Annotated in this window: 429 protein-coding genes and 8 tRNA genes (2 of these 437 running past the window's edge); 233 read left to right on the forward strand and 204 right to left on the reverse strand. The window is 71.9% G+C overall.

Features of this window, described 5'->3' with window-relative positions; all coding sequences use genetic code 11:
• From ACFVHK_RS01355 to ACFVHK_RS01400, 10 genes are all read left to right on the forward strand, one after another.
• Positions 1-333, forward strand: the 3' end of a protein-coding gene (locus tag ACFVHK_RS01355; RefSeq protein ID WP_376927245.1) for a sirohydrochlorin chelatase. 417 nt of this gene lie to the left of the window's left edge; only the last 333 of its 750 coding nucleotides appear in the window; its start codon lies beyond the left edge, outside the window; its stop codon occupies positions 331-333.
• A gap of 160 nt (positions 334-493) precedes the next feature.
• Entirely contained in the window at positions 494-2257 is a 1764-nt protein-coding gene (locus tag ACFVHK_RS01360) for a nitrite/sulfite reductase (protein ID WP_376927647.1), read from the forward strand.
• Positions 2254-3009 carry a phosphoadenylyl-sulfate reductase gene (locus ACFVHK_RS01365; protein ID WP_376927246.1) on the forward strand — a complete coding sequence of 252 codons (756 nt, stop codon included), beginning with the start codon at positions 2254-2256 and terminating at the stop codon, positions 3007-3009. Before ACFVHK_RS01360 ends, ACFVHK_RS01365 begins: the two co-directional genes overlap by 4 nt.
• Entirely contained in the window at positions 3006-3950 is a 945-nt protein-coding gene (gene cysD / locus ACFVHK_RS01370) for a sulfate adenylyltransferase subunit CysD (protein WP_376927247.1), read from the forward strand. The genes ACFVHK_RS01365 and cysD overlap by 4 nt, the downstream gene beginning before the upstream one ends.
• Positions 3950-5317: a sulfate adenylyltransferase subunit 1 gene (locus ACFVHK_RS01375; protein ID WP_376927248.1), complete on the forward strand. Its 1368-nt coding sequence runs from the start codon at positions 3950-3952 to the stop codon at positions 5315-5317. Before cysD ends, ACFVHK_RS01375 begins: the two co-directional genes overlap by 1 nt.
• The gene (locus ACFVHK_RS01380; RefSeq protein ID WP_376927249.1) at positions 5314-6426 is read left to right on the forward strand and encodes an ABC transporter substrate-binding protein; all 1113 of its coding nucleotides are present in this window, start codon (positions 5314-5316) and stop codon (positions 6424-6426) included. The genes ACFVHK_RS01375 and ACFVHK_RS01380 overlap by 4 nt, the downstream gene beginning before the upstream one ends.
• Entirely contained in the window at positions 6423-7172 is a 750-nt protein-coding gene (locus tag ACFVHK_RS01385) for an ABC transporter ATP-binding protein (RefSeq protein WP_376927250.1), read from the forward strand. The genes ACFVHK_RS01380 and ACFVHK_RS01385 overlap by 4 nt, the downstream gene beginning before the upstream one ends.
• Positions 7162-8145 (forward strand): ABC transporter permease, encoded by a 984-nt coding sequence (locus ACFVHK_RS01390; protein ID WP_376927251.1) that lies wholly within the window; start codon positions 7162-7164, stop codon positions 8143-8145. Before ACFVHK_RS01385 ends, ACFVHK_RS01390 begins: the two co-directional genes overlap by 11 nt.
• Entirely contained in the window at positions 8142-8981 is an 840-nt protein-coding gene (gene cobA, locus ACFVHK_RS01395) for a uroporphyrinogen-III C-methyltransferase (RefSeq protein ID WP_376927252.1), read from the forward strand. The genes ACFVHK_RS01390 and cobA overlap by 4 nt, the downstream gene beginning before the upstream one ends.
• Before the next feature lie 62 nt (positions 8982-9043).
• Positions 9044-10468, forward strand: a complete 1425-nt coding sequence (locus ACFVHK_RS01400; RefSeq protein WP_376927253.1) for an FAD-dependent oxidoreductase — start codon at positions 9044-9046, stop codon at positions 10466-10468.
• A 70-nt stretch (positions 10469-10538) separates the two neighbouring features.
• Here the strand turns inward: ACFVHK_RS01400 and ACFVHK_RS01405 are convergent, their stop codons facing one another.
• Positions 10539-11210, reverse strand: a complete 672-nt coding sequence (locus tag ACFVHK_RS01405) for a TetR/AcrR family transcriptional regulator (RefSeq protein ID WP_376927254.1) — start codon at positions 11208-11210, stop codon at positions 10539-10541.
• Positions 11211-11282: 72 nt separating this feature from the next.
• Here ACFVHK_RS01405 and ACFVHK_RS01410 point away from each other — a divergent pair, with 72 nt between their 5' ends.
• A complete protein-coding gene (locus ACFVHK_RS01410) occupies positions 11283-12215 on the forward strand; it encodes an alpha/beta fold hydrolase (protein ID WP_376927255.1) in 933 nt (310 codons plus the stop codon).
• A gap of 29 nt (positions 12216-12244) precedes the next feature.
• Here ACFVHK_RS01410 and ACFVHK_RS01415 read toward each other — a convergent pair whose 3' ends face one another.
• The 3 genes from ACFVHK_RS01415 to ACFVHK_RS01425 are packed head-to-tail and all read right to left on the reverse strand — an operon-like array spanning position 12245 to position 15071.
• Positions 12245-13120 carry a glycosyltransferase gene (locus ACFVHK_RS01415; protein ID WP_376927256.1) on the reverse strand — a complete coding sequence of 292 codons (876 nt, stop codon included), beginning with the start codon at positions 13118-13120 and terminating at the stop codon, positions 12245-12247.
• A gap of 56 nt (positions 13121-13176) precedes the next feature.
• Entirely contained in the window at positions 13177-14346 is a 1170-nt protein-coding gene (locus ACFVHK_RS01420; RefSeq protein WP_376927257.1) for a glycosyltransferase family 4 protein, read from the reverse strand.
• Positions 14343-15071: an arsenate reductase/protein-tyrosine-phosphatase family protein gene (locus ACFVHK_RS01425; protein ID WP_376927258.1), complete on the reverse strand. Its 729-nt coding sequence runs from the start codon at positions 15069-15071 to the stop codon at positions 14343-14345. The genes ACFVHK_RS01420 and ACFVHK_RS01425 overlap by 4 nt, the downstream gene beginning before the upstream one ends.
• An 81-nt stretch (positions 15072-15152) precedes the next feature.
• Here ACFVHK_RS01425 and ACFVHK_RS01430 point away from each other — a divergent pair, with 81 nt between their 5' ends.
• On the forward strand, positions 15153-18311 hold the full coding sequence (locus ACFVHK_RS01430) for a glycosyltransferase (protein ID WP_376927259.1): 3159 nt from the start codon (positions 15153-15155) through the stop codon (positions 18309-18311).
• A gap of 12 nt (positions 18312-18323) precedes the next feature.
• On the opposite strand, the gene ACFVHK_RS01435 is transcribed toward ACFVHK_RS01430, so the two are convergent.
• On the reverse strand, positions 18324-19403 hold the full coding sequence (locus ACFVHK_RS01435; RefSeq protein ID WP_376927260.1) for a glycosyltransferase family 4 protein: 1080 nt from the start codon (positions 19401-19403) through the stop codon (positions 18324-18326).
• Between the two features lie 118 nt (positions 19404-19521).
• Here ACFVHK_RS01435 and ACFVHK_RS01440 point away from each other — a divergent pair, with 118 nt between their 5' ends.
• On the forward strand, positions 19522-20739 hold the full coding sequence (locus ACFVHK_RS01440) for a glycosyltransferase family 4 protein (RefSeq protein ID WP_376927261.1): 1218 nt from the start codon (positions 19522-19524) through the stop codon (positions 20737-20739).
• Positions 20736-21773 (forward strand): glycosyltransferase, encoded by a 1038-nt coding sequence (locus tag ACFVHK_RS01445; RefSeq protein WP_376927262.1) that lies wholly within the window; start codon positions 20736-20738, stop codon positions 21771-21773. Before ACFVHK_RS01440 ends, ACFVHK_RS01445 begins: the two co-directional genes overlap by 4 nt.
• Positions 21774-21810: 37 nt before the next feature.
• On the opposite strand, the gene ACFVHK_RS01450 is transcribed toward ACFVHK_RS01445, so the two are convergent.
• On the reverse strand, positions 21811-22950 hold the full coding sequence (locus tag ACFVHK_RS01450) for a glycosyltransferase family 4 protein (RefSeq protein ID WP_376927263.1): 1140 nt from the start codon (positions 22948-22950) through the stop codon (positions 21811-21813).
• A gap of 87 nt (positions 22951-23037) precedes the next feature.
• Between ACFVHK_RS01450 and ACFVHK_RS01455 the strand changes: the two genes are divergently transcribed.
• Positions 23038-24159: a glycosyltransferase gene (locus ACFVHK_RS01455; RefSeq protein WP_376927264.1), complete on the forward strand. Its 1122-nt coding sequence runs from the start codon at positions 23038-23040 to the stop codon at positions 24157-24159.
• A gap of 27 nt (positions 24160-24186) precedes the next feature.
• Here the strand turns inward: ACFVHK_RS01455 and ACFVHK_RS01460 are convergent, their stop codons facing one another.
• Positions 24187-25290, reverse strand: a complete 1104-nt coding sequence (locus tag ACFVHK_RS01460) for a polysaccharide pyruvyl transferase family protein (RefSeq protein ID WP_376927265.1) — start codon at positions 25288-25290, stop codon at positions 24187-24189.
• A gap of 182 nt (positions 25291-25472) precedes the next feature.
• Between ACFVHK_RS01460 and ACFVHK_RS01465 the strand changes: the two genes are divergently transcribed.
• Positions 25473-26642, forward strand: coding sequence for a glycosyltransferase family 4 protein (locus tag ACFVHK_RS01465; protein ID WP_376927266.1), 1170 nt, complete (start codon positions 25473-25475; stop codon positions 26640-26642).
• Positions 26643-26645: 3 nt separating this feature from the next.
• Positions 26646-27794, forward strand: a complete 1149-nt coding sequence (locus tag ACFVHK_RS01470) for a glycosyltransferase family 4 protein (RefSeq protein WP_376927267.1) — start codon at positions 26646-26648, stop codon at positions 27792-27794.
• 13 nt (positions 27795-27807) lie between these two features.
• Here the strand turns inward: ACFVHK_RS01470 and ACFVHK_RS01475 are convergent, their stop codons facing one another.
• Complete coding sequence (locus ACFVHK_RS01475) at positions 27808-28767, reverse strand: glycosyltransferase family 2 protein (RefSeq protein WP_376927268.1); 960 nt, start codon at positions 28765-28767, stop codon at positions 27808-27810.
• Positions 28768-28906: 139 nt separating this feature from the next.
• Here ACFVHK_RS01475 and ACFVHK_RS01480 point away from each other — a divergent pair, with 139 nt between their 5' ends.
• Entirely contained in the window at positions 28907-29857 is a 951-nt protein-coding gene (locus ACFVHK_RS01480; protein ID WP_376927269.1) for a hypothetical protein, read from the forward strand.
• A gap of 42 nt (positions 29858-29899) precedes the next feature.
• Here ACFVHK_RS01480 and ACFVHK_RS01485 read toward each other — a convergent pair whose 3' ends face one another.
• Positions 29900-30559 carry a hypothetical protein gene (locus ACFVHK_RS01485; protein WP_376927270.1) on the reverse strand — a complete coding sequence of 220 codons (660 nt, stop codon included), beginning with the start codon at positions 30557-30559 and terminating at the stop codon, positions 29900-29902.
• Between the two features lie 349 nt (positions 30560-30908).
• Between ACFVHK_RS01485 and ACFVHK_RS01490 the strand changes: the two genes are divergently transcribed.
• On the forward strand, positions 30909-32069 hold the full coding sequence (locus tag ACFVHK_RS01490; RefSeq protein ID WP_376927271.1) for a glycosyltransferase family 4 protein: 1161 nt from the start codon (positions 30909-30911) through the stop codon (positions 32067-32069).
• A 16-nt stretch (positions 32070-32085) separates the two neighbouring features.
• Here ACFVHK_RS01490 and ACFVHK_RS01495 read toward each other — a convergent pair whose 3' ends face one another.
• Positions 32086-33897 carry an ABC transporter ATP-binding protein gene (locus tag ACFVHK_RS01495; protein WP_376927272.1) on the reverse strand — a complete coding sequence of 604 codons (1812 nt, stop codon included), beginning with the start codon at positions 33895-33897 and terminating at the stop codon, positions 32086-32088.
• Between the two features lie 82 nt (positions 33898-33979).
• On the opposite strand from ACFVHK_RS01495, the gene ACFVHK_RS01500 reads away from it, so the two are divergent.
• From ACFVHK_RS01500 to ACFVHK_RS01525, 6 genes are all read left to right on the forward strand, one after another.
• On the forward strand, positions 33980-35005 hold the full coding sequence (locus tag ACFVHK_RS01500; RefSeq protein WP_376927273.1) for a MauE/DoxX family redox-associated membrane protein: 1026 nt from the start codon (positions 33980-33982) through the stop codon (positions 35003-35005).
• Positions 35005-35268 carry a PqqD family peptide modification chaperone gene (locus ACFVHK_RS01505; RefSeq protein ID WP_376927274.1) on the forward strand — a complete coding sequence of 88 codons (264 nt, stop codon included), beginning with the start codon at positions 35005-35007 and terminating at the stop codon, positions 35266-35268. Before ACFVHK_RS01500 ends, ACFVHK_RS01505 begins: the two co-directional genes overlap by 1 nt.
• 5 nt (positions 35269-35273) lie before the next feature.
• Positions 35274-36671 (forward strand): O-antigen ligase family protein, encoded by a 1398-nt coding sequence (locus ACFVHK_RS01510; protein WP_376927275.1) that lies wholly within the window; start codon positions 35274-35276, stop codon positions 36669-36671.
• Positions 36672-36688: 17 nt separating this feature from the next.
• Entirely contained in the window at positions 36689-38104 is a 1416-nt protein-coding gene (locus tag ACFVHK_RS01515) for a polysaccharide biosynthesis tyrosine autokinase (protein ID WP_376927276.1), read from the forward strand.
• 41 nt (positions 38105-38145) lie between these two features.
• Complete coding sequence (locus tag ACFVHK_RS01520) at positions 38146-39003, forward strand: hypothetical protein (RefSeq protein WP_376927277.1); 858 nt, start codon at positions 38146-38148, stop codon at positions 39001-39003.
• A 116-nt stretch (positions 39004-39119) separates the two neighbouring features.
• Complete coding sequence (locus ACFVHK_RS01525; RefSeq protein ID WP_376927278.1) at positions 39120-39602, forward strand: hypothetical protein; 483 nt, start codon at positions 39120-39122, stop codon at positions 39600-39602.
• A 126-nt stretch (positions 39603-39728) separates the two neighbouring features.
• On the opposite strand, the gene ACFVHK_RS01530 is transcribed toward ACFVHK_RS01525, so the two are convergent.
• The 4 genes from ACFVHK_RS01530 to dcd form a co-directional block, all read right to left on the reverse strand.
• Entirely contained in the window at positions 39729-40775 is a 1047-nt protein-coding gene (locus tag ACFVHK_RS01530) for a hypothetical protein (protein ID WP_376927279.1), read from the reverse strand.
• Positions 40776-40995: 220 nt separating this feature from the next.
• Positions 40996-41703 carry a signal peptidase I gene (lepB, locus tag ACFVHK_RS01535; protein ID WP_376927280.1) on the reverse strand — a complete coding sequence of 236 codons (708 nt, stop codon included), beginning with the start codon at positions 41701-41703 and terminating at the stop codon, positions 40996-40998.
• A 48-nt stretch (positions 41704-41751) separates the two neighbouring features.
• Positions 41752-42819: a glycosyltransferase gene (locus ACFVHK_RS01540; protein ID WP_376927281.1), complete on the reverse strand. Its 1068-nt coding sequence runs from the start codon at positions 42817-42819 to the stop codon at positions 41752-41754.
• 7 nt (positions 42820-42826) lie between these two features.
• Positions 42827-43432 carry a dCTP deaminase gene (gene dcd / locus ACFVHK_RS01545; RefSeq protein WP_376927282.1) on the reverse strand — a complete coding sequence of 202 codons (606 nt, stop codon included), beginning with the start codon at positions 43430-43432 and terminating at the stop codon, positions 42827-42829.
• A 70-nt stretch (positions 43433-43502) separates the two neighbouring features.
• Here dcd and ACFVHK_RS01550 point away from each other — a divergent pair.
• Positions 43503-43573 (forward strand) — tRNA-Gly (locus ACFVHK_RS01550).
• A 612-nt stretch (positions 43574-44185) separates the two neighbouring features.
• Here the strand turns inward: ACFVHK_RS01550 and ACFVHK_RS01555 are convergent.
• On the reverse strand, positions 44186-44461 hold the full coding sequence (locus ACFVHK_RS01555) for a hypothetical protein (RefSeq protein WP_376927283.1): 276 nt from the start codon (positions 44459-44461) through the stop codon (positions 44186-44188).
• Between the two features lie 358 nt (positions 44462-44819).
• On the opposite strand from ACFVHK_RS01555, the gene ACFVHK_RS01560 reads away from it, so the two are divergent.
• Both ACFVHK_RS01560 and ACFVHK_RS01565 read left to right on the forward strand, forming a co-directional pair.
• Positions 44820-46823, forward strand: a complete 2004-nt coding sequence (locus ACFVHK_RS01560; RefSeq protein ID WP_376927284.1) for a hypothetical protein — start codon at positions 44820-44822, stop codon at positions 46821-46823.
• A gap of 265 nt (positions 46824-47088) precedes the next feature.
• A tRNA-Gly gene (locus ACFVHK_RS01565) sits at positions 47089-47160 on the forward strand.
• A 177-nt stretch (positions 47161-47337) separates the two neighbouring features.
• Here the strand turns inward: ACFVHK_RS01565 and ACFVHK_RS01570 are convergent.
• From ACFVHK_RS01570 to ACFVHK_RS01580, 3 genes are read right to left on the reverse strand one after another with little or no spacing between them, the layout of a single operon-like run.
• Positions 47338-47727, reverse strand: coding sequence for a DUF805 domain-containing protein (locus ACFVHK_RS01570; protein WP_376927285.1), 390 nt, complete (start codon positions 47725-47727; stop codon positions 47338-47340).
• 43 nt (positions 47728-47770) lie between these two features.
• On the reverse strand, positions 47771-48043 hold the full coding sequence (locus ACFVHK_RS01575) for a hypothetical protein (protein ID WP_376927286.1): 273 nt from the start codon (positions 48041-48043) through the stop codon (positions 47771-47773).
• A gap of 52 nt (positions 48044-48095) precedes the next feature.
• A complete protein-coding gene (locus ACFVHK_RS01580; protein WP_376927287.1) occupies positions 48096-49010 on the reverse strand; it encodes an NAD(P)/FAD-dependent oxidoreductase in 915 nt (304 codons plus the stop codon).
• Positions 49011-49087: 77 nt separating this feature from the next.
• Between ACFVHK_RS01580 and ACFVHK_RS01585 the strand changes: the two genes are divergently transcribed.
• The 6 genes from ACFVHK_RS01585 (at position 49088) to ACFVHK_RS01610 (ending at position 53656) form a co-directional block, all read left to right on the forward strand.
• The gene (locus ACFVHK_RS01585; protein WP_376927288.1) at positions 49088-49690 is read left to right on the forward strand and encodes a helix-turn-helix domain-containing protein; all 603 of its coding nucleotides are present in this window, start codon (positions 49088-49090) and stop codon (positions 49688-49690) included.
• 128 nt (positions 49691-49818) lie between these two features.
• Positions 49819-50262 (forward strand): SRPBCC family protein, encoded by a 444-nt coding sequence (locus ACFVHK_RS01590; RefSeq protein ID WP_376927289.1) that lies wholly within the window; start codon positions 49819-49821, stop codon positions 50260-50262.
• Positions 50259-50816 carry a TetR/AcrR family transcriptional regulator gene (locus ACFVHK_RS01595; protein WP_376927290.1) on the forward strand — a complete coding sequence of 186 codons (558 nt, stop codon included), beginning with the start codon at positions 50259-50261 and terminating at the stop codon, positions 50814-50816. The genes ACFVHK_RS01590 and ACFVHK_RS01595 overlap by 4 nt, the downstream gene beginning before the upstream one ends.
• A 246-nt stretch (positions 50817-51062) precedes the next feature.
• Entirely contained in the window at positions 51063-52079 is a 1017-nt protein-coding gene (locus ACFVHK_RS01600) for a TerC/Alx family metal homeostasis membrane protein (protein ID WP_376927291.1), read from the forward strand.
• 206 nt (positions 52080-52285) lie between these two features.
• Positions 52286-52888, forward strand: a complete 603-nt coding sequence (locus ACFVHK_RS01605) for a hypothetical protein (protein ID WP_376927292.1) — start codon at positions 52286-52288, stop codon at positions 52886-52888.
• Between the two features lie 72 nt (positions 52889-52960).
• On the forward strand, positions 52961-53656 hold the full coding sequence (locus ACFVHK_RS01610; RefSeq protein WP_129232903.1) for an ion transporter: 696 nt from the start codon (positions 52961-52963) through the stop codon (positions 53654-53656).
• Between the two features lie 219 nt (positions 53657-53875).
• On the opposite strand, the gene ACFVHK_RS01615 is transcribed toward ACFVHK_RS01610, so the two are convergent.
• The 11 genes from ACFVHK_RS01615 to ACFVHK_RS01665 all read right to left on the reverse strand — a co-directional run bounded on the left by ACFVHK_RS01615 (position 53876) and on the right by ACFVHK_RS01665 (position 63552).
• A complete protein-coding gene (locus ACFVHK_RS01615; protein WP_376927293.1) occupies positions 53876-55204 on the reverse strand; it encodes a cation:proton antiporter in 1329 nt (442 codons plus the stop codon).
• Between the two features lie 301 nt (positions 55205-55505).
• A complete protein-coding gene (locus ACFVHK_RS01620) occupies positions 55506-55766 on the reverse strand; it encodes a hypothetical protein (RefSeq protein WP_376927294.1) in 261 nt (86 codons plus the stop codon).
• Positions 55767-55948: 182 nt separating this feature from the next.
• A complete protein-coding gene (locus tag ACFVHK_RS01625) occupies positions 55949-56110 on the reverse strand; it encodes a hypothetical protein (protein ID WP_376927295.1) in 162 nt (53 codons plus the stop codon).
• 80 nt (positions 56111-56190) lie between these two features.
• Positions 56191-56316, reverse strand: coding sequence for a hypothetical protein (locus ACFVHK_RS01630; protein ID WP_277985233.1), 126 nt, complete (start codon positions 56314-56316; stop codon positions 56191-56193).
• A 56-nt stretch (positions 56317-56372) separates the two neighbouring features.
• Positions 56373-58043, reverse strand: coding sequence for an FAD-dependent oxidoreductase (locus tag ACFVHK_RS01635; RefSeq protein WP_376927296.1), 1671 nt, complete (start codon positions 58041-58043; stop codon positions 56373-56375).
• A 145-nt stretch (positions 58044-58188) separates the two neighbouring features.
• Positions 58189-58962: a hypothetical protein gene (locus ACFVHK_RS01640; protein WP_376927297.1), complete on the reverse strand. Its 774-nt coding sequence runs from the start codon at positions 58960-58962 to the stop codon at positions 58189-58191.
• Between the two features lies 1 nt (position 58963).
• Complete coding sequence (locus ACFVHK_RS01645) at positions 58964-59611, reverse strand: RNA polymerase sigma factor (protein WP_376927298.1); 648 nt, start codon at positions 59609-59611, stop codon at positions 58964-58966.
• Between the two features lie 55 nt (positions 59612-59666).
• Positions 59667-61091, reverse strand: a complete 1425-nt coding sequence (locus tag ACFVHK_RS01650) for an ABC1 kinase family protein (RefSeq protein WP_376927299.1) — start codon at positions 61089-61091, stop codon at positions 59667-59669.
• 251 nt (positions 61092-61342) lie between these two features.
• Positions 61343-61726, reverse strand: coding sequence for an SHOCT domain-containing protein (locus ACFVHK_RS01655; protein WP_376927300.1), 384 nt, complete (start codon positions 61724-61726; stop codon positions 61343-61345).
• Between the two features lie 120 nt (positions 61727-61846).
• Positions 61847-63370: a multicopper oxidase family protein gene (locus tag ACFVHK_RS01660; RefSeq protein WP_376927301.1), complete on the reverse strand. Its 1524-nt coding sequence runs from the start codon at positions 63368-63370 to the stop codon at positions 61847-61849.
• Positions 63367-63552: a hypothetical protein gene (locus ACFVHK_RS01665; RefSeq protein ID WP_129234349.1), complete on the reverse strand. Its 186-nt coding sequence runs from the start codon at positions 63550-63552 to the stop codon at positions 63367-63369. The genes ACFVHK_RS01660 and ACFVHK_RS01665 overlap by 4 nt, the downstream gene beginning before the upstream one ends.
• Before the next feature lie 160 nt (positions 63553-63712).
• Between ACFVHK_RS01665 and ACFVHK_RS01670 the strand changes: the two genes are divergently transcribed.
• A complete protein-coding gene (locus tag ACFVHK_RS01670; protein WP_376927302.1) occupies positions 63713-64495 on the forward strand; it encodes an SDR family oxidoreductase in 783 nt (260 codons plus the stop codon).
• Between the two features lie 3 nt (positions 64496-64498).
• Here ACFVHK_RS01670 and ACFVHK_RS01675 read toward each other — a convergent pair whose 3' ends face one another.
• The 9 genes from ACFVHK_RS01675 to ACFVHK_RS01715 all read right to left on the reverse strand — a co-directional run bounded on the left by ACFVHK_RS01675 (position 64499) and on the right by ACFVHK_RS01715 (position 75326).
• Positions 64499-66316 carry a SulP family inorganic anion transporter gene (locus ACFVHK_RS01675; protein WP_376927303.1) on the reverse strand — a complete coding sequence of 606 codons (1818 nt, stop codon included), beginning with the start codon at positions 66314-66316 and terminating at the stop codon, positions 64499-64501.
• Between the two features lie 41 nt (positions 66317-66357).
• On the reverse strand, positions 66358-67125 hold the full coding sequence (locus ACFVHK_RS01680; RefSeq protein ID WP_376927304.1) for a phosphatase PAP2 family protein: 768 nt from the start codon (positions 67123-67125) through the stop codon (positions 66358-66360).
• Positions 67112-67978 (reverse strand): phosphatase PAP2 family protein, encoded by an 867-nt coding sequence (locus ACFVHK_RS01685; protein ID WP_376927305.1) that lies wholly within the window; start codon positions 67976-67978, stop codon positions 67112-67114. Before ACFVHK_RS01685 ends, ACFVHK_RS01680 begins: the two co-directional genes overlap by 14 nt.
• A gap of 91 nt (positions 67979-68069) precedes the next feature.
• Positions 68070-68237 (reverse strand): methionine/alanine import family NSS transporter small subunit, encoded by a 168-nt coding sequence (locus ACFVHK_RS01690; RefSeq protein ID WP_155053021.1) that lies wholly within the window; start codon positions 68235-68237, stop codon positions 68070-68072.
• Positions 68234-69835, reverse strand: coding sequence for a sodium-dependent transporter (locus ACFVHK_RS01695; RefSeq protein ID WP_376927306.1), 1602 nt, complete (start codon positions 69833-69835; stop codon positions 68234-68236). Before ACFVHK_RS01695 ends, ACFVHK_RS01690 begins: the two co-directional genes overlap by 4 nt.
• Positions 69836-69963: 128 nt before the next feature.
• Positions 69964-71451 (reverse strand): DUF2252 domain-containing protein, encoded by a 1488-nt coding sequence (locus tag ACFVHK_RS01700; protein WP_376927307.1) that lies wholly within the window; start codon positions 71449-71451, stop codon positions 69964-69966.
• Entirely contained in the window at positions 71448-73184 is a 1737-nt protein-coding gene (locus ACFVHK_RS01705) for an MFS transporter (protein WP_376927308.1), read from the reverse strand. The genes ACFVHK_RS01700 and ACFVHK_RS01705 overlap by 4 nt, the downstream gene beginning before the upstream one ends.
• Positions 73159-73998 (reverse strand): class II glutamine amidotransferase, encoded by an 840-nt coding sequence (locus ACFVHK_RS01710; protein ID WP_376927309.1) that lies wholly within the window; start codon positions 73996-73998, stop codon positions 73159-73161. The genes ACFVHK_RS01705 and ACFVHK_RS01710 overlap by 26 nt, the downstream gene beginning before the upstream one ends.
• An 83-nt stretch (positions 73999-74081) precedes the next feature.
• On the reverse strand, positions 74082-75326 hold the full coding sequence (locus ACFVHK_RS01715; RefSeq protein WP_376927310.1) for a serine hydrolase domain-containing protein: 1245 nt from the start codon (positions 75324-75326) through the stop codon (positions 74082-74084).
• 250 nt (positions 75327-75576) lie between these two features.
• Here ACFVHK_RS01715 and ACFVHK_RS01720 point away from each other — a divergent pair, with 250 nt between their 5' ends.
• Positions 75577-75984 (forward strand): DUF4383 domain-containing protein, encoded by a 408-nt coding sequence (locus ACFVHK_RS01720; RefSeq protein ID WP_376927311.1) that lies wholly within the window; start codon positions 75577-75579, stop codon positions 75982-75984.
• Positions 75985-75994: 10 nt separating this feature from the next.
• Positions 75995-76570, forward strand: a complete 576-nt coding sequence (locus ACFVHK_RS01725; protein WP_376927312.1) for a hypothetical protein — start codon at positions 75995-75997, stop codon at positions 76568-76570.
• An 85-nt stretch (positions 76571-76655) separates the two neighbouring features.
• On the opposite strand, the gene ACFVHK_RS01730 is transcribed toward ACFVHK_RS01725, so the two are convergent.
• Positions 76656-76991 carry a DMT family transporter gene (locus ACFVHK_RS01730; RefSeq protein ID WP_129233732.1) on the reverse strand — a complete coding sequence of 112 codons (336 nt, stop codon included), beginning with the start codon at positions 76989-76991 and terminating at the stop codon, positions 76656-76658.
• Positions 76992-77034: 43 nt separating this feature from the next.
• On the reverse strand, positions 77035-78351 hold the full coding sequence (locus ACFVHK_RS01735; RefSeq protein WP_376927313.1) for an ATP-dependent DNA helicase: 1317 nt from the start codon (positions 78349-78351) through the stop codon (positions 77035-77037).
• Positions 78352-78553: 202 nt separating this feature from the next.
• Between ACFVHK_RS01735 and ACFVHK_RS01740 the strand changes: the two genes are divergently transcribed.
• Complete coding sequence (locus tag ACFVHK_RS01740; protein ID WP_376927314.1) at positions 78554-79603, forward strand: hypothetical protein; 1050 nt, start codon at positions 78554-78556, stop codon at positions 79601-79603.
• 5 nt (positions 79604-79608) lie between these two features.
• Here the strand turns inward: ACFVHK_RS01740 and ACFVHK_RS01745 are convergent, their stop codons facing one another.
• The 10 genes from ACFVHK_RS01745 to ACFVHK_RS01790 all read right to left on the reverse strand — a co-directional run bounded on the left by ACFVHK_RS01745 (position 79609) and on the right by ACFVHK_RS01790 (position 88914).
• Positions 79609-81552, reverse strand: coding sequence for a cytochrome c oxidase assembly protein (locus ACFVHK_RS01745; protein ID WP_376927648.1), 1944 nt, complete (start codon positions 81550-81552; stop codon positions 79609-79611).
• Positions 81553-81762: 210 nt separating this feature from the next.
• On the reverse strand, positions 81763-82050 hold the full coding sequence (locus tag ACFVHK_RS01750) for an HU family DNA-binding protein (protein ID WP_129233735.1): 288 nt from the start codon (positions 82048-82050) through the stop codon (positions 81763-81765).
• A gap of 272 nt (positions 82051-82322) precedes the next feature.
• A complete protein-coding gene (rpsN, locus tag ACFVHK_RS01755; protein ID WP_129233736.1) occupies positions 82323-82628 on the reverse strand; it encodes a 30S ribosomal protein S14 in 306 nt (101 codons plus the stop codon).
• 3 nt (positions 82629-82631) lie between these two features.
• A complete protein-coding gene (rpmG, locus tag ACFVHK_RS01760) occupies positions 82632-82799 on the reverse strand; it encodes a 50S ribosomal protein L33 (protein WP_022892462.1) in 168 nt (55 codons plus the stop codon).
• Entirely contained in the window at positions 82799-83035 is a 237-nt protein-coding gene (gene rpmB, locus ACFVHK_RS01765) for a 50S ribosomal protein L28 (RefSeq protein ID WP_056727420.1), read from the reverse strand. The genes rpmG and rpmB overlap by 1 nt, the downstream gene beginning before the upstream one ends.
• Positions 83036-83245: 210 nt before the next feature.
• Positions 83246-83920, reverse strand: a complete 675-nt coding sequence (locus ACFVHK_RS01770; RefSeq protein ID WP_376927315.1) for a hypothetical protein — start codon at positions 83918-83920, stop codon at positions 83246-83248.
• A gap of 12 nt (positions 83921-83932) precedes the next feature.
• The gene (locus ACFVHK_RS01775) at positions 83933-85300 is read right to left on the reverse strand and encodes a glutamate decarboxylase (RefSeq protein ID WP_376927316.1); all 1368 of its coding nucleotides are present in this window, start codon (positions 85298-85300) and stop codon (positions 83933-83935) included.
• Between the two features lie 170 nt (positions 85301-85470).
• Positions 85471-86364, reverse strand: a complete 894-nt coding sequence (locus ACFVHK_RS01780; RefSeq protein ID WP_376927317.1) for a glycine betaine ABC transporter substrate-binding protein — start codon at positions 86362-86364, stop codon at positions 85471-85473.
• A 154-nt stretch (positions 86365-86518) separates the two neighbouring features.
• A complete protein-coding gene (locus ACFVHK_RS01785) occupies positions 86519-87448 on the reverse strand; it encodes an ABC transporter permease (RefSeq protein ID WP_376927318.1) in 930 nt (309 codons plus the stop codon).
• Positions 87445-88914 carry a quaternary amine ABC transporter ATP-binding protein gene (locus ACFVHK_RS01790; protein WP_376927319.1) on the reverse strand — a complete coding sequence of 490 codons (1470 nt, stop codon included), beginning with the start codon at positions 88912-88914 and terminating at the stop codon, positions 87445-87447. The genes ACFVHK_RS01785 and ACFVHK_RS01790 overlap by 4 nt, the downstream gene beginning before the upstream one ends.
• Positions 88915-89407: 493 nt before the next feature.
• Here ACFVHK_RS01790 and ACFVHK_RS01795 point away from each other — a divergent pair, with 493 nt between their 5' ends.
• On the forward strand, positions 89408-90013 hold the full coding sequence (locus ACFVHK_RS01795; RefSeq protein ID WP_376927320.1) for a DUF2202 domain-containing protein: 606 nt from the start codon (positions 89408-89410) through the stop codon (positions 90011-90013).
• 24 nt (positions 90014-90037) lie between these two features.
• Here the strand turns inward: ACFVHK_RS01795 and ACFVHK_RS01800 are convergent, their stop codons facing one another.
• From ACFVHK_RS01800 to ACFVHK_RS01820, 5 genes are read right to left on the reverse strand one after another with little or no spacing between them, the layout of a single operon-like run.
• A complete protein-coding gene (locus ACFVHK_RS01800; protein WP_129234584.1) occupies positions 90038-90442 on the reverse strand; it encodes a Fur family transcriptional regulator in 405 nt (134 codons plus the stop codon).
• Positions 90439-91281: a metal ABC transporter permease gene (locus ACFVHK_RS01805; RefSeq protein ID WP_376927321.1), complete on the reverse strand. Its 843-nt coding sequence runs from the start codon at positions 91279-91281 to the stop codon at positions 90439-90441. Before ACFVHK_RS01805 ends, ACFVHK_RS01800 begins: the two co-directional genes overlap by 4 nt.
• Positions 91281-92189 (reverse strand): metal ABC transporter permease, encoded by a 909-nt coding sequence (locus ACFVHK_RS01810; RefSeq protein WP_376927322.1) that lies wholly within the window; start codon positions 92187-92189, stop codon positions 91281-91283. The genes ACFVHK_RS01805 and ACFVHK_RS01810 overlap by 1 nt, the downstream gene beginning before the upstream one ends.
• A gap of 37 nt (positions 92190-92226) precedes the next feature.
• Positions 92227-92994 (reverse strand): metal ABC transporter ATP-binding protein, encoded by a 768-nt coding sequence (locus tag ACFVHK_RS01815; RefSeq protein WP_376927323.1) that lies wholly within the window; start codon positions 92992-92994, stop codon positions 92227-92229.
• A gap of 4 nt (positions 92995-92998) precedes the next feature.
• The gene (locus tag ACFVHK_RS01820; RefSeq protein WP_376927324.1) at positions 92999-94024 is read right to left on the reverse strand and encodes a metal ABC transporter substrate-binding protein; all 1026 of its coding nucleotides are present in this window, start codon (positions 94022-94024) and stop codon (positions 92999-93001) included.
• A 123-nt stretch (positions 94025-94147) separates the two neighbouring features.
• Here ACFVHK_RS01820 and ACFVHK_RS01825 point away from each other — a divergent pair, with 123 nt between their 5' ends.
• Complete coding sequence (locus ACFVHK_RS01825) at positions 94148-94645, forward strand: GNAT family N-acetyltransferase (RefSeq protein ID WP_376927325.1); 498 nt, start codon at positions 94148-94150, stop codon at positions 94643-94645.
• Between the two features lie 37 nt (positions 94646-94682).
• Here ACFVHK_RS01825 and ACFVHK_RS01830 read toward each other — a convergent pair whose 3' ends face one another.
• The 4 genes from ACFVHK_RS01830 to ACFVHK_RS01845 form a co-directional block, all read right to left on the reverse strand.
• A complete protein-coding gene (locus ACFVHK_RS01830) occupies positions 94683-96101 on the reverse strand; it encodes a dihydrolipoamide acetyltransferase family protein (protein WP_376927326.1) in 1419 nt (472 codons plus the stop codon).
• Positions 96102-96148: 47 nt separating this feature from the next.
• Positions 96149-97108, reverse strand: a complete 960-nt coding sequence (locus tag ACFVHK_RS01835; RefSeq protein WP_376927649.1) for an alpha-ketoacid dehydrogenase subunit beta — start codon at positions 97106-97108, stop codon at positions 96149-96151.
• 65 nt (positions 97109-97173) lie between these two features.
• Complete coding sequence (locus tag ACFVHK_RS01840) at positions 97174-98307, reverse strand: thiamine pyrophosphate-dependent dehydrogenase E1 component subunit alpha (RefSeq protein ID WP_376927327.1); 1134 nt, start codon at positions 98305-98307, stop codon at positions 97174-97176.
• Between the two features lie 43 nt (positions 98308-98350).
• The gene (locus ACFVHK_RS01845; protein ID WP_376927328.1) at positions 98351-99433 is read right to left on the reverse strand and encodes a histidinol-phosphate transaminase; all 1083 of its coding nucleotides are present in this window, start codon (positions 99431-99433) and stop codon (positions 98351-98353) included.
• A gap of 52 nt (positions 99434-99485) precedes the next feature.
• Here ACFVHK_RS01845 and ACFVHK_RS01850 point away from each other — a divergent pair, with 52 nt between their 5' ends.
• Entirely contained in the window at positions 99486-99866 is a 381-nt protein-coding gene (locus ACFVHK_RS01850) for a phage holin family protein (protein WP_129234940.1), read from the forward strand.
• A gap of 51 nt (positions 99867-99917) precedes the next feature.
• Here the strand turns inward: ACFVHK_RS01850 and ACFVHK_RS01855 are convergent, their stop codons facing one another.
• The 3 genes from ACFVHK_RS01855 to ACFVHK_RS01865 all read right to left on the reverse strand — a co-directional run bounded on the left by ACFVHK_RS01855 (position 99918) and on the right by ACFVHK_RS01865 (position 102728).
• Positions 99918-101390 (reverse strand): hypothetical protein, encoded by a 1473-nt coding sequence (locus ACFVHK_RS01855; RefSeq protein WP_376927329.1) that lies wholly within the window; start codon positions 101388-101390, stop codon positions 99918-99920.
• Positions 101387-101725 carry a hypothetical protein gene (locus ACFVHK_RS01860; RefSeq protein ID WP_376927330.1) on the reverse strand — a complete coding sequence of 113 codons (339 nt, stop codon included), beginning with the start codon at positions 101723-101725 and terminating at the stop codon, positions 101387-101389. Before ACFVHK_RS01860 ends, ACFVHK_RS01855 begins: the two co-directional genes overlap by 4 nt.
• Positions 101726-101834: 109 nt before the next feature.
• The gene (locus ACFVHK_RS01865) at positions 101835-102728 is read right to left on the reverse strand and encodes an aminoglycoside phosphotransferase family protein (protein WP_376927331.1); all 894 of its coding nucleotides are present in this window, start codon (positions 102726-102728) and stop codon (positions 101835-101837) included.
• Positions 102729-102841: 113 nt separating this feature from the next.
• On the opposite strand from ACFVHK_RS01865, the gene ACFVHK_RS01870 reads away from it, so the two are divergent.
• Entirely contained in the window at positions 102842-103369 is a 528-nt protein-coding gene (locus tag ACFVHK_RS01870; protein WP_376927332.1) for a low molecular weight protein-tyrosine-phosphatase, read from the forward strand.
• Positions 103366-104751 carry an adenylosuccinate lyase gene (purB, locus tag ACFVHK_RS01875; RefSeq protein ID WP_376927333.1) on the forward strand — a complete coding sequence of 462 codons (1386 nt, stop codon included), beginning with the start codon at positions 103366-103368 and terminating at the stop codon, positions 104749-104751. Before ACFVHK_RS01870 ends, purB begins: the two co-directional genes overlap by 4 nt.
• 124 nt (positions 104752-104875) lie before the next feature.
• Here purB and ACFVHK_RS01880 read toward each other — a convergent pair whose 3' ends face one another.
• The 5 genes from ACFVHK_RS01880 to ACFVHK_RS01900 all read right to left on the reverse strand — a co-directional run bounded on the left by ACFVHK_RS01880 (position 104876) and on the right by ACFVHK_RS01900 (position 110341).
• A complete protein-coding gene (locus ACFVHK_RS01880) occupies positions 104876-105160 on the reverse strand; it encodes a hypothetical protein (RefSeq protein ID WP_376927334.1) in 285 nt (94 codons plus the stop codon).
• On the reverse strand, positions 105157-105762 hold the full coding sequence (locus tag ACFVHK_RS01885; protein WP_376927335.1) for a DUF308 domain-containing protein: 606 nt from the start codon (positions 105760-105762) through the stop codon (positions 105157-105159). The genes ACFVHK_RS01880 and ACFVHK_RS01885 overlap by 4 nt, the downstream gene beginning before the upstream one ends.
• A 147-nt stretch (positions 105763-105909) precedes the next feature.
• Positions 105910-107322: a Re/Si-specific NAD(P)(+) transhydrogenase subunit beta gene (gene pntB / locus ACFVHK_RS01890; protein WP_376927336.1), complete on the reverse strand. Its 1413-nt coding sequence runs from the start codon at positions 107320-107322 to the stop codon at positions 105910-105912.
• Positions 107323-107361: 39 nt separating this feature from the next.
• Positions 107362-108921: a Re/Si-specific NAD(P)(+) transhydrogenase subunit alpha gene (locus ACFVHK_RS01895; protein ID WP_376927337.1), complete on the reverse strand. Its 1560-nt coding sequence runs from the start codon at positions 108919-108921 to the stop codon at positions 107362-107364.
• A gap of 223 nt (positions 108922-109144) precedes the next feature.
• On the reverse strand, positions 109145-110341 hold the full coding sequence (locus tag ACFVHK_RS01900; protein ID WP_376927338.1) for an adenylate/guanylate cyclase domain-containing protein: 1197 nt from the start codon (positions 110339-110341) through the stop codon (positions 109145-109147).
• 117 nt (positions 110342-110458) lie between these two features.
• On the opposite strand from ACFVHK_RS01900, the gene ACFVHK_RS01905 reads away from it, so the two are divergent.
• Entirely contained in the window at positions 110459-111175 is a 717-nt protein-coding gene (locus ACFVHK_RS01905) for an IclR family transcriptional regulator (RefSeq protein WP_376927339.1), read from the forward strand.
• A 48-nt stretch (positions 111176-111223) separates the two neighbouring features.
• On the opposite strand, the gene ACFVHK_RS01910 is transcribed toward ACFVHK_RS01905, so the two are convergent.
• Positions 111224-113182, reverse strand: coding sequence for an FAD-dependent monooxygenase (locus ACFVHK_RS01910; RefSeq protein ID WP_376927340.1), 1959 nt, complete (start codon positions 113180-113182; stop codon positions 111224-111226).
• Between the two features lie 165 nt (positions 113183-113347).
• On the opposite strand from ACFVHK_RS01910, the gene ACFVHK_RS01915 reads away from it, so the two are divergent.
• The 3 genes from ACFVHK_RS01915 (at position 113348) to ACFVHK_RS01925 (ending at position 116504) form a co-directional block, all read left to right on the forward strand.
• A complete protein-coding gene (locus ACFVHK_RS01915; RefSeq protein WP_376927341.1) occupies positions 113348-114694 on the forward strand; it encodes an aspartate aminotransferase family protein in 1347 nt (448 codons plus the stop codon).
• Positions 114695-114713: 19 nt separating this feature from the next.
• Positions 114714-116030 carry an FAD-dependent oxidoreductase gene (locus ACFVHK_RS01920; protein WP_376927342.1) on the forward strand — a complete coding sequence of 439 codons (1317 nt, stop codon included), beginning with the start codon at positions 114714-114716 and terminating at the stop codon, positions 116028-116030.
• 102 nt (positions 116031-116132) lie between these two features.
• Positions 116133-116504, forward strand: coding sequence for a hypothetical protein (locus ACFVHK_RS01925; RefSeq protein ID WP_376927343.1), 372 nt, complete (start codon positions 116133-116135; stop codon positions 116502-116504).
• Between the two features lie 169 nt (positions 116505-116673).
• On the opposite strand, the gene dnaB is transcribed toward ACFVHK_RS01925, so the two are convergent.
• From dnaB to ACFVHK_RS01955, 6 genes are all read right to left on the reverse strand, one after another.
• Positions 116674-118047, reverse strand: a complete 1374-nt coding sequence (gene dnaB, locus ACFVHK_RS01930; protein WP_129234314.1) for a replicative DNA helicase — start codon at positions 118045-118047, stop codon at positions 116674-116676.
• Positions 118048-118536: 489 nt separating this feature from the next.
• Complete coding sequence (rplI, locus tag ACFVHK_RS01935; protein WP_129234313.1) at positions 118537-118989, reverse strand: 50S ribosomal protein L9; 453 nt, start codon at positions 118987-118989, stop codon at positions 118537-118539.
• An 11-nt stretch (positions 118990-119000) separates the two neighbouring features.
• Positions 119001-119261 carry a 30S ribosomal protein S18 gene (rpsR, locus tag ACFVHK_RS01940; RefSeq protein WP_067947514.1) on the reverse strand — a complete coding sequence of 87 codons (261 nt, stop codon included), beginning with the start codon at positions 119259-119261 and terminating at the stop codon, positions 119001-119003.
• A 73-nt stretch (positions 119262-119334) separates the two neighbouring features.
• Positions 119335-119862 carry a single-stranded DNA-binding protein gene (locus ACFVHK_RS01945; RefSeq protein ID WP_376927344.1) on the reverse strand — a complete coding sequence of 176 codons (528 nt, stop codon included), beginning with the start codon at positions 119860-119862 and terminating at the stop codon, positions 119335-119337.
• 5 nt (positions 119863-119867) lie between these two features.
• Positions 119868-120251 (reverse strand): 30S ribosomal protein S6, encoded by a 384-nt coding sequence (gene rpsF / locus ACFVHK_RS01950; RefSeq protein WP_129234311.1) that lies wholly within the window; start codon positions 120249-120251, stop codon positions 119868-119870.
• 156 nt (positions 120252-120407) lie between these two features.
• Positions 120408-121841 carry a CCA tRNA nucleotidyltransferase gene (locus tag ACFVHK_RS01955; protein ID WP_376927345.1) on the reverse strand — a complete coding sequence of 478 codons (1434 nt, stop codon included), beginning with the start codon at positions 121839-121841 and terminating at the stop codon, positions 120408-120410.
• A gap of 104 nt (positions 121842-121945) precedes the next feature.
• On the opposite strand from ACFVHK_RS01955, the gene ACFVHK_RS01960 reads away from it, so the two are divergent.
• The 6 genes from ACFVHK_RS01960 (at position 121946) to ACFVHK_RS01985 (ending at position 129766) form a co-directional block, all read left to right on the forward strand.
• On the forward strand, positions 121946-124105 hold the full coding sequence (locus ACFVHK_RS01960) for a DUF6049 family protein (protein WP_376927346.1): 2160 nt from the start codon (positions 121946-121948) through the stop codon (positions 124103-124105).
• Positions 124098-125720, forward strand: coding sequence for a murein biosynthesis integral membrane protein MurJ (murJ, locus tag ACFVHK_RS01965; RefSeq protein WP_376927347.1), 1623 nt, complete (start codon positions 124098-124100; stop codon positions 125718-125720). The genes ACFVHK_RS01960 and murJ overlap by 8 nt, the downstream gene beginning before the upstream one ends.
• A gap of 173 nt (positions 125721-125893) precedes the next feature.
• Positions 125894-126904 (forward strand): thioredoxin-disulfide reductase, encoded by a 1011-nt coding sequence (gene trxB / locus ACFVHK_RS01970; RefSeq protein WP_376927348.1) that lies wholly within the window; start codon positions 125894-125896, stop codon positions 126902-126904.
• Between the two features lie 82 nt (positions 126905-126986).
• Positions 126987-127310, forward strand: coding sequence for a thioredoxin (trxA, locus tag ACFVHK_RS01975; protein WP_129233079.1), 324 nt, complete (start codon positions 126987-126989; stop codon positions 127308-127310).
• A gap of 157 nt (positions 127311-127467) precedes the next feature.
• On the forward strand, positions 127468-128790 hold the full coding sequence (locus ACFVHK_RS01980; RefSeq protein ID WP_449224244.1) for an aminotransferase-like domain-containing protein: 1323 nt from the start codon (positions 127468-127470) through the stop codon (positions 128788-128790).
• A 16-nt stretch (positions 128791-128806) separates the two neighbouring features.
• Positions 128807-129766: a D-alanine--D-alanine ligase family protein gene (locus ACFVHK_RS01985; protein ID WP_376927350.1), complete on the forward strand. Its 960-nt coding sequence runs from the start codon at positions 128807-128809 to the stop codon at positions 129764-129766.
• A 17-nt stretch (positions 129767-129783) separates the two neighbouring features.
• On the opposite strand, the gene ACFVHK_RS01990 is transcribed toward ACFVHK_RS01985, so the two are convergent.
• The 9 genes from ACFVHK_RS01990 to rpmH form a co-directional block, all read right to left on the reverse strand.
• Positions 129784-130761: a ParB/RepB/Spo0J family partition protein gene (locus ACFVHK_RS01990; RefSeq protein ID WP_376927351.1), complete on the reverse strand. Its 978-nt coding sequence runs from the start codon at positions 130759-130761 to the stop codon at positions 129784-129786.
• A complete protein-coding gene (locus tag ACFVHK_RS01995) occupies positions 130761-131702 on the reverse strand; it encodes a ParA family protein (protein WP_376927650.1) in 942 nt (313 codons plus the stop codon). Before ACFVHK_RS01995 ends, ACFVHK_RS01990 begins: the two co-directional genes overlap by 1 nt.
• 2353 nt (positions 131703-134055) lie before the next feature.
• Positions 134056-135117 (reverse strand): S66 family peptidase, encoded by a 1062-nt coding sequence (locus ACFVHK_RS02000; protein WP_376927352.1) that lies wholly within the window; start codon positions 135115-135117, stop codon positions 134056-134058.
• Positions 135118-135313: 196 nt separating this feature from the next.
• Entirely contained in the window at positions 135314-135970 is a 657-nt protein-coding gene (rsmG, locus tag ACFVHK_RS02005) for a 16S rRNA (guanine(527)-N(7))-methyltransferase RsmG (protein WP_376927353.1), read from the reverse strand.
• 26 nt (positions 135971-135996) lie between these two features.
• The gene (locus tag ACFVHK_RS02010; RefSeq protein WP_376927651.1) at positions 135997-136494 is read right to left on the reverse strand and encodes a Jag family protein; all 498 of its coding nucleotides are present in this window, start codon (positions 136492-136494) and stop codon (positions 135997-135999) included.
• A gap of 5 nt (positions 136495-136499) precedes the next feature.
• The gene (yidC, locus tag ACFVHK_RS02015; protein ID WP_376927354.1) at positions 136500-137477 is read right to left on the reverse strand and encodes a membrane protein insertase YidC; all 978 of its coding nucleotides are present in this window, start codon (positions 137475-137477) and stop codon (positions 136500-136502) included.
• 9 nt (positions 137478-137486) lie between these two features.
• Complete coding sequence (yidD, locus tag ACFVHK_RS02020; RefSeq protein WP_376927355.1) at positions 137487-137978, reverse strand: membrane protein insertion efficiency factor YidD; 492 nt, start codon at positions 137976-137978, stop codon at positions 137487-137489.
• Position 137979: 1 nt separating this feature from the next.
• Positions 137980-138366, reverse strand: a complete 387-nt coding sequence (gene rnpA / locus ACFVHK_RS02025) for a ribonuclease P protein component (protein ID WP_376927356.1) — start codon at positions 138364-138366, stop codon at positions 137980-137982.
• An 8-nt stretch (positions 138367-138374) separates the two neighbouring features.
• A complete protein-coding gene (rpmH, locus tag ACFVHK_RS02030) occupies positions 138375-138512 on the reverse strand; it encodes a 50S ribosomal protein L34 (RefSeq protein ID WP_129233069.1) in 138 nt (45 codons plus the stop codon).
• Positions 138513-138999: 487 nt separating this feature from the next.
• Between rpmH and dnaA the strand changes: the two genes are divergently transcribed.
• From dnaA to ACFVHK_RS02085, 11 genes are all read left to right on the forward strand, one after another.
• The gene (gene dnaA / locus ACFVHK_RS02035; protein WP_376927652.1) at positions 139000-140412 is read left to right on the forward strand and encodes a chromosomal replication initiator protein DnaA; all 1413 of its coding nucleotides are present in this window, start codon (positions 139000-139002) and stop codon (positions 140410-140412) included.
• Between the two features lie 448 nt (positions 140413-140860).
• A complete protein-coding gene (gene dnaN / locus ACFVHK_RS02040; protein WP_376927653.1) occupies positions 140861-142012 on the forward strand; it encodes a DNA polymerase III subunit beta in 1152 nt (383 codons plus the stop codon).
• Positions 142013-142081: 69 nt separating this feature from the next.
• Positions 142082-143323, forward strand: a complete 1242-nt coding sequence (gene recF, locus ACFVHK_RS02045; protein WP_376927357.1) for a DNA replication/repair protein RecF — start codon at positions 142082-142084, stop codon at positions 143321-143323.
• Complete coding sequence (locus tag ACFVHK_RS02050; protein ID WP_242492141.1) at positions 143316-143795, forward strand: DUF721 domain-containing protein; 480 nt, start codon at positions 143316-143318, stop codon at positions 143793-143795. The genes recF and ACFVHK_RS02050 overlap by 8 nt, the downstream gene beginning before the upstream one ends.
• A gap of 123 nt (positions 143796-143918) precedes the next feature.
• Complete coding sequence (gyrB, locus tag ACFVHK_RS02055; protein WP_376927358.1) at positions 143919-145913, forward strand: DNA topoisomerase (ATP-hydrolyzing) subunit B; 1995 nt, start codon at positions 143919-143921, stop codon at positions 145911-145913.
• An 82-nt stretch (positions 145914-145995) separates the two neighbouring features.
• A complete protein-coding gene (gene gyrA, locus ACFVHK_RS02060) occupies positions 145996-148509 on the forward strand; it encodes a DNA gyrase subunit A (RefSeq protein WP_376927654.1) in 2514 nt (837 codons plus the stop codon).
• Positions 148510-148514: 5 nt separating this feature from the next.
• Complete coding sequence (locus ACFVHK_RS02065; protein WP_129233062.1) at positions 148515-148919, forward strand: DUF3566 domain-containing protein; 405 nt, start codon at positions 148515-148517, stop codon at positions 148917-148919.
• 65 nt (positions 148920-148984) lie between these two features.
• Positions 148985-149058: transfer RNA gene (locus tag ACFVHK_RS02070), tRNA-Ile, on the forward strand.
• 41 nt (positions 149059-149099) lie between these two features.
• A tRNA-Ala gene (locus ACFVHK_RS02075) sits at positions 149100-149172 on the forward strand.
• A gap of 50 nt (positions 149173-149222) precedes the next feature.
• Complete coding sequence (locus tag ACFVHK_RS02080) at positions 149223-150014, forward strand: SAM-dependent methyltransferase (protein ID WP_376927359.1); 792 nt, start codon at positions 149223-149225, stop codon at positions 150012-150014.
• 12 nt (positions 150015-150026) lie between these two features.
• Positions 150027-150470 carry an NUDIX hydrolase gene (locus tag ACFVHK_RS02085; protein ID WP_129234286.1) on the forward strand — a complete coding sequence of 148 codons (444 nt, stop codon included), beginning with the start codon at positions 150027-150029 and terminating at the stop codon, positions 150468-150470.
• An 88-nt stretch (positions 150471-150558) separates the two neighbouring features.
• Here ACFVHK_RS02085 and ACFVHK_RS02090 read toward each other — a convergent pair whose 3' ends face one another.
• On the reverse strand, positions 150559-150813 hold the full coding sequence (locus ACFVHK_RS02090) for a hypothetical protein (protein WP_376927360.1): 255 nt from the start codon (positions 150811-150813) through the stop codon (positions 150559-150561).
• A gap of 528 nt (positions 150814-151341) precedes the next feature.
• The gene (locus ACFVHK_RS02095) at positions 151342-151878 is read right to left on the reverse strand and encodes a hypothetical protein (RefSeq protein WP_376927361.1); all 537 of its coding nucleotides are present in this window, start codon (positions 151876-151878) and stop codon (positions 151342-151344) included.
• Between the two features lie 119 nt (positions 151879-151997).
• Here ACFVHK_RS02095 and ACFVHK_RS02100 point away from each other — a divergent pair, with 119 nt between their 5' ends.
• Positions 151998-152537 (forward strand): peptidylprolyl isomerase, encoded by a 540-nt coding sequence (locus tag ACFVHK_RS02100; RefSeq protein WP_129234283.1) that lies wholly within the window; start codon positions 151998-152000, stop codon positions 152535-152537.
• An 11-nt stretch (positions 152538-152548) separates the two neighbouring features.
• Positions 152549-153406 carry a rhomboid family intramembrane serine protease gene (locus ACFVHK_RS02105; RefSeq protein ID WP_376927362.1) on the forward strand — a complete coding sequence of 286 codons (858 nt, stop codon included), beginning with the start codon at positions 152549-152551 and terminating at the stop codon, positions 153404-153406.
• A 263-nt stretch (positions 153407-153669) separates the two neighbouring features.
• On the opposite strand, the gene ACFVHK_RS02110 is transcribed toward ACFVHK_RS02105, so the two are convergent.
• Complete coding sequence (locus ACFVHK_RS02110; protein ID WP_129234281.1) at positions 153670-153909, reverse strand: cell division protein CrgA; 240 nt, start codon at positions 153907-153909, stop codon at positions 153670-153672.
• Positions 153910-153980: 71 nt separating this feature from the next.
• Between ACFVHK_RS02110 and ACFVHK_RS02115 the strand changes: the two genes are divergently transcribed.
• From ACFVHK_RS02115 to ACFVHK_RS02125, 3 genes are read left to right on the forward strand one after another with little or no spacing between them, the layout of a single operon-like run.
• Positions 153981-154784, forward strand: coding sequence for a class E sortase (locus tag ACFVHK_RS02115; protein WP_376927363.1), 804 nt, complete (start codon positions 153981-153983; stop codon positions 154782-154784).
• Complete coding sequence (locus ACFVHK_RS02120; RefSeq protein ID WP_165307460.1) at positions 154781-154945, forward strand: hypothetical protein; 165 nt, start codon at positions 154781-154783, stop codon at positions 154943-154945. The genes ACFVHK_RS02115 and ACFVHK_RS02120 overlap by 4 nt, the downstream gene beginning before the upstream one ends.
• Positions 154942-155580, forward strand: coding sequence for an anthranilate synthase component II (locus tag ACFVHK_RS02125; RefSeq protein WP_376927364.1), 639 nt, complete (start codon positions 154942-154944; stop codon positions 155578-155580). Before ACFVHK_RS02120 ends, ACFVHK_RS02125 begins: the two co-directional genes overlap by 4 nt.
• A gap of 4 nt (positions 155581-155584) precedes the next feature.
• On the opposite strand, the gene pknB is transcribed toward ACFVHK_RS02125, so the two are convergent.
• The 9 genes from pknB to ACFVHK_RS02170 form a co-directional block, all read right to left on the reverse strand.
• On the reverse strand, positions 155585-157261 hold the full coding sequence (pknB, locus tag ACFVHK_RS02130; protein WP_449224246.1) for a Stk1 family PASTA domain-containing Ser/Thr kinase: 1677 nt from the start codon (positions 157259-157261) through the stop codon (positions 155585-155587).
• A 54-nt stretch (positions 157262-157315) separates the two neighbouring features.
• Entirely contained in the window at positions 157316-158998 is a 1683-nt protein-coding gene (locus ACFVHK_RS02135) for a serine/threonine-protein kinase (protein ID WP_376927366.1), read from the reverse strand.
• Positions 158995-160449, reverse strand: coding sequence for a peptidoglycan D,D-transpeptidase FtsI family protein (locus ACFVHK_RS02140; protein WP_376927367.1), 1455 nt, complete (start codon positions 160447-160449; stop codon positions 158995-158997). The genes ACFVHK_RS02135 and ACFVHK_RS02140 overlap by 4 nt, the downstream gene beginning before the upstream one ends.
• Complete coding sequence (locus tag ACFVHK_RS02145) at positions 160446-161777, reverse strand: FtsW/RodA/SpoVE family cell cycle protein (RefSeq protein WP_376927655.1); 1332 nt, start codon at positions 161775-161777, stop codon at positions 160446-160448. The genes ACFVHK_RS02140 and ACFVHK_RS02145 overlap by 4 nt, the downstream gene beginning before the upstream one ends.
• 61 nt (positions 161778-161838) lie before the next feature.
• A complete protein-coding gene (locus tag ACFVHK_RS02150) occupies positions 161839-163071 on the reverse strand; it encodes a PP2C family protein-serine/threonine phosphatase (RefSeq protein WP_376927368.1) in 1233 nt (410 codons plus the stop codon).
• A gap of 3 nt (positions 163072-163074) precedes the next feature.
• Entirely contained in the window at positions 163075-163608 is a 534-nt protein-coding gene (locus ACFVHK_RS02155; protein WP_376927369.1) for an FHA domain-containing protein FhaB/FipA, read from the reverse strand.
• Complete coding sequence (locus tag ACFVHK_RS02160) at positions 163605-164351, reverse strand: FhaA domain-containing protein (protein WP_376927370.1); 747 nt, start codon at positions 164349-164351, stop codon at positions 163605-163607. The genes ACFVHK_RS02155 and ACFVHK_RS02160 overlap by 4 nt, the downstream gene beginning before the upstream one ends.
• Before the next feature lie 99 nt (positions 164352-164450).
• On the reverse strand, positions 164451-166973 hold the full coding sequence (locus ACFVHK_RS02165) for a glycoside hydrolase family 65 protein (protein ID WP_376927371.1): 2523 nt from the start codon (positions 166971-166973) through the stop codon (positions 164451-164453).
• Complete coding sequence (locus ACFVHK_RS02170) at positions 166970-167770, reverse strand: HAD family hydrolase (RefSeq protein ID WP_376927656.1); 801 nt, start codon at positions 167768-167770, stop codon at positions 166970-166972. Before ACFVHK_RS02170 ends, ACFVHK_RS02165 begins: the two co-directional genes overlap by 4 nt.
• 293 nt (positions 167771-168063) lie before the next feature.
• On the opposite strand from ACFVHK_RS02170, the gene ACFVHK_RS02175 reads away from it, so the two are divergent.
• Positions 168064-168150 (forward strand) — tRNA-Leu (locus ACFVHK_RS02175).
• 90 nt (positions 168151-168240) lie between these two features.
• Here the strand turns inward: ACFVHK_RS02175 and ACFVHK_RS02180 are convergent.
• Complete coding sequence (locus tag ACFVHK_RS02180) at positions 168241-168780, reverse strand: YaeQ family protein (RefSeq protein ID WP_376927372.1); 540 nt, start codon at positions 168778-168780, stop codon at positions 168241-168243.
• A gap of 60 nt (positions 168781-168840) precedes the next feature.
• Between ACFVHK_RS02180 and ACFVHK_RS02185 the strand changes: the two genes are divergently transcribed.
• From ACFVHK_RS02185 to ACFVHK_RS02230, 10 genes are all read left to right on the forward strand, one after another.
• On the forward strand, positions 168841-169512 hold the full coding sequence (locus ACFVHK_RS02185; RefSeq protein ID WP_376927373.1) for a phosphatase PAP2 family protein: 672 nt from the start codon (positions 168841-168843) through the stop codon (positions 169510-169512).
• Positions 169513-169577: 65 nt separating this feature from the next.
• Positions 169578-171449 carry a substrate-binding and vWA domain-containing protein gene (locus ACFVHK_RS02190; RefSeq protein WP_376927374.1) on the forward strand — a complete coding sequence of 624 codons (1872 nt, stop codon included), beginning with the start codon at positions 169578-169580 and terminating at the stop codon, positions 171447-171449.
• A gap of 9 nt (positions 171450-171458) precedes the next feature.
• A complete protein-coding gene (locus ACFVHK_RS02195; protein ID WP_376927375.1) occupies positions 171459-172514 on the forward strand; it encodes a hypothetical protein in 1056 nt (351 codons plus the stop codon).
• A gap of 85 nt (positions 172515-172599) precedes the next feature.
• Positions 172600-172675: transfer RNA gene (locus ACFVHK_RS02200), tRNA-Gly, on the forward strand.
• 118 nt (positions 172676-172793) lie between these two features.
• The gene (locus ACFVHK_RS02205) at positions 172794-173414 is read left to right on the forward strand and encodes a hypothetical protein (protein ID WP_376927376.1); all 621 of its coding nucleotides are present in this window, start codon (positions 172794-172796) and stop codon (positions 173412-173414) included.
• Between the two features lie 75 nt (positions 173415-173489).
• Complete coding sequence (locus ACFVHK_RS02210; RefSeq protein ID WP_376927377.1) at positions 173490-174017, forward strand: hypothetical protein; 528 nt, start codon at positions 173490-173492, stop codon at positions 174015-174017.
• Positions 174018-174103: 86 nt separating this feature from the next.
• The gene (locus ACFVHK_RS02215) at positions 174104-174703 is read left to right on the forward strand and encodes a DUF305 domain-containing protein (RefSeq protein WP_376927378.1); all 600 of its coding nucleotides are present in this window, start codon (positions 174104-174106) and stop codon (positions 174701-174703) included.
• Positions 174700-175638, forward strand: a complete 939-nt coding sequence (locus ACFVHK_RS02220) for a F510_1955 family glycosylhydrolase (protein WP_376927379.1) — start codon at positions 174700-174702, stop codon at positions 175636-175638. Before ACFVHK_RS02215 ends, ACFVHK_RS02220 begins: the two co-directional genes overlap by 4 nt.
• Before the next feature lie 107 nt (positions 175639-175745).
• Positions 175746-176069 (forward strand): SHOCT domain-containing protein, encoded by a 324-nt coding sequence (locus ACFVHK_RS02225; RefSeq protein ID WP_376927380.1) that lies wholly within the window; start codon positions 175746-175748, stop codon positions 176067-176069.
• Between the two features lie 75 nt (positions 176070-176144).
• Complete coding sequence (locus ACFVHK_RS02230; protein WP_376927381.1) at positions 176145-176801, forward strand: DnaJ family domain-containing protein; 657 nt, start codon at positions 176145-176147, stop codon at positions 176799-176801.
• 42 nt (positions 176802-176843) lie between these two features.
• Here the strand turns inward: ACFVHK_RS02230 and ACFVHK_RS02235 are convergent, their stop codons facing one another.
• Together ACFVHK_RS02235 and ACFVHK_RS02240 are read right to left on the reverse strand one after the other, a co-directional pair.
• Complete coding sequence (locus ACFVHK_RS02235) at positions 176844-177233, reverse strand: DUF2255 family protein (RefSeq protein ID WP_376927382.1); 390 nt, start codon at positions 177231-177233, stop codon at positions 176844-176846.
• Between the two features lie 37 nt (positions 177234-177270).
• Positions 177271-177993, reverse strand: a complete 723-nt coding sequence (locus tag ACFVHK_RS02240) for an SOS response-associated peptidase (RefSeq protein ID WP_376927383.1) — start codon at positions 177991-177993, stop codon at positions 177271-177273.
• A 246-nt stretch (positions 177994-178239) separates the two neighbouring features.
• On the opposite strand from ACFVHK_RS02240, the gene ACFVHK_RS02245 reads away from it, so the two are divergent.
• Positions 178240-180012 carry an LVIVD repeat-containing protein gene (locus tag ACFVHK_RS02245; RefSeq protein ID WP_376927384.1) on the forward strand — a complete coding sequence of 591 codons (1773 nt, stop codon included), beginning with the start codon at positions 178240-178242 and terminating at the stop codon, positions 180010-180012.
• Positions 180013-180137: 125 nt separating this feature from the next.
• Here the strand turns inward: ACFVHK_RS02245 and ACFVHK_RS02250 are convergent, their stop codons facing one another.
• The gene (locus ACFVHK_RS02250) at positions 180138-180791 is read right to left on the reverse strand and encodes a DUF305 domain-containing protein (RefSeq protein WP_376927385.1); all 654 of its coding nucleotides are present in this window, start codon (positions 180789-180791) and stop codon (positions 180138-180140) included.
• A 158-nt stretch (positions 180792-180949) separates the two neighbouring features.
• On the opposite strand from ACFVHK_RS02250, the gene ACFVHK_RS02255 reads away from it, so the two are divergent.
• The 5 genes from ACFVHK_RS02255 (at position 180950) to ACFVHK_RS02275 (ending at position 187187) form a co-directional block, all read left to right on the forward strand.
• Positions 180950-182134: a low temperature requirement protein A gene (locus ACFVHK_RS02255; protein WP_376927386.1), complete on the forward strand. Its 1185-nt coding sequence runs from the start codon at positions 180950-180952 to the stop codon at positions 182132-182134.
• 136 nt (positions 182135-182270) lie between these two features.
• Positions 182271-183551, forward strand: a complete 1281-nt coding sequence (locus ACFVHK_RS02260; protein ID WP_376927387.1) for an ABC transporter substrate-binding protein — start codon at positions 182271-182273, stop codon at positions 183549-183551.
• A complete protein-coding gene (locus ACFVHK_RS02265; RefSeq protein WP_376927388.1) occupies positions 183548-184582 on the forward strand; it encodes a carbohydrate ABC transporter permease in 1035 nt (344 codons plus the stop codon). The genes ACFVHK_RS02260 and ACFVHK_RS02265 overlap by 4 nt, the downstream gene beginning before the upstream one ends.
• Entirely contained in the window at positions 184579-185490 is a 912-nt protein-coding gene (locus ACFVHK_RS02270; protein WP_376927389.1) for a carbohydrate ABC transporter permease, read from the forward strand. The genes ACFVHK_RS02265 and ACFVHK_RS02270 overlap by 4 nt, the downstream gene beginning before the upstream one ends.
• Positions 185487-187187 carry an amylo-alpha-1,6-glucosidase gene (locus ACFVHK_RS02275; protein WP_376927390.1) on the forward strand — a complete coding sequence of 567 codons (1701 nt, stop codon included), beginning with the start codon at positions 185487-185489 and terminating at the stop codon, positions 187185-187187. The genes ACFVHK_RS02270 and ACFVHK_RS02275 overlap by 4 nt, the downstream gene beginning before the upstream one ends.
• Positions 187188-187229: 42 nt before the next feature.
• Here the strand turns inward: ACFVHK_RS02275 and ACFVHK_RS02280 are convergent, their stop codons facing one another.
• Entirely contained in the window at positions 187230-187886 is a 657-nt protein-coding gene (locus ACFVHK_RS02280; RefSeq protein ID WP_376927391.1) for a GntR family transcriptional regulator, read from the reverse strand.
• A gap of 131 nt (positions 187887-188017) precedes the next feature.
• On the opposite strand from ACFVHK_RS02280, the gene ACFVHK_RS02285 reads away from it, so the two are divergent.
• Genes ACFVHK_RS02285 through ACFVHK_RS02305 form a run of 5 tightly spaced genes read left to right on the forward strand, consistent with a single transcriptional unit; the run spans position 188018 to position 194982 of the window.
• Complete coding sequence (locus tag ACFVHK_RS02285) at positions 188018-190087, forward strand: beta-galactosidase (protein ID WP_376927392.1); 2070 nt, start codon at positions 188018-188020, stop codon at positions 190085-190087.
• A 10-nt stretch (positions 190088-190097) separates the two neighbouring features.
• A complete protein-coding gene (gcvPA, locus tag ACFVHK_RS02290) occupies positions 190098-191525 on the forward strand; it encodes an aminomethyl-transferring glycine dehydrogenase subunit GcvPA (RefSeq protein ID WP_376927393.1) in 1428 nt (475 codons plus the stop codon).
• Complete coding sequence (gene gcvPB / locus ACFVHK_RS02295) at positions 191522-193096, forward strand: aminomethyl-transferring glycine dehydrogenase subunit GcvPB (protein WP_376927394.1); 1575 nt, start codon at positions 191522-191524, stop codon at positions 193094-193096. Before gcvPA ends, gcvPB begins: the two co-directional genes overlap by 4 nt.
• A 1-nt stretch (position 193097) precedes the next feature.
• Complete coding sequence (locus ACFVHK_RS02300) at positions 193098-194234, forward strand: ATP-NAD kinase family protein (protein WP_376927395.1); 1137 nt, start codon at positions 193098-193100, stop codon at positions 194232-194234.
• Positions 194224-194982, forward strand: coding sequence for an SDR family NAD(P)-dependent oxidoreductase (locus ACFVHK_RS02305; RefSeq protein ID WP_129234389.1), 759 nt, complete (start codon positions 194224-194226; stop codon positions 194980-194982). Before ACFVHK_RS02300 ends, ACFVHK_RS02305 begins: the two co-directional genes overlap by 11 nt.
• Positions 194983-195009: 27 nt before the next feature.
• Here the strand turns inward: ACFVHK_RS02305 and ACFVHK_RS02310 are convergent, their stop codons facing one another.
• The 3 genes from ACFVHK_RS02310 to ACFVHK_RS02320 form a co-directional block, all read right to left on the reverse strand.
• The gene (locus tag ACFVHK_RS02310) at positions 195010-195180 is read right to left on the reverse strand and encodes a hypothetical protein (RefSeq protein ID WP_376927396.1); all 171 of its coding nucleotides are present in this window, start codon (positions 195178-195180) and stop codon (positions 195010-195012) included.
• A gap of 104 nt (positions 195181-195284) precedes the next feature.
• Entirely contained in the window at positions 195285-196295 is a 1011-nt protein-coding gene (locus tag ACFVHK_RS02315) for an NAD-dependent epimerase/dehydratase family protein (protein ID WP_376927397.1), read from the reverse strand.
• A gap of 38 nt (positions 196296-196333) precedes the next feature.
• Positions 196334-197428 carry an SDR family NAD(P)-dependent oxidoreductase gene (locus ACFVHK_RS02320; RefSeq protein WP_376927398.1) on the reverse strand — a complete coding sequence of 365 codons (1095 nt, stop codon included), beginning with the start codon at positions 197426-197428 and terminating at the stop codon, positions 196334-196336.
• Positions 197429-197505: 77 nt separating this feature from the next.
• Here ACFVHK_RS02320 and ACFVHK_RS02325 point away from each other — a divergent pair, with 77 nt between their 5' ends.
• A complete protein-coding gene (locus ACFVHK_RS02325; protein WP_129234386.1) occupies positions 197506-198093 on the forward strand; it encodes a TetR/AcrR family transcriptional regulator in 588 nt (195 codons plus the stop codon).
• On the opposite strand, the gene ligD is transcribed toward ACFVHK_RS02325, so the two are convergent.
• The 5 genes from ligD to ACFVHK_RS02350 all read right to left on the reverse strand — a co-directional run bounded on the left by ligD (position 198090) and on the right by ACFVHK_RS02350 (position 203327).
• Positions 198090-199361 carry a non-homologous end-joining DNA ligase gene (gene ligD, locus ACFVHK_RS02330; RefSeq protein ID WP_376927399.1) on the reverse strand — a complete coding sequence of 424 codons (1272 nt, stop codon included), beginning with the start codon at positions 199359-199361 and terminating at the stop codon, positions 198090-198092. The genes ACFVHK_RS02325 and ligD overlap by 4 nt on opposite strands.
• A gap of 9 nt (positions 199362-199370) precedes the next feature.
• Positions 199371-200387, reverse strand: coding sequence for a hypothetical protein (locus ACFVHK_RS02335; RefSeq protein ID WP_376927400.1), 1017 nt, complete (start codon positions 200385-200387; stop codon positions 199371-199373).
• Positions 200388-200473: 86 nt separating this feature from the next.
• A complete protein-coding gene (locus ACFVHK_RS02340) occupies positions 200474-200989 on the reverse strand; it encodes a hypothetical protein (RefSeq protein ID WP_376927401.1) in 516 nt (171 codons plus the stop codon).
• Between the two features lie 60 nt (positions 200990-201049).
• Positions 201050-202216 (reverse strand): trans-sulfuration enzyme family protein, encoded by a 1167-nt coding sequence (locus ACFVHK_RS02345; protein WP_376927402.1) that lies wholly within the window; start codon positions 202214-202216, stop codon positions 201050-201052.
• Positions 202217-202325: 109 nt separating this feature from the next.
• A complete protein-coding gene (locus tag ACFVHK_RS02350) occupies positions 202326-203327 on the reverse strand; it encodes a DUF389 domain-containing protein (RefSeq protein ID WP_376927403.1) in 1002 nt (333 codons plus the stop codon).
• 96 nt (positions 203328-203423) lie between these two features.
• Between ACFVHK_RS02350 and ACFVHK_RS02355 the strand changes: the two genes are divergently transcribed.
• The 4 genes from ACFVHK_RS02355 to ACFVHK_RS02370 all read left to right on the forward strand — a co-directional run bounded on the left by ACFVHK_RS02355 (position 203424) and on the right by ACFVHK_RS02370 (position 207224).
• Positions 203424-204341 carry a DNA-3-methyladenine glycosylase family protein gene (locus tag ACFVHK_RS02355; protein WP_376927404.1) on the forward strand — a complete coding sequence of 306 codons (918 nt, stop codon included), beginning with the start codon at positions 203424-203426 and terminating at the stop codon, positions 204339-204341.
• 133 nt (positions 204342-204474) lie between these two features.
• Positions 204475-205311: a universal stress protein gene (locus ACFVHK_RS02360; protein ID WP_376927405.1), complete on the forward strand. Its 837-nt coding sequence runs from the start codon at positions 204475-204477 to the stop codon at positions 205309-205311.
• 3 nt (positions 205312-205314) lie between these two features.
• Positions 205315-206739, forward strand: coding sequence for an MBL fold metallo-hydrolase RNA specificity domain-containing protein (locus tag ACFVHK_RS02365; RefSeq protein WP_376927406.1), 1425 nt, complete (start codon positions 205315-205317; stop codon positions 206737-206739).
• Between the two features lie 59 nt (positions 206740-206798).
• Positions 206799-207224, forward strand: a complete 426-nt coding sequence (locus ACFVHK_RS02370; RefSeq protein ID WP_129234823.1) for a pyridoxamine 5'-phosphate oxidase family protein — start codon at positions 206799-206801, stop codon at positions 207222-207224.
• A gap of 32 nt (positions 207225-207256) precedes the next feature.
• On the opposite strand, the gene ACFVHK_RS02375 is transcribed toward ACFVHK_RS02370, so the two are convergent.
• The 3 genes from ACFVHK_RS02375 to ACFVHK_RS02385 form a co-directional block, all read right to left on the reverse strand.
• Positions 207257-208129 carry a carbohydrate kinase family protein gene (locus ACFVHK_RS02375; RefSeq protein WP_376927407.1) on the reverse strand — a complete coding sequence of 291 codons (873 nt, stop codon included), beginning with the start codon at positions 208127-208129 and terminating at the stop codon, positions 207257-207259.
• Positions 208130-208219: 90 nt separating this feature from the next.
• Entirely contained in the window at positions 208220-209461 is a 1242-nt protein-coding gene (locus ACFVHK_RS02380) for a hypothetical protein (RefSeq protein WP_376927408.1), read from the reverse strand.
• A complete protein-coding gene (locus ACFVHK_RS02385) occupies positions 209454-211451 on the reverse strand; it encodes a hypothetical protein (RefSeq protein WP_376927409.1) in 1998 nt (665 codons plus the stop codon). Before ACFVHK_RS02385 ends, ACFVHK_RS02380 begins: the two co-directional genes overlap by 8 nt.
• Before the next feature lie 184 nt (positions 211452-211635).
• On the opposite strand from ACFVHK_RS02385, the gene ACFVHK_RS02390 reads away from it, so the two are divergent.
• Positions 211636-214155: an HAD-IC family P-type ATPase gene (locus ACFVHK_RS02390; protein ID WP_376927410.1), complete on the forward strand. Its 2520-nt coding sequence runs from the start codon at positions 211636-211638 to the stop codon at positions 214153-214155.
• On the opposite strand, the gene ACFVHK_RS02395 is transcribed toward ACFVHK_RS02390, so the two are convergent.
• On the reverse strand, positions 214076-214513 hold the full coding sequence (locus ACFVHK_RS02395) for a hypothetical protein (protein WP_376927411.1): 438 nt from the start codon (positions 214511-214513) through the stop codon (positions 214076-214078). The genes ACFVHK_RS02390 and ACFVHK_RS02395 overlap by 80 nt on opposite strands.
• 83 nt (positions 214514-214596) lie before the next feature.
• On the opposite strand from ACFVHK_RS02395, the gene ACFVHK_RS02400 reads away from it, so the two are divergent.
• Positions 214597-215583: an acetylxylan esterase gene (locus ACFVHK_RS02400; protein ID WP_376927412.1), complete on the forward strand. Its 987-nt coding sequence runs from the start codon at positions 214597-214599 to the stop codon at positions 215581-215583.
• A 15-nt stretch (positions 215584-215598) separates the two neighbouring features.
• Here ACFVHK_RS02400 and ACFVHK_RS02405 read toward each other — a convergent pair whose 3' ends face one another.
• Positions 215599-215817 (reverse strand): hypothetical protein, encoded by a 219-nt coding sequence (locus ACFVHK_RS02405; protein WP_129234820.1) that lies wholly within the window; start codon positions 215815-215817, stop codon positions 215599-215601.
• Positions 215818-215896: 79 nt separating this feature from the next.
• Positions 215897-217480 carry a molybdopterin-dependent oxidoreductase gene (locus ACFVHK_RS02410; protein ID WP_376927413.1) on the reverse strand — a complete coding sequence of 528 codons (1584 nt, stop codon included), beginning with the start codon at positions 217478-217480 and terminating at the stop codon, positions 215897-215899.
• 148 nt (positions 217481-217628) lie between these two features.
• Between ACFVHK_RS02410 and ACFVHK_RS02415 the strand changes: the two genes are divergently transcribed.
• On the forward strand, positions 217629-218483 hold the full coding sequence (locus tag ACFVHK_RS02415; protein WP_376927414.1) for a DNA/RNA non-specific endonuclease: 855 nt from the start codon (positions 217629-217631) through the stop codon (positions 218481-218483).
• On the opposite strand, the gene ACFVHK_RS02420 is transcribed toward ACFVHK_RS02415, so the two are convergent.
• Positions 218446-219021: an RBBP9/YdeN family alpha/beta hydrolase gene (locus tag ACFVHK_RS02420; RefSeq protein ID WP_376927415.1), complete on the reverse strand. Its 576-nt coding sequence runs from the start codon at positions 219019-219021 to the stop codon at positions 218446-218448. The two genes, ACFVHK_RS02415 and ACFVHK_RS02420, sit on opposite strands and share 38 nt — an antisense overlap.
• A gap of 75 nt (positions 219022-219096) precedes the next feature.
• Between ACFVHK_RS02420 and ACFVHK_RS02425 the strand changes: the two genes are divergently transcribed.
• A complete protein-coding gene (locus ACFVHK_RS02425) occupies positions 219097-220641 on the forward strand; it encodes an FAD-dependent monooxygenase (RefSeq protein WP_376927416.1) in 1545 nt (514 codons plus the stop codon).
• 38 nt (positions 220642-220679) lie between these two features.
• On the opposite strand, the gene ACFVHK_RS02430 is transcribed toward ACFVHK_RS02425, so the two are convergent.
• Positions 220680-221027: a hypothetical protein gene (locus ACFVHK_RS02430; RefSeq protein WP_376927417.1), complete on the reverse strand. Its 348-nt coding sequence runs from the start codon at positions 221025-221027 to the stop codon at positions 220680-220682.
• An 87-nt stretch (positions 221028-221114) separates the two neighbouring features.
• On the opposite strand from ACFVHK_RS02430, the gene ACFVHK_RS02435 reads away from it, so the two are divergent.
• The 4 genes from ACFVHK_RS02435 to ACFVHK_RS02450 all read left to right on the forward strand — a co-directional run bounded on the left by ACFVHK_RS02435 (position 221115) and on the right by ACFVHK_RS02450 (position 224250).
• Positions 221115-222083, forward strand: coding sequence for an EamA family transporter (locus tag ACFVHK_RS02435; protein WP_376927418.1), 969 nt, complete (start codon positions 221115-221117; stop codon positions 222081-222083).
• 58 nt (positions 222084-222141) lie between these two features.
• Entirely contained in the window at positions 222142-223110 is a 969-nt protein-coding gene (locus ACFVHK_RS02440; RefSeq protein ID WP_376927419.1) for an NAD(P)-dependent oxidoreductase, read from the forward strand.
• Positions 223111-223195: 85 nt separating this feature from the next.
• A complete protein-coding gene (locus ACFVHK_RS02445; protein WP_376927420.1) occupies positions 223196-223843 on the forward strand; it encodes a hypothetical protein in 648 nt (215 codons plus the stop codon).
• Between the two features lie 53 nt (positions 223844-223896).
• Positions 223897-224250, forward strand: coding sequence for a DUF2834 domain-containing protein (locus tag ACFVHK_RS02450; protein ID WP_376927421.1), 354 nt, complete (start codon positions 223897-223899; stop codon positions 224248-224250).
• Positions 224251-224366: 116 nt separating this feature from the next.
• On the opposite strand, the gene ACFVHK_RS02455 is transcribed toward ACFVHK_RS02450, so the two are convergent.
• Positions 224367-224939: a TetR/AcrR family transcriptional regulator gene (locus tag ACFVHK_RS02455; RefSeq protein ID WP_376927422.1), complete on the reverse strand. Its 573-nt coding sequence runs from the start codon at positions 224937-224939 to the stop codon at positions 224367-224369.
• 149 nt (positions 224940-225088) lie between these two features.
• Here ACFVHK_RS02455 and ACFVHK_RS02460 point away from each other — a divergent pair, with 149 nt between their 5' ends.
• Both ACFVHK_RS02460 and ACFVHK_RS02465 read left to right on the forward strand, forming a co-directional pair.
• Positions 225089-225898 carry an oxidoreductase gene (locus ACFVHK_RS02460; protein WP_207207069.1) on the forward strand — a complete coding sequence of 270 codons (810 nt, stop codon included), beginning with the start codon at positions 225089-225091 and terminating at the stop codon, positions 225896-225898.
• 26 nt (positions 225899-225924) lie between these two features.
• On the forward strand, positions 225925-226551 hold the full coding sequence (locus tag ACFVHK_RS02465) for a DUF1349 domain-containing protein (RefSeq protein ID WP_376927423.1): 627 nt from the start codon (positions 225925-225927) through the stop codon (positions 226549-226551).
• 21 nt (positions 226552-226572) lie between these two features.
• On the opposite strand, the gene ACFVHK_RS02470 is transcribed toward ACFVHK_RS02465, so the two are convergent.
• From ACFVHK_RS02470 to pdxR, 3 genes are read right to left on the reverse strand one after another with little or no spacing between them, the layout of a single operon-like run.
• Positions 226573-227889, reverse strand: coding sequence for an FAD-binding oxidoreductase (locus ACFVHK_RS02470; protein WP_376927424.1), 1317 nt, complete (start codon positions 227887-227889; stop codon positions 226573-226575).
• 54 nt (positions 227890-227943) lie between these two features.
• Complete coding sequence (locus ACFVHK_RS02475) at positions 227944-230082, reverse strand: S9 family peptidase (RefSeq protein WP_376927425.1); 2139 nt, start codon at positions 230080-230082, stop codon at positions 227944-227946.
• 10 nt (positions 230083-230092) lie between these two features.
• Positions 230093-231550 (reverse strand): MocR-like pyridoxine biosynthesis transcription factor PdxR, encoded by a 1458-nt coding sequence (pdxR, locus tag ACFVHK_RS02480; RefSeq protein ID WP_376927426.1) that lies wholly within the window; start codon positions 231548-231550, stop codon positions 230093-230095.
• Positions 231551-231627: 77 nt separating this feature from the next.
• Here pdxR and ACFVHK_RS02485 point away from each other — a divergent pair, with 77 nt between their 5' ends.
• The 5 genes from ACFVHK_RS02485 (at position 231628) to ACFVHK_RS02505 (ending at position 237353) form a co-directional block, all read left to right on the forward strand.
• Positions 231628-232347: a pyridoxamine 5'-phosphate oxidase family protein gene (locus ACFVHK_RS02485; RefSeq protein ID WP_376927427.1), complete on the forward strand. Its 720-nt coding sequence runs from the start codon at positions 231628-231630 to the stop codon at positions 232345-232347.
• A 414-nt stretch (positions 232348-232761) separates the two neighbouring features.
• Positions 232762-232947 carry a hypothetical protein gene (locus tag ACFVHK_RS02490; protein ID WP_376927428.1) on the forward strand — a complete coding sequence of 62 codons (186 nt, stop codon included), beginning with the start codon at positions 232762-232764 and terminating at the stop codon, positions 232945-232947.
• Positions 232948-233072: 125 nt separating this feature from the next.
• Positions 233073-236036, forward strand: coding sequence for a helix-turn-helix transcriptional regulator (locus ACFVHK_RS02495; protein ID WP_376927429.1), 2964 nt, complete (start codon positions 233073-233075; stop codon positions 236034-236036).
• 94 nt (positions 236037-236130) lie between these two features.
• A complete protein-coding gene (locus ACFVHK_RS02500; RefSeq protein ID WP_376927430.1) occupies positions 236131-236670 on the forward strand; it encodes a glutathione peroxidase in 540 nt (179 codons plus the stop codon).
• Between the two features lie 11 nt (positions 236671-236681).
• On the forward strand, positions 236682-237353 hold the full coding sequence (locus tag ACFVHK_RS02505; protein ID WP_376927431.1) for a DUF2461 domain-containing protein: 672 nt from the start codon (positions 236682-236684) through the stop codon (positions 237351-237353).
• A gap of 42 nt (positions 237354-237395) precedes the next feature.
• Here ACFVHK_RS02505 and ACFVHK_RS02510 read toward each other — a convergent pair whose 3' ends face one another.
• Positions 237396-238931, reverse strand: coding sequence for a leucyl aminopeptidase (locus tag ACFVHK_RS02510; RefSeq protein WP_376927432.1), 1536 nt, complete (start codon positions 238929-238931; stop codon positions 237396-237398).
• A gap of 151 nt (positions 238932-239082) precedes the next feature.
• Between ACFVHK_RS02510 and ACFVHK_RS02515 the strand changes: the two genes are divergently transcribed.
• Complete coding sequence (locus ACFVHK_RS02515) at positions 239083-239610, forward strand: DedA family protein (RefSeq protein WP_376927433.1); 528 nt, start codon at positions 239083-239085, stop codon at positions 239608-239610.
• 28 nt (positions 239611-239638) lie between these two features.
• On the opposite strand, the gene ACFVHK_RS02520 is transcribed toward ACFVHK_RS02515, so the two are convergent.
• The 3 genes from ACFVHK_RS02520 to ACFVHK_RS02530 form a co-directional block, all read right to left on the reverse strand.
• A complete protein-coding gene (locus ACFVHK_RS02520; protein WP_376927434.1) occupies positions 239639-240013 on the reverse strand; it encodes a hypothetical protein in 375 nt (124 codons plus the stop codon).
• Positions 240014-240242: 229 nt separating this feature from the next.
• Positions 240243-241982 carry a hypothetical protein gene (locus ACFVHK_RS02525; protein WP_376927435.1) on the reverse strand — a complete coding sequence of 580 codons (1740 nt, stop codon included), beginning with the start codon at positions 241980-241982 and terminating at the stop codon, positions 240243-240245.
• 232 nt (positions 241983-242214) lie between these two features.
• The gene (locus tag ACFVHK_RS02530; protein WP_376927436.1) at positions 242215-243138 is read right to left on the reverse strand and encodes a carbohydrate kinase family protein; all 924 of its coding nucleotides are present in this window, start codon (positions 243136-243138) and stop codon (positions 242215-242217) included.
• Positions 243139-243279: 141 nt separating this feature from the next.
• Between ACFVHK_RS02530 and ACFVHK_RS02535 the strand changes: the two genes are divergently transcribed.
• Positions 243280-243957 (forward strand): TetR/AcrR family transcriptional regulator, encoded by a 678-nt coding sequence (locus ACFVHK_RS02535; RefSeq protein ID WP_376927437.1) that lies wholly within the window; start codon positions 243280-243282, stop codon positions 243955-243957.
• Between the two features lie 79 nt (positions 243958-244036).
• On the opposite strand, the gene ACFVHK_RS02540 is transcribed toward ACFVHK_RS02535, so the two are convergent.
• From ACFVHK_RS02540 to nucS, 3 genes are all read right to left on the reverse strand, one after another.
• On the reverse strand, positions 244037-246808 hold the full coding sequence (locus tag ACFVHK_RS02540) for an immune inhibitor A domain-containing protein (protein WP_376927438.1): 2772 nt from the start codon (positions 246806-246808) through the stop codon (positions 244037-244039).
• A 353-nt stretch (positions 246809-247161) separates the two neighbouring features.
• A complete protein-coding gene (locus ACFVHK_RS02545) occupies positions 247162-247848 on the reverse strand; it encodes an HAD hydrolase-like protein (protein ID WP_376927439.1) in 687 nt (228 codons plus the stop codon).
• Positions 247849-247961: 113 nt separating this feature from the next.
• Positions 247962-248657, reverse strand: a complete 696-nt coding sequence (gene nucS, locus ACFVHK_RS02550; RefSeq protein ID WP_376927440.1) for an endonuclease NucS — start codon at positions 248655-248657, stop codon at positions 247962-247964.
• Between the two features lie 66 nt (positions 248658-248723).
• On the opposite strand from nucS, the gene ACFVHK_RS02555 reads away from it, so the two are divergent.
• The gene (locus ACFVHK_RS02555) at positions 248724-249290 is read left to right on the forward strand and encodes a dihydrofolate reductase family protein (RefSeq protein ID WP_129234183.1); all 567 of its coding nucleotides are present in this window, start codon (positions 248724-248726) and stop codon (positions 249288-249290) included.
• 9 nt (positions 249291-249299) lie between these two features.
• On the opposite strand, the gene ACFVHK_RS02560 is transcribed toward ACFVHK_RS02555, so the two are convergent.
• The gene (locus ACFVHK_RS02560; RefSeq protein WP_376927441.1) at positions 249300-250577 is read right to left on the reverse strand and encodes an MFS transporter; all 1278 of its coding nucleotides are present in this window, start codon (positions 250575-250577) and stop codon (positions 249300-249302) included.
• 275 nt (positions 250578-250852) lie between these two features.
• Here ACFVHK_RS02560 and tdh point away from each other — a divergent pair, with 275 nt between their 5' ends.
• The 4 genes from tdh to ACFVHK_RS02580 all read left to right on the forward strand — a co-directional run bounded on the left by tdh (position 250853) and on the right by ACFVHK_RS02580 (position 254875).
• Positions 250853-251896 carry an L-threonine 3-dehydrogenase gene (tdh, locus tag ACFVHK_RS02565; RefSeq protein WP_376927442.1) on the forward strand — a complete coding sequence of 348 codons (1044 nt, stop codon included), beginning with the start codon at positions 250853-250855 and terminating at the stop codon, positions 251894-251896.
• A gap of 2 nt (positions 251897-251898) precedes the next feature.
• Positions 251899-253092, forward strand: coding sequence for a glycine C-acetyltransferase (locus ACFVHK_RS02570; RefSeq protein ID WP_376927443.1), 1194 nt, complete (start codon positions 251899-251901; stop codon positions 253090-253092).
• Between the two features lie 216 nt (positions 253093-253308).
• Positions 253309-253743, forward strand: a complete 435-nt coding sequence (locus tag ACFVHK_RS02575; RefSeq protein ID WP_376927444.1) for an SRPBCC domain-containing protein — start codon at positions 253309-253311, stop codon at positions 253741-253743.
• Between the two features lie 55 nt (positions 253744-253798).
• Positions 253799-254875 carry a LacI family DNA-binding transcriptional regulator gene (locus ACFVHK_RS02580; RefSeq protein ID WP_376927445.1) on the forward strand — a complete coding sequence of 359 codons (1077 nt, stop codon included), beginning with the start codon at positions 253799-253801 and terminating at the stop codon, positions 254873-254875.
• 147 nt (positions 254876-255022) lie between these two features.
• Here the strand turns inward: ACFVHK_RS02580 and ACFVHK_RS02585 are convergent, their stop codons facing one another.
• The 3 genes from ACFVHK_RS02585 to ACFVHK_RS02595 form a co-directional block, all read right to left on the reverse strand.
• Complete coding sequence (locus ACFVHK_RS02585; protein ID WP_376927446.1) at positions 255023-255784, reverse strand: head GIN domain-containing protein; 762 nt, start codon at positions 255782-255784, stop codon at positions 255023-255025.
• A gap of 81 nt (positions 255785-255865) precedes the next feature.
• A complete protein-coding gene (locus ACFVHK_RS02590; protein ID WP_376927447.1) occupies positions 255866-257224 on the reverse strand; it encodes an MATE family efflux transporter in 1359 nt (452 codons plus the stop codon).
• Positions 257224-257595: a YccF domain-containing protein gene (locus ACFVHK_RS02595; protein ID WP_129233653.1), complete on the reverse strand. Its 372-nt coding sequence runs from the start codon at positions 257593-257595 to the stop codon at positions 257224-257226. Before ACFVHK_RS02595 ends, ACFVHK_RS02590 begins: the two co-directional genes overlap by 1 nt.
• Before the next feature lie 99 nt (positions 257596-257694).
• Between ACFVHK_RS02595 and ACFVHK_RS02600 the strand changes: the two genes are divergently transcribed.
• From ACFVHK_RS02600 to ACFVHK_RS02620, 5 genes are all read left to right on the forward strand, one after another.
• Complete coding sequence (locus ACFVHK_RS02600; protein WP_376927448.1) at positions 257695-259071, forward strand: TrkH family potassium uptake protein; 1377 nt, start codon at positions 257695-257697, stop codon at positions 259069-259071.
• On the forward strand, positions 259064-259768 hold the full coding sequence (locus ACFVHK_RS02605) for a potassium channel family protein (protein ID WP_207207009.1): 705 nt from the start codon (positions 259064-259066) through the stop codon (positions 259766-259768). The genes ACFVHK_RS02600 and ACFVHK_RS02605 overlap by 8 nt, the downstream gene beginning before the upstream one ends.
• Positions 259769-259832: 64 nt before the next feature.
• Positions 259833-261839 carry a M13 family metallopeptidase gene (locus ACFVHK_RS02610; RefSeq protein WP_376927449.1) on the forward strand — a complete coding sequence of 669 codons (2007 nt, stop codon included), beginning with the start codon at positions 259833-259835 and terminating at the stop codon, positions 261837-261839.
• Positions 261840-261933: 94 nt separating this feature from the next.
• Entirely contained in the window at positions 261934-262842 is a 909-nt protein-coding gene (locus ACFVHK_RS02615) for a serine hydrolase (RefSeq protein WP_129233647.1), read from the forward strand.
• A 171-nt stretch (positions 262843-263013) separates the two neighbouring features.
• On the forward strand, positions 263014-264408 hold the full coding sequence (locus ACFVHK_RS02620; protein ID WP_376927450.1) for a pyridoxal phosphate-dependent decarboxylase family protein: 1395 nt from the start codon (positions 263014-263016) through the stop codon (positions 264406-264408).
• A 48-nt stretch (positions 264409-264456) separates the two neighbouring features.
• Here ACFVHK_RS02620 and ACFVHK_RS02625 read toward each other — a convergent pair whose 3' ends face one another.
• From ACFVHK_RS02625 to ACFVHK_RS02640, 4 genes are all read right to left on the reverse strand, one after another.
• Positions 264457-265092, reverse strand: a complete 636-nt coding sequence (locus tag ACFVHK_RS02625; RefSeq protein WP_376927451.1) for a TetR/AcrR family transcriptional regulator — start codon at positions 265090-265092, stop codon at positions 264457-264459.
• 18 nt (positions 265093-265110) lie between these two features.
• Positions 265111-266412, reverse strand: a complete 1302-nt coding sequence (locus ACFVHK_RS02630) for an ABC transporter permease (RefSeq protein WP_376927452.1) — start codon at positions 266410-266412, stop codon at positions 265111-265113.
• On the reverse strand, positions 266409-267119 hold the full coding sequence (locus tag ACFVHK_RS02635; protein WP_129233651.1) for an ABC transporter ATP-binding protein: 711 nt from the start codon (positions 267117-267119) through the stop codon (positions 266409-266411). Before ACFVHK_RS02635 ends, ACFVHK_RS02630 begins: the two co-directional genes overlap by 4 nt.
• A 140-nt stretch (positions 267120-267259) precedes the next feature.
• Positions 267260-268576 (reverse strand): cyanophycinase, encoded by a 1317-nt coding sequence (locus ACFVHK_RS02640; protein WP_376927453.1) that lies wholly within the window; start codon positions 268574-268576, stop codon positions 267260-267262.
• 226 nt (positions 268577-268802) lie between these two features.
• Here ACFVHK_RS02640 and ACFVHK_RS02645 point away from each other — a divergent pair, with 226 nt between their 5' ends.
• From ACFVHK_RS02645 to ACFVHK_RS02670, 6 genes are all read left to right on the forward strand, one after another.
• The gene (locus tag ACFVHK_RS02645; RefSeq protein ID WP_376927454.1) at positions 268803-269768 is read left to right on the forward strand and encodes an ABC transporter substrate-binding protein; all 966 of its coding nucleotides are present in this window, start codon (positions 268803-268805) and stop codon (positions 269766-269768) included.
• 38 nt (positions 269769-269806) lie between these two features.
• A complete protein-coding gene (locus ACFVHK_RS02650) occupies positions 269807-270799 on the forward strand; it encodes an amino acid ABC transporter permease (protein WP_129235337.1) in 993 nt (330 codons plus the stop codon).
• Positions 270796-271602, forward strand: coding sequence for an amino acid ABC transporter ATP-binding protein (locus ACFVHK_RS02655; protein WP_129235338.1), 807 nt, complete (start codon positions 270796-270798; stop codon positions 271600-271602). Before ACFVHK_RS02650 ends, ACFVHK_RS02655 begins: the two co-directional genes overlap by 4 nt.
• Positions 271602-272831, forward strand: coding sequence for a M20 family metallopeptidase (locus ACFVHK_RS02660; RefSeq protein WP_376927455.1), 1230 nt, complete (start codon positions 271602-271604; stop codon positions 272829-272831). The genes ACFVHK_RS02655 and ACFVHK_RS02660 overlap by 1 nt, the downstream gene beginning before the upstream one ends.
• A 20-nt stretch (positions 272832-272851) precedes the next feature.
• Positions 272852-273721: a MurR/RpiR family transcriptional regulator gene (locus tag ACFVHK_RS02665; protein WP_376927456.1), complete on the forward strand. Its 870-nt coding sequence runs from the start codon at positions 272852-272854 to the stop codon at positions 273719-273721.
• A gap of 129 nt (positions 273722-273850) precedes the next feature.
• Entirely contained in the window at positions 273851-275953 is a 2103-nt protein-coding gene (locus tag ACFVHK_RS02670) for a multicopper oxidase family protein (RefSeq protein ID WP_376927457.1), read from the forward strand.
• Here the strand turns inward: ACFVHK_RS02670 and ACFVHK_RS02675 are convergent.
• From ACFVHK_RS02675 to ACFVHK_RS02685, 3 genes are read right to left on the reverse strand one after another with little or no spacing between them, the layout of a single operon-like run.
• Positions 275941-277455, reverse strand: a complete 1515-nt coding sequence (locus ACFVHK_RS02675) for an alpha/beta fold hydrolase (protein ID WP_376927458.1) — start codon at positions 277453-277455, stop codon at positions 275941-275943. The two genes, ACFVHK_RS02670 and ACFVHK_RS02675, sit on opposite strands and share 13 nt — an antisense overlap.
• A 57-nt stretch (positions 277456-277512) precedes the next feature.
• Positions 277513-277917 carry an NUDIX domain-containing protein gene (locus tag ACFVHK_RS02680; protein ID WP_376927459.1) on the reverse strand — a complete coding sequence of 135 codons (405 nt, stop codon included), beginning with the start codon at positions 277915-277917 and terminating at the stop codon, positions 277513-277515.
• A gap of 21 nt (positions 277918-277938) precedes the next feature.
• Entirely contained in the window at positions 277939-278715 is a 777-nt protein-coding gene (locus ACFVHK_RS02685) for a polysaccharide deacetylase family protein (protein ID WP_376927460.1), read from the reverse strand.
• 195 nt (positions 278716-278910) lie between these two features.
• On the opposite strand from ACFVHK_RS02685, the gene ACFVHK_RS02690 reads away from it, so the two are divergent.
• The 6 genes from ACFVHK_RS02690 (at position 278911) to ACFVHK_RS02715 (ending at position 284690) form a co-directional block, all read left to right on the forward strand.
• Complete coding sequence (locus ACFVHK_RS02690; protein ID WP_376927461.1) at positions 278911-280296, forward strand: glycine--tRNA ligase; 1386 nt, start codon at positions 278911-278913, stop codon at positions 280294-280296.
• A 116-nt stretch (positions 280297-280412) separates the two neighbouring features.
• Complete coding sequence (locus ACFVHK_RS02695) at positions 280413-280946, forward strand: thioredoxin (RefSeq protein WP_376927462.1); 534 nt, start codon at positions 280413-280415, stop codon at positions 280944-280946.
• A 16-nt stretch (positions 280947-280962) separates the two neighbouring features.
• On the forward strand, positions 280963-281700 hold the full coding sequence (locus ACFVHK_RS02700; protein WP_376927463.1) for a cytochrome c biogenesis CcdA family protein: 738 nt from the start codon (positions 280963-280965) through the stop codon (positions 281698-281700).
• A complete protein-coding gene (locus ACFVHK_RS02705) occupies positions 281693-282451 on the forward strand; it encodes a response regulator (protein WP_376927464.1) in 759 nt (252 codons plus the stop codon). The genes ACFVHK_RS02700 and ACFVHK_RS02705 overlap by 8 nt, the downstream gene beginning before the upstream one ends.
• On the forward strand, positions 282448-283584 hold the full coding sequence (locus ACFVHK_RS02710; protein WP_376927465.1) for a sensor histidine kinase: 1137 nt from the start codon (positions 282448-282450) through the stop codon (positions 283582-283584). Before ACFVHK_RS02705 ends, ACFVHK_RS02710 begins: the two co-directional genes overlap by 4 nt.
• A gap of 83 nt (positions 283585-283667) precedes the next feature.
• Complete coding sequence (locus ACFVHK_RS02715; RefSeq protein WP_376927466.1) at positions 283668-284690, forward strand: PT domain-containing protein; 1023 nt, start codon at positions 283668-283670, stop codon at positions 284688-284690.
• On the opposite strand, the gene ACFVHK_RS02720 is transcribed toward ACFVHK_RS02715, so the two are convergent.
• The 3 genes from ACFVHK_RS02720 to ACFVHK_RS02730 all read right to left on the reverse strand — a co-directional run bounded on the left by ACFVHK_RS02720 (position 284687) and on the right by ACFVHK_RS02730 (position 287822).
• Positions 284687-285346 (reverse strand): GNAT family N-acetyltransferase, encoded by a 660-nt coding sequence (locus ACFVHK_RS02720; RefSeq protein WP_376927467.1) that lies wholly within the window; start codon positions 285344-285346, stop codon positions 284687-284689. The genes ACFVHK_RS02715 and ACFVHK_RS02720 overlap by 4 nt on opposite strands.
• 300 nt (positions 285347-285646) lie before the next feature.
• Positions 285647-287059: a glutamyl-tRNA reductase gene (locus ACFVHK_RS02725; RefSeq protein WP_376927468.1), complete on the reverse strand. Its 1413-nt coding sequence runs from the start codon at positions 287057-287059 to the stop codon at positions 285647-285649.
• A gap of 55 nt (positions 287060-287114) precedes the next feature.
• Positions 287115-287822 (reverse strand): hypothetical protein, encoded by a 708-nt coding sequence (locus ACFVHK_RS02730; protein ID WP_376927469.1) that lies wholly within the window; start codon positions 287820-287822, stop codon positions 287115-287117.
• Positions 287823-288031: 209 nt separating this feature from the next.
• On the opposite strand from ACFVHK_RS02730, the gene hemE reads away from it, so the two are divergent.
• From hemE to ACFVHK_RS02805, 15 genes are all read left to right on the forward strand, one after another.
• Positions 288032-289192 carry a uroporphyrinogen decarboxylase gene (gene hemE / locus ACFVHK_RS02735; RefSeq protein ID WP_376927470.1) on the forward strand — a complete coding sequence of 387 codons (1161 nt, stop codon included), beginning with the start codon at positions 288032-288034 and terminating at the stop codon, positions 289190-289192.
• Positions 289189-290739 carry a protoporphyrinogen oxidase gene (gene hemG, locus ACFVHK_RS02740; RefSeq protein WP_376927471.1) on the forward strand — a complete coding sequence of 517 codons (1551 nt, stop codon included), beginning with the start codon at positions 289189-289191 and terminating at the stop codon, positions 290737-290739. The genes hemE and hemG overlap by 4 nt, the downstream gene beginning before the upstream one ends.
• Positions 290740-290852: 113 nt before the next feature.
• On the forward strand, positions 290853-291323 hold the full coding sequence (locus tag ACFVHK_RS02745) for a YtxH domain-containing protein (protein ID WP_376927472.1): 471 nt from the start codon (positions 290853-290855) through the stop codon (positions 291321-291323).
• A 23-nt stretch (positions 291324-291346) separates the two neighbouring features.
• Complete coding sequence (locus tag ACFVHK_RS02750; protein WP_376927473.1) at positions 291347-291751, forward strand: phage holin family protein; 405 nt, start codon at positions 291347-291349, stop codon at positions 291749-291751.
• Positions 291738-292031, forward strand: coding sequence for a DUF3618 domain-containing protein (locus tag ACFVHK_RS02755; RefSeq protein ID WP_129234619.1), 294 nt, complete (start codon positions 291738-291740; stop codon positions 292029-292031). Before ACFVHK_RS02750 ends, ACFVHK_RS02755 begins: the two co-directional genes overlap by 14 nt.
• Positions 292012-292698, forward strand: coding sequence for a GntR family transcriptional regulator (locus tag ACFVHK_RS02760; protein ID WP_376927474.1), 687 nt, complete (start codon positions 292012-292014; stop codon positions 292696-292698). Before ACFVHK_RS02755 ends, ACFVHK_RS02760 begins: the two co-directional genes overlap by 20 nt.
• 25 nt (positions 292699-292723) lie before the next feature.
• Positions 292724-293833, forward strand: coding sequence for a class I SAM-dependent methyltransferase (locus ACFVHK_RS02765; protein ID WP_376927475.1), 1110 nt, complete (start codon positions 292724-292726; stop codon positions 293831-293833).
• A 57-nt stretch (positions 293834-293890) separates the two neighbouring features.
• On the forward strand, positions 293891-294400 hold the full coding sequence (locus ACFVHK_RS02770) for an OsmC family protein (RefSeq protein ID WP_376927476.1): 510 nt from the start codon (positions 293891-293893) through the stop codon (positions 294398-294400).
• Positions 294401-294455: 55 nt separating this feature from the next.
• Entirely contained in the window at positions 294456-295190 is a 735-nt protein-coding gene (gene hemQ, locus ACFVHK_RS02775) for a hydrogen peroxide-dependent heme synthase (protein WP_376927477.1), read from the forward strand.
• On the forward strand, positions 295190-296476 hold the full coding sequence (locus ACFVHK_RS02780) for a ferrochelatase (RefSeq protein WP_376927478.1): 1287 nt from the start codon (positions 295190-295192) through the stop codon (positions 296474-296476). The genes hemQ and ACFVHK_RS02780 overlap by 1 nt, the downstream gene beginning before the upstream one ends.
• Positions 296473-297444: a hydroxymethylbilane synthase gene (hemC, locus tag ACFVHK_RS02785; RefSeq protein WP_376927479.1), complete on the forward strand. Its 972-nt coding sequence runs from the start codon at positions 296473-296475 to the stop codon at positions 297442-297444. Before ACFVHK_RS02780 ends, hemC begins: the two co-directional genes overlap by 4 nt.
• 14 nt (positions 297445-297458) lie before the next feature.
• Positions 297459-298256 carry a uroporphyrinogen-III synthase gene (locus tag ACFVHK_RS02790; RefSeq protein WP_129234596.1) on the forward strand — a complete coding sequence of 266 codons (798 nt, stop codon included), beginning with the start codon at positions 297459-297461 and terminating at the stop codon, positions 298254-298256.
• A 94-nt stretch (positions 298257-298350) separates the two neighbouring features.
• Positions 298351-299346: a porphobilinogen synthase gene (gene hemB / locus ACFVHK_RS02795; protein ID WP_376927480.1), complete on the forward strand. Its 996-nt coding sequence runs from the start codon at positions 298351-298353 to the stop codon at positions 299344-299346.
• Entirely contained in the window at positions 299343-300692 is a 1350-nt protein-coding gene (gene hemL / locus ACFVHK_RS02800) for a glutamate-1-semialdehyde 2,1-aminomutase (protein ID WP_376927481.1), read from the forward strand. The genes hemB and hemL overlap by 4 nt, the downstream gene beginning before the upstream one ends.
• 97 nt (positions 300693-300789) lie before the next feature.
• Positions 300790-301218: a hypothetical protein gene (locus tag ACFVHK_RS02805; protein WP_376927482.1), complete on the forward strand. Its 429-nt coding sequence runs from the start codon at positions 300790-300792 to the stop codon at positions 301216-301218.
• 25 nt (positions 301219-301243) lie between these two features.
• Here ACFVHK_RS02805 and ACFVHK_RS02810 read toward each other — a convergent pair whose 3' ends face one another.
• Genes ACFVHK_RS02810 through ACFVHK_RS02830 form a run of 5 tightly spaced genes read right to left on the reverse strand, consistent with a single transcriptional unit; the run spans position 301244 to position 305511 of the window.
• Positions 301244-301633, reverse strand: coding sequence for a DUF1304 domain-containing protein (locus ACFVHK_RS02810; RefSeq protein WP_376927483.1), 390 nt, complete (start codon positions 301631-301633; stop codon positions 301244-301246).
• Positions 301634-301661: 28 nt separating this feature from the next.
• Entirely contained in the window at positions 301662-302492 is an 831-nt protein-coding gene (locus ACFVHK_RS02815) for an ABC transporter permease (protein ID WP_376927484.1), read from the reverse strand.
• The gene (locus ACFVHK_RS02820; protein ID WP_376927485.1) at positions 302492-303394 is read right to left on the reverse strand and encodes an ATP-binding cassette domain-containing protein; all 903 of its coding nucleotides are present in this window, start codon (positions 303392-303394) and stop codon (positions 302492-302494) included. Before ACFVHK_RS02820 ends, ACFVHK_RS02815 begins: the two co-directional genes overlap by 1 nt.
• A 42-nt stretch (positions 303395-303436) precedes the next feature.
• The gene (locus ACFVHK_RS02825) at positions 303437-304210 is read right to left on the reverse strand and encodes an isocitrate lyase/PEP mutase family protein (protein ID WP_376927486.1); all 774 of its coding nucleotides are present in this window, start codon (positions 304208-304210) and stop codon (positions 303437-303439) included.
• A 56-nt stretch (positions 304211-304266) separates the two neighbouring features.
• Entirely contained in the window at positions 304267-305511 is a 1245-nt protein-coding gene (locus tag ACFVHK_RS02830; RefSeq protein ID WP_376927487.1) for a cysteine desulfurase-like protein, read from the reverse strand.
• 100 nt (positions 305512-305611) lie between these two features.
• On the opposite strand from ACFVHK_RS02830, the gene ACFVHK_RS02835 reads away from it, so the two are divergent.
• Positions 305612-306697 (forward strand): serine hydrolase domain-containing protein, encoded by a 1086-nt coding sequence (locus tag ACFVHK_RS02835; RefSeq protein ID WP_376927488.1) that lies wholly within the window; start codon positions 305612-305614, stop codon positions 306695-306697.
• A 51-nt stretch (positions 306698-306748) separates the two neighbouring features.
• On the opposite strand, the gene ACFVHK_RS02840 is transcribed toward ACFVHK_RS02835, so the two are convergent.
• Complete coding sequence (locus tag ACFVHK_RS02840; protein ID WP_376927489.1) at positions 306749-307744, reverse strand: SIS domain-containing protein; 996 nt, start codon at positions 307742-307744, stop codon at positions 306749-306751.
• Positions 307708-308886 (reverse strand): hypothetical protein, encoded by a 1179-nt coding sequence (locus ACFVHK_RS02845; protein ID WP_376927490.1) that lies wholly within the window; start codon positions 308884-308886, stop codon positions 307708-307710. Before ACFVHK_RS02845 ends, ACFVHK_RS02840 begins: the two co-directional genes overlap by 37 nt.
• Before the next feature lie 120 nt (positions 308887-309006).
• On the opposite strand from ACFVHK_RS02845, the gene ACFVHK_RS02850 reads away from it, so the two are divergent.
• The 4 genes from ACFVHK_RS02850 to ACFVHK_RS02865 are packed head-to-tail and all read left to right on the forward strand — an operon-like array spanning position 309007 to position 313061.
• Positions 309007-310110: a polyamine ABC transporter substrate-binding protein gene (locus ACFVHK_RS02850; RefSeq protein WP_376927491.1), complete on the forward strand. Its 1104-nt coding sequence runs from the start codon at positions 309007-309009 to the stop codon at positions 310108-310110.
• Positions 310111-310121: 11 nt separating this feature from the next.
• On the forward strand, positions 310122-311024 hold the full coding sequence (locus ACFVHK_RS02855) for an ABC transporter permease (RefSeq protein ID WP_207207079.1): 903 nt from the start codon (positions 310122-310124) through the stop codon (positions 311022-311024).
• A complete protein-coding gene (locus ACFVHK_RS02860; protein ID WP_376927492.1) occupies positions 311017-311880 on the forward strand; it encodes an ABC transporter permease in 864 nt (287 codons plus the stop codon). The genes ACFVHK_RS02855 and ACFVHK_RS02860 overlap by 8 nt, the downstream gene beginning before the upstream one ends.
• Entirely contained in the window at positions 311877-313061 is a 1185-nt protein-coding gene (locus tag ACFVHK_RS02865; protein WP_376927493.1) for an ABC transporter ATP-binding protein, read from the forward strand. Before ACFVHK_RS02860 ends, ACFVHK_RS02865 begins: the two co-directional genes overlap by 4 nt.
• Here ACFVHK_RS02865 and ACFVHK_RS02870 read toward each other — a convergent pair.
• Positions 313043-313651: a TetR/AcrR family transcriptional regulator gene (locus ACFVHK_RS02870; protein ID WP_129234635.1), complete on the reverse strand. Its 609-nt coding sequence runs from the start codon at positions 313649-313651 to the stop codon at positions 313043-313045. The genes ACFVHK_RS02865 and ACFVHK_RS02870 overlap by 19 nt on opposite strands.
• Before the next feature lie 133 nt (positions 313652-313784).
• Between ACFVHK_RS02870 and ACFVHK_RS02875 the strand changes: the two genes are divergently transcribed.
• The 5 genes from ACFVHK_RS02875 to ACFVHK_RS02895 all read left to right on the forward strand — a co-directional run bounded on the left by ACFVHK_RS02875 (position 313785) and on the right by ACFVHK_RS02895 (position 320752).
• Positions 313785-315131, forward strand: a complete 1347-nt coding sequence (locus tag ACFVHK_RS02875) for a glycosyltransferase (protein ID WP_376927494.1) — start codon at positions 313785-313787, stop codon at positions 315129-315131.
• Positions 315128-316540, forward strand: a complete 1413-nt coding sequence (locus tag ACFVHK_RS02880; protein ID WP_376927495.1) for an NAD(P)/FAD-dependent oxidoreductase — start codon at positions 315128-315130, stop codon at positions 316538-316540. Before ACFVHK_RS02875 ends, ACFVHK_RS02880 begins: the two co-directional genes overlap by 4 nt.
• A 9-nt stretch (positions 316541-316549) precedes the next feature.
• Entirely contained in the window at positions 316550-318007 is a 1458-nt protein-coding gene (locus tag ACFVHK_RS02885) for an aminobutyraldehyde dehydrogenase (RefSeq protein WP_376927496.1), read from the forward strand.
• Positions 318008-318240: 233 nt separating this feature from the next.
• The gene (locus tag ACFVHK_RS02890) at positions 318241-319626 is read left to right on the forward strand and encodes an LssY C-terminal domain-containing protein (protein WP_449224247.1); all 1386 of its coding nucleotides are present in this window, start codon (positions 318241-318243) and stop codon (positions 319624-319626) included.
• Positions 319627-319657: 31 nt separating this feature from the next.
• On the forward strand, positions 319658-320752 hold the full coding sequence (locus ACFVHK_RS02895) for a serine hydrolase domain-containing protein (protein ID WP_376927498.1): 1095 nt from the start codon (positions 319658-319660) through the stop codon (positions 320750-320752).
• 34 nt (positions 320753-320786) lie between these two features.
• On the opposite strand, the gene trhO is transcribed toward ACFVHK_RS02895, so the two are convergent.
• Positions 320787-321686 (reverse strand): oxygen-dependent tRNA uridine(34) hydroxylase TrhO, encoded by a 900-nt coding sequence (trhO, locus tag ACFVHK_RS02900; protein ID WP_376927499.1) that lies wholly within the window; start codon positions 321684-321686, stop codon positions 320787-320789.
• A 134-nt stretch (positions 321687-321820) separates the two neighbouring features.
• Between trhO and ACFVHK_RS02905 the strand changes: the two genes are divergently transcribed.
• Complete coding sequence (locus ACFVHK_RS02905; RefSeq protein WP_376927500.1) at positions 321821-322357, forward strand: YbhB/YbcL family Raf kinase inhibitor-like protein; 537 nt, start codon at positions 321821-321823, stop codon at positions 322355-322357.
• 23 nt (positions 322358-322380) lie between these two features.
• On the opposite strand, the gene ACFVHK_RS02910 is transcribed toward ACFVHK_RS02905, so the two are convergent.
• Genes ACFVHK_RS02910 through ACFVHK_RS02920 form a run of 3 tightly spaced genes read right to left on the reverse strand, consistent with a single transcriptional unit; the run spans position 322381 to position 323698 of the window.
• Positions 322381-322602 (reverse strand): PLD nuclease N-terminal domain-containing protein, encoded by a 222-nt coding sequence (locus tag ACFVHK_RS02910; protein ID WP_376927501.1) that lies wholly within the window; start codon positions 322600-322602, stop codon positions 322381-322383.
• Positions 322603-322646: 44 nt separating this feature from the next.
• Positions 322647-323285, reverse strand: coding sequence for a LysE family translocator (locus ACFVHK_RS02915; RefSeq protein ID WP_376927502.1), 639 nt, complete (start codon positions 323283-323285; stop codon positions 322647-322649).
• A gap of 29 nt (positions 323286-323314) precedes the next feature.
• A complete protein-coding gene (locus tag ACFVHK_RS02920; RefSeq protein ID WP_129235297.1) occupies positions 323315-323698 on the reverse strand; it encodes a VOC family protein in 384 nt (127 codons plus the stop codon).
• 56 nt (positions 323699-323754) lie between these two features.
• Between ACFVHK_RS02920 and ACFVHK_RS02925 the strand changes: the two genes are divergently transcribed.
• The 4 genes from ACFVHK_RS02925 to ACFVHK_RS02940 all read left to right on the forward strand — a co-directional run bounded on the left by ACFVHK_RS02925 (position 323755) and on the right by ACFVHK_RS02940 (position 326208).
• Positions 323755-324909, forward strand: coding sequence for an enoyl-CoA hydratase/isomerase family protein (locus ACFVHK_RS02925; protein ID WP_376927503.1), 1155 nt, complete (start codon positions 323755-323757; stop codon positions 324907-324909).
• Positions 324910-324952: 43 nt separating this feature from the next.
• Positions 324953-325357: an ArsR/SmtB family transcription factor gene (locus ACFVHK_RS02930; RefSeq protein WP_376927504.1), complete on the forward strand. Its 405-nt coding sequence runs from the start codon at positions 324953-324955 to the stop codon at positions 325355-325357.
• The gene (locus ACFVHK_RS02935) at positions 325350-325787 is read left to right on the forward strand and encodes an SRPBCC family protein (protein ID WP_376927505.1); all 438 of its coding nucleotides are present in this window, start codon (positions 325350-325352) and stop codon (positions 325785-325787) included. The genes ACFVHK_RS02930 and ACFVHK_RS02935 overlap by 8 nt, the downstream gene beginning before the upstream one ends.
• 82 nt (positions 325788-325869) lie before the next feature.
• On the forward strand, positions 325870-326208 hold the full coding sequence (locus ACFVHK_RS02940; RefSeq protein ID WP_376927506.1) for a hypothetical protein: 339 nt from the start codon (positions 325870-325872) through the stop codon (positions 326206-326208).
• A 20-nt stretch (positions 326209-326228) separates the two neighbouring features.
• Here the strand turns inward: ACFVHK_RS02940 and sufU are convergent, their stop codons facing one another.
• On the reverse strand, positions 326229-326669 hold the full coding sequence (sufU, locus tag ACFVHK_RS02945) for a Fe-S cluster assembly sulfur transfer protein SufU (protein WP_376927507.1): 441 nt from the start codon (positions 326667-326669) through the stop codon (positions 326229-326231).
• On the reverse strand, positions 326669-327982 hold the full coding sequence (locus ACFVHK_RS02950) for an aminotransferase class V-fold PLP-dependent enzyme (protein WP_376927508.1): 1314 nt from the start codon (positions 327980-327982) through the stop codon (positions 326669-326671). The genes sufU and ACFVHK_RS02950 overlap by 1 nt, the downstream gene beginning before the upstream one ends.
• Positions 327983-328065: 83 nt before the next feature.
• Between ACFVHK_RS02950 and ACFVHK_RS02955 the strand changes: the two genes are divergently transcribed.
• A complete protein-coding gene (locus ACFVHK_RS02955; RefSeq protein ID WP_376927509.1) occupies positions 328066-329604 on the forward strand; it encodes an MmgE/PrpD family protein in 1539 nt (512 codons plus the stop codon).
• An 88-nt stretch (positions 329605-329692) separates the two neighbouring features.
• On the opposite strand, the gene ACFVHK_RS02960 is transcribed toward ACFVHK_RS02955, so the two are convergent.
• Complete coding sequence (locus ACFVHK_RS02960) at positions 329693-330604, reverse strand: hypothetical protein (protein ID WP_376927510.1); 912 nt, start codon at positions 330602-330604, stop codon at positions 329693-329695.
• A 245-nt stretch (positions 330605-330849) separates the two neighbouring features.
• Between ACFVHK_RS02960 and ACFVHK_RS02965 the strand changes: the two genes are divergently transcribed.
• Both ACFVHK_RS02965 and ACFVHK_RS02970 read left to right on the forward strand, forming a co-directional pair.
• Entirely contained in the window at positions 330850-332019 is a 1170-nt protein-coding gene (locus ACFVHK_RS02965; protein WP_376927511.1) for a bifunctional 2-methylcitrate synthase/citrate synthase, read from the forward strand.
• 111 nt (positions 332020-332130) lie between these two features.
• Positions 332131-332697, forward strand: coding sequence for an acyl-CoA thioesterase (locus ACFVHK_RS02970; protein WP_376927512.1), 567 nt, complete (start codon positions 332131-332133; stop codon positions 332695-332697).
• 4 nt (positions 332698-332701) lie between these two features.
• On the opposite strand, the gene ACFVHK_RS02975 is transcribed toward ACFVHK_RS02970, so the two are convergent.
• Positions 332702-333817: an AI-2E family transporter gene (locus ACFVHK_RS02975; RefSeq protein ID WP_376927513.1), complete on the reverse strand. Its 1116-nt coding sequence runs from the start codon at positions 333815-333817 to the stop codon at positions 332702-332704.
• A gap of 71 nt (positions 333818-333888) precedes the next feature.
• Positions 333889-334419, reverse strand: a complete 531-nt coding sequence (locus ACFVHK_RS02980; RefSeq protein WP_376927514.1) for an SRPBCC domain-containing protein — start codon at positions 334417-334419, stop codon at positions 333889-333891.
• A 70-nt stretch (positions 334420-334489) separates the two neighbouring features.
• On the opposite strand from ACFVHK_RS02980, the gene ACFVHK_RS02985 reads away from it, so the two are divergent.
• A complete protein-coding gene (locus ACFVHK_RS02985) occupies positions 334490-334861 on the forward strand; it encodes a hypothetical protein (protein ID WP_129236001.1) in 372 nt (123 codons plus the stop codon).
• Here ACFVHK_RS02985 and ACFVHK_RS02990 read toward each other — a convergent pair whose 3' ends face one another.
• Positions 334862-336616 (reverse strand): phytoene desaturase family protein, encoded by a 1755-nt coding sequence (locus tag ACFVHK_RS02990; RefSeq protein ID WP_376927515.1) that lies wholly within the window; start codon positions 336614-336616, stop codon positions 334862-334864.
• A gap of 119 nt (positions 336617-336735) precedes the next feature.
• Here ACFVHK_RS02990 and ACFVHK_RS02995 point away from each other — a divergent pair, with 119 nt between their 5' ends.
• Positions 336736-337737: a helix-turn-helix transcriptional regulator gene (locus tag ACFVHK_RS02995; protein ID WP_376927516.1), complete on the forward strand. Its 1002-nt coding sequence runs from the start codon at positions 336736-336738 to the stop codon at positions 337735-337737.
• Positions 337738-337801: 64 nt separating this feature from the next.
• On the opposite strand, the gene ACFVHK_RS03000 is transcribed toward ACFVHK_RS02995, so the two are convergent.
• Together ACFVHK_RS03000 and ACFVHK_RS03005 are read right to left on the reverse strand one after the other, a co-directional pair.
• Positions 337802-338194: an META domain-containing protein gene (locus tag ACFVHK_RS03000; protein WP_376927517.1), complete on the reverse strand. Its 393-nt coding sequence runs from the start codon at positions 338192-338194 to the stop codon at positions 337802-337804.
• Between the two features lie 93 nt (positions 338195-338287).
• Positions 338288-339280: a LysR family transcriptional regulator gene (locus ACFVHK_RS03005; RefSeq protein ID WP_376927518.1), complete on the reverse strand. Its 993-nt coding sequence runs from the start codon at positions 339278-339280 to the stop codon at positions 338288-338290.
• Between the two features lie 200 nt (positions 339281-339480).
• On the opposite strand from ACFVHK_RS03005, the gene ACFVHK_RS03010 reads away from it, so the two are divergent.
• The 4 genes from ACFVHK_RS03010 (at position 339481) to ACFVHK_RS03025 (ending at position 347095) form a co-directional block, all read left to right on the forward strand.
• Entirely contained in the window at positions 339481-343107 is a 3627-nt protein-coding gene (locus ACFVHK_RS03010; RefSeq protein WP_376927519.1) for a bifunctional proline dehydrogenase/L-glutamate gamma-semialdehyde dehydrogenase, read from the forward strand.
• Between the two features lie 226 nt (positions 343108-343333).
• A complete protein-coding gene (locus ACFVHK_RS03015; protein ID WP_376927520.1) occupies positions 343334-344794 on the forward strand; it encodes a basic amino acid/polyamine antiporter in 1461 nt (486 codons plus the stop codon).
• A gap of 35 nt (positions 344795-344829) precedes the next feature.
• On the forward strand, positions 344830-346068 hold the full coding sequence (locus ACFVHK_RS03020; RefSeq protein ID WP_376927521.1) for an arginine deiminase: 1239 nt from the start codon (positions 344830-344832) through the stop codon (positions 346066-346068).
• A gap of 82 nt (positions 346069-346150) precedes the next feature.
• Positions 346151-347095, forward strand: a complete 945-nt coding sequence (locus ACFVHK_RS03025; RefSeq protein WP_376927522.1) for a 1-phosphofructokinase family hexose kinase — start codon at positions 346151-346153, stop codon at positions 347093-347095.
• Between the two features lie 137 nt (positions 347096-347232).
• Here the strand turns inward: ACFVHK_RS03025 and ACFVHK_RS03030 are convergent, their stop codons facing one another.
• On the reverse strand, positions 347233-347715 hold the full coding sequence (locus ACFVHK_RS03030) for an ATP-dependent zinc protease family protein (protein WP_207207189.1): 483 nt from the start codon (positions 347713-347715) through the stop codon (positions 347233-347235).
• 26 nt (positions 347716-347741) lie between these two features.
• Here ACFVHK_RS03030 and rimK point away from each other — a divergent pair, with 26 nt between their 5' ends.
• Positions 347742-348950 (forward strand): 30S ribosomal protein S6--L-glutamate ligase, encoded by a 1209-nt coding sequence (gene rimK, locus ACFVHK_RS03035; protein ID WP_376927523.1) that lies wholly within the window; start codon positions 347742-347744, stop codon positions 348948-348950.
• A 93-nt stretch (positions 348951-349043) separates the two neighbouring features.
• Here rimK and ACFVHK_RS03040 read toward each other — a convergent pair whose 3' ends face one another.
• Both ACFVHK_RS03040 and ACFVHK_RS03045 read right to left on the reverse strand, forming a co-directional pair.
• Positions 349044-349406: a GntR family transcriptional regulator gene (locus ACFVHK_RS03040; protein ID WP_376927524.1), complete on the reverse strand. Its 363-nt coding sequence runs from the start codon at positions 349404-349406 to the stop codon at positions 349044-349046.
• A gap of 25 nt (positions 349407-349431) precedes the next feature.
• Positions 349432-349869 (reverse strand): Lrp/AsnC family transcriptional regulator, encoded by a 438-nt coding sequence (locus ACFVHK_RS03045; RefSeq protein ID WP_129235538.1) that lies wholly within the window; start codon positions 349867-349869, stop codon positions 349432-349434.
• A 167-nt stretch (positions 349870-350036) separates the two neighbouring features.
• Between ACFVHK_RS03045 and ACFVHK_RS03050 the strand changes: the two genes are divergently transcribed.
• The 3 genes from ACFVHK_RS03050 (at position 350037) to ACFVHK_RS03060 (ending at position 352855) form a co-directional block, all read left to right on the forward strand.
• Positions 350037-350864 (forward strand): LLM class F420-dependent oxidoreductase, encoded by an 828-nt coding sequence (locus ACFVHK_RS03050; RefSeq protein ID WP_376927525.1) that lies wholly within the window; start codon positions 350037-350039, stop codon positions 350862-350864.
• A 594-nt stretch (positions 350865-351458) separates the two neighbouring features.
• Positions 351459-352316, forward strand: a complete 858-nt coding sequence (gene ddaH / locus ACFVHK_RS03055) for a dimethylargininase (RefSeq protein WP_376927526.1) — start codon at positions 351459-351461, stop codon at positions 352314-352316.
• Between the two features lie 56 nt (positions 352317-352372).
• Positions 352373-352855: a Rho termination factor N-terminal domain-containing protein gene (locus ACFVHK_RS03060; protein WP_376927527.1), complete on the forward strand. Its 483-nt coding sequence runs from the start codon at positions 352373-352375 to the stop codon at positions 352853-352855.
• A 52-nt stretch (positions 352856-352907) separates the two neighbouring features.
• On the opposite strand, the gene ACFVHK_RS03065 is transcribed toward ACFVHK_RS03060, so the two are convergent.
• Positions 352908-353738, reverse strand: a complete 831-nt coding sequence (locus tag ACFVHK_RS03065; RefSeq protein ID WP_376927528.1) for an alpha/beta fold hydrolase — start codon at positions 353736-353738, stop codon at positions 352908-352910.
• A gap of 127 nt (positions 353739-353865) precedes the next feature.
• On the opposite strand from ACFVHK_RS03065, the gene ACFVHK_RS03070 reads away from it, so the two are divergent.
• Both ACFVHK_RS03070 and ACFVHK_RS03075 read left to right on the forward strand, forming a co-directional pair.
• The gene (locus ACFVHK_RS03070; RefSeq protein ID WP_449224245.1) at positions 353866-355410 is read left to right on the forward strand and encodes a peptide MFS transporter; all 1545 of its coding nucleotides are present in this window, start codon (positions 353866-353868) and stop codon (positions 355408-355410) included.
• A gap of 42 nt (positions 355411-355452) precedes the next feature.
• Positions 355453-356265, forward strand: coding sequence for a polyprenol monophosphomannose synthase (locus ACFVHK_RS03075; RefSeq protein ID WP_376927529.1), 813 nt, complete (start codon positions 355453-355455; stop codon positions 356263-356265).
• On the opposite strand, the gene ACFVHK_RS03080 is transcribed toward ACFVHK_RS03075, so the two are convergent.
• Positions 356217-357470: an ROK family protein gene (locus ACFVHK_RS03080; RefSeq protein ID WP_376927530.1), complete on the reverse strand. Its 1254-nt coding sequence runs from the start codon at positions 357468-357470 to the stop codon at positions 356217-356219. The two genes, ACFVHK_RS03075 and ACFVHK_RS03080, sit on opposite strands and share 49 nt — an antisense overlap.
• 241 nt (positions 357471-357711) lie before the next feature.
• On the opposite strand from ACFVHK_RS03080, the gene ACFVHK_RS03085 reads away from it, so the two are divergent.
• From ACFVHK_RS03085 to ACFVHK_RS03110, 6 genes are all read left to right on the forward strand, one after another.
• Positions 357712-357939: an RNA-binding S4 domain-containing protein gene (locus ACFVHK_RS03085; protein ID WP_376927531.1), complete on the forward strand. Its 228-nt coding sequence runs from the start codon at positions 357712-357714 to the stop codon at positions 357937-357939.
• Positions 357940-358057: 118 nt separating this feature from the next.
• A complete protein-coding gene (locus ACFVHK_RS03090; protein ID WP_376927532.1) occupies positions 358058-358453 on the forward strand; it encodes a nuclear transport factor 2 family protein in 396 nt (131 codons plus the stop codon).
• Between the two features lie 110 nt (positions 358454-358563).
• Complete coding sequence (locus tag ACFVHK_RS03095; RefSeq protein ID WP_376927533.1) at positions 358564-359286, forward strand: AraC family transcriptional regulator; 723 nt, start codon at positions 358564-358566, stop codon at positions 359284-359286.
• Between the two features lie 52 nt (positions 359287-359338).
• Entirely contained in the window at positions 359339-360157 is an 819-nt protein-coding gene (locus ACFVHK_RS03100; protein ID WP_376927534.1) for an alpha/beta fold hydrolase, read from the forward strand.
• Position 360158: 1 nt separating this feature from the next.
• Positions 360159-360722: a dihydrofolate reductase family protein gene (locus tag ACFVHK_RS03105; protein WP_376927535.1), complete on the forward strand. Its 564-nt coding sequence runs from the start codon at positions 360159-360161 to the stop codon at positions 360720-360722.
• Between the two features lie 11 nt (positions 360723-360733).
• Positions 360734-361057, forward strand: coding sequence for a cupin domain-containing protein (locus tag ACFVHK_RS03110; protein WP_376927536.1), 324 nt, complete (start codon positions 360734-360736; stop codon positions 361055-361057).
• Positions 361058-361152: 95 nt separating this feature from the next.
• Here ACFVHK_RS03110 and ACFVHK_RS03115 read toward each other — a convergent pair whose 3' ends face one another.
• Together ACFVHK_RS03115 and ACFVHK_RS03120 are read right to left on the reverse strand one after the other, a co-directional pair.
• Entirely contained in the window at positions 361153-361644 is a 492-nt protein-coding gene (locus ACFVHK_RS03115; protein ID WP_376927537.1) for a DUF6326 family protein, read from the reverse strand.
• Positions 361645-361739: 95 nt separating this feature from the next.
• Positions 361740-362780 (reverse strand): NAD(P)-dependent alcohol dehydrogenase, encoded by a 1041-nt coding sequence (locus ACFVHK_RS03120; RefSeq protein ID WP_376927538.1) that lies wholly within the window; start codon positions 362778-362780, stop codon positions 361740-361742.
• A gap of 117 nt (positions 362781-362897) precedes the next feature.
• Here ACFVHK_RS03120 and ACFVHK_RS03125 point away from each other — a divergent pair, with 117 nt between their 5' ends.
• Together ACFVHK_RS03125 and ACFVHK_RS03130 are read left to right on the forward strand one after the other, a co-directional pair.
• Positions 362898-363572 carry a TetR/AcrR family transcriptional regulator gene (locus tag ACFVHK_RS03125; RefSeq protein ID WP_376927539.1) on the forward strand — a complete coding sequence of 225 codons (675 nt, stop codon included), beginning with the start codon at positions 362898-362900 and terminating at the stop codon, positions 363570-363572.
• Positions 363573-363671: 99 nt separating this feature from the next.
• A complete protein-coding gene (locus tag ACFVHK_RS03130) occupies positions 363672-363941 on the forward strand; it encodes a hypothetical protein (RefSeq protein WP_129234886.1) in 270 nt (89 codons plus the stop codon).
• 63 nt (positions 363942-364004) lie between these two features.
• Here the strand turns inward: ACFVHK_RS03130 and ACFVHK_RS03135 are convergent, their stop codons facing one another.
• Both ACFVHK_RS03135 and ACFVHK_RS03140 read right to left on the reverse strand, forming a co-directional pair.
• On the reverse strand, positions 364005-365561 hold the full coding sequence (locus ACFVHK_RS03135; RefSeq protein ID WP_376927540.1) for a carboxylesterase/lipase family protein: 1557 nt from the start codon (positions 365559-365561) through the stop codon (positions 364005-364007).
• A gap of 14 nt (positions 365562-365575) precedes the next feature.
• Positions 365576-366175: a TetR/AcrR family transcriptional regulator gene (locus ACFVHK_RS03140; RefSeq protein WP_376927541.1), complete on the reverse strand. Its 600-nt coding sequence runs from the start codon at positions 366173-366175 to the stop codon at positions 365576-365578.
• Positions 366176-366299: 124 nt separating this feature from the next.
• Between ACFVHK_RS03140 and ACFVHK_RS03145 the strand changes: the two genes are divergently transcribed.
• The 6 genes from ACFVHK_RS03145 to ACFVHK_RS03170 all read left to right on the forward strand — a co-directional run bounded on the left by ACFVHK_RS03145 (position 366300) and on the right by ACFVHK_RS03170 (position 370860).
• Positions 366300-366776 carry a hypothetical protein gene (locus ACFVHK_RS03145; protein WP_376927542.1) on the forward strand — a complete coding sequence of 159 codons (477 nt, stop codon included), beginning with the start codon at positions 366300-366302 and terminating at the stop codon, positions 366774-366776.
• Between the two features lie 95 nt (positions 366777-366871).
• Positions 366872-367663, forward strand: coding sequence for an MTAP family purine nucleoside phosphorylase (locus tag ACFVHK_RS03150; RefSeq protein ID WP_376927543.1), 792 nt, complete (start codon positions 366872-366874; stop codon positions 367661-367663).
• Positions 367660-368709 (forward strand): NAD-dependent epimerase/dehydratase family protein, encoded by a 1050-nt coding sequence (locus ACFVHK_RS03155; RefSeq protein ID WP_376927544.1) that lies wholly within the window; start codon positions 367660-367662, stop codon positions 368707-368709. Before ACFVHK_RS03150 ends, ACFVHK_RS03155 begins: the two co-directional genes overlap by 4 nt.
• The gene (locus tag ACFVHK_RS03160; RefSeq protein WP_376927545.1) at positions 368706-369386 is read left to right on the forward strand and encodes a glycosyltransferase family 2 protein; all 681 of its coding nucleotides are present in this window, start codon (positions 368706-368708) and stop codon (positions 369384-369386) included. The genes ACFVHK_RS03155 and ACFVHK_RS03160 overlap by 4 nt, the downstream gene beginning before the upstream one ends.
• Positions 369383-370018 (forward strand): TIGR04282 family arsenosugar biosynthesis glycosyltransferase, encoded by a 636-nt coding sequence (locus tag ACFVHK_RS03165; protein ID WP_376927546.1) that lies wholly within the window; start codon positions 369383-369385, stop codon positions 370016-370018. Before ACFVHK_RS03160 ends, ACFVHK_RS03165 begins: the two co-directional genes overlap by 4 nt.
• On the forward strand, positions 370015-370860 hold the full coding sequence (locus ACFVHK_RS03170) for a class I SAM-dependent methyltransferase (protein ID WP_376927547.1): 846 nt from the start codon (positions 370015-370017) through the stop codon (positions 370858-370860). Before ACFVHK_RS03165 ends, ACFVHK_RS03170 begins: the two co-directional genes overlap by 4 nt.
• On the opposite strand, the gene ACFVHK_RS03175 is transcribed toward ACFVHK_RS03170, so the two are convergent.
• Both ACFVHK_RS03175 and ACFVHK_RS03180 read right to left on the reverse strand, forming a co-directional pair.
• On the reverse strand, positions 370746-371189 hold the full coding sequence (locus tag ACFVHK_RS03175) for a hypothetical protein (RefSeq protein ID WP_129235794.1): 444 nt from the start codon (positions 371187-371189) through the stop codon (positions 370746-370748). The two genes, ACFVHK_RS03170 and ACFVHK_RS03175, sit on opposite strands and share 115 nt — an antisense overlap.
• Entirely contained in the window at positions 371186-372376 is a 1191-nt protein-coding gene (locus ACFVHK_RS03180; protein WP_376927548.1) for a molybdopterin-dependent oxidoreductase, read from the reverse strand. Before ACFVHK_RS03180 ends, ACFVHK_RS03175 begins: the two co-directional genes overlap by 4 nt.
• A gap of 151 nt (positions 372377-372527) precedes the next feature.
• Here ACFVHK_RS03180 and ACFVHK_RS03185 point away from each other — a divergent pair, with 151 nt between their 5' ends.
• Positions 372528-373946, forward strand: coding sequence for a hypothetical protein (locus ACFVHK_RS03185; RefSeq protein WP_376927549.1), 1419 nt, complete (start codon positions 372528-372530; stop codon positions 373944-373946).
• Positions 373947-373964: 18 nt separating this feature from the next.
• Here the strand turns inward: ACFVHK_RS03185 and ACFVHK_RS03190 are convergent, their stop codons facing one another.
• From ACFVHK_RS03190 to ACFVHK_RS03205, 4 genes are all read right to left on the reverse strand, one after another.
• Positions 373965-374750, reverse strand: a complete 786-nt coding sequence (locus ACFVHK_RS03190; RefSeq protein ID WP_129235906.1) for an SDR family NAD(P)-dependent oxidoreductase — start codon at positions 374748-374750, stop codon at positions 373965-373967.
• A 75-nt stretch (positions 374751-374825) separates the two neighbouring features.
• Positions 374826-375860, reverse strand: a complete 1035-nt coding sequence (locus ACFVHK_RS03195) for a lactonase family protein (protein ID WP_376927550.1) — start codon at positions 375858-375860, stop codon at positions 374826-374828.
• A gap of 3 nt (positions 375861-375863) precedes the next feature.
• Entirely contained in the window at positions 375864-377150 is a 1287-nt protein-coding gene (locus ACFVHK_RS03200) for an alpha-hydroxy acid oxidase (protein WP_376927551.1), read from the reverse strand.
• A 15-nt stretch (positions 377151-377165) separates the two neighbouring features.
• Positions 377166-377897 (reverse strand): FadR/GntR family transcriptional regulator, encoded by a 732-nt coding sequence (locus tag ACFVHK_RS03205; protein WP_376927552.1) that lies wholly within the window; start codon positions 377895-377897, stop codon positions 377166-377168.
• Between the two features lie 140 nt (positions 377898-378037).
• Between ACFVHK_RS03205 and ACFVHK_RS03210 the strand changes: the two genes are divergently transcribed.
• Positions 378038-378514: a DUF1707 SHOCT-like domain-containing protein gene (locus tag ACFVHK_RS03210; protein WP_376927553.1), complete on the forward strand. Its 477-nt coding sequence runs from the start codon at positions 378038-378040 to the stop codon at positions 378512-378514.
• A 50-nt stretch (positions 378515-378564) separates the two neighbouring features.
• Here the strand turns inward: ACFVHK_RS03210 and ACFVHK_RS03215 are convergent, their stop codons facing one another.
• From ACFVHK_RS03215 to ACFVHK_RS03225, 3 genes are all read right to left on the reverse strand, one after another.
• The gene (locus ACFVHK_RS03215; RefSeq protein WP_376927554.1) at positions 378565-379656 is read right to left on the reverse strand and encodes an NYN domain-containing protein; all 1092 of its coding nucleotides are present in this window, start codon (positions 379654-379656) and stop codon (positions 378565-378567) included.
• Between the two features lie 76 nt (positions 379657-379732).
• Positions 379733-380704, reverse strand: coding sequence for a serine hydrolase domain-containing protein (locus ACFVHK_RS03220; protein ID WP_376927555.1), 972 nt, complete (start codon positions 380702-380704; stop codon positions 379733-379735).
• 29 nt (positions 380705-380733) lie between these two features.
• A complete protein-coding gene (locus ACFVHK_RS03225; RefSeq protein ID WP_376927556.1) occupies positions 380734-381687 on the reverse strand; it encodes a 2-hydroxyacid dehydrogenase in 954 nt (317 codons plus the stop codon).
• Positions 381688-381788: 101 nt separating this feature from the next.
• Between ACFVHK_RS03225 and ACFVHK_RS03230 the strand changes: the two genes are divergently transcribed.
• The gene (locus ACFVHK_RS03230; RefSeq protein ID WP_376927557.1) at positions 381789-382364 is read left to right on the forward strand and encodes a hypothetical protein; all 576 of its coding nucleotides are present in this window, start codon (positions 381789-381791) and stop codon (positions 382362-382364) included.
• 60 nt (positions 382365-382424) lie between these two features.
• Here ACFVHK_RS03230 and ACFVHK_RS03235 read toward each other — a convergent pair whose 3' ends face one another.
• A complete protein-coding gene (locus tag ACFVHK_RS03235; protein ID WP_376927658.1) occupies positions 382425-383897 on the reverse strand; it encodes an MFS transporter in 1473 nt (490 codons plus the stop codon).
• 5 nt (positions 383898-383902) lie between these two features.
• Positions 383903-384370 carry a MarR family winged helix-turn-helix transcriptional regulator gene (locus ACFVHK_RS03240; protein WP_376927558.1) on the reverse strand — a complete coding sequence of 156 codons (468 nt, stop codon included), beginning with the start codon at positions 384368-384370 and terminating at the stop codon, positions 383903-383905.
• 102 nt (positions 384371-384472) lie between these two features.
• Between ACFVHK_RS03240 and ACFVHK_RS03245 the strand changes: the two genes are divergently transcribed.
• From ACFVHK_RS03245 to ACFVHK_RS03260, 4 genes are read left to right on the forward strand one after another with little or no spacing between them, the layout of a single operon-like run.
• Positions 384473-386197, forward strand: a complete 1725-nt coding sequence (locus tag ACFVHK_RS03245) for a circularly permuted type 2 ATP-grasp protein (RefSeq protein ID WP_376927559.1) — start codon at positions 384473-384475, stop codon at positions 386195-386197.
• Positions 386191-387120, forward strand: coding sequence for an alpha-E domain-containing protein (locus tag ACFVHK_RS03250; protein ID WP_129233549.1), 930 nt, complete (start codon positions 386191-386193; stop codon positions 387118-387120). Before ACFVHK_RS03245 ends, ACFVHK_RS03250 begins: the two co-directional genes overlap by 7 nt.
• Positions 387117-387962 carry a transglutaminase family protein gene (locus tag ACFVHK_RS03255; protein ID WP_376927560.1) on the forward strand — a complete coding sequence of 282 codons (846 nt, stop codon included), beginning with the start codon at positions 387117-387119 and terminating at the stop codon, positions 387960-387962. Before ACFVHK_RS03250 ends, ACFVHK_RS03255 begins: the two co-directional genes overlap by 4 nt.
• A gap of 40 nt (positions 387963-388002) precedes the next feature.
• Entirely contained in the window at positions 388003-388851 is an 849-nt protein-coding gene (locus tag ACFVHK_RS03260) for an alpha/beta fold hydrolase (RefSeq protein ID WP_376927561.1), read from the forward strand.
• Positions 388852-388902: 51 nt separating this feature from the next.
• Here the strand turns inward: ACFVHK_RS03260 and ACFVHK_RS03265 are convergent, their stop codons facing one another.
• Positions 388903-389565: a histidine phosphatase family protein gene (locus ACFVHK_RS03265; RefSeq protein ID WP_376927562.1), complete on the reverse strand. Its 663-nt coding sequence runs from the start codon at positions 389563-389565 to the stop codon at positions 388903-388905.
• 187 nt (positions 389566-389752) lie between these two features.
• On the opposite strand from ACFVHK_RS03265, the gene ACFVHK_RS03270 reads away from it, so the two are divergent.
• From ACFVHK_RS03270 to ACFVHK_RS03280, 3 genes are all read left to right on the forward strand, one after another.
• Entirely contained in the window at positions 389753-390988 is a 1236-nt protein-coding gene (locus ACFVHK_RS03270; protein ID WP_376927563.1) for a glycoside hydrolase family 6 protein, read from the forward strand.
• Positions 390989-391084: 96 nt separating this feature from the next.
• Complete coding sequence (locus ACFVHK_RS03275; RefSeq protein WP_376927564.1) at positions 391085-392134, forward strand: lipoate--protein ligase family protein; 1050 nt, start codon at positions 391085-391087, stop codon at positions 392132-392134.
• 82 nt (positions 392135-392216) lie between these two features.
• Positions 392217-392537: a hypothetical protein gene (locus ACFVHK_RS03280; protein ID WP_376927565.1), complete on the forward strand. Its 321-nt coding sequence runs from the start codon at positions 392217-392219 to the stop codon at positions 392535-392537.
• A gap of 56 nt (positions 392538-392593) precedes the next feature.
• Here ACFVHK_RS03280 and ACFVHK_RS03285 read toward each other — a convergent pair whose 3' ends face one another.
• Together ACFVHK_RS03285 and ACFVHK_RS03290 are read right to left on the reverse strand one after the other, a co-directional pair.
• A complete protein-coding gene (locus tag ACFVHK_RS03285) occupies positions 392594-393097 on the reverse strand; it encodes a flavodoxin family protein (protein ID WP_376927566.1) in 504 nt (167 codons plus the stop codon).
• Between the two features lie 119 nt (positions 393098-393216).
• A complete protein-coding gene (locus tag ACFVHK_RS03290; RefSeq protein ID WP_129233541.1) occupies positions 393217-393837 on the reverse strand; it encodes a TetR/AcrR family transcriptional regulator in 621 nt (206 codons plus the stop codon).
• Positions 393838-393960: 123 nt separating this feature from the next.
• On the opposite strand from ACFVHK_RS03290, the gene ACFVHK_RS03295 reads away from it, so the two are divergent.
• The 3 genes from ACFVHK_RS03295 to ACFVHK_RS03305 are packed head-to-tail and all read left to right on the forward strand — an operon-like array spanning position 393961 to position 398077.
• On the forward strand, positions 393961-395409 hold the full coding sequence (locus ACFVHK_RS03295) for an APC family permease (RefSeq protein ID WP_376927567.1): 1449 nt from the start codon (positions 393961-393963) through the stop codon (positions 395407-395409).
• A complete protein-coding gene (locus ACFVHK_RS03300) occupies positions 395391-397130 on the forward strand; it encodes an amidohydrolase (protein WP_376927568.1) in 1740 nt (579 codons plus the stop codon). Before ACFVHK_RS03295 ends, ACFVHK_RS03300 begins: the two co-directional genes overlap by 19 nt.
• A 35-nt stretch (positions 397131-397165) precedes the next feature.
• Complete coding sequence (locus ACFVHK_RS03305) at positions 397166-398077, forward strand: DNA-methyltransferase (protein ID WP_376927569.1); 912 nt, start codon at positions 397166-397168, stop codon at positions 398075-398077.
• Between the two features lie 13 nt (positions 398078-398090).
• On the opposite strand, the gene ACFVHK_RS03310 is transcribed toward ACFVHK_RS03305, so the two are convergent.
• The 5 genes from ACFVHK_RS03310 to ACFVHK_RS03330 all read right to left on the reverse strand — a co-directional run bounded on the left by ACFVHK_RS03310 (position 398091) and on the right by ACFVHK_RS03330 (position 403949).
• The gene (locus ACFVHK_RS03310) at positions 398091-399116 is read right to left on the reverse strand and encodes a LacI family DNA-binding transcriptional regulator (RefSeq protein ID WP_376927570.1); all 1026 of its coding nucleotides are present in this window, start codon (positions 399114-399116) and stop codon (positions 398091-398093) included.
• 62 nt (positions 399117-399178) lie between these two features.
• Positions 399179-400660, reverse strand: coding sequence for a GH1 family beta-glucosidase (locus tag ACFVHK_RS03315; protein ID WP_376927571.1), 1482 nt, complete (start codon positions 400658-400660; stop codon positions 399179-399181).
• Positions 400657-401574 carry a carbohydrate ABC transporter permease gene (locus tag ACFVHK_RS03320; RefSeq protein WP_376927572.1) on the reverse strand — a complete coding sequence of 306 codons (918 nt, stop codon included), beginning with the start codon at positions 401572-401574 and terminating at the stop codon, positions 400657-400659. Before ACFVHK_RS03320 ends, ACFVHK_RS03315 begins: the two co-directional genes overlap by 4 nt.
• Positions 401571-402602, reverse strand: a complete 1032-nt coding sequence (locus ACFVHK_RS03325; protein ID WP_376927573.1) for a carbohydrate ABC transporter permease — start codon at positions 402600-402602, stop codon at positions 401571-401573. The genes ACFVHK_RS03320 and ACFVHK_RS03325 overlap by 4 nt, the downstream gene beginning before the upstream one ends.
• 81 nt (positions 402603-402683) lie before the next feature.
• A complete protein-coding gene (locus ACFVHK_RS03330; RefSeq protein ID WP_376927659.1) occupies positions 402684-403949 on the reverse strand; it encodes an ABC transporter substrate-binding protein in 1266 nt (421 codons plus the stop codon).
• 310 nt (positions 403950-404259) lie between these two features.
• Between ACFVHK_RS03330 and ACFVHK_RS03335 the strand changes: the two genes are divergently transcribed.
• From ACFVHK_RS03335 to ACFVHK_RS03350, 4 genes are all read left to right on the forward strand, one after another.
• On the forward strand, positions 404260-404952 hold the full coding sequence (locus ACFVHK_RS03335; RefSeq protein ID WP_376927574.1) for an amidase domain-containing protein: 693 nt from the start codon (positions 404260-404262) through the stop codon (positions 404950-404952).
• Positions 404949-405752 carry a M15 family metallopeptidase gene (locus ACFVHK_RS03340; RefSeq protein WP_376927575.1) on the forward strand — a complete coding sequence of 268 codons (804 nt, stop codon included), beginning with the start codon at positions 404949-404951 and terminating at the stop codon, positions 405750-405752. Before ACFVHK_RS03335 ends, ACFVHK_RS03340 begins: the two co-directional genes overlap by 4 nt.
• A complete protein-coding gene (locus tag ACFVHK_RS03345) occupies positions 405745-407082 on the forward strand; it encodes an MFS transporter (RefSeq protein WP_376927576.1) in 1338 nt (445 codons plus the stop codon). Before ACFVHK_RS03340 ends, ACFVHK_RS03345 begins: the two co-directional genes overlap by 8 nt.
• A gap of 129 nt (positions 407083-407211) precedes the next feature.
• Complete coding sequence (locus ACFVHK_RS03350; RefSeq protein WP_376927577.1) at positions 407212-408807, forward strand: amidase domain-containing protein; 1596 nt, start codon at positions 407212-407214, stop codon at positions 408805-408807.
• A gap of 30 nt (positions 408808-408837) precedes the next feature.
• On the opposite strand, the gene ACFVHK_RS03355 is transcribed toward ACFVHK_RS03350, so the two are convergent.
• The gene (locus ACFVHK_RS03355) at positions 408838-410037 is read right to left on the reverse strand and encodes a polysaccharide pyruvyl transferase family protein (RefSeq protein ID WP_376927578.1); all 1200 of its coding nucleotides are present in this window, start codon (positions 410035-410037) and stop codon (positions 408838-408840) included.
• 131 nt (positions 410038-410168) lie between these two features.
• Here ACFVHK_RS03355 and ACFVHK_RS03360 point away from each other — a divergent pair, with 131 nt between their 5' ends.
• On the forward strand, positions 410169-412325 hold the full coding sequence (locus tag ACFVHK_RS03360) for a glycosyltransferase (protein WP_376927579.1): 2157 nt from the start codon (positions 410169-410171) through the stop codon (positions 412323-412325).
• The gene (locus ACFVHK_RS03365; protein WP_376927580.1) at positions 412322-413617 is read left to right on the forward strand and encodes a nucleotide disphospho-sugar-binding domain-containing protein; all 1296 of its coding nucleotides are present in this window, start codon (positions 412322-412324) and stop codon (positions 413615-413617) included. Before ACFVHK_RS03360 ends, ACFVHK_RS03365 begins: the two co-directional genes overlap by 4 nt.
• Here ACFVHK_RS03365 and ACFVHK_RS03370 read toward each other — a convergent pair.
• The 3 genes from ACFVHK_RS03370 to ACFVHK_RS03380 form a co-directional block, all read right to left on the reverse strand.
• Positions 413566-414276: a hypothetical protein gene (locus ACFVHK_RS03370; RefSeq protein WP_376927581.1), complete on the reverse strand. Its 711-nt coding sequence runs from the start codon at positions 414274-414276 to the stop codon at positions 413566-413568. The genes ACFVHK_RS03365 and ACFVHK_RS03370 overlap by 52 nt on opposite strands.
• Before the next feature lie 82 nt (positions 414277-414358).
• Positions 414359-415990 (reverse strand): phosphoglucomutase (alpha-D-glucose-1,6-bisphosphate-dependent), encoded by a 1632-nt coding sequence (pgm, locus tag ACFVHK_RS03375; protein ID WP_376927582.1) that lies wholly within the window; start codon positions 415988-415990, stop codon positions 414359-414361.
• 58 nt (positions 415991-416048) lie between these two features.
• On the reverse strand, positions 416049-417335 hold the full coding sequence (locus ACFVHK_RS03380) for a DUF445 domain-containing protein (protein WP_376927583.1): 1287 nt from the start codon (positions 417333-417335) through the stop codon (positions 416049-416051).
• Positions 417336-417420: 85 nt separating this feature from the next.
• On the opposite strand from ACFVHK_RS03380, the gene pheA reads away from it, so the two are divergent.
• From pheA to ACFVHK_RS03395, 3 genes are read left to right on the forward strand one after another with little or no spacing between them, the layout of a single operon-like run.
• Positions 417421-418380: a prephenate dehydratase gene (gene pheA / locus ACFVHK_RS03385; protein ID WP_129235892.1), complete on the forward strand. Its 960-nt coding sequence runs from the start codon at positions 417421-417423 to the stop codon at positions 418378-418380.
• A 5-nt stretch (positions 418381-418385) separates the two neighbouring features.
• Positions 418386-419048 (forward strand): hypothetical protein, encoded by a 663-nt coding sequence (locus ACFVHK_RS03390; protein WP_376927584.1) that lies wholly within the window; start codon positions 418386-418388, stop codon positions 419046-419048.
• Complete coding sequence (locus tag ACFVHK_RS03395) at positions 419045-419341, forward strand: hypothetical protein (RefSeq protein WP_376927585.1); 297 nt, start codon at positions 419045-419047, stop codon at positions 419339-419341. Before ACFVHK_RS03390 ends, ACFVHK_RS03395 begins: the two co-directional genes overlap by 4 nt.
• Positions 419342-419345: 4 nt before the next feature.
• Here the strand turns inward: ACFVHK_RS03395 and ACFVHK_RS03400 are convergent, their stop codons facing one another.
• Positions 419346-420593, reverse strand: coding sequence for a diacylglycerol/lipid kinase family protein (locus ACFVHK_RS03400; RefSeq protein ID WP_376927586.1), 1248 nt, complete (start codon positions 420591-420593; stop codon positions 419346-419348).
• 93 nt (positions 420594-420686) lie between these two features.
• Between ACFVHK_RS03400 and serS the strand changes: the two genes are divergently transcribed.
• The 7 genes from serS (at position 420687) to ACFVHK_RS03435 (ending at position 427211) form a co-directional block, all read left to right on the forward strand.
• Positions 420687-421955, forward strand: coding sequence for a serine--tRNA ligase (gene serS, locus ACFVHK_RS03405; RefSeq protein ID WP_376927587.1), 1269 nt, complete (start codon positions 420687-420689; stop codon positions 421953-421955).
• Entirely contained in the window at positions 421952-422764 is an 813-nt protein-coding gene (locus tag ACFVHK_RS03410) for an HAD family hydrolase (protein ID WP_376927588.1), read from the forward strand. The genes serS and ACFVHK_RS03410 overlap by 4 nt, the downstream gene beginning before the upstream one ends.
• A 125-nt stretch (positions 422765-422889) precedes the next feature.
• On the forward strand, positions 422890-424272 hold the full coding sequence (locus ACFVHK_RS03415) for an LCP family protein (RefSeq protein ID WP_376927589.1): 1383 nt from the start codon (positions 422890-422892) through the stop codon (positions 424270-424272).
• 141 nt (positions 424273-424413) lie between these two features.
• Positions 424414-424498 (forward strand) — tRNA-Ser (locus ACFVHK_RS03420).
• A 45-nt stretch (positions 424499-424543) separates the two neighbouring features.
• A complete protein-coding gene (locus tag ACFVHK_RS03425) occupies positions 424544-425845 on the forward strand; it encodes an LCP family protein (protein ID WP_376927590.1) in 1302 nt (433 codons plus the stop codon).
• A gap of 102 nt (positions 425846-425947) precedes the next feature.
• Positions 425948-426036, forward strand: a tRNA-Ser gene (locus ACFVHK_RS03430).
• Between the two features lie 440 nt (positions 426037-426476).
• On the forward strand, positions 426477-427211 hold the full coding sequence (locus ACFVHK_RS03435; protein ID WP_376927660.1) for a PfkB family carbohydrate kinase: 735 nt from the start codon (positions 426477-426479) through the stop codon (positions 427209-427211).
• Positions 427212-427813: 602 nt separating this feature from the next.
• Here the strand turns inward: ACFVHK_RS03435 and ACFVHK_RS03440 are convergent.
• The 6 genes from ACFVHK_RS03440 to ACFVHK_RS03465 all read right to left on the reverse strand — a co-directional run bounded on the left by ACFVHK_RS03440 (position 427814) and on the right by ACFVHK_RS03465 (position 433290).
• Positions 427814-428506, reverse strand: a complete 693-nt coding sequence (locus ACFVHK_RS03440; RefSeq protein WP_376927591.1) for an N-acetylmannosamine-6-phosphate 2-epimerase — start codon at positions 428504-428506, stop codon at positions 427814-427816.
• Positions 428503-429411, reverse strand: coding sequence for an N-acetylglucosamine kinase (locus tag ACFVHK_RS03445; protein WP_376927592.1), 909 nt, complete (start codon positions 429409-429411; stop codon positions 428503-428505). The genes ACFVHK_RS03440 and ACFVHK_RS03445 overlap by 4 nt, the downstream gene beginning before the upstream one ends.
• Positions 429408-430169 (reverse strand): glucosamine-6-phosphate deaminase, encoded by a 762-nt coding sequence (locus ACFVHK_RS03450; protein ID WP_376927593.1) that lies wholly within the window; start codon positions 430167-430169, stop codon positions 429408-429410. Before ACFVHK_RS03450 ends, ACFVHK_RS03445 begins: the two co-directional genes overlap by 4 nt.
• A gap of 108 nt (positions 430170-430277) precedes the next feature.
• Positions 430278-431078 (reverse strand): carbohydrate ABC transporter permease, encoded by an 801-nt coding sequence (locus tag ACFVHK_RS03455; RefSeq protein WP_376927594.1) that lies wholly within the window; start codon positions 431076-431078, stop codon positions 430278-430280.
• Between the two features lie 47 nt (positions 431079-431125).
• Complete coding sequence (locus tag ACFVHK_RS03460; protein ID WP_376927595.1) at positions 431126-432070, reverse strand: carbohydrate ABC transporter permease; 945 nt, start codon at positions 432068-432070, stop codon at positions 431126-431128.
• On the reverse strand, positions 432067-433290 hold the full coding sequence (locus ACFVHK_RS03465) for an extracellular solute-binding protein (RefSeq protein ID WP_376927661.1): 1224 nt from the start codon (positions 433288-433290) through the stop codon (positions 432067-432069). Before ACFVHK_RS03465 ends, ACFVHK_RS03460 begins: the two co-directional genes overlap by 4 nt.
• Before the next feature lie 344 nt (positions 433291-433634).
• On the opposite strand from ACFVHK_RS03465, the gene ACFVHK_RS03470 reads away from it, so the two are divergent.
• Positions 433635-434369 carry a GntR family transcriptional regulator gene (locus ACFVHK_RS03470; protein ID WP_376927596.1) on the forward strand — a complete coding sequence of 245 codons (735 nt, stop codon included), beginning with the start codon at positions 433635-433637 and terminating at the stop codon, positions 434367-434369.
• Between the two features lie 430 nt (positions 434370-434799).
• Here the strand turns inward: ACFVHK_RS03470 and ACFVHK_RS03475 are convergent, their stop codons facing one another.
• The gene (locus ACFVHK_RS03475) at positions 434800-434991 is read right to left on the reverse strand and encodes a hypothetical protein (RefSeq protein ID WP_376927597.1); all 192 of its coding nucleotides are present in this window, start codon (positions 434989-434991) and stop codon (positions 434800-434802) included.
• Between the two features lie 505 nt (positions 434992-435496).
• Between ACFVHK_RS03475 and acs the strand changes: the two genes are divergently transcribed.
• The 6 genes from acs (at position 435497) to ACFVHK_RS03505 (ending at position 445319) form a co-directional block, all read left to right on the forward strand.
• Positions 435497-437548 (forward strand): acetate--CoA ligase, encoded by a 2052-nt coding sequence (gene acs, locus ACFVHK_RS03480; RefSeq protein WP_376927598.1) that lies wholly within the window; start codon positions 435497-435499, stop codon positions 437546-437548.
• Between the two features lie 107 nt (positions 437549-437655).
• Complete coding sequence (locus ACFVHK_RS03485) at positions 437656-438111, forward strand: hypothetical protein (RefSeq protein WP_376927599.1); 456 nt, start codon at positions 437656-437658, stop codon at positions 438109-438111.
• Between the two features lie 190 nt (positions 438112-438301).
• A complete protein-coding gene (gene glgX / locus ACFVHK_RS03490) occupies positions 438302-440509 on the forward strand; it encodes a glycogen debranching protein GlgX (protein WP_129232908.1) in 2208 nt (735 codons plus the stop codon).
• A complete protein-coding gene (treY, locus tag ACFVHK_RS03495; protein ID WP_376927600.1) occupies positions 440506-443016 on the forward strand; it encodes a malto-oligosyltrehalose synthase in 2511 nt (836 codons plus the stop codon). Before glgX ends, treY begins: the two co-directional genes overlap by 4 nt.
• Entirely contained in the window at positions 443013-444779 is a 1767-nt protein-coding gene (gene treZ, locus ACFVHK_RS03500) for a malto-oligosyltrehalose trehalohydrolase (protein WP_376927601.1), read from the forward strand. Before treY ends, treZ begins: the two co-directional genes overlap by 4 nt.
• Before the next feature lie 9 nt (positions 444780-444788).
• Positions 444789-445319 carry a ClbS/DfsB family four-helix bundle protein gene (locus ACFVHK_RS03505; protein ID WP_376927602.1) on the forward strand — a complete coding sequence of 177 codons (531 nt, stop codon included), beginning with the start codon at positions 444789-444791 and terminating at the stop codon, positions 445317-445319.
• Between the two features lie 26 nt (positions 445320-445345).
• Here ACFVHK_RS03505 and ACFVHK_RS03510 read toward each other — a convergent pair whose 3' ends face one another.
• Positions 445346-446086 (reverse strand): DUF4386 domain-containing protein, encoded by a 741-nt coding sequence (locus ACFVHK_RS03510; RefSeq protein WP_376927603.1) that lies wholly within the window; start codon positions 446084-446086, stop codon positions 445346-445348.
• A gap of 91 nt (positions 446087-446177) precedes the next feature.
• Between ACFVHK_RS03510 and ACFVHK_RS03515 the strand changes: the two genes are divergently transcribed.
• Positions 446178-446822 (forward strand): TetR/AcrR family transcriptional regulator C-terminal domain-containing protein, encoded by a 645-nt coding sequence (locus ACFVHK_RS03515; RefSeq protein ID WP_376927604.1) that lies wholly within the window; start codon positions 446178-446180, stop codon positions 446820-446822.
• A 49-nt stretch (positions 446823-446871) separates the two neighbouring features.
• On the opposite strand, the gene ku is transcribed toward ACFVHK_RS03515, so the two are convergent.
• Positions 446872-447807: a non-homologous end joining protein Ku gene (gene ku, locus ACFVHK_RS03520; protein ID WP_376927605.1), complete on the reverse strand. Its 936-nt coding sequence runs from the start codon at positions 447805-447807 to the stop codon at positions 446872-446874.
• Positions 447808-447875: 68 nt separating this feature from the next.
• Here ku and ACFVHK_RS03525 point away from each other — a divergent pair, with 68 nt between their 5' ends.
• Both ACFVHK_RS03525 and ACFVHK_RS03530 read left to right on the forward strand, forming a co-directional pair.
• Positions 447876-450347, forward strand: a complete 2472-nt coding sequence (locus ACFVHK_RS03525; RefSeq protein WP_376927606.1) for an ATP-dependent DNA ligase — start codon at positions 447876-447878, stop codon at positions 450345-450347.
• Positions 450348-450401: 54 nt separating this feature from the next.
• Positions 450402-450743 (forward strand): DUF7882 family protein, encoded by a 342-nt coding sequence (locus tag ACFVHK_RS03530; protein ID WP_376927607.1) that lies wholly within the window; start codon positions 450402-450404, stop codon positions 450741-450743.
• Between the two features lie 25 nt (positions 450744-450768).
• Here the strand turns inward: ACFVHK_RS03530 and ACFVHK_RS03535 are convergent, their stop codons facing one another.
• Positions 450769-451745, reverse strand: partial view of a fatty acid desaturase family protein gene (locus ACFVHK_RS03535; RefSeq protein WP_129234103.1) — the 3' portion only. Its footprint extends 175 nt past the window's final position; only the last 977 of its 1152 coding nucleotides appear in the window; its start codon lies beyond the right edge, outside the window — the gene reads right to left on this strand; it ends in the stop codon at positions 450769-450771.

Genomic DNA, 451745 nt, shown 5'->3' on the forward strand with positions numbered 1-451745 from the left:
GGATCGAGCGACGCGCGCGCCGTCGAGGCCTGCGCGCGCGTGCGCGACGCGCTGGCCGGGGCATCCGTCGCCGACGTCTCGATCGGGTTCCTCTCGGCCGCAGAACCGCGGCTGCCCGACGCGATCACCGCAGCCCGGGCCGCGCGCGGGACCGGTTCGCGGGTCGCCGCCGCCAGCTACCTGCTCGCGCCCGGGTACTTCCAGGACCTCGCGGCGAGCGCCGTGCCCGACGTGCTCGCCGAGCCGCTGCTGCGTCCGGACGACGCGCCGCCCGAGCTCGTTGACGTCGTGCTCGACCGCTTCGCGGCATCCGTCGCGGCCCTCGCCGGCTGACCCGCGGGCTCGCCCGCCGCACGTCATATTTCGCCGTGCGACGCCTCGTGACACGGGGTGACCGTGCGTGACGGAGCCGGGTTCCGGCATCCGCCCGACCCCCGTACCTTCGTCGACACGTGCCCCGAACGGGGTGCGGACGAGGAGGGGAACCGTGACGATCGAGACGACGGATGCCGCGACGCGCGCACCGCGCGCCGAGCGTGCCGAGCGCCCCGCGAGCGCCGACCGCCCGGCGCGCGGCGTCCGCCCGCCGCGCCCGTCGACCCGCCCGAACGGGCAGTGGAAGGTCGACGGGACGGCGCCGCTCAACGCCAACGAGGAGTGGAAGCAGGAGGACGGCGGCCTCGCGGTGCGCGAGCGCATCGAGCGGATCTACGCCGACGGCGGCTTCGCCTCGATCGACCCGACCGACCTCCACGGCCGGTTCCGGTGGTGGGGCCTGTACACGCAGCGCAAGCCCGGCATCGACGGCGGCCGCACCGCCACGCTCGAACCGCACGAGCTCGAGGACGAGTACTTCATGCTCCGCGTCCGCATCGACGGCGGGCAGCTGACCACCGAGCAGCTCCGGGTCATCGGCGGCATCTCGACCGAGTTCGGTCGCGACACCGCCGACCTCACCGACCGGCAGAACATCCAGCTCCACTGGATCCGCGTCGAGGACGTGCCCGAGATCTGGCGCCGCCTCGAGGCGGTCGGCCTCGGCACGACCGAGGCGTGCGGCGACGTGCCGCGCGTCGTCCTCGGCTCGCCCGTCGCCGGCATCGCCGCCGACGAGCTCATCGACCCGACCCCGCAGATCGACGAGATCACGAGCCGGTTCATCGGCGACGAGTCGCTCGCGAACCTGCCGCGCAAGTTCAAGTCGGCGATCACCGGCCACCCGAGCCAGGACGTCGTGCACGAGATCAACGACGTCGCGTTCGTCGCGGTCGAGCACCCCGAGCTCGGCGTCGGGTACGACCTCTGGGTCGGCGGCGGGCTGTCGACGGCGCCTCGGCTCGCGGAGCGGCTCGGCGTGTTCGTGGCGCCCGACCGAGTGGCCGAGGCCTGGCACGGCGTCGCGCAGATCTTCCGCGACTACGGCTACCGCCGGCTGCGCAACAAGGCGCGCCTGAAGTTCCTGCTCGCCGACTGGGGCGTCGAGCGGTTCCGCGAGGTGCTCGAGTCCGAGTACCTCGGGCACCCGCTGCCCGACGGTCCGGCGGCGCCGACCCCGCTGACCACCGGCGACCACGTCGGCGTGCACCGCCAGAAGGACGGCCGGTTCTACATCGGCGCGACGCCCATCGTCGGGCGCGTCTCCGGCCCGACGCTCACCGCGCTGGCCGACCTCGTCGAGTCGCACGGGTCGACGAGGCTGCGCACCACGCCGCACCAGAAGGTCGTCATCCTCGACATCCCCGAGGAGCGCGTCGAATCGCTCGTCTCGGGCCTCGACGAGCTCGGCCTGCAGGCTCGGCCGAGCCTCATCCGCCGCGGCACCATCGCGTGCACCGGCATCGAGTTCTGCAAGCTCGCGATCGTCGAGACCAAGGCGTTCGCCACGGCCGCCGTGCTCGAGCTCGAGGAGCGCCTCGACGCGTTCGACCTGCCGCACCCCATCAGCCTGCACGTCAACGGATGCCCCAACTCGTGCGCTCGCATCCAGACCGCCGACATCGGGCTCAAGGGCCAGCTCGTCACGATCGACGGCGAGCAGGTGCCCGGGTACCAGGTGCACCTCGGCGGCGGACTCGCCTCGCAGGACCGCGACGAGGCGGGCCTCGGCCGCACCGTGCGCGGCCTGAAGGTCACGGCCGACGGCATCGCCGACTACGTCGCCCGCGTGGTCACCCGCTTCCTCGACGAGCGCGACACGGACGCCGACGAGACCTTCGCGCAGTGGGCGCACCGCGCCGACGAGGAGGCGCTGCGATGAGCGCGCGGAACCTCGGGCTCGAGCCCGCCCCGAGCACGGGTCGCCGTCCGGCCGACGAGCTGCACGCGCTCGCCGCCGCCGGCAACGCCCAGCTCGGCAGCCTGACCGACCACGAGGCATCCGCCGCCGAGGTCGTCGCCTGGGTCGCCGCGAACTTCGAGACGGATGCCGCGGCGGTCGCCTGCTCGATGGCCGACGCCGCACTGCCGCACCTGGTGGCGCAGCAGCTGCCGGGCGTCGACGTCCTGTTCCTCGACACCGGCTACCACTTCGCCGAGACGCGCGTCACCCGTGACGAGGTCGCCCGGCAGATCGACGTGCGCGTGGTCGACGTGCTGCCCGAGCAGACCGTCGCCGAGCAGGACGCGGAGTTCGGCGCGGAGCTGTTCGCGCGCGACCCCGCCCTGTGCTGCGCGCGCCGCAAGGTCGAGCCGCTGCAGCGCGCGCTCGGCGGCTACGAGGTCTGGTTCACGGGCGTGCGCCGCGACGAGGCGCCGACGCGAACCCGCACGCCGCTCGTGACGTACGACGAACGGAATGGCCTCGTGAAGGTCAATCCCGTCGCGGCATGGAGCTTCGACGACCTCCTCGACTACGCGGGCGAGCACCGGGTGCCCGTGAACCTCCTCATGTCGCACGGCTACCCCTCCATCGGCTGCGAGCCGTGCACGAAGCCCGTCGCCGCGGGCGAGGACCCGAGGTCCGGCCGCTGGGCCGGCCTCGCCAAGACGGAATGCGGGTTGCACCTGTGAGCGAGAACCTGACCACGACGGATGCCGCGGCATCCGCCGCACGCACCTCGTCCCTCGACGCGCTCGACGCGCTGGAGGCCGAGGCCATCCACGTGATCCGCGAGGTCGTCGCCGAGTTCGAGCGGCCCGTGCTGCTGTTCTCCGGGGGCAAGGACTCCGTCGTGGTGCTCCACCTGGCGACCAAGGCGTTCTGGCCCGCGAAGGTGCCGTTCCCCGTGCTGCACGTCGACACCGGCCACAACTTCCCCGAGGTGCTGCGGTTCCGCGACGAGACGGTCGCGCGCCTCGGCATCCGCCTCGAGGTCGCGTCGGTGCAGGACTACCTCGACGACGGCCGCCTGCAGGAGCGCGCCGACGGCACGCGCAATCCCCTGCAGACCCAGCCGCTGCTCGACGCCATCGCCGCCGGACGGCACGACGCGGTGTTCGGCGGCGCGCGACGCGATGAGGACAAGGCCCGCGCCAAGGAGCGCATCATCTCGCTGCGGGACGAGTTCGGGCAGTGGGACCCGCGCAACCAGCGGCCCGAGCTCTGGACGCTCTACAACGGCCGGCACACGGTCGGGCAGCACGTGCGCGCGTTCCCGATCTCGAACTGGACCGAGCTCGACGTGTGGCGCTACATCGAGCGCGAGGGCATCGCCCTCCCGCCGCTCTACTTCGCCCACGAGCGCGACGTCTATGCGCGCGACGGCATGTGGCTCGCGGTGAGCGACGTCTCCGCTCCCCGCGCGGGCGAAACGGTCGAGCGGCGCACCGTCCGCTACCGCACCGTGGGCGACCTGAGCTGCACGGGCGCGGTCGTCTCGGACGCCGCGACGGTGTCGGACATCGTGCGCGAGGTCGCGGCATCCACGCTCACCGAGCGCGGCGCGACCCGCGCCGACGACCGCCTCTCCGAGGCGGCCATGGAGGACCGGAAGAAGGACGGGTACTTCTGATGAGCACGACGACGCCCACGACGACCGGCACCGCGACGACCGGCGGCGCGGCCGCTCCGGCGACCGGGTCGCTGTTCCGGTTCGCGACCGCCGGGTCGGTCGACGACGGCAAGTCGACGCTCGTCGGTCGCCTGCTGCACGACTCGAAGGCGATCCTCGCCGACCAGCTCGAGTCGGTCACGCGCACGTCCGCCGAGCGGGGCTTCGGCGGCGAGCCGGGTGCGATCGACTTCGCGCTCCTCACCGACGGCCTGCGCGCCGAGCGCGAGCAGGGCATCACGATCGACGTCGCCTACCGCTACTTCACGACCGGCCGCCGGTCGTTCATCCTGGCCGACTGCCCCGGCCACGTGCAGTACACCCGCAACATGGTCACCGGCTCCGCCACCGCCGACGCCGTCGTCGTCCTCGTCGACGTGCGCAACGGCGTGCTCGAGCAGACCCGCCGCCACCTCGCGGTCGTGCAGCTGCTCCGCGTGCCGCACGTCGTCGTCGCCGTCAACAAGATCGACCTGGTCGGCTACGACCAGGCCGCGTTCGATTCGGTCGCCGCCGACGTCGCCGACCTCGCGCGCGACCTCGGCCTGTCCGATGCGCACGTCATCCCGGTGTCGGCCCTCGCGGGCGACAACGTCGTCGAGCGGTCGGCGAACACGCCCTGGTACGACGGGCCGAGCCTGCTCGAACTGCTCGAGGAGCTCTCGACGATCGACGAGCTCGAGACCGACCTCGAGGCGCTCCGCCTGCCCGTCCAGCTCGTGATCCGTCCGCAGGGCGGCCTCTCGCCCGAGCTGACGGATGCCGCGGCCGACGCGTTCCGCGACCACCGCGCGTTCGCCGGGCGCATCGAATCGGGCACGGTGCGGGTCGGCGACCCGGTCGAGGTGTTCCCCGCCGGCGTGCGCACGACCGTCACGGGCATCCGCCGCGGGTCCGAGGCGCTCGCCGAGGCATCCGCCCCGCTCTCGGTCGCGCTCGAGCTCGCCGACCCGGTCGACGCCGCACGCGGCGCGGTCATCGCCGCCGCCGGGTCGCTGCCCGCGCCGCGGCGCGAGCTCGACGCCGACGTGTTCCAGCTCGACGGCCGGCCGCTCACGACCGGTGCGCGGGTCCTCGTGAAGCACGGCACCACGACCGTGCAGGCGATCGTCGCCGACATCCGCGGCCGCCTCGACCTCGACACGCTCGAGACGACGCCCGCCGCGTCGCTCGCGACCAACGACATCGGACTCGTCCGGCTGAAGCTCGCCACCGACCTCGCGGCCCTGCCGTACGCCGCGCACCGCCGCGCGGGCGCGTTCCTCGTCATCCACCCGCAGGACGGCGCGACGCTCGCCGCCGGCATCGTCGTGGAGTCGACGGCGTGACCCGCCGCGGGCTCGGTGCACAGCTCGGCGAACTCGTCGCCGGCGTCGCGGTCGCCGCGGCGATCGTCATCGTGCCCGTGGTGGTCGGCTCCGTCGGACGGGCCGCCGCAGAGGGGCCCGGCGCGACCGGGGCGACGGATGCCGCGACCCTCCGGCTCGGCTACTTCGCGAACGTCACGCACCTGCCCGCCCTGGTCGGCCTCGAGGCCGGCCTCATCGCCGAGGAGCTGGGCGAGGTCTCGACCGAACTCGCGCCGCAGGCGTTCGCCGCCGGACCGGCCGCCGTCGAGGCGCTGAGCGCCGGGGCGATCGACGCCGCGTACCTCGGACCGAGCCCGGCGATCAACAGCTTCGTGCAGTCGGGCGGCGCCTCGCTCCGGATCGTCGCGGGCGCGGTCGGCGGCGGTGCCGCGCTCGTCGTGCGCGACGGGATCGACGGCGCCGACGACCTGCGCGGCGCGACCCTCGCCACGCCGCAGCTCGGCAACACGCAGGACGTCGCCCTGCGCACCTGGCTCGCCGACCACGGCCTCGAGACCTCGCCGACGGGTGCGGGCGACGTCGACATCGTGCCGACCGACAACGCGCGCACGCTGCAGCTCTTCGCCGCCGGCGCCCTCGACGGCGCGTGGCTGCCCGAGCCGTGGGCGTCGCGGCTCGTCCTCGAGGCGGGCGCGAGCGTGCTCGTCGACGAGGCCGAGCTCTGGCCGGACGGCGAGTACCCGACGACGCTGCTCGTCGTGCGCACCGAGTACCTCGAGGACCACCCCGACGCGGTCGCCGCGTTGGTGGCCGGCCACGCGGCATCCGTCGACTGGATCGGAACGCACCCCGACGAGGTGCCCGAGCTCGTGAACGCGCGCCTTCGCGCCGACGCGGGCGCGCCGCTGCCCGACGCCGTGCTCGACCGCGCGCTCGCGCACGTCGACCCGACCGTCGACCCGTTCGCCGCGACGCTGCCGGTCCTCCAGCGACGGGCCGTCGCGGCGGGGACGGCGAACGGCGGCGAGCTCGCGGGGATCCTCGACCTCGGCCCGCTCGACGCCCTGCGCGCCGCGGCCGGGCACGACCCGATCGCGGGCGCGGGGCTCGAAGGCGGGTCGCGATGAGCGCGGCGCCGGCCATCCGCCTGACCGGCGTCGGCAAGCGGTACGCCGCCGACGGCCCCGTGGTGCTCGACGGCATCGACCTCGCGGTCGCGCCCGGCGAGTTCGCGTGCCTCCTCGGTGCGTCCGGATGCGGCAAGTCGACGCTCCTCGGACTGATCGCCGGGCTCGAGCGGCCGAGCACCGGCACGATCGAGGTCGACGGCCGCGCCGCGGTGATGTTCCAGGAGGCGTCGCTGCTGCCGTGGCTGAGCGCCCGCCGCAACGTCGAGCTCGCGCTGCGCTTCGGCGACGCCGGCCTCCCGCGCGCCGCGCGCCGCGCCCGAGCGCTCGAGCTGCTCGACCTCGTGCACCTCGCGGACGCCGCGGAGAAGCGGCCGCACGAGCTCTCGGGCGGCATGCGGCAGCGGGTCGCGCTCGCGCGCGCGCTCGCGCAGGACCGCTCGGTGCTGCTGATGGACGAGCCGTTCGCCGCGCTCGACGCGATCACGCGCGACCTGCTGCACGAGGAGCTCGAGCGCGTCTGGCGCGAGACCGGCCGCACGATCGTCTTCGTCACGCACAACGTGCGCGAGGCCGCGCGGCTCGGGCAGCGGGTGCTGCTCATGTCGAGCCGTCCGGGCCGGATCGTGAACGAGTGGCGCATCGCCGACGACGGTCCCCGCCGCATCGAGTCGCCCACCGTGTCCGAGCTCTCGGTCGAGATCACCGAGCACCTGCGAAGGGAGATCCGTCGCAATGCCGCATGACCTGCTGCCTTCCGCCACCGCCGCCACCGCCCCGGACCGCGAGTTGCCACTTGCGCCGGGAACCAGCCGCGCGAACCCGCCACATGTGGCAACCCGATCGCGTTCGGGCGGCGATGACGACCTGCGCACGCTCGAGGCCGGGCTCGACCGACTCCAGACGAGCGCCGAACGGCGCACGCCGTGGTGGCGTCGCGCGATCGACGGCGTGCTGCCGCCCGTGCTGCTCCTCGTCGTGCTCGTCGCCGCGTGGCAGGCCTACACGGTCATCGCGCAGCCCCGGCCCGACCTCGCGCCCGGACCGCTCGACGTCGCCGCAGCGCTCGGCCAGGCGTGGGAGGACGGCCGCCTGCAGCTCGCCGTGACGACGAGCCTCGAGCGCGGCGTCCTCGGCTTCCTCATCGCGGTCGCCGTCGGCACGCCGCTCGGGCTGCTGCTCGCCGAGTGGGCGCCGCTCCGCCGTGCCCTCGGCCCGCTGATCTCGGGCCTGCAGGTGCTGCCGTCGGTGGCCTGGGTGCCCGCCGCGATCCTCTGGTTCGGGCTGTCGGACGCCACGGTGTACTTCGTCGTGCTGATGGGCGCGATCCCGTCGATCGTGAACGGGCTCGTCGCCGGCGTCGCCCAGGTTCCGCCGCAGCTCCGGCGGGTCGGAACGGTGCTCGGCGCGTCGCGGCTCGAGCTCGCGGCATCCGTCGTGCTGCCGGCCGCCCTGCCCGGCTACCTCGCCGGACTCAAGCAGGGCTGGGCGTTCTCGTGGCGCTCGCTCATGGCCGCCGAGATCATCGCGTTCGGCGGGTCGATCGGCTTCGGCGTCGGCTCGCTGCTCCAGCAGGGCCGCGACCTCGCCGACCTGGCGAGCGTGCTCGGCACCATCCTCGTGATCCTCGCCATCGGCGTCGTGATCGAGCTGCTCGTCTTCGCCCCGGTCGAGCGCGGGATGCTGCGCCGCCGCGGACTCACGGGAGGAACCCCATGACCGAGAACACGTTCGAGAACCCCCCGACGGATGCCGCGGGGCGCGACGCCCACGCGGGCGGCGCCGACCGCGGCCACGTCGCGCTCGTCGGCGCGGGTCCCGGCGACCCCGGGCTCATCACCCTGCGCGGCCTCCGCGCCCTCGAGGCGGCCGACGTGATCGTCGCCGACCGCCTCGGCGCGCGCGCCGTGCTCGACGGGCTCGCCGCCGAGGGCGTCCAGCTCTCGGCCGAGGTCGTCGACGTCGGCAAGCTGCCGGGCCACCACGCGGTGCCGCAGGACGCGATCAACGAGCTGCTCGTCACGCTCGCGCAGGGCGGCAGGCGGGTCGTCCGCCTCAAGGGCGGCGACCCGTACGTGTTCGGCCGCGGGGGCGAGGAGCTCGCGTACTGCCGCGAGCGCGGCGTCGACGTCGAGGTCGTGCCGGGCATCACGAGCGCCGTCTCGGTGCCCGCGATCGCCGGCATCCCCCTCACCCACCGCGGGCTCGCGACGACGTTCACGGTCGTCACGGGCCACGACCAGATCCGCGCGCTGGGTGGCGGACGCGACCACACGGTCGTGCTGCTCATGGGCGTCGGAACGCTCGCGAACTCCGCGATCACGCTCGCCCGCGGCGAGCGCGGGGGCGAGTGCCCCGTCGCGATCGTGGAGGATGGGTACGGCCCTCGCCAACGAGTGACGATCGGCACGCTCGACACGATCGCCCACCAGGCGGCGGTGCGGGGCGTGCGGTCGCCCGCGGTCGTGGTGGTCGGCGACGTCGTGCGGCTCAGCCCGTACGCGCCCGCCGAGCTCGCGGCATCCGCCCTCACGGCGCCGCCGGCCATCGACTGACCCGCCGTCCACCCCGTCCCGTCCAGACCTACCCCTGCACTCCTCCGAAAGGCCATGCCCCCATGACCCTCTCCCTCCGTGTCGCGATCGTCGGCGCCGGCCCCGCCGGCATCTACGCGGGCAACATCCTCCGCCGCCAGGTCGACGAGGCCGGCGGCGAGGTCGCGATCGACCTGTTCGAGTCGCTGCCCGCGCCGTACGGCCTGATCCGCTACGGCGTCGCGCCCGACCACCCGCGCATCAAGGGCATCGTGAACTCGCTGCACGAGATGCTCGACGAGGGCACGATCCGCCTCATCGGCAACGTCGAGGTGGGCCGCGACGTCACGGTCGACGAGCTGCGCAAGCGCTACGACGCCGTGATCTTCGCGACGGGCGCCCTGAAGGACGCTCCGCTCGAGATCCCCGGCATCGACCTGCCCGGCTCGTACGGCGCGGCCGACCTCGTGGCCTGGTACGACGGGCACCCCGACGTGCCGCGCGACTGGCCGCTCGAGGCCGAGTCGATCGCGGTGATCGGCAACGGCAACGTGGCGCTCGACGTGGCGCGGGTGCTCGCGAAGCACCCGGCCGACCTGCTCTCGACCGACATCCCGGCGAACGTGCACGCGGGGCTGCTGGCCTCGCCCGTGACCGACGTGCACGTGTTCGGCCGACGCGGGCCGTCGCAGGTGAAGTTCACGCCGATCGAGCTGCGCGAGCTCGGCGAGGTGCCCGACGTCGACATCGTCGTGTACGACGACGACTTCGCGCGGGCCGAGGGCGACGAGCACGCCGCGCACCTGCTCGCGACGAACAACCAGGTCAAGGTGATGACGCGCACACTGAACGGATGGCGCACGCCCTCCGACTGGGAGCCGACCGCGTCGCGCCGCCTGCACCTGCACTTCTTCCACTCGCCCGTCGAGGTGCTCGGCGCCGACGCCGTCGAGGGCGTGCGCTTCGAGCGCACCCGTCCGGTCGGCGACGGCTCGGTCGTCGGCACGGGCGAGTTCGTCGACGTGCCCGTGCAGGCCGTGTACCGGGCGGTCGGCTACGCGAGCTCGCCGATCGCGGGCGTGCCGTTCGACGAGTCGGCGCGCGTGATCCCCAACGACGGCGGGCGGGTGACGGATGCCTCCGGCGCCCCCGTCGCCGGCGTCTACGCCACCGGCTGGATCAAGCGCGGCCCCGTCGGGCTCATCGGGCACACCAAGGGCGACGCCCTCGAGACGATCACGAACCTGGTGGCCGACGCGCACGCAGGCGTGCTCGCCGCGCCCGGGGCCGCACCGACGGTCGATGCGGCCGAGGGCGACGAGGTGCTCGAATTGCTCGAGGCGCGCGGCATCCGCTTCACTACCTGGGCCGGATGGCTCGCGCTCGACGCGCACGAGCGCTCGCTCGGCGAGGCGTTCGAGGGTCCGGTCGCGCGCGAGCGCGTGAAGGTCGTGCCGCGCGACGAGCAGGTCGACCTCTCGCGCGACGGCGCGCTCGTCGCCGGCTGACGCCGGCCCTCTCGTCGCGAGGGTCGTCGCGGGTGCCGGTCCTCCGGACCCGCGGCGACCGCGCGGAGCGTCAGTCGTCGGAGACGGCGGCGAACACGTCGATCGCGGCGGGATCGGCGCCGGCGGCGCGCAGGCGTGCGGCGATGCCGCGCCGGGCGCGCGCGTACGAGGCGTTCGTGCCGTGCATGACCGAGTCGCGGTTGGCGAGGTCGAGCAGGGCGGTGAACTCGAAGGCGAGCTGCTCGGGGTCGTCGAGGGCGAGGAGTTCGCCGCCGTCGCGGGCGTAGCCGAGCGAGACCGAGAGGTACCCGTTCCACTCGAGGAGCGAGCGATCGATCGCGTCGTGCACGTCGCCCGGCTTGGCGTCGAAGTCGGCCGCCGCCTCGGCGAAGAAGCATCCGCCCGGGAACACGCGGTCGCGCGAGTACGTGATCCACCCGTCGAGGAGGGCGATGACGCGACCGAGCCCGCGCGGCAGCTCGCGGGCGGGCGTGATGACCGACTCGACGAACCGCTGCCGGGCGGCCTCGACGGTCGCGAGCTGCAGCCGTTCCTTGCTGCCGAACAGCGTGGCGACGCCGCTCTTGCTGACGGATGCCGCGTCGGCGATGCGGCCGATCGAGAGCTGGTCGAGGCCCTCGACCGACGCGAGGTCGACGGCGGCGGCGAGCACCTGTCGTCGCGACGCGTCGCCCCTGACGCGCCGGCCGTCCATGACTCCGCTGGAGGTTTCTGCGCTCACCCTCTCGATTTTACGCACGAACGTTCGTATACTCAACACACGACCGTTCGTATTCATTGATCGGAGAGCCCCGTGTCCACCATCGCCGAGACCGCGACCGCCGCCGCACTCCTCAGCCGCGTCGCCGCCATCCGCGCGGCCGAACTCATCTCCCCCGAGGCGTCCGCCGCGGCCGCCCTGCCGCTCTTCATGCGCGTCGGCGGGCGCCTGCCCGTCCGCCCATCCGACCGCGCGGTGCACGCCGCCGCGACGCGCTCCACCATCCGCGTGCGCGGGCGCGACCTCGCGACCTACGAATGGGGCACCGGGCCCGACACGATCCTGCTGGTCCACGGATGGCGCGGCCGCGCGTCGCAGTTCGCGCCCATCGTGCGGGAGCTGCGCGCCGAGGGCTTCCGCCTGCTCGCGTTCGAGGCGCCCGCCAACGGCGAGTCTCCGGGTCGGCGGACCGACATCCGCGACTGGCTCGCCGCGATCCACGCCCTGCAGGCCCGCGAGGGCCGCTTCCACACGATCATCGGGCACTCGTTCGGCGCCATGGCGGCCCGAGCGGCGATCGGCGACGGCGTCTCCGCGGGCGGCGTCGTGGCGATCGCCGGACCCTCGCGGGCGCGCTTCCTCGTCGACGCGTTCGCCGGGCGGATCGGCGCACGCCCCGCCACGGCGGACGCGCTCGCCGCGCGCTTCGCGCGCCGCATCCTGCCCGACCTCGCCGACCCGTGGCCCCGGTTCGACGGCGCCGCGAACCCGCTGCCCGAGCGGATGCCGCTGCTCGTCGTGCACGACCGCGGCGACCGCGAGGTCCCCGCGAGCGAGGGCACCCGGCTGCACGACGCGCACGGCGACCGCTCGCGCCTCGTGCTCACGGACGGCGCGGGCCACAACCGCGTGCTCGGCGCGGATGCGACGCTCGATGCGGTCACCGCGTTCGTGACGGGCGGACTCGCCGGACTCGACGGGCTCGCGCGGGACGTCCCCAGCAGGGCCGTCCCGAGCACGACCTGAGCGTCGCCGCGCCGACCCGCCCGGTCAAGTCACGGCTCGAACACGCGGAACCGGATCGAGCCGGCGATCCTCCCCGCGCGCCGCGCCGCTCGACCGACCCAGTCGCGTCTTCCGTCGACCGACCAGATCGAGAACGGAGCCATCGCGACCAGGCCGAGCACGCGGACGATCGCGCCGGCGGAGGACGAGCGCGGGATGCCGTGCTCGCGGAAGAGCACGTAGAGCTGGACCGAGCCGATGCCCCACCGGTACTGCTGACGCCAGAGTTCGCGGAGCGATGTCCGCATCAGATAGCTGACGTGCGCCCCGTCGACGCGGACGAGCGGGTGACCGCGCAGTTGCACGTCCCAGCAGAACGCCGTGTCCATGCTCGCAAGCATCGACTCGCGGAACCCGCCGACCTCGTCGAACACCTTCGCGCTGACGCCGAGGTTGTTGGTGGCGGCCGCGTCGAGGAAGCCCTTCGACGGCAGGATCGCCGACCACCGGGTCGTCCGTCCCATCCCCGCCCGCGGATCGGACGCGGACTCGTGTGACGCGGTGGACACTCCGGCGATGAACGAGTGCTCCGCGGCCGCGGCCGCCATGGCCGCGAGCCAACCCGGCTCGGCGACGTCGTCGGCATCCAGGAACAGCAGGTAGTCGCCCGACGCGTTCTCGGCCGCGACGTTCCGGGCATGGCTTCCGCCGCGAACCGACGAGGCGTCGACCACGCGCAGTTCGGGGAGCCGGTCCCGCCATGCCTCGGCCCGGGCGACGGTGTCGTCGCGAGAGCCGTTGTCGGCGACGATCACCTCCCATCGGCCCTGCCACTGCTGTCCCGCCAGGGCCTCGAGCTGGGTGCCGATGGTCGTCGCCGCGTTCCGTGCGGGGATGATCACGGAGAGGTAGGGCGACTCGGGCACTCGCTCATCGTAGGCAACGGCGTCGGCGTCGCTCTAGAGGCATCCGCCGGAATGTTCTACCTACCGACCGCCGCGAGCACCCGCAGGTACACCTCGAGATGGGCCCGCGCCACCGCGAGGTCGTCGAGCAGACCAGGCGTCGAGGCGGCCGCACCTGAGAGTCGGGCACGCAACGCGGGGTCCTCGTCGAGCCGCGTGAACGCGGCGGCGAGCGCGTCGACATCGCGTGGTGGCACGAGCAGCCCGTTCTCGAGGTCGGCGACCCACTCGGTCGGGCCGCCCTCACCGGCTGCGACCACCACACGCCCGGCGGCGAGGTATTGCAGCACGTTCTGGCCGAGCGGTTCGGGCCGCGTCGAGTACTGCACGGCGACGTCCCAGGTATCGAGCAGTCGCGCCACGTCGTCCACGTGTCCGAGGACGTCGACCTGCGCGCCGACGTCGAGCTCATCGGCCCGACGGCGCAGCTCCTCGAGGTACCCCTCATGTCCGAACGGGGCGCCGCCGGCGAATTGCAGGCGGATGTCGCGGCCCGCGAACGCGCGGGCGAACGCTTCCAGGAGTTCGCCCTGGCCCTTCCACGGATCGATGCGGGCGAGCATGCCGACGGTGCGCAGCGGCGCGTCGGCGCTGACGCGCAGCGCGGCGCCGACCGTGAGCCCAGATGCGCTGGGCACGACCTCGGCGACGGCGTCGGACCGCAGGAACGGCCGGGCTGAGGCGAGCGTCGCGCGCGAGTTCGCGATGACGCCGTCGGCGCGCGGCAGGACAACTCGGGTCATGAGGGCATGCCCGGCGCCACCGAGTGCGTCGGGCTCGACGAGGTCGCGCAGATGGACGACGAACGGCGCGCGGGAGAACCGCGCGGCGAGCGCGCCGTATGCCGCAGCGCGCGCGGTGTTGGCGTCGACGAGATCGGCGGAGCGGAACGCCGCAGACCCGCGGACGGCGATCGCCTGCACCGCGAGCCGCGCCCCGAACCCGACCGCGGCGAGCGGTCCGCCGGAGCTCGCACCGGCGGGCTGCGGGATGCCGACGGCCCGCCGTGGCACGCGCGGCGGCATCGCGTCCCACACGTTCGGGCCGGAGCCGAGCGGGGGCGTCTGCAGCACGGCCGTCCAGTCGGGCCGGGCCTCGAGCATCCGGATGAGCGCGAGTTCGGCACCGCCCGATGCGCCGGTGTGGTCGAGGTGGAGCACGCGAACCCGCCCCTTCGGCTCGCTCACGTGTCGCGCCTGCCGAACCAGCGGCGCCGGCGATCGCTCGACGCCGCCCGGAAGGCCGAGCCACCGGGTGCCTCGCTGCGCTCGAGGGCCTCGAACGGGAAGGCCTCCGGGTCGGCGATCGTCTCGAGCACCGCGTCGACCTCGGCCTTCGGCATCCCGAACAGCGAGGCGGCGATGGCCGTCAGCGGCGGGACCTCCTCACGGGCCATGTCGCGGTACGCCTCATCGTCGCGCCCCTGCGGGTCGGTGATGTCGCCGTCGTCGGCCGCACCGAGTTCGCGGCGTCGGCTGAAGGCGGCGATCCTGGCGCGGAGTTCGTCGATGGATGTCGGCGCCCGTGACGGCCCGAATCGTGCGGCGATCCCTCCCGCCTCGCGGATCGTGAATGTCGACCGCAGCCTGGACGGCACGATGGCGAGGACGCCGTCGCGGTGGGCGACATCCGCCACGAGGACCAGGTCGGCGCGCCGGAGCGCGCGCTCGTCGATCTGAGCCGCGCGATGCGACTGGCCGTCGGCACCGAGGCGCTCGGCGATCTCCCGCGTGCGGCTGCGCATGGGCCGGCCCGCGGGCGCCGCGAGGCCGGCGCTCGTGACGACGACGTGGGCCGCGACCTCCGGCGACAGGTACCAATCGGCCCAGGTGCGGAGCAGAGCGGCCGCGAGCGCGGAGCGGTTGATGTTGCCGGTGCAGACCACGAGCACGCGGAATTCCTCGGAATCCATGCGCGATCACCCCCGGCTCGCCACGACCGGGGAGCGGGGCCCCGGATAAGGTTTCTGCAGAGGATTCTAGAGGGGGGTGCGGTGCGCGTACTCAGGGTCTCGCACAGCGCCGTCGTCGACGAGTGGCGCGGTCGCGAGCGCGCGCTCGCCGCGCTCGGAGTCGACGTCGAGCTGTGCAGCGCTCGAAAGTGGCACGCCGGAGGCTCTCCGGTCGCGCTGCAGCCACGACCCGACGAGCACGTGCGCGGCGTGCGCACGTTCGGGGGGCACCCGGCGCTCTTCGTCTACGACCCGCTGCCGCTGTGGCGGGCACTCGGCGGCGAGTTCGACGTCATCGACGTCCACGAGGAGCCGTTCGCGCTCGCGACCGCCGAGATCCTCCTCCTGCGAGCGCTGCGCAGGCGCGCGCGGCGCACGCCGGTGGTGCTCTACACCGCGCAGAACCTGCGCAAGCGCTACCCGATCCCGTTCCGCTGGCTCGAGCGTCGGGCGCTGCGCACCGCATCCGGCATCTCGGCGTGCAACGCCGAGGCGGCGCGCATCGCGGAGGGCAAGGGCTTCGTCGGCCGTGCGCGGGTCATCCCGCTGGGCGTCGACCTCGAGCGGTTCAGGGCGGCGGATGCTCCGGGGCCGGCGGATCCGCCGACGCACGCGCCCCTCGACCCGGCCGCGCCGATCACCGTGGGCTTCATCGGCCGACTCGTGCCCGAGAAGGGCCTGCTCGTGCTGCTCGATGCGCTCGCGCGCGAACCGCGCCTTCGCCTGCGCGTCGTCGGGACCGGCCCGCTGGCGCCCGAGCTGCTCGCGCGCGCGGCATCCGTCGGCGTCGGAGACCGCGTCGAGCTCGTCGGCGCCGCGGACCCGGCGGACATCCCCGAGGTGCTTCGGTCCTTCGACGTGCTCGCGGTTCCGTCACTGCCGACGCCGTCGTGGACCGAGCAGTTCGGGCGCGTGGCCATCGAGGCGATGGCCTGCGGCGTTCCGGTCGTGTCGAGCGATGCCGGCGCCCTGCCCGACGTGGTCGGCGGCGCGGGCCTCGTCGTCCCCGCGGGCGACGCGGACGCACTCGCCGAGGCGCTCGTCGCAGCGTCCGGTCCCGGCGCCGCCGCGCTGCGGGACGCAGGCTTCGCACGTGCGGAGGACTGCAGCTGGGGGGCGGTCGGGCGCGACTACCTCGACCTGTACCGTTCGATCGTGCACGAGGCATCCGTCGCCCCCGAGCCGACGCCCGCGCTCGAGATCATCGTCGTCGCCTACGGCGCCCCCGAGCTGCTGCGTCGAGCGCTCGAGCCGGTCGCGGGCCTCCCGGTCACGGTCGTCGACAATTCCTCTCTGCCGGCGATCCGTGAGCTGTGCGATGAGCTCGGCGTGCGCTACCTCGATCCCGGCCGCAACGGCGGCTTCGCGGCCGGCGTCAACCACGGTCTGGCGAACCGGATCGCGCCCGGCGCCGACGTGCTGCTGCTGAACCCCGACGCCGAGATCTCGCCCGACGACGTCGAGCTGCTGCACCGCGAGCTGCGCGCGCGCCCCGATCTCGCGAGCGTCGGCCCCGCCCAGGTCGACGAGCAGGGACACGAGGCGCGCGTCGAGTGGTGGCTGCCGTCGCCGACGGGGACCTGGCTCGAGGCCGTCGGGCTCGCGCGGCTCCGCCGCGACCCGTCGTACGTGATCGGCTCCGTCATGCTGCTGCGGGCGGAGGCGCTCGACCAGGTCGGATGGTTCGACGCGCGCTACTTCCTCTACGCCGAGGAGGCCGACTGGGCCTACCGCGCGCACCGGCTCGGCTGGCGGCACGCGGTCGTGCCCGAGGCCCGCGCGGTGCACGTCGGCGCCGGGACGGGCGGCGATCCGCGGCGGCGCGAAGCGCACTTCCACGCGTCGCAGGAGCGCTTCCTCCGCAAGCACTTCGGCACGGTCGGCTGGCAGTGGGCGCGCGTCGGGCAGTGGCTCGGCGCGACCGCGCGCTCGGTCGTCCTCCCCGGTGAACGCGGCCGCGCCGCGCGGCGGCGGGCGGCGATCTACCGGCTCGGGCCGACGCGCGTGGAAGCGCGGTTCCGGCGAGCGGAGGCCCCGGACAGCGAGCGCGACGCCACCGTGCGGAGGATCGCGCTCGTCACGTCGTCGTACGCCCCGCATTTCGGCGGCGTCGAGGAGCACGTCCGCCAGGTCGCGCACGAACTCTCGCAGCGGGCCGACACCGTGGTCGAGGTGTGGTCGGTCGACCGGGGCGAGCATCTCGGGACTCGCGACGTCGACGGCATCGTGGTGCGATACCTGCCGACGCCGTTGCCTGCCCGCAACCTCCGCTCGCTGCTGTCCCTGGTCCGCACCGTACCCTCGGCCTGGCTCGCATGGTCGCGGGCCCGGCGGTCGTTCCGGCCCGAGCTGCTCCACGTCCACTGCTTCGGACCGAACGGCGTCTACGCACTCGTGCTCGGCCGACTCTGGCGACTGCCGATCGCCGTGACCTCGCACGGCGAGACCTCGGCCGACGATCGGGGCGCGTTCGCGCGGTCCGCGCTGCTTCGGCGTGCGCTTCGCGCCGCGATCGCACGCGCGCGATTCGTCACCGCACCGTCGGAGTGGGTGCTCGACGAACTGCGCACGTCGTACGGCCTGGTCGGTGGCAGCGTGGTGCCGAACGGAGTCGCGACGACCGTCGGACTCCCCGACCCAGCGCACCGGCTCAGTGCCCTGGACGACCCTCGGGCGTACTTCGCCGCGGTCGGCCGCCTCGGCCCCCTGAAGGGCTTCGACCTGCTGCTCGACGCCTTCGCCGATGCCGGGCTGCCAGACGACACACGACTGCTCATCGGCGGCGACGGACCCGAGCGCGGCACGATCGAGCGACGGATCACCGACCTCGGCCTCGGAGGTCGGGCCGAACTCCTCGGCCGCCTCGACCCCGCACAGGTCGCCGACGTGATGCAGCGATCGATCGCGGTCGCGGTTCCCAGTCGACTCGAGCCGTTCGGCATCGTCGCCCTCGAAGCCTGGCGCGCCCGCGCCGCCCTCATCATGACCAACCGAGGGGGAGGGCCGGAGTTCGTGCACGACGGGGTCGACGGGCTCCTCGTCGACCCCCTCGATCGCGACGCACTCGCGGACGCCTTGCGCCGGATCCACGACGATGCCGAACTCCGAACGCGGCTCGCGCGCACGGGTCATGCCCGAGTGCCCGAGTTCAGTTGGCCAGGCGTCGCGGCGGCGTATCGCGCGCGCTACGAGCTCGCGTGACCTCGACGCCGATCAGGCGAGCGAGCGCCAGACGTCCGCATGCCCGCGCGCTGAAGCGTCCCACGTGAACCCGGCGGCCCGGGATCGCCCGGCGGCCACGAGCGCGGCGATCGCCGGGTCGTCGCGGGTGACCGCGAGGAGCCCGTCGGCGACACCCGGCCCGGTGGGGTCGACGAGCACGGCGGCGTCGCCGGCGACCTCGGGGAGGCTGCTCGTGCGGGCGGCGACGACCGGCACGTTGGCGGCCATGGCCTCGAGCACCGGCAGCCCGAACCCCTCGTAGAGCGAGGGGACGACGACGGCCGCCGCCCCGGCGACGAGCCCCGGGACGAGACCGTCGGCGACGCGGCCCAGCAGCCGAGTCCCGGGCATGCCCTCGAAGAGCGCGGTGCGCGCCGGGTGGGCGGGCCCACTCAGCACGAGCGTGAGGTCCGGGCGTTCCCGATGCACTCGCGGCCACGCCTCGGCGAGCGCCGAGAGGTTCTTCCGGTTCGATGCGCCGCCGGCGTGCAGCACGTAGCGCTCGGGCAGTCGCAGTTCGGCTCGCTGCGCCTCGCTCAGGGGCGCAGCATCGAAGAAGGCGTCGTCGATGCCGTTGTGCACGACGTACGGGTCGCGGATGCCGAGGAACTCGATCGCCTCGTTGGCGCTGAACTCCGACACGCAGATCACGGCGTGCGCTCGTCGTGCCTCCTCGGCCGCTGCTGCGACCGGCGGCGACTCGTCGGGGAACTTCCACGCGACGACGTCGTGCAGGGTGATGACATCGCCGTCCGGCGCCGGGGGCAACTCGAGGTTCATCCGGTGCGTGAGGGTATCGCCGGAGTAGAGGAGGCGGCCCAGCTGCCGCCGGATCCCCGGCGAGGCCTTCGTGACCGGGCCGAACGGAAGGCGGCGGTTGCCCGGGAGGGAGGAGCTCATCGAGCGGAAGACCGCCCTGCGGACCGCCCAGCCGTCGCCGAGCGCACCCGCAGCGCGCTCGGCGATGCGCTCCTGGTAGACCGACGCGCCCATCGGCGCCTCGGTCGCGACGGTCGCGATGGTGAGCAACGCCGGAGCACGGCGGGAGCGGTCACCAGCGCTGTTCTGCACGACAACCGAGCATACGGGCTGCACTCCGCGCACCGGGCCCGCGGGGCCGGTGGGGATAAGGTTGCTGCTGAGTTCCGGCGAGGCGAGGCGCCGTGCGATCGTGAACGCAGGGAGTGACGTGGCTGCAGCATCCGAGGCGTCGAACGCCTCCGAGTTGCCCAGAACCCTGCCCGCCGACGCGATCCGGGCCGACGCCACCGCGACGACGCCACTCCACATCGTGCAGATCGCACCGGCCATCACCCGCGGGAGCGGCGTCGAGGGAGTGGCGTTCAACCTCGAACGCGAGTTCCGAGCCAGGGGCGCGACCGTCGAGCGCTTCACCGCCGCGACGGCGGGTCGGGCCCCTCGCGACAGCCGGAGGTCGACGATCGGGACGCACCTCGACCGAGCCCGGAACGTGATCTGGTTCAGCACGGTGGGCACCGCCAGGGCGAAGCGCTTCCTCGCCGAGCGACCGGACGCGGTCAGCATCTGCCACAACGACGTGCTCGCGGGCGACGTCTATGTGAACCACGGCCTGCTCCAGGTCGCGATGCGGGCACGGGGGAACTACTTCTGGCGGATGGTGCGCAATCCCGTGCACCTGTTCACCGCGGCGCGAGACCGCCTGCGGTACCGCGGGGGCGCCCACCGCGCCGTGGTCGCCCTCACCGAGCACGAGGCGGAGCTGCTCGTGTCGACCTACGGCCGTGTGCGTCCACCCATCCGGGTGATCCCGAACGGGGTCGACACCGAGATGTTCAGGCCTGCCACCTCAGAGGAGCGCTCCGCCGCGCGCGCCGAAATCGGCCTGCCCGATCACCTCATGCTCGCCGTGTTCGTCGGCCACGAGTTCGAGCGGAAGGGCCTGCCGCTCGTCATAGCGGCGCTCGTCCGGGCCCCCGGGGTCGGCCTCATCGTGGTCGGCGGCACGACCGCGATGATCCGACAGGCGGAAGAGGTCGCCCGCCGTCACGGGGTGATCGAACGGATCGCCTTCGTCGGGCGCCGATCCGACGTCGTGCCCTGCTATCACGCCGCGGACGTGTTCGTCCTGCCCAGCCACTACGAGTCGAGCGGGCTCGTCTTCCTCGAGGCGCTCGCCTGCGGGCTCCCCGTCGTCGCGACCCGGGTCGGGTTCGCGCCTGAACTCGTCGTCGACGGCGAGAACGGGCACCTCGTCGAGCTCGACCCCGCGCAGATCGGCGCACGCCTGCACGACCTCTCGCAGCGCGACCTCACCGGGTGGCACGAGCGATCCCGTCGCACGGCCGAGGACCACGGCTGGCCGGCGATCGCCGACCGGTACCTCGACCTGCTCTCGGACCTTCGCGGGCAGCGGCGGACCCGGTGAGCGCGTCGTTGCGCATCCTGCACGCGATCCGGTCCGACGGATTCTCCGGGGTCGAGCGGTTCGTCCTCCGCCTCGCAGGCCAGCAGCGCGCCGACGGGCACGACGTCGCGGTGATCGGCGGCGCCGTCGAGCCGATGCGCGAGGCCCTCGACCCGATCGGCGTTCCCCACACCGCCGCGACCGGCACCCAGGATGTGGCGCGTGCGGTCCGTCGACTCGCGTCGAGATCCGATGTCGTCAACACGCACATGACCGCCGCTGAGCTCGGCGTGGCGGCCGGCCTCGCCGGTCGTGCGCGACGCCCGGCGGTGGTCGCCACCCGCCACTTCGCCAAGCCGCACGGACGTGTCGGTCCGGTGCCCGTGAGCCTGCTGGTCCGGCCGTTCGTCGACGCGCAGATCTCGATCAGCCGCGCGGTCGCCGCGGCGATCGACGGCGAGAGCACGGTGGTGCACTCCGGCGTGGAGACGCGCCCGATCCGCGACGGCTCGCTTCGAACGCGCACCGTGCTCATGGCCCAGCGATTGCAGCCGGAGAAGCACGGGCACATCGGCATCCGCGCCTTCGCCGCCGCCGGACTCGCAGACGACGGATGGCGCCTGGAGATCGCCGGGCAGGGCCCCGAACAGGCCGCCCTCGAGGGATCGGCTCGCGATCTCGGCATCGAGCACGCCGTGCGATTCCTCGGCTACCGCGCCGACCTGCCCGACGTCATGGATCGCGCCGGGCTGCTCATCGCACCGTGCCCGATCGAGGGACTCGGCCTGACGGTGATCGAGGCGATGGCGGGTGGGCTCCCGGTCGTCGCGGCGGGCGCCGCCGGCCACCTCGACGTCTTCGAGGGGCTCGAGGAGCGCTGCCTCTTCACTGCCGACGACGCCGACGACGCCGGTCGGCTGCTCCGGCACCTCGCCGACGATGCGGAAGCCCGGTCGATCCTCGGCGCCGACGCGCACGCGGTGCAGCAGCGCCGCTTCTCGTTGGTCGCCCAGGCGGCCGGTACGGAACGGGTGTACCGGAGCGTGCTGCGCTGAGCCCGGGGCAGCTCGCGCGCTCCGGGGCGAACGTGCCTCAACGACCGCGTTCGGCGGCGACCTGCCCGGCCAGTTCGAGGTAGCGGCGGGCGACATCGGCCCACGTCCATCCGGCGACGCTCGCGCGCGCCCGCTCGCGCCACGCGGCGAGGTCTGCCGCCGCGAGCTGCTCCAACCGGCCGGCGATCTCGGCGGCGTCGTGCCCGACGAGGAATCCGTTCTCGCCGTCGCGGACGAGTTCGGCGGCCACGCCCACCGGGGTGGCCACGACGGGCAGCCCGCACGCGAGCGCCTCGAGGAAGACGAGCCCGCTCGACTCGTAGTGGCTCGGCAGCACGAACATGTCGGCCGCGGCGAGGAACGACCGCACCTCGCCGCGCTGGCCCACGAAGAGGACGCGATCGGCGACGCCGAGTCGCTCGGCGTCGGCCTTCGCACGTTCGAGCAGGCGCGCGTTCCCGCCGACGACCATCAGCAGCACGGTCGGTGCCGACGCCATCGCCTCGAGCACGATCGGCAGGCCCTTGCGATCGAACTCGTGGCCGACGAAGACGGCGACCCGGTCGTCGTCATCGAGCTGGAACCGCTCGCGCGCCTCGCGACGCTCGAGATCGGTGGGCGGCCGGAACCGCTCGAGGTCGACGCCGTTGGGGATCACGGTGATCGGAGGCCGCACCCGGCCGTAGGTCCGCTTCAGCACGTCGATCTCGGCGTCGCTCAGCACGACGATCCGGCGATGGATGCCGGAGCGATAGCGGATCACGTCGCGCACGTGAGTGAAGATGTGCGTCGGATCGCGCAGGAATCGCAGTGTCGAGTTGCCGCGAGCGCGCATCGCGGCGAGCAGCACACCGTGGTTGACGTAGACATCGCCCGCCATCGCGTTGTTGTGGCAGATCGAGACCGCGTCCGGCCGCTCGGCGAGGAACGCCTTCGCCCGCCGTGTGCCGACGAGGCTGAACCAGATCATGCGCTGCGCCTGGGCGATGCGAGCAGTGCGCCATCCTCGCACCCGCACCTCGCGCAGCCCGTGCGCCGCCGACGCCAGAGTGAAGTTCTCGACCTCCGCCCCGAGCGCTCGCAGCTCGCGATCGAGGTTCCAGGCGACGCCGGCGACCCCGCTCCCCGAGCCGATGAACGGCACGATCTGCACGATGCGCATCGGTCCTCCCGGCACCACGATATCGTCGCCCCGACCGCTCGAGTTCGCCGCGGCGGGCGTCGGCTACCCTGAATCGTCACCCCTCCCCGCGGACGGAGCCGCATGCCCGATCTCATCGTCGTCTCGCTCGAGGGCTGGGATCAGGTCTGGCGGCGCAACCAGCACCTCGTCGCCGGCCTGCTCGAACGCGACCCGGCGCTGCGCGTCCTGTTCGTCGAACCGCCCGCAGACCCCACGCACGACCTCCGGTCGAAGCGACGCCCGCGCGTCGGAGCCGGACTGGGCGAGATCGACGGCGTCGCACCGGGCCGCCTGCACCGACTGCAGCTGACGAAGCGGATGCCCCGCCGCCTCGACCCCCGCGCCGACGACCGTCTCGCCCACGGCATCACGCGCGCGGCCGAACGACTCGGCATGCGGCATCCGCTGCTCTGGATCAACGACCCCGGGATGGCGGTCCTCGCCGAGCGAACCGGATGGCCCACGCTCTACGACGTCACGGACGACTGGCTCGCCGCCGACCGCCCTGCCGCCGAGCTGGAGCGGCTCGCCGCCTGCGAGGCGACGCTCATGCGGCTCGCGCGCGAGGTCGTCGTGTGCTCGCCCGAGCTGGTGCGGCGCAAGTCGGCGGTTCGCGAGGTGACCCTCATCCCCAACGCGGTCGATGCCGCCGCCTACCGCCGGCCGATGCCGAGGCCGGGCGACCTGCCGGACGGCCCCGTCGCCCTCTACCTCGGCACGCTGCACCGCGATCGGCTCGACGTCGCGCTCTGCGCGGCGACCGCGCGCGCCATCGGACCGGATGCCTCGCTCGTGCTCGTCGGCCCGAACGCGCTGACCACGACCGAGCGGGAGCTCCTGCGCGCAGCCGGCGTCGTGCTGCTCGGACCACGTCCGCGCGACCAGGTCGTCGGCTACCTGCAGCACGCCGACGTGCTCGTGGTGCCGCACGTCGTGACGACCTTCACCGACAGCCTCGACCCGATCAAGCTCTACGAGTACCAGGCCGTCGGTCGACCTGTCGTCTCGACGCCCGTCGCCGGCTTCCGTGACGTGGACGATCCGCGCATCACGATCGCAAGTGAGGAGCACTTCGCGGATGCAGTGTCGGCGTCGTTGCCTGCTCGTTGGCGGTTCCCCGACGGCATCGAGGGGCCCGTGGCCGACTGGAGCGAGCGAGCGGAGGCGATGGGGCGAGTGATGGGTCGGATTCGCGCGGCCTGACGGTGCGTCGGGCCGGATCGCAGACGCTCACCGCGGCGACTCGTTCAGCGCGCTGCTCAGGAATCCCCTCGATTCGCCGCGTGCGCGTTCGACGGACGCCTCGGCCGGGGCCCAGTCGAAATCGACCTCGAACCGAATCCCGCCAGATCGATCAGCGCTCGACGGAACGCCGTACAGGCCCAGCAGGGACTGCACGCGATCGTCGGTGGGATGTCGGCGGCGCGCCAGCAATGGCCTGCGGTACCTCATCGCGAAGACGGCCGCGTGGAATGAGTCGGTCACGACGACCTCTGCGTGAGCGATCGCCGCGACGAACCCACGCGGGTCCAGCCGTGCCGACGCGGCCACGGAAAGATCGTTCAGGTCGATGAGCGGTACGTCGACGCGTAGCGACGACAACCACTCCTGCCCGTGAGGCCGCGCGAGGAGGAATTGGACGCCGTACGGCTGGGACGGGACCTCTGCGTCCATGATCAACGCGTCCCATACGCTTCGATCGACCAGGACGGTGGGGTCGACGACGACCGGCACGGTCCGACCGGTGAGCTCCTCGACGAGCTCGGACCCGCGCGGCTCGCGCACCGAGACGTGCGGGATCGCGGCGATCCGTTCGGCGTAGCGGGAACGGAGGTATCGAGGGATGGTCGGAGTCCCGAAGCTCGCCGCGTAGGCGATGCGCTTGTCCGGCGCCGCGAACGTGAGGAAGTCGAATCCGCCCGCGCGACGATACGCGGGATTCCAGATCTGGTCGGATCCTGCGACGACCTTGTCGTAGCGATCCGCCCAACCGTCCGGTGCCGAGTGATCGAATGCCTCGACCGAACGCGCCGTCGAGGAACGGGCGAACTCCGCGATCGCATCTCGCCGCACACCGGCGAACGGAGGGCCGACCTCGGCCTCGGGGATCAGTCGCCGCCGGACTCGCTGGACGAGACTTGGCGGATCGGAGACCAAATCGTGCACGAGCCGAGGAATCAGCGTCGATCGGGGCCACGGCCCCGCCCTGTTCCTGATCGTCTCCGGCTGCCAGCCGAGATCGCGCAGCGCGAACTGCAAGGCGTAATTCTGGAGCCGGTTGCCGAAGTTCCCATCGTCGTCGATCGTGGCGATCCCGACCGTGCGCCCGTTCATCGCCCGATCAACTCCCCCACGCAGCGCCGGCTCGAATCCTCCATGGGTGAACACCGTAGTCGTTCGAGTCGCCTGGGCGGCTTGCCGGTGTCGACGGAGCAACGTCGTCCGCGGACGGTTCGAGGGCTGCACTACTGTAGGCGTCGGTGCCGGAGTAGTGACGCATAGGGAGCGACGACCATATGGCGGGCAAGCCGACGATCGTGTTCGTCAACAACAGTCGCGAGACGTTCACGCCCGTCGTGAGCGGCGCCATCGCGACCTGCGTGCTCAATGTGGGTCGCGTGGCGCTCGCGCAGGGCTACGACTGCCCGGTGATCACGCGGAAGGCCATCGGCGTCGACGAGTACGAGTGGCCCGAGCTGCGATTCGTGCGTGGCATCAAGTGGCCGTCGCCCCTGCCGGCCAAGCTGCTTCGGATCCGCCGTCGGCTGACCGGGTGGCGGGCACCGGACCAGTGGGTCTACGCACGCGACGTCCTGGCCGAGCTCAAGCGGCTCCGCCCGCAGGTCGCGATCGTGAACAACGACCCGGAGGTCGCGGTCTTCCTCAGCCGCCGGCTCCCCTCGGTGCAGGTCGTGCACTGGTTCCACAACCTGGAAATGTCGAGCGATCGGTTCCGTCGCAATTACGCACGCGACCGCCGTCTCCGCTCGGTCGCGGTCAGCGCGTATGTCGCACGCGCGATCGAGCAGGTCTACAAGCTGCGTCCGTTCACCGTGTCGACGGTGCTCAACGGCGTCGACACCGAGCAGTTCGGGATCGAGCGGACCTCACCGCTCCCGACGGTCGGCTTCGTCGGGCGGCTCTCGGTCGAGAAGGCGCCTGACGTTCTGGCGGATGCCTGCGTGCGCGTCGCCGAACGCGGCACTCGGTTTCGACTGCAGATCGTCGGCGACACGAACTTCGGGTTCTCGGCGGGCAATCCGTATTACGACCGCCTGAATGCACGCATCGCCGACCTCGAGCGGGAGGGCATCGAGGTCGTGCGTACCGGCCACCTGGACCGCGGCCAGATCGCGGGCGCACTTGCCGCGAGCGACATCCACGTCACCCCATCTCGCTGGGACGAGCCCTGCGCGCTGACGATCCTCGAGGGCCTCGCCAGCGGCCAGGCCGTGGTCGGCAGCGCCACAGGCGGCACGCCCGAACTGATCTCGGACGCCGGACTCCTCTTCCCCCGCGATGACGCGGGAGCGCTCGCCGACGTCCTCGACGGACTCATCCGCGACCCGGAGGCGAGGGCATCGTGGGGGGCGCGCGCACGCCGACGCGCGGAATCGCTCACATGGGCCAAGACGTGGGGCGGACTCGCGTCCGCCGCGGGGATCCGCGACGCTGAGGCGGTCTGAGCCGTGCACCTCGCATTCGTCCTTCCCCTCGGCGAGTACTACAGCGCTCAATGGGCCGGTGCCATCGCGACCATCACGCGGCACCTCGCGGCTGATCTCGAGCGATCGGGGCATTCGGTCACGATCATCGCGCCCGACGACGGGAACGAGGTCTTCCCCGAGGGCCACGTCGTCCGTCTTCGGCACGGCTCGGCGCACCCGATGCCGACGCTCCTGCGCAAGGCGAACACCGCCCACGCCCGCCTGAAGGGGTGGACGTGGCACGACTACGGCCCGTACCTGCGCGGCGTGATGCGCGCGCTCCGTGCCGTCCCGGACCCCATCGACGCCATCGTGGTGGCGAACGATCCGGGCACCGCCGACCGATTGGCCGAGGCGGATCTGTCTCGGCGCACCGTGCTCTGGCTGCACAACAGGCTCGAGGGCGCCGAGACCCGCCCCTTCGCGTCGCTCTCGGATCGCGTCGCGGTCGTCGCCGTGAGCCAGGCCGTCGTCGACTGGACCAGGGAACGGTACCTTCCGTCCACGCCGATCACCGTGATCCACAGCGGCGTCGACCACGAACGGTTCCACCCGCGGCCCGACTACCTCGAGGTCCGCGATCCGGTGCGCGTGATCACCCACGGACGCATCGATCCCAACAAGGGCCACGAGGTCGCCGCCGCAGCCGTGGCACGACTGCGCCAGGCGGGCCTCCCGGTCGAGATCACCCTCATCGGCGCGGTGCGGACGTTCGGGTACAGCGCCGAGGATGCTCGCGCGTACGCCGACAGCGTGCGCGACGCGATGGAGGCCGCCGACGGGAGCATGCTCGGCTGGATGCCCCACGAGGAGCTCGCCGAGCAGATCCGGCAGCACGACGTGGCCTGCGTGCTGTCGCGTGTCGACGAGCCGTTCCCGCTCACCAGCCTCGAGGCCATGGCGTCCGGCTGTGCGATCATCGCCGCGCGAAAGGGCGGCATTCCAGAGGGGGTCGGCGATGCCGGGGCGCTGGTCGACGCCGATGCCCCCGATCAGGTCGCCGCCGTGCTCGAGGGCTGGGTGCGCGATCGCGGTCTCCTCACGTCGATGAAGCGCGCCGCCGCGGAGCGAGCGGGCGAGTTCACCTGGTCGGCGACCTCCTCGGCGCTGCTGCGGATCCTCGACGAGTAGGCGAAGGTCGCGCTCAGGCGGGAGCGCCGCCGAGGACGCGCCGCAGCTCGTCGCCCTTCCGGTCCGTGCGCCGCGGCGGCGTGGGCCGCCACCGTGCGTCCTTCAGCATCGCGCCGGCGCCCCACGCGACCCCGACGATCGTCACTGCGAGGCGCATCGCTCGCGCGCGCAGTCCGCTCGCGGTGCCGACGTTCCGGAACTGGGCCCCGACCCAGTTCCACAGCGTGCGCGAGCCGATGCCTGCGTCGCGGGCCAGCAGGACCATGTGGTTGCGTCGGCCGTACAGCTTGTAGCGCGTGTCGAACCGGGCGCCCCGCACGTGCGGGGCCGGCCGATGGTCGACGACCGCCGCGGGCGCGAACACGGAACGGGCCCCGAGTGCCCGCACCCTGAGGAAGATGTCGGTGTCCTCGCGAAGCGCGGTGCCGGGGTAGTCGTCGCGGAACCCGCCGAGCTCGGCGAGGACCGACCGGCGGAACGACATGTTCGCACCGATGCCGTGGTCGACGTCGACGAGCTCGGAACCCTCCGCCGCGAATCCGTCGGTGAGCGTGCCGTCGGGCAGGAGGCGACCGATCTCACGGTCGTACCGTTCCTCTCCGGGCAGTCCGTTGCAGGTGCGTCCGGCGACCGCCGCGACTCCATCGACCGCGAAGGCCGCCTCGAGGGCGGACTGCCATCCCGGTCGCACGACGACGTCGTCGTCGAGGAAGGCGACGAGCTCCCCGCGGACGTGGCGAAGCGCCTCGTTGCGCGATCGGGTCATCCATCCGGCCAGCTCGGGGGCGTGCACGTACGTCGCCGAGGGCATGACCGCGCGCGCCGCTCGCGAGTGGTCCTCGCTCGAGGCATCCACGACCACGACCTCGGCGCCCGCGTCCAACTCCTCTGCCAGCGCTGCCAGGCATCGCTCGAGGAACGCCTCCCGCTCATAGGTGACGACGCACACGCTGAGCCGAAGTGCCTCGTCCATGCTGCCCAGCTCCGCCCGCCCGGAATGCTTCGGCTCCGGTTGCCTGCGCGATCGCCCACGCGCCCGTCGATCCTATGCTGGCGGGGTGGACTCAGGTGGAACTCCGCCCGCGGCGGGCCGGCGACCTCGGGTGTGCTACGTGATCCTCAGCCACAGGGACTGGCCCCAGGTCAGTCGGCTGGCGCGGGCGATCCTCGCATCGAGCCCGAACGCGAGGGTCCATATCGCGCACGACGCCCGACGCGAGGTGTTCCCGAGTCACGACCCCGACGAGCGCATCGAGATCGTCGAGCACGGGCACTCGGCGGATTGGGGCTCATGGGAGCTGGTCGAGGCCATGCTCGGCGCCTTGGCCGCGGCTCGCGAGCGGACCGATCCGGACCTCGTCTGCCTCATCTCGGGTCAGGACTACCCGGTCCGCCCGCTCGAGGGATGGGAGGACGAGGCGATGGCCGCCGACAGCTGGATCGGTGCGGCCGAGCCGCTCCGGTACACGCCGCGGTGGGGCCGCCGACGCGGAACCGGTTCCGACACGCTCACCCGCTACGACTACCGGTGGTTCCGCACTCCCGCGGCCGCGATCGGCTTCCGTCCCGCCGGGCGGCTCGGTGAGTTCCTGCGGCGCGTGCGCGACGCCGTGGCGCTCCGAACGGAACCACTGCTCAGTGTCCGCACCGTCACGCGTGGGCGAGGCGTCCACTGGGGCCTGCGCCGCGTCCCCTCGCCCTTCAGCCCGCAGCGGCCTTGCTGGTACGGCAGCCAGTGGCTCGCGCTGCGGAGGCCGGAACTGGATCGACTGCTGGATACGGACCTCGCGCCCGGATCGCGGCTGCGGCGCCTGTATCGACGAACGATCATCCCGGACGAATCCGCCTTCGTCACCCCGCTCGCGTGGCGGAGCCCACCTGCCCCGCTCCCACCGGTCACCCACACGATCTGGGACATCGCGCGCGACGAGCCGACGACCTGGACCATGGACGACCTCGAGACCGTGGTCGCGTCGGGGGCGCCGTTCTGCCGGAAGGTGGACCCGGTCGCGAGCGCTCCGCTGCTCGACGCCCTGGATCGCGCGACCGCTCCGAGCGGATGATGTGCGTCCGTCGATCGCCGGATCGCACCGAACCGCATTCGACTAGCGGTAGGCGGCACCCTCGTCCCACCCGACCGACCCGTCGAGAATGACCCGATCGCCGTACTTCAGGCACAGCGGGTGCAGCACGTCGGCGAGCAGGCCCGTCCACGTGATCGGATACGCGGGGTCCTGGCCCCAGATCCCCCCCTCGGACTCTGCGAGGGCGGGTGCGAAGTAGTCGAGTCGTCGGTCGACCTCGCGGAGCCATTCCGCAGTGAGCGGGGAATGGGACTTCGCGATGAGCGTGCTCTCGGACGCGATGCGCCGGTAGTACCTCCTGAGGTGCGTGCCGAGACGTTCGGGCGCCTGGCCCGCCCAGGCCGGATCTGCCAGCGGTGGCCCGAGCAACCATGCGTCCGAGTCCCTCAAGCGGTCCATCGGGCCGCGCCATGGCCCGATCAGCTGCTTGAGATCGGAATACCCGCCGCCGTGGTGGTGGAGGAAGTACGCGCGCAGGTAGTCCGACCGGTGGACGAGCGAGAGGTCGTCGTACGCTGCCGGCAGCGGATGCGACGGCACCAGGAAGTCCGGCAGGCGCTCCGGGGTGATCAGCTCCACCGGCGTGCCCGGATTGATCCTCCGCATCTGCGCCAGGCATTCTGCGCGATTCGGCGTCAGCGGGTTGGTGCCCGTCCAGAAGCACCAGATGACCTCGGGCACTTCGGAGGGCGGATCATCCGGCTCAGGTGGCCGTCTCTCCAGGAAGGTGTGGGGATAGCGCCCGTACCAGAATTCCGACGGGGACACCGTGCTCGTGAGGTCCGCCCAGGTGCGATGCGCCCAGAGCGTCACCGGATTGCGACTCTGGAGCTTGTTCCAGCGGCGTTGGACCGCCTTGATCGAATCGCCTACCCGCACGGGGAGAGCCTACCGAGGCCGACGGTCGCACCATCCACCACGACGGTTCACCGCACGAGCGTCGTCGACAGCCTGCTCCGGCGCCGGCACGGCGACCATAGACTGTCCGCATGAAGGGTGGCAGTGCGTCGCTGGTGCGCGTCGTCACGGCATGACCCGAGTCATCCACACGATCACGCCGTGGGATCATTTCTCCCCGCGCACCGGGTCCGCGATCCCGACCGTGGTCGACGGACTCGCACGGGCCGCGCTGGCGTGCGGCGACGATCGACATGCCGTCGTCGTCGAGCGCTCGACGTTCCAGCCCCGATACGACAGCGCTGACGCCATCGAGTACTCCGGCCGGCACGTCTCGGCCCGCGCGCGTCAGTACCTCGATCCGGCGCTCGGTCGACTCGCGCTGCCTCGGATCGGGGCGGCGGCGTACTTCCGCCCGCTCATCGCCGCGCTCCGCTCGGAGCCGCCTTCGATCGTGCTCGCACACAATGCGCCGCAGGCGGCCTGGCTGCTGCGCGACACCGACCACCGGGTCGTGCTCTACGCGCACAACGAGTTGTTGCGCACGTACACCCGTCGCGAGGCAGCCAGGGCCCTTGCCCCGGCCCACGCGATCGTGTGCGTCAGCGGAGACCTCGCGCGCCGCACCCGGGAGCTGGTCGGGCGAGCGAACGAAGGCAAGGTGCACGTCGTCGGGAACGCCGTCGACACGACCGGGTTCGCCCCCGGCGCGGGGCGATCGGAAGATGGCCCGATGCGGGTGATGTTCGTCGGCCGCGTCGTGCCGGCGAAGGGCGTCGACACGCTGCTGCGGGCGGTGGCGGGGTTCGAGCGGTCCGAGCTCGAGGTCGTCGTCGTGGGCAGCGCCGGATTCGACCCGAGTGCCCCGCTCACCGAGTACGAGACCGAACTTCGCGCACTCGCGGCGACGTCGGGTCCCCGCGTGGACTTCCGGCCGTTCGTCGACCGGACGGGGCTGCCCGGGCTGCTCCGCACCGCCGACGTGCTCTGCGTGCCGTCGCGGTGGGCCGAACCGAGCGGACTGACCGTGGGCGAGGGCCTCGCGACCGGCCTTCCCGTCGTCGCGAGCCGTGTCGGCGGGATTCCCGAGGCCATCGGCCCTGCCGGGCTGCTCGTCGCACCGGACGATCCGGTCGAGCTCGAGGCCGCACTTCGACGCCTGCTCGACGACCCCGGGCTGCGTCGTCGGATCGGCCGTGCCGGTCGCGACTGGGCGACGTCGCATGACTGGGCGTGGGCCTGGCGGCACCTGCGCGACGTCCTCGACGCCGTGTCGCCCGGACGCGACGGCTGACTGACCCCGAGGCGAATCAGTCGAGTCGACCGAGTTCGACCAGACGGGCGAACTCGGCATTCGCGGCGCGGACCTGATCGAACGCCCCCTGCGCCTCGATGCGCCCGTCCTTGAGGAACACCAGGGTTTCGGCGTGGCGCACCGTCGACAACCGGTGCGCCACGATCAGGATCGTCATCGTGCCGCTCAGCTTCGCGAGCGTCTCGGAGATCTGGTGCTCGGTCGCGTTGTCGAGTGCGGAGGTCGCCTCATCGAGCACGAGCACGGTCGGTCGGCGATAGAGCGCGCGGGCGATACCCAGGCGCTGACGCTGACCGCCCGAGAGACGAACCCCGCGCTCGCCGACCACCGTGTGCACGCCATCGGGCATGGCCGCGACGATGTCCTCGAGTTGCGCCATCGCGAGTGCCTCGCCCACGCGTTCGAGGTCGATTCGATCGGGTTCGACCTCGAATGACACGTTCGCCGCAATCGAGTCGTTGAACAGGAAGACGTCCTGCGGCACGACGCCCAACCCGGCGTACCACGCGGCGAGGTCGTCGGCGATGGGCCGGCCGCCGCACTCGATCGACCCGTGCGTCGGCTGCAGCAGCCCGAGCACCAGGTCGATGAGCGTGCTCTTCCCAGCCCCGCTCGATCCCACGAACGCGATCGTGGTGTTCTGCGGAATCCGGAGGGACAGGCCGTCGAGCACGGGTGCGTCCGCATCGGGATAGCGGAACTGGACGTCCTCGAGGTTGAGGTCGCCGCTGTAGCGGACCCCATCGCGCGGTCGTTCGTCGTGCTCGCCGCCTCGCCGCACCTCGTCGGCGGACGCGAGGAAGATGCGCAGCCCCGCCTGCCCCGTCCGCAGCGTGGCGATGTTCGACGACACGCGCGTGAGGGTGGGGAGCGCGCGGAGCGCCGCCGCAGCGAACACACCGAGGACCACGAGCGCCTCCGCCGGCGTTCCGACGCTGAACAGATAGGCGGAGATGCCGGCGATCGCGACCACGAACCCGATCTCGAGCGTGTATCGCGGGATATCGCCGATGAGCCCCATGTCGCGACCGACACGCGCTCCGCGCAACCTCGCCCTCCGGTAGCCGGCGACGAAGTCCTCTCCGCGCGAGCTGAGGCGAGCCTCTCGGAAGCCGTCGAGGCTCGGCAGCAGGTACTGCCATGCTTCGAGGCTCAATTCGGCCGATTCCTCGCCGAGGCGGGTCTGCGTGCGACGCAGGAGGCGCTGCAGGCCGACGACGAAGATCCCGAACACGGCCACGGTGACGATGGTCACGACGGGATCGGTGATCGCCAGGACGACGGTGATCGCGATCAGCACGGCCAGGTCGGTGCAGATGCTGACGACCGCGAGCAGGACTGAAGTGGCCTGGGTGACGGCGTCGCTCACGCTCCGGTAGATCTCGCGCAGTCGGCGCGCGCGATGCGCCGCGTACGGGGCGAGCACGTAGCCCCGGAGGAGGGCGGAGGCGGCGTCGGCCGAGACGCGCGTCGTGCGACCCAGCAACCACCAGCGGAAGATGAGCGATGCGACGCTCTTCACCACGAAGAGCACCGCGACCGTGGCGGCGACGATGGGGATGAGCACGGTCGGTTCGCTCGTGCCGAAGATGTCTGAGATCACCGCGAGCACGCCGGACTCCGTGTCGGCCCCGCCGATCAGCTGCGTGAGCGGCACCATCGCGGCGACGCCGAGCGTGTCGAGTGCGGCGAGCACGAGCGAGGCCATGACGGTCGACGCGACCCACGCGGCGGGGCGCGCACCCGCGTATTCGAGCAGTCGCCGCAACTGGGAGAAGAGCCCTTCACCCCGTGCCCGTGTTCCCATCGTTCCCTCGTCGCTGCGGCCGAGCCCCGTTCGGACCCGCGAAAGACTGAGTGTATACGCGACGCGTCGGTAGGATCATCCCGTGCCGACCGCTCTCATCGCCGCCCCCGCGCTCATCCTCGCCGCAGTCATGATCGCCAGCGCCGTCGGAAAGCTCCGTCGACCCGACGACCTCGCCGGGTGGGCCGCGCTGGGCGTCCCGGCCGTGTTCCGTCGCGAGTGGCTGCTGCGGCTGCACCCGTGGGGCGAACTCCTCCTCGGTCTCGCGCTTGCGCTGCTCGGCGGACTGCTCGGCGTGCTCGCCGCGCTCGCCAGCGCCGTGCTGATGGCCGCGTACACCTGGCTGATCGGCCGCGCCCTGGCGAACGCTCGCGAGGGCGATGAGGCCACCTGCGCGTGCTTCGGCGAATCCGCCCCCGTCACCCGCGTGACGCTGCTTCGCAACGCCTGGCTCCTGTTCCTCAGCGTCGTCGCGGCGTCGACGATCTGGGCGGCGCCCCTCGTCGGCGGTGCGCTCCTCGCCCTCGGCCCCGAGTGGAGCTGGCTGGTGGCACTCGCGGCTGCCGCATTCACGACGGCGCTGATCGTGTGGCGCGAGCCGGGGCCCCAGGACGTCGCCGCGATTCCGGCGCCGAGCGCAGCTCCGGAATCGGCCGACGGCGAACTCGACTACGTGCGCACGAGGACGCCGGCCATCCCGGTGGTCCTCGGTGACGGCACGCCGGCGAACCTGCGGAAGCTCTCGCGTACGCGACCGATCCTGCTCCTCGCGCTCTCCGAGACGTGCGCGCCGTGCCTGGCGGTGGTCGAGCGCGTGCCTGAATTCCGTGCGCTCCTGCCAGAACTCGATGTTCGCCTGCTGCTGGCGCCGGGGCCCGAGGAGAGCAAGCTCACCGAGGTCACGCACCCGCAGTCGCTGCACGACTGGGACAGCAACGTGCGCGCGTCGATCGCGGATTGGGGCACGCCGGCGGCCGTGCTGCTGGGCGTCGACGGGCTGCTCGCGGGCGGTCCCGCGCAGGGTGAAGCCGCCGTCGTGTCCTTCGTCGGCGACATCTACGAAAGCCTGCACGGGGAGCGTCCGCCCGGCGAGGCAGCTTCCGGCTGATGCGGTACGTGCTCGCGGCGGACGTCGGCCTTGAGGCAACGGGAGATGCGATCTACCTCGCACCGTTGCCCGAGGGGCCGATCCTCGTCTTGGAGGGGGTCGCCGCGCTGATCTTCACCGAGGCGACGCAGGGCGACCGCGAGCACCTCGTCGACCGGGTCGTCGACCGGGTTGCCGGCCCCGCCGAGGAGATCGCCTCCCATGTCGGCGCGTTCCTCGACGACCTCGTCGCCCGTGGCCTGCTGGTCGAGGAGGCGACGTGATGCCCGTGAGCGACTCGCGAGCGCCGTGGCGCGACCGCATCGCCGACTGGTGGGCGGGGGTCTGGCGCTGGTCGCTCCTCGCCATCGGCACGGTGGTCGCCACCTACGTCCTCCTCGATCGCGCCGGCGACGGTGCACTCGTGACGGGCATCGCGATCGCGGCCCTCATCGTCGGCGTCGTCGTCACCATGTCGAAGCCGCTCGCGATCGCGCTCATGGCGATGCCCGCGCTCTTGGTCGCCCAGCGGGCCGGCTTCGGCGGCGCCGACGTGTCCGCCTCTGACGTCGCGCTCGCCGCCGCGTTCGGGACCGCCGTCCTCCTGGGCCATCGGCCGTACAGTCGCGAGCTCCGGGCGATGCTCTGGTTCAACCTCGGGTACCAGTTCGCGACCCTCTTCACCGTCATCGTCAACCCGTTCGTGCAGAACACCGTCGAGTGGTTCCACGCCTGGCTGCTCATCTCGGGCGCGCTCGTGGTCGGCTGGGCGCTCGGGCGCGCCGGCTACGCGAAATGGGCGTTCACAGCGATGATCGCCGCCGGGTGCGTGCTCGCCGCGGGCACGGTCGTCTCGGGAGTAATCCAGTACGCGGGCGGCAATTTCGGCCCGGTCTATCCCAGCTTCCCGTGGCCGATGCACAAGAACTTCGTCGGCACTGCCCTCGCATTCGTCGCGTTGATCGCGTACGTGCACCCACCTTGGGCCGGTCTGTCCACGCGGTGGACCCGCCCGGCACTCTGGCTTCTGCTCATCGCGATCGCGATGAGCCAGTCGCGGCAGGCGTGGATCGGGCTCGTCGTCGCGGCCATCGTGATCGTGGTCCGCCGCGGTGGTCGATCGCGGCTGCTGCTGGCACTCGCGGTGCCGGCGATCTGGCTCACGGTGTCGATGGTCCTCGAGCAGATCGAATCGCAGAATCAGCACAATTCGACGTTCCAGCGACTCGAGTGGTTCCGCGAGGTCTACGCGTACTGGAAGCACGCCCCGATCTTCGGACACGGGCTGCGTTTCTGGTACGTCGACCCGACGCTGCCGTACCAACCTCCGCAGGCCGAGCTCGAGGTGGTCGCCTCCGCCGGCCTCGTCGGGCTGGCGGCGTTCGCCACGATGTGGGTCGGATTCATCGTCGTGCTGTGGCGAGTGGACAAGACCTACGGCACGCTCGCGCTCGCGGCGGTGCTGAGCCGGATCGTCCAGGCTCAGTTCGACCTCTTCTGGTCCGGCGTCCAGACCTCGGTGCCGTTCGTCATCGCCGGCATCTGCCTCGGGGCGATGGCCCTCCAACGCTCGGCGGATGCCTCCGGCGCCGATGTCGCCGGACTGGCTCCGCCGATCGACCCACGGGGCCGGTCGTTCCCACTGCCATACGATAGAGCCGTCGGCCGCCCGGCCGACGGACGCTGACACCCCGAGGGGGCGGCATGGAGCTGCGCGACTACCTTCGCGGATTGCGACGCCATTGGCTGGCCATCGCCCTGATGACCCTGCTCGGCGTCGGAACCGCGTACGGCTGGTCGCTTCTGCAGACCCCGGTCTACGAGGCGACCGCGAGCGGCGTCGTGCAGGCGAAGACAGAGTACGAGAACGGTCAGCTCCTGAACGATGACAGCTCCGCCCGGCTGAAGGTGCCGACCCTTCTCGACATGGCCGGGTGGAAGGAGGTCGCGGAGCGTGTGATCGACGACGTGGGACTCACCGAGAGCCCCGAATCGGTCGCCACGAGGATCACGGTCGAGAACCCGCAGAGCACCTCGATCATCCGATTCACCGCGCGAGCGAACACGCCGCAGGAGGCGGCAGCCCTCGCTCAAGCGTGGATCGACGCGCTCGCCACGACCGTGGCGATTGTGGACGGTGAGGACTCTCCGACCGAGATCAGCATCTACTCGGCAGCCGCCGCCACGGTTCCGACCACGCCGGTGTTCCCGGACACTCGCACGGCCCTGATCGTCGGCGGCGTTCTCGGCCTCGGTGCCGGTATCGCGTTCGCGCTGATCCGCACCGCGTCCGACCGCCGCGTCAGGGCGACCGACGACGTCGAGGCGAAGCTGCACGTCCCGGTGATGGGCGTGATTCCCTCGTCGAACGCCCTCACCGGCACCAGCAAGCTCATGACCGAGACGACCGGAGAGCGCACGTTCCCGGTCGCCGAGGCGCTGCGTTCACTCCGCACCAACCTCCGCTTCATGGATGTCGACAACCCCCCGCGCAAGATCGTCGTCTCGAGTCCGTTGCCGGGTGACGGCAAGTCGACCATCGCCTGCAACCTCGCACTGACGCTGGCTCGGAGCGGCGAGCCTGTGGTGCTCGTCGACGGCGATCTGCGCCGCCCGACGGTGGCGGCGAACCTCGAACTGCCGGGGGGAGCCGGTCTGAGCGATGTGCTGACCGGTCGGGCCGCCGTCGCCGACGTGCTCCAGCGCACGCCGCACGATGCGCACCTGCTCGTCCTCGCAGCCGGGACCATCCCCCCGAACCCGAGCGAGGTCCTCGGGTCCGCTCGGATGCGGCAGCTTCTCGACGACCTGGCGAAGCACGCCACCGTCATCATCGATGCACCTCCGCTGCTGGCCGTGACCGACGGTGCCGTGCTCACGCAACAGGCCGACGGCGCGCTGCTCGTCGTGGGCGTCGGGAAGACCAACTACGACTTCGTCGAGAAGGCCCTCGACGCCGTGCGCAAGGCCAATGGGCGAGCACTCGGGCTCGTGCTCAACAAGGTGCCGAAGAAGGGCGGCGATGCCTCGCCGTACGCCTCGGCCGCCTACGTGCAGGAGTATGCGGAGGGTAGCCGCCGCAAGCGTTCGTCCACCCATGTGGCAGCCGAGTCGGCCTGAGGGATGTCGGCGTCCGACACCGCGGCCGTGAGGATATCGTCGTGAGCGCCGACCTCGATGCCGCCTCCAGGGCGGTGCCCCACCTCGCTCGCATCCACCTCGGCAGGGCCGCGGTCCAGACGCTCGCCGATCAGGTCGGCGTCAGGCTGATCCATATCAAGGGCGACACCGTCGACCGCTCGATCCGGCCGAACTCGCCACCCGGCACGGACGTCGACGTCATGGTGCACCCGGATCAGGTCTCCGTGCTCGACAGGGCGCTCCGCGCCCACGACTGGCGCATCTACAGCACGTTCGTCGGCGGCTCGCCGTTCGGCCATGCCCAGACCTACGTGCACGACACGTGGGGGTACCTCGACGTTCACCGCTCCTTTCCAGGCATCGGGCTCGACGCCGCGCGTGCGTTCGACCACCTCTGGTTCTCCCGCGGTGCGGTCGACGTCGCCCGCATTCGCTGCCCGGTTCCGGATGTGTCCGCCCAAGCCGTGATCTCCATCCTCAACGCCGCACGGTCGCGCCGTCCATCCGGGCTCGAGCGTGCGTGGCCCGACCTCGAGCTGGAGCGGCGGAAGGCGATCGAGGAGGAGGTCGATGCGCTCGGCGCACGCCTCGCCTTCGATGCCGCCTTCGGTCGGCTCGACGTGCACCGAGGGGCGCCCGAGTACCGGCTCTGGAAGGCCGTCACTGAAGGGGGCAGCCGCCTCGACGAATGGTGGGGACGAATCCTGGCGGAGCCGAAGCTCAGCGCTCGCGTGACCATCGCCCTGCGCGCCCCGCTCGTCAACCGGGCCCACCTCGAGCACCACCTCGGCCGGCCGCCGACCAGTCGCGACGTTCTCTACGAGTTCCTCAATCGTCCGATTCGAGGCGTCCGAGAACTCCTTCAGCGACGATCCTGACCCCCGTACGTGGGGGCTTGCACGAGTGTTGCGCATTACTCAGCATGCGATAGCATTCACGAGCGTTACCCATATCACACGATCCTCACAGCACACTCGTCGAAGGACCAGAGGCCATGACCGAGACCAAGAATTCTGAATTGCCCGGCGTCAGCCGCCGGACCGTCACGAAGGCGATGGCTTGGGCAGTTCCCGCTGTCGCCGTCGCCGTCAACGCACCCACCGCCGCCGCGAGCTGTATCCCGAACGTCATCATCGGCGAGGATGCATGCAAGTGCCCCGGACAGTCGACCGGAGACGCGTGGGGCTACTACCTCACGTTCACGACGGACGGCACGATCTGTCCTGACACGACGTCCGAGGTCTGCGTCACGAACGTCGAGAAGGCGAACGGTTCGGAGTTCATCCCGGGCCCGGGCGTGAGCTTCCCGATCTGCTTCACCGCGGGAACCGAGACGTCGCAGTACCTGTTCAACAGCACCAACAGCGGTAACTTCCTCAAGATCACCTACACCGTGGACGGCGTCGGCCCGATGGTCGACGACAAGATCCCCACCAGCGACATCGCTGACTGCACGGACGGCCGCTGCGCCGCCTGAGCATTCGCGAAGCCACGGAAGACGCTCGGCCGGATGCTCCGGCCGAGCGTTTTCCGTGGCCATCGACCTGCGGGCCGCTTCGTCTGACTCGTCGGACGACAATGCGTCACGGGCAGCGCCCGCGATTCAGATCGTCCGTGCTCGACTCGACCGGTCCCCACGAACGACCAGACCGACAGTGACGAGCTCATCGATCACCGCGGCGACCAGATCCGAGGCATCGCCTTCGGGCGGGCGACCGAAGTCCGCGATCGTCTGCCCCACGAGCTGATCGAATGTCAGGCCTCTGCTGATGCCCAGCCAGATCGAGGGGCCGATCCCCGCGAGCACGCGAAGCACCCCGTCGCTCATGACCGCGACGGATCCGTCGGCAGCGATCGCATCGGACACCGGCCCCCACCGGAACTCCGTCGTTCCGATCCTGGCCTTCGCCTCGACCGGCGCAAGCGGGGTCCACGAATCCACGGCACTCGGCGATGCGCTGAGCAGCTCCGGGACCATGGGAACGACCGACGACGCCTCGCCGTAGGTCACTCGCCAGACACCGCCGACGGCGTCGCCCAGTGCTGCAAGGCGCTGCAATGGAGCTTCGAGGTCGGTGACGTAGCTCAACTGCGGAACAAGTTCGGCGATCGCATCGATCACTGGAACACGCGTCAGCACGGGCTCGGAGACATCGGGCTGACGATCGAGCAGGACGAGCGCTGAGAGCCGCAATGGAGCGGCGGGCAGGTCCATCAGCCCGGCGCGTCGCGGCGCGACCTGCTCCTTGGGACCATCCGAGCGCACCTTCGAAAGCGGCTTGCGGTAGGCGTGCACGGTGAGCTCGCGGTCGACCGCGACCGTCTCGTCGGAGACGTAGCCGAAATGCGCTCCGAGGGCGGCGCTCAGCGTGGTCTTCCCACGCCCGGACGGACCGACGAAGGCGACCACCCGTCCGTCCTCGGCCGCAACCCCCGCGGCATGCATCATGACGAGTTCGCCGCGCTGGTGTCCGAGCGCCGCAAGCGTCACGCGGACCGAGAGCCGCTCGAGCATCGATTCGACGGGATCCCCCGAAACGACCTCGACGAACGCATCGACCGCATCAGCGGTCATCGTCGCGTCCGCCCACGCATCCACGACGCGCCTTCGCGTCTCATGCGGGACGTCGGCCGCGAAGCTGATGCGCACCGTCGCGCCGATCGCCGTGACGTCCAGGTGATCGGCGGCGGCAGCACCTTCCGCGTTCATCGGACCATCCCGCGGAGATCCATGGATTCATCCTCTCGCGCAATGGCGCCCGTTGCGGCGCGATCCGATGTGCGACGACGCGTCCAAGCTACTACAGGCCCCGTCGACGGGCGCGACCGGCGAGTTCCGGTGGCGCACACCATGTCCGGCTGCCCCGACCTCAGCCGAGCGCTCTCCATCGTGGGATCGGCCAGAGGACGGTGACCACTTCGCCGACGATCCCGTCACGTAACGCCCATCGCCAGCATTCGTCGCTCGCTCCGGTCGAGCGACAGGAGTAGGCGGAGTCTCGCGAGCCCGAGCGATTGTCGCCGAGCACGAGATAGGCGTCGTCGGGCACCGTGACCTCGTCGAAGCAGCGTGACGAGCGCGGTGTCGTCGTGCAGTCCAACGTTCCCTCCTCGAATGCGAAGTCATTGGAGACGTAGGGCTCCTCTATGGACCGGCCGTCGACGAGCACTTCGCCACTCGCGTCGCAGCACGCGACCACCTGACCGGGTGAGCCGATCACCCGCTTCACGAGCGTGCGCGGCCCCGACGGTCCGAAGCCCGTGACCTCGCCGACCCAGCGCAATGCAGTTCGGACGGGATCGACCGCTGCCGAGGCGGGAACGTCCCACCCATCGCCCGCGTCGAACACGACGATGTCGCCGGTGACCGGCTCGGAGCCCAGGTAGGCGAGCCGGTTGACGAGTATCCGGTCGCCCGGCTCGAGCGTCTCCAGCATCGAGCCCGACGGCACCACGTACGGTTTCGCGAGGAACGTCAGGATCAGACCGACGACGAGGAATGCGAGCGCCAGCTGGCCCCAGAAGCTCCCGAGAACCCGGCGCCAGCGAGGTCGGGGCGCGGCGGGTTCGGTCGTCATGCCGCTACAGTACCCATTCCACAGGTCCTGACCATCGGCGCGCGTCGTTCACACGCTTCTCATGACGCGGTCGATCACCCGCTCGATGCGGGCGACGTGCGCGTCCCGGCGGAACGTCCGTCCCCAGTCGCGTACGGCCACCGGATCGGCGCCGCGCGCGACCCCGATCGCCTCAGCGAGGTCGGAGACGGTGGCGGATGCCGCATGCGCGCCGCTCACGCCGGGCTTCACCGTCTCGAGATACCCACCCGCCGCGATCGTCGCGGCCGGGGTTCCCTCGAGCGCCGCCTCGAGCACCGTGAGGCCGAAGTCCTCGCGGCCCGCTCCGATCACCACGGCGGCGTGCCGGTAGACCCAGCAGAGCTCGGCGTCGCTCACCCGGCCCAGCCCGTGCACGCCCGCGTCGGGATCGTCGAGCGTCTCGGAGCCGCTTCCGACGACGGCGATCGGCAGCCCCGCCTCTCGGGCGGCGTCGACGGCGAGGCGCACGTTCTTGTAACCGCGGTCGCGCGCGACGACCACGGCGAAGTCGTCGGGCAGCGCGCGCCGCGGGGGCGCGGCATCCGTCGCCACCGGCTCGACCGGGGGATGCACGACGGTCGAGTCCAGTCCGTACGCCAGCCGGATGCGCTCGCGGGTCACCTCGGAGTTCGCGATGATCGCAGTCGCCCGCGCCATCGCCTCGGCGTCGCCGCGACGGAGGATCGGCGTGCTGACGGCCAGCCCCGCACGGCGCACGGCGCTGAGCCGCAGCCGATAGTCGTCGGCGGCGTACAGCCACCGCGCCGGACTGTGCACGTAGACGACGTACGGCATCTCATAGCGGAATCGATGCGCCCACCCGCTCGACGACGCGAGGGCGACGTCTCCGCCGAAGACCGTCGTTCGAGCCGCGATCGCCGGCAGCGCCGGGAGCATCCGTTCGACCTGACCCGACATCGCCGACGGGATGCTCGCCCGCACGTCGAGGTCGCGGAACGGCTCGAACGTCGTCTCTGGACGGTATGCGAGGGTGAAGACCCGTGATGCCCCGAACCCCGCCGCCCATTCGGCGACGACGCGCTCGGCGCCGCCCACCTGCACGAGGTAGTCGTGGGCGAGGACGAGGTCGGTCACAGCCGGCTCACGCCCCGGTGGAGCCGGCGTCGGTCACTCCGACATCCGCCCGGCTGAAGTTCTGGAACGAGCGGGATGCGGTCGGCCCGCGCTGCCCCTGGTAACGCGACGAGTACTCGGCCGAACCGTACGGTCGCTCGCTCGGCGAGGAGAGCCGGAAGAAGCAGAGCTGGCCGATCTTCATGCCGGGCCAGAGCTTGATCGGGAGGGTGGCGACGTTGCTGAGCTCGAGGGTCACATGACCGGTGAAGCCCGGGTCGATGAAGCCGGCCGTCGAATGAGTCAGGAGGCCGAGGCGGCCGAGCGAGCTCTTGCCCTCGAGGCGCGCCGCGACATCGTCGGGGAGCGTGACCGCCTCGAACGTGGACGCGAGCACGAACTCGCCCGGATGCAGCACGAACGCCTCGTCGGGGCGCACGTCGATGAGGTGCGTGAGCTCGGGCTGATCCTCGGCCGGATCGATGAACGGGTACTTGTGGTTGTCGAACAGCCGGAAGTACCGGTCGAGGCGCACGTCGATCGACGACGGCTGGATCATGGCGGGGTCGTACGGGTCGAGCCGGATGCGCTCGCGGTCGAGCTCGGCCCTGATGTCGCGATCCGAGAGAAGCACGAGGTCAGCCTACCGAGGGGGCGCCTGCGCCTTGCTACGATGGTGTCCGCGGCGTCGACGGATGCCGCATGCCGATGTAGTTCAATGGTAGAACTTCTGCTTCCCAAGCAGACAGCGCGGGTTCGATTCCCGTCATCGGCTCTTCGACAATTCCCTGATCAGAGGCACTTTCCATGCTCCGGCAGTGGGCGCGCGATCCGACAGATCGCGCGGAAACAGTCCACGCGAATACACCTCGATGGGTTTACTCCGGCTGATCAGGGATTTCGACTCCAACGGAGCCGGGACTCTCGATTGCTACATCGCTCTCGTAGTCACTTAATAGTCACAAATTCCCGCGGACAGTGGCCTCGGCGGCAACCTCCCGAACTCGACACCGCTCGCTCGCGCGTCGTCGGCGCGCGCAAGTCTGACCCCGCGCGGGGCTACCGAACCTCGGGCTCTGGGCAGTCGGCCGACTGAGGAGATGACAGCAGCGTCGTCGTCGGTCTGCGCCGGCGGAAGGATGAGCCCTCAGCGGCATACTCAGGTGCGGAATTCGTGTCGGAGCGGCTCTAGCCTGCCTGGTGCGTCGGTGGCCGGCATCCATTCGCAGCACATGCTGTACCGGGTCCTGCGTCGCAGCCCAAACCGTGTCGAGATCCGCCCTGATAGTCGTCTCGACGTAGATGCTGCGGGGAACACGCATCGACACCAAACGAACAGAGCACTTCGGGTCTCTTAGCCCGCTTCGGCGGTTCCTCAAACGATCGGTTACTCGGCCACGCGACGGCGACGGCCGAGGGCGAAACCACCGACGGCAGCGAGTCCGATGAGGCCCACAATCGCCAGGACCCCGCCGGCAATGGCTGCCTGCGTCAGGACTGTGAACCCGCCGGGGACGAACACCGCATCGGAGAGCAGCTGGTAGGCGAACCATCCGAAGGACGCTGATGCCTGAGGCGCAAGGAGGATCACCAGCGCACCGGTGGCTACGAGGACGCTCGAAAGGATAAGCGCGACGAGTAGGGACGCCGGCATTCGCTGCATGGCGTCACACTACTGAGCATTGCCGCCTGCAGGCTCGCAGTGATGGATCCCCAACCGGGCACTGCGCGAGAGCGGCGGGTCGCGTACGCGCGTGGATTCGTGCGTTTGTGGTTCGCTCGCGCACCTCGCGAGGATCGCAGCGTCGCGCCGCGGCGGGGTTGGCTCTTCGGGAGGTGAGGTCGCTGAGGCACGCAGGCGTCCTCTTGTGCGCGTGAAAAGGCGGGACTAGCGTCGGCAGCATCTGGGGAGGTCGTGGCCTCGCGGCGCTGCGCTGGCGCGGAACAGTGACACCGCCAAGGACAAGTACGTCCCACCCGCCAGCGAGCGGCGCTGACGGATCGTCGGGAAGGTGAGGCAGATGAAACTCCCGTCTGTTCGTGGCGCGGCGCAGGTCGCTATCGGCATGCTCGCGATTGTCGCCGTCGGTGTGGGCACCAGCGTGGACTCGGCGCCCGCGATCGCCAAGACGGCACCGCCGCCTCCCACGCTGAGTGATCCCCCGACCTCCGCCGTCACCGACCTGCTCAGCTCCATCGTCAAGGGTGCCGGTGGCCAGGTCGGCAGCACGCTCGCGGGCTGGGTGCTGCCCAGCGCGGGCTCGGCGAACCAGGACGCCGCGGTGCTGGACCAGATCAGCACCGAGCTCGACGCGATCGAGCAGACTCTCACCGATATCGAGTCGGAGATCGCCGCGCTCACCAACGCGGTCGACAAGCTCGACTGCGATACCTGGATCCAGAGCGCCGAGCCGATGGTCGACGCCATCAGCAACCTCTGGGACCCCAACGCCGCGTCCTCGGGACCTCTCGGCGGGTCGGTGCCCCAGCAGTCCTATCAGGGCATCGTCGCCGAGGCGCAGAACAACACGGTCACCGTCGCCGACATGCAGGTCTGGGCCGACCAGGTCTTGAACAACAACAACGAGGGTATCGGTGGCAAGAGTGTCCAGGACTACCTCGAGGACCTCGCTACCACCCTCATCGCACCGGCCGCCAACACCGGACTCCTGCAGAGCTGCCTGTCGCAGCCCGCGAACCTGCCGACCAACTACGCGGGACAGACGGACGACGTCTACTACAACACGGTCATCGCGCCGCTGATCGGCTACTACGAGACCATCCAGGTCGAGGGCGTCACCATGGTGGTCGAGGCGATGAACTTCGAGGCCTGGCAGGCAGCCAAGTCGCCGACGTCGACGGTCGAGACCATCACGAACCTGCCCGAGACGATCTGCGGGTCCTCCGCTACCGGCGGCGTGCTGTCCTGGTGCGAGAACGCCGATTGGGCGGTCCTCGGCGAGGACGGACAGTCCGGGGTACGCGGTCGGATCGCAGATCAGCTCACGTTCGGCGGCGCGCCGTACACCACAGATCCGACCGTGAACTCCCAGCCCGTCCACCTCTACGTCGGATCCACCACCCTGTGGGCGTCCGACCCGAGCGTCTTCAACTCGATCAACAGCGACTCGAGCTGCCCGGGACTGAACTCGAACGCCCCGTGCGGGATCCTTGCCGGGACCTACAGCGACACCGCGATCGGCGGCTCCTACGGCGGCTACGGCACAAGCTACGGCGGGACGTGGGGAGCCGCCCCGATGGGGCAGATCCAGGACATCTACAACACCGGCCCGAGTTGGGGCACGTACACGAACGGTGCCGACTATCTGATGAGCGCGCGCGGGTTCTCCGGCATCCCGGTGAACACGATCTTCGTGACCAACTATGCCTTCACCATCCAGCCGTTCAGCAATGTGCACCTGACAACGCAGGTGTATGCCTTCATGGACACGGGCTTCAGCCCCGGGGTCTTCTACCCGATCTACGACCCGCAGACGGCTGGCGACTACTTCAACTCCTTCGCGGGCCTGCAGGTGCCCGCCGGGTCCAACGACTCCTGCACGAACACCGTTCCCAACCCGGCTCTCCCGCCGGCCAGCGCGAACGACGGCTTCTACGAGGGCACGTCGACGTGGTGCGGCATCGACACCACCGGCGACTGGACCAGTGGCCCACCCGGATGGACCACCACCGCCGCCAAGTCGCACCCCCAATTCCGCCTGCCCGTCTTGGACGTGACGGCGCTGCAATGCGCCGACGAGCTCAATTCGACCAATCTGTTCGGTGCGTACACCATGTGCGGCGACAACTTCTACGCCTGGCTCGATGCGCTGGTTCCGCCCGCCGAACCGCGTCAGGCCGCCAACCTGAACAACGGGGTGGCCCATGGGAAGAGTGGCGTCATGGGCGGCCAGAAAAAGGATCGCACCATCTACGTCGGCGACCTCACGCTCCCCAACGGCTCCGACAGCCCCAGCTCGCCACTGAAGAAGATGCAGGACAAGACCCACCCGTCCGGGAAGTAGCGGAAGACACAGGACTCGATGAGGGACACATCGTCATCGAACTGCGCTGAGCAGCCTCGATCGCCAACCGTGCGGCGAACGGTGGAAGGACGACAGCGTGCCGTGCGGGGGCGTTGCGATCCCCCGAGTCGCAGCAGCGCGCCCCGCTGCGAGGTGAGGTCCGGATCGGCGGCTAGTCACTCGGCCCCACGACGGCGGCGTCCGGCACACGTGCCCATCGTCGAGCACTCGTCGCGGGGATCGACTCCGATCCGGCAATCGCGGCGCGGAGTGAATCACTACTGGATGACTTCTGCTTCCCAAGCAGACAGCGCGGGTTCGATTCCCGTCATCCGCTCTTCGTGAATTTTGCCTGATCAAAAGAGATTTCTGGCAAAATGCCGACGTCATCGATCGGTGCGGTCTTGCCGCGTCACGGTGCGCCGACGGTTGAGGATTCGACGTGTTCTCGTGAGCGCACGCCGCACGCCCCTCGGGTCATGGGCCTCGAGCAGAGCCGTGGTCATCTCTGCACTCATCGGAGCACCGCTGGAGGAGTGACGGGCACCGGGGCGGTGGCGCGAACAGCCGACGGCTGAGCGCAGAGCACAGCGATCACGATCGCGCCGCAGACGGGAAGGAAGGCCCAGAAGATGTGGCCCCAGCTCGAGCCCACGTCGCGGAGACGACGGACGGTGACGGCGAGCGTGGGCAGGAGCACAGCGAGCTGCCAGACGGGGGTGAGTGTCGGCGCGCTCCACGCCGTTCCCTCTGTGGAAGCGAAGGTCGGAACGGGCAGGGCGGCCAGGGCGGTGGCGACGAGCGCGGTGAAGAGGATCCACCACCAGAACTCGGAGCGACTTGCGGTGCCGGAGAAGTCAGCGTAGCGGCGGAACCCGCTACGGATCGACTGCGCGAGGCTCATGGGATTTGCCTTTCGGACGTGAGGATGATGTTGAGCGGGAGGTTCAGAGGCCGCGCCGTGCGGCGATCCGCGCGATGATCACGCGTCGTGCACGGTGGAGCCACGGCATGATGCCGTAGATCACGATCGGCACCGCGACGGTGGCGAGGATCAGGGTGCGGGCGACGCTCGGCATGCCGTCGAGCACAGGTCCGAGGAGCAGGTTCAGTGCAGTGAGGGTCGGGAAGACGGCGACCCAGATCATGAGCGCCAGCTGGTGCGTGCTCGGCGGCGGCAGCTGGGGGGCGATCGTTGCGGCGGATTCGGTTGCGGACATGGTGGTTCTCCTTGGTCGTTCGGTGCTGCAGACGGGACGGGACGGCGTGAGGTCAGCCGTCGGAGCGGGCTGAGAGGGCGTGTTCGACGTCGTCCTCGACGAGTTCGGCGTTGATGGCGATCGCCGCGGCGGAGCCTTGACCTGCGGCCGTGATCACCTGCGCCCGGGGGTCGACGGCATTGCCGGCAACGCGTACGCCGGGCACCGAGGTGCGGCCGAGGGCGTCGTGTTCGACCCACCCGTTCCCGTCGATCCGGCAGCCGAGCCGGAAGAGCAGATCGCTGTTCGGCACGAATCGAGGTCGCACGAATACGGCGGCTCGGGTGACGATGGTGCCATCGGCGAGCTCGATGCCGCGCACGCGATCGTCGCGAACGACGATGCGAGTGACGACGCCCTCGACGAGACGGATGCCGCGGGCGGCGAGGAGTGCCCGATGAGCCTCGCTCGGGGCATCGGTGTGCGAGAAGAGCGTGACGTCATCCGACCATTGCCTGATCAGCAGTGCATGCTGGACGGCTTCGGCGTTCCCGCCGAGCACGCCGAGGGGCTCGCCGCGGACTTCGTGACCGTGGCAGTACGGGCAGTGGAGCACGTCGCGTCCCCACCGCTCGTGGATCCCGGGGATGTCGGGCACGTCGTCGGTGAGTCCGGTCGCGACCAGGAGCTTCCGCGCTCCGAGTTCCCGGCCGCCGGCGAGGTGCACGCGGAATCCCGGCGCGGCGTTCGTCGCCGTGTCGTCGATCAGCACGCCCCCGTACTGCTCGACCTCGCCGCGGCCCGCGGCGATCAGTTCACGCGGGGCCATTCCGTCGCGCGAGAGGAAGCCGTGCATGGCCGTCGCCGGCGCGTTGCGGGGTGCGCCCGCGTCGACCAATGCGACGGTTCTCTGGGCGCGGAGGAGGACGACCGCGGCGGTCAGGCCCGCGGCGCCGCCGCCGATGATCACGACATCGAACTCGTTCATGGTCCAACCATGAGGTTGAGGCTCCCGTACAGCAATGTTCGTTGCTGAAACTGGGATCGATGCAGTGAGATGAGGGCATGGATGACACGACGCTCATCGACGCGGCCCTCGACGCAGTCGGTCCGAGACTCAAGCGCCTGCGCTCCAAGCTCGGCGTCACGCTCAGCGAGCTGTCGGAAAGGACCGGCATCTCGAAGAGCACGCTGTCTCGTCTCGAGACCGGCCAGCGCAAACCGAGCCTGGAACTGCTGCTCCCACTCGCCCAGGCGTATCGCGTCCCACTGGACGAACTGGTCGGCGCCCCGGACGTCGCCGACCCACGCGTGCGACTGAAGCCCCGGCGTGTGCACGGTCGCACGGTCATCCCCCTGACCCCGAATCCCGGCGGCGTGCAGGCATGGAAGATCCTGATCCCCGCGAGCCAGAACCAGCCCGACCTGAAGAGCCATGAGGGGTACGAGTGGATCTACGTCCTCTCCGGGAAGATGCGACTCATCCTCGGCGCGCACGACCTGGTGATGGCCGCGGGCGAAGTGGCCGAGTTCGATACTCGGCTGCCGCATTGGTTCGGCAGCGCAGACGGCGAGCCGGCCGAAGTGCTCAGCCTCTTCGGACGGCAGGGCGAGCGCGTGCACGTCCGCGCCAAGTCCGCAACCCGCCGCACTGCCGACAGCACCTGAATCGGGCCGAGGCTCCAATCGGCGGCCGCGGGCCGCCACCGGAGTGCGGGAATGCGCCACCGGCTATCAGCGTTAGCCTCAATTGGCTAACACTGATAGCCTCGACGCCAACGGCAGGAGACCGCGCCATGAGCACCACCATCACGACCACGATCGACATCGCCGCCGACCCGGACACCGTCTGGACCGTCCTCACCGACTTCGCGTCCTACTCGGAGTGGAACCCGTTCATGAGCCGCGTCGAGGGCACTCCCGAGGTCGGCAGCACGCTCGTCGTCCGACTCACGCCCGCGGGCGGCCGCGGCATGACGTTCAAGCCGACCGTCCTCACGGCCACCCCGGGGCGCGAGTTGCGCTGGCTCGGCAAGCTCGGCTTCGGCGGCCTGTTCGACGGAGAGCACTTCTTCGTCTTGGAGCGCGGTGCCGATGGCGGCACGCGGATGACGCACGGCGAGAAGTTCAGCGGCATCCTCGTCAGCCTGATGGGCGGTGCTACGAAGGACGCCGACGATGGCTTCGACGCGTTCAATCGCGCCCTCAAGCACCGGGCGGAGAAGGTGGTCGCGAGATGACCTCGCCGAGCGAGGCGACTGAGACGGGGCTGCCCAGGGCGGGGGGTTCCGCGCGCAAGGCCCAGCTGGTCGCCGCTGCACGGCACCTCCTCGAGACGGAGGGGGTCGAGGCGGTCACGATCCGACGGCTCGCAGCCGCCCTCGGGATGCGTGGCCCGTCCCTCTACAAGCATGTCCCCGACAAGGCGGCCATCGAGGCCGCGGTGGCCATCGACGGGCTGACCGAGCTGGCCGAGGCGGTCCGAGGCGTTCCCGCGACCTTCACCGACGTTTCCCGCGCCTACCGGGGGTGGGCCTTGGCGCACCCCCACCTGTACCGCCTCCTGAACACGCACCCCGTGGACCGCAGCCGCGTCCCGCCGGAACTGGAGGACCGCGCCGCCGAGCCGCTCATCCTCGCCACCGGTGGCGATCTCGACCTCGCCCGCGCCGCGTGGGCGACGGTCAACGGACTGGTCGACCTCGAACTGGCCCGTCGCTTCCCGCCGGGCACCGACATCGACGCGGTGTACTCGGCCGCTGCACGCGCCTTCGACACGGCTCGGGCCGACTGACCCCGAGACCACGGCAACCCGAAGCCCGACGACCTCCACCTGCCCGCGTCGAGATCCGCGAACGCGAATCCATCCAGGGAGGCAACACTCAGCGATGATCCTCTAGACTCCGAAGTCCAAGGGGAGTACTCCGGCACGGTCGCTCGTCATTACGGATGCACGTCGCATCCCGGGCCATCGGTTCCCGATCAGGGGATGGAGAAGACCTTGGCGTCGATTCCGTTCACGCCAGGTTTGGAGCTTCCCTTGAACGTCACCCCTCTCGTCTGGGTCATCACGATCGCGGTCACGGTCGCGTTCTTCATCTACGAGTTCTTCGCCCATGTGCGCAAGCCGCACGAGCCGACGATCGGGGAGTCGGCTCGATGGTCGGCGTTCTACATCGGTCTCGCGCTCCTGTTCGGCGTCGGCATCGGCGTCGTCTCCGGCTGGACGTACGGGGGTGAGTACTTCGCGGGATACCTGACCGAGAAGGCGCTGTCGATCGACAACCTGTTCGTCTTCCTCATCGTGATGACGAGCTTCGCCGTGCCGAAGTCCTACCAGCAGAAGGTGCTGATGATCGGCATCGTCATCGCACTGATCCTGCGCGGCGTCTTCATCACCGTCGGCGCCGCACTGATCGAGAACTTCACGTCCGTCTTCTACCTGTTCGGTGCGCTGCTGCTGCTGCTCGCCTACCAGCAGGCGTTCGCGCACGGCGGTGCGGACCCCGCCGACGGCAGGTTCATGCGCTTCGTCCGCCGTCATCTCCGGGTGACGAACGAGTACCACGGGGACCGGCTCACGGTGTCGAAGGACGGCCGGCGATGGGCGACGCCCATGTTGCTGACCATCATCGCCATCGGCTTCGTCGACCTGATCTTCGCCGTCGACTCGATCCCGGCGATCTACGGGCTGACCGAGGAGGCCTACATCGTCTTCACCGCCAACGTGTTCGCCCTGATGGGGCTGCGGCAGCTCTTCTTCCTCATCGGCGGCCTGCTCGAGCGACTGGTCTACCTCGCGCAGGGACTGGCGGTCATCCTGGCCTTCATCGGCGTGAAGCTGCTCATCCACGCCCTGCACAAGAACGAGCTTCCCTTCGTCAACGGCGGCGAGCCGGTCACCGTGATCCCCGAGATCCCGATCTGGCTGTCGCTGCTGTTCATCGCGGCGACGATCGCGGTGGCGACCGTCGCCAGCCTCGTCAAGACCCGCGGTGACCGCCGCGCCCCGACGACCGATCGGCAGTCGACGGATGTCAGCGGCGGACGCCGGTGACATCCGTGTGCGCGTCGCCTCCCGAGCGGAGCTCGCGGACCTCATCCACGCGTCCGAGGTTCCACTCGCCCCTTGATTCGCCGTCGCGACAGGCGCACAGTGGAGGCAGGGAGGGAGGTCCCATGCGAGGCGCAGAATTCCATCCGGACGTCGTGCCGATCCTCTCACCGGGACGGCATCGCTCACCGCGACGAGGCGCGTGCTTCATGGAGTTCGCGTCGTTCCTCGCGGGTGAACCCTGGAGCGATCGCCCCGCGTGCACGCACGGCACCCTGTCGCACCTCGCCCGATTGGTCAACGATCGGACGAGTGACGCGGGCCGCGCACGTCTCACCGCGCTCATCCCGTCGGTCGTCGGCCTGACGAGCGACGATCCGATCCTCGACGTGCTCCTCGCCGTGCGGGCGGCGCACGCGGCGCTTCCGGTCGCCGCCGAGGAACGCCAGCGGTCGCAGGCGGTGGGTCTCCGCTCGGCGATGGTCGCGCTCGCCGGCCGCGACGACGACGTCTCCGCGGCGGCGCGCGAACTCGCCGAGTCGGCACTGCGGTCCGCCCCGGCAGCCGACACCTGGGCGGTCCGGTTCATCGACGAGGTCGGTCGGGGCCGCCCGCGCACGTCGGTGAAGCAGTGCCGCCACGTCATCACCGGGGCGGTCGACGGGATCGCGACGGCCGCGGTCGGAGATCGCGACGATCGGCTCGTCGCGCTGCTCGCCGCGGCGGTGTCGGACACCGAACGGTTCGTCGGCAGGTCGGCCGAACCGACGGACGGCGTCCGCGAGCGGTCCGCAGCGCCCATCGCGACGTAGTCGCCCCCGCAGCCTCGCCGCCCTCCCTCGTGGCTCCCGTTCCGCACGGTACGTCCGTGCCATGATCCACGCATGGCGAAGCCGCGGAGCGAGCTGAAGAGCACCGGGTATGAGATCTTCGTCGGTGCGCTGTCGGTCCTCTCGATCGTCAACCTCGTCCTCATGTACGCGCTCGTCGACGACGCGGCGCTCGACACCGTGCTCGCCGTCATGAACGCGGTCTTCAGTGCCGTGTTCCTCGTCGACTTCGCCTATCGGCTGGCGACCGCCCCGCAGCGCGGGGCGTACTTCTTCCGCCATTTCGGATGGGCGGACCTCCTGGCGAGCCTGCCGTTCGCGCAGTTGAAGGTCCTGCGCCTGTTCCGGATCATCCGAGTCATCCGCCTGTTCCGGGAACTCGGAGCGCGCACGATCTGGCGGACCCTCGTGCGGGACCGCGCCGGGAGCGCCCTCTACGCGCTCCTGCTGATGGGCGTGCTGGTGCTGCAGTTCGGGAGCCTGACGATGCTCTACCTGGAGCAGGACGCGCCCGGCGCCAACATCACCACGGCGTCGGACGCGCTCTGGTACACGGTCGTCACGATCTCGACCGTCGGCTACGGCGACGAGTACCCGGTCACGAATGCGGGCCGGTTCGCGGGCGCGCTCATGATCGTCGTCGGCGTCGGCATCTTCGGCACGTTCACCGGCTACCTCGCGAACCTGTTCCTCGCGCCGCGGAGGGCCGAGCGCGACGGAGCCGGCGCGGAGGAGCCGCCGGCGGCCTGAGTGCATCACCGCTGCATCGCGGTGGGGCACGGCCACCGATCGGCGGACCCGCGCCCCCGGACGGAGAGCCGGGAGCGCGTCCTCGAGTCCCCCCGGACTCTCGACACCCCCGACCCACCGGAGAATGGCGGCGGCGGATCCGTCCCCAGACCGTCCGCCTCGCCGCTTCGAGTCTGATCGACACGTCGCAGGACGACGAATCCTCGGCCGAGGCTTGACTCAGGGCGCAGAAGGTGGCAGCGCCCCGTCCCCATCCCCGTTCTCGGCCGCGCCGTTCAGGCCCGGGAACTGCCGGCGATGCCGCGGCAGCCTCGTCGGAACGGACTCGCCGGGGGTCGAGCCCGTCGCGGTGTGCGCGTCGTACCAGCGGTGGTAGACCTCGACGAGCGGCGCCGAGGTGAGGCCGTGCAGCGTGATGCTGAATGCGACCGTGACGACGACGGTGGTCAGCACGGTCTCGCCCTCCGGCACGCCGCTCTCGGCCGCGAGCAGGGCGAACACCAGCGAGGCGAGGCCGCGCGGTCCGAACCATCCGATGAACGCCACCGTCGGGCGCCTCGCGCCGCTGCCCGCGAGGGCGATCGCGACGGGGAGCATCCGCACGACGGTGAGGCTGAGCACCGCGTAGACGAAGACCTGCCAGGTGACGTACGGCAGGGCGAGCGTGAGCGCGAGCGCCCCGAACGCGATCCAGGTCACGGCCGCGAGCAGGTCGCCCGCGGCCTCCGAGAGCACGGTCACCTTCGATCGGCTGGGCCCCGCGAGCCGGCCGAAGGCGATGCCGCCGACGAACGCCGCGATGAATCCGCTGCCGCCGAGGTCCTGGGCGATCGCGTAGGCGAGCAGTGCGACGGCGAGCGGCAGGATCTGCCGCCACTCGCGTGCGATCCAGCCGCGGCGGTCGGCCGCCCGGAAGAGCAGGCCCCCGGGAATCGCGGCGACCAGGCCGGCCGTCAGCCCCCAGCCGATCTGCGCGGCCATGCTGCCGGCCACCATGCCCGTGACCCCGGCCTCGTACTCGGCGTTCGCGATCGACAGGGCCACGAGGAAGAGCGGCACGGCGAGGCCGTCGTTGAGCCCGCTCTCCACGTCGAGCGCCTGCCGCACGCGTGACGGGACCCGGCTGTCGGCGACGACCTTCTGGCCGAGCGCCGCGTCGGTCGGCGCGAGCATGATCGCGAGGAGGAATGCGGACGCCAGCGCCATGCCCGGGAACACCAGCGCCGCGATCCCGGTGCCGGCGAGGATGGTGAGCGGCAGGCCGATCAAGAGCAGGCGGGTCGGCCACCCGAGCTGGTTGCGCAGCACGCGGAGGTCGATGCGCGTCGCGTCGCTGAACAGGAGGAGCACGAGGGCGATCTCGGCGATGCGCTCGGCGACCACCGTCTCGAGCGAGACGTCGAGGATGCCCGGCGCGATCGCGCTCACCCCGAAGCCGACGGCCATGAGGAAGAGCGCCGGGGTGATGCCACGGCGGTCCAGCGGGCGCGACAGGGCGCTCCAGACGATGATGATCGCCATCACCACCGTGACCGTCACCGCCAGCATGCCGACCCCGTCCCCGATCGTCCACGCGGCCGCCCGAGGCGGCCCACCGCCATCGTACGGATGCCGCGGACGCGCCGACCAGCCGTCGCGCCCGATCGTCACCCGTTCACGTGCCACCCCATGGGGGGCTTCCTGCGCGGGTTCTCCGCTGACTACCGTTGGGGCACTTCGCGGCGCACCCCTCCGAGGCGCCGCGGGTCATCGGACGCGGGCGGGGTTCGGCCGGGGAGGTCGGGTCCCGCCCTGCACGTGCGGACGGGAGCCGCCCGCGCGCGCGCGGCGGCACGTCCGGGGCGGCGAGTCAGGATGCCGCGAGCTCGCGCAGCGCCTCGACGCCGCCCGACCGATAGCTCTCCCAGTCGCGGTCGCCGCCGCCCGGGAGCGGGCGGGTGGCCCACCGGTCGGCGAGCGACGCGGCCAGCGCGACGATCGTCTCGCCCGCGGCATCCGTCGGGCAGGACCTGAGCAGCTCGCCGAGTGCGGCCGTGCGTCCCTCGTGGAACTTCCCGGCGGGGTGCGAACGTCCGTCCTTGGCGAGGGCGCAGGACGTGTCATCCCCCATCGCGGCGGCCCATGCCTCGGCGGCGCGGGCACGCAGCTCACGGACGTCCTCGCGGACGAGGACGGGCCGAACGGGAGGAAGTTCCCGCGCGGGGGCGGCGTGTCGGGGGGTGACACGCCGGCCCGCGGTCGGGAACTCCTCCCGTTCGGCCCGTGGCATCGGCTCGGCCTCGCGGGCTCGGCTCAGCGGCCGAAGAGCTTCGCGAAGAAGCCGGTCGACGGCTCGTCCTCGTGGCCCGCGCAGCGCTGGTTGCGCGGCACGCCGCGCAGGACCTGGTCGACGTGCTGGCCGCAGCCGGCCCAGGTGGTCTTGCCGCACTTGCGGCACGTGACGGCTCGGCACATGGTGGTTCTCCTCGGAAGGTGGGGACCCGGTCGCGATCGGCGACCGGGTCGGGGTCGGGTGGTGGGGCGGATGCCTCGGCTCAGCGGTCGGCGTGGTCGCCGTCGCACCAGCGGTCGGCCGGGACGTAGTCCTTCACCGAGTCGATGTGCTGGCCGCAGCCCGACCAGGTGGTCTTGCCGCAGGAACAGGTGACGGGGCTGCACATGGTGGTTCTCCTCCAGGTTGGGATGTGCGTGGGGTGGTCCGGGTGGACGGGATGGCTCAGGCGGCGATCGCGGTCTCGCGGGCCTCGGCGTGGGAGCGGGCGGACTCGCCGGCCTGCCACGTGAGGTAGCCGCCGTCGAGGTTCACGGCCTCGCGGCCGAGCTGGGCGAGCAGGCGCACCGCGGTGTGGCCGCGCTGGCCGACCTTGCAGTGCACGACGAGGCGCCCGGCGGGCAGCTCGTCGATCCGCGCGCGGATCTCGTCGAGCGGGATGTTGATCGAGCCCGGGATGGCCCCGGCCGCGACCTCTCCCGGCGTGCGGACGTCGACGAGCACGTCGCCCGCCTCCATCGCGGCGTCGAGCTCGTGCCACTGGATCGACGGGGTGAGCCCCTCGACGGCGTTGAGCGCGACGTAGCCGAGCATGTTCACGGGGTCCTTGGCCGACGAGAACTGCGGCGCGTACGCCAACTCGAGGTCGGCGAGGTCGGAGGCGGTGAGGCCGCCGGCCATCGCGGTCGCGATGACGTCGATGCGCTTGTCGACCCCGTCGCCGCCGATGCCCTGCGCGCCGAGGATCTCGTCGGTCTCGGCGTCGACGACCAGCTTCAGCGCCATCTGCTCGGCGCCCGGGTAGTAGCCGGTGTGCGAGGCGGGGTGGGTGTGGACGACGCGGATCTCGCGCCCGACGCGGCGCAGCAGCTTCTCGGGCCAGCCGGTCGTCGCGATCGTGAGGCCCATGAGCCCGACCACCGCGGTGCCGAGCGCATCGCGCACCCGCACGTCGCGGCCCGCGATCGCATCGGCGGCGAGCCGACCGTGGCGGTTCGCCAGGCCCGCGAGGGCGACGAGCCGGTGCTCGCCGCTGATCGCGTCGACCTTCTCGACGGCGTCGCCGATCGCCCAGATGTGCGGGTCGCTCGTGCGCAGGTCGTCGCCGACCCGGATGCCGCCGCGCTCGCCGATCTCGAGGCCCGCCGCGGCGGCGAGCCTCGTGTCGGGGCGCACGCCGATCGAGCCGAGCACGAACTCGGCCGGCACGGTCGTGCCGTCGCTGAGCAGTGCGGTCGAGGCGTGGAGCTCGGTCACCTGGGTGCCGAGGCGCACGTCGACGCCGGCGTCGCGGAGGCGGTCGGCGACGGGCGCGGCCATCTCGGGGTCGAGCGGCGGGAGCACCTGGTCGCCCAGCTCCACGAGCGTGACGTCGAGGCCGCGGTGCACGAGGTTCTCGACCATCTCGAGGCCGATGAAGCCGGCGCCGATGACGAGCGCGGTACGCGGGGCGACCTCGAGCTCGGCCATGGCGCGGTCGACGTCGTCGATGTCGCGGAGGGTGAGCATGCGGTCGCCGCCCGGCATGGGCGGGCGCACCGGGGTCGCGCCGGGCGAGAGCACGAGGGCGTCGTACGCCTCCGTGGTCTCCTCGCCCGTGACGAGGTCGCGCACGAGCACGGTCTTCGCGTCGCGGTCGATGGCGACGGCCTCGGTGCGCACGCGCACGTCGAGGCCGAACCGGCTGCCGAGCGAGGCGGGGGTCTGCAGGAGGAGGCTGGAGCGCTCCTCGATGACGCCGCCGAGGTAGTACGGCAGGCCGCAGTTGGCGAACGAGACGTGGCCGCCGCGCTCGAGCACGATGATGTCGGCGTGCTCGTCGAGCCGACGGAGGCGGGTGGCTGCGGACATGCCGCCCGCGACGCCGCCGATGATGAGGTACCGCTTCGAGGTCATGGCATGAGCGTAACAATACCCCGGGGGTATTGTCAAAATACCCTTCAGGTATCGCTCAGGCAGGGCGACGGATGCCCCGCCGGGACGTCGACGGGCCCCCGCCGAGGTCGGCGAGGGCCCGTCGTGAACCGGTCGGACGGATCCGTCAGTCTCCGGCGTCGCCGGGCGCGGGGCGGTCGTCGGCCTGCGATCCCGCGTCATCCGCCCGGGAACCCGCGTCATCCGCCTGCGAGCCGGCGTCGTCGGCAGCGTCGCCCGCACCCTCGGGCACGGCACCACCGGACGCCTCCTCGCCGGTGCCGATCCCGGAGCCCGCGTTCTCCTCCGCGGTCTGGAGGCCGGACTCGGCGTTCTCGTCGGCGTGCTCCACCGCGGTCTCGAGGCCCGACCCGGCCTGCTCCTCGGCGTGCTCGAGCCCGGTGCCGTCGGCGCCCTCGTCCTCGGCGTCCGTCGCACCCTCGACGGGGCCCGGGCTCACCGCACGATCGACGCCGTGCTCCGTGCCGGCCATCCCGTCGAACACGACCTGCGCGGGCTCGGGCAGCATGCCCGCAGCACCGGCCGCACCGGCACCCGTCGCGGCGACGGCCACCGCGGCGACCGCGCCCATCGAGATCCTCGCCGCGAGCCCAAGGCCCGCGAACCACTCCACCACCACTCGTCTCCTCGCCGACGGCGTGCGCGCAGGGGCTGGCGCCGTCACGTCCGGGTCTGCATCGGGGACGAACTCGACCTCGGGCCGACGGCCGAGGTCGAGTCGGGGGGCCACCGCGGCGCTCGGCCGCGGCGACCCCCCGGATGACGATGCCCGGAACCCGGCGATCGCATCGGCGAGGGGGGAGAGCTCGTCACGCCCGCGGGGGGAACGGCCGTGCAGCAGCGCCTCTGCGTCGTCGTCGGTGATCCGGTGCCTCGTCATCTCACTCCCTGCCATCGCCGAACGCTCGCGCAGGGGTACGGCCGGTCGCGATCTTCCTCCGCAGCGACTCGAGGGCGCGCCGCTGCAGCGCCTTCACGGCCCCCGGACGCTTGCCGAGCACGACCGCGACCTGGTCGACGGTGAGGTCGCCCAGGATCCGGAGCACCATCACGTCGCGCTGATCCGGCACGAGCGAGTCGATGAGCTCGCGGGCGGACCGGTCGCCCAACCGGCCGAGGGCCTCGTCCTCGGCGCTCGGGGCACGCCGCGCGTCCAACCCCTGCTGCCATTCCTCGTGCTCTCCGCGACGCCCGCGACGGCGCAGCTCGTCGGTGAGCCGGCGGTAGGCGATCGTGAAGACGAACGCGCGGAAGTCGGCCTCGTCGCCCCGGAACGCGCCCAATCGGTCGAACACCGCCAGGAACACCTCGCTCGTCAGGTCGTCGGGCTCGCGCGAGCCCCGGGACCTGACGAACGCGGCGACCGCCGGCGCGTACTCGTTCCAGAGCTCGGAGTTCGCCCAACGGGCGCCCGCCTGCGCGGCGACGAGGACGGCGTGGAACGGCTCCGCACCGATCGTCGCCCGGGCGCGCGGGACACGCTCGGCTCGCATCGGGGGGTGCGCGAGTGCGCCGTCGGGGTCGGCCACCCGCCGAGTGTAGGACACCCGGAGCGGGGGACGACAGTCCCCGTTTCCACCGCCCTCAGCGCCGGCGCCGCGACCCCGTCCGGCGCATCGTCAACGCTAGGTAGCCGCCGAGCGACCCGATCACGCCGAGCCCCGTCCCCAACATCACGCCCTCCCACGAACGCCACCTCCGCTCGCTCGCGACGAGGCTGCCGACGCCGGTGATGAACGCGGCGCTGATCATCCCGGCGACGAGGCGGTTGCCGACGCGCTCGGCCCGGCCCACCAGCGGCTCGAGCTCGGCGGCCCGCAGGTGGACCTGGATCCCGCCCTCGTCGGCGTGCTCGAGGAGTCGGCGCAGGGCCCCCGGCATGTCGAGTGCGAGTTCGCCGAGGTCGGCGGTCGCCCGCGCGATGCGCTTCGCGAGCACGGTGGCGCTCAGCCGTTCGCGTGCCAGTCGCTGCGCGTACGGACGCAGCGTGTCGCCGAGCCGGAACTCCGGATCGAGCCGGAGTGCGAGGCCCTCGATGACGAGGAGCGCCTTGAACAGCAGCGCCATCTCCCGCGGCAGCCGCAGTCGATGCCGGCGCAGGATGCCGAACAGCTCGGCGATCATGCGGGCGAACGGGGTCTCGCGGAGCGAGTCGAGCCGGTACCGCGAGAGGAAGTCGGCGAGGTCGTCCTGCAGCAGTTCGCGATCCGCGCCGGCGGAGGTCGGCGACAGGTCGATGAGCGCCGAGGCGAGCCGGCCGGGGTCGCCGCGCACCAGCGCCACGAAGAGCGCGCCCAACTGGTCGCGCAGCGACTCGTCGATCTCGCCGACCATGCCGAAGTCGATGAGCGCGATCGTGCCGTCGGGCTGGACGAACAGGTTCCCGGGGTGCGGGTCGGCGTGGAAGAAGCGGTCCTCGAACGTCATCTTGAGGACGATCTCCGCGCCGCGACGGGCCACCCGCTTGCGGTCGACGCCCGCCGCGTCGAGCGCGGCCGCATCCCCGACGTTGAGTCCCGTCATGCGCTCGAGGGTCAGGACCCGCGAGGTCGTGTAGTCCCAGAAGACGCGCGGGATCGCGACATCCGTCTCGAATTCGAAGTCCTCGGCGAAGCGCTCGGCGTTCCGCCCCTCCTGCAGGTAGTCGAGTTCGGCCAGCAGGGTCTGCGCGAACTCCTCCGCGAGCCCGCGCGCATCATGGTCGCGCGCGAGGCTCCACGTCCGGCTCGCCCGGTCGGCGAGGTTGCGCATGATCTCGAGGTCCTGCTGCACCTGCGCGACGGCGCCGGGGCGGCGGACCTTCACCACGACCTCCGTGCCGTCGTCGAGCACCGCCGCGTGCGCCTGCCCGATCGAGGCGGATGCCAGCGGCTGGTCCTCGAACGCCGCGAACATCTCGTCGGCGTCCGCACCGAGCTCGCTCCGGATCACGGCCCGCACCTGCTCGACCGGCACCGGCGGAGCGGCGTCCTGCAGCTTCGCGAGCTCGTCGGCGTAGGCGGGCGGCACGAGGTCGGAGCGCGTCGAGAGCAGCTGCCCGAACTTGATGAACGTCGGTCCGAGTTCCTCGAGGGCGAGCCTCAGGTGCTCCGGCGGCCCGACGATGCCGTCGGGGGCGGCGGCGTCCGGAGCCGCGCGCCGGAAGGGAGTGCGGCGACCCGCGCCGACCAGCCCGGCGAGGAAGCCGAAGCTGTGCCGGCGCAGGACCGTCGCGATCTCGCGGTACCGCGCACGGTGCCGCGCGTCGATCGACCCGCTGCTCAGAACTTCGACCCCAGCGCCTTCGCCTTGATCGCCTCGAACTCGCCGTCGCTGATGACGCCCTGGTCGCGAAGCGCCTGCGCCTTCGCGATCTCCTCGGACGGGCTCGCGAAGGAGATCTGGCGGTACTCCTCGGCCGTGTGCGTCTCGTACTCGACCTGCTTCCGCGCCGAGCGCTCGGCCATGCCGCGGCCGCGCGTGATCAGGTACACGAGGCCGGTGAGCCACGGCAGGAACACGAGGAAGACGATCCAGACCGCCTTCAGCCACCCGTTCAGCGACTGGTCGCGGAAGATGTCGATCACGATGTAGATCAGCACCATCAGGTACGCGACGTACGCGAAGATCCAGAAGAAGAACGAGAACCACTGCCACAGATCCACGGGGCGTTCCTTTCGACGGCTGCGCTGACGAGTGACACGGTACTCGCGCGCCGCCCGGACCGGCGGCCATTGGTCCCGGTCCTGCGTGTCGCACCCGCGGCCCCCCGCGGCGGGCCGGGCTCAGTCGACGCGGATGGTGCCCATCATGCCGAGGTCCTCGTGATCGAGGATGTGGCAGTGGTACACCGTGCGACCCGTGATGCCCTCGAAGGCGATGCGCACGACGATGCGGCCGCCTGCGGGCACCGGCACGACGTCGCGCCGGTCCACCCCGGTCACCGGCGCCCCGTCGACCTCGACCAGCTGCATGGGCCAGACGTGCAGGTGGAACGGATGGTCCATGGTGCTGGTGTTCTCGATGGTCCACTCCTCGATCGCCCCGGCCGGCGGTTCGAGGTCCGTCCGCCCCTCCGCGAACGTCCGACCGTCGATCGTGAACCCCATGCCCTGGCCCATGCCGCCGCCCATCCCGCCCATCGCGAGCGTGAGGGTCCGGCGTCCGGTCACCTCCTCGTCGCGGAGGTCCCGAGGGGCGGCGGATGCCGCCGGCAGGGGTGCGACGGATGCCGCGGCATCCCCCTGCACGACGAACCGCGCCAGGTCGGCGCCGGTCGTCGCGCTCCGCGGCGCGCCCATCGCGCCCATGCTCCCGCGGTCGAACGGCAGGGTCTGCAGCACGGCCTCGCCCGCCGCCGCATCGACGAGGACGTCGGCGCGGTTGCCGGGGAGCAGGACGATCTCGTCGACGTCGCGCGGCTCGGGGAAGCGGCCCGCGTCGATGCCGAGCAGCCGCATCCGCTGCCCGTCGAGGCGCAGGCGCAGGTACCGCGACGTGCAGGCGTTCACGATCCGCCACCGTTCCCGCTCCCCCGCTGCCGCGGCCATCGTCGGGAGGAGCAGGCCGTTCACGAGCACGAGGTCGCCCTCGCGGCCCAGCATCCGCTCGAATCTCGTCGCGGTGGTGACGTCGCCGTTCGCGTCGAACGAGATGTCGGCGATCACGAGCACCCGCTCGCGGTCGACCGCGGGCGGATCCGGTTCCTCGACGATGATCGCGCCGTACAGGCCGCCGAACAGCTGTTCGGCGGTCGTGCCGTGGTGGTGCGGGTGGTACCAGAAGACCCCGGGCGGATGGTCCTCCCCGAGCTCGTACGCGTAGTCGAAGGTCCCGCCGGCCGGGATCATCACGAAGACGTTGTCCGAGTTCCCCTCGGGCGAGACCTCGAGGCCGTGGGTGTGCAGGTTGGTCGTCGCGCCGAGCCCGTTCCGGAACCGCAGGGAGATCCGGTCGCCGGCTCGGACCCGCAGCGTGGGTCCGGGCATGCCGCCCTCGTACCCGAGGACGCGCACCCGGCGCCCGTCGATCGTCGCGGTCGTCACCGCGGCGGCGAGCTCGAGGTCGAGTCGCCCGCGGGCGCTCGAGCGCACCTCGGGCTCGCGGAACGTCTCCCCCGCGGAGCCGTCGGCCGGGGGGCCGGACGCGTCCGTTCCGTCGGTCCCGTCGGGTGCGACCGGGTCGGGCCCGGTCACCTGGGATGCGGTCCACCACGCGAGGCCGCTCGCCCCGACCGCGATGGCGCCGACGGCCGCGGCGCCGATCGCCAGCACGCTGCGTCGGCTGGGTCCGGGGGTGGGCTCGTTCACTCGCCGAGGGCCGAGAACAGCTCGTAGACCATGAAGGCCGGCCAGAAGAGGCCCTGGAAGATCGCCCAGACGTACTCCCAGAACGCGTCAGCCTGCTGCCAGAAGTACACCCACGCCCCGAAGATCCCGAGACCGTAGATCGCGCCGCCACCGGCGAGACCCGCGTTCGACCCGTTGCTCATCCCGCACCTCCCGCTTCCGAGGCTAGGCGGCGACCCCGCCGTCCCACGGGCCGAACGACCCGCGCGGACCGACGGCCGTCGGGAAGGCTCGAAGCGGGACCCGATCCCGGACCCGCGCGCCGGATGACGGCGCGCCATCCGCAACGAAGCTGGAGCAGCCATGCCACGCACGTACGTCGTCACCGGATCCGCGAGCGGCATCGGTCGCGCGACCGCCGACCTCCTGGCCGAACGCGGTCACCGCGTCATCGGGGTCGACCTGCGCGACGCCGACGTGAACGTCGACCTGACGACCGAGCAGGGCCGGGCCGACCTCGTCTCGGGCGTCGCCGACGCCTCCGACGGGAGCATCGACGCGATCATCGCCAACGCCGGACTGGCCACCCCGATCGCGAAGGCCGCCGCGGTCAACTACTTCGGCACCCTCGCGACGCTCGAGCGGCTTCGTCCCCTGCTCGCCGGGTCGGACGCGCCCCGCGCGGTCGCGACCGCCTCGATGGCCTCCCTGTTCCCGCCGGACGACGCGCTGCTCGACGCGTTCCTGGCGGGCGACGAGCCGACTGCGCTCGCGCGCGCCGCGGAGCTCGAGGCGGGCACGCCCGAGGAGGCGAACCTGATCTACGGCACGAGCAAGCGCGCACTCGCACGGTGGATCCGGCGCAACGCGGCCGGACCGGACTGGGCGGGTGCCGGCATCCCGCTCAACGCGATCGCGCCGGGCGTCGTCGTCACGCCCATGACCGAGGCCTACACGAACACGGAGGAGGCGCGGGCGGCGATCCTCGAGATGGTGCCCATGCCGCTGAACGGCATCTTCCAGCCGCGCGACGTGGCGTACCTGCTCGCGTGGCTCACCGGCGAGGAGAACGCGCACCTGTGCGGCCAGGTCGTCTTCATCGACGGCGGGTCCGACGCGGTGATCCGCGGCGACTCGACCTGGTGAGCGTCAGCGGTCGGGCCGCTGCGCACCGTCGGGACGCTCCGGCCCGTCGGGACGCTCCGGCCCGTCGGGATGCTCGGGCCCGTTCCCGTCCCATTTCGTGCCCTCGAGGTCGCCGCGCAGCGTGCCGGTGACCTCGTCGACCGCGGCACCGACCGTCGGCGCGAACCGGTCCGGCGTGAAGCGGTCGGCGAGCCCGTACCGCCGCAGCACGTCGACGACCGGGTCCTTCATCTCCGCGATGACGAGGTGGATGCCACGGCTCGCGAGCCAGTCGTCGAGTTCGACGAACTCGTCGACAGCGGTCGTGTCGATGTCGGTGATGGGCTCCGCCGCGAGGATCACGGTGCGGATCTCCGGGCCGGCCGCCACGACGCGCGAGCGCACGAAGTCGTCGAAGAGGCCGCCGTTGGCGAAGAACAGCGGTGCGTCGAACCGCACGATCACGACCCCCGGGATCCGCTCGCCCTCGGGATTGCGGGACAGGTCGTGGTAACCGCGGAGTCCGGTGACCCTGCCGAGCTCGGCCCGGTACGGTCGCCAGGAGTGGTACACGAACGCCAGCAGCGACAGCCCGATCGTCACGGCGATGCCCTCGATGACGCCGAAGACGAAGACCCCGACGAACGCGGCCGCCGAGAGCGCGGCATCCACCCGGTCCATGCCGACGAGCCGGACGAACCCGCGCACGTCGATGAGCCGCGCCGCCGCCGTGACGACGACCGCCGCGAGCGTCGCCGACGGCAGGAACTCGGTCACGCCCGGCGCGAGCACGATGAACAGGACGAGGAGCACCGCGCCGACGACGCCCGTGAGCTGCGACTTCGACCCCGCCTGCTCGGCGACCGGCGTCCGCGACGACGACGCGGAGATCGGGAAGCCGCCGAACAGCCCCGAGGCCACGTTGGCCGAGCCGATCGCCGCCATCTCGGCGCTCCCGTTCACCGTCTCGCCGCGACGCGCGGCGAGCGAGCGGGAGAACACCGCCGTGTCGGTGAAGGCGACGAGGGCGATGCCCGCGGCGGGGAGCGCGAGGCCCGCGACATCCGCCCATTCGAGCCCGCCGAGCGCAGGCGCGGGCAGGCCGGCGGGCAGCGCACCCACCACGGGCAGCCGCTCGTCGAGACCGAGGATCCAGGTGAGGAGGGTCGCCGCGACGACGGCGACGAGCACGCCCGGCACTGGCGATCGGAGCAGCGTCAGGCCGACGATCACCACGAGCGAGCCGAGCCCGAACGCCACCGCGATCGGATCCGCCTCGCCGCCGACGAGGGCCGACCAGATCGCGACGACCTCGGCGACGGGCGATTCCCCGTCGACCGAGAAGCCGAGCAGCGGCGGGACCTGCGAGATGAGCACGAGCAGGGCGATCGCGTTCAGGTACCCGACGCGGATGGGCTTGGAGAGCAGGTCGGTCACGAAGCCGAGGCGCAGCACCCCGCCGAGGAGGAGGATCGCGCCGACCATGATCGCGAGCAACCCGGCGAGCGCGACCGCCCGCTCGTCGTCGCCGACCGCGAGCGGCAGGATGGCCGCGGCGATGATCGGGGCGAGCGCCGAGTCCGGCCCGAGGACGAGGATGCGGCTCGGCCCGAAGAGGGCGTAGGCGAGCAGCGGCACGATCGTCGCGTAGAGGCCCGTCTCGGGCGGCAGGCCGGCGACGCGCGCATACCCCATGCCGGCGGGGATGAGGAGCGCGGTAACGACGATCCCCGCGCGCAGGTCGGGAACGAGCCAGTCGCGGCGGTAGTTGCGCGCGACCTCGACGCCGGGCGGCACCCACCGCGGCATCCGTCGCCGCCCCCGGTCGTCGTTCGCTCCCATTCGGCCCCCGTTCCGATCCTCGCGGATGACGCGGCCCCGCGTCAGGACTTCGCCGCGGTTCCGGCCGGCTTCCAGAGCGGTCTATGCGGCATCCGGTTCTCGCGGTACAGGCGGTAGGCGAAGGGCGCCCACACGATGAGCGCAGCGCCGACCCCGACGAGCGCACCGCCGATCGTGTCGCTCAACCAGTGCGCGCCGAGGTACATGCGGCTCAGCATCATGAGCACGGTCCAGGCGATGCCCGCGACCCACACCCACGTGCGCATGAAGATCAGGCCGAGGGCGGTCGCGATGAGCGCCGCGGCCGAGCTGTGCCCCGATGGGAAGGAGCCGAAGTCGGGGTGGACGAGGATGTCCTCGGGTCGGACCCGGCCGACCAGCACCTTCACCAGGCGCGTCACGCCGGCGCTCGCGAGCGCGGCGACGCCGAAGTAGAGCGCCGCCCACGGCCGACGCCAGACGAGCAGGCCGGCCACGATGAGGATCGGGAAGACGACGTTCGAGAGCACGCCGCCGCCGAGCAGGTCGAGGACGAGGGCTCCGGAGGTGACGGCCGGCGTGCGGGCCGCGGAGAGCGAGGTCATCAGGTCGACCTCGAAGCCGAAGGGCCGGCGCTCGGAGTAGACGATCACCGTGCCGACGAGGGCGACGGCGACCAGGGCGATGATCCCCGCCGCCAGCCACGGGCGGCGGCTGACGCGGAGCGGCGCCGGAGCATGGGCGCGATGGCCCGCGTGCGGAGTCCCCTGCTCGGTCGCGCCCGCGGTCGACGCATCGGGGCCCGAGCCGGCGCCGTCAGCGCCGCTCATCGCGCCCCCACGCCTCCGGGCGCCGGTCCGACTCGGCGATCTGCTCGGCCGTGCCCACGCGGACGGTGCGCCAGGTGTCGACGCCGATCACGAGGCCGAGGACCACGAGCGAGAGGAAGATCGAACCGAGCGCGTCGGTCGCCCAGTGGTACCCGAGGTAGATGCGGCACGCCGCCGTGAGGAGCACCACGGCCGCGGCCGCGACGAACGCCAGGGTCGTGACGACGGGCCGACGGTGCCGCGAGAACACGAGGTACGTGCCGATGAAGAGGAAGTCGGCGACGCCCATGACGTGCCCGGAGGGGAACGAGGAGGTGGGGTCGTAGCCGAAGAGCATCTCGTCGGCCGGCGGCCGATCGCGTGCGATGAGCGGTGCGAGCAGCTGCACGACGATGACGCCCAGGATCATCCCGCCCGCGAGGAGCAGCGGCCGCCACGCGTGCTTCGCGAACACGCCCCACGCCACCGTCGTCACGAGGATGATGATGGGCATCGCGATGGGGCCGAACGCGACGGCGAGCACGATCATGAACGTCGTCAGCCATGCGGCGCGTCCCGAGTCGAACCACGCCTCGATCGGCGCGTCGATGTAGGAGAGGTCGTCGGATTCGAGGATCGAGTCGAGCACCACGAAGAAGCCCACGAGCCCCGCGGCGACGAGCGCGGCGGCCACGATGTAGAGGTTGCGGCGGGCCCTGGCCGACAGGTACCGCTCCTCGACGATGAAGCGTTCGTGGAACCGTCGCCACCGGCCGCGATCGTCGCCCCGCGATCTGTCGTCCTTCGGCTCGGCGCTCGTCGACACGCCCTCCTGCGCGTCGCCGCCCTGCCTCCCCGGCCCGGCTTCGGTCACGGCGCATCTCCTCTCGCCCTCCGCACCGGCGGAGGTTCCCACAGTATGCCGTGAGCCGCCGCGACGGCTCAGGGGGTTGCGCCCCCGCCGACTACGTGTCCCGCTCGACCGGCCCGATGTCCTCGCGGTGGTCGTCCTCCCCGCCCGGCGGGAAGTCGTGCCGGTCGGGCTTCCGGCTCAGCGCCAGCACGCTCACCGTGAATCCTCCCCACACGAGCACGATCGCGAGGACGAGGAAGAAGATCGCGGTCCCGGTCATGAGCGGCCCCCCTCCTTCGGCGCGGTCGCATCAGCCTGCAGCATCCGGTCGGGCAACGGGGGCCACGGCCGGAACGCGTCCGGGCTGCGCCGCCACCGGATCCCGGTCAGCACGAGGGCCGCCACGACGAAGAACGCGACCGTGCCCCAGCCCATGACGGCGAGGTACCAGTCCGGGTACCCGGCGTAGCCCTCCACGATGAGCGAGGCGATGCGCTGGATCAGCATGTAGCCGAGGATGATCGGGGCGAGGACGCCCGCCAGCACGGTCCACACCCCGCCGACCCGGAAGGTCGAGACCGCGTTCAGGTGGTAGCGGAGCTCGGGTCCCTTGCGGAGCACCCAGAACGCGAAGATCCCGGCGAGCACCGCCGACAGGACGATGCCGATGTTGTTCGCCCAGTTGTCGACCGTGTCGAGCGCGATGAGTCCCGTCGTCGTCGAGAAGAGCAGCACCGAGAGGACCATCGACACGATGCCCACGCGCGTGGCCGCCTGGCGGGGGGTGAGTCCGAACTTCTCCTGGAACCCCGCCGACACGACCTGCAGCACGGACAGCAGCGACGTGAACCCGGCCATCGCGAGGGAGCCGAAGAAGAGGACGCCGAAGATCGGGCCGCCCGGCATCTGCGAGACGATCGCGGGGAAGGTGATGAACGAGAGCCCGACGCCCGTGAGGCCCTCGAGTTCGGCGATGTCGACGCCCTGCTCGAACGCGAAGAACCCGAGCGTCGCGAACACCCCGATGCCGGCGAGGATCTCGAACGACGAGTTCGCGAACGCGACCACGAGGCCGGGGGTCGTCAGGTTCGAGCGGCGCCGACGGTACGACGCGTAGGTGATCATGATGCCGAACGCGATCGACAGCGAGAAGAAGATCTGGCTGTAGGCGGCGATCCAGACGTTGGGGTCGGCCAGCGCCGAGAAGTCTGGCGTGAACAGGGCGTTGAGCCCGTCGCCGGCGCCGTCGAGGAACAGCGACCGGACCACGAGCGCGGCGAAGGCCACGACGAGCAGCGGCAGGAAGATCACGTTGATGCGCTGCACGCCGCGCGCGACGCCGAAGGCCAGGACCACGATCGCGGCGACCCAGATGATCACGAGCGGGATGAGCACCGCGGGCACGAAGGTGAACGAGAAGCCCGGGTCGCCCACCTGCAGGTAGTCGCCCACCAGGAACCCGGCCGTGTCGTCGCCCCAGCGCAGGTCGAACGAGAACACGAAGTAGCTCGCCGCCCAGGCGATGACGACCGTGTAGTACAGCGCGATCACGAAGCAGATCATCACCTGGAACCAGCCGAGGCTCTCGAGCCACTTCAGGCGCCCGCCGCCGAGCCGGCGGAACGCCGTCGGCGCCGCGCCGCGGAAGCGGTGCCCGAGCGCGTAGTCGAGGAACAGGATCGGGATGCCCGCGGTCACGAGCGCCACGAGGTAGGGGATCAGGAACGCACCGCCGCCGTTCTCGTACGCCACCCCCGGGAACCGCCAGATGTTGCCGAGTCCGACCGCCGACCCGATCGCCGAGAGGATGAAGCCGACCTGGCCCGTCCACATCTCGCGTGGCTGTGCCACTCCGTGCTCGCCTGCGGTTGCCGACATTCGCGCCTCCCCTGGCCGTCGCCGCTGGCCGCCGCATCCTCGCGCGCGGCCGAACCCTTGCACGCTACCAAGGCGGGGCCGGATGCCGCAGCACCGCGTCGCCCGAGTTCACCCCGCGTCGGCGGAGCTCACTCCGCGTCGGCGGCCGCCAACCGGCCGGACGCGACGGCGCGCGCGAACGCCTCGTAGTCCCGCTCGTTCTGGTCGGCGTAGTCGGCGGCGAACGCCGCGATCGCGACGTCGAAGCGGTCGGACCCGCCGAGGTAGGCGGCGATCGCGACGCGGTCGCCCGCACGGGCGTGGGCCCGGGCGAGCGTCGCGCCGCACAGCTGGGCGTACAGGAGGCCCGCCTTCGGCGTCATGAGCTCGACGTCCGCGGCGCCCTTGCCGTCGGCGAGCTGGCGCAGGTAGAAGTCCCGTCGGACCCCGTCGATGCCCGTGACGCGCTGCCACCCCAGGAAGAGGTCGCTCGCCGCCTGCATCATGCGCTGGCCGCGCACGACGCGCTCGCCGTGATTCTCGTACGGGCTCTGCGGCAGGAAGCGCTCGAGCACCGACGGCTGCGCCTCCTTCGCCTGCAGCATGAGCGGGTCGCGATCGTCCCGACCGCGCATCAGGATGACCCACGCCCGCGTGCCGACGCTGCCGACGCCGACGACCTTGCGTGCCATGTGGACGTAGTCGAACTCGGCGATGGGATGACGCTCGAGCGGCAGCGTCGTCCGGTAGTCCTGCAACGCGCTCCGCATGATGCGCTCCTCGTCGGCGCGCGTCATGTCGTCGGCGACCAGCTCCTCGATCGGCACGATGAGCGGCGGATCGGCGGCGATGCGCATCACGCCGCCCTCGCTCCGGACGAGCTTGCTGAAGGCGCGGACGCTGTCTCGTCGACGCGCCTTGGCGAGCGTCGCCTCGCTCCGCGCCAGCTGCTTCCGGCCGATCCGGCTCGCCGCCTGCTCCCGCTCGAACCACTCGCGCAGCGCTGCGGCGTCGAGGTGGTCGTACCACGCGTCCATCACGCGTGCCTCGGACGCCCGCCGCATCTGCTCGCGGTACGCCGCCACGCAGGTCAGGACGATCTGCCGCCGGTCGCGGTCGTCGAAGCCGCGGTAGCGTGCCGCGATCTCGAAGCTCGCCGCGAGGCGCTTGACGTCCCATTCCCACGGGCCGGGCAGCGTCTCGTCGAAGTCGTTCACGTCGAACACCTGGTCGCGCTCGGGCGACGAGAACAACCCGAAGTTCGACAGGTGGGCGTCGCCGCAGATCTGGGCGACGATCCCCGAGACCGGGGTGCTCGCGAGGTCGGACGCCATGATCAGCGCCGCACCGCGGTAGAAGGTGAACGGCGACACGAGCATCCGCGCGTAGCGGATCGGCACGAGCTCGGGGACGCGCGTCGTCGCCTGTTCCTCGAGCAGCGACACCGGGTCGGGCCGGTCCGCGGGCGGCGACCAGCCCGCGTGCGAACCGCGAGGAGCGCTGGAGCGCGCCGCGCGTCCCGCCGCGGCCCGTCCCGCGAAGTCGTGTCGCGGCGCGGGATCGGGGATGCCGGCCGATTCGGGCCGGGCCGCGGCCTCGGGTCCGGTGCGGCGTCGGTCGAATGCGGGTCCGGTCATGGTCGTTCCTCGATCTCCTCGGGCACCTTCGCGTTCCGCCCCCCGCGCGACGGCGGGGCGCGCCCCTCGACCTCGTCGGGGACGCCGCGAGAGAGCAGCAGGGCCAGCAGCGCGATGGCGATGAGCCCGACGAACGCGACCCGCAGCGCCTGCAACTGGGCGTCGCCGTACACGCGCGTCAGCTCGGCGGCGTCGTCGTCGGACAGGCCGGCATCGGTGCCGATCTCGGCGACGGTCGACGCCGGCACGAGCTCGACGCCGTCGTCCGTTGCCTCGGCGACGGCGGAGCGCACGTCGTCGGGCAGGTCGCTCGAGGCGACCCCGCCCGCGAACGAGGTCGCGAGCGCGCCGATCAGCATCGAGCCGATGAGCGCGGTGCCGAGCGACGAGCCCAGGTTCTGGAACACGCCCTGCATGCCGCCGACCTCGCTCGACTTCTCCGGACCGACGCTCGACATGTTGACGTTGCCGAGCTGGGAAGCGAGGAGGCCGAGCGCGGCACCGGCGATGAACATCCCGACGCTGAACGCCACCTGCCTGAGCTCCTGGTCGACCGACGCCAGCAGCAGCACTGCGGCCGCCGCGAGCACGACCTGCCCGACGACGACGATGCGCCGGGGCGACCAGCGGGTGGACAGGCGCGTGCCCGCGAAGGAGAACAGGATGAGCGAGATCGACAGCGGGAAGATGCGGAGACCGGTCTGCAGTGCGTCGAGCCCGAGCGTCATCTGCAGGTAGACGGGGACCATGAAGAACAGGCCGGCGGTCACGGCGTACTGCGCGCCGAGCGACGACAGGCCGCTCCGCAGTCGGGCGATGCGCAGCAGCGAGACGTCGAGGAAGGGTTCGCGGCCCGCGTCGATGAGCCGCCGCTGGCGCAGCGCGAACCAGGCGAGCAGCCCGACGCCCGCGATGATCAGCCAGGCCGTGAGCGAGACGCCGAGCGGCGCGATCGCGACGCCGCCGATCTCCGGCGACTGCAGCGGGATGATCCAGCCCCAGGTCTTGCTCTGGAGCATCCCGAGCACCACCGCGATGAGCCCAGCGGACGAGAGCAGCACGCTGAGCACGTCGATGCGGAGGCGGACCGGCTCGTGCCGGTCGGCGATGCGCCGAGCGAACAGCACCACGACCGCCATGACGACGACCTCGCCGATGAAGACGTACCGCCACGAGGCGTAGGTCGTCAGGAATCCGCCGATGAGCGGTCCGGCGGCGACGGCTGCGCCGGACGCGGCGCCGATCATCGCGTACGCCGTCACCCGCCGCCGTCCCTCGTAGTTGTCCGCGATGAGCGCCGCGATCGCCGGGATGACGAGCACCGCGCCGACGCCCTCGACGACCGACCACCCGGCGAAGAGGACGGCGATGTTCGGGCTCAGCGCCGTCGTGAGCGATCCGACCGCGTAGATGATCGCGCCGATCACGAAGGCGCGCAGCCGCCCCCACACGTCGCCGAGCTTCGCGCCGACGAGCATGAGCGCGGCCATCGTGAGCGTGTAGAACGTGATCGCGGCCTGCATCGCGGAGACGGTCGTGTCGAGGTCCTCGACGACCTGCGAGATCGACACGTTCATGACCGTGCTGTCGAGGACCATCACGAACTGCGCGGCGGAGAGCGCCGCGACGACCACCCACGAGGTCGGGGCCGGTGCGCCCTCGGGCGGCTCGCCGGCCGAAGACGCAGTCGGAGCCGGGGCCGGGGGCTCAGGCTGCGCTTCGGAAGGGCTCATGGTGGTATCCCTCTCGGTCGAGGATGGCGATCGTGGACTCCGGCACCTCGGTGAAGAGACCCGGCAGGTCGTTGAGCGGCTCGGACACGACGAGGTGTGCGTGCTCGCCGAACTCGCTGAGCCGCTCGGCGTCCGGGTACATCCGGCGGATGGTCGGGATGTCGGCCGAGTGGAAGAGGGTGCGCGACCGGCCCTGCGTGGAGTAGCGCAGCGCCCAGATCGTCGCGCCGTCCGCGACCGCGACGGTGCCCTGCATCGGGAACATGACCCCGTGGTCGCGGCCGACGCGTTCGACCAGGTCGACGGTGGCGCGCAGTGCCGAGACGGGGTCGTCGGCGAGCCCGTTCGTGATCGCCAGGTGGAACAGCACCTCCGAGTCGGTGGTCCCCATCAGGTTCGGGTACAGGGAGGGGTCGACGGCGAAGGTGAGGTCCCGCTTGACCTTGGCGAACTCGGCGAGGAAGCCGTTGTGCATGAACAGCCAGTTCTCCCATCGGAACGGATGGCAGTTCGTGCGTTGGATCGGCGGTCCGGCGGCCGCGCGCACGTGGCTGAAGAACAAGGGGCTCTCGACCGCCCGCGCCAGCTCGCGCACGTTGTCGTCGTTCCACGCGGGCTCGGTGCTGTGGAACACCGCCGGGATGCTCCCCGCGACGGCGCCGGCCGGATACCACCCGATCCCGAAGCCGTCGCCGTTCACCGTCTCCGCGCCGAGCGGGGAGTCGAGCGACTGCGCGACGAGCGAGTGCGTGGCATCGAGCAGGACGGCCGAGGTCCTGAGCGGCTCACCCGAGTACGCCAGCCATCGGCACATGCGAACGCCTCCCCCCTGCCGGAGCCCGCTCCCCGTCTGCGCCATTCTGGACCCGCGCGTGTTCCGCCGGCGGGTCCAAGGTCTCATTCCTCGGCGTCGGCCGGGAGGGGGCAGGGCGCGGCATCCGTCATGCGCTGGGTCGCCTGCTCGAGCGACCACGGGAGCTCGACGAGCGGCCGGTCGCGACCCTCGGCGGGCGCCGCCTTGGAGGCGATCGAAGCGAGCGCGAACGCCGCCTCGCGCACGAGCGTCTCGCCGCCGGTGGAGTTGTTGAGCGCGAGCACGACCGTGAGCCCGGTCTCGGGATCCGTGAACATCGCGGAGAGCGCCCCGGTGGACTCGCCGGCGACCCCGCGCAGCGGCCCGAACTGCTGGGCGCCGATCCCCTGGGCCTGCCAGCCGGGCGCGTCCCCGCCGAGCGGCGTCAGCGTCCAGACGTCGCGTGCGGTCGCCTCCTGGAACAGCGCGCCGGTCGCGAAGGATTCGCTGATGGCCTTCGCGTCGGTGAGCGTCGTGCGCGCGCCGGAGGCGGTGCCGCCGATCGAGCTGGAGCGTTCCGAGACGTCGACGATCGCGTCGCACGCCGGCTTGCCGTCGGAGTACGTCGCGGCGTAGCCGCCGAGGGCGTCGGCGTAGGACGTGTCGGCGGCGGCGGGGAGGCCGGTCTCCTCGAGCTCCAGCGGGTCGAGCACGTACTGCTCCGCGAGATCCGACCAGGAGCGTCCGGTGCGGTCCTCGAGCGCCGCGGTGAGGAGCAGGATGCCGGTGCGCGACTCGACCCAGGTCGCCCCCGGGTCGCCCTTCCGACCGGCCGCGAGGCCGCTCGCGAGGAGTTCGTTGGCGGGCCAGATCCGCGTCGGGTTCTTGACGAAGTGCGCGCGGAGCGGCCCGTAGTAGTCGGCGATCCCCGAGCGATTGCGGCAGAGCTGCTCCAGGGTGATGCCCTCGAGGCCGGGGATGCCGTTCACCATGTCGGACACCTGGTCGTCGAGCGCGACGATGCCGGCGTCCACCAGCCGCAGCATGACCGCGCAGGTCAGCTGGCCGGTCCCATCGGCGAGTTGGAACCTCGTCGCGGTCGTGACCCGCTCGGCGCCGTCGGAGAGGTCCACCGTGCCCGTCCCGACCGTCCAGCTGCCCGCCCAGGGAGCCCAGACCCCGGCGACCGCGCCGCTCGAGCCGCTCAACCGGACGGCCTCGGCGAGGGTCGCGTCGAGCTGCTCGACGACGTCGGCCGCGAAGTCGCCCTCGACCTGCTCGAAGCCCGCGGTCGGGCTCTCGGGCGAGGTGCATGCGGCGAGCGCCGCGACCACGACGGCAGACGCCATCGACGCTGCGACCAGTCGACGCATCCGCCCTGTCCGTGCAGCCACCGTGCCCCCCGCCGTGTGTCCGCTGCGATTGTAACCCGACCGGCGGGTCCCGCCTCACAGCGCTCCGCCCGACCCCGCGGGTCGCTGGCGGGCTCCCGTCGAGCGTGTCCCCCGACCGGAGGACACACGATCCAATCCGGACCCCGCGGCACGTCGAATCCCTCCCAGCACGGCACCGGCCGCGCGACGACAAGGAGGCATCGCCATGAAGAACTCACCCAACCGCATCGCCGCGACCGTGTTCGGCGCGGTCTACGTCCTCGTCGGCCTGCTCGGCTTCGCCGTGACGGGCGGCGTGGACTTCATCGCCACCGAGGGCGGGCTGCTCCTCGGCGTGTTCGCCGTGAACCCGCTCCACAACATCGCCCACCTCGCGATCGGCGCCGCGCTCCTCATCGCGGGCCTGTCGAACGTCGCCGCGGCGAAGACCGTCAACACGATCGTCGGCGCGGCCTACCTGCTGCTCGGCGTGGTCGGCTTCTTCATCGCCGGCACTCCGGCCAACATCCTCGCGCTCAACACGCCCGACCACTTCCTGCACCTGGCCAGCGCGATCGTGCTGCTCGGCGTGGGACTCGGCGCGGAGCGCACCGTACGCGTGGCGACGGCCTAGGGAGCCGGCCATGCACGCACCGGCGACGATGACCCGGACCTGGCCGATGCTCGCCGGGATCGGCGGCGGCCTCGTCCTCACGGCACTCGCCGCCGGTGCCGGGGGTGCACCGCAGGCCGCCCTGGCCGGGCTCGGCGTCGCCGCGCTCGGCTGGGGCGTCCTGTCCCTCCGCGCGAGCCGCCCCCTCGCCCCGCGCGCCGTGCTCGCGACGTCGGTCGCGTCGTTCCTCGCGGGCGGTGCCGCCGTCGCATCCGGTGCGCTGGCGGATGTCCCGGGCCTCCCGCTCGCGGCGGCGGGGGTCTTCCTCGCCGTCGTGGCGCTGTCGGTCGCCCGCGCCGCACGAGGCGGGCGTGCCGATCGCCGGGAGCCGGAGGCATCCGCCGCGCGCACCACGCCCGCGGCGCGGGCCGCGACCGGGTCGGAGTCCCTCCGCTCGCTCGCGGGCCTCGCGATCGGGGCCGTGCTGGTCTCGGCGCTCGCGACCCCGGCCCTCGCCGCCACCGAGGCCGGCCGGTCCGCCGTGCCGCACGGGGAGCACGGCACGCGCACCGGCGAGGCGCCCTCCGATCGGGCGCACCACCACTGACCTCCCTGACCGCGGCCGGGGGCGCGTGGCGATGACGCCCCCGGCCGCACCTTCGTGCCGACGGCGCCCGCACCGGCGCGACGGATCAGCCGTGCGCGGCGGACTCCGCGGCGAACAGGTTGAGCACGAGCACGCCGGCCACGATGAGGCCGATCCCGACGAGCTTCGGCACCGAGATCGACTCGCCGAGGAACAGCACGCCGATCGCCACGATCGCGGCGGTGCCGACGCCCGACCAGATCGCGTAGACGATGCCGATCTCGAGCTCGCGGACCGTGAGGGCGAGCATCCAGAACGAGAAGCCGTACCCCGCGAGCACGATGACGGTCCACCACAGCCGGGTGAAGCCCGCAGTGAATCCGATCAGGCTCGTCGCGGCGACCTCGGCTGCGATCGCCAGTGCGAGGAACACCCATGCCATGAGGGCGAGTCTCCCAGATCGCCGGGCTCGGTCGGGACGCCGCTCAGGCGGACGGCTCCTCCGCCGCCCCGACATCGCGGGTCGCACCCGACATGAACCGCTCGACGTCGCGGTCGACGATGATGTCGCGCGGGACGAGCGGCCGGGCGAGGTAGAGTCCGTCCAGGCTCGTCAGCCGCGAGAGGGCCACGTAGGTCTGGCCCGGGCTGAAGACGCGCGAGCCGAGGTCGACGATCGCAGCGTCGTAGCTCGCGCCCTGCGATTTGTGGATGGTGACCGCCCACGCCAGGCGGAGCGGGAACTGCGTGAACTCGGCCACGATCTCGCGCTCGAGCTTCTTGGCGACCGGGTCCCACGTGTACCGGTACTTCTCCCACGTGGCCGGCTCCACCTCGTGCTTCTCGCCGTCGATGTCGACGCGCACCTCGCGCTCGAGCGACGTGACCGTGCCGATCGTGCCGTTCACCCAGCGCGGGGCCTCGCCCCACCCGGCGGTGTCGTTGCGCAGGAACATGACCTGCGCGCCGACCTTGAGCTCCAGCCGTTCGTCGGCGGGGTACCCGCGGCCCCCGAACTCGCCGTTCACCTCGGCCTCGTTCGCGATCGAGTGCCCGGGGAGGCGGTGGAGCGCCGCCCGGTTGATCCGGTTCACGGTCTCGTTGGTCGTGGCGAGCGTGATCGCGCCCTGTTCGGGCAGCGGCCGGCGAGCGCCCGTGTCGTTCAGGACCTCGGCGATCTCTGCCGTGACCATCCCGTGCCGGACGGCGTTGAGCATGTGCTTGAAGGCGTCGTCGTGCTGCCGGTGGATCTCGCCGAGCTCGTAGATCCGCAGGTCGGCCTCCTGCCAGACCTTCGCGTCGAAGAACCACATCGAGCGATACGTGTCGGCGAAGTACCGGCGCTCGTCGCCCGAGCCCGGCACCGGCGCGAGCTGGTACGGGTCGCCGAACAGCACGACCTGCACGCCGCCGAACGGCTCGTGCGGGCGTTGGCGCGCCTGGCGCAGCGAGCGGTCCATCGCATCCATGAGGTCGGCGTTGACCATCGAGACCTCGTCGATCACGAGCGTGTCCATGGCGTTCAGGATCTTGCGGACCGCGTCGTTCTGGTCGATGTCGTGGTCGGCGACCACGCCGATCGGCAGGCGGAACAGCGAGTGGATGGTCTGGCCGCCGACGTTGAGGGCCGCGACGCCCGTGGGCGCGCAGATCACGATCTGCTTCGAGGTGTTCCAGTTCAGGTGATTCAGCAGCGTGGACTTGCCCGTGCCCGCGCGGCCGGTGACGAACACGTGCTCGCGCGTGTGCTCGATCGCCCGGAACACCGCCTGCTGCTCGGCGGTGAGGGTCACGTGCTGCAACGGTCGGCCTTCGGTCTCGCTGGGTTCGGCGGGGTCTGATGCGCCGCCGCGCGCTCCCGTTCGTGGGGCGGATGCCGCGGGCGGGCGTCTTCACTGTAGACCGCGATCGCCGCGCCGCGGCCCGGGCCGGGGCATCCGTCGACCCGTCACGCGACGTTGTGGAGAGACCGGTCCGTGACGCGGCCCTGTCTAGACTTGCCGGGTGGGGAGCTCGGGCCGACGTGAGGGACGCCTGTCGCCGGTCGCGATCGTCGGGTGGACAGGCCTCGCCGTCATGCTCGTCGCCGGGTTCCTCGCCGCCCTCGGCGGGCTGAACCAGAGCCTCTACGGCGCTCCCGCCTTCGTCGAGCGCTACCTCGACGCCATCGCGAGCGACGACATCGTGAGCGCCGCGGCGACGCCGGGCGTCCGGCTCGACGAGGGCGACCTGGCCGGCGCGGGGCTCCCCGCCGACGTCTCGACCGCGATGCTGCGCTCGAACGTCGTCGACTCCGGCCCGGAGGACGTACGCGTCGTCTCCGACGAGGCGCATGACGACGGGCGGCACACGGTGACCGTGAGCTATCGGCTCGACACGGCGATCGTGCAGACCGCGTTCGTCGTGAGCCCGATCGAGCCGCTCTACGGCGTGCTGCACCGATGGGAGTTCGCGACGAGCCCGCTCGCCGTGATCGAGGTCACGGCCGCCCAGAGTCCGCTGTTCACGGTCGGGTCCCTGACGCTCGACGCACGGGCCGCGAAGACCGGCGACGACCTGTCCGCGTTCAGGCAGACCACGCAGTACCTCGCGATCGCTCCCGCCGTGTACGAGTTCGGCTACCAGTCGACCCTCCTCGAGGCGGCCCCGGTCCAGGTCGTCGCCGAGCCGGGGGCGAGGGCCGCCGTCACGGTCGACTCCCTCCCCACGGAGGCGTTCGTGGAACGCGTCCAGGTGAAGGTCGACGAGTACCTCGTCGACCAGTGCGCGAGCCAGCCGGTGCTGCAGCCGGCCGGCTGCCCGTTCGGCGTCGTGATCGACGACCGCGTCGTGAACGATCCCGTGTGGAGCATCGTGGAGTCCCCGGTGGTCACCCTCGTCCCGAGCGAGATGAGGTTCGAGATGCCGCCGACCGCGGGGCTCGCGCACATCTCGGTCGACGTGCAGTCGCTCTTCGACGGCACGTTCTCGACGCTCGAACAGGACGAGTCGTTCACGCTCGCGCTCGAGGCGACCGTGCGGCCCGACGGATCGATCTCGATCCAGCTGCGCTGACGCGCTCAGCGCACCCCGTCGCGCTCGGCGAGCGCCGAGAGCCGAGAGTTGTACTCCTCGAGCTCGGCATCGCCCGTGCGGTCGGCGTGCCGGTCGCGACGCCTGGACTCCTTCGCGTCGTCGCGCGACCACTGCACCGCCACGGTGATCGCGAGCGCAACCGTGGGGATCTCGCCGATCGACCAGGCGATGCCGCCGCCCAGCTGCTGGTCGGCGAGCGCGTCGGTGCCCCACCCCATGGCGCCGTACCAGTCGGCGAGCAGCAGCCCGGTGCCCATCATGATCGCGAGGCCGAAGAACGCGTGGAACGCCATCGTGCCGAGCAGCAGGAGCAACCGGAACGCGTACGGCAGCCGGTACGGCACCGGATCGATGCCGATGAGCGACTGGACGAAGAGGTACCCGGTGATGAGGAAGTGGGTGATCATCCACTCGTGCCCGATGTGGTCCTCCATCGACCACCGGAACAGCGGCGAGTAGTAGAACACCCAGAGCGAGCCCGCGAACAGCACCGCAGCGACGATCGGGTTCGCGATGATCGACGCGAACCTGGAGTGCACGGCGAGCAGGATCCACTCGCGCCCACCCCGGCTGCCGTCCTTCCGGGGTCGGATGGCGCGGGCCGCGAGCGTGACCGGCGCGCCGGGGACGAGCAGCACCGGCACCGCCATGGTCAGCATCATGTGCCCGAGCATGTGCGCGGAGAAGAGGTACTGCTCGTACGCGGCGACGCCGCCGCTCGTGACCCACGCGAGGAGCAGCAGGCCCGCGATCCAGAGCACGGTGCGGTAGATCGGCCAGCGGTCGCCGCGACGGCGGAGCCGGAGCACGCCCGCGACGTAGAAGAAGATGCCGAAGCCGCACGCGATGAGCCAGAGGAGGTCGGGGCTCCACTCGGTGAAGTAGCGCATGGCATCGGGGGCGGGAGGCAGGGGCTCGCCCGTGAGGATCTCGGCGGGCGTCCGCGCGAGTCCGCCCGAGACGTCCTCGTCGATCGGCGTGGCCGTCCGCGCGAGGGCCGCGGCCACGCCCGAGGCGATGCCCATGAAGGCCAGCTCGATGACGACGAGCAGCCAGAACGTCCGGTTCGCCGACCCGCCGGGTGCACCGCGGTCGCTCCGCGCCGCGTCCGCCCGGAGCATCCGGTCGATCATGACGCGCCGCTGCGCGGCGCCGAACAGGCCGAGCGCCACGAGCGCCGCCACCTTCGCGACCACCAGTACGCCGTACTGCGTGGCGAGCTGGTCCCAGGTGCCGATCCGGAGGGCGGCGCTCGCGTAGCCGGAGATCGCGACGACGATGAACGCGATGAGCGCGACCGTCGAGTAGCGCGTGAGCACGACCCCGAGGCGGTCGCCGTCGAGCGCGGGCTTCAGCAGCACGATCGTGAGGAGGCCGCCGAGCCAGGCCGCCGCGAAGACAAGGTGCAGCCCGAGCGCCGTGACCGCGTCGTCGTGCCCGGATGCGCCGGCCGCGTGGCCCTGCTGCGCCATCGGCACGAGCGCGACGACCGCGAGCACGGCGACGAACACGAGGGCGGTGTGGTTCCGCACGGCGAAGCAGAGCACGGTGACCGCGGCCGCGATGAGGGTCGTCGCGAGCCACGCCTGCCCGAGTTCGATCGACGTCACGAACTGGCCGAGCTGCTGGCCGAAGCGGTCCCCCAGCGAGAACTCGGCGCCCGTGACGAGCATGAAGGTCAGCACGCCGGTCGCGGCGCTCGCGACGGTGAGCACGGCGGCGGATGCCGCGGCCACGTCGAGCGCGAGGTCGAACTCGCGTCGCTTCGGGCTCAACGCCCAGACGGCGAGCACCAGTGCGCCGATCATCCCCGCGGCGCCGAGGTTCACGACGAGCTTCGCGACGGGGACGCCCCACCGTGCGATCGGGCCCGGGTCCTGGATCGGGTACGGCTCCGCGCCGCCGCCGTACGCGAGTGCGGCGGTCATCGCGGCGAGCGCGACGGCGACGAGTGCGGCTGGGCCCAGCACGCGGGCGGAACGGATCACCGTACGAGCCTAGGCGAGCCGGCTGGGAGCGATCGCCCGGCGGTCCCCGCGTGCGCCGCCGTCATCCGCCCCCTGGCACGACGAAGGGGCGCCCGGCAGTGCCGGGCGCCCCTTCGGGAGTCGCGGAATGCGTCTGCGGACGCGCGCGGGTTACTTCGCGGCGGCCTTGAGCTTGGAGCCTGCGGTCACCTTGACCGAGTTGCCGGCGGCGATCTGGATGGTCTCACCGGTCTGCGGGTTGCGGCCCGTGCGGGCGGCGCGGTGGGTGCGCTCGACGGCGAGCCAGCCCGGGATGGACACCTTGGTGCCCGAGCCGACCGACTCGGCGAGGGTGTCGAAGAAGCCGTTGAGCACGGCGTCGACGGCCGTCTGGCTCTGGCCCGTCGACGCGGCGATCTTGGCAACGAGCTCCGACTTGTTGAGCGACTTGTCAGCCATTGAATGTCCTCCTCGGACCTTCGCTGTTTATACAGCTGTCGTGTGGAAACACGGAGAACGGATCGCATCGATCGCCCCCGTAGCCGTTCAGGCCGCCTCGAATGTAGCAGAGTCCCGCGGAAACACGCGGATTTCCGGCCCGTTCGGGCAGGTTCGCGGGGGGCTTGACGGATGCCGCGGCATCCGTCGGACGCCCGCACCGGAGCACTGCGCGGGAACGACGAGAGGGGCGCCCCGGAAACCGGGACGCCCCTCTCGGGAAGCGGGTGGAGTTACCAGCTCGACTTCGTGATGCCGGGCAGCTCGCCGCGGTGCGCCATGTCACGGAAGCGGACGCGCGAGACGCCGAACTTCGTGAGCACGCCACGGGGGCGGCCGTCGATGGCGTCACGCGAGCGCACGCGCACGGGCGAGGCGTTGCGGGGCAGCTTCTGCAGGCCGACACGGGCGGCCTCGCGGGCCTCGTCGGTCGCGTTCGCGTCGACGAGCGTCTTCTTCAGCTCGGCGCGCTTCGCGGCGTAGCGGTCGACGACCACCTTGCGCTGCTCGTTGCGCGCGATCTTGCTCTTCTTCGCCATGTCTTAGCGCTCCTCTCGGAAGTCGACGTGCTTGCGCACCACGGGGTCGTACTTCTTGAGCACGAGACGGTCGGGGTTGTTGCGGCGGTTCTTGCGGGTCACGTAGGTGTACCCGGTGCCTGCCGTCGAACGGAGCTTGATGATGGGGCGGATGTCCTGTGCCTTCGCCATCAGAGCTTCACCCCCCGAGCCTGGATGTCCTTGATGACGGCCTCGATGCCGCGAGCGTCGATCACCTTGATGCCCTTGGCGGACACGTTCAGGGTGACGTTACGACGAAGCGAGGGCACGTAGTAGGTCTTCTTCTGCACGTTCGGGTCGAAGCGGCGCTTCGTCCGGCGGTGCGAGTGCGAGATGTTGTGTCCGAAGCCGGGAACGGCTCCGGTCACCTGGCACACTGCTGCCATTGGTCTTTCCTCCAATACCGAGGGGCCGGACGGCCCCTCCCAAGGTCTCTTGTCTGCTGACGAGCCCGCGTCGGAACCCGCGATTTCTCGCGTGTCACGGCAGGGGATCGTCGCGGTCTGGGCAGTGGAAGTACCCAGCCAAAGGTTCAGCTTACCAGATGGCCCGATGGGGGGCCGAATCACGCCCGTCGCGCCGGCCGAGGCCTCCCCTCAGGCCGCGACCGGACCGGGCGCGGCGGCGGGCTCGTCGGCGCCGATCGTCCGGCGCGACAGCAGCGCCGCGATGAGGAAGCACACGGCTCCGAGGAAGGTGCCGAGGTTCGCCCAGAGCAGGTTGTAGAAGGTCCCGGTGTCGGGCAGGACGTAGGCGCCGATCGCCGAGAAGCCGAAGAAGACCGAGCCGAACATGTTCAGCCAGGTGGCACGCCAGGTGCGGGCCTGGGTGTCCCAGAGCTGTCCGCGGTCCTTGGTCGCCACGAGCGCGAGCGCGCTCGACAGGAGGAAGGCGATCGACCCCCAGGCATCCGGTCGCCAGCCGACGCCGAGCCGGGTCGGGTCGGCGATCGCCGCCAGGAGGGCGCCGAAGGTGCTCACGTTGAAGAACAGCGTGCCGACGAACTGGATGGCCGACGCCCACCAGTCGGCGGCATCCGCCCGACCGGTGCCCTTCCGCGGCAGGTGCCGTCCGCTGAGGCTCAGCTGGATGAACGCGGCGAGGGTGAACAGGATGGACCCTCCGAAGAAGGTCCACCCGACCACGACCGGTCCCGCCCATTCGGCGTAGAACGGGACCGCGCCGACCAGGAAGCAGAGCGAGCCGGCGGCGAACCCCCACGCCTCGCGGCGCAGGCGCTGCCGCCGGCCTCCACCCGTCTCCGGTGCCACGGCGGCTCCCGCTCAGTGGTGGAATGCCTGGACGATGCCCTCGTGCGGCATCGGCGCGTCGAGGCCGTCGAGGAACTCCGTCTCCTCGCGGATGTCGCGCAACAGGTCCTCGGCGAGGTCATGGCTGAGGCCGTTGCGGCAGACGATGCGCATGACGGTCTGGTCGGACTGGTCGCCCGAGAGCGGGTACGCCGGAACGAGCCATCCCTTGATGCGAAGCCGCTCGGACAGGTGGTAGAGCGTCCACTTGTCGGTGTGGCCGGGCGTCTGCCGCCATGCGAAGACCGGGATGTCGGTGCCGTCGGTCAGCAGTTCGTACGCATCGAGCTTGCCGATCTCGCCCGAGAGGAACACGGCGACGTCCTGCGACGCCTGCTGGATCGCGGTGTACCCGAGCCGGCCGAGCCGCAGGAACCGGTAGTACTGCAGCAGCACCTGCGCGCCGGGCCGGGAGAAGTTGATCGCGAACGTCGGCATCGACCCGCCGAGGTAGCTCACCCGGAACACGAGGTCCTCGGGGAGCGCCGCGGTGTTCCGCCACACCACCCAGCCGACGCCCGGGTAGACGAGGCCGTACTTGTGGCCGGAGGTGTTGATCGACTGCACCCGCTCGACCCGGAAGTCCCATTCGAGGTCGGGCTGCAGGAACGGCGCGATCATGGCGCCGGACGCGCCGTCGACGTGGATCGGGACGTCGAGGCCGGTCGCCGCCTGGATCTCGTCGAGCTTCGCGGCGACCTTCGTCACGGGCTCGTACGAGCCCGTGTACGTGACGCCCATGATCACGACGACGCCGATCGTGTTCTCGTCGACCACGTCCTCGAGCCCGGTGCCGTCCATCAGGGGGTGCTCGTCGCTCGTGTCGATGAAGCGCATCTCGATGTCGAAGAAGTTGCAGAACTTCTCCCAGCACACCTGCACCGCGCTCGACATGATGAGGTTCGGCGTCTCGGTCGACTTCCCCGCCGCCCGGCGGGCGTGCTGCCAGCGGCGCTTCAGCGCGAGCCCGCCCAGCATGCACGCCTCCGACGAGCCGATGGTCGACGTGCCGATCGCGTCGTCGGGGTCGGGCGCATTCCACAGGTCGGCGAGGATCCGCCAGCAGTACTCCTCGATCGCCGCCGTGGCCGGGTACTCGTCCTTGTCGATCATGTTCTTGTCGAAGGCGTCGTGGTACAGCCGATCGCCGTGCTCGTCCATCCACGTCGTCACGAACGTCGCGAGGTTCAGGCGCGCGTTGCCGTCGAGCATCGACTCGTCGTGGATGATGCGGTACGCGGTCTCCGGCAGCATCGGCAGCTCCGGGATCCGCGTGTGCCGCGCGGTCGTCGCCTCCCCCGCCCGCGTGAACGTCGGCTCGAGCTCGTCGTCGTGGCGCATGGTTCCCCCTCCATCGCGTCGGCCGTCGATGGCCGCACCGATGCGGACCATAGTCCCCGCCGATCGGCGCCTCAAGGGCCGAAAGCACGACGAAGCGGATGCCGCGGGCACGACGTGCGCCCGCGGCATCCGCTTCTCGGCTCATCGCGCCGTCACGGCGCGGCCCGACCTCAGGAGGTCAGGGAGTCGACGTACTCCTGGTTGTCGGCGATCCACTGCTCCACGATGGGGCCGTAGTCGTCGGCGTCGTTCTCGTTGAACATGGCGTTCTCGAGGGAGTACAGCAGTTCGCTGTCCATCCGGAAGTCCTTCAGCCAGCCCGCGAGGGTCGGGTGGGTCTCCTCGAGGCTCGAGCTGCCGAACGAGTGGATGCCCTCGGCGTCGCCGAGCGTGCCCTCGGGGTCCTCGAGGTCCTTGAGCGCGAACGCGTCGTAGGCCCAGTGCGGGCGCCAGAGCGTGACGGCGATGTTCTCGCCCGCGTCGGTCGCCGCGGTGAGCTCGGCGAGCATGGCCGGGGTCGACGAGGTGAGGTAGTCCATGCCGTCGAGGCCGTAGGTCGGGATGACGCTGTCGGTCGTGACCCGGTTCAGGCCCGAACCCGGCTCGATGCCGACGAGGCGGTCGTCGAACGCGTCCGCGTTCGCGGCGAGGTCGGCGAGCGAGTCGACGGGGGCGTCCTCGTTCACGGCGATCGTGAGCTTGGCGTCCTCGTTCCAGGCGCCGAGGTCGACGATGTCGTCGCCGTACTGGTCGACGTAGTCGGCGTGCGTGATGGGCAGCCAGGTGTCGAGCGTGACGTCGTAGTCGCCGTCGCTCAGGCCCTGGAAGACCGGGGCGGCGTCGGCGTACTCGAGCTCGACGTCGTAGCCCTGCTCCTCGAGCACGGCCTTCCAGAGCTCGCTCGCTGCGATGCCCTCGTCCCAGCCGTTGAACACGGCGATGGTGAGGTCCTGGCGGTCGCCGTTGTCGAGGGTCTCGGCCTCGGCGCCCGAGGCGCAGCCGGAGAGGGCGAGCGCCGTGGCGCCGCCGAGGGCGAGGGTGGAGATCAGGTGACGCTTGGTCATGTGCAGGGTGTTCCTTTCCTCCCGTGTGCTGTGGCACGGGTGTCGGGGCTCCGCGCGCGGGTCCGCGCGGGGTTCCGGGAGCGGCGGATGCCGCGTCCCGGGCATGCCGGGGAGGCCCGCCGCTGGGGCGACGGGACGGTACCGGATGGTCTGGTTACGTGGTGGGCGCGAGCTCGGGCTCGCGCTCGGACGACGCGGACGGCTCGTCGGTGCGGCGTGCGGATGCGCCATCCGCTCGCCTCGTGCGCCGCGGACGTCGATCGCCCGAGCCGAACGCGCCCGTGATGCGGTCGAGCACGATCGCGAGGATCACGACCGAGAGCCCGGCTTCGAAGCCGAGGCCCACGTCGATGCGCGTGAGCGACTGCACGACGTCGCCGCCGAGGCCGCCGGCGCCGACCATGCCGGCGATGACGACCATCGAGAGCGAGAGCATGATGACCTGGTTGACGCCCGCCATGATCGACGGCATCGCGAGCGGCAGCTGGACCTGGCGGAGGATGCGCCACGGCGACGAGCCGAACGCGTGCCCCGCCTCGACGACCTCGCGGTCCACGCCGCGGATGCCGAGCTCGGTGAGCCGCACTCCCGGGGCCATCGCGAACACGATCGTCGCGACGATGCCCGGCACGACGCCGACCCGGAACAGGATCAGCGCGGGGATCAGGTACACGAACGCGGGCATCGTCTGCATGAAGTCGAGGATCGGGCGGATGACGCGGCTGGCCACGTCGTTCCGCGCGGCCAGGATCCCGAGCGGGATCGCGACGACCACCGCGATCGTGCTCGACACGAGCACGAGGGCGAGGGTGTCCATCGCGTTCTCCCACTGGTCGACGCCGACGATCACGAGGAGGCCGACCACGGTGCCCGCCGCGAGCTTCCAGCCCTTGGCGAACCAGGCCAGCGCCGCGATCACGAGGATCACGGCCCAGAACGGCGGCGTCGACAGGACGAGGTCGACGAGGTCGTAGAACCCCGCGAAGATCGCGCGGATCACGTCGAACAGGCCGTCGAGCACCTCGGTGAGCACGTCGATGGCGCCCTCGGCGAGCTCGCCGAGGGGGAGTCGGAACTCGTTCATGCGCGGCTCCCTTCGATCGGGGCGGCGGCACCCGTCGTTAGCGCCTCCTCGAGGCCCGGCGCGGGATCGGCCTCGGCCTCCTCCGTCGAGCGCAGCGTCTCGGTGATCACGTCGACGGGCACCGTGGCGGGCGACGTGATCGCGGGGAGCTCGCCGGTGTTCGCCGGGACGTTGCCGAGCGCGGCGAGGAGGGTGACCCGCGGAACGGCGCCGAGCAGGCGGTGCCGGTCGTCGACGACCGCGAGCGGCAGCTCGTGCTCGACCGCGCTGCCGAGCATCTCCGAGAGGGGGATGTCGGCGGCGACGGTTGCGATGTCGTCGCGGATGGCCGCGTCGAGCGTACGCTCGCCGCGCTGCACGAGGCGCAGCACCTCGCGATCGTGCGCGACGCCGAGGAGGCGCCGGCCGGGGGCCACGACGAACACGGTCGAGGTCTGCAGGTCGCGCATCGTCCGGAGCGCCGCACGCGGGCCGGCGGACGAGGACACGATCGCGCGGGGCGCCTCCATGACGTTGCCCGCCGTGAGGACGCGCGCCCGGTCGACGTCCTGCACGAACTGCGCGACGTAGTCGTCGGCCGGGTCGGTGAGGATCTCCTCAGCCGTGCCGAGCTGGACGATTCGACCGTCGCGCATGACGGCGATCCGGTCGCCGAGGAACATCGCCTCGTTCAGGTCGTGCGTGATGAAGACGATGGTCTTGCCGAGCTCCTGCTGCAGCTCGACGAGCTGCTCCTGCATCTCGCGGCGGATGAGCGGGTCGAGCGCCGAGAACGCCTCGTCCATGAGCAGGATGTCGGTGTCCGCGGCGAGCGCGCGGGCGAGCCCCACGCGCTGCTGCATGCCGCCCGAGAGCTCGGACGGCATCTTCTCGCCCCATCCGGCGAGGCCGACGCGGTCGAGGACCCGCGAGGCGCGCTCGCGACGCTCGTCGGCGCCCACGCCCTGGACCTCGAGGCCGTAGGCGGCGTTGTCGAGCACCGTGCGGTGCGGCAGCAGGGCGAAGTGCTGGAAGACCATCGAGACGTGGTCGCGGCGGATGGCGCGCAGGCGCTTGGGTGAGACGCCGGTGATCCGCTCCCCCATGACCTCGACCGATCCGGCGGTCGGCTCGAGCAGGCCGTTGAGCATGCGGATGAGCGTGGACTTGCCGGACCCGGAGAGGCCCATGACGACGAAGATCTCGCCGCGGCGGACGTCGAACTCGGCGTCGACGACGGCCGCGGTTCCGAGGTGGGCGATGTCGTCCCGGCTCGCGCCGTCGGCGAGGCGCTGGAGCGCTTCGCCGGGCTTGCGGCCGAAGAACCGGGTGAGTCCGCGGACCTCGAGGGCGGGTGGCGCGTGGCGGGCCGCGGCGGCGGCTGCGACGGCGTCGGGGGTGGGGTCGGGGTCGGGGTTCGTGCCGGGCGGCGCGGCGACATCCGGGGTCGCGACGCCGTCCGCGTGGGGGACGGATGATTCGAGCATGTGTGCAGGCGCTCCGAAGCGCGCTCGTCGCGCCGGCCATGGTGCGCTGCGGCCGGCGGGCAGGAGCGTGCTCAGGGTCACGGCCGGGTTCCGCGCGATCCGGGAGACGGGCTCGAGCCGCGGTGATGCTGTGCACCGGGCGAGCACCGAGTCCAGCGCGCCCGGCCATAGGAGCCGGACACCACGCAGGGAACCGTACGACCCCGGTGGGCACTCGGAGGAATGCCTGGCGACCGGGGGCGCGGACTGGGTGTGTGGTCCACGTGGACCGTCGTCAACCGTAGCCACGTTCTCGGCCGGTTCCCAAATCGTCCCGGGCGATTCGGTGCTGACCTGCGGTTTCCCACTGTGCGGGTGCCGACGGCCACGCGACGACGCGACGGGACCTCCGTCCCTCGCAATACCCTAGGGGTATTGGTAGCGTCGAACTGCGGCCGGATCCCCGGACCGCGAAGCCACGACCGCTTCGTCCCGTCCCCGAAAGGCGCACGCCATGCCCACCCGCAGGAGCACCCTCGTCAGCACCGTCGCCGCGATCGCCCTGGCGGGCTCGGTCGTGTCGCTCACGGCCTGCACGCCATCGCCGACGGACGCCGTCTCGGAGTCGACGGCCGAGATATCGGCCGAACCGACGACCCCGGCCACCGAGGCATCCGTCGACCCCGCTCCGGAGGACGCCGACGACACCGCAGCCGCGCTCCGCTACCTGATCGAGGAGGAGAAGCTGGCGCACGACGTCTACCTGGTGCTCGGCGACCTCTGGGACGCCCGGGTCTTCGCCAACATCACCGCGAGCGAGACGACGCACCAGGAACTCGTCGCGCCGCTGCTCTCGGCGCGCGGCATCGAGGACCCCCGCGCCGACGAGGTGGGCGTGTTCGCGGATCCCGACCTGCAGGCGCTCTACGACGAGCTCGTCGAGCGCGGGTCGACCAGCCTCGACGAGGCGATCCAGGTCGGCATCGCGATCGAGGAGAAGGACCTCGCCGACCTCGGGGCGGCGATCGCCGCCGAGGACGAGTCCGCCGTGATCAGCGTGCTCGAGCGGCTCTTCGCCGGCTCCGAGAACCACCTCGCGTCGTTCGAGCGCCTCGCCTGACGGCGCGGCCGGTGCGGGGCGGGCTCAGGCGCGAGCGCCCTCCACGGACTGCCGCGAGCACTCCGCGCACAGCCCGAAGACGTCGACGACGTGCGCCGGCGCCGTGAAGCCCTGCTCCGCCGCGACGCGCTGCGCCCACGTCTCGACCTCGTCGGCCGCGATCTCGACGGTCAGCCCGCAGTTCCGGCAGATGAGGTGGTGGTGATGGCCGGTGCTGCACGCGCGGTAGATCGCCTCGCCCTCGGGAGACTGCAGGCAGTCGGCGTCGCCGCTCGCCGCGAGGTCGCCGAGCGCCCGGTACACGGTCGCGAGCCCGATGGGCGACCCGCTCGCGTGCAGCGCCGAGTGGAGCGCCTGCGCGCTGATGAAGCCCTCGGTGCCGTCGAGCGCATCGCGCACCGCCTCGCGCTGCCAGGTGTTCCGTTTCATGCGATCCGTGCGTCCTCCGCGGTCTCCACCGGTATCGGAGCCCGCCTCGAGGGTAGCCGCCGCAGCTGTGAGCCGCCGAGCGCGACGAGGAAGAACGCGGTCGCCGCGAGCGCGATCGCCGGCCCCGCGGCCACCGCCAGCGCACGCGAGGCCAGCACCCCGATCACGCCGGACGCGGCCCCGATCACGGGCGCCGCGAACAGCACCCCTCGATAGGTCGACACGACGGCGCGCGCGGCGGCCGCGGGGGCGGCGATGAGCGCGATCGCGAGGATCGCGCCGACGGCCGGCAGCGAGCTGACGACGGATGCCGCGGTGAGCCCGAGCACGAGGAGCTCGACCGGCCACTCCCGGAACCCGGCGGCCCTGAAGCCGCCCGGATCGAACGTCGAGAAGGCGATCCGCGGACCGAACGCCGCCACCAGCGCGATCGCTCCGACGAGCACCACCGCCGCGAGCGCGATGTCGGCATCGCCGACCGTCAGGATCGACCCGACGAGGAGCGACTCGGGGCGGACCGGGATCCCCGGGATGAGGGCCTGGAGCAGCGCACCCGCGGCGAACCCGCCGGTGAGGACGATGCCCGCGGCGACCTGCGCCCCCTGGTGGCGGACTCGCGCGATCGCGACCACGACCGCCACGATCACGACGGATGCCACGGCCGCACCGAACGGGACGCTGAGTCCGAGCGCCGCCGCGGCCACGGCACCCGGGTAGGTGGCGTGCGTGAGCGCCTGTGCGAAGAACGTGCGACGGCGGAGCACCACGAGCGCGCCGACGAAGCCGGCGCCGGCGCCGATGACGACGGCCGCGAGGAGCGCGCGCTCGAAGTAGCCCATCACCGCTCCCCCGCCGTTCGGGCGCCGGCGCGCGCCGGGACGGGCGCCGGTGCCGAGCGGGTCGTCCGGTCGCGGACGACCCGGTACGCCAGCATCAGCGCGTACACCACGACGAAGACCGCGACGACCGTGCTTCCGGCCGGGAGGTCGATGCCGGCGCCGACCGACGCGCCGAATCCGACGGCGAGCCCGAGCCAGGCGCTGACGGCGCCGACCGCCGCCGCGATCGGGAAGAGCCGCCACAGGTGCACGGTCGCGAGTCGGGCGGATGCCCCGGGGACGATGAGCAGCGCCAGCACGAGGAGGGTCCCCACCGTGCTGGCTCCGGCGACCACCACGAGCGCGATCGACGCGTTCAGGACGAGGTCGAGGGCGAGTCCGCGATCCCCTGCTGCGCGACTGCCGTGCGGATCGAACGCACGGAAGACCTGCTGCTTCAGCGTCGCCCCGACGGCGACGGCCGCGACGAGCGACACGACGACGAGCGGCACGACATCCTCGGGCGCGATCGTGAGCACGCGGCCGAACAGGAGCGCCTCGAGCTCCCCCGCGTAGTCCTCGCTCCGCGAGACCACGATCACGCCGACGCTGAACGTGGCCGTGAGCACGACGGCCACCGCGGCGTCGGACGTCACCCCCGCCCGGAGGAAGAGGGTGAGCAGGACCGCGCCGATGAGCGCTGCGATGGCCGCGCCCGGCACGAGTCCCGCCGTGCCGCCGACCGCGAGTCCGATCGCGAGCCCCGGGAAGACCGCATGGGTGAGCCCGTCGCTGATGAACTCGAGGCCGCGCAGGTTGACGAGCACGCCGACGATCCCGGCGACGATCGAGAGCACGAGCAGCACGAGCAGTGCGCGGCCCATGAACGGCAGCGCGAATGCGCCGAAGAGCGCGTCGCCCAGGCTCATCGCGAACCACTCCCCCGGTCGCATGCCCGAACCGGCATCAATGCCCCTCGTGCCCCGGGACGACCACCGTGTGCTCGTCGATCTCGACGCCGACGCCCTCGAAGCACTCCTGCACGTTCTCGAGCGTCAGCACGTCGTCGACGGGGCCGCAGCCCACCTGGCCGCCGTTGACCAGGAGCACCGTGTCGCACACCTGGCGCGCGAGTTCGAGGTCGTGGGTCGAGACGATGATCGCGACCCCGCGGCGCTTCAGGGTGCGAACGGTCTCGATGAGCGCGTCGCGGTTCGCCTGGTCGAGCCCGTTGAACGGCTCGTCCAGGAGGAGGAGCACGGGCTCGGAGGCGAGCGCGCGCGCCAGCATCCCCCGCTGGCGCTGACCGCCCGAGAGCTCCCCGAACCGCCGGCGGGCGCGGTCCGCGAGACCCACCGTCTCGAGCGCGCCGCGCACGACCTCCCGATCGCGGCGTCCGGGCCAGCGCAGCAGGCCGAGCCGCCGGTAGCGTCCCTGCATCACGACCTGTTCGAGGTTGATCGGGAAGTCGGGGTCGAGGTCCGATGACTGCGGCAGGAAGCCGATCATGCCGTCTGAAGCATGTTCGGAACCGCCGACCCGCATGCTGCCCTCGACGAGCGGCACGAGGCCGAGGATGCCCCGGAGGAGCGTCGACTTGCCCGCGCCGTTCGGCCCGATGACCGCGACGGCCTCGCCGGGCGCGACCGACAGTCGCAAGCCGGCGATGCCGGCCCCTCCGGGATGCCGGAACGCGGCGTCCCGGAGGACCAGGATGGGTCCGGAGTCGCTCATGCGGTCATCCTCCCAGCACGGAGGGCGACGGGGAAGGCGTGACGCCCCACGACTCGAGGATCAGGCGCGCGTTGTGCAACTGGCTGCCGAGGTACGTCTCGCCTTCGGTGCCCGGCTGGCCGAGCGAGTCGCCGTAGAGCGCGTCCTCGCCGGAGTAGACCGCGACCCCCGCCTCGTCGGCGATGGTCTCGGCCGCCTTCGGCGAGATGGACGCCTCGGAGAAGACCGCCTGCACGCCGGTCGCCACGATGCGTTCGACCAGCTCGTCGATCTCTGCCGCGCTCGGCTCGGCGTTGTCGTCGAAGCTCGGGATCACGCTGCCGACGAAGGTGATGTCGTAGGCGTGGAGGAAGTAGGTGAACGCGTCGTGGTTCGTCACGAGGAGTCGCTCCTCGACGGGCACGGTCGCGACGTTCTCGTCAATCCACGCGTCGAGGGCGTCGAGTCGGGCCGTGTACTCGTCCGCGTTCGCGGCGACCGCGTCGGCGTCGATGCCGGGGACGTCGGCCAGCCCCTCGGCGATGTTCGCCACCATCCGCTCGGCGAGCACGGGATCGGTCCACACGTGCGGGTTCCCGTCGGCGTGGTCGTCGGCATGGTCGTCGCCGTCGCCGTCCGCCTCGGCGTCGTGATCGTGGTCGTGGTCGTCCTCCGTGGCCTCGAGCTCGATGCCGGTGCTGGCATCGATGAGGACGCCGTCGAACCCGGACGCGTCGACCGCGTCGTCGATCCACGACTCGAGCCCGGCGCCGTTCACGACGAGCGCGTCGGCCTCTCCCAGCGCGAGCAGCTGCGCGGCGGACGGGTCGAACGAGTGCGCGCTCTGGCCGGGCTGGAGGAGGCCCGTCACCTCGGCGGACTCCCCCGCGACCTCGCGGGCGAAGTCCGCGACCTGCGTGGTCGTCGCGACCACCTGCACGCCGTCCGACTCCGAGCCGCCGGGTGTCGCGCATCCCGCGAGCAGCGTGACGGATGCCGCCCCGAGGGCGAGGGCGGACCAGTGGGTGCGACGAATGGAAGCGCTGGACATGCCACGAGGGTACGCGTTATTGATAATGATTGTCAAAACCATCTGTCGGGCATCCGGTCGTTCGCGTGACGTTCTGTGCACGGGGGCTGTCGCTCGTCGGTCGTCCATGCGAGAGTGTCAGCCGTGGAAACCGCCACGAGTCCCATCACCCTGCACCCGTTCACCCCCTCCGACGCCGAACGCCTGCTCGACGGCCATGTCGACCCGGTCGACGGCTGGGAGGGCGGCTACTCGTTCACCGACGAACCCGAGCTCCTCGCCGACTACCTTCGCGCAGCGCGGCGCGACGGCGACCCGGCGCCCTACGGCCCCTACCTCGTCCGACGCCTCGGCGCCGACGGAGAGGCCGGCGCCGCCGTCGGCGGCGTCAACCTCTTCGGGCCTCCCGACGACCGCGGCGCGGTCGAGTTCGCGTTCGGACTCGTGCCCGCCGCCCGAGGCGCCGGATTGTCCCAGCACGTGGTCGACGCCGCGCTCGACGTGCTCCGCGAGGCGGGCGCGCTCATCGCCCGCGCCGAATGCGAGATCGCGAACCTCCCAGCGCGTCGCGTCCTCGAGCAGGCCGGCCTGGGCGAGGTCGGCCGATCCGACGGCATGGTCGCCTTCGAGATCCGGCTCTGAGTCGAGCCTGCGAGGCGTCCGGCGTTCGGCGCGCCCGCTACTCGAGCAGGAGCGCCGGCTCCTCGATGATCGACGCCACGTCCGCGAGGAAGCGGCTGGCGACGTCGCCGTCGACGACCCGGTGATCGAACGACCCGCCGATCGTCGTCACGAACCGCGGCCGGACCTCGCCGTCGACCACCCACGGCTTCTGCCGGATGGTGCCCAGTGCGACGATCGCCACCTCGCCGGTGTTGAGGATCGGCGTGCCGGTGTCCATGCCGAAGACGCCGATGTTCGTGATCGTGATCGTGCCGCCCTGCATCTCGGCGGGCTGCGTCTTCCCCTCCCGCGCGGTCAGCGTGAGCTGCTCGAGCGCGGTGGCGAGCTCGACCATCGTCATGGCCTGCGCCTCCTTGACGTTCGGGACGATCAGCCCGCGAGGGGTCGCCGCCGCGACGCCGAGGTTCACGTAGTGCTTCACGATGATCTCGTCGTCGGTCCACTGCGCGTTCACGGTCGGGTTCCGGCGTGCAGCCCAGATCATCGCCTTCGCCATGATGAGCAGCGGCGACACCCTGACCCCCGCGAAGTCGGGGGAGGCCTTCAGCCGCTTGACGTACTCCATGGTGCGCGTCGCATCGACGTCGACGAAGACGGACACATGCGGCGCGGAGTATGCACTCTGCACCATCGTCTGCGCGATCGCCTTGCGCACGCCCTTGACGGGGATGCGGGTCTCGCGGTCGGCCGGCAGCTCGGGCGTCTGGATGTTGCGGAAGACGCTGGCCTGACTGGCCTCGCGGATGACGTCGTCACGGGTGATGTCGCCGATCGGACCGGTCGGCGCGACGCGCGACAGGTCGACGCCGAGGTCCTTCGCGAGCTTCCGGATCGGGGGCTTGGCGATCACCGGAACGCCGTCATCGTGGCGTTCAGCGGCTCGGATCGGCTCTGCCGGCGCGGATGCGGGCGCCGCGGGACGCGGTGCCGGCGCAGTCGCGGGGACCGCGGGCGGCGCCGGCGGGGGAGCGAGGTGCTCGTGCGCACCGCCCGGCGCGGGATGCCGGCGGCGACGGCTCTGGCCCGGCCCGCTGCTGCCGTGGCCCACGAGCACGGCACCGACGTCGTCGCTCGGCGCCGAGTTCGAGGCCGTCGGCGCGGGTGCCGCGGGAGCCGCGACGGGCGCTTCCGCCGGTGCGGGCGCGCCGTCGGGCGTCGACATGCCGTCGGCGGCATCCGTCTGGATCACCAGGATCGGCGTCCCGACGTCGACCGTTCGTCCCTCCTCGACGAGCAGCTCCGTCACGGTGCCCTCGAATGCGCTCGGAAGCTCGACGAGCGACTTCGCCGTCTCGATCTCGACGAAGACCTGGTCGAGCGAGATGCGCTCGCCGGGCGCGACGCGCCACTGCACGATCTCGGCCTCGGTCAGGCCTTCGCCCACGTCGGGAAGCGGGAATCGGATCTCGCTCATCGTGCTCCTCAGGTTCGAAGGTGCGGGGTCGGCGTGCGACCCCCGGGTCAGTAGGACAGCGACCGGTCGACGGCCTCGAGCACCCGGTCGGCGCTCGGCAGGTACTCGGTCTCGAGTGCGGCCGGCGGGAACGGGGTGTCGAAGCTCGAGACCCTCAGCACCGGCGCCTCGAGCGAGTAGAACGCCCGCTCGGCGACCGTCGCGGCGATCTCGGACCCGACGCTCACGAAGCCGTACGCCTCCTGCGCGACGACGAGACGTCCGGTGCGCTGCACCGAGTCGACGATCGGGCCGAAGTCGATGGGGGAGAGGGAGCGCAGGTCCACGACCTCGAGGCTCCGGCCCTCCTCGGCGGCGATGTCCGCCGCCTGAAGCAGCGTCGCGATCATCGCGCCGTGACCGACCACGGTGACGTCATCACCGCGACGGACGACCCGGCTCGCGTGCAACGGCAGCCCGGCGTGGTCGTGGTCGACGGGCCCCTTGGGCCAGTAACGGCTCTTGGGCTCGAAGAAGAGCACGGGGTCGTTCGAGGCGATCGCCTCCTGGATCATCCAGTACGCGTCGTGCGGCGACGACGGACTCACCACGCGAAGACCCGGTGTGTGCGCGAAGTACGCCTCCGGGCTCTCCTGGTGGTGCTCGATGGAGCCGATGTGGCCGCCGTAGGGCACGCGGATGACCACCGGCATCGGCATTCCGCCGTCGTGGCGGAGGTTCATGCGCGCCAGCTGGGTGGTGATCTGGTCGAACGCGGGGAAGATGAACCCGTCGAACTGGATCTCGAGCACCGGACGGTAGCCGCGCATCGCCATGCCGATCGCGGTGCCCACGATGCCCGACTCGGCGAGCGGGCTGTCGAGCACCCGGCGTTCGCCGAACTCGGCCACGAGGCCCTCGGTCACGCGGAACACGCCGCCGAGCGGCCCGATGTCCTCACCCATGAGCAGGACCTTCGGGTCGTTGCGCATCGCCTCACGGAGCCCGGCGTTGATGGCCTTCGCCATCGACAGCGTGTGCACGCCACGGAGTTCGGGCGCCGCGGCCGACGCGTCGGCGATGGTCTCGACCGTCATGCCTGGTCTCCTTCGAACGAGTTCTCGTACTCCTCGAGCCACGCGGCCTGCGCCTCGACCAGCGGGTGGGACTCGACGTACACGTGGGCGAAGATGTCGCTGCGCGGGGGAGCGGTGACGTCGAGCGCGCGCGTCCTGACGCCGGCCGCGACGTCCGCGGCCTCCTCGTCGACGCGGTCGAAGTACTCGGCCGATGCTCCGCGGCCCTCGAGCCACGTGCGGAAGCGCACGATCGGATCGCGTGCGGTCCAGTACGCGACCTCGTCGTCCGTCCGGTACTTGGTGGGATCGTCGGCGGTGGTGTGCGCGCCCATGCGATAGGTCACCGCCTCGATGAACGACGGTCCCTCGCCGGCGCGGGCCTCCTCGAGCGCCCGCCGGGTCACGGCGTAGCTCGCGAGCACGTCGTTGCCGTCGACCCGGATGCCCGGCATGCCGAAGCCGCCGCCGCGCAGCGACAGCGGGCTGCGCGACTGACGCGAGACCGGGACCGAGATCGCCCACTGGTTGTTCTGCACGAAGAACACCTGGGGGGTGTTGTAGCTCGAGGCGAACACGAGCGCCTCGTTCGCGTCGCCCTGCGACGTCGAGCCGTCGCCGTAGTAGACGAGCACCGCGGCATCCGCCTCGGGGTCGCCGGTCGCGGTCGCGCCGTCGAACTGCATTCCCATCGCGTAGCCGGTCGCGTGCAGCGTCTGCGAAGCCAGCACGAGCGTGTAGAGGTGGAAGTTGCCGTTCTCCTCGGGCGTCCAGCCGCCCAGGGTGGCGCCGCGGAAGAGCTTCAGGATGGCGACCGGGTCGAGACCGCGGATCATGCCGACGATGTGCTCGCGGTAGGACGGGAAGATGTGGTCCTGCGGGCGCGCGGCGCGCGCGGAGCCGACCTGGGCGGCCTCCTGGCCGTGGCTCGGGACCCAGAGCGCGAGCTGGCCCTGGCGCTGGAGGTTCGCGCCGGTGACGTCGACCCGTCGCGAGATCACCATGTCGCGGTAGAACTGCTCGAGCGCGGCATCGGGCAGCGCCTCGACCAGCGGCAGGTACTCCTCCGCCTCGGGCGTCGGACGAAGGTCGCCCTCGGGCGTCAGGAGCTGGACCGTCGGAGCGGTGAAGTCGCGTGAGGGGGCTGCCACCGTTCCACGGTACCCGCTCGATGTGGGGCCCTTCTTGTGGAGGTCAGACAAGCTCCCCGAGAAGCCTTAGGAGTACGTCCACAGACTCGTGCTCGCCGACCGACACCCGGATGCCATCGCCGGGGAACGCTCGCGCGACGATGCCGCCGTCGAAGAGCGCCTCGGCGACCTCCATCGTGCGATCACCGGTCGGCAGCCACACGAAGTTGCCCTGCGCCACCGGGATGTCCCATCCCTGCTCGATGAGCGCGTCGCGCACGGCTTCGCGGCGCTCGGCGAGCGTGTCGACGCGACGGAGGAGCTCCTCCTCGTTGGCCGGCTCGAGCGCAGCGAGCGCACCCGCGGTGGCGACGGCGGTCACGCCGAGGGGGATCGCCGTCGCACGTGCGGCGTCGAGGATCGGGACCGGGCCGATGGCGTAGCCGACGCGCACGCCGGCGAGGCCGTACGCCTTCGAGAAGGTCCGGAGCACGACGAGGTTCGGGTACCGGCCGATGAGCGCACTGCCGTCGACGGATGCCGGGTCGCGCACGAACTCCGCGTACGCCTCGTCGAGCAGCACGAGCCGGTCCGCCGGCACCCGCGCCATGAACCGCTCGAACTCGTCGGCGGTGACGGGGACACCGGTCGGGTTGTTGGGGGAGCACACGATCACGACGCGCGTGCGGTCGGTCACCGCAGCCGCCATCGCGTCCAGGTCGTGGCCGTGGTCGGGCCGGTTCGGGACCTGCACGCTTGTCGCGCCGGCGACCGTGACGAGCCCGGGGTACGCCTCGAACGAGCGCCACGAGTAGACGACCTCGTCACCCGGGCCGGCTGCGGCGAGCACGAACTGCGCGATCAGCGACACCGATCCGGCGCCGATGATCACCTCGTCGACGCTCACGCCGAACCGTTCGGCCAGCCGTTCGCGGAGCAGGAGCGCGGTGGCGTCCGGATACCGGTGGACCTCCGAGGCGGCGGTGGAGATGGCCGCCTCGACGGCCGGGACGGGCGGCCAGGGGTTCTCGTTGCTCGACAGCTTGAAGCCGTCCGCCGGGGCCGGCCGGCCCTGACGATACGGCGGAAGCGCGGCGATCTCCGGGCGCAGGCGCACCTGCGGGGGCGTGGGCTCCGATGCGGTCACGGCATCCACCGTACCCCTTCGCTCGAGGGCCACCCGCTGCCATAGTTGGGGGATGCGCTTCCTCCTGAAGGTCATCGTCGTCGCATTCGCACTCTGGCTCACGACCCTCATCGTCTCCGGCGTGAGCGTCGTGCCCTACGAGGACTCGGAATTCGCGACCGTGCTCACGTACCTGCTCATCGCCGCGATCTTCGGCATCGTCAACGCGACGATCGGCACGTTCGTGCGCATCGTCGGGTTCCCGCTCTACGTGCTGACGCTCGGGCTCATCTCGTTCATCGTCAACGGGCTGCTGCTGCTGCTCGTCGACTGGATCAGCAGCCTGATGGGCTTCGGACTCGTGGTCGACGGATTCTGGTGGGGCGTGCTCGGTGCGCTGGTGCTCGGCCTCATCAGCTGGCTGATCGGACTGATCGTCCGGCCGACCGACTGAGTTCGCCGGCCGGGCTCGCCCGCCGGCCGGGCGGCCCCCTCCCTGCTCCGGTCACTCCGGCACCCGCTCGCTCCGCCAGTACGAGACGGCGGCGGGGGCGGTCCCCTCGGTGAAGTCCGACAGCAGGTCGCGGAACTCCGCGAGCTTCGGGTCGTCGTCGCGATCGATCAGGCGGGCCGTCTCGCGGTACCGCACCATCGCGTGCGCGGGCACCGCATCGCCCGGCGCGGCGACGAGCGCGCCGAGGCTTCGCCCCACTTCGATGCGACCGCCGGCCGCGACGCCCGATCCCGCCGTGGCCGGCACGAGGTCCTCGCGGTGCGTCACCGACAGCAGTGGCGTGTCACCGGTCGCCACCTGGGCGACGGGTCCGCCGAAGCTGACCGCGGCCACGACCCCGAGGTCGGGATCGGCGGCCGCGTTCGCCGCGACCATGCCGCCGGCCGAGTGGCCGACCACGATCACGGGGTCGCCGGCCCTCACCCCGGCCTCGGCCATCGCTGAACGGAGCGTACGCTCGGACGCCGCCGCTTCCGACGGCAGGCCGATGAGGTCGTGCACGACGGATGCCCCGGCGATCGCGTGCAGGTTCGCGGTCATGTCGTACGGCTCCGTGGCGGGCGTCATCGCGAAGTCGGCGGTGCCCGCCGAGTACACGATCCACCGCGCTCCGCCGGCGGAGTCGTAGCGCTCGATCCGGACCTGCGGCCCGCCAGCGGCGGAGGGCGGGATCCGATCGGCGAGGTCGGCGATGCCGCGCACCGGAGCGGGCACTCCGCTCGCGTCGGTCCGTGGTCCGCGCACGGACCGCGGCTCGGTGACGGCCGTCTCCCGGAGGCTGCGCGACCCCGCCATGAGGCCCACGACCCCCGCCGCGGCCAGGACGATTCCTGCGTTCTCAGGCGCGTCGAAGCCGGAACCTGCGGCGAACAGCCCCTGCGCGCGGAAGAATCCGGCCAGGAATTCGTCGGCCTGATCGGCGGCGGAGCGGACGAGTTCGACGAACGCCGGGTCGGAGAGGATCGGCAGGCCGTGTTCCGCGAGGACGGCGTGGACGGCCTCGTCGTAGCGGTCCGGATCCGAGATGTGGGCGAGGATGCTGCCCACGGCGACCGGACCCAGCGCGATCGCGGCGGCGGAGGCTGCGGGGAGCACCATGCCCGACGCGGCGACGCCGAGCAGCCCGGCGGCGACCCGGCGTCCGGCCTCGGCGAGGCCCGCGACCAGGCCCTCCGCCATCACGTACCGCGTCGCGCTCAGCCCCAGCGACGCCGAGAGCACGGATGCGGCCCGGCCCGCCGATCCGAAACCTGCCTGGGCGGTGTCGAGGTCGATCGCCGCGCCCCGGGCGCGATCGGCCGGGTCGGACGTCGCCACCGTCTCCGCCTCCACGCGGAGGGCTGCGGCACGGGCGGCCCACCCGTCAACCAGGTGCGCCACCGCCGACAGGCGCACGGCCTCGGCGATGAGCGACTCCGTCTCGACGGAGTGCGGGCCGCCGCTGCGGACGTCGAGTCCGCTCACCACTCGCCGCCCGCGCCGGACACCGGACGATCCGGTGTCACGATCGAGCGGGCTGCGGCGCACGCCTCCCGTGCACGCTCGCGCTCGACCGCGAGCCGATCCTCGGCATCGAGCAGCGAACGTTCGGCACCGGCGAGCGCGAAGCGGAGTTCACGAGCACGATCCGCGTAGAGCTCTGCCGCGTCGTCGTGCCATCCCTCGAGACGTTCGAGCACGAGTCCCGGCCGGACCTGCTCGACCTCGACGCGAAGTCGTCTCAGGGCCCAGAGCGCCTGATCGATCGCCCCGAGTCGGAGTTCGGCTGCGGCGGGGGAGGCGGACGTGGACGGGATCACCCCGCGATCCTCGCCCTCGGCCCGGGCCGGCATGTGCGCGAACCCCGATCGCATGCGCCGCTCGACCGGAGTCGGGCTGGGGAGGACGGCACGCCCGCGCCGGAGTGCGTCAGTCGAGGCGCACCTGCTCCAACGCGACCGACGCGACCGCTCCGAACGGTCCCGACGGCCCGGTGCGGTCCACGACCGCGGATGCGATCACGAGCGCCCATCCGCGTGCGCGGTCCCAAGTCGCCTCGTCGACCCCGCGGCGCTCCTCGAGCTCGGTCCGGAAGCGCCGCCGAGCGCTCGGACCGAAGGTCAGCCACGCCGTCGCCAGGTCGGTCGCCGGGTCGCCGGCCGTGACGTCGCCGAAGTCGACCACGGCCACGAGCGCGCCGGAGGGCGCGAGCAGGAGGTTGTGCGGGTGCAGGTCGCCGTGCAACCACACGGCCGGACCCGCCCACGCGGATGCCGCGAGCGCGCGCTCCCACACGGACACCAGTCCCGCGGCATCCGGGATCCGCCCGCTCGCCAGTCGTGCCCGGACGTCGTCGTCCCGGTGCGCGAGCGGGACGCCGCGCCAGGCGTTGCGCGGCGCGTCCGCCGGCGCCGGGGTCGCGCCGAGCTCGGCGACGAAGGAGGCGAGAGCGTTCACGGCGACGCCGCGCGTGGCCAGGTCGAACGCGAGCCCGCTCGCCCCGCTGAACCACGGCACGATGCTCCAGGGCGCGTCGTACCCGAGCTCGGGCGCCGGCCGTCCGTTCCGCACCGGCGAGGGCACGGCGACCGGCAGGCGCGCGGCGAGCTCGGGGAGCCAGCGCTGCTCGTGCGCCATGAGGTCGACCGCCTCGCGCCGCCGAGGCATCCGGGTCGCGAGGTCGTCTCCGAGCCGGAACATCGCGTTGTCCCAGCCGTTCGCGACGAACCGCACCTCGCCGTCGAGGTCGGGGTGCTGGGCCCGGACCAGCCGCGCGGCGAGCGCCTCGTCGACGTGGAGGTCGGGCGGCGGGGCATCCGTCACGGCCGTCTCCCTTCGCGCACGGTCACCGCGGGGGTCCGGTGCGGCACCGGTGCGATACCCGCACCCGATCCCGCTCTGTTCCACGCCCCGGATTCGGTCCAGAATAGGGTTCCATGACGCCTGCGGACCCCGCCGGGGAATCCGCGCAGCGCTTCCGAGTCTCGTTCGTGTGCACCGGCAACATCTGCCGGTCCCCGATGGCAGAGGTGGTGCTGCGCGCCCTCGCCGAACGTGCGGGGATCGCCGACCGCCTGGAGATCGTGTCCGCGGCGACGGGCGACTGGCACGTGGGGGAGCAGGCCGACCATCGCACGCTCGAGGCGCTCGAGCGTGCGGGGTACGACGGCAGCCGCCACCGCGCGCGCCAGTTCGACCCCGACGACTTCCCGATGCTCGACCTCGTGGTCGCCTTCGACCGCGGGCAGTCGCGCGTGCTGCGCAACTGGGCGCGCACGCCGGTCGACGCGCACAAGGTGCGCCTCCTGCTCGAGTTCGACCCGGAACTGACCCCGCTGCAGGACGTCCCCGACCCGTACTACAGCGACGATGCGACCTTCGACCGGGTTCTTGGGATGATAGAGCGGTCGACTCAGGCGCTCTTCCGGCAACTCGCGCCGGCTCTCAGACAAGGAAACCGATGACTTCGCTGCCTCCCCAGCCGCTCAGCCCGCTCGACGGGCGCTACCGCGCCGCCGTCGGCGAACTCGGCGAGCACCTGTCCGAGGCCGGCCTCAACCGGGCGCGCGTGCACGTCGAGGTCGAGTGGCTCATCGCGCAGACCGATCGCGGCTTCTTCGGCACGAGCCCCCTGGCGGATGACGCGAAGCAGGCGCTGCGCGCGGTCGTCACCGACTTCGGCCAGGCCGACATCGACGAGCTCGCCCGATTCGAGGCGACCACGCGCCACGACGTGAAGGCCGTCGAGTACTTCGTCCGCGGCAAGCTCGACGAGCTCGGGCTCTCGAACCTCGCCGAGCTGACGCACTTCGCGTGCACCAGCGAGGACATCAACAACCTCTCCTATGCGCTGACCGTGCGCGACGCCGTCGCACAGGTGTGGCTGCCGAAGTACCGGGCCGTCATCGCCAAGCTGATCGGTCTCGCCGAGGAGCACCGCGACGCCGCGATGCTCTCGCGCACGCACGGTCAGCCCGCGACCCCGACGACCATGGGCAAGGAGCTCGCGGTCGTCGCCTACCGCCTCGATCGCATCCTCCGCCAGGTCGAGGCGACCGAGTACCTCGGCAAGTTCTCCGGCGCGACCGGCACCTTCTCGGCGCACGTCGTCGCGGCGCCCGGCGTCGACTGGCCCACGGTCTCGCGCGAGTTCGTCGAGTCGCTCGGGCTCACCTGGAACCCGCTCACCACGCAGATCGAGTCGCACGACTGGCAGGCGGAGCTGTACGCCCGCATCTCGCACGCCAACCGAGTGCTGCACAACCTCGCGACCGACATCTGGACCTACATCTCGCTCGGCTACTTCCGCCAGATCCCGGCCGCCGGCGCGACGGGCTCGTCGACCATGCCGCACAAGGTCAACCCGATCCGCTTCGAGAACGCCGAGGCGAACCTCGAGCTCTCGAGCGCGATCCTCGACTCGCTCGCCGCGACGCTGGTCACGAGCCGCCTGCAGCGCGACCTCACCGACTCGAGCTCGCAGCGCAACATCGGCGTCGGCGTCGGCCACTCGGTGCTCGCGCTCGACAACATCCTCCGCGGGCTCGGCGAGATCGACCTCGACCGCGCCCTCCTGCTGGCGGACCTCGACGGCAATTGGGAGGTGCTCGGCGAGGCGATCCAGACCGTGATCCGCGCCGAGGTGGCCGCGGGCCGCTCGTCGATCGCCGACCCGTACGCGCTGCTCAAGGAGCTCACGCGCGGCAAGCGCGTCGGTGCGACGGAGCTCGCCGAGTTCGTCGGCGGCCTCGACGTCTCGGCCGACGCCAAGCAGCGGCTGCTCGCACTGACGCCCGCCACGTACACGGGCATCGCCGACGAGCTGGTCGACCGCCTGCGCGGGTAGCGCGCTCGCGTTCACGGACGATGTCCGGGGTGGAGCGCCGCGTGCTCCCGCGCTCCACCCCGGGAATCGCACTCGAATGGGTGCGGCGCGATGCCCTCGGGCGGGTGGCGCTCGGGCAGGCGGCTCAGTGCGGCGAGTCGCCGCCCTGCCGCCGCTCGGGGTCGCCGCCCGCGCCGTCGCCGTGCTCGCTCGAATTGGGCTTGACCGCCATGGAGAGCAGCGCGAGCACCATCAGCACGATGATGAAGACGCCGCCGAGCGTGATGAGCGTGAGCGTCCAGTCGCGCGTGCCGAACAGCACGATGAAGGCGGTGAAGACGGCGGCGATCGCGGCGCCGCCGACGTACTCGACGGGACGCAGCACGTCTCGCCGGCTCGGACGGTGGCCGCCGTCGGGGGAGTTGGTCACGATCGCTCCGATCCGGATGCCGCGTCGCCGGAGCCGCTCGGCTCGGTCGCGGCCCACTTCAACGACAACCCGCCGATCACGAGCAGCACGCCGGCCACGACGAGGTAGGCGCCGAAGAGGCCCACCGCGGTGACGGGATCGAGCGGGAGGAGGACGAATGCGAGGGCCAGCGCGGCGGTGAGCCCGCCGACGGCCAGCCAGTCGCGCGCCGCGGCGACGCGGCCGCGCGCACGGATCCCGGCGAAGAGCTCGAGGATGCCGGTGACGGCGGCCCAGACCGCCACCGTGAAGGTGAACGTGGCGACACCGGCAGAGGGGGTTCCGGCGAGCCAGAGGGCGACGAGGCCCGCAGCTGCCGTGATCACGCCGTTCGCCACGAAGGTGAGGCGAGCCGTGCGGTCGGCCACGAGCCGACCGGAGAGCGCGCCCACCACGACGCCCGCGACGATCGCCCACCAGCCGAAGACCGTGAGGCCGAGTGCGGCGGAGTGGTCCTGCGAGAACGTGATGACCACCGACGGGAGGATGGCGAGCGCCCCGCGGGTCACCGGGAGCAGCCAGGCGCCTGCGCGCTCGGGCGCGGCATCGCGGGCATCGGCCACGGCGACCTCTTTCGACTGGGGAACCGTTCAATCCTACGCGGGACGTCGCCCGGAGGATGCTGGGCGCCGAGCGCACGGCGACGGATGCCGCGACGCTGGCCGCGGCATCCGTCACCCCCTCAGCCGGTCACCGACCGGCCGTCTGCGTCAGAGCGACTTCAGGATGTCCTCGACGCGCTCCTTCGCGTCGCCGAACAGCATCTGCGCGTTGTCGCGGAAGAACAGCGGGTTCTGCACCCCGGCGTAGCCGGTCGACATCGAGCGCTTGAACACGATGACGTTGTCGGCCTCCCAGACCCGCAGCACCGGCATGCCCGCGATGGGGCTGCCCGGATCCTCGGCCGCGGCGGGGTTCACCGTGTCGTTCGCGCCGATGACGAGCACGACCGAGGTCGCCGCCAGGTCGTCGTTGATCTCGTCCATCTCCTCGACGATGTCGTACGGCACCTTCGCCTCGGCGAGCAGCACGTTCATGTGCCCGGGCAGGCGGCCGGCGACGGGGTGGATGCCGAAGCGCACGTCGATGCCGCGCTCGCGCAGTTTCGCCGTCAGCTCTGCAACCGGGTACTGGGCCTGCGCGACCGCCATGCCGTAGCCCGGCGTGATGATCACGCTGCTCGCGCCCTTCAGCATCTCCGCGGCGTCCACCGCCTGGATCTCGCTGTACTCCCCGAGGTCGCTGTCGGCCCTGGCGGGCGCCTCGATGCCGAAGCCACCCGCGATCACGGAGATGAACGAGCGGTTCATCGCCTTGCACATGATGTACGAGAGGTAGGCACCCGACGAGCCCACGAGCGCGCCGGTCACGATCAGGAGGTCGTTGTTCAGGAGGAAGCCGGCCGCGGCCGCCGCCCAGCCGGAGTAGCTGTTGAGCATCGAGATCACGACGGGCATGTCGCCGCCGCCGATCGAGGCGACGAGGTGCCAGCCGAGTGCGAACGCGAGCGCCGTCACGAGGACCAGCAGCCAGAGCTGCGAGTCCATGACGTACCAGACGGTCAGGCCCACGAACACGACCAGCGCGCCGAGGTTGAGCACGTTCTTCCCGGGCAGCACGAGCGGCGCCGACTTCATGCGCGCCGAGAGCTTCAGGAACGCGACGATCGAGCCCGTGAAGGTCACCCCGCCGATGAAGATCCCGATGAAGACCTCGGCGTGGTGGATGTCGGCGAGCGAGCCGTCGAGCGCCGGCGGGTCGAGGTGACCGTTCCATCCGACGATCACGGCCGCCAGGCCGACGAAGCTGTGCAGCAGCGCGATCAGCTCGGGCATGCCCGTCATCTCGACGATGCGCGCGCGCCACAGGCCGATCGACCCGCCGATGAGCACGGTGACGACGAGCAGGCCGAGGCCGAGCAGGGTGCCGGGCTGGTCCCACGCGCCCTGGAACGTCACCCAGATCGTGGCGACGAGCGCGATGGTCATGCCGGCGATGCCGTAGCCGACACCGGCTCGTGCGGTCTCGTGGCGACTCAGCCCGGCGAGGCTGAGGATGAAGAGCAGGGCCGCGACGATGTACGCGGCTCCGGCGATCGATTCGGGGGTCAGGGACTCAGGCAACAGGGGGCTCCTCGATGACGTCTTCGGTCGGTCCGCGGCTCAGCTGCTCGCCCGGTCGCCCTTGGCGAACATGGAGAGCATTCGCCGAGTCACCGCGAACCCGCCGAAGACGTTGATGCTGGCGATCAGGATGGCGATCGACGCGAGGACCTGCACCGCGAGGACCTCGCTGGTGACCTGCACGATGGCGCCGACGATGATGATGCCCGAGATCGCGTTGGTCACGCTCATGAGCGGCGTGTGCAGCGCGTGGGCGACCTTGCTGATCACGTAGAAGCCCGCCACCACCGCGAGCACGAACACCGTGATGTGCTGTGGGAGCGGCTGGGGGGCGAGGGCGTTGAGCAGGAACAGCCCCGCGATCCCGACCCCGATGAGCGCGGCGCGCCCGGCTGGGGAGAGCTGCCGCTTCGGCTTCGGGCGGTCGACGGATGCCGCGGCATCCGTCTTCGCCGCGGTCGCGGCGGGCGCCGCCGAGACCTGCACGGGCGGCGGCGGCCACGTCGTCTCGCCGTCCCGGACGACCGTGACCGACCGCTGCACGACGTCGTCGAAGTCGACCACGAGCTCGCCGTCCTTGCCCGGCGTGAGGAGCTTGACGAGGTTCACGAGGTTCGTGGCGTAGAGCTGCGACGCCTGGGTGGGCAGGCGCGAGGCGAGGTCGGTGTAGCCGAGGATGACGACCCCGTTCGGCGTGACGACCCGCTCGCCCGCGACCGAGCCCTCGACGTTGCCGCCCATGCCCGCCGCCATGTCGACGATGACGCTGCCGGGCTTCATGCTCGCGACATCCGCCGCGGTGATCAGGCGCGGCGCGGGACGACCCGGGATGAGGGCCGTCGTGATCACGATGTCCACGTCGCGCGCCTGCTCCGAGTAGATCTCGGCCGCGCGCCGGTCGTACGCCTCGCTCGTCGCCTTCGCGTACCCGTCGGTGGACTGCTCGACCTCGACCTCGACCTTCAGGTACTCGCCGCCGATCGATTTGACCTGGTCGGCGACCTCGGGCCGCGGGTCGGTCGCGCGCACGATCGCACCGAGGCTGGACGCGGCCCCGATCGCCGCGAGGCCGGCGACGCCCGCACCGGCGACGAGCACCTTCGCGGGCGGCACCTTGCCCGCCGCCGTCACCTGCCCGGTGAAGAAGCGGCCGAACTCGTGCGCGGCCTCGACGACCGCGCGGTAGCCGGCGATGTTCGCCATCGAGCTCAGCACGTCCATGGACTGCGCGCGCGAGATGCGCGGCACCGCGTCGAGCGCGAGTGCCGTGACGCCGCGCGCGGCGAGCGCCTCGACGAGGTCGGGTCGCAGCGCGGGGCTGAGCAGGCCGATGAGCGTGGTGCCGGGGGAGAGCGCCGCGATCTCGTCCGGGGCGGGCGGGTTGACCTTGAGCACGATCTCGCTCGCGAACGCGGCCTCGCGCGTGACGAGTCCGGCGCCCGCAGCGACGTACGCGTCGTCCGGGAACGACGACGCCTCGCCCGCTCCCGCCTCGACGACGACCTCGTAGCCGAGCCCGATCAACTGCTTCACGGTCGCCGGCGTGGCGGCGACCCGGGTCTCCGAGCCCTGCTCGGTGACGACGCCGATGCGCGTCATGCGTACTCCCTCTCATCGCCCGACCACGGGTCGGTGCGATGCGGCACCTCGTGGACGGGTCCGTGCGAGCACGTCGTCCGGTGGGGGCCGGAGCGGCGACGGTGCTGCACGCGATCACTTTAGGTGCCCGGATGGCGCCGACTCCATGTTTCGTGCTCCTCGACGCGGAAAGACCCCGCATTCTTTCGCGAATCGGAAAGAGCCGGTGCGGGGTCGGCCGCCCTCAGGCGAACTCGGCGCGGAAGAGGTGCATCGCGCCCGGCACGCCCTTGAGCTCCGCTGGTCCGACGTCGCGGTAGCTGATGCCCTCCTCGTCGCCGGCGTCGGCGACCGCCTGGGTGACGAGGACCTCGCCCGGTCGCGCGTAGTCGGCGATGCGCGATGCGAGGTTCACCGTCTGACCGAAGTAGTCGCCCTGCTGGTAGAGCACCGGGCCGGTGTGGAGGCCGACGTGGGCCGGCGGCAACCCGGCCGTCGTCAGCTCGTCCACCATCTCGAGCCCCGCCCGCACCGCGGGCCCGGGTTCGCGGAAGTGGAACATGACGCCGTCGCCCAGCCACTTGATGGGCTTGCCGCCGTGCCGCACCGAGCCGCGCTGCACGAGGCGCGCGAGCGTCGCGGCCAGGTCGGCGGCGGCCTCGTCGCCGCGCTCCTGGGTGAGTCGCGTGTACCCGGTGATGTCGAAGAAGCAGATCGCCGGCGGCCGTTCGAGGTGGCTGTGGATGCCGGCCCTCGCCATCAGCACCTCGAAGCCCTCGATGATGTTCGACGTCCACGCCCGCGCCTGCTGCGCGTGGTAGAGGCCGAGCATCGCCCGTTCCGCGAGCGGGGTGCTCCGATCTGCGAACTCGGGGTTGCCGATCTCGTCCGCCGATCTGCCCGCCGCCATGGCCGGCTCGACGACCTCGGCGTTCCACCACGCCGCTTCGGCCTCCGCCATCCGTCGGGTGCTCTCGCCTTGGACGCGGAGCAGTCGCTCGATGGATGCCGGCCGGAACCCCTCGGCGATCTGCAGTTCGAGGAAGGGCACCACGGCCATCTCGTCCTCGCGCATGAGGTCGTCGGGTGAGGGCAACGGCGAGCCGATCGCCTCACGGATCGTCGTGAGGAGGTCGATCGGCACCCCGGTGCGCTCGCTGACCTGCTGGAACGTCTCGCCGGTGAGCGGAGCGAATCGCTCGTACGCCTCCGCGTCGAAGAACCCGAGCGAGAGGGCGCCGTGCTCGAGCGCAGTGGCGAGTCGCTCCAGCGGAATGGCGACCTCCTCGAGCGACCGTGCCATCAGGATCCGTCGCACATCGCCCGCCGAGAAGCGATCCTGCCCCGTGGGTGCGATGATGCCGAGGCTCACCAAGCGCTCGACGTACGTGACGTCGACGCCGGCGCGGCCGGCCGCCTCCTCGCGTGAGAACCCGCTCACGCCGGTCAGCCTACTCGCGTGATGCCACCGGCCGTTCGGATTCCGCGCAACGCGTTCTACTATCGACCGAGTGCCCGCGTTCTTCCGGCTCGGGCGGCGACGTGACGGAGGATCGACGTGGACGCAGGCAAGCCGACCGCGCCGGCCGGATCGCAGACGCTGAGCCGGGGCATCCGCGTGCTCGAGGTGCTCGCCGACGCCGACCGCAACCTGACGATCGACGAGGTCGCCGCCGCCCTGCGCGTGCACCGTTCGGTCGCGTACCGGCTCGTGCGCACCCTCGAGGAGCACACGCTCGTCACGCGCGACGCAGCCGGCCGGCTCGCGCTCGGCACCGGGCTCGCCGCCCTCGCCGCCGGCGTCGCTCGCGACCTGCAGCAGGTCGCACTGCCCGAGCTCACCGAGGTCGCGAACGAGCTCGGCATGACCTGCCTCATCGCGGTGCTCGCCGACAACGAGGAGGCCGTCACGCTGCTCAGCGCAGCCCCGCGGCACACCATGACGGTCGTCTCGTACCGTCCGGGCCACCGGCATCCGATCACCCGCGGCGGTCCCGGCAAGGCGATCCTGCTCGCCATGCCCGAGAGCGCCTGGCCGGTCGACGTGCCCGACGCCCTGCGCGCCGAGATCGCCGAGAGCCGCGCCCGCGGCTACGCGCTGAGCCACGACGAGGTCGTGCCCTCGCTCCGGTCGGTCGCCGTGCCGCTCACCCTGCCGGGCCAGCCGCCCGCGGCCATCGCGGTCATCCACGTGTCGATGCCGCGGCCGGAGGGCGAGATCGCCGAACGGCTCGCCGCCGCGGCGCGCGCGGTGTCCCGCAGCTACGGGGCCTGAGCGCGCCGCGCGCGGTGACGGGTCGATCGATCGAAGCTCGGCACCCGCTCAGCGGCTGACGAGGTCGCCCTCGACGGCCGGGTCGGCCGAGGCATCCGTCACCGCCCGCTGCGGCAGCAGGTGCTGCGCGAAGAACGCCGCGAGGTCGTCGGTCGCCGTGAGCGGCAGGACGTTCGCCACGTACTGGTCGGGCCGCACCACGACGACGGCACCGTCGCGTGAGATGCCCCGCTCGTCGAAGATGTCGGTGGGGCACCACGTGCTCGGCCCGGCCGCGAACACCTTCTCCCAGTCCATGAGGGCGAACGGCCCGGTCCTCGGCCGGAACACCTCCGGCGCGGCCATGATGTCGACGCCCTCGTGCGGCTGCTGGTAGATCACCTTGACGTCGAACACGGCGTCGACGTCGAGCCCGTCCGGCGTGTACCGCGCCAGCGGGGCGTCGGGCGACGCCATCCATTCCGCCCAGTCCGCGAGGGCGGATGCCTCGCCGGCAGCGGGCGCGTCGGCGAACGCGTAGATCCGCCATCGTCCGTCGGCCCTCGCGTGGTGGCCCAGGTGCACGACGTTCCCGTCGCACACGAGCGACACCGGCGACGACTTGAAGCGCATGCCGATCGGGAACCCGGTGGCGAGCGCCTGGTGCGCCGCGTCGCCGGTGATCATCGACGGGCCGTAGTGCGTCATGAACCCCGACGGGAACTCGGCGGTGCCGAGGTAGTGCTTGGCCAGTTCCTGCGGGTCCGAGATCTCCTCCGGCTTGCGCGCCATGAGCGAGGACCATTCGCGGTCGAAGTCGATCAGCTGCTGCGCGACCGGCTGCCGTTCCGCCGAGTAGGTCGCGAGCAGGTCGGCGGGGGCCCGGCCGGTGACGACCGAGCCGAGCTTCCACCCGAGGTTGAACCCGTCCTGCATCGAGACGTTCATGCCCTGGCCGGCCTTCGCGCTGTGCGTGTGGCACGCGTCACCGGTGAGGAACACCCGCGGAGCGGCATCCTCCCCCTCTTCGCGATCGTCGAAGTGGTCGGTGACCCGATGACCGACCTCGTAGACGCTGAACCAGGCGACGTTGCGCACGTCGAGCGTGTACGGGTTCAGGATGTCGTTGGCCTTGGCGATGATCGTCTCGATCGGCGTCCGGCGCACCTCGTGGCTGTCGTCGGCCACCTCGCCGAGGTCGATGTACATGCGGGAGAGGTACCCGCCCTCGCGGGGGATGTGCAGGATGTTGCCCGCAACGGAGTTGATCGCGCACTTCGTGCGCCAGTCGGGGAAGTCGGTGTTCACGACCACGTCCATGACGCCCCACGCATGCGCCGAGCTGCCCCCGACGTGCTTGCGGCCGATCGCCTGGCGGACTCCGCTGCGGGCGCCGTCGCAGCCCACGACGTACTTGGCGCGCACCGTGCGCTCCTCGCCGGCGCGCTCGCCGGCGGTGTAGCGCACGCGGACTTCGACGGGGTGGTCGCCCGCGGATTCGGAGCCGTCTTCGTGCACGGTGAGTCCGGTGAACTCGACGCCGTAGTCGGGCACGATGCGGCCCGGCCCGTTGGCGGCGGCTTCGGCGAAGTAGTCGAGCACGCGCGCCTGGTTGACGATGAGGTGCGGGAACTCGCTGATCTTGTATCCGTAGTCCTCGGTGCGGGAGGTCCGGATGATGGTGTTCGGGTCTGCCGGGTCGGGACCCCAGAAGTTCATGTAGCCGATGTTGTAGGCCTCGGCGATGATGCGCTCGGCGAACCCGAACGCCTGGAACGTCTCGACGCTGCGCGGCTGGATGCCGTCGGCCTGGCCGAGCACGAGTCGCCCGTCACGGCGTTCGATGACGCGGGTGACGACATCGGGGTACTGCGAGAGCTGCGCGCCGAGCAGCATCCCGGCCGGGCCCGAGCCGACGACGAGCACATCGACCTCGTCGGGCAGTTCCCCGGGGCGGTCGATGCCGACGCCGGCGGCGGGCTTCACCCGGGGATCGCCGGACACGTATCCGTGGTGGTGGAACTGCACGTGTGCTCCTCACGTCGTCGTGATGTGATGTCGTTGCGTTCGATAATAGAATGTGTCTTTCGATTATCGCGCGTGGATATGGTAGGCCGCGATCCGCCCCGACACAAGCGGGCCTGTTCGCCGCGGGCTCTGGATGCTCCGGGGCCCGTGCGTTAGCGTCGCGTCATGTCGCTCGCCGAATCCTCCCGCCACCGCTCCGGCGCCGGCGATGACGCGTTCTGGTCCGACGTGGACCGTCACCTCATCCGCTACGGCGGCCGGTTCACGCCCGAGGTCATCGTGCGCGCCGAGGGCAGCTGGATCGAGACCGAAGGCGGGCGGCGCCTGCTCGACTTCACGTCGGGGCAGATGAGCTCGATCCTCGGCCACGCGCACCCCGAGATCGTGGCGACGGTCAGCCGGCAGGTGGCGACGCTCGACCACCTGTTCAGCGGCATGCTCTCCCGCCCGGTCGTCGACCTCGCCCGCCGCCTCGCCGACTCCCTGCCCGACCCGCTCGAGAAGGTGCTGCTCCTCACCACTGGCGCCGAGTCGAACGAGGCGGCGATCCGGATGGCGAAGCTCGTCACCGGGCGGCACGAGATCGTCTCGTTCGCCGGATCATGGCACGGCATGACGGCGGCAGCCGCCGGTGCCACCTACAGCTCGGGCCGCAAGGGCTACGGCCCGACGGCGCCGGGCAACTTCGCCATCCCCACCCCCAACGCCTACCGGCCCGACTTCACGACGCCCGACGGCGCGTTCGACTGGCGGAAGCAGCTCGACCACGCCTTCGCGCTCGTCGACGCCCAGTCGGTCGGCAGCCTCGCGGCGTGCATCGTCGAGCCGATACTGAGCTCGGGCGGCATCATCGAGCCGCCCCTCGGCTACCTCGCCGCACTGCAGGCGAAGTGCCGGGAACGGGGGATGCTGCTGATCCTCGACGAGGCGCAGACCGGGATGTGCCGGACGGGCACGTGGTACGCGTTCGAGCGCGACGGCGTCGTGCCCGACATCCTCACGCTGTCGAAGACGCTCGGCGCCGGGCTGCCGCTGGCGGCCGTCGTCACGAGTGCCGAGATCGAGGCCGAGGCCGCCGATCGCGGGTTCCTCTTCTTCACGACGCACGTGTCGGATCCGCTCGTCGCGGCCGTCGGCAACACGGTGCTCGACGTGCTCGAGCGCGATCGGATGGACGAGCGGGCCGCCACGCTCGGCGACCGGCTCCGGGCCGGGCTCCTCGACCTGCAGGCCCGGCACGAGGTCGTCGGCGACGTCCGCGGCCGCGGGCTGCTGCAGGGTGTCGAGCTCGTCCTCGACCGCGAGACGAAGGAGGGGTCGGACGAGCTCGGTGCGGGGGTCACCCGGCGGTGCCTCGAGCTCGGCCTGCACATGAACGTGGTCCAGCTGCGCGGCATGGGCGGGACGTTCCGCATCGCACCGCCGCTCACCTCGAGCGAGGCGGAGATCGACCTCGGCGTCGAGATCCTCGACCGCGCGATCGACGAGGTCTCGCAGGAGCTGCTCGGCTGAGCGGGCGGCGGACGGGCTGGTGGACGTGAGCGGGTCGGACGAGACCGACGTCGTGGTCGTCGGCGCCGGCCTCGCGGGGCTCCGCTGCGCGGCCCGCGTCGCCGCATCCGGCCTCGGCGTCACCGTGCTCGAGGCGGCCGACGAGGTCGGCGGCCGCCAGCGCACCGACGAGGTCGACGGCTTCCGCCTCGACCGCGGCTTCCAGGTGCTGAACCCGGCCTACCCGGCGGTGCGTCGCTGGGTCGACGTCGACGCCCTCGACCTGCGGAGGTTCCCGGTCGGCGTCGCGGTTCGCAGGTCGACGGGGGCGGATGTCGCGGTGCTCGCGCACCCGCTGCGGCATCCGGGCTCACTGGCGGCCACGCTGCGCAGTGGGCTGCTGGCGCCCCGCGACCTCGCCGCCGTCGTGCGGTGGCTCGCCCCGGTGATCGTGCGGCCGCGCTCGGTGATCGCCGGACCCGACCGGCCCCTCGCCGAGGCCTGGGACCGTCTCGGCCTGCGCGGCCCGCTCCGCACCGAGGTCCTCGAACCGTTCCTCGCCGGCGTCCTCGCCGACGACCGCGGCGACACCTCCGACGCGTTCGTGCGCCTGCTCATGCGCATGTTCGCACTCGGCGGGCCCGGACTGCCCGCCGCCGGTATCGGCGCGCTGCCCGCGCAGCTCGCGGCGGCGGCGCGCGTCGCCGGAGCGGACGTGCGCACGGGGGCCGCCGTCGAGCGGATCGGACCGCGCCGGCCGGCGGGCCGGGTGCACCTCGACCTCGCCGACGGCTCGAGCGTCGCGGCATCCGCCGTCGTCGTCGCCGTCGGCCCGGAGGCCGTCGCGAGCCTCGTCGACGTGCCGGCTCCGCAGACGCGCGGGCTGCAGACCCGGTGGTTCGCGGCCACCGAGCCGCCCACGGCGTCCGCCATGCTCGCCGTCGACGGGCGCCGAGCCGGCCCGATCGTGAACGCGGTCGTGCTCTCGCACACCGTCCCCGCCTCGGCGCCGAGCGGGATGCACCTCGTCGCGGCGACGAACCTGCTCCCGCGGGCCGCACGCACCGACCCCGCTGCGGCCCCCACGGAGGCGGACGTGCGCCGCCACCTCGGCGAGATCTGGGCGACGGATGCCTCCGGCTGGAGCCTGCTCCGACGCGACGACCTCCACGACGCGCTCCCCGCGCAGCTCCCACCCCTCCGCACGCGGCACCCCGCACGGCTGGGCGACGGGCTCTACGTCGCCGGCGACCACCGCGACACCGCGTCGATCCAGGGCGCGCTCGTCTCCGGCGATCGCGTCGGTCGGGCCGTGGTCCGCGACCTGCTCGGCCCGACCGGCGACGCCGGGCCGTGACGGGCGATCAGCCCGAGATCCTCATCACCGGCCGCGCCGTCGATCGACGCTTCATCGTCCGCATCTGGCCGCGTCGTCGGAAGGCGCGTACGGTCGGATCCCATGGGGAAGCTCATCGAGAACCTGGCGGAATCGGTCCCCTCGTGGGGCGCACGCATGGCGTACGGCGAGAAGGCCACAGTCGACGGGCAGGAGGCGGTGCCGGTCGCGTTCGTCGTCTTCGGCTTCGGCGCGGGCGAGGGCTCCGGCGACATGCCGGAGGGCGGCAGGGCCGTGGCCGGGCACGGCGAGGGCAGCGGCGGCGGGGGCGGCGGGTTCTCCGTGCCGATCGGCGCGTACATCAACGGCCCCGACGGCCTGCGCTTCCGGCCGAACACGATCGCCCTCGCGGTGGCCGCGGTGCCGCTGGTCTCGGCGATCGGCGGGGCACTGGCCTTGATCGTCGGCGCCGCCAGGTTCCGCGGCGTCCACTGACGCCGGTCGTCGTCCGTTTCGGCGGGTGAGCAGTGCTCTGCACCCGCGGATGCCGACGACGACGCCGGAGCCGCTCGAACGGCGGGCCGGTGGCCGAGGCGCTCGACGAGTGGTGGCAGCGAGCGCGCGGCCCGTCGGGGACGGGCCGCGCGCAGTGGGGGCAGCTCGGCTACACCTGCACCATGTCGGCGAACCGCGAGAAGTGGCCGTGGAAGGCCACGGTCACGGTGCGGGTCGGTCCGTTGCGGTGCTTGGCGACGATGAGGTCGGCTTCGCCCGCGCGCGGGCTGTCGCGCTCGTACGCCGACTCGCGGTGCAGCAGGATCACCATGTCGGCGTCCTGCTCGATCGAACCCGATTCGCGGAGGTCGGAGAGCGCCGGCATCTTGTCGGCGCGCTGCTCGGGACCGCGGTTCAGCTGCGACAGCGCGAGCACGGGCACCTGGAGCTCCTTGGCCAGCAGCTTCAGCGCACGCGAGAACTCCGAGACCTCCTGTTGCCGGCTCTCGACGCGCTTGCCGCTCGTCATGAGCTGCAGGTAGTCGATGACGACCATCTTGAGGCCCACGCGCTGCTTGAGGCGGCGGCACTTGGCCCGGATCTCGACGAGCGTCATGTTGGGGGAGTCGTCGATGTAGAGCGGTGCGTCGTTGATGCGGCCGCGGGTCGAGGCGATGGTGGTCCAGTCGCGCGAGTCGACGGTGCCCTTGCGCATGTTCTGCAGGGGCACGGATGCCTCGGCCGAGAGCAGTCGCATCGCGATCTCGCTGCGCCCCATCTCGAGCGAGAAGAAGATCGTCGGCAGGTCGTGCGTGATCGCCGCCGACCGGGCGAAGTCGAGCGCGAGCGTCGACTTTCCCATCGCCGGACGCGCGGCGACGATGATCATCTGCCCGGGGTGGAAGCCGTTGGTGAGGTCGTCGAGGTCGGCGAAGCCGGTCGGCACGCCGGTCATCTTGCCGTCGGTGTGCTTCGCCGCCTCGATCTCGTCGATCGCGGTGCCGATCGCGTCGGTCAGCGGGACGTAGTCCTCGCTCTCGACCGAGCCCGTGACCGAGTAGATCTCGGCCTGGGCGTTGTTGACGAGTTCGACGACCTCGCCCTCGCCCGCGTAGCCCATCTGCACGATGCGCGTGCCGGCCTCGACGAGGCGGCGCAGGAGCGCCCGCTCGGCGACGATCGAGGCGTAGTACCCGGCGTTCGCCGCCGTCGGCACGAGGCTCGTGAGCGTGTGCAGGTACTCGACGCCGCCCGCCCGCTGCAGCTCGCCGTTCTTGGTGAGCTCATCGGTGACGGCGATGACGTCGGTGGGCTCGCCGTGGGAGTACAGCGCGAGGATGGCGTTGAAGACCACCTCGTGCTTGGGCACGTAGAAGTCGATTCCGCGGAGCGTCTCGATGACGTCGGCGACCGCGTCCTTCGAGAGCATCATGCCGCCGAGCGCGCTCTGCTCGGCGAGGAGATCGTGCGGCGGGGTCCGCTCGCCGCGACGGGACTCGGCCTCGTCGACCGGCTCGGCGATCCCCAGATGCGCGATCGACAATTCCTACCTCCGCTCGCCCGCCGGGCATGATCCATCGCCCCGCGACCAGTCTCGCCGGACCCCCCGACACCTCGTCGAACGGCTCTGGCGGGGCCCGTTCACGGCGTCATTCCGAAGGAGACTGACTCACCATAAGGAAGGGGTTCCCGCAGCACAAGCCGCCCTGTGGATAACTCTGTGGAGGACGTGGGCGAAACGCCGTGGAACATGTGCACAGTCCCTGTGGAGAACTGTGGAAATCTTGTGAATGACATGGCGTGAATTCGTGCTTGACCTGCGGTTTCTCGAATCCACACCTGTGGGGGGAAAATTCTTCCGTTTTCCCTCCGCCGCTTCCGCCCTCCTGTGTACAAACCTGAGGACAGCACCCCGAAATGCGGACTTGCGGCGGCCGGACCGACGGGTGTAGGGCGACCCCGAACGGCACGCAGAACGACGACGCGGCGGGGGCCTCAGCCCACCGCCGCGTCGTACGTGCGTCGGAAGCGACTACTTCGCCGCGACCACCTGGAGGGTGACCGTCGCGGTGACCTCGTCGCGCAGCTTGACGGTGACCTCGTGGTCGCCGACCGACTTCACCGGAGCGGTGAACTCCACCTTGCGCTTGTCGATCTCGCCGAGGCCGGCGTCGGCGACGGCCGACGCGACATCCGCGGGCTTGACCGAGCCGAACAGGCGGCCGCCGAGGCCGGCCTTGACGGCAAGCCTGACCTTCGCCGACTCGAGCTTGGCCTTGAGGGCCTGTGCGTCCTCGAGGGAGTGCAGCTCGCGCGCGGCACGCGCGGCCTTGATCTGGTCGACCTGCTTCTGGCCGCCACGGGTCCACGGGGTCGCGAAGCCCTGGGGGACGAGGTAGTTGCGGGCGTACCCGTTCTTGACCTCGACCACGTCGCCGGCCTCGCCGAGACCGGAGACCTCATGCGTGAGGATGATCTTTGCCATTTCCGTGCTCCTTAGCGGCCGGAGCCCGAGTAGGGCAGGAGCGCCATCTCGCGCGCGTTCTTCACTGCGCGGGCGATGAGGCGCTGCTCCTGCACGGAGACACCGGTGATGCGACGGGCGCGGATCTTGCCGCGCTCCGAGATGAACTTCCGAAGGGTCGCGACATCCTTGTAGTCGATGACGCCGACCTTGACGGACTTCGCGGGGGCGGCGTTCTTCGCGCCCTTGCCGCCGCGAGGCTTGCGGCGGTCGCCGCTGCTCTTTCCAGCCATGGTTCTTTCCTAATCGTGTGTGAGTTTCGGGTGCGAGCGGATGCCACGTGGCATCCGTCGCCGGCCTGGCGGCCTAGAAGGGCGTCTCGTCGCCGTAGTTGGTGCCCGGGGTGTTCCAGACGTCGCCGCCGCCCGAGGACTGGGCGGGCGCGCTCGGCGCCCACGCGTCGTCGGAGGACTGCTGGGCGCCCCCGAAGGAGCCGCCTCCTCCGCCGCCGCCGCCGACGCCGCGGTTGGACTGGGCGCGCGTCACGGACGCGGTGGCGTAGCGCAGGCTCGGGCCGATCTCGTCGACCTCGAGCTCGATGCTGGTGCGCTTCTCGCCCTCCTTCGTCTCGTAGGAGCGCTGCTTGAGACGTCCGGAAGCGATGACCCGGGTTCCCTTGGTGAGCGATCCGGCGACGTGCTCGGCGAATTCACGCCAGCAGCTCGCACGCAGGAAGAGGGCCTCGCCGTCCTTCCACTCGTTCGCCTGACGGTCGAACGTGCGGGGCGTCGACGCGATCGTGAAGTTCGCGACAGCCAGTCCGCTCTGCGTGTAGCGCAGCTCGGGGTCGGCGGTGAGGTTGCCCACCACGGTGATGACGGTCTCGCCGGCCATGGGGACTAGGCGTCCTTCTTGGCGGTGGCCTTCGCGGCGGCGGCGGCCTTCTTCGCGGCCTTCGCCTCCTCGGCCTTCTTCACGGCGGCGACCTGGGCGATCGCCTCCTCGGCGCGGAGCACCTTCGTGCGCATGACGGCCTCGCTGAGGTTCAGCTGGCGGTCGAGCTCGTTGGTGGTCGCGGACTCGGCGGTGAAGTCGACGACGGCGTAGATGCCCTCGGACTTCTTGTCGATCTCGTACGCCAGGCGACGCTTGCCCCAGATGTCGACGTTGTCGACGGTGCCGCCATCGTTGCGGATGACGTTGAGGAACTTGTCGAGGCTCGGAGCAACGGTGCGCTCGTCGATCGACGGATCGAGGATGACCATCAGCTCATACTGGTGCATGACAGACCCACCTCCTTCGGACTCAGCGGTCACAGACGTTCTGTGACAGGAGGGTGTTCATGCGTCGAACTGCGGAGGCCCGGATTCGGGCACGCAGACAACCTGTCAAGTGTAACGGATGCCTCGGCACCGCGCACATCGGCGGCGGGAGGTGGCTCAGGCGTCGCCGCGGGCGGCCCACCAGGCGAGCAGGCGCTCGCGCGCGGCATCCGGCCCGATCGGGCCCTCGTCGAGACGCACCTCGAGCAGGTGCCGGTACGCCTCGCCGACCACCGGACCCGGGCGGACGCCGAGGATCTCCATGATCTGCTGCCCGTCGAGCTCGGGGCGCACGGCCGCGAGCTCCTCCTCCTCGGCGAGCCGGGCGATGCGCTCCTCGAGGTCGTCGTACGCGAACCCGAGGCGATCGGCCTTGCGGCGGTTGCGGGTCGTGACATCCGCCCGCGTCAGGATGTGGAGCCGCTCGAGCTGGTCGCCCGCGTCGCGCACGTACCGGCGCACCGCCGAGTCGGACCACGCGCCATCCGTGTACCCGAAGAACCGCAGGTGCAGCTCGATGAGCCGCGACACCGCCTTGATGGTGTCGTTGTCGAACCGCAGCGCACGCAGGCGCTTCTTCGCGAGCTTCGCGCCCACCATGTCGTGGTGGTGGAACGACACGGCACCGCCCGGCTCGAGCCTCCGCGTCGCGGGCTTGCCGATGTCGTGCAGCAGCGCCGCGAGGCGAACCACGAGGTCGGGGGAGGCCAGCACCCCGCGCGAGACCTCGTAGTCGACGGCCTGGTCGAGCACGGTCAGGCTGTGCTCGTAGACGTCCTTGTGGTGGTGGTGCTCGTCGATCTCGAGCCGCAGTGCCGGGACCTCGGGGAGCACGCGCGCCGCGATCCCGCTGTCGACGAGCAGGCGGATGCCGCGGCTCGCGGCGCCCGTGCACAGGAGCTTCGACAGCTCGTCCCGCACCCGCTCGGCGGAGATCCGGTCGATCTCGGGCGCGAGCGCGGCCATCGCGGCGAGGGTGTCCGGTTCGACCTCGAAGCCCAGCTGGGCCGCGAAGCGCGCGGCCCGCATCATCCGCAGGGGGTCGTCGCCGAACGAGACCTCGGGCGCTGCGGGCGTCCGCAGCACCCGGGCGACGAGGTCCTCGACTCCGCCCGACGGGTCGACGAGGGTGCGCTGGGGCAGGCGCAGTGCGAGCGCGTTGACCGTGAAGTCGCGCCGCACGAGGTCGTCCTCGAGCGAGGTGCCGAACACGACCTCGGGCTTGCGGGAGGTGCCGTCGTAGGCGTCGGCGCGGTAGGTCGTGATCTCGACCGTGTGGCCGTGGACGATCGCGCCGATGGTGCCGAACGCGCGCCCGATGTCCCAGTGCGCCTCGGCGACGGGCTTCACCACGGCGAGGATCTCGTCGGGCGTGGCATCCGTCGTGAAGTCGAGGTCGTTCGTCGCTCGACCGAGGAACGCGTCGCGTACCGGGCCGCCGACCAGGGCCAGCTCGAATCCGGCCGCCCGGAAGGCGTCGGCCAGCGTGGCGACCGTCGGCGAGGCCGCCAGACCCGCGAGCCGGTCGAGGGCCTCCGCGACACTCTGCATTGCTCCATGTTAGGCAGGGTGCCCGCGGTGCGCCGCGTCCGGCGGCCGCGGCAGCCCGGCGACGCCCCACGACCTCCCGGGTCCGTCACCGTAGAATCGCCTCCATGCCGGCCGAGTCGACCCCTCCGCGACGCCTGCGCCGACTCCTCGCCCTCCTCTCCGCCGGGGCCGCCGCCGTGGCCCTCGGCCTCGCCGGCGCCGTCGCGCCGATCGACGGCCCGACCGGTCCGTCGGCCGCCCTCGCGGCCGAGCCCGTCGGCGGAGTCCTCGTGAGCGTCGCCCCGGCCGGCGGCACCTCGGTGGCCGGCGGTGCGCCGATCGACGTGGTCGTCGAGATCGTGAACGGCGGAGACAGCGCCCTCGCCGCCGGGACGCTCTCGATCGGCGTCGCCGCATCGGGCATCGACGACACCGCCGACCTCGACGCGTGGACCGCCGACGTCGGTCTGCCGGCGTCCGCCCGGACCGTCTCCGAGCGCACCACCGACGCCCTCCCCGTGGGCGCGGTCACGACGCTGCGGTTCACGGTCCCCGCCGGAGCCACCGCCGCCGGCGACCCGGCGATCGGGCTCGCCGCGTCGCTCGAGTCGGGCGGCACGGATGTCGCGGCCGGCACCACGGCCGTCGCGAACACGCTCGTGGCCGACGACGATCGCCCCGGGCTCGCGCTCGTCTCCCCGCTCACGGTGCCGGCGAACGAGGGCGGCATCCTCCCCGCCGATCGGCTGGCGTCGTGGACGGGCCCGACCGGGCTGCTCACCCGCCAGCTCGAGGCCGTGTCGGGGGCCGGGGTCGCGGTGGGCATCGACCCGCGCATCCCCCTGTCGATCCGCGCGCTCGGATCCTCCGCCCCGGAGTCGGCCGTGGCCTGGCTCGAGGCACTCGCGGAGATGCCGAACGAGGTCTTCCCCCTCGCATACGCCGACGCCGACCTCGCCGCGCAGTCGCAGGCCGGGCTCGACGCACCGCTCGAACCGATCGGCTTCGCCGACAGCGTCGACCCCGCCGACTTCGCCGAACCGCAGGGCCCCGCCGGTGCGACGACGGCGCCCGGCGAGGCGCCCACCGATGCGGAGCTGCTCGACTGGGACTTCACCCGGACCGACCTCGCCTGGCCGGCCGACGACACCGTGGCAGCCGGCGACCTCGACCGCTTCGCGGCCGGCGGACTGACGACCGCGATCCTGGCCCCCGGGAACGTCGAGCCGACGGGCGGGGCGGCGAACGCAGCCGCGACCATCGACGGTCGCGGGGCGGTCGTCGCCGACAGGCGGCTGCAGGAGCCGCTCCGGGTCGCCGCGGCCGCCCAGACCGACGCGGAGTGGCGCAGCGCCGCGTCTCGCCTGATCGCCGAACTGGCGCTCGGACGCGACGACGCTTCGACGACCCTCGTCGCCACGTTCGACCGGTCGGCCGGGGCCGACGCGGACCGCGTCGGCGAGACGATCGCCGTGCTGGATGCGTCCAGCTGGTCGCGCCCGGCGACGCTCGCCGAGGCGGTCGGTGCACCGCCGGTCCCGCGCACGCTCGTCTCGCTGCCTGAGGAGGCCCAGCGACTCGGGAACGTCGATCGCATGCTCGGCGCCGAGCTCGCGGTCGAGGAGTTCTCGGACGTGCTCGACGATCCGACGCTGCTCACCGCACCGACGCGACGCGACCTCCTCGCGCTCCTGGCCGTGGAATGGCTCGATGCTCCCACCGAGTGGACCGAGGCCGTCGGCCGATGGCTGATCGACCAGCGCGCGATCACGGACTCGGTCTCCGCCGTTCCCACGAGCAGCGTGCTCGTCGTCGCCAGCGAGACCGGCATCCCGATCACGGTCGAGAACGACCTCCCGTATCCGGTGAACGTCGTCGTCACGGTCGACCCGTCCAACGGCCGGCTGCTCGTCGAGGACACCGTCGAGGCGACCGTCGAGGGCGAGAGTCGTCGCACGGTCCAGGTCCCCGTCGCGGCCGGAGTCGGCAGCGGCGAGGTCACCCTCGAGGTCTCGCTCGCGTCACCCGGCGGCACGCCGCTCGGCTCGATCGTCCGGATCCCGGCGAACGTCCACGCCGACTGGGAGGGCGTCGGTGCGACCGTGCTCGCGGTCCTCGCGGTGGTCGTCTTCGGTGCCGGCATCCTGCGCACGATCCTGCGTCGCCGACGCGAGCGCGCCGCGACGGCGGGAGCTCAGTCCGGGCCCGAGTCCCAGCCTGAGGCCGAACCCGCGCCCGAGCACGAGCCGGAACCCGCCCGACCGGAGGACCCCACGCATGGCTGACGACCGCATCGCCCGGGCGAGCCTGTTCCTCGCGTCGGGCACGATCGTCTCGCGGTTGCTCGGGTTCCTGAAGGCGATCGTCCTCGCCGCGACCATCGGCGTCGTCGGCTCGGCGAGCGCCGACGCGTTCGCCGTCGCGAACGGCCTGCCCAACACGGTCTACGTGATCGTCGCGGGCGGCGTGCTCTCCGCCGTCCTCGTGCCGCAGATCGTCCGCGCGGCCGCCCACGCCGACGGCGGCAGCGCCTACATCAACAAGCTCGTCACGCTTGCGCTCGTCGTGATCGGCGCGGCGACCGTGGTCGCGACGGCGCTCGCGCCGGTGCTGGCCTGGCTCTACGGCGGTGGCTTCGCGCCGGACACCCTCGCGCTCGCGACCGCCTTCGCGTTCTGGTGCCTGCCCCAGATCTTCTTCTACGGGCTCTACACGCTGCTCGGCGAGGTGCTGAACGCGCGTCGGAGCTTCGGGCCGTTCACGTGGGTGCCGGTCCTGAACAACGTCGTCGCACTCATCGGCCTCGTCGCCTTCGGCATGCTGTTCGGCTTCGATCCCGCCGGCACCCGTTCCGCCGCCGACTGGACTCCGGGCATGATCGCGCTCCTCGCCGGGTCCGCGACGCTCGGCATCGCGGCCCAGGCGCTCGTGCTGTTCTGGTTCTGGCGTCGGATCGGCCTGCACTACCGACCCGACTTCCGCTGGCGCGGCGTCGGCCTGCGGTCCGCGGGGCGCATGGCGGGGTGGACGTTCGGGATGCTGCTGCTGACGACGTTCGCCGGCATCGTTCAGACGCGGGTCGTGAGCACGGCGTCCGAGCAGGGGGCGTCGGTCGCCGCGATCGAGAACGCGTGGCTGATCTTCATGCTGCCGCACTCGGTCATCACGGTCTCGATCGCGACCGCCTACTTCACGCGCATGAGCGAGCACGCACGCGACGGCGAGCTCGACCGGGTCCGCTCCGACCTCTCGGGCGCCGTGCGCGCCGTCGGCCTCATCCTCATGCTCGCCTCGGCCGTCCTCGTCGTGGTCGCCTACCCGTTCGCGGCGGTCTTCCAGCCGGGGAACTTCGCCAACGCGTCCGCGCTCGGCAACGTGATCATCGCCTTCGCCGTCGGACTCGTCGGGTTCAGCATCCTCTTCGTCGTGCAGCGGACCTTCTACGCGCTCGGCGACACCAGGACCCCGTTCATGTTCACCCTGGTCCAGGTGGTCGTGTTCACCGTCGCGGCGCTGTCGTGCCTGCTGCTGCCGGTGGAGTGGATCGCGGTCGGCGTCGCGCTGTCGACGACGGTGGCGGGCACCATCCAGCTCGGACTCGCCGTCCTCCTGCTGCGACCCAAGCTCGAGCGGCTCGACGCGACACGCGTGCTCACGAGCCTCGCGCGCGACTTCGCCGCGGTGATCGTGCCGGGGGTCGCCGGCGCCGCGATCGTGTGGGCGTTCGGAGGCTTCGCCGAGGGCGGGTTCGCCATCGCCGACCGGTGGGGCGCGATCCTCGTCATGGCCATCACCGGAACGGCGATGGCGGTCCTCTACGGCGGCATCCTCTGGCTGCTGCGCTCTCCCGAACTGCGCGGGTTCGCCGAGCCCGTGCTCGCGCGGCTCCGGCGCCGATGACGACGGATGACGCGGGGTGCGAGCCCGCGGATCCGCTCCGTCGCCGCCCAGCCTGTGACCCGCCCGTGAGCGCCGCGGGGCCCGGAATAGGCGCCGCCTAGACTGTGTTCACCATGTCGTGGCATCCGCGAAGTAGGATGCCGCGGGCATCGCACGGAACGACAGGAGCGGGTTTGCGCGACATCATCATCATCGGGTCTGGGCCGGCGGGATTCACCGCCGCCGTCTACGCGGCCCGCGCCGAGCTGAAGCCGCTGCTCATCGCCAGCTCCGTCGAGATCGGCGGCGAACTCATGAACACCACCGAGGTCGAGAACTTCCCCGGCTTCCCCGAGGGCATCATGGGCCCCGACCTCATGGGCAAGATGCAGGCCCAGGCGGAGCGCTTCGGCACCGAGGTCGTCTACGACGACGTCGTCGAGCTCGACGTCGAGGGCCCGGTCAAGCGCGTGAAGCTCGGCAACGGGGGTGAGCACGAGGCGAAGGCGATCATCTTCGCGACGGGCTCGGCCTACCGCAAGCTCGGCCTGCCCGAGGAGGAGCGCCTCTCGGGTCACGGCCTCTCGTGGTGCGCCACCTGCGACGGCTTCTTCTTCCGCGAGAAGACGATCGCGGTCGTGGGCGGCGGCGACTCGGCGATGGAGGAGGCGACCTTCCTCACCCGCTTCGCCGACAAGGTCTACGTGATCCACCGCCGCGACCAGCTCAAGGCGTCGAAGATCATGCAGCAGCGCGCGTTCGACAACCCGAAGATCGAGTTCGTCTGGAACGCCGAGGTGTCCGCGATCCACGGTGACACCGCCGTGACCGGTGTCACCCTGCGCGACACCGTCTCGGGCGACGTGAGCGCGCTCGACCTCGACGGCCTGTTCGTCGCGATCGGCAACGACCCGCGGACGCACCTCGTGCACGGCAAGCTCGACCTGACCGCCGAGGGCACCATCGCCGTCGACGGCCGTTCCTCCCGGACCTCGGTGCCCGGCGTGTTCGCCGCGGGCGACGTGATCGACCCGACGTACCGCCAGGCGGTCACGGCGGCAGGGTCCGGCACGGTCGCCGCGCTGGATGCCGAGCACTACCTCGCGGCCCTCGAGGACACCGACGGCGAGCCGGCTGCGGCAGCCGCCGAGGCTGCCGAGGTCGATGAGCTCGTCGCGGTCGACCTCGCGGACGCCGCTCGCTGAGAACCCCACTCCGGGGCGGATACCGGCATCGACATATGGCCGCGCACGCTCCGGACCGACGCTTCCACCAAAGGAGAACGCAATGACTGCACGTGCAGTATCCGAGGCCACCTTCGACCAGGAGGTGCTGCAGAACGACAAGGCCGTCCTCGTCGACTTCTGGGCCGAGTGGTGCGGTCCGTGTCGCGCGGTGAGCCCGATCCTCGACCAGATCGCGACCGAGCACTCGGACAAGCTCGACATCGTCAAGCTCAACGTCGACGAGAACCCGGGCCTCGCCATGAAGTACCAGATCACGGCCATCCCGGCCATGAAGGTCTTCAAGGGCGGCGAGGTCGTCCGCACGGTCATCGGTGCGAAGCCGAAGCCGATCCTCGAGCAGGACCTCGCCGAGTTCATCGGCTGATCGAGCCCCGCTCGTCGCGAAGGGCTGTAACCGCATGCCGCGGTTACAGCCCTTCGTCGTCGCGTCGGGTCTGCGGGGGCGTCACGCAGCGGCATCCGGTCCTGGCTGCTCCGTCCTGCTGGCTAGCATGGAATGCCTGAGCAGAACGGAACCAGCAGTGACCTCTGACGGAGTGCCCCAGCGGGCCGGCAACAACCTCGATCCGTGGTACGCGAACTACGCCGACCGAGCCGCCGGCTTCGCCGCCTCCGAGGTGCGCGCGCTGTTCGCCGTCGCCTCGCGTCCCGAGGTCGTCTCGCTCGCCGGCGGCATGCCGTTCGTGTCCGCACTCCCGCAGGAGCTCATCACCACCGCCTTCGAACGGACCATGCGCGAACAGGGCCCCGTGGCCCTGCAGTACGGCTCGGGCCAGGGCATCCCGGCACTCCGCGAGCACATCCTCGAGGTCATGTCGCTCGAGGGCATCCGCGCATCGGTCGACAACGTCGTGACCTCGACCGGATCGCAGCAGGCGCTCGACTTCGTGGCCAAGCTCTTCCTCGACCCGGGCGACGTCGTGCTCGCCGAAGCGCCGTCCTACGTCGGCGCCATGGGCGTCTTCCGGTCCTACCAGGCGTCGGTCGTGCACGTGGCGATGGACGACGACGGTCTCATCCCCGAGGCGCTGCGCGAGACCATCGCGCACCTGCGCGGGCAGGGCCGTCGCATCAAGTTCCTCTACACGATCCCGAACTTCCACAACCCGGCGGGCGTCACGCTCTCCGCCGCACGGCGGCCCGAGATCCTCGAGATCTGCCGTGCGAACGAGATCCTCGTGCTCGAGGACAACCCCTACGGGCTCCTCCACTTCGACGAGCCCGCTCCCGACGCCCTGCGCTCGATGGACCCGGAGGGCGTGATCTACCTGGGATCGTTCTCGAAGACGCTCGCACCGGGATTCCGCGTCGGTTGGGCGCTCGCGCCCCACGCCATCCGCGAGAAGCTCATCCTCGCGGCCGAGTCGGCGATCCTCTCCCCGTCCTCGTTCAGCCAACTCGTCGTCTCGGAGTACCTGTCGCAGGCCGACTGGCGTGGGCAGGTCGACGCCTTCCGCGGTGTCTACCGCGAACGGAAGGACGCGATGATCGAGGCGCTGGGGGAGTACCTGCCCCAGCTCTCGTGGACGAACCCCAACGGCGGGTTCTACGTGTGGGTGACGCTGCCCGACGTGCTCGACTCGAAGCAGATGCTGCCGAGGGCGGTCCGCGAACTCGTCGCCTACACGCCCGGCACCGCGTTCTTCGCCGACGGGCGCGGGCGGCACGCGATGCGGCTCTCGTTCTGCTATCCGACGCCCGATGCCATCCGCCTGGGCATCCGACGTCTGGCGACCGTCGTCAACGGCGAGCTCGACCTGCTCGACACCTTCGCCGGGACCGGCACGCTCCAGCTCCCCGATCGACCCGGCATCGAACTTGCACCGCCCACCGACCTCAAGTAGTGGAGAACCCCTGATCATGAGCGATTCCACCGGCCTTTCCGTCGTCGTGCTCGCCGGTGGCATCTCGCACGAGCGCGATGTCTCGCTCCGCTCCGGGCGACGCGTCGCCGACGCCCTCGCCGAGGCCGGCCACCGCGTCGAACTCCGCGATCCCGATGCCGGACTGCTGCCGTACCTCGCCGAGCATCGACCCGATGTGGTGTTCCCGGCGCTCCACGGCTCGAGCGGCGAGGACGGCACCCTGCTCGAACTCCTGGCGGCGCTGCGCATCCCCACGGTCGGCTCGACCGGCGCGGCGGCGCGGCGCGCGTGGTCGAAGCCGGTCGCGAGCTCGCTCATCGCCGCCGCCGGCGGTGCGGTGCCCGAGTCCATCGTGCTCTCGCACGAGGCGTTCCGCGAACTCGGTGCGGCGAGCGTGCTCAAGGTGGTGCGCGAGGCGCTCCCGGGCGACCTCGTGGTGAAGCCCGGCTCAGGCGGTTCCGCCCAAGGCGTCACCATCGTCGAGTCGACCGCCGACCTCCCTCGCGCGATGGTCGATGCGTTCACCTACGCCGACATCGCCGTCGTGGAGCGACGCGTCATCGGAACCGAACTCGCCATCGCGGTCGTCGAGACGGATGGCGCGCCGCGCGCGCTCACGGCGGTCGAGATCGTCCCGTCGGCAGGCGTCTACTCGTTCCAGGCGCGATACAACGCGGGGGAGACCACCTTCTTCTCGCCATGCCGGCTGTCCGAGGAGGCCGTCGAGCGGGCCACCGCTGCGGCCCTGGCCGCGCACCGCACGCTCGGACTCCGCGATCTGTCACGCGTCGATCTCATCGTCGACGACGAGGGCACGCCCTGGTTCCTCGAGGCGAACGTGCTCCCGGGTCTCACCGAGACGTCACTCGTACCTCTCGCGATCGAGGCGTCCGACACGGATGCCGCGACGGTCTACGACGCACTGGTCCGCACGGCCGCGCGGCGCGGAGCCTGACCTCGGCCGGGGCCCGATCAGAGCCCGTCGAGGTCCTCGCCGAGCTCCGACAGGATGCGGCGCAGGTCCTGAACCGTCGCGAAGTCGATGTTGATCTGACCCTTCCGCGCACCGAGCGAGATCTTGACGCGCGTGTCGAGTCGATCGCCGAGTCGCGTCGACAGGTCGTCGAGGAACTCCTGCCGCTTTCCGGCGGCAGGCTTCACGCGCGCCGGCTTCGGTTCGGAGGCGGCGATCGCCTCCGCGGCGCGTACCGAGAGGTCCTCGTTGACGATCTTGTCCGCGAGTCGCTGCATGGCCTCGGGGTCGCCCGCCGCGAGGATCGCCCTGGCGTGGCCGGCGGTCAGGACACCCGCCGCGACCCGGATCTGGACCGGCTCGGGGAGCTTCAACAGCCGGAGCGTGTTCGAGATCTGCGGGCGTGATCGGCCGATCCTCGACGCGAGCTCCTCCTGGGTGATGCCGAAGTCCGCCAGCAGCTGCTGGTAGGCGGATGCCTCCTCGAGGGGGTTGAGCTGCGAGCGATGGAGGTTCTCGAGGAGGGCGTCGCGGAGCATCGCCTCGTTCGCCGTCTCCTTGACCACGGCGGGAATCGAGTCGAGGCCCGCGGCCTTGGTCGCGCGCAGGCGACGCTCACCCATGACGAGCTCGTACTTGCCGGGCTCGTCGGGGTGCGGCCGGACCACGATCGGCTGGAGGACGCCGAACTCCCGGACCGAGTGCACGAGCTCCTCGAGGTCCTCGGGGTCGAACACCGACCTCGGCTGCTGTGCGTTCGGAACGATGTCATCGGGATTCAGCCGCGCGAGGTGCGCTCCGGGGACCGTGACGAGATTGGCCTCGACGGCATGCTCGACCGCGGCGACCGCGGTCGTCGGGGCGTCGCTGTCGGGGAAGAAGACATCGACCGGACGTGTGACCCTGGGCGGCGCGTCCTCAGTGGTCGGGATGAGGGCGCCGATTCCGCGGCCGAGACCCGTGCGCTTGGTCGCCATCAGTGGGACTCCTTCTGTTCGGACGCATCCTGCGCCCCGCGCCACGCGATCTCCGCGGCCGCCTCGCGATAGGAGAGGGAGCCGGTCGACGCGAAGTCGTAGCTGATCACGCTCTGTCCGTAGCTGGGGGCCTCGGAGACCCGGACCGAACGAGGAATGATCGTGTCGAGGGTCTGGGTGGGGAAGTGGTCACGGACCTCCTGCGCCACCTGCTGGGCGAGGTTCGTCCGCGAGTCGTACATCGTCAGGAGGATCGTCGTGAGCCGCAACTCCGGGTTCAGGTGGCGCTCGATCAGCTCGATGTTGCTCAGCAGCTGCGACAGGCCCTCGAGCGCGTAGTACTCGCACTGGATCGGAATCAGCACCTCCCGCGCAGCGACGAACGCGTTGATGGTCAGCAGTCCGAGCGAGGGCGGGCAGTCGATGAAGACGTAATCGTAGGGGCGCTCCATCGCCGCGAGGTGCGCGTCGAGCGCGCGACGGAGCCGCTGCTCGCGGGCGACCAGGGAGACGAGCTCGATCTCGGCACCGGCGAGGTGGATCGTGGCCGGCACGCAGTCGAGGTTCTCATGTTCGGTCGAGGGCTGCACGACGTCGGCGATGGGAAGATCGGACACGAGCACCTCGTAGACGCTCTGCAACTCGGATCGGTGATCGACGCCGAGCGCGGTCGACGCGTTGCCCTGCGGGTCGAGGTCGACCACGAGGACATGCGCTCCCGCGCGCGCGAGCGCAGCGGCCAGGTTCACGGCGGAGGTCGTCTTGCCGACGCCGCCCTTCTGGTTCGAGATCGTGAAGACCCTCGTGGTCGCGGGAAGCGGCAGCACGGCCTGGTCGAGCGCGAGTCGGCGCCGTGTCTCGTCGGCAAGCTGATCGGCCAGGGGAGTTCCTCCGTATGATTCCGATGTTTCACGTGAAACCGACCCTTGGGGGCCGGCGATGACGACATGGCTCGTCGTTGCGGTGAATGGATGGGAGACCGGCTCTGCGCGCTCGGTGTCCACGACCCGGCGCTCCGCCCCCGCCTCGTCACCCGCCACGACAGCATACGGCTCCGCCGGCACGGACGCCGCCTCGCGTGCCCCCTCGGCAGCCACTTCGCTCGTGTCGACGTCGACCGGCGGATGCGCCTCGACCGGGCGCGTCGCTCCCGGTCGATCGGGTGCCGCGGTCCGTGCGACCGGGGCCTCCGGCATCGGCTGCGACGCACTCGGTTCGACCTGGGAGCCGGCCTCCGGGCCGGAGTGGGTTCGGGGCTGCTGAAGGCTCGAGACCGTCTCGGCAGTCGCATCGCCGACGATCTCGCGGATGATGTCCTCGAGCAGCTTGTCCGGGTCCCCGTGGGGGAGGGGATGGCTCGACGGACCCGCCGCGGGCGCGGACTCATCGGAGAGCGCGGCCGCGGTTGCGGCGTCCCAGTCGTAGCGGCCGACCTTCGGCGGAGCGCTCGCACCGCCGCCATCCGCCACCTGTGGACCTGCCCCGGGGCTGGAGGCAGGACGTGGCACGGAGGCTTCGGCGAGCGGGTGCGCTTCGCCGTCGTCCGGACCGGGCGTCCGGACCGTCGTCGACGTCTCGGTGTCGGCACCGGCCTCAGCCGTGCGCCGCCAGGTGTCCTCCGGCGGAGCCCAGCGCCGGTCGGGGTCGTCATCCGCGCGCGATGCAGACGTTGACGATCCGGGGGCGGGGCTCGCGGGAGACGCCTGGGAGCCGGGCTGCGCCGCCGGTCCTGAGCCGGGCTCTTCGGCGGCGGGGCGCAGCAGTGAATCGAAGTCGGGCCGGCCTGCATCGTGCGCCTGCCGCCTCGCCGCCTCGGCGGCTTCCTCGACTCGTCGTTCCGCCTCGTACGCCTCGATCCGAGTGGGCTCCGGCTCACGCCGATCGGTCGTCGGCTCGACGGCATCGGACTGCGGCTTCCTGCGCTGGAACCAGCCGCGCCCACCGTTCGCCATGCCGCACTCCTGCCCCATCCGAGATCGCACGCCGTGCCCTGCGATCACTCCGAGCCCCAAGCCTAATCGCCGCCACGGATGCCGAAGCGGCGTCTCGCCGCCGAACCGGGAACTGGATCGACTCGACTGCTTCCCCCTGCGCCCGGCAGGGCGTTTCACGTGCAACGCCGCCACGGCAACGAAGACGATTTCCGCCGGGATGACGCGGGAGCTCGGCCCACCCGGCACCCACCTGTGCGTCGCCGATGCGCCACAGGGCTCACCAGCTCAGCGACGAACACGTGGCGAGCGCGCGGGACTCGCCGGACACGCATGGGCGGGCTTCACCGTCCTCTTGCGGCCCCCTCGGACGTCCCGGTGCCTCAGACGTGCACTCGACCAGATTCGGACGCCGTATCGATCCGTTCCACGTGAAACCCTCGCCGCGCAGGGTTCCGTGAACCCGAGCCCCGGTTGGTGGAATTCATCCCGCGCTGCGCAGGTCCTCATCCGGGACCGCGCGGGTCGACCACGACGGTCGTCCGCGATCGCGTCGACGTCGTACGGCGCCCACGACCTCTGTCCGAGCCGCACTCGGACGCTGCAGGAGACAGCGGGACTTGCGACCGAACCGCAGCGCTTCCGATCGAGCTCTCGCGACGTCCGGGCACGAGGTGTTTCACGTGAAACACCTCGGACGCCGTGCACGCCCCTCGATCGATCCTCCGGCCCCCGCGACGCGGCCACCGCGGCGCCAGTCGGAGGCGCCGCGGCCCGGGAGCACCGAGACGCCCCGTCCCGCTGTGCCGTCACGAGCCGGCTTCAGGGCGGAAGGTTCTCACCGCGGCGATGTCGTCCCAGGACCTGCCGACCTTCCGGCCGCGGACGGATCGGGAGAATGAGCGGCGGTCGATCCTGCGGTGAGCCGACGGCTCCGCCGATCCGGATGCACTCGTCCATGATCGCGTGCCGGCCCGTCCGCACGCTCTGCCGCACCTGCCGGGCCCGGCCCGTCAGGGGCTGGACCCAGGTGCACCGGAGCAGTCCGAGCGCCTGAGGACAGGGCGGCGCTCGACGGCAACCCGATGACTACCGGTTCACGGATCCCACGGCTCGATGGCTCCTCGCGCGAACTCGCCCGCCGCGCCACCGTTCCACGTGAAACCTCCCACCGGAACATCGACGGGCCACGCGTCCGACACGGATCGACGAAGTCAGGAGACCGCCGGGATCGCTCCCTCGGAGGACTCGGCATGGGATCGACCTCGGACTCCAAGCGGCGAGTAGGCCGCGTCCGTCGGGGCACCGGCGGTACACCGGGTACCGGTGCGTTTCACGTGGAACATCGTTCCGACGTCGCCGTTCAATCCGCCGTGCCGTAGTCCGCGGTGATCGATCCAGCCGTGGGGTCCAACGAGACCTCGCCACCGTACGGCAGGATCCACTGGGGTCGGGTATGGCCGAAGGGCGGGCCGACGCACACCACCGCCCCGGGGTTGTAGCGTCCGATCGTCGTGACGATGGCGTCGCGCTGCGCTGCCCGGTACGCGACGCGATCGTCCGAGGGCGGCATCACCTCCAGGGAACTGGCGGGCGGGCGGGCGGCGATCACGCCCGCGAGCGGTGACAGCAGCCCGCGCTCACCCATGGCACGCAGCACGCGCGTCACCCAGTCGGCCGGCGGCAGGAGTTCGCTCGTCTCGACCAGCAGGACCGAGCCTTCCAGCACCTCCGGCGCGAAGGGGAACCGATCTGCGACGAGCACCTGGTCGATCACCTCGAGGCAACCGCCCCACGTCCTTCCGCTCAGCGCACCGGTGCCGCCGGCCCAGCTCCACGGTTCCGTGCTCTCGCGTTCACCGAACTCGGACAACGACCGCGGATCGGTCCACGGCACTCCGAAGTCCTCGGACTCGCCCGGCTCGACGACGTCGAGCACGCCCCCGTCCAGCAGTGCGGCGCGCAGCGATCGGGCGTGGACGGCATCGACATCAGGTCCGGCGCCGAGATGCACCTGCGTGCTGCCGCCGTAGAAGCTCGCCACGCCGTTCGTCCACAGCCAGTGATGGAGATTCGTGTTGTCGCTGTAGCCGACGAACGGCTTCGGGTCGCCCCGGATCGCCTCGGCCTCCAGGTGAGGGATCACGAGGATCTGGTCGTCTCCGCCGATCGTGGCGAGGATCGCCCGGATCGACGGGTCGGAGAACGCCGACATGAGGTCAGCAGCACGGGCGGACGGGCTGGCGTCCGGAAGGCGGGTCGTCGGGTACTCCACCGGCACGAGACCGGTCAGCTCCACGAGCCGTCGCATCGCCTGCTCATGGATCGCAGGGAAGTAGGCCGGCGCGGCCCAGGCGGGGGAGAGCACGGCGACTCGATCACCCGCCCGGGCCTTGGGCGGCTGGGTCAGTTCGTGGGCAGGCATGTCGCGATCATCTCGCACTCCGCGGTGATGGGAGACCTCGCGCGAACGCCGATCGGCACCAGGCGGCTGCGAGCATCCGACCGAGCCTGGACCGCCGCCGTCCGTGACGTCTGCGGTGCACCGACTCAGCGGCCGCGAAGCTACGAGGCCGTGGCGGCCCTGGTCGACGCCGAACTGCGCCGGCGCCCGGCTGCGGTCATGCCGACGGCACGCGCGCCCGGAAGACCCGGGTCACGTCGTCGACCACGCCCTCGCCGAGGACGACCACCTCGACGTCACTCAACCGGTACTTGCGGATCGCCTTCTCTGCTGCACCGATCTCGCCGGCGACACCGCTGCCCTTCATGAGGACGAGCTCACCCCCCGGTCGAAGCAGGGGAGCGGTGATCGGGATCAGCGTCCGGAGCGCGCTCACCGCGCGAGCCGTGACCTGATCGAGCCGCCCCTTGAGCTTGACCTCCTCGGCCCGAGCACGAACCACCTCGACGTTGTCGAGTGCGAGTTCACCGACCTGACGCTCGAGCCAGGCGACCCGACGCTCCATGGGCTCGATGAGGGTCAGATGCACGTCCGGACGGGCGATCGCCAGCACCAGTCCCGGAAGGCCGGCGCCGGATCCGACGTCCCCGACACGACCCGGCCGGAGGAGGGGAGCGACCAGTCCCGAGTTGACGACGTGACGCGTCCAGAGCCGCGGCAGCTCGAGCGGGCCGATCAACCCGAGCTCCTCGCCGTGTTCGGCGAGGCTCTCGGTGAACGCGCGTGCGACATCGAGGCGGTCGCCGAACACCACTGAAGCAGCCGCCGGCTCGGGCTCGAGCCCGGACGGCTGGGCGGGCGTCTGGTCAGTCATGTTTCACGTGGAACGGAAGGCGGCGGTCAGCCGACACGCGTGATGACGGTGTGGCGGTCCGCACCTTCGCCCCGCGACTCCGAGTGAAGGCCCCGCTCGGCGACGAGATCGTGCACGAGCTTCCGCTCGTAGGACGACATCGGGGGGAGTGCCGCTTCGGACGCGCCGGCCTCGAGGCGCTCCGCCGCACGGGCGACGAGGCGGCCGAGCTCGTCGCGGCGCGCATCGCGCGATCCGCCCACGTCGAGGATGAGCCGCGAGAAGGAACCGGTCTTGGTCTGCACCGCGAGCCGGGTCAGTTCCTGCAGCGCGGTGACCGTGTCGGGGCGGGAGAGCACCGCCAGGTCGGCGGCGTCGGAGGCGTGCACCGAAACGTAGGCGCGACCGTTGCGCGCATCGATGTCGATGTCGCCGTCGAGGTCGCAGATGTCGAGGAGTTCCTCGATGTAGTCGGCGGCGATGTCGCCCTCCTCCTCCAACTGCTCGAGGGATCGGGTCGCGGCGTCGTGCTGGACGTCCGTCATCGAGGTCACTTCCTGTTCTGCTTCTTCGCGCGGTTCTTGCCCATGGGCTGCTGGCGCTGCGTCGTGGAGGGCTTCTGGGGCTCGGCATCGTCGGCGTCGGCCTTGGTCTCGACGACGAGCTTGCCCTTGCGGGCGAGACGCGCCTCGCGGGCCTTGGCGGCATCGCTGCCGGGCGTCGGCATGTTCCGGATGACGATGAACTGCTGGCCCATCGTCCAGAAGTTCGAGACGAGCCAGTAGAACATCACGCCGAGCGGGAACGCCACGCCCGAGAACGCGAAGACCAGGGGGAGCAGGTAGAGCAGGATGCGCTGCTGCCGGAACATCGGGCTCGCCTTGGTCTCGGGCGACATGTTCTTCGAGACGATCTGGAGCTGCGTGATGAACTGCGACGCGGTCATCAGGATGATCATCGTGACGGCCACGAACATGGTCGAGGCGCTGAACGGCTCGCCCGCCATCATCGCGTTCCACTCGCCGATGAAGGTCGAGTTCAGCGGGGCTCCGAGGAACGTCGCGTTCGAGAACGAGTCGGCGAGCGTCGGCGTCAGCACGCCCACGCCGCCGCGGTCCGCGTGGATCGACGCGTCGTTCAGCACCGAGAACAGGCCGAAGAAGATCGGCATCTGGAGCAGCAGCGGCAGGCACGAGGAGAGCGGGTTCGTGCCGGTGCGCTTGTAGAGCTCCATGGTCTCGCGCGACATCGCCTCGCGCGAGAACTGGTCCTTCTTGCCCTTGTACTTGTCCTGGATCTTCTTCAGCTGCGGCGCGACCTCGAGCATGCGGCGCTGGCTCTTGATCTGGCGGACGAAGATCGGGATGAGGGCCGCGCGCACCACGACGACGAGGCCGACGATGGCGAGCACCCACGTGATTCCCGCGTTCGGGTCCATCCCGAGGAAGGTCCACAGGGAGTGGAATGCGACGAGGATCAGCTCGATGGCCCATTTGATGGGCCATAGCAGTGTGCCGAAGATGTCCATGGGGGCGGGTCAGTCCTTCCGGGACGTGATGGGGGAGCGTTCGGGTGCGGCGAGGCGAGGCGAGGCGGATGCCACGGTGTCGCCCTGCGGGGTGTGGTGGCGGTGTCCGTGCGAATCCGCCGATGCGACCGGCGTGGTCGAGCCGACCCGCCGACGCCCGCTGCGGTCCGCGTGGCGACCCTTGGGGCCGGAAGAGCCGGCCCAGTCCGCCGGGATGACGAGGCCGACCCGTGTGACGTGGAATCGGCGCACGCGAGGCAGGGGCACGTCATCGATGCCGCCGGCCGACCACGGGTTGCACCGGACGATCCGCCACGCGGTGAGCGCCGATCCGACGACCAGGCCGCGGTGCTGCACCGCGCCGAGGCCGTAGGCCGAACAGGAGGGGTAGTACCGGCAGACGTCGCCGTAGAGCGGGGAGACCACGGCCCGATAGGCACGGATGAGCAGCACGCCCGCGTTGCGGGGCAGGAGCCAGACGAACCAGGCGAGGTTCTTCACGTCAGAGGTCTTCCGCTCGGGCGACAGTCGGTGCGGCGCCGCCCGTGCGGCGCCGAGCACCGCGCGATGCCAGCGCTTCGCCGAGCTCGTCGCGGAGCTCTGCGAAGCCGACTCCGGAGGCGGTGGGGAGCGCACGTACGACGACGTCGACGGCGGATGCCCCGCCGTCGACGAATTCGCGGCCGGCCGCCTTCAACCGCCGTCGAACGAGGTTCCGGCGGACGGCGGTGCCGACCTTCTTGGACACGATGAAGCCGAAGCGCGCGTCGGAGCCCGCCTCCCGCGAGCGGATGTAGCTCACGGTGTGGGCACCAGCGACCTTCGCACCACGGCGCACGATGAACCGGTAGTCATCGGCGCTCGTGATGCGGTTGGCTTTGGCGAGCACCGAGGAACTTACGCGGAGAGCTCGGTGCGGCCCTTGGTGCGGCGGGCCGAGAGGATCGCGCGACCGGCACGGGTCCGCATGCGAGCGCGGAAGCCGTGCTTCTTGGCGCGACGACGGTTGTTGGGCTGGAACGTACGCTTGCTCATCTTCTTCTCCGGCTGGGAAATTCCGCGCACGGACGCGTCACAGGTGCGCCGGCGGGGAGAACTCGGTGCCCGAAAGGGCTGCGGTCAACTGATTAAAACTACGGCTTGCGGATGCCGCGGTCAAACCGGGCGCACTGGGGAAACGACATTCTGCACCGATCCACAGGTTCACCGGAGGAGCGACACGCCGGGAGCGTCCGGGATCCCCCAGCGGGCATTTGTCGCAGCAGGTCCGATTCGCTAGCGTGTGACACCAGTTATCCCCAGCCTGCGCGGCGGAATCACGCGGTTCTCGCAAGTCTGCTCACAGGTGGTGGAGAACGTTGTGAACAGACGCCTTCGGGCCGCTCCACCGAATCGCTCGGGGGAGCGACGAGCGGCCGCCGAACGGTGCGACAGATTGCGGGGAGCGATGACGGAACAGCCCATCAGCGAGACGTGGGCGACGGTCCTCGAACGACTCTCCGACGACGCGGCGATCACGCCGATGCTGCAGGGCTTCCTGAACCTGGTCGAGCCGAAGGGCATCGCCGCGGGCACGTTCTACCTCGAGGTTCCGAACGACTTCACCGCGAGCATGCTGAACCAGCGGATGCGGGTGTCGCTCCTCTCCGCGATGAGCGCGATCGAGGCCCCGTCACCGGTCACCTCCTTCTACGTCGTGGTGAACCCCGAGCTCGAGGAGCTGCGCCCGGCCGATCCGGTCGCGAGCGGACCGATGGGGGGCCCGCCATCCGTCGGCGGAGGCGCACCGGGAATGGGCGGCGCGGGGATGTCCGGACAGTCGATGGGCCTCGACGAACCCCAGGCCGGGCCGCAACCGATCTTCGACAGCGGCAGCGGCAGCATCGACCGCCCCCGCGACGCGCGCCTGAACCCGAAGTACTCGTTCGACAGCTTCGTCATCGGCCAGTCCAACCGGTTCGCGCACGCCGCGGCGGTGGCCGTCGCGGAGGCGCCGGCGAAGGCCTACAACCCGTTGTTCATCTACGGCGACTCCGGCCTCGGCAAGACCCACCTGCTGCACGCGATCGGTCACTACGCGATGAGCCTCTACCCGGGCATCCGCGTACGCTACGTGAGTTCCGAGGAGTTCACCAACGACTTCATCAACTCGATCGCGAACAACCGCGGCTCGCTCTTCCAGCAGCGCTATCGCAACATCGACATCCTGCTGATCGACGACATCCAGTTCCTGCAGGGCAAGGCGGAGACGCAGGAGGCGTTCTTCCACACCTTCAACACGTTGCACGACCACAACAAGCAGGTCGTGATCACGAGCGACGTGCCGCCGAAGCACCTCACCGGCTTCGAGGACCGGATGCGCAGTCGCTTCGAGTGGGGTCTCATCACCGACGTCCAGGCGCCCGACCTCGAGACGCGCATCGCGATCCTCCGCAAGAAGGCGCAGAACGAGCACCTCCAGGTGCCCGACGACATCCTCGAGTACATGGCCTCGAAGGTCTCGAGCAACATCCGCGAACTCGAGGGCACGTTGATCCGGGTGACCGCCTTCGCGAGCCTGAACCGGACGCCGGTCGACATGCCGCTCGTGCAGACGGTCCTCAAGGACCTGATCACCGACGACACGGACAACGTGGTCGCGCCGGTCGACATCATCACCGCGACCGCCGACTACTTCAAGCTCACGGTCGACGACCTGTACGGTTCGAGCCGATCGCAGGCGGTCGCGACGGCGCGTCAGATCGCCATGTACCTGTGCCGCGAGCTGACCAGCCTCAGCCTGCCGAAGATCGGCCAGCTCTTCGGCAACCGCGACCACACCACGGTGATGTACGCCAACAAGAAGATCTCGGAGCTGATGAAGGAGCGCCGGTCGATCTACAACCAGGTGACCGAACTCACCGCCCGCATCAAGCAGACCGCCCGCTACCGCTGAGCCCGGTCGACGACGGATGCCGCGCTCGCGCGGCCGCTCGGCGCGCCCTCGAGCACCCTCCCGGGAGCCCGCCGACACGATTCCGCACAGGTGTGGAAAATCTGTGGATTGTTAACGAGCAACCGCGCCACCACTGTTGAGACGCGGCCTCGGCCTGTGCACAACTCCGAACACCGGTCGTCGACGAACGATGCCGCTCCCCTCGGTTTCCACACGCCGTGCACAGCCCTGACGGCCTCGCATCGGCGTGATCATGCGGATCTCCGAACGCCATCCACAGTTTCCACACCGGTTAACACCGTTAAGAGATATCTGGATTAACCCACGGCGTTCGGCAACCTGGGATCGGGCGGGTTCGGCGCGCACTCGAGGCACGGGAAATCACCGCGCCGGAAACAGGCGTCCGGATAGCATGGGACCCACCCAGCACCTCCACGACGGGAGAACCGTGAAGTTCCAGGTCAATCGCGACGTCTTCAGTGAGGCCGTGTCGTTCGCCGTCAAGCTGCTGCCGCAGCGCACGACCCTCCCGATCCTCTCCGGCGTGCTGATCCAGGCCGAGGGCGACGGACTGGTCCTCTCCTCCTTCGACTACGAGGTTTCATCACGGACCGAGATCCAGGCCGACGTCGAGGAGCCGGGCACCGTGCTCGTGTCCGGCCGGCTCCTCGCCGAGATCGCCGGGCGCCTTCCGAACGCGCCCGTGCGGGTGTCCACCGAGGAATCGCGCATCTCCGTGACCTGCGGGTCCGCGAGCTTCACGCTGCTGTCGATGCCCGTCGAGGAGTACCCGTCGATCCCCGAGATCGGCGAGCAGACCGGCGTGGTCCCGGCCGAGGAGTTCGCATCGGCCGTGGCGCAGGTCGCGGTCGCGGCATCCCGCGACGACGTCACCCCCGTCATCACCGGCGTCCAGCTCGAGGTCCGCGAGACGAACCTGAGCCTCGTCGCCACCGACCGCTACCGTGTCGCGATCCGCGAGATCGAGTGGGACGGCGGCGGGGTCGCGGGCGAGTCCGACACGACGACGGCCCTGGTGCCCGCCCGCACGCTGCAGGAGGTCGGCAAGACGTTCGGCCACTCGGGCACCATCTCGGTCGCGATCACGAGTCGAGACGATCGCGAGCTCATCGCGTTCTCGGCCGACCGGAAGACGGTCACCAGCCTGCTCATCAAGGGCAACTTCCCGCCCGTCCGCCGGCTGTTCCCCGAGACGGTCGACAACTACGCGGTGATGAACACCGCCGAGCTCATCGAGGCGACCCGTCGCGTCGCGCTCGTGCTCGAGCGCGAGGCCGCGCTCCGCTATTCCTTCACGGCCGACGGCCTCACCCTCGAGGCGATCGGCAGCGAGCAGGCCCAGGCGTCCGAGTCCATCGACGCGATCCTCACCGGAGACGACACGGTCGTCTCGCTGAAGCCGCAGTTCCTCCTCGACGGCCTGCAGGCGGTGCCGAGCGAGTTCGTGCGGATCTCCTTCACCAAGACCGAGAACCCGAACAAGCCGGGGCCGGTGCTGATCACGAGCCAGACGTCGCGTGAACAGGCGGGCGCCGACAGCTATCGCTACCTGCTGCAGCCGAACCTGCTGCTGCGGTAGCCCGGCACCCCGTGCCGCGATGTCGGCGCGGGCGGGTACCGTGGGGGTTCGCAGGAAGGGAGCCGCACCGTGCACGTCGCGAGGCTCTCGCTCACCGACTTCCGCAACTACCGATCGGCCGAGCTGTCGTTCGAGCGGGGCGCCACGGTCATCGTCGGGCGCAACGGCCAGGGCAAGACCAACCTCGTCGAGGCGATCGGCTATCTCGCCACGCTCGGCTCGCATCGCGTCTCGAGCGACCAGGCGCTGATCCGGTCGGGGGCGGATGCCGCGATCATCCGCGCGCTCCTCTCGACCGGGGAGCGCGAGGTCCTGCTCGAGCTGCAGCTCAACCGGCAGGGTGCGAATCGCGCGCAGGTGAACCGAGGAGCCGCGAAACCGCGCGACCTGCCGCGCTACGCGCACACGGTGCTCTTCGCGCCGGAGGACCTCGCGATCGTGCGGGGTGAACCGTCGGTGCGGCGCAGGGTGCTCGACGGACTGCTCGTGCAGCGCACCCCGCGCCTCGCGGGCGTCATGGCCGACTACGACCGCGTGCTCAAGCAGCGCAACTCGCTCCTGAAGAGCGCCCGCGCGCGCGGTCTCGCCGCGTCGCAGCTGACGACGCTCGACATCTGGGACGAACGGCTCGTCGAGCTCGGCGCCGAACTCATCGATCGTCGCGAGGAACTGGTGGCCGACCTCCGGGAGCCGCTCGCGGCCGCGTACCGGTCGATCGTCGACGACGACCACCGCCCCGAGCTGCAGTCTGTCCTCTCGATCGACGGCGCCGACCCAGACGACGAGCCGTCGGATGCGGCATCCGCGACCGGCACGGCCGTCGCCGAGTCCGAGACGCCGGGCCGGCCGTCCACGGCCGAACGCTTCGCATCGGCACTCGGGTCGCTCCGTCGCAGGGAACTCGAGCGCGGCGTCACGCTGGCCGGCCCGCACCGCGACGACGTCCTCCTCCTGCTCAACGACCTGCCGGCGAAGGGGTATGCGAGCCACGGCGAGTCCTGGTCGTTCGCGCTCGCGCTGCGGCTCGCCTCGGCAGAGCTCCTCCGCCGCGACTCGACGACCGGCGACCCCGTGCTCGTGCTCGACGACGTGTTCGCCGAACTCGACCGCATGCGGCGGGAGCGGTTGGCCGCCGCGGTCGGCGGCTACGAGCAGGTGCTCATCACCGCCGCCGTGATCGAGGACGTGCCGGAACCGCTCTCGAGGCGCGTCATCCGGATCGCGGCCGGCGCGGTCATCGACGACGCCGGAGCCCTCGTCGACGCCGAGCCGTCCGGTGCACCCCTGCCCTCGGAGGCACCCGGTGTCTGAGGCCGCCCGCACGTACCAGCACTTCCGCGAGATCTTCGGCGGGGAGCCGAGGGGCCGGCCGGGGCGTGCGCGCGTGCGCACGCGCGAGGTCGAGGGCAGCGAGCCGTTCACGCCGGGCCGCGACCCGAAGCCGCTCGGTGCCGCGATCGATGCCCTGACGGCCCAGCTCGGGTGGACCGGCGCGCTCTCGCAGCAGGAGCTCCTCTCCGCGTGGCCCGAGATCGCCGGAGAGGACATCGCCCGCCACTCCGAGCCCATCGCGATCGAGGGGGGCGTGCTCCAGGTCCGTTGCGAGTCGACGGCGTGGGCGACCCAGCTCCGGATGATGCGCGAGGAGCTCATCCGCGCGATCCTCGAGCGGCATCCCCGCGCAGGCGTCGACACCATCCGTTTCCAAGGGCCGGATGCCCCCACCTGGAAAAGGGGTCCCAGATCGGTTCCAGGGCGCGGTCCGCGCGACACCTACGGCTGACAGGGCAAAATCGGTCACTTGCGCTCTCTCGGGGCCGCAGATCGGCGCGGAGCGCGTTGGAGGGCCCCTCTTGTTGATAGGATCAAGGGTCGCCAGAACGACGGTTTGGAGCCCGATTCACCCATGACAGCGGAACCGACGAAGGCCCAGCAGACGCCGGAATACGGCGCCGACGCGATCCAGGTTCTCGAGGGCCTCGAAGCGGTCCGCAAGCGGCCGGGCATGTACATCGGCTCGACGGGTCCGCGCGGCCTGCACCACCTGGTGTACGAGATCGTCGACAACTCGGTGGACGAGGCGCTCGCGGGCTACTGCGACACCATCGACGTCACGATCCTCGCCGACGGCGCGGTGCGCGTCGTCGACAACGGCCGCGGCATCCCGGTCGACATCCACAAGACCGAAGGCCGTTCGACGGTCGAGGTGGTGCTCACGGTGCTGCACGCCGGCGGCAAGTTCGGCGGCGGCGGGTACGCGGTCTCCGGCGGCCTGCACGGCGTCGGCTCCTCGGTGGTGAACGCGCTCTCCACGCGCCTCGAGGTCGAGGTCAAGCGGCAGGGCCACGTGTACCGCCAGTCGTACGCAGTCGGCGTCCCCGACGCGCCGCTCGCGAAGGGCGAGACGACGGAGGCCACGGGCACGGCCATCACCTTCTGGCCCAGCGAGGAGATCTTCGAGACCGTCGAGTTCGACTACGAGACCCTCCGGGCCCGCTTCCAGCAGTACGCGTTCCTCAACAAGGGACTGCGCATCAACCTGACCGACCTCCGCGACGTCTCGCAGATCTCCGACGGAGAAGAGGACGAGCAGGGTCACCGCCACGACAGCTTCCTCTACGAGCGCGGCCTCGTCGACTACGTCGAGTACCTCAACCGCTCGAAGAAGACCGACCTCGTCAACGACGAGATCATCTCGTTCGAGGCGGAGGACACCGAGCGGCACATCGCGCTCGAGGTCGCCATGCAGTGGACCACCGCGTACAACGAGTCGGTGCACACGTACGCGAACACGATCAACACCCACGAGGGCGGTACGCACGAAGAGGGCTTCCGCGCTGCGCTCACGACCCTGGTCAACAAGTACGCGCGCGAGAAGGGCCTCCTGAAGGAGAAGGACGCGAACTTCTCGGGCGAGGACGTGCGCGAGGGCCTCACCGCCGTCATCTCGGTCAAGCTCTCCGAGCCGCAGTTCGAGGGCCAGACGAAGACGAAGCTCGGCAACACCGAGGCGAAGTCGTACGTGCAGCGCGTGACGAGCGAGCAGCTCGGCGACTGGTTCGACCGCAACCCGAACCAGGCGAAGGAGGTCATCCGCAAGGCGCTGCAGGCCGCGACCGCGCGCCTCGCCGCCCGCAAGGCGCGCGAGGCCACGCGCCGCAAGGGCCTGCTCGAGTCGGGCGGCATGCCGGGCAAGCTCAAGGACTGCCAGTCCAAGGACCCGTCGATCTCCGAGATCTTCATCGTCGAGGGCGACTCGGCCGGCGGCTCGGCGGTCCAGGGTCGCAACCCCGAGACGCAGGCGATCCTGCCGATCCGCGGCAAGATCCTCAACGTGGAACGCGCGCGCCTCGACCGGGCGCTCGCCAACGCCGAGGTCCAGGCGATGATCACGGCGTTCGGCGCCGGCCTCGGCGAGGACTTCGACCCCGAGAAGGTCCGGTACCACAAGATCGTGCTCATGGCCGATGCGGATGTCGACGGCCAGCACATCACGACCCTGCTGCTCACGCTGCTCTTCCGCTACATGCGTCCGCTGATCGAGCTCGGCTACGTTTACCTCGCGCAGCCGCCGCTGTACCGCATCAAGTGGTCGAACGCCGACCACGAGTACGTGTTCTCCGACCGCGAGCGCGACGCGCTCCTCGCCGACGGCCTCGCCTCGGGCAAGCGGATCCCGAAGGACAACTCGGTGCAGCGCTACAAGGGCCTCGGCGAGATGAACCACCAGGAACTGTGGGACACGACCATGAACCCGGAGAGCCGCACGCTGCTCCAGGTCACCATGGACGACGCGGCTGCGGCGGACGAGATCTTCTCGACCCTGATGGGCGACGACGTGGAGTCGCGCCGCAGCTTCATCCAGAAGAACGCGAAGGACGTGCGCTTCCTTGACATCTGACATCGTGAACCCCGGCGACGACGAGAACGGCACCGGCCCCGGCATCCACGGTCGCATCGACCAGGTCGACCTGCAGCTCGAGATGCAGCGGTCGTACCTCGACTACGCGATGAGCGTCATCGTCGGGCGCGCCCTGCCCGATGTGCGCGACGGCCTGAAGCCCGTGCACCGCCGCGTCATCTACGCGATGTACGACGGCGGGTACCGGCCCGACAGGGCGTTCTCGAAGTGCTCGCGCGTCGTCGGCGACGTCATGGGACAGTTCCACCCGCACGGCGACTCCGCGATCTACGACGCCCTCGTGCGCCTCGTGCAGCCGTGGTCGATGCGGTATCCGCTCGCGCTCGGCCAGGGCAACTTCGGCTCGCCCGGCAACGACGGCGCCGCGGCGCCGCGATACACCGAGACCAAGATGGCCCCGCTCGCGCTCGAGATGGTGCGCGACATCGACGAGGACACCGTCGACTTCGGCGACAACTACGACGGTCGCACGCAGGAACCGACGATCCTGCCGGCGCGGTTCCCGAACCTGCTCGTCAACGGCTCGGTCGGCATCGCGGTCGGCATGGCGACGAACATCCCGCCGCACAACCTCCGCGAGGTGGCATCCGGCGCCCAGTGGTACCTCGAGCACCCGGATGCCACGCGCGAGGAACTGCAGGAGGCGCTGATCCAGCGCATCAAGGGCCCGGACTTCCCGACCGGCGCGCAGATCCTCGGCACCAGGGGCATCCTCGACGCCTACCGCACGGGTCGCGGGTCGATCACCATGCGCGCGGTCGTGAACGTCGAGGAGATCCAGGGCCGTACCTGCCTCGTCATCACCGAGCTGCCGTACCAGGTGAACCCCGACAACCTCGCGATCAAGATCGCCGACCTGGTCAAGGACGGCAAGCTCGGCGGCATCGCCGACATCCGCGACGAATCGTCGGGCCGGACCGGCCAGCGGCTCGTGATCGTGCTGAAGCGCGACGCGGTCGCCAAGGTCGTGCTGAACAACCTGTACAAGCACACCCAGCTGCAGGACAACTTCGGCGCCAACATGCTCGCGATCGTCGACGGCGTGCCTCGGACCCTGCCGATCGACGGGTTCATCGCCTACTGGGTCGACCACCAGATCGAGGTCATCGTCCGGCGCACCCGCTTCCGCCTGAACAAGGCCGAGGCCGACGCGCACATCCAGCGCGGGTACGTGAAGGCCCTCGACATGCTCGACGAGGTCATCGCGCTCATCCGCCGTTCGCCCGACGTCGAGCAGGCGCGCATCGGCCTGATGGAGCTGCTCGGGGTCGACCAGCTGCAGGCCGACGCGATCCTCACCATGCAACTGCGTCGCCTCGCGGCGCTCGAGCGTCAGAAGATCATCGACCGCCTCGCCGAGCTCGAGCGTGAGATCGCCGAGTACCAGGCGATCCTCGCCGACGAGTCGCGTCAGCGCGCCATCGTCTCGGAGGAGCTCGCGGAGATCGTCGACCGGTACGGAGACGAGCGCCGCACGCACATCCTGCACGGCTTCGACGGCGACATGTCGATGGAGGACCTGATCCCGGAGGAGGAGATGGTCGTCACCGTCACGCGCGGCGGCTACGTCAAGCGCACCCGCAGCGACAACTACCGGTCGCAGCACCGCGGCGGCAAGGGCGTGAAGGGCGCCCAGCTCCGGGCGGATGACGTCGTCGACCACTTCTTCGTCACGACGACGCACCACTGGCTGTTGTTCTTCACCAACCAGGGTCGGGTCTACCGCGCGAAGACGTACGAGATCCAGGAGGGCGGTCGCGACGCGAAGGGCCAGCACGTCGCCAACCTGCTCGAGCTGCAGCCCGACGAGCAGATCGCCCAGATCCTCGACATCCGCGACTACGAGGTCGCGACCTACCTCGTGCTCGCCACCCGTGACGGCCTGGTGAAGAAGACCGAGCTCACCGCCTACGACACCAACCGTTCCCGCGGCGTCATCGCGATCAACCTCCGCGAGGGCGACGAGCTCGTCTCGGCCATGCTCGTCGACGAGCACGATGAGATCCTCCTCGTTTCGAGGAAGGGCATGTCGCTCCGATTCGAGGCGACGGATGACGCGCTCCGCCCGATGGGCCGCTCGACCTCGGGCGTCAAGGGCATGAGCTTCCGTTCGGGCGACGAGCTGCTCGCGGCATCCGTCGTGCCCCATTCGAACGGCGATGCCGGGGCGGATGCGCCGGCGGACGACTCGGGGCAGAAGCAGAGCGCGGCGAACACGTACGTCTTCGTCGTGACCGAGGGCGGGTACGCCAAGCGCACCCGGATCGAGGAGTACCGCAAGCAGCAGCGCGGCGGACTCGGCATCAAGGTGGCCAAGCTGAGCGACGATCGCGGCGACCTCGCGGGCGCTCTGACGGTCGCGCGAGAGGACGAGGTCCTCGTGGTTCTTGCCAGCGGCAAGGTGGTACGCTCTGACGTCGCCGAGGTCCCCGCCAAGGGCAGGGACACGATGGGCGTCGTGTTCGCGAAGTTCGTCGCGGACGATCGCATCATCGCGATCGCGAAGAATTCCGAGCGGAACCTGGTGGAAGAGGCCGCTGAGTCCGAAGCGGCGGAGACCGCGGGAGAGGAGTGAGCGTCATGAGCAGTGTCGCCGAGAAACTTGCCGGCAAGTCCAACCGGAAGCCCCCGGCCAAGCAGGTGCGCCTGCGCCTGGTGTACATCGACTTCTGGTCTGCGGTGAAGCTGTCCTTCCTCGTGGCCGTGTGCCTCTCCGTGGTGAACATCGTCGCGACGTTCCTCGTCTTCACGATCGTCCAGTCGACCGGCCTCTTCGAGAACCTGAACAGCCTGGTCCAGGATGTCGCCGGCGCGGGCACCGACCTGCGCTCCATCCTGTCGGTCGGCAACGTCATGGGCTTCGCCGTCGTGGCATCGCTCCTGAACCTCGTCGTGACGACCGCGCTGGGCGCGGTCGTGGCCGTGCTGTACAACCTCAGCGTCAAGATCACGGGCGGCATCCTCGTCGGTTTCACCAACAACTGACGCCGTCCTCGGCTCGATTCGGAGATTCGCACCCCTTCGGGTAGTCTTTCCTTCGGCCGAAATTCGGGGATATAGCTCAGGCGGTTAGAGCGCTTCGCTGATAACGAAGAGGTCCGAGGTTCAAGTCCTCGTATCCCCACTCCACAACTCCACAACCGGATGCCCCAGGGCATCCGCCACGGGGCCTTAGCTCAGTTGGTAGAGCGCCTGCTTTGCAAGCAGGATGTCAGGAGTTCGAATCTCCTAGGCTCCACAGTCCCATCGCCTCGCGTCCCGCCGGCGCTCCTGCGCCAGACTGGGGGAGTGGCCCCTCGCCAAGATCGCCGGATCGACGAGCTCGCATCGCGCCTTCGCGCCTCCGGCAGCGTCTTCGCCGAAGACGAGGCGGCGATCCTCGTCGAGGCGGCGAGGGATGACGCCGAGCTCGAGCAGCTCGTACGTCGCCGTGTCGCCGGAGAGCCGATCGAACCGCTCGTCGGATGGGTTCGCTTCGGGTCGCTCCGGCTGAGCGTCGGCCCCGGCGTCTTCGTGCCGCGCCAGCGCAGCCTTCGCCTCGCGCGCCTCGCGGTCCGGCGCGTCCGCGCGACCCGCGCACCCGTGATGCTCGAGGCGTACTGCGGCGTCGCGCCGCTCGCCGCCATGGTCGCGGCCTCCGTACCAGGCGCCGAGGTGCACGCGGCCGATCGCGACCCGGTCGCGCTGGCCCTGGCCGGGCGGAACCTGCCGCAGGGTGCTCGCGTGCACCTCGCCGACGCGCTCGACGGGGTTCCCGCCCGGCTGCGAGGGAGGCTGACGACGATCGCGGCGGTCCCGCCGTACGTGCCCGAGGGCGAGCTCGACCTGATGCCGCGCGAGGCGCGCGATCACGAGCCGGCGAGCGCCCTCGTCGGCGGCGGTGCGGACGGGCTCGGCCACGTGCGCCGGCTGATCGCCGACGCCCGTCCATGGCTCGCGGCGGGCGGGCAGGTGCTCCTCGAACTGCACGCCGGCCAACTGCCCGTCGCGGCAGGCGAGGGACGCGCCTCCGGCTGGCTGGCGAGGCAGCACCCGCCGACGGCGTCGAGGACGGGAGTGCTCGAGCTCATCGCCGGGTAATACAGTGGCGGCATGGACATCCGCATCGCCGCGTACGGGGTCATCATCCGGAACGGCGAGATCCTGCTCTCCCATTGGCACGAGCACGGCCGGTCCGCGTGGACGCTGCCGGGCGGCGGGATCGAGGGGGCGGAGCATCCGCTCGAGGCGGCCAAGCGCGAGATCCGCGAGGAGACCGGCTACGACGCCGAGATCGACCGGCTGCTCGGCATCGACACCATGATCGTGCCGGCGGCGAAGCGGCACCACGGCTCGGCGCCGCTGTACGCCATGCGGATCGTGTACCGCGCGCACGTCGTCGGCGGGCGGCTGCAGCACGAGGTCGGGGGCTCGAGCGATGAGGCCAGGTGGGTCCCGCTCGACGAGGTCGACTCGCTCACGCGCGTGAGCCTGCTCGAGATCGCGCTGCGCATGAATGCGGACGAGCCGGCTGACGGCGCGCCGTCGCGCGCCTGAGGGACGCCCACGCCGGAGACGGGCGACGGTCCCGCCCGGCGAGCGGACGGGACCGTCGTGATCGGTCCGGATGCGGCGTTCATGGTGATCAGAACGTCCGGGCCACGAGCGCGAGGGTGCTGAAGTTCGCGTCGCGGAGTCGGTCGGCCTCGCGCTGGAGTCCGGCCGTGCGCGCGAGGTCGTCGGCGCGGGTGCGCTCGGAGCGGGCGCGTCGCGCCTCGGCGGCGCGGCTCCAGGCGAGCAGTGCGAGCCCGGTGCGTCGTGCGACGCGCTCCTGCAGGCGGCCGCTTCCGGCCGCCACCTGTTGCGCGGTCGAACGGGTTGCGGTGAGTGTGGTGTTCACGGTGTGTTCCTTCATCGGATGGGACGGTGGCGCGCGCGGGTGCGACGCGCCGGGAGGTGACGTGTGCGGGCTCCCGGGACGCGCGCCGCGGCATCCGTCGCCCGATGGCGGGCTCACGGCACGAGGGCACGAGTGGCGGGAGAGGCTCGGCGATCCGTCGGATCGGGATGCCGGGGGACGGACGTCGCCCGCGATGCGGGCGTGCTCGTCAGGCGGTGGACCTGCTTTGTGCGGTCAGCGCCGGAGGGCGCGAGCTAGCAGGCCGCGAACGGAGCGCCGAGGAAGGCGACCGCGCGGATGGGCGACTGGATTCGCTGCATCATCATGGGGTCTCGCCTCCTCTCCTGGGCCGTGGCCGACCGTGGTGGTCGAACCGAGTCACGACCATAGCGTCGTTCGCTCCTCACACGCAAGAGGATTCCGGGAATCCGTCCGAAATCAGTGTCAGCACTGAACGCGCGGGGTGGTCGCAGACGACGACGGCCCCCCATCCACTTGTGGATGGGGGGCCGTCGGGAAACCGTGGGGTCAGATGACGGGCGACGGTGCGGCACCCGAGTCGGATGCCGTGGCCGGCTCCTCGTCGGCGACCCAGAGCTCGTCATCGGCACGGAACGTCTGCCAGACCGCGTACGCGACGCCGGCCGCCGCGATGACGCCGGCACCGATCGCGAGGTACGTGCCCACGCCCGGCCCCTGCTTGCGCTTCACCTCCGCCGCGGCACGCGGCGAGACGCGCTCGAGCGCCCGGCGGACGCGCGTGTCGTTGGCGATGTCGCCGATCGACAGCAACGAGCCGAGCGCACTGCCGATCGACCGCTCGACCTGGTCGCCCGCGGTCCGCGCATAGCTCCGAGCCTGGTCGAAACCCGGCCGGACATAGGTCTGGTAGCCCGTGCGCACCCGCGGAACGACCTCCTCCTGCGTGAGCAGGTTGACCTGGCGGCTCGCCTCCCGGGCGATCTTGCTCGCGTGATCCAGCACGTCCTGCTGGTTCCCCCACAGATCCCCTGCACTGCTGCGCAGTCGCTTGAGTTCCTTCCGGCGCTTGCGTGACAGGCTCATCTCGACCTCCATCGTTGTGCAGCGAACTCCTCCATCCTGCCACCGAACCGGCTGGATGTGGGTGGAAAGGGCGGGGGTTGCCAGTCTCGTGCCGAATCGTGCATGAGAGAATCGTCGGTATGCCGAATCCCACCGCAGTCGCGACGATCACCACCAACCACGGCGACATCAAGGTCGACCTCTACGGGAACCACGCACCGAAGACGGTGAAGAACTTCGTCGGCCTCGCGACCGGCGAGATCGAGTGGACCCACCCCGGTACGGGACAGACCACCACCGACCCCCTGTACGACGGCGTCGTGTTCCACCGCATCATCCCCGGCTTCATGATCCAGGGCGGCGATCCGCTCGGCCAGGGCATCGGCGGACCGGGCTACCGCTTCGACGACGAGATCCACCCCGAGCTCGACTTCACCGAGCCCTACGTCCTCGCCATGGCCAACGCCGGCATCCAGGGCGGGAAGGGCACCAACGGGTCGCAGTTCTTCATCACGGTCGGCCCGACCACGTGGCTGCAGGGCAAGCACACCATCTTCGGCAAGGTGACGGATGCCGCGAGCCAGGCGGTCGTCGAGAAGCTCGCCTCGGTCCCGACCGACGGCCGGGACCGTCCGCTCGACGACGTCGTGATCGAGAAGATCACCGTCGAGCAGGCCTGAGCCCCACCCCGGTGAGCGACCCGGCGCCCGAGCGCGCGAGCACCTGCTATCGGCACCCCGATCGGCAGAGCTTCGTGCTGTGCCAGCGCTGCGGTCGCACCATCTGCGGGGAGTGCCAGACCCCCGCTCCGGTCGGCGTGATCTGCCCGGAATGCATGCGCGAGCAGCGCGCGTCGGCACCGCGGACCAAGCCCGCGGTGCTGACGCGCGCCCGCGCTGCGGCGGGCCGCGGCGCACCGGTGGTGACGTATTCCATCATCGGCATCACCCTCGCGGTGTACCTCCTGCAGCTCATCCCCGGGCTCGCGATCACCGACCGTCTCCTCTACGCGGGCGTCTACTCGCTGCCGTTCAACTTCGAGCCGTGGCGCATGATCACGTCGATGCTCGTGCACTCGACGAACCTGATCTTCCACGTCGCGCTCAACATGTACACGCTGTGGATCTTCGGGCAGCTCCTCGAGAACGTGCTCGGGCGCTGGCGGTTCCTCTCGCTCTACCTGATCTCCGGACTCGGCGGCTCGGTCGCCGTCCTGTGGCTCTCCGATCCGCGGACCGGCGTCGTCGGCGCATCGGGCGCGATCTTCGGTCTCATGGGCGCCTTCCTCGTGATCCAGCGCCGGCTCGGCGGCAACGCGACGCAACTGCTGATCCTCGTCGGCATCAACCTGGTGATCGGGTTCGTCCCGGGCTTCAGAATCGCCTGGCAGGCGCACCTGGGAGGCCTCGTCGTGGGCGCGCTCGTCGGCTTGATCTACGTCGAGACCCGCAAGCGCGACCAGCGCACCCTGCAGGTGGTCCTGCTCGCCGCGCTCGTGCTCGTGCTGCTGATCCTCAGCCTGAGGTACTTCTTCTTCCCGGTCTTCTGAGGCCGTCGCGGGCCCCTCGGATCTGCCGCGAGCGTCGCCATGTGAGCGACCGATCCCGGTTATCCACAACGCTGTCCACAGTTGGGGAGAGTTACACCGGTGTGATTCCGCACGATGTCCGGAATTCCGGGCTTTCCGAGTTTCCACAGGGTGTGGACGGTGTGGAGAACCCTGTGGAAGATGTGGATAACACTGTGCAGAGATGGGGAAAGCGGGGCGGATGCCGCAGCATCCGCCCCGCTTCGAGGTCGTTCAGGCCGGCGTCAGCGCCAGCGTGTGGTCATGAGGAAGCCGATGAAGGCGATGCCGAACCCGACGAGGATGTTCCACGAACCGAGCGCGGCCACCGGCAGCGCACCCTGGCTCACGTAGAAGAGGATGATCCAGACGAGGCCGAGCAGCATGAAGCCGAACATCACGGGCTTGAACCAGACGGGATTCGGCGCGTCCTCGCCGCTCGGCTGCTCCGCGCGCGCGGGCTTCGAAGAATTGGTGCGTGCCATGCGGGAGATTCTACTGCACCGGATTCCGCCTCCGATCCGAGCTGGAGTCGGCCGGCAATAGACTCGCGCACATGTCGAGGAGTGCCGCGCCGCCCGCGCGGGCTGGGGCCCCACCGAACCCGCGGCGGCGGACGAGCGTCATCGGCGTGCTCGGCGAGCTCCTCCTGACGGCGGGAGCGCTCGTGCTGCTGTTCCTCGGCTGGCAACTGTGGTGGAACGACGCGATCACCGGGGCGCAGCAGTCCGCAGCGGCATCCGAGCTGTCGGTCGCCTGGCAGGAGCAGACCCGCACGCACGGGGACGGCACGGGCGGCGAAGGCGAGCGCGACGGGGCCGAGGGTGTCGTCGCCGAACCGCCGGTCGACGCCGACGTGCGCCCCTACGGCGAGGCGTTCGCCGTCATGTACGTCCCCCGATTCGGCGACGACTCGCAGCGGACCGTCGCCGAGGGAACCGGGCTCGACGTGCTCAACGACGTCGACACCGGAGTCGGCCACTACGAGGGCACCCAGATGCCGGGCGCGACCGGCAACTTCGCGATCGCCGCGCACCGCAGCGCCTACGGAGGGGGGATGCACGAGATCGACCGGCTCCGGCTCGGTGACGGCATCTTCATCCAGACCGCCGACGCCTGGTACACCTATCGGTTCCGCGACCTCGAGTACGTCACGCCCGACACCGTCGGGGTGCTCGCACCGGTGCCGCACCATCCCGGACTCGCACCGGCCGACCGCATCATCACGCTCACGAGCTGCAACCCGCTGTACTCGACGGCCGAGCGCATCATCGCCTACGGCGTGCTCGAGTCCTGGCGTCCCGCCTCGGCGGGCCCGCCCGACGAGATCGCGGCCGACGTCGCGGAATGGGGGCGATGAGCGTGTACGCGGCCTTGTGGCGTATCCTGCCGGGACCGGCCTGGTTCCGCGTCATCCTCGTGCTGGCCATCCTCGCCGGCGTGATCTTCGTCCTCTTCACCTGGGTATTCCCCTGGGTGGATGGGATCGTGAACCCAATCGACGTCACGGTGGAGCAATGACCCGGATCCTCGTCATCGACAACTACGACAGCTTCGTGTACACCCTCAACGGGTACCTGCAGGAGCTCGGCGCCGAGACCGAGGTCGTCCGCAACGACGACATCGCGGTCGAGGACGTCGCCGACCGCATCGCGGAGTACGACGCGGTGCTCATCTCGCCCGGCCCGGGCAAGCCCGCCGATGCCGGCGTCTCGATCCCCGTCGTCGAGGCCGCACTCGCGTCGGGTCAGCCGATCCTCGGCGTGTGCCTCGGCCACCAGGCGATCGCCGAGGCGTTCGGCGCCGTCGTGACCAACGCCGAAGAGCTCATGCACGGCAAGACGTCGAAGGTCGTGCACGACGACAGCCCCTTCTACGAGGGCGTCCCGCAGCACTTCACCGCGACGCGGTACCACTCCCTCGCGGTCGTCGACGGCACCGTGCCCGACGAGCTCGTCGTCACCAGCCGAACCGAGGGCGGGGTCATCATGGGGCTCCGGCACGCGACCGCGCCGATCCTCGGCGTGCAGTTCCATCCGGAGTCCGTGCTCACCGAGGGCGGCTACAAGATGCTCGGCAACTGGCTCGCGATCGCCGGACTGCCCGAGGCGCGCGAGCGCGCGCAGTCGCTCAACCCGCTCGTGCGGGCGAGCTGATCGCTCAGCCCGCGCAGTAGACGAGCTCGACCGCCGACTTCTGCGGCACGTCTCCCGGAGCAGGTGACTGCCGGATGACGGGCGACCCCGGCTGCGACGCGCAACTGGCATCGGGCACTGGCGTGGGCGTCAACTGCAGCGACGACGTGCCGAGGTACGAGGATGCGGCCTGCAACGACTGCCCGGTCAGGTCGGGCAGCGTCACGTTCCCCGACGAGATCGTGAAGTTCACGGTGCTGCCCTGATCCACCGACGACCCGCCCTCCGGGGCCGTCGAGATGACGACCCCGGCGCCCAAGGTGGGCGAGTTCTGCCGCGTCTCGGAGCCCGGGGCGAGTCCCGCATCGGTGATCGCGGTCTTCGCCTGCTCGAGCTGCATGTTGACCACGTCGGGAACCGAGACCGCCTCGCGACCGGTGGACACGAACACGCTGACCGGCGTCCCGGTGTCCACGATCTCTCCGGCAGCCGGTTCCGTCTCGATGACCTGGCCGGCGGGCACCGTGTCGCTCACGCGATCCATCCGGGTGGGCGGCAGGGTGAGCGCCTGGAGCTCGTTGGCCGCCTCCTCCCACGTCGAACCGCTCAACTGCGGGACCTCCCGCGCGTTGGACGGCAGCGTGTCGCTCGGCTGGAGGTTGAACGCCCAGTACATGACGGCGACGACGATGACGACGACCGCGATGATGCCGGACCAGATCCAGATCGCCGGCGGACGTCGCTGCGTCCGCGTCATGGTGTCGTCCTCGGTGAGCTGGCGCAGCGCCAGCTCGGACGTGGACAGCGAGCCCGTGGGCGTCCCGAAGAACAGCGCCGTCTCGTCGGTCTTCTTCGGCACCGGGATCCGGCCGGATGCCGCGGCTTCGACGTCGGCGCGGAACTCGGCGGCGGTCTGGTACCGGGTCGTGCGGTCCTTCGCGAGGGCGTGCATGACCACCGCGTCGAGGGCAGGCGAGACCTTCGGGTTGATCACGCTCGGCTTGACCGGCCGCTCGCTGACGTGCTGGTACGCCACTGCGACCGGCGTGTCGCCCCGGAAGGGCGGCCGACCGGTGAGCAGCTCGAACAGGACCACACCCGTGCTGTACAGGTCGGTGCGCGCATCGACGGTCTCGCCCTTGGCCTGCTCCGGCGAGAAGTAGGAGGCGGTGCCGAGGATCGCCGTGGTCTGCGCGACGGTCGTCGCCGAGTCGGACACGGCCCGCGCGATGCCGAAGTCCATGACCTTGACCTGGCCGCCGGTGGTGATCATTATGTTGCCCGGCTTGATGTCGCGGTGCACGACGCCGGCGCGGTGCGAGTACTCCAGTGCCGTCAGCACCCCGTCGATCACCCGGGCCGCGGCGGCCGGGTCGAGCGGCCCGTCGTGGATGATGTCCTTCAACAGGCGGCCCTCGACGTACTCCATCACGATGAAGGGCAGCTGCACTTCGTGGCCGGACGAGTCGAGCACCGTCTCCTCGCCGGCGTCGAAGACGCGGACGATCGTCGGGTGCGCCATCCGCGCGGCCGACTGGGCCTCCTGCCGGAACCGCATCCGGAACGCCGGATCGGTGGCGAGCTGGGGCTTCAGGAGCTTGATCGCCACCTGACGGCCGAGACGGCTGTCGGTGCCCACGTGAACGTCGGACATGCCACCGCGCCCGATGAGCGCACCCACGCGGTATCGACCCGCGAGCATGCGATCGTCATCGTTCACGGTGTCTCCGTTCGTGTAGGGCTCGTTCCGGGGAGGCTAGGGCTGGATCGTCACGGGGGCGGCGGGCGAGAACGGCGAGTCGAGCTGGCCGCAGAAGTAGCGGTACGTGACCTCGAAGTCCTGGCTGCCGGCCTGCACGTTGACGCTCGTCGTCCCGGCACCCACGGGGCTCGGCGCGGTCGCGTCGTTGGTGACCGCGACCTCGTAGCCGCTCAGCTGCTGACCGGAGGGGCAGGAGGCAGCGGGCCAGCTGACCTGGACGATCCCGCCGGATGCGACATCCGCCGGGTTCACCGTCGGCGCGTTCGCCGGCGCGCTCGGCGTCTCGGGTGCTCCGAGGTAGGTGACCGTGATGGTGGTGCCGATCTCGACGGGACCACTCGGATTGACGTCGGAGACCGTGTTCGCCTGGTCGGGGGTGGTGGCCGGCGCGCCCTCCTGGGTGGTCACGGGGAACCCGAGTGCCTCGAGTTCGGCGCGGACGTCGTCGACGTTCCGGCCGATGTAGGCGGCACGGTCGATCTGCTCGGTGGTCGGGGCAGCGGTGGTGGTCTCGGGCGGCGGCGCACTCGAGGAGGTCGGCGGTGCCGACGTGGTCGACGGCGGCGGACCGCTCGACGTCGATGCCGCCGGGCGGTTGCCGCTGTTCAGCGCGAGCGCGATCAGCGTGCCGATCAGGACGAGCGCGAGCAGGATGATGAGCACGATGAGCGGCCACGTCCACGGGCTGCGCTTGCGCTCGGCGGGCGGCTCCTCCTCGCCGTCGGGAACGGCCGCACCGGTGGCCAGCACCGTCGTCGCCGCAGTGTTCGCACCCGACTGGGGCATGAGCATGGTCGCTGCGGTCACGCCCGCCGCGGCGCCGAGCACGGCCGGCACGGCCGCGGCCGCCGCCTGGACGTCGCCCCGGCGCAGGGCTGTGGCCGCGCGCGCGAGGTGCGCCGCCGTCTGCGGACGATCGGCCGGGTTCTTCGCGATGCACGAGTAGACGAGGTTCCGCACCGGCTCGGAGACCGTGACGGGCAGGTCGGGCGGGGTCTCGTTGATCTGCGCCATCGCGATCGCGACCTGCGACTCGCCCGTGAACGGACGCCGACCCGCGAGGCACTCGTACGCGACGATGCCGAGCGAGTAGATGTCGGTCGTGGGCGACGCCGGGTGTCCGGACGCCTGCTCGGGCGAGAGGTACTGCACGGTGCCCATGACCTGGCCGGTCGCGGTGAGCGGGACCTGGTCGGCGATGCGCGCGATTCCGAAGTCGGTGATCTTCACGCGGCCGTCGGGCGTGATGAGGAGGTTGCCGGGCTTGATGTCGCGGTGCACGAGGCCGGCCGCGTGCGCGGCCTGGAGGGCCGCCGCGGTCTGGGCGACGATGTCGAGGACCTTGTCGGTCGAGAGCACGTGCTCGCGCTCGAGGATCGTGGAGAGCGCCTCGCCGGGCACGAGCTCCATCACGAGGTAGGCGCTGCCGTCCTCCTCGCCGTAGTCGAAGACGTTCGCGATGCCCTCGTGGTTCACGAGCGCGGCGTGACGTGCCTCGGCACGGAAGCGCTCGAGGAAGCCCGGGTCGCCGAGGTATTCGTCCTTGAGGATCTTCAGCGCGACCTGACGGCCGATGACCAGGTCGGTGGCCTGCCACACCTCGCCCATGCCGCCGATGGCGATCCGGGACTGCAGCTCGTACCGTCCTCCGAAGGTGAGCCCAGCACTCGGTCTCATTTGTTCAGCACCGCCTCTAGTACCTGTTTCGCCAATGGCGCGGCAATCAGATTGCCGAACCCCTCCTGACCAAGCCCTCCGCCGTCTTCCACGAGCACCGTGATCGCATACTGAGGGTCGTCGGCGGGGGCAAAACCTGTGAACCACAAGGTGTAGGGATCGTCCTCGCCGTTCTCCGCTGTACCCGTCTTACCGGCCACGCTGACGCCGTCTATTCTTGCATTACTCGCGGCGCCGTTCTCGACGCCGTTGACCATCATCTCGGTCATGGTCCGGGCCGTCGACTCGCTGATCGCACGGCCGAACTGCGTCGCGTCGAACTCCTCGATCGGGCGGAAGTCGGGCGCCGTGATCGACTCGACGAGGTCGGGGTCCATCACGATCCCGCCGTTGGCGATCGCGGCGGAGACCATCGCCATCTGCATCGGCGTGGCACGGACGTCGCCCTGGCCGAAGCCGCTCAGCGCGGTCTGCGGCGCGTCGGGGTTCGCCGGGTACGTGCTCGTCTCGGTGGGATTCGGGATCGTGAAGTTCGAGTTGAAGCCGAACTTCTCGGCCTGCGCGCGGATCGCGTCGTCGCCGAGTTCCAGCGCGAGTTCGGCGAACGGGATGTTGCACGACAGCCGCAGGGCGGTCGCCAACGTGACCTCGGACCCGCTGCCGCACGTGCCGCCGCTCGAGTTGCGCACGACCGAGCTCGTCTCGGGGAGCGTGAACTCCGCGGGGTTCGGGAACGTGCTGTCCGGCGTGTACTGGCCGGACTCGAGCGCCGCAGCGGTCATGACCAGCTTGAACACCGATCCGGGCGGGTTCATGTCGCCGCCGGTCGCGCGGTTGAAGAGGGGGTCGCCCGGGTCCTCGACGAGGTTCTGGTACGTCTGCTCGACCTCGTCGCCGTTGTGCACGGCGAGGCTGTTGGGGTCGTAGGTGGGCTTGGTGACCATCGCGATGATCCGGCCGCTGCTCGGCTGGGTCACGATGATCGCGCCCGTGTAGTCGCCGAGTGCGTCCCATGCGGCCTGCTGGGCGACCGGGTCGATCGTCACCTCGACCGAGGCGCCCATCGGGTCCTGGCCGGAGATGAGCCGATTCAGCGAGTCGAAGAACTGCGACTCCGACGTGCCGCTGAGTTCAGCGTTCAGCGAGCCCTCGAGGCCCGTCGCCTCGCCGTTCACGGGGATGAACCCGGTGACGGGCGCGTAGAGCGGCCCGTTCGCATAGATCCGCTGGAACTTGTAGTCGTCGTCGGACGGCTCGGAGAACGCGATCGGATCGCCGCCGACGAGGATCGGCCCGCGCTCGACCGAGTAGCTCTGGTACAGCGTCCGTGCGTTGCGCGGATCGGCGGCGAGGTCGTCGGCCTGCACGTACTGGATCATCGTCGACGCGACGAAGAGCGTGAGGAACATGAGGAGGGAGACGATCGTCACCCGCTTGAGTTCGCGGTTCATCCGTCGATCACCAGCCTCGGGTGGTTGCGGACCGTATCGGAGAGCCGCAGCAGCAGCGCGACGATGATCCAGTTCGCGACGAGCGAGGAACCACCGGCCGCGAGGAAGGGCGTCGTGAGGCCGGTGAGGGGGATGACGCGGGTGACGCCGCCGACGACGATGAAGACCTGGAGCGCGACGACGAACGAGAGGCCGACGCCGAGGAGCTTGCCGAAATCGTCCTGCCCGGCGAAGCCGATGCGGAAGCCCCGGGCGACGAAGAGCACGTACAGGGCGAGGATCGCGAAGAGGCCGGCGAGGCCGAGCTCCTCGCCGAGGCTCGCGATGATGTAGTCGGACTGGGGCACCGGCGTGAGGTCGGGGCGGCCCTGACCCAGGCCCGTCCCGATGAGACCGCCGTTCGCGAGGCCGAACAGGCCCTGGACGAGCTGGAACGAGCCGCCCTGCGCGTCGTACACGGCGGGGTCGAACGCGTTGAGCCAGTTCTGGAAGCGTCCGTTGACGTAGTCGAGCGTCTGGCTGGCGATGATGGCGCCCGCGAGGAACAGGCTGAGGCCGAGGACGACCCAGGAGAGCCGACTGGTGGCGACGTACAGCATGACGAGGAACAGGCCGAAGTAGAGGAGGGCGGTGCCGAGGTCGCGCTGGAAGACGATGACCGCCATCGACAGCGCCCAGACCACGAGCAGCGGTCCGAGGTCGCGTCCGCGCGGGAACCGCATGCCGAGGAAGGTGCGACCCACCATCGACAGGGAGTCGCGGTTGCGGACCAGGTAGCCGGCGAAGAACACCGCGAGGGCGATCTTCGCGATCTCACCGGGCTGGAACGTGACGAGGTCGCCGATGCCGACCCAGACGCGGGCACCGCCACGGGTCTGCCCGAGCCCGGGTACCAGCGGCAGCAGCAGGAGGACGATCGCGATGAGTCCAGAGAGGTAGGTGTAGCGGAACAGGGTGCGGTGGTTGCGGATCAGCAGGATCGTGGCGAGCGCCGCGACGATCGCGATCACGCTCCACACGATCTGGCGCACCGCTGCGCTGTCCCATCCCGCGTCGCCGTAGGCGATGTCGATGCGGTAGATCATCGCGATGCCGAGCCCGTTCAGCACCGTCGCCACGGGGAGGAGGAACGGGTCGGCGTCGCGTGCGACGAAGCGCATGGCGATGTGCAGCCCGAACACCAGTGCGGACAGGCCCGCGCCGAGCAGGACCAGCTGGGTGTCGACCCTCCCGAGCGCGCCGAGCTGCACCAGCACGATGGCGCCGGCGTTGATCACGCAGGCGACGATGAGCAGGCCGAGTTCGAGGTTCCGCAGCTTCTGCGGCATGCGGATGCGACGCACGCTCCCCGTCGCGGGGGCGCGCTCGGGTGCACGGGCCGCGCCTCGGTCAGTCAACGGACTCCTCCAATCGATCCACGATGCGCGCGGCCTCCTCGAGGGTGCCCGCCGTGATCGTCTGCTCGACGCGCTGCTGGTCGTACGCCTTCAGGTCGGCGATGTCGACCGTGGTCTCCGAGTGGAGGCGGTGCAGCGAGATCGGACCGAGGTCCTGCTGGATGCCCTGGTAGATCGCGACGCGGCCGTTGTACTCGCCGACGTAGTACCGCGTCTGCGTCCACTGGTAGCCGAGCGCGGTCACGGTGACGATCGCGCCGACGAGCAACGCGATCCAGAAGCCCCACATGAAGCGCCGCCGCCGCCGCCGGCGCTCGTCCTCCTCGATCAGCTCGTCGTAGAACTCCTCCGAGTCGGGCTCGAAGTGGGTCTCCTGCACGGGGTGCGGGCGGAAGGGCGTGAGGCGGATGCCCGGTCGTCGTGCCGGTTCGGGTGCGGTGCCGAATGCGAGCGGAGCAGCAGCCGACCCCACGATCAGCGGCGGCGTGTCGGGCGCGGGCGGGTCGCCGATGTCGACGACCACCACCGTGACGTTGTCGGGCGCGCCGCCGTCGAGCGAGGCCTTGACGAGCCGGTCCGCGACCTGCTTCGCACCGGCATCCGCCGCGAGCATCTCGTGGATGTCGTCGAACGAGACGACGCCCGAGAGGCCGTCGGAGCACAGCATCCACCGGTCGCCCGGGTGGGTGTCGATGACCATCGTGTCGATCTCGGGGGATGCCTCGACGTCGCCCAGGACGCGCATGAGCACCGACCGCCGCGGGTGGACCATGGCCTCCTCGGCCGTGATGCGTCCTGCATCGACGAGTCGCTGGACGAACGTGTGGTCGGTCGAGACCTGGCTGAGTTCGCCCGAGCGGAAGAGGTAGACGCGCGAATCGCCGATGTGCGCGATGACGACGCGGTCCTGCTGGACGAGCATCGCACTCGTCGTCGTGCCCATGCCGGTGAGCTCCGAGTGCTCGGCGACCGTCTCCTCGAGGTTCCGGTTCGCCGAGAGGAGGGCCGACTCGAGCGCCGCGGCGGCGTCGGCCGTCGAGTCGTAGTCGGCGTCGGAGTCGGCGATGCGGCGGGTCGCGATCGCGCTCGCGACGTCACCGCCGGCGTGCCCGCCCATGCCGTCGGCGACGAGGAAGAGCCGGCGGCCGGCGTAGCCGGAGTCCTGGTTGCTCGCGCGGACCCGACCGACGTGCGAGACCGCCGCGCTCGCCTTGACGCTGGCCATCGGCTACCGCCGCAGCTCGAAAGTCGTCGCTCCGACCTTGACGGTGGCTCCGAGCGGGATGGGCGTGGGCACGGTGACTCGGGAGCCGTTGAGGAACGTGCCGTTGGTGGAGTCGAGGTCCTGGATCATCCAGCGGCCGTTCCACAGCATCAGGCGGGCGTGGTGCGTCGAGGTGTAGTCGTCGCGGATGATGATCGCGGAGTCGCTCGAGCGGCCGATCGTGATCTCGTCGCGGCCGAGCGGGAACTCGGCGCCCGACTTCGACCCCGAGGTGATGACGAGCCGCGAGGCGTTCTCGGACGTGGCGTCGCCCCCGTCGCCCGTGGGCGCCGGGGCCGGCTTCGAGACCGCGGCGGTCGCGGCCGTCGCGCTCGCCGCCGGCGCGGCGCCGGCCGAGGCGGCCGCCGCATCCGGTTGCAGCTTGCGGACGCGCTGGCCGAACAGGTCGCTGCGGAGCGCATAGACGATGGCGAACACGAACACCCACAGCAGGAGCAGGAAGCCGAGCTGCAGGACGAGCAGCGTGAGTTCACTCATCGATCGGGCCCCCAGAATCCGCCGTCGTCGCGGCGCGGGGAAGCCGGGTCGATGCGGGAGGCCGTGGTGTCGGTCGGGTCGGCTTGGGCGAGCACCCGGAACACGATACGCGAGCGACCGATCGTGATGACCGAATCGGGCTCGAGCACCGACTCCTTGACGGCGCGGCCGTCGAGCTGGGTGCCGTTGGTGGAGCCGAGGTCGCGCACGCGAGCGCGCTGGCCGTCCCACTGCACCTCGGCGTGCCGACGCGATGCGCCGGAGTCGTCGAGCGTGAGGTCGGCCTCGCTGCCGCGGCCGATGACCGTGCGGCCCTTGAGGATCGGATGGCGCCGGCCGTCGACGTCGAGCACGGGAGTCCAGGCGATGCGGCCCTTCACGTTCTGCGACTCGACCTGCACCATGCCCTCGGACAGGCCCGGATCGGGGTGGAGCACGATCGTGATGCCACCGGCGAACTGGAAGCGCTGGTTCGCAGCGTGCTTCTGCACCAGGTCGGTGAGCTCGTCGACGAGCGCCGGGCCGAGCGAGTCCATGCGCTGGTGGTCGGCGGGAGACATCCGCACGATGAACCGGTTCGGCACGAGGACGCGGTCGCGGGAGACGACGGCCGCCTTCGTGTCGATCTCGCGCTTGAGCGCCGCGGTGATCTCCACGGGCTGCAGCCCCGAGCGGAAGGTCTTGGCGAACGCGCCGTTGACCGCGCGCTCGAGACCCTTCTCGAAGTTGTCCAGTAGGCCCACAGGTCTCCCGTCCGGTGCGTTTTCGACTCACATGCTAACCGCAGGCCATGCCAATGCGCCGGGCTCCGGCACGAACGATGCGGTTCCGAGAGCTTCGACTCAGTCGAAGGCCGCGGCCTGCTCGTCCTCGTCCATGTCGAGCGACAGGGTCGGGATCGACGCCGTGAGCAGCGTGCCGTCGGCACGCCGCGCACCGCGGACGTTCTGCATCGTCGGTGACCCGACCCGCCGCGCGCCGTGCCCGTCGAGCCGGACCGTCACGGGCGTGTCGGCGGTCACCACGACCTCTTCTCCGCGCACCTCGATCAGCAGCGAGGCGTTCGGCCCACCCGTCTCGAGCTGGAACCGGATCGCCTCCTCGGTCAGGTCGACCCTGACCCGCGTGCCGCGGATGGTGAGCCGGAACGAGAGCCGCTCCCAGCCGTCGGGGAGCCGCGGGTCGAAGGTGAACCGGCCGTTGTGGTCGCGGAAGCCGCCGAAACCGGACACCAGCCCCGCCCAGACGCCGCCCGTCGAGGCCACGTGCACGCCGTCGGCGGCGTTGTGGTGCAGGTCGGCGAGGTCGACGAACAGCGCGGAGCGGAAGTAGCGCAGCGCGAGCTCGTGGTACCCGACCTCGGACGCGATGATCGACTGCACCACTGCCGACAGCGTCGAGTCGCCCGTGGTCAGCGGGTCGTAGTACTCGAAGTCGGCCAGCTTCTCCTCGGTCGTGAAGCGATCGCCCTGCAGGTACAGGGCGAGCACCACGTCGGCCTGCTTCAGCACCTGGAACCGGTAGATGACGAGCGGGTGGTAGTGCAGCAGCAGCGGGAGGCGGTTGTCGGGCGTGTGCTCGAGGTCCCACAGCTCCTTCTCGAGGAACGCGGCGTCCTGCGGGTGCACCCCGAGCATGTCGTCGAACGGGATGTGCATGTACGCCGCGGCGCGGCGCCAGCCGGCGACCTCGGCCGGCGTCACCCCGAGCCGTTCGACGAGCCGCTTGTGCGCGTGCGGGTCGAGCACCTGGAGGTTGTCGACCGCCCCGGCCGCCGCGGCGAGGTTCGCGCGCGCCATGACGTTCGTGTAGAGGTTGTCGTTCACGACGGTCGTGTACTCGTCGGGGCCGGTGACTCCGTGGATGTGGAACACGTCGTCGGTGTTGGTGCGCCAGAATCCGAGGTCCTCCCACATGCGGGCGGTCTCGACGAGGATGTCGATCGCGCCGCGCGCGAGGAAGTCCTCGTCGCCCGTCGCCGCCACGTACTGGCAGAGGGCGTACGAGATGTCGGCGTCGATGTGGTACTGCGCGGTGCCGGCCGCGTAGTACGCACTCGACTCCTGGCCGTTGATGGTGCGCCACGGGAAGAGGGCCCCGTGCTGGTTCATCTCGAGCGCGCGGGCGCGGGCGGGCTCGAGCATCCGCTGCCGGAATCGCAGCACGTTCCGCGCCACGATGGGCGCGGTGTAGCTGAGGAACGGCATCACGTAGATCTCGGAGTCCCAGAAGTAGTGGCCGCCGTAGCCCGAGCCCGACACGCCCTTCGCGGCGACGCCGCCGCCGTCGGTGCGGGCCGTGGCCTGGACGAGCTGGAACAGGTTCCACCGCGTCGCCTGCTGCAGCTCGGGCTGGCCGGCGATCTCGACGTCGGAGCGCGCCCAGAAGTCCTCCAGCCAGGCGCGCTGCTGCGCGAACAGCTCGGCGACGCCGACCTCCACCCCCCGGTCGAGGGTGCGCTCGCACCGGTCGACGAGTTCGCGCGCAGGGACCTTCCTGGCCGTGTGGTAGCTGACGAGCTTCGTGATGCGGATCGGCACGCCCTGCCGGGCGCGGACGCGGTAGATGTGCTTGGCCAGGTCGTCGCCGATCGAGCTGCTCTCGCTGAACTCGTTGTCGGTCGTGATCGAGTGCTGCGCGCCGACCGCGATGGCCATCCTCGAGTTCGTCGTCTGGTAGCCGAGGACGTAGCGGCCGTCCTCCGTCCGCTTCTGCACGCGCGGCTGCAGCACGCGCTCGGTGAAGGTCTCGGCCTTGCGCGGGTCGAAGGCGCCCGGCGCCTCCGTCACTCCGCTCCGGTACTCGTCGCGTCCGTCCTGGCGGTTCAGGATCTGGCTGGAGATCGTCACCGCCGCGTCGGCGTCGAGGAGCTCGACCTCGTAGTCGATCACGCCGAGGTGGCGGTCGGTGAAGCTCACCATGCGGCGGCTCGTGATGAGCACGCGCTTGCCCGACGGCGTGCGCCACTCGATCCGACGGCTCAGGACGCCGAGCCGGAAGTCGAGCCGGCGCTCGTACCCCATGATCTCGGCCTCGGTGAGGACGAGCGGCTCGTCGTCGACATAGAGGCGGAGGACCTTGGCATCCGGCGCGTTGACGATCGTCTGCCCGACGCGTGCGAACCCGAACGCCTCCTCGGCGTGGCGGATCGGCCACGTCTCGTGGAAGCCGTTGATGAACGTGCCGTGCACGTGGCCGTCGCGGCCCTCCTCGACGTTGCCTCGGAGGCCCAGGTAGCCGTTGCCGACGGCGAAGAGGGTCTCGGTGCGGCCCATGTCGTCGACGCCGAACTCGGTCTCGACGAGCGCCCACTCGTCGACCGGGAAGATCGTGCGGTTCAGCGGATCGGTGTCGGCGAACCTCATGCGCGGTCCTCCTCTTCTGGTGCGGCGGGTGCTGCGGCGGTCGGGGTCTGGGGGTCGGCTGCGTCGTTGACGATGGCGGATGTCTCTCCGGCGCGTTCGAGGGCCGGGATGAGCTCGTCGAGCTCGTCGACGATCACGTCGGCGCCGAGTTCGGTGAGGGCCTCGCGCCCCACCCCGCGGTCGACGCCGACGACGAGCGCGAACGGACCGCTCGCGCCGGCCTTGACGCCCGACTCCGCATCCTCGATGACGGCGCACTCCTCGGGCGCGAGGCCCAGGAGCTCGGCCGCGCGCTCGAACATGTCGGGCGCCGGCTTGCCGACGATGCCCTCGCGGGCGGCGACCGCGCCGTCCACGACGACCTCGAAGCGCTCGGCGAGCCCTGCCGCCTCGAGCACCGCGGGCGCGTTCTTGGAGCTCGACACCACCGCGACGTCCCCGCCCGCACGCTCGATCGCGTCGAGCAGCGCGACGCTCGCGGGGTACGGCTCCACGCCCTCCTCGGCCAGCGTCGCGTTGAAGGCCTCGTTCTTCCGGTTGCCGAGCCCGTGCACGGTCTCCTCGGTGGGCGCGTCGGACACCTCGCCCTCGGGCAGGCGGATGCCGCGGCTCTCGAGCAGCGACCTGACGCCGTCGTAGCGCGGCTTGCCGTCGATGTGGGCGAAGTAGTCGGCGTCGCGGTACGGCTCGGCGCCGCGCGCCTCGAGGAACGGCGCGAACAGCCGCGCCCACGCGTGCATGTGGACGACCGCGGTCGGCGTCAGCACCCCGTCGAGGTCGAACAACCAGCCGCGGATGCCGCCGAGGTCGACGTCGTGCGGATCGACGGGCGCATGCGCGTCGCGGGGGTGGGTCACGGGCGATCCTTTCGATCGGGGGCGGGTCGGGCGCCGGTGCCGTGGTGCAAGGCTAAGCCCGCAGTCGTCGGCGGCGCGAGATGCGGTCGCGGTTCGGGGCGGATGCGAAGGGACTCCGGTGGCCGCTCGTGGCCCGCCGCACGGGGCGTGCCACGCGGCATCCGCGGATTCGGGCGCCCCGATGACCTGTGTTAGTCTCGGTTGGCTGGTTCGCACCTCGTGCGAAGCGGTATGCGCAAGTGGCGGAATAGGCAGACGCGCACGGTTCAGGTCCGTGTGCCCGTGAGGGCGTGGGGGTTCAACTCCCCCCTTGCGCACCACCGAGGAACGGCTCGATCCATATGGGATCGGGCCGTTTTCGCGTTCCGGGCGGACACCGTGCCGCGCCGGCGCCGGGGTGGACCGGCCGGCTACCCGGCGCGCTGCTCGTGGATCGCCGCGTCGAAGCTCGAGCCGTTGAGTTCGAGGTAGGCGTGCCGCTCGGTGATCGAGAGCGTCATCGTGTTCCGGCGCTCCAGCACCGACGCGACGTCGTCGACGAACCCGGGGTCGAAGCTGACCAGCGGGATCTCCTCGGCGCGATGGATCCGCTTCCCCGCCCACGCCGCGGCGACCTTCGCAGGATCGCGGTGCGTGTAGACGGCGGCGCGATCGGCGAGCTTGGCCCCGCGGTGGAGGCGGTCGGCATCCGGGGCGCCGACCTCGATCCAGGCGAGCACGCGCCCGGTGTCGTCGCGCACGAGGACGGCCGGCTCGTCGGTCGCGGCGATCCCCTCGCTGAAGGCGATGCCCTCCTCGTACTCGAGGCAGTAGGCGAGCAGGCGGGTCACCATGAACGCGTCCGTCTCGGACGGGTGCCGAGCCATGCGGAGGGTCAGGCTCTCGTAGCGGCCGCGGTCGACGTCCGCCAGCTGCACATCGAACGTGTGGATCGTCGCACCGAGGGCCATGGTCCACGAGCCTACGGGCGCGGCACGGGAAACCTGCCGCCGCGCGAATAGGCTGCGGGCATGCGCCCGTTCCTCCGTTCGACCGTGCTGCCGTCGCTCGGAGCGATCGCGGTGCTCGCGGCGGTCGGTCGAGCAGTGCGACGCATCGGCGGCGACGACCCCGTCGAGGACCGGGCGGTGCGCGCGCTCCAATCGACGTTCGGCCACGGGCCGGACGACGGTGATCGCGGCGTGCCCGTCGAACCGCCGGAGGCCCGCGAGCTGCTCGATCGGCTCACCCACCCGCTCTCGTGGTACTCGGGCGTGCCGCAGACGATCGCGAACGGGGCGTTCTGGTGCGGCGCGACCTGGTGGCTGACACGCGACCGGCGCTCCGCGGTCGCCCCCGGGGCGGCCCTCGCGATCGAGACCGCCTGCTTCGTCGCATCCGCGGCCCTCGTGGGGCGGCCGCGGCCGCGGGGCGTGTGGCGACCCGAGCAGCCGCACGCGACGGCGTCGTTCCCGTCGGGGCACACGGCGGCCGCCGTCGCGTTCCACACCACGCTCGCCGACCTGCTCGACCGGCACGGGGTCCGCGGCGCACGAGCCCTCGGTCCCGTGCTGCGATACGCGATCCCCGCCGGCATCGCGTTCTCGCGCATCTACCGCGGGCAGCACCACATCTCCGACACGGTCGCGGGCGCCGTGCTGGGTCGTTGGAGCGCCGGAGTCGTGCGGCGCCGGCTGCTCTGAGGCCGGGCGCGGGCGAGTGTCCCCTCCGTGATGCGATCGATATTCGCGCGACCTACCCTGTTCACATGGCACCCGTTCCGCGGCGCAGCGCCGCTCGACCCGCGATCACGTCGACGACTCGCCGGGGGGTCCGCGGCGGGCTCGTGGTCGCCGTCATCGCTGCGACGGCAGTCGCGCTGAGTGCCTGCACCTTCGGTCAGGACGACGTCGATCGCGGCCCGATCGACGGCGGGGACTTCGCCGACGACGGCTGCACGAGCGTCGTCGTCGCGACCTCGTCGGAGAAGGTGAACATGCTCGACGCGCTCGCTGCGGCGTTCAAGGAGTCGCCGGAGCACGCGGCGCTCGACGAGTGCGCGACGATCCGGCCCGTCAACGTGTCGTCGGGTGACGCGACGCGGTTCCTCACCGCGGGCGGCGACTGGCCCGACGAGGACACGCGGCGCTGGCCGGCCCTCTGGTCGCCCGCGTCGACGGTCTGGACCGAGCGGGTCGCGGCCGCGGCATCCGCTTCGCTCGTCGGCGAGCCGGTGTCGTTCACCCACACGCCGATCATCTTCGCGATGCCCGAGACGATGGCGAAGGCACTCGGCTGGCCGGACGCCGAGATCGGCATCTCGGACTTCGAGCGGCTGTGCGCCGACCCGGCGGGATGGAGCAGCGCGGGCAAGCCGATCTGGGGTTCGTTCAAGATCTCGAAGACCAACCCGAACACGTCGACCACGGGCCTCTCGGCGATCCTGATGCAGTCCTACGAGGCGACCGGGAAGACGGCCGACCTCACCGCGGGCGACGTCGCGGCCGCCGAGGAGTTCTCGCGGGTGTTCGAGGAGTGCGTCATCCACTACGGCGACACCACCGGGAAGGTGCTCACGACGCTCTACGACGAGACGCAGAACGGAGCCGGCGGCTCCGGCTACGTCTCGGCGGTGGCGCTCGAGGAGACCTCGATGCTCAACTACAACCAGGGCAACCCCGACTCGCACACCGTCCAGCCCGGTGAGACGCTGACGCCGCCGAAGGAGAAGCTCGTCGCGATCTACCCGTCCGGCGGTTCCATGTGGTCCGACAACCCCATCACCGTGCTCGGCGCCGACTGGGTGACCGAGGTCCAGCGGACGGCGGGGGAGGCGTTCGTCGACTTCCTCGCCACCGAGCCCGCCCAGCGCATCCTGCCCGAGTACGGATTCCGTCCGCTCGACGAGTCGGTGCCGCTCGGCGACCTGTTCACCGAGCAGTACGGCGTCGACCCCGCGGGCCCTGCGATCACGCTTCCGCGCCCCTCCGTCGACGTCGTGTCGGCGGCCCTCGACCAGTGGACGCAGATCCGCAAGCCGTCGTCGGTGCTCGAGCTCATCGACGTCTCCGGATCGATGGACGACGGGATCGGGGACGGCCGGTCGAAGCTCGACGGTGCGATCGACGGCGCCCAGACGACGCTGGGTCACTTCCGCTCGACCGACGAGGTCGGCATGTGGGCCTTCACCACCGGCGTGGTCTCGTCGGCGGGCGAGAACCTGATCGTGCTGCGGGATGTCTCGGAGCTCGGGTCCGACCGCGAGACGCTGAGCGCGTCGATCGACGACCTGCGGTACGCGAACCGCGAGGGAACGCCGTTGTACGACGCGATCGCCGTCGCCTACGACGAGATGGCCGCACGTGCGGAGCCGGGTCGCATCAACGCGATCGTCGTGCTCTCGGACGGGCAGGACACCGACTCGTCGATCTCCATCGACTCGCTGATCGCCAAGATCGGCGGGACGTCCCGGGAGGGCGGCGACGCGGCCCCAGTGCGGATCTTCCCGATCGCGTACGGCGAGGGCGCCGACACCGGCTCCCTGCAGCGCATCGCCGAGGCGACCGGCGGCCAGTGGTTCGACGCCTCGGATGCCGCGAAGATCGACCTCGTGTTCGCCTCGGTCATCAACAACTTCTAGGGACGGCCGATGGACGCCCGGTTCTTCGCCGCCGCCGACGGATACGTCGACGACGCATCCGACGCGCTGCAGACCACGCCGGTCTACGTCTCGACCGAGGTGGACGGTGCGTCGGCGCTTCGGGACGCGCTGCTGGCGCAGGTCGGGGACGACTCGATCGGCGTCGCCGTGTTCTCGGACAACGCCGCGCTCGAGGCATCCGGACCCGAGATCCTGACCCAGCTCGCCGAGACGACGGAGTACGACACGATCATCGTCGCGGTCGGCGACGACCTGTCGGCGGGGTCGTACGTGCTCGGCGAGGGCGAGGCGATGCAGATCGCGAATCAGGCGGAGTCCGGCGCCGACGACCTCGGGGTCGCGCTCGCCGAGACCGTGCAGGGCGTGCAGGCCGCTGCCGAGCCCGCCCCCCTGGCCGGCGGCGGCGACGGCGGCGGTGGAATCGTGCTGGGGCTCGTGATCGGCGCGGCCGTCCTCGTCGCGGGTGCCGGCGCGGCGATCGGGGTGATCCGAGCACGCCGGCGCCGAGCACGCGGTGCCGCAGGCGGGCGGCTGCCCGATCCGATCCGGCGGCACGTGGCGACGCTGAGGTCGCTGGCCGCCGAGTACGCGCAGGTCGGTGCGCGCGGCAATGCCGGCGCGGCGCAGACCGCGGACGACGTCGCGAGGATCGCCGTCAACGTCGAGGAGCTGTTCGTGAGGCTCGACCGCGCGGGCGGCGGGCAGCGCGGGATCGCCGCCATCGAGTACGACGACAAGCTCCGCAAGCTCACCGCGGCGCTCGACCGCGACTACCTGCTCGACATCCTCACCCACCCGCACCTCTGGGACGACCCCGACGAGCGCGTGAAAGAGGTGCGCGACGCGGTCGTCGCGGTCTCGGACGAGCTCCTGCAGAACATCAAGCAGGTCAACGCCCGACGCGGGCTGCACTTCCAGGTGTCGCTCGACGGCCTCATCGGCGGGCGCGAGGAGCTGCGGGAGTGGGAGCGCGCATTCGAGCGCGCGGCCGGAGAGCGCGCGGCGGGCGAGGGCACGGGCCTTCCGCCGGGTTCAGGCGACTGACGCGTTGGTATCGGCGGACTCCCGGGTCCTGTAGGCTCGACCAGCCGGGCGCAAGCGCGGCACCGGAGCGGCGGAGCCGCCCCACGCGGATGTAGCGCAGCTGGTAGCGCGTCACCTTGCCAAGGTGAAGGTCGCGGGTTCGAACCCCGTCATCCGCTCCACGTCAAGGCCCCGTCCGTTCGCCGTCGTTCACGACGCTGCCCAGCCCATCCGTCGATCGCGCCGTCTAGTCTGGTGCGGGTCGGCACGCACGGACGCGAACGGGGAAACGAGGTGCGCATGGGACGGATCAGACGGATGGTCGGCGTCGGCCTGCTCGCCGGAGCGAGCCTCGGGCTGGCCGCGTGCTCGGAACCCGTGGCGCCTCCGGCGGCGAGCGACCCCGCGACATCCGCCGCCGACATGGCCGCGGCCGCCGCGTACTGCGAGCAGGAGGGCGGCGAGGTGCAGCAGCGCCAGCCCGCCTGGCGGACGAACCTCGCCGAGGAGGACTGGGTCCCGCTCGGCGACCCGGTCGCGGTCTGCCGGTTCCAGACGCTCGACGACGAGGCCGACTCGAGGATCTACGTCGACCTCGTCACGATCTCGTCGGACGAGCCGACGCTCGCCGCGCTCGCCTACCTGTCGCGGGCCGAGATCCCCGACGACCCGCCCGGCAACCCGGCATCCGCGCTCTGCTCGTCCCTCGGAGGTACGACGAGCTTCGGCCCGAGCGCCGACGGCGGGGGACTCACGGCGGCCGACGACTCCGACGATCCCGTGGTGGCGCCGTGCACGTTCGCCGACGGGTCGTTCATCGACGAGTGGGGCATCGCGTACTACGGGGAGGGGACCGTGCGCGGCATCGACCTCTCGGGCGTGTTCAGCTTCGACCGGTCGACGTTGCCCGAGGTGTTCTGAGCGGCGTCCCAGCCTCGCGAACGGTCCCGTGACGTACGCTCAGGGGGTACTGCCGGAGCGATCGGGGAGGTGCCGGTGCGTCGATTCCGCAGCGTCTCGCAGCCCGGACGCAGGTCCGTCCGATCGGCCCTGCTCGGCGCACTCCTGATGGGAGCGCTCGCCCTCGGGCTCGTCGCGATGCACGACGTCGGCTCCGCGCACGGGGTCCACGACCCCGGGTCGCAGGTCGCCCAGATGCCCGTCGCCGGAGGTGGGCACACGTCGGGTGGGCACTCGACCGGGGCCGGCGGTCCGACCGACTCGCACCACGGAGACGTCGCGGCCGTGCCGGTCGTCGCTGCGGCCTCGGCGGTCGGCATCACGGCCCTCGACGTCGTGGCGTCGAGCGCGTCCGATGCCCTCAGCGGCTCGCTGCTCGCCGACTGCGCCCTCGCCGTCGCATGCGCGCTCGCGCTCGCCGTCGTCGCCGCGCTCGCCCTCGGGGCGCGACCGACTCCCCTCGGGCGTCTGCGCCCGCCCACGCCGGCGCCGACGAGCGGATGCCTCGCACCGTTCGTCGGACGTCGACCCGACCTGCACGCGCTCTCGATCAGCCGGACCTGAATCGGCGCACGCCCGTCCACCCGCCGACGAGGTGGGTCGCCGGGCCCGGCGATTCCGAGTACCGATCCACGATCGAGAGAAGCACCATGCACACGACACGAACGACCCTGACCCTCGCGACGACCGTCGCGCTCGCCCTCGCGCTCTCCGGCTGCGCCGGGCCGACCACGAACGGAGCCGACAGGACCGGCTCGGCCGGCGCCGCGACATCCGCCTCGGACGCCCGACCCGGCGCAGCCGACGTCATGTTCGCGCAGATGATGATCCCGCACCACGAGCAGGCCGTCGAGATGAGCGAGGAACTGCTGGCGAAGGACGGCATCGACGACTCGGTCCGCGACCTCGCGGAGCAGATCATGGCCGCGCAGCAGCCCGAGATCGACCTCATGCGCGGATGGCTCGACGCGTGGGGCGCGGAGGAGCTCGACGACATGGGCGGGATGGACCACGGCGACGGGATGATGTCCGACGACGACCTGGCGATCCTCGAGGAGGCCACCGGCGAAGAGGCGTCCCGTGTCTTCCTGCAGCAGATGATCGTGCACCACGAGGGGGCGGTCCGGATGGCGCAGACGGAGATCGCGCAGGGCGAGCACCCGGACGCGGTCGAGCTCGCCGAGGCGGTCGTCATCGCGCAGACCGAGGAGATCGCCGGGATGCAGGCGATGCTCGAGGGCTCGCAATGACCCGCGCGGTCGGCAGCCGTCGGCGCTCGGCCGCAGCGACCCTCGCCGCGGTCGCCGCGGCGACGGTGCTCGCGGCGTGCGCCCCGACATCGCCGCCCGAGCCGGAACCCGCACCGGCGGCCGCGTTCGGCCACGTGCACGCGCTCGGCTGGGATCCGGTCTCGGACCGCACGTACGCGGCGACGCACGACGGCGTCTGGGAACTCCCGACCGGCGCGATGCCGGAGGCGTATCCGGGTGCCGGGGCGGGTCCTGCCGAGCCCGTGCAGGTCGGAGGGAACCGTCAGGACACGATGGGATTCACGGTCGCACGCCCGGGGCTGCTGCTCGCTTCGGGACATCCCGGCGCGGATGACGACCACGACCTCGAGGCGCCGAACCTCGGCCTCATGTCGAGCACGGACGGGGCGCGCACGTGGACGCCCGTCTCCCTCCGGGGAGCGGTCGACTTCCACGACCTCGAGGCCGCCGAGCTCCCCGGCGGGGGACTGCGGGTCTACGGGCTCGACTCCGCAGACGGCACCGTCCGGGTCAGCGACGACGGGGGTGCGACCTGGGCGGCGGCCCCGCCGATCGCCGCACGGGACCTCGCGGTCGACCCCGGAGCTCCCGATCGGATCTACGCGACCACGGCGGAGGGCCTCATGCGCAGCGACGACGCCGGCGCGAGCTGGTCGCGGGTCGACGGTGCGCCCGCCCTCGTCCTCGTCGTCGCGACGGATGCCGGCGACCTGGTCGGCATCGACGTCGACGGCACCGTCCAGCGCCTCCGCGGCGACGAGTGGACGGCGCACGGACGTGCGAGCGGCGCCGTCGAGGCGATGGCGGTCGTCGGCGGGGACGAGCAGTGGCTGCTCCTCGCCGACGAGCGCGGGATCGTGGCATCCGACGACCTCGGCGCCTCGGTGACGGTCCTCGTTCCGGGCGCGACGTGACGTGACCGGGCGCCGGTGACCGCGGAGCCCGGACCGCCGGGCCCAACGACCCGGTCCACCCGCTCGAGATGACGTTGACTGGGGGTGCCCGGCGGGATACCGCCCGGGTGCCGACGGAGGAGGTGGCGCCGATGATGTGGGACTACGGCTTCGGCGGATGGTGGATGTGGCTCCCAGGGCTGCTGTTCGGCGCGCTCGTCATCGGCGGCATCGTGGTCCTCATCGTGCTGCTCGTGCGATCGGCCTCGGGATCCGGCGGCTCGGGTCAGTCGGGGCACTCGGGCGGCCCGCCCGCCGCCGTGGGCTCGCAACCCGATCGCGCCAGGCAGATCCTCGAGGAGCGGCTCGCGCGCGGTGAGATCACGCCCGACGAGTTCCGCAGCCTGATCGCGACCCTCGACGAGGGACGCGGGGGCGGTCGTCCGGGCTGACGCCCGACCTGCGAGACGCGCTCGAGCGACCTACGATCGATGCACCGGCCGGGTCGGACGGGAGGCAGCGGGCAGATGGTCGACGATCCGCGACGCGAGGCATGGCAGTACCGCCTCGAGCAGTGGGAGCGCGAAGCGGCGCGTGAGCGCGGCGAGACCGCCGACGGCGAACTCGATGCCGGGTCGGCGGACGCCGCGGAGCGCGCGGGTTCCACCGAGCCGACGTCGGAGCGACCCGCCGATCGCACCACGGCGGGATCCCTCGCCGCCGAGCGCGCGGCCTACGTCGAGGTCGTGATCCAGCAGGCGATCCGTCGCGGCGAGTTCGACGACCTGCCCGGCGCGGGCAAGCCGCTCCCGGGCCTCGGCCGACACGACCCGGACTGGTGGATCCGCCGCAAGATCGAGACGGAACGGCTCACCGGGCTCGGACCGCCCGCGCTCACGCTCCGCGTCGAGTCGGCCCAGCTCGACGACCGCCTCGACCGCATGCACCGCGAGGACGACGTGCGCGACGCGCTCGACGAGTTCAACGCCCGGGTGGTCGAGGCGCGTCGCCAGCTGCTCGGCGGGCCACCGGTCGTCACGCCGACGCGCGACGTCGACGCCGAGGTCGAGGCGTGGTGGGCGCGGCGCGAGCGGCGACGCCTGGCCGCCCAGGAGGCGGAGCGACGGCGCGCGGAGGAGGAGGCCGATCGGCGGGCACGCCGGCGCTGGTGGCGGCGCGGCTGACGGGGGGCGCGAGACGGACGGTGCTCGCCTGCCCCCCGCGCTTCAGTCCTGGGCGTCGAGGCGCAGGGTCACGCCGCGGACGTCGTCGCCGAGCACGGTCGCCGTGACGTGCGCCGCGTGGTGCGGGCCGTACTTCCGGGAGTACTCGGCATCGAGCGCCGCATGCAGGGCGGTGTCGTCGGCCGGTACCGGGACGAACGCGACGTCGCGGATGACCCCGGCCGACTTGATGCGACCGACCCCGGCCTCCTTGGCGCGCTTGTACCATCCGTTCTCGGGTCCGTAGGCGGAGCGGATGAACAGCTCGTCGCCGACACGGGCGACCCACACGGTCGTGAACGGGCGCAGTGACCCGTCGTCGCGCACCGACGCGACCTCGAGCTGGTCGGCCGCGCCCACGCGGTCGAGTTGGTCCTCGGTCCAGTCGTTCATGTTCGGTCCTCTCTCATACGGGAGCGGGCTGCGGAACTCACACGAGGGTCGGCTCATCGCCGAGCGGCGCGATGAGCGTCTCGTCGTGCGGATCGATGCGGCGATGGTTGTTCACGCGCGGATCGACCTCGTACTCGGAGATCGTCGGCGCGACGCGATCGGACTGCGCGATGAGGAAGTCGACCATCGCCGACGCGCCGGCGGGGGAGAGCTTCTCGGGGTCGAGGTAGCGGTCGATCGCATCGAGCGGGAGGTACACCGGCATCCGGTCGTGCACCTCGCCGGAGGCGTCGCGCGCCTCGCGCGTGATGATCGATGCCGACACCTCCCACGTGCCGTCGTCGAGCTTGCGCGCGGTCGAGATGCCCGCCGCGGCGAGCAGCTCATCGGGGCCGTGCAGGTAGTGCGCGCGCTTCCTCCCCGGCTCGCCCGTCCACTCGAAGTAGCCGCGCATCGGCACGATGCAGCGCCCCGAGGCGAATGCGCCCTTCCAGAGCCCGTTCGTCGCGACGGTCTCGATGCGGCTGTTGAACTGCGGCCGCTTCGACTCCTTCATGAACGCGGGGTGGAAGTCCCACCGCGCGGGCTCGAGACGGCGGACGAACTCGCCCGTGTCGGAGCGGGCGCGCTCGCGCACGATCGGCACCGTGTCGGTCGGCGCGAGGCTGTACGACGGTCGCCAGTCGGCGAAGTCGTTCTCGGCGTCGAAGACCGCGGTGAGGTCGTCGGCCTGCTGCGAGACCACGAATCGTCCGCACATGTCGGGTCGCCCTTCGATTTCAGGATGCCGCGAGCCTACGCCGCGCCCCTGACGGCCGTCACAGGTGGAGCGACCCCGCCTGGGGAAAACGCATCCTGTTGTAAATGCGTTCGCATCGGTAGCGTGAGAGGCAGAGATCGGCCCCTCCGGGGCCGGCGGGCCGTACGACGTCGTGCGGCCCGCCCGTCGGAGGGCGTCGATCGTGCGTGAACCACGTTTCATGAAGCGAGAGAGAGGGCACCACCGATGAGATCCTCACCCAGACCCGTCCCGTGGCGCAGACGAGCGCTCGCGGCATCCGGAGCAGTGCTGCTCGGAGCGTCGCTCGTCACGGCCACCGCCGCCGCCGCCGAGGACGACCCCCGCGTGGGCCTCGGCGGAGGTCTGTACGATGCCGAGATCGCCGCGAGCGGCGTCGAGCTCCTGGAGAGCCTGCCCATCCCGGCCGGCTTCGTCATCAACTCCGACCTGGCGTTCACCGGCGACAAGGCCGTCGTCGGCAGCTTCTCGGGCTTCCAGGTCTTCGACATCTCCGACCCCGCAGCCCCGGTGCTCGAGACGGCGTTCGTGTGTCCCGGCGGCCAGGGCGACGTGTCGATCCACGGCGACCTGCTGTTCATGTCGGTCGAGGCGACCAACGGCCGCGTCGACTGCGGAACGCAGGGCACCTCCGGCTCCGTGGACCCCGAACGCTTCCGCGGCGTCCGCATCTTCGACATCAGCGACCTCTCGAACCCGGTGCAGCTGCCGGGCGTGCAGACGTGTCGCGGGTCGCACACGCACACGATCGTGACCGACCCGGATGACGCGGACAACGTGTACATCTACAACTCGGGCACCTCCAACGTTCGTTCGCCCCTCGAACTCGAGGGCTGCGAGAACGCGGCGCTGACCACCGAACCGGTCACCGAGGGCAACCCCACGCAGTGGCGCATCGACGTCATCCAGGTGCCGCTCGCGGCACCCGAGACGGCGGCGATCGTCAGCCAGCCGCGCATCTTCACCGATGTCGAGACGGGCGCGTACAACGGGCTGCAGAACACCCTGCCGGGCACGGAGCTGCACCCGAGCGGCAGCTTCTACGGCCCCACGCCGAACACCAACACGTGCCACGACGTGACGGCGTTCCCCGAGATCGGGCTGCTGGCAGGAGCGTGCCAGGGCAACGGCCTCCTCGTCGACATCAGCGACCCGGTGAACCCGGTGCGCATCGACGCGGTCGCGGACCCGAACTTCTCGTACTGGCACTCGGCGACGTTCAGCAACGACGGCTCGAAGGTGATCTTCACCGACGAGTGGGGCGGCGGCACCGGAGCCCGATGCCTCGCCGAGCACGAGCCGTCGTGGGGCGCCAACGCGCTGTTCGACATCGTCGGCGGCGAGCTGGAGTTCGCGAGCTACTACAAGCTGCCCGCCGCCCAGACGACCGCCGAGAACTGCGTCGCCCACAACGGCTCGATCATCCCGGTGCCGGGCCGCGACATCATGGTGCAGGCCTGGTACCAGGGCGGCGTGTCGATCTTCGACTTCACCGACACGGCGAACCCGGTCGAGATCGCGTACCTCGACCGCGGCCCGATCAACCCGGCCGGGCTCGTGCTCGGCGGCTACTGGTCGACCTACTGGTACAACGGCAACGTGCTCGGCAGCGAGATCGCGCGCGGGTTCGACAGCCTGGCGCTCGGTGAGAGCGACTGGATGTCGGCGAACGAGATCGCCGCAGCGGGCGAGATCGAGCTCGACGTGTTCAACGCGCAGACGCAGGGGATGCTCGTCCACGCGCCGAGCTTCGCGGTCGCCGGGTCGTACGTCGACCAGGCGGAGCGATCGGGCGACCTCAGCGCCAAGCAGCTCGCCCAGGTGCGCAAGCACCTGGCCGAGGCCGCAGCGCTCGAGGCCGACGGTTCGAGCAGCCGGGCCGTGATCGCGCAGCTCGACAACGCGATCAAGAAGTCGGGCGCCTCGTCCGACTCGGCGGTCGTGCAGGCGATCATCGACCTGAAGGAGACCCTCGGTTGATCCACGTGGAGGGGGGACCGGTCGGTCCCCCCTCCACCGCATGACAATGCCCGGCGGTCTCGAGGGACCGCCGGGCATCGTCGTGCGTCGCGGGCGCCCGCGACATCCGCTCCGTCCGCGGTGCGCTAGGAGCCGAGGGCGGCGAGCATCTGCTGCATCCGGGCGATCTCGATGCCCTGGTCGCCCTCGACGTCGTTGGCGAACCGGCCCACCGAGATCTCCATCCCCCCGCCGGCCGCGCGGAGGTCGGCGACCATCTGCAGCGCGCCGCTGTGGTGCTGGATCATGTACTCCAGGAACAGGCGCTCGAAGTCCTCGCCCGTGGCGGCCTCGAGCTCCGCGAGCTGATCCTCCGTGAGCATGCCGGGCATCATCCCGGCCGCGTGGCCCAGGTGGTCGCCCTGCAGCGGCGTGCCGCGGTCGCGCAGCCAGCTCGCCATGAACTCGGTCTCGTCCTCCTGGCTGATCCGCATCCGCTCGGCCATCAGCCGCAGGTCGCGATCGGTGGTGCGCTCGTCGACCCACTCGGTCATCGTGATGGCCTGATCGTGGTGCACGATCATCATCTGCATGAAGGCGATGTCGGCGTCGGTGTGCTCCGGCTGCTCGATCCCGGCGGCTTCCTCGGGCGACATCGTGCGGTTCTCCTCGCCCGGCGCGCCGAGCTGGACCACCGGGCCGGTCGGCGCGGGCGTGTCGTCGCCCGACGTGCAGGCCGTCAGGCCGAGTGCGAGCAGGAGCGCCGCCGCAACGCCGTAGGACCGAGCCGATGCCGCCATGCAAGTACCTCATCCACGTCGAAGGGAACGTCACGCGTGCGGTCGGGTCGCCCCGCCGCGTCGCAGGTCACGTCAGGCTAACCCGGAACTCCGGCGCACGCGACCGGCGACTCCGGGGCATCCGCCCGCCGATGCCCGTGAGGGTGCAGGATGACCGCATGGCCATCGGACTCCGCACCGACGTGCTGCGCCCCGCCGACTCGGAGCGCGCCGATCGGGTCACCTACGTCGAGCTCTTCTTCGACCTCGTGTTCGTGTTCGGGCTCACCCAGCTCGGAGCGTACCTGTACGAGAACCAGACGCTGCTCGGTGCGCTCGAGGGCGTCATCATGGTCTGCGCCCTCTGGTGGGCGTGGGTGTCGACGACGTGGGTGACGAACTGGCTCGACCCGGTTCGCATACCGGTTCGCATCGCGGTGATCGTCCTGGCGTTCATCGCGTTCGTCATGAGCGCGTCCATCGTCGAGGCGTTCGGCGACCGCGCCTGGACGTTCGCGCTCGCGTACATCGCGCTGAAGCTCGGGCGGGCCGGGTTCATGGTCTGGGCGACGGCGCGCCACGACGCCCAGGTCTCGCGCGAGTTCGGCAACGTGCTCGCGTGGGCGCTCGCCGGGTCCGCCCTGTGGATCGCCGGCGCACTCCTCCCGCTGTCGGCCCAACTGCCGTTCTGGGCGGCGGCGCTCGGGCTCGAGCTGGTCGGCAGCATGCTCGGGTACCCGGTGCCGGGGCGCGGTCGCATGGAGATCGGGCGATGGGATGTCTCGGGGGCGCACATCGCCGAGCGGACCGCACTGTTCGTGCTGATCGCACTCGGCGAGGGCCTGCTCGTCACCGGGTTCGCGTTCGTCGCCGAGGATTCGTCGGGTGAGCGCATCATCGCCCTGGTGACGGCCTTCGTCGCGGCGGCCGCGTGCTGGTGGATCTACTTCGACCACGGCGAGCGGATCGGGTCGGAGGCGATCGAGGCCGCGGATGCGCCGGGGCGCGTGGCGCGCACGGCGTACTCGTGGGTGCACCTGCTCATCGTCGGCGGGATCGTCCTCCTCGGCGTGGGCGACAAGGAGGTGCTGGGCCATCCGCACGAGCAGAGCGTTGCGGCCGTCGTGACCGTGCTCGGCGGGCCGCTGCTGTTCCTCGTCGGCACGGTGCTCTTCCGGCGCGTCCTCGAGCGGCGATGGATGCGGGCGCAGCTCGCAGGCATCGGCGGCATCGTCGTCGTCGTGGTCGCGACCCCCTGGATCGACCCGCTCGCGACTGGCGTGCTCGCCGCGCTGGTGCTCGTCGCGACCGCGGTCGGAGAGAGCTTCGAGCGGATGCGTCGACGGGCGCCGAAGGGCGGCTGAGGGCGCCGGGCGACGGCCGTTGCCGATTCGAGACTTGACCTCGGCTGAGTTCTGTATACAAAATACTGAGTGCTGGGATGCTCCCGGCGATCAACGATGACGGAAGAGGTGGGGCGCCATGCGCCGTGCGAACTCAATGACGAGACGTCTGCTCGCGGTCGGAGCGGTCGGCGCGATGACGGTGGGCCTCGCGGCCTGCAGCGGTGGCGGGGGAGGCTCCGACGAGGACACCGTCGTGTGGTCGACCTGGGGCACGCCTGAGGAACTGACGCGCTTCGAGGAGTTCAACGAGGAGTTCATGCAGCGGCACCCGGAGATCACGGTCGAGCTGCAGCCGGTCGCCAGCTACGGCGACTACCACTCGAAGCTCCTCGCGCAGCTCACGAGCGGCACCGCGCCCGACGTCTTCTACATCGGGGACGACAAGATCGGCCAGTTCGTCGACGCCGGCGTGCTGCTTCCGCTCACGGACCTCATGGAGTCCGACGCGAGCCTGACCGACCCCGACGACTTCTTCCCCGGGCTCTTCGGCGCCGCCGAGACCGACGGCGAGATCTACGCCGCTCCGAACGACTCCAACCCCGACGTCCTCTGGTACGACACGCAGGCCCTCGAGGCCGCGGGCATCACCGAGGACCCGGCCACGCTCGCCGAGAACGGCGAGTGGACCACCGAGAAGTACCTCGAGATGAACGATGCGCTCGCGGAGGCGGGTCTCATCGGCTCGATGTTCTGGAACTACTGGGCGACGCACTACAGCTGGATCTCCGCGCAGGGCGGGACGGCCTACGACGAGTCCGGGGCCTTCGTCGGCAACGACGACGCCGCCACGGTTGACGCCGTCGAGACCTTCGGCGGGTACTTCCAGGACGGCACCTTCGTCGTCGCCGACACGATGCCCGAGGGCGCCGGCGCCGACAGCGTCTTCGTCACGCACCAGGCGGGCTTCTTCGCGCAGGGCCGGTACACGATCGGCACCGTCTCGAGCGCCGGGGAGCAGGACAGCTACGACATCGTCCGCTGGCCGACGCCCGACGGGCAGCCCGCGCCGACCGGGGTCGCCACCTCGTACCTCGCCATCAACGGCAAGACGGATGCCCCGGATGCCGCCTTCACGTTCTGGACCGAGTTCCTCTCGGCCGAGGGCCAGGTCTTCCGCCTCTCGGGTGGCGGCAACGCCGTGCCGTCCATCGCGGGCGCCGACGAGGTCGTGCTCGAGGACGGCTACCCCGCCCACGCGCAGACCTTCCTCGACATGCGCGACATCGGCTTCGAGGACTACGCGCCGGAGGCGCGCGTGCCCGGACTCTCCACGGACATCAGCGACCTGTTCCTGAAGCTCTACGAGGGCAAGTCCGACGCGCAGTCCACCCTCGACGCGGTCGCCGACCTCGTCGCGGAGAAGACGGCGGAGTGAGCTCACCCATGGTGATCACCTCGGGCGGCGCGACCGGCACCCCGGTCGCGCCGCCCGCGCACCCCGCAGCGGGTCCCGCGCCGGACACGGCGCACGCACCCGTGGCACCCGTCCGTCCCGGGCGGCGGGCACCTCGCCGCGAGGCCGCCTGGCGTCGCCGCGACCGCCGCTGGGGCTACGTCTTCGTGGGCCCCCAGCTCATCGGCATGGCGGTGTTCGTGCTGCTGCCGTTCGTGGCGAGCCTGGTGCTCGCCTTCGCGTCGTGGGACGGCCTCACCGAGCTCGAGTGGGTCGGCTTCGCCAACTTCACCGCGCAGCTGCAGGACGAGCTGCTGCTGCGCTCGATCGTGAACACCCTGCTCATCGCGCTCATCACGGTGCCGGTCGGGCTCGGTCTCGCGGTCGTCGTCGCCGTCGCACTCGAGAAGCTGCGCACCCGCACGCTCTACCTGATCCTGTTCTTCGCGCCGGTGGTGACGAGCACCGTCGCCGTCGCCATGATCTGGCAGCAGCTGTTCCGCGCCGACGGCGTGCTGAGCGGCGCGATCGCGAACGTCCTGGGCATCGCCCCTCCGGACTGGCTCGGCGACCCCCGCCTCGCGCTCATCGCGGTGTGCATCGTCTCGATCTGGTCGTCGCTCGGCCTGAACGTCATCATCTTCCTGGCGGGCCTGCAGAACATCTCGCCGTCGGTCATCGAGGCCGCGCGCATCGACGGCGCCGGCGCGTGGCGGCTCTTCCGCAGCATCCGACTGCCGCTGCTCTCGCCGATCGTGTTCTTCTCCTCGATCGTCGCGTTCATCTCGTCGCTCCAGACGTTCGACACCGTGTTCGTGCTCACCGCGAACGCCGGCCCGGACAACGCGACGCGGACGATCGTCTACCACATCTACGACCTGGGCTTCGGGCGGTTCGAGTTCGGACCCTCCAGCGCCGCCTCCGTGATCCTGCTGCTGCTGACGCTCGTCATCACCGCGATCCAGTTCGGCGCGCAGAAGAAGTTCGTGCACTACGAGGACGCCGACGCATGACCGCTTCAGACATCGAGTCGACCCTCGTCGGCCGCCCCGACCTCGAGCGGCCTCGCCGCCGTCCCGAGAGCGGGCGCGGCCGGCGCGCCGCCGGCCGGGTCGCCATCCACGCCGCACTCATCGTCGCCGGCCTGGCGATGGTGTTCCCGTTCCTGTGGATGCTGCTGACCTCGTTCAAGACCCTGCCCCAGCTGCTGCAGGACCCGCTGAGCCTCTGGCCCGACCCGTGGACGATCGACAAGTACGTCGACGCGTGGAACGCCGTGCCCTTCGGGCAGGCCTACCTGAACAGCATCTACATCTGCGTGCTGGCCGTCGTCGGAACCCTGATCACGGCGGCGATGGCGGGGTACGCGTTCGCGCGCATCCGCTTCCGAGGCAGCCGGGTGCTGTTCATCGTGTTCCTCGCGACGCAGATGATCCCGAAGCAGGTCACCCTGATCCCCTTCTACCTGCTCATGGCGGAGTTCGGCTGGGTCGACTCGCACCTCTCGCTCATCGTGCCCGCCATGCTCGTGAACCCCTTCGCGGTGTTCCTCATGCGCCAGTTCGTGCTGTCGCTGCCGAAGGAACTCGAGGAGGCGGCGCTCGTCGACGGCGCGGGCCGGTGGCGGACGTTCTGGAGCATCATCCTGCCCAACCTCAAGCCCGGGCTCGGGGCCCTCAGCATCATCGTGGCGCTCGACGTCTGGAACAGCTTCCTCTTCCCGCTCGTGCTGCTGAACTCGCCCGACCTGTTCACGGTGCCGCTGCTGCTCGCGAGCTTCCGCGGCCAGTTCGGCTCGGTCGACTACGGGCTCGTGATGGCGGCCTCGGCGCTCGCGACGATCCCGATGCTCGTCGCCTTCGTGATCGGGCAGCGCCGCATCCTCAACAGCATGGCCGCGTCCGGCCTGGGCGGGCGATGAGCGGGGCGGATGCCGCGGTGCTCGCCGACCTCGCCGGCGAGCACCTCGACCTGGTCCGCGCGCCGTTCACCCTGCCGCGCTCGCGCCTGATGGCGTTCCGCTCCGCGGACGGGGCGGACGGCACCCTCCGAGTGCACACCTCCGAATACGAGCGCAGCCTCGAGGAGTGCATCGTGCTCGATGCGCTGCGCGTGCGGGGGTCCGAGGGCGAGGTCCTGCCGGTGACCCGGGTGCGGCCGCACGAGATCGTGCTCGGCGACGGGGCCGCGGGCATCACGTTCGCCGGCACCGGCGCGCTCGCCGTGGGCGTCGCGACCGGCGTCGAGGCGAGCGTGGAATGGGACACGGGAGAGGGGCTGCAGTCGCTCCGGGTCGGCGGGCGGCACGCGGCATCCGTCGTCTTCGACGTGGGCGCCGACCGCACTGTCGAGTTCGCGCGTTCGACGGAGTACGCGTCCCTCCGCGGCGCGACCGAGGCGACGTGGTTCGACTGGTTCGTCCGCTGCCCGGTGGTGCGCGACGACCTGCAGGCGATGACGGCGTTCTGCTGGTGGGTGCTCGGCGCGAACATCGTCGAACTGCCGCAGCTCGGCGAGGCGCGCGCCGTCGTGCCCTCGAAGATCGGGTACGTCGGGCTCTGGCAGTGGGACGCGTACTTCATCGCCGTCGGGCTGCGGCACGGCGATCCCGCGCTCGCGCGGGAGCAGCTCGACCTCGCGCTGCGGTTCCCGACCGCCGTCGGGCAGCTGCCCGACGTCGTGCACGAGCTCGGAGTGCTCGCCTCGAGCGACGACCTGCCCGCGTCGGATCGCGAGACGCTGCGTCGCGCCGGCTCCGCGGTCGCCGACCCGGCCGCGCCCGTGCCGCTCACCAAGCCGCCGCTCACGGCGTGGGCCCTGCGCAAGGTGCTCGACGCCGAGCCGGCCGAGCCCGCCGAGGACTGGGCGCGGGCGCACCTCGAGGTCGTCCGACGCTCGCAGGACTGGTGGTTCGCCCACTCCGACCTCGACGGCGACGGGCTGCCCGAGTACGGTCACCCCTACTCGTCGGGACTCGACGACAGCCCCGTCTTCGACGGGCCGCTGCCGACGACGTCGCCGGATCTCGCGGCCTACCTCGTGCGGCAGGACCTCGAGCTCGCCGACCTGGTCGAGCGCCTCGAGGGCGACGGTGCCGCGGCCGCGAGGCATCGCGACCGCGCCGCGCGCACGCTCGAGCTGCTGCTCGACCTCTGGGACGAGGACCGCGGACTCTTCCGCGCGCGGGCGGCCGGCGAGCCCGTCGCGAGCGACACGATCGTCGGGCTCATGCCGCTGCTGACCGGCGGGCTGCCCGACCGGATCCGGGACCGGCTCGTCGGGGCGCTCGACGAACCCGACCGGTTCGCGGCCCCGTGGGGGATCCCGACGGTCGCCGTCGGCGATCCCGCCTTCTCGCCCGCCCGGATGTGGCGCGGGCCCGTCTGGGTCAACACGAACGCGCTCGTCGCCGAGGGCCTCGCGGCATCCGGACGCCCCACTCGCGCCCGCGACCTCGCCGAGGCGACCGTGCGGCTCGTGCAGCACGGCGGCGGCCCCCACGAGTACTTCGACCCCATCACCGGCGAGCGCGCCCCGACCGCGACGACCGCGTTCGGCTGGTCGGCGGCGCTGTTCGTCGACCTCGCGGTCGGGCTGTCGCGGGGCGACCGCGACTGAGGGCGGAGGCCGCACATGACGGTCCGTTCGGTTCCGGCCGGCTCAGGCGCTGAAGTAGGGGCTCGACGCGTTGTCGAGGATCCGGCGCATGCCGTTCATCCAGTTCGCCTTCAGGGCGACGGATGCCGCGGCGACGTCGCCGTCGGCGAGGTGCCGGGCGATCTCGGCGTGCTCGGCCGCGACGCGCTCGATCATGACGTCGTTCGGGACGAGCAGCGACTCGTAGCGGTGGAAGGCGCCCCGCGTGCTCTCGATGACATCGAGGAGCCGGCGGTTGGGGCAGGCGGAGAGCATGATCGCGTGCCACTCGTCGTCCTTCGTGACGACGAGCGCGTGCTCGACGACCTCCTGGTGGAACTCGGCCGAGATCTGCGAGAGCCGGCGACCGATCTCGCGGAGCTCGTCGCGCGGGCTGAGTTCGAGCGCGAGCGATTCGAGGGCGGCCATGACGGGCGCGAGTTCCTCGAACTCGGTCGCGGAGAGGGGCACGAAGCTGAAGCCCTTGCCGTTCTCGCTCGTGATCTGCCCTTCGCTCTCGAGGGCGATCAACGCCTCGCGGAGCGGAGTGCGGCTGACGCCGAGCTCTGCGGCGAGCTGGACCTCGTTGATGCCCTCGCCCGGGCTCACGAGCCCGGCGCGCATCCGGGCGAGCAGTTCCTCGCGGACCTGGGAACGCAGGTTCTTGCGCTCGATCGCCATCCATCCTCCAGCCGGTGGGCCGACGCCGTAAGCCTAGGGCTTGACCCTGTTCGACTTGCGGCTTAGCGTGTCTGTATACAGAATACAGTGCGCAAGCAGACCTGTACAGAGCCCGACGGAGAGGACACCACGTGACGGACGCGACCCGGAGGCACCTCCGCCTCGACGCGCTCGCCTACGGCGGCGACTACAACCCCGATCAGTGGCCCGAGTCGGTCTGGCGCGACGACGTGCGCCTCATGCGCGAGGCCGGGGTCAACCTCGTCAGCCTCCCCGTGTTCTCGTGGCCGCAGCTCGAGGTCGCGCCCGGCGTGTACGACTGGACGTGGCTCGACCGGGTCATCGAGGTCCTGTGGGCCGGAGGCATCCGCATCGATCTCGCGACGGCCACCGCGACGCCGCCGGCCTGGCTCGTGCGACGGCACCCCGAGATGCTCCCGTGGGACGCCGACGGTCGCCGCCTGGAGTTCGGATCGCGCCAGGCGTACTGCCCGAGCTCGCCCGTGTGGCGTTCGCACGTCGCCCGCATGGCGCGCGCCATGGCCGAGCGCTACGGCGAGCACCCCGCGGTCGTGCTCTGGCACGTCTCCAACGAGTACGGCGACCACGTCGCCCGATGCTGGTGCCCCGAGTCGGCCGCGCACTTCCGCCGCTGGCTCGAGGAGCGCTACGCCGACCTCGACGGCCTCAACGAGGCCTGGGGCGTGAACGTCTGGGGCCAGCGCTACACGGCGTGGGACCAGGTCGAGCCGCCCCGCCGCGCCACCGGCCCCGTCAACCCCACCCAGTTGCTCGACTTCGAGCGCTTCTCCTCGGACGCCCTGCTCGAGCTGTTCCGCATCGAGGTCGACGTGCTCCGGGAGGTCACCCCAGACCTGCCCGTGACCACCAACTTCATGAGCCTGTTCCGCGAACTCGACTACTGGCGCTTCGCCGAGGTCGAGGACCTCGTGACCGACGACGCCTACCCCGACCCGGCCGATCCGCGCGCCCACGTCCCGGCGGCCCTGAACTACGGGCTCATGCGCTCGCTGAAGGGCGGGCAGCCGTGGCTGCTGCTCGAGCAGGCCGCGAGCGCCGTGAGCTGGCGCGACGTCAACGTGCCCAAGGCCCCCGGCCGCATGCGGATCGACAGCCTGCAGGCGATCGCGCACGGCTCGGACGGCGCCATGTTCTTCCAGTGGCGTCAGGCGCGCTACGGCCAGGAGAAGTTCCACTCCGCGATGCTCGGCCACCGGGGCGAGCGCTCCCGCACGTTCCGCGAGACGGCCGCCCTCGGCCGCGAGCTCCGGCGGCTCGCCCCGGTGAAGGACACCCGCGTGCGGAGCCGCGTCGCGCTCGTCGTCGACTGGGACGCCTGGTGGGGCTCGAGCGCGACCGAGTCGATGCCCTCGCAGCGACTCGGCTGGCTCGCCCAGGCGCGGGCCTGGCACGCGGCGCTGCACGCGCTCGGCCACGCGGTGGACACGGTGCGCGCCACGGGCCCGTTCGACGCGTACGACCTCGTCGTCGTCCCGAACCTCTACGTCGCGGATGCCGCGCAGGCGGCCGCGCTCGCCGGGTTCGCCGCCGACGGCGGCACCGTGGTCGTCGGCCCGTTCTCCGGCGTGGTCGACGCGACCGAGAAGGTCCACCCCGGCGGCGCACCCGGCCCCCTGCGAGACCTCCTCGACATCGAGGTCGACGAGCCGTGGCCCGTGCCCGACGGGGTGCACGAGCGGGTCGAGCTCGACGGGCGGGCCTACGACGCACCCGTGTGGACGGAGTGGATCGAGCCGGGCGCCGAGGCATCCGTCGTCGCGCGCTTCGCCTCGGGCGCGCTCGCCGGCCGTGCCGCCGTCACGCGACGCGGGCACGGCGACGGCAGCGCCTGGTACGTCGGCACCGCGCTCGCCGAGGACGGCATCCTCGCCGTCATGCGCCTCGCGCTCGCCGACGCCGGGCTCCCGGCCCGCGAGCGCATCGCCCACGACGTCGAGGCCGTCACCCGCTCGAGCGCCGACGTCGACTACACGTTCGTGCTGAACCACGGCGCAGACGACGCGGTCGTCGACGTGCCGAAGGGCGCCGAGGACCTGCTCGGCGACCCCGGAGCGCGCACGGGTCCGCGCCTCGTCGTCCCCGCCCTCGGCGCCGCCGTGCTCGCGACGCCGAGGGCGGCCGAGCCCCCGTTCATCACCCTGTCCGAGACCACCGAGTGAGGCACCACCCATGACCGACCCCTACGTGCATCCGTACATTCCCAACACCGCACCCGAGGTGCGCGCCGAGATGCTCGCCGCCGTCGGCGCGGCATCCGTCGACGAGTTCTACGCCGACGTGCCCGAGGACCTTCGCCTCGGCCGCGCCCTCGACCTGCCCGAGGCGCTCGTCGCCGAGCAGGACCTCGAGCGGCACGTCTCCGGCCTCCTCGCGCGGAACGCGCCGACGACCGAGCGCCTGAGCTTCCTCGGACAGGGCACCTACCAGCACGCCGTCCCGGCCGTCGTCGACGAGGTCATCGGGCGCAGCGAGTTCCTCACCGCCTACGCGGGCGAGCCGTACGAGGACCACGGCCGCTTCCAGGCGCTCTTCCAGTACCAGTCGCTCATGGGCGAGCTGCTCTCGATGGACGTCGTCAACGTCCCCACCTACGATGGCTTCCAGGCGACGGGCACCGCGCTCGCGATGGCCGGGCGGATGACCGGGCGCCGGCGCGTGCTCGTCGTGAGCGACGTGCTGCCCGCGAAGCTCTCCAAGGTCCGCGACTACGTCCGGGTCCACCTCGACCTCGAGCCGGTCGTCCCCGTCGACGGCACCGCCGACGTCGCGGACGTCGCGCGGCGGCTCGGCGAGGACGTCGCCGCCGTCTGGGTCGAGACGCCGAGCCGGACCGGCGCCGTCGAGCACCGCCTGCAGGCGCTCGCGGACGCCGCCCACGCGGTGGGCGCCGTCCTCGTCGTCGGCACCGACCCGGTCGGGTACGGCGTGCTCACGCCGCCCGCCGAGCAGGGCGCCGACATCGTCTGCGGGGACATCCAGTCGCTCGGCCTGCACCAGTGGTACGGGGGCGCGCACGCCGGATTCATCGCCGTGCACGATGACCCGCGGTTCGTCATGGAGATGCCCTCGCGGCTCTTCGGCCTGGCCACGACCGACGTCCCCGGCGAGGTCGGCTTCGGCGACGTCGCGTACGACCGCACCTCCTTCGCCCACCGAGAGGAGGGCAAGGAATGGGTCGGAACCGCCGCCGCGCTCTGGGGCATCGCCGCCGGCGTGCACCTCGCGCTCATGGGCCCGCAGGGGATGCGCGACCTCGGCGAGGTGCTCCTCGCCCGGACCGCGTACGCGCAGCGCTCGCTCGCCGCCATCCCCGGCATCCGCCTCACCGACGGCGCGGTGCACCTGCGCGAGTTCGCGATCGACGTCTCCGGCGCCGGACTCACCGCTGGCGAAGTCGTCCGCGCGCTCCGCGCCGAGGGCATCGAGCCCGGGGCGCCCGCGGGCGACCACGAACTCGTCGTCTGCGTCACCGAGCTGACCACGCAGCGCGACATCGACCGACTCGCCGCCGCCGTCACCGGACTCGTCGCGGCATCCGCCGCCGAGTCCGCCGCCACCCTCGACACCGTCGCCACTCCCGAGGAGCACCGCGCATGAGTCTGCCCATCTCCCCCAAGCCCGCCATCCGCCGCTTCCACCAGGCCCGCTGGGACGAGCCGGTGATCTTCGAACTGTCGACGCCCGGCGAACGCGGCGTGCTCGTCACGCCGATCGAGCCCGGCGTTCGCGAGGCCGTCGGCGACGTCGTGACCGACCTGCCCGAGGGGCTCGCGCGGCGCACGCCGCCCGCGCTGCCCGAGATGGGGCAGATGCGCGTGCTGAAGCACTACCTGCGCCTCTCGCAGGAGAACCTCGGCGCCGACCTCAACGTCGACGTCGGCCAGGGCACCTGCACCATGAAGTACGCCCCGAAGGTCAACGAGCGCATCATCACGACGCCGAAGCTCGCCGCGATGCACCCGCTGCAGGACCCCGTCGACGCGCAGGGCGTGCTCGAGATCATCTGGCGCACCGAGCGGATGATGGCCGAGATCTCGGGCATGGACGAGGTGTCCCTGCACACCCAGGGCGGCTCGGCCGCGATCTGGGCGAACATCGCGATGATCCGCGCCTACCACGAGGCCAACGGCGAAGGGGAGCAGCGCCGCGAGGTCGTCACGACGATCTTCAGCCACCCGTCGAACGCCGCCGCCGCGAAGGCCGCCGGCTACGACGTGATCACGCTCCACCCCGACGCCGACGGCTACCCGGACCTCGCCGCACTGAAGCGCGTGCTCTCGCCGGGCACGGCCGCGATCATGGTCACGAACCCCGAGGACACCGGGATCTACAACCCCGCGATCCGCGAGTGGGTGGATGCCGCGCACGGCGTCGGCGCGCTGGCCTCGTACGACCAGGCCAACGCGAACGGCATCCTCGGCATCACCCGGGCGCGCGATGCGGGCTTCGACGTCTGCCACTTCAACGTGCACAAGACGTTCGGCACCCCGCACGGCTCGGGTGGGCCCGGGACGGGTGCCAACGCCGTGAGCGCCGCCCTCGCGCCGTTCCTCCCCGGCCCGCGCGTCGTGCGGGAGGGGGACCGGTACGCGGTCCGGGAGGCCGGCCCGCAGTCGATCGGCGCGATCGGCCCGTTCCACGGCGTCGTGCCGAACATCGTGCGGGCCTACGCGTGGATCATGGCGCTCGGCGCCGAGGGCCTGCGGGCCGTCGCCGAGACGGCCGTCCTGAACAACAACTACCTGATGAAGCGGATCCTCGAGATCCCGGGCGCCAGTGCGCCCTACGCCACCGGGCGACGCCGGATCGAGCAGGTGCGCTACTCGTGGGAGGGGCTCACCGAGGAGACGGGCATCAGCTCGGAGGAGATCGGGGTCCGCGCGAGCGACTTCGGCATGCACTACTGGACGAGCCACCACCCGTACGTCGTGCCGCAGCCGTTCACGCTCGAGCCGACCGAGTCGTACTCGAAGGCGGAACTCGACGAGTACGCCGACGTCCTGGCGGAGATCGCCCGCGAGGCGCGGGAGACGCCCGAGATCGTGCGCACCGCGCCCCACAACCAGACCGTGCACCACACGCACCACGACGACCTCGACGACCCCGAGCGGTGGGCGATCACGTGGCGCGCGTACCGTCGCAAGTACCCGGACGCCGTCGGGGCCTGACGTGATCGGCTTCATCGTGAATCCCGTCGCGGGGATCGGCGGCCCGGCCGGGCTCGCCGGCAGCGACGGCGCGGACGTGCAGCGTCGGGCCGCGGAGCGCGGTGCGCGCTCGCGCGCGGCCGAGCGCGCCGCGACGGCCCTCGCCGTCGTCGCCGCCGGCAGGCCCGACGAGCACGTGGTGACCGCGGCGGGTCCGATGGGGGAGGACGCGGTGCGATCGGCCGGGCTCCGACCCATCGTCGTGTGGCATCCGCGCGACCCGAGCTCGTCGTCCGACACCACGGACGCGGCGCGGGCGCTCGCGGACGTCGGCGTCGAGCTCGTGCTGTTCGCCGGCGGCGACGGCACGGCCCGGGACGTCGCGGCCGGACTCCCGGAGGCGGCCGTGGCGCTCGGCATCCCCGCCGGCGTCAAGATGTACTCGCCGGTCTTCGCGGTCGGTCCGGGTGCCGCCGGCGCGCTCGCCGCGGCCTGGCTCGACGAGCGGGGGCTGCCGACGGCCGAACGGGAGGTGCTCGACGTCGACGAGGAGCAGCTGCGCCGCGCCCGGGTCGAACCGCGGCTGCACGGCACGCTCCGGGTGCCCTATCGAGCGGGGCGCACGCAGGCGCGCAAGTCGGCGACGCCCGCCGACGAGCAGGCGGCGGTGCGCATCGCGGCGAAGGGTGCGGCGTCGCGCCTGCGGCCCGGCATCCGCTACCTGCTCGGGCCCGGCGGCACCATGGCGGAGGTCGCGCGCGAACTCGGCGTCGAGAAGACGCCGTTGGGCGTCGACGTCGTGCTCGACGGCGACGTGGTCGTCGCGGGCGCCTCGGAGCACGAACTGCTCGACGAGGTGGCGAAGGGGCCCGCGCAAGCCGTGGTCTCCATCATCGGCGGGCAGGGGTTCCTCCTCGGCCGAGGCAACCAACAGCTCTCGGCGCGCGTCGTCGAGGCGATCGGCGACGACCCCATGATGGTCGTCGCCCCCGAGCAGAAGCTCATCGACCTCGGGGGGCGTCCGCTCCTCGTCGACACCGGAGATGCGACGGTCGATGCGCGCCTCGCCGGGTTCGCGAGCGTCGTCACCGGTCCATCGACCACGAGCATCTACCCGGTCCACGCACCAGAGAACGAAGGAGCAGTCCATGCGACTTGAGCACAAGCAGGCCATCGTCACCGGAGGAGCCGGCGGCATCGGCCGCGCGACCGCCAAGGCCCTCGCGGCCGAGGGCGCCGCGGTCGCGGTCGTCGACCTGAACGGCGAGGCGGCCGAGGCGGTCGCCGCGGAGATCCGCGACGCCGGGTTCACGGCGATCGCCGTCCAGGCCGACGTCGCGAGCGAGGCCGACATCGAGCGGGTCGTCGAGACGACCGTGGCGGCGTTCGGCGGCGTGAACGTCGTCTTCAACAACGCGGGCATCATCCGGCGGACCACCGCGGTCGAGACCTCGGTGGAGGAGTGGGATCGTGTCTTCGGCGTGAACGTCCGCTCGATCTTCCTCATGGCCAAGCACGTCGTGCCGGTCATGGCCGCGGCCGGCGGCGGTTCGATCGTGAACACGGGATCGGGCTGGGGGCTGAAGGGCGGCGGGCAGGCGATCTCGTACTGCGCCTCGAAGGGGGCGGTCGTGAACATGACCCGCGCGCTCGCGATCGACCACGGTCCGCAGGGCATCCGCGTGAACTCGGTCAACCCGGGCGACGTGAACACCGGGATGCTCCGCGACGAGGCCAGCCAGCTCGGCCAGGACGCCGATGCCTTCCTCGCCGAGGCGGCGGACCGGCCGCTGCGCCGCATGGGCGAGCCGCGCGAGATCGCCGCGGCCGTGGTGTGGCTCGCGAGCGACGAGTCGAGCTACGTCACCGGGTCCGCGCTGGTCGTCGACGGCGGCGGCATCGCGTAGCCGTCGACGACGCACGTCGGCAGGCGCTCAGCGCCCGCCGAAGTCCTCCTCGTCCTCCTCGGGGTCGGCGACCTCCTCCATGACGAATTCGACGTCGTCGTCGCCGACGCCCTCCGCCTCGAGCTCCTCCTCGTACTCGATCTCGGCCTCCTGGCCCCGGCTGAACGGGCCCTCGAGCGGATCGACGAAGCTGGTCATGGCATCCCCCTTCGGCTGGCCCTCCCGCCGGTCGGGTGGCCGCGTGCCCTCAGGCTAGCCCCGGGAGCCGGTGCTGCGGAACGGGGTCGCAGGAACCTCGCACGTCAGCGGCGGGGGAGTGCGAGGATGCGTTCGAACGCGGCATCCGTCACCCGGTCGACGACCTGGAGTTCGGGGTGCGCGTCGTAGAACTCGACGATGCGGCGCGCGCCCTCGTCGAACGTGATCGTGGTGCGGAACTCGGGCACGAGCGCCTTCACCTTGGCGTTGTCGAAGACCATCGAGTGCGCCTTGTCCCCGAGGAGGCCGGGGCCCCAGTCGGGGTGCATGGCGGCGATGGTGTCGGATGCCACGTGCACGAGCTCGGCGCCGGGCGCGCCGGCCGCTTCGGCGAGCCAGCGGTAGATCTGGTTCCACGTCGGCGCGTGGTCGCCCGTGATGTGGAACGCGTCGCCGACGGCCAAGGGGTTGCCGAGGAGGCCTGCGAACGCGACCGCGAAGTCGTCGTGGTGGGTGATCGTCCAGAGGCTCGTGCCGTCGCCGTGGACGATCACGGGGCGCCCCGCGCGCATGCGCGCGAGGTCGGTCCAGTGTCCGAGCGTGGGGATCAGCGTCGCGTCGTACGTGTGCGAGGGGCGCACGATCGTCGCGGGGACGCCGCGTTCGCGCACGGCGTCGACGAGGACCTGCTCGCACGCGATCTTGTCGCGCGAGTACTGCCATTCGGGATTCACGAGCGGCGTGGACTCGGTGACGGGCAGGCGGCTCGGCGGCGTCTGGTAGGCCGACGCCGAGCTGATGAAGACGTACTGCCCGATCCGCCCCTCGAAGAGGTCGAGGTCGGCCTGCACGTGGTCGGGCGTGAACGCGAGGAACTCGCAGACGACGTCGAACTCGAGCGGGTCGGCGGTGCCTCGGCCGAGCGCCGCGCGCACGGTGTCGGGGCGACGGATGTCTCCGACGACCTGCCGCACGTCGGCCGGGAGCGGCCGCAGGCTCGTGGAGCCGCCTCGGTTCAGCACGGTCACGTCGTGGCCGACCTCGACCGCGCGTCTCACGCAGGCCGAACTGATGACGCCGCTGCCGCCGATGAAGAGGATCCGCTTCGCGCTCATGGCCCCATCGTGTCACCGCGGCTCGGGGTCCGCACGGGTCAGGCGGCCGACCAGCCGCCGTCCGACGCCAGCACGACGCCGTTGACGTTCACGCCGTCGTCGGAGAGCAGGAAGGTGATCGACGCGGCGAGGGCCTCGGCCTCGGCGGCATCCGGAATCAGCGCCATGGCCTGGCGCACGCGCTGCGCGCCGAGCGGCGACGCGAAGGACGCCTCGATGTTCGTGATCGTCGGGCCGGGCGCGACGGCGTTCACGCGGAGTCCGCTGGGGCCGTACATGAACGCGGTCGACTTGGTGAGGCCGACCACGGCGTGCTTCGAGGTGGTGTAGGCGACGCCGGCGGCGGAGCCGCGGAGCGCGGCCTCGGACGCGGTGTTGACGATCGAGCCGTGGCCCTGCGCGAGCATGCCGGGCACGACCGCGCGCATGAGCTTCATGGTGCCGTCGACGTTCACGCGCATGACGCGCTCCCACACGGCATCGGTGAGCTCGCCGATCGGGGTCATGTCGTCCATGATCCCGGCGATGTTGGCGAGGCCGTCGATGCGGTCGCCGCCGGCGGCGAGGATGTCGGCGATCTTCGCGTCGTCGGTGATGTCGGCGACGAGCGTCACGACGCCGGCGCCGTCGTGCTCGGCCGCACGGAGCTCCTCGGCGAGGTCGTCGAGGCGCTCCTGCGAGACGTCGACGGCGACGACCCTGCCGCCCTCGCGCACGATGCGCGACGCGGTCGCCCGGCCGATGCCCGAGCCGGCGCCCGTGACGATGACGGTCTTGCCCGTGAAGCGGCCCCGGTCGATGCGCTCGACCCACTCCGGGCGCTCGACGGCGTCGGTGGCGTCTGCAGGGGCCTCGGCGGCGTCGGTGTCGGGCTCGGGGGCGGATGCCGCGGGGGCGCCGGCCGGGACGTCGCCCGCCGCGGCCCGTGCGACGAGCTGGTCGACCATCTCCTGCGAGAAGGAGCCCTTGCTGAGCTTGATGAGGCGCTTGAGTGCGAGGCGGTGGACCGGGCGGAGGACGTCGGGATCCTGCCCGGCCTGCGCGAGGAGGTCGCGGATGATGGGCCCGCCGACGGGGTCCTCGAGCCAGGTCTTGATCGAGGAGTCGCCGGTGAGGGGCTTGCTGGGGCTCATGAGGGGTTCCTTCGCTGCTCTGGGTCCGTGTCCTCGGAGGACACCGGACAACTCTGTCCGGTAGTAACCTAGCACCCATGTCCGAGAGTGCACGGGGAGAAGGTCCCAAGCCGCGCAAGCCGAACCTCGGCCCGAGCGCCGGGCCGGCCAACCGGCGCGCACTGCTCGCCGCCGCGCGCGAGATCTTCGCCGCCGACGGTCTCTCCGCACCCTTCAGCGCGATCGCCAGGCGAGCCGGCGTCGGCCAGGGCAGCCTCTACCGGCACTTCCCCGACCGCCTCTCGCTCGCGGTCGCCGTCTACGAGGAGAACCTCGACGAGCTCGAGGCCGCGGTCGCCCCGCCGGAGGCCGGGCTCGACGACCTCCTCCAGGGCGTGATCGCGCAGGCCATCGTCTCGACCGCGCTGATCGACCTCATCAGCGCGCACCCGCACGATCCCCGCGTCGAACGCCTCGGCGCGCGCGTGCGCGACATCGCGGTGGCCGCCGTCGAGCACGAGCGGGCCGCGGGCAGGTTCGGCGAGCACGTCGACGTCGAGGACGTGCTCCTCGCGATCTCGATGCTCGCCGGCCTCGTCGCCCGGACCGAGCCGGCCGAGCGTGCTGCCACCGCCGATCGGGCGTGGGAACTGCTGCACGCGGCGTTCACGCCGCGCACGGCCTAGGCGCCGTCGCCCCGTGAGGGGGCATCGCCTCCCGGAGCGCCACGCCCGGCCCACGGATCGTAGTCCGCGACGAGCGGGCCCTGCTCGGGCCGATCCGCATCGGGCACGTGCTGCAGGTTCACCCGCACCCGGTACCAGAGCGAACTCGACCCGCGCATGCCGTCGACGAGCACGTCGGAGGGCGTCAGGTGCGGCACGACGACGGCGTTCGCCGCCTTCCAGCGTTCGAGCGCGTCGAGCGCCTCGGGCTTCGTCTCGGTGCGGGCGACCTCGATGAGCGGCATCGTCGAGACCCGGCGCCCCGAGCCGTCCCCGCGCGAGGCGCCCCGGGGCGCCTTCTCGGCGGGGCCGAGCGCCTCCGCCAGTCGCAGCAGCCCGTCGAGCGATCCGACCGCGTCGTCGATCCCCGCGTGCGGGTCGCCGCGCTCGCCGAAGCGCTCGAGCACGGTCGAGACCGTGAACTCCTCCGGTCGCCGCGAGCGGACCTCGTCCCAGTCGAGCGGCGTCGAGACCCGCGCGTCGGGCAGCGGTCGGACCGAGTAGGCGGATGCCACGGTGCGGTCCTTCGCGTTCTGGTTGAAGTCGACGAACACGCTCTCGCCGCGCTCCTCCTTCCACCACCGTGCCGAGGCGAGCCCGGGTGCCCGCCGTTCGACCTCGCGCGCGAGCGCCTCGGCGGCGAGCCGCACCTCGCGGAAGTCCCAGCGGGGCTCGATGCGCACGAGCAGGTGGATGCCGCGCGAGCCGGACGTCTTCGGCCAGCCGACGAGCCCGTGGTCCTCGAGCACGTCGCGCGCGACCATCGCGACGTCGACGATCTGCGACCAGTCGACGCCGGGCATCGGGTCGAGGTCGACGCGCAGTTCGTCGGGGTGGTCGAGGTCCTCGGCCCGTACGGGGTGCGGGTTGAGGTCGAGGCATCCGAGGTTCACGACCCAGGCCAGGCCGGCGGCGTCGCGCACGACCGTCTCCTCGGCCGACGTGCCGCGCGCGTAGTGCAGGGTCGCGGTGTCGATGAATGCGGGGTGGTTCTCGGGCACGCGCTTCTGGAAGAACGGCTCCGCGCCGATGCCCTTCACGAACCGCTTGAGCACCATCGGCCTGCCGCCCGCGCCGCGCAGCGCGCCGTCCGCGACGGCGAGGTAGTACCGGACGAGGTCGCGCTTCGTCAGGCCGGGCTCGGGGAAGACGACCCGGTCCGGATGGCTCACGCGGACCTCGTGGCCCCCGACCTCGAGCACCACGGCGTCGTCGCTGCGCGCAGCCATGACACCACGCTAGGGGGTGACGGCGGCTGGGGCGCCCTCGGGACCGCCGGGGTCCGCGCCCGAGTCGGCGGTCGGGTGCGGGTCCGCCCGGTCGTCGGACTCGTCGGACTCGTCGTCGTCACCGGCCGAGGCGGTGTCGTCGTCCCGGACCGGGGCGTGACGCAGCTGGAGGAGGATGGCGGCGGCGAGGCACGAGGCCCCGACGAGGGCGAGCAGCGAGCCGCCCGACGAGACGTCGCCGCCGCCGGCCGCGAACGCGTCCGCGAGGTTCAGGCCGATCGCGAACCCCGCCCACCAGAGGAAGAAGGTCGTCGCGTGGATGAGGAGCAGCCCGACCGTGACCACGTCGTGCGTCGTGACGATCCCGCGCCGTGAGCCCTGGATCGCCACGATCGACCCCGCGACGGTCGCGAGCGTGGCGCCGAGCGCCCAGACGAACGGCCCGCCGTCGATCACCCCGTAGCGTTCGACCAGGATCCCGTAGATCTGCGCGAGCGAGAGCTCGGGCACGGCCGCCATCGGATTCCAGACCAGCAGGTGCAGCGTGCCGAGCGCGATCACCGCGAGCTCCGCGGCCCCGAGGACCGCGACCGCGATCCCGACCCGATCGGTGCGGCTCGGATCGCCCCGGCGCTCGGACAGGCCGAGCGCGATGATCGCGTAACCGCCCACGGCCGCCGCGAGGGCGAGCAGGATCAGGAACGGCGAATCGCCGACGCCCGTGAACTGCACCGCGATGGGGGCTGCGACGGCGGCCACGACCGCGGCCCATCGTCGCCAGGCCCGCGGCTCGCCGGCGGTGATCAGCAGCAGCAGGCCGAGCGGGAGCGCCCCCCACACCGCGACGACCTCGATGACCTCGGACATCGTGCCGACGACCGCCCGCTGGACCGACGAGGCGAACCCGGGCACGGCCAGGTCGACCGACACGCTCGTCGCCGCCATCACGACCGCGACCGCGAGGAAGGACGCACCGGCGCGGGCGCGCCGCCCGGCGAAGACTCCGTTCCGCGGCATCCGGGTCATGACGACCTCATCTCGTGTCCGGCAGCAGGTGCCCCGATCCCCACCATGGCACGGATCACGAGGCGGCGGTAGCGCCGCGACCCCACTCAGTCCGGGCGTGCGGCAGGGGCCTGCGAAGCCCGGTCGCGGTGCACGCTCGCGTGCACCCACGGGTGCAGGATGTCGAGCTGCACGAGGGTCGCCGCGAGCTCGAGGAGGCCGAGGCCGAAGTAGACCGCCTGCAACGGGCTGAACGGGATGAACACCATCTGGACGAAGACCCAGACGAGCATGCCGAAGCCGGCGACGGCCGACGCGATCATGGTCCACCGCATGCGGCGCGCCAGCATCACGAACGCGAGCAGGTGCGTGCCCCCGACCACGAACGCGAGCGCGAGCCCGGGGACCAGGAACGACGTGAACGGCGAACCGTCGAGGTAGGACTGCGGGATCGCCATCGCGGTGCCGCTGAAGTCGATCACGCCGCCGAGCACGAGCGCCGCGCCACCGAACACGCTGGTGATGCCCACGAAGATCTGGATCGTCAGCAGCACACGGCGCGCGATGCCCTGCATGCTCATCGTCGCCACCCCCTTCGACGCGGGCCGGGTCGGCACCAGCATGCCCGCTCCGCCGCCCGGACGTCGGGGCCGAAGGTCATGCGATCCCTCGGGCGCCCGCCGTCAGTAGCCGGCCGCCGCGGGCGGGACCGGCTTCGACGCGGTGTCGGGCGCATCGTCGCCCGGATCGGTCGCGTGTGCGAGCGCCTGCTCGAGGTCGCGTGCGAGGTCGTCGACGTGCTCGAGCCCGACCGAGAGGCGGATCAGGCCGTCGGGGATGGTCTCCGCCTCGGCGGGCCAGCGACGGCGTCGCTCGAGCTGCGACTCGACTCCGCCGAGGCTCGTGGAGTGCACCCACACCCGGGTCGACGAGGCGACGCGCTCCGCGGCATCCGCCCCGCCCGCGACCACGATCGAGACGATCGTCCCGAAGCCCGGGTAGCGGACCTCGTCGAGCGACGGGTGGTCGGCGAAGCGCGCGGCGAGTTCGCGGGCGTTCGCCTGGGCGCGCTCGAGCCGCACGGGCAGCGTGCGGAGCCCGCGGAGCGCGAGGAACGCGTCGAGCGGTCCGGGGATCGCGCCGCCGAGGCTCCGGCGCGTGATGATCCGGTCGCGCAGCGCCGCGTCGCGTGCGATCACCGCGCCCAGGACGACGTCGCTGTGCCCCGAGATCGACTTCGTCGCCGAGTGGACCACGAGGTCGGCGCCCGACTCGAGCGGGCGCTGCAGCAGGGGCGTCGCGAACGTGTTGTCCACCGCGAACAGCGCGCCGGCCTCGCGGGCGGCACGGCCGATCGCGCCGAGGTCGGCCACCTCGAGCGCGGGGTTGGTGGGCGACTCGACCCAGACGAGGTCGGCGCCCTGCGCGGCATCCGCCACCGCGTCGGCGTCGCGGACGTCGACGAAGCGCACGGAGACGTCGCGGGTCTGGACGAGGTCGTCGAGCAGGCCGATCGTGCCGGTGTAGGAGTGCCGGGGCGCGACGACCGTGCCGCCGGTCGGGACGAGCGCGAGGACCGCCGAGATGGCGCCCATCCCGGACGCGAACGCGACGCAGTCCCCGCCCTCGAGCGCACCGAGCGCCTCCTCGAAGGCCGTCCACGACGGGTTTCCGTAGCGGCCGTACGCGGTCGGACCGCCGGCGTGGAACGTCGACGCGAGGTGGACGGGTTCGCTCATCGGTCCGTCGGGCTCGCGGGGCGGCCGGCCGGCGTGCACCGCGACGGTCTCGGGGTGCAGCCCGTCGTGCGGGTCCTCGCCCGGTCGGGGTGCCTGGGGTCGGTCGTGCATGGATGGTCCTCTCCTCGACGGTCCACGTCGATCCTCGCCCATCGACGGCGGCGGTGACGACCTCGTGTGCTGGCCCGACGCGCAGGCCGGCATCCGGGGCAGGGTCGCGTCAGTCCCGCTCGACGACCGGGTGCACCACGGCGTCGGTGACGTCCACCTCCACGCCGACGAGCGACGGGACCTCGGACGCGAGCGCATCGCGGAGCTCCGAGACCGGGGGGATCCGGCCGCCCGGAGCCTGCACCGAGACGCGGGCGACGAGGCTCTTCCAGGTGACGCCGTCGACCTCTCCCTCCCCGTCGGCGATCCACTCGGTCGCTGCGGCGTGGATGCGCGCCGTCCAGGTCGCCTGGGCGACGATGACGACGGTGTTGAGTCCGAGAGGGATGACGGTGAGGATGGTGAGCACCGTGACGATCGTGTACGCGCGCCGACGACGGCTCGGCAGCGCGAGCGCGTCGCGCGAGTAGCCCGCGAGCGTGAACACGATCGCCCCGGCGATGATGAGCGCGACGACGTTCGAGAAGAACAGCAGGAAGGCGCCGAACGCCCCGTCGAAGTCCCCCTGACCGAGCGTGACGCCGACGACCGCGAGCGGCGGGACCAGCGAGATCGCGATGGCCACGCCGGGGAGGACGGCGCTGAGGTCCTTCCGGCTCATCGCGAACGCCCCCGCGACGCCGGTGGCGAGCGCCGCGACGAGGTCCATCAGCTGCGGCGAGGTTCGGCCGGTGATCTGGGAGTTCGCGTTGAGGTTCGTGCCGGCCGGCAGCACGATCGAGAACGCCGCGCCGATGAGGATCACCGCCGCCACGGCACCCGAGACCCAGACGAGGGATGCCACGACCATGCGGGCCCGCCCGGTCACGATCCCCGCGGCGATGCCCAGGATCGGCGTTCCGAGCGGGGCGATGATCATGGCTCCGATCACCGTGGCCGTCGAGTCGAGGAGCACTCCGGCCGCGGCGATGATCCCCGACAGCACGAGCATGATCACGAAGCCGCTCCGCTTGCCCACGCGATCGCCCGACCCGAGGTCGAGCTGGTCGAGCAGGTCGGTCAGCGGGTTGCGCTGCAGCGTCGGAAGCAGCATCGCGGTCAACTTCGCCACACCCGGATGATCCCACCGGGCGCGTCCGGCGACGAACGCCGCGCCGCGGATGGAGGCGGTTCGGGCGGAGACGGTGGCGGGGCGCACACTGGAGGGGTGAGTCCCGACCACGCGCTCGACTGGCGCGCCCCGCACGAGACCGACGTCGCGCAGACGATCTCCGTGCTGCGTCGCGGCCCCGGCGACCCGACCTTCACGCGCACGCCCGACGGCGCGATCTGGCGCGCGACGCTGACCGACGACGGGCCGGCGACGATGCGGATCGTGCAGCGCGATGTCGACCTGGTCCGTGTCGAGGCGTGGGGGACGGGTGCCGGCGCCGCCGTCGCGCTCGCCCCGTCGATGCTCGGGGAGCGCGACGACACGACGGGATTCCGGACGGGCGTCGAGGAGCTCGATGCGGCGCACCGGCGCAACCCCGGACTGCGCGTGCCGCGCACCGCGCGCGTGATGGAGTCGCTCGTGCCCGCGATCCTCGAGCAGAAGGTGATCACGCTGCAGGCCCACGCCTCCTGGCGTCGACTGGTGCTCGCGTTCGGCACCCCGGCGCCCGGCCCGGTGCCGAACCCGATGCGGGTCGCGCCCTCGGCCGACGGATGGCGCGCCGTCCCCGTCTGGGAATGGCATCGGGCCGGGGTCGACCCGAAGCGTGCGGCGGCGATCCAGCGCGCGGCCGCCCGAGCATCCCGGATCGAGGAGGCGGCCGACCTCGCGCCCCCCGATGCCGCCGCCCGACTGACCGTCTTCCCGGGCGTCGGCGCGTGGACGGCAGCGGAGGTCGCGCAGCGCGCGTTCGGAGACGCCGACGCGGTGTCGGTCGGTGACTACCACCTGGCCAACTACGTCGGGCACGCGCTGTTCGGGCGCGACATGACCGACGACGAGATGCTCGATGCGCTCGCGCCGTGGGCAGGCCAGCGCTACCGCGTCATCCGGCTGATGATGGCGGCGGGGCTGCGCGGACGACCGCGGCGAGGCCCGCGGATGTCGTTCGTCGACCACCGCGGGCGCTGAGGGCCGAGCCCTCCGCGACGGGCGTCGGACGGCGGCGCTCCCCGCCCGAGTGACCTTGGGCCCGACGGCGCCGACCGCCCTCCGCGAGGCTGGGTGCAGGCCGTCGGGATACGGCACGAAGGGGTGATCGGACGTGTTCACGCAGATCGTCGTCGGGTGGGACGGGTCCCCGAACGCGGAGGCAGCACTGGAGTGGGCGGCGGCCCGTGACGATGCGGCACCCCTGCTCATCGTGCACACCGTGCCGGGTGCGGACACGTCGAGCGAGTACCTGCGGGCCACCGGCGACCTCCCCGAGGCGCGGGTCGAGCTGATCGACCGTGCCGCACGGCTTCGCGTCGAGCACCCCGGACGCTCGGTCGACACGCTCACCGTGCACGGCCGCGCCGACAAGGAGCTCGCCACGTACCTCGACGGCAGCGCGCTCGTCGTGGTCGGCGGATCGCAGAGCGGACACGAGACCGCGTGGACCCTCGGCGCCCGGCTCGCCGGGCGGCGCGGACGTGGCGCGGTCGCCGTCGTCCCGCCCGACTGGGAGGCCGTGGAGCGCCGCGCCGTGGTGGTCGGCGTCGACGGGTCCGATGAGGCGCGGGCGGCGATCCGCGTCGGCGTCGACGAGGCCGCACGTTCCGGGCGCCCGCTCGAGCTCGTCCACGCGTGGGTCGTGCCGACGAGCTGGAACTCGGCCTACGTGGAGTACCTCGGCGACGTCGCCCTCATGGAGGAGATGCGACGCGACGTGCTCGACGAGGCCGTGGAGTTCGCCCGATCGCTCGGCGGTGCGCCGTCCGGACGACTCGAGCGCGGGTCGGCCGCTGCGGTGCTCGCCGAGTACAGCGACACCGCCGCCGTCGTGGTCGTGGGCAGCCACACGGCGGGCGGCATGGCCCGCTTCCTCCTGGGCTCGGTCAGCCACGACCTGCTGCTGAGCGCCGCCGGTCCGGTCATCGTGGTCAGCGACGTCGGATAGGCCATGGGCCCGCGGAGCATCCGGTTCCTCGGGGCGGCGGACACCGTCACCGGGTCGCGCCACCTCGTCGAGCGCGACGGCGCGCGCGTGCTCGTCGACTGCGGCCTGTTCCAGGGCTACAAGGTGCTCCGCGCGCGCAATCGGCAGCCGTTCCCCGTCGATCCCGCGACCATCGACGCGGTGGTCCTGACCCATGCGCACCTGGACCACTCCGGGTATCTGCCCGCGCTCGTGCGCGACGGGTTCGCCGGTCGCATCCTCGCGAGCCCGGGCACGATCGAGCTCGCCGAGATCATGCTGGCCGACAGCGCGTACCTCATGGAGGAGGAGGCGCGCCACGCGGCATCCCGCCACTGGTCGCGGCACGCCGACCCGCGTCCGCTCTACACGTCGGAGGACGTGCGCCGGACGATGCCGAGGTTCGAGCCGCTCGACTTCCACGAGACGCGGCGCATCGCCCCCGGGGTCGACGTGCGACTCGTGCACGCCGGCCACATCCTCGGGGCGGCGCAGGCGCGGCTCGACGTCGACGGGGCGACCGTCCACTTCACCGGGGACCTCGGCCGCCCCGACGACCCGCTCATGCGGCCGCCGGAGGCGCTGGAATCGACCGACGTGCTCGTCGCGGAGTCGACGTACGGCGACCGGGTGCATGCGGCGGGGGATCCCGAGCGGCTGCTCGGCGACGTCATCCGCCGCGTGACGCGCCGGGGCGGCGTGGTGCTCATCCCCGCGTTCGCGGTCGGCCGTACCGAGAGCGTGCTGCTGCACCTGTCGCGCCTCGCGGATCGCGGCGAGCTGCCGGACGTCCCGATCTACCTGAACAGCCCGATGGCGGTCGACGCCGTCGAGATCTACGAACGGCATCCCGAGGAGCATCGGCTCGGCCACGACGAACTGCGGCGCATGTACGGCCTCGCCAGGCGGGTGACGTCGGTCGACGACTCCAAGCTGCTGAACCTGCGAGGGGGACCCCTCGTGATCCTCTCGGCGAGCGGCATGCTGACCGGCGGGCGGATCCTGCACCATCTCGACGCGTACGGTTCGGACCCGCACAACGCGATCGTCCTGACCGGCTTCCAGGCCGGCGGCACGCGCGGAGCTGCGCTCCAGGCGGGCGAGCGGTCCCTTCGCCTGTTCGGCAAGGACCTCCCGATCCGCGCCGAGGTCGTCGCGATCGAGTCGATGTCGGCGCACGCCGACTCGGAGCAGATCCTCGGCTGGATGCGCGCGACGCCCGAACCGCCCGGCATGACGTGGGTCGTCCACGGCGAGGCGCACGCGGCCGACGCGTTGCGTGCGCGGATCAGGCGCGAACTCGGCCGGGCGGCGCGCGTGCCCGACCACCACCAGGTCGCCGAGATCGTCCCGAGGTCGGCGCGCGCGGCGCCGATCGACGCCGTCGCGGCGATCGACGCGGCGATCTGACGGAGGCTCGCCGTCGCGATACGCTCCCGACCACCGGACGACACACGAAAGGAATCCCCATGGACGAGCAGGACGACCTGCGGCCCCCCACGCGGCACCTCAGCGAGGAGGAGTGCTGGTCGCGCATCGAGGCGGCGCCGTTCGGACGCATCGCGGTGTTCGCAGCGGGCGAGGTCGACATCTTCCCGGTGAACCACGTGGTCGACCACGACGGCGCCGATGCCCCGGCGATCGTCTTCCGCACGGCGGCCGGGACGAAGCTGCTCGAGCTCACGATCCACTCGCACGTCGCCTTCCAGGTCGACGGCTACACCGACGAGGACGCGTTCAGCGTCGTCGCGAAGGGCGAGGCGCGCCAGCTCGAGCGGCAGAGCGAGATCGAGCACGCCGAGACGCTCGGGGTGCACCCGTGGGCGCCGGAGTCCAAGGACCGGTGGGTGCGGATCCAGCCCACCGACGTGCGCGGGCGCGCGTTCCGGCGCTGAGGCGCTGATCCGGGGCGCAGCCCCGTCCTCCCTCAGCCGACGAGCGCCTCGAGCGTCGGGTGCAGGTGCCGGGTCACGAGGACGGATGCCGCGTGCTGCGCGCCGACCTCCAGTGCGGCGTCCACGCCGGCCCCGTCGAGCATCGCGTGGAGCACGCCCGACATGAAGGCGTCGCCCGCGCCGTTCGCATCGCGCACCTCGACGGGCACCGCGTCGACCCGGTGCTCGGTGACGGCGCCGCCCTCCGACGCGAGTGCCACTGCTCCCTCCGCGCCGAGCGTGCACACGGCGAGCCGGGCGCCGGAGTCGATCACGCGTCGCAGGAACGGCATCGGGTCGCCGCCGAGCCGGTCGGCGTTGAGGAAGACCGCGTCGGCGGCGGCGAGGAACGGGAGGTGGAACTCGCTCGTGCCGTCGTAGTCGTGCAGGTCGGTCCAGATCGGTCGCCCCGAGGCCCGCGCATCGGGGATGAGCCGGCGCGACCGCTCGGAGAGGTCGAGCACGATCGCCGCGGCGTCCTCCATCGCGGCGGTCAGTCGGTCGTCCTCGGGCGAGTCCCGGTCGTCGGGGGTCGACAGGTAGATCGACACGCGCTCGCCGAGCGGCGTCATGAGGTTGAGGTGCCGTTCGGTGCGCGCCCCGTCCACGATGTCGAGTTCGAGTCCGTCGACGCGCTCGAGGATGCCGCGCAGGCGTTCGCCGTCGGGGTCCGACCCGATCAGGGTGAACAGGGTCACCGGCCGCCCGAATGCGGCGAGCCCGAGCGCCTTGCCCGCCGACGTGCCGCCCACCGTCTCGTGGTCGGCCAGCGCGAACTGCATGTGCGGCACGGGTTCGGGCAGGTGCTCGACATGCACGATCCGGTTCCACGACGCCGGCCCCGAGACCACGACCCTGCCGCTCACGTGCTGCTCCCGTCCGGCCCGCGCCGATCGCGGCGACCGGTCCCATCCTGCCGTCGTCCCGGATCGTCCGCGAACCGATGCCGCTTCGGGTCAGGCGGAGAGCGTGAAGTCGTATCGGATGACGCCGGACCGACCTGGGATGACGGACATCGGGGGCGGGGCGGGGGACGGCGGTCGGTCGCTTCGGACCAGGCGATCCGGGTTCGCGATCCTCGTGGACAGCTCGTCGAGCAGTTCGTCCTTCGGGATCTTCGTGAACCTGCCGTGCCGGGTCACCGAGATCGCCGCCCACACGTCGTCGCGGCCATCGGCGTTCAGCACGTCGTCGACGAACCTCACCGGGGTCGCGTTGTGGCTTCCGTGGTGACCCACCTTGTAGAACGTCGTTCGTGCCAGGAGGTCCCGCCGCACGTCATCGTCGAGGTTGACCTTCCACGTTCCCCACTGCGCGTCGCCCGGGAAGAGCAGCACGGCCTCGCCGATCTCGAACACGAGCATCAGGCTCGTGTTGTTGACGGCGCTCTCGAGCGCGACGGCGCCCATGAGCAGTGACCGCCGCGCGATCTCCCGGAGTCGCTCCTCGACCCCCATCTGGAGCAGCCCGGGCCCGGGGGCCGGGATCGGTTCGAACGGCAGGAGGTCCGACGTGTCGAGGTCGGGTCCGCCGCCGTCGGCGACGTGGAGGAAGCTCTCGCCGGATGGCGGGTTCATGTCCCGGATGACGTCCTCGTCGCGCGACGGTCCGAGGACGTGCACCTTCACCCCGGGCAGGACCTCCGAGGTGTCGAGCATGCCCGGCCGGCGTTCGAGGAAGCGCCGCGTGGCACCGCTCGATCCGCCCGCGAAGCCGCGATGCACCGTCGACATCGCCGCCTCGTTCGAGAGCGCGAGGGTGTTCTCGATGACGTGGTCGACCAACTCGGTCTCGGCGGCGGACATCGCCGCGAAGCGCCCCGCATCGCGGTCGACGCGCAACGAGTCGGCGAACGACGCCATCGTCTGGAGGATGTCGCGCGCGATCGGGTCGTCCGGATCCTCGGTCCAGGGCAGCCACACCTCGGACACGGCGACCCGCCGCCAGAGTTCGCTCGCGAAGCCCGACACGTGATCGCGGTGGCGGTGCGTGATCACGACGACGTCGATCGAGGGCCCCGATCCGTCGTCGACGTCGGCGATGATCCGCTCGACGACGTCGTCGATGCTCCCTGCCGAACCTCGCTTGATCGAGCCGCAGTCGACCAGGACCTTCCGTTCCCCGCCGTCCGCGGGGATGCGGAGCAGGAAGCAGTCGCCGAAGCCGACGTTGTACATCGAGACCGTGACCTCACCCACGATCGGCTCCCCCCTCATCGGGTCGGTCGTCGGCCCGGCGATCGCCCCCCGACCTGTCCGGTCGGCGAACCGGCGTCATCTGGTGCACCAACGCGAAGTCGAACCGCTCCTGCATCCGGAGGGCGAATCCCTCGTCGTCGCCGAACCACGCCGACCGAGGGTCGCGCTGGTCGCATTGGTCGACGAACTCGGCGATCTCGGCCAGCCGCCCGGTCGCGGCTCCTCGGTCGTCGACGCCGCCGGTGAGCGGCTTGGCGACCACGTAGCGAGGGGATCCGTCGCCCGAGAACACGACCGTGGTCCCGGCACGGACGTCGAGTCCGCCGACCGGACCCGCGGGACCGTCGCCGCCGACCTGTACGAACTGCGCGATCGCCTCGGTGAGCGGAAGGCCATCGCCGCCGACCCTGAACACGAGGTCGAGGCCGTCGACCACGATCGGTCGGTCGGGAGAGTCCGGTGCGAGGCCGAGCAGTGCATGATGGCGCTGCCCGTAGGCGCGCACCTCCTGCTCCAGGTCACCCCGCTCGTGTTGCCGGCGTTCGATGCGCTTCTTGATGCGGGCCGACGTGTCGGCGTCCTCGCCGGCCGGCGCTGCACCCCACTCGGCGACCTCGAAGGCTGCCAGCCTGTCGAGCACCGTCGGGGCGAGCGGTTCCGGGGCGTCGCCGGCCGGGCTCGTGATGCCCGGCCACAGCAGGGACTCCTCGTTGGCCGAGAACACCCCCTTCGGATGGATGCCGCGAGACAGGAACGCGTCGACGAGATTGGCGCGCAGATCATAGGGATCACTGGGGTTGAGCTCGCGATCCGCGGTGACCAGGGCCCGCAGGTAGTCGCTGAACGTGATGTCGAGCGGTGGCAGGTAGTCGAAGGCACGGATGCACAGGTCGAGGACTCGCTGGGCGGTGTCGCCCGCCTCATCCGTGATCCGCCCGACCAGCTCGGCGCCGAGGAAGCCCTCGCCCAACAGCCCGGTTCCGCCGGTCGCGATCCGGATGAGATCCTCGACCCGCGCGGCGTAGGTCGAGAAGAAGGCGTCGAAGACCGCACGGACCAGCACGGCGCCGCGATCGTGCGGCTCGAACGTGTCCTCGTAGGTCGCGATCTCGTCGATCCGGTCGCGCGCGCTGCGCAGCGCTCGGCCGGCCCCGGTGGAGTGACCGAACTGGGCGGCCAGCTCGAGCAGCGGCCCCGGCCGCGACAGGTCGGTGCGACCGGCTTGGACGGCGTCCGCGAGCACGCCGGGGAACCCGAAGTGCTGGAAGATCGCGACGATGTCGGCGATGGCCTCGTGGAACGCGTAGACGTCCTTGTTCGTGGCCTCGCGGAACCGCGGCCGGAGGTTGTGGACGATCGCGTGCGTGACCTCGTGGGCGATGATGTCGTGGGACAGGCACGTGAAGATCCACTGGTTGGGCAGGTTGCCGCCGGGGTCGTCGGGATCGGCCCGGAAGTACCCGAAGTAGATGGCGTTCGTGGCGGGATCGAAGAACGCGTTGCGTCCACGGAATGCGTGTGGGATGAGCGCGACGGGCTCTCGGAACTGCACCCTGCGCCCGAGGGCTCGCTCGAAGTTCGAGACCACCTTCATGGCGACGGCGTAGACCATCTGCTGGTGGAACTTCGGGTCGTCGACCGTCGGCGGGAGTCCGCCACCCGCGACGAGGCTCGGGTCCTCCAGGTCGACCACCTCGTAGTACTGCTCACGAGCGGCGTCGTAGTCGACGACGTCGAACAGCCGACCTCGAAGCCGGACGTCGACCCCGCCGTGCTGGTCCACCTGGAGCGATTCATGGGGGATCTCCAGCGAGATCCGGAACCGTCGCCGTCTCCCGAGCTGTGGATCGAACGCGTAGATCTGAAGCTGCCTGGAGGCCAGGGCGCCGTGCCCGCGAACGGTCGGCTGCGACGAGCCGAGGTCGCGGGGCATCTCCGGCGACCCGTACTGCTCGGACGGAACCGTTGAGAACTTCGAGACGGATCGCATGATCGACTCCTTCCCCCGATGAGGTCGAGCGTATGGACTCGGGCGACGATCCTCCACCGGTTTCCGGACGACAGCCGAGGGCCGAAACCCGATTCCGGATCGCATCGACCGAACCGCCGGTCCGATCGGGCGACCGGCGCGGAGGGTGCTGCGCCGCCGGACCGGCCTGTGGTGGGATGACCGGGTGGGCACCGGGGAGAGGGCCATCGACGAGCGCAGCGACGGACTGAGCGCGGGCGAGGTCGCCGAGCGTGTCGCGCGCGGGGAGACCAACGCGTTCGAGAGCCCGACGAGCCGGAGCGCCTGGAGCATCGTCAAGGCGAACGTCTTCACGCTCTTCAACGGGATCATCGCGGCGTGCTTCGTCGCGTTGCTGCTCATCGGCCGCTGGCAGGATGCGCTCTTCGGCTTCAGCGCGATCGCGAACACGATCATCGGCTCGTGGCAGGAGTTCAACGCCAAGCGCGCGCTCGACCGGCTCGCGCTGCTGCACGCGCCGAGCGCGCGCGTCCGGCGCGACGGGCGCGAGCACGACGTGCCGCTCGCCGACGTGGTCCTCGACGACCGGCTCGTGCTGCGCGCGGGCGACCAGGTTCCGGCCGACGCGAAGGTCGTGGCATCCGAGCGCCTGCAGCTCGACGAGTCGATGCTGACGGGGGAGTCCGACCCCGTCGACAAGCAGCCCGGCGATGAGGTCCTGTCGGGGTCGATCGTCATCGGCGGCGCCGGGGCCGCCGTGGTCGACCGCGTCGGCGCCGACTCCTTCGCGAACAAGTTGTCGAGCGAGGCCAAGCAGTTCTCACTCGTCGCATCCGAGCTGCGGTCGTCGCTGAACCGGCTGCTCGGCTGGATCGCCTGGATCATCGGCCCCGTCAGCCTGCTCGTGCTCAACGCGCAGATGGTCGCCCAGGGCGGGTGGGCCCAGGCGATCGAGTCGGGCCTGTGGGACGAGGCGGTGGTCGCGACCGTGGCGGCCATCGTCGCGATGATCCCGCTCGGCCTCGTGCTGATGACGAGCATCGCGTTCGCCGTCGGCGCGGTGCGCCTCGCGAGCCGGAAGGTGCTCGTCCAAGAACTGCCGGCGGTCGAGGGCCTCGCACGGGTCGACCTGATCTGCCTCGACAAGACCGGGACCCTCACCGAGGGCGACATCGTGTTCGACGCGGCGCACCCGGTCGCGCTCGAGGCGCCGGACGGCTGGACCGATGTCCTCGCCTGGTACGGCGCCGACCCCGAGGCGAACGCGACCGCGCGGTGCCTCGTGGAGCCGTACCCCGTGCGGCGGGCGCTCGAACCGCAGGCGCGCATCGCCTTCGCGTCGTCGCGCAAGTGGAGCGCGGTCGGCTTCCCGGGCGGGGGCACGTGGGTGCTGGGCGGTCCCGAGATGGTCTTCCCCGCCTCGGATGCCGCCGACGGGCCCGCCACCGCGGGGCTCCGCGATCGCGCGGCCGGGCTGGCCGCCAGCGGACGCAGGACGTTGGTGCTCGCGCACAGCCCCGACGAGCTGACCGCCGAGCGGGCCGAGGCCGAACGGCTGCCGCGATCGCTGACGCCGGTCGTCCTGCTCACGTTCCGCGAGAACGTGCGCGGCGACGCGCGCGAGACCCTCGAGTACTTCGCCGCGCAGGGCGTGGCCGTGCGGATCATCTCGGGCGACAACCCGCAGACGGTCGCCGCGATCGCCCGCGAGGTGGGCGTGGACGCGCCGCACGGGATCGACGCGCGCACCCTGCCCGACGACCTCGACGAGCTCGGAGAACTGCTCGAGCGCGAGGTGGTGTTCGGCCGCGTGACGCCGGCGCAGAAGCGCGACATCGTCACGGCGCTGCGCCGCCGCGGTCACACCGTGGCCATGACCGGTGACGGCGTGAACGACGCGCTGGCGATCAAGGAGGCCGACATCGGCATCGCGATGGAGTCGGGTTCGTCGGCCACCAAGGCGGTCGCGCGCCTGGTGCTCCTCGACGGACGGTTCTCGCACCTGCCGGGGGTGGTCGCCGAGGGTCGCCGGGTCGCGGCGAACATCGAGCGCGTGTCGATGCTGTTCCTCACCAAGACCGCGTACGCGACCGGCCTGGCGGTCCTGTTCGGGGTCATGCTGCTGCCCTTCCCGTTCCTGCCGCGGCAGCTGTCGGTCACCGACGCGCTCACGATCGGCTTCCCCGCGTTCTTCCTCGCGCTGATGCCCAACGCGCGCCGCTACGTCCCCGGGTTCCTCCGTCGGTCGTTGAGCTTCGCGATCCCCGCGGGCATCGTCATCGCGCTCGTCCTCGCCCTCTACAGCCGCATGGCGACCGACGCCGGGATCCCGGAGGACGAGCTCCGGAGCGGTTCGACGCTCGTTCTCGGCATCGTCGGGCTCTGGGTGCTCATCGTGCTCTCGCGCCCCATCGACGGGTGGAAGATCGTCATCATCGGCGGGATGGCGATCGGGCTCGTCGCGATCTACGCGATCCCGCTCGCCGCCGACTTCCTCGAACTCGTCGAGCTGACCGAGACCACCGCGGTGCTCGCGCTCGCCGCGTCGCTCGCCGCGATCGCGGGCATCGAGGTCGTCCGGTTCGTGCACCGGCGAGCCGTCGCCCGGATGACCCCGACGGTGCCGGCGGCGCTCGTCGCCGCAGTCAGGCAGACGGCCCCGGGCGTGTCGAACGCGCCTCGCGGAAGTACCGAGCCCCCCGACCGGTCCACAGCACGAGGATGACGGCGACGGGCACGATCGCCCCGAGGGCGGACCGGATCGCGTCGGCGTCGCGAACGAGGTCGAGCGCCGTCGTCGCGAGCGAGAGGCCCATGAGGACGGTGACGAAGATCCGGGCGGAGTTGCGCGCGCGGGTGAGTCCCGAGGCCATCGCGATCGTGAGCAGGCCGATCAGGATGAGCGCCGCGCCGAGCAGCGTGACCGGGAGCTGCTCGCCCTCCCGCTGGACCTCGGCGTCGTAGCGGGCGAGGACGAGCAGCACGCCGAGGGCGATGTCGACCAATCCCGCGAGGTAGGTCAGCACGACCACGGCGATGATGCGCTTCGGCGGGCGCGGCGTCGACCGCGTCTCATCGCTCATGTGGTCCTCCCCGGTGCCCGCGATGCCGTCAGCCTACGGGTACGCTGGCGACCACCCCGGCCGCCACCCAGCGAGGAGTCCGCATGCCCTTCTTCGACCTGCCCGCCGCCGAGCTCCGCGCGTTCCGTCCCGAGGTCGCCGAACCCGCCGACTTCGACGAGTTCTGGGCCGGGACGCTCGCCGCGTCGCGCACCGTGGCGCGGCCGCCGCGGCTGACGCGCGTCGAGTCGCCGCTCGCGCTGGTCGAGGTCCACGACGTCGAGTTCTCCGGGTACGCGGGCGATCCCGTGAAGGGCTGGTTCCTGGTGCCGGCGGATGCCGCGGGGCCGCTGCCCGCGGTGGTCGAGTACAACGGCTACGGCGGAGGTCGGGGCCTCCCGCACGAGCGGCTGCAGTGGGCGGCATCCGGCTACGCGTACTTCTTCATGGACACCCGCGGACAGGGCAGCGCGTGGGGCACGGGCGGCGGCACGCCCGACCCGCACGGCACCGGGCCGTCGTTCCCCGGATTCATGACCCGGGGCATCCACGACCCGGCCGAGTACTACTACCGGCGCGTCTTCACCGACGCGGTGCTCGCGATCGACGCGGTGCGCTCGCTCGACGCGGTCGACGCCGACCGGGTCGCCGTCACGGGCGGCTCGCAGGGCGGCGGCATCGCGCTCGCCGCGGCCGGGCTCGCCGAGGGGCTCGTGGGGGCGATGCCCGACGTGCCGTTCCTCTGCTGCTTCGAGCGGTCGGTGGGCCTGACCGACCGCGACCCGTACCAGGAGATCGTCCGGTACCTCTCGATCCACCGGGATGCCGCGCCGAGCGTCTTCCGCACGCTCTCGTACTTCGACGGCGTGAACTTCGCCAAGCGCGCGACCGCGCCCGCGCTGGTGTCGGTGGCGCTCATGGATCCCGTGTGCCCGCCGTCGACCGTCTACGCCGCGGCCAACCACCATGCGGTCGGCGCGCAGGTCGTCGAGTACGCGTTCAACGAGCACGAGGGCGGGCAGGGCCTGCACTGGCAGCGGCAGGCGGCGTGGCTCGCCGACGTGCTGGCGACGGGGTCGGCATCGGGCTGACCCCGGCGACGCCGATCAGAGTTCGCGTGCGACGTACCGCTCGATCTCCGCGTCGGTCGCGGTGATCCCGGCGTCGGCCAGCCGGAGCCGCAGCTCGGCCTCCTCGTCGTGCGCGTGACCGAGGCGCAGGTCGCTCCGGACCTGTTCGAGGATGCCGGCGATGCGGTCGGCCCGACTCGCGTCGCCCGCGCCCTCCTCGATCGGCTCGTCCTGGGTGTGCGGGGTCTCGGCCATGGTCCCTCCATCCGGCGGCGCGGAAGCCGCCTTCCACGATGCTCGTCGCGAGCGCGACATCCGTCGAGGCATTGACAGCTCACGTCACGGTGATCAGGGTGCGCTGCCATCCGGTCGAGCCGTCCGGCGCGATCGGGGCGCGCTCCTCGACCTGGACGCGCCCGTCGCGGTCGACGGCCCGCACCGTCGCGTAGTGGGTTCCGGGCGCGGCATCCCACTCGAGCATCCACTGCACCCACGTGTCGGCGTTGACCGGCGTCGACAGCGTCGCCGTGCGCCACTCGCCGTCGTCGATGCGCACCTCGACGCGCTCGATGCCGACGGTCTGCGCCCACGCGACCCCGGCGATCACGCCGGGACCGGCGGGGACGGGGCGGCCCGGCTTGGGCGTGTCGATGCGGGAGGACATCTTGATCGGCGCCTCGGCGCTGTAGCCGCGGGGCGTCCAGTACGCCTCGTCGGCGGCGAAGGTCGTGACCTGCAGGCGGGTGAGCCACTTCGTCGCCGAGACGTAGCCGTACAGCCCCGGCACGACCATCCGCACGGGGAAGCCGTGCTCGAGGGGCAGCGGCTCGCCGTTCATGCCGACCGCGAGGATCGCGTCCCTGCCGTCGTCGGTCAGCGCCTCGAGCGGGGTCGACGCGGTGAATCCGTCGACGCTCCGGGAGAGGACCATGTCGGCACCGGGTTGCGGACCGGCCAGGCGCAGGACGTCGCGCACGGGCACGCCGAGCCAGATCGCGGTGCCGACGAGGTCGCCGCCGACCTCGTTCGACACGCACGTGAGCGTGACGCCGTACTCGTCGAGCCCCATAGAGACGAGGTCGTCGAAGGTCAGCTCGATGCGCCGGTCCACCATGCCGTCGACGACGAGCCGCCACGTCGACGGGTCCACCGCGGGAACGGTGAGGGCCGTGTCGACCCGGTAGAAGTCCGCGTTCGGCGTGATCAGCGGGCTGAGCCCGGGGACGTCGAGCTCGGCGCCGGCCGGCAGCTCGACGACCGAGCGCGGTCGCGGCAGTCGCAGCGCTTCGCGGATCGCCGCGATGGACGACGTGGCGGCGGTCGCCAGCCGGGCCCCGAGGCCGACGACGACGGCGGATGCCGCGGCGATGCCGGTCAGCACGAGGAAGGCCCGTCGGTCGAGCCGCGGGTCCCGCCCGTCTCCCGCCGTGTCGGTCGCCGTCGCCCCGTCGCGCCAGGTGCGCAGCCGGATGACGGCGGCGCGCAGCAGCAGGACGCCCGCGACCGTGCCGGCGACCGCCGGCAGCCACGACCAGCCCGACGCGCCGGCTCGCGTCGCGGTCGCCGCGACGGAGGCCGCCCCGGCGAGCCCCATCGCCACGAGCCCGAGCGGCGGCCGGGAGGACTGCAGGATCCCGGATGCCGCGCTCGCGACGACCACCGCGAGGCCGAGCCCCCCGAGCAGGACCGGCTTGTCGGCCTCGCCGAACGTCGCGATCGCGAACTCCTTCAGCGGCTGCGGCACGATGTCGATGACGAACGCGCCGACCGCGAGCACGGGGCTCGCCTCGCGCGCGACGAGCAGGGCGACGAGCTCGGCGACCGCGAGGAAGGCGGCGCCGGCGGCGATCCCGGCCACGCCGGCCCAGGCGACCCATCGCAGGCGGGCCCCGCGCCTCTGCGCCGTCGTGCGCGTCATGGTCCCTCCGCAACCGCGGGGAGTCGGGAGCCCGCGTGGGAGTGGTTCGTCGCAGTCGCCGATCCGGTTCGGCGTGGCGTCGTGCCGTCGTGCGCCGAGCCGAGCCGCGGCCTGCACGGGTGTCGGCGGTGCGTGGTGTGCTGGATGCATGGGCTTCGATGCACGGTTCCTGGGGGTCGAGGCGCCGATGCCGTCGGTTCCCGAGGCCGACGCCGCGGCATCCGTCGCCCTCGACCACGTGCACTTCACGATCGTGCTCGACACGCGCCGACGGTTCGCGCGCATGACCGGCGTCAACGTCGACGGCGCCGCGCTCGTCGAGGTCGAACGGCGCGACGCCTGGGAGTACGACGCCCGCATCCCGGAGGACTGGCAGGCCGGGCCCGAGGTGTACGCGCGCAACGACCTCGATCGCGGGCACCTCGTCCGCCGCCGCGACCCGGTCTGGGGTCCGCCCGAGGTCGCGGCCCGCGCGAACGCCGAGACCTTCCGCTACCCGAACGCGGCGCCGCAGCAGGCCGAGTTCAACCAGTCGCTCGAGCTGTGGAACGGGCTGGAGGACCACGTGCTCGCGTTCGCCCGCGTGCACGCGCAGCGGCTCAGCGTGTTCACCGCGCCCGTGCTCGCGGCCGACGACCCGCCCTACCGCGGCATCCAGGTGCCGCTGCGATTCGTGAAGGTCGTCGCCTGGCGTTCAGGCGACGAGCTCGCCACGGCCGGCTTCCTGCTCGACCAGGCTCCCGTCGTCGACCTCGGCGATCCGATGCGGAGCAGGGCGGACATCGCCGCGCGCGAGCGCGCCCGCGTCGCCGCCGGAGCGACCGCGGTGCCCGACCTCGGCCCGTTCCGCACGTTCCAGGTGGCGGTCGCCGACGTCGCGGCGATCACCGGGCTCGAGATGCCCCTGCTCGTCGCCGCCGACCGCATGCCGCACTCGCTCTCCGGCGACGACGGCCCGCGCGAGCTCACGCAGCCGGAGGACCTGCGGCTCGGCGCGCCGTAGTCGCGACGTCCTCGAGCAGCTGGAGTCCCTCCGGCCACTCGCCGAGCCCGCTCGCGGCGTTCACGTGCCCGCGCGCCCCGAGGTCGACGAAGCCGGCGCCCCACGCCGCCGCGAACGCCGCGCTCCGCGCGAGTTCCGCGTAGAGGTCGTCCGTCGAGGCGAGCACGGTGGCGCGGAGGCCGAGCGGCGCGCTCGGGAGCGTGAACCCGCCGGTCACCGCCGCAGGAGGGAAGGCCGGGCCGGACGGGTCGGGGGGAGCGACCAGGAAGGCGCCCGCCGTGCGCGCGGACGCGGCGTCCGCCTCGATCGCCCAGCGCGCGACCGCGAGGCAGCCCAGGCTGTGCGCGACGAGCAGCGGCGGGGTCGGGCTCGCCGCGACCGCGCGGTCGATCGCGGCGACCCAGTCGGCGACCTCGGGCTCGTCCCACGACGCCGGGGCGATCCGGAGCGCGCCGGGCAGGGCCGCCTCCCAGCGCGACTGCCAGTGCTGCGGACCGGAGCCACCGATGCCGGGGACGATGACGAGGGGGTGGGTCACGGCGACAGCATGGCATCCCGGGCCGCGCCGGGCCGACGCATTCCGTCATCGATCGGGCGGTGACAGGCTGGGAGCATGGCGGAACCCGAGATCCTCCGCACCGACGTGCTCGTCGTGGGCGCGGGGCCGAGCGGGCTCATGGCCGCGGTGGTCCTCGCGCGTCGCGGCGTCGACGCGATCGTCGTGGACGGCAAGGACGGCCCCACCCACGAGTCGCGCGCACTGCTGGTCCAGGCGCGCTCGATGGAGCTGTACGACCAGCTCGGGCTCGCCGACCGCGTCCTCGCCGGCCGCGCCGAGGCGAGCGGTGCGGTGCTCGGGTTCCGGCACCGCGAGCTCGGGCGGATCCCGCTGCGACGGTTCGGCGAGGGGCTCACGCCCTTCCCCGACCTGACGGTCTTCGAGCAGAGCCGCAACGAGCGCCTGCTCGTCGATGCGCTCGCCGAGTCCGGGCGCGAGGTGCGCTGGCGTCACCGACTCGTCGCACTGCGGTCGCAGACGTCCCTGGTCTCTGCCACCCTGGACGGCCCCGACGGCCGCGTCGTCGTCGAGGCGCGGCACGTCATCGGCGCCGACGGCGCGCACTCGGCCGTCCGCGAGCTGCACGGCATCCCCTTCGAGGGCGTGACGAACCAGCACACGTTCTTCGTGGCGGACGCGATCGGCGTCAGCGGCCTCGTCGAGGGCTGGGTGAACGTCCGCTTCGCACCCGACGACCTGCTGCTGTCGTTCCCGATGGGTGGGGAGGGGCACCACCGCATCCTGGGCGTGGTGCGCGACACCGAGCTCGAGGGTGCGGACGAGCTGTCCGAGAAGCTGCTCCGTTCGCGCCTGGCACGAGGGTTCACGGTGGGCTACCGATCGTCGACCTGGTTCGCGACCTACCGACTCCACCATCGCGTGGCGGCGCGGTTCCGCGACGGGCGGTGCTTCCTCATCGGCGACGCCGCGCACATCCACTCTCCCGTCGGCGGCCAGGGCATGAACACGGGCCTCCAGGACGCGCACAACCTCGCGAACGCGCTCGGCGACGTGCTCGTCGGCGGGATGCCGCCGGCGCGCCTCGACCGGTACGAGGCCGAGCGCCGGCCGGTCGCGCTGAAGCTCGTCGCCACGACGGACCGACTGTTCGCGAACGTGACCTCGGAGTCGCGCCTCGCGCACGCCGTCCGCGGACGCATGGTCCCGACGGTCGGACGCCTGCTCGCGCCCGTGCTCCCGCGGATCCTCGGTGGAGACCGCGTGTTCGGCCTCATCTCGCAGATCCGGATCAGGTACCGGATGTCCGAGCGGACGCCCTCGCGCGCCCAGGTGCGCGACGACGTCGTGGGCAAGCGGCTGCCGTACACCGGAGGCGACCCGTCGAACTTCGATGCGCTGCGCTCGTTCGGGTGGCAGGTGCACGGGTACGGCGCGCCGGCCGAGCTCGTGCGCGGCGTCGCCGCATCGCTCGGCCTCGAGCACCACGTCTTCCCGCCTGCGGCAGGGCGGCTCCGCTCGGACCGGCTCTACCTCGTGCGCCCGGACGGGTTCGTGGCGGCCGAGGCGAGCGTCACCGCCGGGCGGCGCGCGCGGCGGGGAGCGGTGCCGGCGAGCTTCCTCGAGCAGCTCGACGGCTGAGCGCGCTGCGCCGGCGGGGCCCAGCTCCGCCCGCCGGTTCAGCCCCCGGCCGGCGCCTCCTCAGAGGCGGCGACGGGCACCGGCGCGACGCGCGCGGTCCAGGCCGCGGCGTCGCGCGACATCGTCCAGGGCTCGGTGCGGCGCAGGCCGTGGCATCCGAGCACGACCTTCGCGACGCCGTCGGCCAGGTCGCGCGACGACGGCGGGTTGATGCGGTCGAGCTCGTCGAGGCTGAACGCGTCGACCGCGATCGGCTCGATGCCTCCCGCCGTGTACAGCAGCAGGTCCCACGACTCGACGTCGTCGGTCACGACGACCCGGCGCAACTCCACCCGCCCCGCGTGCTGCACCTCGTCGTCGGTCAGGCCTCCGAATGGCTTCGTCATCGTGCACCCCTGATCCCAGCCAACCGCAGCGGGGGGCGGCCGTGCGACAGGCGCGGGGGCGAGTCGCGCACCGCGTATCGTCGTCCCGTGACGCACGAGACCGACCCGGTGCCCGTCGGGGCCGCCGACGGCGCATCCCCGGCCCGCCGTCGAGTGGCCGGAGCCGCGACGCAGCTCGGCACGGAGGTGTCGATCAACTTCGGCTCCTCGCTCGCCGGACTCGTCATCCCCGTCGTCGGCGCGTTCGTCGTCGTGGCGGTCCGCCAGCTGGTCATGGCCGCCGCGGTGCTCCCGTTCTATCGTCCGAAGCGTGCGAGCCTCACCTGGCGACGGCTCCGCCCGGCGATCGCCCTCGGTGTCGTGCTGGCCGTCATGAACGTCTCGTTCTACGTCTCCATCGACCTGCTCGGACTCGGCATCGCCGCGACGATCGAGTTCCTCGGGCCGCTCGCGATCGCGCTGTTCGCCTCCCGTCGCCTGCTCGACGTCGGGTGCGCCGTCGCCGCCGGTGCGGGCGTCGTGCTGCTGATCGCTCCGGGCATCGGGGCGGATGCCGCGCCCGCATCGTCGTCGGCGGGTGCGGGCGTCGACCCCGTCGGCGTGCTGTTCGCGCTCACCGCAGCCGCCAGCTGGGCCGCCTACATCCTGCTCACGCGCCGCGTGGCGACCCGCCTTCCGGGGCTCGAGGGCCTCACGGTCGCGAGCCTCGTCAGCCTCGTGCTGCTGCTGCCCGTGGCGATCTGGACGTTCGATGCGGCCGTCGTCGACTGGCGCGTGGCCGGGCTGCTCCTCGGCGTCGGCGTGCTCAGCTCGGCGCTGCCGTACAGCCTGGACACCTACATCCTCCGGCGCATCACGCCGCGCCTCTACGCGATCATCACGAGCTTCGGCCCGGTGATCGCGGCGGTCTTCGGCGCGCTGGTCCTCGGTGAGTCGTTCACGCCCGTCGAGGCGAGCGCGATCGTCGTCGTGTGCGGTGCCGCCGCACTGGCGCTCGCCACCCAGCGGGATCGCCCGGTCAGCGACCTCGAGGTCACCGCCCAGACGATTCCCTGAGCCGGCGGGACGAGCGGCCCGTGCGCGGGTGCGCCGGGCGTCGTAGCGTGGGGAGCGGGTGCGGCACGGAGCCGTCCGCGACGTCGAGGAGGACGCGATGGCCGTGATCGGGTGGATCGGGCTCGGGCACATGGGCGGGCCGATGGCCGCCCACCTCGTCGAGGCGGGACACGAGGTCATGGGCTTCGACGTCGACGCGGGCATGGCCGAGCGCGCGGCGGGCACGGGCGTGCGGGTGGTGCCGGATGCCGCGGCGGCGGTGCGCGATGCGGACGCGGTGTTCACGTCGCTGCCGAGGTCCGAGCACTCGCGCGACGTGCTCATCGGAGGAGCGGGCGGCCGGGTCGGCGTCTTCGACGTCGTGCGGCCCGACGCCCTCGTGCTCGACACGTCGACGGTGGACGTCGCCACGTCGCGCGCCTGCCACGACGCGGCGGAGGCCCGCGGCATCCGCTTCGTCGATGCACCCGTCTCGGGCGGGATCGCCGGTGCGCAGCCCGGAACGCTGACGTTCATGCTCGGCGGCGAGGAGGCCGCGACCGGTGACGCGGCCGGGCTCGTGACGCCCATGGCCGGGCACGTGTTCGTCGTCGGCGGGCCGACGGCCGGCATCGCCGCGAAGCTCGCGAACAACCTCATGCTCTTCATCACGCTGCAGGCCTCGTCGGAGGGCGCGCGGCTCGCGGAGGCGCTCGGGCTCGACCCGACGGTGTTCCACGACATCGCGACCGTGTCGTCGGGCGACTCGTGGCCGTTGCGCACCTGGTACCCGGTGCCCGGCGTCGTGCCGACGAGCCCGGCGAACCGCAACTTCGACGCGACGTTTACCACGCGCCTGGCCGAGAAGGACCTCTCGTACGCGCTCGAGGCCGGCGAGGCCGCCGGGCTCGACCTGGCCGCGGGCCGGCTCGCCATGGAGCGGTTCAGCCGCCTCATCGAGGAGGGCTACGGCGACCTGGACTGCAGCCTGGTGGTCAAGTACGTCGGCCGCGACGGCCGGACGCCCGGGTTCGATCCGGACGCGTAGGTCGGCGGGCCCGCGAGGCGCGAGCTCGCGGCATCCGTTCACCTCGACCTCGGTACCCTCGAAGGGGCGAGGCGAGGAGGTGCGGATGGGCGGATTCCCGTGGCCGTGGCGTCGACGCGGCCGGGTCAAGATGGCGCCGTTCGACCGCTCGCGGCTGCCCGAGGCGCGCCTCGCATCGTTCGACGAGATGCTCGAGGAGGGCATGCTCATGGCCGAGTCGGCCGGGCGCATGGCGCTGAAGAACCGCCTGATCGTGCACGCGCTCCGCACCGACGAGCCGTTCTCCGACGAGCACGCCGCAGCCGAGGCACGAGCGGTGCTGTACGAACTGGTGCAGGAGGCCGACGAGGCCGCGGAGCACGTGGCCGACGAGCGCGCCGTCGCCGGCAAGCGCGAGGGCCGCTCGCAGCACCAGCACGACTACCACCGCGACGACCTCCTGAACCTCCGCCGCCGCGAGAAGGTCTACGCCTCGGTCGCGAAGGATCTCTGGACCAAGCGGTCGGACGACGCCTACGTCGCGCACTTCGTCGAGCGCGCGCGCGACGACGCCTGGCAGGAGCTCGGCTCCGCGATCGAGCAGGAACTCGACCGGCGTTGGCCGCGCTACGACGAGGAGCCCGACTACGCGGAGCACCGCGCCGAGCGCATGTCCGACGTGGGCGGCGATCTCATGCGCGACCTCGCGCGGCTCGAGGCGCAGCGCGCCGTCGAGGCGATCCCCGAGTACTGACGCGCCCCCGCGGCATCCGTCGCTCGAGCCGCCCGGCCCGGCACACTGGGCGCATGACCCGTCACTGGACCCCGCTCGCCGTCGTGTACCTCGTGGCCGCCATCGCGGGCCTCGTCGGCACCTGGACGTACAACGCGATCGCGATCGCCGAGCGGAACGACTTCATCGGCGACCTCGTCTCGAGCGGCCCGGCGGTGTCGTCGATCACGACCGACCTGCTCGTGGTCGCGGTGGCGGGCAGCATCCTGATCGTCGCCGAGTCGCGCCGACTCGGGATGCGCTTCGCATGGGCGTACATCGTCGGGTCGGCGCTGACGGCGTTCGCGTTCACGTTCCCGCTCTGGCTCGCGATGCGCGAACGGCGGCTGGCGTCGATGCGGGAGGTGGCGAGTGGTGTCGACGTCTGAAGCCGACCCGAGCGAGCACCACCGTCGTCGATTTCGGCGGGTGCGCGGGGCCGCGCACCCGCACCGACCGACGACAGCCGCGAATGGCGGATGGCACCGGACGATCCCGCCGCGAGTCAGTCGCGGGCGACGTCAGCGGGGGCCGGCGCAACGAGAGCCTCGACGTCGTGGCGGACGCGCTCCCGCATGTCGATGCCCCGGAGCGACGGTCGCAGCCCCGTCGGCGCCTGCAGCCAGGCGGCCACGGCCCCGGTGACCCCGACGAGGAGCTCGGCGGGCGACTCGCCGGTCGGCAGCCCACCGGCCTGCTGCACCCGCCGGATCGCGTCGAGCTTCTCGCCGTAGAGTTCCAGCTCGCGCGCCGTGGCCTCGCGTGCATCGAGCGTGCGACGCGCCTGGAACCGGACGACCTCGGGGTTGCCGACGGCATAGTCGAACAGTGCGACTGCGTAGGCGGGCAGGTCGTCGGGCTCGAAGGGCACCTCGGCGTGCACGCGCTCGATGACCTCGTCGACGACCGCGTCGTACAGGCCCTCCTTGCTGCCGAAGTAGGCATAGATCATGCGCTGGTTGGCTCCGGCCGCCTCGGAGATCCCGGCGATGCGAGCACCGGCGAACCCGCCCTCGGCGAACTCGGTGAGCGCCGCGGCGAGGATGCGACGACGGGTCTGAGCGGCATCCCTGACCACGGTTCGTCCCCCTTCGTTCCCGCCGGCCCATGCGTCGTGCGCCGGACCGATCGGCGTGTCGCCGAGAAGTAAGTAAGTAGTTGTTGACATCGTACCGCACCCTCGCGTAGCGTGAGTAAGCAACCAGTTACTTACATGGAGGATCCATCATGGTCAAGACCGCACTCGTCACCGGCGCCTCGTCGGGCATGGGCCGTGAGATCGCCCTCAAGCTCGCGGCCGACGGGTACACGGTGTACGGCGCGGCCCGCCGCGTCGACCGCATGCGCGACCTCGAGTCATCCGGCATCCGCATCATCGGCATGGACGTCACCGTGGACGACCAGGTCGTCGCGGCGGTCGACCGCGTGATCGCAGAGACCGGCCGCATCGACGTGCTCGTGAACAACGCGGGCTTCGGGCTCTACGGCGCCGTCGAAGACACGTCGATGGACGACGTGCGCTACCAGTTCGACGTCAACTTCTTCGGCGTCGCCCGTCTCACCCAGCTCGTGCTGCCGCACATGCGCGCGCAGGAGTCGGGTCGCATCGTGAACATCTCGTCCGTCGGCGGCGAGATCTACACGCCCCTCGGCGCGTACTACCACGCGACCAAGCACGCGCTCGAGGCATGGTCCGACGCGCTGCGCTACGAGGTCGCCCGATTCGGGATCGACGTGATCATCGTCCAGCCCGGGCTCATCGACACCGAGTGGTCGGGCATCATGGCCGGCACGCTCCTCGAACGGAGCGGTCGCGGCGCGTACGCGCCGTTGGCGCAGGCGGTGGTCGCGCGGAGCGGGGGCGAACTCGGGAGCTCCTCGCCCACGGTGATCTCCGACGCCGTCTCACGGGCCGTCTCGGTGCGTCGACCGCGCACCCGCTACGCCGTCGGGCGCATGGCCAAGCCGCTCATCGCGGCCCGCCGCGTCCTCTCCGACCGTGGATTCGACCGGCTGCTCGCGGCCGCGGCGCGCTGACGTCCGCTGGGGATAGCGTTGCTCGCATGACCGACGCAGCTTCCGACGGATCCGCCGCTCCGTGGGACGCGGGGATCTGGACCCGCGACCCCCTCGACGTCCGAACGGACGGCGACGGGATCGTCGTCGTGGCCGCCGAGGGCAGCGACTTCTGGCGGACGACCCAGTACGGCTTCGTGCACGACGACGGCCACGCGCTGCTCGGTCCGTGGCCGGCGGATGCCGCGGTCGAGGTCACCGTCGACACGTCGACGCTCACGGGCCTGTACGACCAGGCGGGACTCTTCCTCCGCGGCGGCGACGAGCTCTGGATCAAGGCGGGCCTCGAGGTGAACGACGACGTCCTCCACGTCGGTGCGGTCGTCACGAATCGGGTGTCCGACTGGTCGCTCGCCCCGGTGCCCGAGTGGGCGGGCGAGGTCGTGACCGTGCGGGCGAGCCGCTCCGGCGTCGACGGCGATGCGGTGACGCTGCGGGCGCGCGCGGGCGACGGGCCGTGGCGCACCATCCGGGTGGCCCCGTTCGATGCGGATGCCGCGACCGCCGGCCCGATGGTGTGCGCGCCGACCCGCGCCGGCCTCGAGGTGCGCTTCACGGGGTGGGCGTTCGTGCCGGCCGACGTCGACCTGCACGAGGATCCGCCGGTCGGCTGACCCGCGCCTCGCAGCGTCGCGCTACGGCGTGATGTGGTGGCTGGCCCGGAACACGTCGCCGGGGTCGAACTCGCGCTTGATCGCTCGCAGGCGCGCGAGCGTCTCGGGCGGGAAGATCTCGGTCACGATGTCGGCCCCGAACTCGGGCGTGAAGTTCGAGTAGCGGCCGTTCGTGAATGCCATCGCGGCGTCGATGCCGTCGTGTGCCGCCGCGACCGTCTCGGGGGCCGCGTCAGCCGGAACCAGCCGGTTCACCGCGAAGAGCGCCTGCCCGTCGCGCTGGGCGACGGCCGTGGCATCCGTCGGCACCCGCGAGAACGCCCCGCCGAGCGCGCGGAGCAGCAGCATCGTGTGGATCTCGTGGTCGAGCGTCGCGGCGAACGCATCGAGCGCGGCGTCGGAGAGGTCGGGCACGAAGCCGTTGCCGCCGACGAGCTCGAACGGCGGCTCGCCGGGCGGGGCGTCCTCGAGCAGGTCGCCGTAGCCCACCGGTGCCAGCGAGACGTGCGTGACCGACGGCAACGAGAGCAGTGGCTGGAGCAGGCGCCGGAGCTCCTCCTCGGAGCCCTGCAGCGCGACCACGAGCTGGGGACCGGCAGGCATCTCGGGCATGAGCGGCGGCATGACCATGAGCGTCGAGTTGAGCTCGTCGGGGCCGTCGCGCATGACGTCGCGCCAGGCTCCGAGCACCGCGCGCGCGTCGGACTGGTCGAACATCACCCGACCGCCGACGAGGCCCTCGACGTGCGCCGCCTGGTAGGTGAACCGCGTCGCGACGCCGAAGTTGCCGCCGCCGCCGCGCACCGCCCAGAAGAGGTCGGGGTGCGACTCGGCGTCGACCTCGAGCACCTCGCCCGCGGCGGTCACGAACTCGACCCGGCGGAGGACGTCGATCGTCAGCCCGTGCGTGCGGACCAGCCACCCGATGCCGCCGCCGAGGGTGAGTCCGCCGACGCCGACGTCGCGCGTGTCGCCGGAGGTGACGCCGAGGCCGTGGGGTGCGAGCGTCGCCGCGACGTCGCCCCAGTGGGCCCCTGCGCCCACGTGGACGAGCCCGTCGCCCGCGACCTCGATCGAGGAGAGCGCGGAGAGGTCGATCATGACGCCGCCCGCCGCGGCAGGCGGGGACCCGTGCCCGCCCGAGCGGACGGTCAGGGGGACGCCTGCCGCCGCGGCGGAGCGCACCGCCTCGGCGACCTCGGCGGCGGAGGTCGGGCGCACGACCGCATCGGGCGTGCCCTGGCCGGCGAAGACGTGGGCGCCGGCCTCGTACTCGGGGGTGCCGGGCGCGTGCACGCGCCGGGGCATCCGCTCACTCAGTTCGGTGACGAACGACATGACGGTCAGTCTGGGCCCGGCCGCCGACATCCGCGACCCCTGTTCAGGCGTCGGCTACTCCCCGCTCGGGTGCGCCCCCGCCGCGTCGATGATCCAGGCGTTCGCGAACGCACGCTCGCGCCAGGCCGCGTACCGACCCGAGACGCCCCCGTGGCCCGCCGCCATCTCGATCTTGAGGAGCGGGTCGGCGCCCACCTCGCGGAGGCGCGCGACCCACTTCGCCGGTTCGACGTAGAGCACGCGCGTGTCGTTCAGCGACGTGATCGCGAGGATCCGCGGGTAGCCCACGGCGTGCACGTTCTCGACGGGCGAGTACGACTTCATGTACGCGTACACCTCGGGGTCGTCGAGCGGGTTGCCCCACTCGTCCCACTCGATGACGGTCAGCGGGAGCGACGGGTCGAGGATCGAGGTCAGCGGGTCGACGAACGGCACCTCGGCGACGATCCCCGCGAAGAGCCGCGGCGCGAGGTTCGCGACCGCGCCCATGAGCAGGCCGCCGGCCGACCCGCCCTGCGCGACGAGGTGGTCGGGCGTGGTGACGTCGCGGTCGACGAGGTGCTCGGCCGCGGCGATGAAGTCGGTGAAGGTGTGCTTCTTGTGCAGCTTCTTGCCGTGCTCGTACCAGAGCCGGCCCATCTCGCCGCCGCCGCGCACGTGCGCGATCGCGAACACCATGCCGCGGTCGAGGAGCGAGAGCCGCGGGATCCCGAAGGCCGGGTCGATCGCGTGCTCGTACGAGCCGTAGCCGTAGAGGAGCGTCGGCGCCGGCTCGCCGAGCGTGACGAGGTCGTGCCGGTAGACGAGCGAGATCGGGACCTTGGTGCCATCCGGCGCCGTCGCCCATTCGCGCTTCTGGGCGTATCGCTCGGGGTGGTAGTCGCCGAGCACGGGCTGCTGCTTGCGCACCGTGCGGGTGCCGGATGCCACGTCGACGTCGATCACCATCGACGGCGTCACGAAGCTCCCGTAGCCGATCCGCAGCGACGGCTGGGCCCAGTCGGGGTTCGCGCCGACGCCGGCGCTGGCGAGCTCCTCGTCGAAGGCGAGCTCGTGGAGCGTGTCGTCGGGCGTCGCGTCGGCGGGGATGCCCTGCGGCGGCACCTTCGCGATCGCCACGCGCGGCAGCCCGTCGCGCCGGTACTCGAGCGCGACGAAGTCGCGGAAGCCGTGGGCCGCCTCGATCCGGATCCGCGGGTCGTGGGGGAGCAGCACCCGCCGGTCGCCCTGCGGGTCGTCGGCCGCGACGCTCACGAGCTCGAAGTTCACCGCGTCGCCCTCGTTGTGGATGACGAGGAGCCGGTCCCTGCCGCCCGCGACGACGTGCTCGACGTCGTACTCGACGCCGTCCCGTCGGGGCCAGACGACGCGGAACTCCCCGGTCGGGTCGTCGGCGTCGAGCAGCCACGACTCGCTCGTGACGTGCGACCCGGCCTCGAGCACGAGGTAGCGGCGGCTGCGGGTGAGGCCGACGCCGAGCCAGAAGCGCTCGTCGGGCTCGTGGAAGACCTTCGCGTCGGCCGATGCGGGCGTGCCGACCTCGTGCCGCCAGACCGTGTCGGGCCGCCACGCGTCGTCGACGGTCGTGTAGAAGACGTAGCGCCCGCTCTGGTCGAACAGCGCGCCCGCGGCGGTGCCGGGGATCTCGTCGTCGAACTCGCGACCCGAGCCGCCGAGGTCGCGCAGGCGGATCGTGTACCGCTCGTCGCCCTCGACGTCGACGCCGTAGAGCAGCGTCGAGCCGTCGGCGGTGACGTCGAAGCTGCCGAGCGAGAAGAACTCGTGGCCCTCGGCCTCGACGTTGTCGTCGAGCAGCACCTGCTCGCCGGGCAGCGGTGAGCCGTCCTCGGGGATGGCGGGCGGTTCCCAGTCGTCGGCCGCTCGCGCCGGCACGCGGCAGTGGATGCCGTACTGCAGCCCCTCGACCGTGCGCGAGTAGTACCACCAGTCGCCCTCGCGGGTGGGGACGCTGAGGTCGGTCTCCTTGGTGCGGTCCTTGATCTCCTCGAACACCTGCTCCTGGAGGAGCGCGAGGTGCCGGGTCCTCGCCTTCGTGTAGGCGTTCTCCTCCTCCAGGTGGGCGATGACCGCCGGGTCGTCCTTGTCGCGCAACCACTCGTAGTGGTCGATCACCACGTCGCCGTGGTGGGTGCGTTCGGTCGGTCGCTTCTCGGTCACCGGAGGAGTCAGCACGGGGTCAACGCTACGCCGCCTCGACGACCGCCCGCACTCGGGCGAGCGCGTCCGCGAGCCGGGAGTCGGGCGGCGACGCGTAGCCGAGCACGATCCCGGACGGGCCCTCGCCCGGCACGGCCGAGTACTCGGCGAGCGGCGCGACGAGGATCCCGTCGTCGGCGAGCCGGGCGACGACGCGCGCCGAGGCCGAGGGGGACGGCAGTCCGACCACGGCGTGCAGGCCGCCGTCGAGCCCGGAGAGCGGGGCGCCGTCGATGCCGTCCAGCGCCTCGATGACGAGCGTTCGGCGGTGCGCGTAGTCGCGCTTGGCCGCGGCGATGTGCCGCCGCACCGCGCCGGTCGCGAGCAGTTCGGCCGCGGCCGCCTGCGCGATGCCCGGCACGGGGCAGGTCTCGTCGTCGCGGACGGCGGCGACGGCCTCGCGCAGCGCCGGGTTCGCGGGCAGCACGAGGTAGCCGAGCCGCAGCCACGGCGTGAGCACCTTCGAGAAGCTGCCGATGAGCACGGCGTGGCCCGTGCGGTCGAGCGAGGCGAGCGCGGGCAGCGGTGGACCGACGTGGCGGAACTCGCTGTCGTAGTCGTCCTCGAAGACGAGCGCGTCGGATGCCTCGGCCCAGTCGAGCAGCGCCAGGCGCGTCGCGACGGGCAGCCGCCCGCCGAGCGGGTACTGGTGGCTCGGGGTCACGAGCACGGCGTGCGGTGCGGGGCGGATGCCGCGGAGCGCGTCGACCTCGATGCCGTCGCGGTCCACGGGCACGGGGACGGTCTCGAGCGCGCCGCGCCGCACGAGCACGCGACGTGCCGACGGGTACCCGGGGTGCTCGACGGCGACCCGCGGGGTGCCGTCGACGAGGATCCGCAGCGCGGTCGCGAGGAGCGCGACGGCGTCGCTGGTGCCTGCGGTGACGACGACGTCGTCGGGTGAGCAGGTCACGCCGCGGGCGTGTCGCAGGTGCTCGGCGATCTCGGCGCGGAGGCGGGGCGAGCCGAAGTCGGGCGCGGTGTCGTCGGGCACGGTGTCGCGCGCCGCGGCGCGCCAGGCCGCGCGCCATGCGCGCTCGTCGAGCCTCGCGGTCGACGGCCGGCCGGGCCGCAGGTCGAGCGCCGCGCCCCGCTCGGTGATGACGGTTCCTGCGGGTCCGGCGACCTCCGCACGCGCATCGACCGTCGACCCGGGACCGGCGACCGCGGGGGCGGGCTCCGGCGCCGGGGGCGTGGCGAGCGGTGCGACGCGGGTCGGCGCGCCCTGGCGCACCTCGAGGTAGCCCTCGCCGGCGAGCTGGTCGTAGGCGGCGACGACCGAGCTGCGTGCGACGCCGAGCTCGGCCGCGAGCGCCCTCGTCGACGGCAGCGGATCGCCGGTCCGCAGCGTCCCGGCGAGGATGCCGCGCCGGAGTCCGTCGACGAGCTGCACGCCGAGCGGTCGGTCGTCGCTTCGGTCGATCGTGAGCAGCGGTCCGTCCATCGCATCCTCCACTGGACTGGTCGAGTGAACGAGAACTGGTCTGCTCACCATACCAGCAGCACGCGCACACTGGTCGCATGACCACCGCCCAGAGCCCCGCCGCCGGCCCCGGCGCTCCCGCCCGTCGCATCCGCCGCCTGCCCGACCGCGAGACGGTCGACCGCTTCGCGCTCCACGAGCTCCTCGATGCCGAGCTCGTCGGGCACCTGGCGGTCGTCGCCGGCGACGCGCCGGTCGTCGTCCCGATGGGCTACGCGCGCGTCGGCGAGCACCTCGTGCTGCACGGCTCCACCGGGGGCGGGTTCGCGCTCCGCGCGGCATCCGCCCGCACACCCGTCGCCTTCGCCGTGACGGCGGTCGACGGCCTCGTCTACGCGCGATCGCTGTTCGACAGCTCGATGAACTACCGCAGCGCGACCGTGCAGGGGGTGCTCGAGACGGTGCCCGATGACGAGGCGGATGCCGCGCTGCTCGCGTTGTCCGAGCGGCTCATGCCGGGCCGCACGGCCGAGGTGCGGGGCGTGCGGCGCAAGGAGGTCGCCGCGACGCGCGTGCTCCGCCTGGCGCTCGACGACGTGGTCATGAAGCAGCGGAGCGGCGGTCCGTCGGAGGAGGAGGGCGACGGCGAGGACCACGCGGCCTGGGCGGGCGTCGTGCCGCTCGAACGGCGCTGGGGGGTGCCGATCGCCTCGGGGCTGACCCCTGAGGGCACGCCCGTACCGGATTCGGTGCTCGCGCTGGCGACGCGGTCCTCGCCGGCGGCCACGCTCGACGAGGCGTCCGAATCGGCCGCCTGAGGTGCCTCAGGGGCGGGGCGGCCGACGGAGATACGCCGATCCGCCGATGGGCGCCCGCCTCCTCAGGGAGCACCATCATGCCATCGCACCGGTCCGCGACCGGGCGCGGTGAGCCGGAAGAGACCACGCAAACGATACGGAAGGAGGTGCGTGATGTTCGCAACGCTGCTCGTGCTCGGGCTCGTCACGGCTGGGGCCGTGATCGCGTCGGTGATCCAGTTCCGCAGGGACGGCTACCACCGCATGCCCACCCTGTCGCACTGAGGTCGGATCGACCCGGACGTCCGCATCCGACCGAGCGGGGCCCTGAGGCCACCTCAGCGGCCCCGCACCACGGAAATAGGGACATCTCCCGATGAACCCGGACCACCTCAGGGAGGAGTCTCGGATCATCAGCCGGACCAGGAGGAGACCATGGACTACTCAGCAGGATTCGTCGCACAGCAGGTGCACGAGGTGAACCTCCTCGGCGCCGAGCAGCGGATCGCGCACGCGCAGGCCGCGGCCGAGCGCGAGGCCGAGTCGCCCGCCGTCGGTCGCGGCGCCCGTCGCGTCCGTGCGCCGCACCGCCGCTTCCACCTGCCGCAGTTCGCACGGTGATCCCGATCACCCGCGGCGGCGGGGCGCGCGCAGCAGCGGACGCCTCCGGATCCGCGGACGCCGCGTCACGGCGTCGGCCCGATGGGGCCGGCGCCGTTGTCGTGGGCGCGTGGGACGATATGGGTGTGACCAGCTCTTCGTCGAGCCCCACGATGATCGCCCGCGACGCCGAGCTCGAGTGGCTCAACGGCCTCCTCGATGCCGTGCGCGCCGGCACGCCCGCGACCGCCGTGATCGGCGGCGAGGCGGGCATCGGCAAGTCCCGGCTCGTGTCCGAGTTCATGTCGGGGCTCGGGGCCGACGTGCGTCTCATCGTCGGCCAGTGCGTCGACCTCGGCGACGTCGCGGCACCCTACGCGCCGGTGAAGGGCGCGCTCCGGCAGCTCGTCGCCCGGGTCGGCGCGGAGCGCGCGCTCGAGGCCGTCGGCCCGGGCCGGGCAGCGCTCATCGCGCTGCTGCCCGAGCTGGCGGCATCCGACGCCCCGACGATCGGCGAGGTCGTGATCACGCCCGGCGGAGCCGGGAGCGGCCAGCTGCACGAGGCCGTCGCGGTGCTGCTCGAGACCCTCTCGCGCGACCTGCCGATCGTCCTCGTCATCGAGGACCTGCACTGGGTGGATGCCGCGACGCTCGCGCTGCTGCGGTTCCTGCTGCGCTCGCTCGGCTCGAGTCGCCTCCTCGTGGTGCTGACCTACCGCAGCGACGACGTCACGCGCGGCCACCCGCTCCGCGGGTTCCTGTCCGAGATCGAGCGCGACCGCTGGGTCGAGCGACGCGAGCTCGGCCGCCTGAACGAGACCGAGGTCCGCGCGCTCGTGGGCACCCTCATCGTCGACGAGGCTCCGAGCGACCGCGTGCTCGAGACGGTCTTCCGCCGCAGCGACGGCGTCCCCTTCTTCGTCGAGGAGCTCGTGGGCATCGACGGATGCCGCGACGAGGGCTTCGTGCCCGGGACGCTCCGCGACCTGCTGCTCGCCCGCTACGAGCGGCTCACCGACGACACGCAGGAGCTGCTTCGGCTGCTCTCGACCGGCGGGGTGCGGGTGCCGCACGCCCTGCTCGCCGCGGTGTACCGGGGCGGCGACGAGGAGCTCGAGGCGGCCGCCCGCGAGGCCGTCACCTACGGCGTCCTCGTGATCGACGGCGACGACTACGCCTTCCGGCACGCCCTCGTCCGCGAGGCGATCCTCGCCGACCTGCTCCCGGGCGAGCGCGCCCGGTTCCACGCACGGTACGCCGAGGCGTACGAGGCGCAGGCCGTGGCCGCCGCGGGCGGGCGTCGCCTCGCCGCCGAGATCTCGTACCACTGGCTGGGCGCCCGCGACCCCGTGCGGGCCTTCCCCGCGACGATCCAGGCCATGCGCGAGGCGCGCGCCGCGGTCGCCTATGCGACGTCGGCGCAGCTCGGCGAGCGCGCCCTGGAGCTGTGGGAGACGGTGCCCGACGCCGAGCGGATCGCGGGGATGACCAAGCTCGAGCTGATGGGCCGCACCGCCTCGCAGCTGCGGCACGCCGGCGAGGGCGAGCGCAGCCTCGCGCTGGTGAAGCTGGCGCTCGCCGAGTGCCCGCGGAGCGACCCGCAGTACCCCAGGCTGCTGCGGGACAAGGCGCTCTACCAGGCCAACATGGGCCGCGGCGGCTCGATCGCCATGCTCGAGGAGGCGCTCGCCGCGATCCCCGACGAGGGCGCCGACGAGGTCCGGGCCACCATCATGACCGGGCTCGCCGGGCGGCTCATGATCGAGGCGCGCATCGACGAGTCCGTCGAGATGGCCGACGCCGCGCACGAGCTCGCGAGCGCCATCGGCTCCGCACGCTACGCCTCGGTCGCGATGAACATCAGCGCGGTCAGCCGCGCCTCGCGCGGCGAGGTCGACCGCGCGCTCGTCGACATCGAGCGGGCGCGCGAGCTCGCCGACGGAGACGGCGCCGCCCTGCTCCGGTACTGGGTGAACGCGTCCGACCTCCGCTACCTCGTCGGCGACTTCCCCGAGGCCGTCAGGCTCGCCGAGGAGGGGCTCGCCCGCGCGCGGGCTCAGGGCGTCGAGCGCAGTTCGGGCGTGATCCTCGCCTCGAACGCGGTCGACCCGCTGTTCGCCCTCGGCGAGTGGGAGCGCGCCGACGCCCTCATCGAGCGTGCGCTCGCGCTCGACCCGCCCGGTCCGGTCCGCACCTACCTCGAGCGGGCGAAGCTCTGGGCGCTGGTCTGGCGAGGCGACGCCGAACGCGCTGCGGAGACCTTCCGCCAGCTCCGACCGGCGATGGCGCCCGTGATGCAGGTCGAGATGCAGACCCGACTCGCCGTCGGGCGCGTCGCGGTCGAGATCGGGCTCGCCGTCGGCGACCTGTCGCAGGCGTGGCGCGACGGGCGAGGGGTGCTGCACGAGCAGGTGCTGCCGCTCGCCGGCTACGCCGAGCCCATGCTCTGGGCGCTCGCGCGGGTGATCGCCGCGGTGCGCGCCGACCCGGCGCGGGTCTCCGAGGCCGAGGCCGCCGAGATCCTGGGTGCGGAGTCCGACCTGCGAGCGCTGATGGTGCGGCTGTCGTTCTGGCCGACGCACCCGATCTGGAAGGCGTTCGTCGACGCCGAGCTGACCCCGACGGATGCCGCGTGGCGGGAGGCCGCCGAGCGCGCCACGGCCGAGACGGCCCCCCGGTTCCTCAGGCCGTACGCCCTGCTTCGGCTGGGCGAGGCGCTCCTCGAGGCGGGCGATCGCCAGGGCGCGCGCGACACGCTCCAGGAGGCGTTCGACGGCGCGGTCGACGGCGGCGTCACGGCCGTGCAGACGCGCACCGCGCGCGTCGCGATGCAGGCGGGACTCGCGCTCGACGGCGCGACGCACCACGACACCCGGCAGGGCGCCGCGGGCGTGGCCGGAGCGGACGAACCGGCCGATGCGGTCGCCGAGCTCACCGCGCGCGAACGCCAGGTGCTCGACCTCATCGCCGAGGGCCTCAGCAACCGGCAGATCGGCGAGCGGCTGTACATCAGCGGCAAGACCGCGAGCGTGCACGTCTCCGCCATCCTCCGCAAGCTCGGGGCGTCGAGTCGCACCGAGGCGGTCTACCTGGCCCGCGCGACCCGCTGACGCGACGTCCGCGCGCCCCGCGAACGCCGACTGCCGAGGCGCCTCCCAGCCCACCGCGCTACCGTGGACGGACCGAACCGAGGAGCAGCGACGCATGACCGAGCTCGAGACGATCCCGTTCCGCACGATGTCCGGCGAGACCCGCACGCTGGGCGACTGGGCCGGCCAGGTCAGGCTCGTCGTGAACGTCGCATCGCGGTGCGGGCTCGCCCCGCAGTACGAGCAGCTCGAGGAGCTCCAGCGCAGGTTCGCAGACCGCGGCTTCACGGTGCTCGGCTTCCCGAGCAACCAGTTCCTGCAGGAGCTCTCCTCCAACGACGCGATCAGCGAGTACTGCCGGTCCACGTGGGGCATCACCTTCCCGATCCTCGACCGCGTGAAGGTCAACGGCCGCAGCGAGCACCCGCTCTACACCGAGTTGAAGCAGACGGCGGATGCCTCCGGCAGGGCCGGCCGCGTCGTCTGGAACTTCGAGAAGTTCCTCGTCCTCCCCGACGGCGAGGTCCGTCGGTTCCGTCCGACCACGGTGCCCGACGACCCGGCGATCATCGCCGCGATCGAGGCCGCCCTTCCCGACGGCGCGAGCCGCGGCCGCGGGCCGGGCGCCGAGGCCGGCCGGACCGCGGTCGACTGACCGGGCGCATCATGACCGCCGGTCGTCCAGCGGCAGGATCCGCCGCCCCCGGTGACCCGTTCGCGTCCGACGAGCGACTGTTCGGGCCGGAGGCGTTCGCGTTCTACGTCGAGCTCGAAGCGCACAACTCGCGCGACTGGTGGCAGGCGCACCGCGCCGACTACGAGCGCCACGTCCGGCTGCCGCTCGAACGGCTCGCCGCGATCGCGGGGGAGCGCTACGGTCCGGCGAAGGTGTTCCGGCCGAACCGCGACGTCCGCTTCAGTGCCGACAAGTCCCCGTACAAGCTCAACGGCGCGATGACCGCCGGCCGGGTCGGCGGCGTCTACGTGTCGGTCTCCGCGGAGGGACTGCACGCCGGGGGAGGGCTCTACGAACCGTCTCGCGCCCAGTTGCAGCGCGCACGCGAGGCCATCGCGGCGGACGGCCCGGCTGCCGCCGAGCTCGACGCGATCGTCCGGTCGCTCGAGGAGCGCGGGCTCGAACTCGCCGGCCCGTTCCTGAAGACCGCGCCGCGCGGGTTCGATCGCGAGCACCCGCGCATCGAGCTGCTGCGGATGACGCACTTCGCCGGCCTCGGCACCCTCCCGCCCGAGGCCACGATGGGCGACGTCGATCGTGTGTGGCGGGCCGTGGAGCCGCTGCTGGACTGGGTCGAGACGCACGCCGAGCCCTCGATCTGACGGCTGGACGCCACCGCGAGCGCCCGTCGCCCGCGGCATCCGTCAGTCGACCGGGGTGAACCCCCGCGCCAGCTCGATGAGCAGGCGAACTCCGTACCCGGTCGCGCCCTTCGAGCGCCACGCGTCGTCGGCGTCGGCGTTCATGGTCCCGGCGATGTCGAGGTGCGCCCACGGAGTGTCGCCGACGAACTCGGCGAGGAACAGGGCGGCCGTGGTGGCGCCGGCGTTCGCGCCGCCGAGGTTCGCGATGTCGGCGACGTCCGAGTCCATGAGCTTGCGGTACTTGCGCACGAGGGGGAACTGCCACGTCGCCTCGTCGATCGCGTCGCCCGCGTCGACCAGTCGGTCGATCAGCGGCTGGCTCGTGCCGAGCACGACGGAATGCGTCTCGCCGAGCGCGCGCAGCGCGCTGCCCGTGAGCGTCGCGATGTCGACGATCGCGTCGACGCCCTCCTCGGTCGCGAGGACGAGGCCGTCCATCATGACGAGCCGACCCTCGGCGTCGGTGTTCTTGACCTCGACGGTCTTCCCGCCGCGGGCCGTGAGGACGTCGCCGAGCTTGTACGCGGACCCCGACGGCATGTTGTCGGTGCACATGAGCCAGCCCGTCACGCGCGCGGTGGTTCCGAGGTCGCGGAGCGCCGTGAACGCGCCCAGCACCGCCGCGGCGCCGCCCATGTCCATCTTCATGAGGAGGTGCATCGGATCGCTCGGCTTCAGGCTGATGCCGCCCGAGTCGTACATGATGCCCTTGCCCACGAGTCCGAGATGGCCCGTCGCGGTGCCCTCGGGCAGGAAGTTCAGGACGATCATGCGCGGCTCCTCCGCGCTCGCCGCGTTGACGCCGAGGATGCCCCCGCAACCGAGCTCGATGAGCTGCTCGCGGTCGAACACCTCGACGTCGAACCCGAACCGCCCGCCGAGCAGCTCGGCGACCTCGCCGAGGTCGGTGGCCGTGAGGTGGCTGGGCGGCGTGTTCGCCAGGTCGCGTGCGATGGCCGTCGCGCGCGCCGCGACGAGGCCCTCGGCGATGCCGGCGGATGCCGCCTCCGCGTCCACCCCGTCGAGACGGAGCTCGACGCGCTCGAGCGCGGGCTCGCGCGCCTCGGCCTTGAGGGCGTCGTAGCGGTACCGGCCGAGCAGCACGCCCTCGGTGAGCCCACGCGCCGCGGCCGCGGCATCCGTCGACCCGATCGAGGGCACGCGCAGCCCGACCGTCGCCGCCTTCTTGACGGCCCGGACGAAGGCCGCTCCCGCATCGCGGAGCGTGGCATCCGTCGCCTCGGCCTCGGGGCCGCCGCCCACGACGATGATCAGGCTGCGTCCGGGTTGCGGCAGCATGAGCGTCTGGCCCGCCTTCGCCTCGAAGCCCGCCCGCCCGAGCGCGTCCCGGTCGAGGCCGATGCCCTCGGGCAGATCCCCCTCGTCGAAGACGAGCACGCCGATCGCGTCGAGTTCGGCGCCACCGGTGCCGCCGCCGAACTCGTCGACCGACGAGACCCGCACGCCGTCGTACGCCTCCAGCGACGGGACGGGCGAGAAGCCCTCGGAGATGAGCTTGACCGGGTTGCGCGTCATGATGGTCCCTCCACAGGTTCGGGACCGACAGTATCGGCGCCCGGCCCGGCTCGGAAGGGACCGCGACGATAGACTCGGGGCGTACCCACGACCGCGACGTCCGGGCGGCGGTCGCCGCCCCCGGCGGTCGACGACGGCGACAGGCGGTGCGGTGGAGATCTTCGAGGGCTGGCCCCTTCCGGCGGCGATCGGCGTGCTGTTCCTGATCGTGCTGCTGCGCGCCGGCGGCACCTACGCCCTCGGTCGGGGCTCGCGGGCCGGCGTCAAGCGACTGATCGAACGACGCGGGCGGATGGCGCCGCAGCTCGCGCGCGCCGAGGCCGTGATCGAGCGGTTCGGCGCCCCGGTCGTGGCCCTGTCGTTCCTCACCGTCGGGTTCCAGACCGCGGTGAACCTCGCCGCCGGCGTGCTGCGGATGCCGCTCGTCAAGTACATCCCCGCGCTCGTCGTCGGCGGGGCGATGTGGGCGACGCTCTACGGGGTCCTCGGGCTCGCGACGGTCAACGCGATCATCCAGGCCGCGCAGCGCGACCCGGTCGCCGCGCTCCTCAGCGTGCTCGCGGTCGCCGCGCTGCTCGTCCTGATCGAGGTCGCGACGCGCAAGGCGCGTGCCATCTCGGCACGGCACGCCGACGCGGTCGAGCCGATCCTGCCCGACGACGCTGGCCGGGCGGAATAGCCGCCGCCGGGCTCAGCGGGTCAGCGTGTCAGCCCGCCGAGCACTGGTTGTAGTTCTGGCTGCCGCCATCGCGTCGCTTCGTGACGAAGCCCGAGGTGTCGCCCTCGACGGTCACTCCCGAGACCGCCTGCACGGTCGCCGTCACGGTGCCCTGCTGGTTGTTGCCGAGGATGAACTGGATCGTGAACTGACCCACGAAGGTCGCACCGGTACCCGTGACCACGTACGACGTGCCGGTCTGGCTGGTGGGCGTGAAGTTCGGCGTTGCAGTGAAGCTGCCCTGGCCGGAGTGGCTGAGGGTGATCTGGACCACCGCGCCCTCGGGAAGGTCGGGAAGGGTGACGCTGATCGTGCCGTTCGCGCCCGTGCCGGCGCAGCTGCCGACGACGGACGCGGATGACACGCCTCCTGGGCTTGCGGCATAGGCGGGAGCCGGCGCAGCGACGAGAATCGCGGGAACACTCCACGCGGCCGCCTTCGTGATCGTTCGGCGGCTGATCCCGGGCGCGCCGCCGGTCGTCCTCTCGGTGTCCAGGTCCCCCACGTGCTGCTCCCACTCGTCGTGATATGCGAAGTGGAAGTCTAACCTCCGGAAGGGACGCCGGGGAACGGGGTTCCTCAGTCCGGCGTGCTCAGTCGTGTGTTCCGCCACCTCGTCCGGGGCCGGACGTGCCGGACGATTTCGCGCTCGTGCCGCCGGTCGATCCGGATCCCCCCGCCGTCACCGAGGTCGAGCTGTATCCGATCGTCAGGTCGTTGACCGACCCGCGGACGGCGAAGTTCGCGGTGCCGGTGCCGTCCAGCACGCCCTGGATCAGGACGGTCCCGTCGTCGAAGATGGTGAACTCCGCACCCGGCGGGCCGGTGACCGCGAGCGGCCGCCAGCCCGCGTCTCCCGGTTCGCCGACCGTGAACGACAGCCCGGCGGAGGGTTGCGGATCGGCGACCGGGTTCGTCACGCCGTCCCCGGGCGCCGGAGCCGGTGGGCTCCCAGGTTCGGGCTGAGGCGGAGCGGCGGGTTCCGGGCCGGCCGTGGGGTCATCGGCACCCGGCGACGCTCCGGCGCCCGGCGAGCCGGAACCATCAGGCGACGCGGCGTCCGGTGCAGCCGCTTCCGGCGGGGTCGGGACTTCGCCGGTGTCGGGGGTCGGACCCGGATCGCCGGGCAGGTCCGTCGAGACGATCTCGGGCGGAGCCATTCCGGGCGGCGCCGCCGAGATGTCGGCCGCACCGCCATCGGCGCCGGTGGCGGAGTCGAGCGCGCCGAGACCCGGGGTGCCGCCGGAGACGGCGGCGACCACCACGACCGCCGCGGCCGCGGCCGCCAGCGTCGCCGAGGTGGCGAGGAGGGCATGGCGCGGCACGTGCGAGACGGAACGGACGAGCCGTGCGACGCCCGCCGCGAATCCGCTCGAGGCGGCGCTCGCAGGTGACGCACCGGAGGTCGCGGCGGCCGCGGTCCCGGCGGTTGCGCCGGCGGTCATCGCGGCGAGGGCGGTGCGGTGCCCCTCGAGCGCCGGGATCGGCGCCATCACGGCCGCCGACGAGCCCGCACGCGTGGCCTCGAGGAACGCGACGCCGGAGGCGCCGCCGAGCACGAGCAGCGGGATTAGCCCGACCAGTCGGTGGGCCAGGTCCGCCGCGGGCAATGCCGCCGCGCGGCATCCGTCGCAGGTCTCGACGTGCGCCCGGACCCGAGCCGGAATCCGCCGACCCCGGGCGCCCGTGGCACCGAGCTCGGCGAGTGCGCCGTCGCAGTCGCCGCCCGCGGGGACGACGGCGGCGCGCTGTCGGATCCAGGCATCGCGGATGCCCTCGTGCGCGGTGGCGACGAGCGCGTGCGTCTCAGCGGGCGTGAGCCCGAGCTCGGCGGCGAGCTCGACCGACGGGAGACCGTCGATCTCGGTGAGCCAGAGCGCCTCCTGCGCGGCGGTGCGGAGCGACGTGTAGGCGACCGCGAGCGCCTCGCCGTCGCCGAGGCCGGCCGGGAGGTCCGTCGCGTACCACTCGTGCGGCGCCGCGAGGGCCGGTACCTGGTCGAGGGTGGTCCCGCCACGGCCGTCGGCGGCGGCGGCGGCCTCGCGCACCGCCGCGAGGACGTGCGGCCGCATCGCGCCGACGGGTGCGGCAGGGGCCAGGATCGACGCGGAGAACCGCGCCGCGGCGCTCTCGACGACGAACTCGACCTCGGCCGAACCCGGCGTCGACGCGGCGGCGGCGATCGCCGCAGGCTCGTGCCGATGCCAGAGCCGCGTCACGGCGAAGCCGTCGCCCGCCCGCGCCGACGCGATCAGCTGGTCGTCGGTCGGGGTGGCGACGACGGGGAGCGCGAGCGGCGAGGTGGCCGGATGGCCGCCGGCGGCATCGGGCACTGCCACTCCTCTCGTCGCGCCGTTCGCGCGGGTCGGCGCGTGGCGACCGACGCGGGTCTCGTGGCGCGCGCCGGGGGCTTCGGCTCGCCTCCGGCGTGGCATGGTGCCGAGATCGGAGTTCTCTGGGGCGGAGCGCCGATCGGGGGTGCGCACCGTGCCGATGTCGCCATCAGCGGTTGGGGCGAGTCTACGACCCCGCCCCGGCACGCACGCAAGACCCCCGTTCGGCGGGTCAGCTCCCGAGCTGCGGTGACGGCGACCCGGTGCGGAGCAGCGCGCCCTCGTGGCGGACGGTCGCGGCGGCGATGGTCATCGCCTCGTCGAGCGCCGCCGCCCAGGCCTCCCGGTCGGCCGGCATGCCGTCTCGGGCGACGTGGTGGACGATCGCCGCGAGCGTCGCATCGCCCGCTCCCATCGTGTCGACGACCCGGCCGGGGAGGTCGACGATGTCGACGTGGACGGCGAGGTCGCCGTGGTGGACGTCGGCCCCGTGCCGACCGGCCGTGGCGAGCACCGCGGGTCGTCCGGGTCCACCCGAGCGGAGTCGTCGCACGAATGCGTCGAGGGGCTCGCGTGCGAGCAGTTCCGCGTCCTCGTCGCCGGCCTTCACGAGCAGCGACCGCGACGCGACGCGCTCGAAGGCGGCGAGGAACGCCTCGCGGTCGTGGAGCATGCCCGCGCGCGGGTTGCCGTCGACGATGAGCCGCTGCTCGGGATCGTTCACCGCGTCGAGCAGCGCGTCGACCTGCTCGGCGTCGTCGAACGGATAGCAGCTCACGACGACGAGGTCGGCCTCGCCGAGCGCCTCGCGCGTCGCGGCGTCGAAGGAGAGTCGACGGTGCTGCGCGGCGTCGTTGAACACGTAGCGCGGTTCGCCGCCCTCGCTGCGGTCGGAGACGGCGCGGGACGTGCCGAGCGCCGAGGGGCTCTCGACGAGCCGCACGCCGTAGTCGTCGAGGAAGGCGCGGATGCGGGAGGCGGGTTCGTCGTCGCCGAGCATCGCCACGAGCGTGACCTGCTCGCCGAGCAGCGCGAGCCCGACCGCGACGTTGAGGGCGGCGCCGCCGACGAACTCGCGCGATCCCGAGGGGTCCCGCAGCTCGTCGATCAGGGCGTCGCCCACGACCGTGATCCGTGCGGCCTCCGGCTGCGTCATGCGCTCGACCTCCTCGTCCGGCGTGAGGCGTGCGTCGCCCCGCCGCTCGCGTCCAGCGTGGCACGCGTTCGCGTCCGCGTCCACGCGCTCGGGGTCGGCCGCAACACTGTACGGTGTGTCGAGTCCCCTACGGAAGGCCCCATGAGACCCGGACCCCGACGCAGCCTCACGCACGCGGAGATCCTCGACGCCGCATTCGAGCTGCTCGAGACGAAGGGGTTCGATGCGGTCTCCGTCCGCGGCGTCGCCGGCGTGCTCGGGCTGACGCCGACGGCGATGTACACGTACTACCCCAACAAGGGCGCGCTGCTCGCCGGCATGGTCGAGCAGCTGCTCGGCCGCCTCGACACCGGCGAAGCGGATGTCCCGGCCGCGCCGCCCGCCCGCGATCGCGTCGTCGCACTCGCCGAGGGCCTGCGCTCGATCCTCGTCGAACGGCCCGGGGCGGTGGGCCTGCTCCTCGCGACCCCGCTCGACGGGCCCAACGCGAGGCGCATCGACGAGCGCCTGCTCGCGACGTTCGCCGATGCGGGACTCGACCCCGTCGAGGCGGGACGCGCGACGCACGCCGTGCGCGTGCACGTGCTCGGTGCGGTGGCGTTCGACGCCGCCGACGAGGAGCGCGCGGTCGAGGGGTCCACGCCCGCCGACGGGACGCCCGCGACCGCGGCATCCGCGACGCTCTGGGACGACGCCGAGACGTTCCCGCTCGGCGATCACACGCGCGAGCTCGCGGACGATCCCGCCTCCCGGTTCGCCTGGGGGATCGAGCGCCTGCTCGACGGACTTCTCGCGCCCGCGGCACTCGGTCGCGACTGAGCCCGTCGGCCACCCCCGCACGCGACGAGGCGCCGACCCCACGAGGGGGCCGGCGCCTCGCCGGTTCAGGCTGCCGCGATCAGCCCGCCGACGGCGGGGTGACCTCGATCAGCGCTGCGGTGTTGCCGGACAGGGCCTTCTTCACCGAGATGACGGTGCCGTAGCCCACGCCGTCGTCGGCCGGGTTGCCCGAGCCGAACGGGCCGAGCCCGATGTCGAGGCCGTAGTACTCCGTCGCCGGCGAGCCGTCGAAGTGGTACAGCGGCACCGAGTACGGCGCGTTGCCCACCGACGGGACGACCACCGAGGCGTCGCGGTCGCGGTAGTACAGCGAACCGGTGTCGCTGACGGCGAAGCCGGGCACCCAGCCCTGGTCGTCGGTGAAGGTGCTCACCGCGGGCAGGGACGGGATCTCGGTGCAGTACTCGGTGTCCGATCCGGCGACCGTGAAGCACTCCGTGAACGGGTGCGTCCCGGTGAGGCCGAACGCCGCGTTCGACGACTGCGCACGCGAGGGCATCACGTTCAGCGTCGTCGGGTCGGCGTCGGCCGCGGCGCCGGTGCGCTGCAGCGGGTCGAAGTGGCTGTCCACGACGAGCAGGCCGCCCTTCGCGCCGTAGCTCGGCAGGGCCGACTCGTTCGAGATGATCTGGTTCGAGTTGCCGTACGTCGTGTCGCGGTACCAGATGAGGGCACCGGGCGCGTTGTAGGCCACCTTCTCGACCTTCCAGGCGCCGTCGCTGTAGACGGTGTTGTACCCGTACTTCAGGCCCTCGTCGAAGCCGTCGAAGTTGCGCCACTCGACCAGGTAGTACTGCGCCTGCACCGAGGTGCCGGTGTCGATGCGCCAGCCGGGTCCGGTCGTGTCGACGAAGGTCGACACCTCCGGGGTCCAGCCGTTGTCGCCGCTCTCGACGTCGTCGCTCCAGACGGTGACGCCGTCGGCGACGAGCTCGAAGTCGTCGGCGAACCAGCCGCGGTCGAGGTAGGCCGCGTCCGTGGCCTGGCGGAGGCGCAGCTGCACGGTGGTGCCGGCGTACGGCGTCAGGTCGACGTAGTGGTGCGCCCAGCCGTGGGTGTCACCGGTGAGGCCGTACTTCAGCCCGCCGTAGTCGGAGAGGCGGTTGTTCGGGTCGCCGTAGGCGTCACTCGTCGAGACCTCGGCACCGCCCTCGTCGTAGACCTTCTGCTGCGCCCAGGTGGCGCCGCCGTCGGTCGAGACCTCGATGAAGCCGTAGTCCCAGTCCGCCTCGATGACGTAGTCGTTCCACATCCAGAACTTCGCGTCCGCCGCTGCGGGCACGTCGACCGAACGGCTGAGGCGGATGTCCGCCCAGTCCTGGTCGGCGCCGGAGTACCACATCTCCTCGCCGCTGTGCGCGTCCGCGAGGGTGATCACCTTGTCGGGCAGGTTGACCTTGATGCCGTCCTCGGTGCCCTTCTTCGGGCGCGACGTCTGGCCGACCTTGATGGTCCGGGTGTCGTCGCCGGGGTTCACGACCTCGGGGTCGGCCCAGCCGAGCACCCACTTGTCCCAGAGGCCCATGTGGGTCGGCATCGACTGGAAGATCGGGCCGGAGTGCGAGCCCGACGACATGAGGTCCCAGAAGTCGACGTCGGAGCTGCCGGCGCCGGAGACGTCGTACAGGTCGGGGAGGCCGAGGTCGTGGCCGTACTCGTGCGCGAACACGCCGACGCCCGAGTCCTCGGGCTGCACGATGTAGTTCGACAGCTTGAGGTCGGTGCCGGGGATGTCGGCCCCGCCCGCGACGGCCGAGGAGTGCGCCCAGATGGCGTAGGTGCCCTCGGCACCGCCGCCGCCCGACTTGTCCTCGCCGGCGTGCACGAGCACGACGTGGTCGATCACGCCGTCGGGCTCGGAGTAGTTCCCGTCGCCGTCACGGTCGGACTGGTCCTCGACGTCGTAGTCGGCCCAGGGGAAGTCCGGCTGTGCCGCTGCGAGGGCCTCGACCGCGTGGATCGGCAGCGCGTTGGCGCCGATCGGGTTCTCGGGGTGACCCTGCATGCCCTGGTAGGCGCCGGCCTCCCACTCGCCCTCGTCGTTCTGGTAGCAGGTGGTCGCGCCGTACCAGCCCTCGGAGTGCGGAAGGGTGACCCACTGGGTCGCCTCACCCGTGACGGTGTAGGCGCCGCGCGACATCTCCTCGTACATCGACTTCATCGTGTAGCCCGAGATGTCGAAGCCGGGCTGGCCGTCGGGGCCGGTGAGGTCGGTGCGCACCCGCTCGGTGATGCCCTCGTCCGTGAAGAGCATCTTGTCGAAGTGCTCGGGGGAGAAGTCCTCGACCCACATGGAGTTGTTGTCGAGGTCGGGGTAGTCCGCCGGGTTCGGGATGTTGTTGTGCAGCGGGCCGTTCACGACCTCGCCGAGCTTGCACGTCGAGGCGCCCCAGTACTCGGGGACGTAGACGTCGGTGAAGTCGTCGTTCGCCTCGTCGTTGAACTCGACGAGGATCGTCAGGAGCTTGGCCTCCTGCGTCGACTTCGCCTTCTTCAGCGCCTTCGGGCTCTTGCCGGTCTCGATCGACTTGGCCTCGAGCTTGGCGAGCTGGCGAGCCGTGGCCGGGTTGCCCTGGGCGTACTTCTTGTCGAGTGCGGCCGACTGCTCGGCCACCGTGCCGCTGACCGTGCCGGCCTTCGCGGCGGCGCCGTCGACGGTCGCGTCGAGCGCCTCGCCGGTCTCGAACGCGGCCTCCGCCCGTGGTGCGGCGTAGTTCATGTAGTACTCGTCGGCACCGATGACCGGTGCCGGTGCGGCGGTCGCCGTGCTCGTTCCAACGGTCGCCAAACCGGCGGCCGCGAGTGCGAGCACGGGGATCGTCGCAACCACGCGACGACGCGCGCGGCTGGTCTTCCCTTGCATGTTTCTCCCTCCGAGTGCCCGCGGACGGTGACCGCGGGACACGAAACGTCGTCCGCCGGTGGGCGGACGTACCCGGCATCCTGCCCCCCGCATGGGGGCGGAGGGAAGGCTCCGGAAGGGAGTTGACCCGAATCGTTGCTATCGAGGTTTTCTCGCGTTGAAGGGCTGAATGCGGCGGATGCTTCGATGCGCGCGACGTGCGTCGAAGCATCCGTGGCGGAATCGGGCTTCGTGCGAATCGGGTCGACGGTCGCCGTCGAGCCCGCGTGCGCCGGACTCTCCTGCGGTGCGGCAGGGGATCCGGGTGGCCGGGCGGGCCGTCAGCCGATGAGCAGGCCCCGCAGCTGGTCGGCCGAGTGCACGACGGCCAGGGCGTCCGTCGCCTCGGCGGGGGAGCCGTAGCCCCACTCGACCATGATCGTCGGCACGCCGTGCGCCGCGGCGCCGAGCAGGTCGTACCCGCGGTCGCCGATCATCACGGCGTCCGACGTGTCGCGGCCGAGCTCGTCCAGTCGACGCAGCGCCTCGGCGACGACGTCGGCCTTCGTGCTGCGCTCCTCGTCGTCGCTGGCGCCGGCGACGACCGTGAAGTAGCGGTCGAGGCCGGTGTGCGCGAGGACCGCGCGGGCCATCGACTCGGGCTTGCTCGTGGCGAGTGCGATCGGGAGGCCTGCGGCCTGGATCGCCTGCAGCACGCCCTCGACGCCGGGGAACACCGGGGAGTGCAGGAGGTGGTCGTCGTAGTGGTCGCGGTAGACGTTGAGCGCCTCCCAGGCGTCGACGTCGCTGAAGCCCGCGGTCATGCGGAGGCTGTCGAGCAGGGGCGGGCCGACGTAGGAGCGGAGCGTCTCCTGATCGGGGACGGGCGCGCCCATCTCGGTGAACATGTGCGCGAGGGAGTCCATGATCTCGCTCGCGGAGTCGATGATGGTGCCGTCGAGGTCGAACAGCACGGCGGACCACTCGCGCGGGGGTGCGATGGTGGCGGCGGGGAGCAGGGAAGTCACCGCGTCATACTAGGCGCATGAAATCCGAGGAACACTCGGGAATGCTGTGTGCCGGCTGAACGCGGGCCCGGAAGGCCGCATCGCGGGACCCCTGCAGGCCGACCGCGAGCGCGTCAGAACAGCCGCGCGTGGCCGCTCTCGACGCCCCGCATCGCGTCGTAGTCGAGGACCACGCAGCGGATGCCGCGGTCCTCCGCCAGCGTGCGCGCCTGGGGCTTGATCTCCTGCGCCGCGAACACGCCCACCACCGGCGCGAGCAGCGGATCGCGGTTCATGAGCTCGAGGTACCGCGTGAGCTGCTCGACCCCGTCGATGTCGCCGCGGCGCTTCAGCTCGACGGCGACCGAGCCGCCCGTGGCATCCGTCGCCAGGATGTCGACCGGGCCGATCGCCGTCATGTACTCGCGCCGCACCAGGCGGTAGCCGTCGCCCAGCAGCTCGATCTGCTCGGCCAGCAGCTGCTGCAGGTGCGACTCGACCCCGTCCTTCACGAGGCCCGGGTCGACGCCCAGGTCGTGCGCCGAGTCGTGGAGCACCTCGTGGATCGACACGACGAGCTGGTCGGCGGTCTTCGCGTGCGTGACCCTCCACACCTCGGTCACGCCCGCTGCGCGCTGGTCGTCGTCGGGCTCGGCCGCGGCGAGCGTGCAGGGCGGGCTCATCCAGTTCAGCGGCTTGTAGCTGCCGCCGTCGGAGTGCACGAGCAGGCTCCCGTCGCCCTTCACCATGAGCAGGCGCGTCGCGAGCGGCAGGTGCGCGGAGAGCCGGCCGGCGTAGTCGACGGAGCAGCGGGCGATGACGAGACGCACCCGACGAGTCTACGTTGGACGTGAGGCGGGCCGCCGCGGGCGCGGCCCACGACGGACGGGGGCGTCATGGGGCGCGTGGTCTACGGCAACCAGATGTCGCTCGACGGGTACGTCGCCGACCGGGAGGGCCGCTTCGACTGGGCCGTGCCCGGCGAGGACGTGCACTCCGCGGTGAACGACGACCTGCGGAACGTCGGCACGTTCGTGCTGGGCCGGAGGGTCTGGGAGGTGCTCCGGGCGTGGGACGTGATGGACCTGGCCGACCAGGGCGACGCCGTGCGGGACTTCGCCGGGATCTGGGCCGCTGCCGACAAGGTCGTGTGCTCGCGCACGCTCGCGGAGGAGGATCTCGCCGACGCGCCGCGCACGCGGCTCTCCCGGACCTTCGATCCCGACGAGGTGCGGGCGCTCGCCGCGGCGTCCGACCGCGACGTCGCCGTCGGCGGGCCCGAGCTCGCGTCGCAGGCGCTCGCCTCAGGCATCGTCGACGACGTGTCGCTGCACGTGCACCCGGTCGTCGTCGGGGGCGGAACGCCGGCGTTCCCGACCCCCGTGCTGCTCGGCCTCGAGCTCGTCGAGCAGCGGGCGTACGACGGCGGGGTCGTGGGCCTGCGCTACCGGCCCCGCGCGTGAGCGCGGGCGTCAGCCGGCCCGGCGGCTCCGCTCGCGCGCCGCGGGCGCGGCGATCCCGGCCATGACCATGAGGCCGAGGAGCACGAGCATGCCGTTCAGGATCCCGAACCGCTCCCCGAGGAACCCGATGAGCGGCGGGCCGACCAGGAACGCGCAGTAGCCGATCATCGCGACCGCGGACACGCGCGCCGCGGCATCCGCCCGATCGGGGACGTCTGCGGCGGCGGACATGCCGACCGGGAAGGCGAGGGAGCAGCCGATGCCCCAGAGCAGGGTGCCGACGACGATCGTCCACGGCTGGTCGCCGAAGATGAAGAGCGCGAGCCCGATCACGCCGATGCCCGCCATGACCTGGAGCATGATCACGCGGCCGAAGCGGTCGATGAACGGGCCGCCGAGCACGCGCGCCGTCGTGATCGCGATGGTGAAGACCGTGAAGACGGCAGCCCCGGTCGTCGCGTCGAGCCCGTGGCCGTCGACGACGGCGAGGGCGATCCAGTCGTTCGCGCTGCCCTCGGCGAACGACATGCCGAGCATCACCACGCCGATGAGGAGGAGGCGCACGTCGGTCCAGACCGAGAGGCTGCGCCGGATGCGGACGCCGAGCGGTTCGCGCGGCGCGCCCGTGTGCGCATCGTCACCGAGCTCCTCGCGGACCGGCACGTACCGGACCGCGACGACGACGCCGACGGCGATGAGCGCGGCGATCGCACCGAGGTGGATCGCCGTGGCGATGCCCAGGGCGGATGCCGCGGCCGCGAGTCCGGCGCCGGCGACCGTGCCGAAGCTGAAGAACGCGTGCATGAGCGGCATGACCGTCTTGCCGAGCTCGCGTTCGGCCTCGGCGCCCTCGACGTTCATCATCACGTCGACCGCGCCGTTGCCGAACCCGAACAGCGCGAGACCGAGCACGATGAGCGCGACGCTCGGCACGACCGAGCCGCCGAGGCCGACCGAGACGAGGCCGAGCGCCGCCGTGGCGAGCACGCCGATCATGCCGAGGCGCGCGCCGAAGCGCGCCATGAGCCAGGGGGCCGCGATGAGGCCGAAGATCGACGCGATCGAGCCCATGAGGATGACGAGGCCGACGCCCTGCGTGCTGAGGTCGACCGCGTCGCGGATCGCGGGGATGCGCGCGACCCAGCTGGCCAGGCCGAAGCCCGAGAGGAAGAAGATCGCGAAGATCGCGTTGCGCCACGCGACGAGTTCGCCGCGGGGGCGGGCGGATGCCGCGGCGGGCGCTTCGGCGTCGCCGGCTCCGGGTGCGTGCTGGTCGTGCTCGCTCATGGTGTCTGCGTGGTCTCGGTGCTGCGACATTACTGCCTCGTCGTCGGGGTGGTGCGGGAGCCGGCTCGAATCGATTCGACTCGAATCGATTCGAGATTAGCGTCCCGCCGGGGGCGGTGCAAGGCCGTCGCTCGCGCTCTCCCGCCCCGCGTCATCCGCTCGTGCCGCTCGTTACGATGATCGGGTCACCTCGACGCGCGCCGTGACCCTCGGCGGGCGAGCCCGGCACCCGCACACCCCGCGTGGCGCCCGTACGAAGTCAGGACACGACGCCGATGAAGGCACTCTTCAAGTCCGCGCCCGGCGCGGGACTCGAACTCGTCGACCGACCGGAGCCCGAGACGGGACCGGCCGACGTCAAGATCCGCGTGCTCCGCACTGGGATCTGCGGCACCGACCTCCACATCGAGAGGTGGGACGACTGGGCCGCCTCCGAGATCCGCACCCCGCTGATCCCGGGACACGAGTTCTACGGCGAGGTCGTCGAGGTCGGCGAGCTCGTGCACGACATCGCCGTCGGCGACCGGGTCTCGGGCGAAGGGCACATCGTGTGCGGCATGTGCCGCAACTGCCGCGCCGGCCGCCGCCAGATGTGCATCCGCACCAAGGGCGTCGGCCTCCACCGCGACGGCGCGTTCGCCGAGTTCGTGGTCATGCCCGGCGAGAACGTCTGGGTGCACCACGACGACGTCGACCCCGAGGTCGGCGCGATCTTCGACCCGTTCGGCAACGCGGTGCACACGGCGCTGGCGTTCTCGCTGGTCGGCGAGGATGTGCTCGTCACCGGCTGCGGACCCATCGGCCTCATGTCGATCGCGGTCGCCCGCCACGTCGGCGCCCGGTTCATCGTCGCGAGCGACGTCTCGCCGGCCCGCCTCGAGCTGGCCATGAAGATGGGGGCGGATGCCACGGTCGACGTGTCGCGCGAGCGCGTGCGCGACCTCCAGCCGCGCCTGGGGATGCGCGAGGGCTTCGACGTCGGCTTCGAGATGTCGGGCTCGTCGAAGGCGCTCCCCGAGATGATCGACAACATGAACCACGGCGGTCGCATCGCGCTGCTGGGCCTGCCGAGCGAGCCGTTCGCCGTCGACTGGGGCAAGGTCGTCACCCACATGCTCACGCTCACGGGCATCTACGGTCGCGAGATGTTCGAGACGTGGAACTCGATGAGCGCGATGCTGCAGACCAGCCCCGTGCTGCGCGAGCGCGTCGCGTCCATCATCAGCGACCGCTACCCGGCCCGCGAGTGGCGCGCGGGCTTCGACGCCGCCGCCTCCGGCGGCGTCGGCAAGGTCATCCTCGACTGGACGGAGGTCTGAACATGTACGGATCCGTGAAGGACCAGCTGCGCGCCGAGCTCGACGAGATCGAGGCCGCGGGCCTGACCAAGCGCGAGCGCGGCATCCACGGGCCGCAGTCCTCGGAGATCGAGGTCGCGGGGCGCACGGTGCTGAACTTCTGCGCGAACAACTACCTCGGGCTCGCCGACGACCCGCGCATCGTCGCGGCCGCGCATCGCGGGCTCGACGAGTGGGGCTACGGGCTCGCGAGCGTCCGATTCATCTGCGGCACGCAGGAACTCCACCTCGAACTCGAGCGCGCGGTGTCCGACTTCCTGGGCTACGACGACACCATCCTCTTCTCGTCGTGCTTCGACGCCAACGGCGGCGTCTTCGAGGTGCTCTTCGGGCCCGACGACGCGATCATCTCCGACGAGCTGAACCACGCGTCGATCATCGACGGCATCCGGCTGTCGAAGGCGCAGCGCTTCCGGTACCGCAACCGCGACCTGGCCGACCTCGAGGCGAAGCTGCAGGAGGCCTCGGGCGCCCGCCGCCGGGTGATCGTCACCGACGGCGTCTTCTCGATGGACGGCTACATCGCGCCGCTGCAGGAGATCTGCGACCTGGCCGAGCGCTACGACGCGCTCGTCTTCGTCGACGACTCGCACGCCGTCGGCTTCGTCGGCGAGCACGGCCGGGGGACTCCGGAGTACTGCGGCGTCGAGGGACGCGTCGACATCACGACCGGCACGTTCGGCAAGGCGCTCGGCGGGGCGTCCGGCGGCTACGTCGCGGCACGGCAGGAGATCGTCGACCTGCTGCGCCAGCGTGCGCGGCCGTACCTGTTCTCGAACACGCTCGCTCCGGCGATCGTGGCCGGCACGATCGAGGCGCTCCGGCTCGTCAGCGAGTCGGGCGAGCTGCGGCAGCGCCTGACCCGGAACGCGGCGCTGTTCCGCGAGCTCATGGCGGATGCCGGCTTCGACCTGCTGCCCGGCGAGCACCCGATCGTGCCCGTCATGTTCGGAGACGCCGCGCTCACGGCGCGGATCGCCGACGCCCTCCAGGAGCGCGGGGTCTACGTGACGGCGTTCTCGTACCCGGTCGTGCCGAAGGGCAAGGCGCGCATCCGCGTGCAGCTCTCCGCGGCGCACTCCGAGGACGAGGTCCGTCGTTGCGTCTCGGCGTTCGCGGCCGCGCGCGACGCGGTGCTCGCCGGCGCCTCCGCCTGACGGATCGGCCCGACCGGCGGACGGATCGGCCCGGCGGGCGCAAGGGGGCTGTGGACTCGATGCGGGAGGCGTAGCGTCGGTGGTGCGCCGACGCGCGATCCGCGTCCGGTGCACGGTGCTCGTGCCGTCACACTGCCTCGCGGCCGTCGACGGCGACGACCGCGGCCGTCGACCCGACGCCGCGCGACGGGCGCCGGAGACGACAGGAGGCACGTGATGCTGGAGGACCTGGTCGTGACCTCGGCGGTCGAGGTGAACGCCTCCCCGGAACGCGTCTGGGCGGTGATCACCGACCCCGCGGCGGCACGCGAGTACATGTTCGGCGCTCGGCTCGAGGCCGACTGGATGGTCGGTGGTGCGCTGCGCTGGAGCGGCGAGTGGCAGGGCCGGCCGTACGAGGACCACGGGACCGTGCTGGAGTTCGACCCGCCGCACCGGCTCGTGCACACGCACTTCAGCCCGCGGCGCACGAGCGGACTCGAGCCCGACGACCACCACACGCTCACCTGGACGATCGACGGCGGGGGAGACGCGCCGACGGTGCTCTCGCTCTCGCAGGACAACAACGCCACGCCGGAGTCGGCGGCGCACGCGAAGCGGGTGTGGGACGCGCTCGTCGCGAAGGTCAAGGAGATCGCCGAGCGCCCGTGAGCGCCGGGTCGCCCGCCCCAACCTGCTCGAATCGATTCGACCGTACAATCGAATGGTGAGCCCCGAACCCGCAGCCACCACCGGCACCGTCACGCGCGTGACGCTCGCCGACGTCGCCGCGCACGCCGGCGTGTCCGCCTCCACCGCGTCGCTGGCATTCAGCGGCTCCGGTCCGGTGTCGGATGCCACCAGGGAGCGCGTCCTCGCCGCGGCATCCGAGCTCGGCTACGCCGGCCCCGACCCGCGCGCCAGGTCGCTCCGCCGCGGTCGCTCGGGGATCGTCGGCGTCGTGCTCGAGGAGCGCGTGCGCGCCGCCTTCCTCGACCCCGTGAAGATCCAGACGCTCGACGGGCTCACCGAGGGCATCGCACCTCTCGGAGCCGGCCTGCTGCTGTTCACCGACTCCGGCGACCCCGACGCACCCGTCAGCCTCGACACCGCCCCCGTCGACGCGGTCGTGCTCATCGGCTGCAGCCCGAAGTTCTTCCGCCAGGTCGAGGCGCTCCAGCGCCGCGGCATCCCCCTCGTCGCCATCGAGGGGGCGCCGGGCGGCGACATCCCCGAGATCACGATCGACAACCGCGAGGCGACGCGCCTCGGCGCGGAGCACGTGCGCTCGCTCGGACACACCGACGTCGCGACGGTCACCCTCCCGTTCGAGCCCACGCGCACGCGCGGCGAGCTCACCCCCGAGATGGAGGCCGGCGCGACCGTCGACACCGCCGTCGAGCGGCTGCGCGGCGCGCGCGACGTCTTCCCCGACGTCCGCGTGGGCGTGGCCGGCGCCAGCTCGATCGAGGAAGGGCTCGAGGCGGCGCGCCTGCTGCTGGCGGATGCCGCGACGCGGCCGACCGCGATCATCGCCCAGTCCGACCTGCTCGCGGCCGGCGTCATCCAGGCGGCCGAGGAGCTCGGCCTCCAGGTGCCGCGCGACCTCAGCGTGATCGGCTTCGACGGCATCCGAGTCGACGGGCTGCAGCACGACCTGACCACGCTCGTGCAGCCGTCGGTCGCGAAGGGGCGTGCGGCGGGCGAGGCGATCGTGCGGATGCTCTCGGGCGAAGCGGCATCCGGCACCGACTTCACGAGCACGCTGCACGTCGGCGACACCACGGCGCCGCCGCGCGCCTGAGGCGGTCGGCGCCCCCGGCGCGGCCCGCCCGCGCCTACGGGAGGACCTTCCGGACGACACGCCGCAGCGGCATCCGCCGGCGTCGGCGTGTCTCGCCTTTCTTCCTCCCGAAGCGCACGAGCATGACGCTCCGCTGCCCGTGCCGACTCAGGACGGCGTGATCTCGCCCGAGCCCGACACGGTGCTGCGGATCTCCGGGCGCCCCGAGTACCGCACCGTGCCGCTGCCCGAGAGCACCACCTCGAGCGAGTCCGACGCGTCGACCGAGATCTCACCCGAGCCCGACAGCACGACGCGGGCGCTGTCGGCGCGGAGCGCCGAGGCGTCCACGTCGCCCGACCCGTCGACCTGGATCTGGAGATCCTCGGTCGTGCCGCTCGGGACGATCGACCCGGAACCGCTGATCGAGGCGCGCACCGACGTCGCGTCGAGCTCGTCGGTCTCGATCTCGCCCGAGCCGCGGATCTCGAGCGCCACCTCGTCGGCGTCTCCGAACTCGGCGGTCACGTCGCCGGACCCAGAGATCAGGACGGACTCGAGCGAGGTCAGCGTGATGTCGAAGACCAGGTCGCGCGCGCCGACGACGATCGGACCGCGCTGCACGTCGATGACGAGACGGTCGCCCTCCACCTCGGTCGTGAGGCGATCGAGCACGTTCTCGCCACCCGTCACGGTGAGCGACGGCGCCTCGCCGAGCCGGATCGTCATGTCGCCCGCACCGCGCAGGACGACGCCCGACGCGTCGCCGATCTCGCGCGTCTCGGTGCGCGTGTCGCCGGGCGTCACGAACGGCACGCACGCCGTGAGCGCGACCAGCACGCCGGCCGCGAGGACGGCGGCCGCGCTGCGGGCGACCGCGCGGGTCGGAGCGTGGGCGGTGGGACCGGGCAGGACGCGAGGCGCGGACATGTCTGCCTCCTTCGAACGGCGGTTCCTCGAACCTATGCGGTGCGCGCGCGAACGGTCGGGCCATTGGTCACGCGGCGCCGCTCACACGGGGGCGCCCGTCACCATCCACGCCCGGCCCCGCGCCCGCAGCGAGAGCGTCACGGCCCGCGCGGCGAGGTAGCCCAGGGAGAACGCGGCGGTGAGCGCCGCGAGCGCCGCCGCGCCCGGGACGTCGGCGCCGGAGGCATCCGCCCACCACACCACGCCGAACGCCATCGGCACGAACGCGACCAGGTTGACCAGGCCCGTCCAGGCCAGGTAGCGGGCGTCGCCCGCACCGATGAGCACGCCGTCGAGCACGAACACGAGGCCGCCGAGCGGAGCCGACAGGCCGAGCACCACGAGCGACGGCGGCAGGAGCGCCGCGACCTCGGCCGACGACGTGAACACCGCCGGCAGCACCCAGGCGGTCGCGATCACCAGGGCGCCGACCACCGCGCCCGCTCCCACGCCCCACTCGACGCAACGGCGGAGCACCGCTCGCACCACGTCGACGTCGCCCGCCCCGAGGCCCTTGCCGATGAGGGCCTGCGCCGCGATCGCGAGCGCGTCGAGCGCGAACCCGAGCGTGAAGTAGATCGTGATCGCCACCTGGTAGGCCGCGAGCTCGTCGCGCCCGAGCGAGGTCGCCGCCCACGTCGCGAGCAGCAGCGCCACGCGCAGGCTCGCCGTGCGGAGGAACAGCCAACCGCCGTCGCGCGCGCCGCGCAGCACGCCCGCGTGGTGGGGCCACGGGCTCGCGCCGACCCGTGCGCCATGCCGCGTCACGACGACGAGGTAGACGAGCACCATGCCCCACTGCGCGACGACGGTGCCGATCGCCGACCCGGCGATGCCCCAGCCGAACCCGTAGATGAAGAGCGCGTTGAGCGCGATGTTCGCGGCGAAGCCGATCCCGGCGACCCAGAGCGGGGTGCGGGTGTCCTGCAGGCCGCGCAGCAGGCCCGTCGCCGCGAAGACGACGAGCATCGCGGGCAGGCCCGCCATCGAGATCGAGAGGTAGACGGATGCCTCGGCGGCGACGTCCGCCGAGGCGCCGAAGGCGCCCACCAGCCACGGCGCCGCGAACCAGCCCGCGAGGGCGAGCACCGTGCCGAGTCCGAGCGCGAGCCAGAGGCCGTCGATGCCGGCCGCGACGGCGCCGCGTTCGTCGTGCGCTCCGAGTCGCCGCGCGACCGACGGCGTGGTCGCGTACGCGAGGAACACCATGAGGCCGACGATCGTCTGCAGCACGGCGCTCGCGAGGCCGAGGCCCGCGAGCGGCGCTGCGCCGAGGTGGCCGACCATCGCCGTGTCGGCGAGCAGGAACAGCGGCTCGGCGATGAGGGCGCCGAGCGCGGGGACGGCGAGGCGCAGGATGTCGCGGTCGACCGTCCGGCGCGCGGTGATGGAGCTCGCCACTATGCGTCGACGATCTCCTTGCCCAGCGGCGCGAGCGAGACCGGGATCAGCTTGAAGTTCGCGATGCCGAGCGGGATGCCGATGATCGTGAGGCACATGACGATGCCCGTGACGAGGTGCTCGAGCGCGAGCCACCAGCCGGCGAGGAGCACCCAGATGACGTTCCCGATGAACGACCAGGCGCCCGACGTCGGCTTGGAGACGACCTGGCGTCCGAACGGCCAGAGCGAGTAGTTCGCGATCCGGAACGACGCGACGCCCCACGGGATCGTCACGATGAGGATGCACATGAGGAGCCCTGCGAGCATGTACCCGATCCACAGCCAGATGCCCGCGAGGATCAGCCAGACGACGTTCAGGATCGTGTTCAGCATGGCTCGATCATCGCACCGGGGCGGCGGCGACGCGATCCGGAGGACCCCCGGAACGCCGGAGGCGCGCCGGGTCGCCCACAGGCGTATGATTCCGCGGTGACCTTCCGCGCGTCGGTCCGCGAACCGCGGCCGCACCGCTTCCGACGGGGCATCCGGCTCCACCCGGCGCAGGCCGTGGTGGTGGGGTTCGCCGCCGCCGTGATCGCCGGCACCCTGCTCCTCTGGCTCCCGCCGATGACCGTCGATCCCGGCGGGACCTCGTTCACGGACGCGCTGTTCACCGCCACCAGCGCCGTCTGCGTGACCGGGCTCACGGTCGTCGACACCGAGCTGCACTGGAGTCCGCTCGGGCACTCGGTGATCCTGCTGCTCATCCAGCTCGGCGGCCTCGGCATCATGATCTTCGCCTCGCTCATCGGCCTCGTGCTCGCGCGGAAGATGAGCGTGCGATCGCGGCTGAACACCGCGGCGGAGGCCAAGGCGGTCGGCTACGACGACGTGCGCGGCCTGGTGCGGGGGATCGTGCTCATCTCGTTCGGCATCGAGGCCGTGACGTGGCTGTTCCTGTTCCCGCGGTTCCTCTTCGGCTACGACTACCAGCCGGCGGATGCCGCGTGGTACGCGCTCTTCCACTCCGTCTCGTCGTTCAACAACGCGGGCTTCGCGCTGTACACGAACAACATGATGGACTTCGTCGCCGACCCGTTCGTCTGCCTGCCGATGTGCGCCGCGATCATCCTCGGCGGTCTCGGCTTCCCGGTCATCATGCAGTTGCGCAAGGAGTTCGGGCACCCGCGGCACTGGTCGATGAACACGAAGCTCGTGCTGTGGGGCACGGTCGTGCTGCTCGCCGGGGGGTTCGCGTACCTCGCGGTCGCCGAGTGGAACAACGAGGGCACGTTCGGGCCGCTGTCTCCGGGCGCCAAGCTCCTCGCCGCGTTCTTCATGTCGACGCAGGCCCGCACGGCGGGCTTCAACAGCATCGACGTGGGCCGGATGCACGACGAGAGCTGGGTCGTGATGGACGTGCTCATGTTCATCGGCGGCGGACCGGCCGGCACCGCCGGCGGCATCAAGGTGACCACGTTCGCGGTGCTCTACTTCATCCTGCTGACCGAGTTCCGCGGCGAGGGTGCGGTCAACATCTTCGGCAAGCGGCTCAGCCGGGCCGTGCACCGCCAGGCGATCACGGTCGCGCTGGTCGCCGTCGGCGCGGTGATGACCGCGATCATCCTCCTCATGCACCTCACGAAGCTCGACCTCGACCTCGTGGCGTTCGAGGCGGTCTCGGCCTTCGCGACCGTCGGCCTGTCCACGGGCATCACGGGCGACCTGCCGCCGAGCGCCGAGGTGGTCCTCGTGCTGCTCATGTTCCTGGGCCGCATCGGCCCGCTCACCCTGGGGTCGGCGATCGCCCTCCGCGATCGCCGCATCCTGTACGAACTCCCGAAGGAGAGGCCCGCCATTGGCTAGGTTCACCCTGTTCGGCGGTGCGAGCGACACGTCGCGCCGCATCGCCGAAGCCGACTCGGTCGCGGTGATCGGACTCGGCCGCTTCGGCAGCTCGCTCGCGCTCGAACTCATGGCCGGCGGAACCGAGGTCCTCGGCATCGACGCCGACGAGGAGATCGTGCAGTCCCTGAACGGCCGCCTCACGCAGGTCGTCCGCGCCGACTCGACGAAGTCCGAGGTGCTGAAGCAGCTCGCCGTCGACGAGTTCGACCGGGTCGTCGTCGCGATCGGCAGCGACATCACCGCGTCCATCCTCACCAGCTCCGTCCTCCTCGGCATGAAGATCCCCGTGATCTGGGCGAAGGCCGTGACCGAGCAGCACGCCGTCATCCTCGAGCAGCTCGGCGTGCACCACGTCATCCGGCCCGAGGCCGAGATGGGGCGGCGGGTCGCCCACCTCGTGCGCGGTGCCGCGCTCGACTACATCGAGATCGAGAAGGGCTACGCGATCGTGAAGACCGCGCCGCCCTCGCGGCTGCACGGAGTCCCGCTCGGCCGGACGGCGCTCCGGAAGGAGCTCGGCGTCACGGTCGCCGCCTTCAAGCGGCCCGGCGAGGAGTGGCGCAACGCCGACGCCGAGACCGTGCTCGGGCCCGACGACACCGTGCTCGTCGTCGGACCGACGCGCAAGGCCGAGGGGTTCGCCCAGTTGCGCTGACGTGTCGCGGCGGTTCGCGGCATCCGCTCAGCACTGCCGACCGGGTGCCGCCTAGGCTGTGGGGATGAGCGATGCGAAGAAGCCCAGCGGCATCATCCTCGACGAACTCGACGCCGACGTGCGTCCGCAGGACGACCTCTTCCGCCACGTCAACGGCAAGTGGATCGATCGGACCGAGATCCCCGACGACAAGGCGCGCTACGGCAGCTTCATCGTGCTCTACGAGGAGGCCGAGCAGGCCGTCCGCGAGATCATCGAGGAGGCGCAGGCCGCCGAGCCGGGGACGGAGGCGCGCAAGGTCGGCGACCTGTACGCGTCGTTCATGAACGAGGAGCGTGCGGAGATGCTCGGCGCGACGCCGATCGCCGGACAGCTCGTCGACGCATCCCTGCCCGGCACCGTCGCGCAGCTGCTGGAGGCGATCGGCCGCCTCGAACGTCAGGGCGTCGGCGGGTTCGTCCAGCTCTTCGTCGACAACGACCCCGGCGACCCGGAGCGCTACCTCGTCTTCGTCGAGCAGAGCGGCATCGGCCTGCCAGACGAGAGCTACTACCGCGAGGAGCGCTTCGCGCCGATCCGCGAGAAGTACCTCGGCCACCTCGAGCGGATGTTCGGGCTCGCCGCGCTCGACGACGGCGCCGCGCGTGCGAAGCGCGTGTTCGACCTCGAGACCGAGATCGCGAAGTCGCACTGGACCAACGTCGACTCGCGCGACAGCCAGAAGACGTACAACCTGATGCCCTGGTCCGAGGTCGCCGCCGCGTCATCCGTCGACCTCGACCTGTGGCGCGACGCGATGGGCGTGCCCGACGGGGCGTTCGCCGAACTCGTCGTGCGGCAGCCCAGCTTCGTCGAGGGCGTCGGTGCGCTGATGACCGCCGACCGCCTGCCCGCGTGGCGCGACTGGCTCGCGTGGCAGGTCGTCCACGGCGCGGCGCCGTACCTCGGCAAGGCCTTCGTCGAGGAGAACTTCGACTTCTACGGCCGCACGCTCACCGGCACGCCGCAGCTGCGGGAGCGCTGGAAGCGGGGCGTCTCGTTCGTCGAGGGCGCCATGGGCGAGGCCGTCGGCCGCATCTACGTGGAGCGGCACTTCCCGCCCGCGGCGAAGGAGGCCATGGACGAGCTCGTCGCGAACCTCGTCGAGGCCTACCGCGACTCGATCGCCGGGCTCGACTGGATGGGCGAGGAGACCCGCGAGAAGGCGCTCGACAAGCTCGTGAAGTTCACGCCGAAGATCGGCTACCCGGTGAAGTGGCGCGACTACTCGACGCTCGAGGTCTCCGCGGCCGACCTCGTCGCGAACGTGCGTGCGGCGGCCGAGTTCGAGTTCCAGCGTCAGCTCGGCAAGATCGGCAAGCCCCTCGACCGCGACGAGTGGTTCATGACGCCGCAGACGATCAACGCGTACTACAACCCGGGGTTCAACGAGATCGTGTTCCCCGCCGCCATCCTCCAGTTCCCGTTCTTCGACGAGAATCGCGACGCGGCGGCGAACTACGGCGCGATCGGCGCGGTCATCGGGCACGAGATCGGCCACGGCTTCGACGACCAGGGCTCGCGCTTCGACGGCGACGGCCGGCTCGTCGACTGGTGGACCGAGGCCGACCGCGCCGCGTTCGAGGAGCGCACGAAGACGCTCATCGAGCAGTACGACGTGCTGGTCCCGGCGCAGCTCGCCGACGGCGCCGCCGACGACGGGGGCGAGGCGGATGCCGCGGGCGCCCCCGCGCACGTCAACGGCGCGCTCACGATCGGCGAGAACATCGGCGACCTCGGGGGTCTGGCGATCGCCTGGAAGGCGTACCTGCTCTCGTTGGGCGGCAGGAAGGCGCCCGTGATCGATGGCCTCACCGGTGCGCAGCGGTTCTTCCTGTCCTGGGCGCAGGCCTGGCAGATGAAGGGGCGCGATGCCGAGGTCGAGCGGCTGCTCGCGATCGATCCGCACTCGCCGAACGAATTCCGGTGCAACCAGATCGTGCGCAACATCGACGAGTTCTACACTGGCTTCGAGGTCACGCCCGATGACGAGCTCTGGCTCGACCCGGCCGATCGCGTCCGCATCTGGTAGCACCTCACCCCAGACCCCCGTCCGATCCCGTCGAGCGCACCGCGATGCCGCGGTGGGGGAGCGCGCGACCCGAACGAAAGCCGCTGTTCCTGTCGTGGTGACCTCGTCCCAGGGTTCCGAGCGCCGTGCTCGGCACGCATCCTTCCGACGAGGCCGCCATCGCGGCGATGAGCTCGCCGAGGACTTCTCGCGCGGCTTCGACTCCCTCGGCGAGCTCGCGCTGGGCGGCGTCCAGGTCTCGGCGCGCGCGACCGACCTCGCGACGGGTCGCGTGCTGTTCTCCGTCGACGACCACGTGGTGATGCCGACCGCGTCGATCGGCAAGGTGCTGCTGCTCGTCGAGGTCGCCTCGCGCCTCGGCCAGGCGAGCCCGGAGGCGTTCACCGTGCTCGACCGGGCGCCGCGCGACGCCGTCGGCGACTCGGGCATCTGGCAGCACCTGCAGACGCCGTCGCTGCCGATGTCCGACCTCGCGGCGCTCGTCGGCGCGACGAGCGACAACCTCGCGACGAACGTCCTGATCCGCCACGTGGGCCTCGAGTCGGTGCGGTCGCGGACCGAGGCGCTGGGGCTCACGCGCACGGCGCTGCTCGACCTCGTGCGCGACCACCGGGGGCCCGACGACGCGCCGCAGCTGTCGATCGGCTCGGCGAAGGAGCTCACGTGGCTGTTCGCGTCGCTCGCGCGCGGCGAGATCGTGAGCCCCGAGGTGTCGCAGCGGGTGGTCGGATGGCTGTCGCTCAACGCCGACCTCTCGATGGTCGCGTCGGCGTTCGGGCTCGACCCGCTGGCGCACCGCACGCCCGACCACGGCCTGCTCCTCATGAACAAGACGGGCACCGACGGCGGCGTCCGCAGCGAGGTCGGCGTGCTCCGCGGTCCGCGTGCCGGGGTGGCGTACGCGGTGTCGATGTATTTCGCCGACACGCAGCTCGCGTCGCGCCTCGCGGTGCTCGACGGCATGCGACGGGTAGGGGCCGACCTGCTCGAGTACGTGCACTGAGCGGCGCTCGGCGGCGCCCACCGGCGGCCGCGCATCGCCGTGTGCGTCATTCTTGCGTGCATTAGCCGTCTCACGCGGCTTCATTGCATGTGACGGCGAACTCGCGCTCGCAGTTTGCGAATGATCCTCCTGTGACGCACACTTGTGCCTGCTCTCACCGATAGGAGGATCATGTCCGGCCGAGCCGCCCCGTCATTCCCGGCGTCCATGCACGAGGTCTCCGAGCGCACCTCGGACCTCGTCGAGCTCGTGCTCCGGTACGCGCGCGACCGGATCCTCTCGACCGAGACCCCGCTCGACAAGCCGATCCCGCCCATCGACCTCGGCCGCCTCGCCGGGCGCAGCATCGACGAGCACGGCATCGGCGCGGACCGGGCGCTCTCGCGGTTCGAGCACGTCCTCGCGCCGGCGTGCATCACGACCGACCACCCGCAGTACCTCTCGTTCATCCCGACGGCGCCGACGAAGGCCGCGGTCGCGTTCGACCTCGTCGTCTCGGCCAGTGCGCTGTACGGCGGATCCTGGCTCGAGGGGGCGGGCGCCGTGTACGCCGAGAACGAGGTGCTGACCTGGCTCGCCGCCGAGTTCGGCCTGCCGTCCACCGCGGGCGGGGTGTTCGTCCAGGGCGGCACGCTCGGCAACCTCTCGGCCCTCGTGGCGGCCCGCGAGCACGCGCGCGCCACCGTCGCCCGCGACGGCACGGAGACGCCGCAGCGCTGGAAGGTGGTCTGCAGCGCCGAGGCGCACTCGTCGATCGCCTCCGCGGCGAGGGTCATGGACGTCGACGTCGTCGCCGTGGACCCGGGTGAGGACGGGGTGCTCCGCGGAGCCGCCGTGAGGTCCGCACTCGACGAGTACGGGGCATCCGTCTTCGCCGTCGTCGCGACCGCCGGATCGACGAACTTCGGCATCATCGACGACCTCGCCTCGATCGCCGCGCTCAAGGACGAGTTCGACGTGTGGTTCCACGTCGACGGGGCCTACGGCCTGGCCGGCATGCTCTCCCCGGTCGCCCGGAACCGGTTCGCCGGCGTGGAACGAGCCGACTCGGTGATCGTGGACCCGCACAAGTGGCTGTTCGCGCCGTTCGACGCGTGCGCGCTGATCTACCGCGACCCGGAGGCCGGACGCCGCGCGCACACGCAGCACGCCGAGTACCTCGACACGCTGACCGAGACGAGCGAGTGGAGCCCGTCCGACTACGCGGCCCACCTCACCCGACGGGCGCGCGGCCTGCCGCTCTGGTTCTCGCTCGCGACGCACGGCGCGGCGGCCTACCGCGAGGCGATCGGCGCCTCGATCCGCCTGGCGCAGGACATCGCGCGCGAGATCGAACGCCGTGACGGATTCCGCCTGGTGCGCGAACCGCAGCTGTCGGTCGTCGTCTTCGAGCGCGAGGGATGGACGAAGGCCGACTACGCGCGGTGGTCGACCCGGCTGCTCGACGAGCAGCACGCGTTCGTCACGCCGAGCTCCCACGCGGGGCGTCCGAACACGCGGTTCGCGATCGTCAACCCGATGACGAGCTTCGACCAGCTCACGGCGATCCTGGACACCATGGCCTGACCTCGGATGGCCCGCAGGGCCGATCGAGTCGATCGTCGGCCGCGCAGCTCAGCCGAGCTTGCCGATCACGCGCTCGAGGCGTTCGCCGAGGCGGCCCGCGTCGATCGGGCCGGCCGGATCGTCCGCGGCGCGCCGCGCCCAGCTGAGCCCGACGTAGCGCATGAGCCCGGCGAGCAGGTGCGTGATGATCTCGGCCTGCTCGGGGAGGTCGGCGAGCTCGGCCTCGTCCGCCCCGTCGCGGAGCGCGTCCTGGCGGAGGCGGAGTTCGAGGATCTGGCGGAGCTCGGCCTCGATGGCGGCGAGCCGCTCCATCTGGCGCGCGAGGAGCGCGGGGTTCTGCGAGACCGCGGTGATGCGGCGCACGAGGAGCGTCGGGTCCGCCGGCAGGCTGCCGGGCTCGATCCGGACGAGGCCGGCGGCCTCCGCGAGCAGCGGGCCGTCCGAGACGATGAACTCCCGGGCGGCCTGCTGGTCGATGACCGGCTCGTCGGTGCCGAGCAGCGCGGCATCCTTCGTCTTGAAGTGGTTGAAGAAGGTCCGCTGGCTGATGCCGGCGGCGTGGCAGATCATGTCGACCGTGACCTGGTCGTAGCCGTGCTCGTCGACGAGGTCGATCGCGGCGCGTTCGATCGCGGCGGTCGTCTCGGCGACGCCGCGACGCCGCGATCCGGGTTCGGTCGACATGATCCGCCTCCTGGTCGATTACTCGTACCGTAGCGAGTCGATCGGGTCCTGACGTGCCGCCCTGCGGGCGGGCAGCACGCCGGACAGGAACGCGACGAGCATGATCACGAGGATCACGATGGCCACGTTGGCGGGGTCGAACAGCAGGATCATGAGGCCCGGCAGGTCGGCGAGCGGTCCGGCGGACAGCGCCGTCGAGATCGCCGAGCCGAGCCCGATCGCGGCGACCGCGCCGATCGCGGATCCGAGGAAGCCGATGACGACCGCCTCGAGGCTGAAGAGCGAGAAGACCCGACCGTTCGACATCCCCATGGCCTTCATGAGGCCGATCTCCCGCGTGCGTTCCTGCACGCTCATGAGCAGCGTGTTCACGATGCCGAAGGATGCCGCGAGCAGCGCGATCACCGAGAACGCGCTGAGCACGCCGATGATGCCGTTGATGACGGTCTGGATGACGCCGAGCTGGTCCTCGACGGTCTGGCCCGCGAGGTCGGCGTCGGCGAGCCGGGACTTGACGTCCTCGACGTCCTCGTCGGTCACGGCGCCGCCCGGCCCGGCCCCGTCGAGGTGCGCGACCGCGAGCACGTACGCCTCGGGCTGCCCGGGGATGGCCTGCGCGTCGGTGACGGCGTCGGTCAGGTGCGCGTTGGCCCCCGCTCCCGAGGCGAAGAGGCTCATGCGCGCGATCCCCGCGACCTCCGCATCGATCGTCCGCTCGCCCTGAGCAGCGTCCGTGTACCCGACGGAGACGGTCTCGCCGATCGCGGCCTCGGCGTCGGCGAAGCCGAGGGCCTCGACGTAGTCGTCCGGGAGGACCACCTGCGCGGCATCCGTCTCGTTGTCGAGCTGGTCGCCGGCCACGAGGTCGCTGCGACCGAGCGACGAGCTCGGGTTGACGTCGATCTCGTAGCGGTCGTCGCCTCCGCCGTCCGCCGGGGCAATCCAGTCGATCGTGATCTGCCGCACGGGCTCGACCTCGTCGATGCCGTCCATTCCGCGCATCGCCTCGAGGTCGTCGGCGTTCAGGAGGGTGCCGGAGCCGAGTGGGTTGGGCTGCGTCGCCTGCTGCCGCCCGTCGGCCTCGAACGGGGTGGGCCCGTCCGTCGTGTCCGAGGTCTCGGCCGGAGCGACGAGCAGCGCGTCGCCGGTGCTGACGGTCGCGACCTGCCTGGACACGTAGTCGTTGACGCCGGCGCCGAGTGCGGTCGTGAGCGTGAGCGTGAACGCGCCGACGAACAGGCTCAGCACCGTGAGCGTGGTGCGCAGCCTGCTGCGGAACGCGTTCCGAGCGGCGTTGGCGATGATGTCGGCGGTCCTCATCGTTCCGCTCCTTCCACGGTCAGGCCGTCGGCGATGGTGACGTGGCGATCGCACCGGGCGGCGAGGTCGTCGTCGTGCGTGACGACGACGAGGGTGATGCCCCGTTCGCGCTGGAGGCCGAAGAGGATGTCCTCGACCTGCGATCCGGTGGCGGTGTCGAGGTTGCCCGTGGGTTCGTCGGCGAAGATGACGTCGGGATCGTTGACGAGCGCGCGCGCGATGACGACGCGCTGCTTCTGGCCGCCGGAGAGGTCGTTGGCCCGGTTCCCCGCCTTGTCGGCGAGCCCCAGGGCGTCGAGTACCGCCATGCCTCGCCGGGCGCGCTCGCGCGGTGCCACGCCGGCGACGAGGAGCGGCAGGGTGACGTTCTCGAGGACGGACTGCTGCGCGGTGAGGAAGAACTGCTGGAACACGAACCCGAACCGTTCGTTGCGCAGGCGGTTGATCCGCTTCGCCGAGGCGGATGCCGCATCCTCGCCGTCCACCTCGACCGCGCCGGTGGTGGGCCGGTCGAGCAGGGCGAGCAGGTGCATCAGGGTCGACTTGCCCGAGCCCGACTTGCCCACGATCGCGAGGGACTCCCCGCGGTGGACGTCGAGCGACACGCCCTTCAGGGCGTCGAACCGGGAGTGCCCGGCGCCGTAGGTCTTGGTCAGCGCGTGCGCGCTGAGCACCGGCGGGGCGCCTGGTGCGGGTGCGGGGGCCATGGCGATTCTTCCTTTCACTGGGTGCAGCATCGTGATGCAGTGACTGCAACAGTGACTGACGGGCCTGTGAAACCGCCCGGAACGCCGACGGGCGGCGGACGGCACCCGGTGCCATCCGCCGCCCGCGGTCGCCTCGACGCTCAGTCCGCGGTCGCGACGACCTCGATCCGCATGACGAGGCCCGCGAAGGAGACGGAACCGGCGGGCGTGGCCCACGCTCGCGTGCCCGGCTCGCGGGTCAGGGTCGTCCGGAACTGCGGCGACTCCTCGAAGCTCGTGCCGCTCGCGCTGCGGGCGCTCGACGCCACCGTCTCGCGTGCGAGGTCGCGCAGCGAGTAGACCCCGCCCGAACCCTCGAGCGAGTCCCAGACGTCGGCGCGCTCGGCCACCGGACCCGCGGTGGGCCGGACCGCCGACGAGCCCTCGGCCGCCAGCGCCAGGCCTCGCCTGAGGTTGACGGAGTCGCCGGCGGTGGCGTAGCTCCAGCGCACCCCGGTGACGCCGCCATCGGCTTCGCGCGCGTCGCCCAGGTCGAGCAGCGACGCGCCGTGCTCGCCGATCACGCGCCCGACGCCGGTCGTCCGGTCGAGGACGACGGCCGTGGTCTCGTCGATGCCGAGCACCAGGTCGTGCCCGGTCTCGAGGCCGAGCTTGACCGCGCGGCCCTGGCGACCCCAGGTGGTGAAGTGGCTGTCGATCTGCACGCCCTCGACGAAGCCGAAGCCGCCGGACGGCAGGTAGCCGAGTTCGGTCGGGTCGTCGAGGTAGCCCGCCGTCGCGCCATCCCGCCAGGCTTCGTACGACTCGCCCCCGGTCACCATGTCGGCGCCCTGCTGGATCGCCAGGCCGGCGCTGACGCCCGCGACCACGCCGCGGTCGGCGGCTGCGCGGAGCACGCTGAGCACGGGGGTGTCCGCGCACGACTCGAACGCCTCGAGCGGTGCGGGTTCGCAGTCCTGGAGGGTCCGGACGTAGCGCATCTGGTCCCCGCCGCCGAAGAAGACGCCGGTGGCGCTCGCGATCTCGGCGACGACGGCGGGATCGTCCGCGCGATCGGGTCGGTATTCGTCGCCGGGGTAGTCGACGGCCGTGTCGACGGGCACGGCGTAGGTCTCGGCTCCGTACTGCTGGAACAGGTCCGAGTAGTACAGGCCGTTGGCGGCGGCGTTGTTGAGCGACGCATCGGCGGCCTGCTCCGGCGTTCGCGCGGATCGGGCTGCGGCGGTCACGATCGCGATGCGCGCCTTCTCCGGGCCCGCGCCGTCGGGGTCGGCGAGGTCGACGATCGACTGCAGGATCTCGGCGTTCTCGTCGAGGTTGCCGCCGATCATGACGGCGTGGGGAGCGGACGCGCGCACGCCCGGGGCGGACGCGGCGGCCGCGGCGGTCGCGGGCGCCAGCGAGAGGACGAGCGCCGCGGTCGCGCAGGTCGCGAGGGCAGGGGAGAGAGTTCGCACGATTGCCTCCTTGGAATGTGCGTTACAGAAATGGTCGTGTGGACCGCGATGCTAATGCACGCTACGGAAATCCGAAAGGGTTCCCAAGGCGCGATGAGATCATGCGTGCGCGCAGGTGCTGCCCTCGGCGATTCGTTACAGAATGAAAAAGTTCTGGCAATTCCGGAACAGATGTTACATACTCGTCCTGCACCGATCCCACCGCAGCGATCAGAAGGACCAGACCATGAAGATGTCATCCCCCGCCGCACGCACGGCCGTCGCCGCCGCATCCCTGTCCGGCGCGCTCCTCCTCGCCGGATGCAGCGGCGCCGCCGCGAGCGGCGACGACAGCGCCGAGGCCGCCGAGGCCGTCGAGATCGCCGGCGTCGAGATCTCGGTCGACGAGGCCGCCGCCGAGCTCCTCCCCGCCGAGTTCGCCGACGCAGGCGCCGTCAAGGTGGCCACCGACGCGCCCTACGCACCCTTCGAGATGTTCATCGAGGAGGGCAGCGATGAGCTGACCGGCGTCGACGTCGACCTCGGCCACGCCATCGGCGCGAAGCTCGGCATCGACTTCGACTTCGAGCAGCAGGCGTTCGACGGCATCATCCCCGCCCTCCAGGCCGGCAACTTCGACGTCACCATCACGGCGATGACCTCGAGCGTCGAGCGCATGGAGGTGCTCACCTTCGTCGACTACTCGGCCTCCGGCACCGGCATCCTCACCACCGCCGGCAACCCCGAGGGCATCGAGAACTACCTCGACCTCTGCGGCGAGAGCGTCGCCGTGCAGGGCGCGACCAGCCAGGTCGACCTCGTCAAGGACGTCTGGCAGGGCGAGTGCGAGGCCGAGGGCCTCGACCCGATCGAGCTGAGCGAGTTCCCGTCCGACGCCGACGCGCAGCTGGCGATCACGAGCGGCAAGGCGATCGCGTCGCTCCTGACCAAGCCCAGCGCCGGCTACGTCGCGAAGACGACGAACGACGGCGCCACGTTCGAGGTCGTCGAGGACCCGGACGCCCCGAACGGGTACGACGCGACGCTCAACGGCATCGGCGTCCTGAAGGACAATGAAGGCCTCGCGGAGGCGATCCGCGCCGCGCTGCAGTCGCTCATCGACGACGGCACCTACGAGGCCATCCTCGACCAGTACGGCGTGACCGGCATCGGCATCGACGAGGCCACGATCAACGGCGCCGCCGCCGAGTGACGCCCTCGGGCACGCTCCCAACAGAAAGCACCAACCCCATGACCGCAACGCAGCCGTCATCCACGGCGGCGCCCGAGGGCCTCCGGAACCCCTCGGGCGCCCGCCCGGGCCCGATCGAAGCCGTCCCCGTGCGACACCCGGGACGCTGGATCGCCGCCGTGCTCGTCCTCGTCCTCGGCATCGGCGCGATCGCCTCGATCCTGCAGAACCCGAACCTCGACCTGCCCACGGTCGCGGAGTACCTCTTCAAGCCGTTGACCATCAACGGCGTGCTCATCACCATCTGGCTCACCGTCGCCTCGATGATCATGGGCGTCTTCGGCGGCATCGTGGTCGCGGTGATGCGGCTCTCCGCCAACCCGGTCCTCTCCGTCGCCGCGATGCTCTTCATCTGGGTGTTCCGCGGCACGCCGCTCCTGCTCCAGCTCATCTTCTGGGGCTTCATCGGCGCGTTCATCCCCAAGATCGTCATCGGCATCCCGTTCACGTCCGTCGAGTTCTGGTCGTTCACGACCAGCGACCTCATCCCCGCGACCGTCGCCGCGCTCCTCGCGCTCGGCCTCAACGAGATGGCCTACGCGGCGGAGATCGTGCGGGCGGGCATCCAGTCCGTCGACCACGGACAGACGGAGGCCGCGCACTCCCTCGGCATGTCCCCGGCGAAGACGCTGCGACGGGTCGTGCTGCCCCAGGCGATGCGCGTCATCATCCCGCCGATGGGCAACGAGACGATCACGATGCTGAAGAGCACCTCGCTCGTGGCCATCGTCGCGGGCGACGACCTCATGTCGAACATCCGCGAGGCCTACACGCAGAACTACAAGATCATCCCGCTGCTCATCGTGGCCGCCATCTGGTACCTCGTCCTCACGTCGATCCTGTCGATCCCGCAGATGTGGCTCGAACGCCGATACGGCCGCGGATTCACGGGCGCCCGCCCGACCATCGGATCACGCGTCTCGACGTTCACGCAGAGCATCGCGCTCCCGTCGCGCGAGTCGCGCGCCTCGAAGAAGGAGTCGGCGTCATGACCGCCACCATCCCGCAGTCCGCGCCCGTCGCTCCCGTCGGCGAGCGCCCCATGGTCGATGCCGTCGACGTCCACAAGCGCTTCGGCAACCTCGAGGTGCTGAAGGGCATCACGATGTCGGTCGAGCGAGGCCAGGTCGTCTGCCTCCTCGGGCCGTCCGGCTCCGGCAAGTCGACCTTCCTCCGCTGCATCAACCACCTCGAGCAGATCGATGCCGGCATGATCCGGGTCGCCGGCGAGACCGTCGGCTACCGCGAGCGGAACGGCAAGCTCTACGAACTCCGCGAGCGCGAGGTCGCCGCGCAGCGACGCAAGGTCGGCATGGTGTTCCAGCGCTTCAACCTGTTCCCGCACATGACGGCGCTCGAGAACGTGATCGAGGCGCCCACCCAGGTGGCCGGTCGGTCGAAGGCCGACGCCAGGGCGCAGGGCCTGCGCCTGCTCGCGCAGGTGGGCCTGGCGGAGAAGGCCGACACCTACCCGGCGCAGCTGTCGGGCGGCCAGCAGCAGCGGGTGGCGATCGCGCGTGCGCTCGCGATGGAGCCCGAGGTCATGCTCTTCGACGAGCCGACGTCCGCGCTCGACCCCGAACTGGTCGGCGACGTGCTCGACGTGATGCGCGGACTCGCCGAGTCCGGCATGACGATGATCGTGGTGACCCACGAGATCGGCTTCGCACGCGAGGTCGGCGACGTCGCGGTGTTCATGGACGGCGGCGTGGTCGTCGAGGCCGGCGACCCGGCGCAGGTCCTCGTCGACCCCCGGGAGGAGCGCACCCGCGCGTTCCTCTCGAAGGTGCTCTAGTGGCGCGCGGCACCACCACCAAGACCCCGGCCGGCACCCGCATCGACGTCCCGCCGACCCCGGCGGAGCTGCTCGAAACCGCCCGACGCCTCGACCCGCGGTTCCGCAGCGACCTCGGACGGCTCGTCGACATCGACTCGGGCTCGCACGACGCCGAGGGCGTGACCCGGGCCGCCGAGTGGGCGGCGGGCGTGATGCGAGCCGACGGCTTCGAGGTCGAGGTCGTCCCGACGCCCCGGTGCGACGGAACGGCGTACGGCCCGGTCGTCGTCGGCCGCCGCCTGGGCGAGGGCTCCAGGCGGATCGTCCTCTTCGCGCACCTGGACACGGTCTTCCCGGTCGGCACCGCCGCCGAGCGCCCGTTCCGCATCGAGGGGGGCACCGCCTTCGGGCCCGGGGTGTGCGACGACGCGGCCGGCGTCGCCGCCGGCCTCGCGGCCGCACGTGCGCTCGACCACCTCGGGTACCGAGGGTACGGGGAGCTCGTGGTCGTCCTGACCCCCGACGAGGAGGTCGGCTCGCCCGCCAGTCGCGCGATCATGGCCCGACTCGTGACCGGGGCGGATGCGGCGCTGTGCCTCGAGTGCGCGCGCGAGAACGGCGACCTCGTCGGGGCGCGCAAGGGCGTCGCCGACGTCCTCGTCACCGTGCACGGTCGGGCCGCGCACTCGGGCGTCGAGCCCGAGCGCGGGGTCAACGCCGCCGTCGAGGCAGCGCGCCTCGTGCTCGAGCTGCAGGAGCTGTCGGGGTCCGTTCCGGGTCTGACGCTCAACGTGGGTCGCGTCGCGGCCGGCTCGCGGGCGAACATCGTGCCCGACATCGCAGAACTGCACCTCGAGGTCCGCTCGGCGGGCCTCGAGGAGCTCGTCGCCACGCTCGACGCGATCGACGAACGCGCCCGCCGCCCGGTCGTCGACGGCGCCCGCATCGAGGTGCAGCGCCTCGACGTCTGCCCGCCGCTCGAACGCACCGCGACCGTCGGCCTGGCCGCGATCGCCAGGGAGGTGGGCGCGTCGCTCGCGCTCGACGTCGAGGTCGCCGCCACGGGCGGCGCCTCCGACGCGAACTTCGTGGCCGCCCTCGGCGTGCCGACGCTCGACGGGCTCGGACCAGTCGGCGGCGGCGATCACGGCGTCGACGAGTGGCTCGACGTCGAGCACGCGCCGGAACGGATCGCGCTCCTCGCCGGGCTCGTCGTCGCGATCGCGGAGGGCGGGCCGCTACCGTGAGCACGGTGGAGGAGGTGACCGTGGCTGGAGGCGACGCGCCGGTGCCGATGGCGGAGGCGATCCGGCGGGGCATGGCCGACTGCAGCCCCGCCGAGCGGAAGGTCGCGCGGGTGCTGCTCTCGTCCTACCCGTCAGCCGGGTTCGAGACCGTCGCCAAGCTCGCCGCCCGCGCGGGCGTGAGCGGCCCGACCGTCCTCCGGTTCGCGAACCGCCTCGGATACCGCGGGTTCCCCGACTTCCAGCAGGCGCTCCGCGACGACCTCGACGAGCGCTCGGCGTCGCCGATCGACCTGCAGGCGCGCCACCGATCCGAGGGCGGCCCCGCCTCCGGGCTCGAGCGCGCCGCGTCGATCATGGGCGAGACGCTCGCCCGGACCTTCGACGGGCTCGTCCCCGGCGAGTTCGAGCGCGCCGTCGACCTGCTGTGCACGCCGCGGAACAGGGTGCTCGTGTCGGGAGGACGGTTCAGCGGCCTGTTGGCGCGGCTGCTCGCGCAGCACCTGCAGCTCGTCCGGCCCGGCGTGACCGCGCTGCCCGAGCACGACGCGGGGCGGATCGAAGCGGTCGCCGGGCTGCGGCGAGGCGATGTCGTCGTCCTGTTCGACTACCGCCGGTACGAGGAGCCGACGCGCCGACTCGCGGCCGCCGCCCGGGAGCGCCGGGCATCGGTCATCCTCCTCACGGATGCCTGGCTCTCGCCGATCGCGAGCGACGCCGACGTCGTGCTCCCGAGCGAGACCGACTCGCCCTCGGCGGCGTTCGACGCGATGACGCCGGTGCTCGCGATCGTCGAGGCCCTGATCGCCGAGTGCGCGGAACGCCTCGGCACGGCGGCATCCGATCGCATGCGCGAGGTCGAGGAGGCCGGCCGCGAACTCGGCCTCTACTGACGCACGGTCGACGGGACCTGAGTCCCTTCGCATCCTCGGTCGCGCCGGTAGAACTGAGGGCGACCCGACCCACATCGCCGGCGCCACCCTGCGCCCCCGCTCCGGCTACACACCGAGGGGAACAGCAGGATGTCAGAGGCGACGCCGACCGGGCGACCCATCAGTCGACGCACGTTCATCGCGGCCGCCGGCGCGGCCGGCGCGGGGTTCATGCTCTACGCGATGCTGCCGGGCGGCGAACGCGTGGCGCTCGCGGAGATCCCCGGCGGCACGCTGCCGCCGGCCGACGTGCCGAAGTTCGTCACGCCGTTGCTCGTCCCGCCCGTCATGCCGCGGGCCGGCACGGTCAACCGCAAGGGCGGCAAGCCCGCCGACTACTACGAGATCTCGGTGCGGCAGTTCGCGCAGCAGATCCTTCCCGCGGGCCTCCCGGCGACGACCGTCTGGGGCTACGGGGCGATCGCGAGCGAGAGCAAGAAGGGGCTGCTCATCCACAACGCGCCCTCGCTCACGATCGAGTCGAAGTGGGGCCGTCCGGTCCGGGTGAGGTGGATCAACGACCTCGTCGACGCCGACGGCAACGCACTCCCGCACCTGCTGCCCGTCGACCCCACGCTCCACTGGGCGAACCCGCCGGGCGGGGACGCCGGTCGCGACACCAGGCCGGTCTTCACCGGCGACACGCCGGGTCGGTACACCGGACCCGTCCCGCTCGTCACGCACCTGCACGGTGCGGTCGGCGTCGGCGACGAGAGCGACGGCTACGCGGAGGCGTGGTTCCTGCCCGACGCCGCCGACATCCCGGCGGGGTACGCGACCGAGGGCACCTGGTACGACTTCTTCGCCGGCAAGGCGGCGGCCTCGTTCGGCGCGAGCTGGGGGCCGGGCTTCGCGGAGTTCGAGTACCCCAACGACCAGCGCGAGTCCACGCTCTGGTACCACGACCACGCACTCGGGATGACGCGCCTCAACGTCTACGCGGGGCCGGCCGGGTTCTTCATCGTCCGCGGCGGCCCGGACGGCGAGAAGGCCGTGCTCGACGCGCGGAACGGAGCGACCGCGGTCCTGCCGTCGCCCGCGCCGATGGAGGGCGACAAGTTCCCGCCGAACAAGACCTACCTCGAGATCCCGATCGTCGTGCAGGACCGCTCGTTCAACGACGACGGCTCGCTGTTCTACCCCGACACCAGGGAGTTCTTCGACGAGATCGTCGGCCCGTACATCCCCGCCGGGGAGTTCTCGCCGATCTGGCAGCCGGAGTTCTTCGGCAACATGCTGATGGTCAACGGCAACACCTGGCCCTTCCACCAGGTGGAGCAACGCCGCTACCGCCTGCGATTCCTCAACGGATGCCAGTCCCGGTTCCTGATCCTCGACTTCAACGCGATCCCCGGGGTCGAGGTCTGGCAGATCGGCAACGAGGGCGGCTTCCTCGCCGCCCCGGTGAACCTCACCACCGACAACGGAAGCCGCATGCTCCTGGGGCTCGCCGAACGCGCCGACGTCATCGTCGACTTCACGAACGTGCCGGTCGGCGCCTACGTGCTCGGGAACGTCGGTCCCGACGAGCCGTTCGGGGGCGGCGTGCCGGATCTCGACTTCCCGAAGGCGGACCCGGACTCGACCGGTCAGGTCATGTCGTTCGTGGTCGGGCCCGCCCTGGCCGCCGACACGACCACCCCGCCGCAGTACCTCGTCCTCCCGCCGATCGCGCCCCTGCCGGCGGAGTCGGTGGTCCGGCCGCTCGCGCTCATCGAGAAGATGGCGGAGGGCCACAACGAGGAGGGCGACGTCTACGAAGGCCCGGTCGAGGCGCTGCTCGGCGACATCCAGTCGGGTGTCTGGATCGACCGCGTGTGGGCGGATCCGGTCACCGAGAACCCCGCAGTCGGTGCGACCGAGGTCTGGGAGTTCGTCAACACGACGGGCGACGCGCATCCGATGCACGTGCACGAGGTCGTGTTCGAGGTGGTGAACCGCGAGGGCCTCGTCCTCGACGGCGGCGAGGTCGCCCAGCCGGTGCAGCCCGACGGCAACGTGCGGCCGCCCGAACCGTGGGAGACCGGCTTCAAGGACACGGTCATCGCCTACCCCGGCGAGGTCACGCGCGTGCGTGCGACCTTCGTCAACCCCGGTCAGTACGTCTGGCACTGCCACATCGTCGAGCACGAGGACAACGAGATGATGCGCCCGTACCGGATCGGTCCGGAGCAGCCGGGTCAGCCCGCCTGATCGAGGAGGTGCCCGACGCCCTCGAGCACCGCACGGTGCGTCTCGACGGCGCCGAGGATCCGGAAGTGCCCGGCGACGGGCACGCGGATGTTCGTCGCGCCGTCGAGCATGCTCCCGTCGGGGATGTGGGGGTCGTACCGGCCGAACACGGACACGATGCGGGCGTTGACGGATGCCGCGCGTCCGAGCAGCACGATGGTCTCGTCGCTCGGGAGCAGCGCGCGCACGCTCGGGTCGAGGATGAGCCGGGCCATGCGCGAGCCGGCGAACGGCGTCGCGACGGCGACGAGGCCGACGATGCCGTGCGGGCCCCGCGCGACGTGCACCGTGCCGTCGGCGCCGTCCGCGCCGGAGACCAGCAGCTGTTTCGCCACGAGGCCGCCCTTGCTGTGCGCGACGATCACCCGGCCGGCATCGGGCTCCGGACGGCGCTCGATCGCGCGGCCCAGCCGACGGGCGGTGTCGGCGATGCCGCGCCGGTTCGTGCCCATGCCGTGCACCACGCGCACGCGGTGCCCGGCGCGGTTCAGCGCGTCGCCGAGCGGCCGCAGGAACGACCAGTGCTCGTAGATCCCGGGCAGGAGCAGCACCTCGGGCAGGTCTCCGCGACCGGACCGCCAGCGAGCGGGCGGGCTCCACCCATCGACCACGATCGCGACCTGGCGGATGGCGGCGTAGACGTAGTCGCGGGCCCACCACCAACCGCGTGCGAGCGCCGAGAGCTCCTGCGGTTCCGAGACGCGTTCGACCTCGTGCCCGATGTGCTCCCCCCGCGCGTGCCGCCTGACGAGGTCGGCCACGCGCTCGCCCGCGGTCACCATGGTCTCGTGCCCGCGGTCCGCGATCTCCACGTACCGCCCGTGCGGCACCATCCGGGCCACCTGCTCGGCCCACGCGCGCGGCGCGAGCCGGTCGTGCTCGCCGCGGATCACGAGCGTCGGCGCCGCGACGTCGGGCAGCACGAGCTCGATGCGGTGGTCGAGCATGCGGCGGAGCTTGCGGAAGTACCAGCGCGGCCCGGCCTGAAGGTAGGAGTGGAGGCCGAGCGCGACCACCTTCGGGCGCGTGAGCGACGGGTCCCCGAGCAGGCGCAGGCCCTGCATGAGCGCCGACCGTTCGCGCGGGTTCACGGTCGGCGCGATGAGCACGACGGATGCCACGAGCTCCGGTCGCTGCGCGGCGGCCTCGGTCACGATCTGCGTGCCCATCGAGTGCCCCACGAGCACGACCGGCTCGCCGCCGCCCTCGGCCTCGACGAGCGCGGCGAGGTGCGCGCCCGACTCCGCGATCGTCTGCGTCCGCCGCGGCTCGGGCGCGTCGCCGAAGCCCGGCAGGTCGAGCGCGAGCACGCGCCCCTCGCGGGCGAGCTCGTCGGCGAGGTCGGACCAGTAGCGGTGCCCCATGCCGATGCCGTGCACGAGCACGTAGGTCGGTCGCCCCGCGCCCGACTCGGTGATCACGGTCACCTCGTCGCCACGTCGGAACTCGCGCGTCCGCGACATCCGCACCCCCTCCCACCGGCCCCGGGTTCGATCATGCCGGATGCCGCAGCGCGCCCGTCAGTCGATGAGGCCGGATGCCGCGAGCCGGCGCAGCACCTCGACGCCGGCCGGCGGGCACCGCCCGGCGTCGGCCGCGCCGACCCAGTGCACCTCGCCGACCTCGCCCGACGGGGCGGGCTCGGCATCCGTCTCGGCGAGGAAGACGTGCATGCGCACGTGCCGGCCCTCGGCCTGCCCGTGCGCCAGCTCGCGGACGGTGAACGCCTCCACGAGGTGCGCCGGGTCGAGCACCAGCCCGACCTCCTCGAAGGCCTCGCGTGCCGCCGCCTCGGCGGGCGTCTCGCCCTCGTCGAGCTTGCCGCCCGGCATGTAGTGCACGTCGCGGCCGCGCGCGGTGACCATGAGCACGCGACGGTCGCGCACGAGCGCGATCGCGGCGACGTGCAGGTCGGGCAGCGGCATCCGTTCAGCCTACGCAGCGACCTACGGATGCTGCGGCGACGTGAAGACGTCGTTCAGCGTGACCGTGGCGAGCCCGCGCTCGTCGAGGATCCCCTTCAGGCGCGGGAGCACGTGGACCACCGGATCGTGGTTCAGGTGCCCGATGACGATGCGACCCGCGTCGAACCACTCGTCGGCGAGGTCGACGATCTTCTGCTGCGACAGCTCGCCCGAGTCGCCGAGCGAGCCGTACCAGAGCGTCGGCACCGTGTAGCCGATCGCGGCGGCCGCGGCATCCACGCGTGCGTCGTGCACGCCGTACGGCGGCCGGAAGTACGGCCGGGCGTCGACGCCGTACACCGACTGCAGGTAGTCGTGGTTGTGCTGCAGCTGCCACTGGATCTCGGCGTCGCTCAGCGTCGTCAGGTCGGGGTGCGACCAGGTGTGGTTCGCGAGCTGGATCTGGCCCCGCTCGACGAGCGGGCGGAGGGCGTCGGCGTTGTCGTCCCACGACGGGTACACGCCGTTCACGAAGTAGGTGAGCCGGATGCCGTTGGCCGCTGCGAACGCCGTGTAGGCGCCGACCACGGCCGAGTCGGTCCCGTCGTCGACGGTCCAGGCGAGGACCTGCCCCGCGTCGGCCGGGAGTTCGGTGAGCGCGCCCGCGGGGACGGAGACCCGCGCGAGCTCGGGGGCCGGGAACTGCTCGACCGCGGCCTCCTGTTCCTCGACCTCCTGGCGCTCCGCCATGACGCGGCCGACGGCCAGCACGCCGACGACCGCGACGCCCGTCAGGAACACGCGCCGGGTGAAGCCCATGCGACCGCCCCCTTCCCGTGAGGCGGCCCGGCTCACCGCCTCACGAGCCGTTGTACACCGGCCCGCGGCCTGCGGCCGGGCGTGCGCTCCGTGCGGCGCGAAGCCGCGGCATCCGTCGCCCTTCACATTTCGTAGGATGGACAGCGACTTCGCGGGCGACTCGCCCGATTCCCTTCCTGGACCATTGGAGCCACCGTGGCCGCACCCACCCGTCTCGATTCCGTCATCACGCTCGCCCAGCACCGGGGCTTCGTCTTCCAGGCGGGTGAGATCTACGGCGGATCCCGCTCCGCGTGGGACTACGGGCCCCTCGGCGTCGAGCTGAAGGAGAACATCAAGCGGCAGTGGTGGCGGTCGATGGTGCAGGGTCGCGACGACGTCGTCGGCCTCGACTCGAGCGTCATCCTGCCCAAGCAGGTGTGGGAGGCCTCCGGCCACGTCGAGGTCTTCAGCGACCCGCTCGTCGAGTGCCAGCACTGCCACAAGCGCTTCCGCGAGGACCACCTCGTCGAGGCGTTCGAGCACAAGAAGGGCCGCGCCCCCGAGAACGGCATGGCCGACATCGTCTGCCCGAACTGCGGCACCCGGGGCCAGTGGACCGAGCCCCGCGAGTTCTCGGGCCTGCTGAAGACCTTCCTCGGCCCGGTCGACGACGCGGCCGGCCTGCACTACCTCCGCCCCGAGACCGCCCAGGGCATCTTCGTGAACTTCGGCAACGTGCTTCAGGCCGCCCGCACGAAGCCGCCGTTCGGCATCGGCCAGATCGGCAAGTCGTTCCGCAACGAGATCACGCCCGGCAACTTCATCTTCCGCACGCGCGAGTTCGAGCAGATGGAGATGGAGTTCTTCGTCGAGCCCGGCACCGATGAGGAATGGCACCAGTACTGGATCGACACGCGCTTCCAGTGGTACGTCGACCTCGGCATCGACCCCGAGAACCTGCGCCTGTTCGAGCACCCGAAGGACAAGCTCAGCCACTACTCGAAGCGCACGGTCGACATCGAGTACCGCTTCGGCTTCGCCGGCGGCGACTGGGGCGAGCTCGAGGGCGTCGCGAACCGCACCGACTTCGACCTCTCGACGCACGCGAAGCACTCCGGCAAGGAGCTGTCGTACTTCGACCAGCAGAAGAACGAGCGCTGGACGCCGTACGTCATCGAGCCCGCGGCGGGCCTCACCCGGTCGCTGATGGCGTTCCTGGTCGACGCGTACCACGTCGAAGAGGTGCCGAACGCGAAGGGCGGCGTCGACACGCGCACGGTCCTGAAGCTCGACCCGCGCCTCGCACCGGTGAAGGCGGCCGTCCTGCCGCTCTCACGCAACGAGAAGCTCTCGCCGCTCGCGCGCGAGGTCGCCGCGACGCTCCGGAAGCACTGGAACGTCGACTTCGACGACGCCGGCGCGATCGGCCGCCGCTACCGCCGCCAGGACGAGATCGGCACGCCGTTCTGCGTCACGGTCGACTTCGACTCGCTCGACGACGACGCCGTGACGGTGCGCGACCGCGACAGCATGGGCCAGGAGCGCGTGCCGCTCGCGGAGCTCGAGGGGTACCTGGCCTCGCGCCTCGTCGGCGCCTGAGCCGCGGGCGTCGCCCGCCGTCAGGGTTCCGTAATCCCGTGGGCCCGATGGGTCCGGAGCCACGACGTAGCGTGGAGGTAGCGGGCGGAGGTCGCCCGCGGAACGAGGAAGCCGTCATGCCCGAACGCCCCGCACGTCACGGACGCCCGGTGCGTCCCGTCGCCGCGCCCGTCCTGCTCGTCGCCGCGCTCGCGCTGACCGGCTGCGCCACGCAGGCGACGGATGCCTCCGGCGCGAGCGCCGACCCCGCACCTGCGGCGGAGCAGACCCCCGAGCCCACGACCGACACGACCGATGCGACCGACGAGCCGGCGGAATCCGAGGACACCGCCGCCGCGCCCGCCGAGGGCGCCTACCTCGACTACACCGACGGCGCCATCGAGGCGACCGCCGGGCCGAAGGCGCTGTTCTTCCACGCGAGCTGGTGCCCGAAGTGCCGCGCGCTCGACGAGGATCTCCGCGCCGAGGGCGCGCCCGACGGGCTCACCGTGTTCAAGGTCGACTACGACTCGCGCACCGACCTGCGGCAGCAGTACGGCGTGACGATCCAGACGACGATCGTGTTCGTCGACGACGCCGGCGAGAAGATCTCGAGCGTCGTGCTGTACGAGGACCCCTCGGTCGAGTCGCTCGTCGCCGCGATGCCGTGAGGGGGCTGGCCACCCCGTGACCGCGTCCCTCACCCTCGCACTCGCCGCCGGCGTGCTGACCGTCGCGGCGCCGTGCGTGCTGCCGCTGCTGCCGGTCATCGTCGGCGGATCGATCGTCCAGGGCGGCGACGAGCGCCGCGCGCGCTACCGCCCGTACGTGATCGCCGCGTCGCTCGCGGTGTCCGTCGTGGTCTTCACGCTGCTGCTCAAGGCGACCACCGCGCTGCTCGGCATCCCGCCGCAGGTCTGGCAGGTGATCGCCGGCGGCATCGTGATCCTGCTCGGCGTCGACATGCTGTTCCCGCGGTTGTGGGAGCGGGTCTCGACCGCGCTCGGGTGGGGCGCGAAGAGCGGCGAGCTGCTCGACCGGTCGGTCCGACGGCAGAGCGTCGGAGGCGACATCCTCACCGGCGCCGCCCTCGGCCCGGTCTTCTCGAGCTGCAGTCCGACCTACGCGCTGATCGTCGCCGCGGTGCTGCCGGTGTCGTTCGGCGAGGGCGTGCTGTACGTCGTCGCGTACGCGGTGGGCCTGGCGGCGATGCTGCTGCTCATCGCGCTGCTCGGTCGGAGCCTCGTGCGCCGGCTCGGCTGGCTCGCGAACCCCGACGGGTGGTTCCGCCGCACGATCGGCGTGATCTTCATCGTCGTCGGCATCGTGGTCGTGGTCGGCTTCGACAAGACGCTGCAGACGTGGATCCTCGACGCCGGGCTGTACGATCCGATCGCACGCCTCGAGGAGGTGATCGGTGGCTGACCAGGTCGACCTGCTGCTCGACGGGCGCCTCGTGCTGCTCGTCGACGACGACCCGACCGTGCTCGAGGTGTGCCGCGCCTACCTCGAGTCGGCGGGGTTCCGCGTGCAGGAGGCGGCGGACGCGTTCGTCGCGCTCGACCGGATCGCCGCCGAGCGGCCCGACCTCGTCGTGCTCGACCGGATGCTGCCCGGCGTCGACGGCATCGAGGTCTGCCGACGCATCCGCGCCCACTCGCAGGTTCCGGTCATCATGCTCACCGCGCTCGGCGGCGAGGACGACCGCATCGCAGGGCTCGAGGCCGGCGTCGACGACTACCTCGCGAAGCCGTTCTCGCCGCGCGAGCTGACGCTGCGGGTGCAGTCGGTGCTGCGGCGCGCGCTCGCCGTGGAGGCGGCGGGCGCGGCGGTCGCCGGCTCGGAGGCCGCCGTGATCGCTCGCGGGCCGCTGCGCATCGACACGGCCGCGCACACGGTCGACCTCGACGGCCGCCGGCTCGCGCTCACGCAGCGCGAGTTCGAGCTGCTGGCGTTCCTCGCCCGCCGGCCGGGCACGGTGTTCTCGCGCGAGGACCTGCTGCAGGGCGTCTGGGGCTGGAGCCACGGCGACCTCTCGACCGTCACCGTGCACGTGCGGCGACTGCGCGAGAAGATCGAGGCGGATGCCGCGAACCCGCGCATGCTCGTGACGGTCTGGGGCTACGGGTACCGCTTCGACGATCCCGCCGCCGCGGGCGACGGGGGTGTCCCGTGAGCGGCACCGACCTGCTCCTCGTCGTCGCCGTCTCGGCCGCGATCGCGGCCGGCGTGGGATTCATCGCCTGGCTGCTGCTGCGCCGGTTCGCATGGGCCCCGATCGTGGTGCACCTCGTCACGGTGGTCGTCGCGGCCGTGGCATCCGTCGTCGGTGGCGTGCTCGTGGCGACCCAGGCGATGTACCTCTCGGACCACGATGCGCAGATCGCCCTCGCGATCGCGGTCACGAGCGGGGTCGTCGCCATCCTGACCGCGTCGATCCTCGGGGCCGAGATCGCGCGCGCCGCGCGCGTGCTGCGGTCGGCGGCCGAGGACCTGGGTCGCGGCGTCCCGGTCGAATCGCGACCGGTGCCGATCGGCGAGTTCCGGGCCGTGCTCGACGAGCTCGCGGCATCCGACGCCCGCATCCGCGCCGCGCGGGAGGAGGTCGAACGGCAGGAGCAGGCCCGTCGCGAGCTCGTCACGCGCGTCGCGCACGACCTGCGCGTGCCGCTCGCCGGCATCCGCGCGCAGGCCGAGGCCCTGCAGGACGGGCTCGCGCCCGACCCCGACCGCTACCTCGCCCGGATCGCGTCGCAGGTCGACCGCCTCGACGCGCTCGTCGCCGACCTCTTCGCGGTCTCGCAGATCGACGCGGGCACGCTGCACCTGCGCACCGAGCGGCTGTCTCTGGCGGATGTCGCGAGCGACGCCGTCTCGGAACTCCGCGGGCTCGCGGACGGCGCGGGCGTGCGGCTCGACCTCGTCGTCTCGCCGGACGCGTCGAGCACGGTCGAGGGCGACGCGCTGCAGCTCGGACGCGCCGTCGCGAACCTGCTCGCGAACGCGCTCCAGCACACCCCGGCGGGCGGGCGCATCGCGGTCACGGTCGACGGGGAGGGCGACGAGGTGCGCCTCGCGGTCGCCGACAGCGGCCCGGGCTTCGCGGGGGACGACCTCGCGCACGCGTTCGAGGCCGGATGGCGCGGGTCGTCCGCGCGCTCGCCGCATCGGCTCGATGTCACGGGGGGCGCAGGGCTCGGGCTCGCGATCGTGCGCGGCATCGCCCGCGCGCACGGCGGCGACGCGTCGGCGTCGAACGCGCCGGAGGGCGGCGCGGTGCTCGCGGTCACGCTGCCCCGGGCCGGCTGACGCGCCTGCGAGGTCGTTGCCGCCCCCGGCCCGGCCTGCCATCATGGCGCGGGAGCGCACGTCCGAGCATCCACGGGGGAATGATGACGAACGCATCCGGACCGAACCCGCCCGACGACGGCCGAACCGAGGTGCTCGACGCGCCGGGTCCGGAGCCGGAGGGGCGGCCCGAGCAGCGCAACGGCCTCGGCGTCGGGGCGCTCGTCGTCGGCATCGTCGCGGCCGTCGTCGCACTGCTGGCGTTCGCATGGGAGTGGGCCTGGATCGCGGCCGTCATCCTCGCGGCGATCGGCCTCGTGCTCGGCATCGTGGGTCTCACGAAGGCGGACCGCCCGAAGGGCGTCGCGACCGCGGGCACGGTCGTCTCGGGTGCGGCCCTGGTGCTCGCGATCATCCTCGGCGTGCTCTACGGCACCGGCGCGCTGGGCACGACCGCGCAGCCGACCGCCTCGCCGACGCCGTCCGCCTCGCCGTCGGCCACGCCGACCGAGACGCCGACGGCCAGCCCGACCGAGACGCCGACCGCGACGGTGCAGGAGTGGGCCGACCAGACCTGGGGCACGTTCACGAAGGTCGACGCGAGCGGCACGGGCGACGACGTCGTGGCGATCCCGGACGGGATCGCCGGCGGGATCGTGACGGCCACGTTCGACGGCGACGACGGAGCCGCGTTCACGCTGACCCTGCTCGACGCGTCGAACCAGCCCTCGGGCGACCCGCTCGTCGACGCGACCGACGACTACGAGGGCACGACCGCGTGGGGCGTGGCGGATGCCTCGTCGGCGCGCAGCGTGCAGGTGACGGCGAGCGGCTCGTGGACGCTCTCGATCGAGCAGATGTCCGCGGCGTCCGAACTGCCGAACGCCGCGAACGGCGAGGACGACACCGTCTACCTGTACGGCGGGGGTGCGGCGACGCTCGCTGCGACCCACACCGGTGACGACGCCGAGGATCCGTTCGTCGTCGCCGAGCAGTCGCAGCAGGCGTTCGGCGGCGCGGCGCTCATCGACGTGACCGGTGCGTACGACGGCAGCGTGCCGCTCGCGGCCGGGCCCTCGGTCGTGATCGTCCGCTCGACCGAGGACTGGACGCTCTCGGTCGGCTAGGCCGGGTTCCGCGTGACGACGCCCGCGCGCAGCGCGCGCCACTCGCGCCGCAGCATGCCGTACGAGGCCGTGTCCTGCCACTCGCCGTCGTTGTACTCCTCCTCGACGATGGTCGCCTCGCGCCGCATGCCGAGACGCTCGCACAGGCCGGCGGATGCCGCGTTGCGGGCGTCGAGGTGCGCGACGACGCGATGCGCGGCGAGTCGTCCGAAGGCGAGGTCGAGCAGCACGTCGGCGCCCTCGGTCGCGAGGCCGCGCCCGTGGAAGTCGGGGTGCACGACCCAGCCGATCTCGAGCCGCGCGTGCTGGGCGCTCGAGAGCCGGACCATCAGGTCGCCGATGACGCGTCCGTCGAGCACCATCGCGAGGAAGATCGCGTCGCCGTCGGCGACGAGGCGGCGCATGCCGGCTCGCGCCTCGGTGTGCTCGCGGGCCTCGTCGCGTTCGCGCTCGGGCCAGGGGATGTAGCGGAGCACCTCGGGGAGGCGCTGGTACTCCCAGACGTCGTCGGCGTCGTATGCCGCGAGCGGCCGCAGCGTCATCCGCGCGGTCGTGAACGGCCGGTGCTCGACCTCGGCGACGTCGAACGGCAGGCGGAGTGACGGTGGGCCGGCGTCGGCCGCCTCGTCGGGCAGCGCGTGGAGGATGGTGGACATCGAACGGCAGCGTACCGCGCCGGGCCGTGCGCAGCAGCAGTCGTCTCGGCGGGCGGCGGAGGCGACGCCCGCTGCGGTGACGCGACGCGCGGGGCTCTCCCGGTCCTCGTTCTACGAGTACTTCGCTTGACGTGTGCTGTCGATCACCAACGTCGTCATCGCGACGGTGTGGCGGCAGTACGCGTAGCAGGACGTCCGCACGACGTGACGACGGGCTCGGCCGGGCGGCCGGGCCCGTTCCGCGTCCGCAGGCGGACGCCGTCGTCGGCGTTCCGCGGCGGGCGCGGCAGGACCCGAGGGTCAGCGGGCGTCGGCCGCGGGGCGGGCGTCGTCGTCGCCCTGCTCGCCCTCGGCGATGCCGGACGCCGCGGACGGGGCCTCGGGCCGGATGCCGAAGATCGCCTCGAGCCCGTCGAGCCAGGCCTGCTGGTCGCCTGCCCGGGCGTACTCGCGCGAGCGCACCATGGGAGTGTGCAGCAGCACGCCCGCCATGTGCCGCAGCGCGGCCTCGGTGCGTCCGTCGTCGTCGCCGCGCGAGCGGGCGCGATCGATCTCGGCGTCGAGCACGTCGAACACGTGGCGGCGGAGCGCCACGACCGCGGGGGCGAGGTCGAGCTCCTCGGCGACGCGGCCGAAGTTCCGGGCGGCGCGGTCCACGATCTCGCGGGCCGCGTCGGTCGAGCCGAACTCCTCGAGCGGTGCGTGGATCTTGATGGTCTCGAGATCGAGCAGCTCGACGCCGGCGACCTCGACGACGTCGGCCGCGACGTTGCGCGGCAGCCCGAGGTCGATCACGAGCTGACGCGGTGCGTCGTCGGCCGGAGCGTCCGTCGCGCCCGCCGCATCGGCCCGCGACTCGCGGCCCGGCAGCAGCGCGACGGGAGCACGCCCGGCGGCGACGGCCAGCTCGGTGCGACCGAGCACGAGCAGGTCGCGGTCGACGACGTGGTGGTCGACCGTGGTGCAGGTGACGATGAGGTCGGCGCCCGCGGCGGCCATGGCGTAGTCGGCGTTCGACACGGCCTCGATGCCGTGGTTCGCGGCGAAGCGGCTCGCCCTCCCGGACACCGAGTGCACGGCGACGTCGACGACGCCGCGGTCGCGCAGTGCCGCGAGCGACGCGCCCGCGTACCGGCCGGTGCCGACGAGGAGCACGCGCACGGCCGACCAGTCGGTCACCCGGCTCTCGGCGAGGTCGAGCGCGAGGCGCACGAGCGAGCGGCCCTCGTGTCCGATGCCGGTGCGGTTCTTCACCTTGCGCGAGGTCTGAGACGCGCGCTGGAAGAGCCGCTCGAGCTCGGGCGTGGTCGTGCCCTCCGCACGCGCGTGCTCGAGCGAGCGGCGCACCTGGCCGGCGATCTCTCCCTCGCCGACGACGACCGACTCCAGGCCGGCGGCGACCGAGAAGAGATGCCCCGCCACGGCGTTGCCGTGCACGAAGTCGAAGGTGCTCCGCAGTTCGTCCGTCGAGAGGCCGGCGATGTCGCCGACGGCGAAGATCGCGTCGTGGACGGCCTCGACGGGGGAGTCGCCATGCGGGATGTCGAGGTCGAGGTAGGCCTCGTACCGGTTGCAGGTGGCGACCACCACGGCGCCGCGGACGGCCTCGTTCCCGTCGGTCAGCCGCGGCCCGGCGTGCTCGGAGGACGCCGAGAGACGTTCGAGCATGTCGAAGCCGGCGTTCTTGTGGCTCGCGGTGAGACAGATGAGCACCGGACGATTCTACCTGCCGTCGAAACCGGCTCCGACCGGCCACGTCACATGCGGGTCAGGCGGCGGGACGGGCCTGCCGGATGATCGGGATGGCGCCGGTGACGGGCGGCAGCTCGAGGCCCTCTGCCGCGAGGGCCGCGCGATGCCGGGCCTTCCAGGCGCGCACGGTCGCGAAGAACGGCGCGTCGGTGAGCGCGTACCGGCCGGGGCGCGGATCGCTCAGCATCATCGGCAGCTCGATGCTCGAGCCGTCGCGACGGATCCGCACGACCGCGACGGGGACGCTCCTGCTGCCCGCCACGCTGGAGTCGGCGCGGATGCTCCGCACCTCGCGCCAGGGGAATGCGGCGATGCGGCGCGGCCGACGGCCGCCGCCCCAGAACGCGATGCCGTGGTCGTCGGCGACGACGGAGAACCGCCCGGGGAGCCGGTGGGACCGGCTGCCCAGCTCGTCGAGACGGGAGACGAGCTGGCGGTTCCTGATGCCGCAGCTCACCGCGCCGGCGTGGACCGAGTCGAGGGCCCGGTGACGGGCGCGGCCGCGCGCGGAGGCCGAGCCCCGGACGATCGCGGTGACGAGGATGATGAGGCCGGCGACGGCGGCGAGTCCGAGCGCGACCGGCGTGCCGGGAACCTCCGGCAGGGTCGGGACGAGCCGGTCCACCTGGCGTCCGCCGACGAGCAGGGCGGCGACGACGACGACGACGGCGAGGGCGACGAGCACGATGAGTCCGGTGCGATGCCGCGTTGCGATGCTGGACACAGTGATGTTCTCCGTGGGTGGCGGAGGCGCGCGTCGCGTGGGTGGTGCGGCGCGCGTCGTCGTGTCGGGGACGCACGACGCGACCGACCCTAGCGCTGTGGGAGCGCGGCCACCAGACCCCAGTTCTCCGACCGGCCAACAGGTTCCGAGGCCCCCGGGCACGGACGGGCCGCTCCAGGACCGTCGGCATCAGGACCCCCTCAGCACGGATGGGGGAGGATGTCACGGTGAACCTCTCCCCGCAGCATCCGCTCGCCGCCGGCCTCACGCACGACTCGCGACTCGTCCGCGCCTATCGGGGCCTGCGCAGCGACACGCTGCCGGTGTGGTTCATGCGCCAGGCCGGCCGGTCGCTGCCCGAGTACCGCGAGCTGCGCGTCGGCACGCGCATGCTCGACGCGTGCCTCGACCCCGCGATGGCGTCGGAGATCACGCTGCAGCCGGTCCGCCGCCACGGCGTCGACGCCGCCATCTTCTTCAGCGACATCGTCGTGCCGTTGAAGCTCGTCGGCGTCGACGTCGAGATCCAGCCGGGCCGGGGCCCGGTCTTCGGCCGCGCGTTCGCCGATGCGGCCGCGGTCGCCGAACTGACCTCGGTCGACCCGGCACGGCTCGACGACGCCTCGGGCCCGATCACGGAGGCCGTGCGACGCACCGTCGCCGAGCTCGCCACCCTCACCGCGCCGGACGCACCGACCTCGACGCCGCTCATCGGCTTCGCCGGCGCTCCGTTCACGCTCGCGGCCTACCTCGCCGAGGGCGGTCCCTCGAAGGACCACCTCGCGGCGCGCACGCTCATGCACGCCGACCCCGGCGCGTGGCGCGCCCTGATGGACTGGACCGCCGAGCTCACCGGCCGCTTCCTCCGCACCCAGGTCCTCGCGGGCGCGTCGGCCGCGCAGCTCTTCGACTCCTGGGCGGGCGCCCTCTCGCTCGCCGACTACGAGACGCACGTCGCCCCCGCATCGGCGGCGGCGCTCTCGCACGTGCACGACCTGACCTACGAGACGACGGATGCCGCCGGCGCGACCGGCACCCACGCGGTCCCGGTCGTGCACTTCGGCGTCGGCACCGGCGAGTTGCTCGGTGCGATGAAGTCCGTGGGCGTCGACGTCGTCGGCGTCGACTACCGCGTGCCGCTCGACGTCGCGGCGCTCCGCGTCGGCGAGGGGGTGCCGCTCCAGGGCAACCTCGACCCCGCGCTCCTCGCGGCGCCGTGGCCGGTCCTCGAGGCCGCGGTGCGCGACGTCGTCGCCCGCGGTCGCACGGCGCCGTCGCACGTCTTCAACCTCGGGCACGGCGTGCCGCCCGAGACGGACCCCGCCGTGCTCACGCGGGTGGTCGAGCTCGTGCACGAGGTGGGACGATGACCGACCCCGCCGCGAACGACCCTCGCGATCCGGCCGCGCCGGTCGATCACGCCTCGACCGACGTCGTCGTGCTCGGCGGCGGAATCGCCGGGCTCGTCGCCGCGCTCGAGTGCGCGCGCCTCGGCCTCGGCGTCACCGTGCTCGAGCAGTCCGATCGCCCGGGCGGCTGCGTCGGTCGCATCGACGTCGACGGCCTCGCGCTCGACGCGGGCGCCGAGTCGTTCGCCACCCGCAACGACTCGGTCTCGAAGCTCGTCGAGCGGCTCGGGCTCGCCGACGCCGTCGAGTCGCCGAACCCGGCCGGCGCGTGGCTGGTCTGGGGCGACCGCACCGGGCGCAACGCGGCCCGCCTCCCTCGCACGGGCGTGCTCGGCATCCCCGCGAACCCGCTCGGCGAGGACGTCCGCGCGATCATCGGCTGGGGCGGCGCGTGGCGCGCCTGGCGCGACCGCATCACCCCGATCCTCAAGATCGGTCGCGCAGAGCGGCTCGGTCCGCTCGTCCGCCAGCGCATGGGCGACGCGGTGCTGGACCGGCTCGTCGCTCCGATCTCGGCGGGCGTCTACTCCACCGACCCCGACGACCTCGACGTCGACGTCGTCGCGCCGGGCCTCAACGAGGCCATGACCCGGGCCGGGTCGCTCTCGGGCGGCGTCGGGCAGCTCGTCGAGGCGCGGCGCGCCGGCAGTGCCGTCCTCGGTCTCCGCGGCGGGATGCACACGCTCGTCGACGCGCTCACCGCCGAGCTCGCACGATTCGGCGCCGAGGTCCGCACCGGCGTGCGGGCGACGGCCCTCGAGCGCCGCGCCGCGCCGACCGACGATGCGCACGCCACCCGTTCGACCTGGCGGGCCATCGGCGAGTCGGTGCGCGAGGCGGCCGACGTCCCCGGCGACGACGAGTCGCCGGTCCCCGTGGTCGTCGACGCGCGATTCGCGATCGTGGCCACCCCCGCCCACGTCTCGCGGGCGCTGCTCACCGGCATCGCACCCGATGGCGCGTTCGGCGACGAGTGGCCGGCCGCGGCATCCGTCGAGCTCGTGACGCTCGTCCTCGACGCGCCCGAACTCGACGCGGCGCCGCGGGGAACCGGCGTGCTGGTCGCCGCGGGCACGCCCGGCGTCACGGCCAAGGCGCTCACGCACTCGAGCGCCAAGTGGTCGTGGCTCGCCGATGCCGCGGGCGGCCGTCACGTGGTCCGGCTCTCCTACGGGCGCGCCGGCGCCGGAAGCCCCCTCGACGGCCTGGGCGACGAGGAGATCGCCGAACTCGCCCTGCGCGACGCATCCGCCCTGCTCGGCGTCGACCTCGGGCCATCCGCCCTGCGAGCCCACGGGCGGTCGGCCTGGCGCGACGCGCTCTCGCAGGCCGCGGTCGGCCAGCGCGACCGCGTCCGCGCCCTGGAGGCCGCGCTCGAGGGCGAGGAGGGGCTCGCCCTCGCAGGCTCGTGGGTCGCCGGTACCGGGCTCGCCTCGGTCGTGCCGCACGCCATCGAGGCGGCCGAGCGCATCCGGCGGCTGTCGCTCCGGATGGCGGAGGATGCATAGCCGGATCGGAATACGATCGTCGGGATCGCCCGACAACCCCCTTGCGCCGCACCTGCCTGGGTCTACGCTGGAGTGACGCTGTCTGAAGAACCGCAGCGGGGGATGGGGTGCACATGAAGGGCAAGATCCTCTTCGTCGTCGGTCTCGGCGTGGGCTACGTGCTCGGCACGAGAGCGGGGCGGGAACGCTACGAACAGATCCAGAAGGCCGCCGAGAACGTCTGGAACCAGCCGTCCGTGCAGGAGGGCGTCCAGACCGTGAAGGACTTCGCGATGGCGCGGGTCGGCGACGTGAGCGACGCCGTGCTCGACAAGGCCAAGAAGGTCGTGCGGCAGATCTCCGAGGGATCGTCGACCACCGACACGGGCGCGAAGTCGTCGGGCGGCGCGAAGTCGTCGGCCGCCAAGTCGACCGGCTCGAAGTCGACCGGCGCGAAGTCGACCGGCACGAAATCGACGTCCGCGAAGTCGTCCGGCGCGAAGTCGTCGGGCTCGAGATCGTCGACCCGCGCGAGCGCGGCGAAATCCGACGCATCGGACTCCAAGGCCTCGGGCTCGTCCGGGTCGTCCTCGTCCTCGTCCTGACCGACCACCGGAGGTGACACCCGATGGCTGCACCACTCAACGACGACCGGTCGCTGTTCACCCTGGTCGGTGAACTGCCCGACCAGATCCAAGCGCTCGTCAAGGCCGAGATCGACCAGATCAAGGCGGAGCTGAGCTACAAGGCCAAGCACTTCGGCATCGGCGCGGGGCTCGTGATCGCCGCCGCCTTCGTCGGCATCTTCCTGCTCGGCACCCTCATCGCGACGAGCATCCTGGCGCTCTCGCTGGTGATGCCGGGCTGGGCGGCGGCACTCACCGTCTCCGGCATCCTGCTGCTCATCATCGCGATCCTCGTGGGCGTCGCGCTCGCGAGCTTCCGCCGCGGCAGCGAACCGCTCGAGACCATCGAGAGCGTCCGCCAGGACATCGACGCGATCACCGGAAGGGGCGACTATGGCGGCCACTGACGTCGTCCGGCTCGACAAGAAGCAGCAGCGCAACCTCACGCGGCTGCAGGCGCACGACAACGCGCGCGCCGCGCGCGACCAGCTCGCCGGAACGCTCGGCGCGCTCGAGGAGAAGCTCAACGTGCCCAAGCGCGCCGCGCGCGCGACGGCACGGGCGAAACGCCGCATGCAGCGCTTCGCCGACGAACAACCCGGTGCGGCGATCGCCGTGGCCGTCGGGATCGCGGCCGCCGTCGGCGTCGGGGTCTGGCTCGTGGTGCGTGCCAACCTCGACCGCTGACCAGGGCCGCCTCGACGCCGCTCCGGCGTCGACCGCCGTCGAGCGCGTCACCTCGGTGCTGCGCGACGAGATCCTGAACGGCGAGCTCGCACCGGGGACCCCGCTCCGCGAGGAGTCGGCGGCGGCCCGCCACGGCGTGTCCCGGCACACCGTGCGTGCCGCGTTCCAGCGGCTCGTCGCCGAGCGGCTGGCCGTCGCCGAGCCGTACCGCGGCGTCCGCGTGACGAGCTTCGACGACCGCGAGATCATCGCGCTGCAGCAGTTGCGCGCAGCACTCGAGGTCGAGGCGCTGCGCATCGCCTTCGCGCGCTTCGGCGGCACCCTGCCCGACCACGTGCTCGCCCCGGCCCGGGCAGCCGTCGACGCGATGGAGCAGGCCGCCGACGACGGTCCCGGCGGGGCGACGGATGCCGCGTGGCGGCGCATCGAGCGCTTCCACGCCGAGTACCACGCGGCCCTGGTCGCGGCCTCCGACAGCCCGCGCATCATCGAAGCCCACGCGGCGATCGGCAGCGAACTGCTGCTCTTCGTCGCGCACATCCGGCGGCATGCGAGCGTCGCCGACCTCGTCGAGGACCATCGGCGCCTGCTGGTCGAGCTCCTCGAGCGCGGGCCCGAGGCCATGCGCGACCATCTCGAGCACTCCACCCGGCTGCTCACCGACTGAGCGGCCCACCTCGCAAGGAGGCGACGTGTCCGTCACCGATCCCACCTCTCCAGAACCCGCCGCCGTCGACCCCGTCGACGCGTTCGCCGACCGCATCTTCACGTCCGCGCTCGGCGCGTTCGAGACGCTCGCCGTCCACCTCGGCGATCGGCTCGACTGGTACCGGATCCTCGCCGAACGCGGCTCGCTCACCTCGTCCGAGCTCGCCGAGGCCGCCGGGACCGGCGAACGCTACACCCGCGAGTGGCTCGAGCACCAGGCGGTGAGCGGCATCCTCGCGGTCGACGACGCGGACGCCGCGGCATCCGACCGGCGGTACTCGTTGCCGCCCGCGCACGCCGAGGTGCTGACCGACGACGAGTCGCTCGCCTACCTCGCCCCCATGGCGCGCATCGTCGCCAGCGCTGCGGCGCAGCTGCCCGGGCTGCTCGACGCGGCGCGCACCGGCGGCGGCGTGCCGTGGGCGTCGTTCGGCCGGGACATGCGCGATGCGCAGGGCGACATCAACCGACCGTGGTTCGACCGCGAGCTCGCCGCCGCGCTGGCATCGGTCCCCGAACTCGACGCAGTGCTCAGCCGGCCGGGCGCTCGGATCCTGGACGTCGGCTGCGGGCACGGCTGGTCCTCGCTCGCGCTCGCGCGGGCCTACCCCGAGGCGGTCGTCGACGGCGTCGACATCGACGGGCCCTCGATCGAGTCGGCCCGTGCCCACGCCGACGAGGCCGAGCTGGCGGACCGCGTGACCTTCCACGTCGGCGGCGGCGAGGCCCTCGCCGAGGATGACGCGTACGACGCGGCGTTCGTCTTCGAGGCCCTGCACGACATGCCGAACCCGGTCGAGGTGCTCGGCGCGCTCCGCCGCGTCGTGCGCGACGACGGCGCCGTCGTGATCATGGACGAGGCCGTGGCCGAGCGGTTCGCGCCTGACGGCGACGACGTCGAACGGGTCATGTACGGCTACAGCCTGCTCGTCTGCCTGCCCGACAGCCTCTCGACGCCGGGCTCGGTCGGCACCGGCACGGTCATGCGACCGTCGACGCTCGAGGGGTACGCGCGCAGCGCCGGCTTCGCCTCGGCCGAGGTGCTCCCGATCGAGGGCTTCGCTGCGTTCCGGTTCACCCGGCTGCACCCCTGATCGGGCGGCCGAGGTCACGCGTTTGTGCGGACGCGCCGACGCGGCCAAGATGACGCAATGGACCAGGCCGAGCTCCGCGCGCTGCAGGCGCCGCTGAAGGACCGCTACCGCACCGATCCCGACTCCGCGATCGCGACCGTCGCCGCCCGAGCGGCCTTCGTGGAGCCGGGCATCACCGCGACCGTGGACGGGTGGGCCGGTCCGGTGCGGACGGGGCTGCACCCCACGACGGGCGGCGACGGCTCCGACGCCTGCTCGGGCGACCTGCTGCTGCAGGCACTCGTCGGGTGCGCTGGCGTCACGCTCCGGTCGGTGGCGACCGCGATGGGACTCGAGCTCCGCTCCGCGGAGGTCCGCGCCGAGGGCGTCTTCGACGCGCGGGGCACGCTCGGCATGAGCCGCGACGTCCCCGTGGGGCTCCTCGACGTCGTCGTGACCGCGATCGTCGACACCGACGCCGACGATGCGACGCTCGAGCGCCTCCGCACGGGGACCGAGCGCTTCTGCGTCGTCGCCCGCTCGCTCGCCGAGACCCCGGAGTTCGTGATCGAGCGCGCGGCGCGCTGAGCGGGTCATCCGTCGCCCTTTTTGACCTTTCAGGTTGCGGGGGGAGGATAGTGCCATGTCTTCCCCCGCTGCCGAAGGGGCAGCCGCGAGCGCACTCGATTCCGACCCGACCCCCTCGCCCGAGGGCTACACGCTGTTCGCCGTGTTCCGCAAGGATCCGGCGCGCCCAGACGACCTCGACGGGCACGACGTGCCCCGGTTCGTCGGCGAACTCGACGGCGTGATCCGCCTCGTCGAGGACGAGGGCGTCGTGGTCCGCGGCATCTACGACGTGTCGGGGCTCCGCGCCGACGCCGACGTGATGCTGTGGATCCACGGCCCGACCGCCGAGGGCCTGCAGTGGGCGCTCCGCGAGCTCCGCCGTGCGCGGCTGCTCCGCGCCCTCCTGCCCACGTGGAACGCGATGGGCGTGCACCGCGACGCCGAGTTCAACAAGGCGCACGTGCCCGGGTTCCTGCGCGGCGTCGAGCCGAAGTCGTGGCTCACGGTCTACCCGTTCGTGCGCAGCTACGAGTGGTACCTGCTCCCGCCCGAGGAGCGGGGGCGCATGCTGGCCGAGCACGGCCGCAAGGGAGCCGCCTTCCGCGACGTCGTCGCGAACACGGTGTCGGCGTTCTCGCTCGGCGACTACGAGTGGCTGCTGCCGATGGAGGCCGACGAGCTCACCGACCTGGTCGACATGATGCGAGACCTGCGCGCGACCGACGCCCGACGTCACGTGCGCGACGAGCTGCCCTTCTACACGGGCCGCCGCATCACCACCGCAGAGCTCGTGGAGGTGCTGCAGTAATGGCCGCGACGAACCTCGGCGGCGCGGGCGCCGGCTCGGCCGAGCGCGCACGGGCGGCCGCAGCGGGCCACCCGCTTCGCGGCGTGAAGCCCGCGGCCGCGACATCCGCCCCGCTCGCCCCCGGCGCGGTCGTGCCCGGTGCGACCGAGCCGGCGCAGGCCGGCCCCGCGCACGTGGAGACGCCGGTCGCCTACGACGCGATCCTGCTCGCCGGCTTCGGCGGGCCCGAAGGCCAGGACGACGTGATCCCGTTCCTCCGGAACGTGACGCGCGGCCGCGGCATCCCCGACGAGCGTCTCGAGGAGGTCGCGCACCACTACCGCCACTTCGGCGGCGTGAGCCCCATCAACGAGCACAACCGCGAGCTGAAGGCCGCGCTCGAGGCCGAGCTGGCCGGGCGGGGCATCGACCTGCCGGTCATCTGGGGCAACCGCAACTGGGACCCGTACATGAACGACGCGCTGCGCGAGGCGGGCGAGCGGGGCTTCACGAAGCTCATCGCGGTCGCCACGAGCGCCTACTCGTCGTACTCGAGCTGCCGCCAGTACCGCGAGGACTTCGCGGACGCGCTGGAGGACACCGGCCTGGGTGGTGTCATCCGGATCGACAAGGTCCGGCAGTTCTTCGACCACCCGGGCTTCGTCGCCCCGTTCGTCGAGGGCGTGCGCGAGGCGATCGCGAAGCTCGAGGCCGATCACGAGGGCTTCGACCCCACGACCGATGTCGAGGTGCTGTTCGCGACCCACTCGATCCCGACGACGGACGCCGACCGGTCGGGTCCCGCGGAGCGAGGGTTCGGCGAGGGCGGCGCCTATGCGGCCCAGCACCGGGCGGTCGCGGAGGTCGTGATGCGCGAGGCGGGCGCCGGCGACGTGCCGTGGCAGCTCGTCTACCAGTCGCGCTCCGGCCCCCCGACGCAGCCATGGCTCGAGCCCGACGTCAACGACGCGATCGCCGAGCTGCCCGCCGCAGGCCGGAAGGCCGTCGTGATCGTGCCGCTCGGCTTCGTGAGCGACCACATGGAGGTCATGTGGGACCTCGACGAAGAGGCCATGGAGACGGCCGAGGAGCACGGCCTCGCCGCGGTCCGCGTGCCCACGCCCGGCGTGCACCCGGCCTACGTCGCCGGCCTCGTCGACCTCGTGCTCGAGCGCGTGAACGGAACGCCCACCGCGGAGCGGCCGCACGCCACCGAGCTCGGCCCCTGGTACGACGTCTGCCGGCCGGGCTGCTGCGAGAACGTGCGCCTCGGCTTCAAGCCGGCCCTCGCGGGGATCGCGCCGTGACCGCCGCGGCCGCGCAGCGCGACGTGATCCGCGTCGGGACGCGGGGCAGCGCGCTCGCGCTCGCCCAGACGAACCAGATCGCCGAGCGCCTCGGCAAGGCCGCGAACGCCGACATCGAGATCGTCACCGTCACCACGAAGGGCGATACGTCACGGGCGTCGCTGCAGTCGATCGGCGGCACGGGCGTGTTCGCGGCCGCGCTGCGCGAGGCCCTCGTCGCGGGTGAGTGCGACGTGGTCGTGCACTCGCTGAAGGACCTGCCCACCGCCGACCACCCGCGCCTGCGCCTCGGCGCCGTGCCCAAGCGCGCCGACGCGCGCGATGCGCTGTGCGCCCGCGACGGACTCACGCTCGCCGAGCTGCCCGAGGGGGCCCGCATCGGCACGGGCTCGCCGCGCCGCATCGCGCAGCTGGCCGCCGCACGGCCCGACGTGGTCGCCGTCGACGTGCGCGGCAACATCGACACGCGCCTCGGATTCGTCGAACAGGGCGAGCTCGACGCGGTCATGCTCGCGGCGGCCGGCCTCGGCCGACTGGGGCGGGCGGAGGCCGCGACCGACCGCTTCTCGCTGAGCGACTGGCCGACCGCGCCGGGGCAGGGGGCCCTGGCACTCGAGGTCCGCGACGAGCGCGCCTCGCGGCACCTGCAGCGCGCGCTCGACGCCGTCGACCACGGCACGACGCGGGCCACGGTGCTCGCGGAGCGCCTCGTGCTCGCCGGTCTCGAGGCCGGCTGCGCGGCCCCCGTCGGGGCCACCGCGTTCGTGGAGGACGAACTTCTGTTCCTCACGGCGACGGTGTACAGTGCCGACGGGGCGAGGCAGTTGACCAGCTCGCACGCCGCGACCCCCGACAGCCGCTCGGCCGCCGACCTGGCGGACGCGGCACGCGACGTCGCATCCCGCGTCGTCGCGGACCTCCTCGGCAACGGCGCCGCCGATCTCGCACCTGCCCAGGAGTCGCCGTGACCGAATTCGAACCGATGACCGGCGCGATCAACCTGCCCGGAGCCGACGGCTCCAAGCCGTTGGCGGGGTGGCGCGTGCTCGTGCCCCGAGGGGGGCCGTGGGGCGACTCGGTCGCGGCATCGCTCCGCGCCCGCGGTGCGTCGCCGGTCATCGCGCCGATGATCAACTTCGCGCCGACCGACGACCAGTCCGCGCTCGAGGCGGCCCTCGCGAAGCTCGCCTCCGGCGGGTTCGACTGGGTCACGGTCACGAGCGCGACCACCGTCGACGTGCTCTCCTCGTACGGCGCGGTCATCCCGGAGTCGACGAAGGTCGCCGCGGTGGGCGAGACCACCGCGGCCGCCCTCGTCGCCGCCGGATACCGCGCCGACATCGTGCCCAGCGAGGAGAACTCCGCGCGGGGACTCCTCGAGGAGTGGGAGGCCGCCACCGAGGGTGTCGTGCCGCTCCGCGTGCTCGCGCTGCGCTCGGCGATCGCCAAGCAGGTGCTCTCCATCGGCCTCGAGCGCATCGGCCACCACGTCGAGGCCGTCGTCGCGTACCGGACCGTCGGCGTGCCCGTCGCGCAGAAGGTCGTCGACGACGTGCGCGCCGGCAAGGTCGACGCGATCCTCGTCACGTCGGGCAGCGTCGCCGAGCAGGTCCAGGCGCAGCTCGGCCCGATCCCGGAGAAGACCCTCGTCGCCGCGATCGGCCCGCAGACGCAGAAGGACGCCTCGGCGTTCGGCCTCCGCGTCGACGTCATCGCGGCCGAGCGCTCGGCCGAGTCGCTCATCGACGCCGTCGTGAACTCGGCGCTCGCGCGCGCCTGACCTGCGCGCGGCATCCGCTCAACTCCATCGCGGCACGCGTCGCCGACGCACCGCGCCCACCGACCGCCCAGCCGCGCGCGCGTAGGCTTGGCGGGTGACTTCCGCACCAGCCCCCCGCGTGCGGCCCCGGCGCCTGCGTGAGACGCCGGCCCTGCGCCGCCTCGTGTCCGAGACCCGCCTCGACCCCGCCGAGCTGGTCCTGCCGATCTTCGTCCGCGAGGGCGTGGCCGAGCCCATGCCGATCGCCTCGATGCCGGGCGTCGTGCAGCACTCGCTCGACTCGGTGAAGCAGGCGGTGGCGGATGCCGCGGCCGCGGGCGTCGGCGGCGTGATGCTGTTCGGCGTGCCCGAGACCCGCGACGCCACGGGCTCGTGCGGCACCGACCCGAACGGCATCCTGAACGTCGCGACCCGGGTCGTCGCCGACGAGGTGGGCGACGCGCTCGTCGTGCAGACCGACCTGTGCCTCGACGAGTTCACCGACCACGGGCACTGCGGCGTGCTCGACGCGCTCGGCCGGGTCGACAACGACGCGACGCTCGAGCGCTACCGCGAGATGGCGCTCGTGCAGGCGGCTTCCGGATCGCAGCTGCTCGGCCTCTCGGGCATGATGGACGGCCAGGTCGCCGCCGTGCGCGACGCGCTCGACGGCGCCGGGTTCGTGCACACCGCGATCCTCGCCTACTCGGCCAAGTACGCCTCGGCCTACTACGGCCCGTTCCGCGACGCGGTCGAGTCGACGCTCGAGGGCGACCGCCGCACGTACCAGCTCGATCCCGGCAACCGCCGCGAGGGCCTGCGCGAGGCGATGATCGACATCGACGAGGGCGCCGACGTCGTGATGGTCAAGCCCGCGGGCTCCTACCTCGACGTGCTCGCCGACGTGGCCGCCGCGAGCGAGGTGCCCGTCTGGGCGTACCAGGTCTCGGGCGAGTACTCGATGATCGAGGCCGCCGCCATGCACGGGTGGATCGACCGCCGTCGCGCCGTGATCGAGTCCGTCCGCGGCATCCGCCGGGCGGGCGCCGACGTCGTGCTGACCTACTGGGCGACCGAGCTCGCCGGATGGCTCCGGGAGGGGACCGAATGACCGCGACCGATGCGACCGCCGCCACGGCGACGAACGCCGACCTCTTCGCCCGCGCGCAGGCCGCGATCCCGGGCGGCGTGAACTCGCCCGTGCGTGCCTTCCGCTCGGTGGGCGGCACCCCGCGCTTCCTCGTCTCGGCCCGCGGGCCGTACGTGACCGACGCCGAGGGCCGCGAGTACGTCGACCTCGTCGCCGGTTGGGGTCCCGCCATCCTCGGCCACGCGCACCCCGAGGTGATCGCCGCGGTGCAGGACGCCGCGGCCCGCGGCCTCTCGTTCGGCGCCTCGACGCCCGTCGAGACCGAGCTCGCCGAGCTCATCGAGCAGCGCGTCACGCCGGTCGAGAAGCTGCGCCTCGTGTCGACCGGCACCGAGGCGACGATGAGCGCCATCCGCCTCGCTCGCGGCTTCACCGGCCGCGACCTGCTCGTGAAGTTCGCCGGTCACTACCACGGCCACTCCGACGGCCTGCTCGCCGAGGCGGGCTCGGGGCTCGCGACGTTCGCGCTGCCGGGCTCCGCGGGCGTGCCGGCCGAGATCGCGGCGCTCACGCTCGTGGTGCCCTACAACGACCTCGACGCGCTCCGCGCGGTCTTCGCCGAGCACGGCGATCGCATCGCCGCGGTCATCACCGAGGCCGCCGCCGCGAACATGGGCGTCGTCCCGCCGCTGCCCGGCTTCAACCGGGCGCTCGTCGACCTCGCGCACGCGCACGGCGCGCTCGTCATCAGCGACGAGGTGCTCACGGGCTTCCGGGTCTCGAAGGCCGGCTGGTGGGGCATCGAGGCCGAGACGGATGCCGCGTACACGCCCGACCTCGTCACGTTCGGCAAGGTCGTCGGCGGCGGCATGCCGGTCGCCGCGCTCGGCGGCCGCGCCGAGATCATGGAGCGGCTCGCCCCGCTCGGCCCCGTGTACCAGGCGGGCACCCTCTCGGGGAACCCGGTCGCGGTCGCCGCCGGCGTCACGACGCTCCGGCTTGCCGACGACGCCGTCTACGCGAGGCTCGACGAGGTGAGCGCGCTCCTGCAGCGCGAGGTCTCCGCCGCGCTCTCGGCCGAGGGCGTCGCGCACGGCGTGCAGGTCGCGGGCAACCTCTTCAGCTTCCTCTTCGGCGAGGCCGTCGCGGGTGGCGCCAGCGACTACGCCGGCGTGCTCGCGCAGGAGTCGTGGCGCTACGCGCCCTTCTTCCACGCGATGCTCGACGCCGGGGTGTCCCTGCCGCCGAGCGTGTTCGAGGCGTGGTTCGTGACCGCCGCGCACGACGATGCGGCGATCTCTCGGATCCTCGACGCCCTCCCGGCAGCGGCCCGCGCCGCGGCATCCGCCCGCCCGCCCGCGGCCTGAACCCGCCCGGAGTGAGAGGTTCCGGCAACGGAACCGATCGCACCGTTGTGGAGCGTCGACCACGCTCCTGACGGCGGGCTCGGGCAGGATGGAAGGCATGGCCAACCTGCGCGTCCACAACGACCGGCTCGAGGTCCACCTCACGCCGGCCGAGAAGTCGCTCGCGCTGCGGAGCGCCGACGTGATCGTCCAGCGCGACGACATCCGCTCCGCGATCATCACCGACGACCCCTGGATCTGGGTGCGCGGCATCCGCCGCCGGGGCACCGAGATGCCGCTCGTCATCGCCGTCGGAGTCTGGAAGACGCACAGCGGCAGCGACTTCGTGCTCGTGAAGGGCAAGCGGCAGGCCGTCGTGCTCGAACTGTCCGACGGCGAGTTCGGGCGCCTCGTGCTGAGCACGAGCCGCGCGGCCGAGCTCATCGACCGGTTGAAGGTGGGTGCGCCGTCCGACGACGGCGCCGAGGCGGTCGTCGCGGAGCCCGACCCCGACGACTTCGCGCAGGAGGAGACGAGCGGCGACTGAGCCGCGAGCGCCGCCCGCCGCCGAGTCAGGCCAGGAGCAGCAGCACGAACCCGATGAGGGGGAGCGTGCCCTGGATCAGCGCGGGCCGCAGGTACCCCGGTCCGGTCGTGGTCAGCACCACGGCCGCCGCCGCCATGCAGGCCGTGCTGAACAGGGCGAGCGCGAGCCCGGCGCTCGGCAGGTCGGTCCAGTAGAGCCAGACGCCGGCCATCGCGCCGATCGCGAGGAACAGGTTGTAGAAGCCCTGGTTGTAGGCCATCGGGCGGAGCGTCTCGGCCTGGGCGCGATCGCGGACGCCGAACACGCGCCAGGTCGACGGCTGCATCCAGCGGACGCTCTCGAGCACGAAGATGACCACGTGGAGCAGCGCGGAGAGCACCACCACGATGCTGCCGACGATCGCGAGGACGCTCATGGACGGATGCTACGCCCGCGGCGGCCCGTCACGATACGTCGCGCCGCCACGTCGTCGCCCCGCCGACGACCGTCGTGACGACCGCGATGCCGAGGAGCACCAGGCCGCCCTGCCACCACTCGAGCGAGTCGGACGCGCCGAGGGACGCCACGCTGTAGAACGAGGCGCCGACGAGTGCGTCGCTCGCCGCTCCCGGCAGGAACCGTCCGATCGACGCGGTGACGTCGTTCAGCGTCGACACGAGCCGCAGCACCGGTTCGAAGAACTGCGTGAACGCGATCACGATGACGATCGCAGCGACCTGGTTCGGCACGAGCGCGCCGAGCCCCACGCCGATCGCACCCCAGAGGGCCATGGCGAGGATCCCGCGCCCGACCAGCGCCCACGTGTCGCTCGAGTCGAGGCCGGTGTCGAGGTCGAATGCGGCCAGCGCGGCGGCGCCCGCGGCGACCGAGGTGGCGAAGCCCATGACGCCGAGCGCCGCGCCGACCACCAGCTGCGAGACGAACTTGCCGGCGAGCACCGTCGTGCGGCGCGGTTCCGCGAGGAACGTCGTCGTGAGCGTGCGGTGGCGGAACTCCGTGGTCACCGCGAGGGCGCCGAGGAGCACCGGGAAGACGTACCCGATGGACGAGGCGAAGCTGTAGAGCAGCGGCGCCAGTTCCACTCCGGGTGGGATCGCGGTGCTCCCGCCCGCCGAGGCCGCGGCATCCGGGTTCTCCGCCGCCCAGCCGAGGAACGCGCCGAACCCGCCGGACATCAGCGCGACGTACCCGACGAGCACGATCGCGAGCAGCCACCACATGCGGGTCGTCAGGACCTTCTGGAACTCCGTGCCGACGGATCGCAGGATCGACATCACTCCGCCCCCACGCCCTCGTCGACGAGCGCGAGGAACGATTCCTCGAGTCCCGACTTCAGTCGATGGAGCGAACTCAGTTCCACGCCGCCGACGAACGCGGCGTGCCCGACGACGCCGGGGTCGGGCTCGGAGACGATGAACCCGCTGCGACCCTCCGCGTAGTCGAGGCCGGCCTGGTCGAGCGCGGCCGCGAGTCGCGTGCGGTCGGGCGAGTCGACGACGGTCCGCGGCGAGGCGTCGAGCTCCAGGCTCGACAGCGTGCCGGTGCGAACGAGCCGCCCGCGGGAGATGATGACGACCTCGTCGACGGACTGCTGCACCTCGCTGAGCAGGTGCGAGCTCACGAGCACCGTGCGGCCGTCGCGGGCGAGGGATCTCAGGAATCCCCGGATCCACCTGATGCCCTCGGGGTCGAGCCCGTTGATCGGTTCGTCGAGCACGAGCACGCGCGGGTCGCCGAGCAGGGTCGTCGCGAGCGCCAGGCGCTGCCGCATGCCGAGCGAGAAGCCGCCGACGCGGCGACCGGCGAACTCCGACATCCCGACCTGCTCGAGCACCTCGTCGACGCGCGACGAGCGGATGCCGGCGGCGGTCGCCGTCACGCGGAGGTGGTCGCGGGCGGTGCGCCCCGGGTGGAACGCCGCGTCGAGCGCCGCCCCGACGGTCTCGAGCGGCCGTTCCAGGTCGCGGTACACCGTGCCGCCGAAGGTCGCCGTCCCCGTCGTCGGGCGCTCGAGCCCGAGCAGCGTCCGGAGGGTGGTCGTCTTGCCGGCGCCGTTCGGTCCGAGGAACCCGGTCACGCGACCGGGTTCGACGGTGAAGGTCAGGTCGTCGACCGCCGTGACGGCGCCGAAGCGCTTGGTGAGTCCGGTGATCTCGATGGTGGTGCCATCGCCCATGCGCGATCCTCTCGGTGTGCGATCCCGGCCGATCCGGCCGGTCTAGTTCAGTGGGCGGATGCCGCGGGGAGGCACGCCGCCGGCGTAGAGCATCGCCGCGAGGTCCTGCAGGGCGCCGAGCGCGACGCGCTGCGTCGTCGGCCCGTACGAGATGCGCGCGACGCCGAGTTCCGCGAGGCGCTCGGGCCGTGGGACGTCGGGGAGCCCGATCACGCTGACACGCCGCCATCCGATGCCGTCGACGAGCTCGGCCACGACGTCGTCGCCGAAGTTCCCGGGAACGAACACGCACGTCGCGCCGGCGTCCAGGTAGGCGCGTCCACGCTCGATCGCGTCGGCCGTCCGGTCCTCGCTCCGGCGGTCGCCGCCGCGGAGCCAGGCGTCGGTGCGCGCGTTGAGCGCGAACGGGACGCCTTCGGCGTCGGCCGCGGCGACGGCCGCGCGCACCGCGGCCACCGCGTCGGCGAGCGGCTCCAGCCGGTCCTCGAGGTTCGCGCCGACGATCCCCTCGCCGATCGCGCGCCGGATCGTCTCGCCGGGGTTCCCGTACCCCGCCTCGAGGTCGGCGCTGACGGGCAGGTCGACGGCGCGCGCGATGCGCCCGACCATGTCGAGCATGAGGTCGGCGGGGATGTGCTCGCCGTCGGGGTACCCGAACAGGGCGGCGATCGAGTGGCTCGCGGTCGCGAGCGCTCGGGTCTCGGGGAGGGCGGCGACGGTGGTCGCGCTCACCACGTCCCACACGTTGACGACCTGCAGCAGCTCGTCGTCGAGGTGCAGTCGACGCAGCTCGGCGCCGTACTCGGCGGGGGTCATGCCTCCAGACTAGGGCCCGCGTGCGCCCCGGCGGAGGGAACACCCCGTTTCGCGCGTCAGCGGACGACGCGTCGCAGCGCGGCGACCAGGCGGTCGACGTCCTCGTCGTCGGTGTACGGGGCGAGCCCGACGCGGAGTCCGCCGGCGTCGCCGAGGCCCAGGTGCCGCGAGGCCTCCAGGGCGTAGAAGTTCCCGCTCGGCGCGAGCACGCGGTCGGCGGCGAGCGCGTCCGAGACGACGGATGCCTCCCGGCCCGCGAAGGTGGCGAGCAGCGTCGGCGTCCGGCGCGAGGCGCGCGCGTGCACGGTCGTGCCGGGCAGGTCGGCGAGCGCCGACTCGAGGCGCGCCAGGAGGCGGGACTCGTGCTCGTGCAGCGCGGCGTAGGCCCGCTCGAGGCGGGTGCGGCGCGAGCCGGAGGCATCCGCCCCGATCTCGGCGACCGGCGTCTCCGGCGAGGCGGCGGGCCCTGCGAGGTCGGCGAGCACGTCGACTGCGGCGGTCACCCCCGCGAGGAGCTCGTAGGGCAGCGTGCCGAACTCGAATCGCTCGGGCACTGCGTCGGTCGCCGGCAGCAGCTTGTCGGGCGCGATCGCCTCGAGGAGCGCGGGGTCCGCGACGAGCAGTCCGCAGTGCGGGCCCAGGAACTTGTAGGGGGAGCAGGTGAGGAAGTCGGCGCCGAGCGCCCGGACGTCGGGCAGGTGGTGGGCGGCGTGGTGGACGCCGTCGACGAAGAGCAGGGCGTCGACGGCGTGCACCGCGGCGGCGATCGACGGGAGGTCGGGCATCGTGCCGATGAGGTTCGACGCGGCCGTCACGGCGACGAGCCGGGTGCGCTCGTTCAGCGCGGACGCGACCGCCTCGACGGGCAGCTCGCCCGTCGCCGGGTCGAAGGCGACCCACCGCACCGTGGCGCCGGCGCGCTCGGCGGCCTGCACCCACGGCCGCACGTTCGAGTCGTGGTCGAGGCGGGTGACCACGACCTCGTCGCCGGGACCCCAGCCTCGGGAGAGGTGGCGCGAGAAGTCGTAGACGAGCTGCGTGGCGCTGCGGCCGTGCACGACGCCGCGCGGGTCGGCGCCGGTGAGGTCGGCGACCGCGTCGCGGAACTCCGCGACCGCGTCATCCGCCCGCTGCGCCGACTCGCCGAGCCGCCCGCGGTTCGAGAGCGGGCCCGTCAGGGTCGACGCGATCGCGGCGCCCACCTGGCGCGGCGTCTGGGTGCCGCCGGGTCCGTCGAAGAGCGCCCAGCCGTGCTCGAGCGCGGGGAACCAGGAGCGGATGCGGGCGACGTCGTAGGCCATGGGCGCGAGCCTAACCGCCGCGTGCGCGCGTGAGGATCCCGCCGATGGGCTGCGCGCACTCCGCGGCCGGTGTGCAGGGAGGACGGGTAGCATGCGCCGCATGGTCGCGCATCGCGTCGCGCACCGGCGACCGCACCGGCGCATCGCCTCGGCCGTCCTCGCGGCGGTCGCGGCGGCGACGCTGGGCGGATGCGTCTCCGGCCCGCCGTACGACCAGCTCCTCACGGGCGACGAGGAAGTGCTCGCCGTCGCGCGCGAGCACTACACCGACGCGCGCGACCGCGTCGCGATCGCCCTGCTCGACGGCGACGAGGTGCGGACCGCCTTCGTCTCGGCGGACCCCGGGACGCGGTTCGGCTTCGGTGGCGCGACGAGCGCGCTCACCGGCCTGCTGCTGGCCGACGCGATCGACCGGGGCGAGGTCGCGATCGACGACCCGGTCTCGGCGCACCTCGACCTCGGCGACGCGCCTGCCGCCGGACTGACGCTCGGCGCCCTCGCGACGCACCGTTCGAACCTCCCGCAGGACCCGCTCGGGCCGGAGGCGTTCCAGGCCGGGGCCGTCGACGGCGAGGCGGTGCCGGACCGGGGCGGCCTCGACGCGATGCTCGCCCGGGTGGCCGCGCTCGACCTCGTGCCCGAGCTCGAGTACAACCCGAGCGACTTCGACGCCGCGCTCGTCGGGCAGGCGATCGCCGCGGCGTCGGGCACTCGCTTCTCGGACCTCCTCGCCGAACGCGTCCTCGAGCCCGCCGGGATGACGGGCGCGGTCGTGGTGGAGTCCGGCGACCTCCTCCCCGACGACCTCGCGCAGGGTCACGAGTGGCGCGGCGAGCGCGTGGCGCCGCGAGGCAGCGGGGCGTATGCGCCCGCGACCGGGGTCGCGGCGACGATCGACGACGGCGTGGCCCTCGCCCGATCGGTCCTCGACGGACCGTTCGCCGGGAGCGCCGCGCTCGAGCCGGTCGCCGACACCCGGTGGCCGCAGATCCGCGTCGGCTACTTCTGGGAGCGGATCGACGCCGGCGACGACGGCGTCGACTACATCATCGGGTCCGCCGAGGGCTTCACCGCCGCCGTCCTGGTCGATCCGAGCGCCGGGCGCGCGGTCGTGCTGCTCTCGAACACCGAGGAGGCGTGGCCGTGGGTGCGCCTGCGCCCCCTCCTGAGCCTGCTCGTCGAGTGAGCCGAGTCCCGGGGCCGCGCACGCGCGGTGCGTACGGCCGGCCCCGACCCGTCAGCCGACCGGTCGCGCGTGCGATGACCGCGCCGTCAGGCGTCGATCCGCGACGAGCTCGCCGAGGAGGGTGTCGGCGAGGGCGGCCACCGTCGGATCGTCGTCGCCCGGATACCGCACGGCGAGTTCGGCGCCGTCGAGGTGGCCGCCGACCGCGGCGAACCGCGAGCCGCGCTGGTGCATCCAGTCGAGCGCCTGCGCGTCCCACGCGGATCCCGCGTAGACGAGCGCACGGTAGTCCTGCGTCTTGGTGAGGTAGACGTCGACGTGCGACCAGTCGCCGGTCTCCGATGCGAAGGCGGCGAGGCGCGGGACCTCGCGCAGCATGAGCGCCGACTGCTGCGCACTCGACAGGCGCTCGGCGGGGGCCAGCGTCCAGGTGCCGTCGGGCCCGGTGAGCAGGTCGGCGAGCGGGTCGAGCCAGTCGACGGACGACTCGAGCAGGGCCGCGTTCGCCTCGGCGCCGCGTCGCAGGGCCGCCGCGTCGAACCGCGCGGCCGGCGCGGTGCCGAGGAGTTCGCCGAGCACCTCGTCGAGCACGGCGAACGTGGCCCGGAAGGTGCGGCACGCGACGCCCGAGGCCTCGACGCCGGCGTGCAGCGGCACGACCGCGTCGGCGGCGCGGGCGAGGGTCGAATCGGGCCGGTTGGTGATCGCGACGAGCCGGCCCGTGCCGCGGTAGCGCTCGATCGCCCGGAGCACCTCGACGCTGCCGCCGGTGGCCGAGACCGCGACGACCACCAGGTCGGGGGCCGCGGGCGGCAGCAGGTCGACGCTCGCGAGCTCGACGAGCACGTTCGCGCCGACCGCGCGGAATCGGCGCGCGACGACGTCGGCGGCGTACCGGCTCGAGCCCATGCCGACGACGAGCGCGCGCGAGGCCCCGAGCAGCGCGAGGCGGTCGAGGCCCGCGAGGCCGGCGTCGAGGGCGTCGGCGAGCCGGCCGAGCGACTCGGGGATCAGGTCGAGGTCGGCTCGAAAGGCGGCGGTGTCCACGGGTCCTCCGGAAGCTCATCGGTCGAGGGGGTGCGGTGCGTGATCGCCGCGTCGGGCGCATACGCCCAGCGCGGCAGGAACCGGTCGGCGTACGTGAGCTCGGCGGCGAGCTGCTCGGCCTCGAGGCCGGGCAGGAGGGCCGGGTCGAACAGCACCGTCCGCTCGAGCGTCGCACGGTACGACTCGAGCAGCGCGTCGCGCGCGCGGTCGGCCCATGCGAACGCCGCGGGCTCGGCGCGACCCAGGCGCTTCTGCGCGACGGCCGCGACGAGGTCGAGCGACACGAGCAGGTGCGCGATGTCGCGCGCCGCGGCATCCGCCCGCCCTCGCTCGGATGCGTCGAGCTGGGGGTCGCCGTCGAAGTCGATCACGGTGTAGCGCGGCGGCGTGCCGGGGGAGCGCAGCACCTGCCCGACGTGCAGGTCGCCGTGCAGGTCGAACGCGAGGCCGGGCGGGGCGGCGCCGAGCGAGCGGATGTCGCGGCGCAACGCGCCGGCGCGGTTCGCGAGTCGCGCGGCGGTCGGGCCGCCCGAACGGCCGGTCGCCTCGAGCGCGGCGTCGAGTGCGGCGAGCGCCCGCCGCTCGCGTAGGGCGGGAGCGTCATCGGGTGCCGGGACGGCGTGCGCGCCGAGCGCGTCGTGCAGTCGCGCGACCGTCGCGCCGAGCACCGCGGGGAACCCGGGCTCGGGGCCGGTGCCGGCGAGCAGCGCCTCCACGTCGTCGACCGCCCAGTCCCAGCCGTCCTGCGCGCCCGGGAGGTACTCGGTGACGATCGCGAGCGCCGAGGTGCCGAGCGACGGATGCCGCCAGTCCACCCGGCCCGCATACCCGGCGACGTCCGTCGATCCCGCCCCGGCGAGGCGTTCGAGCAGGTGCGCCGCCCGGTCGGCCGCGGCCCAGCGGCCCACGACCTTGACGACGAGGCGCTCGTCGACGATCACCGACGTGTTGGTCTGGTCGACCGCGATCGCCCGCTCCGCGGCATCCGTCGGCACGCTCGGATCGACGAGGCGAGCGAGCGCGCGCGCGATGCCGTCGCCGGCCGCTGGGCGGGCGTCGTCGAAGGCCACGGTGTCGTCGGGCGCGACGGACAGCGCGCGGCCGGCGATCTCGGGCCGCTCGCCGCTGAGCAACGAGTTCATTGAATCCGGATTGTAACAACTGTGCAAAACACGCTCTAGAGCGTCCGGAAAACCATTGCGGTTTCTTGATGCCCGGTGCAACAATTCCTCAACCTTTCCGACGTCCCCAGGAGGTACCTCATGCCCACCATGCGTCGCGTCTCCATCGCAGCGGCCGGAACCGCTGCATTCGTGCTCGCCCTCACGTCCTGCGCCGGCGGCGACAGCGGCGACGGATCCGACATCGACCGCACCGCCGACATCTCGGAGCAGACGCTCACCGTCTCGATCTGGGCCGACTACTACCCCGAGGACCTCGCCGAGCAGTTCGAGGAGGCCACGGGCGTGAAGACCACGATCGTGAACCACGCCACGAACGAGGACGTCGTCGCCAAGCTCACCGCGAGCTCCGACCCCGGCATCGACGTCGCATTCGTGTCGGGCCAGTACGCGCAGGCGCTCGCCGAGCAGGGGCTGCTCCAGGAGCTCGACAAGGAGCTCGTCCCGAACGAGTCGAACCTCTACCCCGAGGCCATGGAGCTCGCCTACGACCCGGGCAACGTCTACTCCGAGCCGTACGCGTGGGGCACCACGGGCCTCTGCTACCGGCCCGACCTCACGGGCTTCGACCCGACGTCGTGGAACGACCTGCTCAACCCGGTCGACGAGCTCGTCGGCAAGACCACGATGCTCTCGACCGACCGCTGGCTCGCACTGCCCGCGCTGAAGGCGGCCGGGTACTCGGTGAACACGACCGACGACGCCGAGCTCGACGACGCCAAGGCGCAGCTGCTCGAGACCAAGCCGACCCTCCTCGCCTACGACGACACGACCTTCTACTCGAAGCTCGTCTCGGGCGAGGCCGCCATGGTCGAGGCGTGGGACGGCTGGTGCAACTACGGCATCGCCGAGAACCCCGACATCGAGTTCGTCGTGCCCGACGAGGGCGCCGACCTCTGGGTCGACACCATGACCGTGCTGAAGAGCTCCGAGAACAAGGAGGCCGCGATGGCCTTCATCAACTACATCCTCGACCCCGAGGTGCAGACGTGGGTCGTCGAGAACATCCTCTACAAGGTGCCGAACCAGGTCGCCATGGAGGCCCTCGACCCGACGCTGATCGAGGCGTACCCGACGCTCGGCATCACGGTCGACGAGCTCTTCGAGCAGGAGGTGATCGTCGACCTCGGCGAGGACTCGCTGAAGTACGTCGACCTGAACGCGGAAGTCCTCGCGACCAACTGACCCGGAGCGCCGTGACCACCACGACCCCGCAGGCGACCCCCGCCGTGCGCGCGCAGCGCGTGCGGCGGGGGCTCGCCGCCGCGCCGTTCCTCGCGCCCGGCATGCTCTTCCTCATCGTCTTCATGGCGATCCCGGTCGGGCTGCTCGCGTTCTACACGTTCTTCAAGCGCGGCCGGTTCGGCGGCCTGGTGTTCGAGTTCACCCTCGACAACTGGGCGAAGCTCGCCGAGCCGCTCTACGTCGGCGTCATCCTGCAGTCGATCGGGCTCGCGCTCGTCGTGACCCTGCTCGCGCTGCTCCTCGGCTACCCGATGGCGTACGCGATCGCCGGGCTCTCGCCCAAGTGGCGGACCGTGGCCCTCGTCGCCGTCGTGCTGCCGTTCTGGACCAACTTCCTGATCCGCACGTACGCCTGGATCCTGCTGCTCAACAACGCCGGGTTCGTGAACCAGTGGCTGCAGGCGCTCGGGCTCACCGACGAGCCGATCTCGATGCTCTACACGCCGCAGGCCATCGTGGTCGGGCTCCTCTACATGTACCTGCCGCTCATGGTGCTCCCGCTCTACGCGTCGCTGCAGCAGCTCGACCCCTCGCTCCGCGAGGCGGCGACGAACCTCGGCGCCTCGCCGTGGCGCGCGTTCCGCACGGTCACGCTGCCGCTCTCGCTGCCCGGCGCGCTCACGGGGTGCATCTTCGTCTTCGTCCCGGCGATGTCGAACTTCGTGATCCCGGAGCTCATCGGCGGCGGCAAGACGGTCATGGTCGGCAACCTCGTGCGCGACCAGTTCTACGAGGCCCGCGACTGGCCGTTCGGCGCGACGCTCGCGCTCGTGCTCACGATGCTGCTCGTCGTCGTGATCGTGATCCAGGCGGCGGTCTCGCGCCGCATCACGGAAGGACCGCGCCGTGGCTGAGGCGACCGCTCCCGCGACCGATCGAGTCGACGAGGCCGAGGCGATGGATGCCGCGCCCGCGCCGGGCACGCCCCGTGCGCGTCGCGGCCGGCGCCGAGGCATCCTCGTGCCCCTGTGGCTCGGGTACGTCTTCCTCTACCTGCCGATCCTCGTGGTCGTCGTGATGAGCTTCAACGAGTCGCGGAACCTCTTCGTGTGGACCGGGTTCTCGCTGCGCTGGTACCCCGAGCTGTTCGCCGACGGCGCGATGATGCAGGGCCTCGCGAACACGCTCATCGTCGCGACCGGCGCCACGCTCATCGCGACCGTGCTCGGGACGCTCCTCGCGTACGGCATCCACCACTACACGCGCGGCGGCCTCATCCGCGCGTTCGCGATCGCGCCGGCGATCCTGCCCGACCTGCTGCTCGGCATCGGGCTGCTGACGTTCTTCTCGCTGCTGAGCTTCACGCTCGGGCTGCACTCGGTGATCCTCGCGCACGGCGTGTTCGCGACCGCCTTCGTGACCGCGATCGTGCTGGCCCGGATGGCGAACCTCGACCCCAGCCTCGAGGAGGCGTCGCGCGACCTCGGCATGGGTCCCGCGAAGACGTTCGTGCGGATCACGCTCCCGCAGCTCGCCCCGGGCATCGTCGCGGGCGCACTGCTGGCCTTCACCCTCTCGCTCGACGAGTTCGTGATCGCGTTCTTCACGACCGCGCCGACGCAGCCGACGCTCCCGATCGTCATCTACTCCATGGTGCGCTTCGGCGTCACGCCCGAGGTGAACGCCCTCGCCACCCTCCTGCTGCTCGTGAGCATCGTCGCGGTGATCTCGGCGCAGCGCCTCACCCGACTGACAGGAACCTCCCGATGACTGCCGAACCCCTGCTCCGCGTCGACGGCGTCCGCGCCGTGTACGGCGACACGGTCGCCCTGCACGACATCTCGCTCGACATCGCCGACAACGAGTTCTTCGCGCTGCTCGGCCCGTCGGGGTGCGGCAAGACCACCCTGCTGCGCTCGATCGCGGGCTTCGAGACGCCTGCCGCGGGGCGCATCACGGTCGACGGGATCGACCTGCTGCCGCTGCCGGCGCACCGGCGGCCGGTGAACATGATGTTCCAGAGCTACGCGCTCTTCCCGCACCTGTCGGTCGAGAAGAACATCGCCTACGGGCTCGAGGCCGAGGGCGTCGGGCGGGCCGAGATCCGCACGCGCGTGGGCGAGGTCATGGAGGTCGTCCGGCTCGGGCACCTCTCCAGGCGCCGGCCGTCGCAGCTCTCGGGCGGACAGCGGCAGCGCGTCGCGCTCGCCCGCGCGATCGTGAAGCGGCCGAAGCTCCTGCTCCTCGACGAGCCGCTGTCGGCGCTCGACCGCCAGGTGCGCGCGTCGATGCAGCTCGAGCTCAAGCGACTGCAGCACGAGGTCGGCCTCACCTTCGTCGTCGTCACGCACGACCAGGAGGAGGCCATGTCGATGGCCGACCGGATCGCGGTGCTCAACGAGGGTCGTCTCGAGCAGCTCGCGACCCCGCAGGAGCTCTACGCCGAGCCCGTCTCCCGTTTCGTCGCGGCGTTCATCGGCACGGCGAACCTGCTCGACGGCGACGCAACCGCCGACGGCGTGGCCGTGCCCGGCATGGGGCTCGTGCCGGCGTCGCACCCCCTCGCCGCAGGCTCGCCCGCGACCGCCGTCGTTCGACCGGAGGACGTCACGGTCGGCACCGACGTGTCCGGAGGGCTGCGCGGCACGGTCGTCGACACGTACTTCCTCGGCGGCGCGTCGACGATCTCGGTCGAGGTCCCGGGACTGCCGGCGCCGCTGCTGGCGAGCGTGCACGGCGCGACGCGCCTGGCGCGCGGCGCCGATGTCGGCGTGACGTTCGGGCGGGCGACGGCGGTGCCGCGCGACCCGTCCCAGCCGCCGTCGTTCGGCACCACCGTCCCGACCACCGCCATCACGGTGACGGATGCCGCGGACGTGCGCGACGCGGAGGGGACGGCCGGCGCGCCCGAGGCATCCGCCTCGAACCGGTCTCAGGACGTCAGCGCGTGACCCGTCGCCAGTCGCGCGTACTCGCGCAGCAGCTCGGCCGCCGCGGCGCGGTCGAGCGTCGGGTGCTTGGCGACGATGCGGTAGCCGTAGGCGTCCTCGAGCGCGACGAGGTTGCGCGCGATCACGAGCGTCGGCTGCGCGAGCGCGAACAGCCCGCGCGCGGCGCCCTGCTCGAGCACGACCTGGTACATGCCGACCTGCCGGTCGTAGAGCGTGGTGAGCAGCGACGCCATGAGCGGGTTGCGGCCCGCCGACCCGCCGAGCTCGCAGAGCAGGCGCACCTCGGTGTCGTCGGAGCCGCTCGGCAGGCCCGAGTCGATGAGGGCGACCAGGCGCGCGACCGGGTCGTCGGGGAGGCCCTCGAGCATCCGGACGCGCCCCTCGTAGAAGCGCTCCATGCCGGCTCGGTTCGCCTCGAACATGAGCTCGTCGATGTCGGGGTAGTAGTACAGCACCGCGCCGGAGGTGAGCCCGGCCTCCTCCGCCACGCGGTTGAGGCGCGCGCCGTCGGGCCCGTGCAGCGCGATCGCGCGCTGCGCCGCGGCCACCAGCTGGCTCCGACGTTCCTCCTGCCGCTTGGGCCTCGCCATGGTGTTCCCTCCCGAGCGGACAGATTGTCTGCACTGCCACGCAATGTTAGCCCGGAATCTCCTCGAAATACAGGGTTTCCAGCGTGCTGAATTCTCTATAACCTGCTGCAAAGAATCGATGAACGGAGTCGCAATGTCCGACGCTCGCCGCACCTTCCTCTTCATGCCCGAGAGCGCCTACGGCCCGACCAACAACTGCATCGGCATCGCCAACGAGCTGCTGAAGCAGGGCCATCGCGTCGTGTTCGCCGCCGAGCGCTCCTGGCAGGGCAAGCTCACCGCGCTCGGCTTCGAGGAGGACCTCGTCGACCTCGCCCCGGTCGAGGAGCCGGCCGAGGGCGCCGAGGAGGCCGAGCAGGACGCCGGCCAGTTCTGGAAGGACTACATCAAGGAGGTCGCGCCGGAGTTCCGGAAGACGACCGCCGAACAGCTCGAGACCGTCACGCTGCCCATCTGGGAGGAGCTCGTCAACGGCGCGAAGCACTGCGAGCCGCAACTGCGGGCGATCATCGATCGCGTGCGTCCCGACGTGATCATCGAGGACAACGTGCTCACCTTCCCCGCGCTCGTGACCGCGGGCGTCCCGTTCGTGCGCATCGTCAGCTGCAACCCGCTCGAGGTCCCCGGCGACGACATCGCGCCGGTGTTCTCCGGTCTCGGCAAGGACGACCGCGAGGGCTGGGCCGAGTTCCGCGCCGAGTACGAGCGCACCCACCGCCCGCTCTGGGAGTCGTTCGACGCCTGGGTGCAGGAGCAGGGCGCCCCGCCGCTGCCCGACCTCGAGTTCATCCACACGGGCGACGCGAACCTCTACGTCTACCCCGAGGAACTCGACTACACCGACGTGCGCCCCCTCGACGAGACCTGGCACCGCCTCGACTCCTCGGTCCGCGAGACCGAGCAGGCGCCCGCCGACCTGCCCGCATCGTTCACCGACGGCAGCCGCCCGCTCGTCTACTTCAGCCTCGGCTCGCTCGGCTCCGCCGACGTCGACCTGATGAAGCGCGTCATCGACGCGCTCGCCGAGCTGCCGATCGACGTGATCGTCTCGAAGGGACCCCTGCACGACGAGTTCGAGCTCGCCGAGAACATGTGGGGCGCGGAGTTCCTCCCGCAGACGAAGCTGCTGCCGCTCGCCGACCTCGTCATCACGCACGGAGGCAACAACACCACGACCGAGGCCATGCACTTCGGCAAGCCGATGATCCTGCTGCCGCTGTTCTGGGACCAGTACGACAACGCCCAGCGCGTCGACGAGCAGGGCTACGGCCGTCGCATCGACACCTACGGCTTCACGCCCGACGAACTCCGCGCGGCCGTCACGGGGATCCTCGCCGACGACGAGCTCCGCGCCCGCGCCGAGGCGGCCGGCGTCGCCATCCGTTCGCGGCACGGCGTCGCGAAGGCCGCCGAGATCATCGCCGGCGTCGGGCTCCCGGTCGGCGCCGGCGTCGGCTCCGCCCCAGCGGGGGCGGAGTGAGCCCGTCGACGACGGATGCCGCGGCCGCGGCGATCGCGGACGCCGAACCGCGGCCGTACTGGACCGACCGTCCCGAGGCACCGACCCCGCGTCCGGCCCTCGCCGGCCGGCACGAGGCCGACCTCGTCGTCATCGGTGCCGGGTTCACCGGGTTGTGGGCGGCGTGGCGGGCGCTCGAACGCGGCGACGCGGCATCCGTCGTCGTGCTCGAGGCCGAGCGCGTCGGCTACGGGGCCAGCGGACGCAACGGCGGATTCGTCGCGTCGTCGCTGACGCACGGACTCGCCCACGGCACCATGGTCTGGCCCGACCAGGTCGGGGCGCTGCACGAGGAGGGCGAGCGCAACCTCGCCGAGCTCGTCGCGACCATCGAGGCGGCGGGCGTCGACTGCGACCTGCGCCGCGTCGGCAAGACGACCCTCGCGGTCGAGGAGTGGCAGGTCGCCGGCCTCCGCGACGCCGCCGAACTGGGCGCGCGCCACGGCGTCGCGCTCGAGCTCCAGTCGCGCGACGAGGTCCGGGCCGACGTCCACTCGCCGACCTACCTCGCGGGGCTCCGCGACCGCGTCGGCACCGTGCTCGTCGACCCCGCACGGCTCGCGTGGGGCATGGCGGCCGAACTCGAGCGCCGTGGGGTGCGCATCCACGACGGGTCGCGCGTGATCGGCCTCGACCGCGAGGGCGCGGGCGTTCGTGCGAGCACGGATCGCGGTGAGGTGGTCGCCCGCGGTGCGATCGTCGCGACCGCGGCCTACCCCGCGCCGCTGCGCCGCCTCGGGTCGTACATCATGCCGCTCTACGACCACGTGCTCATGACCGAGCCGCTCACCACCGCCCAGCGCGAGTCGATCGGCTGGGCCGAGGGCCAGGGGCTCACCGACGCGGGCAACCAGTTCCACTACTACCGGCCCACCGCCGACGGGCGCATCCTGTTCGGCGGCTGGGACGCGGTCTACCACCGCGGCGGCCGCGTCGACGCGGTCTACGAACAGCAGGGCGGCTCGCACGCGCTGCTCGCGCGGCACTTCGCCGAGACCTTCCCGCAGCTCGACGGCGTGCGGTTCACGCACCGCTGGGCCGGGCCGATCGACTCGACGACCCGGTTCACCGCCGCCTACGGCACCGCACGCGGCGGGCGCGTCGCCTACGCGGTCGGTCACACCGGCCTCGGGGTCGGCGCCTCGCGGTTCAGCGCGGACGTCGCCCTCGACCTCCTCGCGGGCCGGCCGACCTCGCGGCTCCGCTACGACATCGTGCGCCGCCGCCCGTTCCCCGTCCCGCCGGAACCGTTCCGGAACCCGATCATCCAGTACACCCGCCGGAGCATCCTCGCCGCCGACGCGCACGAGGGTCGTCGCAACCTGTGGCTGCGCACGCTCGACCGCTTCGGGCTCGGCTTCAACTCCTGAGAGGCAACCATGACCACCACCGGCACGTTCATCGGCGAGTACCGCGCCGGCACCGGCGGCGACGCCGTCATCGTGAACCCCGCGAGCGAGGAGGAGGTCGCGGCGTACCGCGAGTCCGGCCTCGCCGACGTGGGCGAGGCGGCGGCGGCCGCCCGCGCCGCGCAGCCCGACTGGGCGGCGAAGACGCCGGGCGAGCGCTCGCTCGCCCTGCTCCGCCTCGCCGACGCGATCGAGGCCGACGCCGAGCACCTCGCGACGCTCGAGGTCGAGGACTCGGGCAAGCCCTGGACGACCGCGTTCGACGGCGAACTGCCGTTCGCCATCGACAACCTGCGGTTCTTCGCCGGCGCAGCGCGTTCGCTCGACGGCACCGGCGCCGGCTCCCTGTCGAACGGCTACACGTCGATCCTCACCCGCCGGCCGGTCGGCGTCGTCGCCGGCATCACGCCGTGGAACTTCCCGCTCATCATGGCGATCTGGAAGGCGGGGCCGGCGCTCGCCGCGGGCAACGCCGTGATCGTGAAGCCCGCACCCGCGACGCCGCGCACCACGCTGCGCCTCGCCGAGCTCGCGGTCGAGTCGGGCCTCCCGGCGGGCCTCTTCAACGTGGTCACGGGCGACGCCGAGGTCGGGCAGGCGCTCGTCGCGCACCGCGAGGTCGACATGGTGAGCGTCACCGGATCGACGCAGACCGGCAAGGCGGTCATGCGCGGCGCCGTCGAGGGCGTCAAGCGCGTGCACCTCGAGCTCGGCGGCAAGGCGCCCGTCATCGTGTTCGCCGACGCCGACCTCGGCGCGATGGCCCAGGCGGTGGCGCTCGGAGCGACGTACAACACCGGCCAGGACTGCACCGCGGCCACCCGCGTCTACCTCGAGCGCTCGGTGTTCGATGACGGCGTCGCCGCGCTCCGGCAGGCGCTCGGCGGCATCGTCGCGGGCGACCCCATGGACGCCGACACCCACATCGGCCCGCTCATCTCGCGTGGCCACCGCGACCGCGTCGACGGGTTCGTCCGCCGCGCCGTCGCCGAGGGCGCCGAGGCGCTCGTCGGCGGCCACGCGATCGAGCGCACGGGTTCGTACTACGCGCCGACCCTCCTCGTGGGCGCCGCCCAGTCGTCGGAGATCGTGCAGGGCGAGGTCTTCGGGCCCGTGCTCGTCGCCCTTCCGTTCGACGGCGAGGCCGACGGCATCCGCTTCGCGAACGACAGCGCCTACGGCCTCGCCTCGTCGGTCTGGACGTCGGACGTCGCCCGCGCGATGCGCGTCAGCCAGTCGCTCGACGTCGGCGTGACCTGGGTGAACGACCACCTGCCGATCGCGTCGGAGGCCCCGCACGGCGGGGTCAAGGGGTCCGGGTTCGGCAAGGACATGTCGATCGAGCCGCTGCTCGACTACTCGGTCACGCGGCACCTCATGATCCGGCACGCCCCGCCGCCCGAGACGTCCGGGTTCCGGCCGGCCTGAGCGACCCGAGCCGCGCGGCCGCGGGTCGGCGGGCCACGTTCCCGCCGCGAGCCGCCGCCATGCCCGCCACGGGCCCGGACTAGCATGCAGGCATGCGGGAGCGCGGCTCGACCGACGCCCGCCGCCGGGCGCGGCGAGCCGGCGGCGGGCGGACGGACACCGCGCCGACCGACGCCGCGCCGACGGACGACCGCCCGGCGCCCCCGTTGCCGGATCGGCTGTCGTTCACGCGCATGCTCGACGGCTTCTTCTTCGTCTACGCGGGCCTCGCCGCCGTCTGGCTGGCCTGGCTCCTGCTCAACCAGTCCTTCAGCCTCGGATGGTTCGGCATCGGCTTCTTCCTCGTCTTCTGGCTCGTGCTCGCCTACCTGGTGCTGCCGCGGCTGCATCGCATCCTCACGACCATCTACGTGCCCGACTACTTCATCGGACGGACCCGGACGAGCGACGGCCTCCTCGGCGACCCGGTGAACCTCGCCTTCGACGGGCCGGAGCAGGCGCTGCACGACGCCATGCGGGCGGCCGGATGGACCCGCGCCGACGACGTCACGCTCGCGTCGAGCTGGCGCATCATCGCGTCGACCCTCACGCGGCGCAGCTACGACGAGGCGCCCGTGAGCCCGCTCCTCCTGTTCGGCCGGAAGCAGGACTTCGCGTACCAGCAGGAGGTCGCGGGGAACCCGGCGAAGCGCCACCACGTGCGGTTCTGGCGGACGCCCGACGGATGGCTCCTCCCGGGCGGCCGCCGGGTCGACTGGCTCGCGGCGGGCACGTTCGACCGCGCGGTCGGGTTCTCGCTGTTCACGCTGCAGGTCACGCACAAGATCGACGCCGACATCGACGTGGAGCGCGACCACATCGTCGCGACGGTCCGCGAGGCGGTGCCCGACGCCCGGCTCGAGGTGCTCCGCGACTTCTCCACCGGATACCACTCGCGCAACGGCGGCGGCGACACCATCCGGACCGACGGCGACCTGCCCGTCGTCATCGTGGGGCGGGCCGATCCCGCGCCGCGCGACGACCGGACGGCGGAGTCGCCGGGCGCCGCCGGGTCGGCCGCTGCGACGCCGGCCGCCGCGACGCCGGCTGCGGCGCGAACGGTCGAGAAGCGAATCGCATTCGAGCCGCCGCTCCGACTCGCCGAAGCGCAGCCCGTTCCAGCCCGGATGCCGCGACCGGGCGCGACGGCGTTCGGTGCCGGCGTCGTCGTGCTCCGGGTGCTGGCCGGCATCGTCTGGCTCGTCGCACTCGCGCTCCAGTGGGACGAGGTGCTGCAGCAGGACCTCGGGGTCGACGCGGACTCGGCGCCGCAGACCGAGCAGGCGTCCCAGCTCGCGCTCGCGGTCCTGCTCGTGGTGATGGGCGGCCTCCTCGTCGTCCAGCTGGTGCTCGCCGTCCGGATCTGGTTCGGCGGCAACCTCTCGCGGATCATCGTGATGCTGCTCTCGACGGTCAACATCACCGTGGCCGCGACCGAGTCCTTCACGGGCAGCGTCGAGGTCACCGTGCGCACGACGCTCGTCACCGTCGCGCTCGACATCATCGTGCTGCTCGCGCTCTCCAGCCGTCCCGCGCGCGCGTTCGCGCGACAGCCGAGACCGGGGCGACGCAGCCGGTGACGACGGCCCCGAGCAGGCGTAGCCTGCGAGCATGGGCGTGCGGCTCGCCGTTCGGCTTCGGCGCACCGCCCTCGCCGCGGTGCTCGCCATGGGGACCCTCGCGCTCACGGGCTGCATCGAGTTCTACGAGGCGGAGCTCGATCCGGGCCTGATCCGCCGGCTCGAGGAGCACTTCGGCGGCGATCACGATCGCGCCGCCGCCGCGATCGTGGAGGAGGACGGCCTGCACACGGGGTACGTGGCCGCCGACGAGGAGACCGTGTTCGAGGTCGGCTCGATCGCGAAGCTGCTCACCGGGCTGCTGCTGCCGATCGCGGTCGACCGCGGCGAGGTGGCGCTCGACGACCCGGTCGGCCGGTACCTGCCGCTCGGCGACGCGCCCGTGGCCGAACGCACGCTCGAGGAACTCGCGACGCACCGGTCCGGGCTCCCGACGATCACGAGCGACGAGGACCTCCTGATCGCGATCAGCGAGACGGTCGCGACGGGCAGGTCGCTCCCACCCCTCACCGTCGACGAGCTCCTCGCGCTCGCCGCCCGCGAGTCGGCGGAACCCACCGGGCGCGCGGTCTACAGCTCCCTCGGCGCGGCGCTGCTGGGGCACGCGCTCGCCGCCGCCGCGGGCACCGACTACCCGACGCTCGTGCGCGAGCGACTGCTCGCGCCCCTCGGCATGGACGGGGCCGACGTCCCCGCCGACGAGCGCGGCATCTCACCCGCGCACGCGGGCGGGTACACCGCGCGGGGGCACCCGGCGCAGCCGTGGACGGGTGCCGGCTGGGGCCCCACGTTCGGCCTGCACGCCACGCTGCCGGACCTCATCGCCCTCGCCCGCGCGGTCCTGGACGGACCCTTCGCCGACAGCCCGGCGCTCGAGCCCGCATCCGACGGTCCGAACTCGCAGCAGCACATGGGCTACCTCTGGTTCCTCGCCCGCGACGGCGACCGCACGCTGACGGGGACCCGCGCGATCACGAGCGGCTTCGCCGCCGCACTCTTCGTCGATCGCGCGGCCGGGCGGGCCGTCATCGTGCTGTCGAACGAGGCCGAGCACGTCGACCGCTTCGCGGTGTCGCTGCTCGACGGCGTCTCGGGTGCGGGAGGCTGGCGCGCGGGCGACCCCTGATTGGCGGCTGCGCCCACCGTGCGCACCCTCTCGGTCAGGCGACGGATGCCGCGTGCTCGGCGCACCGCGCCGGCGTGCACGCCTCGCAGCGCACGAGCTGCGCGCGGCACGAGGCATCCGTGCAGTTCACGGCGCGGTTCGTCGCCGCGCCGCAGCCCTCGCAGGCGCCCACGACCGCGGCGTGGTCGCTGAAGTCCACCGAGCCGCGCCCGTCGAACACGTAGAGCGATCCCTCCCAGAGGCCGTCGTCGCCGAAGCGCTCGCCGTACCGGACGATGCCGCCCTCGAGCTGGTAGACCTCGCCGAACCCGCGATTCGCCATGAGGCTCGAGAGCACCTCGCAGCGGATCCCGCCGGTGCAGTAGGTCACGACCGGTCGCCCCTTCAGGTGGTCGTAGGCGCCCGAGTCGAGCAGCCCGACGAAGTCGCGCGTGGTCTCCGTCGGCGGCACGATCGCATCGCGGAACCGGCCGATCGCGGCCTCGACCGCGTTGCGCCCGTCGAAGAAGACGACCTCGTCCCCGCGCTCCGCGACGAGCTCGTGCAGGGCGTCGGGGGAGAGTCGCGCGCCGCCGCCGACCACGCCCGAATCGTCCACGCGGAGTTCTCCCGGCGCGCCGAACGAGACGATCTCGTCGCGTACCTTGACGCTGAGCTTCGGGAAGTCGACGCTCCGCCCGCCGTCGTCGAGCCGGGTGCCCTCGCTCCACTTCACGTCGAGCCCGCGGAACCCGGTGTACTCCTTCGTCTTCCGCACGTAGCGCTTGAGCGCGCCCATCTCGCCGCCGAGCGTGCCGTTCAGGCCGTCCTTCGACACCAGCACGCGCCCGCGGAGCCCGAGGGACTCGGCGAGGTCGCGCTGCCAGAGCCGGATCGCGTCGGGGTCGGCGAGCGGCGTGAAGGCGTAGAACAGGATGATCTTGGCGAGCGGCACCCCGAGATCCTAGGCGCGATGGCTGGGCGGATGCCACGACGCGGCGTGTGCTCGGGAGGCGGCATCCGCTCGGACGTACCCTGACCTCGACCGCCGACCGGGCCGTCGGCCCGGGGCTGCCGAGGAGGACGACGATGCTCGACGTGGACCCCTACGACGCGTTGCAGAAGCTCCGACCCGTGGACGCGTTCACCGTGACGAGCACCGACTTCGTCGACGGCGGCCCGCTCGCCCGGCCGCAGTGGAGCCACGCCGCGGGCGGGGTCGACCGCTCGCCGCAGCTGTCGTGGAGCGGGTTCCCCGAGCGCACCCGGGGATTCGCGGTGACCTGCCTCGACGTCGACGCCCCGAGCGGTTCCGGCTGGTGGCACTGGGCGGTGCTGAACCTGCCGCTCGAGACCACGAGCCTCGAGGCGGGCGTCGGAGCACCCGGCGGACCGCCGCTGCCCGACGGCGCGATGGTGCTCGCCAACGAGGACGGCGTGCACGGCTTCGGCGGCGCGGCGCCGCCGCGCGGCACGGGCGAGCACCGCTACGTGTTCGTCGTGCACGCGCTCGACGTGCCGAGCCTCGAGCTCGATCCCGCGTCGACGCCCGCGGTCCTCGGCATCCGCTGCTTCTCGCACGCGCTCGCGCGCGGCATCCTCACCGGCACCGTCAACCGCGACTGAGGCGGCCCCGCCGGCCCACCCGATCAGTCGACCCGTCGCCCGAACAGGAAGTACGAGATCGGGCCGATGAAGTTCACGGCGATCACGATCGCCCACACCCACTTGCGCCCGTTCACGTCATCCGCGTCGCGCCTCGCCAGGTCGGTCCACGCGGCCGACGCCAGCGCGAGCTGGATCACGCCCGTGACGATCCCCCTGACCTGCTGCCCTCGAGTGAGGTCGCTCCACTGCTTCGCCTTCGCCATGGCTCCTCCGTTCCTCGGGTGCCGGCCCCTGCGTGCCGGTCGTCCTAGTGCTCGTTCCCCGACAGCGCGAGCACGCCGCCCAGGCCGATCATCATGACGCCGCCGGTGGCGGCCAGGTGCGACGCCCGGCGCGGCGACCGGGCGAACCAGTCGCGGGCCCAGCCCGCCGCGAGGGCCCAGACCGAGTCGCACGCGAGCGCGAGCACCACGAACGCGGTGCCGAGCATCGCCATCTGCATGGGGATGGCGCCGGCGTGGAAGTCGACGAACTGCGGCAGCACGGCGACGAAGAACGCGATCGTCTTCGGGTTCGTGACGCCCACCACGACGCCCTCGCCGAGGAGGCGCCACGGGGAGCGCGCCGCGACCTGGCGGGTCACGGCGTCCGCGGCATCCGCACGGTGCCGGATCGCCTGCACGCCGAGGTAGACGAGGTACAGCGCACCGCCCAGCTTGATGGCCGTGAACAGCGCGACCGACTGGGCGACCACCGTGCCGACACCGAGCGCGACGGCTGCGACGAGCGGCAGCATGCCGACGGCGTTGCCGACGACGCTCAGCAGCCCGCCCATGCGCCCGAGCGCGAGCGACCGGCCGATGACGAACAGCACGCTCGGCCCCGGGATGACGATGAGCACGACCGAGGCCAGCACGAACGCCCAGAGGTTGGATGCGGGGACCACGTCGGGATCCTACGCCTGCCCGGTTCGGGCTACTCCTCGTCGGGCTGCGGCGCGATCGGCTGGCCCAGCCGGACGCGCGTGCCGAACGGGTCGGACACGAGCGAGACGCGCTCGCCCCACTCGCTGTCCTCGGGTTCCTCGACGACGAGGAACCCGGCCTCCGCGAGCGAGGTCGTGACCGCGTCGACGTCGTCGACGTAGAACCAGAGCAGGATGCCGGCGCCCTCGCCGGCCGTCGCACCGTCGGCGCGGCCCAGGCCGAGCTGCGACGACCCCGTCTGCAGGGTCGCGAACAGCGGCTCGCCCTCGGGCGGATACCGATAGGTCACGGTGGCCCCGAGCCCGTCGCGGTAGAACCGCATCGCGGCCTCCATGTCGGGCACCTCGACGATCGGGTACGCGGATTCGATCATGGTCCCTCCCGCGCCCGACGCTACGCCGCGTGCGGGGATGCCGCTACCGTTGCACCGTGAGCGAGCACATCTCCGCGAGCGTCGCCGACGGCGTCGGCCACCTCACGCTCGAACGGCCGCAGGCCCTGAACGCCCTGAGCTACGAGATGATCCGTGCGCTCGCCGCCGTCTTCGACGCGTGGCGCCACGACCCCGAGGTCTCGATGGTCGTGCTCGACGGTGCCGGCGAACGCGGGTTCTGCGCGGGCGGCGACGTCCGCGAGCTCTACATGTACGCCACGGGCGGCCACGTCGCCGAGGCCCTGCGCTTCTTCCGCGACGAGTACCGGCTGAACGCGGCGATCGCGCGGTACCCGAAGCCCGTCGTCGCGATCATGGACGGCATCACGATGGGCGGGGGCATCGGACTCGCGGGGCACGCCTCGATCCGGATCGTCACCGAGCGCTCGCGCGTCGCGATGCCCGAGACCCGGATCGGCTTCACGCCCGACGTGGGCGGCACGTGGCTGCTGGGTCGCGCCCCCGGCGAGCTCGGCACGCACCTCGCGCTGAACTCGCGCACCATGGACGCGGCCGACGCCATGCACGCCGGCTTCGCCGACGCGTTCGTGCCGAGCGCGAGCATCCCGCACCTGCTGCAGGCGCTCGAGGAGCGCGCCGACCCGGGCACGCCCTCCGAGATCGTCATGCTCTTCGACGAGACGCCGGGGCCGTCCGCGCTCGCCGCGGCGCGCCCGTGGGTCGACGCCTGCTTCTCGGCGCCGACCGTGCACGGCATCATCGACCGACTGCGGGCGTTCGCCGAGGGGCGAGCGGATGCCGCGGAGGCGACGCCGGGGTCGGCGACGGGCTCGCCGGACGAGACCGGGGAGCCGCGGCATCCGTCGGCCCAGCCTGCGCAGGCCTATGCCGCCGCCGCCGCCGACGAACTCGAGACGCTCTCGCCCACGGCGCTCGCGATCACGCTCGAGGCGGTGCGTCGGGCCCGCACGCTGCCGAGCCTCGAGGACGCCCTCGAGCAGGAGTTCCGCGCCGTGTCGTGGTTCATCGGCCAGCACGACCTGCACGAGGGCATCCGCGCACAGGTCATCGACAAGGACCGCTCGCCGAAGTGGGATCCCCCCACCCTCGACGACGTGCCGGCGAGCCTGCCCGCGCGCGTGCTCGAGGAGCAGTTGCACGACCCCGTCTGGACCCGCGACGCCGACTGACCGGGGGTTGTGCTCGGCGGGCACCCGGCGAATAATAAACCACATGGTTTACTCCTCGGGCGGAAGCGGGCCCAGCGCCCCGATCGACTCCACCGTCGACCGCGATGCCGACGCTGACCGACTCGACGCGGTCTTCGCGGCACTCTCGCATCGGTCGCGCCGCGACCTCGTCGTCTACCTCGCCGCCAGGGCCGACGCACCGCGCATGTCCCAGGTCGCCGCCGACCGAGGCGTCTCCCCGCAACTGCTCAACAAGCACACCGCGGCGCTCGAGAAGGCCGGACTCGTCCGACGGGTCGGCGACGGCCGCGAGCGTCGGCTCGTGCTGGACACGGTCGCGCTCGCAGAGGCCCAGCAGTGGATCGATCGTGCGCGCGAGTACTGGACCGCCCGACTCGACTCACTCGACTCGTACATCGCGGACCTGGAGGGCGATTCCGATGCCTGACGCCGTCTTCGACATCGAGCGCACCTTCGCGATCGACCGGCCGACCATGTGGTCGCTCTGGACCGACGCCGCGCACGCGGCCCGCTGGATGCGACCGTCCGTCACCGACTACGGCGAGACCGTCGCCACGATCGATCCGAGGCCCGGCGGCTCCTACCGATTCGAGATGCACGCACCCGACGCGACCTACGCCACCTCGGGCACCTTCGTCGACGTCGACCCGATGGATCGCCTCAGCTTCACCTGGCGTTGGGACGGATCCGACGAGGAGACGCTCGTCGAGGTCCGCTTCGCCGACGACGCCGACGGCACCCGCGTCCGGATCACGCACACGCGGTTCTCCACGGGCGAGTCCGCCGAACGCCACGGCGAGGGCTGGCGCGGATGCCTCGACTCGATCGCCGCCGTCTTCGAGCCGTCGCCGGGCTGACGCCCACCCCGTACCGGCGACGACGCCGGCACCGCGGGCCTCCGGCCGGAGGCCCGTCAGCGATTCCGAGAGGACCGACACCATGGCACGCTTCGTCTTCATCTACCACGCCCCGATGACCCCGGCCGGAGCCACCCCGCCCACCGACGAGCAGACCGCTGCCGTGATGGGGGAGTGGATGGACTGGGCGGCGAAGGTCGGCGACGACATGGTCGACTTCGGCACGCCACTGGCCGAGGGCGTCCGCGTCAGCTCGGACGGCTCGACCGCGCCCAGCACGCGCGAGGTCAGCGGCTACACCGTCATCGAGGCCGCCGACATGGACGCGGCCCTCGCGCTCGCCACGGAGCATCCGCACCTGAAGATGCCCGGCGGCTGCGAGATCGAGGTGCACGCCGCGCAGCCGGTCCCGGGCATGTAGGTCGCAGCGACGAGCCGCGCTCAGCGCGCCTTGGCGACCGCCGCCTCGAGGGCGACCCACGAGAGCATCGCGCACTTGATCCGCATGACGTACTTCGAGACGCCGTGGAACGCGATCGCGTCGCCCAGCACCTCCTCGTCGGGAACGCCCTCGCCCTTCGAGCGCAGCATCGTGCGGAACTCCTCGGCGAGGCCCAGCGCCTCGTCGACGGGTCGCCCGGCCACGAGGTCGGTGAGCACCGACGCCGACGCCATCGAGATGCTGCATCCGTCGCCCTGCCAGGCGACCGCGTCGATGCGCTCGTGCGCGTCGTCGAGCCTGACGCGGAGCGTGATCTCGTCGCCGCATGTCGGGTTGAACTCGTGGTGCTCGGCGTCGGCGCCCTCGAGCGGACCGTCGCCGTGCCGCGCCTTCGCGTGGTCCAGGATGATCTCCTGGTAGAGGCCTTCGAGGTTCGCCATCACGCGGCTCCCGTTCCGAGTCCGAAGAAGCCGCGGACCTCGCCGAGCGCCGCGACGAACCGGTCGGCCTCCTCCGCGGTCGTGTAGACGTGCGCGCTGGCGCGCGTCGTCGCGGTGATGCCGAGCGCGCGGTGCAGCGGCTGCGCGCAGTGGTGGCCGACGCGGACGACGAGCCCGGCGTCGTCGAGGAACTGGCCGACGTCGTGCGCGTGCACGCCGTCGACGACGACGCTCACGAGCCCCGCGCGCGCCTGCCCCGGCTGCGGGCCGACGATGCGCACGCCGGGGATCGCCGCGACGCCCTCGATCACGCGCGCCGCGAAGGCGTCCTCGTGCGCGGCGACGGCGTCCATGCCGAGTCCCTCGAGGTACCCGACGGCGGCTGCCAGGCCGATCGCCTGCGACACCGCCTGCGTGCCCGCCTCGAAGCGCTGCGGCGCCGGCAGGAACTCGGCGGTCTCGAACGTGACGCGCGTGATCGTCGAGCCGCCCGTGCGGGCCGGGGGCAGCGCGTCGAGCAGCTCGGCGCGGCCGTAGAGCACGCCGATGCCGTTGGGCCCGAGCATCTTGTGGCCCGAGAACGCCGCGAAGTCGACGCCGTAGCCCGCGAAGTCGACGGGCCGATGCGGCACCGACTGGCAGGCGTCGAGCACGACGAGCGCCTGCGGCGCACGGGCGCGCACGGCCGCGACGACGTCGGCCACCGGGACGATGAGCCCGGTCACGTTCGAGATCTCGGCGAAGGCGACGACGCGGGTGCGCGCGGTCAGCACGGCCGCGAGGTCGTCGGTCGACCAGCAGCCGTGCTCGTCGACCTTCACGGGCACGAGCCGAGCGCCGGTGCGCTGCGCGACGCGCTGCCACGGCAGCAGGTTCGCGTGGTGCTCGGCCTCGGTGAGCACGATCTCGTCGCCGGCCTGCAGCGCGAAGCGCGCGGCATCCGCCCCGCCGATGCCGGCGCTCGCGTCCGCGATGCCGAGCGCGACCATGTTCAGCGCGTCGGTCGCGTTCTGCGCCCACACGATCTCGCGGTCGTCGCGGGCGCCCACGAACCGGGCGACGTCGGCGCGGGCCTCCTCGAAGCGGGTCGTCGACCGGCCGGTCGCGGCGCTCGCGCCGCGGTGCACCGCCGCGAGGTCGTGCTCGAGGTAGTCGCGTTCGGCGTCGAGGACGGCCGTCGGGCGCTGCGCGGTGGCGGCCGAGTCGAGGTACGCGGTGGGTCGGGCGTCGCCGGATGCCGCGAACGCCGGGAAGTCGCGGCGGATGTCGCGAATCGTCCGTGCGCCCACGCGCTCCGTGTCGGTGGGGATCATCCCCTCCATCGTCCCATGCCCCGGCCGGGAGCTCGCCGTCAAGCTCCGGCGCGATCGCGGCCCGGTTCGATAGCGTGAGCCACGTGAAGATCCACCACCTGCGTACCCACCGGAGCGACGAGAACCTCGCACGCGAGGGCCAGCTCGCCTGGCAGCTCGCCGGCGTGGCCGTCGACCCCGTGGAGGTCGACGACGAGGTCGTCGAGATGGTCGTGAACCGCGTGATCGACAACGCGGCCGTGGCGGCGGCATCCCTCGCGCGCCGACCCGTCGTGGCCGCCCGCAGCCAGGCGCTCGCGCACCCCGTGTCCATCGGCGGCGACGGCGCGACCGCCGTCGGTGCGGATGCCGCGCGGCGGACCTCGCCCGAGTGGGCCGCGTGGGCGAACGGGGTGGCCGTGCGCGAGCTCGACTTCCACGACACGTTCCTCGCCGCGGACTACTCGCACCCCGGCGACAACATCCCGCCGATCGTCGCCGTCGCGCAGCACCTCGCCGCGTCGCGCGGGCTCACGGGGCGCGACCTCGTGCGCGGCATCGCGACCGGCTACGAGATCCAGGTCGACCTGGTGAAGGCGATCACGCTGCACGCGCACAAGATCGACCACGTGGCGCACCTCGGCCCGTCGGCCGCGGCCGGCATCGGCACGCTGCTGGGCCTCGACCAGGAGACGATCTTCCAGGCGATCGGCCAGGCGCTGCACACCACGACCGCGACGCGGCAGTCGCGGAAGGGCGAGATCTCCACCTGGAAGGCGTACGCGCCCGCGTTCGCCGGCAAGATGGCCGTCGAGTCGGTCGATCGCGCGATGCGCGGGCAGACGAGCCCCGTGCCGATCTACGAGGGCGAGGACGGCGTGATCGCCTGGCTCCTCGGCGGACCCGAGGCGACCTACGAGGTGCCGCTGCCGGAGACCGGTGAGGCGAAGCGCGCCATCCTCGACTCGTACACGAAGGAGCACTCGGCCGAGTACCAGGCGCAGGCGCTCATCGACCTGGCCCGGAAGCTCCACGAGGAGTACCCGCTGATCCTCGACGACCCCGACCGCATCGAGTCGATCACGATCCACACCTCGCACCACACGCACAACGTGATCGGCACCGGCGCGAACGACCCGCAGAAGTACGATCCGGATGCCTCGCGCGAGACGCTCGACCACTCGATCCCCTACATCTTCACGGTCGCCCTGCAGGACGGCGCCTGGCACCACGCGGACTCGTACTCGCCCGAGCGGGCGCACCGCCCCGACACGGTCGCCCTCTGGCGCAAGGTCTCGACCGTCGAGGACCCGGAGTGGACGCGCCGCTACCACTCGCTCGACATCGGCGAGAAGGCGTTCGGCGGCCGAGTGGTCATCCGCCTCGCCGACGGCAACGAGATCGTCGACGAGATCGCCGTGGCCGACGCCCACCCGCTCGGGGCGCGGCCGTTCGGACGCGAGCAGTACGTCGAGAAGTTCCGCACGCTCGCGGAGTGGGTGCTCGAGCCCGCGGAGATCGATCGCTTCCTCGAGGTGGCCCAGCGGCTCCCCGAGCTCGGCCCCGACGAGCTCGGCCGACTCACCATCACCGCGGCCCCCGGTGCCCTCAGCCACGTGGAGATCCCCGCCGGCCTCTTCTGACGCGGGTCGTCGTCGGTATCTGCTGGTCGCGTGCGCCGGCGACCAGCAGATCGTGACGACGACCGGGCCGCCGCCGGCGCCCAGCGCATCACCCCGGGAACCAGGGTGACCATCGCGGCCTTCCCGTCCATCCGCGGCGGCGGAGGTTCGCAGCGATGCGGTCGATGAGCTCGCGCGGACGGGCGAGGTCGGCCTGCGTGACCTCCATCAAGTGGAGCCCGAGTGCCTCGAGCTTCGATTCGCGCGTCCGGTCGCGGCGCCACTGGAGGCGATCGGTGCGGTGGTGGTCGCCCTGGTACTCGAGGACCTCCCCGTACCCGTCGAACGCGAGATCGACGCGTGCCACGAAGAGCCCGGCGGCATCCGTCACGATCGCCTGCGGCCGCGGCGCGGGGAGGCCGCCCAGGCGCACGATCGCGCGCAGCTCGGACTCCTTCGGCGATTCGCTCCCGACGTCGCGAAGCTCCGCAGCCGCGCGGAGCTTCGAACGCAGTCGATGATCCGGGTACGCGGCGATGGCGTCGGCCAGCTCGGCGTGCGGTGTTCCGATGACGTCGGCGATCGCCACGAGCTCGGGCACCGAGAGTTCTCGGGCGAGATCGCAGAAGGTCCTCGTGGCGGAGGTCATCCGGACGGCGGCGTCGGTCACCTCGTCGTCCCGGATGCGCAGCGACCGGCCGACGAGGCCGTGGCGTCGAGGCGCTCGCGCCGGAGCCGGGACGCCGACCTCGATGGCGTGGAGCAGTCGCGGCGGAAGGGGGAGCCCGTGGAGTCGCGCGGCCGAGCGGCCGCACAGGAACGCGTCGCTCCGCAGCGCTCGCAGCACGGAGCGGTGGCGCACGAGTTCGTCCGCCTCCGCCTCGACACGCACTCCGGAGGTCGGCGCGGCGAGGTCCGACGCGCGCAGCCGCGACGGCCGCACCCCTGCAGCGATCGCCTGCCGAACGGAGAACGCGCCGTCCGACAGCAGCGCTTCAGGAAGGGAACTCCTCGCGGTCACGCCGTTGAGCATGGAGCCGCGCGGATGCGACGGTTGCCGCCGCCGATGCCCCTGTGGATCCGTCCCGCACCCCGCGCGATGTCGAGGACGCGTCGGTCGTCGTCGATTTCCGCGGGTCCGGTCGCGGAAACACCCGCAGATCGTGACGACATGCGTTCGGACGCGCGCGGCCCGACGGGTCGTAGGCTGGGGGAGCGGTCGCGACGAGGCGACCCGCCCGTCCGAGGAGCCCCACGAGGAGCACGATGAGCGAGCAGACCCCGCAGTCCGAGATGCCGAAGATCTACAAGGGCCTCGCCGGAGTCCCCGTCGACGTCACCGCGATCTCGAAGGTGAACTCCGACACCAACTCGCTGCTCTACCGCGGCTACCCGGTGCAGGAGCTCGCGGCATCCGTCACGTTCGAGGAGGTCGCGTACCTGCTGTGGTACGGCGAACTGCCGAACGACGAGGAGCTCGCCGCGTTCGAGGACCTCGAGCGCAGCCACCGGGGCCTCGACCACGAGATCAAGCGCATCGTCGACGAGCTGCCGCTGACGGCGCACCCGATGGACGTCGTCCGCACGGCCGTCAGCGTGATCGGGGCGAGCGACCCGAAGACGCCCGACGACTCGCACGAGGCGAACCTCGAGAAGTCGATCCGGCTGTTCGCGAAGCTGCCGTCGATCGTCACCTACGACCAGCGCCGGCGCCGCGAGCTCGAGTTCGTCGAGCCCAACAACGACCTCGGCTACTCCGCGAACTTCCTCTGGCAGGCCTTCGGCGAGACGCCCGAGCTCGAGGTCGTGAACGCCTTCGACACGTCGATGATCCTGTACGCCGAGCACTCGTTCAACGCGTCGACGTTCACCGCGCGCGTCATCGCGTCGACGCTGTCCGACCTGTACTCGGCCGTCACGGGCGCGATCGGCGCGCTCAAGGGCCCGCTGCACGGCGGCGCGAACGAAGCCGTCATGCACGCGTTCGACGAGATCGGGCCCGGCGAGGGCGGCGCGCAGCGCGCGGTCGAGTGGCTGGATGCCGCGCTCGCCGAGAAGCGCAAGATCATGGGCTTCGGCCACCGCGTGTACAAGCACGGCGACTCGCGCGTCCCCACGATGCGCGACGCGTTGGAGCGGATGGTCGAGCACTACGACCGTCCCGACCTGCTCGAGCTCTACACGGCGCTCGAGGACGCGATGGACGAGCGCAAGGGCATCAAGCCGAACCTCGACTACCCGGCCGGGCCGACGTACCACCTCATGGGCTGGGACACCGAGACCTTCACGCCGCTGTTCGTCGCGAGCCGGGTGACCGGGTGGACCGCGCACGTCATGGAGCAGCTCGCGTCGAACGCCCTCATCCGGCCGCTCTCGGTCTACGAGGGACCGAACGAGCGGCACGTGCCGCCGAAGGGCAACGCGGCAGGCGAGTAGCCCAGGCGTTCACGCCTGCGCACAACGCCGCGCCGCGGCATCCGTCGTCGCACTGTGCAGGGCCACCAAGGTGGAGATGTCCACGACGGATCGGTCATATCCTCGTGGACTATGCACATGCTGTTCCGGACCCTGCTCCACATGCTGTTCCTGTCGCGCCGCAAGCCGACGCTCGGGCACTACGACATCGCGCGCACCCGGTTCGTCACGCTGCCGACCGACCTCGACGTGAACCGCCACATGAACAACGGCGTGTACTTCTCGATCATGGATGTCGCGCGGTTCGACATGCTCGTCCGCAACGGCGTCTTCGGCCTCATGCGCGAGAAGGGCTGGTACCCGGTCGTCGCGAGCGAGACCATCACGTTCCGCAAGTCGCTGCAGCTGTGGCAGCGGTTCACGATCGAGTCGCGCCTGATCGGCTACGACGAGCGCGCGGTCTACGTGGAGCACCGGCTCGTCCGCCCCGACGCGTCGGGCGAGCCCGAGATCTACGCGCGCGCGTTCATCCGCGCCAGGTTCCTCCGCAAGGCGGGCGGCACCGTCCCCGTGTCCGAGCTCATGGAGGTCTTCGGCACCCCGCCCGCCGACGACGAGCTGCCCGAGTGGATCGAGCGCTGGGGGGCGGATGTCGCGCTGCCGCCGACGCGAGCCGGTGCGCCGTCGGTCTGGAGCTGACGCGTCAGCTGCGCGCCTTCCACGGCACGACGACCTCCTTGATGATGAGGATGACGCCGGCGGCGACCGGGATCGCGACGAGCGCGCCCGGCAGGCCGGCGAGCGTGCCGCCCGCGAGCGCGGCGATGAGGACGACCGATCCGGGCACCTGCACGGCGCGGTTCATGACGCGCGGCGTGAGGATGTAGGCCTCGACCTGCATGTAGATGAGCATGCCGATGAGCACGATGATCGCGGCCGTCGGCGAGGTGAAGAGGGCGATCACGGTCATGAAGGCCGTGGTCAGCACGGTTCCGATCATCGGGATCAGCGTGATGAAGAACGCGGCCACGGAGATGACGAGGGCGAATGGGACGCCCGCGATCGTGAGCAGGATCAGGCTGTAGACCGCGTTGAAGAACGCGAGCACGACCATGCCGCTGAGGTACCGGCCGACGTTCTGCATGATCTGCTCGGAGATCCCGACGATGCGTGCCCGGTGCGAGGCCGAGATCAGGGTGTAGATCGCCGCCTTCGACGAGTCGAGCGTCGCGGTGAAGTAGATCGTCAGGATGAAGATGAAGAACGCGGTCGAGATGCCGCCGATGATCGCGAAGCCGATGTCGAGCGCTCCGCCGCCCACCGTGGCCCAGGTCGCCGGATCGGTCGCGATGTCGACGACCGTCGAGTACAGGTTCGCGAGCAGTCCGTTCGAGTCGGACGAGAGCTGCTGGAACCAGTCCTGCTGCTGCAGGTTGGCGTAGAGGTCGGGTATCGACCGGATGAACTCCGCGGCCTGCGTGACGACGAGCGGCAGCACGAGCCCGAGCATCCCGCCGATGACGAGCACGAACAGGATGATGACGGTGAGGATGGCCCAGCCGCGCTTCATGCCGCGGCGCTGGAACCAGCGCACGAGCGGGTCGAGCCCGAGCGTGACGAAGATCGCGGCGAACACCGAGAAGACCACGCTGGAGAGGTTCAGCAGCGCGGCGGCGAGCGCCAGGGTGACGAGCACGCCCGCCGTGGCGAGGAGTCCCCATACGAAGGGCCGGTCGCTCAGCATTCCGCCTGGCGCGGGCGGCGCCTCCCGGGTCCGGGCCGTCTCGAGGTCGCGCGCACGCCGTCCGATGGGCTTCACGCGCGTCAGTCTAGGGGCGCGTGCCGCCGCCGTGGGGTGCGCCGGGCCGCCGGCGCGTCAGCGCCTCGGCGTCAGTGACCGCGCGCGGCGTCGGGCGCCTGGGCGCCGGCCGGCACGTGCAGGGCCCGGTACGTGTCGACCAGGCCGGGGTCGTACGCGCTCCACTCGGGCATCTCCGAACCGGACCGCGCGGCGGCGAGCCGATCGAGGAAGTAGTCCCAGCCCGGGCCGATGGAGGTCGCGTCGGCCGGGGTCCGCAGCCGCTGGCCGAGCGTCAGCGTCGTCATCCCGCCGGCTTCCCGGAGATGGCAGAAGACGCGCACGGCGTCCTCGCCCTCGCCGATGTCGGCATGGAAGCCGTGGGGGGCGTCGCACTCGAGGATCGAGGTGTTCTGCCACTCCGCGTCCTCGCTCGACATCCGGAACCGGACGGCGCCCGTCGACGGGTTGCCGGTGTAGGTGCCGATCCACGCCAGCATCGCCGTCGGATTCGTCAGCGAGTACCAGACGTCCTCGATCGGCGCATGGAACAGCCGATCGAACTGGAGGTAGAGGCCGTCGGCCTTGTGAACGTAGTGGCCGGTCGCTCGAGTGATGGTCATCGTCGCCCCCATGCGTGTCGTCCTGCCCTCAGGCTAATCCGGCCGCCCCGGGAGGGCTAGAGTGGCGCGCATGAGCACTCGGGGAACCTCGCAGCAGACGCACGACGAGCAGTCGCTCCACATCGCCGGACGGCACAGCGGAATGTGGGGGTGGTTCAGCGGCATCATCGTGCTCGCGCTGATCGCCGTGCCGCTCAGCGCCGCGTTCGCGTTCGCGACGAACCCCGGCACGCAGCAGCTCTTCGGCGGCCGACTCTCGGAGGCCACGCAGGGCGGCTACCAGGCGTTCTGGTGGGTCGTCACGCTGCTGCTCGTCGCACTGCCGATCCTCGTCGGGTACGGCGTCGCGAAGATGTCGGGCCGCGCGCTGATCATCGTCGGCGCCGTCGTCGCGCTGTTCGTGATCGCGATCATGATCCTCGGGCAGCTCTTCGTCTTCTGATCAGGGGAGCTCCTCCTCGAGCACGGCCATCGCGGCGTTGTGACCGCCGATGCCGCTGACTGCGCCGCCGCGCACCGCGCCGGAGCCGCACATGAGCACGCGCGCGTGCCCGGTCGCGACGCCCCAGCGCTCGGCGGGCGTCGTGGCCTCGGCGCCGGGCTCGATCCACGGCCACGAGAGCGGGCCGTGGAAGATGTTGCCGCCCGGCATGTTCAGCGCGTGCTCGAGGTCGCGGGTCGTCTTCACCTCGATGCACGGCCGGCCGGCGGCATCCGTCGCGATGACGTGGGCGATCGGCTCGGCCAGCACGGAGTCGAGCGACGCGAGCACCGCGTCGCGGAGGCGCTCGCGCAGTTCGTCGTTGCCGTGCGCGTCGACCAGCCGGTCGGGCACGTGCAGGCCGAACACGGTGAGGGTCTGGGCATCGGATCCGGCGAGGCCGGGCCCGAGGATCGTCCGGTCGCTCAGGGTGTGGCAGTAGATCTCGCACGGCAGCGGGTCGGGCAGGCGACCGGCCGCGGCGCGGCCGTAGGCGGCGTCGAGCTGGGTCTCGAGCTCGTTGACGTGGAACGTGCCGGCGAACGCCTGCTCCGGTGCGACCGACGCGTCGGCGAGGCGCGGGAGGCGGGTGAGCAGCAGGTTGACCTTGACCTGTGCGCCCTCGGGCATGCCGGCACGGGCGAGACGGCGTCGGGCGCCGTCGTCGAGCCGCACCTCGTCGGAGTGCGTGCCCGCCACGGGCTCGTCGCGCGGTGCGACCGTTGCGGCGGGGGCGGCGTCGGCGCGCGGGCCGGTCGCACCGCGCTCGGCTTCGGCGGATGCCGCGACCAGCCGTTCGAGGACGATCGGCGCGACGCCGGCGAGCACCACGTGGGCGCGCGCCGCGTGCTCGATGCCGCCCTCGCGCCAGCGGACCTCGCCCGAGTCGCCGTCGATCGCGACGACCTCGGCATCGGTGCGGAGCACGGCGCCCGCCTCGCGGGCGGCGCGGGCGAGTTCGCCGGACACGGCGCCCATGCCGCCGACGGGCACGTCCCAGTCGCCCGTGCCGCCGCCGATCACGTGGTACAGGAAGCAGCGGTTCGCATCGAGCGACGGGTCGTCGAGGTCGGTGAACGTCCCGATGAGGCCGTCGGTCGCGACGACGCCGCGCACGAGGTCGTCGGCGAACCGCGCGTCGATCGTCTCCCCGAGGGGTCGCTCGACGAAGTCGTCCCACACGCGGTCGTCTCCGACGAGGGCGCGCGCCTCGGCGCGGGTCGGGAGCGGCTCGGTGAGCGTCGGGAAGAGCCGCTCCGCGACGCGGGCGGTGTCGGCGTAGAACGCCTGCCACGCGTCGGCGTCGTCCTCCGCGCCGACTCGGGCGAACGCGTCGCGCGCCGCCGCGGCGTCCGCCTCGACGTCGACGAGCAGGCCGTGCGACGGGTCGCGCGGGTCGGGCGTGTACGAGGAGAAGCGGCGTCGGACGAGCCGCACGTCGAGGCCGAGGTCGTCGACGATCCGCTGCGGGAGGAGGCTCACCAGGTAGGAGTAGCGGCTGAGTCGCGCGTCGACGCCTTCGAAGGCCGCTGCCGAGACCGCGGCGCCGCCGAGGTGGTCGTCGCGCTCGAGCAGCAGCACGCGCTTGCCGGCGCGTGCGAGGTAGGCGGCGGCGGTCAGGCCGTTGTGGCCGCCGCCGACGATGAGGACGTCGTGGGCCGAGGCGTCGGGCGCGTCGACGGCGTGGGGCGCGGCAGGGTGCGCATCGGTGGGCATCCCATGAGCGTAGACGAGCGGATGCCGCGTCCCGGCACCGTCCGACGGGATCCGCCCCGCTCGCAGCACCCCGCCGATTCCGGCCGTGTTCCGGCCGGAATCGGGGCGAGAATCGACGCATGGCCGCAACGACGTCCCGCACGCTCGACCTCCTCTCGCTCCTGCAGAGCCACCGGCACTGGACCGCCAGGGAACTCGTCGACCGCCTCGGCGTGAGCGAGCGCACGCTCCGCCGCGACGTCGAGCGGCTGCGCGAGCTCGGCTACGCGATCGAGTCGACGAGGGGCGTCGCCGGGGGCTACCGGCTCGCCGCGGGCACCGGGCTGCCGCCGCTGCTGCTCACCGACGACGAGGGCGTCGCGATCGCGGTCGGCCTGCGCTCGCAGGCGGCGGCGGGCCTGCGCGGCGCCGAGCACACCACGTTCAGCGCCCTGGCGAAGATCGAGCAGGTCATGCCGCCCGCGCTGCGGCGACGGATGGAGGCGCTCCAGTCGGTGGCGGCGCCGACGGGCGCGTCGGGGCCCGGGTCGAGGTCGTCGCCGGGATCGGGCCCGCGCCCCGCGCCATCCGTCGACAGCGACCTGCTCGGCCTGCTCGCCCTCTGCTGCCGCGACGCCGAGCGGATCAGGATGACGTACACGGATGCCGCGGGGGCGGCGAGCACGCGGTCGGTCGAGCCGCACCGGCTGGTGCCGCTCGGGCGCCGCTGGTACCTGCTCGCGTGGGATCGCGACCGCGACGACTGGCGCACGTTCCGGCTCGACCGGATCGACGACGTGTTCCAGACGCGGGTCCGCTTCACGCCGCATCCGCTCACCGACGACGAGGCGCTCGAACGCGTGCAGCGCTCCGTCCGCTGGCGCGACCGCGCGGTGCGCGCCGACGTGGTCGTGGCGATGCCGGTCGAGGAGTTCCGCGAGCGGCTCGGCTGGTGGGCCCGCGACGCGGTCGCCGCGCCCGACGGTGAGGGGACGGTGTGGCCGGTCGAGGGGGAGTCGGTCGCGGGGGTCGCCGCGGCGCTGCTCTGGGTGCCCGACGGGGTCGGATGCCGCGTCGACGGGCCGCCGGAGCTGCTGGCGTTCCTGCGTGCGCAGGCCGCGCGGTTCGCGGCGGCGAGCTGAGTCGACGCGCGGGCGCGCCGCAACGGTGCGGGCCGCCTCCGGACCGCACCGGTCGTCGGCCCGGTCAGCCGCTTCGCTCGAGGTTGCCGATGGGCGAGCCGTCGGAGCCGAGCACCGTCATCGTGTCGTTCGCGACGTCGGCGACGCTCATGCCCGAGAGCCAGTCGTCGACCCCGTCGCACGCCATCTTCGTGCTCGCGACGTTCTCGAACTCCACCTGGTCGGCCTCGTTCACCGACCACGTCCCGGTCAACTGGTTGCAGCCGTCGCTGCCCGTGAGGTCGCCGCCGTCGTCGAGCTCGAGGTACGGCGAGCCCTCCCCGGTCGCGTCGCCCCACGTGCCGACGGGATCCACGGTTCCCCCGGTGTCCTCGCCCTCGGCCCCGCTGCACCCCGTGAACGCGAGCGCGACCGCCAGTACCCCCATACCGATGACGAGCGTGTGCCTGCTGGTCATGCTCGCAGCGTAGCGGGGCGCACCCGCCGCGTCACCCCGCGGCCCCTCGATGCGCGTGGATCGGTCCGCATGCGCGACGGGCTCCGCCGACGATCAGTGGTGCGTGGCGGGCGGTTCGCTGCGGGCCGCGGCGCGGGCGAGGGCGTCACGCGCGGCCACGACGGCGGGTCGACTCGAGGCGGCGCGTCGCGTCGAGGAGAAGACCTCGCGCGTCGGGTCGTCCGGGAGCGACGCGAGCTGCACGCTCGGCGCCTCGCCGGCCCACACGAGGTCGGGAAGCAGTCCGACGGCGTTGCCCGACCGGATGAGGCGGATGTGCGCCATCAGGTCGGCGGTCTCGAAGCGCACGTCGGGTTCGAAGCCGGCACGGCGGCAGAGCTGCTCGGCCCACTCGCGCGAGGCCGTTCCACGCGGTTCCATGACCCATGGCATGGCGGCGGCGGCCCGGAGGCCGTCGTCGGCGACCGACCGCAGCAGCTCGGTGGGCGCGTCCTTGGGCAGCGCCGCCGCGACGGGGTCGGGACGGCGCAGCCCCCGCCGGCGTGCGGCCGGATGCGGCGGCAGCGCGAGGCGGATCGCGTCGCGCGCCAGCGGGACCCGGTCGAGTTCGGGGTGCAGGGGGCGCGTGTACCCCGGGTACTGCTCGGCGACGACGAGGTCGAAGTCGCGCGCCGCGACGTCGAAGAGCGCGAGTTCGGGTTCGCGCTCGGTGACCTCGACGCGCAGCGAGGGATGTTCGGCGGCGAGCAGGGTGAGCGCCTGCGGGACGACGGCGTGCGCGGCGGACTGGAACACGGCGATGCGCACGGTGCCGCTCACCGTGGTGAGGGAGCGCGCGACATCCGCCTCGGCCTCTTCGAGCCGCTCGAGCACGGCCTGCGCATGGCCGACGAGGAGCTCGGCCTGCGGCGTCAGCTGCACGCGCCTGCCGACCTGGACGAGCAGCGGCACGCCCGCCTCCTTCTCGAGCTGGCTGAGCTGCTGCGAGACCGACGAGGGGCTGTACGAGAGCGCCTCGGCGACGGCCGTGAGCGTGCCGCGCTGGCTGAGCTCGACCAGGAGGCGCAGGCGTCGGACGTCGAGCATGCGTGCACCTCCCCGGGCGGGCATCCGCCCCCGTCGTGCCCGACGCGGCGCGGCGGGCGTCGGCGCACCGAACGTTCGGGAAACATGAACAGTATGCATCGGAATCGTTCGCTGTACCGAACAGAATCCGAGGCGCACACTGGAGGTGCCGGGCGTGCACCATCCCCGCTCGCCCTCCGAGACCAAAGGACGCCGCAGTCGTGACCACTTCGAAGCTCCTCGTGGACGTCGTTCCCGACACCGATCACGTCATCGCACTCGTCGAGCGGTGGCTCGCCGAGAGCGCGAACCACCCCGTCGACCCTGCAGCGCAGCGACTCGCGGGCGTGCTCAAGGACGAGCACGGCCTCGCGTTCACCGTCGGCTTCGTCGACGGCGTCATGCGCCCCGAAGACCTCGGCGTCGCCGCCCGCAACCTCGCCGAGGTCGCGAAGCTGACGCCGAAGTTCCTGCCGGCCTACCTCAAGGCCGCGATCCGCCTCGGCGGCGCGATGGCGCCGACGTTCCCGTGGCTCGTCATCCCGATCGCGCGACGCGTGCTGCGCGCGATGGTCGGCCACCTCGTGCTCGACGCGACGCCCGCCAAGCTCGGCCCCGCGATCGCGAAGCTGCGCGAGTCGGGCAACCGCCTCAACCTCAACCTGCTCGGCGAGGCGGTGCTCGGTGAGCACGAGGCCGACCGGCGCCTCAAGGGCACCTACGACTTCCTCGCGCGCGACGACGTCGACTACGTCTCGATCAAGGTCTCGAGCGTCGTCAGCCAGTTGTCGATGTGGTCCTTCGACGATGCCGTCGAGAAGGTCGTCGCCAAGCTCACGCCGCTCTACGAGCTCGCAGCCCGGGGCACCGCGCAGGGCAGGGCCAAGTTCATCAACCTCGACATGGAGGAGTACCGCGACCTCGACCTCACGATCGCGGTCTTCACGCGCCTCCTCGACCAGCCGCAGCTGCAGCGCCTCGAGGCCGGCATCGTGCTGCAGACCTACCTGCCCGACGCGCTCGGCGCGATGCAGGGGCTCACCGAGTGGGCGCAGGCGCGACGGGCCGCCGGCGGTGCGCCGATCAAGGTGCGCGTCGTCAAGGGCGCGAACCTCGCGATGGAGACCGTCGACGCCCGCATCCACGACTGGCCCCTCGCGACCTACTCGACCAAGCAGGACTCCGACACCAACTACAAGCGCGTGCTGCACTGGTCGATGACGCCGGAGCGCATCGACGCCGTGAAGCTCGGCATCGCCGGCCACAACCTCTTCGACGTCGCACACGCGTTCCTGACCGCGAAGGACCGCGGCGTCGCCGACGGCGTCGAGTTCGAGATGCTGCTCGGCATGGCGACCGGCCAGGCCGAGGCCGTGCGCGGCGACGTCGGTCGCCTGCTGCTCTACACGCCCGTCGTGAACCCGACGGAGTTCGACGTCGCGATCGCGTACCTGATCCGCCGCCTCGAGGAGAACGCGAGCCAGGACAACTTCATGTCGGCCGTGTTCGAGCTGAACGAGAACCGCGCCCTGTTCGAGCGCGAGCGCGACCGCTACCTCCGCTCGCTCGCCGCGCTCGAGGGCGAGGACCCGGAGGGCGCCGCGCCAGCGCCCAACCGCACCCAGAACCGCCGGACCGAGTGGGACGAGAAGGACATCGCCGACCTCACCGGCACCGTCGTCGGCGCGCCCGCTCCGGGCGAGGAGCACGAGGGCTCGCTCACGAGCGTCGTCCTCGGCATCACGCGCGGCTCCGCCCTCGACGGCGAACTGATGGATGCCGCGGCCGCCGCCGACCTCACCGGCCCCGGCGTCACGCCCGGATTCCGGAACGAGCCCGACACCGACCCCGCCCTCGCCGCGAACCGCGACTGGGGTCGACGCATCCTCGAACGCGTGCCCACCTCGACGCTCGGCATCGACACGCTGCAGGCGAACCGCATCGAGACGACCGACGAGCTCGAGCAGCTCATGACCGCGGTCACCGAGCGCGCCGCCGCGTGGGCGGCCCAGCCGGCCGACGAACGTGCCGCGGTGCTCCACCGCGCGGGCCTCGCGCTCGCCGCGAACCGCGACCGGCTCATCGAGGTCATGGCCGCCGAGACCGGCAAGACCATCGCGGAGGCCGACCCCGAGATCAGCGAGGCCATCGACTTCGCCCACTACTACGCCGAGCGCGCCCGCGAGCTCGACCACGTCCAGGGTGCACGGTTCGTGCCGTCGAAGCTCACCGTCGTCACCCCGCCGTGGAACTTCCCGGTCGCGATCCCCGCGGGCGGCGTGCTCGCCGCGCTCGCCGCGGGCTCGGGCGTGATCATCAAGCCCGCGAAGCTCTCGCAGCGCTCGGGCGCGATCATGGTCGAGGCGCTCTGGGAGGCGGGCATCCCGAAGGACCTCCTCGCCCTGGTCGACCTCGGCTCGCGCGAGATCGGCACCAAGCTCGTCTCCGACGAGAAGGTCGACCGGGTGATCCTCACGGGCGCGTACGAGACGGCCGAGCTGTTCCGCTCGTTCCGCAAGGACCTGCCGCTGCTCGCCGAGACGAGCGGCAAGAACGCGATCATCGTGACGCCGTCGGCCGACCTCGACCTCGCGGCATCCGACGTCGTGAAGAGCGCGTTCGGGCACGCCGGCCAGAAGTGCTCGGCCGCGTCGCTCGTGATCCTGGTCGGCTCGGTCGCGAAGTCGGAGCGGTTCCGCCGCCAGCTGGTGGACGCCGCGACGAGCCTGCGCGTCGGCTGGCCCGAGCATGCGTCCAGCCAGATGGGCCCGATCGTCGAGCCCGCGAACGGCAAGCTGCTGCACGCGCTCACCACGCTGGGCGCCGACGAGGACTGGCTCGTCGAGCCGCGTCAGCTCGACGGCACGGGCCGCCTCTGGTCGCCCGGGATCCGCACGAACGTGAAGCCCGGCTCGTACTTCCACCTCACCGAGTTCTTCGGGCCCGTGCTCGGCATCATGCACGCCAAGGACCTCGACGAGGCGATCCGCTTCCAGAACGCCGTCGACTTCGGGCTCACGGCCGGGCTGCACTCGCTCGACGCCGACGAGCTCGCGACCTGGCTCGCGAACGTCGAGGCCGGCAACCTGTACGTCAACCGCGGCATCACGGGCGCGATCGTGCAGCGGCAGCCGTTCGGCGGCTGGAAGCGCTCCTCGGTGGGCGCGGGAGCGAAGGCCGGCGGCCCGAACTACCTGTTCGGCCTCGGCGACTGGCAGCCCGACCACTCCGAGCCGAGCCGCTCGCTGCACCTCCGCGGCCTCGAGCGTCGCGTGACCGAGCTCATCGAGGCGTCGCAGTCCTCGCTCGACTACGACGCGTTCGAGCTGCTCCGCCGGTCGGCGCTCTCCGACGCGGTCGCCTGGGCCGACGAGTACGCCACGGTGAAGGACGTCTCGGGCCTCGGCGTCGAGCGGAACCTCTTCCGCTACCTGCCGCTGCCGGTCACGATCCGCGTGGGCGAGGACGCGACGCTCGGCGACGGCCTCCGCGTCATCGCGGCCGGCCTCCTCGCCAAGGCGCCGCTGTCCGTCTCCACCGCGCACGAGCTGCCCAAGGGCGTCCGCGCCCTGCTCGCGGCGCGCGACACCCGCGTGGTCCGCGAGGGCGACGCCGGCTGGATCGCGCGCGCCGGGAGGGGCGAGGTCACGGGCCGCGTCCGCCTCGTCGGCGGGTCGGCCGCAGCGCTCGCGGAGGCGACGGGCGGCACGCCCGACCTCGCGGTGTGGTCGCACCCTGTGACCCCGTCGGGCCGCGTCGAGCTGCTGCCGTTCCTGCACGAGCAGGCGATCTCGATCACGAACCACCGGTTCGGCAACCCGACGACGATCTCCGACGGCGTCATCTAGGCACCGAGCCGGATGCCACGAGGGGGCGGTCGCACGCGCGGCCGCCCCCTCGTCGTGCCCGGTCGACCCGGTCGGTCACCGACCCCGCCGGTGCCGGCGGCCGGGCCCGTGGCATCCGCTCGCGCCCTTGTGCGCATCCGGACGCTGCGCTAGACACGGAGCAGGTTGCGGCGCCGCGTCCCGAACCGTCCGCTCGGGGGCGGATCGAACCGGGGAGGGGGCTCTCATGGCATCGACGGCCGACACGCGTGCGTCGTCGAAGCTGAGCCTCCCGGCACTGACCGCGATGGTCGTCGGCTCGATGGTCGGCGCGGGCGTGTTCCAGCTCCCGGCGCGCTTCGCGAGCCAGACCGGCGTCTACGGCGCCCTCATCGCATGGGCGATCGCCGGGCTCGGCATGCTCACGCTGGCGCTCGTGTTCCAGAACCTCGCGATGCGGAAGCCGAAGCTCGACAACGGCGTCTACGTCTACGCGCGTGCGGGCTTCGGCGTGTATCCCGGCTTCCTCGCCGCGGTGGGCTACTGGGCGTCGGCGTGCGCGGGGAACGCCTTCTACTGGGTGCTCATCATGACGACGCTCTCGCAGCTCTTCCCCGAGCTGCGTCCCGTGCTCGGCGAGGGCGACACGTGGCCGTCGTTCCTCATCTCGGTCGCCGCGGTGTGGGGCGTGTACCTGCTGATCCGCCGTGGCGTCCGCGAGGCGGCCGGGGTGAACTTCATCGTCACGATCGCGAAGCTCGTTCCGCTCGCCCTCTTCCTCGTGCTCGTCGTCTTCTTCTTCGACTGGGACGTCTTCGTCGGCAACCTCTCGGGCGACGCCGGGCCCGCGGGCGACGAGGCGCTGTTCGCGCAGGTGCAGGGCACGATGCTGATCACCGTGTTCGTGTTCCTCGGGATCGAGGGGGCGAGCGTGTACTCCCGCTATGCCAAGAAGCGCTCCGACGTCGGGCGGGCGACCGTGCTCGGCTTCCTCTCGGTGCTCGCCCTCTTCGCGTCCGTCTCGATCCTGTCGTACGGGATCCTGCCGCAGGCCGAGATCGCGGCGCTGCCGCAGCCGTCGGCCGGTGGCGTCCTCGAGGCGGCCGTGGGTCCGTGGGGTGGGGCGTTCATCCGCGTGGGGCTCATCATCTCGGTGCTCGGCGCCTACCTGGCGTGGCAGCTGCTGGCCGCCGACGTGGTCTTCGCGGCCGCGAAGGACCGGGACCTGCCCCGCTACTTCGCGCGGCTGAACTCGCGGGACGTGCCCGAGCACGCCGTGCTGTGGACGTCGATCCTCGTGACCGTCATCCTCTTCGCCGTCCAGTTCGTGAACGATGCGCTCGACTTCACGCTCGACCTCACGGCCGCGCTGTCGCTCGCGCCGTACGCGCTCGCGAGCGCGTACGCCGTGAAGATCGCGGTGCAGCGGGACGGGTACGCGGATGCCGCAGCGCGCGTCCGCACGCGCGAACTCGTCATCGCGGCGATCTCGACCGCGTACACGCTGTTCCTCATCTGGGCGGCCGGGTACGTGTTCCTGTTCCTGGCGTGCATCCTGCTCGCCCCCGCGACCGCGCTCTACGTCGTCGCCCGCCGCCAGCAGCAGGCCAGGGTGTTCACGCCCGCCGGCCTCGTGGTCTTCGTCGCCATCGTGGCGTTCGCCGTGATCGGCGTCGTCCTGCTCGCGACCGGTGTCGTCCAGCTCTGACCGTCCTCGCGCTGCGGCGCAGAAGGGAGCACACCATGTCGCACCAGTCGTACGGGGTCCATTCCGAGGTCGGCCGCCTGAGGAAGGTGCTCGTCTGCCGGCCCGGCCTGAGCCATGAACGGCTGACGCCGAGCAACAGCGACGCGCTGCTGTTCGACGACGTGCTCTGGGTGCAGAACGCGCAGCGCGACCACGCGGACTTCGTGCAGCACCTGCGCGACCGCGGCGTCGAGGTGGTCGAACTCCACGACCTGCTCGCCGAGACGCTCGCCGTGCCGGGTGCACGCGACTGGCTGCTCGACCGCAAGATCGTCGCGAACGAGGTCGGCGGCGGCCTCGTCGCCGACACGCGCGCGTTCCTCGACTCGCTCGACCACGCGACGCTCACCGAGTACCTCATCGGCGGGCTGTCGACGCGCGACCTGCCGGCCGAGTTCCGCGCCCCGGAGGTCGCGCTGGTGCGCGAATCGGCGGGCATGACCGAGTACCTCATGCCGCCGCTGCCCAACACGATCTACACACGCGACACGACGTGCTGGATCTACGGCGGCCTGACGCTGAACCCGCTGTTCTGGCCGGCACGGCACGCGGAGACCATGCTGATGAAGGCCATCTACGACTTCCACCCCGACTACACGAGCAGCACGGTGTGGTGGGGCGACCCCGAGCAGGACTGGGGCCAGGCGACGCTCGAGGGCGGCGACGTCATGCCGGTCGGCAACGGCGTCGTGCTCATCGGCATGAGCGAGCGCACCTCCCGGCAGGCGATCACGGCCGTCGCCTCCCGGCTGTTCGAGCAGGGCGCCGCGAACCGGGTCGTCGTGGCGGGCATGCCGAAGCTGCGCGCCGCCATGCACCTCGACACGGTCTTCACGTTCGCCGACCGCGACCTCGTGACGTACTACCCCGACATCGTCGACGGCATCCACACGTTCTCGCTGCGCCCCGCCGACGGCGGGGGCATCGAGGTCGCCGAGGAGCGCGCGTCGTTCATCGACGTGGTCGCCGAGTCGCTCGGCCTCGCGAAGCTGCGGGCGGTCGAGCCGGGCGGCGGATGGTACGCGGGCGAGCGGCAGCAGTGGGACAGCGGCAACAACGCCGTCGCGGTCGAGCCCGGCGTCGTCTTCACGTACGACCGGAACACGTACACGAACGAGCTGCTCCGCAACGCGGGCGTCGAGGTCATCGAGATCGTCGGAGCGGAGCTCGGGCGCGGGCGCGGCGGCGGGCACTGCATGACCTGCCCGATCTCACGCGACGCCGTGGAGTACTGACGGATGCCTCGTCGGTGATCCGCGATGCGAACCCGGCCCTTCGTCCCGCGTCGACCGCGTCTCCGCTCCTAGGCTCGGCACCATGGCCGTGCACGCACCCATCGTGACGTTGACGATGAATCCCGCGCTCGACGTGTCGAGCACCGCCGACCGGGTCGTCTCCGAGCACAAGCTGCGGTGCGGGCCGAGCCGGTTCGACCCGGGCGGGGGCGGGGTGAACGTGAGCCGCGCCATCCGGAACCTCGGCGGCAGCTCGATCGCGGTCTACCCGCTCGGCGGGCCGACGGGGCAGGCGTACCGCGGCTTCATCGAGGAGGCCGGTCTCGTCGCCCGGGTGATCACGATCGCGGGCAACACCCGTGAGAGCTTCACGGTCGACGAGCTCTCGACGGGGGAGCAGTACCGGTTCGTGCTGCAGGGCCCCACGATGCGCGAGCCCGAGTGGCGAGCGTGCCTGTCGGTCGTCGCCGACGAACTGCCGATCGGCGGGTTCCTCGTCGCGAGCGGCAGCCTGCCGCCCGGCGTGCCCGACGACTTCACCGCGATGCTCGCGGAGATCTCGGCAGCCCACGACGTGCGCCTGGTGGTGGATGCCTCGGGGCCGGCGCTGCGGCGCGCGCTGGACGCGGGCGTGTTCCTCATCAAGCCGAGCCGCGACGAGCTCGCCGAGCTCGTCGGCGCCGACGGCGAACTCGACGAGCCGGAGCTGGTCGAGGCGGCCCGCGTGCTCGTCGCGTCGGGCCGGGCGGAGGTGGTCGCGCTCACGCTCGGCGGGCGCGGCGCCGTGCTCGTGACGCGTGACGAGGTCCTGAGGCTGCCCACGCCGCGCGTCCGGGTGGTGAGCGCCGTCGGTGCGGGCGATGCGTTCCTCGGCGCGCTCGTGCTCCGGCTCGCCCAGGGCCGGACGATCGGCGAGGCGTTCCGCACCGCGGTCGCCGCCGGAAGCGCGACGGCGATGCAGCCGGCGACGGAGCTGTGCCGCGCCGAGGACGTCGCCCGACTGGAGGCCGAGCTCGCCGAGGCGTGAGCCGCGGCATCCGTCGCACCCGTCCTGCCGCATCGTCGAGTTCGCAGGATGAGGGGCGCCACGCCCCGCCTCGCGGCACCGCGGCGCGGCGGGTCCTGCGAACTCGCGACGTTCCGGCCGGCGAACGACCGGCGGCGTCAGGCGCGGCCGCGGTTGCGACGGCGGATGTCGCGCGGCGCGCGCCCGCCCACGAACGAGCGGCCGGCGTCGACGAGGAAGCCGTTCCGCAGCGCCTCGCGCCCGATGAGCATGCGGAAGCCCATCTCGTCGCGGTTCGTGAGCGTCACCTCGGCCGTGACCGGACGGCCGTGCAGCACGACCTCCATGAGCACCACGAGCCGTTCCTGCGTGTGCCCCGTCGAACTGCGGATGACCCGCCGATCGTGGACGGGGAGCTCGATCGTCGCGGCGTCCGCGTCGGTGTCCTGCCAGGGGTGGATGCCGAAGCGCACCCAGTCCGCGCCGTCGCGCTCGAACTCCTCGACGTCGAAGGCGTGGAGCGCCGACGAGCGCGCGCCCGTGTCGAGCTTGGCCTTCAGCCACGCGACGTCGGCCTGCGGGAGGCGCACCCATTCGCGCCATCCGGCGATGGTGTTTGAATGGTTCGGCACATCCGTCACCCGATCATCTTCGCAGGGACTCCCGAATGAAACTCGCGATCCTGTCGCGCGCGCCGCAGGCGTACTCGACCCAGCGTCTCCGTGCTGCAGCGCAGCAGCGCGGACACCAGGTCAAGGTCCTCAACACGCTCCGATTCGGCATCGACCTCTCCGGCGCCGAACCCGATCTCCAGTACCGCGGTCGGCCGTTGTCCGACTACGACGCGATCCTGCCGCGCATCGGCAACTCGATCACCTACTTCGGCACCGCCGTCGTCCGCCAGTTCGAGCAGATGGACGTCTACACGCCGAACACCGCGAACGGCATCACGAACGCGCGCGACAAGCTCCGCGCGAACCAGATCCTGTCGCGTCACAACATCGCGCTGCCCGCGACGACGTTCGTGCGCAACCGCGCCGACCTGCGTCCGGCGATCGAGTCGGTCGGCGGGGCGCCGGTCGTCATCAAGCTGCTCGAGGGCACGCAGGGCATCGGCGTCATCCTCGCCCCGACGATCAAGGTCGCCGAGGCGATCATCGAGACGCTGCACTCGACCAAGCAGAACGTGCTGATCCAGAAGTTCATCGCCGAGAGCCGCGGGCGGGACATCCGCGCCCTCGTCGTGGGCGACCGCGTCGTCGCGGCGATGCGACGCGTCGCGAGCGGCGACGAGTTCCGCTCGAACGTGCACCGCGGCGGCAGCGTCGAACCGGTCGAGCTCACGCCCGAGTACGAGCAGGCCGCGGTGCGCTCCGCGCAGATCATGGGCCTGAAGGTCGCGGGCGTCGACATGCTCGAGGGCAACGAGGGGCCGCTCGTCATGGAGGTGAACTCGTCCCCCGGGCTGCAGGGCATCGAGACGGCGACGAAGCTGGATGTCGCGGGCGCCATCATCGACTACATCGGCAACCAGGTCGCGTTCCCCGAGATCGACGTGCGGCAGCGCCTGACCGTCTCGACGGGATACGGCGTGGCCGAGCTCCTCGTGCACGGCGACGCCGACCTCATCGGCAAGTCCCTCGGCGAATCGGGCCTCTGGGAGCGCGACATCACGGTGCTCACCCTGCACCGCGGCACCACCGTGATCCCGAACCCGCGCAAGGGCGTCGTGCTGGAGGCGGAGGACCGCCTGCTGTGCTTCGGCAAGCTCGAGGAGATGCGCTCGATGATCCCCGAGCGCCGACGTCGTCGGCAGAAGGTGCGGCGGCTGCCGAAGGAGCCGATCCCGGCGCCGCAGGAGGCCGCGGCGAGCTGACGCCCACCCGTGTGCGGACGATCAGTGCGGTGGAGTGCCGGCTGGATGCGCCCGCCACCGCGGGAATCGTCCGCGAGCGCGATCGCGCGCGGCTCAGCGGCGGGAACGCAGCGCGCGTGCGACGGCGGCCTCGGCGGCATCCGTCGTCACGCCCAGGCGCTCGACCGTGGCCGCGAAGTCGGATGCCGCCGCCTGCAGCGCCCGCTCGACCGGATCGCCCACCGCGCTGACGAAGGTGCCCGCGCGGCCGCGCCCCTCGACGACGCCGTCGGCCTCGAGCTCCTTGTAGGCGCGGGCGACCGTGTTCGCGGCGAGGCCGAGCTCCTCGGCGAGGGCGCGGACGGTCGGCAGCTTCGAGCCCGCCGCCAGGCGTCCGTCGCGCACCGCGTCGACGACCTGCATGCGGAGCTGCTCGTACGGGGGAGTGTGCGCGTCGTCGTCGACGGTGAATCGCATGAGGTCTCCGGGGTCGGGTCTCGGGTCAGTCTCGGTTCCGGTTGACCAGGCGCGAGAGCACGATCGCGCTCCTCGTGTGGTCCACGTTCGGGGCGATGCGCACTCGTTCGAGCGCCTCCTCGAGCGAGGTGATGTCGCGGGCGCGCATGTGCACGATCGCGTCGGCGCTGCCCGTGACGGTGCCCGCGTAGACGACCTCCGGCACGCCCTGCAGGATGCGCTGCAGCTCGTCGGGCGCGACCGTGCCCCGGCAGAACAGCTCGACGTACGCCTCGGTGCTCATGCCGTCGACGGCAGGGTCGACCTGGATCGTGAACGCCTTGATGACGCCGTCGGCGACCAGCTTGTCGACGCGGCGCTTCACGGCCGAGGCCGACAGCCCGACGGCCGACCCGATATCGCCGTACCCGGCCCGCGAGTTCTGGCGGAGCAGGTCGAGGATGGCCCGGTCGAGGTTGTCCATGGGCCCGAGTGTAGGACGGTCCATTGCGTGGCGATACGGTCGGACGCCGTTTTCGTGCGTGGTGTTGCGGTTTCGTGATCGCAGGACGCGCGACGCGCGGACGTGGCATCCGTTCGCCATCGGCGCATACCGCGGAAACCGCTCGCCCGCCGTCGTATCGTGACCGCATGACCCCGAACACCGCTCCCGCGCGCCTGGGCGTGCAGCTGCAGCCGCAGCACGCGACCTACACGCAGATCCGCGACGCCGTGCTCCGGATGGAGGACCTCGGCGTCGACGTGGTCATGAACTGGGACCACTTCTTCCCGCTCTCCGGAGACCCCGACGGCCTCCACTTCGAGGCGTGGACGATGCTCGGCGCGTGGGCCGAGCAGACCGAGCACGTCGAGTTCGGCACGCTCGTGAACTGCAACTCGTACCGGAACGCCGACCTGCAGGCCGACATGGCCCGCACGCTCGACCACATCAGCGCCAAGGGCGGCGACACGGGCCGCTTCATCTTCGGCACCGGGTCGGGGTGGTTCGAGCGCGATTACGACGAGTACGGCTACGAGTTCGGCACCGTCGGGTCGCGCCTCGACGACCTCGCCGAGGCGCTGCCCCGGGTGAAGGCGCGCTGGGCGGAGCTGAACCCGGCACCCACACGTGACATCCCGATCATGATCGGCGGCAAGGGCGAGCAGAAGACGCTGCGGCTCGTCGCCGAGCACGCCGACATCTGGCACTCGTTCGTGCGGCCCGACGAGCTGGGCCACAAGGTCGACGTCCTGAAGCGCTGGGGCGAGAAGGTGGGGCGGGACGTCTCGGGCATCACGATCTCGAACGAGCTGTCGCGCCGCAGCCTCGACGACGCCTACGCCGACGCGCTGTACGACGCCGGCGTGCGCCTCTTCACGCTCGGGATCTCGGGCCCGCACTACGACGACGCCGCCGTGCGGCACTGGCTCGCGTGGCGCGATCGCCGCAACGAGGAGGCCGGGGTGCGCGCCGCCTGAGCTCGGGCGGGCGGGGCACGTCGCCGGATCAGTCGGCAGGCGTGGTGGAGAAGCTCACCTCGCCCGATCCGGACCGATCGACGTGGGAGAAAGCCGGGTCGGGCTCGAACGTACCGCGGAGACCGACGGCACGCATCCGCCCGCCCACCCGGCGGCGCCCGCCCACCCGGCGGCGCCCACCCACCCGGCGGGATCGGTCGAGGGGATGCTGAATGCACCGCCCGAGGCTGCACGCGGTGCATCCGGCATCCTCTCGATCGCCGGATGCGACAGGCGACGCGCGTGCGCGAGCGAGCGGGGGCCCGCGACGGAATCGTGCGCGCGCGCGGCGCGCAGGAACGGGGATTTCGCGCGCCCGCGGCATCCGTCGCCCTCGAATCATTGCGCGAGCGCGACCAACGCGCAGGAATCGTGTGTGAAAAGCCGAGAATCCCGCAGGCCGTGAGGGACACACTGGAGGTGGCGTCCCGACGGCGGTGCCATCCGAACACCGCCGCCGGGGCTCGAGAGAGCGACCTGGTCCGCCGACACCCCACCGGCCGAGCCGGCGGCACGCCGCCGTGCCCGGCCGACGAACCCACCTCGAGGAGTGAGATGTCGACCGTGATCGAGACCGAGACGACCAGGAGCGCGCCGGAGCGCACCGCGACGAGGAAGTCCGTGCTGATGTGCCGGCCGGAGCACTTCACCGTCGTCTACCAGATCAACCCGTGGATGGACCCCGCAAAGCCCACCGACACGACGCTCGCCGTGGCGCAGTGGCAGACGCTGCACGACACGTACGTCGGGCTCGGCTTCGACGTGCAGCTCATCGACCCGGTCGAGGGCCTGCCCGACATGGTCTACGCCGCGAACGGCGGCACCGTGATCGACGGCATCGCGTACGGCGCGAAGTTCACGCACGAGCAGCGGGCCGCCGAGGGGCCGGCGTACATGGAGTGGTTCCGCCGCGCGGGCTTCGACGTGCGCGAGCCCGCCGAGACGAACGAGGGCGAGGGCGACTTCCTCCTCGTCGGCGACGTGGTCCTCGCGGGCACCGGCTTCCGCAGCGACGGAGCGAGCCACCACGAGCTCGCGCGCATCACCGGCCGCGAGGTCGTCACGCTGACCCTCGTGAACCCGAGCTTCTACCACCTCGACACGGCGATCGCGGTCCTCGACTCCCGGCCCGGACAGGAGCACATCGCCTACCTTCCGAGCGCGTTCGACGGGCCCTCGCTCGAGGTCCTGCGCGAGCGCTACCCCGACGCGATCCTCGTCTCCGAGGAGGACGCCGCGGTGCTCGGCCTCAACTCGTACAGCGACGGGCGCAACGTCGTGATCGCCGCGCGCGCGACGGGATTCGAGCGCCAGCTCCGCGAGGCCGGCTACCACCCGATCGGCGTCGACCTCTCCGAGCTGCTGCTCGGCGGCGGCGGCGTGAAGTGCTGCACGCTCGAACTGCGACGCTGATCCGGCTACGATTCCGCAGGACCCCACCCGCACGCCCCAGCCCCGAGGGATCGATGATGGCACCTGCGAACACCGACCAGAACCCCGCTGCGAAGGCGCTCGGCGCCGCGAAGCAGCTCGCCGCGCGAGCCGGACAGGCGACGCGCGACCAGCTGCGCAAGCTCCGCCGGAAGGACACGACGACGGATGCCGCGGCCCAGGCGTCCGCCGAGGCGCCCGGTTCGCCTGCCGCGACGAGCGCGCCGGCCCCGGCGGCCGCTGACGTGCCGGTCGCGCCGCCCGCGGCGCCCGCGCCCGCTGCCGAGGCGCCTGCCGCGCCGCCGGCGGACGAGCAGCGCGCAGCCGCGAAGGCGGCGACCACGAAGAAGCCCGCGACCAGGCCGGGTGCGAAGCCCGCGGCGAAGCCGGGCGCCAAGCCCGCCGCGTCCGAGCTCGCGTCGCGGACGGTGCCCGAGCTTCGCGCGCTCGCCAAGGAGCGCGGCGTCACGGGTTACTCGCGCATGACGAAGCCGCAGCTGCTCGAGGCCCTCGCGGGCTGACGCCCGGACGCCGGCGCGCCGGCCGCCCGCGCGCCGGCCGCGGCATCCGCCCCTACGACGCCACGAACGTCAACAGCGTCGCATTGATCTCCGCGGCGTGCGTCCACAGCATGCCGTGCGGCGCGCCCTCGATCTCGATGTACTCGGCCGACGGGAGGAGCGGGCGGAAGCGCCGCGCGGTGGCGTCGATCGGGAGGATGCGGTCGGCGGTGCCGTGCACGATGAGCACGGGCACGTCGATGCGCTCGATGTCGCCGCGGAAGTCGGTGAGCCATGTGTCGACCGCGGCCGACGCGGCGTACCATCCCGCACCGATCGCCGTGCCCCAGCTCGCGCGGACCGCGGCCTCGGAGATGCGCGAGCCGAGGTTCTCGTCGAGGTTGTAGAAGTTCTCGAAGAAGCCGTCGAACCACGCGAACCGGTCGCCCTCGGCCTGGGACTTCAGCCCGTCGAAGTCGGGTGCGGCGCCGCCGGGGTTGTCGTCGGTCTGCCGCAGGTACGGCTCGAGCGAGCCGAGGAACGCGGCCTTCGCGATGCGGTCGCTGCCGTACGCGCCGAGGTAGCGGCCGACCTCGCCCGTGCCCATCGAGAAGCCGACGAGCGTGACTTCCGTCAGCTCGAGCGCATCGAGCAGCGTCTTCAGGTCGGCGGCGAACGTGTCGTAGTCGTAGCCGATCGCGGGCTTCGACGATCGGCCGAAGCCCCGCCGGTCGTACGTGACGACGCGGTAGCCCGCGCCGAGCAGCGCACGGGCCTGCTTCTCCCATGACGCCCCGTCCAGCGGGTAGCCGTGGATGAGGACGACGGGTCGGCCCTCGCCATGGTCCTCGTAGTAGAGCTCGATGGGAGCGGAGTTCTCGGTCCCGACGGTGATGTACGGCATGTGCGGTGTCCCCCTGCGGTCGTGGTGCCGCCGCAAGTCCAGCACCCGGGGTCCGGTGCGACAAGGCCCCGCGATGGATGCGTCGGCCTCTGCCCGCGCGAGGCGATCGGGTGTAGGGTGCGGGGCCATGCGAGACGACGATCGTCCGACGGGGGAGAGCGACGAGTCGACGGCCGGGGCGGGGGCGAGCGCAGGAGTGACGGCGCCGCCGACCGAGGCCGGCCATCCCGACGAACGCGCCGACCGCGGCTTCTTCGGCCAGCCGCGGGCGCTGGCGCACATCTTCGGCGTGGAGATGTGGGAGCGGTTCAGCTTCTACGGCATGCAGTCGATCCTGCTGCTCTACCTGTACTTCTCGGCCTCCGAGGGCGGCCTCGGCATGGATCAGAGCGCCGCTGCCGGGATCGTCGGCGCGTACGGCGGCGCCGTGTACCTGTCGACGATCCTCGGCGCCTGGATCGCGGATCGGATGCTCGGCAGCGAGCGGGTCCTCTTCATCTCGGCGATCGTGATCATGGCGGGGCACATCGCCCTCGCGCTCCTCCCGGGCTTCATCGGCGTCGGCGTCGGCCTCGTGCTGGTCGCGTTCGGGTCGGGCGGGCTGAAGGCGAACGCGACGAGCGTGGTCGGCACGCTCTACTCGCGCGACGATCCGCGGCGGGACGCCGGCTTCGCCCTCTTCTACCTCGGCATCAACCTGGGCGCGTTCCTCGGGCCGCTCATCACCGGGCTCCTGCAGTCCACGGTCGGCTTCCACTGGGGCTTCGGTGCGGCGGCGGTCGGGATGGCCATCGGGCTGATCCAGTACTCGTTCGGCCGCAAGGGGCTGCCGCCCGAGGCATCCGTCGTGCCCAACCCGCTGCCGCGCGAGCGCAGGGGACTGGTCGTCGGCATCGCGATCGCGGCGGTGATCCTCGTCGCAGCGCTGGTGCTCACGCGCCTGGTGACGGCCGAGAACCTGGTGACCTGGGTGATCGGCGGCACGGTGGTCGCCGCGGTGGCGTACTTCATCGTGATCCTGTCGAGTCGGGCGGTCACGGCGGTCGAGCGCAGCCGGGTGTTCGGATTCATCCCGCTGTTCATCGCGAGCGTGGCCTTCTGGTCGCTGTACCAGCAGCAGTTCACGGTGCTCACGATCTACTCGGACGAGCAGTTGGACCGCAACCTGTTCGGCTGGGAGATGCCGATCTCGTGGGTGCAGTCGATCAACCCGGTCTTCATCATCCTGCTCTCCGGGGTCTTCGCTGCGATCTGGACGAAGCTCGGCGATCGGCAGCCGTCGACGCCCGTGAAGTTCGCGCTCGGGACGACGGTCATGGGTGTGGCGTTCCTCCTCTTCATCCCGTTCGCCGGGGGTGGAGCGAACTCGACGCCGCTGCTGGCGATCGTCGGCATCCTGTTCGTGTTCACGGTCGCCGAACTGCTGCTCTCTCCCGTCGGCCTGTCGGTCGCGACGAAGCTCGCGCCGGAGAAGTTCCACACGCAGATGGTGGCGCTGTTCTTCCTCTCGGTCGCACTCGGCACGGCGGTCGCCGGGCAACTGGCGGAGTTCTACACCGCGGTGCCGGAGGCGATCTACTTCGGGGTGCTCGGCGCGATCGCCATCGTGCTGGGCGGGGCGCTCGCGCTGGCGACCCGACCGGTGCTGCGGCTCATGCACGGGGTGCGCTGACGGTTCGCTGCCCGCCACCACGGCCCGGTACGATTCCCTTTCATGTCGTCGCGTGCTGAGGAGGAGCCGGTGAGCGGACCGCTCGTGGTGATCCCCACGTACGACGAACGCGAGAACCTGCCGGGGATCATCGCGCGCGTGCGCGCCGCGGTGCCGACCGCGTCGGTCCTCGTCGTCGACGACGGGTCGCCCGACGGCACGGGCGAACTCGCCGACGAGATGGCCGCGGAGGATGCCGCGGTCGACGTGCTCCACCGACGGGGCAAGGAGGGCCTGGGTGCGGCGTACCTCGCCGCCTTCGACTGGGCCCTGCAGCGCGGCTTCGACCCGATCGTCCAACTCGATGCCGACGGCTCGCATCTTCCGGAGCAGTTGCCGGCGCTCCTCGATGCGCTCGAGGCGACGGATGCCGCGGGGCGGGCACCCGACGTCGTGATCGGGTCCCGCTGGGTGCCGGGCGGTTCGGTCGTGAACTGGCCGCGTCGGCGGATCTGGCTCTCCAAGACCGGCAACACGTACTCGCAGTGGATGCTCGGACTGCCCGTGAAGGATGCGACCGCGGGGTACCGGGCGTACCGTGCCGGCGCGCTCCATGCGCTGCACCTCGAGGACGTGCACACGAGGGGCTACGGCTTCCAGGTGGACATGACCTGGCACGCGGTCATGGCGGGGCTCCGGGTCGTCGAGGCGCCGGTCACCTTCGTCGAACGCGAGCGAGGGCGCTCCAAGATGAGCGCGGCGATCGTGATCGAGGCGATGGCGCGGGTGACGGCGTGGGGAATCGCCCGCCGGTTCCGCTCGGGACGTCAGGCGACGTCGGAGACCAGCGACGCCCGGAGGCCGTCGCGCGCCTGACCGCGCGCGCCCAGGAGCCCGAGATCATCACCCGAGGTCCCTGCCACGAGGCGGGGGATCGCGTCGAGTGCACCGCCGCCGAGCTTGGGCCGGTTGTCGCGGAACGCCGCATCGATGTCGTCGCACAGGGGCGCCCACCACCCGCCGACGACGACCACGTCGGGATCGATCGTGGGCACCACGACCTGCAGGGCCCGGCCGATCCACAGCGCCGCGTCGAGCCAGGCCCATCGTGCGCGGTCCTCGGAATCCGCGATCCGCGCGGCCAGTTCGGCCATCGCCGCCCTGCGGCCGTACGTGAGCTCGAAGTCCTGCAGTTCGGCCTTGGCGAGGACGACGCCCGGTGCGGCGACGGTCGCGAGGCATCCGCGCTGGCCGCACTCGCACTTGACGCCGTTCGGGACGATCGGGAGGTGACCGAACGTCGCCGCGAGCCCGTGCGCGCCCGGGTAGGGCGTGCCGCGTACGACGATCGCTGCGGAGACCTGCGCGTCGCCCGAGACGTGGAGCACGATGTCGTCGCCTCGTTCGGCGGCGTCGCCGGCGGCGCGGGCGGATGCCGCCGTGCGCAGCACGGGCGGGTACACGAGGTCGTGCTCGATGCCGGCGAGGTGCTCGGACCTCGCGCGCAGCGCGGACGTCAGGTCGAGCGGCTCGAGTCCGAAGGTCGCGTCGCCGAACGCGAGCGCGGGCGCGCCGACGACGGCGCCCTGCACGATGAGCGTGACCTCGGCGATGCGCCGCTCGTCGCGTTCGGCCTGGGCGATCGCGCGATCGACGACGACAGCGAGTGCGTCGAGTGGTGCGGCGTGGGCCGACCGCGGATCGTCGTCGACGATCGCGACGGGCTCCTCGTAGCGCGCGATCTCGGTGCCGTCGAGTTCGGCGATCGTGGCGACGGCGTCGTCAGCGGCGACTCCCGCCGTGAGCAGCAGCCGGTCGGCGACCGCCAGTCGCAGTCGGCCGTGGCGCCCGTCGCTTCCGGGTTCGGGGTCCACGAGCACGCCGGCGTCGACCAGGCGGGTGACGAGCCCGGCGAGGGCGGTGCGGCCGAGGCCGGTCGCCCCCACGAGTTCGACGCGCGTGGCGCTGTGGTTGACGACGAGGTGGTCGATGATCCGCGCGGCGGGGTCGGCGCGCCCTCCCCGGTCAGCCGCGGCGCTCTCGGACGGAATGTGGGATGCGGTGGCGCCGGGCTGCGTCATTGCGCCAGCATGACGGGTCGGGGCGGCACGCGAGAAGTGCCCCGTTCGGGGGTGCCGGGCTGTCTCGGATGCCGAGCCCTCACGCTCGCGATCCCTTCGCGCGTCCTGCTCCGTGAGCGGTCGATCCGTGCAGTGCAGGCCGGATGCCGCCGTGCCTCTGCTGCGCAGATCGGCCGTGCCTGCGTCACCGGCGCACCGGCGCACCGGGTCGGGCCGGCGTCCGGTCGGCTAGCGTTGGAGGATGACGAAGCCGGCTCCGATCGAGGACGTCCCGATCGGTGGCGAGGGCATCCGCCTCGGGCAGTTCCTGAAGTTCGCCGGTCTCCTCGACTCCGGCGGAGACGTGAAGGAGGCCGTCATCGGCGGCCACGTGGCCGTGAACGGCGAGGTCGATCGGCGACGCGGACGGCAGCTGATGATCGGAGACATCGTCAGCTTCGACGGACGCAGGGTTCGCGTCCGCCCGTGAAGGGATCCCGTCAGGACTGAGTCCTGCGGCCCTCATGCGGACGCTGCGCCGAGTTGCGGCGGTGGCCATCGGCGCCGGTAGAGTGGCGGATCCGAGCAAGCTCCGAAGGAACGCCGCCATGCAGTCGTACGCGAACGTGTTGCACACCTACATGGAAGCGCTCGGTCGTAGCGACTACGCGACCATCGTGGGCCTGTTCGCGCCCGAGGGGACCGTGCGGTCCCCATTCTTGGGGGAGATGCCCGCCGAGCCCTTCTTCGACCGGCTCAGCCAGGCGTCGGAGACGAATGTCATCACGCCCATCGACGTCTTCCTCAGCGAAGGCGATACGACGCGCGCCGTCGCGTACTTCCAGTACGACTGGACGGTCACAGATGGATCTCTGATCACCTTCACGGTGATGGACGTGTTCTCGTTCGCGCCGGACAGCGACAAGATCACCAGCCTCGACCTCATCTACGACACTCACCCGATCCGCGAGACTCACGGGAACAAGTACGAGCCGCCTCTCTGACGAGTCGGCGACGGCCCCGACCCGGACGTCGTCAGCTGAGCGGCGTGGCGGGCGAGCATCGCCGCACTGGAACCCTCCCGGCCCGGGCGGGTTCGTGTGAGGGTGGTGAGGTGCCGATCGAGAGCAGCCACCGGGCGTCCGACTCGCCGTACATCGCGCGGGTCTGGGAGGGGCGCACGTCGGGCATCGAGCGGATGACGTCGATCGCGACGTCGAACTGGGAGCTCGTGTTCTGGGAGGACGGCGGGGTCGTCCACGCCGCGGTGCGCGGGCCGGAGACATCCGCCTCGCTCGCCGAGGTCACGGGCGACTCGCGCTCGCTCGGCATCACGTTCGCGCACGGAGCATCCATGCCGCACCTGCCGATCGGGGAACTCGTCGACGGGGGCGTGGAGAGTCCGCATGTCACCGGGCGAGCGTTCGCGCTGCGAGGCGAGGAGTGGGAGATCCCCGACTTCGCCAACGCGGAGCACTTCGTCGAACGGCTCGTGCGTTCCGGCGTGCTCGTGCGGGATCCGCTGGTCGACGAGGTCGTCTGGGGCGGGATCGCCAGGGTCGGGACCCGCTCCGTCCAGCGCCGCGTTGCCGCCACCACGGGACTCACCCAGGGCGCCATCCGCCAGATCGAGCGGGCGCGCGAGGCCGCCGTGCTGCTGGGGGAGGGGGTCGCGCCGCTCGACGTCGTGAACCGGCTCGGGTTCTACGACCAGCCTCATCTGGCACGCGCCCTGCAGAGGTTCATCGGGCGCACGGCGACGCAGCTCAGGGCGCCTGACGAGGCGGCCGATCCGCTGTCGCTTCTGTACAAGCCCGAGGGACCGGGCCGGACCTAGCGTGAAGTCATCGCGGTGATCACCCGCGTTGAGACGAGAAGGGCTCACGAAGTTGTCCGAGAACACGACCGTCACGTCCGCCGACGGAACCACCATCGCGTACACCGCCTGGGGCGACGGCGACCCGATCATCATCATCGACGGCGCGACCGCATACCGTGCCACGACCCCCGAGAACGCTGCGACGGCCGAACTGCTGGCCGACCGCTTCCGCGTCGTCCACTATGACCGGCGCGGGCGCGGCGAGAGTGGCGACACCGCCCCCTACGCGGTCGAGCGCGAGTTCGAGGACCTCGCCGCGATCATCGCGGAGGTCACGGCGCGTCGTCCGGTGACCGTCTTCGGATGGTCCTCCGGCGCGCTCCTCGCCCTCAATGCGGCACAGGCCGGCGTTCCGATCGCGCGGCTCGCACTGTTCGAACCTCCCGTCATCGCGGACGGCTCCCGCCCGCCGCTGCCGGCCGACTACGTCGCGCAGCTCGACACCGCAGTCGCCGACGGTCGCCCGGGCGACGCGGTCGCCCTCTTCATGACCGAGGCCGCCGGGATGCCGGGCGAGATGGTCGACGGCATGCGGGGCACCGACTTCTGGCCGTCGCTCGAGGCGATCGCCCCGACCATCGCATACGACGGCCGTCAGGTCGGCGACACGATGTCGGGGCAGCCGCTGCGCGCAGACCTCTGGGATCGGGTCGACATGCCGGTGCTGGTCATGCACGGCACCGGCACCTGGCCGCACCTGTCCGCCGGTGCGCAGGCGGTCGCCGAGCACCTGCCGACCGCGACGCTCAGGCCGGTCCCGGGTGAGAACCACAGCACCACCGCCGACGTGCTCGCGCCGGCGCTGCGCGGCTTCATCGAGGAGAACTGACATGGGACGCATCGTGCTCACCGAGTTCATCTCGCTCGACGGCGTCGTCGAGGCACCCGGCGGCGAGGACTTCACGTACCCGAATTGGAGCTTCGAGTTCGACCGCGGCGACGAGGGCGAGAAGTTCAAGGAGGACGAGGCGCTCGGCTCCTCGGCGCTGCTGCTCGGGCGCAAGACCTACGAAGGCTTCGCGTCGGCGTGGCCGCAGTACGACGGCGAGCTCGCCGACAAGTACAACGGCATGCCCAAGTTCGTCGTGTCGAGCACGCTGGGCGACCCGGAGTGGAGCAACACGACGGTGCTCTCCGGCGACCTCGTCGACGAGGTGACGCGGCTCACGCAGCGGGTCGACGGCGACATCTCGGTGGCGGGCAGCATCCAGCTCGCGCGGGGCCTGCTCGAGGCCGATCTGGTCGACGAGATCCACCTCATGTCGTTCCCTGTGCTCCTCGGCCACGGGCGCAAGCTCTGGCCGGAGACGCCTGATCGCACGACATGGAAGCTCGCCGACGCTCGGACGTACGGCGATGGCGTGCTCGTCACCATCCTGGAGCGTGCCCGATGACGGGGGCGCGCATGCCCGTCACGCCGATCGACATCGCCCGCGACGAGGACTTCGAGGGCTACCTGCACGGCTCGACCGTCAGCATCATCCGCGAGTACACGGCGCGCCCCGGGGCGGGGCCGCGGCTGCATCGCCACCCGTACGTCGAGACGTTCCTCATCCACGCCGGTCGTGCCCTGTTCACGGTCGGCGAGAAGCAGCTCGTCGCGGTGGGCGGTCAGATCCTCGTCGTGCCGGCCTCGGTCGCGCATCGCTTCGAGGTCCTCGACGGCGGCACCTACGAGGCGACCCACATCCATGCCAACGACCGCTTCGTCACCGAGTGGCTCGAGTAGCCCCGCTGGTCGAGCCGCTCCGTCGCCCGCCCCGAGGCGGCGGGTGACGGGGCGGCCGACCGGGACCGCCCCGCCGCCGGTCCTCACGCGGATCCCTACTGTCGAAGGTCCTGTCGAAGGTCGGCCGTCTCGGCACCGGCAGGGATGACGGCGGGGGTCCGGGGCCAGGTCCAGGCGGAGCGGAGGATGAAGGCCAGGAGCAGCAGCTCGAGTCCGATGGAGAGGCCGTAGAAGGCGGCCCAGTCCCAGGTCTCCCCGACCGCGTTGAACACCGTGACGGGGATGTACAGCGATGCCACGACGAGGTTCGTGGCGCGGTTCACGCGGGCGGGAAGCGCCATGGAGAGCAACACCATCAGGGCCGGGATCGCGATCAGTGCGAGGAACGCGGTCATCAACGCCGGGCTGATGTCGAATTCGAAGACCACGCCGGCGAGCAGGTCGTCGATGGTCCCGGGCTTGTAGAGGTGGTAGTAGTCCACGTAGATGTAGAGGAACATGAAGCTGGTCCACGCGGCCGCGAGCTTGGCCCGCACGGGGATCGGCGGGTCGACGAGCGCGTTCGGGGTGTTCGTTCGGATGGTCATCGGTTCTTCTTTCGAGAGGTGCGGTTCCTGGGCCGGAGCGGCGGCAGGTCTGGGCGTGCGGACGCACGGTCGGGTCGTTCTCGTCGGTCCGGTCTTCAGACGGTGATCACGACCTTCCCTCGGGTGTGGCCGGCCCCGACGTAGCGGAGGGCGTCGGGTGCTCGGTCGAGGGAGTAGGTGCGGTCGATGACGGGCCTGACCTTCCCGGTCGTGAGCAGGTCGGCCAGGGTGAGCAGGTCCTGGCGCTTCTCGACCGACGTGAAGGGCTTCAGCCGCTGCCGGGTGAATCCGGACCGCACGCGCGCTGCGACGATCCGACCGATGGGGCCGAGCCAGCGGCCGCCGCGTCCGCTGTTGGGGATGAGGGTGCCGGTGGGCGCCAGCGCGCGGCGGGCGGCCGCCAGCGGGTGGGCTTCCACGTTGTCGAGGATGACGTCGTAGCGCTTCTCGGCGCGGGTGAAGTCGGTCCTCGTGTAGTCGACGACGTGGTCGGCACCGAGTGCGCGGACCGTCTCGACGTTGCGGGTGCTGCACACGCCCGTCACGTCGGCGCCGAACGCCTTGGCGATCTGCACGGCGAAGGAGCCCACGCCGCCCGACGCGCCGGTGACCAGCACCGTCTGGCCCGGTCGAACGTTCGCGACGTCGCGCATCGCCTGCAACGCCGTCATGGCAGACGTGGGCACCGCAGCCGCGTCCAGGACCGACAGGCCGGCGGGCACGGGCACGAGGTGGTCCGCCGGGACGCAGGCGTATTCCGCGAGCGTTCCGGTGGTGCTCCAGCCGAACACCTCGTCGCCGGGGCGGAGAGCCGTGACATCCTTCCCGACCGCCGCCACCACGCCGGCGAGGTCCCTGCCGGGGATGCCGTGGCGCGGTCGGCGGAGCCCGAAGACCAGGCGCACCACGTACGGCTCCCCGGTCATGACGAAGACGTCGCCGGGATGCACCGAGGCCGCGCCGACCCGGACCAGCACCTCGCCTCGACCGGGAACCGGGATCCCGACCTCGGACGACTCGAGCACCGAGGGCGGGCCGTAGCGGTGCTGGACCACGGCCCGCATGGTCGCCGCTCCGGCCGGATCCGCCACCGGCACCGGGCGTGCTCGGGCATTCGATCGCTGTTCGATTCCCATGGAATCCTCCTCACCTCCGAGCCGCGACCCTCGCTGGCTCGTACACCGTACGTCGTACGCTGTACTATGCGCGTACGCTGTACGATTGTCAAGCCGTTCGAGCCATCGAGGAGACCCGTGTCTGCGAAGGAACAACGCCAGGTCGCGTCGGACGCGGGGCTGAGCAAGCAGCGAGTGGTGGTCGAAGCGGTCCGGCTCGCCGACCGCGAGGGGGTCGACGGGCTGAGCATGCGCCGGCTGGCTGTCGCGCTCGGCGCGGGGGCGATGTCGCTCTACCACTACGTGGCGAGCAAGGACGAGCTGCTGGACGCCATGATCGACATCGTGTTCGAGGAGATCGAACTCCCGCCCGAGGACCTCGACTGGCAGTCGACGATGCGACGGCTGGCGGTCTCCACCCGCGAGGTTCTCGCCCGCCACCCGTGGGCGATCGGCCTGATGGAGTCGCGGACCTCGCCGGGGCCCGCCAACCTGCGCCACCGCGAGGCGTTCACCGCCTGCCTGCGAAGGGCGGGCTTCTCGGTCGTGACGGCGACGCACGCCAACTGGCTGCTCAACAGCTACGTCTACGGGTACGCCCTGCAGGTCGCCAGCCTGCCGTTCGACACCGCCGACGAGCTCGCGGAGATGACCGAGGACGTCTACCTGCCCCAGCTTCCTCCCGACGAGTTCCCCTACCTCAACGAGTCCGCCGCGGCGCTCGTCGCCGCCGGCTACGACCCGGCGGAGGAGTTCGCCTTCGGCCTCGACCTCGTCCTCGCCGCCCTCGAGCCCCTCAGGGACCCGGCGTAGCGACGCTCATCGACCGGCCACCGGGCCCCCGGCCGCCTCAGTCGGTCGAGCAGCGCGGGTCCGACGGTGCCGCAGGCTGCGGGCACGAGATAATGGAGGATGTCCTCCTCCGTCGAAGTCCGCTCGAATCCGACTGCGTGGGCCGCGTTCTGGATCGCGCTGGCCGGCCTCGTGCTCATGCCCATACCGCTGTTCATCGGGCTGATCCTCGGGGGCGGCCTCTCGGTCGTCGCCGCGATCCTCGCCGTGATCGCCCTCTTCAAGGGACTCGCGCGCAACGGCACGGGCATCGCGCCCGTCGTCTTCGCCGCGATCTTCATCGCACTCACCTGGGGCGGCATCTCGGTCGGCGGCGGCACCGTCTGGTAGGTCGACGGGCCCGGGGTCGACCGTGTCCCGCGTGATCCAGCGGCACTCCGCCTGATCAGCCCCTCAGACGCCCGCGATCGGCCGCGCCGAGGCGTACGCATCGGGCATCGTCGCGATCGTCGCGCCGTACAGCCGTGCCGGGAACGCCTCGCCGGCGGCGGTGGGCCACGCGGGGTCGGCGCCGCGGACGAACGCGACGACGTCGGCGTGCAGGCGGTCGGCGAGAGCCTGCGGCGGCCGCACGCCCGCGACCGCGGGCACGTGCCCCTCCGCGAGCACGTCGAACAGGAAGGGCACGTCGAGGCAGTGCACCGCCGCTCCGGAGACGGGCGACCGCCACGAGAACCGGTAGGCCCACGTGGCGGCGGGCGCCGCGCCATCCGTCGCCGCCACGGTCGCGCCAAGCTCGCGGGCCGCGACCGTCCGCACGAGCGGTGCGCGGAAGACGTGGTCGCTCACGTACCGGCCGAGCACGGCGGCCGTGCCGTGCAGCCCCTCGCGGCGGTTCGCCTCGAGCCATTCCGAGCGGCGCGGTTCGACGAGGCCGAGGCGCTTCAGTGCGACCTTCCGCGACACGAGCCGCAGGCTCCCCTCGGAGCCGCGGAACGCCGACGAGAACTCGTCGTCGGTGGTACCGGCGACGAGCGGCACCCCCGCGCCGACGCCCGAGGCGATCGACGAGAGCGTCTTCGCCGGCACCAGGCGGCCGTCCACCACCGGCCCGAGCGGAAGGCCCTCCGCCACGAGGTCGGCGCCGCCGCCACGGGCTCCCCGCGGCGGCCGCAACGCCTCGCGCTGGAGCTGGCGGACGCGCTCCTCGGACACCGATCGCATCCCGTCGAGGTCGGGTCGGATGCCGCCGAGCTCGCCGATCCGGCGCGCAAGCGCCTGTGCGCGCTGCGGCGACACGTCGGCGAGGGCGGGGGAGGCGGCCCATGCGCGGTGGAAGAGTCCCTGCGCCCGCGGCATCCCGAGCAGGGTGAGCACCGCGCCGCCGCCGGCGGACTGCCCGGCGATGGTCACCCGCCGCGGGTCGCCGCCGAATCCCGAGACGTTGTCGCGCACCCACTCGAGTGCGAGCAGCCAGTCGAGCACGCCGCGGTTCGCGGGCGCCCCGTCGATCCATCCGAATCCGTCGAACCCGAGCCGATACGACACGTTGACCGTGACGACGCCGTCGCGATTGAAGGTGCGTCCGTCGTACCAGGGGCTCGCAGGCGAGCCGGCGACGTATCCGCCGCCGTGGAACCAGACCAGCACGGGCAGGCCCGCGGCACCGGCCGGGTCCGTCGGCCCGTCGGCTGCCGCGGCCTCCGACGGCGACGGCGTGAACACGTCGACGTTCAGTGTCGCCTCACCGGGCACCGACGGCTCCGGGATGATCGTGACCCCGGGGTCCCCGCGCTGCGGCGTGGGTCCGTGCTCGAGCGCGTCGCGCACGCCCTCCCACGCGCGAGCCGGCTCCGGCGCGGCGAAGCGGAGCCCGCCGACCGGCGGCTCGGCGAACGGGATGCCCAGGAACGCCGCAGACGCTCCCCGCGTGCCGGGGTCGCCCCGCCACCTCCCGCGCACCGCGCCCGCCCTCGTCCGGACCTCGACGGTGGGCGCGGGATCTGGCACGGTGTCTCCTTCGGTCAGGCGTCGGCCGGCGTCGGCGGCGGCTCGAGCAGTCGCAGGAGCACCGAGACGTGCTCCGCCATGTCGATGGTCGGGTCCATGAGCCACTGGACCTGCAGGCCGTCGGCGGACGCCAGGATGAGCATCGCCGCCTGCTCGGCGTCGATGTCGGTCCGGGCCGTGCCCTCCGACTGCATGCGGCGGATGTCGCCCGCGACGAACTCGCGGAACGTGCGCGTGCGTTCGGTGAAGAACGCGTGCGCGGGGTGCGCCGGGTCGGTCGCCTCGGCCGAGAGCCGGACGTACAGCTGGATCAGGCCCGGCACGTCGGCGTTCCGCCCGATGGTCTGACGGAGGCCCTCGAAGGCGGTGACGTCGCCCGTCTGCTCCTCGAACCGCGCCAGGTCGATCTCGTCGCGCTTGCGGAGCACCGCGGCGAAGAGCTCCTCCTTGGTGCCGAAGTAGTGCAGGAGGCCGGCCTGGCTGAGCCCGACCGCATCCGCGAGCTCTCGGACCGAGGCACGGCCGTATCCCTCGCGCGCGATGACCTCGAGTGCGGCCGCGAGGATCTCCTCGCGCTTCGCGACGCCCTTCGCGTACGCCCCCCGCCGTGCCATGCCATCGATCCTAGGTTGCAAGGCCGGTCGAGCCGTCAAGGGGTTGGGGCCGGATGCCTCGCGGCGTACGCTCCCGTGCAGGCGCGCCGAACGTGGCCGCCCGACCGACACGCGAGGGGGACGCATGCCGAAGACCGCAATCGACCGCGACGCGCGACGCGACGCGAGGCGCGCGGTGAAGGATGCCGAGCGGGCCGCGAAGCAGACGCGCAAGCTCGCTTCGTCGCTGCCCGAGCCGGCGAAGTCGAGGGTGACGGCGGCCGCGTCGGCCGAGAAGCGGCGCATCGTCATCGTCAAGCGCGAGGCCGATCGCGTGCCGTACGCGGCGCGGCGTGCGGCGAAGCGCTCGTCGGCGCGACTCGAGCGGGTCGCCGTCCGGTACGGCAGCGCCGGCGGACGCGCCTCCTCGAGCGACGCGTCGCGGAAGGGACGCTCGGCGAAGTCGATCGAGCGGCAGCGGAAGCAGGTCGAGCAGCCGTCGAAGATGGCGATCGTCAGCGGCTTCCGCACGCTGTTCACCGCCATCACGACGCCCACCGACCAGGAGCGTGCGCGCAAGACCGCGAAGGAGCGACTGCGCAGGATGGAACGGGGGAGCTGACATGGCGAGCACACGGCCGGCGCGACATCTCCGCGTCACCGGATCGTAAGGAACCTCCTCGATCCGGCGGAGTGGGGGACGGGCAGGGTTGAGCCATGGACACGGTGGGGGTCATCGGGGGCACGGGGCTCGCGGCGCTGATCGACGGGGCGACGCACGAGCGCGCCACGCCGTTCGGCCCGGCGATCGTCACCGAGGGTGAGCTCGGCGGCCGGCGGGTCGCCTTCCTCGCTCGGCACGGGGACGGCCACACGATCCCGCCGCACCGCATCAACGCCCGCGCCAACGCGTGGGCGCTCGCCGACCTCGGGGTGCGCGCCATCGTCTCGACGGCGGCCGTCGGGTCGCTCCGGGCCGAGCTCCCGCCCGAGTCGTGGGCGATCCCCGACCAGCTCCTCGACCGGACGTGGGGCCGCGCCGACACGTTCTACGACGGCTCGCTCGTCCGCCACCTGCCGTTCGCCGAGCCGTTCTGCCCCGAGCTGCGTCGCGTGGCGGTCGAGGCGGTGCCGGATGCCGCGCCGCGGGCGACCGTCGCGGTGATCCAGGGGCCGAGGTTCTCCACCCGGGCCGAGTCCGCCGTCCTGCGCGACGCCGGCGTCGACCTCGTGAACATGACGCTCTGCCCCGAGGTGGCGCTCGCCGCAGAGCTCGGCATGGGCACGGTGACCCTGTGTCTCGTGACCGACACCGACACGGGCCATGTCGAGGACGATCCCGACGCCGTCACCGCCGAGCTCGTCTTCCGCCGTCTCGCCGAGGCCAGGCCGCGCGTGCTCGCGTCGGTCGAGCGGATCGTCGCGGCGATCCCGCCCGACTACGTGCCACGCGAGCTCATGGACGCGGAGGCGATCGGGCACGTGCTCGGCCTGCCGGTGGTGCGATGACCGTCCTCGTGACCGGCGGCGCCGGGTTCATCGGCGCCGAGGTCGTGCGGCTCGCGATCGAGCGGGGGGATGCGGTGCGAGTGCTCGACTCGTTGCGTTCCGACGTCCACGCGACCGCCGCCCGGCTGCCGGACGGCGTCGAGCTCGTGCACGGCGACGTCCGGGATCCGCTGCTCCTCGACCGGACGCTCGACGGGGTCGACGTGGTCTTCCACGAGGCGGCGAAGGTGGGCCTCGGCGTCGACCTGCAGGACGCGCCGGACTACGCCGCGACGAACGTGCACGGCACCGCCGAGCTCGTGGCGGCGATGGCCCGGGCGGGCATCGATCGACTCGTGCTCGCCTCGTCGATGGTGGTCTACGGGGAGGGCGCGTACCTCGACGCGGAGGGTCGGCGGCGCCGACCCGCGGCGCGGACGACCGCCGACCTGGATGCCGGTCGGTTCGAGCCGCGCGACCCGGAGACGGGGCATCCGCTCGCCCCCGATCTCGTCGACGAGGACGACCTGCTCGATCCGCGCAACGTGTACGCGCTGACGAAGCTCGCCCAGGAGCACCTGGTCGCGGCGTGGGCGCGTGCGACCGGCGGTCGCGCCGCGCTCCTGCGGTACCACAACGTCTACGGGCCGCGGATGCCTCGCGACACCCCCTATGCCGGTGTCGCAGCGATCTTCCGCTCGTCGCTCGCACGCGGGGAGCCGCCCCGCGTCTTCGAGGACGGCGCGCAGCGCCGCGACTTCGTGCACGTGACGGATGTCGCCGCCGCCAACCTCGCGGCCGCCGACGCACTGCACGGCCTGGCGGCCGGAACCGCCCGCGCGTTCAACGTCGGCTCGGGCGTCGTCACGACGGTGGGCGAGCTCGCGTCCGGGCTCGCCCGGGCGATGGGCGGCCCCGCTCCGATCGTCACCGGGGAGTACCGGCTGGGCGACGTGCGGCACATCACCGCGTCATCCGCCCGAGCCCGCGCCGAACTCGACTGGGCGCCGCGGGTCGACCTCTCGGACGGACTGGCCGAGTTCGCCGCGGCAGGGGCGTCACGATGACCGGCGGGCGCGGGGGCCCGAGCATCGACCTCGTGCTTCCCTGCCTCGACGAGGAGCGGGCGCTGCCGTGGGTGCTCGGCCGCCTCCCCGAGGGCGTGCGCGCCATCGTCGTCGACAACGGCTCGACCGACCGTTCCGCCGAGATCGCGCGCGAGCACGGCGCGACCGTCGTGACCGAGCCCCGGCGGGGATTCGGCGCGGCCGCCAACGCCGGCCTCGAGGCGGCGACGGCGCCGCTCGTCGCCTTCTGCGACGCAGATGCGTCGCTCGACCCCGCCGACCTGCCGCAGCTCGTCCGGCTCGTCGAGGAGGGCGAGGCCGACCTCGTGCTCGGTCGGCGGCGACCGACGAGCGGGTCGGCGTGGCCGATCCACGCGCGGCTCGCGAACCGCGTGCTCGCCGCGCGGATGACGCGCCGCACCGGAACACCGCTCCACGACCTCGGGCCGATGCGCGTCGCCCGCACCGCGCGCCTGCAGGCGCTCGGCATCCGCGACCGTCGCAGCGGGTTCCCGCTCGAGATGGTGCTGCGGGCCTCGGCGGACGGATGGCGCATCCGCGAGGTCGACGTGCCCTACCGGCCCCGCGAGGGGCGGTCCAAGGTGACCGGCACCGTGCGCGGCACGCTCACGGCGATCGGCGACATGTCCCGCATCTTCCACGAGGTGCACCCGTGACCGTCGTCGCCGTCATCGCCAAGGAGTGCCGGCCGGGCCGCGTGAAGACCCGGCTCAGCCCGCCGTTCACGCCGGAGGAGGCCGCCGCGCTCGCCGCGGCCGCCCTCGACGACACGCTCGACGTCGTCGCCGCGCTGCCCGTCGACCGACGCGTGCTCTACTTCGACGGCGACGCGGTGCCCGACGCGGCAGCCGGCTTCGACCTGCTCGCGCAGTCGCCAGGCGGCCTCGACGAGCGGCTCGCGCACCTGTTCGACACGCTCGGCGAACCGACGCTCCTCGTCGGCATGGACACGCCGCAGCTCACGGCCGAGCACGTCGCGGCGGCACTCGCCATCGGCGACGGACGCGACACCCCGGCCGACGCCTGGCTCGGCCCGGCCGCCGACGGCGGATTCTGGGCGCTCGCGATGCGCGAGCCCGACGGCGGCGTGATCCGCGGCGTGCCGATGTCGCGCGACGACACCGGACGCCGTCAACTCGAACGGCTCGAGTCGGCCGGGCTCGTCGTCGGCCTGCTCGACGAACTCACCGACGTCGACACGGCCGACTCGGCGGCATCCGTCGCCCTCGCCGCACCGGGCACCCGGTTCGCCCGGCTGCATCGCGCGCTCACGGAGGGCCGGCGATGAGCGCCCCGCCGCTCCGACCGGCGCCGACGACGACTGCCCCGTCTGCACCGGGACGCGGCGCACCGGGCGACGCGGACCCGCGGCAGCACGGCCTGCCGCCCGAGCTCGTCGCCTTCGGCGCCGGCCGCGGCGAACCCTACGTGCGGCTCCTGGCCGGGCAGGACACCGCGTCGCTGTCGCTGCGCGGCGCGGACGGCACGTCCCACCGGCTCGACGCCGGCAGCTGGGTGCGGCCCGCGGGCGACGCCGACCTCACGGTGCTCGATCGCGCGACCGGTCCGCTCCTCGACGTGGGCTGCGGGCCCGGGCGGATGCTGCATGCGGCCGCCGCGCGCTCGATGCCGGCGCTCGGCATCGACGTCGTGCCGCACGCCGTCGATCGTGCGCGACGGACGGGCGGGCTGGCGCTCCGACGCTCGGTGTTCGACCGGCTGCCGCTCGAGGGGCGCTGGCGGAGCGTGCTGCTCATGGACGGCAACATCGGCATCGGCGGCAATCCGGCCGTGCTGCTGCGCCGCTGCGCGGAACTCGTGACGAGCGGCGGCGAGGTGCTCGTCGAGGTCGACGCCGACGCCGAACTCGCGGTCGTCGGTCACTGCACCCTGGTCGACGGACACGGCCTCGAGAGCGACCCGTTCCCCTGGGCGCGGGTCGGCTGGTCGGCCGCGGCCGCCCTCGCGGCCGACGCCGGGCTCGTCGTCGCCGAGCACTGGGACGCCGCGGGGCGTCACTTCGTGCGCGCGTCGCGCTCGGCCCGGAGGACCGTCGTGCGCGAGACCCCGAGCGCGATCGCGGCGACCGCGAGCAGCACGGCCCAGATGACCGCGAGCGCGACGCCGTAGGAGCCGACGAGGATCGTCGGGTTCGGGTTGCCGATCGTCGACGCGACGAGCGCCGGCACGGTGATCGCGGTCAGGATCGCGCCGACGACGAGGGCACCCTGCGCGACCGCGACCCCCCGATCCCCGACCCGGGCCCGCACGCGCGCCGCACCGAGCCCGAACGCGACCACGACGGGCGCCACGACGCCGTCGTGCAGGAGGATCGCGGCGCCCACCCAGACGGCGATGCCGAGCCACCGCGACGGAGCGATCCCGGTCAGCACAAGGAACGCGCCGAAGGCGGCGAGTCCGAGCCCCACCCCGACCAGCGCCGTGCGTGCCGCCCTCATGCCGTCACCTCGATCCGCCGGAGCCACTTCGTCTGCATGACGCCCGGACGTCCCGGAGCGATGACGCGAGCCGGGTAGCCGTGGTCGATGTCCAGCGTGCCGCCGTTCAGCTCCAGCGCGACGAGCGTCAGCGGGTCGCGGGCGTACTGCGGCGGCATCTCGGTGCGCGCGAATGCGCCGCGCTCCTGCAGGCTCTCGATGCGCAGCGGAGCCGACGGCTCGGGGGCGCCCGCCGCGTCGAGCAGGTCGACGAGGCGCACGCCGCGCCACGAGGCCGACTGGCTCCACCCTTCGACGCACGCGATCGGCAGCACCTCCTCGGCCTGCGGGAGGGACCGCAGGTCGTCGAGCGTGAAGTCGCGCGACCCGGCGGGGCTCGTGACCGTGAGCACCCAGTCCGGCGCGACCGCCGTCTCGGTGACGCCAGCCTGCGCGGCCGTGCGATTGATCGGCAGCCCCTGCGGACCGACGCCCATCCGGCGCGGTGCGAGGACGTTGAGCGGGGCCAGCGCGGGCACCGACTGTCCTGCGGTCAGTGCGACGGCGGATGCCGCGGCCGCGCCGACCGCGGCGAGGAATCCGCGGCGCGAGACGAACCGGCCGGTGGCATCCGCCCGATCGCCCGGCTGCCGCCGCCAGACACGGGCGATCACCGGGAGCTTCACGCCGAGGTGGATCGCCAGCGCGCCGATGAGCACCCACGCGAGCGCGAAGTGCGTCGCGCGGAACGGGAACGGGAACGCGTACCACTGCACCAGGTTCATGAGCCCGATGGTCACCTCGACGAGCGAGACGCCGACGAGCACGGCGATCGACGCGCGCTCGAGGAAGTGCGCCACCGACGTCACGGGCGGCCACGTGAACAGCCGCGGGTACACGGTCCACAGCTTGGCGAGCAGCAGCGGCACCGCAGCGGTGCCCGCGATGACGTGCAGGCCCTGGGTGAACCGGAAGAGCTCGACGGGACGCGTCGGCATCGGCAGCCACGGCAGCGGGTCCTGCAGCAGGTGGCTGTAGACGCCGGTGCCGAAGCAGATGAGGAACGCGGCGCCGAGCAGTCGCCCCACGACGACCGTCGTGCGCGCCGACTTCACGGGCGGGTCGGAAGCCGCGTCGTGCGCGGCGCCCATGAGCGGCTCGAGTCGTTCCGCGATCCGGGCCGAGGCGCGTTCGGTGAAGCCGGCCATGCTCCCAGTCGACCACCGCAGCGGGCCGGATGCGAGGGGTGGACCTTACGGTTCGCGGACGCCCCCTGCCGCGTCGCCCTCCGTCGGGCTTCCCGGTTCCGTAAGAAGTCCACCCCTGCCCCGGCGGGCGGTCGCTCAATAGTCTCGGAGGGTGCACGACGAACCCGGAGTCCGCGGCGGCGGAGCGGCGGCGGCATCCGCTGCGCCGTCGCAGCCGCCGTCGACGTCGCCGTCGAACCGCCGTCGCGCGCTGGTCGCTGCCGCCCCGTGGGTCGGGCTCGGGATCGCGCTCGCCCTGATCGCCCTGGCGATGATCGTGCCGCCGCTGCTCGGCCAGAGCGTGCACATCAGGTCGTTCCCGCCCCTGCACGCCGAGTGGATGCCGCGGCTCGGCCCGGGCACGCTGCCCGCCGTGCTGCTCGCGGTCGCCGCGGCCGTCTGGGGCGTGCCGCTCGCGCGGCGGCTCCGTTGGGGCGCCCTGCTCGCCGTCGCCTACGCGGCCGCCGTCGCGTGGATGGTCGCGCTCGCGATCGTCGACGGCTGGGACGGGATCGGGCAGATCCTCGAGCACAGGTACGAGTACCTCGGCACGGCTCGCGAGGTGACCGACTTCGGCGCGACCCTGCGCGACTACGTCGCCCACATCCCCCTCGACTCGGTCGACAACTGGCCGGTGCACATCGCCGGCCACCCGCCGGGCGCCCTGCTGTTCTTCGTGGTGCTGGTCCGGCTCGGCCTCGGCGGCGGGCTCGCGGCCGGATTCGTCGTGCTGCTCGTCGGTGCGACTGCGGCGCTCGCCGTGCTGACCCTGCTCCGTCGTCTCGGGGCCGAGGACGCCGCGCGCCGGGCCGCGCCGTTCCTGGCGATGGGCCCCGCGGCGATCTGGTTCGCGGTCTCGGCGGACGGCATGTTCGCCGCGGTCGCCGCGTGGGGGCTCTGCACCCTCGGCTTCGCCGCGACCGCGCGCCGATCGGGCGCGATGGCCGCCTGGAGCGTGCTCGCCGGCCTGCTGCTCGGGTACTGCGTGATGATGTCGTACGGCCTGCCGATCCTCGGCATCCTGGCGCTCGCCGTGCTCGCGCTCGGCCGCGACTGGCGGCCGCTCCCCATCGCGGCCGCCGCTGCGCTCGTGGTCGTGCTCGCGTTCGCGGCGTTCGGATTCCTCTGGTGGGAGGCGTTCCCCGTGCTCGTCGAGCGCTACTGGGACGGCGTCGCGAGTCGCCGCCAGTTCACCTACTGGGTGTGGGGCAACCTCGCCGCCCTGGCGATCAGCGCGGGACCGCTGGTCGGCGCCGCGGTCGCGACCGCAGGTGCGCGCGCAGTCGGGTGGCGTTCCGAGGCGCGCCCCGAACGCATCGTGATCGTGCTCGCGCTCGCCGCGGCCGCCACGATCGTCGCCGCCGACCTCTCGCAGATGAGCAAGGCCGAGGTCGAGCGCATCTGGCTGCCGTTCGTCCCGTGGCTGCTCGTCGGCACGGCGCTGCTCACCGAGCGGTGGCGTCGTGCCGGCTTCGCCGGGCAGCTCGCCTTCGCGCTCGTCGTGCAGCACCTGCTCGTCACGAGCTGGTGAGGCCGGCGGCGCACCCCGTCAGCGGCGCTCCTCGGCGACCGCGTTGCCGCCGTCGACCGCGATCAACTGCCCGGTGACGTACGACGCGCCGGGGCTCGCCAGCCACGCGATGGCCGATGCGACCTCGTCGGGCCGGCCGCTGCGACCGACCGGGACGAGCAGGCCCTCCTCGGCCTCGCTCGGGAGCTGGCTCGCGGTCGCGATCCAGCCCGGTGCCACGGCGTTCGCGGTGATGCCCGACAGCGCCTCGTCGACCGCGAGCGCGCGGACGTACCCGAGCATGCCGGCCTTCGCGGTGGCGTAGCCGACGTCGCCGCGCGACGCCATGAGCGGGCCCGAGACGCTCGACACGCAGACCACGCGCCCCCAGCCGGCTTCCCGCATGCCGGGCATCATCGCCCGGGTCAGCAGGAACGCCGTCGTGAGGTTCATGGCGAGGCTCGCGTTCCAGTCGGCGAGCGTCATGGTCGCGTCGCCGTGCAGCATCTCGGGGTCGCCGGTCGCGATCATCCCGGCGTTGTTCACGACGATCGTGGGGCGGATGCCTCCTGCCGCGAGCTCCGCGGCGAGGTCGTCCACGTGCTCCTCGAGGTCGAGGCGCGCGGTCAGCCCGACGGCGGTGATGCCCAGGCGGCGGAGCTCCTCGGCACGCTCGTGCACGCGTTCGCTCGTCGCCGTCAGCACGATGCCCGCGCCGAGCTCGCCGAGCGCCTTCGCGGTCGCGAAGCCGATGCCCTCGGGACTGCCGGCGCCGCTCACGATCGCGACGCGTCCGTCGAGGTTCCAGGCGGAGGGAAGGGTCATGGCGTCATCCTAGGCACCGGCGCGTGCCGTCCGGCAGGGGCGCGGGCCGTTCGCCCGCCGCGCGGCGCGGCCCGATCAGTCGACCGGGACCACGCAGGACGGCGCGGTGAGCTCGAGGACGCGCCGGGTCGCGCCCGTCACCAGGTCGACCTCGACGAGCGCGTCGCCGAGCTGCGCGGCGACCACGACCGTGCGGTCGTCGAGGTGGGCGTGGTGGCGCGGCCAGGCGGCGCCGACGGCGTGCTCTGACGCCAGCCGCGGCCGCGCGGCATCCGTCGCATCGAAGACGCTCACGCTGTCGCGGCCGCGCACGAGCGCCGTCAGCAGCCGGCCCGACGGCGCGTGGTCGAGGTGGGAGGGCTGCACGACGTCGTCGGGTCCCGTCGCGGCACGGGCGACGGTCGGCGTCGAGCTCGCCGGCCGGAACGACGTCGCGTCGACCTCGAACGTGTGCAGGTCGCCGTCGAGCTCGCCGACGACGTGCAGCAGGCCGCCGCGCACCACCATGTGCCGGGGGCCGGTGCCCGGCGGGACGTCGAGCGTCCGCGTGATGCGGAGGACGGGAGCTCCGGCGTCGTCGCGATCGACCGCGAACTCGTGGATCGCGTCCCCGCCGAGGTTGCTCACCACGTGGGTGCCCCATGGCGTCGCGACGATCTCGTGCGCGTGCGGGCCCGCCTGGCGGTCGGGCACCGGTCCGCCGCCGGCCGGCAGCGGCAGCGTGACGGGCGCGCCGAGTGCCCCGGCGCCGTCGACCGGGACGGCCGTGATCGACCCGGAGGTGTAGTTCGCCACGAGCACGACGCCGAGGTGCATCGCCGCGACGACGTGGCACGGGTCCGCCTCGCCGTGCTCGACGACGTCGACCGGCGTGATCGCGTCGCCGTCGAGCCGGAAGCTCGCGACCGAGCCGGAGGCGGCTTCGAACACGGCGAACAGCAGGTCGCCGGACCGTGCGACGAACGACGGGTTCGAGGCCGCCGCCGACGTCACGATCCGCCAGCGCCCGTCGGGCGAGCGCTCCGCGAGGTGCACCGAGGGCGCCGGTCCGTCGGGCGTGTACGACCCGAGGAGGAATCGCCGGTTGCGGGGCTCCATGCGCTCGGACATGCTTCAGACCCTAGTCGGCTCCCGATCCGTCGCCTGCTCGGCCGCCGCGGCGACCGGTCGCGCGACCGGCACGAGACGCGTGAGCTGGGTGACGTGCTTCGGCTGGAGCTCGTCGAGGGTCGCGACCTCGAGGAGCTTCATCGTGCGGACGATCTCGTTCCGCAGGATCTCGATGGCCCTGTCGACGCCCCGGCGACCGCCGGCCATCAGGCCGTAGAGGTACGCGCGGCCGACGAGCGTGAAGCGCGCCCCGAGCGCGATCGAGGCGACGATGTCGGCGCCCGACATGATGCCCGTGTCGAGGTGCACCTCCATGTCGCCGCCGACCTCGCGGACGACGTCCCGCAGCAGCAGGAACGGCACGGGCGCCCGGTCGAGCTGGCGGCCGCCGTGGTTGGAGAGCACGATGCCGTCGACGCCGCGGTCGGCGAGGAGCTTCGCATCCTCGACGGTCTGCACGCCCTTGACGACGATCTTCCCCGGCCAGATCTCACGGATCACGTCGAGGTCGTCGAACGAGATCGTCGGGTCCATCGCCGAGTCGAGGAGCTCGCCGACGGTGCCGCCGGTGGACGACAGCGAGGCGAATTCGAGCTTCGGGGTCGTCAGGAAGTTGATCCACCACGCCGGTCGGGGGATCGCGTTGACGACCGTGCCGAGCGTGAGCTGCGGCGGGATCGAGAAGCCGTTGCGCTTGTCGCGCAGTCGCGCGCCCGCGACGGGAGTGTCGACCGTGAAGAACAGGGTGTCGAAGCCGGCCGCGGCGGCGCGTTCGGCGAGGCCGTAGGAGATCTCGCGCTGCTTCATCACGTAGAGCTGGAACCAGTTGCGGCCGTTCGGGTTCGCGGCCCTGACGCCCTCGATCGAGGTCGTGCCGAGCGTCGACAGCGTGAAGGGGATGCCCGCTGCGCCGGCCGCACCCGCACCCGCCTCCTCGCCCTCGGTCTGCATCATGCGCGTGAAGCCCGTCGGCGCGATGCCGAACGGCAGGGCGCTCGGGCCGCCGAGCACCTCGCGGCTCGTGTCGACCTCGGGCACGTTCCGCAGGATCGAGGGATGGAACTCGATGTCGAGGAACGCCTGTCGCGCCCTGGCCAGCGAGATCTCGGCCTCGGCCGACCCCTCGGTGTAGTCGAACGGCGCCTTCGGAGTGCGACGCTGGGCGATCACTCGCAGGTCGGCGATCGTGAGCGCCTTCTCGAGGCGACGGTCGGTCGGGTTCAGGGTCGGCGTCTTGAACCTCATGAGCTCGGCGAGTTCGCGGGGGTTCGGCAACTGGCGCTGGACCATGCGGGTGCTCTCTTCCTACGGGAGTCGGGGGTCGGCCGAGATCTCGGCGTAGTAGCCCGAGATGTGGTCGTGGATCCGGGTGCGTGCGGCCGTGGCATCCGCTGCCCGGATCGCGTCGAGCACGCCGCGGTGCTCGGCGCGAAGTCGCGCCGACGTGCCGGCCCAGTCGGCGATGCGCGCGTGCCCGGCGAGGGCGTAGCCCTCGATGCCGCTGCGCAGTCCGGCCATCGTCGCGGTGACGACCTGGTTGCCGGATGCCTCGGCGAGGGCGAGGTGGAAGGCGGCGTCGAGCGCGAGGAACTCGGCCGGGTCGAGGCCGGTGTCGTCCATGGCGTCGAGCAGTCGCTCGGCGGCGCCGAGGTCGGGTGCGGTCGCCGCGGCCAGGTCGCCGGCGACGTGCGCCTCGAGGACCAGGCGAGTGGCGACGATGTCGTCGACGGGGAAGCCGCTCGCCGCGACCTGGAGGCGCATGAGCGCGCTCATGCCGCCGCCGGGCGTGGCGATGATGATCGCACCGGCGGTGGGCCCCGATCCCGCGTGGGTGCGGATGAGGCCGAGCACCTCGAGCACGCGAAGTGCCTCGCGCACGCTCGACCGGCCGACGCCGAGGTCGGTCGCGAGCCGGCGCTCACCCGGCAGGCGGTCGCCGGGGGCGAGGTCGCCGTCGAGCAGCTTGCGCTCGACGTGTTCGAGCACGGCCTCCCAGGCGCGCGGCTCGATCGATCGAGCCGATGCGTCGTCGCCCATGCCGTCTCCTCGCGCGCGCCCGGGCGGTGCCGCCGCGCCGGGTCTGTGGTCAGACCACAGGGTACCAGATGTGGTCAGACCACAGATCGTGGGGCCTTTGGTCACTGGTCGAGGACGGAGATGTGCGCGACGCTTGGGGCATGAGCGGATACGCCGACCCGGAACGACCGCAGGAGCGACTGAGCGACGCCGAGCGCGAGGAGGCCGTCGGGCACCTCATGACGGCGCAGACCGAGGGGCGCCTGACCACGGCCGAGCTCGCGGACCGGTCCGCATCGGCGCGCGCCGCCGTGACGCGCGGCGACCTCGCACCCCTGTTCGCCGACCTCCCGGCAGCCGCACCACGACCCGCCGCCCCGACCGTGTCGGAGCCACCCCTGACCTGGGCGCCCGTCCCCGAGCCGACGGCGCCCATGGGACGACGCTCCAGGGCCCTCGGCGGTCGGGTCGGCGACACGATCATGGCGCTCTCGCCGTTCGTCGCCCTGCTGCTGTTCTTCGGGTTCGGGTTCTGGGTTCCGGGAGGGTTCACCTGGGCGTGGCTGTTCTTCTTCCTCATCCCGATCACCGGCATCATCGTCTACGGCGGCGGTTCGGCGAAGGAACGGGACCGCTGACCGGAGCGTGCTGACCGGAACCCGGGACAGGCGCGAGCGCGCGGTTCCGGTCAGCCCTTCTTCGGTCGGATGCGCACGCGGTTCTGGCCCGTCGTCTCGTCGAGCTCGACCACTCCGCCGCGCGACTTCAGGAAGTCGGTGAACGAGGCGAACCCGAGTCGCCGTTCCTGGAACGACGGATCCATGCGCAGCATCTGGTTCTTCACCGCGCCGCTCGGCTGCCACTCCTCGTCGGACTTCGCGCGCAGCAGCTCGAGCGCCTTCAGCAGCAGCCGACCCGGGTTCCGCGTCGTGCCAGAGGGGCCCTCGTCGACCGCATCGCCCGGCGCGACGAACTGGACGGCGGTCGTCGGAGCGGCCGGCCGGTCCGTGGGCGCGTCCGCGTCCGCGTCGGGCGAGGCATCGGTGGATGCGCCATCCGTCGACTTCTTCGTCGAGGCACGTCGGCGGCGTGAGGGGGCGGGCTCCTCCTCGGCAGGAGATCCGGCCGAATCCGCCTTCTTCGCCGCCGCCTGCCTGCCGCCGCGGCCGGAGCCGGACTGCGGCGCCGCCGCGCCGGCCTCGTCGTCGGCCACCGCGGCATCCGTCGCCAGCAGCGCGTCGTAGTCGGCGTACTCGTCGCACGCGGCGGTGAGCGCTCGGCTCGTGCCGCCCGCGACGCCGATGCCGACCACGTACCGGCCGAGGCGCTTGGCCTTCTGCGCGAGCGCCACGTAGTCGGAGTCGCCCGCGACGATCACGATGTGCGAGAGGTCGTCGATGCGGAACATGTCCTCGACCGCGTCGACCGCGAGGCGGATGTCTGCGCCGTTCTTCGTCGCCGACAGCGGGAAGAGCTGCACGAGGTCGACCGCACGGTCGATGAGCTGGCCGCGATAGCTCGCATTCACGGGCGTCGACCAGTCGGCGTAGGCGCGCGCGATCGCGATCGTGCCGAAGGTGGCCGCGAAGTCGAGGACGGCGTCGACGTCGACCGTCGCCTCCTTCAACCGCTCGGCGGCCTTGGTGCCGGGCGAGACCGTCTTGGTCCGCGAGGTGTCCTTGCGGTATTGCATGTCACCGTGCAGCTGGTCGTACCGCGAGATGACGATGTTGTCGAAGTCGAAGTAGAGGGCCACGCGGGGTTCTGCCGAAGCGGGCATGGGGACCTTCCGTCGGGGTGTCCCTCGATCGTATGCCCGCCGCCTGACGGTCGACAGGGAGCGCGCGGAGCGCGGCTCAGCCGGCCGCGGCCACCGCGTTGTGCAGTTCGTCGGCGTCCACGCCGAATCGGCCGAAGCCGCCGCCGAGGTTCGTCATGAGCACGAAGCACACGCCGAGCGACGGCGTCACCCAGAACTCCGTGCCCGCCCAGCCGCCGTGGCCGAACGTGTCGGTCGTGAGGAGGCCCGGCGCCGAGTGGCGCAGGTTCCACGCGAAGCCCCAGTCCTGCCCGCGCGAGGCGGGGTAGGGCTCGAGCTTCGGCAGGCCGGCGGTCAGCGGCCGCAGCATGGCCGCGGCGGTGACCGGCGCGACGACGGCGCCGTCGTTCCGGAGCAGGGTGCTGCCGAGCGCGAGCAGGTCGGCCGCGCGACCGAGCAGCCCGGCGCCCGGATGCCGCAGCGCGGCGAACCGCTCGTAGTCGAGCCCCTGGGCGGCGGCATCGACGGGCGCGTGCGGCGAGGCGGCGGCGTCGAAGGTGAGGCCCGAGGCGTCCGCCCGCTCGGCGACGTCGGCGACGGCCCGCTCCCAGGATGCGCCCGAGGCGTGCTCGATGAGGGCCGCGATGCCCTCGAACGCGATGGTCGAGTAGCGCGACACGGTGCTGGCGGCGAAGTCGCGCCCGGGCGCGAGCAGCGACGGGCGGAGCCCGGCGGGCGTGTCGAGCGGCGGCTCGACGATGCCCGACGTGTGGCTCGCGAGGTGGCGGAGCCGCACGACGTCGTCGCGCCCCGCGCCGAAGCCGGGCAGTGCGCGCTCGAGCGGCGTGTCCGGCGTGAGCCGGCCCTGCTCGACGAGACGCAGGGCGGCGAGCCCGACGATCGGCTTCGTGATCGAGAACAGCGGGTAGTGGTCGTCGACGGAGGCCTCGCCGAAGGCGTCGAGCGCGACGACGCCGTCGGCGTTCGCGACGCCGAGCACGGCGTTCGGCAGCGGACCGTCGGCGACGTTGCGGCGCACCCAGTCGAAGGCGTGGTCGAACTGCGGCATGTGGTCGTGTCCTCTCGTGGGGTGGCGCGTCAGGTGCGGAGCACGACGTTGCGCGGCTCGTCGCCGCGCAGCATCCGCTCGACCTGGTCTCGGAGCAGCCGCGCCATGCGCGGCATCATCGCGGTCGTCGCGCCGCCGACGTGCGGCGAGACCAGCACGTTCGGCAGTGCGAAGAGCGGGTGCCCCTCGGGCAGCGGCTCGGGATCGGTGACGTCGAGCGCGAAGCGCAGGCGGCCGGATGTCGCCTCCGCGAGGATCGCGTCGGTGTCGGCGATCGCGCCGCGCGCGACGTTCACGACGAGCGCGCCGTCGGGCAGCGCGGCGAGGAACGCGGCGTCGACGAGACGGGTCGTCTCGTCGGAGAGCGGGACGACGATGATCACCACCTCGGCGTGCGGCAGCAGCGCGGGCAGTTCGTCGACTCCGTGGATCCGTCCGCGCTCGTCGTCGCGCGCGCGGCTCGCGACGCGCGTGAGCTCGACCTCGAAGCCCGCGAGGCGGTCCTCGATCGCACGGCCGACGCCGCCGTACCCGACGAGCAGCACGCGCCGGTCGGCGAGGCTCGCGTACCGGGCGGGCGCCCAGCGGCCCTCGTCGGCCGCGCGCACGAAGTCGGGGATGCCGCGCTGCGCCGCGATCGCGAGCCCGACCGCGAGCTCGGCCGTCGAGGTCTCGTGCACGGATGCCGCATTCGCGAACACGTGTCCGGCCGGCAGCGCGTCGGGCACGTCGTCGTACCCGATCGACTGGGACTGCACGAGCCCGACGTCGAGCCCGTCGAGCACGCCGAGTCGGGCCGAGGCGCCCATGTAGGGCGGGACCGCGATGCCGATCCGGCGGCCGGACGCCTCCGGCGGCGGGGGACCGGCCATGTCCCACTCGACCAGGTCGACACCGTCGGGCACGCCGCCGGGAGTCCGCTCGAGCGCACGGCGAAGGGTCGCGCCGGGCACGGTGACGAGGAGGTTCGCGTGGTCGGTCATGCGTCGATCCTTCCAGCGCCGGCGTCGATCCACGGCAACGACTCCTCCCGGGCGCACGCGATGCGATCGACGAGCACCGCACGGTCGCTACGATGGCCGGCATGGACGAGCCGGATCCCGCGGGGAGCACCGACCGGGCCGCGCCGCGAGGCCTGCGGCGTCGACGCCGCCGCGGACCCGACGACCTGCCGATCGAGGAGATGGCCGAGGCGCTCAAGGAGCGGGTCTACGCGACCTTCACCGGCCTCGCGATCGTGCTCGTGCAGCACGAGAACGCCGAGCACATCTCCGCCGGACGAGCGACCCTGACGCTGCTGGTCGGCATCGTCGCGATCACCGCTGCGGGCTTCGTCGCCGACGTCGTCTCCCACCTGGTCGTGCACGCCGACTTCCCGCGTGGACGGGAGCTCGCACGGATGGCCCGCGTCGCCGGGTCCGCGCTGGGATCGGCGTCCATCCCGCTGATCCTGCTGGTCCTCGCCGTGCTCGGCGTGTTCGAGCTCCAGGGCGCGCTCACGGCGGCGTCGATCGTCTACATCGTCACGCTCGCGCTCATCGGCTACGTCGCGGTGCGCCGGACCCGCCTCACCTGGTGGGAACAGCTCATCGGGCTCGGCATGCTCGCGCTGCTGGGCCTCGCCGTCGTCGGCCTGCAGCAGCTCGCCCACGGTCACTGACTCCGCCCGGCCGTCCTCAGCGCGCCGCGGGCTCGTGGCGCGCGACGGCGGAGGTCGGCGTCAGGCGCCGGATCGACGCGCGTGCGGACGGGCTCGCGCCGAGGTCGCGGCGGCGCCGGAGGGCCGACGCGCCGTGTGCCTGCCGGGGACGTCGCCCGGGGCCGGATGCCGACCGGGCAACTCGATCGGCGTCGTCGACGCGACCAGGTCGATCGGCGACGTGCTCGTCGTCGGCAGGTCGACGGGTCGCGTGATCGGCACGGCGATCGCCGCGGTCGGCGCCTCCGCGTACGAGAGCGCGAAGCGCGGAATCCGCCGGCCGACCGGATGGCGCACGACGCGCAGGCCGCGCCCCACGACCAGCCAGCCGAGGCCGATGAGCGCGGCGATGCCCGCCGCCACCGCCGCCACGCCCAGCGCCCAGCGCGGGCCCCAGGCGTTCGCGACGGCGCCCACGATCGGCGCGCCGATCGGCGTTCCGCCCGAGAGGATCGCCATGTAGAGCGCCATCACGCGACCCCGCAGGAGCGGGTCGGTCGTGGTCTGCACGTAGCCGTTCGCGGTCGTCAGCATCGTCACGACCGTGAAGCCGATCAAGACGGTGGATGCCGCGAACAGCCAGTAGGTCGGCATGACGGCGGCGACCGCCGACGCGATCCCGAAGAAGGCGACCGCCCCGATGATGACGCGGATGCGGGCGCGCTCGCGCTTGGCCGCGAGCAGGGCGCCCGTCAGCGAGCCGATGGCGAGGATCGACGACAGCAGGCCGTACTCGCCGGCGCCGCGCCCGAACTCGACCGCCATCGTCGAGGCGAAGATCGGGAAGTTCATGCCGAAGGCGCCGACGAGGAAGACCATCACGAACACGATGACGAGGTCGGGGCGTCCGGCCACGTATCGGAAGCCCGCGACGAACGCGCCGCGCTGGCGGGGGGCCCGCGGCATCCGTCGCAGGTTCGAACGCCGGAGCCGCGCGAGCGCGACGAGGACCGCGATGAACGTGATCGCGTTGATGACGAACACCCAGCCCGTGCCGACGAGCACGATGAGGACGCCCGCGAGGGCCGGGCCGATCATGCGCGCCGCGTTGAACGACGCCGAGTTGAGTGCGACCGCGTTCGACATGTTCGACGACGAGACGAGGTCGGCGACGAAGGTCTGGCGGGCGGGGATGTCGACGGCGTTCACGATGCCGAGCAGCCCGGCGAAGACGTAGAGGTGCCAGAGTTCCGCGTGCCCGAGGATGAGCAGGAGTCCGAGCGCGAGCCCGAGCAGCATGAGCGCCGACTGCGTGAACATCAGGATCTTCCGGCGCTCGAAGCGGTCGGCGATGAGGCCGGTCACGGGCACGAGCAGCAGTTGCGGCGCGAACTGCAGGGCCATCGTGATGCCGACCGCGAGCGCGTCGTTGTCGGTGAGCTCGGTGAGCACGACCCAGCTCTGGGCCGTGGCCTGCATCCAGGCGCCGATGTTCGAGACGAGCGCGCCGACGAACCAGATGCGGTAGTCGACGGAGGCGAGGGAGCGGAACATGGATCTCACTGGTCGGTGAGCCTCCTGAGGATGTCGGTGGCGGCGGCGAGCGTGTCGCGCTCGTCGGCGGAGAGGGTGGCGAAGCGCTTGGCGAGCCAGGCGTCGCGGCGCCGGCGGGTCTCGCGGACGATCTCATGGCCCGCGTCGGTCGCGTGGAGCAGCACCTTGCGGCCGTCGTCGGGCGAGCTCTCGCGCACGAGCAGCCCGGAATCGACGAGGCAGTTCACGGTGCGGTTCATCGACGGCGGCGTGACCCGTTCGAGCTCGGCCAGGCGTCCGGGCGTGAGGGGGCCCTCGCTCGCGGTCCAGGCGAGCGCCGCGTACTGCGTGGCGCTCAGCTCGGCGTCGGCGCGTTCCTGGCGGATGCGGCGGGCGAGGCGCATGACCGCGAGGCGGAGCTCGGTGCTCTGCTCGGCGAGGGACGGCCGCCGTGCGCGGGGATGCGCGCCCGTCGAGGCGAGGATGTCGGTCATATCGTTAGCCTAACAAATTAGGGTGCCTAATGATTCCCGCACGATTTCCCGTAGACTCGCGTCGGTAACACCCTCGAAACGCTCGACTGGAACAGTCAGGACATGGGAAGCCTCTTCGACGGATACGCGGCGACGCGGTCGAGACGGCGGAGTCGTGAACGACCGTGGGACGAGATGTTCCCCTCCGACTCCGTCAGCGTTCGCGAGCCCTACCGGGAGCTCTACCCGGCGCTCGCGCGGATGACCCAGGACGAGCTCCGCGGCCGCACCGACGCGCTCGCGAGCAGCTACCTCGCCCAGGGCGTCACGTTCGACTTCGCGGGCGAGGAGCGGCCGTTCCCGCTCGACGCCGTGCCCCGCGTGATCGCGGCGCGGGAGTGGAACGTCGTCGAGGCCGGCGTCGCCCAGCGTGTCCGAGCGCTCGAGCGGTTCCTCGGCGACGTCTACGGCCCGCAGGACTGCGTCCGCGACGGCGTGATCCCGGCGGCGCTCCTCAGCTCGTCCAGCCACTTCCATCGGCAGGCCGCGGGGATCGTCAGCGCGAACGGCGTGCGCATCCACGTCGCCGGCATCGACGTCATCCGCGACGAGGTCGGCGACTGGCGCGTGCTCGAGGACAACGTGCGCGTGCCGAGCGGGGTCAGCTACGTGATCTCGAACCGTCGCGTGATGGCCCAGACCCTGCCCGAGCTCTTCACGTCGATGCGCGTCCGGCCGGTCGGCGACTACCCGAACCGGCTGCTGCAGGCGCTCCGCGCGAGCGCGCCCGAGGGGGTCGACGAGCCGAACATCGTGGTGCTGACCCCCGGCGTGTACAACTCGGCGTACTACGAGCACACGCTGCTCGCCCGGCTCATGGGCGTCGAGCTCGTCGAGGGGCGCGACCTGTTCTGCTCGGGCGGCCGCGTCTGGATGCGCACCACCGCCGGCCCCACCCGCGTCGACGTGATCTACCGCCGGGTCGACGACGAGTTCCTCGACCCGCAGCAGTTCCGGCCCGACTCGGTGCTGGGCGCGCCGGGACTCATGCTCGCCGCCCGGCTCGGGCACGTCACGATCGCGAACGCGGTCGGCAACGGCGTCGCCGACGACAAGCTCGTGTACACCTACGTCCCCGACCTGATCAGGTACTACCTCGGCGAGGAGCCCATCCTGCCGAACGTCGACACCTGGCGGCTCGAGGAGCCCGAGGCGCTCGCCGAGGTGCTCGACCGGCTCGACCAGCTCGTGGTCAAGCCCGTCGACGGCTCCGGAGGCAAGGGGCTGGTGGTCGGTCCCGACGCCTCGCGCGGCGAGCTCGCCGAGCTCCGTGCCCGACTCCTCGCCGACCCCAGGGGCTGGATCGCGCAGCCCGTCGTGCAGCTCTCGACGCTGCCGACGCTCGTCGAGGACGGGATGCGTCCCCGCCACGCCGACCTGCGCCCGTTCGCCGTGAACGACGGCGAGAACGTCTGGGTGCTCCCCGGCGGACTCACGCGCGTCGCGCTGCCCGAGGGGCAGTTGGTCGTCAACTCCAGCCAGGGCGGCGGGTCGAAGGACACGTGGGTGCTCGACGACTCGGTCACGACGGGCCCGGTCGCGGGCATCGTCCCGAGCCCGAACCCGTCCGGAGCGCGCGTCGGGTCGATCGTCGCGGACCAGGCGACCGCGCCCGTGACCGCCGCCATCCCGCTGCTCGGCGACGGCGCCGCCGCCAGCCCGCACCACCGGCACCGCCCGGAGTCCTCGCCGCAGGACGAGGAGGCCCCGGTCCGGCAGCAGCAGCAACAACAGCAGCAGCAGCGACCATCGCGACGTCCGACCCGAGGGGAGGCGGAGCCATGCTGAGCCGCATCGCGGAGAGCCTGTTCTGGATCGGTCGCTACATCGAGCGCAGCGACGGCACGGCGCGCATCCTCGACGTCCACCTCCAGCTCCTGCTCGAGGACCCGTGGATCGACGAGGACTCGGCCTGCCGCGCCCTGATGGCGGTCATGGGCAGCGAGCCCAACGACGACGTGAGCCTCGGCCCGCAGGATGTGATCGCGCTGCTCGCGGTCGACCCGCACCATCCCGCGTCCATCGCGCACTCGGTCACCGCGGCACGCGAGAACGCGCGCCGGGCGCGGGAGATCGTCTCGACCGAGCTGTGGGAGGCGATCAACCACACGAATGCGCGGATGCCCCGCCACGTGGCATCCGACAAGACCCACGAGTTCTTCCGCTGGGTGCGCGACCGTTCCGCGCTCGCCGTCGGCGTCGTCGACTCGGCCTCGAGTCGCGACGAGGCCTGGCACTTCTTCAGCCTCGGCCGGGCCGTGGAGCGGGCCGACATGACCGCGCGCCTGCTCGCGACGCGATCGCTCACCGAGGCGAGCGGGCCGAGCTGGACGACCATCCTGCGCAGCTGCGGCGGCTACGAGGCGTACCTGCGCAGCTACCGCGGGGTTCCGTCGACGCTCTCGGCGGCGGAGTTCCTGCTGCTCGACCGGCTGTTCCCGCGCTCGATCATCTCGAGCGTCATCCGCGCCGAGGAATCGCTGCGCGAGATCGACCCGCGGGCGGGCCGCGTCGGCGTCACCGACCAGGCGCAGCGGCTGCTGGGCCAGATCCGCTCCGAGCTCGAGTACCGGCCGATCGGCGACATCCTGCACGACCTCTCGGGGAACATGGAACGCGTGCAGGAGTTCGTCTCGGCCGCCACCGATGCGATCCGTCAGCGCTACTTCCCGACGAGCGCCGTGCCGGTCTGGATCGGGGAGGTCTCATGAGCCGACTGCGCATCGTCCATCGCACGGGCTTCGCGTACGAGGAGGCCGCGACCGCCTCCTACAACGAGGCGCGGATGCTGCCGTACTCGGGCGGCGAGCAGTTCGTGATGCACGCCGCGCTCGACATCCGCCCGGGGGCGACCCAGCACGCCTACCTCGACTACTGGGGCACCCGCGTCTCGACGTTCGAGGTGCTGACGCCGCACCGGGAGCTCTCGGTGACCGCGACGAGCGTGGTCGAGGTGCGTCCCGTGCCCGGCCGCGGCCCCGAGCCGACGTGGGACGAGCTCGCCGCGATCCGCGTCTCGAGCGTGCCGTTCGTCGAGTTCTCGACGCAGACGGTGGCCACCGAGCCTCCCGACGAGGTCGCCGCGCTCGCCGCGGAGATCGCCGCCGAGGGCATGCCGGTCGGCGAGACCGCGCTCGAGATCAGCCGTGCCATCGGCGACGCCGTCGAGTACGTCACGGGCGTCACGGCGGTGAACTCCACGGCCCGGGAGGCGTGGTCCGAACGCAAGGGCGTCTGCCAGGACATGGCGCACCTCGTCGTGGGGGCCCTCCGCTCGGTCGGCATCCCGGCCCGGTACGTCTCGGGGTACCTGCACCCCGACCGCGAGGCGCCCGTCGGCGTGACGGTCGCCGGCGAGTCGCACGCGTGGGTGGAGTGGTTCTCCGGCGCATGGCGCGGCTACGACCCCACCAACCTCGCCGAGGCGGGCGAGCTCCACGTGCTCGTCGGACGAGGACGCGACTACACCGACGTGGCCCCGCTCCGCGGGGTGTACGCGGGCCCGAGCGCATCCGAGCTGTTCGTGTCGGTCGAGGTCACGCGCGAGGCCTGACCTCGCGTCGCCGGGCGCTCGCCGGTGGCAGGATGAGCGCATGCCGACCTTCACCGACCCCCAGGGCGTGCGCATCCACTACCAGCACTGGCGCGTGCCCGAGCCGGTCGCGGTCGTCCAGCTGGTGCACGGCGTGGGCGAGCACATCGGGCGCTACGGCGCCCTCGTGGAGGCGCTGAACACCGCGGGCTACTCGGTCTGGGCCGACGACCACCGGGGGCACGGCCAGACCGGGTTCGAGCAGCACGGCGGCGACCTCGACCGGATGGGCAGGCTCGGACCGGGCGGACTGCGCGCGGCGATCCACGACGTGCACCTCTTCACCGGGATCATCCGCGAGACCGAGGGCGACGAGGTGCCGCTCGTGCTCCTCGGGCACTCGTGGGGCTCGCTGATGGCGCAGATCCTGCTCGAACGGCACCCGCACGACTGGGATGCGGTGGTGCTCACCGGAACGGCGTATCGGACGCCGATCCACATGAACTCGGGCGACCTGAACCGCCGCCATCGGCACCTCGGGACCACCGGCCTCGAATGGCTCTCCCGCGATCCGGCGGTCGCGGAGGCGTTCGTCGCCGACCCGTACACGACCGCGGTGCCGCTGCAGCAGCTGTTCGGGCTGATCGAGGCCGCCCGCCTGCTCGGCCGCCCGGGGCGGAACCTCCCCGAGGAGCTCCCGCTACTCATCATGGTCGGTTCCGACGACTCGCTCGGCGGCGAGAAGAGCGCGCTGAGGCTCGCCGACGCCTACGCCTCGCGAGGCCGCCTCGCCGACGTCACCCTCACCGTCTACGACGGCGCCCGCCACGAGATCTTCAACGAGACGAACCAGGAGGAGGTCCGCGGCGACCTCATCCGCTGGCTCGACGAGCGCTTCGCGGTCGACTGAGCGGCGACGACGGATGCCGCGTCGGAGGAGGCGGCATCCGGATCTCGCCCGTCAGCGCAGCGCCGGGACGTTGAACCCGATGAGGCGCGGCTGAACCCGCCCGTCGACCCGTTCGAACCGGACCTCGGTGAGCGCGCAGTTGGCGACCTCGGGGAACAGGTCTCGATAGCGGTCGGGGTCGACGCCCAGCCACTCGCACAGCAGGAGCCGGAGCAGCGTGCCGTGGAACACGACGAGCACCCGGCGACCGCGCCGTGAGTCGGCGGATCCGCCGACCGTCGCGTCGCCGATGCCGAACTCCTCGACGAGTTCGCGCAGCGCGGGTTCTGCGCGTGCGATGCCGTCGATGCCCGATTCGCCGCCGGGCAGCGGGCTGCGCGCGGGATTCCGTCCGAACGCCGCCCAGGCCTCGGGCATCCGCTCCGCCAGTTCGCGGGGAGCGAGGCCCTCGCCGTCGCCGAAGTCGATCTCGACGAGCCTCGGGTCGGTGCGCAGTTCGACGTGGGCCGCCGCGGCGGCGGGCTCGGCGCTCGCCTGCGCCCGGGTGAGCGTCGAGGACACGACCGCCGAGAGCCGCGCGCGCGACGCCCACTCCGCGAGCTGGTCGGCCTGGGAGAGCCCGTTCGCGGTGAGGTCGATGTCGGTCGAGCCCGCGTAGCGGTGCTCGCCGTGCCACACGGTCTCGCCATGTCGTGCCAGGTACAGGGTGGTCATCGCGGCATCCCCCTCGCAGCCGAACGGATGGTCCGTGGCCGAGCCTACGCCCGTGGCCTGCGAGCCCTTGACAGCCGTGGAGGCAGCACGGCAGGCTGTGTCCCGTGAGAGCGCTCTCATGGGATGCCGGTGCACGCCGCCGGACGCTCATCCGCTGTCAATGAAGACTGAGAAGCCAGGAGAATCGATGAAGACTCCGCGCCAACCGAAGGTACTCGCCGTCGGCGTCGCCGCCGCCCTCGCCGCCGCTGCCCTCGCCGCATCCCCCGCGTACGCCGCGAATGACGTGCTCCGACCCGAGGTCGACCTCTGGACGAACCCGGCGAGCACGACCATCGCGGCGGCCGCGGCACTCGAGGGCGATGCCCGCGCCGACGCGCTGCTGCTCGGTTCGTTCCCGAGCGCCACGTGGATCAACGGCGGCACGCCGAACGAGGCCAAGCGCGACGTCAAGCGCGTGGTCTCGGCCGCACACGCGGCCGGCGAGGTGCCCGTCCTCGTCGCCTACAACATCCCGTTCCGCGACTGCGCGCAGTACTCCGCCGGCGGTGCGACCACCGTTGCCGAGTACACGGCCTGGATCGACGGCTACGCCAAGGGCATCGGCAACAAGGACGCGGTCGTGATCCTCGAGCCCGACGGGCTCGGCATCATCCCCTGGTACACGACGATCAACGGCCAGCTCGAGTGGTGCCAGCCGGCCGAGGCGGATGCCGCGACGGCCGCCGACGAGCGGTTCGCGATGCTGAACCACGCGGTCGACGCCTTCGCGGCGCTGCCGAACACCGCCGTCTACCTCGACGGGACGCACTCGGCGTGGCTCGGGGTCGGCGACGTCGCCGACCGGCTCATCAAGGCCGGAGTCGAGCGCGCCGACGGCTTCTTCCTGAACGTCTCGAACTACGAGACCACCGAGCGGCAGCAGAAGTACGGCACCTGGATCTCGGAGTGCATCCAGCTCGACCTGAACTCGTGGTGGCAGCGGGAATGGTGCGGCAGCCAGTACTATCCGGCGAACCCGTCCGACTTCTCGACGTGGGAGCTGACGGATGCCGCCTACGACCAGGCCTACGCCGACACCGGGCTCCTGCGCGATCCCGACTCGCAGGCGCACTTCGTGATCGACACCAGCCGGAACGGCGTCGGACCGTGGACGCCGCCCGCCGTCTACCCGGACCCGCAGGTCTGGTGCAACCCGCCCGACCGCGGCCTCGGCCTGCGGCCGACGACCGACACCGGCGACCCGCTCATCGACGCCTACCTCTGGGTGAAGGTGCCCGGCGAGTCCGACGGCCAGTGCCTGCGGGGCACCGCCGGCCCCGAGGACCCGGAGCGCGGCATGGTCGACCCGGCCGCCGGGCAGTGGTTCGTCGAGATGGCCGACGAGCTCATCGCGAACGCGGTGCCGCCGGTCTCCCCGTAGCGCCCCGCCGGGGCGGGAGCCGGCGCGACCCCGGAACGCCGGCGCCGGTTCCCGCCCGCTGGACGCACGACCCCGCGGCATCCGTAGGCTGGTCGCATGCACGGTGAGTACAAGGTCCCCGGCGGCAAGCTCGTGGTCGTCGACTTCGACGTCGTCGACGGGGCGATCCGCAACGCCCGCGTCGCGGGCGACTTCTTCCTCGAACCCGACGAGGCGCTGGGCGACCTGAACCGGGCGCTCGACGGGCTGCCCGCGGCATCCGACGCCAAGCAGATCGCCGCGGCGATCACGAAGGGGCTGCGGCCCGACGCGGTCATGCTCGGGTTCTCGGCGGAGGCGATCGCCGTGGCGGTGCGCCGCGCGATGACCGATGCCCGGACCTGGTCGGACTACGAGTGGGAGATCGTGCACGACGCCGCCGTGCCGCCGCGCGTGCACCTGGCGCTCGACGAGGTGCTCGCGACGCGCGTCGGCGAGGGCCGCCGAAAGCCCACGCTTCGGTTCTGGGAGTGGGAGGAGTCGGCCGTCGTGATCGGCTCGTTCCAGTCGGTGAGGAACGAGGTCGACCCGGAGGGCGCCGCCCGCTACGGCTTCGACGTGGTCCGCCGCATCTCGGGCGGCGGCGCGATGATGATGGAGAAGGGCAACGTCGTCACCTACTCGCTGTACGTGCCGGCCGAACTCGTGCAGGGCATGAGCTTCGCCGACTCGTACGCGTTCCTCGACGACTGGGTGCTGCAGGGCCTGCGCTCGCTCGGCATCGAGGCCACGTACCAGCCGCTGAACGACATCGCGAGCCCGGCGGGCAAGATCGGCGGCGCCGCGCAGAAGCGCCTCGGCTCGGGCGGCGTGCTGCACCACGTGACCATGGCGTACGACCTCGACAACGCGAAGATGCTCGAGGTGCTGCGGATCGGCCGCGAGAAGATCAGCGACAAGGGCATCGCGTCGGCGGCGAAGCGCGTGGACCCGCTGCGCTCGCAGACCGGGCTGGCCCGCGCCGAGGTCATCGAGCGGCTGAAGGAGACGTTCGCGGGCCTGTACGGCGCGACGCCCGGAGCGGTCACGGCCGACGAGCTCGCCGAGGCCGAGGCGCTCGTCGCATCGAAGTTCGCGACCGAGGACTGGCTGCAGCGGGTGCCCTGACGAGGGAGCGTCCGGGGGACGGGAGACCGGGCCTGTGGAACCCCTGAACGTGAGGGGGAGGCACGGCGTCTAGAATCGCCGGGTGGACTGGTGGATGATCCTGATCATCGCCGGCGCGGTGATCGCGCTCGGCGTGTTCGCCACGCGCAAGGGCTGGATCGACCTCTCCGACAAGACGAAGCAGGGCAAGCCCAGCGGGTCCGCCGTCATGATGATCGGCGACGAGGTCTTCGCGCCCCGCAAGTACGAGGCGCAGGTCGAGGTCGACCGCCAGGCGCGGCTGCCCGTTCCGGCCCCGGTGCCCGGCGACGGAGACAAGGGCATCGCGTTCGCCGCGGCCGACGCGGACGAGGGCGACCCCGACCGGTTCCGCGGTCGCATCCGGCTCGACGTCCACCGCTGACCCGCGCGTTCGGCGCTCCGGAAATCCGGGCTGCAGGCGGATGCCGCGACGCGGCGCTACGCGTCCGTGAGCGTCGCACCCCACTCGCGTGCCCGCTCGAGCTCGCCGTCCGCGATCGGGCCCGAGTAGCCGTGCACGCCGAATGTCTTGGGTGAATCCGCCGGCCGGAACCCCTTCGACACGAGCGCCTTCATGGCCTTCTTCGCCGCCGACCCGGGGAGGCGCGGATGCACCGTCCGCGTGTCGAACGTCGCGACCGCGACCGCCGACGACGGCGGTGCGAGTTCGGCGATCCACTCCCTGATGCCGCGAGCCGGGATGTCCGTCGCCCCCTGCTGACGGGCGTTGCTCCGCGACGACGCGGTCGACATCGAGAACGCGTGCGTCGGTCCGCCGACGACCACGAGGTCGATCTCGGAGTCGATCGCGGCAGGAGCCTCGGTCGCGGCCACGACGTCGACCCGATCGACCCCCGCGCTTCCGCGCAGTCCGTCGGCCGCAGCCTCGGCGAGGGCGCCCGTGTTGCCCCAGATCGTCTCGTACACCACCAACGCGCGCATGAACCCCGCTCCCCGTCCGCGTGACGACCCCGGCCGTGCCGTCGGCCATCACGGTAGTAGGGCGCGCGCGCGCCCGGCCGGGACCTTGGACCGCTGAGGCGGGCCGGCCGTCGCACGCGTCAGTCCGCTGCGACCTCGGCGACGACGCTCGGGCAGCCGAGGTCGGCGGCCACCTCGCGCATCGCCGCCGACGCCGTCGCGACGGTCATGAGCGCGTTGCCGCCGACGATGTGCAGGCCGTAGGCGTCCTCGAGCGCGACGAACGTCATCGCGAGTCGGTCGTCGTCGAGTCGCGGAGCGAAGGTCCCGCTCTCCCGTCCGGCCCTGACGATTCGCCGGTAGGTGTCGAGCTGGCGCAGGTAGAGCTTCTGCACGAGCTCATCGTGGAGCGCCGACTTCCCCGCGAGCACGTCGAACTCGTAGAGGAGGCTCATGAGGGCGTCGTCGGGTCCGCTCGGCAACCCGCCCTCGATGGCGGCGGAGAGCTGCGCGCTCGGGTCGTCGAGCTCGGCGATCCGCGCGTCGCGGGCGTCGCAGAAGCGCTCGATGCCCGCGGCGTGCGCCTCGACGAGCAGCGCGTCGAGGTCCTCGTAGTAGTAGAGGATCGCACCTCGCGTGAGCCCCGCCTGGGCGGCGACGTCGGTGAGCGAGAGCGACCTGAGCCCGTGCCGGTGGCCGGCGTCGTACGTCGCCTGGATGAGCGCGTCGCGGCGGGCCCGCTGGTTGCGCGGTCGAGCCATTCCTTGACACTAGCCGATCGCCCTGCCACACTCATCGAGTTCATTGACGTTGGTGTCAAATAATGATTCGACCAGCGCCATCGCCCCCGGAACACGACGTGCTCCCGACGAAGAGAGACCGACATGACCACACCGCCCGCCCTCGACACCGCCGCCACGACGACGCACGGCGCGAAGCTCTCGCGCTCGCTCGGCGTCGGCGGCAACGTGCTCATCACCCTCTCGGGCATCTCGCCCGCCTCGAGCGTCTTCATCCTCGGCGGCGCCGCCCTGGCCGTGTACGGCACCGGCGTGTTCTGGGGCTTCGCACTCGCGGGCGTGATCAGCCTGCTCATCGCGTACTGCTACGCCGAGCTCGGCTCGCGGCATCCGATCGCGGGCGGCGACTACTCGCTCGTCAGTCGGGTGCTCGGCCCGGCGTCCGGTGCCGCCGTGTTCCTCATCAGCCTCGTGACGCTGCCGCTCATCGTCGCGATCTTCGCGCTCGGGGTCGCCGACTACCTCGGCGTCGCGATCGCCGGCCTCGACCCGCTCTGGACGGCCATCGTCGTCATCGTGCTCGCCACGGTCACCGCGTGCTTCAACATCCGCGCGAACGCCTGGGTCACCGGCGCCTTCCTCGTCGTCGAGATGGCCGCGCTCGCGCTGCTCGCCGTGCTCGGCCTCGTGCACGTCGAGCGTCCGATCACCGACCTCCTCGACCCGCAGGCGCTCGACACCGCCACCGGCGGCCTCGCGCCGCTCGGCATCGCCGGCCTGGTCCTGGCGATCACGCAGGGCATCTTCTCGTACAACGGCTACGGCGGCGCCATCTACTTCGCCGAGGAGACGCGCAACGCCCGACGTTCCATCGCCCGCGCCGTCATCTGGAGCGCCGTCATCACGGTGCTCGCCGAGCTCGTGCCGCTCACCGCGATCCTGCTCGGCGCCGACTCGCTCGAGGAGCTCTTCGGCGCCGCGCTTCCCGTCGAGACCTTCCTCTCCGCCCGCTCGGGTGATGCGATCACGATCGTCGTGCTCGTGGCGGTGGCGCTCGCGATCGTGAACGCCATCATCGCGATCGCGCTCCAGTCGGGCCGGCTGCTGTTCGCCGCTGCCCGCGACCGGGCACTGCCCGCGGCCGTCGCCACGCCCCTGGCCACGATCTCACCTGCCACGCGCATGCCGGTCGCGGCCACCGTCGTAATGGGCGTGCTCGCCCTCGCCGCGTGCTTCATCCCGTTCGACATCCTGCTGAACGCGACCGGCTCGACCCTGGCCTTCAGCTATGGCTTCATCGCCCTGTCCGCGCTCGTCGTGCGTCGCCAGTCCGATGCCGCCGCGCGCGCCGGGGAGGACCTGACGGGCACGTTCCGCATGCCGCTGTACCCGCTCGCCCCGGTGGTCTCGCTCATCGCGATCGCGTCGATCTTCGTCATCGGAATCCTCGACCCCGCCCAATGGGTCAGCCTCGGCATCGCGATCGGCATCGTCGTCGCCGGGTTCGCGTACTACGGCCTGTACCTCCGCCGGAACCCCGGCACCGCGCACCTGCTCGCGGCCGAGGACGACGAGTGGGAGCCCGCGAAGTGAGGCTCGACCTGCTGATCACCGGGGCGCGCGTGCGCACGTTCGACCCCCGCGCCCCCTGGTCCGAGGCGGTCGGCATCGCCGACGGGCGCATCGCCTGGGTGGGCGAGGTCGCAGACGCGCCCGCCGCCGCCCGCACCCTCGACGCGAACGGGAGGCTGGTGACGCCCGGGATCGTCGACAGCCACAACCACCTGCTGCTCGGGTTCGACGAGGACGCGATCTCGCTGGAGGGCGCGTCGACGCTCGACGAGGTGCGACGGCGCATCGCGGCGTTCGCCGCCCGCAGGCCGGACCTCGGCTGGATCTGCGCGGAGAACGCCGTCTACTCGGTCGTCGACGGACGGCGGCCGAACGCCCGTGACCTCGCCGGTCTCGACCCCCTCGGTCGCCCGATCCTGGTCACCACCTACGACCAGCACTCGGTCTGGCTCGACGCGAACGCGCTCCGCGCCCTCGGCGTCGCCGACGGAGGCGACCTCGCATGGGGTCGTCCCGAGCGCGACGCCGACGGCGAGGCCACCGGCTGGGTGACCGACTTCTACACGAGCGCGATGACGGTCGCCGGGCTCGCGGCGCTGCAGCGCGACATCCCGATGTACTCGCCCGAGCGCAGGTACCGGAAGCTCCGCGGCAGCATGCGCATGGCGACCTCGCTCGGCATCACGACGGTGGTCGAGCCCCAGGTGCCGCTCGCGGAGCTGCCGCTCTTCGAACGCGCCCTCGCCGAGGGGGCGCTCACCTCGCGCGCGATCGCGGCGCTCTTCCATCCGGTCGGGGCGGATGCCGCGTTCCGTGCCGAGCTCCGCGGCGCGGTCGACCGCGCGTCGGCCTCGCCCGACCGCGACGGGCTCCTGCGGCTCGGTCCGCTGAAGCTCTACGCCGACGACGTCATCGAACCGCACACCGCGCTCATGCTCGACGACTACGCGAACCGGCCCGGCGTGCGCGGCCGGCCGTCGTACCCCGGTGACGCCGGCCGCGAACTCGTCAGCGTGATCACCGAGCTCGACCGCATGGGCTTCCAGACCCACACGCACGCGACGGGGGACGGCGGCATCCGCCTCGCGCTCGACGCGATCGAGCAGGCGACCCGCACCAACGGCACGGTCGACCGCCGCCACGGCATCGTGCACGTCGAGTGCCTCCACCCCGACGACCTGCCGCGCTTCGCCGCGCTCGGCGTCACCGCGGCGATGCAGCCGCGGCACTGCTCGCCCGACCTGGTCGCAGGCACCTGGATGGAGAACGTCGGCGAGCACCGGTGGAGCCGGGCGTGGCGCTTCCGGAGCCTCATCGAGTCGGGTGCGACGGTCGCGTTCTCGAGCGACTGGCAGGTCGGCGAGATGGATCCGCTCGTGGGGCTCTACTCCGCCGCGACGCGCGCGGGGCTCGACGGCTCGGCCGCCTGGACGGCGCCCGAGCGCGTGGGCCTCGACCGCGCGCTCGAGGCCTACACGGTCGGCGGCGCGCGCGCCTGGCACCTCGAGTCGTCACGCGGTCGCCTGGCTCCCGGCACGGACGCCGACCTCGTGGTGTGGTCCGGAGACCTGTACGACCACGCGCACGATCCGTCGGGCCTGCTCCGCGAACACGCCGAGCTCACGATCGTCGGAGGCAGGCTCGCGCACTCTGCGGGCGCGCTGTCGGAGGCGGACGGCGTCGTCGGCGACGACCCGGTTGCTGCGGCGCCCGCACGGGACCGACACGTGCACGCGCGCTGACCCGGCCCGTGGGGGAGCGCTGGCAGACTTGAGCGGTGTCCGCCGACGAACCCGACCGCGTCATCCACGCCGACAACCTCGACGTGCTGCGGTCGTTCCCCGACGGCAGGTTCACGCTCGTCTACCTCGATCCGCCGTTCAACACGGGGCGGTCGCAGGCGCGGCAGTCGCTGCGCCACGTGCGGCAGGGCGGGGCGGATGCCGCGGCCGAGGCATCCGCCCGGCCGGTGTCGCAGGCCGACCCGGAGCCGACCCGACGGCTCTCGATCACCGGCTTCGCCGGCAACCGCTACGAGCGGATCCGCGGCGACCTGCTGCGCTACGACGACCGGTTCGACGACTACTGGGGCTTCCTCGAGCCGCGGCTCGTCGAGGCGTGGCGGCTGCTCGCCGAAGACGGCACGCTCTACCTGCACCTCGACTACCGCGAGGCGCACTACGCGAAGGTGCTGCTCGACGCGCTGTTCGGCCGCGAATGCTTCCTCAACGAGCTGATCTGGGCCTACGACTACGGCGGGAAGTCGAAGCGGCGCTGGCCGACCAAGCACGACACGATCCTCGTCTACGTGAAGGACCCCGAGTCGTACTTCTTCGATTCCGAGGCGGTCGACCGCGAGCCCTACATGGCACCCGGGCTCGTCACGCCCGAGAAGGCGGCGCGGGGCAAGCTGCCGACGGATGTCTGGTGGCACACGATCGTCTCACCGACGGGCCGCGAGAAGACCGGCTACCCGACGCAGAAGCCCGAGGGCGTGCTGCGGCGCATCGTGCAGGCCTCGAGCCGTCCGGGCGACTGGGTGCTCGACGCGTTCGCCGGCTCGGGCACGACGGGCGCGGTCGCTCGCTCGCTCGACCGCCGTTTCGTGCTCGTCGACGAGCACGCAGACGCGATCGAGGTCATGCGCCGCCGGTTCGCGGATGCCGCAGGCATCCGCTTCGACGCCTGACGTTCCGCGGGCCCTACGCCGACTGCCGGCGCACCAGGCGCGTCGGCATGATGTTGCGGTGCGGCACGTCCTCGCCGGCGAGCAGGCGCACGAGCAGGTCGGCCATCATGTAGCCCATCTCCTCGGACGGCTGGTAGACCGTCGTGAGCGGGATCGCGGAGGAGGTCGCCGCGGGGCTGTCATCGAAACCGACGACGGCGACGTCGTCCGGTACCCGCCGACCGCGTTCGCGCAGCACCGCGAGCGCCCCCGTGGCCATGAGGTCGCTCGCGACGAACAGGCCGTCGAGGTCGGGCGTGCGGTCGAGCAGGCGCCGTGTGGCGGCGACCGCGCCGGCGACCGAGAAGTCGGCCCTCTCGACGGCGTCGGCGGGCAGGCCCGCGGTCTCCATCGCGCGTTGGTAGCCCGCGAGGCGGTCCACCGCCGCGGGCATGTCGAGGCGCCCGGTGATGGTGCCGATGCGACGCCGCCCGATGGCGAGGAGGCGCTCGGTGGCAGTCATGCCGCCCTCGAGGTTGTCGACATCGACGAAGATGTCGTCGTCGGCGATGTTCGGCGGGCGGCCGCCGAACACCATCGGCATCTCGTGGGCCGCCTCGTGCAGGACGTGATCGCCCTCGTGGTGCGATACGACGAGCGCACCGTCGACGACGCCCGAGCGCAGGTAGCGCAGCGTCTTGCGGTTCGGGTCGCTGGTCGAGAGCAGAAGGTTGAGCAGGTACTCGCTGGTGTCGAGTCGGCGGGTGATGCCCTGCACGATGGCCGCGAAGTACGGATCGCCGAAGAACATTCTGGTGTCCTCCGGAACGACGAGCGCGATCGCACCCGACGTCCGGCTGGCGAGCGATCGCGCCGCGCGGTTCGGCACGTAGTTGAGCTTCGCGATCGCCGCGTTGACGACCCGGACGACCTCGGGTGAGACCTTGGGCGAGCCGTTGACGACGCGGCTGACCGTGGCGCGCGAGACGTTGGCCTCGCGCGCGACCATCTCCAGGGTCGGCGCAGACGACCGCGCCCCGGCTCCGATCATCCCTGTCATGCTCGTCAGTCTATTTCCGTGGGGTCTGGGCGTCGGGTCCGGGGCGGCTCGTCGGGGTCCGGTCAGCGGTCGGATGCCACGGGCAGGCCGCGATCGCGGATGACCCGCTGATACGCCAGTCCGCTGTCCTTGACGGTGCGCTCCTGGGTCTCGTAGTCGACGCGCACGATGCCGAAGCGCTTGTCGTAGCCCCACGCCCACTCGAAGTTGTCGAGGATCGACCAGTAGAAGTAGCCGTGCACGGGCGTGCCCTCGTCGATCGCGTCGAGGACGGCGTCGAGGTGGCCGAGGAGGAACTCCGTGCGGTCGGCGTCGTGCACTGCGCCATCCGCCGCCACCTCGTCGTCGTACGCCGCGCCGTTCTCGGTGACGAACAGCCGCACGCCGGCCGGTCCGGTGTATTCGCGGTGCACCCGGCCGAGCAGTTCGCGCAGGCCGTCGGGCTGGACCTCCCAGCCCATGACCGTGCGCGGCAGGCCCTGCGAGTGGAAGTGCACGTCGGCGGCGGCGGGGAACGGAGACCGGGTCGGCCGATCGGTGGGCGCCTGCCCTTCGATCGGTTGAGCAGCCGGCCGGTCGCTGACGTACTCGCCGTGGTAGTAGTTCACGCCGAGCGCGTCGATCGGCGCCGAGATGATCTCGAGGTCGCCCGGCCGGACGGCGTCGCGCAGGCCGAGGTGGCCGACGTCCGCGAGCAGGTCGCCGGCGTAGTGGCCGCGGAAGATCGGGTCGAGGAACACCCGATTGAACTGCCCGTCGATGCGGCGGGCCGCGTCGAGGTCGCCGGGGTGCGACGGGTCGACGGGCTTCGCGACCGTGAGGTTCAGCGTGATGCCGAGCTCGAGCGACGCGTCGCGCTCGCGGAGCGCCTGCACGGCGAGGCCGTGGCCGAGCATGAGATGGTGCGCGGCGCGGAGGCCCGCCTCGACGTCCTGTCGGCCGGGCGCGTGCGCGCCGGCGGTGTAGCTGAGGAACGACGAGCACCAGGGCTCGTTGAGGGTGGTCCACACCTTCACGCGGTCACCGAGGGCGTCGTGCATCGTGAGCGCGTAGTCGCGGAACCGGAACGCGGTGTCGCGGTTCGCCCAGCCGCCCTGCTCCTCGAGCGCCTGCGGCAGGTCCCAGTGGTAGAGCGTGAGCCAGGGCAGGATCCCCTGCTCGAGCAGCTCGTCGACGAGGCGCGAGTAGAAGTCGACGCCCTTCGCGTTGACGGGCCCGCCGCCGGGGTGCACGCGCGCCCACGACGTCGAGAACCGGTAGGTGTCGAGGCCGAGCTCGCGCATGAGCGCGACGTCGTCGCGGTAGCGGTGGTAGTGGTCGCACGCCACGTCGCCGTTGTCGGCGTTGACGACCGCGCCGGGCACGCGGCTGAAGGCGTCCCAGATCGAGTCGGTGCGACCGTCCTCGTGGGCGGCGCCCTCGATCTGGTAGGCGGCGGCGGCAGCGCCGAGGAGGAAGCCCTCCGGGAAGCGGCGCACGGCCGACGGTGCGCCGGCGGCCGCGGCATCCGGCGTCGTTGCGGTGATGGGCTGGATCGTGGTCATCCCTTGACGGCTCCTTGCATGATTCCTGAGACGAGCTGCTTGCCGGCGACGACGAACAGCAGGAGGAGGGGAATGGTCGACAGCAGCACGCCCGCGAGCACGATCGAGTAGTCCACGAAGTGGTTCGACTGCAGCAGCGAGAGCGCGACGGGCAGCGTCGGGTCGCTGCGGTCGAGCACGATGAACGGCCAGAAGAAGTTGTTCCAGGCCGTGACGAAGGTGAACAGGCCGAGCATGGCGGCGGCCGGGCGGGCGGCGACGACGCCGATCGTCCAGAACGTGCGGATCATGGACGCACCGTCGACGCGTGCGGCCTCGATGAGCTCGTCGGGCACCGACTGGCGGAGGTACTGCGTCATCCAGAACACGCCGAACGCGCTCGTGATCGCCGGGATGATGATCGCGCCGATCTGACCCGTCCAGCCGAGGTCGGCGAACAGGATGTAGAGCGGCACGACGCCGAGCTGCATCGGAACGGCCATCGTGGCGACGACGAACACGAGCAGCGGCTTCGATCCGCGGAAGTGCAGCTTGGCGAAGGCCCAGCCGGCGAGCGTCGAGGTGACCACGACGGCTGCGGCGATCAGTGCCGAGCTGTAGATCGAGTTCCACAGGGCCGGCCAGAAGTTCACGGCCGGGTCGGTCACCACGGTGGTCGCGTTGGCGACGAAGTTGCCACCGGGGAACCAGGAGAAGTCCGGGTCGTTGATCGTGGTCGAATCGCCCGAACCGATGAGGAACGACCAGTAGAAGGGGAACAGCGACCCGATCAGGACGACGATGAGGCCGGCGTACACCCAGAAGCCCGCCCGGCGGCCCTTGATGCGGGTCGTCCGGTGGCGCCTGCGCTGCGGCGTGTCCGGGATGCTCGACTCGACGATGGACAGTGCGGCGGGGGAGTTGAGGGAGCTCATGCGCGCACTCCCTTCTGCTTCTTGCGCGCCTTCGGGGCGCGGATGCCCTCGTCACGGACGAGGGTCCGCGTCACGGCGAGGTTGATCAGGCCGATGAGGATGATGATGAGGAAGAGGATCCACGCGAGCGCCGCGGCCCGGCCGAAGTTCCACTCGCCCCAGCCGATGTTGTAGAGGAACAGCGTGATCGTGAGCCACTGCTGGGCGGGACCGCCCTCGCCGGTGTTGTCGAACATGCGCGGCTCGTCGAAGATCTGCAGGCCGCCGATGGTCGAGGTGATGATGACGAAGATCAGCGTCGCCTTGAGCGAGGGGAGCGTGATGCTCGTGAACTGCCGGAAGGCGCCGGCGCCGTCGACGGTCGCCGCCTCGTAGTAGTCGCGCGGGATCGCCTGCATCGCGGCGAGGAGGATCAGGGTGTTGTAGCCCGTCCAGCGGAAGTTGACCATCGTCGCGATGGCGACGTGGCTCCAGAAGGGGTCCTTGTGCCACGGGACGGCGGGGAGGCCGATATCGGTGAGGACGCCGTTCACGAGCCCGTGGACGTCGCCGAACATGTTGCTGAAGATCAGGGCGACCGCGACCGGCGCCATGACGAAGGGCACGAGCACGCTCATGCGCCAGAACGTCTTGCCGCGGATGTTGCGGTCGAGCATCGCGGCGATGAAGATCGCGACGATGAGCTGCGGCACGCTCGAGAGCAGGAAGATGCTGAAGGTGTTGCGCAGTGCCGTCCAGAACTGCGGGTTCTGCAGGATCCAGACGTACTGGCCGAAGCCGATGAACTCGCCGGAGTTGCGGACCAGGTCCCAGTCCATGAGCGAGATGACCGCCGTGTAGCCGATCGGGAAGAGTCCCACGACCGCGAACATGATGAAGAACGGCGAGATGTAGAGGTACGGCGAGAGCTTGAGGTCCCACCGGCTGAGGTTCTGGCGGAATCCGAGCACCCGGACCGGGCGGCCGGCGGGCGGGGCGGCGGCCGGCTCAGTCGCCGACGCCGGGGGGCGCGTTTGCGTCGTGGTCACGATGGCTCCGAATCGGTGGATGGATGCGTCGGGGGCGGGTGGTGCGGGCCGGCCGGGGCCGACCCGCACCACCGTGTCGGCCTAGAAGGCCTCGACCTCGGCGACCCAGGTGTTCCACGAGGACTGCTGGTCCTCGGCACCGTCGAACACGCGGTTGACCGCGTTCTGGAGCGCGTCGTGGTACTTGAAGTAGTCGGCGTCCTTGTAGGGGGCGACCGACACGGCTGCGGCGCGGTTCGAGAGGATCTCACCGCTCGGCGCGTCGTTGAAGTACTCGTTGGTCGCGCTCGCGAGCTCATCGCTCTCGAGGGCGTCGAGCTGGCTCGGGAAGGTGCCCGCGTTCGCGAAGGCCTTCATCTGCGTCTCGGGGCTGGTCAGCCAGTCCGCGAGCTCGAGGGCGGCCTCGACGTTCTCGCCGTCGGCGGGAACGGTCAGGTACGACCCGCCCCAGTTGCCGCCGCCGTTCGGGAACACGTCTGCGACGTCCCAGCCCTCGACATCCGCGGCGCTGCCGGAGATCACGCCGAGCATCCAGCCGGGGCAGAGCATGGTGGCGAACTCGCCGTTCGCCATCGAGGCGAACCAGTCGTCCGACCACTGGCCCGAGTACGCCGAGTTCGGGATGGCGCGCTCGGTGACGAGCTGGTACGCGTCCGCGATCTCGGGGTTCTCGGTGGCGATCACGGTGCCGTCCGGCTCCGTGTACGTGTACTCGATCTGGTTCACGATGCCCTGGAGCACCGAGTTCGCCGAGTCGATCATGGGCTTGCCGGTCGCCTCGCGGTACTGGTCCGCCACGTCGAGGAAGTGCTCCCAGTCGCCGTCGAAGAGCTCGGCGACGCCCTCGCGGTCGCTCGCCAGGCCCGCGGCCTCGAACAGGTCGGAGCGGTAGCAGATGCCCTGCGGGCCGATGTCGGTGCCGAAGCCGATCAGGCGGCCGTCGGCGTCCGTCGCGGCGGCCTCCTTCCAGTCGAGCCAGCGGCCCTTGACGCTGTCGGGCGCCTCGGCGAGCAGGTCGGAGTACTGCATGGCCTCGGCGAACCAGTCGATCTCGACCGCCTCGACGTCGGCCAGGCCGCCCTTGCCGAGCTTCTGGAAGTAGTTGGCGCGGGCGTCGCCGGACTCGGCGGCGACGTTGTGGACGATCGTCACGTCCGGGTGCTCGTCCATGTACTCCTGGAGGAGCTCATCGGTGTAGCCGAAGTTGTTGAACGTGGCGACGGTCAGCTCGATCGGGCCGCCGTCGTCGGATGCGCTGTCATCGCTCGCGGCGCAGCCGGTGGCGATGAGGGCGAACGATGCGGCGCCTGCGAGGGCGGCGATCGCCTTGGTGCGTCGTGAAAGCATCACGGTCACTCCCTTGTGTGCGTGGAATATCGGATTGCGGGCGCGTCGCTCGAGCGCGGTCGTTCTCCGGTGAGAGCGCTCTCACGATGCGATTCACGATGCTAGGCAGTCACCCCTCGATCTGTCAAGAGAGCGCTCTCACAGTTCCTCGATCGTGACCGCTGCGTGATCGAACCGATCAAGGAGTCGGACGGCCCGCATCACCGCATCGCGGATGCACCGCTCGCACGCAGCCCGCTCCCGGCGTCCTCCGAGGCGTCGCGGTTAACGTGATCCCGTGCCACGTACCCGAACTCCTCGACGTCGCGCCGTGGCGACCCTCATCGGCGTCACCGCGCTGGGCGCGATCTGCCTCGTCGGATGCGCCGGCGTCCCGCCGCTGCCACCGCAGGTCGCCTCGGCCGACTCGGCGTCGCCGACGCGGAGCGGGGAGCCCGACTTCGAGGACGGCGAGGCCGAAGGCGACGGGGCCGGCTCGGACGTCGCCGAGGCCGACGCGGATCTCGTCGCCGATCGGACCAGCGACCCCGCCGTGCTGGCGCAACTCGACTACGCCCTCGCATACTGGTCGGACTACAACGTCGAGGAGTGGGGCGTGCTGGAAGGCAACGACTGCGTCAACTTCGCGAGCCAGGCCCTGGTCGCGCGCGGATGGGAGCAGACCGACGAATGGCACCATGGCGGTGACCCGTACTCGTCGACCGCATCGTGGCGCAGCTCGACCGCGATGCACGCCTGGCTCTCCGCCCACCCCGAACTCGCGACTCCGCTCGACGACGGCGACCGCGACCAGGTCCGACTCGGCGACATCGTCCAGTTCGACTGGGACCGCTCGGGCGACCGCGATCACACCGGGATCGTGACGCGCATCGAGCGCGGCGACGGCGAGGTGCGCATCGCGTTCGCCGGCCACACGAAGGACAGCGCCTATCGCGACGTCGACGTCGCCATCACCGAGGAGCACCCAGGCGCCGAGGTCTACTACTGGAGGCTCGCCGGGTGACGTCGTCCGGAACCGGACCGTCCCCCCGCGTCCGTCGCAACCGCCTGATCGCCGCGCTCATCGGCATGGTCCTGGTCGCTGCCGTCGCCGTGTGGGCGATCGTCGCGATCGCCCCCTCCGCCGACTCAGCGGGCCCGACGGCGACGCCGTCGCCGACGCCCACGGCGACACCGCGTCCCGCGCCGACGGCGACGTCGACGCCGACGCCCGTCGACACCTTCGACAAGAACGCGCACTCGATCGACGATCCGGACAGCATCTGGGTCGTCGTGGACAAGCTCCGCCCACTGAACCCGATGGACTACGAACCGTCCGACCTCGTCGTCGTGCCGGTCCCGCACACGTGGGAGCCCCTCATGCGTGCGGAGGCCGCCGACGCGGTGGTCGAGATGTTCCGGGCCGCCTCCGCCGAGGCGGGCCTCTCGCTCGCCTCCAACAGCGCGTACCGGTCGTACGAGGCCCAGGAGCGGATCTACGACAACGACGACGAGCTCACCGCTCGCCCGGGATTCAGCGAACACCAGACCGGGCTGACGATCGACATCGGCCCGGAGTCGGGCAACTGCTCCCTCGCCGTCTGCTTCGGCGACACCCCAGAGGGGCAATGGCTCCGCGACAACGCGCACCGCTTCGGCTTCCTGCTGCGATACCCGGCCGACAAGGTCGAGGTCACCGGCTACCAGTTCGAGCCGTGGCACTTCCGCTACATCGGCACCGATCTCTCGAACGAGATGCACGAGAAGGGCGTGACCACGCTCGAGGAGTTCTTCGGCCTTCCGGCGGCACCGAACTATGGCTGACGCGATCGATGGCGCATCCGGGGCGGGGACGCCCGGGGCGTCCCCGCCCGGGGTCGAGGAGGCGGGTGCAGCCGGGCGGATGCCGCCGACCGAGTCGGCGCCGCGCCGGGCCGGGCTCCAGCTCGGCCTCCTGATCGTCAACCAGCTCCTCGCGGGCATCGGCGTCGCGACCGGCATGGCGCTCGCGGCGATCCTCGTCTCCGACCTGACGGGCGTCCCCGCCCTGGGCGGCCTCTCGCAATCGGCCAGTGTGCTCGGCGCGGCGATCGCGGCGATCCCGCTCGCCCGGCTGGCGGTGCGATCCGGCCGGCACGTCGCCCTCGCGATGGGATACGCGTCCTCGGCGGTCGGCGCGGTGCTCATCGTCGTGGCCGCGTCGACGGGCATGGTGCCGGTCGTGTTCCTGGGCCTCGCCGCGTTCGGCGCGGGCACCGCGGCGGGCCTGCAGGCGCGCTTCGCGGCGACCGAGGTCGCCGCGCCCGGGTTCGAGGCGCGGTCGATGTCGCTCGTGCTCTGGGCGACGACCATCGGGTCGGTGGCGGGCCCGCTGCTCTCGTCGACCGGTGACGATCTCGGCCAGGCCGCCGGGCTTCCCGCGCTCGTCGGGCCGTTCGTGCTCTCCGGTGCGGTGTTCGCGATCGCGACGCTCATCGCCGCGTCCGTGCTGCGGCTGCCGCGGGCGGGCCGCCTCGTCGCCGACGCGACCTCCTCGGGGTCGAGCGAGCGGGTCGGGTCGTGGCCGGCGTTCCGCGCCGCCTTCCGCGACGCGCGCGGCCGGCTCGCGATCCTCGCCATCGTGTGCGCGCACACCGTGATGGTGGGCGTGATGGTCATGACGCCGGTGCACATGACCGGACACGGCGTGCCGATCGCCATGGTCGGCGTCGTCATCAGCATCCACATCCTGGGCATGTACGCGGCGAGCCCGCTCATGGGGTGGCTCGTCGATCGGATCGGCGCGCCGCGCGTGATCGCCCTGGGTGGTGCGATCCTGCTCGCCGCCACGCTCATCGGCATCTTCGCCCCCGGGGACTCCATGGTGCTGATCCCGGTCGCGCTCGGGTTGCTCGGCCTCGGCTGGTCCGCGGCGCTCATCGGCGGCTCGACGCTGCTCACGACGACGGTCGAACCGGCATCGCGGGTGGCGCTGCAGGGGGCGACGGATGCCGCGATGAACGTCGCCGCGGCCGCCTCCGCGGCACTCTCGGGTGTCGTGCTCGGACTCGCCGGCTTCGCGGGCGTGAACCTCGTGGCGATGGTGGTGCTCGTGCCGCTGGTGCTCGCCGGGGTCGCGATGGCGCGGCGGGCGCGACGCAGCCGGGCCGCGTGAGTCGGGCGCGCGACAGCGCGCATGATCGCGCTCTCACGGTCCTCCCAGTGCGCGCGAGGGATCCTCACAAGATCGCATGATGGACTGCGGTGTCCCCCGAAATGCCGACCCGGAACACCCCCACGCCTCGTGTCACGAAACCTCCTCCTGCCTGCCCACCGTCGATCCACGTACCGAGCCCCCGAGCCGGATGCCGCGCGCGACTTCGACCTGACGCAGCCTCCCGGCAGCGCCGACTCCGACGAACGTCGCAGGGCGGCGCTCGCCGCCGTGCGCGCCGGACTCGACCTGCCCGAGCCCGAGCCCGAGCCCGAGGCCGTGCCGCTGGGGGCGACCCGGCCCGAGACCGCCCGGTCGACGTTCACCGCCGCAGCGACCCCCGACCCCACCGCGACCGACTCGACCGTGCCCGATCCGGCCGAGCCGGTGCCCCCCGTCGTCGAGACCCCGATCGTCGACACCGTCGTCCCCGGTTCCCCTGCCGGGGACGGCCCGGTCCCCGGTTCCCCGGCCGGCGACCCGGTCGCGGACGACCCCGCCGCGATCTCCGTCGGCTCGGCCGTGCCCGATCCGGCCGAGCCGACGACCCCCGAGGCGAGCAGCGCGGACGCCGGGGCCGCCAGCGGCGTCCGCATGCTCGGCGAGGGCTTCCGCTTCCCGCGGCACCGTGCCGAGCGGCGCGGCAACCGCCGCCCGTCGAGCGGCCAGCGCCGATCGCTCGTCGCGGCCTGCGCCGCGTTCCTCCTCGGCGGCGCGATCGGCGGCGGAGCGCTCGTCAGCGGCATGGTCGACCCGGCCACGGCGGACGCCTCGGCACGAGGCGCGGCGATCGATGAACTCACGGCATCCACGAGCGAGGACGTGCTGATCCCCCCAGCCGTCCGAGACGATCGGCCGGTCGTGACGACCGAGCTCTCGGCGAGCGAGGCGCCCTTCACGGGCGGCACCCAGGTGACCGTCCGAGGCCGCAACCTCGACCGGGTCGCCCAGGTCAGCGTGGCCGGCACCCCGGCCGAGATCGTCGAGTCCGACGCCGCCGCGATCACGTTCGCGGTCCCGGAGGTCGACGACTCCGTCCGCGGCGGCGTCGACGTGGTCCTCGCGGAGGCGGACGGCACGGTCGTCGACGTCGAGGTGCCCGTGGCATCCGCCCCCGCCTCGGTCACGACGTCGGTGCGGGGCATCGTCGAGGCGTCCGCACCGCTCGCGGCCGATCAGGTCGACCGCGCGCCGCTCTCGATCACCTACACGGACGACCCCGGCATCGAGGCGCAGGTGTCCTACGTCCTCGCGCACTGGTCGGACTACAACACCGCGCAGTACGCCGTGCTGAGCGGCGTGGACTGCGCCAACTTCGCCAGCCAGTCGCTCATCGCGCGTGGATGGAAGATGGACGCGGCCTGGAACTACGACCGCGGCACCGGGCAGATGACGAGCGCGTGGTCGAGCTCGACCGCGCTCCGCGACTACCTGCGCACCCGCACCGACGTCGCGACCGAGCTCACCGACGCCGAGCGCGGTCTCGTCAAGGTCGGCGACATCGCGCAGTTCGACTGGGACGGCTCCGGCGACCGTGACCACACCGCCGTCGTCACCCGCGTCGAGCACACCGACGAGGGCACGACGGTCTGGGTCGGCGGGCACACCAAGGACGCGGACTACTGGGACGTCGACGTCGCGCTCGCGACCGGCGGCGGCTCGGTGTCGTACTTCTCGCTGAGCTGACCACACGTCGCTCGGTGCCGCGCGTCGGCGTCAGCCCGCGAGCACCAGCGCCACCCGGTCGAACCACCCCTCTGACTCCGCCCGCGCCTCGGCATGCAGTGCCCGGGCGGCAGCACGCGTGCGACCGCGCCGGTCCCACACCCGTCCGAGCGCGGCGCCGCCCGATCCCGATGAGACCGCGCCGAGCGCCATCACGGCGTCCTGTCCCCACCACCCGGTCGCACCCCGCAGCTTCACGTCGGTGTACTCGTCCGTCGACAGTGCGGCGACGGGGACGCCCGTGGGTGCGGCGAACACGGCCGGGTGGTACCGGCCGGTCACGAGCATCGCCGCGCCGCGCGCGAGCCGTGCCGCCGATCGGGCGTCGCCCGGCTGCAGGAGGTCGGCCGGCGTGCGCATGGCGTCGCGCACTGCGGCGTGCAGCACCTCGTCGCCCGCGTCGATCGACGGATCGAGCGAGCCGAAGTGGGGGTGGAAGCGCACGCGGGTCCCGGAGTGGTCGGCCAATCGGTCCAGCGCCGCGGCGAGGCCGCCGATCACCTCGTCGCGGGGCAGGCCGCCGAGGTGGATCGAGAGGCTCACGAGGACGTACGGCTCGTGCGCGCCGCGGTCGGCGTCGGGATCCTCGATTCCGAGGAAGCTCGCGTCGTCGCGGTTGGCGGCGAGCCGATCCGCCGGCACCCCGATCCCACCCGCCAGCCGCAGCGAGGCGTGCTCGCGCATCCCGACCAGCCGGGCCGACCGCAGCAGCCCGGACACGAGGTCGCGATCCGCGGGGTCGAGCCGCGGACCGATCGTCTGGCCGGAGACGACGAGCGGCCGACCGAGCCGGTCGGCGATGGCCCCCAGCGCCGCGCGCTCGAAGACGTGGGCCGGCCAGTTCGATGCGAGGTTGCCGCCGCCCGCGACCACGACGCCGTCGGCCGCCGCGACGGCGTCGATGACGTTGAGCGCCGGATCACCGTCCCGGAGGGTCGGCGTCCCACCCGCGGCCGACCGCACCGCGTCGAGGCGCTGCAGCATCTCCTCCCGGGTCCCCGTGAACCCGATGCGTCCGACAGCTCCGACACCGTATCTCGCGGCGCTGTCGGCCGGCGCCGCGGAGATCGCCGTGACCTCGCCGACACCGCGTCCGCGCAGCGCATCGACCATGGCCTCGAACATCGCCTCATCGCCGATGTGCATCATCCCGTCGACCACTCCGACGTCGCCGATCGCCACGATGCGCATGCATGGACCCCTCTCAGCGGACTGTCAACCGGGTGACAGGAACCTTCATCCTGTCGAAGTATCATCCAGATCGCATGCGCCGCCGACGTCGGCATCGTCGACATCGGGCGCGGTGGGCAGGGGGAGCGCACATGGGGGTCCGGACCGCACTCGACGCCGTGCTCACGGCGCCCACGATCGTCGACGCGATGCGCGCGGCCGACGATCTCGCGTTCGAGGCCGGGCGCGAGCCCGGCGCACGCACCATCCGGCTCCTCGAGCGGGTCGCGGGCGGCGGCGACGAGCTCGCCGCGATCGCCGCCACGCACGCGCTCGCAGGCATGCTCGACGTGGAGGCCTCGCGCGTGCTGGTCGGCCTGCTCGGCGACGACCGGGAGTTCCTGCGGGAGCACGCCGCATGGGCCCTGGGATCGGGCCTGCCGCGGCACGAGGCCGTGGGCGGCCTCCTGGGGATGGTCGTGCGCGGAGGATTCGCGGGCATGCTCGCCCAGCGATCGCTCGAGCAGTGGTCCGGCTTCGCGCCGGCGCCGCTGGTCGCGGGCGTCGAGGGCGGCCTGCTCGGCATCGGGGAGGCGGAGGCGCGAGCACGGCTCGTCGAGACCCTCGGACTCGTCCGCGATCCCCTCGCGACCGCACCGCTCGTGCGACTCGCCGCCGATCCGGACGAGCCGGAGCCGGTCCGCGTCGCCGCGATCGCGGCGCTGGGCCAGCGGGACGACCCGGGCACGGTCGTCTCGACGCTCGAGGCGATCGCGGGCGCCGACGGGTACCTCGGCGCCGTCGCCCGACTCGCGCTCGCCGACCTGGCCGCGACGGGCCCGATGCGCCGCCGCGACGGTTCGAGCCTGACCGTGGCGCAGCTCTTCCTCCACGCGGACATCGACCCGGGCCTGCGGTCGGCGGGCGCCGGCGACAACGGCGGGATCGCGACCCTGCTCGTCCGGCTCGGCGATGCGCTCGTCGGGGACCCCGAGTCGGCCGTGGACCGGGTGATCACGCTCTCCCGCGGGTCGGTCGCCGCGGCGCTCACCGACCTCGTCGCGGTGGAGGCGTCGGAGCGCGGCCACGAGTACGGGCGCATCCCGCTCCTGAGCGACCCCGTGCCGTCCGCTCGGGCCTGGCCGCTGCGCGTCGCGACGCGACGCGGCATCCGGCGGATCCTGCGCGCCGCGGGCGGAGCCGACGTCCTGCACCTGCGGATGGCGGACGTCGGCAGCCTCGCCGCGGCGGATGTCGCCCGGGAACTCGGCCTGCCGGTCGTCTTCACGCTCGCGCCCGACCCGCACGCGGTGATCGACTCCCTGGACCGCGCCGGGCGGATCGGACGCAGCGACTTCGGCCGGGTCGACCTCGTCGAGCACTTCTGGTTCCGCACGCGACTCGTCCACCGCCTGGCGGCGAACGCGGCGCACACCGTGCTCTTCCCCCGGCCGCGGCTCGAGGAGGACCTGCGACGACTCGTCGGAGTCGATCCCGCCGCCGACCCGTCGCACCGGACGATCGTGCCGGAGGGCGTCGACACAGAGTCGATCGATCGAGCCCTCGACGAGGTGGACGCGCATCGCCGGGGTGCGGAACCCGGACCCGCCATCGACGAACTGCGGCGGCTCGTCGGTGGGCTCGACGCCGACCGCGGGGGCCGACCGCTGATCCTGAGCGTGGGACGCCTCCACCGCGTGAAGGGCATGGCCGCGCTCGTCGAGGCCTGGGCGGCATCGCCGATCGCATCGCGTGCGAACCTCCTCATCGTCGGAGGAGATCTCACCGCGCCCTCGGACGACGAGCGCGAGCAGCTCGATCGGATCGAATCCCTCGTGCCCGCAGCGGAGCGCGCACGGCGCGGACTCCTCCTGCCGGGCCACCGCCCCAACGACGTCGTCGCGCGATGGTCCGCCGCCGCCCGGTTCGGCGTGCCCGGGGCGATCGCGCCCGGCGGGGTGTACGCCTGCGCCAGCCTCAAGGAGGAGTTCGGCATCGCGCTCCTCGAGGCGATGGCCGCCGGGCTGTTCGTCGTCGCCCCGGACGGCGGCGGCCCGGCGACGTACGTCGACCACGGCCGGACCGGCATCCTGACGGCCACGTGGGACGTCGACCGGCTGTCGTCCGCGCTCGCCGAGGCCCTGACGGCGTCGCAGGCCGAGCAGGGCGACGATCGCGCCGAGCGCTCGCGTGCGGTGGTGCGCGAGCGATTCACGGTGCAGCGGATGGCGCGGGTCCTCGGCGGCGTGTACCGGACGGTCGCGCGTGACGAGGCCGGCCTGCTCGAACCCGCGGACCCCGTCCGATGACGCTCCTCGTCGTCAGCCCGGACTACGCGTCCCACCTGCTTCCGCTCGCCACGCTCGCGACGGCGTGGCGCGACCGCGGCGAACGCGTCGTGGTGGCGACGGGACCGGCGACGGCCGGCATCGTCGACGCGTTCGGGTTCGAGCGTCGCGACCTCCGGCTGGGTCGCGGTTCGAACCCCGGGGTCATCGCGGCGGGCGAGCAGCCGCCGGACGAGGGCGCCTCCCTCCGCGGCTTCTTCCGCGCCACCGCGGAGGGAGCGCTGGCGACGCTCCGCTACCAGGCGGAGGAGCGGCTGACCGACCTCATGTGGGATCCCGTCGGTCGGGCCGCGGAGACCGCGCGGATCGTGCAGGACCTCGCCCCGGACCAGGTCCTCGTCGACCACCTCGCGTTCAGCGCACGACTCGGCCTGCAGAGCGCGGGCACCGCCCACGGAGACGTCGTGCTGGGTCATCCGAGCGCTCTGCCCGTCGGACGCGAGGTGTACGGCGTGCCGGCCGCATGGCCGTCGGCGTTCGACCCCGACCCGAGCGCGCTCGAGGCGCTGGAGCGCCTGTGCCGGACGGTCTCGGAGCGGTTCACCGCCGAGTGGAATCGAGCCGCCCGCGTCCTCGACCCCGGTCATCGTCCGGTCGAGGACGCGTTCGCCGAGCACGGCCCGCTCGTGCTCTACAACTACCCGGGCGAGCTGGTCGACGACGAGCGGCGCCGGCTCCTCCCGCCCCACCGGTTCCTCGGGTCGGCGCGACGGGAGGAGGCGGAGGACGCCGAGGTCGAGGCCTGGCTCGCGCAGCGCCGGCCGTTCGTCTACGTGAGCTTCGGGAGCTTCCTCTCGGTCCGAGGTGACGTCCTCGCGCGTGTCGCCCGCGCCCTGCGCGAGATCGGGGCGACGGTCGCCGTCGCGATCGGTTCGACCGACCCGGCGGAACTCGGCGACCTGCCGCAGGACTGGCTCGTGCGCGGCTACCTGCCGCAGATCCGGCTGCTGGGCGCCGCCGCCGCGGCCGTCACGCACGGCGGGAACAACTCCGTCACCGAGGCGATCGGCTCGGGTGTGCCGTTGGTCGTGCTGCCCTTCTCGACGGACCAGTTCGCCGGTGCCGCCGCCATCGAGGCTGCGGGGTTCGGGGTCGTCCTGGATCCGAACACGGCGAGTGCGCAGGACATCGCGGACGCCGTTCGTCGCGTGCTGGACCTGCCGGCGGACGCTCGGGGACGACTCGACGCCGTCGCCGCGGATCAGGCCGCGAGGCCCGGGCCCGAGGTGGCGTTCGACGCCCTCACGGCGTGACCCTCCGCGATGAGCGCCGCCATCGCGTCGACGTCGCCCTCGGCGTCGCGGTAGCGCTCCATCAGGGCGGCGTTGCGGTCGTACCGCTCGCCGGCGCGCACCTCTGGTTCGTGCGAGAGCGCGTAGACGGTGCCCTCGTGCCGGTGCGGCTCCGCGCCGATGACGGTCTCGTGGGCGATGCGCCACGCGGAGTCCTCGAACCCCCACCCGCGGAACCGTTCGTCCTGCCCGCCGTGGGCCGCCCACGTCCTCGCCGTCGTGACGTAGACCCCTGAGCACGCTCCGCGGACGAGCACGTGCGAGCAGTCGGCGGGAGGCGCGCCCGCCTCGAGCTCGGCCGTGCCCTCGGGGCCGAGCCAGCGGTACGTCGTGTACGGCAGGTGCACGCGGCCGCTCGCACGGGCCGCAGCGACCGCCTCGCGCAGCGGCGCCGCCTCCGGCAGGGTGTCGGCGTCGTTGATGACGACGACGTCGTCGGGATCGGCGAGTCGGGCGACGGCCAGGTTTCGCGTGCGAGCCAGCACGAACACGTCGTCGTCGCTGTCGATCGTCTCGACCCGGAACTCCGGCAGCTCGGCGCGGTACCACGCGAGGACGCGGTCGAATGCGAGGATCCGCGAGGGCGCCGGCCGCCACGGGATCACGACGAGGTTGGTCACGCCGCCATGCTAGGCACGGGACACCGGCCGCGCCCCGGCTTGACAGGGACGCGGCGGTGCGCTTGCGCGGGGGCCCGCCCGCCTACGCCGACCCGAGCGCTGCGTCGACGATCCGCTTCGCCTCGGCCTGCACCTCGGCGAGGTGCTCGGGACCGCTGAACGACTCGGCGTAGATCTTGTAGACGTCCTCCGTGCCGCTCGGCCGGGCCGCGAACCACGCGTGCTCCGACGCGACCTTCACGCCGCCGACGGCGGCACCGTTGCCCGGTGCGTGCGAGAGCTTCGCCGTGATCGGCTCGCCCGCGAGCTCGGTCGCCGTGATGGCGTCGCCGTCGAGCTTGCCGAGGGCCGACTTCTGGGCAGCGGATGCCGCGGCATCCGTTCGCTCGTACGCCGGGTCGCCGAACCGCTCGACGAGCTCGGCGTAGAGCTGCGACGGGCTCGTGCCGGTCACCGCGCGGATCTCCGAGGCGAGCAGGCACAGCAGGATGCCGTCCTTGTCGGTCGTCCAGACGGTGCCGTCCTTGCGGAGGAACGACGCGCCGGCGCTCTCCTCGCCGCCGAACGCCACCGAGCCGTCGATGAGGCCGGGGACGAACCACTTGAAGCCGACCGGGACCTCCCAGAGGCGGCGCCCGAGCGACTCGGCGACGCGGTCGATCATCGAGCTCGAGACGAGGGTCTTGCCGATCGCGGCATCCGCCGGCCAGTCGGGCCGGTGCGTGTACAGGTACTCGATCGCGACCGCGAGGTAGTGGTTCGGGTTCATCAGGCCGCCGTCGGGCGTGACGATGCCGTGCCGGTCGGCGTCGGCGTCGTTGCCGGTGAGGATGTCGTACCCCTCGCGGTTCGCGAGCACCGACGCCATGGCGTTCGGGCTCGACGGATCCATCCGGATCTTGCCGTCCCAGTCGAGGGTCATGAACGCCCAGCGCGTGTCGACCTTCTCGTTCACGACGGTGAGGTCGATGCCGTACTCGTCGCGGATCGCGCCCCAGTAGCCGACCGACGCCCCGCCGAGCGGGTCGGCGCCGATGCGGATGCCGCTCGCCCTGATCGCGTCGAAGTCGATGATGCTCGCCAGGTCAGCGACGTACCGGCCGCGGAAGTCGTAGGTCTCCACCGCGCTCGGCTCGGCCTGGTTCACGCCGCGCAGCTCGTCGGCGATGAGCTCGTTCGCCCGGTTCGCGATCCAGCCCGTGGCGTCGGAGTCGGCCGGGCCGCCGTGCGGCGGGTTGTACTTGAACCCGCCGTCCTGCGGCGGGTTGTGGCTCGGCGTGATCACGATGCCGTCGGCCTCGCCCTCGGCGCGCCGCTCCGGGTCGTTGTTCCAGCTGAGGATCGCGTGGCTGAGGGCCGGCGTCGGCACGTAGTCGTCGTACTCGTCGGCGAGCACGCGCACGCCGTTGGCCACGAGCACGTCGAGCGCGGTCGTCTGGGCGGGACCGCTCAGGGCGTGCGTGTCGGCGCCGATGAAGAGCGGCCCCGTGATGCCCTGGCTTGCGCGGTACTCGACGATCGCCTGGGTGATCGCGAGGATGTGGTCCTCGTTGAACGCCGTGTTCAGCGAGGAGCCGCGGTGGCCCGAGGTGCCGAACACCACGCGTTGCCCGGGGATCGAGACATCCGGATGCAGGTCGTAGTAGGCCCTCAGCAGGGCCTCCACGTCGATCAGGTCGGATTCGGTCGCCGGGGTTCCTGCTCGCTCGTGCATGCCCCCATCCTGCCCCCCGCAGCGTTCGCGCGACACCCCCCGGCCGCCGGCTCGGAGATCAGGCGAGGGCGCCGATCGCAGTCGCGATCGAGTGGATCGCGAGGCCGGCGAGCGCACCCACCACCGTGCCGTTGATCCGGATGTACTGCAGGTCGCGACCGACCTGCAGTTCGATCTTCTCGGTCGTCTCGGTCGGGTCCCACCGCTCGACGGTCTCGGTGATCACGCCCGCGATCTCATGGCGGTACCTGCCGACCACATAGGCCGCGGCATCCGTCACCCACATGTCGACCTTCGCGGCGAGCTCGTCGTCGGCGGCCAGGCGTGCCCCGACCTCGACGAGCGCCGAGCGCAGGCCGGCGCGCAGCTCGCTCCCGGGGTCCTCGAGCGACGCGGCGAGCGAGACCTTGACCGAGTCCCACACCTCGCCGGCGAACTCGCGCAGCCGCGGGCTCTCGACGAGGTCGAGCTTCAGGCGCTCGACGCGCTCGATCATCGCGGGGTCGTGCTGCAGGTCGTCGGCGACGTCCGCGAGCCACTCGTCGATCGCGAGGCGCAGCGGATGCCGCGGCTCGTCGCGCACGGCCCGCGCGAACGCGAGCACCTCCCGGTACGCCCGATCGTCGACCAGGCCGCCGACGAAGCCGGGCACCCACTTCGGCAGCCGGCTCGACACCATCGTCCCGAACGACTCGGGGTGCGCGACCAGCCAGGTCTCGACGCGCTCGAGGACGGCGTCGACCGCCGCGCGCTGCTGGTCCGCCGCGACGAGGCGCGCGCCGACGCGGCCGATCGCCGGCCCCCACTCGGGCTCGAGCAGGTGCCGCCTCGCGAGCTGCTCGATGACCCCGGCCACGTCGTCGTCGCCGAGCAGCCCCAGCACGCCGCGTCCGGCGACGGATGCCTCCGAGGTCACGCGCTCGGCGTTCGCGGGATCGCGCAGCCACTCGCCGAGTCGCCGGGCGACCCCCATCGAGGCCAGCTTGCCGCGCACGACGGCGTCGGAGAGGAACTCGTCCTCGACGAAGGCGCCCAGGGTCGCGCCGATCTCGTCCTTGCGGCGCGGGATGATCGCCGTGTGCGGGATGGGCAGCCCGAGCGGGTGCCGGAACAGCGCGGTGACCGCGAACCAGTCGGCGATCGCGCCCACCATCGCACCCTCGGCGGCGGCGCGGACGAACCCCATCCACGGCACGGTCTCCTGCAGGGGGAACGCGACGGCGAACACGGCGGCGGCGACGAGCAGCAGCCCGAGGGCGATCCGCTTCATGCGCCGCAGCGCGATGCGCCGCTCCTCGTCGGTCGGAACCGTGCGGCGCGCGGCCGCGGCATCCGTCGTCGTCATGCGCCCACCCCCTCGAAGCGATTCTGCCCCGTCGGGATGCGATGGCTCCCCGAAACACGACGACCCCGCGCCGTAGGCTTGCGGCATGACGGATGCCGCGCAGCCACGCCCCGACGAGACGTACTCGTACCTGGGGCCGGCCGGCACGTTCACCGAGGCCGCGCTGAAGCAGGTGCCCGAGGCCGAGGGCAAGCACTGGCGCAGCGTCAACAACGTGGGCGAGGCGCTCGCCGACGTCGTCGAGGGCCGCTCGACGGCGGCGATGATCGCGATCGAGAACTCGGTCGACGGCGGCGTGTCCGCCACGCAGGACGCGCTCGCGACGGTCGCCGGCCTCCGCATCGTGGGCGAGTACCTCGTGCCCGTGAACTTCGTGCTCGTCGCGCGCCCCGGCACCCGGCTCGACGAGGTCCGCGTCGTGAACGCCCACCCCGTGGCCTATGCGCAGTCGCGCGGATGGCTCGAGCGCGAGCTCCCCGACCACGCCCACCTGCCGTCGACGAGCAACGTGCAGGCTGCGGCATCCCTCTTCGACGACGGCCTCGCCGACGCCGCGGTGGCGCCGCCGGGCATCGTCGACCACCTCGACGTCGAGGTGCTCGCCGAGGCGATCGGCGACAACCCGAACGCGATGACCCGGTTCGTGCTCGTGAGCCGGTCGCGGGCGGTGCCGCCGCGCACGGGTGCCGACAAGACGAGCGTCATCGTCGAGCTGCCCGACGACGAGCCGGGCTCGCTGCTGGCGATGCTCGAGCAGTTCTCGACCCGCGGCGTGAACATGTCGCTGCTGCAGTCGCGCCCGATCGGCGACGAGATGGGCCGCTACCGGTTCGTGATCGACCTCGACGGACACGTCGAGGACGAGCGCGTCTTCGACTCGCTGCTCGGCCTCCGGCGCTTCAGCCCGAAGGTGATCTTCCTCGGCTCCTACCCGCGCGCCGACCGCCGCGAGGTCGAGTACCACTCGAAGTACGACGACGAGATCTTCATCGAGGCGCGCGACTGGCTGCGCGGCATCCTGAGCGGGGAACCCGAGGAGGACTGAGCGCGATGGGTGGGCCGGCGACGGAGCCGGAGTTCGATCCGCGATTCGATCCGCGCTACCAGCGGGGCTGGTCAGGGCGGTCGGAGGACGACTCGGCCCCGGGCGAGCCCGGCCCGAGCGTCGAGGCGACCTCGGCCCCGCCGGCGACCGCCCCGGACGGGTCGCCGGAGGGGTCCCGCCCGGATCCATCGGATGGGCCGGACACCACCGGGCCCGACCCGGCCGGGCGCGACACGACCGGGCCCGACACGACCGGGCCCGACACGACCGGGCCCGACACGACCGGGCGGCCCGACGCCGCCGATCCTGAGCCGGCTGGGACCGCGCCGACGACCGCCGACCCGACGTCGCGGAACGATCGGCCGCACGTGCCCGACGGCCATGCGGCGCGCATCATGCGTGCGGCCGTCGGCGGAGCATGGGCCGTGGCGCTCCTGGCGGTCGTGTTCGGAGCGGGCCTCGTCTGGTGGCGTCTGACGCGCGGCGACACGTACTACGCGACGCGCGACGCCGGCGACATCATGGTGGAGACCCTCGCGCTCAGTGTCGCGCCGAGCCTGCTCGCGGCGGGCCTGGCGGGCGTGGTGGTGCTGACCGTCGCCGATGGCCTGCGGCGGGCGTTCCCCGGCGCCGGCGGCGGACGCCCCGCGCCCGGGAGTCGCCCATGATCCGCTCGCTGCTCGACCGATCGGTCCTCGCGCTGGCCGCGCTCGCCGTCGCCGGCGGCGCGGGGATCTGGTGGCTCGTGTCCTGGCGCGCGGAAGCCGAACGGTTCTGGGCCGGGCTGAGCGACCGCATGCCCACGCCCGAGGAGGAGGGCATGCTCGAGCTGTACGAGCTGCTGCCGTACCTGCTGAGTCCGGCCGCGACGACCGCCTTCGTCGCAGCCCTGATCGGCCTGCCGATCGCCATGGGCGCCGCCGCCGCGGTGATCGCGCGCTCGCGCGACGACGCCGGTTGAGCGCCTACCGCTCTTGCGCGGCTCCGGGCTCGGTGTTCGCGTCGGGAGCGGCGTCGTCCGCCGCGGCCAGGTCGGCCGTCGAGAGCTCACCGGTGAGGGGTTGGGTCGCCTTGGCCTCATCCGCGGCGGCCTCGGCCGCCTCGAGCTCGGCCTCGTCGAGCTCGGAGTCCGGCTCCCCGCTCCGCTGGTCGGGGCTCGGGGCGTCGGCGCGCTGCTTCGCCCCGTCGGCCGCGCGCGGCGCGGCCTTCTCCGGCACGCGGACCACGAGCGCCTTCGGGTCGATCGCGAACCGCGCGGCGGTGATCATGCCCATCTCCTCGCCGTCGATCTCGAACTCCTGCGCCTGGCCGTCGATCACGATGTCGACCGTCGCACCGCTCGCGTAGACGACCTCGCGGCGCTTGTTGCCGCCCGTGAGGTCGATGAGCTGCCGGCCGAGCGCCGACTTGCGGAGCACCCGGTTCTCCCAGGCGACCTGCCGCCACACCATCAGCCACTCCCAGACGTTGCGCGGCTGCAGGCGCACGACGTCGAGCCGGCCGTCGTCGATCTCGGCGTCGGGGATCAGCTCGATGTTGCCCGGCAGGTAGCCGAGGTTCGCGACGAGGATGCTCGAGACCTTCGAGCGGTGCGTCCGGCCGTCGTCCATGCGATGGGCGATCCGGAACGGCTCCGAGCTCGGGATGGCGCGGAGTCCCGCGTCGACGTACGCCAGCCACCCGACCCGCTTCTTCAGCTCGGAGTCGGTGTTGGAGATCATCGCCGCGTCGATGCCGATGCCGCTCATGACGAGCGAGACCTCGGTCTCGGTCGAGCCGTCCTCGCGCCGGACCCGTGCGCGCAGCACGTCGACGGCGCGATCGCGCCCCGTGAAGGCGAGCTTCGCCGCGCCCGGGATGTCGTTGACCGGGATGCCGATGTTGCGGGCGAACAGGTTGCCGGTCCCGAGCGGGACGATGCCGACCGGGATCGGCTCGCCCTCGAGGCCCTCGGCGACCGCGCGCACGGTGCCGTCGCCGCCGGCGGCGATGATCAGGTCGACGCCGCTCCGGCGCGCCTCGCGCGCCTGACCTGTGCCCGGATCGTCCTCGGCGGTCTCGATCCATTCCGCCGCCGCATAGCCGTGCTCCGCCGCCAGGTCCTCGACCACCGGACGCAGCTGCTCGATGCCCTGCTTCACCGGATTGAAGATCACGGCGACGCGCCGGTCGCCTCCCGCGGCATCCGCGTGCTCGCTCTCGCCCCCACTCATGCGTCGAATCTAGGGCATACGGGCCCGCGCAGCCCGCGGATCCGCCGAGGCCGGCCGACGGGCCCGACGGATGCCCCGACTACACTTGGCCGGGTGATCGACCCCGTGCTGCTCCGCGAGAACCCAGACCTGGTCAAGCGCTCGCAGGAGGCGCGCGGCGAATCCCCGGCCTACGTCGACGATGCCGTCGCCGCCGATACCGCCCGCCGGGCCGCGATCTCGGCGTTCGAGTCGCTGCGCGCCGAGCAGAACGCGTTCGGCAAGCAGGTCGCCAAGGCGCCCAAGGAGGAGAAGGCGGCCCTCGTCGCCCAGGCCCAGGAGCTCGCAGCGAAGGTCAAGCAGGCGAACGCGGATGCCTCGGCCGCCGAGGAGGCCTTCACGACCGCCGTGCAGCGCATCGGCAACGTGGTCGTCGAGGGGGTTCCCGCGGGCGGTGAGGAGGACTTCGAGGTCCTCCGCGAGGTCGGCGAGATCCCGGCGTTCGGCTTCGAGCCGCGTGACCACCTCGAGATCGGCGAGCTGCTCGACGGCATCGACATGGCCCGCGGCGCCAAGGTGTCGGGCGCCCGCTTCCACTTCCTGAAGGGCGTCGGCGCGCGCCTGCAGCTCGCGATCATGAACATGGGCCTCGACAAGGCGGTCGGCAACGGCTTCACGCCGCTCATCACGCCGACGCTCGTGCGTCCCGAGATCATGCAGGGCACCGGCTTCCTCGGCGCGCACGCCGAGGAGGTCTACCACCTGCCCGCCGACGACCTCTACCTCACGGGCACGAGCGAGGTCGCGCTCGCCGGGTACCACGCCGACGAGATCCTCGACCTCTCGAACGGTCCGATCCGCTATGCGGGCTGGTCGACCTGCTACCGGCGCGAGGCGGGCAGCCACGGCAAGGACACGCGCGGCATCATCCGCGTGCACCAGTTCGACAAGCTGGAGATGTTCAGCTACGTCGACCCCGCCGACGCCGAGGAGGAGCACGAGCGCCTCCTCGCCTGGCAGGAGGAGATGCTGCAGGCGCTCGGCCTCACGTATCGCGTGATCGACGTCGCCGCGGGCGACCTCGGCTCGAGTGCAGCCCGGAAGTTCGACGTCGAGGCGTGGGTGCCGACCCAGCAGGCGTTCCGCGAGCTCACGTCGACGTCGAACTGCACCACGTTCCAGGCGCGTCGCCTCGACATCCGCCACCGCACCGAGAGCGGGAGGACGGCGCCGGTCGCGACGCTGAACGGCACGCTCGCCACGACTCGGTGGATCGTCGCGATCCTCGAGACCCACCAGCAGTCCGACGGTTCGGTGGTGGTGCCCGAGGGACTTCGCAGCTGGCTCGGCGGCCTCGAGGTGCTCCGCCCCGTCGAGCGATGACCGCCGTCACCGACGAGCGCTGGTTCGTCGCCCTCGACGTCGACGGCACCATCATGCACGAGGACGAGTCGATCGACCCCGCGGTCGTCGACGCCGTGGGGTCCGCCGTCGACCGCGGGCATCTCGTGACCCTCGCCACCGGGCGCTCCTGGTCGACGACTCGGCCGGTGCTCGAGCACCTGGGTCTGGAACCCGAGTACGTCGTGACCGCGAACGGCGCGATCACGATGCGCCGCGATCCGTCGTCGCCCGACGGGTGGGTCCAGGCGCACGTCGAGACGTTCGACCCGTCCGACGTGCTGCTGCGCATCCGCGACGAACTGCCCGACGGGCGATTCCTCGTCGAACTCGCCGACGGGTACCGACTGTTCACGCGCGGCATGTCCGACTGGAACCTCGAACGGGCCCGTGAGGTCGAGTTCGAGGGGCTGCTCGGCCAGCCGGCGACCCGCGTCGTCGCGACCTCGGTCGATCACGACCTCGACGAGTTCTTCGGCCTGGTCGAGCGGATGGGCCTGCACCACGTCAGCTACGCCATCGGGTGGACCGCATGGCTCGACATCGCTCCCGACGGCGTGAACAAGGCCACCGCGCTGGAGCGGGTCCGCGGATGGCTCGGGGTGCCGCTGCGTCGCGTGATCGCGGTCGGCGACGGTCGCAACGACATCGAGATGTTCCACTGGGCGGGTGCCGCTGGCCGTGCCGTCGCGATGGGCCAGGCGCCGGCCGAGGTCGTCGCGGCCGCACACGAGCGCGCCGGCCGGATCGAGGAGGCGGGCCTGGCGCCCGTGCTCGACTCGCTGCCCTGAGTCCCGCGGGCCGCCGGACCCGTGACGGCCCAGGGGGCGCGGAACGTCATCCGGTCTCGACCCGCATGGCGTTGTTCCCGCCCTGACCCGGACCGACGTGGTTAGGATCGCCATCGGGGGCACGCGTGAGCGATCTGGTCGACGCACCGCATGACGACACACCGACGGATGCCGACGGCGTGTCGGACCAGCACGCCCCCCTGGCGGACGTGATCCCCCCGCCGGCTCCGCCCCGACCGCGGCTTCCGCCCGTGCTCACCGACGCGGCCGTGCCGCCTGCGCACCACGGCAGACTCCCGCGACGCAGCGCCGGGCGGGCGATCGTGAAGGCAGTGGGCACCACGCTCGCCGTGCTGCTCGTCGCGTCCTGGGGAATCGTGTCGTACGCCGTGACGGACCTCGTCGCCCCGGTCGCGGCGAAGCCCACGGTCCGGTTCGAGAGTGAGCGGGTCCTCGAGAGCGTCCCCGATATCGGCGCCATGGAGGGCGGCCTGAACTTCCTGCTCGTGGGGAGCGACAAGCGACCGGCCGACGGCTCGTTCGGCGACCCGCTGCTCGACTCCGCCATCCTGAACGACGTGACGATGCTGCTCCACATCGCCGAGGACCACTCGCACGTCGAGGTCGTGAGCTTCCCCCGCGACATGCTCGTGGACGTGCCGGCCTGTCAGGACCCGAACGACCCGTCGGCGACGCTGTACGAGGTGTACGGCGTGAAGCTCAACACGGTGCTCGCCTACGGCGGGCTCTCGTGCGTGGGCCGCACGATCGAGCAGCTCGTCGGAGTGACGATCCCGGTCGGCGGGATCATCGAGTTCAAGGGCGTCGCGGCGCTCGCGGAGGCGGTCGGAGGAGTCGAGGTCTGCCTCATCGATCCGATCGACGACCCGTACTCGGGGCTGCGGTTGAACGCCGGACGCCACGAGATCACAGGAGCCACGGCGCTCGCGTTCCTCCGCACCCGGCACGCGGTGGGCGACGGCAGTGATCTCGCGCGGATCTCGGCGCAGCAGACGTTCCTGGCGTCGCTGTCACGGACCCTGCAGGCCGACGGCACGTTGGGGGATCCGCTCAAGCTCTACTCGATCGCGCAGGCGGTGCTGAAGAACATGACGCTCTCGTCCGGCCTGCAGGACGCCTGGCGGCTCGTCTCGATCGCGCGCACGCTTCAGGACGTCGACCTGTCCAAGATCGCCTTCATCCAGTACCCGACGGTGTACACGAGCGACCTCTCGGCGGTCGTGCCGTCGGCGTCGGCTGGAGTCATCGCCGAGGCGCTCCAGAGTGACGTGGCCGTCGCCTTCGACCCGGCGGCGACCGGCAACGCGTCGTTCGGCACCGCCGAGGGGGTCGAGCCGAGTGCCGAACCCACGGATGCCGCCGCACCGCCGCCCGAGAACGGCACGGCGGCACCGACCGCTCCACCGCCCACAGGGGAACTGCTGCCGTCCGACGTGACCGGGCAGACCGCACAGGACGTTCGCTGCACCACCGCGAATCCCGGTTGAATCGGCGGATGGAGCGCCCGCGGTCAGCGTCGCTTCAGGAGTCGCACAGAATCGCCTGCGAGGCTCGTTGGAGCACCGGTCCGCTAGAATCGGCCCCGATCGCACGAGCGGTGCCGCCCAGACTGCACCGCGACGCGGCAAGGAGGGCTGTCCGAGCGGCCGATGGAGCTGGTCTTGAAAACCAGTGGGCAGCAATGCCTCGTGGGTTCGAATCCCACGCCCTCCGCACCGGTACGAAGGCACGAAGGCACGACAGAAGGAGATCATCGGAGTGAGCGATCACGAGCCGCGCACCCCAGCGCGACGCGATGATGCGTCACCTGCGATCGTCCGTCACGGTCGGCTGCGCTCGAACGGCGCCTGGGCGACCGTCACCAAGGTCGCGGCCTCCGCTCTGGCGGTCGTCCTCGCCTCCGGCAGCGCGGTCGCGGCGTACGCCGCGTTCGACCTCGCGGCGACGGCGAAGCCGACCGTCTCGCTCGGGAACGAGTCGTCGCTCGAGGGAGTGCCGAACGTCGGAGCCATCGACGGAGGCGTGAACCTGCTGATCATCGGAAGCGACAGCCGCGCCGGCCAGGGCGACGGATTCGGCGATCCCGATCAGGAGACCGCCGTGCTGAACGACGTCAACCTGCTCCTGCACATCTCGGAGGACCACTCCCACGTCGAGGTCGTGAGCTTCCCGCGTGACATGCTCGTCGACGTCCCCGCCGGCTGCACCGACCCCGACACGAACGAGGAACTCTGGGAGCAGTACGACGTCAAGATCAACACCGTTCTCGAGTACGGCGGCATGCCGTGCGTGGTGAAGACCGTCGAGAACCTGACCGGCGTCTCGGCGATCCCGTTCGCCGGCGTCGTCCAGTTCATGGGCGCGGCGGCCATCTCCGAGGCGGTGGGCGGCGTCGAGGTCTGTGTCGCCGAGCCCATCGAGGATGTGCACACCGATCTCTACCTTGACGCGGGCACGCACGAACTGAAGGGACTGGAGGCCCTCCAATTCCTCCGCACGCGCTACGGGGTCGGCGACGGGTCCGACCTCGGACGCATCTCGAACCAGCAGGTCTTCATGTCGGCGCTGGCCCGGAAGCTCCAGTCCGGGGGTACGCTCGGAGACCCGCTCAAGCTCTACTCGATCGCCAAGGCCGCGCTGCAGAACATGCAGCTCTCGTCGACGCTCGTCGACCCCACCATGATGGTGTCGATCGCCATGGCCGCGAAGGACGTCGACCTCTCGAAGATCGCATTCGTGCAGTACCCGACGGCGTACGAGGCGGACTTCGGCGCGGTGATCCCGACCGATTCGGCCGAGGCGGTGAACCTCGCCCTGCAGCAGGACCTCCCCATGACGCTCGATCCGAACGCCCTCGACGAGAACTCGTTCGCATCGGTCGCCGACCCGAACGCCGCTCCGGTGACGGAGGAACCCACGGCGGAGGTGCCGACCGAGACGGAAGCTCCGACCGAGACGACGGCCCCCGAGCCGACGCAGCAGGCGCTGCCGAGCGACGTCACGGGTCAGACCGCCGCCGAGACCCGCTGCTCGGCCGGCCGCACGCTCGCCGACCAGTAGCCCTGCGCGCGGGGAGTGCCGCGGCATCCGCACCGGTCGAATCGTGTTTTCGGCGGGATGCCGGTTATGATGGCAGTCGCGTTCGCCTTCGGGCGTTCACGAGGAGACGTCGCATAGTCCGGTCGAGTGCACCACCCTGCTAAGGTGGAGTCCCCGTAAGGGGACCGCGGGTTCAAATCCCGCCGTCTCCGCTCGATGAAGACCTGATCAGCCGATGTTTTCGGCTGCTCGAATCGCACGGGTTGGACACATTCTGGCCACGTTCGCGGCGACGGGGGACTCGCGCACTTACGGCTGTGTGACAGTCAAGCGATCGCGCGTGGATCTCGCTGGACACAAGTGAAGTGCCCTCCCACTCTGCAACGCGCTAGCTTCGTGACCTATCGGGCTGCTGATCGTCGCGCTTCGCCCGCGACTCGCCGATGAGATCGGCGCAGTACCTCCGTCGAGGAGCTGGGTGGTGACTCCGGCAGCGACAACGGACCTGGGAAGGACCCGCATGGGCCGCGCCCTTACATATTGAGGCGACGAGGCGACGAGGCGACGTCGCGATCGCGAGCGGACTGCTCCAGCGGCGCGTTGACCTGCACGGTCGTCGACGGATGCGGCGTGGTCGGGCTCCTCGCGAGCGATCGGCCTCCTCGCTGAGCTCGCCCCTGAACCCTTCGAGAGCGGCGCGGCATCCTACGACTTCGACTTTGACTGGACCACCACCGCTCAACCAATCCCAAGCTCCGCCGACGTGCTTCACATAGGGTCCGCCGGCGCATGGCTCACGCCCGGCGCCGACGCCGTGCGCGCCTTGGTCCGGAAGACGGGAGGTCGTGCCACGATTACGTTCGATCCCAACATCCGCCCCATGTTGGTCACGAACCCCGACGAAACCCGGGAGCGAATAGAAGAATTGGCGGCACTCGCCGACATCGTCAAGCTCAGTGATGAGGACCTGAGATGGCTACGGCCAGGCGAACCGTTCGACAACGCGCCAGCAGCCTGGCTCGCTGGGGGCGCGAAGCTGGTGGTCATCACGCTCGGCTCTGAAGGTGCGTTGGCCTTTACGCGTGACTACACCGTCCACATCGCCGGAACGCCGACGACCGTTGTCGACACGGTGGGGGCGGGCGACACATTCATGGCGACCCTCCTGGCATCCCTTGGCGACCGGCAAGACCTTCAGTCTGGCGGTCTCGCGGATGTCGCGAGCATCAACCCGAAGCAACTGACCGCGGTCCTCAGGCGTTGCGTCGACGCCGCGGCCATCACAGTGGCTCGGAAGGGCATGAACCCGGCATGGCGCTCCGAACTGCGCGCGATCAGTGAGTACATCGACGGCCCCTTCGACGATCAAGCGTCGCTCCTGGTCTGAGCGCTGCGCCGGCCTGGAACCTGGACCAGTTGCCGGTCACCATCCGACGTCAGCTATTTGCGAGCGCGCATCCTGCGGACCAGGTCAGCGCTCGGAAGGACCGCCGGACCGCCGCCTTCAACGTCGGCGACGGCGCGAGCCGGTTCCCCGCCAGCCGCCTACCCCGGCGGGGAACCGGCAGGACCAAGACCGCCCGTTGAGTCGAGAGTTGCGCTTCTCTCCACGTTTCCTCCTTCCGGCCGCCATAGACGTGATTGCCCGTTCATCACCACCCAGCCCTCTACGTACCCGGATGCCGAAAGTGGCGTGCGCAGGCTATCGCCGCGCCACCGCGAGGGGTTCGCTCTTGCACGTGCTCGACGGGCGGATGCGCCGGACTTCAGACTCGGCGCGGGTCGGGTCCTCGCGGCCGCCGACTCCGTGACCTGGGAACGGCCCCTGATCGGTTGCGCCTCGTGGATGACTCTGGCGATTGGCAAGGCGAGCGTCCGTTGCGGCGCCGAGGTTTCGAAGCTGAAATGGCTGCTATTGGGTCGCGATCTACGACCCGCAGCCATGGACATCGGCCCGGCGACCGACAACGACTGCGGCGTGCGCGCGAGTCATTCTGCGACTCCCTTCGTGAGCGTTGGCTGAGCGGTGAGGAATCGCCGGGTAAGCGCCATCGGTTCCGTGATGGAAGTGCCTACGACGACGGCGAATGCTCCCGCAGCGAAGGCAGCTGCGACCTCGGCCGGTGACTTGAAGCGACCTTCCGCGACGACAGGGACCGACGCCTCGGCGAGTGCGCGAACAAGGGGGATGTCTGGGTCTCCTGTGCGGTTCTGTGGGTGGGAGGTGTACCCGGAAAGAGTGGTTCCGACGAGTTCTGCGCCGAGCTCTCGCGCGTAGATCCCGGCTTCGAGGTTGTCGATATCGGCCATGACAGGGATGCCGAGGTCTCGTATCCCGCGCAGGAGGTCCTCCACGCGCGGGGTTCCTGGGCGTGGTCGGCGGGTCGCGTCCAGGGCGACGATGTCTGCGCCGGCGTCGACAAGGGCGCGGGCGTGGTCAACCGTGGGTGTGATCCACTGGGCGTCGTTGATCGTCTTCTTCTCGATGCCGATGATCGGAACGCGCACTCTTTCCCGTACCGCGGCAACATGCGAGACGCTGTTGATGCGGACCGCCGCAGCTCCAGCCATGGTCGCGGCTTCGGCGATCGCGGCGATGATTCCGGGGTCGCGCAGTGGAGATCCATCAGGGGCTTGGCACGAGACGATGAGGCCCCCGCGGAGCGTCTCAAGTTCGATCATTCTGATTCCCTTACTGCTATGAACCCGGCGAACGCAGGGCGGATGGCGGAGTTCTCGGCCAGGATGCGCGCACCGGCGAGGCCAGCGTCTGATTGCACGACGAGCTCCGCTGGTTCGATTCCCAGCCGACCTAGCGCGCGCCGTACAGCCTCGACGTACGTGTGCGATCGCGTGAGACCGCCGGTTAGCCCGACTGGACTATCTACGACCTGGGCGATGTGTATGGTGCGTGCGAGGTGATCGGCGCCGGCGTCAAGAATGCGGCGGGCGACAGCATCTCCTTCGGTAGCTGCCGTGATCACGTCGGGTGCGAAGCCGGCAACATACTTCGGAGGCGGGACTGAGGCCATCGCGTCGTGATAGATGTCCTGCGGTGTGCCTAGGCGGATCGACGCCCTTGCGAGCAGGGTCGGTTCGCCCCGTCCTTCGATAGCGTCGAGTGCTGCCTGCAAGCCGCGCTGTCCAAGCCAGAATCCGCTGCCGTAATCGCCGAGCAGATATCCGCGCGCGTCGGCCCTCCGTGCGGAACCGGAGTTTCCGACACCGAGCGCGGCGACACCGGTCCCACAGATCGCGACTGTTCCCGCTCGCGGGCCGACGGTGCCAAGGAAGGCGGTGACGGCGTCTGCTGCTACGGCGACGGACTGTGCGCGGAGGCGCTTGCGCACAGCGGCGGCCAGCGCTGCCGGCGCAGCTGAGTAGTCGACGTAACCGGATAGGCCGATCCCAACACTCGACACCTCGATTCCGGGTGGTACTTGCTGCGCGATCCGGGCGGCGAGAGTCTGGACCTGCCGTGCGTCGGTGAGCGCCCTGACCCCAATCGGTGAGTGGGTCGTATCACCGTCGGAGAGGGAGAATCGGGATCCGGTCTGGCCGATGTCCACGGACAGCACCGAACTCACGTCGTACCCTCGGCAGTCGACTTGTTCGCGCTTCCCCGCAGCATCGCGGCGGCGTCGCGGTCGAGGATCCAGGTCACGTCGCGGTGATCACGGAGCACACTTGCGGGGAGCCGTTCTGTGCGGGGCCCGTCGAGCGCAGCGGAAACCGCGTGCGCCTTTTCCCCACCCGAAGCGACCACGAGCAGGCTGTGCGCTGCGAGGATCGTTGCGATTCCCTGAGTCACGGCCCACCGGGGCACGTCATCGATGGATGGGAAGAAGCGTGCATTCGCCGCCCGGGTTGAATCGTCCAGGTCGACAATACGGGTGCGCGAGTCGAACGGTGATCCAGGTTCATTGAAGCCGACATGACCGTTGCGCCCGATACCGAGAACCTGAAGGTCAATCCCACCGTGATCCGCGATCATCTGGTCGTACCCTGCCGGGTCGGCTCCGTCGGGGAGGTGCACCTGATGTGGGGACACGGCGAGCGGGACTATCACCTCTCGCTCAATTACGGCGCGGTAACTCTGAGGATGCTCCGGAACGAGCCCAAGGTACTCGTCCAAGGCGAAGACCGTGACGTCCGAGAAGGAGAGAGCGCGGCGGCTGAGTTCTCGGTAGACAGGGCTCGGAGACGACCCGGTGGCGACGCCAAACGTATGAAGGGTTCCAGCTTCGAGGCGCGCCTCGATCATGTCGGCCGCGGCGACCGCAGCCGCCTGGGCGTCCGAGTACACGTTCGAGACGGTCTTGCGATGGCTCAGCGCGACGGCCAATTCATGCCCCAATCCTGTCGACGATTGTTCGGTCGACTGCCGCCCCTACACCGGTCTTGGTGTCGGGACTGTGGTGTGCATAGTCGTACAATTTGTCGTCCTTGATCGCTACTTGAGTGCGCCGGCTGCGAGTCCGCTCACCAGGTATCGCTGGGCGAATACGGCGATCAGCATGGGGATGGCGACGGACATCACTGCGATCGCAGAGATGTCGCCCCAGAGGACGCCTGCGCTGGTGATGAAGTTCGTAGCCCCCACGGTGACCGTCCGTGCATTTGTTGTGGTCATCACCACCGCAAATAGGTAGTCGTTCCAGGTGAAGAGGAACGTCACGATCCCTGCCGCGACCATCGATGGTGCGAGGAGTGGGAGCACCACCACGCGAAGGAGATGTGGCGTCGATGCGCCATCGATCTGTGCAGCTTCCTCGAGCTCGATCGGGAGCTCGGCGATGGCACGGGTAAGCAGGACCACCGCGATCGGTACGTTCAGGAAGATCGACACAATGATCATGGCCCAGAGAGTGTCGATAAGCCGCCATGCGCTGAACATCGCGAACAGCGGCAGCACGAAGAAGATCGGTGGAAGGAGTCTCAATCCAGCGATGGCATACAGGAGGCGGCGACCGCCGAGATTTAGCCGAACCATGGCGTACGCCGCGGGAACCGAGATCGCGAGGACGACCACGACAGTGACCGTCGCGATGATCGTGCTGTTCGTGAAGAACTTCGGGAAATCGTAGCCGGCGGCGAAGAGCGCGTTCGCATAGTGGTCGAACGTCAGGTCAAGACCTAGGGGCAGACCGAGCGGGTCGCGGTTGATCGCAGCGGTGGTCTTGAAGCTGGCGAGCAGCGCGGTCAGGAATGGGAGGTTGACGAGAAGGGCAATGGCGGCGATCCCGAGGGTCACGAGCCCTGCGCGAGAGGTCGTACGCCGAGGAGTGATTGTGGTCGAGATCATCGAACATCTCCGGGTTGGGTGACAATCCGCTTGATGACGAGCGGAACGAGGGGAAGCGTCACGAGTAGGACCACGACAGATGCCGCCGTTCCCACGCCGAAGCTGCCGTTCACAATGGCTTCCTTGTAGATGTAGATCGTCATCGTGGTGGTCGTGGTTCCTGGACCGCCGCCGGTAAGTACGTAGATGACGTCGAAGGTTCGGAGTGCATCGACTCCTCGCAGGAATGCGGCGGTCACGAGGACAGGCACCATCAACGGCAACGTGATCTGTGTGAATGCCTTCCAGCGACCAGCGCCGTCAAGCGCGGCAGCCTCATACAGTTCCTCGGGGAGCGATTGGAGGCCCGCATAGCAGATCAAGAAGACGAACGGCGTCCACTGCGCAACTTCGAGAACGATGAGCAGCGGGATCACGCTCGACGGGGCGAACAGGTTCAGATCGAGCCCGATTCCGGCGAGCAGGTTCGCGGTCAAACCGATGTCGCCATTCAGCGTCAGCCGGAACATCAGACCCATGAGCGCCGGCGCGACCATGATCGGGAGCAGCAAGACGGTGAAGAGAGCCTTCTTGCCCGGGAACCGGCGGTTCATCGCGACAGCGAGCGCGAGACCCGTAACCAGGATGAGCGCTGTGGTCGAGACCGTGAAACCTACCGTGAACAGCAACGAGTTCCAGAACGCCGCGTCGCGGAGCACGGTGGCAAAGTTCTCGAGCCCCACGAACTCACCGTTCGGGTTCATGATCGAGCGATCCGTGAGGCTGATCCAGAGCCCGTAGACCGAAGGAACAGCGACGAAAGCGAGCAGGAATGCGAGAAGCGGCGCGCTCAGAACCCACCGCGTAATGCCGTATGGCACGCCGCGGGCGCGGGTGCCGGCCGGTCGGCCGGCACCCGCGTCGCGACGCTGCCGAATTACTGCAGCTGGTGAGAGCGTCATTGATCGAGCAGCTCCTGGAGCGAAGAGTTCGCCTTGGCAAGGGCATCATCGGAGGACTCGATGCCGACCCAGGCGGGATTGAGCGCCTCGGCAATGCTCGTCATTGCCTGGAACGTGCCGGGGAAGATCGGCGGGGCATACCCGTACTCGGCAACCTGATCGGCGATCAGGGCGAAAGATGCGTTCTTGTCGACGTTTGCCGCGAGAACCTCGGGCATCGAGGGGATGCCACCGGCCTCCGCGTACTTGGTCATCGCCTCCGGAGTGGCGAGGTAGCTGAGCCACGTCTCGGCTGCTTCCTTGTTCTCCGAGTACTTGTTCAAGGCGACGGCGAGCGAGTGCGCGTGGGTGCGGTGCGGGTCTCCGGGGATTGGTGCGACCCCGATCTTGTCGGCGATCTCGGGCGAACGCTCAGGGTCGGTCAGCTCCGCGTACGCAGCGGACCACTGAACCGCGAATGCGGTGCTTCCGCTCTGCAGTGCCGCGTTCGTCTCGGCGAATTCAGCCTGCGCTGCGTCCGGCGAGGTGTAACCCTTCGAGTAGATGTCGGCATAGACCTCGTTCACCACGCCGGCTTCCGGCGAGTCGAGCACCGCAGTGTCACCATCGGTCCACTCGCCTCCGAGACCCCAGAGCAGGTCGTTGAAGAACGTCGTGTTGAATGGCGAGGTCTTGAGCTGCAGCGCCGTGCCGTACTCGGTAGGCGACTCCGAGTTCGCCGCAGTCGAGAAGAACGCAGCTGCCGCGTGGTAGTCGTCGATATCCCACTCCTCCGGGACCTTCGGATCGAGCGCCGTACCGACGACCTGCTCAGCAACGTCACGGTATGACTGCTGCCAGCCGGGATCACTGAGAAGCTGGTCAATCAGATCGGTCCGGTAGTAGAGGAAGTGGTTGCTGATGTCCAGCGGCAGCGCGTACAACTGGTCGTCGATCGTCAGACCTGAGATCGCTGCGTCGAAGTAGTCCGCCTCATCAACCGTGACATTCGTCAGCGGCTCCAGGCCCGGTTCGAAGAAGCCGACGTTGTAGGTGGCGACGAAGTAGATATCCATCGCCGAAGACTGGGAGCCGATCTCTGTCGTCTCACGCGCGAACGTGTCGTCGCGGCTCAGGAGAACCATCTCCACTGCGATACCGTCGTCCACGCCCTGCCCGGAGTTGTAATCGTCGACGACCTCCTGCATGGCATCGCCCTCAGGCCCGGGCCAGAGCACCATCTTCACGGTGGTCGTTCCGCCACCATCATCTGCTGGGACAGTGCAACCGCTGAGCATGAGCGCTGACGCAGCGGCGCCAGCCGCTACCGCGGTGAGAGTTCGAGTTCTGTTGGGCTTCATTGCTCTCTCCTGGTGTCTGACATTGGGGGAGGGGAAGCAGGCGAGATATGACACCGACCGTGGCCGAAGTGGTCTATACCTCTGTGCCTGTCGGGGCCAGACTAGGACGCCGAGACGGCAGCGTCAATAGGCATTCCTGTCCGATACTGGCTCTTAGGTATAGACCACTGCGCGCCCTGCTGCTACCGTGGCCGTACTGCACAAGGTGGAGGAGGGAACCGCACATGGCCGGAGTCAAGGGAGACGCGCTGCGCCGAAGCTTGCGCGATCTGGTCGATGCGGCCTCGCCAGGCGACCGACTCCCGCCCGAGCGGAACCTCATCGACGACTTCGGCGTCGCGCGAGAAACGCTTCGCCGGGCAATCGACGAGCTGGTTGTCGAAGGAAGGTTGACACGACGTCACGGAGTGGGCACATTCGTCACCCGGCCCAAGATCACGCAGCAGTTTCGAGTCCAGTCGTTCACGGAGGACATGCGAGCACGCGGCATGACAAGCTCCTCCCGCGTTGTGTCGGGCCGCGTCGTGCTGGCAGGCGCTCGCATCGGGAACCTTCTGCAGATCTCACCGGGTGACAAGACTCTTGCCATTCGCAGACTTCGTCTCGCGGACGGCGAGCCGATGGCGCTCGAGACCCTCCATGTACCTGCCGCACTCGTGCCGGACCTGCACGTGGATGATCTCTCGGATCGGTCCCTCTACGAGACACTGGCGACCGACTACGGCATCGTCATCGCGAGCGGTCGGCAGACTATCGAAGCCACTGTGACCGACGCGGACGAATCACGTCTCCTGGGCGTACCGCAACTCAGCCCGGCGCTCGCCGTGGAGCGCGTGACTTGGACCGCGGACGAGACGCGCGTCGAAGCAGTTCACTCGGTCTACCGCGGCGACCGGTACCGATTCGAAGTTGACCTCATTGGGCAGTCGAAACTCCGAGCCAATAGTGGGGCACCGTGACGGGCGCACACGGCACTGACGCGGCGCCACCGTGTGAGCAGGAATCTGCCGGCCGCGTTTGATTCACGATGACGAGGCGGACGCCGACGACGGCTTCGCCCCTACCGCGTTCGCCTGATCATGATTCATCTGCTGCGTGATTCACCCACGTCGGCTGATGGCTCGCAACAGCTGACTCGACGTTGTGCGCAGCGGACGAGAAGTGCTGCCCGCCTGCCCACCCAACGCCGCCCCGGGCAGGCGGGCTCCCTCCCCACCCGACGACTGCCTTCACGGCAGCGGTGAACTTCATGAACTCGATGCTCGCGCTACGAGCGGAAGTGAGACGTCAGGTCCAGCCGCCTGGCCCGGTCGCGGAGTCGGCGCTCGGAGGATCACGCGTCGATCTCAGGTCGTCGCGCTGAGGGGGAGCTCGAGTTCCTCGGCTTTCTCAAGGCTGGTTGGCGGTCAGAAAGCTGTCGTGTTCGAGCGCGCGTGTTTCGTTGGCACGCGGGATGCGTGCGTCGGTGACCGAGATCTTTGCAGCGTTGTCGGGAAGGTGAACGGGCCGGATGTCGAGTTCTGGCTTCTCAGGCGTGCCTCGCGACGTCTGGACCTGATCGAACTGTTGCTGCGCGAGCATGATGGGCGTCGCATCTGCGGCGGCCCGGACACCATTTGGACACAACCATGTTCGCGACGCGGTGCCGGATAGTGATCGGGGACCCTGCGAGATGACGGGAATCTCGGGGAACTTGTCTGATCGCGACGTAGGAAGGCGCGTCACCACCGGGTTCAAATCCCGCCGTCTCCGCTCCATGAATGCCTGATCAGGCGATATTCCGCGTGGCCCACTTCGGGTGCACGACTCTCGAGGGTCGTCGTCGGTTTCGGCGAGTGCACAGGGCTTCGCACCCGCACATCCCGACGACTACGAAGAGGCGACCTCGCCGACAGCCGGTCGCGTGGCGCGCCGAGCTGGAAGGCCGGCGACGGCGCGCAGGGCCTGCTCACGGTGCCGAGGCGCGCTGCGGTCGGATCGCCCGGAACGCCGCGGCTGTTACGCCGTGGGACGCGGCCGCCGGGCGGCACGCGCCGCGCCGGATAGCGTCGAACGGGTCCGTGCACCGATCCGTGGAGCCGCCCGCATGACGCATCCCGCACCTTCGACCGCGACTGACGAGACCGCCGCCGTCGCGGTCGATCGCCGCACGCCTGCGATCACGTCGCTCGCGGCGGAGGCCACCGCCGTCCCGCCGAATCCCGCGTTCGCGGCGCAGGCCAACGTCGACGACGCATTCGTCGAGGCGGCCCGTCGCGACCCGATCGCCTTCTGGGCGCGCGAGGCCGAGCGCCTCGACTGGGCGACGCCGTGGCACACGACGCACGAGTGGCGGCCGACGGATGCCGCGGGGCAGGTGATCCCCGAGGCGACCTGGTTCGCGGGCGGCCGGCTCAACGCCGCGGTGAACTGCGTCGATCGCCACGTCGCGGCAGGCCACGGAGGGAAGGTCGCGTTCCACTTCGAGGGCGAGCGCGGCGATCGGCGCGCGGTGACGTACGGCGAGCTCGAGCGCGAGGTCGCGCGGGCGGCGAACGCGCTGGCGGCGCTCGGCGTGGGGAAGGGCGACCGCGTGGTGCTCTACCTCCCGGTGCTCGTCGAGACGGTCGTCGCGACGCTCGCGGTGGCGCGGCTCGGTGCCGTCCACTCCCTCGTGTTCGGCGGGTTCTCGGCCGAGGCGCTGCGGTTCCGCGTCGCGGACACCGGGGCGAAGGTCGTCGTCACGAGCGACGGGCAGTTCCGGCGCGGCGAGGCGGTCGCCGTCAAGGCCGCGGTCGACGAGGCCGTCGACGGCCTCGCGCACGTCGAGCACGTGCTCGTCGTGCGGCGGACGGGCGACGAGACCCCCGGGATCCCGTGGACCGCGGGGCGCGACGTCTGGTGGCACGATGCGGTCGACGCGGCATCCGCCCAACACGAGGCGGAGGCGTTCGACGCCGAGACGCCGCTCTTCATCATCTACACCTCGGGCACGACGGGCCGCCCGAAGGGCCTCGTCCACACGACGGGGGGCTACCTCACGCACGTCGCGAGCACGTTCCGCTCGGTGTTCGACGCGAAGCCCGACGACGTGTACTGGTGCACGGCCGACCTGGCGTGGGTCACGGCGCACAGCTACGTGCTCTACGGCCCGCTCGCGAACGGCGTGACGAGCGTGATCTTCGAGGGCACGCCGAACACGCCGCACCCCGGCCGGCACTTCGAGATCATCGAGCGCTACGGAGTCACCACGTACTACACGGCGCCCACGTTGATCCGGTCGTTCATGGGCTGGTTCCCGGGCGGCGTGCCGGGGGACCACGACCGGTCCAGCATCCGGTTGCTCGGGTCGGTCGGCGAGGCGATCAACCCGGCCGCCTGGGAGTGGTTCCGCCGCGAGGTCGGCGGCGGCACGGCCCCGATCGTCGACACGTGGTGGCAGTCCGAGACGGGCGGGGCGGTCATGGCGCCCCTGCCGGGGGTCTCGCACCTCAAGCCCGGCTCGGCGCTGCGCGCCCTGCCGGGGCTCACCGCGCGCGTCGTCGACGAGCGCGGCGACGACGTCGCTCGCGGCGAGGGCGGCTACCTCGTGATCGACGGAACATGGCCGGGCATGGCGCGCACGGTCTGGGGCGACCCCGAGCGCTACCGCGACTCGTACTGGGCGCGCTTCGCGGACCGCGGGTACTTCTTCTCGGGCGACGGCGCTCGCGTCGACGCCGACGGCGACATCTGGCTGCTCGGGAGGGTCGACGACGTGATCAACGTCTCCGGGCACCGCCTCTCGACGATCGAGATCGAGTCGGCGCTCGTCGGGCACCCCGACGTCACCGAGGCCGGCGTCGTGGGGGTGAGCGACGACCGCACCGGCGAGGCGGTCGCCGCGTTCGTCGTCAGCGACGGCGTGGTCGGGCGAAGCGACGGCAGTGCGGATGCCGCGGCGCGCGCGTCCGCACTCCGGGCGCACGTCGCGGCGGCGATCGGGCCGATCGCGAAGCCCCGCGACATCCACTTCGTCCCCGACCTGCCGAAGACCCGGTCGGGGAAGATCATGCGGCGCCTGCTCGTCGACCTCGCCGAGGGGCGTCGGCTGGGGGACACGACCTCCCTGCAGGACGCCACCGTGCCGGCACGGATCGGCGAGCTGATCGGGTACTGAGCAGCAACGGGCGCGCGCCCCGGCAGGTGGAGGGATGTCGCCGCGGGGGACTATGCTCCCCCTGTTCCACACGAAACAGGGGGAGTTGCAGAATGCGACGTTTCACGATGCCCGCAGCACTGGTCTTCGCCGGTGCGCTCGCGCTGACGGGTTGCGCGTCCGGCGGCGGCGACAGTGCCGCGACCGGGGAGGAGAGCTGTTCGTCGATCGCCGCGCAGGTGCGCGACATCTCGAACGGCGTCCAGAACAACCTCGCCGCGCCGGCCTCGGTCGAGGGTCTCCAGGAGTACCTGGGCGAGGCCTCCGAGCGGACCGACGCGCTCATCGAGGAGGCCGGTGACAGCGACGAGCTGATCGACTCGCTCGGCGGGTTCCAGACCGCGCTCAACGAGGTGTCGACCTACGCCGACGGCCTCGCCGAGGTGCCCTCCGAGGAGGACCCGTCGGCGATGACGATCGAGCAGGACCCCGACGAGCTCGCCTCGCAGCAGGCCGCGGTGCAGGAGGCGTCGGGCGCGGTGTCCGCGTCCTGCGACACCGGCTCCGAGACCGAGTCCGAGTAGGGATCCGCCGGGGCGGGGCCGCCGGATGGCCGGGGCGCGACGAGGTCGCGCCCCGGCCGTCCGCGTCCCGTCGAGCGACGTCGTACGAGCGGCGAGCGTGACGTCCGGGAGGGTGGCGGCGGCGTCATCGGATGCGGGCGCGGAACATCCGGCCCCCTACGATGGCCGGAGGCTCACCGTTGGGGGATGCATGCACAGTTGGCCCGGCTCCACGTACCCGCTCGGCGCGACGTTCGACGGGAACGGCACGAACTTCGCGCTGTTCAGCGAGGTCGCCGAGAAGGTCGAGCTCTGCCTGTTCGACAACCGGCGGCGCGAGAAGCGCGTCGAGCTCATCGACGTCGATGCGTACATCTGGCACGCCTACCTGCCGCAGGTGCAACCCGGGCAGCGCTACGGCTACCGGGTCCACGGGCCGAACGACCCGAAGCGAGGCCAGCGCTGCAACCCGAAGAAGCTGCTGCTCGACCCGTACGCGAAGGCGGTCGACGGCGAGCTGAAGTGGAACCAGTCGCTCTTCGGGTACGAGTTCGGCAAGCCGGAGAAGCGCAACGACGCCGACTCCGCGAAGAGCATGATGCTCGGCGTGGTCACGAACCCGTTCTTCGACTGGACGGGCGACCGGCACCCGCGCACTCCGTACGCCTCGACCTTCATCTACGAGGCGCACGTGAAGGGACTCACGCAGACCCTGCCCGGCGTGCCCGATGAGATTCGCGGCACCTACGCGGGAATCGGCCATCCGGCGGTCATCGACCACCTGGTGAAGCTCGGCGTGACTGCGATCGAGCTCATGCCGGTGCACCAGTTCGTCAACGACGGGACCCTGCAGGAGAAGGGCCTGTCGAACTACTGGGGCTACAACACCATCGCGTTCTTCGCCCCGCACAACGCCTACGCCTCGACGGGCCAGCGCGGCGAGCAGGTGCAGGAGTTCAAGGCCATGGTGAAGGCCCTCCACACCGCGGGCATCGAGGTGATCCTCGACGTGGTCTACAACCACACGGCCGAGGGCAACCACATGGGGCCGACGCTCTCGATGCGGGGCATCGACAACGCCGCCTACTACCGCCTCGTCGACGACGACCCGCAGTACTACATGGACTACACGGGCACGGGCAACTCGCTCAACGTCGGCCACCCGCACTCGCTGCAGTTGATCATGGACTCGCTCCGCTACTGGGTGCTCGAGATGCACGTCGACGGATTCCGGTTCGACCTCGCCTCGACGCTCGCTCGCGAGTTCTACGAGGTCGACAAGCTGTCGACCTTCTTCGAGCTCGTGCAACAGGACCCGGTCGTCTCCCAGGTCAAGCTCATCGCCGAGCCCTGGGACGTCGGCCCCGGCGGCTACCAGGTCGGCAACTTCCCGCCGCAGTGGACCGAGTGGAACGGCCAGTACCGTGACACCGTCCGCGACTTCTGGCGCGGCGAGCCGGCGACGCTCGGCGAGTTCGCGTCGCGGTTCACGGGCTCGGCCGACCTGTACGAGCACTCGGGGCGCCGGCCGGTGGCATCCATCAACTTCGTGACCGCACACGACGGCTTCACGCTGCGCGACCTCGTGTCGTACGACGAGAAGCACAACGAGGCGAACGGCGAGGACAACCGCGACGGCGAATCCCACAATCGCTCGTCCAACCTCGGCGTCGAGGGTCCGACCGACGATCCCGAGATCCTCACCCTCCGGGCCCGCCAGCAGCGCAACTTCATCGCGACGCTGCTGCTCTCGCAGGGCGTGCCGATGCTGTCGCACGGCGACGAGCTCGGGCGGACCCAGCAGGGCAACAACAACGTGTACGCGCAGGACAGTGAGCTCAGCTGGATCGACTGGGAGCACGCCGACCAGCCGCTCGTCGAGTTCACCGCCGCGGTCGCCAAGCTCCGCGCGGAGCACCCGACGTTCCGGCGCAGCCGGTTCTTCGACGGGCGGCCGGTGCGGCAGCCGGAGGGCGGCCCGGTGCCCGACATCGTCTGGCTCCGGCCGGACGGCACCGTGATGGCACCGGAGGACTGGGATGCCGGCTTCGGCAAGGCGATCGGGGTGTTCCTGAACGGCGAGGGCATCCGCGAGCGCGACCGGCGCGGCGAGCGGATCGTCGACCGGCACTTCACCATCCTGTTCAACGCGCATGACGACACGGTCGAGTTCACGATCCCCAAGCACGAGTTCTCGCCGGAGTGGGAGGTGCTCATCGACACCGCCGGCAGCCGGGCCGACAGCGCGCCGATCCAGCCGGGTGAGACGATCCCGCTCGAGCAGCGCTCGCTCGTGGTCCTCCGCCAGCACGACCCGTCGCCGGACGAGGTCGACCACTCCGTCGCCGCGTCGCTCTCGGCGATGGTCGGGGCCTCGAGGGACGGGGTGTCCGCACCGAAGGCGGAGGCGGGGAAGTGACGGATGCCGCGTGGCGGACGGAGCGCGGGCCGGAGGCTCGGGCACCGCGGTCGACGTACCGGCTCCAGATCCGCCCGTCGTTCGACCTGCACGACGCCGCATCCGCCGTCGACTACCTCGACGCGCTCGGCGTCGACTGGCTGTACCTCTCGCCGATCCTGCCGTCGCGCGGCGGCTCCGACCACGGCTACGACGTCGTCGCGCACGATCGGGTCGACCCGGCGCGCGGCGGCGAGGCGGGCCTCGCGGCGGTGGCGGATGCCGCGCACGGCGCCGGCCTCGGCGTCCTGGTCGACATCGTGCCCAACCACGTGGGCGTGGCGGACGCCGCGCAGAACGCCTGGTGGTGGAGCCTGCTGCAGCTCGGCCCCGACTCCCCGCACGCCGACGCGTTCGACGTCGACTGGGAGGTCACCGGCGGCAAGGTGCGCCTGCCGGTCCTCGGCGGCCCGCTCGAGGAGGCGGCGGCCGCCGGCGACCTGCGCGTCGAGCACGGCGAGCTGCGGTACTTCGAGCACCGGTTCCCGCTCGCGCCCGGTTCGGCCGGCGACGACGACGGCACCGAATCGGACGCGCACGACGTGCTCGCGGTGCACGAGCGACAGCACTACGAGCTCGTGCACTGGCAGCGCGCCGACGCCGAGTTGAACTACCGCCGATTCTTCGCGGTCAACGAGCTCGCCGGCGTCCGCGTCGAGCTGCCCGGTGTCTTCGACGCGACGCACGAGGCCATCGTCGGCTGGATCCGCGAGGGCCTCGTCGACGGGCTCCGCGTCGACCACCCCGACGGCCTCGCGCAGCCCGGCGCCTACCTTCGGCGACTCGCGGGCGCCACGGGCGGCGCCTACGTCGTCGTGGAGAAGATCCTCGAGGGCGATGAGCCGCTGCCGCCGCACTGGCGCACGGACGGCACGACGGGGTACGACGCGCTCGCCGACGTCGACCGCGTCCTCGTCGATCCCGCCGGGGAGGCCCCGCTCGACGCGCTCGACGCCCGGCTGCGGGCCGAGACCGGCATCCCCGGCCCGACGGACTGGCCCGAACTCATCCACGGCACGAAGCGCGGCATCGCCGACGGGATCCTGCGCAGCGAGGTGCTCCGGCTCGAGCGGATTCTCCGCGAACCACGTCCCGCGGGCGCGGCCGACGCGCTCGCCGAACTGCTCGCCTGCTTCCCCGTGTACCGGTCGTACCTGCCGGCCGGCGCCGATCACCTCGAGGCGGCCGCTCGCCTCGCGCGCGGGCATCGGCCCGACCTGGCGGCGACGATCGACGCCCTGCTGCCGGTGCTCGGCGACGCCGGCGACCCGGTCGCGGTGCGCTTCCAGCAGACGAGCGGCATGGTCATGGCGAAGGGCGTCGAGGACACGGCGTTCTACCGGTACACCCGTCTCGGCTCGCTCACCGAGGTCGGCGGCGACCCGTCGGAGTTCGCGATCTCCGTCGACCGGTTCCACGACCGGCAGGTGCGCCGGCACGCCGCCTGGCCGCACTCGATGACCACCCTCTCGACCCACGACACCAAGCGCGGGGAGGACGTCCGGGCGCGCATCGATGCGCTCGCCGAGATCCCGGAGCGGTGGTCGATCGAGCTCGACGGGCTCCGGGCGACCGCCGGGTCGACCGGTGACGGCCCGTTCGACGCGCTCCTCTGGCAGGCGGTCGTCGGGGCCTGGCCGCTCGAGCGCGAACGGGTGCACGCCTACGCCGACAAGGCGGCGCGCGAGGCATCCGTCTCGACGACCTGGACGGCGCCCGACGCCGCGTTCGAGGCGCGCATGCACGCGGTGATCGATCGGGCCTACGACGACCCCGCCGTGCGCGGACGGCTCGACGCCTTCGTCGAGTGGCTCGCACCCGCCGGCTGGTCGAACTCGCTCTCGGCGAAGCTCCTGCAGCTCACGATGCCCGGCGTCCCCGACGTGTACCAAGGCAGCGAGCTCTGGGAGACGAGCCTCGTCGACCCCGACAACCGGCGGCCCGTCGACCTGGCACTGCGACGGCGGATGCTCGCCGACCTCGACGACGCCGTGCTGCGCGGCGAGTTCCCGGCGACGGATGCCACGGGCGCCGCGAAGCTCCTCGTGACCTCGCGGGCGCTCCGCACCCGTCGGGAGCATCCCGAGTGGTTCACGCGGTACCGACCCCTCGACATCGCCGGTGAAGCGGCGCGGCACGCGGTCGCGTTCGACCGGGGCGGGGTCGTCGCCGTGGCGACGCGGCTGCCCGTGGGGCTCGCCGCGCGGGTCGGTGCCGTCCCCGGGTCGTCCGCCCCGGCGGGGGCGTGGGGCGACACGGCGGTGCTCGTCTCGGGCGGGGCGGTGGTCGACCTGCTCACCGGGCGGCGATTCGGGGGCGACGCCGACGGCGAGGAGAGGGGCGGCGAGCTCGCGCTCGCCGAGGTGCTCGCGACGTATCCGGTCGCGCTGCTCGCGCCCGCGGCATCCGCCCCCGGCGGCCCGGGATCGGATGACTCAGCGGGCCGAGGCGAGGAGGTCGCACGATGACGCTCGAGCTCTGGGCTCCGAACCCGACCCGTGTCGCGCTCCGGCGACCCGGTCGCCCGGACCTGCCGATGCGGCGCGACGAGCGGGACCGATGGCACGCCGACGTCGAGCTGGCGCCCGGCGACGAGTACGGCTTCGTGGTCGACGACGACCACCGGGCGCTGCCCGACCCGCGCTCGCTGCGGCAGCCGCTCGGCGTCCACGAGCCGAGTGCGGCGTTCGACCTCGGCGCGCACCACTGGGCGGACGCCGACTGGACCGGGCGGCAGCTCGCGGGCGGCATCGTGTACGAGCTGCACGTCGGGACCTACACCCGGGCCGGCACCCTCGACTCGGCGATCGAGCGCCTCGACCACCTCGTCGACCTCGGCATCGACTTCGTCGAGCTGCTGCCCGTCAACGCGTTCAACGGGACGCACAACTGGGGGTACGACGGCGTGCTCTGGTACGCCGTGCACGAGGGCTACGGGGGGCCCGCCGCCTACCAGCGGTTCGTCGACGCATGCCATGCGCGCGGGCTCGCGGTCATCCAGGACGTCGTCTACAACCACCTCGGGCCGAGCGGGAACTACCTGCCGAGGTTCGGCCCGTACCTGCGCACGACCGAGCGCAACACGTGGGGCGACTCGGTGAACCTCGACGAGCCCGAGGTGCGCCGGTACATCCTCGACAACGCGATGATGTGGCTGCGCGACTTCCACGTCGACGGTCTCCGGCTGGACGCCGTCCACGCGCTCCGCGATCGATCGGAGCGGCACATCCTGCGCGAGCTCTCCGAGCACGCCGATGCGCTGTCGGCGCACCTCGGGCGGCCGCTCACGCTCATCGCCGAATCCGACCTCAACGACCCGACGCTCATCATGCCGCGCGAGTCCGGCGGCTACGGCCTGACCGCGCAGTGGAGCGACGACCACCACCACGCGATGCACGTCGCGCTCACGGGCGAGACCGCGGGCTACTACGCCGACTTCGCGCCGCTCGACGCGCTCGTGAAGACGAGCACGCGCGGGTTCTTCCACGACGGGACGTACTCGTCGTTCCGGGGGCGCGACCACGGCCGTCCGATCGATGCGGCCGTGCCGACGTGGCGGCTCGTGACGTTCACCCAGGACCACGACCAGGTCGGCAACCGCGCCGCGGGCGATCGCCTCTCGCCCGAGCTCGGCGAGGCGCGTCTCGCCGTCGCCGCGGTCCTCAACCTCACGACGCCGTTCACCCCGATGCTGTTCATGGGCGAGGAGTGGGGCGCGTCGACGCCGTGGCAGTTCTTCACGTCGCATCCCGAGCCCGAGCTCGGGCGCGCGACCGCGGAGGGTCGGATCGCCGAGTTCGCGCGGATGGGATGGGACGAGTCGCTCGTGCCGGACCCGCAGGACCCCGAGACGTTCCGGCGCTCGAAGCTCGACTGGTCGGAACCCTCGGACGAGGGCGGAGCGCACGGGCGCCTGCTGGACCTGCATCGCCGCCTCCTCGCACTCCGGCGCGCGCGGCCGGAGCTCACCGATCCGGCGTTCGAGCACACGACGGCGTGGGCGGATGACGCGCTCGGGCGGTTCCGGATGGACCGCGGCGCCCCCGACGCGCCGGAGCGGGTCGTCGTGCTCGCGAACCTCGGTGCCACGGCGTGGGCGCTCGAGCTCGAGGGGCCCGTCGAGCTGCTGCTGGCGACCGACCCGGCGCTCGTCGCCGGCGGCGCCCCCGACCGCATGCTCGAGCTCCCGCCCGAGACGGCCGTGATCCTCGCCGTCGCGCACGGATCGTAGGCTGGGCGCGTGAGCATCCCGCAGCACCGTGCCGACCTGGTCCGCCAGGCGGTCGAGCGCTTCGCCGAGCTCGAGCGCGCGCTCGACGGCCTCGACGGCGTCGCGCTCCCCGGTCGCGATGAGCCGATGACGGATGCCGCTGCGCCCGAGCCGCGCGACCGTGATGCGGTCGACGTGGTCAACCACCTGCACGCCTGGCACGTCCTGCTGCTCGGCTGGCTCGCCGCCGACGCCGTCGGCGAGGCGCCTTCGTATCCGGCCGACGGCTACACGTGGCGCGACCTCGACCGGCTGAACCGCGACCTGCGCGACCGCTATCGCGGCGACGCGGACCCCACCGCCGCCCGCGAGCGGCTGCGCGCGAGCCACCTCTCCGCGCTCGCCCGCCTCGACGCGATGACCGACGCCGAGATCTTCACCGACGGCCGCGAGTGGCTCCGGGGCGCGAGCCTGGCCGAGCCCGCCCACGAGTGCCTCGGCGGGCACTACGCGTGGGCGCTCGGCGCCATCGCGGGTCCGGCCGCTCCGACGCCCGCCTGACGCGAGGCGCAGCGGGTCGGGAGCAGTCACTTCGGGAGCCGTGCGGTGTCGAGCCCGCGTACGATCAGCCAACCGGCGAGGACCAGTCCCTGCACCGCGAGTGGTGCGGTGAGCGCCAGGTAGGGCGCGCTGACCACGTCGACGACGCCCGCCAGCAGCAGGATGCTCGCGGCGATCGCCGACGCGACGCCCGCCAGGCCCCAGACGGACAGCCATGCGGGGACCATCCGCCACCGGAGGAGGAGCACGAGGAGGAGCAGGTCGCCGAGTCCCATCGTCGTGATGACCACGACGTGGTTGACGAGGTCGCGCCCGTTGCGCATGGTCTCGGCGAGGATGGCGTAGGTCTCGGCCGCCGGCGTGCCGATCGCGGCGTCGTACCCCTGGGCGAGGTCCAGGAGGAGCGACAGCATGACGACCGCGAGGAGGTGGAATCCGCACATGACCAGTCGGAATCCGACGAAGCCGACGCTGAGCGCCGGACTCGCGCGCCTCAGGATCGGATGGAGGACGAGCGCGAACCCGGCGTACGCGGCGACCATGACGACCTGGAAGAGCGCGCCCGCGATGAGCTCCCCCCGGCGCTCGGTCACCGATCCGAGGTAGTCCGGCTCCTCCAGCACGGGGACCACGCTGAGGATTCCGGCGAGGAAGGCCACCAGAACCAGGGCGCCTGCTGTCGTCGCCGCGCGGCGGTCGGGCGTCGTGCGCGTGCGCCCGACCGCTTCGGTCGCACCGCCTGGCGATGCGGCGTGCTCTCGGTCCATCTTCATTCTCCTATACAGGTGTAAGGCTGGCGTGACAGCCGCCACTATACACGTGTAAGGTCGTGAGTCCAGGGTCAGGTGGGGAGGTGCCGTGCCGGAACGACGACCGCTCACCCCGGAGCGCATCATCGCGGCCGCCGTCTCATTGGCGGACCAGGGTGGTGTCTCCGGCGTGAGCATGCGCAAGGTCGCGGACTCGCTCGGCGTCGAGGCGATGGCGCTCTACCACCACGTGCCCAACAAGGACGCGATCGTGGACGCGATCGTCGATTCGGTGTTCGCCGAGATCGAGGTCGCGCGGTCCGATTCGGACTGGCGGACCGACCTCGAGCGGGCCGGCTGGTCGACGCGCGCCGCCGTCGCACGGCACAGCTGGGTCCTCGGGCTCATCGAGTCACGAGACCACGTCGGCCCCCATCGGCTGCGCCGACACGATGCCGTGCTCGGAATCCTCCTCGATGCGGGGTGCGCTCCGATCGAGTCCGTCCTCGCGGTCTCGGCGCTCGACAGCTACGTGTACGGATTCGTCCTGCAGGAGAAGCAGCAGGCACTCGCCGAGCCTGCAGACGTCGAGCAGGCGGCCCGCCTGCTCCTCGACGAGACCGCGGATGATGTCCCCAACCTGCGTCGCGTCGCCGCCGCCGTGCTCGCGGGATCCGCCCCGAGCCAGGACGAGGCGTTCGCGCACGGGCTCCGCGTGATCCTCGACGGGCTGCCCTGCGTCCGGCCGCGCTGACCCGCGGACGGGCCTCGACCGGCCGGTCGACGCCGCTCGTCGGCGCGGATCACCCGGCCTTCGTGGAGCGACGCTTCGCCGCGGGCTTCCTGTCGGACGAGTCGGACTCGTCGGACTTCGACGAGGTCGAGCTCGATGCCGTCGCGGCCGCCTTCTTCGACGACGCGGTCTTCGATGACGACGCCTTCCCGGCATCCGCCCCGCCGCGCTTCGCGGCGATCGACTGCCGGAGCGCCTCCATCAGGTCGATGACCTCGCCGCCCTCCTCCTCGGGCTGCTCGCCGAACGTCGCTGCCGTGTCGAGGGCGTCGCCCTGCTCGAGCTTGGCCTGGATCAGCGTCCGGAGCTCCTGCTGGTACTCGTCGACGAACTGCTCGGGTTCGAAGTCGTTCGAGAGGCTCTCGATGAGCTGCTTCGACAGGTCGAGCTCCTTCGAGGTGATCTTCGCCGGCTCGTCGAGGGCGGGGAAGTTCGCCTGGCGCACCTCGTCGCTCCACAGGAGCGTCTGCACCATGAGGACGTCGCCGAACACGCGGAGTGCCGCGAGCCGCGTCTTCTGCCGCAGCGCCATCCGCACGACCGCAGTCCGATCCGTCGACTCCAGCGCCTCCCGGAGGAGCACGTAGGCCTTGTTCGACGCCGAGTCGGGCTCGAGGTAGTAGCTCCGATCGAACATGATCGGGTCGATCTGGTCGGTCGGCACGAACTCGACGACCTCGATCTCGCGGCTGCGCTCGGCCGGCAGCGACTTGAGGTCCTCGTCGGTGATGATGACCGTCCGCTCCCCGTCGTCATACGCCTTGTCGATGTGCTGGTACGGCACGATCTCGCCGTCGATCTCGCACACGCGCTGGTAGCGGATGCGTCCGCCGTCGGCGTCGTGCACCTGGTGCAGGGACACGTCGTGGTCCTCGGTGGCGCTGTACAGCTTGACGGGCACGTTGACGAGGCCGAACGTGACCGCCCCCTTCCACACGGCTCGCATGCCCCCAGTACACACCCCGCCCGGCCCGAGCGATACCCCTCGCCCGTCGCGACGGGCAGGATGGGCACATGGCGCAGGGTCCCGCGCAGCTGGTCGACGTCGACGGACGTCGGCTCCGACTGACGAGCCTCGACAAGGTCCTGTACCCGGAGACCGGCATGACCAAGGGCGAGATGATCGCCTACTACGCCGAGATCGCGTCCGTGATGCTGCCGCACGTGGCGGGCCGGCCGATCACGCGCAAGCGCTGGGTGAACGGCGTCGGCACCCCGACGCATCCGGAGCAGGCCTTCTTCGAGAAGAACCTCGAGCACGCGCCCGAGTGGATCCGCCGCGCGGTGCAGCACCACTCCGACGGCGACAAGGCGTACCCGATCGCCGACAGCCGGGCGACGCTCGTGTGGCTCGCCCAGATGGGCGCGATCGAGCTGCACGTGCCGCAGTGGCGCTTCGACTCCGCCGGCGCGCCCGCGAACCCCGACCGCATGGTGTTCGACCTCGACCCGGGCGACGGCGTCGGCCTCGTCGAGTGCGCCGAGGTCGCGCGGATGGTCCGCGACATCCTGCACCCGATCGGACTCGACCCGGTGCCCGTCACGAGCGGCAGCAAGGGGATCCACCTCTACGCCCCGCTCGACGGCGGGCAGACCTCCGAGCAGGTCTCGGCCGTCGCCCACGAGCTCGCGCGGGCGCTCGAAGCCGATCACCCCGACCTCGTCGTCTCGAGCATGAAGAAGGTCCTCCGAGGCGGCAAGGTGCTCATCGACTGGAGCCAGAACAACGCCAAGAAGACCACGATCGCGCCGTACTCGCTCCGCGGGCGCTTCCGCCCGACCGTGGCCGCGCCCCGCACGTGGGCCGAGCTCGACGACCCCGGACTCCGTCAGCTCGAAGCCGACGACGTGATCGCGATCGTCGCGGAACGCGGCGATCCGATGCTCCCGGTCGCCGAGGCATCCGCCGACGGGCCGCTCAGCACCTACCTCTCGATGCGCACCGCCGGGTCGACGCCCGAGCCGATGCCCGAGTCGGCGTGGGGCGTCGCGAACGACGGCGACCCGCGCTTCGTGATCCAGGAGCACCACGCGCGGCGCCGGCACTTCGACCTGCGACTCGAGCGCGATGGCGTGCTGAGGAGCTGGGCGGTGCCGAAGGGCGTGCCGGAGGACACCGGCACGAACCACCTCGCCGTGCAGACCGAGGACCATCCGATGGAGTACCTGGTCTTCGAGGGCACCATCCCGGAGGGACAGTACGGCGCCGGATCGATGACCGTGTGGGACACCGGCACCTACGAGACCGAGAAGTGGCGCGACGACGAGGTGATCCTCACGCTGCACGGCAGGGTCGGCGGGCCCCTCGGGCGCGTGCGGCTCGCGCTCATCCGCACCGGGGGAGACGGCGAGAAGAGCCAGTGGCTGCTGCACCGCATGAAGGAGCAGCGCGCCGGGCCCGTCGAACCGCGCGGGGCGGATGCCGCGGCCGCGCCTGCCACGACGGAGGCACGGTCCGCGGGGCGGCGCGACGCCGGAGCGGTGCTGCGCGACCCCGTGCCGAAGCCGATGCTCGCGGTCCCCGGCACGGCAGGCCTCGTCGCGGGCGACGACTGGGCGATCGAGTGGAAGTGGGATGGGATCCGCGTGATCGCGCGCGTCGACGACGGCGTCGTCCGGCTCGTGAGCCGCAACTCCATCGACCGGACCGCGACCTATCCCGAGCTCGCGGGCCTCGCGTCCGCACTCCGTGCTGACGCCGTCGTCGACGGCGAGATCGTCGCGCTCGATGAGGAGGGACGCCCCGACTTCGGCCTGCTGCAGCGGCGGATGAACCTCGGCAGGCCGCGCGAGATCGCCACGGCCGCGGCATCCGTGCCGGTTCGACTGCACCTGTTCGACGTGCTCGAGGTCGCGGGGACCCCGACGGTCGACGAGCCGTACATCCGCCGGCGCGAACGGCTCGAGCGCCTCGTGCGACCGAACGCCGAGGCGCCCGTCGACGTCCCGCCCGTCGTCGGACTCGACGCGGTGGCGGCGCTCGAGGAGGCGGAACGGCTCGGACTCGAGGGCATCGTCGCCAAGCGGCGCACCTCGCGCTATTCGCCCGGCGTCCGAAGCGACGACTGGGTCAAGGTCAAGCTCTCGCAGACGCAGGAGGTCGTCATCGGCGGGTACCGGATGGGGGAGGGGACACGGGTCGGCCGCATCCGCTCGCTGCTCGTCGGCGTATCGACCCCCGACGGGCTGCGATACGCGGGCCGGGTCGGATCGGGCCTCCGCGAGCGCGAGACCGAGAGGTTGCAGGGAGTGCTCGACGGACTCGCGGTGGACGCGTCGCCGTTCATCGAGGTCCCGGCGGCCGATGCCGCGGACGCCGTCTGGGTCCGGCCCGAGATCGTCGGCGAGATCGGATTCGGGGAATGGACGCGCACGGGGGTGGCGCGGCATCCGCGGTGGCGAGGGCTCAGGCCGGACAAGTCACCCGAGGACGTGCGGTTCGAGGCCGGAACGGGTGCGGGAGACCTGGCTGGGAGTGGCCCGTGAGGTCGCGGTCACGGGGGATTTCGCCGGTACCCGCGTGGGGGTTAGTGTTCTGCCGTGGGAACCCTGTATTACGGCGACGCCGGAACGCCGATCGAGATCGACGACCGCGCACTCGCCCACCTGAAGATCGCCATCACGACGAAGCTCCGTCGCAACGAGAGCTTCACCCTGTCATGGCGTCACGTCGACGGTTCGACGCGCGGCCGCAGTTCGCTGTGGCTGCACCCCGCGATCCCGCTCCGGTTCGTGTTCGAGACGCCTGAGGCGGGCGAGCTCGACCGGGAGTGGATCGAGGACCTCATGCGCGGTGCGAACTCGGGCGGCGGCATCGTGCTCGACCTCGAGCGCACCGACGCCGGGCAGCGCCCGGGACCGAAGCCCGTCGAGGCCGCCTAGCGGTCGAGTTCGGCCGGCGCCGTGCTCAGCGGCGCCGCAGCTCGCCGGCCGCCGGGCAGTCGAACGGGTCGCGGGCCGCGAGGCCGACCCGGTTGAGGTACCGGACGACGATGCCGTACGAGTCCACGAGCGTCGTCTCGGTGTAGGGGATGCCGAGTGACCGGCAGTGCTCCCGCACGATCTCGCGTGCTCGCCCGAGGTGCGGTCTCGGCATGCTCGGGAAGAGGTGGTGCTCGACCTGGTGGTTGAGGCCGCCCATGAGCGGGCTCGTCCACCGGCCCGTGATGTTGCGGCTCGTCAGCACCTGCTTGCTCAGGAAGTCGAGCTTCGCGTCGGCCGGGACGATCGGCATGCCCTTGTGGTTGGGTGCGAACGAGGCCCCCATGTAGACGCCGAAGACGGCCAGCTGCACGCCGAGGAACGCGAAGGCCATGCCGAGCGGCAGCGCCCAGAAGACCACGGCGACGTAGGCACCGAGCCGCAGCGCGATGAGCGTGAGCTCGAGGGCGCGGCCCGGGATCGCTCGACGCTCGAACAGCGATCGGATCGAGGTCACGTGCAGGTTCAGGCCCTCGAGGAGGAGCAGGGGGAAGAACAGCCAGCCCTGGCGACGGGTGATCCAGCCGATGAGGCCGCGCTGGCGCGCCGCGTCCTCCTCGATGAACGAGATCGTGTCGAACTCGATGTCCGGGTCCTTGCCGATCCGGTTCGGGTTGGCGTGGTGGCGCGTGTGCTTGGTCATCCACCACTGGTAGCTGATGCCGACCATGACGGTCGCGACGAAGCGCCCCACCCGGTCGTTGGCCCGGCCCGAGGTGAGCACGGCGCGGTGCGACGCCTCATGGGCGAAGAACGCGAACTGCGTGAAGATGATGCCCAGCGCGGCGGCGATGAGCAGCTGGTACCAGGTGTCGCCGAGCAGGACGAATCCGGTGATCGCACCTCCCAGCGCGAGGACGAGGCCGCCCACGAGCAGTGAGTAGAAGACCGGCGTGCGGCGGA

The organism is Agromyces binzhouensis (assembly GCF_042672355.1).
Lineage (GTDB): Bacteria > Actinomycetota > Actinomycetes > Actinomycetales > Microbacteriaceae > Agromyces > Agromyces binzhouensis.

What these genes read in the sequence shown, in the direction of transcription:
- ACFVHK_RS01365 (WP_376927246.1), top strand. Translation starts at nt 2,254, where the DNA reads ATGAGCGCGCGGAACCTCGGGCTCGAGCCCGCCCCGAGCACGGGTCGC.
- ACFVHK_RS01375 (WP_376927248.1), top strand. Translation starts at nt 3,950, where the DNA reads ATGAGCACGACGACGCCCACGACGACCGGCACCGCGACGACCGGCGGC.
- ACFVHK_RS01385 (WP_376927250.1), top strand. Translation starts at nt 6,423, where the DNA reads ATGAGCGCGGCGCCGGCCATCCGCCTGACCGGCGTCGGCAAGCGGTAC.
- ACFVHK_RS01390 (WP_376927251.1), top strand. Translation starts at nt 7,162, where the DNA reads ATGCCGCATGACCTGCTGCCTTCCGCCACCGCCGCCACCGCCCCGGAC.
- cobA (WP_376927252.1), top strand. Translation starts at nt 8,142, where the DNA reads ATGACCGAGAACACGTTCGAGAACCCCCCGACGGATGCCGCGGGGCGC.
- ACFVHK_RS01400 (WP_376927253.1), top strand. Translation starts at nt 9,044, where the DNA reads ATGACCCTCTCCCTCCGTGTCGCGATCGTCGGCGCCGGCCCCGCCGGC.
- ACFVHK_RS01425 (WP_376927258.1), bottom strand. Translation starts at nt 15,071, where the DNA reads ATGGATTCCGAGGAATTCCGCGTGCTCGTGGTCTGCACCGGCAACATC.
- ACFVHK_RS01455 (WP_376927264.1), top strand. Translation starts at nt 23,038, where the DNA reads ATGCCCGATCTCATCGTCGTCTCGCTCGAGGGCTGGGATCAGGTCTGG.
- ACFVHK_RS01460 (WP_376927265.1), bottom strand. Translation starts at nt 25,290, where the DNA reads ATGAACGGGCGCACGGTCGGGATCGCCACGATCGACGACGATGGGAAC.
- ACFVHK_RS01465 (WP_376927266.1), top strand. Translation starts at nt 25,473, where the DNA reads ATGGCGGGCAAGCCGACGATCGTGTTCGTCAACAACAGTCGCGAGACG.
- ACFVHK_RS01475 (WP_376927268.1), bottom strand. Translation starts at nt 28,767, where the DNA reads ATGGACGAGGCACTTCGGCTCAGCGTGTGCGTCGTCACCTATGAGCGG.
- ACFVHK_RS01490 (WP_376927271.1), top strand. Translation starts at nt 30,909, where the DNA reads ATGACCCGAGTCATCCACACGATCACGCCGTGGGATCATTTCTCCCCG.
- ACFVHK_RS01495 (WP_376927272.1), bottom strand. Translation starts at nt 33,897, where the DNA reads ATGGGAACACGGGCACGGGGTGAAGGGCTCTTCTCCCAGTTGCGGCGA.
- ACFVHK_RS01505 (WP_376927274.1), top strand. Translation starts at nt 35,005, where the DNA reads ATGCGGTACGTGCTCGCGGCGGACGTCGGCCTTGAGGCAACGGGAGAT.
- ACFVHK_RS01515 (WP_376927276.1), top strand. Translation starts at nt 36,689, where the DNA reads ATGGAGCTGCGCGACTACCTTCGCGGATTGCGACGCCATTGGCTGGCC.
- ACFVHK_RS01525 (WP_376927278.1), top strand. Translation starts at nt 39,120, where the DNA reads ATGACCGAGACCAAGAATTCTGAATTGCCCGGCGTCAGCCGCCGGACC.
- lepB (WP_376927280.1), bottom strand. Translation starts at nt 41,703, where the DNA reads ATGACGACCGAACCCGCCGCGCCCCGACCTCGCTGGCGCCGGGTTCTC.
- ACFVHK_RS01555 (WP_376927283.1), bottom strand. Translation starts at nt 44,461, where the DNA reads ATGCAGCGAATGCCGGCGTCCCTACTCGTCGCGCTTATCCTTTCGAGC.
- ACFVHK_RS01560 (WP_376927284.1), top strand. Translation starts at nt 44,820, where the DNA reads ATGAAACTCCCGTCTGTTCGTGGCGCGGCGCAGGTCGCTATCGGCATG.
- ACFVHK_RS01570 (WP_376927285.1), bottom strand. Translation starts at nt 47,727, where the DNA reads ATGAGCCTCGCGCAGTCGATCCGTAGCGGGTTCCGCCGCTACGCTGAC.
- ACFVHK_RS01575 (WP_376927286.1), bottom strand. Translation starts at nt 48,043, where the DNA reads ATGTCCGCAACCGAATCCGCCGCAACGATCGCCCCCCAGCTGCCGCCG.
- ACFVHK_RS01580 (WP_376927287.1), bottom strand. Translation starts at nt 49,010, where the DNA reads ATGAACGAGTTCGATGTCGTGATCATCGGCGGCGGCGCCGCGGGCCTG.
- ACFVHK_RS01585 (WP_376927288.1), top strand. Translation starts at nt 49,088, where the DNA reads ATGGATGACACGACGCTCATCGACGCGGCCCTCGACGCAGTCGGTCCG.
- ACFVHK_RS01590 (WP_376927289.1), top strand. Translation starts at nt 49,819, where the DNA reads ATGAGCACCACCATCACGACCACGATCGACATCGCCGCCGACCCGGAC.
- ACFVHK_RS01595 (WP_376927290.1), top strand. Translation starts at nt 50,259, where the DNA reads ATGACCTCGCCGAGCGAGGCGACTGAGACGGGGCTGCCCAGGGCGGGG.
- ACFVHK_RS01605 (WP_376927292.1), top strand. Translation starts at nt 52,286, where the DNA reads ATGGAGTTCGCGTCGTTCCTCGCGGGTGAACCCTGGAGCGATCGCCCC.
- ACFVHK_RS01610 (WP_129232903.1), top strand. Translation starts at nt 52,961, where the DNA reads ATGGCGAAGCCGCGGAGCGAGCTGAAGAGCACCGGGTATGAGATCTTC.
- ACFVHK_RS01615 (WP_376927293.1), bottom strand. Translation starts at nt 55,204, where the DNA reads ATGCTGGCGGTGACGGTCACGGTGGTGATGGCGATCATCATCGTCTGG.
- ACFVHK_RS01620 (WP_376927294.1), bottom strand. Translation starts at nt 55,766, where the DNA reads ATGGGGGATGACACGTCCTGCGCCCTCGCCAAGGACGGACGTTCGCAC.
- ACFVHK_RS01625 (WP_376927295.1), bottom strand. Translation starts at nt 56,110, where the DNA reads ATGTGCCGAGCCGTCACGTGCCGCAAGTGCGGCAAGACCACCTGGGCC.
- ACFVHK_RS01630 (WP_277985233.1), bottom strand. Translation starts at nt 56,316, where the DNA reads ATGTGCAGCCCCGTCACCTGTTCCTGCGGCAAGACCACCTGGTCGGGC.
- ACFVHK_RS01635 (WP_376927296.1), bottom strand. Translation starts at nt 58,043, where the DNA reads ATGACCTCGAAGCGGTACCTCATCATCGGCGGCGTCGCGGGCGGCATG.
- ACFVHK_RS01640 (WP_376927297.1), bottom strand. Translation starts at nt 58,962, where the DNA reads ATGACGAGGCACCGGATCACCGACGACGACGCAGAGGCGCTGCTGCAC.
- ACFVHK_RS01665 (WP_129234349.1), bottom strand. Translation starts at nt 63,552, where the DNA reads ATGAGCAACGGGTCGAACGCGGGTCTCGCCGGTGGCGGCGCGATCTAC.
- ACFVHK_RS01670 (WP_376927302.1), top strand. Translation starts at nt 63,713, where the DNA reads ATGCCACGCACGTACGTCGTCACCGGATCCGCGAGCGGCATCGGTCGC.
- ACFVHK_RS01675 (WP_376927303.1), bottom strand. Translation starts at nt 66,316, where the DNA reads ATGGGAGCGAACGACGACCGGGGGCGGCGACGGATGCCGCGGTGGGTG.
- ACFVHK_RS01680 (WP_376927304.1), bottom strand. Translation starts at nt 67,125, where the DNA reads ATGAGCGGCGCTGACGGCGCCGGCTCGGGCCCCGATGCGTCGACCGCG.
- ACFVHK_RS01690 (WP_155053021.1), bottom strand. Translation starts at nt 68,237, where the DNA reads ATGACCGGGACCGCGATCTTCTTCCTCGTCCTCGCGATCGTGCTCGTG.
- ACFVHK_RS01695 (WP_376927306.1), bottom strand. Translation starts at nt 69,835, where the DNA reads ATGTCGGCAACCGCAGGCGAGCACGGAGTGGCACAGCCACGCGAGATG.
- ACFVHK_RS01700 (WP_376927307.1), bottom strand. Translation starts at nt 71,451, where the DNA reads ATGACCGGACCCGCATTCGACCGACGCCGCACCGGACCCGAGGCCGCG.
- ACFVHK_RS01705 (WP_376927308.1), bottom strand. Translation starts at nt 73,184, where the DNA reads ATGAGCCCTTCCGAAGCGCAGCCTGAGCCCCCGGCCCCGGCTCCGACT.
- ACFVHK_RS01710 (WP_376927309.1), bottom strand. Translation starts at nt 73,998, where the DNA reads ATGTGCCGATGGCTGGCGTACTCGGGTGAGCCGCTCAGGACCTCGGCC.
- ACFVHK_RS01715 (WP_376927310.1), bottom strand. Translation starts at nt 75,326, where the DNA reads ATGGCGTCTGCCGTCGTGGTCGCGGCGCTCGCCGCATGCACCTCGCCC.
- ACFVHK_RS01720 (WP_376927311.1), top strand. Translation starts at nt 75,577, where the DNA reads ATGAAGAACTCACCCAACCGCATCGCCGCGACCGTGTTCGGCGCGGTC.
- ACFVHK_RS01725 (WP_376927312.1), top strand. Translation starts at nt 75,995, where the DNA reads ATGCACGCACCGGCGACGATGACCCGGACCTGGCCGATGCTCGCCGGG.
- ACFVHK_RS01730 (WP_129233732.1), bottom strand. Translation starts at nt 76,991, where the DNA reads ATGGCATGGGTGTTCCTCGCACTGGCGATCGCAGCCGAGGTCGCCGCG.
- ACFVHK_RS01745 (WP_376927648.1), bottom strand. Translation starts at nt 81,552, where the DNA reads ATGACCGCCGCACTCGCGTACGGCGGCGGCGCGGAGCCGTACCCGATC.
- ACFVHK_RS01750 (WP_129233735.1), bottom strand. Translation starts at nt 82,050, where the DNA reads ATGGCTGACAAGTCGCTCAACAAGTCGGAGCTCGTTGCCAAGATCGCC.
- rpsN (WP_129233736.1), bottom strand. Translation starts at nt 82,628, where the DNA reads ATGGCGAAGAAGAGCAAGATCGCGCGCAACGAGCAGCGCAAGGTGGTC.
- rpmG (WP_022892462.1), bottom strand. Translation starts at nt 82,799, where the DNA reads ATGGCGAAGGCACAGGACATCCGCCCCATCATCAAGCTCCGTTCGACG.
- rpmB (WP_056727420.1), bottom strand. Translation starts at nt 83,035, where the DNA reads ATGGCAGCAGTGTGCCAGGTGACCGGAGCCGTTCCCGGCTTCGGACAC.
- ACFVHK_RS01775 (WP_376927316.1), bottom strand. Translation starts at nt 85,300, where the DNA reads ATGCGCCACGACGACGAGCTCGAGCCGACGTTCACGCGGGCGGGGGAG.
- ACFVHK_RS01780 (WP_376927317.1), bottom strand. Translation starts at nt 86,364, where the DNA reads ATGACCAAGCGTCACCTGATCTCCACCCTCGCCCTCGGCGGCGCCACG.
- ACFVHK_RS01785 (WP_376927318.1), bottom strand. Translation starts at nt 87,448, where the DNA reads ATGAACGAGTTCCGACTCCCCCTCGGCGAGCTCGCCGAGGGCGCCATC.
- ACFVHK_RS01790 (WP_376927319.1), bottom strand. Translation starts at nt 88,914, where the DNA reads ATGCTCGAATCATCCGTCCCCCACGCGGACGGCGTCGCGACCCCGGAT.
- ACFVHK_RS01795 (WP_376927320.1), top strand. Translation starts at nt 89,408, where the DNA reads ATGCCCACCCGCAGGAGCACCCTCGTCAGCACCGTCGCCGCGATCGCC.
- ACFVHK_RS01800 (WP_129234584.1), bottom strand. Translation starts at nt 90,442, where the DNA reads ATGAAACGGAACACCTGGCAGCGCGAGGCGGTGCGCGATGCGCTCGAC.
- ACFVHK_RS01805 (WP_376927321.1), bottom strand. Translation starts at nt 91,281, where the DNA reads ATGGGCTACTTCGAGCGCGCGCTCCTCGCGGCCGTCGTCATCGGCGCC.
- ACFVHK_RS01810 (WP_376927322.1), bottom strand. Translation starts at nt 92,189, where the DNA reads ATGAGCCTGGGCGACGCGCTCTTCGGCGCATTCGCGCTGCCGTTCATG.
- ACFVHK_RS01815 (WP_376927323.1), bottom strand. Translation starts at nt 92,994, where the DNA reads ATGAGCGACTCCGGACCCATCCTGGTCCTCCGGGACGCCGCGTTCCGG.
- ACFVHK_RS01820 (WP_376927324.1), bottom strand. Translation starts at nt 94,024, where the DNA reads ATGTCCAGCGCTTCCATTCGTCGCACCCACTGGTCCGCCCTCGCCCTC.
- ACFVHK_RS01830 (WP_376927326.1), bottom strand. Translation starts at nt 96,101, where the DNA reads ATGAGCGAGATCCGATTCCCGCTTCCCGACGTGGGCGAAGGCCTGACC.
- ACFVHK_RS01835 (WP_376927649.1), bottom strand. Translation starts at nt 97,108, where the DNA reads ATGGCGAAGGCCATCAACGCCGGGCTCCGTGAGGCGATGCGCAACGAC.
- ACFVHK_RS01850 (WP_129234940.1), top strand. Translation starts at nt 99,486, where the DNA reads ATGCGCTTCCTCCTGAAGGTCATCGTCGTCGCATTCGCACTCTGGCTC.
- ACFVHK_RS01870 (WP_376927332.1), top strand. Translation starts at nt 102,842, where the DNA reads ATGACGCCTGCGGACCCCGCCGGGGAATCCGCGCAGCGCTTCCGAGTC.
- purB (WP_376927333.1), top strand. Translation starts at nt 103,366, where the DNA reads ATGACTTCGCTGCCTCCCCAGCCGCTCAGCCCGCTCGACGGGCGCTAC.
- ACFVHK_RS01895 (WP_376927337.1), bottom strand. Translation starts at nt 108,921, where the DNA reads ATGACGCGCATCGGCGTCGTCACCGAGCAGGGCTCGGAGACCCGGGTC.
- ACFVHK_RS01915 (WP_376927341.1), top strand. Translation starts at nt 113,348, where the DNA reads ATGTCGCTCGCCGAATCCTCCCGCCACCGCTCCGGCGCCGGCGATGAC.
- ACFVHK_RS01925 (WP_376927343.1), top strand. Translation starts at nt 116,133, where the DNA reads ATGGGGAAGCTCATCGAGAACCTGGCGGAATCGGTCCCCTCGTGGGGC.
- rplI (WP_129234313.1), bottom strand. Translation starts at nt 118,989, where the DNA reads ATGGCAAAGATCATCCTCACGCATGAGGTCTCCGGTCTCGGCGAGGCC.
- rpsR (WP_067947514.1), bottom strand. Translation starts at nt 119,261, where the DNA reads ATGGCTGGAAAGAGCAGCGGCGACCGCCGCAAGCCTCGCGGCGGCAAG.
- ACFVHK_RS01945 (WP_376927344.1), bottom strand. Translation starts at nt 119,862, where the DNA reads ATGGCCGGCGAGACCGTCATCACCGTGGTGGGCAACCTCACCGCCGAC.
- rpsF (WP_129234311.1), bottom strand. Translation starts at nt 120,251, where the DNA reads ATGCACCAGTATGAGCTGATGGTCATCCTCGATCCGTCGATCGACGAG.
- ACFVHK_RS01955 (WP_376927345.1), bottom strand. Translation starts at nt 121,841, where the DNA reads ATGCAGAGTGTCGCGGAGGCCCTCGACCGGCTCGCGGGTCTGGCGGCC.
- ACFVHK_RS01960 (WP_376927346.1), top strand. Translation starts at nt 121,946, where the DNA reads ATGCCGGCCGAGTCGACCCCTCCGCGACGCCTGCGCCGACTCCTCGCC.
- murJ (WP_376927347.1), top strand. Translation starts at nt 124,098, where the DNA reads ATGGCTGACGACCGCATCGCCCGGGCGAGCCTGTTCCTCGCGTCGGGC.
- trxA (WP_129233079.1), top strand. Translation starts at nt 126,987, where the DNA reads ATGACTGCACGTGCAGTATCCGAGGCCACCTTCGACCAGGAGGTGCTG.
- ACFVHK_RS01985 (WP_376927350.1), top strand. Translation starts at nt 128,807, where the DNA reads ATGAGCGATTCCACCGGCCTTTCCGTCGTCGTGCTCGCCGGTGGCATC.
- ACFVHK_RS01990 (WP_376927351.1), bottom strand. Translation starts at nt 130,761, where the DNA reads ATGGCGACCAAGCGCACGGGTCTCGGCCGCGGAATCGGCGCCCTCATC.
- ACFVHK_RS02000 (WP_376927352.1), bottom strand. Translation starts at nt 135,117, where the DNA reads ATGCCTGCCCACGAACTGACCCAGCCGCCCAAGGCCCGGGCGGGTGAT.
- rsmG (WP_376927353.1), bottom strand. Translation starts at nt 135,970, where the DNA reads ATGACTGACCAGACGCCCGCCCAGCCGTCCGGGCTCGAGCCCGAGCCG.
- ACFVHK_RS02010 (WP_376927651.1), bottom strand. Translation starts at nt 136,494, where the DNA reads ATGACGGACGTCCAGCACGACGCCGCGACCCGATCCCTCGAGCAGTTG.
- yidC (WP_376927354.1), bottom strand. Translation starts at nt 137,477, where the DNA reads ATGGACATCTTCGGCACACTGCTATGGCCCATCAAATGGGCCATCGAG.
- rpmH (WP_129233069.1), bottom strand. Translation starts at nt 138,512, where the DNA reads ATGAGCAAGCGTACGTTCCAGCCCAACAACCGTCGTCGCGCCAAGAAG.
- dnaA (WP_376927652.1), top strand. Translation starts at nt 139,000, where the DNA reads ATGCTGCAGGGCTTCCTGAACCTGGTCGAGCCGAAGGGCATCGCCGCG.
- gyrB (WP_376927358.1), top strand. Translation starts at nt 143,919, where the DNA reads ATGACAGCGGAACCGACGAAGGCCCAGCAGACGCCGGAATACGGCGCC.
- gyrA (WP_376927654.1), top strand. Translation starts at nt 145,996, where the DNA reads ATGCAGCGGTCGTACCTCGACTACGCGATGAGCGTCATCGTCGGGCGC.
- ACFVHK_RS02065 (WP_129233062.1), top strand. Translation starts at nt 148,515, where the DNA reads ATGAGCAGTGTCGCCGAGAAACTTGCCGGCAAGTCCAACCGGAAGCCC.
- ACFVHK_RS02085 (WP_129234286.1), top strand. Translation starts at nt 150,027, where the DNA reads ATGGACATCCGCATCGCCGCGTACGGGGTCATCATCCGGAACGGCGAG.
- ACFVHK_RS02095 (WP_376927361.1), bottom strand. Translation starts at nt 151,878, where the DNA reads ATGAGCCTGTCACGCAAGCGCCGGAAGGAACTCAAGCGACTGCGCAGC.
- ACFVHK_RS02100 (WP_129234283.1), top strand. Translation starts at nt 151,998, where the DNA reads ATGCCGAATCCCACCGCAGTCGCGACGATCACCACCAACCACGGCGAC.
- ACFVHK_RS02110 (WP_129234281.1), bottom strand. Translation starts at nt 153,909, where the DNA reads ATGGCACGCACCAATTCTTCGAAGCCCGCGCGCGCGGAGCAGCCGAGC.
- ACFVHK_RS02115 (WP_376927363.1), top strand. Translation starts at nt 153,981, where the DNA reads ATGTCGAGGAGTGCCGCGCCGCCCGCGCGGGCTGGGGCCCCACCGAAC.
- ACFVHK_RS02120 (WP_165307460.1), top strand. Translation starts at nt 154,781, where the DNA reads ATGAGCGTGTACGCGGCCTTGTGGCGTATCCTGCCGGGACCGGCCTGG.
- ACFVHK_RS02125 (WP_376927364.1), top strand. Translation starts at nt 154,942, where the DNA reads ATGACCCGGATCCTCGTCATCGACAACTACGACAGCTTCGTGTACACC.
- pknB (WP_449224246.1), bottom strand. Translation starts at nt 157,261, where the DNA reads ATGCTCGCGGGTCGATACCGCGTGGGTGCGCTCATCGGGCGCGGTGGC.
- ACFVHK_RS02135 (WP_376927366.1), bottom strand. Translation starts at nt 158,998, where the DNA reads ATGAGACCGAGTGCTGGGCTCACCTTCGGAGGACGGTACGAGCTGCAG.
- ACFVHK_RS02140 (WP_376927367.1), bottom strand. Translation starts at nt 160,449, where the DNA reads ATGAACCGCGAACTCAAGCGGGTGACGATCGTCTCCCTCCTCATGTTC.
- ACFVHK_RS02145 (WP_376927655.1), bottom strand. Translation starts at nt 161,777, where the DNA reads ATGCCGCAGAAGCTGCGGAACCTCGAACTCGGCCTGCTCATCGTCGCC.
- ACFVHK_RS02150 (WP_376927368.1), bottom strand. Translation starts at nt 163,071, where the DNA reads ATGGCCAGCGTCAAGGCGAGCGCGGCGGTCTCGCACGTCGGTCGGGTC.
- ACFVHK_RS02155 (WP_376927369.1), bottom strand. Translation starts at nt 163,608, where the DNA reads ATGAGTGAACTCACGCTGCTCGTCCTGCAGCTCGGCTTCCTGCTCCTG.
- ACFVHK_RS02165 (WP_376927371.1), bottom strand. Translation starts at nt 166,973, where the DNA reads ATGAGGTTCGCCGACACCGATCCGCTGAACCGCACGATCTTCCCGGTC.
- ACFVHK_RS02180 (WP_376927372.1), bottom strand. Translation starts at nt 168,780, where the DNA reads ATGGCCCTCGGTGCGACGATCCACACGTTCGATGTGCAGCTGGCGGAC.
- ACFVHK_RS02185 (WP_376927373.1), top strand. Translation starts at nt 168,841, where the DNA reads ATGCGCCCGTTCCTCCGTTCGACCGTGCTGCCGTCGCTCGGAGCGATC.
- ACFVHK_RS02190 (WP_376927374.1), top strand. Translation starts at nt 169,578, where the DNA reads ATGGCACCCGTTCCGCGGCGCAGCGCCGCTCGACCCGCGATCACGTCG.
- ACFVHK_RS02195 (WP_376927375.1), top strand. Translation starts at nt 171,459, where the DNA reads ATGGACGCCCGGTTCTTCGCCGCCGCCGACGGATACGTCGACGACGCA.
- ACFVHK_RS02205 (WP_376927376.1), top strand. Translation starts at nt 172,794, where the DNA reads ATGGGACGGATCAGACGGATGGTCGGCGTCGGCCTGCTCGCCGGAGCG.
- ACFVHK_RS02215 (WP_376927378.1), top strand. Translation starts at nt 174,104, where the DNA reads ATGCACACGACACGAACGACCCTGACCCTCGCGACGACCGTCGCGCTC.
- ACFVHK_RS02220 (WP_376927379.1), top strand. Translation starts at nt 174,700, where the DNA reads ATGACCCGCGCGGTCGGCAGCCGTCGGCGCTCGGCCGCAGCGACCCTC.
- ACFVHK_RS02230 (WP_376927381.1), top strand. Translation starts at nt 176,145, where the DNA reads ATGGTCGACGATCCGCGACGCGAGGCATGGCAGTACCGCCTCGAGCAG.
- ACFVHK_RS02235 (WP_376927382.1), bottom strand. Translation starts at nt 177,233, where the DNA reads ATGAACGACTGGACCGAGGACCAACTCGACCGCGTGGGCGCGGCCGAC.
- ACFVHK_RS02240 (WP_376927383.1), bottom strand. Translation starts at nt 177,993, where the DNA reads ATGTGCGGACGATTCGTGGTCTCGCAGCAGGCCGACGACCTCACCGCG.
- ACFVHK_RS02245 (WP_376927384.1), top strand. Translation starts at nt 178,240, where the DNA reads ATGAGATCCTCACCCAGACCCGTCCCGTGGCGCAGACGAGCGCTCGCG.
- ACFVHK_RS02250 (WP_376927385.1), bottom strand. Translation starts at nt 180,791, where the DNA reads ATGGCGGCATCGGCTCGGTCCTACGGCGTTGCGGCGGCGCTCCTGCTC.
- ACFVHK_RS02255 (WP_376927386.1), top strand. Translation starts at nt 180,950, where the DNA reads ATGGCCATCGGACTCCGCACCGACGTGCTGCGCCCCGCCGACTCGGAG.
- ACFVHK_RS02260 (WP_376927387.1), top strand. Translation starts at nt 182,271, where the DNA reads ATGACGAGACGTCTGCTCGCGGTCGGAGCGGTCGGCGCGATGACGGTG.
- ACFVHK_RS02270 (WP_376927389.1), top strand. Translation starts at nt 184,579, where the DNA reads ATGACCGCTTCAGACATCGAGTCGACCCTCGTCGGCCGCCCCGACCTC.
- ACFVHK_RS02275 (WP_376927390.1), top strand. Translation starts at nt 185,487, where the DNA reads ATGAGCGGGGCGGATGCCGCGGTGCTCGCCGACCTCGCCGGCGAGCAC.
- ACFVHK_RS02280 (WP_376927391.1), bottom strand. Translation starts at nt 187,886, where the DNA reads ATGGCGATCGAGCGCAAGAACCTGCGTTCCCAGGTCCGCGAGGAACTG.
- gcvPA (WP_376927393.1), top strand. Translation starts at nt 190,098, where the DNA reads ATGACCGACCCCTACGTGCATCCGTACATTCCCAACACCGCACCCGAG.
- gcvPB (WP_376927394.1), top strand. Translation starts at nt 191,522, where the DNA reads ATGAGTCTGCCCATCTCCCCCAAGCCCGCCATCCGCCGCTTCCACCAG.
- ACFVHK_RS02305 (WP_129234389.1), top strand. Translation starts at nt 194,224, where the DNA reads ATGCGACTTGAGCACAAGCAGGCCATCGTCACCGGAGGAGCCGGCGGC.
- ACFVHK_RS02310 (WP_376927396.1), bottom strand. Translation starts at nt 195,180, where the DNA reads ATGACCAGCTTCGTCGATCCGCTCGAGGGCCCGTTCAGCCGGGGCCAG.
- ACFVHK_RS02315 (WP_376927397.1), bottom strand. Translation starts at nt 196,295, where the DNA reads ATGAGCGCGAAGCGGATCCTCTTCATCGGCGGCAGCGGCGTCATCAGT.
- ACFVHK_RS02320 (WP_376927398.1), bottom strand. Translation starts at nt 197,428, where the DNA reads ATGAGCCCCAGCAAGCCCCTCACCGGCGACTCCTCGATCAAGACCTGG.
- ACFVHK_RS02325 (WP_129234386.1), top strand. Translation starts at nt 197,506, where the DNA reads ATGTCCGAGAGTGCACGGGGAGAAGGTCCCAAGCCGCGCAAGCCGAAC.
- ligD (WP_376927399.1), bottom strand. Translation starts at nt 199,361, where the DNA reads ATGGCTGCGCGCAGCGACGACGCCGTGGTGCTCGAGGTCGGGGGCCAC.
- ACFVHK_RS02335 (WP_376927400.1), bottom strand. Translation starts at nt 200,387, where the DNA reads ATGACCCGGATGCCGCGGAACGGAGTCTTCGCCGGGCGGCGCGCCCGC.
- ACFVHK_RS02340 (WP_376927401.1), bottom strand. Translation starts at nt 200,989, where the DNA reads ATGCTGGTGCCGACCCGGCCCGCGTCGAAGGGGGTGGCGACGATGAGC.
- ACFVHK_RS02345 (WP_376927402.1), bottom strand. Translation starts at nt 202,216, where the DNA reads ATGCACGACCGACCCCAGGCACCCCGACCGGGCGAGGACCCGCACGAC.
- ACFVHK_RS02365 (WP_376927406.1), top strand. Translation starts at nt 205,315, where the DNA reads ATGGGCCCGCGGAGCATCCGGTTCCTCGGGGCGGCGGACACCGTCACC.
- ACFVHK_RS02370 (WP_129234823.1), top strand. Translation starts at nt 206,799, where the DNA reads ATGGACGAGCAGGACGACCTGCGGCCCCCCACGCGGCACCTCAGCGAG.
- ACFVHK_RS02385 (WP_376927409.1), bottom strand. Translation starts at nt 211,451, where the DNA reads ATGCGATCCGTCTCGAAGTTCTCAACGGTTCCGTCCGAGCAGTACGGG.
- ACFVHK_RS02395 (WP_376927411.1), bottom strand. Translation starts at nt 214,513, where the DNA reads ATGAGCGATGAGACGCGGTCGACGCCGCGCCCGCCGAAGCGCATCATC.
- ACFVHK_RS02400 (WP_376927412.1), top strand. Translation starts at nt 214,597, where the DNA reads ATGCCCTTCTTCGACCTGCCCGCCGCCGAGCTCCGCGCGTTCCGTCCC.
- ACFVHK_RS02405 (WP_129234820.1), bottom strand. Translation starts at nt 215,817, where the DNA reads ATGGCCGAGACCCCGCACACCCAGGACGAGCCGATCGAGGAGGGCGCG.
- ACFVHK_RS02410 (WP_376927413.1), bottom strand. Translation starts at nt 217,480, where the DNA reads ATGACGCGCACGACGGCGCAGAGGCGCGGGGCCCGCCTGCGATGGGTC.
- ACFVHK_RS02415 (WP_376927414.1), top strand. Translation starts at nt 217,629, where the DNA reads ATGGGCTTCGATGCACGGTTCCTGGGGGTCGAGGCGCCGATGCCGTCG.
- ACFVHK_RS02425 (WP_376927416.1), top strand. Translation starts at nt 219,097, where the DNA reads ATGGCGGAACCCGAGATCCTCCGCACCGACGTGCTCGTCGTGGGCGCG.
- ACFVHK_RS02430 (WP_376927417.1), bottom strand. Translation starts at nt 221,027, where the DNA reads ATGACGAAGCCATTCGGAGGCCTGACCGACGACGAGGTGCAGCACGCG.
- ACFVHK_RS02445 (WP_376927420.1), top strand. Translation starts at nt 223,196, where the DNA reads ATGGGCGGATTCCCGTGGCCGTGGCGTCGACGCGGCCGGGTCAAGATG.
- ACFVHK_RS02450 (WP_376927421.1), top strand. Translation starts at nt 223,897, where the DNA reads ATGACCCGTCACTGGACCCCGCTCGCCGTCGTGTACCTCGTGGCCGCC.
- ACFVHK_RS02460 (WP_207207069.1), top strand. Translation starts at nt 225,089, where the DNA reads ATGGTCAAGACCGCACTCGTCACCGGCGCCTCGTCGGGCATGGGCCGT.
- ACFVHK_RS02465 (WP_376927423.1), top strand. Translation starts at nt 225,925, where the DNA reads ATGACCGACGCAGCTTCCGACGGATCCGCCGCTCCGTGGGACGCGGGG.
- ACFVHK_RS02470 (WP_376927424.1), bottom strand. Translation starts at nt 227,889, where the DNA reads ATGTCGTTCGTCACCGAACTGAGTGAGCGGATGCCCCGGCGCGTGCAC.
- pdxR (WP_376927426.1), bottom strand. Translation starts at nt 231,550, where the DNA reads ATGGACGGACCGCTGCTCACGATCGACCGAAGCGACGACCGACCGCTC.
- ACFVHK_RS02485 (WP_376927427.1), top strand. Translation starts at nt 231,628, where the DNA reads ATGACCACCGCCCAGAGCCCCGCCGCCGGCCCCGGCGCTCCCGCCCGT.
- ACFVHK_RS02490 (WP_376927428.1), top strand. Translation starts at nt 232,762, where the DNA reads ATGGACTACTCAGCAGGATTCGTCGCACAGCAGGTGCACGAGGTGAAC.
- ACFVHK_RS02500 (WP_376927430.1), top strand. Translation starts at nt 236,131, where the DNA reads ATGACCGAGCTCGAGACGATCCCGTTCCGCACGATGTCCGGCGAGACC.
- ACFVHK_RS02505 (WP_376927431.1), top strand. Translation starts at nt 236,682, where the DNA reads ATGACCGCCGGTCGTCCAGCGGCAGGATCCGCCGCCCCCGGTGACCCG.
- ACFVHK_RS02510 (WP_376927432.1), bottom strand. Translation starts at nt 238,931, where the DNA reads ATGACGCGCAACCCGGTCAAGCTCATCTCCGAGGGCTTCTCGCCCGTC.
- ACFVHK_RS02530 (WP_376927436.1), bottom strand. Translation starts at nt 243,138, where the DNA reads ATGACGCAGCCGGAGGCCGCACGGATCACGGTCGTGGGCGACGCCCTG.
- ACFVHK_RS02535 (WP_376927437.1), top strand. Translation starts at nt 243,280, where the DNA reads ATGAGACCCGGACCCCGACGCAGCCTCACGCACGCGGAGATCCTCGAC.
- ACFVHK_RS02555 (WP_129234183.1), top strand. Translation starts at nt 248,724, where the DNA reads ATGGGGCGCGTGGTCTACGGCAACCAGATGTCGCTCGACGGGTACGTC.
- ACFVHK_RS02560 (WP_376927441.1), bottom strand. Translation starts at nt 250,577, where the DNA reads ATGAGCGAGCACGACCAGCACGCACCCGGAGCCGGCGACGCCGAAGCG.
- tdh (WP_376927442.1), top strand. Translation starts at nt 250,853, where the DNA reads ATGAAGGCACTCTTCAAGTCCGCGCCCGGCGCGGGACTCGAACTCGTC.
- ACFVHK_RS02570 (WP_376927443.1), top strand. Translation starts at nt 251,899, where the DNA reads ATGTACGGATCCGTGAAGGACCAGCTGCGCGCCGAGCTCGACGAGATC.
- ACFVHK_RS02575 (WP_376927444.1), top strand. Translation starts at nt 253,309, where the DNA reads ATGCTGGAGGACCTGGTCGTGACCTCGGCGGTCGAGGTGAACGCCTCC.
- ACFVHK_RS02585 (WP_376927446.1), bottom strand. Translation starts at nt 255,784, where the DNA reads ATGTCCGCGCCTCGCGTCCTGCCCGGTCCCACCGCCCACGCTCCGACC.
- ACFVHK_RS02610 (WP_376927449.1), top strand. Translation starts at nt 259,833, where the DNA reads ATGAGCGATGCGAAGAAGCCCAGCGGCATCATCCTCGACGAACTCGAC.
- ACFVHK_RS02620 (WP_376927450.1), top strand. Translation starts at nt 263,014, where the DNA reads ATGTCCGGCCGAGCCGCCCCGTCATTCCCGGCGTCCATGCACGAGGTC.
- ACFVHK_RS02625 (WP_376927451.1), bottom strand. Translation starts at nt 265,092, where the DNA reads ATGTCGACCGAACCCGGATCGCGGCGTCGCGGCGTCGCCGAGACGACC.
- ACFVHK_RS02630 (WP_376927452.1), bottom strand. Translation starts at nt 266,412, where the DNA reads ATGAGGACCGCCGACATCATCGCCAACGCCGCTCGGAACGCGTTCCGC.
- ACFVHK_RS02635 (WP_129233651.1), bottom strand. Translation starts at nt 267,119, where the DNA reads ATGGCCCCCGCACCCGCACCAGGCGCCCCGCCGGTGCTCAGCGCGCAC.
- ACFVHK_RS02645 (WP_376927454.1), top strand. Translation starts at nt 268,803, where the DNA reads ATGAAGATGTCATCCCCCGCCGCACGCACGGCCGTCGCCGCCGCATCC.
- ACFVHK_RS02650 (WP_129235337.1), top strand. Translation starts at nt 269,807, where the DNA reads ATGACCGCAACGCAGCCGTCATCCACGGCGGCGCCCGAGGGCCTCCGG.
- ACFVHK_RS02655 (WP_129235338.1), top strand. Translation starts at nt 270,796, where the DNA reads ATGACCGCCACCATCCCGCAGTCCGCGCCCGTCGCTCCCGTCGGCGAG.
- ACFVHK_RS02670 (WP_376927457.1), top strand. Translation starts at nt 273,851, where the DNA reads ATGTCAGAGGCGACGCCGACCGGGCGACCCATCAGTCGACGCACGTTC.
- ACFVHK_RS02675 (WP_376927458.1), bottom strand. Translation starts at nt 277,455, where the DNA reads ATGTCGCGGACGCGCGAGTTCCGACGTGGCGACGAGGTGACCGTGATC.
- ACFVHK_RS02680 (WP_376927459.1), bottom strand. Translation starts at nt 277,917, where the DNA reads ATGCCGCTGCCCGACCTGCACGTCGCCGCGATCGCGCTCGTGCGCGAC.
- ACFVHK_RS02685 (WP_376927460.1), bottom strand. Translation starts at nt 278,715, where the DNA reads ATGGGCTTCACCCGGCGCGTGTTCCTGACGGGCGTCGCGGTCGTCGGC.
- ACFVHK_RS02695 (WP_376927462.1), top strand. Translation starts at nt 280,413, where the DNA reads ATGCCCGAACGCCCCGCACGTCACGGACGCCCGGTGCGTCCCGTCGCC.
- ACFVHK_RS02715 (WP_376927466.1), top strand. Translation starts at nt 283,668, where the DNA reads ATGACGAACGCATCCGGACCGAACCCGCCCGACGACGGCCGAACCGAG.
- ACFVHK_RS02720 (WP_376927467.1), bottom strand. Translation starts at nt 285,346, where the DNA reads ATGTCCACCATCCTCCACGCGCTGCCCGACGAGGCGGCCGACGCCGGC.
- hemE (WP_376927470.1), top strand. Translation starts at nt 288,032, where the DNA reads ATGGGGGAGGATGTCACGGTGAACCTCTCCCCGCAGCATCCGCTCGCC.
- hemG (WP_376927471.1), top strand. Translation starts at nt 289,189, where the DNA reads ATGACCGACCCCGCCGCGAACGACCCTCGCGATCCGGCCGCGCCGGTC.
- ACFVHK_RS02745 (WP_376927472.1), top strand. Translation starts at nt 290,853, where the DNA reads ATGAAGGGCAAGATCCTCTTCGTCGTCGGTCTCGGCGTGGGCTACGTG.
- ACFVHK_RS02750 (WP_376927473.1), top strand. Translation starts at nt 291,347, where the DNA reads ATGGCTGCACCACTCAACGACGACCGGTCGCTGTTCACCCTGGTCGGT.
- ACFVHK_RS02755 (WP_129234619.1), top strand. Translation starts at nt 291,738, where the DNA reads ATGGCGGCCACTGACGTCGTCCGGCTCGACAAGAAGCAGCAGCGCAAC.
- ACFVHK_RS02770 (WP_376927476.1), top strand. Translation starts at nt 293,891, where the DNA reads ATGGACCAGGCCGAGCTCCGCGCGCTGCAGGCGCCGCTGAAGGACCGC.
- hemQ (WP_376927477.1), top strand. Translation starts at nt 294,456, where the DNA reads ATGTCTTCCCCCGCTGCCGAAGGGGCAGCCGCGAGCGCACTCGATTCC.
- ACFVHK_RS02780 (WP_376927478.1), top strand. Translation starts at nt 295,190, where the DNA reads ATGGCCGCGACGAACCTCGGCGGCGCGGGCGCCGGCTCGGCCGAGCGC.
- ACFVHK_RS02790 (WP_129234596.1), top strand. Translation starts at nt 297,459, where the DNA reads ATGACCGGCGCGATCAACCTGCCCGGAGCCGACGGCTCCAAGCCGTTG.
- hemL (WP_376927481.1), top strand. Translation starts at nt 299,343, where the DNA reads ATGACCGCGACCGATGCGACCGCCGCCACGGCGACGAACGCCGACCTC.
- ACFVHK_RS02805 (WP_376927482.1), top strand. Translation starts at nt 300,790, where the DNA reads ATGGCCAACCTGCGCGTCCACAACGACCGGCTCGAGGTCCACCTCACG.
- ACFVHK_RS02810 (WP_376927483.1), bottom strand. Translation starts at nt 301,633, where the DNA reads ATGAGCGTCCTCGCGATCGTCGGCAGCATCGTGGTGGTGCTCTCCGCG.
- ACFVHK_RS02815 (WP_376927484.1), bottom strand. Translation starts at nt 302,492, where the DNA reads ATGTCGATCCTGCGATCCGTCGGCACGGAGTTCCAGAAGGTCCTGACG.
- ACFVHK_RS02820 (WP_376927485.1), bottom strand. Translation starts at nt 303,394, where the DNA reads ATGGGCGATGGCACCACCATCGAGATCACCGGACTCACCAAGCGCTTC.
- ACFVHK_RS02825 (WP_376927486.1), bottom strand. Translation starts at nt 304,210, where the DNA reads ATGACCCCCGCCGAGTACGGCGCCGAGCTGCGTCGACTGCACCTCGAC.
- ACFVHK_RS02830 (WP_376927487.1), bottom strand. Translation starts at nt 305,511, where the DNA reads ATGGCCTACGACGTCGCCCGCATCCGCTCCTGGTTCCCCGCGCTCGAG.
- ACFVHK_RS02835 (WP_376927488.1), top strand. Translation starts at nt 305,612, where the DNA reads ATGGTCGCGCATCGCGTCGCGCACCGGCGACCGCACCGGCGCATCGCC.
- ACFVHK_RS02845 (WP_376927490.1), bottom strand. Translation starts at nt 308,886, where the DNA reads ATGAACTCGTTGCTCAGCGGCGAGCGGCCCGAGATCGCCGGCCGCGCG.
- ACFVHK_RS02850 (WP_376927491.1), top strand. Translation starts at nt 309,007, where the DNA reads ATGCCCACCATGCGTCGCGTCTCCATCGCAGCGGCCGGAACCGCTGCA.
- ACFVHK_RS02865 (WP_376927493.1), top strand. Translation starts at nt 311,877, where the DNA reads ATGACTGCCGAACCCCTGCTCCGCGTCGACGGCGTCCGCGCCGTGTAC.
- ACFVHK_RS02870 (WP_129234635.1), bottom strand. Translation starts at nt 313,651, where the DNA reads ATGGCGAGGCCCAAGCGGCAGGAGGAACGTCGGAGCCAGCTGGTGGCC.
- ACFVHK_RS02875 (WP_376927494.1), top strand. Translation starts at nt 313,785, where the DNA reads ATGTCCGACGCTCGCCGCACCTTCCTCTTCATGCCCGAGAGCGCCTAC.
- ACFVHK_RS02885 (WP_376927496.1), top strand. Translation starts at nt 316,550, where the DNA reads ATGACCACCACCGGCACGTTCATCGGCGAGTACCGCGCCGGCACCGGC.
- ACFVHK_RS02890 (WP_449224247.1), top strand. Translation starts at nt 318,241, where the DNA reads ATGCTCGACGGCTTCTTCTTCGTCTACGCGGGCCTCGCCGCCGTCTGG.
- ACFVHK_RS02895 (WP_376927498.1), top strand. Translation starts at nt 319,658, where the DNA reads ATGGGCGTGCGGCTCGCCGTTCGGCTTCGGCGCACCGCCCTCGCCGCG.
- ACFVHK_RS02905 (WP_376927500.1), top strand. Translation starts at nt 321,821, where the DNA reads ATGCTCGACGTGGACCCCTACGACGCGTTGCAGAAGCTCCGACCCGTG.
- ACFVHK_RS02910 (WP_376927501.1), bottom strand. Translation starts at nt 322,602, where the DNA reads ATGGCGAAGGCGAAGCAGTGGAGCGACCTCACTCGAGGGCAGCAGGTC.
- ACFVHK_RS02920 (WP_129235297.1), bottom strand. Translation starts at nt 323,698, where the DNA reads ATGATCGAATCCGCGTACCCGATCGTCGAGGTGCCCGACATGGAGGCC.
- ACFVHK_RS02930 (WP_376927504.1), top strand. Translation starts at nt 324,953, where the DNA reads ATGGTTTACTCCTCGGGCGGAAGCGGGCCCAGCGCCCCGATCGACTCC.
- ACFVHK_RS02935 (WP_376927505.1), top strand. Translation starts at nt 325,350, where the DNA reads ATGCCTGACGCCGTCTTCGACATCGAGCGCACCTTCGCGATCGACCGG.
- ACFVHK_RS02940 (WP_376927506.1), top strand. Translation starts at nt 325,870, where the DNA reads ATGGCACGCTTCGTCTTCATCTACCACGCCCCGATGACCCCGGCCGGA.
- sufU (WP_376927507.1), bottom strand. Translation starts at nt 326,669, where the DNA reads ATGGCGAACCTCGAAGGCCTCTACCAGGAGATCATCCTGGACCACGCG.
- ACFVHK_RS02950 (WP_376927508.1), bottom strand. Translation starts at nt 327,982, where the DNA reads ATGATCCCCACCGACACGGAGCGCGTGGGCGCACGGACGATTCGCGAC.
- ACFVHK_RS02965 (WP_376927511.1), top strand. Translation starts at nt 330,850, where the DNA reads ATGAGCGAGCAGACCCCGCAGTCCGAGATGCCGAAGATCTACAAGGGC.
- ACFVHK_RS02970 (WP_376927512.1), top strand. Translation starts at nt 332,131, where the DNA reads ATGCACATGCTGTTCCGGACCCTGCTCCACATGCTGTTCCTGTCGCGC.
- ACFVHK_RS02980 (WP_376927514.1), bottom strand. Translation starts at nt 334,419, where the DNA reads ATGACCATCACTCGAGCGACCGGCCACTACGTTCACAAGGCCGACGGC.
- ACFVHK_RS02985 (WP_129236001.1), top strand. Translation starts at nt 334,490, where the DNA reads ATGAGCACTCGGGGAACCTCGCAGCAGACGCACGACGAGCAGTCGCTC.
- ACFVHK_RS02990 (WP_376927515.1), bottom strand. Translation starts at nt 336,616, where the DNA reads ATGCCCACCGATGCGCACCCTGCCGCGCCCCACGCCGTCGACGCGCCC.
- ACFVHK_RS02995 (WP_376927516.1), top strand. Translation starts at nt 336,736, where the DNA reads ATGGCCGCAACGACGTCCCGCACGCTCGACCTCCTCTCGCTCCTGCAG.
- ACFVHK_RS03000 (WP_376927517.1), bottom strand. Translation starts at nt 338,194, where the DNA reads ATGACCAGCAGGCACACGCTCGTCATCGGTATGGGGGTACTGGCGGTC.
- ACFVHK_RS03005 (WP_376927518.1), bottom strand. Translation starts at nt 339,280, where the DNA reads ATGCTCGACGTCCGACGCCTGCGCCTCCTGGTCGAGCTCAGCCAGCGC.
- ACFVHK_RS03015 (WP_376927520.1), top strand. Translation starts at nt 343,334, where the DNA reads ATGGCATCGACGGCCGACACGCGTGCGTCGTCGAAGCTGAGCCTCCCG.
- ACFVHK_RS03020 (WP_376927521.1), top strand. Translation starts at nt 344,830, where the DNA reads ATGTCGCACCAGTCGTACGGGGTCCATTCCGAGGTCGGCCGCCTGAGG.
- ACFVHK_RS03025 (WP_376927522.1), top strand. Translation starts at nt 346,151, where the DNA reads ATGGCCGTGCACGCACCCATCGTGACGTTGACGATGAATCCCGCGCTC.
- rimK (WP_376927523.1), top strand. Translation starts at nt 347,742, where the DNA reads ATGAAACTCGCGATCCTGTCGCGCGCGCCGCAGGCGTACTCGACCCAG.
- ACFVHK_RS03040 (WP_376927524.1), bottom strand. Translation starts at nt 349,406, where the DNA reads ATGCGATTCACCGTCGACGACGACGCGCACACTCCCCCGTACGAGCAG.
- ACFVHK_RS03045 (WP_129235538.1), bottom strand. Translation starts at nt 349,869, where the DNA reads ATGGACAACCTCGACCGGGCCATCCTCGACCTGCTCCGCCAGAACTCG.
- ACFVHK_RS03050 (WP_376927525.1), top strand. Translation starts at nt 350,037, where the DNA reads ATGACCCCGAACACCGCTCCCGCGCGCCTGGGCGTGCAGCTGCAGCCG.
- ddaH (WP_376927526.1), top strand. Translation starts at nt 351,459, where the DNA reads ATGTCGACCGTGATCGAGACCGAGACGACCAGGAGCGCGCCGGAGCGC.
- ACFVHK_RS03060 (WP_376927527.1), top strand. Translation starts at nt 352,373, where the DNA reads ATGGCACCTGCGAACACCGACCAGAACCCCGCTGCGAAGGCGCTCGGC.
- ACFVHK_RS03065 (WP_376927528.1), bottom strand. Translation starts at nt 353,738, where the DNA reads ATGCCGTACATCACCGTCGGGACCGAGAACTCCGCTCCCATCGAGCTC.
- ACFVHK_RS03070 (WP_449224245.1), top strand. Translation starts at nt 353,866, where the DNA reads ATGCGAGACGACGATCGTCCGACGGGGGAGAGCGACGAGTCGACGGCC.
- ACFVHK_RS03075 (WP_376927529.1), top strand. Translation starts at nt 355,453, where the DNA reads ATGTCGTCGCGTGCTGAGGAGGAGCCGGTGAGCGGACCGCTCGTGGTG.
- ACFVHK_RS03080 (WP_376927530.1), bottom strand. Translation starts at nt 357,470, where the DNA reads ATGACGCAGCCCGGCGCCACCGCATCCCACATTCCGTCCGAGAGCGCC.
- ACFVHK_RS03085 (WP_376927531.1), top strand. Translation starts at nt 357,712, where the DNA reads ATGACGAAGCCGGCTCCGATCGAGGACGTCCCGATCGGTGGCGAGGGC.
- ACFVHK_RS03090 (WP_376927532.1), top strand. Translation starts at nt 358,058, where the DNA reads ATGCAGTCGTACGCGAACGTGTTGCACACCTACATGGAAGCGCTCGGT.
- ACFVHK_RS03105 (WP_376927535.1), top strand. Translation starts at nt 360,159, where the DNA reads ATGGGACGCATCGTGCTCACCGAGTTCATCTCGCTCGACGGCGTCGTC.
- ACFVHK_RS03110 (WP_376927536.1), top strand. Translation starts at nt 360,734, where the DNA reads ATGCCCGTCACGCCGATCGACATCGCCCGCGACGAGGACTTCGAGGGC.
- ACFVHK_RS03115 (WP_376927537.1), bottom strand. Translation starts at nt 361,644, where the DNA reads ATGACCATCCGAACGAACACCCCGAACGCGCTCGTCGACCCGCCGATC.
- ACFVHK_RS03120 (WP_376927538.1), bottom strand. Translation starts at nt 362,780, where the DNA reads ATGGGAATCGAACAGCGATCGAATGCCCGAGCACGCCCGGTGCCGGTG.
- ACFVHK_RS03130 (WP_129234886.1), top strand. Translation starts at nt 363,672, where the DNA reads ATGTCCTCCTCCGTCGAAGTCCGCTCGAATCCGACTGCGTGGGCCGCG.
- ACFVHK_RS03140 (WP_376927541.1), bottom strand. Translation starts at nt 366,175, where the DNA reads ATGGCACGGCGGGGGGCGTACGCGAAGGGCGTCGCGAAGCGCGAGGAG.
- ACFVHK_RS03145 (WP_376927542.1), top strand. Translation starts at nt 366,300, where the DNA reads ATGCCGAAGACCGCAATCGACCGCGACGCGCGACGCGACGCGAGGCGC.
- ACFVHK_RS03150 (WP_376927543.1), top strand. Translation starts at nt 366,872, where the DNA reads ATGGACACGGTGGGGGTCATCGGGGGCACGGGGCTCGCGGCGCTGATC.
- ACFVHK_RS03155 (WP_376927544.1), top strand. Translation starts at nt 367,660, where the DNA reads ATGACCGTCCTCGTGACCGGCGGCGCCGGGTTCATCGGCGCCGAGGTC.
- ACFVHK_RS03160 (WP_376927545.1), top strand. Translation starts at nt 368,706, where the DNA reads ATGACCGGCGGGCGCGGGGGCCCGAGCATCGACCTCGTGCTTCCCTGC.
- ACFVHK_RS03170 (WP_376927547.1), top strand. Translation starts at nt 370,015, where the DNA reads ATGAGCGCCCCGCCGCTCCGACCGGCGCCGACGACGACTGCCCCGTCT.
- ACFVHK_RS03175 (WP_129235794.1), bottom strand. Translation starts at nt 371,189, where the DNA reads ATGAGGGCGGCACGCACGGCGCTGGTCGGGGTGGGGCTCGGACTCGCC.
- ACFVHK_RS03180 (WP_376927548.1), bottom strand. Translation starts at nt 372,376, where the DNA reads ATGGCCGGCTTCACCGAACGCGCCTCGGCCCGGATCGCGGAACGACTC.
- ACFVHK_RS03190 (WP_129235906.1), bottom strand. Translation starts at nt 374,750, where the DNA reads ATGACCCTTCCCTCCGCCTGGAACCTCGACGGACGCGTCGCGATCGTG.
- ACFVHK_RS03195 (WP_376927550.1), bottom strand. Translation starts at nt 375,860, where the DNA reads ATGTCCGAGCGCATGGAGCCCCGCAACCGGCGATTCCTCCTCGGGTCG.
- ACFVHK_RS03200 (WP_376927551.1), bottom strand. Translation starts at nt 377,150, where the DNA reads ATGGTCCAGCGCCAGTTGCCGAACCCCCGCGAACTCGCCGAGCTCATG.
- ACFVHK_RS03205 (WP_376927552.1), bottom strand. Translation starts at nt 377,897, where the DNA reads ATGGGCGACGACGCATCGGCTCGATCGATCGAGCCGCGCGCCTGGGAG.
- ACFVHK_RS03210 (WP_376927553.1), top strand. Translation starts at nt 378,038, where the DNA reads ATGAGCGGATACGCCGACCCGGAACGACCGCAGGAGCGACTGAGCGAC.
- ACFVHK_RS03215 (WP_376927554.1), bottom strand. Translation starts at nt 379,656, where the DNA reads ATGCCCGCTTCGGCAGAACCCCGCGTGGCCCTCTACTTCGACTTCGAC.
- ACFVHK_RS03220 (WP_376927555.1), bottom strand. Translation starts at nt 380,704, where the DNA reads ATGCCGCAGTTCGACCACGCCTTCGACTGGGTGCGCCGCAACGTCGCC.
- ACFVHK_RS03225 (WP_376927556.1), bottom strand. Translation starts at nt 381,687, where the DNA reads ATGACCGACCACGCGAACCTCCTCGTCACCGTGCCCGGCGCGACCCTT.
- ACFVHK_RS03230 (WP_376927557.1), top strand. Translation starts at nt 381,789, where the DNA reads ATGGACGAGCCGGATCCCGCGGGGAGCACCGACCGGGCCGCGCCGCGA.
- ACFVHK_RS03235 (WP_376927658.1), bottom strand. Translation starts at nt 383,897, where the DNA reads ATGTTCCGCTCCCTCGCCTCCGTCGACTACCGCATCTGGTTCGTCGGC.
- ACFVHK_RS03240 (WP_376927558.1), bottom strand. Translation starts at nt 384,370, where the DNA reads ATGACCGACATCCTCGCCTCGACGGGCGCGCATCCCCGCGCACGGCGG.
- ACFVHK_RS03245 (WP_376927559.1), top strand. Translation starts at nt 384,473, where the DNA reads ATGGGAAGCCTCTTCGACGGATACGCGGCGACGCGGTCGAGACGGCGG.
- ACFVHK_RS03250 (WP_129233549.1), top strand. Translation starts at nt 386,191, where the DNA reads ATGCTGAGCCGCATCGCGGAGAGCCTGTTCTGGATCGGTCGCTACATC.
- ACFVHK_RS03255 (WP_376927560.1), top strand. Translation starts at nt 387,117, where the DNA reads ATGAGCCGACTGCGCATCGTCCATCGCACGGGCTTCGCGTACGAGGAG.
- ACFVHK_RS03260 (WP_376927561.1), top strand. Translation starts at nt 388,003, where the DNA reads ATGCCGACCTTCACCGACCCCCAGGGCGTGCGCATCCACTACCAGCAC.
- ACFVHK_RS03265 (WP_376927562.1), bottom strand. Translation starts at nt 389,565, where the DNA reads ATGACCACCCTGTACCTGGCACGACATGGCGAGACCGTGTGGCACGGC.
- ACFVHK_RS03270 (WP_376927563.1), top strand. Translation starts at nt 389,753, where the DNA reads ATGAAGACTCCGCGCCAACCGAAGGTACTCGCCGTCGGCGTCGCCGCC.
- ACFVHK_RS03275 (WP_376927564.1), top strand. Translation starts at nt 391,085, where the DNA reads ATGCACGGTGAGTACAAGGTCCCCGGCGGCAAGCTCGTGGTCGTCGAC.
- ACFVHK_RS03285 (WP_376927566.1), bottom strand. Translation starts at nt 393,097, where the DNA reads ATGCGCGCGTTGGTGGTGTACGAGACGATCTGGGGCAACACGGGCGCC.
- ACFVHK_RS03290 (WP_129233541.1), bottom strand. Translation starts at nt 393,837, where the DNA reads ATGGCTCGACCGCGCAACCAGCGGGCCCGCCGCGACGCGCTCATCCAG.
- ACFVHK_RS03295 (WP_376927567.1), top strand. Translation starts at nt 393,961, where the DNA reads ATGACCACACCGCCCGCCCTCGACACCGCCGCCACGACGACGCACGGC.
- ACFVHK_RS03310 (WP_376927570.1), bottom strand. Translation starts at nt 399,116, where the DNA reads ATGACAGGGATGATCGGAGCCGGGGCGCGGTCGTCTGCGCCGACCCTG.
- ACFVHK_RS03315 (WP_376927571.1), bottom strand. Translation starts at nt 400,660, where the DNA reads ATGACCACGATCCAGCCCATCACCGCAACGACGCCGGATGCCGCGGCC.
- ACFVHK_RS03320 (WP_376927572.1), bottom strand. Translation starts at nt 401,574, where the DNA reads ATGAGCTCCCTCAACTCCCCCGCCGCACTGTCCATCGTCGAGTCGAGC.
- ACFVHK_RS03330 (WP_376927659.1), bottom strand. Translation starts at nt 403,949, where the DNA reads ATGCTTTCACGACGCACCAAGGCGATCGCCGCCCTCGCAGGCGCCGCA.
- ACFVHK_RS03345 (WP_376927576.1), top strand. Translation starts at nt 405,745, where the DNA reads ATGGCTGACGCGATCGATGGCGCATCCGGGGCGGGGACGCCCGGGGCG.
- ACFVHK_RS03355 (WP_376927578.1), bottom strand. Translation starts at nt 410,037, where the DNA reads ATGCGCATCGTGGCGATCGGCGACGTCGGAGTGGTCGACGGGATGATG.
- ACFVHK_RS03360 (WP_376927579.1), top strand. Translation starts at nt 410,169, where the DNA reads ATGGGGGTCCGGACCGCACTCGACGCCGTGCTCACGGCGCCCACGATC.
- ACFVHK_RS03365 (WP_376927580.1), top strand. Translation starts at nt 412,322, where the DNA reads ATGACGCTCCTCGTCGTCAGCCCGGACTACGCGTCCCACCTGCTTCCG.
- pgm (WP_376927582.1), bottom strand. Translation starts at nt 415,990, where the DNA reads ATGCACGAGCGAGCAGGAACCCCGGCGACCGAATCCGACCTGATCGAC.
- ACFVHK_RS03380 (WP_376927583.1), bottom strand. Translation starts at nt 417,335, where the DNA reads ATGACGACGACGGATGCCGCGGCCGCGCGCCGCACGGTTCCGACCGAC.
- pheA (WP_129235892.1), top strand. Translation starts at nt 417,421, where the DNA reads ATGACGGATGCCGCGCAGCCACGCCCCGACGAGACGTACTCGTACCTG.
- ACFVHK_RS03390 (WP_376927584.1), top strand. Translation starts at nt 418,386, where the DNA reads ATGGGTGGGCCGGCGACGGAGCCGGAGTTCGATCCGCGATTCGATCCG.
- ACFVHK_RS03395 (WP_376927585.1), top strand. Translation starts at nt 419,045, where the DNA reads ATGATCCGCTCGCTGCTCGACCGATCGGTCCTCGCGCTGGCCGCGCTC.
- ACFVHK_RS03400 (WP_376927586.1), bottom strand. Translation starts at nt 420,593, where the DNA reads ATGAGTGGGGGCGAGAGCGAGCACGCGGATGCCGCGGGAGGCGACCGG.
- ACFVHK_RS03410 (WP_376927588.1), top strand. Translation starts at nt 421,952, where the DNA reads ATGACCGCCGTCACCGACGAGCGCTGGTTCGTCGCCCTCGACGTCGAC.
- ACFVHK_RS03440 (WP_376927591.1), bottom strand. Translation starts at nt 428,506, where the DNA reads ATGATCGAACTTGAGACGCTCCGCGGGGGCCTCATCGTCTCGTGCCAA.
- ACFVHK_RS03460 (WP_376927595.1), bottom strand. Translation starts at nt 432,070, where the DNA reads ATGACGCTCTCACCAGCTGCAGTAATTCGGCAGCGTCGCGACGCGGGT.
- ACFVHK_RS03465 (WP_376927661.1), bottom strand. Translation starts at nt 433,290, where the DNA reads ATGGTGCTCTGGCCCGGGCCTGAGGGCGATGCCATGCAGGAGGTCGTC.
- ACFVHK_RS03470 (WP_376927596.1), top strand. Translation starts at nt 433,635, where the DNA reads ATGGCCGGAGTCAAGGGAGACGCGCTGCGCCGAAGCTTGCGCGATCTG.
- ACFVHK_RS03475 (WP_376927597.1), bottom strand. Translation starts at nt 434,991, where the DNA reads ATGCTCGCGCAGCAACAGTTCGATCAGGTCCAGACGTCGCGAGGCACG.
- acs (WP_376927598.1), top strand. Translation starts at nt 435,497, where the DNA reads ATGACGCATCCCGCACCTTCGACCGCGACTGACGAGACCGCCGCCGTC.
- ACFVHK_RS03485 (WP_376927599.1), top strand. Translation starts at nt 437,656, where the DNA reads ATGCCCGCAGCACTGGTCTTCGCCGGTGCGCTCGCGCTGACGGGTTGC.
- glgX (WP_129232908.1), top strand. Translation starts at nt 438,302, where the DNA reads ATGCACAGTTGGCCCGGCTCCACGTACCCGCTCGGCGCGACGTTCGAC.
- treZ (WP_376927601.1), top strand. Translation starts at nt 443,013, where the DNA reads ATGACGCTCGAGCTCTGGGCTCCGAACCCGACCCGTGTCGCGCTCCGG.
- ACFVHK_RS03510 (WP_376927603.1), bottom strand. Translation starts at nt 446,086, where the DNA reads ATGGACCGAGAGCACGCCGCATCGCCAGGCGGTGCGACCGAAGCGGTC.
- ku (WP_376927605.1), bottom strand. Translation starts at nt 447,807, where the DNA reads ATGCGAGCCGTGTGGAAGGGGGCGGTCACGTTCGGCCTCGTCAACGTG.
- ACFVHK_RS03525 (WP_376927606.1), top strand. Translation starts at nt 447,876, where the DNA reads ATGGCGCAGGGTCCCGCGCAGCTGGTCGACGTCGACGGACGTCGGCTC.